General features: G+C 57.3%; 394 protein-coding genes, 4 tRNA genes, 2 pseudogenes and 1 CRISPR repeat array. Of the genes and pseudogenes, 197 read left to right on the top strand and 203 right to left on the bottom strand.

Annotation, left to right across the window (positions count from 1 at the left end):
• The 4 genes from JMF94_RS05670 to JMF94_RS05655 all read right to left on the bottom strand — a co-directional run.
• On the bottom strand, positions 1 to 508 hold a 508-nt coding region (locus JMF94_RS05670), incomplete at its 3' end, for an NADH-quinone oxidoreductase subunit B (protein ID WP_240824199.1).
• Complete coding sequence (locus JMF94_RS05665) at positions 496 to 870, bottom strand: NADH-quinone oxidoreductase subunit A (RefSeq protein WP_192111321.1); 375 nt, start codon at positions 868 to 870, stop codon at positions 496 to 498. The genes JMF94_RS05670 and JMF94_RS05665, both read right to left, overlap by 13 nt.
• A gap of 164 nt (positions 871 to 1,034) precedes the next feature.
• Complete coding sequence (locus tag JMF94_RS05660) at positions 1,035 to 1,541, bottom strand: 4Fe-4S dicluster domain-containing protein (RefSeq protein ID WP_192111320.1); 507 nt, start codon at positions 1,539 to 1,541, stop codon at positions 1,035 to 1,037.
• A 92-nt stretch (positions 1,542 to 1,633) separates the two neighbouring features.
• Positions 1,634 to 3,751 (bottom strand): molybdopterin-dependent oxidoreductase, encoded by a 2,118-nt coding sequence (locus JMF94_RS05655; RefSeq protein WP_240824209.1) that lies wholly within the window; start codon positions 3,749 to 3,751, stop codon positions 1,634 to 1,636.
• A 515-nt stretch (positions 3,752 to 4,266) separates the two neighbouring features.
• On the opposite strand from JMF94_RS05655, the gene JMF94_RS05650 reads away from it, so the two are divergent.
• Positions 4,267 to 5,418: an HD-GYP domain-containing protein gene (locus JMF94_RS05650; RefSeq protein WP_276612827.1), complete on the top strand. Its 1,152-nt coding sequence runs from the start codon at positions 4,267 to 4,269 to the stop codon at positions 5,416 to 5,418.
• Between the two features lie 98 nt (positions 5,419 to 5,516).
• Here the strand turns inward: JMF94_RS05650 and JMF94_RS05645 are convergent, their stop codons facing one another.
• The 4 genes from JMF94_RS05645 to JMF94_RS05630 all read right to left on the bottom strand — a co-directional run bounded on the left by JMF94_RS05645 (position 5,517) and on the right by JMF94_RS05630 (position 29,319).
• On the bottom strand, positions 5,517 to 7,175 hold the full coding sequence (locus JMF94_RS05645; RefSeq protein WP_240824197.1) for a GGDEF domain-containing protein: 1,659 nt from the start codon (positions 7,173 to 7,175) through the stop codon (positions 5,517 to 5,519).
• Between the two features lie 70 nt (positions 7,176 to 7,245).
• The gene (locus JMF94_RS05640) at positions 7,246 to 8,151 is read right to left on the bottom strand and encodes an HDOD domain-containing protein (RefSeq protein WP_240824196.1); all 906 of its coding nucleotides are present in this window, start codon (positions 8,149 to 8,151) and stop codon (positions 7,246 to 7,248) included.
• 856 nt (positions 8,152 to 9,007) lie between these two features.
• Positions 9,008 to 12,541: an alpha/beta fold hydrolase gene (locus JMF94_RS05635; protein ID WP_240824195.1), complete on the bottom strand. Its 3,534-nt coding sequence runs from the start codon at positions 12,539 to 12,541 to the stop codon at positions 9,008 to 9,010.
• On the bottom strand, positions 12,538 to 29,319 hold the full coding sequence (locus JMF94_RS05630; protein WP_240824194.1) for a non-ribosomal peptide synthetase: 16,782 nt from the start codon (positions 29,317 to 29,319) through the stop codon (positions 12,538 to 12,540). Before JMF94_RS05630 ends, JMF94_RS05635 begins: the two co-directional genes overlap by 4 nt.
• A 238-nt stretch (positions 29,320 to 29,557) precedes the next feature.
• Here JMF94_RS05630 and JMF94_RS05625 point away from each other — a divergent pair, with 238 nt between their 5' ends.
• The 11 genes from JMF94_RS05625 to JMF94_RS15130 all read left to right on the top strand — a co-directional run bounded on the left by JMF94_RS05625 (position 29,558) and on the right by JMF94_RS15130 (position 41,794).
• On the top strand, positions 29,558 to 30,694 hold the full coding sequence (locus JMF94_RS05625) for a KamA family radical SAM protein (protein WP_240824193.1): 1,137 nt from the start codon (positions 29,558 to 29,560) through the stop codon (positions 30,692 to 30,694).
• A gap of 9 nt (positions 30,695 to 30,703) precedes the next feature.
• Complete coding sequence (locus JMF94_RS05620; RefSeq protein WP_240824192.1) at positions 30,704 to 31,420, top strand: alpha/beta fold hydrolase; 717 nt, start codon at positions 30,704 to 30,706, stop codon at positions 31,418 to 31,420.
• Between the two features lie 3 nt (positions 31,421 to 31,423).
• Positions 31,424 to 32,167 carry a 4'-phosphopantetheinyl transferase superfamily protein gene (locus tag JMF94_RS05615; RefSeq protein ID WP_240824191.1) on the top strand — a complete coding sequence of 248 codons (744 nt, stop codon included), beginning with the start codon at positions 31,424 to 31,426 and terminating at the stop codon, positions 32,165 to 32,167.
• A gap of 279 nt (positions 32,168 to 32,446) precedes the next feature.
• Positions 32,447 to 33,580 (top strand): ABC transporter substrate binding protein, encoded by a 1,134-nt coding sequence (locus JMF94_RS05610; RefSeq protein WP_240824190.1) that lies wholly within the window; start codon positions 32,447 to 32,449, stop codon positions 33,578 to 33,580.
• 40 nt (positions 33,581 to 33,620) lie between these two features.
• A complete protein-coding gene (locus tag JMF94_RS05605) occupies positions 33,621 to 34,244 on the top strand; it encodes a DUF697 domain-containing protein (RefSeq protein WP_240824189.1) in 624 nt (207 codons plus the stop codon).
• A gap of 282 nt (positions 34,245 to 34,526) precedes the next feature.
• Positions 34,527 to 36,209, top strand: a complete 1,683-nt coding sequence (locus tag JMF94_RS05600; protein ID WP_240824188.1) for an ATP-binding cassette domain-containing protein — start codon at positions 34,527 to 34,529, stop codon at positions 36,207 to 36,209.
• Positions 36,206 to 36,697 (top strand): hypothetical protein, encoded by a 492-nt coding sequence (locus tag JMF94_RS05595; RefSeq protein ID WP_240824187.1) that lies wholly within the window; start codon positions 36,206 to 36,208, stop codon positions 36,695 to 36,697. The genes JMF94_RS05600 and JMF94_RS05595 overlap by 4 nt, the downstream gene beginning before the upstream one ends.
• Positions 36,694 to 38,004: a prohibitin family protein gene (locus JMF94_RS05590; protein ID WP_240824186.1), complete on the top strand. Its 1,311-nt coding sequence runs from the start codon at positions 36,694 to 36,696 to the stop codon at positions 38,002 to 38,004. Before JMF94_RS05595 ends, JMF94_RS05590 begins: the two co-directional genes overlap by 4 nt.
• An 11-nt stretch (positions 38,005 to 38,015) precedes the next feature.
• Positions 38,016 to 38,183, top strand: a complete 168-nt coding sequence (locus JMF94_RS05585) for a hypothetical protein (RefSeq protein WP_240824185.1) — start codon at positions 38,016 to 38,018, stop codon at positions 38,181 to 38,183.
• Between the two features lie 53 nt (positions 38,184 to 38,236).
• Complete coding sequence (locus JMF94_RS05580; RefSeq protein WP_240824184.1) at positions 38,237 to 39,382, top strand: ABC transporter substrate binding protein; 1,146 nt, start codon at positions 38,237 to 38,239, stop codon at positions 39,380 to 39,382.
• Between the two features lie 9 nt (positions 39,383 to 39,391).
• Complete coding sequence (locus JMF94_RS15130; RefSeq protein WP_240824183.1) at positions 39,392 to 41,794, top strand: MFS transporter; 2,403 nt, start codon at positions 39,392 to 39,394, stop codon at positions 41,792 to 41,794.
• Here JMF94_RS15130 and JMF94_RS05570 read toward each other — a convergent pair.
• Both JMF94_RS05570 and JMF94_RS05565 read right to left on the bottom strand, forming a co-directional pair.
• Positions 41,775 to 42,644 carry a formyltransferase family protein gene (locus JMF94_RS05570; protein WP_240824182.1) on the bottom strand — a complete coding sequence of 290 codons (870 nt, stop codon included), beginning with the start codon at positions 42,642 to 42,644 and terminating at the stop codon, positions 41,775 to 41,777. The two genes, JMF94_RS15130 and JMF94_RS05570, sit on opposite strands and share 20 nt — an antisense overlap.
• Before the next feature lie 95 nt (positions 42,645 to 42,739).
• Positions 42,740 to 43,441, bottom strand: coding sequence for a M15 family metallopeptidase (locus JMF94_RS05565; protein WP_240824181.1), 702 nt, complete (start codon positions 43,439 to 43,441; stop codon positions 42,740 to 42,742).
• Between the two features lie 168 nt (positions 43,442 to 43,609).
• Here JMF94_RS05565 and selD point away from each other — a divergent pair, with 168 nt between their 5' ends.
• From selD to lon, 6 genes are all read left to right on the top strand, one after another.
• Positions 43,610 to 44,668 (top strand): selenide, water dikinase SelD, encoded by a 1,059-nt coding sequence (selD, locus tag JMF94_RS05560; protein ID WP_240824180.1) that lies wholly within the window; start codon positions 43,610 to 43,612, stop codon positions 44,666 to 44,668.
• Positions 44,669 to 44,911: 243 nt separating this feature from the next.
• Positions 44,912 to 44,995: transfer RNA gene (locus tag JMF94_RS05555), tRNA-Leu, on the top strand.
• Between the two features lie 28 nt (positions 44,996 to 45,023).
• The gene (gene tig, locus JMF94_RS05550) at positions 45,024 to 46,367 is read left to right on the top strand and encodes a trigger factor (protein ID WP_240824179.1); all 1,344 of its coding nucleotides are present in this window, start codon (positions 45,024 to 45,026) and stop codon (positions 46,365 to 46,367) included.
• A gap of 97 nt (positions 46,368 to 46,464) precedes the next feature.
• Positions 46,465 to 47,073: an ATP-dependent Clp endopeptidase proteolytic subunit ClpP gene (clpP, locus tag JMF94_RS05545; protein WP_192111300.1), complete on the top strand. Its 609-nt coding sequence runs from the start codon at positions 46,465 to 46,467 to the stop codon at positions 47,071 to 47,073.
• Between the two features lies 1 nt (position 47,074).
• Positions 47,075 to 48,367 carry an ATP-dependent Clp protease ATP-binding subunit ClpX gene (gene clpX / locus JMF94_RS05540; RefSeq protein ID WP_240824178.1) on the top strand — a complete coding sequence of 431 codons (1,293 nt, stop codon included), beginning with the start codon at positions 47,075 to 47,077 and terminating at the stop codon, positions 48,365 to 48,367.
• A 301-nt stretch (positions 48,368 to 48,668) separates the two neighbouring features.
• On the top strand, positions 48,669 to 51,107 hold the full coding sequence (gene lon / locus JMF94_RS05535; protein ID WP_192111298.1) for an endopeptidase La: 2,439 nt from the start codon (positions 48,669 to 48,671) through the stop codon (positions 51,105 to 51,107).
• Between the two features lie 104 nt (positions 51,108 to 51,211).
• Here lon and JMF94_RS05530 read toward each other — a convergent pair whose 3' ends face one another.
• Genes JMF94_RS05530 through JMF94_RS05520 form a run of 3 tightly spaced genes read right to left on the bottom strand, consistent with a single transcriptional unit; the run spans position 51,212 to position 53,852 of the window.
• Positions 51,212 to 51,910, bottom strand: coding sequence for a hypothetical protein (locus JMF94_RS05530; protein ID WP_240824177.1), 699 nt, complete (start codon positions 51,908 to 51,910; stop codon positions 51,212 to 51,214).
• Positions 51,904 to 52,467 carry a bifunctional adenosylcobinamide kinase/adenosylcobinamide-phosphate guanylyltransferase gene (locus JMF94_RS05525; RefSeq protein ID WP_240824176.1) on the bottom strand — a complete coding sequence of 188 codons (564 nt, stop codon included), beginning with the start codon at positions 52,465 to 52,467 and terminating at the stop codon, positions 51,904 to 51,906. Before JMF94_RS05525 ends, JMF94_RS05530 begins: the two co-directional genes overlap by 7 nt.
• A complete protein-coding gene (locus JMF94_RS05520; RefSeq protein ID WP_240824175.1) occupies positions 52,467 to 53,852 on the bottom strand; it encodes a hypothetical protein in 1,386 nt (461 codons plus the stop codon). The genes JMF94_RS05525 and JMF94_RS05520 overlap by 1 nt, the downstream gene beginning before the upstream one ends.
• A 248-nt stretch (positions 53,853 to 54,100) precedes the next feature.
• Here JMF94_RS05520 and thiD point away from each other — a divergent pair, with 248 nt between their 5' ends.
• The 4 genes from thiD (at position 54,101) to truA (ending at position 57,501) form a co-directional block, all read left to right on the top strand.
• Positions 54,101 to 54,904: a bifunctional hydroxymethylpyrimidine kinase/phosphomethylpyrimidine kinase gene (gene thiD / locus JMF94_RS05515; RefSeq protein WP_240824174.1), complete on the top strand. Its 804-nt coding sequence runs from the start codon at positions 54,101 to 54,103 to the stop codon at positions 54,902 to 54,904.
• 119 nt (positions 54,905 to 55,023) lie between these two features.
• Entirely contained in the window at positions 55,024 to 55,461 is a 438-nt protein-coding gene (gene fliJ / locus JMF94_RS05510; protein WP_240824173.1) for a flagellar export protein FliJ, read from the top strand.
• A 31-nt stretch (positions 55,462 to 55,492) separates the two neighbouring features.
• Positions 55,493 to 56,722 (top strand): hypothetical protein, encoded by a 1,230-nt coding sequence (locus tag JMF94_RS05505; RefSeq protein ID WP_240824172.1) that lies wholly within the window; start codon positions 55,493 to 55,495, stop codon positions 56,720 to 56,722.
• Positions 56,722 to 57,501, top strand: coding sequence for a tRNA pseudouridine(38-40) synthase TruA (truA, locus tag JMF94_RS05500; protein ID WP_240824171.1), 780 nt, complete (start codon positions 56,722 to 56,724; stop codon positions 57,499 to 57,501). Before JMF94_RS05505 ends, truA begins: the two co-directional genes overlap by 1 nt.
• Positions 57,502 to 57,604: 103 nt before the next feature.
• Here truA and JMF94_RS05495 read toward each other — a convergent pair whose 3' ends face one another.
• The 8 genes from JMF94_RS05495 to JMF94_RS05460 all read right to left on the bottom strand — a co-directional run bounded on the left by JMF94_RS05495 (position 57,605) and on the right by JMF94_RS05460 (position 65,471).
• Complete coding sequence (locus JMF94_RS05495; protein WP_240824170.1) at positions 57,605 to 59,356, bottom strand: methyl-accepting chemotaxis protein; 1,752 nt, start codon at positions 59,354 to 59,356, stop codon at positions 57,605 to 57,607.
• 343 nt (positions 59,357 to 59,699) lie between these two features.
• Complete coding sequence (locus tag JMF94_RS05490; RefSeq protein WP_192111290.1) at positions 59,700 to 60,119, bottom strand: hypothetical protein; 420 nt, start codon at positions 60,117 to 60,119, stop codon at positions 59,700 to 59,702.
• A 142-nt stretch (positions 60,120 to 60,261) separates the two neighbouring features.
• A complete protein-coding gene (locus JMF94_RS05485) occupies positions 60,262 to 61,257 on the bottom strand; it encodes a hypothetical protein (RefSeq protein ID WP_240824169.1) in 996 nt (331 codons plus the stop codon).
• An 89-nt stretch (positions 61,258 to 61,346) separates the two neighbouring features.
• Positions 61,347 to 61,982 carry an HAD family hydrolase gene (locus tag JMF94_RS05480; RefSeq protein ID WP_240824168.1) on the bottom strand — a complete coding sequence of 212 codons (636 nt, stop codon included), beginning with the start codon at positions 61,980 to 61,982 and terminating at the stop codon, positions 61,347 to 61,349.
• A gap of 78 nt (positions 61,983 to 62,060) precedes the next feature.
• Positions 62,061 to 62,888: an acyltransferase gene (locus JMF94_RS05475; protein WP_240824167.1), complete on the bottom strand. Its 828-nt coding sequence runs from the start codon at positions 62,886 to 62,888 to the stop codon at positions 62,061 to 62,063.
• A complete protein-coding gene (locus tag JMF94_RS05470; protein WP_215647079.1) occupies positions 62,889 to 63,659 on the bottom strand; it encodes a 3-deoxy-manno-octulosonate cytidylyltransferase in 771 nt (256 codons plus the stop codon).
• Positions 63,660 to 63,762: 103 nt separating this feature from the next.
• Complete coding sequence (locus JMF94_RS05465) at positions 63,763 to 64,677, bottom strand: NAD(P)-dependent oxidoreductase (RefSeq protein WP_240824166.1); 915 nt, start codon at positions 64,675 to 64,677, stop codon at positions 63,763 to 63,765.
• 2 nt (positions 64,678 to 64,679) lie between these two features.
• Positions 64,680 to 65,471 (bottom strand): aldolase/citrate lyase family protein, encoded by a 792-nt coding sequence (locus JMF94_RS05460; protein WP_240824165.1) that lies wholly within the window; start codon positions 65,469 to 65,471, stop codon positions 64,680 to 64,682.
• On the opposite strand from JMF94_RS05460, the gene JMF94_RS05455 reads away from it, so the two are divergent.
• Complete coding sequence (locus JMF94_RS05455; RefSeq protein WP_240824164.1) at positions 65,460 to 65,783, top strand: hypothetical protein; 324 nt, start codon at positions 65,460 to 65,462, stop codon at positions 65,781 to 65,783. The genes JMF94_RS05460 and JMF94_RS05455 overlap by 12 nt on opposite strands.
• A 619-nt stretch (positions 65,784 to 66,402) precedes the next feature.
• Here JMF94_RS05455 and JMF94_RS05450 read toward each other — a convergent pair.
• From JMF94_RS05450 to flgF, 4 genes are all read right to left on the bottom strand, one after another.
• Positions 66,403 to 67,122 (bottom strand): flagellar basal body L-ring protein FlgH, encoded by a 720-nt coding sequence (locus JMF94_RS05450; protein WP_240824163.1) that lies wholly within the window; start codon positions 67,120 to 67,122, stop codon positions 66,403 to 66,405.
• Between the two features lie 27 nt (positions 67,123 to 67,149).
• Complete coding sequence (flgA, locus tag JMF94_RS05445) at positions 67,150 to 68,379, bottom strand: flagellar basal body P-ring formation chaperone FlgA (protein ID WP_240824162.1); 1,230 nt, start codon at positions 68,377 to 68,379, stop codon at positions 67,150 to 67,152.
• Positions 68,380 to 68,524: 145 nt separating this feature from the next.
• On the bottom strand, positions 68,525 to 69,310 hold the full coding sequence (gene flgG, locus JMF94_RS05440; RefSeq protein WP_240824161.1) for a flagellar basal-body rod protein FlgG: 786 nt from the start codon (positions 69,308 to 69,310) through the stop codon (positions 68,525 to 68,527).
• 58 nt (positions 69,311 to 69,368) lie between these two features.
• The gene (gene flgF / locus JMF94_RS05435) at positions 69,369 to 70,163 is read right to left on the bottom strand and encodes a flagellar basal-body rod protein FlgF (protein ID WP_240824160.1); all 795 of its coding nucleotides are present in this window, start codon (positions 70,161 to 70,163) and stop codon (positions 69,369 to 69,371) included.
• A 495-nt stretch (positions 70,164 to 70,658) separates the two neighbouring features.
• Between flgF and JMF94_RS05430 the strand changes: the two genes are divergently transcribed.
• The 3 genes from JMF94_RS05430 (at position 70,659) to JMF94_RS05420 (ending at position 74,531) form a co-directional block, all read left to right on the top strand.
• Positions 70,659 to 70,745 (top strand) — tRNA-Leu (locus JMF94_RS05430).
• Positions 70,746 to 70,919: 174 nt separating this feature from the next.
• Positions 70,920 to 72,704, top strand: a complete 1,785-nt coding sequence (locus JMF94_RS05425) for a DUF6538 domain-containing protein (RefSeq protein ID WP_240824159.1) — start codon at positions 70,920 to 70,922, stop codon at positions 72,702 to 72,704.
• A gap of 108 nt (positions 72,705 to 72,812) precedes the next feature.
• Positions 72,813 to 74,531 carry a DUF3987 domain-containing protein gene (locus JMF94_RS05420; RefSeq protein WP_240824158.1) on the top strand — a complete coding sequence of 573 codons (1,719 nt, stop codon included), beginning with the start codon at positions 72,813 to 72,815 and terminating at the stop codon, positions 74,529 to 74,531.
• Between the two features lie 1,021 nt (positions 74,532 to 75,552).
• On the opposite strand, the gene JMF94_RS05415 is transcribed toward JMF94_RS05420, so the two are convergent.
• From JMF94_RS05415 to JMF94_RS05405, 3 genes are all read right to left on the bottom strand, one after another.
• The gene (locus tag JMF94_RS05415) at positions 75,553 to 78,531 is read right to left on the bottom strand and encodes a DUF927 domain-containing protein (protein WP_240824157.1); all 2,979 of its coding nucleotides are present in this window, start codon (positions 78,529 to 78,531) and stop codon (positions 75,553 to 75,555) included.
• A complete protein-coding gene (locus tag JMF94_RS05410; RefSeq protein WP_240824156.1) occupies positions 78,504 to 78,737 on the bottom strand; it encodes a hypothetical protein in 234 nt (77 codons plus the stop codon). The genes JMF94_RS05415 and JMF94_RS05410 overlap by 28 nt, the downstream gene beginning before the upstream one ends.
• Positions 78,738 to 78,966: 229 nt before the next feature.
• Positions 78,967 to 79,605: a hypothetical protein gene (locus tag JMF94_RS05405; protein WP_240824155.1), complete on the bottom strand. Its 639-nt coding sequence runs from the start codon at positions 79,603 to 79,605 to the stop codon at positions 78,967 to 78,969.
• A gap of 405 nt (positions 79,606 to 80,010) precedes the next feature.
• Here JMF94_RS05405 and JMF94_RS05400 point away from each other — a divergent pair, with 405 nt between their 5' ends.
• The 6 genes from JMF94_RS05400 (at position 80,011) to JMF94_RS05375 (ending at position 87,569) form a co-directional block, all read left to right on the top strand.
• Positions 80,011 to 80,226: a hypothetical protein gene (locus JMF94_RS05400; RefSeq protein WP_240824154.1), complete on the top strand. Its 216-nt coding sequence runs from the start codon at positions 80,011 to 80,013 to the stop codon at positions 80,224 to 80,226.
• 118 nt (positions 80,227 to 80,344) lie between these two features.
• Positions 80,345 to 81,265, top strand: coding sequence for a WYL domain-containing protein (locus tag JMF94_RS05395; RefSeq protein WP_240824153.1), 921 nt, complete (start codon positions 80,345 to 80,347; stop codon positions 81,263 to 81,265).
• Between the two features lie 182 nt (positions 81,266 to 81,447).
• Positions 81,448 to 83,220 carry an NERD domain-containing protein/DEAD/DEAH box helicase gene (locus JMF94_RS05390; protein WP_240824152.1) on the top strand — a complete coding sequence of 591 codons (1,773 nt, stop codon included), beginning with the start codon at positions 81,448 to 81,450 and terminating at the stop codon, positions 83,218 to 83,220.
• Between the two features lie 56 nt (positions 83,221 to 83,276).
• Entirely contained in the window at positions 83,277 to 84,884 is a 1,608-nt protein-coding gene (locus JMF94_RS05385; RefSeq protein WP_240824151.1) for a hypothetical protein, read from the top strand.
• A 31-nt stretch (positions 84,885 to 84,915) separates the two neighbouring features.
• Entirely contained in the window at positions 84,916 to 86,037 is a 1,122-nt protein-coding gene (locus tag JMF94_RS05380) for a hypothetical protein (RefSeq protein WP_240824150.1), read from the top strand.
• Positions 86,038 to 86,132: 95 nt separating this feature from the next.
• Positions 86,133 to 87,569 carry an AAA family ATPase gene (locus tag JMF94_RS05375; RefSeq protein WP_240824149.1) on the top strand — a complete coding sequence of 479 codons (1,437 nt, stop codon included), beginning with the start codon at positions 86,133 to 86,135 and terminating at the stop codon, positions 87,567 to 87,569.
• Between the two features lie 60 nt (positions 87,570 to 87,629).
• Here JMF94_RS05375 and JMF94_RS05370 read toward each other — a convergent pair whose 3' ends face one another.
• Positions 87,630 to 87,986, bottom strand: coding sequence for a helix-turn-helix transcriptional regulator (locus JMF94_RS05370; RefSeq protein ID WP_240824148.1), 357 nt, complete (start codon positions 87,984 to 87,986; stop codon positions 87,630 to 87,632).
• 271 nt (positions 87,987 to 88,257) lie between these two features.
• On the opposite strand from JMF94_RS05370, the gene JMF94_RS05365 reads away from it, so the two are divergent.
• The 8 genes from JMF94_RS05365 to cas6f all read left to right on the top strand — a co-directional run bounded on the left by JMF94_RS05365 (position 88,258) and on the right by cas6f (position 99,236).
• A complete protein-coding gene (locus JMF94_RS05365; RefSeq protein WP_240824147.1) occupies positions 88,258 to 91,602 on the top strand; it encodes an autotransporter outer membrane beta-barrel domain-containing protein in 3,345 nt (1,114 codons plus the stop codon).
• Positions 91,603 to 91,801: 199 nt separating this feature from the next.
• Complete coding sequence (locus tag JMF94_RS05360) at positions 91,802 to 92,077, top strand: type II toxin-antitoxin system Phd/YefM family antitoxin (RefSeq protein ID WP_240824146.1); 276 nt, start codon at positions 91,802 to 91,804, stop codon at positions 92,075 to 92,077.
• Positions 92,074 to 92,418, top strand: a complete 345-nt coding sequence (locus tag JMF94_RS05355) for a type II toxin-antitoxin system RelE/ParE family toxin (RefSeq protein WP_240824145.1) — start codon at positions 92,074 to 92,076, stop codon at positions 92,416 to 92,418. Before JMF94_RS05360 ends, JMF94_RS05355 begins: the two co-directional genes overlap by 4 nt.
• Before the next feature lie 113 nt (positions 92,419 to 92,531).
• Positions 92,532 to 95,570: a type I-F CRISPR-associated helicase Cas3f gene (gene cas3f, locus JMF94_RS05350; protein ID WP_240824144.1), complete on the top strand. Its 3,039-nt coding sequence runs from the start codon at positions 92,532 to 92,534 to the stop codon at positions 95,568 to 95,570.
• A gap of 33 nt (positions 95,571 to 95,603) precedes the next feature.
• Positions 95,604 to 96,752 carry a hypothetical protein gene (locus tag JMF94_RS05345; protein ID WP_240824143.1) on the top strand — a complete coding sequence of 383 codons (1,149 nt, stop codon included), beginning with the start codon at positions 95,604 to 95,606 and terminating at the stop codon, positions 96,750 to 96,752.
• Positions 96,749 to 97,561: a type I-F CRISPR-associated protein Csy2 gene (locus JMF94_RS05340; RefSeq protein WP_240824142.1), complete on the top strand. Its 813-nt coding sequence runs from the start codon at positions 96,749 to 96,751 to the stop codon at positions 97,559 to 97,561. The genes JMF94_RS05345 and JMF94_RS05340 overlap by 4 nt, the downstream gene beginning before the upstream one ends.
• A 29-nt stretch (positions 97,562 to 97,590) precedes the next feature.
• The gene (csy3, locus tag JMF94_RS05335; protein ID WP_240824141.1) at positions 97,591 to 98,652 is read left to right on the top strand and encodes a type I-F CRISPR-associated protein Csy3; all 1,062 of its coding nucleotides are present in this window, start codon (positions 97,591 to 97,593) and stop codon (positions 98,650 to 98,652) included.
• A 14-nt stretch (positions 98,653 to 98,666) separates the two neighbouring features.
• A complete protein-coding gene (cas6f, locus tag JMF94_RS05330; protein WP_240824140.1) occupies positions 98,667 to 99,236 on the top strand; it encodes a type I-F CRISPR-associated endoribonuclease Cas6/Csy4 in 570 nt (189 codons plus the stop codon).
• A 134-nt stretch (positions 99,237 to 99,370) separates the two neighbouring features.
• A CRISPR array of direct repeats spans positions 99,371 to 100,717; the repeat unit is 28 nt; unit sequence GTTAACCGCCGTGTAGGCGGCTTAGAAG.
• A gap of 600 nt (positions 100,718 to 101,317) precedes the next feature.
• Here the strand turns inward: cas6f and JMF94_RS05325 are convergent.
• From JMF94_RS05325 to JMF94_RS05295, 7 genes are all read right to left on the bottom strand, one after another.
• The gene (locus JMF94_RS05325; RefSeq protein WP_240824139.1) at positions 101,318 to 101,797 is read right to left on the bottom strand and encodes a diheme cytochrome c; all 480 of its coding nucleotides are present in this window, start codon (positions 101,795 to 101,797) and stop codon (positions 101,318 to 101,320) included.
• Between the two features lie 30 nt (positions 101,798 to 101,827).
• Positions 101,828 to 102,556: a class I SAM-dependent methyltransferase gene (locus tag JMF94_RS05320; RefSeq protein WP_240824138.1), complete on the bottom strand. Its 729-nt coding sequence runs from the start codon at positions 102,554 to 102,556 to the stop codon at positions 101,828 to 101,830.
• A gap of 85 nt (positions 102,557 to 102,641) precedes the next feature.
• Positions 102,642 to 102,908 (bottom strand): hypothetical protein, encoded by a 267-nt coding sequence (locus tag JMF94_RS05315; protein ID WP_240824137.1) that lies wholly within the window; start codon positions 102,906 to 102,908, stop codon positions 102,642 to 102,644.
• A gap of 597 nt (positions 102,909 to 103,505) precedes the next feature.
• Positions 103,506 to 106,061 carry a cation-translocating P-type ATPase gene (locus JMF94_RS05310; protein WP_240824136.1) on the bottom strand — a complete coding sequence of 852 codons (2,556 nt, stop codon included), beginning with the start codon at positions 106,059 to 106,061 and terminating at the stop codon, positions 103,506 to 103,508.
• A gap of 84 nt (positions 106,062 to 106,145) precedes the next feature.
• Positions 106,146 to 106,478: a zf-TFIIB domain-containing protein gene (locus JMF94_RS05305; protein ID WP_240824135.1), complete on the bottom strand. Its 333-nt coding sequence runs from the start codon at positions 106,476 to 106,478 to the stop codon at positions 106,146 to 106,148.
• Complete coding sequence (locus JMF94_RS05300; protein WP_240824134.1) at positions 106,475 to 106,708, bottom strand: hypothetical protein; 234 nt, start codon at positions 106,706 to 106,708, stop codon at positions 106,475 to 106,477. Before JMF94_RS05300 ends, JMF94_RS05305 begins: the two co-directional genes overlap by 4 nt.
• Positions 106,708 to 106,890: a hypothetical protein gene (locus JMF94_RS05295; RefSeq protein ID WP_240824133.1), complete on the bottom strand. Its 183-nt coding sequence runs from the start codon at positions 106,888 to 106,890 to the stop codon at positions 106,708 to 106,710. The genes JMF94_RS05300 and JMF94_RS05295 overlap by 1 nt, the downstream gene beginning before the upstream one ends.
• A gap of 1,008 nt (positions 106,891 to 107,898) precedes the next feature.
• On the opposite strand from JMF94_RS05295, the gene JMF94_RS05290 reads away from it, so the two are divergent.
• From JMF94_RS05290 to JMF94_RS05255, 8 genes are all read left to right on the top strand, one after another.
• Positions 107,899 to 108,600: an ERF family protein gene (locus tag JMF94_RS05290; protein ID WP_240824132.1), complete on the top strand. Its 702-nt coding sequence runs from the start codon at positions 107,899 to 107,901 to the stop codon at positions 108,598 to 108,600.
• Between the two features lie 67 nt (positions 108,601 to 108,667).
• A complete protein-coding gene (locus JMF94_RS05285) occupies positions 108,668 to 109,831 on the top strand; it encodes a hypothetical protein (RefSeq protein ID WP_240824131.1) in 1,164 nt (387 codons plus the stop codon).
• Positions 109,832 to 109,923: 92 nt separating this feature from the next.
• A complete protein-coding gene (locus tag JMF94_RS05280; RefSeq protein WP_240824130.1) occupies positions 109,924 to 111,252 on the top strand; it encodes an AAA family ATPase in 1,329 nt (442 codons plus the stop codon).
• Between the two features lie 9 nt (positions 111,253 to 111,261).
• The gene (locus JMF94_RS05275; RefSeq protein ID WP_240824129.1) at positions 111,262 to 112,299 is read left to right on the top strand and encodes a DUF3150 domain-containing protein; all 1,038 of its coding nucleotides are present in this window, start codon (positions 111,262 to 111,264) and stop codon (positions 112,297 to 112,299) included.
• Between the two features lie 101 nt (positions 112,300 to 112,400).
• Entirely contained in the window at positions 112,401 to 112,595 is a 195-nt protein-coding gene (locus JMF94_RS05270) for a hypothetical protein (protein ID WP_240824128.1), read from the top strand.
• Between the two features lie 130 nt (positions 112,596 to 112,725).
• Positions 112,726 to 114,375: a VWA domain-containing protein gene (locus tag JMF94_RS05265; protein ID WP_240824126.1), complete on the top strand. Its 1,650-nt coding sequence runs from the start codon at positions 112,726 to 112,728 to the stop codon at positions 114,373 to 114,375.
• A 252-nt stretch (positions 114,376 to 114,627) separates the two neighbouring features.
• Entirely contained in the window at positions 114,628 to 114,780 is a 153-nt protein-coding gene (locus tag JMF94_RS05260; protein WP_240824125.1) for a hypothetical protein, read from the top strand.
• A gap of 232 nt (positions 114,781 to 115,012) precedes the next feature.
• Positions 115,013 to 116,023, top strand: a complete 1,011-nt coding sequence (locus JMF94_RS05255) for a WYL domain-containing transcriptional regulator (RefSeq protein ID WP_240824123.1) — start codon at positions 115,013 to 115,015, stop codon at positions 116,021 to 116,023.
• Here the strand turns inward: JMF94_RS05255 and JMF94_RS05250 are convergent.
• The 35 genes from JMF94_RS05250 to rpsJ form a co-directional block, all read right to left on the bottom strand.
• On the bottom strand, positions 116,020 to 116,682 hold the full coding sequence (locus JMF94_RS05250) for a hypothetical protein (protein WP_240824122.1): 663 nt from the start codon (positions 116,680 to 116,682) through the stop codon (positions 116,020 to 116,022). The two genes, JMF94_RS05255 and JMF94_RS05250, sit on opposite strands and share 4 nt — an antisense overlap.
• Complete coding sequence (locus JMF94_RS05245) at positions 116,682 to 117,578, bottom strand: PD-(D/E)XK nuclease family protein (RefSeq protein WP_240824121.1); 897 nt, start codon at positions 117,576 to 117,578, stop codon at positions 116,682 to 116,684. The genes JMF94_RS05250 and JMF94_RS05245 overlap by 1 nt, the downstream gene beginning before the upstream one ends.
• A 124-nt stretch (positions 117,579 to 117,702) precedes the next feature.
• Positions 117,703 to 118,227, bottom strand: coding sequence for a zinc ribbon domain-containing protein (locus JMF94_RS05240; protein WP_227117828.1), 525 nt, complete (start codon positions 118,225 to 118,227; stop codon positions 117,703 to 117,705).
• Positions 118,228 to 118,862: 635 nt separating this feature from the next.
• Positions 118,863 to 120,740: a TIGR03768 family metallophosphoesterase gene (locus JMF94_RS05235; RefSeq protein ID WP_240824119.1), complete on the bottom strand. Its 1,878-nt coding sequence runs from the start codon at positions 120,738 to 120,740 to the stop codon at positions 118,863 to 118,865.
• A gap of 683 nt (positions 120,741 to 121,423) precedes the next feature.
• Positions 121,424 to 122,848 (bottom strand): sodium:solute symporter family protein, encoded by a 1,425-nt coding sequence (locus tag JMF94_RS05230; protein ID WP_240824117.1) that lies wholly within the window; start codon positions 122,846 to 122,848, stop codon positions 121,424 to 121,426.
• Between the two features lie 233 nt (positions 122,849 to 123,081).
• Positions 123,082 to 124,329, bottom strand: a complete 1,248-nt coding sequence (locus JMF94_RS05225; protein ID WP_240824115.1) for a Glu/Leu/Phe/Val dehydrogenase — start codon at positions 124,327 to 124,329, stop codon at positions 123,082 to 123,084.
• Positions 124,330 to 126,044: 1,715 nt separating this feature from the next.
• Complete coding sequence (rplQ, locus tag JMF94_RS05220; protein ID WP_240824114.1) at positions 126,045 to 126,500, bottom strand: 50S ribosomal protein L17; 456 nt, start codon at positions 126,498 to 126,500, stop codon at positions 126,045 to 126,047.
• A complete protein-coding gene (locus JMF94_RS05215) occupies positions 126,490 to 127,533 on the bottom strand; it encodes a DNA-directed RNA polymerase subunit alpha (protein ID WP_240824113.1) in 1,044 nt (347 codons plus the stop codon). Before JMF94_RS05215 ends, rplQ begins: the two co-directional genes overlap by 11 nt.
• Before the next feature lie 12 nt (positions 127,534 to 127,545).
• Entirely contained in the window at positions 127,546 to 128,172 is a 627-nt protein-coding gene (rpsD, locus tag JMF94_RS05210; RefSeq protein WP_022658171.1) for a 30S ribosomal protein S4, read from the bottom strand.
• Between the two features lie 47 nt (positions 128,173 to 128,219).
• Entirely contained in the window at positions 128,220 to 128,609 is a 390-nt protein-coding gene (rpsK, locus tag JMF94_RS05205) for a 30S ribosomal protein S11 (protein ID WP_136399285.1), read from the bottom strand.
• Positions 128,610 to 128,732: 123 nt separating this feature from the next.
• Positions 128,733 to 129,101 (bottom strand): 30S ribosomal protein S13, encoded by a 369-nt coding sequence (gene rpsM / locus JMF94_RS05200; protein WP_022658169.1) that lies wholly within the window; start codon positions 129,099 to 129,101, stop codon positions 128,733 to 128,735.
• A gap of 15 nt (positions 129,102 to 129,116) precedes the next feature.
• Positions 129,117 to 129,230, bottom strand: coding sequence for a 50S ribosomal protein L36 (rpmJ, locus tag JMF94_RS05195; protein WP_005027799.1), 114 nt, complete (start codon positions 129,228 to 129,230; stop codon positions 129,117 to 129,119).
• Between the two features lie 137 nt (positions 129,231 to 129,367).
• Positions 129,368 to 130,162 carry a type I methionyl aminopeptidase gene (map, locus tag JMF94_RS05190; protein WP_240824111.1) on the bottom strand — a complete coding sequence of 265 codons (795 nt, stop codon included), beginning with the start codon at positions 130,160 to 130,162 and terminating at the stop codon, positions 129,368 to 129,370.
• Between the two features lie 61 nt (positions 130,163 to 130,223).
• Positions 130,224 to 131,537, bottom strand: a complete 1,314-nt coding sequence (gene secY / locus JMF94_RS05185; RefSeq protein WP_192113619.1) for a preprotein translocase subunit SecY — start codon at positions 131,535 to 131,537, stop codon at positions 130,224 to 130,226.
• A gap of 121 nt (positions 131,538 to 131,658) precedes the next feature.
• Positions 131,659 to 132,123 carry a 50S ribosomal protein L15 gene (rplO, locus tag JMF94_RS05180; RefSeq protein WP_240824110.1) on the bottom strand — a complete coding sequence of 155 codons (465 nt, stop codon included), beginning with the start codon at positions 132,121 to 132,123 and terminating at the stop codon, positions 131,659 to 131,661.
• A gap of 17 nt (positions 132,124 to 132,140) precedes the next feature.
• Entirely contained in the window at positions 132,141 to 132,317 is a 177-nt protein-coding gene (rpmD, locus tag JMF94_RS05175; protein WP_022658164.1) for a 50S ribosomal protein L30, read from the bottom strand.
• A gap of 2 nt (positions 132,318 to 132,319) precedes the next feature.
• Positions 132,320 to 132,832: a 30S ribosomal protein S5 gene (gene rpsE, locus JMF94_RS05170; RefSeq protein ID WP_022658163.1), complete on the bottom strand. Its 513-nt coding sequence runs from the start codon at positions 132,830 to 132,832 to the stop codon at positions 132,320 to 132,322.
• Between the two features lies 1 nt (position 132,833).
• The gene (gene rplR / locus JMF94_RS05165) at positions 132,834 to 133,193 is read right to left on the bottom strand and encodes a 50S ribosomal protein L18 (protein ID WP_192113620.1); all 360 of its coding nucleotides are present in this window, start codon (positions 133,191 to 133,193) and stop codon (positions 132,834 to 132,836) included.
• Positions 133,194 to 133,204: 11 nt separating this feature from the next.
• Positions 133,205 to 133,744 carry a 50S ribosomal protein L6 gene (gene rplF / locus JMF94_RS05160; RefSeq protein WP_022658161.1) on the bottom strand — a complete coding sequence of 180 codons (540 nt, stop codon included), beginning with the start codon at positions 133,742 to 133,744 and terminating at the stop codon, positions 133,205 to 133,207.
• A 10-nt stretch (positions 133,745 to 133,754) separates the two neighbouring features.
• Positions 133,755 to 134,135, bottom strand: a complete 381-nt coding sequence (gene rpsH, locus JMF94_RS05155; RefSeq protein ID WP_022658160.1) for a 30S ribosomal protein S8 — start codon at positions 134,133 to 134,135, stop codon at positions 133,755 to 133,757.
• Between the two features lie 102 nt (positions 134,136 to 134,237).
• Positions 134,238 to 134,423, bottom strand: a complete 186-nt coding sequence (locus tag JMF94_RS05150) for a type Z 30S ribosomal protein S14 (RefSeq protein WP_012624307.1) — start codon at positions 134,421 to 134,423, stop codon at positions 134,238 to 134,240.
• A 10-nt stretch (positions 134,424 to 134,433) separates the two neighbouring features.
• On the bottom strand, positions 134,434 to 134,973 hold the full coding sequence (gene rplE / locus JMF94_RS05145; RefSeq protein ID WP_240824108.1) for a 50S ribosomal protein L5: 540 nt from the start codon (positions 134,971 to 134,973) through the stop codon (positions 134,434 to 134,436).
• 9 nt (positions 134,974 to 134,982) lie between these two features.
• A complete protein-coding gene (gene rplX, locus JMF94_RS05140) occupies positions 134,983 to 135,315 on the bottom strand; it encodes a 50S ribosomal protein L24 (RefSeq protein ID WP_022658158.1) in 333 nt (110 codons plus the stop codon).
• Between the two features lie 9 nt (positions 135,316 to 135,324).
• On the bottom strand, positions 135,325 to 135,693 hold the full coding sequence (gene rplN / locus JMF94_RS05135; RefSeq protein ID WP_022658157.1) for a 50S ribosomal protein L14: 369 nt from the start codon (positions 135,691 to 135,693) through the stop codon (positions 135,325 to 135,327).
• 9 nt (positions 135,694 to 135,702) lie between these two features.
• On the bottom strand, positions 135,703 to 135,966 hold the full coding sequence (rpsQ, locus tag JMF94_RS05130) for a 30S ribosomal protein S17 (RefSeq protein ID WP_022658156.1): 264 nt from the start codon (positions 135,964 to 135,966) through the stop codon (positions 135,703 to 135,705).
• Between the two features lie 2 nt (positions 135,967 to 135,968).
• Positions 135,969 to 136,199 (bottom strand): 50S ribosomal protein L29, encoded by a 231-nt coding sequence (gene rpmC / locus JMF94_RS05125; RefSeq protein WP_240824106.1) that lies wholly within the window; start codon positions 136,197 to 136,199, stop codon positions 135,969 to 135,971.
• Complete coding sequence (rplP, locus tag JMF94_RS05120; protein WP_022658154.1) at positions 136,200 to 136,613, bottom strand: 50S ribosomal protein L16; 414 nt, start codon at positions 136,611 to 136,613, stop codon at positions 136,200 to 136,202.
• Positions 136,613 to 137,254 (bottom strand): 30S ribosomal protein S3, encoded by a 642-nt coding sequence (gene rpsC, locus JMF94_RS05115; RefSeq protein ID WP_192113622.1) that lies wholly within the window; start codon positions 137,252 to 137,254, stop codon positions 136,613 to 136,615. The genes rplP and rpsC overlap by 1 nt, the downstream gene beginning before the upstream one ends.
• Before the next feature lie 3 nt (positions 137,255 to 137,257).
• Positions 137,258 to 137,596: a 50S ribosomal protein L22 gene (gene rplV / locus JMF94_RS05110; protein ID WP_022658152.1), complete on the bottom strand. Its 339-nt coding sequence runs from the start codon at positions 137,594 to 137,596 to the stop codon at positions 137,258 to 137,260.
• A gap of 9 nt (positions 137,597 to 137,605) precedes the next feature.
• Positions 137,606 to 137,890, bottom strand: coding sequence for a 30S ribosomal protein S19 (rpsS, locus tag JMF94_RS05105; protein WP_022658151.1), 285 nt, complete (start codon positions 137,888 to 137,890; stop codon positions 137,606 to 137,608).
• A gap of 9 nt (positions 137,891 to 137,899) precedes the next feature.
• Positions 137,900 to 138,748 carry a 50S ribosomal protein L2 gene (gene rplB / locus JMF94_RS05100; protein WP_240824104.1) on the bottom strand — a complete coding sequence of 283 codons (849 nt, stop codon included), beginning with the start codon at positions 138,746 to 138,748 and terminating at the stop codon, positions 137,900 to 137,902.
• 2 nt (positions 138,749 to 138,750) lie between these two features.
• Complete coding sequence (gene rplW, locus JMF94_RS05095; RefSeq protein ID WP_192113624.1) at positions 138,751 to 139,041, bottom strand: 50S ribosomal protein L23; 291 nt, start codon at positions 139,039 to 139,041, stop codon at positions 138,751 to 138,753.
• 1 nt (position 139,042) lies between these two features.
• Positions 139,043 to 139,675 carry a 50S ribosomal protein L4 gene (gene rplD / locus JMF94_RS05090; protein WP_240824102.1) on the bottom strand — a complete coding sequence of 211 codons (633 nt, stop codon included), beginning with the start codon at positions 139,673 to 139,675 and terminating at the stop codon, positions 139,043 to 139,045.
• 11 nt (positions 139,676 to 139,686) lie between these two features.
• Positions 139,687 to 140,316, bottom strand: a complete 630-nt coding sequence (gene rplC / locus JMF94_RS05085; RefSeq protein WP_240824100.1) for a 50S ribosomal protein L3 — start codon at positions 140,314 to 140,316, stop codon at positions 139,687 to 139,689.
• A 12-nt stretch (positions 140,317 to 140,328) separates the two neighbouring features.
• A complete protein-coding gene (gene rpsJ / locus JMF94_RS05080; RefSeq protein ID WP_022658146.1) occupies positions 140,329 to 140,646 on the bottom strand; it encodes a 30S ribosomal protein S10 in 318 nt (105 codons plus the stop codon).
• 766 nt (positions 140,647 to 141,412) lie between these two features.
• On the opposite strand from rpsJ, the gene JMF94_RS05075 reads away from it, so the two are divergent.
• The gene (locus JMF94_RS05075) at positions 141,413 to 142,777 is read left to right on the top strand and encodes a response regulator (protein ID WP_240824098.1); all 1,365 of its coding nucleotides are present in this window, start codon (positions 141,413 to 141,415) and stop codon (positions 142,775 to 142,777) included.
• Positions 142,778 to 143,152: 375 nt separating this feature from the next.
• Positions 143,153 to 145,732 carry a preprotein translocase subunit SecA gene (gene secA / locus JMF94_RS05070; RefSeq protein WP_240824096.1) on the top strand — a complete coding sequence of 860 codons (2,580 nt, stop codon included), beginning with the start codon at positions 143,153 to 143,155 and terminating at the stop codon, positions 145,730 to 145,732.
• A 139-nt stretch (positions 145,733 to 145,871) separates the two neighbouring features.
• On the opposite strand, the gene JMF94_RS05065 is transcribed toward secA, so the two are convergent.
• From JMF94_RS05065 to JMF94_RS05055, 3 genes are all read right to left on the bottom strand, one after another.
• Positions 145,872 to 146,195: a multidrug efflux SMR transporter gene (locus JMF94_RS05065; RefSeq protein ID WP_240824095.1), complete on the bottom strand. Its 324-nt coding sequence runs from the start codon at positions 146,193 to 146,195 to the stop codon at positions 145,872 to 145,874.
• 141 nt (positions 146,196 to 146,336) lie between these two features.
• Positions 146,337 to 147,746, bottom strand: coding sequence for a GNAT family N-acetyltransferase (locus JMF94_RS05060; protein ID WP_240824093.1), 1,410 nt, complete (start codon positions 147,744 to 147,746; stop codon positions 146,337 to 146,339).
• A 100-nt stretch (positions 147,747 to 147,846) separates the two neighbouring features.
• A complete protein-coding gene (locus JMF94_RS05055) occupies positions 147,847 to 148,707 on the bottom strand; it encodes a PHP domain-containing protein (protein WP_240824091.1) in 861 nt (286 codons plus the stop codon).
• Between the two features lie 113 nt (positions 148,708 to 148,820).
• Between JMF94_RS05055 and JMF94_RS05050 the strand changes: the two genes are divergently transcribed.
• The 4 genes from JMF94_RS05050 to acs all read left to right on the top strand — a co-directional run bounded on the left by JMF94_RS05050 (position 148,821) and on the right by acs (position 152,975).
• Positions 148,821 to 149,042, top strand: a complete 222-nt coding sequence (locus tag JMF94_RS05050) for a Trm112 family protein (protein ID WP_022658140.1) — start codon at positions 148,821 to 148,823, stop codon at positions 149,040 to 149,042.
• Positions 149,042 to 149,602 (top strand): phosphodiesterase, encoded by a 561-nt coding sequence (gene yfcE / locus JMF94_RS05045; protein ID WP_240824090.1) that lies wholly within the window; start codon positions 149,042 to 149,044, stop codon positions 149,600 to 149,602. The genes JMF94_RS05050 and yfcE overlap by 1 nt, the downstream gene beginning before the upstream one ends.
• Before the next feature lie 80 nt (positions 149,603 to 149,682).
• Positions 149,683 to 150,381: a Maf family protein gene (locus tag JMF94_RS05040; protein WP_346770008.1), complete on the top strand. Its 699-nt coding sequence runs from the start codon at positions 149,683 to 149,685 to the stop codon at positions 150,379 to 150,381.
• A 548-nt stretch (positions 150,382 to 150,929) separates the two neighbouring features.
• On the top strand, positions 150,930 to 152,975 hold the full coding sequence (gene acs / locus JMF94_RS05035; protein ID WP_240824087.1) for an acetate--CoA ligase: 2,046 nt from the start codon (positions 150,930 to 150,932) through the stop codon (positions 152,973 to 152,975).
• 318 nt (positions 152,976 to 153,293) lie between these two features.
• Here acs and JMF94_RS05030 read toward each other — a convergent pair whose 3' ends face one another.
• Both JMF94_RS05030 and JMF94_RS05025 read right to left on the bottom strand, forming a co-directional pair.
• The gene (locus JMF94_RS05030; protein ID WP_240824086.1) at positions 153,294 to 153,701 is read right to left on the bottom strand and encodes a hypothetical protein; all 408 of its coding nucleotides are present in this window, start codon (positions 153,699 to 153,701) and stop codon (positions 153,294 to 153,296) included.
• Positions 153,701 to 154,234: a hypothetical protein gene (locus tag JMF94_RS05025; RefSeq protein WP_240824085.1), complete on the bottom strand. Its 534-nt coding sequence runs from the start codon at positions 154,232 to 154,234 to the stop codon at positions 153,701 to 153,703. The genes JMF94_RS05030 and JMF94_RS05025 overlap by 1 nt, the downstream gene beginning before the upstream one ends.
• Positions 154,235 to 154,435: 201 nt before the next feature.
• Here JMF94_RS05025 and JMF94_RS05020 point away from each other — a divergent pair, with 201 nt between their 5' ends.
• From JMF94_RS05020 to JMF94_RS05005, 4 genes are all read left to right on the top strand, one after another.
• Entirely contained in the window at positions 154,436 to 154,684 is a 249-nt protein-coding gene (locus JMF94_RS05020) for a FeoA family protein (RefSeq protein WP_240824083.1), read from the top strand.
• A 158-nt stretch (positions 154,685 to 154,842) separates the two neighbouring features.
• Positions 154,843 to 155,097, top strand: coding sequence for a hypothetical protein (locus JMF94_RS05015; RefSeq protein ID WP_240824082.1), 255 nt, complete (start codon positions 154,843 to 154,845; stop codon positions 155,095 to 155,097).
• A gap of 151 nt (positions 155,098 to 155,248) precedes the next feature.
• Positions 155,249 to 157,384, top strand: a complete 2,136-nt coding sequence (locus tag JMF94_RS05010; RefSeq protein ID WP_240824080.1) for a heavy metal translocating P-type ATPase — start codon at positions 155,249 to 155,251, stop codon at positions 157,382 to 157,384.
• Positions 157,362 to 157,649 (top strand): HMA2 domain-containing protein, encoded by a 288-nt coding sequence (locus tag JMF94_RS05005; protein ID WP_240824078.1) that lies wholly within the window; start codon positions 157,362 to 157,364, stop codon positions 157,647 to 157,649. The genes JMF94_RS05010 and JMF94_RS05005 overlap by 23 nt, the downstream gene beginning before the upstream one ends.
• A 75-nt stretch (positions 157,650 to 157,724) precedes the next feature.
• On the opposite strand, the gene JMF94_RS05000 is transcribed toward JMF94_RS05005, so the two are convergent.
• The 9 genes from JMF94_RS05000 to JMF94_RS04960 all read right to left on the bottom strand — a co-directional run bounded on the left by JMF94_RS05000 (position 157,725) and on the right by JMF94_RS04960 (position 171,730).
• Positions 157,725 to 158,900 carry an aminotransferase class I/II-fold pyridoxal phosphate-dependent enzyme gene (locus JMF94_RS05000; RefSeq protein WP_240824077.1) on the bottom strand — a complete coding sequence of 392 codons (1,176 nt, stop codon included), beginning with the start codon at positions 158,898 to 158,900 and terminating at the stop codon, positions 157,725 to 157,727.
• 80 nt (positions 158,901 to 158,980) lie between these two features.
• Entirely contained in the window at positions 158,981 to 160,567 is a 1,587-nt protein-coding gene (locus tag JMF94_RS04995; RefSeq protein WP_240824076.1) for a diguanylate cyclase, read from the bottom strand.
• A gap of 85 nt (positions 160,568 to 160,652) precedes the next feature.
• Entirely contained in the window at positions 160,653 to 164,006 is a 3,354-nt protein-coding gene (locus tag JMF94_RS04990) for an efflux RND transporter permease subunit (protein WP_240824074.1), read from the bottom strand.
• Positions 164,003 to 167,155 carry an MdtB/MuxB family multidrug efflux RND transporter permease subunit gene (locus tag JMF94_RS04985; protein WP_240824072.1) on the bottom strand — a complete coding sequence of 1,051 codons (3,153 nt, stop codon included), beginning with the start codon at positions 167,153 to 167,155 and terminating at the stop codon, positions 164,003 to 164,005. Before JMF94_RS04985 ends, JMF94_RS04990 begins: the two co-directional genes overlap by 4 nt.
• A gap of 67 nt (positions 167,156 to 167,222) precedes the next feature.
• Entirely contained in the window at positions 167,223 to 168,449 is a 1,227-nt protein-coding gene (locus JMF94_RS04980; RefSeq protein WP_240824070.1) for an MdtA/MuxA family multidrug efflux RND transporter periplasmic adaptor subunit, read from the bottom strand.
• Positions 168,449 to 170,020: a HAMP domain-containing histidine kinase gene (locus JMF94_RS04975; protein WP_240824068.1), complete on the bottom strand. Its 1,572-nt coding sequence runs from the start codon at positions 170,018 to 170,020 to the stop codon at positions 168,449 to 168,451. The genes JMF94_RS04980 and JMF94_RS04975 overlap by 1 nt, the downstream gene beginning before the upstream one ends.
• Positions 170,020 to 170,730: a response regulator transcription factor gene (locus JMF94_RS04970; RefSeq protein ID WP_240824066.1), complete on the bottom strand. Its 711-nt coding sequence runs from the start codon at positions 170,728 to 170,730 to the stop codon at positions 170,020 to 170,022. The genes JMF94_RS04975 and JMF94_RS04970 overlap by 1 nt, the downstream gene beginning before the upstream one ends.
• 2 nt (positions 170,731 to 170,732) lie before the next feature.
• Positions 170,733 to 171,182, bottom strand: a complete 450-nt coding sequence (locus JMF94_RS04965; RefSeq protein ID WP_240824064.1) for a NirD/YgiW/YdeI family stress tolerance protein — start codon at positions 171,180 to 171,182, stop codon at positions 170,733 to 170,735.
• A gap of 155 nt (positions 171,183 to 171,337) precedes the next feature.
• Positions 171,338 to 171,730, bottom strand: coding sequence for a NirD/YgiW/YdeI family stress tolerance protein (locus tag JMF94_RS04960; protein ID WP_240824062.1), 393 nt, complete (start codon positions 171,728 to 171,730; stop codon positions 171,338 to 171,340).
• 208 nt (positions 171,731 to 171,938) lie between these two features.
• Between JMF94_RS04960 and JMF94_RS04955 the strand changes: the two genes are divergently transcribed.
• Complete coding sequence (locus JMF94_RS04955; RefSeq protein ID WP_240824060.1) at positions 171,939 to 172,184, top strand: hypothetical protein; 246 nt, start codon at positions 171,939 to 171,941, stop codon at positions 172,182 to 172,184.
• Between the two features lie 169 nt (positions 172,185 to 172,353).
• Here JMF94_RS04955 and JMF94_RS04950 read toward each other — a convergent pair whose 3' ends face one another.
• On the bottom strand, positions 172,354 to 173,028 hold the full coding sequence (locus JMF94_RS04950) for a S24 family peptidase (protein ID WP_022658120.1): 675 nt from the start codon (positions 173,026 to 173,028) through the stop codon (positions 172,354 to 172,356).
• 328 nt (positions 173,029 to 173,356) lie between these two features.
• Between JMF94_RS04950 and JMF94_RS04945 the strand changes: the two genes are divergently transcribed.
• The 22 genes from JMF94_RS04945 (at position 173,357) to clpB (ending at position 193,098) form a co-directional block, all read left to right on the top strand.
• Positions 173,357 to 173,611 (top strand): hypothetical protein, encoded by a 255-nt coding sequence (locus JMF94_RS04945; RefSeq protein ID WP_240824058.1) that lies wholly within the window; start codon positions 173,357 to 173,359, stop codon positions 173,609 to 173,611.
• Complete coding sequence (locus JMF94_RS04940) at positions 173,601 to 174,233, top strand: Mor transcription activator family protein (protein WP_240824057.1); 633 nt, start codon at positions 173,601 to 173,603, stop codon at positions 174,231 to 174,233. Before JMF94_RS04945 ends, JMF94_RS04940 begins: the two co-directional genes overlap by 11 nt.
• A 224-nt stretch (positions 174,234 to 174,457) precedes the next feature.
• Positions 174,458 to 175,141 carry a glycosyl hydrolase 108 family protein gene (locus tag JMF94_RS04935; RefSeq protein ID WP_240824055.1) on the top strand — a complete coding sequence of 228 codons (684 nt, stop codon included), beginning with the start codon at positions 174,458 to 174,460 and terminating at the stop codon, positions 175,139 to 175,141.
• 1 nt (position 175,142) lies between these two features.
• Positions 175,143 to 175,454: a hypothetical protein gene (locus JMF94_RS04930; protein ID WP_240824054.1), complete on the top strand. Its 312-nt coding sequence runs from the start codon at positions 175,143 to 175,145 to the stop codon at positions 175,452 to 175,454.
• An 80-nt stretch (positions 175,455 to 175,534) separates the two neighbouring features.
• Entirely contained in the window at positions 175,535 to 175,948 is a 414-nt protein-coding gene (locus JMF94_RS04925) for a hypothetical protein (protein ID WP_240824052.1), read from the top strand.
• Complete coding sequence (locus JMF94_RS04920; RefSeq protein ID WP_240824051.1) at positions 175,948 to 176,304, top strand: hypothetical protein; 357 nt, start codon at positions 175,948 to 175,950, stop codon at positions 176,302 to 176,304. Before JMF94_RS04925 ends, JMF94_RS04920 begins: the two co-directional genes overlap by 1 nt.
• A gap of 31 nt (positions 176,305 to 176,335) precedes the next feature.
• Positions 176,336 to 177,712 carry a terminase family protein gene (locus tag JMF94_RS04915; RefSeq protein WP_240824050.1) on the top strand — a complete coding sequence of 459 codons (1,377 nt, stop codon included), beginning with the start codon at positions 176,336 to 176,338 and terminating at the stop codon, positions 177,710 to 177,712.
• Positions 177,712 to 178,470, top strand: coding sequence for a GNAT family N-acetyltransferase (locus JMF94_RS04910; RefSeq protein ID WP_240824049.1), 759 nt, complete (start codon positions 177,712 to 177,714; stop codon positions 178,468 to 178,470). The genes JMF94_RS04915 and JMF94_RS04910 overlap by 1 nt, the downstream gene beginning before the upstream one ends.
• 1 nt (position 178,471) lies before the next feature.
• The gene (locus JMF94_RS04905; protein WP_240824047.1) at positions 178,472 to 180,337 is read left to right on the top strand and encodes a portal protein; all 1,866 of its coding nucleotides are present in this window, start codon (positions 178,472 to 178,474) and stop codon (positions 180,335 to 180,337) included.
• A complete protein-coding gene (locus JMF94_RS04900; protein ID WP_240824045.1) occupies positions 180,337 to 180,684 on the top strand; it encodes a hypothetical protein in 348 nt (115 codons plus the stop codon). Before JMF94_RS04905 ends, JMF94_RS04900 begins: the two co-directional genes overlap by 1 nt.
• Positions 180,665 to 181,219 carry a hypothetical protein gene (locus tag JMF94_RS04895; RefSeq protein WP_240824044.1) on the top strand — a complete coding sequence of 185 codons (555 nt, stop codon included), beginning with the start codon at positions 180,665 to 180,667 and terminating at the stop codon, positions 181,217 to 181,219. The genes JMF94_RS04900 and JMF94_RS04895 overlap by 20 nt, the downstream gene beginning before the upstream one ends.
• A 71-nt stretch (positions 181,220 to 181,290) precedes the next feature.
• Positions 181,291 to 182,283, top strand: a complete 993-nt coding sequence (locus JMF94_RS04890; protein WP_215647161.1) for a major capsid protein — start codon at positions 181,291 to 181,293, stop codon at positions 182,281 to 182,283.
• 101 nt (positions 182,284 to 182,384) lie between these two features.
• Complete coding sequence (locus JMF94_RS04885; protein WP_240824042.1) at positions 182,385 to 182,828, top strand: hypothetical protein; 444 nt, start codon at positions 182,385 to 182,387, stop codon at positions 182,826 to 182,828.
• A gap of 82 nt (positions 182,829 to 182,910) precedes the next feature.
• Entirely contained in the window at positions 182,911 to 183,501 is a 591-nt protein-coding gene (locus JMF94_RS04880) for a hypothetical protein (RefSeq protein ID WP_240824040.1), read from the top strand.
• A gap of 41 nt (positions 183,502 to 183,542) precedes the next feature.
• Complete coding sequence (locus JMF94_RS04875; RefSeq protein ID WP_240824038.1) at positions 183,543 to 185,219, top strand: hypothetical protein; 1,677 nt, start codon at positions 183,543 to 183,545, stop codon at positions 185,217 to 185,219.
• Positions 185,219 to 185,602 (top strand): phage tail assembly chaperone, encoded by a 384-nt coding sequence (locus tag JMF94_RS04870; protein ID WP_240824036.1) that lies wholly within the window; start codon positions 185,219 to 185,221, stop codon positions 185,600 to 185,602. Before JMF94_RS04875 ends, JMF94_RS04870 begins: the two co-directional genes overlap by 1 nt.
• A complete protein-coding gene (locus JMF94_RS04865) occupies positions 185,593 to 187,635 on the top strand; it encodes a hypothetical protein (protein ID WP_240824035.1) in 2,043 nt (680 codons plus the stop codon). Before JMF94_RS04870 ends, JMF94_RS04865 begins: the two co-directional genes overlap by 10 nt.
• Before the next feature lie 17 nt (positions 187,636 to 187,652).
• A complete protein-coding gene (locus tag JMF94_RS04860; RefSeq protein WP_240824033.1) occupies positions 187,653 to 188,204 on the top strand; it encodes a GNAT family N-acetyltransferase in 552 nt (183 codons plus the stop codon).
• The gene (locus JMF94_RS04855) at positions 188,204 to 188,779 is read left to right on the top strand and encodes a hypothetical protein (protein ID WP_240824031.1); all 576 of its coding nucleotides are present in this window, start codon (positions 188,204 to 188,206) and stop codon (positions 188,777 to 188,779) included. Before JMF94_RS04860 ends, JMF94_RS04855 begins: the two co-directional genes overlap by 1 nt.
• A gap of 220 nt (positions 188,780 to 188,999) precedes the next feature.
• Entirely contained in the window at positions 189,000 to 189,980 is a 981-nt protein-coding gene (locus tag JMF94_RS04850) for a DnaJ C-terminal domain-containing protein (RefSeq protein WP_240824030.1), read from the top strand.
• Between the two features lie 115 nt (positions 189,981 to 190,095).
• Positions 190,096 to 190,413 (top strand): chaperone modulator CbpM, encoded by a 318-nt coding sequence (locus JMF94_RS04845; RefSeq protein WP_192113666.1) that lies wholly within the window; start codon positions 190,096 to 190,098, stop codon positions 190,411 to 190,413.
• Between the two features lie 81 nt (positions 190,414 to 190,494).
• Complete coding sequence (gene clpB / locus JMF94_RS04840) at positions 190,495 to 193,098, top strand: ATP-dependent chaperone ClpB (RefSeq protein ID WP_240824029.1); 2,604 nt, start codon at positions 190,495 to 190,497, stop codon at positions 193,096 to 193,098.
• Between the two features lie 176 nt (positions 193,099 to 193,274).
• Here clpB and JMF94_RS04835 read toward each other — a convergent pair whose 3' ends face one another.
• The 6 genes from JMF94_RS04835 to queF all read right to left on the bottom strand — a co-directional run bounded on the left by JMF94_RS04835 (position 193,275) and on the right by queF (position 200,858).
• Positions 193,275 to 194,342: a hypothetical protein gene (locus JMF94_RS04835; RefSeq protein ID WP_240824028.1), complete on the bottom strand. Its 1,068-nt coding sequence runs from the start codon at positions 194,340 to 194,342 to the stop codon at positions 193,275 to 193,277.
• A 348-nt stretch (positions 194,343 to 194,690) separates the two neighbouring features.
• Positions 194,691 to 195,815, bottom strand: a complete 1,125-nt coding sequence (locus JMF94_RS04830; protein ID WP_215647171.1) for a glycerol dehydrogenase — start codon at positions 195,813 to 195,815, stop codon at positions 194,691 to 194,693.
• A 57-nt stretch (positions 195,816 to 195,872) separates the two neighbouring features.
• Complete coding sequence (ftsY, locus tag JMF94_RS04825; protein WP_240824027.1) at positions 195,873 to 197,258, bottom strand: signal recognition particle-docking protein FtsY; 1,386 nt, start codon at positions 197,256 to 197,258, stop codon at positions 195,873 to 195,875.
• A 9-nt stretch (positions 197,259 to 197,267) separates the two neighbouring features.
• Positions 197,268 to 198,407 carry a hypothetical protein gene (locus JMF94_RS04820; protein WP_240824025.1) on the bottom strand — a complete coding sequence of 380 codons (1,140 nt, stop codon included), beginning with the start codon at positions 198,405 to 198,407 and terminating at the stop codon, positions 197,268 to 197,270.
• Between the two features lie 12 nt (positions 198,408 to 198,419).
• Positions 198,420 to 200,183: a murein biosynthesis integral membrane protein MurJ gene (gene murJ, locus JMF94_RS04815; RefSeq protein WP_240824024.1), complete on the bottom strand. Its 1,764-nt coding sequence runs from the start codon at positions 200,181 to 200,183 to the stop codon at positions 198,420 to 198,422.
• A gap of 171 nt (positions 200,184 to 200,354) precedes the next feature.
• Positions 200,355 to 200,858, bottom strand: coding sequence for a preQ(1) synthase (gene queF / locus JMF94_RS04810; RefSeq protein ID WP_192113672.1), 504 nt, complete (start codon positions 200,856 to 200,858; stop codon positions 200,355 to 200,357).
• 213 nt (positions 200,859 to 201,071) lie between these two features.
• On the opposite strand from queF, the gene JMF94_RS04805 reads away from it, so the two are divergent.
• From JMF94_RS04805 to JMF94_RS04790, 4 genes are all read left to right on the top strand, one after another.
• The gene (locus tag JMF94_RS04805; protein WP_240824022.1) at positions 201,072 to 201,905 is read left to right on the top strand and encodes a MogA/MoaB family molybdenum cofactor biosynthesis protein; all 834 of its coding nucleotides are present in this window, start codon (positions 201,072 to 201,074) and stop codon (positions 201,903 to 201,905) included.
• Between the two features lie 9 nt (positions 201,906 to 201,914).
• Entirely contained in the window at positions 201,915 to 202,808 is an 894-nt protein-coding gene (locus JMF94_RS04800) for a UbiA-like polyprenyltransferase (RefSeq protein ID WP_240824020.1), read from the top strand.
• Between the two features lie 10 nt (positions 202,809 to 202,818).
• On the top strand, positions 202,819 to 203,412 hold the full coding sequence (gene yjgA, locus JMF94_RS04795; RefSeq protein WP_240824018.1) for a ribosome biogenesis factor YjgA: 594 nt from the start codon (positions 202,819 to 202,821) through the stop codon (positions 203,410 to 203,412).
• A gap of 111 nt (positions 203,413 to 203,523) precedes the next feature.
• Positions 203,524 to 203,599: transfer RNA gene (locus JMF94_RS04790), tRNA-Thr, on the top strand.
• Positions 203,600 to 203,717: 118 nt separating this feature from the next.
• On the opposite strand, the gene JMF94_RS04785 is transcribed toward JMF94_RS04790, so the two are convergent.
• Complete coding sequence (locus JMF94_RS04785; RefSeq protein ID WP_240824016.1) at positions 203,718 to 204,209, bottom strand: hypothetical protein; 492 nt, start codon at positions 204,207 to 204,209, stop codon at positions 203,718 to 203,720.
• 167 nt (positions 204,210 to 204,376) lie between these two features.
• Here JMF94_RS04785 and JMF94_RS04780 point away from each other — a divergent pair, with 167 nt between their 5' ends.
• A complete protein-coding gene (locus JMF94_RS04780) occupies positions 204,377 to 205,120 on the top strand; it encodes a potassium channel family protein (protein WP_240824015.1) in 744 nt (247 codons plus the stop codon).
• 97 nt (positions 205,121 to 205,217) lie between these two features.
• On the opposite strand, the gene JMF94_RS04775 is transcribed toward JMF94_RS04780, so the two are convergent.
• From JMF94_RS04775 to JMF94_RS04760, 4 genes are all read right to left on the bottom strand, one after another.
• Entirely contained in the window at positions 205,218 to 206,378 is a 1,161-nt protein-coding gene (locus tag JMF94_RS04775) for an ABC transporter permease (protein WP_240824014.1), read from the bottom strand.
• On the bottom strand, positions 206,378 to 207,505 hold the full coding sequence (locus JMF94_RS04770; protein WP_240824013.1) for an ABC transporter permease: 1,128 nt from the start codon (positions 207,503 to 207,505) through the stop codon (positions 206,378 to 206,380). The genes JMF94_RS04775 and JMF94_RS04770 overlap by 1 nt, the downstream gene beginning before the upstream one ends.
• 63 nt (positions 207,506 to 207,568) lie before the next feature.
• Positions 207,569 to 209,431, bottom strand: coding sequence for an ATP-binding cassette domain-containing protein (locus JMF94_RS04765; protein WP_240824011.1), 1,863 nt, complete (start codon positions 209,429 to 209,431; stop codon positions 207,569 to 207,571).
• On the bottom strand, positions 209,428 to 210,423 hold the full coding sequence (locus JMF94_RS04760; RefSeq protein WP_240824009.1) for an efflux RND transporter periplasmic adaptor subunit: 996 nt from the start codon (positions 210,421 to 210,423) through the stop codon (positions 209,428 to 209,430). The genes JMF94_RS04765 and JMF94_RS04760 overlap by 4 nt, the downstream gene beginning before the upstream one ends.
• 109 nt (positions 210,424 to 210,532) lie before the next feature.
• Here JMF94_RS04760 and JMF94_RS04755 point away from each other — a divergent pair, with 109 nt between their 5' ends.
• Both JMF94_RS04755 and JMF94_RS04750 read left to right on the top strand, forming a co-directional pair.
• Positions 210,533 to 212,101 (top strand): DUF1254 domain-containing protein, encoded by a 1,569-nt coding sequence (locus tag JMF94_RS04755; protein WP_240824007.1) that lies wholly within the window; start codon positions 210,533 to 210,535, stop codon positions 212,099 to 212,101.
• A gap of 21 nt (positions 212,102 to 212,122) precedes the next feature.
• Positions 212,123 to 212,665, top strand: coding sequence for a hypothetical protein (locus tag JMF94_RS04750; protein ID WP_240824005.1), 543 nt, complete (start codon positions 212,123 to 212,125; stop codon positions 212,663 to 212,665).
• A 35-nt stretch (positions 212,666 to 212,700) separates the two neighbouring features.
• Here JMF94_RS04750 and JMF94_RS04745 read toward each other — a convergent pair whose 3' ends face one another.
• On the bottom strand, positions 212,701 to 213,468 hold the full coding sequence (locus JMF94_RS04745; protein ID WP_240824004.1) for an SPOR domain-containing protein: 768 nt from the start codon (positions 213,466 to 213,468) through the stop codon (positions 212,701 to 212,703).
• Positions 213,469 to 213,677: 209 nt separating this feature from the next.
• Here JMF94_RS04745 and JMF94_RS04740 point away from each other — a divergent pair, with 209 nt between their 5' ends.
• Positions 213,678 to 214,706: a peptidoglycan glycosyltransferase gene (locus JMF94_RS04740; RefSeq protein WP_240824002.1), complete on the top strand. Its 1,029-nt coding sequence runs from the start codon at positions 213,678 to 213,680 to the stop codon at positions 214,704 to 214,706.
• A 112-nt stretch (positions 214,707 to 214,818) separates the two neighbouring features.
• On the opposite strand, the gene hypB is transcribed toward JMF94_RS04740, so the two are convergent.
• Complete coding sequence (gene hypB, locus JMF94_RS04735) at positions 214,819 to 215,484, bottom strand: hydrogenase nickel incorporation protein HypB (protein ID WP_192113905.1); 666 nt, start codon at positions 215,482 to 215,484, stop codon at positions 214,819 to 214,821.
• Positions 215,485 to 215,602: 118 nt separating this feature from the next.
• A complete protein-coding gene (locus JMF94_RS04730) occupies positions 215,603 to 215,947 on the bottom strand; it encodes a hydrogenase maturation nickel metallochaperone HypA (RefSeq protein ID WP_240824000.1) in 345 nt (114 codons plus the stop codon).
• A 93-nt stretch (positions 215,948 to 216,040) separates the two neighbouring features.
• On the opposite strand from JMF94_RS04730, the gene JMF94_RS04725 reads away from it, so the two are divergent.
• Positions 216,041 to 217,030, top strand: a complete 990-nt coding sequence (locus JMF94_RS04725) for a tetratricopeptide repeat protein (protein ID WP_240823999.1) — start codon at positions 216,041 to 216,043, stop codon at positions 217,028 to 217,030.
• 41 nt (positions 217,031 to 217,071) lie between these two features.
• Positions 217,072 to 217,812: an AMIN domain-containing protein gene (locus JMF94_RS04720; RefSeq protein ID WP_240823998.1), complete on the top strand. Its 741-nt coding sequence runs from the start codon at positions 217,072 to 217,074 to the stop codon at positions 217,810 to 217,812.
• 150 nt (positions 217,813 to 217,962) lie between these two features.
• Here the strand turns inward: JMF94_RS04720 and proC are convergent, their stop codons facing one another.
• The 5 genes from proC to JMF94_RS04695 form a co-directional block, all read right to left on the bottom strand.
• Positions 217,963 to 218,760, bottom strand: coding sequence for a pyrroline-5-carboxylate reductase (gene proC / locus JMF94_RS04715; RefSeq protein ID WP_240823997.1), 798 nt, complete (start codon positions 218,758 to 218,760; stop codon positions 217,963 to 217,965).
• Positions 218,761 to 218,764: 4 nt separating this feature from the next.
• Positions 218,765 to 219,181, bottom strand: coding sequence for a nucleoside-diphosphate kinase (gene ndk, locus JMF94_RS04710; protein ID WP_192112524.1), 417 nt, complete (start codon positions 219,179 to 219,181; stop codon positions 218,765 to 218,767).
• Positions 219,182 to 219,183: 2 nt separating this feature from the next.
• On the bottom strand, positions 219,184 to 220,503 hold the full coding sequence (locus tag JMF94_RS04705; RefSeq protein ID WP_240823996.1) for a divergent polysaccharide deacetylase family protein: 1,320 nt from the start codon (positions 220,501 to 220,503) through the stop codon (positions 219,184 to 219,186).
• A gap of 133 nt (positions 220,504 to 220,636) precedes the next feature.
• Positions 220,637 to 221,965 carry a S41 family peptidase gene (locus JMF94_RS04700; protein WP_240823995.1) on the bottom strand — a complete coding sequence of 443 codons (1,329 nt, stop codon included), beginning with the start codon at positions 221,963 to 221,965 and terminating at the stop codon, positions 220,637 to 220,639.
• A gap of 404 nt (positions 221,966 to 222,369) precedes the next feature.
• Entirely contained in the window at positions 222,370 to 222,864 is a 495-nt protein-coding gene (locus JMF94_RS04695) for a rubrerythrin family protein (RefSeq protein WP_240823994.1), read from the bottom strand.
• A gap of 165 nt (positions 222,865 to 223,029) precedes the next feature.
• Here JMF94_RS04695 and JMF94_RS04690 point away from each other — a divergent pair, with 165 nt between their 5' ends.
• Together JMF94_RS04690 and JMF94_RS04685 are read left to right on the top strand one after the other, a co-directional pair.
• Entirely contained in the window at positions 223,030 to 223,578 is a 549-nt protein-coding gene (locus tag JMF94_RS04690; protein ID WP_227118648.1) for a cupin domain-containing protein, read from the top strand.
• Positions 223,575 to 224,213, top strand: a complete 639-nt coding sequence (locus JMF94_RS04685) for a YigZ family protein (protein WP_240823993.1) — start codon at positions 223,575 to 223,577, stop codon at positions 224,211 to 224,213. Before JMF94_RS04690 ends, JMF94_RS04685 begins: the two co-directional genes overlap by 4 nt.
• Positions 224,214 to 224,371: 158 nt before the next feature.
• Here the strand turns inward: JMF94_RS04685 and JMF94_RS04680 are convergent, their stop codons facing one another.
• From JMF94_RS04680 to JMF94_RS04660, 5 genes are all read right to left on the bottom strand, one after another.
• Positions 224,372 to 224,998 (bottom strand): tetratricopeptide repeat protein, encoded by a 627-nt coding sequence (locus tag JMF94_RS04680; RefSeq protein ID WP_192112518.1) that lies wholly within the window; start codon positions 224,996 to 224,998, stop codon positions 224,372 to 224,374.
• Entirely contained in the window at positions 224,995 to 225,387 is a 393-nt protein-coding gene (locus JMF94_RS04675) for a hypothetical protein (RefSeq protein WP_192112517.1), read from the bottom strand. Before JMF94_RS04675 ends, JMF94_RS04680 begins: the two co-directional genes overlap by 4 nt.
• A 22-nt stretch (positions 225,388 to 225,409) precedes the next feature.
• Positions 225,410 to 226,081: a YkgJ family cysteine cluster protein gene (locus JMF94_RS04670; protein WP_240823992.1), complete on the bottom strand. Its 672-nt coding sequence runs from the start codon at positions 226,079 to 226,081 to the stop codon at positions 225,410 to 225,412.
• A gap of 300 nt (positions 226,082 to 226,381) precedes the next feature.
• Positions 226,382 to 226,570 carry a ferredoxin gene (locus JMF94_RS04665; RefSeq protein ID WP_022658065.1) on the bottom strand — a complete coding sequence of 63 codons (189 nt, stop codon included), beginning with the start codon at positions 226,568 to 226,570 and terminating at the stop codon, positions 226,382 to 226,384.
• A 218-nt stretch (positions 226,571 to 226,788) separates the two neighbouring features.
• Complete coding sequence (locus tag JMF94_RS04660) at positions 226,789 to 228,228, bottom strand: trypsin-like peptidase domain-containing protein (RefSeq protein WP_240823991.1); 1,440 nt, start codon at positions 228,226 to 228,228, stop codon at positions 226,789 to 226,791.
• 130 nt (positions 228,229 to 228,358) lie between these two features.
• On the opposite strand from JMF94_RS04660, the gene cobT reads away from it, so the two are divergent.
• Both cobT and JMF94_RS04650 read left to right on the top strand, forming a co-directional pair.
• The gene (cobT, locus tag JMF94_RS04655) at positions 228,359 to 229,465 is read left to right on the top strand and encodes a nicotinate-nucleotide--dimethylbenzimidazole phosphoribosyltransferase (RefSeq protein WP_240823990.1); all 1,107 of its coding nucleotides are present in this window, start codon (positions 228,359 to 228,361) and stop codon (positions 229,463 to 229,465) included.
• The gene (locus JMF94_RS04650; protein ID WP_240823989.1) at positions 229,459 to 230,436 is read left to right on the top strand and encodes an oligopeptide/dipeptide ABC transporter ATP-binding protein; all 978 of its coding nucleotides are present in this window, start codon (positions 229,459 to 229,461) and stop codon (positions 230,434 to 230,436) included. Before cobT ends, JMF94_RS04650 begins: the two co-directional genes overlap by 7 nt.
• Positions 230,437 to 231,902: 1,466 nt before the next feature.
• Here the strand turns inward: JMF94_RS04650 and speA are convergent.
• Positions 231,903 to 233,819: a biosynthetic arginine decarboxylase gene (gene speA / locus JMF94_RS04645; RefSeq protein WP_215647192.1), complete on the bottom strand. Its 1,917-nt coding sequence runs from the start codon at positions 233,817 to 233,819 to the stop codon at positions 231,903 to 231,905.
• Positions 233,820 to 233,914: 95 nt separating this feature from the next.
• Here speA and JMF94_RS04640 point away from each other — a divergent pair, with 95 nt between their 5' ends.
• The 3 genes from JMF94_RS04640 (at position 233,915) to JMF94_RS04630 (ending at position 235,686) form a co-directional block, all read left to right on the top strand.
• Positions 233,915 to 234,109 (top strand): hypothetical protein, encoded by a 195-nt coding sequence (locus tag JMF94_RS04640; RefSeq protein WP_240823988.1) that lies wholly within the window; start codon positions 233,915 to 233,917, stop codon positions 234,107 to 234,109.
• The gene (locus JMF94_RS04635) at positions 234,106 to 235,200 is read left to right on the top strand and encodes an efflux RND transporter periplasmic adaptor subunit (RefSeq protein ID WP_240823987.1); all 1,095 of its coding nucleotides are present in this window, start codon (positions 234,106 to 234,108) and stop codon (positions 235,198 to 235,200) included. The genes JMF94_RS04640 and JMF94_RS04635 overlap by 4 nt, the downstream gene beginning before the upstream one ends.
• A 156-nt stretch (positions 235,201 to 235,356) precedes the next feature.
• Complete coding sequence (locus JMF94_RS04630) at positions 235,357 to 235,686, top strand: hypothetical protein (protein ID WP_022658059.1); 330 nt, start codon at positions 235,357 to 235,359, stop codon at positions 235,684 to 235,686.
• Between the two features lie 164 nt (positions 235,687 to 235,850).
• Here the strand turns inward: JMF94_RS04630 and JMF94_RS04625 are convergent, their stop codons facing one another.
• Genes JMF94_RS04625 through JMF94_RS04610 form a run of 4 tightly spaced genes read right to left on the bottom strand, consistent with a single transcriptional unit; the run spans position 235,851 to position 240,546 of the window.
• A complete protein-coding gene (locus tag JMF94_RS04625; protein ID WP_240823986.1) occupies positions 235,851 to 236,534 on the bottom strand; it encodes a molecular chaperone TorD family protein in 684 nt (227 codons plus the stop codon).
• A 46-nt stretch (positions 236,535 to 236,580) separates the two neighbouring features.
• On the bottom strand, positions 236,581 to 237,432 hold the full coding sequence (locus tag JMF94_RS04620) for a DmsC/YnfH family molybdoenzyme membrane anchor subunit (RefSeq protein WP_240823985.1): 852 nt from the start codon (positions 237,430 to 237,432) through the stop codon (positions 236,581 to 236,583).
• Position 237,433: 1 nt separating this feature from the next.
• Positions 237,434 to 238,051, bottom strand: a complete 618-nt coding sequence (locus tag JMF94_RS04615; protein WP_227118638.1) for a DMSO/selenate family reductase complex B subunit — start codon at positions 238,049 to 238,051, stop codon at positions 237,434 to 237,436.
• A gap of 38 nt (positions 238,052 to 238,089) precedes the next feature.
• Positions 238,090 to 240,546, bottom strand: coding sequence for a DMSO/selenate family reductase complex A subunit (locus tag JMF94_RS04610; protein WP_240823984.1), 2,457 nt, complete (start codon positions 240,544 to 240,546; stop codon positions 238,090 to 238,092).
• A gap of 928 nt (positions 240,547 to 241,474) precedes the next feature.
• On the opposite strand from JMF94_RS04610, the gene JMF94_RS04605 reads away from it, so the two are divergent.
• From JMF94_RS04605 to JMF94_RS04580, 6 genes are all read left to right on the top strand, one after another.
• Positions 241,475 to 241,735 (top strand): BrnT family toxin, encoded by a 261-nt coding sequence (locus JMF94_RS04605; protein WP_240823983.1) that lies wholly within the window; start codon positions 241,475 to 241,477, stop codon positions 241,733 to 241,735.
• Complete coding sequence (locus tag JMF94_RS04600; RefSeq protein WP_240823982.1) at positions 241,725 to 241,979, top strand: BrnA antitoxin family protein; 255 nt, start codon at positions 241,725 to 241,727, stop codon at positions 241,977 to 241,979. Before JMF94_RS04605 ends, JMF94_RS04600 begins: the two co-directional genes overlap by 11 nt.
• Before the next feature lie 248 nt (positions 241,980 to 242,227).
• On the top strand, positions 242,228 to 242,563 hold the full coding sequence (locus JMF94_RS04595) for a BrnT family toxin (RefSeq protein WP_240823981.1): 336 nt from the start codon (positions 242,228 to 242,230) through the stop codon (positions 242,561 to 242,563).
• A 52-nt stretch (positions 242,564 to 242,615) separates the two neighbouring features.
• Positions 242,616 to 243,176, top strand: coding sequence for a WYL domain-containing protein (locus tag JMF94_RS04590; RefSeq protein ID WP_240823980.1), 561 nt, complete (start codon positions 242,616 to 242,618; stop codon positions 243,174 to 243,176).
• Between the two features lie 60 nt (positions 243,177 to 243,236).
• Positions 243,237 to 244,184 (top strand): DUF2971 domain-containing protein, encoded by a 948-nt coding sequence (locus JMF94_RS04585; protein WP_240823979.1) that lies wholly within the window; start codon positions 243,237 to 243,239, stop codon positions 244,182 to 244,184.
• Between the two features lie 38 nt (positions 244,185 to 244,222).
• Positions 244,223 to 244,981 carry a hypothetical protein gene (locus tag JMF94_RS04580; RefSeq protein WP_240823978.1) on the top strand — a complete coding sequence of 253 codons (759 nt, stop codon included), beginning with the start codon at positions 244,223 to 244,225 and terminating at the stop codon, positions 244,979 to 244,981.
• A gap of 204 nt (positions 244,982 to 245,185) precedes the next feature.
• Here the strand turns inward: JMF94_RS04580 and tnpA are convergent.
• A pseudogene (gene tnpA / locus JMF94_RS04575) lies at positions 245,186 to 245,637 on the bottom strand (IS200/IS605 family transposase).
• 183 nt (positions 245,638 to 245,820) lie between these two features.
• Positions 245,821 to 246,627, bottom strand: coding sequence for an exodeoxyribonuclease III (locus JMF94_RS04570; protein ID WP_240823977.1), 807 nt, complete (start codon positions 246,625 to 246,627; stop codon positions 245,821 to 245,823).
• A 164-nt stretch (positions 246,628 to 246,791) separates the two neighbouring features.
• Between JMF94_RS04570 and JMF94_RS04565 the strand changes: the two genes are divergently transcribed.
• Complete coding sequence (locus JMF94_RS04565; RefSeq protein WP_192112508.1) at positions 246,792 to 247,379, top strand: IMP cyclohydrolase; 588 nt, start codon at positions 246,792 to 246,794, stop codon at positions 247,377 to 247,379.
• Positions 247,380 to 247,630: 251 nt separating this feature from the next.
• On the top strand, positions 247,631 to 249,160 hold the full coding sequence (gene hflX / locus JMF94_RS04560) for a GTPase HflX (protein ID WP_240824208.1): 1,530 nt from the start codon (positions 247,631 to 247,633) through the stop codon (positions 249,158 to 249,160).
• A gap of 786 nt (positions 249,161 to 249,946) precedes the next feature.
• On the opposite strand, the gene JMF94_RS04555 is transcribed toward hflX, so the two are convergent.
• Complete coding sequence (locus JMF94_RS04555) at positions 249,947 to 250,621, bottom strand: hypothetical protein (protein ID WP_240823976.1); 675 nt, start codon at positions 250,619 to 250,621, stop codon at positions 249,947 to 249,949.
• 198 nt (positions 250,622 to 250,819) lie between these two features.
• On the opposite strand from JMF94_RS04555, the gene rfbF reads away from it, so the two are divergent.
• The 4 genes from rfbF (at position 250,820) to JMF94_RS04535 (ending at position 254,300) form a co-directional block, all read left to right on the top strand.
• Positions 250,820 to 251,584, top strand: coding sequence for a glucose-1-phosphate cytidylyltransferase (gene rfbF, locus JMF94_RS04550; RefSeq protein WP_240823975.1), 765 nt, complete (start codon positions 250,820 to 250,822; stop codon positions 251,582 to 251,584).
• Between the two features lie 124 nt (positions 251,585 to 251,708).
• Positions 251,709 to 252,824 (top strand): CDP-glucose 4,6-dehydratase, encoded by a 1,116-nt coding sequence (gene rfbG, locus JMF94_RS04545; RefSeq protein ID WP_022658048.1) that lies wholly within the window; start codon positions 251,709 to 251,711, stop codon positions 252,822 to 252,824.
• On the top strand, positions 252,824 to 253,321 hold the full coding sequence (locus JMF94_RS04540) for a dTDP-4-dehydrorhamnose 3,5-epimerase family protein (protein WP_240823974.1): 498 nt from the start codon (positions 252,824 to 252,826) through the stop codon (positions 253,319 to 253,321). Before rfbG ends, JMF94_RS04540 begins: the two co-directional genes overlap by 1 nt.
• A 1-nt stretch (position 253,322) precedes the next feature.
• The gene (locus JMF94_RS04535; protein ID WP_240823973.1) at positions 253,323 to 254,300 is read left to right on the top strand and encodes a prenyltransferase; all 978 of its coding nucleotides are present in this window, start codon (positions 253,323 to 253,325) and stop codon (positions 254,298 to 254,300) included.
• Positions 254,301 to 254,455: 155 nt separating this feature from the next.
• Here JMF94_RS04535 and JMF94_RS04530 read toward each other — a convergent pair whose 3' ends face one another.
• From JMF94_RS04530 to JMF94_RS04480, 11 genes are all read right to left on the bottom strand, one after another.
• Positions 254,456 to 255,805: a sodium:alanine symporter family protein gene (locus JMF94_RS04530; protein ID WP_276612825.1), complete on the bottom strand. Its 1,350-nt coding sequence runs from the start codon at positions 255,803 to 255,805 to the stop codon at positions 254,456 to 254,458.
• A 439-nt stretch (positions 255,806 to 256,244) separates the two neighbouring features.
• Positions 256,245 to 257,159, bottom strand: a complete 915-nt coding sequence (locus JMF94_RS04525; protein ID WP_240823972.1) for a DMT family transporter — start codon at positions 257,157 to 257,159, stop codon at positions 256,245 to 256,247.
• 149 nt (positions 257,160 to 257,308) lie between these two features.
• Positions 257,309 to 258,223 carry a D-alanine--D-alanine ligase gene (locus JMF94_RS04520; RefSeq protein WP_240823971.1) on the bottom strand — a complete coding sequence of 305 codons (915 nt, stop codon included), beginning with the start codon at positions 258,221 to 258,223 and terminating at the stop codon, positions 257,309 to 257,311.
• The gene (locus tag JMF94_RS04515) at positions 258,186 to 258,848 is read right to left on the bottom strand and encodes an HDIG domain-containing metalloprotein (RefSeq protein WP_240823970.1); all 663 of its coding nucleotides are present in this window, start codon (positions 258,846 to 258,848) and stop codon (positions 258,186 to 258,188) included. Before JMF94_RS04515 ends, JMF94_RS04520 begins: the two co-directional genes overlap by 38 nt.
• Positions 258,849 to 259,057: 209 nt before the next feature.
• Positions 259,058 to 260,464, bottom strand: a complete 1,407-nt coding sequence (locus JMF94_RS04510; protein WP_240823969.1) for a lytic murein transglycosylase — start codon at positions 260,462 to 260,464, stop codon at positions 259,058 to 259,060.
• Between the two features lie 4 nt (positions 260,465 to 260,468).
• Positions 260,469 to 261,161 (bottom strand): helix-turn-helix domain-containing protein, encoded by a 693-nt coding sequence (locus tag JMF94_RS04505; protein ID WP_192112498.1) that lies wholly within the window; start codon positions 261,159 to 261,161, stop codon positions 260,469 to 260,471.
• A 33-nt stretch (positions 261,162 to 261,194) separates the two neighbouring features.
• Entirely contained in the window at positions 261,195 to 262,043 is an 849-nt protein-coding gene (locus JMF94_RS04500) for a protease modulator HflC (protein WP_240823968.1), read from the bottom strand.
• Positions 262,043 to 263,203, bottom strand: coding sequence for an FtsH protease activity modulator HflK (gene hflK / locus JMF94_RS04495; protein ID WP_240823967.1), 1,161 nt, complete (start codon positions 263,201 to 263,203; stop codon positions 262,043 to 262,045). The genes JMF94_RS04500 and hflK overlap by 1 nt, the downstream gene beginning before the upstream one ends.
• Before the next feature lie 480 nt (positions 263,204 to 263,683).
• Positions 263,684 to 263,941, bottom strand: coding sequence for a hypothetical protein (locus JMF94_RS04490; protein ID WP_240823966.1), 258 nt, complete (start codon positions 263,939 to 263,941; stop codon positions 263,684 to 263,686).
• Between the two features lie 72 nt (positions 263,942 to 264,013).
• Positions 264,014 to 264,592, bottom strand: a complete 579-nt coding sequence (locus JMF94_RS04485; RefSeq protein WP_240823965.1) for a tetratricopeptide repeat protein — start codon at positions 264,590 to 264,592, stop codon at positions 264,014 to 264,016.
• Positions 264,592 to 265,614, bottom strand: a complete 1,023-nt coding sequence (locus JMF94_RS04480) for a glycosyltransferase (protein WP_240823964.1) — start codon at positions 265,612 to 265,614, stop codon at positions 264,592 to 264,594. The genes JMF94_RS04485 and JMF94_RS04480 overlap by 1 nt, the downstream gene beginning before the upstream one ends.
• 178 nt (positions 265,615 to 265,792) lie before the next feature.
• Here JMF94_RS04480 and JMF94_RS04475 point away from each other — a divergent pair, with 178 nt between their 5' ends.
• The 3 genes from JMF94_RS04475 (at position 265,793) to JMF94_RS04465 (ending at position 272,398) form a co-directional block, all read left to right on the top strand.
• A complete protein-coding gene (locus tag JMF94_RS04475; protein WP_240823963.1) occupies positions 265,793 to 266,875 on the top strand; it encodes a glycosyltransferase family protein in 1,083 nt (360 codons plus the stop codon).
• Positions 266,876 to 267,137: 262 nt separating this feature from the next.
• Positions 267,138 to 268,421: a DNA repair exonuclease gene (locus JMF94_RS04470; protein ID WP_240823962.1), complete on the top strand. Its 1,284-nt coding sequence runs from the start codon at positions 267,138 to 267,140 to the stop codon at positions 268,419 to 268,421.
• Positions 268,421 to 272,398: an AAA family ATPase gene (locus JMF94_RS04465; RefSeq protein ID WP_240823961.1), complete on the top strand. Its 3,978-nt coding sequence runs from the start codon at positions 268,421 to 268,423 to the stop codon at positions 272,396 to 272,398. The genes JMF94_RS04470 and JMF94_RS04465 overlap by 1 nt, the downstream gene beginning before the upstream one ends.
• A 334-nt stretch (positions 272,399 to 272,732) precedes the next feature.
• Here the strand turns inward: JMF94_RS04465 and JMF94_RS04460 are convergent, their stop codons facing one another.
• On the bottom strand, positions 272,733 to 273,077 hold the full coding sequence (locus JMF94_RS04460; protein ID WP_240823960.1) for a hypothetical protein: 345 nt from the start codon (positions 273,075 to 273,077) through the stop codon (positions 272,733 to 272,735).
• Between the two features lie 181 nt (positions 273,078 to 273,258).
• Here JMF94_RS04460 and JMF94_RS04455 point away from each other — a divergent pair, with 181 nt between their 5' ends.
• Positions 273,259 to 274,887 (top strand): outer membrane homotrimeric porin, encoded by a 1,629-nt coding sequence (locus JMF94_RS04455; RefSeq protein WP_240823959.1) that lies wholly within the window; start codon positions 273,259 to 273,261, stop codon positions 274,885 to 274,887.
• Between the two features lie 145 nt (positions 274,888 to 275,032).
• On the opposite strand, the gene JMF94_RS04450 is transcribed toward JMF94_RS04455, so the two are convergent.
• The 8 genes from JMF94_RS04450 to JMF94_RS04415 form a co-directional block, all read right to left on the bottom strand.
• Complete coding sequence (locus tag JMF94_RS04450) at positions 275,033 to 275,338, bottom strand: thiosulfate sulfurtransferase GlpE (protein ID WP_240823958.1); 306 nt, start codon at positions 275,336 to 275,338, stop codon at positions 275,033 to 275,035.
• Between the two features lie 108 nt (positions 275,339 to 275,446).
• On the bottom strand, positions 275,447 to 276,736 hold the full coding sequence (gene chrA, locus JMF94_RS04445; protein WP_240823957.1) for a chromate efflux transporter: 1,290 nt from the start codon (positions 276,734 to 276,736) through the stop codon (positions 275,447 to 275,449).
• 108 nt (positions 276,737 to 276,844) lie between these two features.
• Complete coding sequence (locus tag JMF94_RS04440; protein WP_240823956.1) at positions 276,845 to 278,032, bottom strand: MFS transporter; 1,188 nt, start codon at positions 278,030 to 278,032, stop codon at positions 276,845 to 276,847.
• A gap of 46 nt (positions 278,033 to 278,078) precedes the next feature.
• Positions 278,079 to 278,630, bottom strand: coding sequence for a DUF2148 domain-containing protein (locus JMF94_RS04435; RefSeq protein WP_240823955.1), 552 nt, complete (start codon positions 278,628 to 278,630; stop codon positions 278,079 to 278,081).
• Position 278,631: 1 nt separating this feature from the next.
• The gene (locus tag JMF94_RS04430; RefSeq protein WP_346770007.1) at positions 278,632 to 279,573 is read right to left on the bottom strand and encodes a chromate resistance protein ChrB domain-containing protein; all 942 of its coding nucleotides are present in this window, start codon (positions 279,571 to 279,573) and stop codon (positions 278,632 to 278,634) included.
• A 161-nt stretch (positions 279,574 to 279,734) separates the two neighbouring features.
• Positions 279,735 to 281,504 (bottom strand): methyl-accepting chemotaxis protein, encoded by a 1,770-nt coding sequence (locus tag JMF94_RS04425; protein WP_240823953.1) that lies wholly within the window; start codon positions 281,502 to 281,504, stop codon positions 279,735 to 279,737.
• Positions 281,505 to 282,027: 523 nt separating this feature from the next.
• A complete protein-coding gene (locus tag JMF94_RS04420; protein ID WP_240823952.1) occupies positions 282,028 to 284,193 on the bottom strand; it encodes a bifunctional (p)ppGpp synthetase/guanosine-3',5'-bis(diphosphate) 3'-pyrophosphohydrolase in 2,166 nt (721 codons plus the stop codon).
• 234 nt (positions 284,194 to 284,427) lie between these two features.
• Entirely contained in the window at positions 284,428 to 286,062 is a 1,635-nt protein-coding gene (locus tag JMF94_RS04415; RefSeq protein WP_240823951.1) for a peptide-binding protein, read from the bottom strand.
• Positions 286,063 to 286,295: 233 nt separating this feature from the next.
• On the opposite strand from JMF94_RS04415, the gene JMF94_RS04410 reads away from it, so the two are divergent.
• Positions 286,296 to 289,559 carry a DEAD/DEAH box helicase gene (locus JMF94_RS04410; RefSeq protein WP_192112483.1) on the top strand — a complete coding sequence of 1,088 codons (3,264 nt, stop codon included), beginning with the start codon at positions 286,296 to 286,298 and terminating at the stop codon, positions 289,557 to 289,559.
• 242 nt (positions 289,560 to 289,801) lie between these two features.
• Here JMF94_RS04410 and JMF94_RS04405 read toward each other — a convergent pair whose 3' ends face one another.
• Positions 289,802 to 292,351: a tetratricopeptide repeat protein gene (locus JMF94_RS04405; protein ID WP_240823950.1), complete on the bottom strand. Its 2,550-nt coding sequence runs from the start codon at positions 292,349 to 292,351 to the stop codon at positions 289,802 to 289,804.
• Positions 292,352 to 292,686: 335 nt separating this feature from the next.
• Here JMF94_RS04405 and JMF94_RS04400 point away from each other — a divergent pair, with 335 nt between their 5' ends.
• The 4 genes from JMF94_RS04400 to JMF94_RS04385 all read left to right on the top strand — a co-directional run bounded on the left by JMF94_RS04400 (position 292,687) and on the right by JMF94_RS04385 (position 296,131).
• Entirely contained in the window at positions 292,687 to 293,313 is a 627-nt protein-coding gene (locus tag JMF94_RS04400; RefSeq protein WP_240823949.1) for an MBL fold metallo-hydrolase, read from the top strand.
• Entirely contained in the window at positions 293,310 to 293,996 is a 687-nt protein-coding gene (locus tag JMF94_RS04395) for a flavodoxin family protein (protein WP_240823948.1), read from the top strand. Before JMF94_RS04400 ends, JMF94_RS04395 begins: the two co-directional genes overlap by 4 nt.
• Before the next feature lie 31 nt (positions 293,997 to 294,027).
• Complete coding sequence (locus JMF94_RS04390; protein WP_240823947.1) at positions 294,028 to 294,861, top strand: ComF family protein; 834 nt, start codon at positions 294,028 to 294,030, stop codon at positions 294,859 to 294,861.
• 250 nt (positions 294,862 to 295,111) lie between these two features.
• Positions 295,112 to 296,131, top strand: coding sequence for a DUF4198 domain-containing protein (locus tag JMF94_RS04385; RefSeq protein WP_240823946.1), 1,020 nt, complete (start codon positions 295,112 to 295,114; stop codon positions 296,129 to 296,131).
• Between the two features lie 862 nt (positions 296,132 to 296,993).
• Here JMF94_RS04385 and JMF94_RS04380 read toward each other — a convergent pair.
• Both JMF94_RS04380 and JMF94_RS04375 read right to left on the bottom strand, forming a co-directional pair.
• Complete coding sequence (locus JMF94_RS04380) at positions 296,994 to 298,355, bottom strand: sigma-54 dependent transcriptional regulator (protein WP_240823945.1); 1,362 nt, start codon at positions 298,353 to 298,355, stop codon at positions 296,994 to 296,996.
• A 72-nt stretch (positions 298,356 to 298,427) separates the two neighbouring features.
• Entirely contained in the window at positions 298,428 to 300,419 is a 1,992-nt protein-coding gene (locus JMF94_RS04375) for an ATP-binding protein (RefSeq protein WP_240823944.1), read from the bottom strand.
• 234 nt (positions 300,420 to 300,653) lie between these two features.
• On the opposite strand from JMF94_RS04375, the gene JMF94_RS04370 reads away from it, so the two are divergent.
• The 3 genes from JMF94_RS04370 to JMF94_RS04360 all read left to right on the top strand — a co-directional run bounded on the left by JMF94_RS04370 (position 300,654) and on the right by JMF94_RS04360 (position 301,835).
• On the top strand, positions 300,654 to 300,944 hold the full coding sequence (locus JMF94_RS04370) for an SHOCT domain-containing protein (protein ID WP_240823943.1): 291 nt from the start codon (positions 300,654 to 300,656) through the stop codon (positions 300,942 to 300,944).
• Between the two features lie 41 nt (positions 300,945 to 300,985).
• On the top strand, positions 300,986 to 301,159 hold the full coding sequence (locus JMF94_RS04365; RefSeq protein ID WP_240823942.1) for a hypothetical protein: 174 nt from the start codon (positions 300,986 to 300,988) through the stop codon (positions 301,157 to 301,159).
• A gap of 73 nt (positions 301,160 to 301,232) precedes the next feature.
• On the top strand, positions 301,233 to 301,835 hold the full coding sequence (locus JMF94_RS04360) for a periplasmic heavy metal sensor (protein ID WP_240823941.1): 603 nt from the start codon (positions 301,233 to 301,235) through the stop codon (positions 301,833 to 301,835).
• Between the two features lie 222 nt (positions 301,836 to 302,057).
• Here JMF94_RS04360 and JMF94_RS04355 read toward each other — a convergent pair whose 3' ends face one another.
• Entirely contained in the window at positions 302,058 to 302,570 is a 513-nt protein-coding gene (locus JMF94_RS04355) for a hypothetical protein (protein WP_240823940.1), read from the bottom strand.
• Positions 302,571 to 302,868: 298 nt separating this feature from the next.
• On the opposite strand from JMF94_RS04355, the gene JMF94_RS04350 reads away from it, so the two are divergent.
• The 4 genes from JMF94_RS04350 to JMF94_RS04335 all read left to right on the top strand — a co-directional run bounded on the left by JMF94_RS04350 (position 302,869) and on the right by JMF94_RS04335 (position 306,254).
• Positions 302,869 to 303,321, top strand: coding sequence for a universal stress protein (locus JMF94_RS04350; RefSeq protein ID WP_240823939.1), 453 nt, complete (start codon positions 302,869 to 302,871; stop codon positions 303,319 to 303,321).
• A gap of 208 nt (positions 303,322 to 303,529) precedes the next feature.
• A complete protein-coding gene (gene hisC / locus JMF94_RS04345) occupies positions 303,530 to 304,663 on the top strand; it encodes a histidinol-phosphate transaminase (RefSeq protein WP_240823938.1) in 1,134 nt (377 codons plus the stop codon).
• A complete protein-coding gene (gene cmk, locus JMF94_RS04340) occupies positions 304,660 to 305,355 on the top strand; it encodes a (d)CMP kinase (protein WP_240823937.1) in 696 nt (231 codons plus the stop codon). The genes hisC and cmk overlap by 4 nt, the downstream gene beginning before the upstream one ends.
• A gap of 335 nt (positions 305,356 to 305,690) precedes the next feature.
• Entirely contained in the window at positions 305,691 to 306,254 is a 564-nt protein-coding gene (locus tag JMF94_RS04335; RefSeq protein WP_240823936.1) for a tetratricopeptide repeat protein, read from the top strand.
• Positions 306,255 to 306,490: 236 nt separating this feature from the next.
• Here the strand turns inward: JMF94_RS04335 and JMF94_RS04330 are convergent, their stop codons facing one another.
• Positions 306,491 to 307,330, bottom strand: a complete 840-nt coding sequence (locus tag JMF94_RS04330; protein ID WP_240823935.1) for a hypothetical protein — start codon at positions 307,328 to 307,330, stop codon at positions 306,491 to 306,493.
• 216 nt (positions 307,331 to 307,546) lie between these two features.
• Between JMF94_RS04330 and JMF94_RS04325 the strand changes: the two genes are divergently transcribed.
• Both JMF94_RS04325 and JMF94_RS04320 read left to right on the top strand, forming a co-directional pair.
• Positions 307,547 to 307,894, top strand: a complete 348-nt coding sequence (locus JMF94_RS04325; RefSeq protein ID WP_022658003.1) for a DMT family protein — start codon at positions 307,547 to 307,549, stop codon at positions 307,892 to 307,894.
• Positions 307,895 to 307,899: 5 nt separating this feature from the next.
• Complete coding sequence (locus JMF94_RS04320; RefSeq protein WP_240823934.1) at positions 307,900 to 308,682, top strand: TSUP family transporter; 783 nt, start codon at positions 307,900 to 307,902, stop codon at positions 308,680 to 308,682.
• 83 nt (positions 308,683 to 308,765) lie between these two features.
• On the opposite strand, the gene JMF94_RS04315 is transcribed toward JMF94_RS04320, so the two are convergent.
• The 4 genes from JMF94_RS04315 to JMF94_RS04300 all read right to left on the bottom strand — a co-directional run bounded on the left by JMF94_RS04315 (position 308,766) and on the right by JMF94_RS04300 (position 314,164).
• Positions 308,766 to 310,859 (bottom strand): methyl-accepting chemotaxis protein, encoded by a 2,094-nt coding sequence (locus tag JMF94_RS04315; protein ID WP_240823933.1) that lies wholly within the window; start codon positions 310,857 to 310,859, stop codon positions 308,766 to 308,768.
• A 351-nt stretch (positions 310,860 to 311,210) separates the two neighbouring features.
• Entirely contained in the window at positions 311,211 to 311,855 is a 645-nt protein-coding gene (locus tag JMF94_RS04310; RefSeq protein ID WP_240823932.1) for a DNA-3-methyladenine glycosylase 2 family protein, read from the bottom strand.
• A gap of 184 nt (positions 311,856 to 312,039) precedes the next feature.
• A complete protein-coding gene (locus tag JMF94_RS04305; RefSeq protein WP_192112466.1) occupies positions 312,040 to 313,425 on the bottom strand; it encodes a PFL family protein in 1,386 nt (461 codons plus the stop codon).
• Positions 313,426 to 313,603: 178 nt separating this feature from the next.
• Complete coding sequence (locus JMF94_RS04300; RefSeq protein ID WP_240823931.1) at positions 313,604 to 314,164, bottom strand: ACT domain-containing protein; 561 nt, start codon at positions 314,162 to 314,164, stop codon at positions 313,604 to 313,606.
• A gap of 381 nt (positions 314,165 to 314,545) precedes the next feature.
• On the opposite strand from JMF94_RS04300, the gene lysS reads away from it, so the two are divergent.
• The 8 genes from lysS (at position 314,546) to fabZ (ending at position 327,535) form a co-directional block, all read left to right on the top strand.
• The gene (gene lysS, locus JMF94_RS04295; RefSeq protein WP_240824206.1) at positions 314,546 to 316,051 is read left to right on the top strand and encodes a lysine--tRNA ligase; all 1,506 of its coding nucleotides are present in this window, start codon (positions 314,546 to 314,548) and stop codon (positions 316,049 to 316,051) included.
• A gap of 288 nt (positions 316,052 to 316,339) precedes the next feature.
• Entirely contained in the window at positions 316,340 to 318,433 is a 2,094-nt protein-coding gene (locus JMF94_RS04290) for a methyl-accepting chemotaxis protein (RefSeq protein ID WP_240823930.1), read from the top strand.
• Between the two features lie 426 nt (positions 318,434 to 318,859).
• Positions 318,860 to 320,086, top strand: coding sequence for a lipoprotein-releasing ABC transporter permease subunit (locus tag JMF94_RS04285; protein ID WP_240823929.1), 1,227 nt, complete (start codon positions 318,860 to 318,862; stop codon positions 320,084 to 320,086).
• Between the two features lie 2 nt (positions 320,087 to 320,088).
• Positions 320,089 to 320,775 (top strand): ABC transporter ATP-binding protein, encoded by a 687-nt coding sequence (locus JMF94_RS04280; RefSeq protein WP_022657995.1) that lies wholly within the window; start codon positions 320,089 to 320,091, stop codon positions 320,773 to 320,775.
• Positions 320,756 to 323,527, top strand: coding sequence for an outer membrane protein assembly factor BamA (gene bamA / locus JMF94_RS04275; RefSeq protein WP_240823928.1), 2,772 nt, complete (start codon positions 320,756 to 320,758; stop codon positions 323,525 to 323,527). The genes JMF94_RS04280 and bamA overlap by 20 nt, the downstream gene beginning before the upstream one ends.
• 201 nt (positions 323,528 to 323,728) lie before the next feature.
• Complete coding sequence (locus JMF94_RS04270) at positions 323,729 to 326,218, top strand: N-acetylmuramoyl-L-alanine amidase (RefSeq protein ID WP_240823927.1); 2,490 nt, start codon at positions 323,729 to 323,731, stop codon at positions 326,216 to 326,218.
• Positions 326,219 to 326,418: 200 nt separating this feature from the next.
• The gene (locus tag JMF94_RS04265) at positions 326,419 to 326,964 is read left to right on the top strand and encodes an OmpH family outer membrane protein (RefSeq protein ID WP_192112461.1); all 546 of its coding nucleotides are present in this window, start codon (positions 326,419 to 326,421) and stop codon (positions 326,962 to 326,964) included.
• Positions 326,965 to 327,067: 103 nt separating this feature from the next.
• A complete protein-coding gene (fabZ, locus tag JMF94_RS04260) occupies positions 327,068 to 327,535 on the top strand; it encodes a 3-hydroxyacyl-ACP dehydratase FabZ (protein ID WP_240823926.1) in 468 nt (155 codons plus the stop codon).
• Positions 327,536 to 327,669: 134 nt separating this feature from the next.
• On the opposite strand, the gene JMF94_RS04255 is transcribed toward fabZ, so the two are convergent.
• Positions 327,670 to 328,812: a glycosyltransferase family 9 protein gene (locus tag JMF94_RS04255; RefSeq protein ID WP_240823925.1), complete on the bottom strand. Its 1,143-nt coding sequence runs from the start codon at positions 328,810 to 328,812 to the stop codon at positions 327,670 to 327,672.
• A complete protein-coding gene (gene wbaP / locus JMF94_RS04250) occupies positions 328,812 to 330,212 on the bottom strand; it encodes an undecaprenyl-phosphate galactose phosphotransferase WbaP (protein WP_240823924.1) in 1,401 nt (466 codons plus the stop codon). Before wbaP ends, JMF94_RS04255 begins: the two co-directional genes overlap by 1 nt.
• Positions 330,213 to 330,776: 564 nt before the next feature.
• Here wbaP and JMF94_RS04245 point away from each other — a divergent pair.
• The 4 genes from JMF94_RS04245 to JMF94_RS04230 all read left to right on the top strand — a co-directional run bounded on the left by JMF94_RS04245 (position 330,777) and on the right by JMF94_RS04230 (position 333,727).
• Complete coding sequence (locus JMF94_RS04245; RefSeq protein ID WP_240823923.1) at positions 330,777 to 331,520, top strand: ABC transporter substrate-binding protein; 744 nt, start codon at positions 330,777 to 330,779, stop codon at positions 331,518 to 331,520.
• A gap of 84 nt (positions 331,521 to 331,604) precedes the next feature.
• Positions 331,605 to 332,297: an amino acid ABC transporter permease gene (locus tag JMF94_RS04240; protein WP_192112457.1), complete on the top strand. Its 693-nt coding sequence runs from the start codon at positions 331,605 to 331,607 to the stop codon at positions 332,295 to 332,297.
• Positions 332,298 to 332,299: 2 nt separating this feature from the next.
• Complete coding sequence (locus JMF94_RS04235) at positions 332,300 to 333,058, top strand: amino acid ABC transporter ATP-binding protein (protein WP_022657985.1); 759 nt, start codon at positions 332,300 to 332,302, stop codon at positions 333,056 to 333,058.
• Positions 333,059 to 333,727, top strand: a complete 669-nt coding sequence (locus tag JMF94_RS04230) for an amino acid ABC transporter permease (RefSeq protein WP_240823922.1) — start codon at positions 333,059 to 333,061, stop codon at positions 333,725 to 333,727.
• A 108-nt stretch (positions 333,728 to 333,835) separates the two neighbouring features.
• Here JMF94_RS04230 and JMF94_RS04225 read toward each other — a convergent pair whose 3' ends face one another.
• A complete protein-coding gene (locus tag JMF94_RS04225) occupies positions 333,836 to 334,183 on the bottom strand; it encodes a DVU0772 family protein (RefSeq protein ID WP_240823921.1) in 348 nt (115 codons plus the stop codon).
• 74 nt (positions 334,184 to 334,257) lie between these two features.
• Positions 334,258 to 336,981, bottom strand: a complete 2,724-nt coding sequence (locus JMF94_RS04220; protein ID WP_240823920.1) for a hypothetical protein — start codon at positions 336,979 to 336,981, stop codon at positions 334,258 to 334,260.
• A gap of 85 nt (positions 336,982 to 337,066) precedes the next feature.
• On the opposite strand from JMF94_RS04220, the gene JMF94_RS04215 reads away from it, so the two are divergent.
• The gene (locus JMF94_RS04215; protein ID WP_227118567.1) at positions 337,067 to 337,432 is read left to right on the top strand and encodes a molybdenum cofactor biosynthesis protein MoaE; all 366 of its coding nucleotides are present in this window, start codon (positions 337,067 to 337,069) and stop codon (positions 337,430 to 337,432) included.
• Positions 337,433 to 337,620: 188 nt separating this feature from the next.
• Here the strand turns inward: JMF94_RS04215 and secF are convergent, their stop codons facing one another.
• From secF to JMF94_RS04195, 4 genes are all read right to left on the bottom strand, one after another.
• Positions 337,621 to 338,724 carry a protein translocase subunit SecF gene (gene secF / locus JMF94_RS04210; RefSeq protein ID WP_240823919.1) on the bottom strand — a complete coding sequence of 368 codons (1,104 nt, stop codon included), beginning with the start codon at positions 338,722 to 338,724 and terminating at the stop codon, positions 337,621 to 337,623.
• A gap of 17 nt (positions 338,725 to 338,741) precedes the next feature.
• Positions 338,742 to 340,322: a protein translocase subunit SecD gene (gene secD / locus JMF94_RS04205; RefSeq protein WP_240823918.1), complete on the bottom strand. Its 1,581-nt coding sequence runs from the start codon at positions 340,320 to 340,322 to the stop codon at positions 338,742 to 338,744.
• A 225-nt stretch (positions 340,323 to 340,547) separates the two neighbouring features.
• Positions 340,548 to 340,874: a preprotein translocase subunit YajC gene (gene yajC, locus JMF94_RS04200; protein ID WP_240823917.1), complete on the bottom strand. Its 327-nt coding sequence runs from the start codon at positions 340,872 to 340,874 to the stop codon at positions 340,548 to 340,550.
• Between the two features lie 130 nt (positions 340,875 to 341,004).
• Positions 341,005 to 341,790, bottom strand: a complete 786-nt coding sequence (locus JMF94_RS04195) for an alpha/beta fold hydrolase (RefSeq protein WP_240823916.1) — start codon at positions 341,788 to 341,790, stop codon at positions 341,005 to 341,007.
• A 121-nt stretch (positions 341,791 to 341,911) separates the two neighbouring features.
• Between JMF94_RS04195 and JMF94_RS04190 the strand changes: the two genes are divergently transcribed.
• Positions 341,912 to 343,231, top strand: coding sequence for an amidohydrolase (locus JMF94_RS04190; RefSeq protein ID WP_240823915.1), 1,320 nt, complete (start codon positions 341,912 to 341,914; stop codon positions 343,229 to 343,231).
• 84 nt (positions 343,232 to 343,315) lie between these two features.
• Here the strand turns inward: JMF94_RS04190 and JMF94_RS04185 are convergent, their stop codons facing one another.
• The 3 genes from JMF94_RS04185 to JMF94_RS04175 form a co-directional block, all read right to left on the bottom strand.
• Positions 343,316 to 345,286: a YjhG/YagF family D-xylonate dehydratase gene (locus JMF94_RS04185; protein ID WP_240823914.1), complete on the bottom strand. Its 1,971-nt coding sequence runs from the start codon at positions 345,284 to 345,286 to the stop codon at positions 343,316 to 343,318.
• A gap of 149 nt (positions 345,287 to 345,435) precedes the next feature.
• Positions 345,436 to 346,314 (bottom strand): dihydrodipicolinate synthase family protein, encoded by an 879-nt coding sequence (locus JMF94_RS04180; protein WP_240823913.1) that lies wholly within the window; start codon positions 346,312 to 346,314, stop codon positions 345,436 to 345,438.
• A gap of 21 nt (positions 346,315 to 346,335) precedes the next feature.
• The gene (locus JMF94_RS04175) at positions 346,336 to 347,670 is read right to left on the bottom strand and encodes a gluconate:H+ symporter (RefSeq protein WP_240823912.1); all 1,335 of its coding nucleotides are present in this window, start codon (positions 347,668 to 347,670) and stop codon (positions 346,336 to 346,338) included.
• A 148-nt stretch (positions 347,671 to 347,818) separates the two neighbouring features.
• Here JMF94_RS04175 and JMF94_RS04170 point away from each other — a divergent pair, with 148 nt between their 5' ends.
• On the top strand, positions 347,819 to 348,613 hold the full coding sequence (locus JMF94_RS04170) for an IclR family transcriptional regulator (protein WP_240823911.1): 795 nt from the start codon (positions 347,819 to 347,821) through the stop codon (positions 348,611 to 348,613).
• Positions 348,614 to 348,791: 178 nt separating this feature from the next.
• On the opposite strand, the gene JMF94_RS04165 is transcribed toward JMF94_RS04170, so the two are convergent.
• The 4 genes from JMF94_RS04165 to JMF94_RS04150 form a co-directional block, all read right to left on the bottom strand.
• On the bottom strand, positions 348,792 to 349,130 hold the full coding sequence (locus JMF94_RS04165; protein WP_240823910.1) for an Hpt domain-containing protein: 339 nt from the start codon (positions 349,128 to 349,130) through the stop codon (positions 348,792 to 348,794).
• Positions 349,131 to 349,436: 306 nt separating this feature from the next.
• Entirely contained in the window at positions 349,437 to 350,681 is a 1,245-nt protein-coding gene (locus tag JMF94_RS04160) for an amidohydrolase family protein (protein WP_240823909.1), read from the bottom strand.
• A gap of 13 nt (positions 350,682 to 350,694) precedes the next feature.
• Positions 350,695 to 351,561 (bottom strand): YitT family protein, encoded by an 867-nt coding sequence (locus JMF94_RS04155; RefSeq protein WP_240823908.1) that lies wholly within the window; start codon positions 351,559 to 351,561, stop codon positions 350,695 to 350,697.
• A gap of 9 nt (positions 351,562 to 351,570) precedes the next feature.
• Positions 351,571 to 352,368, bottom strand: coding sequence for a sulfite exporter TauE/SafE family protein (locus tag JMF94_RS04150; RefSeq protein WP_240823907.1), 798 nt, complete (start codon positions 352,366 to 352,368; stop codon positions 351,571 to 351,573).
• A gap of 300 nt (positions 352,369 to 352,668) precedes the next feature.
• On the opposite strand from JMF94_RS04150, the gene JMF94_RS04145 reads away from it, so the two are divergent.
• The 8 genes from JMF94_RS04145 to JMF94_RS04110 all read left to right on the top strand — a co-directional run bounded on the left by JMF94_RS04145 (position 352,669) and on the right by JMF94_RS04110 (position 360,018).
• Complete coding sequence (locus JMF94_RS04145) at positions 352,669 to 353,625, top strand: aspartate carbamoyltransferase catalytic subunit (RefSeq protein WP_240823906.1); 957 nt, start codon at positions 352,669 to 352,671, stop codon at positions 353,623 to 353,625.
• Entirely contained in the window at positions 353,622 to 354,881 is a 1,260-nt protein-coding gene (locus JMF94_RS04140) for a dihydroorotase (RefSeq protein ID WP_240823905.1), read from the top strand. Before JMF94_RS04145 ends, JMF94_RS04140 begins: the two co-directional genes overlap by 4 nt.
• 30 nt (positions 354,882 to 354,911) lie before the next feature.
• Positions 354,912 to 356,372, top strand: a complete 1,461-nt coding sequence (locus JMF94_RS04135) for an NAD-dependent succinate-semialdehyde dehydrogenase (RefSeq protein ID WP_240823904.1) — start codon at positions 354,912 to 354,914, stop codon at positions 356,370 to 356,372.
• Positions 356,373 to 356,392: 20 nt separating this feature from the next.
• Positions 356,393 to 357,292, top strand: coding sequence for an AmmeMemoRadiSam system protein B (amrB, locus tag JMF94_RS04130; protein WP_240823903.1), 900 nt, complete (start codon positions 356,393 to 356,395; stop codon positions 357,290 to 357,292).
• A 289-nt stretch (positions 357,293 to 357,581) separates the two neighbouring features.
• Complete coding sequence (locus tag JMF94_RS04125; protein WP_240823902.1) at positions 357,582 to 357,908, top strand: hypothetical protein; 327 nt, start codon at positions 357,582 to 357,584, stop codon at positions 357,906 to 357,908.
• On the top strand, positions 357,901 to 358,695 hold the full coding sequence (locus tag JMF94_RS04120; RefSeq protein WP_192112438.1) for an ABC transporter ATP-binding protein: 795 nt from the start codon (positions 357,901 to 357,903) through the stop codon (positions 358,693 to 358,695). Before JMF94_RS04125 ends, JMF94_RS04120 begins: the two co-directional genes overlap by 8 nt.
• Positions 358,692 to 359,855 (top strand): SufD family Fe-S cluster assembly protein, encoded by a 1,164-nt coding sequence (locus tag JMF94_RS04115; RefSeq protein WP_022657960.1) that lies wholly within the window; start codon positions 358,692 to 358,694, stop codon positions 359,853 to 359,855. Before JMF94_RS04120 ends, JMF94_RS04115 begins: the two co-directional genes overlap by 4 nt.
• Before the next feature lie 87 nt (positions 359,856 to 359,942).
• Positions 359,943 to 360,018, top strand: a tRNA-Ile gene (locus JMF94_RS04110).
• Positions 360,019 to 360,073: 55 nt separating this feature from the next.
• On the opposite strand, the gene JMF94_RS04105 is transcribed toward JMF94_RS04110, so the two are convergent.
• The 3 genes from JMF94_RS04105 to JMF94_RS04095 form a co-directional block, all read right to left on the bottom strand.
• Complete coding sequence (locus JMF94_RS04105) at positions 360,074 to 361,417, bottom strand: hypothetical protein (RefSeq protein WP_240823901.1); 1,344 nt, start codon at positions 361,415 to 361,417, stop codon at positions 360,074 to 360,076.
• A 244-nt stretch (positions 361,418 to 361,661) separates the two neighbouring features.
• Positions 361,662 to 362,327, bottom strand: coding sequence for a DUF1641 domain-containing protein (locus tag JMF94_RS04100; protein ID WP_240823900.1), 666 nt, complete (start codon positions 362,325 to 362,327; stop codon positions 361,662 to 361,664).
• A 14-nt stretch (positions 362,328 to 362,341) separates the two neighbouring features.
• A complete protein-coding gene (locus tag JMF94_RS04095; protein ID WP_240823899.1) occupies positions 362,342 to 363,583 on the bottom strand; it encodes an FAD-dependent oxidoreductase in 1,242 nt (413 codons plus the stop codon).
• A gap of 400 nt (positions 363,584 to 363,983) precedes the next feature.
• On the opposite strand from JMF94_RS04095, the gene JMF94_RS15125 reads away from it, so the two are divergent.
• Positions 363,984 to 364,415, top strand: a complete 432-nt coding sequence (locus tag JMF94_RS15125) for an energy transducer TonB (protein WP_346770006.1) — start codon at positions 363,984 to 363,986, stop codon at positions 364,413 to 364,415.
• Between the two features lie 104 nt (positions 364,416 to 364,519).
• Here the strand turns inward: JMF94_RS15125 and arsB are convergent, their stop codons facing one another.
• From arsB to JMF94_RS04075, 3 genes are all read right to left on the bottom strand, one after another.
• Complete coding sequence (gene arsB, locus JMF94_RS04085; protein ID WP_240823898.1) at positions 364,520 to 365,578, bottom strand: ACR3 family arsenite efflux transporter; 1,059 nt, start codon at positions 365,576 to 365,578, stop codon at positions 364,520 to 364,522.
• Positions 365,579 to 365,590: 12 nt separating this feature from the next.
• Entirely contained in the window at positions 365,591 to 366,064 is a 474-nt protein-coding gene (locus tag JMF94_RS04080; RefSeq protein ID WP_240823897.1) for an arsenate reductase ArsC, read from the bottom strand.
• A gap of 103 nt (positions 366,065 to 366,167) precedes the next feature.
• Positions 366,168 to 366,557, bottom strand: coding sequence for a metalloregulator ArsR/SmtB family transcription factor (locus tag JMF94_RS04075; RefSeq protein ID WP_240823896.1), 390 nt, complete (start codon positions 366,555 to 366,557; stop codon positions 366,168 to 366,170).
• Positions 366,558 to 366,725: 168 nt separating this feature from the next.
• Between JMF94_RS04075 and kdpA the strand changes: the two genes are divergently transcribed.
• Genes kdpA through JMF94_RS04050 form a run of 5 tightly spaced genes read left to right on the top strand, consistent with a single transcriptional unit; the run spans position 366,726 to position 374,897 of the window.
• Positions 366,726 to 368,519 (top strand): potassium-transporting ATPase subunit KdpA, encoded by a 1,794-nt coding sequence (gene kdpA / locus JMF94_RS04070; protein WP_240823895.1) that lies wholly within the window; start codon positions 366,726 to 366,728, stop codon positions 368,517 to 368,519.
• Between the two features lie 30 nt (positions 368,520 to 368,549).
• The gene (kdpB, locus tag JMF94_RS04065; protein WP_240823894.1) at positions 368,550 to 370,628 is read left to right on the top strand and encodes a potassium-transporting ATPase subunit KdpB; all 2,079 of its coding nucleotides are present in this window, start codon (positions 368,550 to 368,552) and stop codon (positions 370,626 to 370,628) included.
• 11 nt (positions 370,629 to 370,639) lie between these two features.
• Positions 370,640 to 371,275 (top strand): potassium-transporting ATPase subunit C, encoded by a 636-nt coding sequence (locus JMF94_RS04060; RefSeq protein WP_240823893.1) that lies wholly within the window; start codon positions 370,640 to 370,642, stop codon positions 371,273 to 371,275.
• Positions 371,276 to 371,307: 32 nt separating this feature from the next.
• Entirely contained in the window at positions 371,308 to 374,127 is a 2,820-nt protein-coding gene (locus JMF94_RS04055; protein WP_240823892.1) for a sensor histidine kinase KdpD, read from the top strand.
• Positions 374,128 to 374,141: 14 nt separating this feature from the next.
• Complete coding sequence (locus JMF94_RS04050) at positions 374,142 to 374,897, top strand: response regulator transcription factor (protein WP_240823891.1); 756 nt, start codon at positions 374,142 to 374,144, stop codon at positions 374,895 to 374,897.
• Between the two features lie 155 nt (positions 374,898 to 375,052).
• On the opposite strand, the gene JMF94_RS04045 is transcribed toward JMF94_RS04050, so the two are convergent.
• The gene (locus tag JMF94_RS04045; protein ID WP_192112410.1) at positions 375,053 to 375,319 is read right to left on the bottom strand and encodes an RNA-binding protein; all 267 of its coding nucleotides are present in this window, start codon (positions 375,317 to 375,319) and stop codon (positions 375,053 to 375,055) included.
• A 94-nt stretch (positions 375,320 to 375,413) separates the two neighbouring features.
• Between JMF94_RS04045 and JMF94_RS04040 the strand changes: the two genes are divergently transcribed.
• Complete coding sequence (locus JMF94_RS04040) at positions 375,414 to 375,731, top strand: hypothetical protein (RefSeq protein WP_240823890.1); 318 nt, start codon at positions 375,414 to 375,416, stop codon at positions 375,729 to 375,731.
• 415 nt (positions 375,732 to 376,146) lie between these two features.
• On the opposite strand, the gene JMF94_RS04035 is transcribed toward JMF94_RS04040, so the two are convergent.
• The 5 genes from JMF94_RS04035 to JMF94_RS04015 form a co-directional block, all read right to left on the bottom strand.
• On the bottom strand, positions 376,147 to 376,428 hold the full coding sequence (locus JMF94_RS04035; RefSeq protein WP_027180673.1) for a hypothetical protein: 282 nt from the start codon (positions 376,426 to 376,428) through the stop codon (positions 376,147 to 376,149).
• A gap of 117 nt (positions 376,429 to 376,545) precedes the next feature.
• Positions 376,546 to 376,776: a hypothetical protein gene (locus JMF94_RS04030; RefSeq protein WP_240823889.1), complete on the bottom strand. Its 231-nt coding sequence runs from the start codon at positions 376,774 to 376,776 to the stop codon at positions 376,546 to 376,548.
• 73 nt (positions 376,777 to 376,849) lie between these two features.
• Positions 376,850 to 378,394, bottom strand: coding sequence for a fused MFS/spermidine synthase (locus JMF94_RS04025; protein ID WP_240823888.1), 1,545 nt, complete (start codon positions 378,392 to 378,394; stop codon positions 376,850 to 376,852).
• Between the two features lie 72 nt (positions 378,395 to 378,466).
• On the bottom strand, positions 378,467 to 378,988 hold the full coding sequence (tadA, locus tag JMF94_RS04020) for a tRNA adenosine(34) deaminase TadA (protein ID WP_240823887.1): 522 nt from the start codon (positions 378,986 to 378,988) through the stop codon (positions 378,467 to 378,469).
• A 7-nt stretch (positions 378,989 to 378,995) separates the two neighbouring features.
• Entirely contained in the window at positions 378,996 to 379,661 is a 666-nt protein-coding gene (locus JMF94_RS04015) for a TIGR00730 family Rossman fold protein (protein ID WP_240823886.1), read from the bottom strand.
• A 252-nt stretch (positions 379,662 to 379,913) separates the two neighbouring features.
• On the opposite strand from JMF94_RS04015, the gene JMF94_RS04010 reads away from it, so the two are divergent.
• The 17 genes from JMF94_RS04010 to JMF94_RS03930 all read left to right on the top strand — a co-directional run bounded on the left by JMF94_RS04010 (position 379,914) and on the right by JMF94_RS03930 (position 396,301).
• The gene (locus JMF94_RS04010; protein ID WP_240823885.1) at positions 379,914 to 381,524 is read left to right on the top strand and encodes an MBL fold metallo-hydrolase; all 1,611 of its coding nucleotides are present in this window, start codon (positions 379,914 to 379,916) and stop codon (positions 381,522 to 381,524) included.
• A 6-nt stretch (positions 381,525 to 381,530) separates the two neighbouring features.
• Positions 381,531 to 382,082, top strand: a complete 552-nt coding sequence (gene rsmD, locus JMF94_RS04005) for a 16S rRNA (guanine(966)-N(2))-methyltransferase RsmD (RefSeq protein ID WP_240823884.1) — start codon at positions 381,531 to 381,533, stop codon at positions 382,080 to 382,082.
• On the top strand, positions 382,079 to 382,618 hold the full coding sequence (gene coaD, locus JMF94_RS04000) for a pantetheine-phosphate adenylyltransferase (RefSeq protein ID WP_022657927.1): 540 nt from the start codon (positions 382,079 to 382,081) through the stop codon (positions 382,616 to 382,618). Before rsmD ends, coaD begins: the two co-directional genes overlap by 4 nt.
• Before the next feature lie 2 nt (positions 382,619 to 382,620).
• Positions 382,621 to 383,565, top strand: coding sequence for a tRNA (adenosine(37)-N6)-dimethylallyltransferase MiaA (gene miaA / locus JMF94_RS03995; protein WP_240823883.1), 945 nt, complete (start codon positions 382,621 to 382,623; stop codon positions 383,563 to 383,565).
• 61 nt (positions 383,566 to 383,626) lie between these two features.
• Positions 383,627 to 384,316, top strand: a complete 690-nt coding sequence (locus JMF94_RS03990; protein ID WP_240823882.1) for a phenylalanine--tRNA ligase beta subunit-related protein — start codon at positions 383,627 to 383,629, stop codon at positions 384,314 to 384,316.
• Positions 384,317 to 384,616: 300 nt separating this feature from the next.
• The gene (locus tag JMF94_RS03985; protein ID WP_240823881.1) at positions 384,617 to 385,588 is read left to right on the top strand and encodes a nine-heme cytochrome c; all 972 of its coding nucleotides are present in this window, start codon (positions 384,617 to 384,619) and stop codon (positions 385,586 to 385,588) included.
• A 27-nt stretch (positions 385,589 to 385,615) separates the two neighbouring features.
• Entirely contained in the window at positions 385,616 to 386,728 is a 1,113-nt protein-coding gene (hmcB, locus tag JMF94_RS03980) for a sulfate respiration complex iron-sulfur protein HmcB (protein ID WP_240823880.1), read from the top strand.
• Positions 386,729 to 387,943: a sulfate respiration complex protein HmcC gene (hmcC, locus tag JMF94_RS03975; RefSeq protein ID WP_240823879.1), complete on the top strand. Its 1,215-nt coding sequence runs from the start codon at positions 386,729 to 386,731 to the stop codon at positions 387,941 to 387,943.
• A 23-nt stretch (positions 387,944 to 387,966) separates the two neighbouring features.
• On the top strand, positions 387,967 to 388,116 hold the full coding sequence (locus JMF94_RS03970; protein ID WP_022657922.1) for a hypothetical protein: 150 nt from the start codon (positions 387,967 to 387,969) through the stop codon (positions 388,114 to 388,116).
• Between the two features lie 456 nt (positions 388,117 to 388,572).
• Positions 388,573 to 388,986, top strand: coding sequence for a nucleoside diphosphate kinase regulator (gene rnk / locus JMF94_RS03965; protein WP_240823878.1), 414 nt, complete (start codon positions 388,573 to 388,575; stop codon positions 388,984 to 388,986).
• Positions 388,987 to 389,060: 74 nt separating this feature from the next.
• Positions 389,061 to 390,125, top strand: a complete 1,065-nt coding sequence (locus JMF94_RS03960) for a peptidoglycan bridge formation glycyltransferase FemA/FemB family protein (RefSeq protein WP_240823877.1) — start codon at positions 389,061 to 389,063, stop codon at positions 390,123 to 390,125.
• A 248-nt stretch (positions 390,126 to 390,373) separates the two neighbouring features.
• On the top strand, positions 390,374 to 390,625 hold the full coding sequence (locus JMF94_RS03955; protein ID WP_022657919.1) for a HypC/HybG/HupF family hydrogenase formation chaperone: 252 nt from the start codon (positions 390,374 to 390,376) through the stop codon (positions 390,623 to 390,625).
• 353 nt (positions 390,626 to 390,978) lie between these two features.
• Complete coding sequence (ileS, locus tag JMF94_RS03950; protein WP_240823876.1) at positions 390,979 to 393,795, top strand: isoleucine--tRNA ligase; 2,817 nt, start codon at positions 390,979 to 390,981, stop codon at positions 393,793 to 393,795.
• Positions 393,796 to 393,800: 5 nt separating this feature from the next.
• A complete protein-coding gene (gene lspA / locus JMF94_RS03945) occupies positions 393,801 to 394,328 on the top strand; it encodes a signal peptidase II (RefSeq protein WP_240823875.1) in 528 nt (175 codons plus the stop codon).
• A complete protein-coding gene (locus tag JMF94_RS03940; RefSeq protein ID WP_022657916.1) occupies positions 394,325 to 394,531 on the top strand; it encodes a PLDc N-terminal domain-containing protein in 207 nt (68 codons plus the stop codon). The genes lspA and JMF94_RS03940 overlap by 4 nt, the downstream gene beginning before the upstream one ends.
• A gap of 11 nt (positions 394,532 to 394,542) precedes the next feature.
• The gene (gene ybgF, locus JMF94_RS03935) at positions 394,543 to 395,550 is read left to right on the top strand and encodes a tol-pal system protein YbgF (protein ID WP_240823874.1); all 1,008 of its coding nucleotides are present in this window, start codon (positions 394,543 to 394,545) and stop codon (positions 395,548 to 395,550) included.
• Positions 395,551 to 395,671: 121 nt separating this feature from the next.
• The gene (locus JMF94_RS03930) at positions 395,672 to 396,301 is read left to right on the top strand and encodes a protein phosphatase CheZ (RefSeq protein ID WP_240823873.1); all 630 of its coding nucleotides are present in this window, start codon (positions 395,672 to 395,674) and stop codon (positions 396,299 to 396,301) included.
• Between the two features lie 308 nt (positions 396,302 to 396,609).
• Here the strand turns inward: JMF94_RS03930 and JMF94_RS03925 are convergent, their stop codons facing one another.
• The 6 genes from JMF94_RS03925 to JMF94_RS03900 all read right to left on the bottom strand — a co-directional run bounded on the left by JMF94_RS03925 (position 396,610) and on the right by JMF94_RS03900 (position 405,351).
• Complete coding sequence (locus JMF94_RS03925; RefSeq protein ID WP_240823872.1) at positions 396,610 to 397,041, bottom strand: cytochrome c3 family protein; 432 nt, start codon at positions 397,039 to 397,041, stop codon at positions 396,610 to 396,612.
• 270 nt (positions 397,042 to 397,311) lie between these two features.
• Positions 397,312 to 398,262, bottom strand: a complete 951-nt coding sequence (locus tag JMF94_RS03920; protein WP_240823871.1) for a formate dehydrogenase accessory protein FdhE — start codon at positions 398,260 to 398,262, stop codon at positions 397,312 to 397,314.
• A gap of 406 nt (positions 398,263 to 398,668) precedes the next feature.
• On the bottom strand, positions 398,669 to 399,328 hold the full coding sequence (locus JMF94_RS03915) for a 4Fe-4S dicluster domain-containing protein (RefSeq protein ID WP_240823870.1): 660 nt from the start codon (positions 399,326 to 399,328) through the stop codon (positions 398,669 to 398,671).
• 49 nt (positions 399,329 to 399,377) lie between these two features.
• On the bottom strand, positions 399,378 to 402,416 hold the full coding sequence (gene fdnG / locus JMF94_RS03910; protein WP_240823869.1) for a formate dehydrogenase-N subunit alpha: 3,039 nt from the start codon (positions 402,414 to 402,416) through the stop codon (positions 399,378 to 399,380).
• Positions 402,417 to 402,846: 430 nt separating this feature from the next.
• Positions 402,847 to 404,541 carry an FmdE family protein gene (locus JMF94_RS03905; RefSeq protein ID WP_240823868.1) on the bottom strand — a complete coding sequence of 565 codons (1,695 nt, stop codon included), beginning with the start codon at positions 404,539 to 404,541 and terminating at the stop codon, positions 402,847 to 402,849.
• A 186-nt stretch (positions 404,542 to 404,727) separates the two neighbouring features.
• Positions 404,728 to 405,351 (bottom strand): molybdenum cofactor guanylyltransferase, encoded by a 624-nt coding sequence (locus JMF94_RS03900; RefSeq protein WP_240823867.1) that lies wholly within the window; start codon positions 405,349 to 405,351, stop codon positions 404,728 to 404,730.
• A 134-nt stretch (positions 405,352 to 405,485) separates the two neighbouring features.
• Between JMF94_RS03900 and JMF94_RS03895 the strand changes: the two genes are divergently transcribed.
• The 5 genes from JMF94_RS03895 to JMF94_RS03875 all read left to right on the top strand — a co-directional run bounded on the left by JMF94_RS03895 (position 405,486) and on the right by JMF94_RS03875 (position 411,983).
• Positions 405,486 to 406,103 (top strand): transglutaminase domain-containing protein, encoded by a 618-nt coding sequence (locus tag JMF94_RS03895; RefSeq protein ID WP_240823866.1) that lies wholly within the window; start codon positions 405,486 to 405,488, stop codon positions 406,101 to 406,103.
• Positions 406,104 to 406,324: 221 nt separating this feature from the next.
• Positions 406,325 to 406,813, top strand: coding sequence for a CvpA family protein (locus tag JMF94_RS03890; protein ID WP_240823865.1), 489 nt, complete (start codon positions 406,325 to 406,327; stop codon positions 406,811 to 406,813).
• 30 nt (positions 406,814 to 406,843) lie between these two features.
• Complete coding sequence (mazG, locus tag JMF94_RS03885) at positions 406,844 to 407,644, top strand: nucleoside triphosphate pyrophosphohydrolase (protein ID WP_192112382.1); 801 nt, start codon at positions 406,844 to 406,846, stop codon at positions 407,642 to 407,644.
• Positions 407,602 to 409,815 carry a hypothetical protein gene (locus JMF94_RS03880; RefSeq protein WP_240823864.1) on the top strand — a complete coding sequence of 738 codons (2,214 nt, stop codon included), beginning with the start codon at positions 407,602 to 407,604 and terminating at the stop codon, positions 409,813 to 409,815. Before mazG ends, JMF94_RS03880 begins: the two co-directional genes overlap by 43 nt.
• Positions 409,812 to 411,983: a hypothetical protein gene (locus tag JMF94_RS03875; RefSeq protein WP_240823863.1), complete on the top strand. Its 2,172-nt coding sequence runs from the start codon at positions 409,812 to 409,814 to the stop codon at positions 411,981 to 411,983. The genes JMF94_RS03880 and JMF94_RS03875 overlap by 4 nt, the downstream gene beginning before the upstream one ends.
• A 280-nt stretch (positions 411,984 to 412,263) precedes the next feature.
• On the opposite strand, the gene JMF94_RS03870 is transcribed toward JMF94_RS03875, so the two are convergent.
• The 5 genes from JMF94_RS03870 to JMF94_RS03850 all read right to left on the bottom strand — a co-directional run bounded on the left by JMF94_RS03870 (position 412,264) and on the right by JMF94_RS03850 (position 418,025).
• A complete protein-coding gene (locus JMF94_RS03870; protein ID WP_240823862.1) occupies positions 412,264 to 412,791 on the bottom strand; it encodes a serine/threonine protein phosphatase in 528 nt (175 codons plus the stop codon).
• The gene (glpX, locus tag JMF94_RS03865; protein ID WP_240823861.1) at positions 412,792 to 413,775 is read right to left on the bottom strand and encodes a class II fructose-bisphosphatase; all 984 of its coding nucleotides are present in this window, start codon (positions 413,773 to 413,775) and stop codon (positions 412,792 to 412,794) included. It lies immediately after the preceding gene.
• 150 nt (positions 413,776 to 413,925) lie between these two features.
• Entirely contained in the window at positions 413,926 to 415,605 is a 1,680-nt protein-coding gene (locus JMF94_RS03860; protein ID WP_240823860.1) for an NAD+ synthase, read from the bottom strand.
• Between the two features lie 18 nt (positions 415,606 to 415,623).
• Positions 415,624 to 417,498 (bottom strand): UbiD family decarboxylase, encoded by a 1,875-nt coding sequence (locus JMF94_RS03855; RefSeq protein ID WP_240823859.1) that lies wholly within the window; start codon positions 417,496 to 417,498, stop codon positions 415,624 to 415,626.
• A complete protein-coding gene (locus tag JMF94_RS03850) occupies positions 417,495 to 418,025 on the bottom strand; it encodes an NUDIX hydrolase (RefSeq protein WP_240823858.1) in 531 nt (176 codons plus the stop codon). The genes JMF94_RS03855 and JMF94_RS03850 overlap by 4 nt, the downstream gene beginning before the upstream one ends.
• A 156-nt stretch (positions 418,026 to 418,181) precedes the next feature.
• Between JMF94_RS03850 and JMF94_RS03845 the strand changes: the two genes are divergently transcribed.
• Positions 418,182 to 418,721 carry a MarR family winged helix-turn-helix transcriptional regulator gene (locus tag JMF94_RS03845; RefSeq protein ID WP_240823857.1) on the top strand — a complete coding sequence of 180 codons (540 nt, stop codon included), beginning with the start codon at positions 418,182 to 418,184 and terminating at the stop codon, positions 418,719 to 418,721.
• A 75-nt stretch (positions 418,722 to 418,796) separates the two neighbouring features.
• Positions 418,797 to 419,444 (top strand): class I SAM-dependent methyltransferase, encoded by a 648-nt coding sequence (locus JMF94_RS03840; protein WP_240823856.1) that lies wholly within the window; start codon positions 418,797 to 418,799, stop codon positions 419,442 to 419,444.
• A gap of 12 nt (positions 419,445 to 419,456) precedes the next feature.
• Here the strand turns inward: JMF94_RS03840 and JMF94_RS03835 are convergent, their stop codons facing one another.
• A complete protein-coding gene (locus JMF94_RS03835) occupies positions 419,457 to 420,209 on the bottom strand; it encodes an L-threonylcarbamoyladenylate synthase (RefSeq protein ID WP_240823855.1) in 753 nt (250 codons plus the stop codon).
• On the opposite strand from JMF94_RS03835, the gene JMF94_RS03830 reads away from it, so the two are divergent.
• The gene (locus tag JMF94_RS03830; protein ID WP_240823854.1) at positions 420,208 to 420,681 is read left to right on the top strand and encodes a 23S rRNA (pseudouridine(1915)-N(3))-methyltransferase RlmH; all 474 of its coding nucleotides are present in this window, start codon (positions 420,208 to 420,210) and stop codon (positions 420,679 to 420,681) included. The genes JMF94_RS03835 and JMF94_RS03830 overlap by 2 nt on opposite strands.
• A gap of 182 nt (positions 420,682 to 420,863) precedes the next feature.
• Here the strand turns inward: JMF94_RS03830 and JMF94_RS03825 are convergent, their stop codons facing one another.
• On the bottom strand, positions 420,864 to 423,353 hold the full coding sequence (locus JMF94_RS03825; protein WP_240823853.1) for an STT3 domain-containing protein: 2,490 nt from the start codon (positions 423,351 to 423,353) through the stop codon (positions 420,864 to 420,866).
• A 143-nt stretch (positions 423,354 to 423,496) separates the two neighbouring features.
• Positions 423,497 to 424,189: an RsmG family class I SAM-dependent methyltransferase gene (locus JMF94_RS03820; protein ID WP_240823852.1), complete on the bottom strand. Its 693-nt coding sequence runs from the start codon at positions 424,187 to 424,189 to the stop codon at positions 423,497 to 423,499.
• Positions 424,190 to 424,397: 208 nt separating this feature from the next.
• On the opposite strand from JMF94_RS03820, the gene JMF94_RS03815 reads away from it, so the two are divergent.
• The 5 genes from JMF94_RS03815 (at position 424,398) to ruvC (ending at position 429,607) form a co-directional block, all read left to right on the top strand.
• The gene (locus tag JMF94_RS03815) at positions 424,398 to 425,339 is read left to right on the top strand and encodes an ACP S-malonyltransferase (RefSeq protein WP_240823851.1); all 942 of its coding nucleotides are present in this window, start codon (positions 424,398 to 424,400) and stop codon (positions 425,337 to 425,339) included.
• A gap of 192 nt (positions 425,340 to 425,531) precedes the next feature.
• The gene (gene argS / locus JMF94_RS03810; RefSeq protein ID WP_240823850.1) at positions 425,532 to 427,187 is read left to right on the top strand and encodes an arginine--tRNA ligase; all 1,656 of its coding nucleotides are present in this window, start codon (positions 425,532 to 425,534) and stop codon (positions 427,185 to 427,187) included.
• A gap of 234 nt (positions 427,188 to 427,421) precedes the next feature.
• Entirely contained in the window at positions 427,422 to 428,285 is an 864-nt protein-coding gene (locus JMF94_RS03805) for an SPOR domain-containing protein (protein ID WP_240823849.1), read from the top strand.
• Between the two features lie 8 nt (positions 428,286 to 428,293).
• Complete coding sequence (locus JMF94_RS03800) at positions 428,294 to 429,097, top strand: ABC transporter permease (protein ID WP_276612824.1); 804 nt, start codon at positions 428,294 to 428,296, stop codon at positions 429,095 to 429,097.
• Between the two features lie 6 nt (positions 429,098 to 429,103).
• Positions 429,104 to 429,607 (top strand): crossover junction endodeoxyribonuclease RuvC, encoded by a 504-nt coding sequence (gene ruvC, locus JMF94_RS03795; protein WP_240823848.1) that lies wholly within the window; start codon positions 429,104 to 429,106, stop codon positions 429,605 to 429,607.
• Between the two features lie 75 nt (positions 429,608 to 429,682).
• Here the strand turns inward: ruvC and JMF94_RS03790 are convergent, their stop codons facing one another.
• Entirely contained in the window at positions 429,683 to 430,282 is a 600-nt protein-coding gene (locus JMF94_RS03790; protein ID WP_240823847.1) for a flavodoxin family protein, read from the bottom strand.
• A 134-nt stretch (positions 430,283 to 430,416) separates the two neighbouring features.
• On the opposite strand from JMF94_RS03790, the gene JMF94_RS03785 reads away from it, so the two are divergent.
• The gene (locus tag JMF94_RS03785; protein ID WP_240823846.1) at positions 430,417 to 430,812 is read left to right on the top strand and encodes a helix-turn-helix domain-containing protein; all 396 of its coding nucleotides are present in this window, start codon (positions 430,417 to 430,419) and stop codon (positions 430,810 to 430,812) included.
• Positions 430,813 to 430,885: 73 nt separating this feature from the next.
• Here JMF94_RS03785 and JMF94_RS03780 read toward each other — a convergent pair whose 3' ends face one another.
• Positions 430,886 to 431,425: a peptidyl-prolyl cis-trans isomerase gene (locus JMF94_RS03780; RefSeq protein ID WP_233483886.1), complete on the bottom strand. Its 540-nt coding sequence runs from the start codon at positions 431,423 to 431,425 to the stop codon at positions 430,886 to 430,888.
• A 405-nt stretch (positions 431,426 to 431,830) separates the two neighbouring features.
• On the opposite strand from JMF94_RS03780, the gene JMF94_RS03775 reads away from it, so the two are divergent.
• The 3 genes from JMF94_RS03775 to JMF94_RS03765 all read left to right on the top strand — a co-directional run bounded on the left by JMF94_RS03775 (position 431,831) and on the right by JMF94_RS03765 (position 436,767).
• Positions 431,831 to 432,535, top strand: a complete 705-nt coding sequence (locus JMF94_RS03775) for a Bax inhibitor-1/YccA family protein (RefSeq protein ID WP_240823845.1) — start codon at positions 431,831 to 431,833, stop codon at positions 432,533 to 432,535.
• A gap of 90 nt (positions 432,536 to 432,625) precedes the next feature.
• Positions 432,626 to 435,151: a VacB/RNase II family 3'-5' exoribonuclease gene (locus JMF94_RS03770; protein WP_240823844.1), complete on the top strand. Its 2,526-nt coding sequence runs from the start codon at positions 432,626 to 432,628 to the stop codon at positions 435,149 to 435,151.
• Positions 435,152 to 435,177: 26 nt separating this feature from the next.
• The gene (locus JMF94_RS03765; protein ID WP_240823843.1) at positions 435,178 to 436,767 is read left to right on the top strand and encodes a murein biosynthesis integral membrane protein MurJ; all 1,590 of its coding nucleotides are present in this window, start codon (positions 435,178 to 435,180) and stop codon (positions 436,765 to 436,767) included.
• Between the two features lie 158 nt (positions 436,768 to 436,925).
• On the opposite strand, the gene JMF94_RS03760 is transcribed toward JMF94_RS03765, so the two are convergent.
• The 5 genes from JMF94_RS03760 to JMF94_RS03740 form a co-directional block, all read right to left on the bottom strand.
• Positions 436,926 to 437,723 (bottom strand): hypothetical protein, encoded by a 798-nt coding sequence (locus JMF94_RS03760; RefSeq protein ID WP_240823842.1) that lies wholly within the window; start codon positions 437,721 to 437,723, stop codon positions 436,926 to 436,928.
• Positions 437,724 to 437,772: 49 nt separating this feature from the next.
• Positions 437,773 to 438,279 (bottom strand): metal-dependent hydrolase, encoded by a 507-nt coding sequence (locus tag JMF94_RS03755; RefSeq protein WP_240823841.1) that lies wholly within the window; start codon positions 438,277 to 438,279, stop codon positions 437,773 to 437,775.
• A gap of 202 nt (positions 438,280 to 438,481) precedes the next feature.
• Positions 438,482 to 440,767, bottom strand: coding sequence for a vitamin B12-dependent ribonucleotide reductase (locus JMF94_RS03750; RefSeq protein ID WP_240823840.1), 2,286 nt, complete (start codon positions 440,765 to 440,767; stop codon positions 438,482 to 438,484).
• Positions 440,768 to 441,283: 516 nt separating this feature from the next.
• Positions 441,284 to 443,737 (bottom strand): small ribosomal subunit Rsm22 family protein, encoded by a 2,454-nt coding sequence (locus JMF94_RS03745; RefSeq protein WP_240823839.1) that lies wholly within the window; start codon positions 443,735 to 443,737, stop codon positions 441,284 to 441,286.
• Positions 443,738 to 445,561 (bottom strand): ASKHA domain-containing protein, encoded by a 1,824-nt coding sequence (locus tag JMF94_RS03740; protein WP_240823838.1) that lies wholly within the window; start codon positions 445,559 to 445,561, stop codon positions 443,738 to 443,740. It lies immediately after the preceding gene.
• Positions 445,562 to 445,748: 187 nt separating this feature from the next.
• On the opposite strand from JMF94_RS03740, the gene fliM reads away from it, so the two are divergent.
• Positions 445,749 to 446,729 (top strand): flagellar motor switch protein FliM, encoded by a 981-nt coding sequence (gene fliM / locus JMF94_RS03735; protein ID WP_022657872.1) that lies wholly within the window; start codon positions 445,749 to 445,751, stop codon positions 446,727 to 446,729.
• Positions 446,730 to 446,920: 191 nt separating this feature from the next.
• Here the strand turns inward: fliM and gmhB are convergent, their stop codons facing one another.
• Positions 446,921 to 447,613 carry a D-glycero-beta-D-manno-heptose 1,7-bisphosphate 7-phosphatase gene (gene gmhB / locus JMF94_RS03730; RefSeq protein WP_240823837.1) on the bottom strand — a complete coding sequence of 231 codons (693 nt, stop codon included), beginning with the start codon at positions 447,611 to 447,613 and terminating at the stop codon, positions 446,921 to 446,923.
• Positions 447,614 to 447,822: 209 nt separating this feature from the next.
• On the bottom strand, positions 447,823 to 448,224 hold the full coding sequence (locus JMF94_RS03725; RefSeq protein ID WP_240823836.1) for a MucR family transcriptional regulator: 402 nt from the start codon (positions 448,222 to 448,224) through the stop codon (positions 447,823 to 447,825).
• Between the two features lie 1,333 nt (positions 448,225 to 449,557).
• On the opposite strand from JMF94_RS03725, the gene JMF94_RS03720 reads away from it, so the two are divergent.
• On the top strand, positions 449,558 to 450,250 hold the full coding sequence (locus JMF94_RS03720) for a TrkA family potassium uptake protein (RefSeq protein ID WP_240823835.1): 693 nt from the start codon (positions 449,558 to 449,560) through the stop codon (positions 450,248 to 450,250).
• Positions 450,251 to 450,316: 66 nt separating this feature from the next.
• Here the strand turns inward: JMF94_RS03720 and JMF94_RS03715 are convergent, their stop codons facing one another.
• On the bottom strand, positions 450,317 to 452,068 hold the full coding sequence (locus JMF94_RS03715) for a methyl-accepting chemotaxis protein (protein ID WP_240824203.1): 1,752 nt from the start codon (positions 452,066 to 452,068) through the stop codon (positions 450,317 to 450,319).
• A gap of 726 nt (positions 452,069 to 452,794) precedes the next feature.
• On the opposite strand from JMF94_RS03715, the gene JMF94_RS03710 reads away from it, so the two are divergent.
• Both JMF94_RS03710 and JMF94_RS03705 read left to right on the top strand, forming a co-directional pair.
• Positions 452,795 to 453,406, top strand: a complete 612-nt coding sequence (locus JMF94_RS03710; protein WP_240823834.1) for an RICIN domain-containing protein — start codon at positions 452,795 to 452,797, stop codon at positions 453,404 to 453,406.
• A gap of 152 nt (positions 453,407 to 453,558) precedes the next feature.
• Positions 453,559 to 454,431 carry a radical SAM protein gene (locus tag JMF94_RS03705; RefSeq protein WP_240823833.1) on the top strand — a complete coding sequence of 291 codons (873 nt, stop codon included), beginning with the start codon at positions 453,559 to 453,561 and terminating at the stop codon, positions 454,429 to 454,431.
• Positions 454,432 to 454,517: 86 nt separating this feature from the next.
• Here JMF94_RS03705 and JMF94_RS03700 read toward each other — a convergent pair whose 3' ends face one another.
• The 5 genes and pseudogenes from JMF94_RS03700 to JMF94_RS03680 all read right to left on the bottom strand — a co-directional run bounded on the left by JMF94_RS03700 (position 454,518) and on the right by JMF94_RS03680 (position 459,129).
• Positions 454,518 to 456,284: a methyl-accepting chemotaxis protein gene (locus tag JMF94_RS03700; protein ID WP_240823832.1), complete on the bottom strand. Its 1,767-nt coding sequence runs from the start codon at positions 456,282 to 456,284 to the stop codon at positions 454,518 to 454,520.
• A 442-nt stretch (positions 456,285 to 456,726) separates the two neighbouring features.
• Positions 456,727 to 456,905, bottom strand: a pseudogene (locus tag JMF94_RS03695) (transposase); the annotation flags it as partial.
• A 290-nt stretch (positions 456,906 to 457,195) separates the two neighbouring features.
• On the bottom strand, positions 457,196 to 457,996 hold the full coding sequence (locus JMF94_RS03690; protein ID WP_240823831.1) for a lecithin retinol acyltransferase family protein: 801 nt from the start codon (positions 457,994 to 457,996) through the stop codon (positions 457,196 to 457,198).
• A gap of 558 nt (positions 457,997 to 458,554) precedes the next feature.
• A complete protein-coding gene (locus JMF94_RS03685) occupies positions 458,555 to 458,710 on the bottom strand; it encodes a hypothetical protein (protein WP_240823830.1) in 156 nt (51 codons plus the stop codon).
• Positions 458,711 to 458,775: 65 nt separating this feature from the next.
• Positions 458,776 to 459,129, bottom strand: coding sequence for a DsrE family protein (locus JMF94_RS03680; RefSeq protein ID WP_240823829.1), 354 nt, complete (start codon positions 459,127 to 459,129; stop codon positions 458,776 to 458,778).
• Between the two features lie 161 nt (positions 459,130 to 459,290).
• Between JMF94_RS03680 and JMF94_RS03675 the strand changes: the two genes are divergently transcribed.
• Entirely contained in the window at positions 459,291 to 459,650 is a 360-nt protein-coding gene (locus tag JMF94_RS03675) for a hypothetical protein (RefSeq protein ID WP_240823828.1), read from the top strand.
• Positions 459,651 to 459,700: the final 50 nt, after the last annotated feature.

Raw genomic sequence — 459,700 nt, 5'->3', positions numbered from 1 at the left:
TTATTTTCTCCTGCAACTTGATAAAGCCGTCAAAAAGCGCTTCCGGACGCGGAGGGCAGCCCGGCACATAGACATCTACCGGAATAATCTGATCCACGCCCTGCGTTACGGCATACGACTGGAAAAGCCCGCCGCTGCAAGCGCAACTGCCCATGGCGAGCACGTAGCGCGGCTCGGGCATCTGGTCATAAACCCTGCGCAGCACCGGGGCCATTTTTTTGCTCAGGGTTCCGGCCACCACCATGCAGTCTGCCTGCCGGGGGCTGGCGCGAAAGATGATGCCAAAGCGGTCAAGGTCGTGCGTTGACGCGCCTGTGGCCATCATTTCGATGGCGCAGCAGGCAAGGCCAAAGGTCACTGGCCAGATGGAGCCGCAACGGCCCCAGTTGACCAGAGCGTTGAGCGGCCCGAGCACGGCGTTGGCGCCGGGGAAAAACCGCAGGCCGTCCTTGTGCACCGCAAGGGGCTGGTCGTCGTGCGCGGCGGTGCGAGTTTCTACTTCACCCATTCGAAGGCCCCCTTTTTCCAGGCATAGGCGTAGGCCAGCACCAGCAGGGTCATGAAGGTCAGCATTTCCGCCAGCCCAAGGCTGCCCAGACGCACAAACTCCACTGCCCAGGTGTAGAGGAAGATGGCTTCCACATCGATGATGACAAAAAGAATGGCAACGTAATAAAATTTGATGGAAAAACGCGTGCGCGGCTCGGCGGTTGGCTCGTTGCCGGATTCATAGGGCATGAGCTTTTCGCGGTAGGGCCGACGCATGCGGAAAAACCGCCCGAAAAACAACGTAAGAACGCCAAAAAGCAGCGCAATAATGAGCAGCAGCAGAATGGCAAGATACTCTTCTCCGGCAACCGTAGGCACCATAAAAAGCCACCTTGTTGAATGTCTTCGTCATATTCCGGGCAAGCAGGGCCGAACGATTGCACGGCCCTGCTCCGCCGTCGGCGCGCTCTTGCAGAGCCGCCGCAAACAAATCTGAACATTCTGCCGCAAGCCTTGCATGGCCCCGGCAGAAAACAAAACACTTTCTAACGGACTACAGGCCTGTTGCGCTGCATCTGCTCGGCAAATTCCTGCCGCTTCTCCTGACTGGCCGCATCCGGCGTGGAGAATTGCAGGCAGCTCATGGCGCAGGTGGTCACACAGGCAGGCTTGAGGCCCTGATCAATGCGGTCGCGGCACAGATCGCACTTATCCACCTTGCCGGTCTGGGCGTTCCACTGGGGCGCAGCCCAGGGGCAGGCGGTGATGCAGGCCTTGCAGCCCACGCAGGCCGAGGTTTCCACATAGACAATGCCATCGTCCCTGCGGCGCATGGCCCCTGTGGGGCAGGCCTTGACGCACCAGGGATTTTCACAGTGAAAGCACGAGGTATACACAAAGCCCAGCGCGGGCTTGGGTTCGGTCTGCTCCACGGAAAGAACGCGGCAGAAAAAAGCCCCCGGCCCGCCGTTGTGCAGGCTGCGGCACTGAACCTCGCAGGCCTTGCAGCCTATGCAATCCGCCGAATTGTGCATGACAATATATTTGCTCATAACCATCCTCCCACGCGGCTCGGTGGGTTGTTCCCGTAAATTTCCTTGCAGTATCAGGCCATGCCTTTGACAATATCCGAGGCAGAGTCCGCCTAGGCAGCGCCGGAACCGGCCACCTTCTCCAGCGTGACAAAATGCTCCTGCATGGACAGGCCGCCGCCGCCCGTATCCTGCAAATCCAGACCGCCGCGCAGGCACTTGCTGTCAGAAATGCCCTTGTGGAAGGCCCGGCTTTCGCAAGGCAGGTCGTGGCCAAAGCCATGTACCACAAAGATGGCCTCAGGATGGATGGCAGAGGTGATCTTGACCCCGGCCTCGCCCATGGATTTGCCTGCGGCATCCCGCACGCGCACCCTGTCGCCGGGGTTGATGCCGGCGGCCTTGGCCTTCTTGCTGTTGATCCACACGGTATTTTCAGGAACCTGCTCAAGCAGCAGCGGATTATTGACGGTATGGCCCTGGGTATGCACGGCCACCCGTCCAAAGGTAATGCGGTAGGCCCCTTCGGGCGGCGCAACGGGCGGCGTGTAGGGGGGCAACATGTTTTGGCCGCAGCCCTTGCCGTAACCCTCGCTGGTCAGTTCCACCTTGCCCGAGGCAGTGGGGAAGGAATAATCTGCCAGATCCACGTACAGGGGATCGCTGGTGAGCGAAACAAAACCCTTTTCGGTAAAGTCCGCGCTGGTGAGGCCTGTTCCTTCCAGCTGAAAACGCCACATATCTTCAGCGCTTTCAAAAACCAGAGGATCAAGCCCGAGACGCTTTGCCAGGCCGCCGATGATTTCCCAGTCGGCCTTGGTGTCGTAGCGCGGCGGGATGACGCGGTTGCGCACAAAGAACTGCGGTTTGAGGCCGTTCTTGGTGGCAATGATACTCTCGCGCGAAAGGTAGGTGGAAAGCGGCAGCACCACATCTGAATACCATGCGGTGTCTGACCAGGAGAACGTGACGCTCACAAGCAGGTCAAGGCCGTCAAAACGTTTGCGCAGCGCATCGGGGTCAGGGTAACCCTGCAAGGGGTCGTGCCGCCAGCACATGTAGGCCTTGACCGGAGCGGCCCCCTCCGGAGGATTGCTGATGGCTTCAAAAGCCCTGTGCAGCAGGCCCTTGCCGGGATCGAAAGCGTTGTTATCCGTACCAAGGCCATCAGCGCGCAAGCCCTTGGGTGCGGGGAAGAGATCCGTAAACTTTTTGAGCCCGGCCTTGCCGCATTCCTTGGGTGTACGGCCCGGCACTATGCCGCCCTTGACACCCACGCCGCCCAGCAGGGCCGTAATGACCAGAGCCGTGCGCGCCACCTGAAAGGAATCTCCATACCGCGAGGTCATCCAGCCGGGATGCCAGATCACATGCGGGGCCGCAGCGGCAAGCGATTGTGCAAGGCGCACAATGGACTGCGCATCGACCTGACACTGCTCTGCCGCCCATTCCGCCGTATAAGGAGCCACAAATTCGGCCAGCTCGGCAAAACCCGTGGTGTGGGCGTCCACGTAATCCTTGTTGTACAGCTTGTGGGCAATAAGCGTGTTGATGATGCCCAGGTTGAAGGCATAGTCCGTACCGGGGCGGACAAGCAGAAAATCATTGGCCTTGGAGGCCGAAACATTGTGGCGGATATCAATGACCGTGAGCTTGCAGCCTTTGCGCAGGGCCTGCATGACGGTTCTGGCCTCGCCAAGGTTGATAGCTTCAAAAATGTTGCGCGTTTGCAGTACAATGTGCTTGCAGTTGGCAAAGTCGTTGACGGCCATGCCGCGCCCGAGGCCCATGACGGCCTTGCAGGCGTGGTGGGTATTGAGGTCGCACGAGGTGCTGTGCGTACAGACGTTGGGCGAACCGATGCCGCGCATAAAGGCGCGGTACAGGTCGGTAAAGGGGCCGTCGCGGTCAGACCACAGCACGGATTCCCTGCCGTGTTGCTGCTGCACTGAGGCAATTTTTTGCGCAACATAGTCAAAGGCTTCTTCCCACGAAACCTTTTTCCACTTGCCCTCGCCCCGCTCGCCCACACGAATAAGCGGACTCTGCGGACACTCCGACTCGCGCTCAAGGGCTTTGCCGGCCACGCCGCGCGCGCACAAGGCCCCCTTGAGGGGACTGTGCGGGTTGCCGTAAATCATACCCACTGAACCATCTTTTACTTCTACAGAAATTGGACACCTTGCGGTGCACATTCCGCATACACTCTGAACCAACTGCATACTGCCCATAGTGCTTCTCTCGTGCGAGTAAGGGATATTGTCATCTGTCTGAGGCACATCTCGCCAATCCTAAAATCAGCCTGAAGTGAAAACCACTTCAGATGTGCCGTTGCAAACATTTCCAAGCCACAGCAACTGTACTAATCTTGTCTGGTAATTTAATTAGGAAGCATTGTCGCTAGCACAGTTTTTTTTTAATTTCCAGCCAGGTTCCTGTTTTCACACACTTTCTTTAAACCCTAATTTAATTGTAGTTTTTATAACTTGAGTGCACACTCAATTTTTTTTATTTATAATTTCAGCATATTGGAAATCACATTTTTTATACAAGAGTGATAAAATATTAATTTCACATTGGTACGGTACTACCAATCAAATCGAGAATTGGCGCGAAAAGAAATTTTGAACAATCCAATCAGTCAGTTGCAAAAACGGCGCGTTTTATCCCTTTACTCCTAAAATTTTGCAGTGTTATATTATTGTAGTGAAAATCAACGCAAATACCTGCCAAAGGATCCACCTACATGCCTGTGGAACGGATACCTATAGCACACCTGAAGCCGGGAATGTACGTACTCAATCCGGGCATCTCCTGGATCAATGCCCCGCTGCTCTACATGAGCGAGGGTCTTGTGGCCGATCAGGCAGAGATTGACGGGATCATCCAGCAGGGCTTTACCGAAGTAATTCACGATCCGGAGCGCGCCGTTCCTGCGTATGAACCGGGCTGTGCGCTGCCGCGTTTGTTCTCACGCAACCTTGCACAGGCACAAAGAGCGCACGCTGCCGCCTACGCTCATGTAAAAGCCGCCATGTCTTCCGGTGAGTGCGGCAGTGCAGAGATTGCAGGGGCCGAACCCTGCATTAAGTCCATCATTCTTGCTCTCAAGTGTAATGCCAACGCCATGCTGACCCTTGCCAACCTGAAAGGGCGTGACGAATACACATACAGGCACAGCGTCAACGTGGCCATTTTTGCCGTAGCCTTTGCCCGGCATCTGGGCCTTACAGATCATCAGCAGCAACTAGCCGGTATGGCCGGGCTGTTTCATGATTACGGCAAGGCGCTCGTACCAAGAGAGATTCTTAACGCGCCGCGCGCGCTTTCCCCGTCCGAATTTGCCGTCATGCGGTCGCACGTGCTGCTCGGCTATGACGCCTTGCGCAAGATACCCAATATCGCACCAGAAATTCTGGAGGGCACAGGCCAGCACCACGAGATGCACGATGGCCTGGGGTATCCCCACGGGCTCAAAGGCTCAGCCATCGGTCTTTTTGGGCGTATCATCTCTATTTGCGATGTATATGACGCGCTTTCATCCAGGCGCGTATATAAAGAGGCGCTTTGCCCCAGTCATGCGCTGGCAATCATGTACAAAATGAACGGAACGGCATGGCCGCGCGGCTTTGCGGATTCTTTCATAAAAATGATGGGGGTCTTCCCGCTAGGAACGGCGGTCAAACTTTCAGACGGGCGCATGGGCCTCATAAGCAGCAGCAACCCCGATTTTCCAACCCGGCCAACAGTGATCATTGTCAGAAAATTCAGAGGCGTAGCCTACATGGAAGACAGAGTTGACCTGTTGGCGGCAAGCAAGATTTGCGTGAGCCGCGCGCTTTCATTCAAAGAGACGGAAGACTGGGATATCCCACGCCTTTTGGGCATAACGGAATGAAAGGAATGAGAATGGACGGGGGGTAGTCAGTTTGCAGGCTGCACAGGCAGGAAACGGGAAAATGGAGAAGAGAAAAGGAAGGGGAAGAAAAAACTGAGTCAGACTGCGCACTTGAGCGCGGTGATCTCTTCAATCTGGCTTGGTGCAAGCTCTTGCAGGACGAATTCCGGCCTTGCCAGATAAAAGCCCTGCGCCAGATCAAAACCCAGGGCAACAACGCTGGCAAGTTCCTCGTGGGTTTCCACACCCTCCGCCACGGTGAGAATGCCCTTTGAGCGGCAATATACAAGAATATTTGAAAGAAATTCCCTCTTGGATGCGGGCGCCTTGTGGATGGCGCGGATAAAAAAGCTGTCGATCTTGAGAATCTCGGGCGAAATATTCAAAAGCCGCAGCGCATTTGAGTGGGCGCAGCCAAAATCGTCAATGGCGATAAAGGCCGCCAGCTCCGCGCGCAGTTCGCGCACCTTTTGGGCAAGGCCTTCCTCGCTGCTGGCGGTTTCTATGATTTCAAACACCATGTTGCGGCTTATGTCTTCATAGCGCGGGTGCAGATTGCGCAGCTCCCGAGCATCCAGATACTGCGCGGAAATGGCGTTGAAAAATATCTTTCTGGCACCGAGCGAAGGGAGGTTCTTGCCCATCCAGTCAAAAATCATCCTGAAGGTCATATGCTCCAGCTGAGGCAGTTTTGACTGCGCCTCTGCCAGCTGCAGCACATCAAGAGGCGAGGCAAAATGCGGGGTTGTGGAGCGCATGAGCGCCTCATAGCCGTAGATGGAGCCATCTTTCAGGCTCACAATGGGCTGAAAGGCAAAGCGGATCAACTGGCCTTCAAGCAATTCGTCCAGACGTTCCTGACGGCTCAAGATATTGGCCTTGGCCCGGTAAACTTCAGGATTGAACCGCATGAGCGTACCGCGATTGAAGTTCTGCACTTCAAACATGGCGTGGCTGGCATAATTCATGAGCACATCGCCGGTCATGGCGTCGCTGGGATACACGGCCACCCCGAGCGAAGCGCGTATGCGCACAACCTCATTGGGCAGTTCAATGGTGGTGTTCAGCAGGGTTTTGCGGTTATCCTGCGCAAAGCGCAAGGCGCTTTCTTCATTATCAAAACCGTGGGCAAACACTGCAAATTCGCTGCCTGCCGTGCGGGCCAGAAGCACTGCGTCATTTTCGCACATCTGCAAGGCTTCAACCACCTTGCTTATGTACAGATCGCCCCCATCGTACCCATGCGACTCATTTACGTACTTGAGATTATCCAGACCGCACGAAAGCAGTACGCCAAATTTGCCGGGCTGCATCTGCAAGGCTTCGCGCACGCCGCGCACAAAGGCCCGGCGGTTCATGAGGCCGGTTTCAACATCGTGATTCTGGTCGTGCTCGACCTGCTTTTTGCAGGTCTGCGCCTGATTGATAAGAAAGGTCAGCCCGTCAGAGAGGTCGCCCATATCGTCAACCGCAGGCATGGGGTAGCCTGCGCTGAATATGAGCAGTTGCCGGGCCAGACGTTTGAGCTTGGCGTGCAGGCTTTCAAGGTGCGTGGAAAAGTGACGGCAGGATTTGGGCGGGCGCACAGACAGATCCCCCTCTGCCAGTGCCGCCGCATAGGCAGAAAGATCAGCGCAGGCCCGCGTGAGCTCGCACAGTTTCTCTGCTGTGGGCTGCTGCCCGCAGCCTTCAAATTCGGCCAACGCAGCGTCAAATTGCCCGCGCAGCAGATTATCAAGGCCGGTTTCAATATCCATGTGCGCGCCTCAAGTGTGAGCCTCAAGAAAAGTTGAAAAAAGCAAATGCGGCATCAGGCCCACGCACGGGCTATGCATCAAGCTCAGCAAAACCGGCTTCCTGTATTCTGACCATACTTTCAAGCACCGCAGCGCTCACGGCATCAAGATCACACCCATCGGGCAGGTGTTCGCCTGCCTTGCTCCTCAGCATGGGCGCATCATGGCTGCAATGGGCCAGGGCGTTGGCCGCAGCAAGCAGGCGCGCCTCCATTTTATAGGTTGTGGCAAGTTCGGGTGAATGGTGCAGGTTTATGGGTTCGGTAAGCACCAGAGGCAGCTTCCACTGGTGCATCACTGCCGCACCAATGAGTCCGTGGTCCATGCCAAGCTGCGCGGTTTCAGCCTCGGAACTGCCGCAATTTTCGGTCTGTTCCATTTCTGCCGTCCTTTCCCAGAGGTCTGGCCGAGCGGCAGCAAAAAAAATCTTGCCCACATCATGGAGCAATCCAGCTATGTATGCCTCGTCCGGCACCATGACCAGGCGCTCGCCAGCGCAGGCAGAGGTTCCGCATACGCCGGTATCTCCACCAAGAACATCCGCCAGAGTTCTGGCAATGGTTGCCACAGAAAGCAGGTGGCTCCAGAATGCGCCCGTATCAAACGCCTTGGGGAGCTGGGCCTCCCGTATAAACGACGACATGCCGACCATAAGCACAAGCAGACGCACTTCGCGCAGGCCCATGATGCTGATGGCTCTTTGCAGGGTAGAAACCTTGAATTCAAGCCCATATGCAGCCGAATTGGCCACTGTGAGCACACGTGTTGCGAGCCGTGGGCTTTTTTCAATCAGTGCAACGACCGATCGCACCGAGGCATTGGAGCCTTCCTGGGTAACCGCAAACAGCAGGGGAAGCAGTTTGGGTTCAAACGGCAGCGCGGGCGGATTTTGCAAAAGCTTTTGCAAAAACAGCCTGGACTCTTTTTGAGATTGCATGGCAAAATCCTGAGCTAGGGTTTGCACTGCCCCTGCACACGGTAACACAACTTGCCCAGGCAGATGCCTGAACCCAAAGCCTGTCTTATACGAAAACCCAGATCAAAGACAATAGTGCGTAATTCTTGATAACTAATACCAAATGAACCTTAAATTCGACGCAGTCTGATATAAAAGTAGATATTAATTTATTGGCAACAAGAAGGTATCAACACGAGGTCACCCCCCTCAATGCACTGTTCCGCAACGCCTGGACAAAAGAACTGAACAAAAATAGGAGCCTCGATGTAAAATAAAATACAAGCCCCACAACGTATATAAAACGATTACATGAATACTGCCGCGCGAGAATAAACAATTACAATTACGCATCACCACATACAAGCGTCACTTCAACACCGCACGTGTACCAGCAAGGCAAGCCCCCAATATGCACTTACAAAAACAGATGCGCGCAAAATGCATCGGTATATTTCTGCTGGCCTGACAGGCGGTTGCCTCAACAGGCATTTGGTGCTCAAGGGGCAACGTTGGCGGTCTGCCACACACCATCCACACCTGTGGGTGGCAAAACAAAAAAAATACCGGAAAAAAACAGCCTTGCGAGCGTAAGGACGACTGTTTCATTCCGGAACATAAAATTCAAGCAAAAACTTTAGGGGAAAATGAAAAAAAATTTCACCGAACCTGAAAAGATAATTCTGAGGGCAAATTCCGTGCAAAAGTAGTTTGTAAGACAGGCATCACACCCTCTCTAAATAGAAATAGCTCTCACTTTTTACCGACAATAGTTTTACAACATTGTTAAGAAATACTCCAAGAGCATATCTAGACTTTTTATAGGCAATATTTTCGACTACCCTTCGCCTTCAAGATACTCCAGAATGAGCTGTGCCACGTTTGCGGCGAGGCCAGCAGAAAGCATGGATTCGTGGGTGCCTTGCGTCCAGCGCAACGTGATGTTTTCCTTTTTCAAAAAGCGGCCCCAGCCCTGGTAGTCATCATTCATTATTATCTGCGGGTTGCTTGCAAAATCCAGCGCGCGCACCAGCAGCAGCTTGCAGTCGGAGGGGCTTGGCCGCTCATAACGCGCAGCGGCCAGGGTGTTGCCGCGATAGGTCAGCAGCAGGTTGTCCATCTGCACGGCGCTGAACCCGGCAGGCAGCAATCCGCTTTTCTCCCCGCATTCCACAAGGTAGCCCAGTTGCTGCTCGCGCGGCATGGCGCGCAGCTTTACGGGGTCAAAGGCCATGCCGTCCTGCAAAATAAGCTGCAGCAGTTCAATATCATCCTTGGCCGCCATCTGTTTTGCGCGGGTATTATCGGCCACGGTATCAAGAATAATGACAGGCTCGCTGCGGTTGCCCAGCGCCGCATACCGCCGGGAGCATTCATAGGCCAGCAGACCGCCAAAACTCCAGCCGCCCCAGATGATATCGCGGCTCTCGACCTTGAGTATTTCGTCCAGATAATACTCCGCCAGACTTTCAACCGTATGCAGCTCTGTGGTAAGCGACGTGCGCCTCTGGCTGAAGCCAGCCGCCTCAACAGCGTAGACCGAATATTTGCCGCCAAGCAGGCGCGCAAGGTCGCTGTAGCAGAACACACTGCCTCCAACAGGATGAAACAGCACAAGATTCTTGCCGCCCTCGCAGTGTTGCAACTGGATAACAGGGCTTTCACGCTTTTCGGTCTTTCCGGCCAGCAGGGCCGCTAACTGCGCAATAGTTGAATGCGTGACCAGCTCATTCACAGCCACATGCACGCCCATTTCCTTTTCAATCATGGCAATAAGCCTGATGGAAAGAATGCTGTGACCGCCCAAATTGAAAAATCCAGCATCGGCATCGGTGATTTCAAATCCCAGCAGGCGCTTCCATATCCCGGCCAGTTTTTCTTCTAACGGCCCGGTAGGCATGCGCCCGCGCTGAATTTCCACTCCTCCCAGGGGTGACGGCAAAGCCTTTTTGTCTATCTTGCGATTGAGCGAAAGCGGCAGTTCCATCATGGGGACAAAATAGGCGGGCACGCAGTACGGCGGCAAATGTTGTTCAAGATACCCCCGCAGCACGCCCATATCCACATGGCCCACCACGTAGACGGCGAGGTTTTTTTCCTCCCCGGCGCGGAAGGTATCCGCCACCACCGCCACCTGCCGCACGCCCGGAAAGCCCGCCACGGCTTTTTCCACCTCGCCAAGCTCCACCCGGTTGCCACGTATCTTCACCTGCTGGTCTTCACGCCCACGGTAAAAAACAAGGCCGTTCTGCACATAGCCGTTGTCCCCCGTGCGGTAGCAGGGCTGGCCGTCTTTTTCCACAAACGCACCGGGGCTGGCGTTATTCAGGTAGCCGCGCGACACGCCATCGCCAAAAATCCACAGTTCGCCAGTAACGGAATCAGGCAACTCCTGACAATTTTTGTCCATCGCGCAGATGCGCACGCCTTCAAGCGGTTTGCCTATGGGATAGGCGGTAAAATCCTGATGGTTGCCCATATCTATGCGAAAGGCGCTGCTGTCCACCGTGCATTCCGTGGGGCCGTACACATTGAACAGCACCACGCCCTCGTTGCCGGGGATGGCGTAAAATTTGCGGATCACATCAGGCCGCAGCACCTCGCCCGCCAGCAGCAGGGCCTTGAGCGGCAAAGGCTGGCGTTGCTCGGCAAGCCAGTCTGTAAGCACGTTGAAAAACGCGGGTGTCATGTCGCACAGGTCAAGCCCGCGCTCACGCGCGCAGGCGCAAAAAAGCGAGGGGTTCTTGCGTTCTTCGTCTGACAGCACGTGCAGGCTTTTGCCGCTGAAGACAGACACAGCCAACTGCTGCACCGAGGCGTCAAACGACAGGGGCGCAACCAGCCCCACCCTTTCGCAGCCCGCCGCATAGGGCCGCAAGGCGCGCAAAATGTGCATGAGGTTGCAGTGCTCAACCACCACCCCCTTGGGAGTGCCTGTTGAACCGCTGGTATACACGATGTAGGCCGCCTGAGATGGCTCGCATGGGGGCAGGGCTTGCCCGCCCGCAGGCGGCAGATACTGCGCGCCAAAACGCGAAAGCGTAACCTGGGGGCGGCTACCGCCTGGACGGATGACCACATCATAGCGGAAGGCCTGCGCCCCGTGCTGCTCGCCGCCATCTGCACGGCTTTGCTCACGGTCTTTCCCCAGCACACAAGGCGAGAACGTCACTTGCACCGGCACAGGGCAGCGCGCCGCCCACTCCGTAAAAAACTGGCGGGGAACAAACAGCTCGGCAGAGGCATCAAGCCGCAGCAAGCCGGATTGATCGCCAGTGGCAAGGGCATGGGCCTGCAAGGCAGCCCGCAGGTCGTCCCGGCAATCCAGATCGCGCACCGCCCCCACAAAAACGAGGCCGTCAGGCGTGAGCATCTCCACGGCGTGATGCAGCACCCTGCGCAGATAGTTGTAGCCGGGGAAATTTTCCACCACGCCGTTCATGACCACCACGTCAAAGGCCTGACCTTCAAGAAAATGAATGTCCGCCGCTTCCATACGATACGGCGTCACCCTGGCGGCAGCGTCAAAACTGGCAAGGCGGCTGAGTTCATTGCGGGCCAGATCCACAGCCGCATATTCCTGCACGGCCTTGGCAAGCGCTTGCGCCACGCAACCAGACCCGCTGCCCACATCCAGCACTTTGCAGCCTGCGCGGGAATCTTCCGCGCTGGGAGCCTCTGCTTTGTGAGCCAGCCCGCATTTTTCAAGTACGGCAGCGGCCATGGCCGCGAGTTCGCTTTGCGGGCAGGGGGCGGAGTCAAAGTCACTCTTCCAGCCCATGTCGCTGCCAGCCTGAGCCACCTGCTCCCAGTATTCCGTGCTCACAAGGCCTGTGCCTTTTTCGGCGGCATCGTCATACTCCTGCGCATCAAGGCAGAGTACGTGCCGGATGCCGGGATTTCTGTAGTGAAAATACTCGGCCTCGCGCAGGCAGGCGCTGTCGGCAATAATCAGGCTTGCAGGCCGCAGCATGGCCTCTTTGCGGCCTTGCGGCTGCTCGCGCTCCACGGGCAGGTACACCGCGCCGGCCCGCATGACGCCCAGAGCCGCAGCCAGATACACCGCGCCGCGCGCGCACAGTACGCCCACCACAGCCTCGTGCCCATAACCCTGCGCAAGGATGAAACGGGCAATGCGCTCCGAAAGAACGTCCAGCTCCCTGAAGGTCAGCCCAGGGCCGCCCCCGGTCAGAGCTTCGGCTTCTGGCCTTGCGTCAGCAATGCTGCGGAACAGATGCTCAAGGCTGGCAAACTCCCCCCCTGCCTGCGTGGCGCTCGCAGTATGCGGGCCAGAGCAGGAAATACTGGCAGACTCTGGCCTTGCAGATTTTTTTTCTGGAGTGGCAAAGGAAAAATCCGATAACTTCATCATGCCGCCCCTTCAATTATGCCTTCAAGAAAATTCCCGTAATAAGTCAGCCAGTCCTGAGCGGTTTCCGCGCCAAGCTGCTGCGGATCATACGCAAAATGCAGGGCCAGACCTTCCTTCTGTTCTTGGACCGAGCAGAAAAGACCATACCCCCTCCCTTGCGCATCAGGGATAGAGACGCCCCCCCGCGCAAATGCAAAACCCAGACGCAGGGCACTTTGCATGAGGGGCATGTCATCATCAGCAAGGCCAGAGACCCCGTGGTCAACATCACCCATACCGACCTTATCCGTCAGCCCCTTTTGCGTGAAGGCCAGCAATTCTTCAAACTCCATATTGTCGTCAATGCGGAACCTGATGGCGCGCTCTGGCGGCACTTCCACCACTAATTGCTCCTGCTGGGTCACCTTGCCCAGCAGCACGGCAAACACCGCCAGCAACACAGCCTCGGCAGATGCGCCCTTGCCAGCCGCCACGGCCTCAATGCCCTGCCGCACGGCTGCCGGGGCCAAGGCCTCGCACGTTTCAAGGCTGACCGCACCGCCAGCGGCGCACGGCAGGTCAGTAGGTGTAAAGTGCAGCGGCGCACCCGCAGGCGCGGAGGTCATAAGCTCAAGCATATGCACATAATCGCGGGCCATGCGCAGCACATCGGCCTCGCTGAACAGGTCTGCGTAGTATTCAAGGGCAATGCTTATGCTCTCACCAATATCGCTCACAAAGATGGAAAGATCCGTCTTGCTGGAGAATTTGCTGAACCGCAGGGATTCAAACAGGCCCTGCCCTTCGGCGGCAAATTCAAAGTTCATGTACGAGAGGATGATCTCCGACAGGGGCGATCTGTCCGGCCATGCAGTCTGCCTGAGGTCGGCCAGCAGATTGTTAAGGATGTAGGCGCGGTGGCGCATGCCCTCGTTGCTGACCTGCCGCGTGGCGCGCAGCAGGGCGGAAAGAGGCTGGTCGGGGTCCACGCTGAAACGCAACGGCAGCACTGATGCCAGCATGCCCGCAGTGTTGAGATGTTCGCCCCGCGCGTCCATTGAAACAGCGACCACAATATCCTGCGAGCCGGTGTAGGCCTGCGCCAGCAGGCTCCAGGCGCAGAGCGAAACCTGATAGTTGGTCAATCCTTCCCTGCGGGCCAACCCCTTGATGGCCTGCACAAGTTCCGGCGCGAGGTCGAATTCATACGTGCCGCCTCTGCCCGTGTGCACCCGGGGCCGGGGAAGCGATGCGGGCAGGTCCAGCCGAGGCAATTCACCCTTGTAAATATTCTGCCAGTAGGCTGCCGCTTCGGGATCGGGATGCATGACCTGCCGCCAGGCGATATCCTTCATCTGCGCGGTCACAGGCGCAAGCTCCAGCCCGTGATACAGGCGGTACAGCTCCACATTGAGCAGCGACATGGTTCTGCCGTCCCCAAGGGCGTGGTGCAGGTCAATGAACAAGATCTTTTCACCCGCATCGGTCACAAGCAGGCAGGCGCGAAAGCCTGTTTCGTTGCGCAGGTTAAAGGGCCGGATAATGTCATCCTTGTGCGCAAGATCGGGGATGCGCCTTTCTTCAAGGGTAAATCCCGTAAACGGATGAATAATCATGGCCGGACGCTCGGCCTCAAAGTCGCAGAAGCTGGTGCGCAGCGCCTCATGCCGCGCCACAATCTGGGCAAGGGCCTTTTCAAGTCGCGCCGCATCTGCATCTGGCGGCATCACAAGGAATGCTGGCAGGTTGAAACCCAGATCGCCCTCGCTGACCATGTCGGCATACAGGATGGCAAGCTGCTCGTTGCCCACGGGGTACTTATCCAGAACTGGTGTTGTTTCCTCGTTCTTTTGCAGCGGCTGCGCTGGCTTGCGCGAGGCAAGGGCGCAGTCGACAATATCACCGAGGGTGTCGCTTTCCAGCAGATCCGCCACAGCGAGGGCAAGCCCCGCCTCCTTGTCCAGCCGGTTCACAATACGCGTTGCGGCAATGGAATCGCCACCCAGATCAAAAAAGTCGTCCTCTCTGGTCAGCGGTCTGTCATATCCAAGGCAATCGCGGATAATCTCAAGCAGAGCTGCCCCATCAAGACTGTCGGCATTAACGCCGGGTTGCGCCTGCGTGGCATTGCCCTTCGCCGCACTGCTGCTGATTGACGCGCTGCCGGGCAGGCCGTTAAGGGCGAAATCCTCTGCGTTTTCGCCCGTCATGCCCACAGCCACAAGCTCCTCGCCGCTGGCGAGCGCAGCCTCAAGCACGGCAAGGGCCTGCTGAGGCGCAAGCATGGTCGCGGCCTCCGGCCCGTTGCCAAGTCCCTCGCGAACAGCCATGCCCACACCCGACCATGTGTTCCAGTTGATGGAAAGCGCGGGCAGCCCAAGGCGGCGGCGATACCCGGCAAAGGCGTTCAAAAAGGCATTGGCGGCTGTGTAGTCGCTCTGCCCCGGCGCGCCCACAAGGGCCGTGCGCGATGAAGCCAGCACAAAAAAGGCCAGATCATCACCAAGGGTTGCCTTGTGCAGGTTCCAGGTTCCAGCCACCTTGGGGGCCAGCACGGATTCGTATCCCTGCCTCTCACTGGTCAGCAGGTAGCCCCTGCCAGCCACGCCAGCCGTATGAATGACACCCTGCACCGGGCCGACCTCGCTCCGGATTTTTGCAAAAACCTCTTCAACCTGCGCGGCATCCGTGACATCGCAGCGGAAGGCGGCAAAGGGCACGCCCTCCAGCGCATGGGGCGGCAACTGGCTGCTTCTGTGCAGCAAAACCACGTGCGCGCCATAACGCTCATAAATCTGACGCGCCAGCGTCTGGCCCATGCCCCCGAGGCCGCCGGTAATCACCACGCAACCGTCCTTTGTGATGGCAGGCATGGCAGCAGAGGCAGGCGCAGGCGGCAGCTTGACCAGCTTACGCACACGCACAGTGCCGTTGCAAGCCGCCACATACGGCCCGTCAACCAGCCCGAGGCTGGCCGCAAGGGCCGCTACGGAAGCTGCGTTCTGCTCCTCAAGCTCCACATAGGCGCAGGAAATCCTGGGTTCTTCCCACGGCAGACAGAGCAGCGGCCCCATATACAATGCGCCCTGCGGCAAACATTCCTGATGCGGTTCATGGGCGGGGGTATCCGGCACAAAGGCCCCGCTGCCCACAACGGTGACGCGCAAGGGTCGGCGCAGACCACCACTGCAAACCTCTTGCAACAGGGCGCAGAGCGGCCACGTGTCGTTTTGCGCGCCAGACTTCAAGCTGGGCAGCCAGAGCAGATGGTCTGTGGGGCCAGCAAGGATTTCACGCGCCAGAGCGCGGGCTTCATCCGCCTGCAAGGGCAAGGGACGGTGCGCGTGCGCAAGCGGCGCCAAGGCTTCACCCAAAAGGCTCCCCTGACCGCCAAGCAAGATCATGTTTTGCGGCCCGGCAACAGAGCCTTCCAGATCGGCCTGGTTCCAGCCAATGGCGTACAGTTCCGGCTGCGGCAGATCACCATGCAAAGGATGCATCTGCGGCGTATCCGGGCCGGATATGCCAGCGGTTTGGCCCTTGCGCAGGGCCATAAAGGTCATTCCTTCAAGCTCCGCAACAATCTGCCCCATGGCGTCCGTCACCGTGCAGTCGGCCACGATCATGCCCTGCTGACGGTCGGTGACACGCACCAGCGCAAAGGCCTGCGCGGTCAGGGGGCTGTGGAGCCGCACCATGCGGCAACCAGCGGGCACAAAGCCGTAAGCGCCGCGCAGGGCAAGGCTTGCGGCAATGTCCATCATGGCCGGATGCCAGCGGAAGGTATTGAAATCCGCCCGATAGGCCTCGGGCAGGCTCAACTCTGCCAGCAGGGTATTGCCGTCCTCCGCCGCCCAGAGCGCCTTGCGGCACTGCCACCGCCCGCTGACCATGAGCGGCGAATCTTCCGGCGTATCTTGCTGCGCTATTTCGTGCAGGCTTTCGCGCAATGTTGACAGGTTCAATGCTGCAGGGCGGGCAATTCCGCCGCGCACCAGACCGCTGGCGGCCACGCTCCATGTGCCGGTGGTCTGTCCTTTCGTGGAAGCCTCACCAGAATTGCGGGTGGCAGGTTCAAAGTGGTGCAATTCCACGGCAAGGGCATTGCCCTGCTCCTGCGCCAGCAGCACCGCACGGCATCCAGGGCCGCAGGTTAGGGGCTTGCGCCAGCGCAGGCCGTGCAGGCTCAGGGGAGCGGCTCCGCCAATCCATCCCAGACAATCCAGCAGGCTCATGCCCACCAGCAAGGGGGCGCCTTCAAGCCTGTGCTCCGCCGCAGGCCAGAAATCCGGCCTGTCCACGGCAAGGGCAAAGGCCTTTCCGGCAGGCGTCATAACAGGCTCGGAAAGAAAATGCGCTGCAAAACGCGGCCACGATGTAGCGGCGACGAGAGGAGCTGCGGGCAGATGCACCCTGTAGACGGGCCTTTCTGCGGGCCACGCGAGGCTTGCCCCGGCAAGAAAAGCGCTGGCGGCTGCCTGCGCCGCTTCCAGCGAGGTTAAGAATGCGCCGGGAAGGGCGTCTTCCATGCCGCTCCGGCTATCCTGGCGGCCCGCGCTGGGTACGGCAACACCCGAGACCCCTGCGTCCAGCTGTTCAAGCAGTTCCTGCCGGGAACGCGCCACAAGGGCCGCGCGCACAGGCAGGGCATCCCGCCCTGCCATGAGGGTGGCGGCAATGGCATGCAGGGGCCAGCCCTCGTTGCGCGCCACAGCCGCCGCGACCGCCCTGGCATAGTCCTGCAACGAGGTTTCGTCCGGGGCGGAAAACACAACGCACTGCCAGTGCCCGTCGTCCTGCGGCAAAGGCTGCGCCTGATGCTCCGCCACAATCACATGGGTATTTACGCCGCTGAGGCCGAAGGAACTGACGCCGCAACGCCAGGGCCGTTCCTGCGGGGGCAGCGGCTCAAGCATCTGCGCCACGCGCACGGGCGCGGCCTCAAAATCAATATGGGGATTGGGCCGCTCAAAATGCGGCTGCGGCGGCACAAGGCCGTTTTCAAGGCAGAGCACGGCCTTGGCAAGGCCAGCAGCACCAGCGGCGGCATCCAGATGCCCCAGATTACCCTTGACCGAACCGATAAGCGCCTTGTGCTCCCGCCGCGCGCCCTGCCGGGCAAAGGCCCTGCGCAGGCCCTCAATTTCCACCGGGTCGCCCAGAACAGTAGCCGTGCCGTGGGCCTCAAAAAACTGGATGTCCGCCAGTGAGACGCCCGCGTTCCGTGCAGCTCGGTCAATGACCTCGGCCTGCGCCTCAGGATTGGGCGCGGCCATGCTGGAGGACTTGCCGTCCTGATTGACGGCGCTGCCGGGGATCACCGCATGTATGGCATCGTGATCGCGCAGTGCGGCGTCCAGCGGCTTGAGCAGAAATACCGCCGCCCCTTCGCCCGCACCAACGCCTTCGGCCCCGGCGTCAAAGGTTCTGGTGCGCCCAGAGGCAGACTCGATGGCAAAGGGCGCATCGGCCTTTACAGGCAGATCAATAACATGCGCGCCGCCCACAAGGGCCACGGCGCACTCGCCCTCGTGCAGGCTGCGGCAGGCCTGATGCAGGGCCGCCAGCACAGACGAACAGGCCGTATCAATGCTGGCCGCAGGGCCGTGCCAGTTTTTCATGTAGCTCAGACGGGCCAGCACGTTGGAAGGCACATTGAGCAGGTAGGTCTGCTCCGCCAGATCGGGAAAGGCCCGCGTCACGGCAGTCTGGAACAGGCGCACCGGGCTTGCGCCCACAAAAACGCCCACATCGGCGTTTTCCAGGGCGTTGCCGCCGTAGCCCGCATCGTCCAGGGCACGCAGGGCTGTTTCAAGAAAAACGCGCTGGGCCGGGTCAAGCAGGCTGGCATCGTTGGGCGAAAGCCCGAACCGCCGGTAATCAAAGGAGGAAATGTCCGAAAGATAGGCCGCCTCACGCAGGCGGGCATCGTCAAAGGCAAGGCCCACGGCATCAAAAATCTGCCGCGTTTCGCCGCGCCTTTTTTCGGGCATGGGAATATTCTTGTCCGCGCCTCTGGCAAGATCGCGCCAGAAGCTCTGCACATCGGCATAATCGCCAAGGCGCACGGCCATACCGATAATGGCTATGGGCGCTGTGGTTGCATGGCGGGTTGCAACCGTACTGCCACCCTGATGCACACGCGCAATAAAGGCGGCCTGGGCGCGGATGGTGCTTTCTGAAAAAAGCCCCGCCAGCGTGAATATTCCCGGCCACTGCTTGTCCAGCAGGGTGTGCAGCCGCACCAGCAGGAGCGAATTGCCCCCCGCGTCAAAAAATCCCAGATCAGGCTCGGCCTGCACCTCTGGCATGACCTGCCGCCACACTTCGCGCACGGCTTCAATCAGTGCGGGAGAGATGCCGGATTCCAGACCAGACTGAAGGCCAGACTGCAATGCATCCGGGGCATGCTCAGGGACGGCGCTCCTTTCTCCACCCGCCAGCAAGGGCTGACCCTGCAAGCGCTTGCGGTCGGCCTTGCCCGAGGGACTCAGCGGGATGTCTTGCACCACAAAAAAACGGGACGGGCACATGTAGTTGGGCAGCAGGGCCGCAAGCTCCGCGCGGATGCCCGCCAGATCAAGCCGCGCGCCGCCCTGCGGCAGCAAAAAGGCCTCAAGCGCCGCGTATTCGCCAATGCGGCCCATCCGCACTACTGCCTGCGACACGCCCCGGCAACGCCCAAGCGCCGCCTCGACCTCGCCAAGCTCAATGCGGAAGCCGCGAATTTTCACCTGATCATCGTTGCGCCCGAGGTATTCAATGCCGCCATCAGCCAGCCAGCGCCCCAGATCGCCCGTGCGGTACATCCGGCTGCCGGGAGCAAAAGGATCATCCATAAACCGCTGGGCCGTGAGGTCGGGCCTGTTCAGATAACCTCTGGCAACCTGTATGCCCGAGATATAAATCTCGCCCGTTACGCCCAGCGGCACAGGGTTCTTGCAGGCATCCAGCACGTACAGCCGGGTATTGCTGACCGGACGGCCAATGGGTACCGCATGGGGCGGCGTGTTCAGGCAGGGCTGCCACGACACGTCCACGGTCGCCTCGGTGGGGCCGTAGAGATTGTGCAGTTCCACCTGCAACTGATCCGCATGCGTCAGGGCGTTCCACCGCGCCACAAGCTCGCGGGGCAAGGCCTCGCCGCTGGTAAACACGTAGCGTAATGACCGCAGCCTGCGCACATCGCCGGGGTGCCCCTCCAGATGATCCAGAAAGGCCCGCAGCATGGACGGCACAAAATGCAGCACCGTGACCCGGCGGGCCTCTATGGCCTGCACGATGAGGGCGGGATTTTTCTCCGCATTCGGTTCCAGCAGGGCAATGCCCGCGCCCTGCCACGACCACCAGAACAACTCCCACACCGACACGTCAAAGGTGATGGTGGTTTTTTGCAGCACCACGTCGCCCTGCCCGATGGGAAAGCGCGACTGCATCCACAACAGACGGTTGGCAACGCTGGCGTGTTCGATAGGCACGCCCTTGGGCCGCCCGGTGGAACCGGAAGTAAAGATCACGTAGGCCGGGGAATCCGGCGGCAAGGGTTCCGCTTCATAATGAGGAACAGCGCCCGGCACCTGCGCCCCAGCGACCAGCGCCTCAAAATCAGGGGAGAGCACGCGCTGGCCGCACTGCCCATTCTGCCCGTCCTGCCCGTCCTGCAAATTTTTGCGGAAGGCCTCCGCAAAGCGCGCTTCGCACAGCACTACGCACTGTCCGAGGTCTTCAAACACGGACCGCATGCGTTCATCAGGCAATGTGGCGGCAAGCGGCACATAGACTGCCCCAAGCCGCAAAACGGCAAAAATGCAGGCCAGCATTGCGGGCGAGCGCTCAAAGCACACGCACACATACTGACCGCGCGCCACGCCCTGCCCTTGCAGCCATGCGCACACGGCATCCACCTGTACGTTGAACTGCCGATAGGAAACAGCCGTGCCTGCGGCGTCCATCACTGCCATGGCATGGGGAGTGCGGGCAGCCTGAGCGCGAAAACGGCTGTCCATGTCGGCGGCAACATCCAGCGGTTCCGCCGTATCATTAAAGCTGGCAAGTTCTGCGCGCTCCCGCGCTGGCAGAATATCCAGTTCGGCCAAGGGTTTTGCATCATCAGCCAGCACGGCGTCCGCAAGGGTCAGCAGGCGCTCGGTCATGCGGCGGACTGTCTGCGGGCTGAAAAGCTCGGTGCAGTATTCCACATCCACCGTATAGCCGCCGTCCGACCGCTCCTTGAAGTAAAAACTCAGGTCAAACTTGCTGCACAGGTGCGGCAGAGGCAGAGGCTCCATGCACAGGGGGGGGCGGCCAAAATTGTTCCAGCTTGCGTCTTCCAGCGCGGCAAATACGTCAAACACGGGATTGCGCGCGGCATTTCTCTCCACCCCCACGGCTTCGATAACTTTTTCAAAGGGGCAGTTTTGCGCGGACAATGATTTTCTGAACGCGGCATCCACCGTGCCTGCCAGTTCGGCAAAGCCGCCCTGCGCGTTCATGCGCGCCCGCACCGCCAGCGTGTTGACAAACAGGCCCACAAGTCCCTGAACCTGCTCATGCTCCCTGTTTGCCGCAGGGCAGCCTACAATAATGTCGTCCTGCCCGGTATGGCGGAGCAAAAAGGCATCCACCAGCGCAAGCAGCACGGGAAATACCGTTACCCCGGCCCGCAGGGCCCAGTCCTTGAGGGCATGGCTGCGCTCAAGCCCCAGATCAAAGCTTTGCACGGCTCCTTCAAAACGCTGCACTGCCGGGCGGGGGTAATCCAGCGGCAGGCGCAGACGCTCCGGCAGGGGCGAGAGGTCACTGCATATCTGCTCAAGACCTTCCGCCTCCCGCTGCGATTCCCACAGGGCGTAGCTTGCGAAATCCAGATCCAGAGGCCGCCACTGCGGCACACTGCCTTGCAACACCGCGCCGTAGGCTTCGTTGAGTTCGCGGGTGATAACTTCCGCCGACCAGCCGTCAAATATGATGTGGTGGAAGCAGAACAGCAGCGCGTGGCTGCCATCCTCCTGCCGGAACAGGGCCACGCGCACCAAGGGCCTTTCCGGCCCCAGAGGCAGGCTCATGCCCAGATATGTTGCATCGGTCAGGGGCGTATCATAGCACTCAAGCCGCAGACCGCCAGCAGGGGCAAGGCTTTGCTCCGGCGTATCCAGCGCCACGCGCAGGCGCAGGGCATCGTGCCTTTCTTCAAGCAGGGTCAGCGCCTTTTGCAGGGCCACGGCATCAACGGGGCCGCGCAGCAGCGCAGCAAAAGGAATCACATAAACCTGACCGCCCTCATGCAGCTTTTGCAGAAACCAGATACGCTGCTGGGCTGGCGACAGGGGGTAGGCTGCAAGTCCTTCCACTCGCGGAATAACAGCATCCGGTTTTGCCAGACTGCCTATGCGGGAGGCCAAGGCACGCGGGCTGGGATAACCCATCACGTCCTCTATGCCCACTGCCACGGAGAGGCTTTTGCTCAACTGCGAGAGCAGACTCATGGCTATGAGGCTGTGACCGCCAAGCTGGAAAAAATCCGCATCCACAGAATCCACAGGGCAACCGAGCACAGCGACATAGGCCGCGCGCACGGTTTCCGCCAGATCCGCCACATCCAGCGCCTGCGGGGCCAGGGCTTGCACGGCTGTGACGGCAGCGTTATCGGGCGCATTTTCTGCAACGCACGGCTCTGCTCCGTCCTGCTCTCCGACGGGCCTTTCTGCGTCCGCCAACGCGTTGTTCGCCGCGTCTTCCAGCGCAAGGCAGGTACGCGCGGCCCCTGAAGCCGTTGCCGCAAGCACGGCATGCAGCGCGTTGCGCAGGGCAAGCGCCCTCTCCTCTGGCAACCGATCGGGATCATACAAAAAGCGGAAACGCAGATTCACGCCGGGAATAACCGAAATGCCAAGGGCGTAAGGCAGCTTTTCAAAACCGCGCATGTCGCGCAGTTCAACACGATTGTGATCAAAACTCGTATCCACAGGATAATTTTCAAAGACCATCAGGTGGTCGAGCAGATTTCTGCCCAGTGCCGCCAGGGGCACATAGCCATAGCGCATCTGTTGCAGACTCTGCTCTTTCACCTGGGCCAACAGCGCGCCGAGGGAGTCGCTGGCTGTCCAGCGCGCACGCAGCGGCGAGGTCTGGATGAACAGCCCCACGGCGGACTCAATGCCCGCCAGCTCTGCCGGGCGGCCGGAAGTGACCACGCCAAAGACCACATCGCGGCAGCCATTGTTGGCATTGCCGAGCACAATGGCCCACAGAACCTGAACAAGGGCGGAGAGCGTCACCGCCTCCGTTTTTGCCAGTTCTTGCAGGCTGGCGCTCAGGGCGGCGTCCAGCTCCAGTTCCACTGTCTGCGGCTCGTCAAATTCCCCGGAAGCGCCAGCATGGGGAACTGGTTGGGCCAGCTCAACCCCGGTCGGTCCGTTGAAATCCTGCAACAATCCGGCCCAGTAGGCCCGCGCCGCACGTTCATCAAACTGCGCGCGCCAGCGGGAATAGATTTCCAGCGGGAAAGGCTCCGGCAAACGGCTGTTCTCCGGCCCGCCCTTGGCCCCGGCCAGGGCAAAAAGCTCCCGTAGCAGTACGCCCATGCACCAGCCGTCCATAAGCAGATGGTGGAAGCACCAGCTCATGACCACGCGGTCGCCACCCCGGCGGAAAAACCGCGCCCGCAGCAGAGGGCCGCGCTGTACGTCAAAGCCGCGCTGCCGTTCCGCACGCAGCAGGGCCTGCGCTTCCGCTTCGGCCTCGGCCTCCGGCAAATGGGAGAAGTCGTGGAACTCAAGGCTGGTGCGGCCCTTGAGCAACACCACGCGGTAAAATTCGCCCTCCACGGGCATGGGGAAGAGGGAACGCAGGCTTTCGTGCCGCGCGGTGAGCGCTTCCCACGCGCGCATGAGCGCAAAAATATCCACCGGGCCGCGAAAATGAAATTCCACCTGCTGGGTATAAACCCCTGGTTGCGCAAGCAGGGACTGATACAGCAAGGGGGCATGTCCGGCATCCGGCTGCGCGATGCGCTCCACTTCGTCCGCATGGCAGCCGCAGGCGGCAAAAATGGCGTCCAGGGTCTGCTGCGGCAGATAGGCGGGCAGGGTCTTCAGGGCGGCAAGCCAACTCTGGAGCAAGCCGAAAACCCAATCATACGGGAGACAGTGAGGGCTGAACCATGCCCCGAGGTGCAGGACGCCCTGCTGATCAAAGAAGACCGAAAGCTCCAGCGGGGCATCCGCCTCCATATCGGCGTGGACAAGTTCGGGGATAAGCCCCGGAGCCAGAGCCGAGAGCATCAGAGAGGCCTCTTCGTCAGGCTGGCCCGTCACACGCCCCAGATAGTTAAAGGCAATCTGGGCCGTATATCCAAATTCAGCCGGGTTTTCCTGCCGCAAGTATCCATAGGCATTGCAATTTTCCGGGCTGAAATGCTGTGCCAGCCAGGGGCCGAGGACTTCGCGGGCCTGCGGGCAGTTCAGGGCAGGCTCAAGCGGCATGGGGCAGACTGCCGTAAACCAGCCAAGGCTGCGACTGGCGTCAAAGCCCGGCAAAAGCTCATCGCGCCCGTGGCTCTCAAGCGTTACGCGCACCGCCCCCTTTTGCCCCTGAGCATGCAGGGCGCAGGCAAGAGCGGACAGCAGATCGGCCTTGGCATCGGTGCAGTATTCCAGCCGGAAGCCCTCAAGCTGCGCAGCCAGACGGGCACGGCTGGCTGCCCTGTCCCGGCTCTGGGACAAAAGAGCGCGCAAGGGTACGCATGGTTCTACGCAGGCAGCCTGCCACAAGGCGCGCTGCGCCGCAGAAGGGAATACCCCGCCAGCGCGCAAGCGCTCAACCTCGCGAGCGCGCAGACCAAGACCGTGCGTTTCTCGCTGGGCTTTGCCTGTCCGGCAGTAATGGAGCAAGCCCTGCCGCAGGGTTTCAAGCGAAAGCGCATCCAGTGCAAGATGATGCCCCACCAGCAGCAAGAAGCGCCTCTCGCCGTGCCGGACCAGCATGGCCCCCAGAGTTTTGCCGCATGATGCATCAAGGCCCGCCGTGATCTCCCCCACCGCCTCGCGCAGCAGGCTTGTCTGCTCCACAGTGTCGGCAACATCTCGGCAGTGCAGGATTATTTTTTGCGGCTCAGCCAGCAGCACGGCATGATCCGGCGCAAAGGCCATGCGCAGGGATTCATGATTTTCCGGCAGGGTTTGCAGCCATGCTTCAATGGTCGCCGTTGGCACATCCGCGCGGATTTCCAGCGGCAGCATCATGAAGAACTGCTGCCAGTGAAGGGGATGCGCACCCAGGAAATAGCGGGCAAAAGGCAGCAGGGGAACCTGCTCGCCAGGGGCAACAGGCGTGTAGTCCATCGCCTGCGCGGCAGAAAGCTCGCTGTCGGCGCTTTCCAGCAGAATGCAGAGATCGCCAAAGTGGGGCTTGCGCAAAAAATCCGGCGCACTCAGGGCAGTTATGCCGCTGCGGCGCAGAATGCCCGTTATCTGGATAGCCTTGATGGAATCACCGCCATCGCGGAAAAAGTCGCTTTCTTCCTGCACTGCGCTGGAACTGCCGGGGTGCAGTATCTCGCGCCAGGCATCGGCCAATACCTGCCGGGGATTGCGGCGGGCAAGGCCTTCGCAGGCGCGGCGCATGCTCTGCGCCAGATCATCCAGCAGGGCCGGGGCATCGGCTATGCAACCCGCGTCGTACTCCAGCACAATGCGCGAAGCCGTGCCCGTTACGAGGGTAAAGCTGGCTGTGAGCTTGCTGGCCCGCAATTCCAGCTCCAACCGGTTCAGTTCAAGCCCCGGAACACCCACAGGTTCAAAATGCGCATGTGTTGCCAAAAATTCGGGTACGATATCCGCAGCGCAATAACGGCTGTGTTCAATGGCCTGGCGCATCTGCCGGGCGGCATCGGCCACGGCGGCGCTGTCTTCAAGGCCGTCAAGGCGCACACGCAGGGGGACGGTGTTGACGTAGAACCCGGCAGCGCAGAATTCGTCCTGCGTTTCGCGCAGCCCCATGGGCACACCCAGCAGCAGTTCTTTTCTTTCAAAACGGCGGCAGAGCGCGCGCCCCGCCAAGGCCACAAAGCAGGCCAGTACGCTCGCGCCAGAATTTTTTGCCAGGATTTCAAATCCCTGCGCGGTTTCCGCATCAAGATCAACGCCGATCATGGCGCCTTTGCGGCTGGCGGCTCCTGCCGCCTGATTCACCGTGGGCACTGGCGGCGTAAGCACCTCCTGCCAGTAGGCCGCATCATCTGCGCAGGCTGGCGATGCTGCATAGGCAGCCTGCCTGCGGCAAAAAGTCTCCTGCACAGCCAGCAGACCGCGCACGGGCGGTTCGCCCCTCAAGTAACGCAAGGCATTTTGCAGCAGAATTTCAAGGGTTTCGCCATCGCCCGCCACATGGTGCACCAGCACCAGCACCTGAACGCACTGCGGCAAAACAGCGGCCACAAGGCGCACGGGCGGCTCCACACGCAGGTCAAAAGGCGTGTGTATCTGCTGGTCAAAAAACACCGCCGCTTCGCGCGCATCGGCAATGGTCACGCTGCACAGATAGACCTCGCCCTTGCCCCGCGCAAAATGGGGATTGTCTATATCGCCCGCCACTGTGCAGTGAAAAAGCTCCTGCGCGTTGGCGGCCCTGCGCAGGCCTTCCAGAAAATCCGCTGTTCTGTCGCCGTGCAGTTCAAGCAGCAGGGGCATGTTGTAGTCGATGGAGCCTTCGTTCACCTGCTGGTAGGCCCAGATGCGGAACTGCCCGGTGCTGAGCGGCGCGCTTTCAATATCCGCAAGGGCCGACTCCGCACGAACGCCGCCAAGCAGGGCTTCCACATCAAACAGCGTCTCGCAGCTGACAAAACTGCGGAAGGAGATATCAACGTTAAAAGTTTTGCGGATGGCATGCAGCAACGACATGGCGTTAAGGCTGTTGCCGCCCTGGGCAAAAAAGCTTTTTTCGGGATCATAGGCCCGGCCAAGGACGCGCTCAAAAATCTCCAGAAGCCCAGCATGGGGCTTACGGTCACTGCCGCCCTGCGCTTCACCGCGCCGTGCAATATTTTGCAGAGCCTTGCGGTCTATCTTGCCTGTGGGGGCAAGGGGCATGGCTTCAAGCACGTGCCAGGCCGAGGGCACCATGTAGGGCGGCAGACTTGTTCTGCTCCACGAAACCACCGTTTCTATGGATGCGCCGGGCCGCAGCACAAAAAAAGCCGCAAGGCTGGCCTGACCGCCCGCATCCTTGACGGCCAGCACCGCCGCCTGACTGACGCTTTCACAGCTTTCAAGCAGGCAGGCCACCTCGGCCAGCTCCACCCGGTTGCCGCGAATCTTCACCTGATCGTCAGCGCGGCCCAGCAGCAGGATTTCGCCCCTGTCCGACCATAAGGCCAGATCACCAGACGCGTAAAAGCGGGTGTTTTTTTCCTGCGGCAGGTGGATAAAACGCTGCTCCGTCATTTCAGGCTTGTTGTGGTAGCCGATGGCAAGGCTTGCCCCGCCTATCCACAGTTCGCCCGCCATGCCTGCGGGCATCTCGCGCCCCTCGCCATTGCGGATGGAAAGCGTCACGTTGGGGATGGGGTTGCCCACGCTGATGGGTTGCGGCTCAAAGGGCAAAACTTCCTTCATGGCCGCGCAGACGCACGTTTCCGTGGGCCCGTAGGCGTTGAAATAACGCAGGCCCTTGGCATAGTGCAGGGCATCGCCCACCACCGGCGGCTCGCCCGCCGTTATGAGCACTCGCAAGCCGGGGAAGGGCTCTCCCTCAAAAAGATTGAGGTACGAGGGCGGCAGGGTGACAACGGTTATGTCGTTATCAATCATGTACTGTCGCAGCGTCCAGGGCGCGTTGCGGCACTGGTCGCTCACCGGGTACAGGGCGGCCCCTGCCAGCAGAGCCATGAACATTTCCGACAACGAGGCGTCAAAAATGGGCGGCGCAAACTGCAAGACATGGTCATCTGCCTGTACGCCAAAAAGCTCGATCTGCCCCTGAATCATATTGGCAAAGCCGCCGTGCGGAGCCAGCACCCCCTTGGGCTTGCCCGTGGAGCCGGAGGTGTAGATCAGGTAGGCTCCATCCTCTACCCGGGGCGCTTGCGGCAGGGGCGTTATTGGGGATTGGCGGTAGGCAAGGTCGGCCAGATCAAGCGTGATGTCTGCTCCGGCGTCTTCCACAATATAGGCCATGCGCTCGGGTGAGGCCTTGGGGTCGATGGGTAGATAGCTTGCGCCAAGCCGCTGGATGCCAAGCACAACTTCGGGCAGATTGGCCGTGCGCTGCGCCGACACAGCCACAATGCCGCCCCGGGTAACGCCCTGCCCAGCCAGCCACGAGGCGCAACGCAGGGAATTTTCCCGCACCTGCGCGTACGAAAGGGCATTGCCCCATTCGTCCTTGACGGCAACGCGCTCGGCAAAGGCATCCGCAGCAGTGTCAAAAAGTTCGGGCAAGGAACGGATATCATACGTCCTGGCAGGGCCGCTGCGCCATTGCGCGAGTTCCCGCTTTTCTTCATCCAGCAGATAATCAAGCTGCGGCGGCTCAATGCCAGCGGCAAGCTGGGCCACTACACTCTCAACGCGGGCGACAAAACGCTCCACATCCCTATTGCTCAGGTGGTTGCGACTGTTGCGCACCGTGAGCGAAAAGCAGCCCGAGCGCAGTTCCTGCATAACCAGAGTGCCGAAAAGGATCGGCTCCTTGGCGCTATGCCTCTGCTCCGCCTCGACAATGGGGAATTCCGGCGTGCCGGGAGGCGTATGGGGCAGAAAATTGACAAAGGTATCTGCCAGAAAGGCAAAGTTTTTGCCTTCAAGCTGGCGGGCAGCCAGTTGATAAGGCGTGCGCACATGGCGGTAAAACGAGCCATTCTGCGCGCTGATGGCCTCCAGAAGCCCGGCAAGGGTATCGTGCGCGGGCACGTTCACCAGCAGGGGCGGCAGCGACATCATGGCCCCCTGCCGCCGGTACAACACCTTCCGCTCCCCGTAGGCCACGGGGGCAAGAGCCACAATGTCTTTTTCTCCAGTCATGAACGACACTATGAGTGCGTAGACGCCCGTAAAAAACACCGCAGGGCTGACCTTGTGGGCGGCAATGAGCGCAGAAGTTTCGCGCGAGGCTTTTTCTGACAGCACAAACTTCTGGTGACGGCTCTCGCCAAGCACATCGGGCCGCCCCGGCAGGGCGCGCAGCAGGCGTTTTTCTGGCAGGCGGGAGAGGTGTTCCTGCCAAAAGGCCATGTCTTTCTGAAAACGCGGCGAGGCGCAGTGCGCCTGATCTTCAAGGTAGGCTTCTTCGCAGGAGCACGGCTCGCCAAGGTCTGGCGTTTCTCCGCGTGCGAGTGCTGTGTAAACGTCCGCAATGACAGCTATGTGAAAAAAGAATGCCAGCCCGTCCAACACCACGTGCGAGCACTTCATGGCAACGATGCAGCTTGCCTCGCCAGTGATGACAAGGGCGTAGCGCATAAGGGGGTTTTCGACCGGTTCTTCAAAAAACTCGTCGATCATGCGGTCGGCAGCGGCGACGGGATCCGGTTGCGCTGCGGCGTCCAGAACCCTGAAATCAGGCTCCTGCGGTTCACCCACAAGAAAGTACGGCTCAGCTTCATCCTGGCACAGGGAGGCGGCGGGCAGAGGCGTGAAATGCAGCGTACGCTTGATGGCCTGGCGCAACAGATCGGGATCGAGCCGGGCGTCAACGTGATAACAACCCCGAATGGAGGTTTCAGCATAGTCGGACAGCGCCGCTTTTGCAGAGAGCCACAGTTCTTTTTGACACCCGGTTAGAGGCACAATCTTTGCCATTCCGTCCCCCGCTGCGGCTTTAATACGCTTAGTGCAACATGGTGGGCAAAATAGCTCACAGCCTGCATATTAGCAAGTTTTACATATACTTTGGACAGTTTTTGTCATAAATTATTGAGCAGGGCGAAACCCCGATATTGAATGCACTTCTTCAACAACAACACAATATCCGGGGTGTTCAGGCACGCCAAAAACATCTGAACAACAGAAAATCCATCCGCAAACAGAGGCCGGGATAATGGAAGCTGAACCTTGCTGGAAATGCCTAGACTGGAAAAAGGAACTTGCCAACAATGTCGTCACCATCGACCAGTTGAAGCAATACGCCACCTTCAGTCCACAGGAGGAAGCGACGCTTCGTGAAGTCGCCAAGGTGCACCCGGTCAACATTCCCCGCTATTATCTGAGCCTTATAGATAAAAACGATCCCAGCGATCCCATCCGCCGTATGTGCTTCCCTGATGCGGAAGAACTGGTGGTTGCCGGATCCATGGGCGCGACAACTGCCGACCCCTACGGCGACGACAAGCATGACAAGGGCAATGGCGTACTGCATAAATACGACTGCACTGCACTGCTGGTCACGACAGAATGCTGCGCCATGCACTGCCGCCACTGCTTTCGCCGCCGCATTGTAGGACACTCCAGCCAGCAGACCCTGCGCAACTTTGCCGGGGCGCTGCAATACATTGCCGACCATCCCAAGATCAACAACGTCATTCTTTCCGGCGGCGACCCCCTGACGCTGGCAACCCCGGTGCTGCAAAAAATGCTGGAGGGGCTGGCCGGGATCGACCATGTGGATTTTGTACGCATCGGTACGCGCATTCCGGTCACATATCCGCTACGCATCTTTGACGACACCCTCATGGACGCCCTGCGCACCTTTGCTGAGCGCAAGGCTCTGTACATTGCCACGCACTACAATCATGCGCGCGAGATCACGCTCACCTCGGCCGAGGCCATCAAGAGGCTGCGCCTGTGCGGGGCCACCATCAACAATCAGGCGGTGCTGCTGCGCGGCGTCAACGACAGTACGGAAGACATTGTCAAACTGATGAACCGTCTGCTTTCCATTGGTGTGAACCCGTATTATCTGTACCAGTGCATGCCGGTCTCACGAGTGCGGCACCATTTTCAACTGCCGCTCAAGCAGGGCATCGCCATTGTGGACAAGGCAAAGGCGCAACTCAGCGGCTATGGCAAGCGCTTCAAGTACATAATCGGCCACGACATCGGCAAGCTGGAAATCTGCGGCATGAGCGAGGGCAATATTGTTCTCAAGCAGATGCATGCCCGCATCGGGCACGAAGAACAGGCCTCGCGCATCATCATCCAAAAGCTTGATGACGATGCCGGATGGGTTGAACTGTAGGCGCAACACATGCAACACACGGCTACAACACTTTTCTGTATTCCCCACGCCGGAGGCAATACCGCCTTTTATGCGAGGTTCAACGAATTTTTTCCGGCATGGATCACCGTAAGACCTCTGGAACTGCCAGGCAAAGGCCGCCGCTGCCGGGAACGGCTGCTTACCAGCATGGAAAGCATGGGGCGCGACCTGCTGGAACAGATACGCTCTGCCGCCCACACTGGCCCCTATGCCCTGTTCGGTCACAGCATGGGCGGGATGCTGGCCTTTCTTTGCGCGCATTTTGCCTGCGATGCGGCGCTGCCCTTGCCTACGGCCCTGTTCATTTCGTCCGCCACCACGCCAGGCCGGATGCGCACCGGGATTTCATCCCCTGTTGATCAGCTCCCCAAAGGCGCGCTGTGGGACTACGTGGCCCGCATGGGCGGCATTCCGCCCGAGATTGCGCAGTCGCAGGATTTCAGAAACTACCTTGAACCTGTGCTCCGCGCTGACTTTATGGCCATAGAAGGATGGCAGCCCGCCCCCTACAGCCCGTTACCCTTGCCCATCCACACCACCATTGGCAGCCATGATCTCGTTACCGAGGCTGACGCCCTGCACTGGCAAACCCTGACAGATGCGCAATGCACGGTGCGCACCTTCAGCGGCGGCCATTTTTACGTTCAGGATCACTGGCAGGAATTGGCAGACCACATGGCGCGCGCCCTTCATACGGCGGGTTAGGCGGTGCTGGCGCAACATTTTTGCAACTGGCGCGCACCGTCCGCCCCGGAAAAGTCCATCCTGTGTGTTGGCCTGGAGCTTGAAAACATCGCTGAATGGCCCAGCCAGTGCGCGCTACACACCTCCCCACAGGAGCAACAAGAGGCCGGACGCTATCTGCATATAGAAGATGCGGCGCGGCATCTGGCAGGCAGGGCGCTGGCGCGGCGTCTGCTGCGCGCCGCCTTTGGGCAGGATTGCGTCGCAGAGTTTGCCCGCTCCCCTTATGGCAAGCCCTTTTGCCCCGGAGTATCCGCTGATTTTTCCATCAGCCATTCGGGCAGCATGGTATGGGTGGCCCTTTGCCGATGCGCGAGCGTGGGCATTGATGTGGAAAGCATGCGCCCCCTGCCCGATGCGGCGGAGCTGACCAGCCAGCTGCACCCGCAGGAGCAAAAAGACCTGCTGTCCCTGCCCCAGGCGGAGCTGCAAACGGCCTTTTACCGCTGCTGGACGCGCAAGGAGGCCATAATCAAGGCTGTGGGCATGGGCCTGAGCATTCCCCTGCAAAGCTTTAGCGTAAACACCGGGCCGCAAGACAGCGGCTGGATAGCATCCTTCACTGCAAACGCCGCCCAAGGCACAGCTACAATGCTTGAGGATGGCGGGCAATGGACAAGCCTCGACATCAGAACAACAGAGGATTACCAGTGCAGCGTGGCGGCTCATAGCTCCTGCCTTGACGTTGTGGTCTGCCTTGCCCGTTGATCCCTGCAACCCGCCAAAAAACATGCAGAAATGCCGATGCACGCCCCAAATTCATGTGGACGATACCGCTTTTCCTCTGATATGTTGAAACCTGCGCGTATGGCGTTGCGCCCGGATGAAAATCCGTGTGGCCCAACACCGCCAATAGCGCAGATTGCCATAACAAAGTTTGTCTGCTCCACACGGATTTTGGAAAAAATCCACTCCAGTTTTTGGGCAGGACCGCCGAGCGGCGGATCCACTGTGTCACCAAGAACGCATCATAGGGTATTTTGTTCCATGAGCAGCCGCCTCGGATCGTTCTTCGCCACACTTGCCGCAGCGTTTTGCTGCGCAATATTCCTGTGCGCAAACGTGCAGGCGGCCCCCCAGCGCGAGCCTGTGGAACAGATGACAGCGTCAGCCCCGGCGCCCTCCCAGCCCAAAGCCTCGCGCCTCAAGGTTGCGGCCTATTTTGAAGCCGGACCGTACTGGGAGTTTACCCTGCTGCAAAAAGAAATCATCAAAGCGCTGCGGCAACGCGGGGTTGCCGACCGCATTACCCTGCCGGACGAGCTGTACATCAGCCCCGGCTGGGATGCCTCTGAGAGCGTTTACCGCGCAGAGGCCCGCAAACTGATGCAAAATCCGAATATCGATGTCATCATCAGTATGGGAACAGAGGCCACCAAGGCCCTGCTTGCCGAAAACAACGGCAAAACGCCCATCATGAGCGTTGACGTGGCAGACCCGGCAGGCGCTGGCATTGTGGATCGCGCCACCGGCAAGGGCGCCGCCAACCTGACCATCCGCTACACCAAGGACAAATGGTTCAAGGTCTTTGCCCTGTTTCATGAGGCGCTGCCCTTTCTTCGCCTTGGCATCATGTATCACGACAGCCCCGAGGGACTTTCATACTCCAACGTGCGGGAAGCGCGCGAGGTTGCGCGCGAGCGCGGCTTTACTCTTGTGGAGTACCCCTTTCTGGACAAGGCGGAGAGCATGGAATCGTGCACCAAAGGCGTGGACAGGCTGTTGGCAGCTGGCGTGGATGCCTTTTACATTTCGGCCCTCAACTGCTTTGACTGGACGCAGGCCAACCCGCAGGCCATCTTTGACACGCTCAACGCCCACCACATCAAGACCTTTGCGCGCGACGGCAGCGTACACGTGCGCAGGGGCGCGCTGATGGGGCTTTCGACCCTTGACTATGTTCCCCTTGGCAAATTTTATGCTGACCATATTGCCGCCCAGCTTGGCCTGCTGCCGCCTAATGCCCAGCTTGAGACTGCGGCCTACACGCCCAAGATTGCGCTGAATCTGGTGACGGCCCAGAAGATGGGCATGGATCTACCGCTGATTCTGCTCATTTCGGCAGACGAACTCTTTGACGTCACACTGGCGGGCGTTGATAAAACGGCCGTTGCTCAATAAAATTCCCGTAACCCTGAAACCGGTCACAACGAGGTTGCACATGACAAAAGATACGTTGGAAAACAAGGTCGACGGCGTTGAAGATCAGATGGCCTGCCAGGCCGAAACCGCTGCTGAAACGGAAACGTGCGAACGCGCCTGCCCTTCGGAAGAAGTGGTGGACGCCATCATCCGCAAGCGCGTGTACGGCGCTATCGGCATTGGTTTTGTGCCGGTCCCCCTTGTAGATTTTCTGGGCCTTTCCGCCCTCCAGATTGAGCTTATTCACGCGCTGGCCCAGGCCCACGGCGTTGAATTCAAAAAGGAACGCGTCAAATCCATCATTTCTTCGCTGTGCGGCGGCCTGCTGACCACGGCAAGCGTGCCCTTGGCCGCCTCGCTGCTGAAAAGCATTCCGGTCATTGGCTTCACCGCTGGCGCGGCCACCATCAGCATCATGGGCGGCGCCAGCACCTATGCCCTTGGCTGGGTTTTTGACCGCCACTTCAGAAAGGGCGGCAACCTGATTGATTTCAATACCGAAGAAGCCAAGACCTACTTCAAGGAAAAGGTTGAAGAAGGCAAAACCTTTGTCGGCAAGATCAAGAACAAGATGAAAAAGGAAGCCAAGAACGAAACCGCCGCTGAAGCCCCTGCCAAAGAAGCGGACACCAACGCGGCCTAGTTTCGGCGATCTCTGACGGTTTCGGGAATCGGAACCTTCCGTATGGGCCGGGCAACTGGCCCTTACGGAAGTGTTGGCTGTTACGCCTGCCGTACCCAGCCGTGCGCATGCCGAAGCGGGCTGACAGAGCGTACGCTCCTGGCCTTGGCAAAGGCGTGGCTGCCGTTGCGGCAGCGTTACCTATTGATTTGTCAGAGTCCCTGCACTGCAAAGGGGCGCATACAAGACCGCCGGACATGCTGTAATGCGCGGCGCACCTGAACACCGGGGCCACAGAACCACATGCTGCAACTGAAAGAATCGCTTTTTCTGAAACTTCTGTGGGAACAGGCCGGCGAGGAAGGCAAAAAAATTGCCGCCGCCTGCCTCGGCTCAGGCATCATGCAGGGGCTTGCCGTTTTTTCTGTGCTTCAGGGCTTGCAGCAGCTTTCTGAAGACGGGCTGGAATTCAGCACCTTTCTTGCTTTTCTGGTGAGTCTCGCCTCCTTTTATTTTCTCTTCCGCTACATCACAGGGCGCTCGGCACAGATTGCCCTGCGCGGCATCATGGAATGGCGCATGCGCATTGCCGCCAAGCTGCGCGGCGTTTCCCTACTGGAATATGAAAAACTGGACAAAAACCGTATCCAGTCCGCCCTGCTTGACGGACGCGAAATGGTGGTTGAAGCGGCCCGTATGCTGGTGGCTGCCTCGGCCAATACGGTGATGGTCGTGCTCTCTTTTGCCAAAATGGCAACTGTCTCCATACCCGGTACGCTGGGTGTTTTTCTTTTTCTTGCCATGGGGTTCTGGATTTTTCTGCACCTTATCAACAAGGTGCATGCGCACATGGGGCCAGCCATGCAAGCCGACCAGCGCTTCTGCGCGGGCCTGCGCGACCTTTACGCCGGGCTGCTGCAACTCAAGATGCACAAGCCAAGGACCACAGCACTGTTTGGCGAGCAGATCATCCCCGACCTTTCTGTGGCATCAGAAGCCCGGGACGCGACCGAACACAGGCACGCCCTTGGCATATCATTTTTCGCCATGTTCAATCTGCTGATTTTGGGGCTGATACTTTTTATCATGCCCAAGATTTTGAGCCTCGAAACGTCGGAAACTTCCTCCTTGCTCGTATTGTGCATGTTCAGCCTGAGCCCGCTCATCAGCCTGATTACCTCGGTGCCCATGATGGCAAAGGTAGAAATGAGCCTGCAGGAACTTGCAGCGGTGGAATCGCAGATAGACGCCGTGACGGAACCATTTGAAAACGCGGGAGTCAAGGCGCGCTGGCAGCAGGCCGACCCCACGGTGCCGTCTTTTGACTCCATCGCCCTGCGCGATGTGCGTTTTGACTACCATGACCGCAACGGCATACGGCTTTTCGGCATTGCGGTGGACAGCTTTGAACTGCGCAAGGGCGAACTGGTGTTTATTCGCGGCGGCAACGGGTCGGGCAAGTCCACCTTCATGAAGGTGCTGGCCGGGCTGTACGCGCCCGAGAGCGGAGAAATGCTCCTGAACAACGTCATGCTTTCCGACGTTGACATGGAATCCTACCGTAACCTCTTCACCATTGTGCCTACAGACTATCACCTTTTTTCCCGGCCCCTCGGCCTGAACATCACCCCGACCCAGCTCACGGATGTGCTGCGCACCCTGCACATGGAAACCAAGGTGAGCCTGCTCGAAGACGGCACGTTCTCCACGCTTGATCTTTCTGCCGGGCAGCGCAAACGTCTTGCCCTGGCCTGCGCGCTGCTTGAAAAGCGCCATATCTACCTGTTTGACGAAGTGGCCGCAGATTTCGACCCTGTTTTCCGCCGCTACTTTTATGAAGAACTGCTGCCCGATATCATCCGCCAGGGCGGTACAATTCTGGCCATCTCGCATGATGACCGCTACTTCCATGTGGCCGACAGAGTGCTGACCATGCGCGAAGGCGGCTTTGTGGAAGAGCCCTTTGGCGAAGGGACGCAGGCATGACCAGCCATTTTCTGCGGCTTGCCCTCACCCTGACGGCTCTGCTGTGCCTGTATACAGAGCACGTGACCGAGGCCAAAGACCTTACGGGCAATTCCAACATCCAATTTGTGCGGGAACTGTACAACAATGTGCGCGACACCATGCCCTCTGAAGTGAATGCGGTGGAAAACACGCAAGCCATTCAGAACAGACTGAAATGTTACGAAGAAAACCACGATTACGGGCAGCGCATTCAGATTTGCAATAACAAATATGTCAAGAGCCTCGTGCGCCTCGCCCGCAAGGGAATCCATTCGCGTCCGAACCTTGGCGAATTTGTGCTCAATGTTGATATGTGTCCCATTCTTTACAATATCTGTATGGGTCAGACGGAAGACGACAAAGAACGCTGCATTCTGTTTGAAAGGCAGTGCATAGACTATACGCTTGATATGTTCTGGCGCGGCTCCGCGCAATATACACAGCAAACCTACCGGTTGGACCAATGAAAAGCGTCTGTGCAAATATACGGGAAGTGTTGCGCCGCAATCGCCTGCGGATCATAGTCGCGGGCGTTATCGCAACGCTGCTGCTCCTGTTTCTCTGGCCGAGCATCGTCATTTCCATCAAGCCCGGCGAGCTGGGCGTTCTGTACGCGCGCTTTCGCGGCGGCACACAGTTGCAGCACACCTACGAGGAAGGCATACATTTTATTCAGCCGTGGAACATCATGTATATCTATGATGTGCGCGTACAGGAAGAAACCCAGAACATCGACGTGCTGACCGTAGACGGCCTGACCATCAACGTGCAGATTTCGCTGCGTTTTCAGATCATCCGCGACCGTCTGCCCAACCTGCATCAGGAGATCGGGCCGCTCTACCGCGACAAGGTCGTCATCCCCATCATGAATTCCGCTGTGCGGCAAACCATCGGCAGCTACCGCCCAGACGACCTCTACTCCACAGCGCGGCAGGAACTGCAAGACCAGATGCTTGTGGACGCAGTGGAAGAAATGGGGCGCATCCCCATTCTTATTCAGGGCTTTGTGGTCAAAAGTATCACCCTGCCCGAAGTGCTGCGCGAGGCCATTGAACGCAAGCTCATAGCGGAGCAGGATTACCTGCGCTACAAGTACATTCTGCTTGAGGCACAGCAGGAAGCCCGCCGCAAAACCATTGAAGGCGAAGGCATCAAGGCCTACCAGACGCTTGTCAATGAGAACATGACGCAGAACTTCTTGCGCTACGAAGGCATTCAGGCCACCAAGGAGCTTGCCACATCGTCCAACGCCAAGGTGGTTGTGATCGGCGGCAAGGATGGCCTGCCTGTTATTCTCAATGCCGATTCGCCCACTGGCGCAGGCGCACCCGATGCGCCAAACTCTGGCAAAGCGGCCAATCAGGGGGCGGCCCCCAAGGCTTCCGTGCAGGGCGCTCAGCAGACGCCTGCCAAGCCGGATATGCCCGGAACAGATGCGGAAAGCCCAGACCAGAAGCGGCCCGATGCCCTGCGGCCGGGTCAGGTTCAGCCAGGGCAGATGCGGCCCGAACCCGGCAAAACGCCCCCGTTCCGGCCCAATTCGCACTCTGGCCTGCGCCCTCAAATCCAGAACGAGTCCCAATCCGGGGCGCAGTATGCGCCGAAGTACGGGCCGCGTAACGACTCCGCAAGGCAGGATTCTGCCGCGTCTGCCGAAGCCCAGGCGCCCGCCGGGGTAGGCTGGATCGCCCCCGGCGAAAGCGTATCGGATTATATTCAGAGGTTGAATAAAACACTGCTGCAACCGCACCGTGGCGGCGCTGTCAGACAATAAGGGAGGCCGCTGTGCTACTGTTAGCTCTCATACTGGGCATGAGCCTGCTGGTCGGGCTTTTGGGCATCAATTCCCGGCTTGGATTCTGGGGCAACTTTTTTGCCAGTGTTCTGCTGACCCCCTTGGTGGGGCTGCTGCTTGTCATTGCCTCAAGCCCCAAAAAGCCCAATGACTGCTAGGCTGCAACGGATACGGTTCTGATGAACACACTCTTTCACGCGGCGCAGTAGGCATGCTCTTTCCAATTACAGCCAATGCCCCATGCCTTGTGCTGCGCCCGCAGCACAAGCAGGGGCACAGCCCTTGTGCAGCTGCACTTTGGCAGCACCTGACCAAGCTGATTATTGCCATGTTCATTCTGGGCGGCCTGTTTTTCGTCTTCTGCCAGCCCGCCTGCGCCAATCCGGCTGTAAAACGCATCGGCTATCTCGAGGCCGGGCAGTTCTGGTTGTTCGACAACACCTGGAGCGCCTTTCGCGAAGGTATGGGCAAGTATGACGACATACGATGCGAATATCCTGCCGATGCGCACTTTAGCCCCGGCTGGGAACCAGCGCAGATGCGCCGCCTGCCTGAAATGGCAAAACAGCTTCTGCAGCGCAAGGATCTTGACCTTGTGGTGGGCATGGGCACGGCGGCGGTCAAGGCCTTACTGGCGGTAAACGATGGCCGTTTGCCCATCCTGGGCATGGGCATGGCTGACCCTGTGGCTGCCGGAGTTGTCAAAAGCGCGCAGGATTCCGGCGTGGACAACTTTACCTGCCGGGTGGAAGTTGACCGCTGGTCCTCCATGTACCGCGTTTTTTACGATGTGGTGCGCTTTCACAAAATGGGCATCATGTTCCAGAACAGTCAGGAAGGCCGCGTCTATGCGGCACTTGGCGATGCCCAAGCCATTGCCTCGGAGCTGGGATTTTCCCTTGTACTCTACGATGGCCTCTCCTCTGCCGAAAGTACGGAGGAATGCCGCAAGGGGCTGGACGAACTGCGCAAACAGGGCATGGACGCCTTTTTTATCGGCCCGCTGAACTGCTTTGATATCGGCGGCGAAGGCATGGCCCCGCTGCTGCAAAAACTGAATCAGTGGAAGATTCCCACCTTTGCGCGTGATGGTTCGGAATATGTCAAAGCCGGAGCGCTCATGGGCTTTTCCACATGGAATTTCGGCCCCAGCGGCATTGCGCTGGCCGGGCAGGCCCACGCCATACTGGGCGGCACGCAGCCGCGCACATTGCCCATGCTTGACCAGTCCGAACCTTCCATTGCCCTGAACCTTGCCACCGCCAAGGCCATCGGCTTTGATTTTCCCTTTGACGTGCTGGTAACGGCGGACGAACTGCACGAAACCATCAGCCAGCCGCACTCCGGTACACCCTAAGGATTTTCTGTGCTTATCCGCGCCACGCGCAAACTGCGCATCAATGCCCTGCTGCTTGGGCTTGGAGTTCTGCTGGTTACTCTGGGCTTCAACGTGCTGCTCTCGGTTTCCACGCTGAATACGCTGGCAACCGACATGGTGCTTTCCGGCTATCGCAGCGGTGCTGAACGTCTGGCCCGCGATATTGAACGCGGCATGCGCTTTGGCAAGCCGCTGCCTTCGTTCGCCGGAATGGACGAAATGCTGGCGGAACTGGGTCAGAGCGCGGCGGGCATCAAACGTGTGGCCATTATTGATGCGGGGGGGGCCACACTCTATGCCCAGCCAGCTCAGGGCTCAGCAGCGGAAGGCATATTGCCATCCGGTACGACCTCACAGACCAGCGAGGGCAAAGACGGCCCGCAAGGCGCAATCAAAACCGCTGATGGCTACCGACTGCGCATACCCCTGAGCAACAAAACGCCCGTGGGACACCTGCTGGTGGACATTGACGGCAAGCCCATCAATGCAGCTACGGAAGATTTTCTGCGCCTGTCATCCCTTCTGCTTGCAGCGGCCTGCCTTGTGGCGGGGCTGATTCTGGCCGGGCGTCTTGGCCTCTTGACCGGGCAACGCGCGGTGGGCACAAGCCTTTCGGGCATGACCAGAATGCTGCTCATCATCATCGGCACATCGCAATTGCTCTACGCCTGCGGTACGCTGGTGCTGTTCGATACCTTCGTCAAACAGGCCGTGCGCACCAAGGCCGACATCCTCGCCGAAGGCACAGGGCGCGATTTTGAATACCTCATCCACAAAGGCGTGGATATCGCCAGCCTGCGCGGCAAAGATCAGGCCCTTGAACAGTTGCTGGCAGCCAACAGCGAACTTGCGGGCGCGCAATTGCTAACGCCTGAAGGCACGGCTGTGGCCTCTGCCGGGAACGTGCCCGACCCGACGCTCACGGTTGAAAAATCACTGAGCACCTACTGGCCCAGCCGCTTCCGCCAAAAGCAGGAAGTGCTGCGTCTGCAACTGGCCGTGCAGCCCCAGGCCATCACAGCCCGCATATCGGCGTTGGCCCTTGACCTTGGAGCCTCGCTACTCATCAGCTTTTTGCTGCTGCTGGAGCTTTCAAAGCTGCTGGGCCTAATCGCGCAACGCAACCTCCCGCCGGATGCTGCGGCGAACGCCCTTATGGGCAGCCATCATTCCCTCGCCGTGCAGGCTTTGCGGGCAGCGGGCTTTGTGTTCTTTTTGGGCTACGACATGGGCATATCGTTCATTCCCCTGCTGGCCCGCCAGTTGTACGAGCCGTTCATGGGCCTGAGCCGCGATGTGGCCATTGGCCTGCCCATCTCGGCAGAAATGGTCAGCGCGGGCTTTGCCCTGCTGTTTTCCGGCGGTTTTTCGTTGCGCTACGGCTGGCGAAAGGTCTTTGCCGCCGGCACTCTGGCTGCGGCTGTGGGCCTGATGATGGGCGGCATGGCCAACAGCCTGCACCTGCTTATTATGGGGCGCGTTGCCACAGGCTTCGGCTTTGGCCTTGTGCTCATGGCCGGGCAGATCGGCACACTGGGCAAGGCCAATGCCGGGGCGGGGCTCACAAGTGTGTTTGCTGGCATTTTTTCCGGCAGCATCTGCGGCTCTGCAGCGGGGGCCATGCTGGCGGATCATGTTTCGTTTCAGGCCGTTCTGGCGACCGGCTCCTGCACCATATTGCTGGCGCTGTTCACCGTGATGCTTGGCAAAGACCCCGCAGAGGCCGCAGCAAACAGTTCCGGCAACGCGGCCTGTCAGGGCTCTGGTGCGCAGACCGCTGCCCAGGGGCATATGTTTTCAGGCTGCATGCAATTGCTGCAAGACCCGCGCATGCACATGATACTCTGGCTGGTGGGCATACCCGCCGCCATGTGCCTGACCGGATTTTTGCACTATCTGCTGCCGTTGCGGCTTGCAAACGCCCATGTGGATCAATCGGATATCGGCCGTATATTCATGCTGTACGGCCTGTGTTTTATTACGGCGGGGCCATTGCTTGGCAAATGGATAGATCACAGAAAAGACAAATCCCTGTTTCTGACGCTCACAGGTCTGCTCTCCGGCATTACGCTGCTCATTGCGGCAACGGCTACTACTATGGCTGGAGCCGCCGCTGCGGTCATCTCCCTTGGGCTGGCCCAGTGTCTGGCTGCCCCGGCATCAATGATCTGTATTCTCACTCTTGCCTCGGCGCAAACTCTGGGCCGCGAAAAGACAGCCTCGATTTACCGTGGCCTGGAGCGCATGGGGCAGGTGGCGGGGCCAGTGGTATTTGGCATTGCCGTAACCGTCATGGCACCTGCCAGCGCGCTGTTGCTCATGGGCGGCATCGTCTGCGCGCTTTCCTTGCTGTTCCACCTGATGTGGCGGCTCAGGACTCCAGCGAGCTGACCAGCGCCCGCAGTTCGGGCATGGCGGGATCACCCAGGCCGCCGGGCAGAAACCACGACAGGACTTCGTAATAATCTTCGGGCAGAACTATATGCCCGCCCTTCTGGATAAACCTGCGGAATTCGTCTTCGGTGGGATAGCTGAAGTATTTTCGGCCTTCGCTGCTCTGCACATGGGTTGTCAGCTCGCGCCCTGCCTCCAGTTCCGGCAGGTGCCGCAACAGGGCATCTATACCCGCAAAATAGGTATGCACAAAGTTCCACAGCAGGGAGCGGTCATAGTTGATGGGCCACCAGCCGATCTCCACTATGGGGCCGGTATCCAGACCTGCGTCAAGGTGGAAAAGCGTACAGCCAGAGCGCTCATTGCCATGTTCCATAGCCCGAAAAGGGCTGCACAGGCCTTGCAGATCAGGCAGCGCGCCGGGATGCATGCCATAGGTGCCAAGCCGGGGCATATCTATGACTTCCGGGGGAATAACGTAGTCGTACCGGCAAGAGATAACGACATCTGGCGCAAGGTCGCGCATGGCTTGCCGGGAGGCTGGCGACCGCATGGGTCCCCACATCTCCATATCAATGCCGTAACGTTTTTGCAGGCCCGCATAGGTCTGGCACAGCGCCGCATTGCCCTCAGGAAAGCGGGCTTCCAGCCAGGGCAGAATATGCTCAAGCACCATGTTCCGCTCGTGGGCCACAAGGCTTGCCGCGTAGGCATTGCTGCACTCCGCGTCCAGCACGTAATCTGAAAGAACCACAAAAACATCGTGCTTGGGGGCAATGGCTGCCAGCAGTCTGTTAAGGGCGACACATCCTGCAAGATCCTTCTTGGCGCAAACGACAACTTTCACGGCATATCCTTTCGTGGAACATTGCCCAGCATGCTACGCCGCAAGATTCTGCATGAAAAGAAGAAATATGCCGTGGTTATGCGCTGAAGCTCATTTTATTCCACCGCAAAATTGAAATAGGTATCCGTGTAAGGCTCGTTTTTAAGCGTGTAGTGCCACCACTCTTCTTCATAGCGCTTGAACCCGGCATTCTCCATAAGGCCCAGGAGCACAGCCCGATTGGCCTCCTGCTGCGGGCTCAGGCCCTTGGCCCCATGGTGCGAGGCCGCGCCAAAAAAATCAAAGGGGGTGCCCATGTCCACCTCTTTGCCGCTCATCCTGTCAACGAGGGTGAGGTCTACCGTGCTGCCGCGCGAATGCCCGGAGCGCGTGGCAACATAGCCCAGATCAAACACCCGCGCCTTGTCCACCTGCGGGTAAAAAATCGCCTTCATGCGCGTGTCGGCGGCGTTCATGCCCCAGCGTACAAAATGATCCACTGCTGATTGCGGGCGGTAGGCGTCATAAATTTTCAGGGTATAGCCCTTCTCTTCCGCCGCCGCTGCGGCCTTGCACAGTGCATTCGCCGCTGGTTCGGTCAAGATTGCCTGTGGTGCAAGATATCCATTAATGCGCTCTCCCACAAAGTTGTAGGAGGAAAAATAGCGTATTTCCTGAATAATATTCTGGCATCGGTCGCTTACATGCACAAAACCATCGTGCATGGCCGCCTGCGCGTGCCAAGGAAGCAGCATCCCCAAGGCCAGCACCAACATCTGCAAAAAAAGAAGCGGATCGCATTTACGGCACGCAATCATGGTCGTCTCCTCAATTTTTTTCAGCACCCTGCGCTGACGGCAAAACCCAGTACACCAGTTCGGTATTGCACATTATAATGGTTCGATCGTCAATATGTCATATTTTGACCTTTTACCTTTAAGAAGGCATACTTGGCTGATGAACACAAAAATACCAGGGAGCGCAGCATGAAACTGCTGGAAAAAGCCCGCGCGGCCGGTTGAGCCGCCAAGCTGGCTCCAGGGGCCCTGGAGCGACTTTTACGCGGCCTGCCGTCTGATACGCGCCCTGACCTTGAGGCCAGGGTTCTGGCTGGTCGCGCCCGGAACGAAGACGCCGTTGTGCTGACCGTTCCCCCCGGCTGCGCCCTGGTGCAGACCGTGGATATACTTGCGCCCATTGTCAACGATGCCTTTGCCTTTGGACGCATTGCCGCCGCCAACGCGCTTTCGGATGTCTACGCCATGGGCGGCCAGCCGTGGAGCGCCATGAATGTGGCCTTTTTTCCGCAGGCCCTGGCAGAGGACGACCCGCTGCATATACTGGAAAACATCCTGCGCGGCGGCCTTGACGCCATGAACGAAGCAGGGGCTGTGCTGGCTGGCGGTCACACGGTGCAGGACGAGGAACTCAAATACGGCCTGGCGGTTACGGGCATCATTGATCCCAGCCACATGGCCCGCAACGATGGCCTGAAACCGGGCCAGACCCTGCTGCTGACCAAACCGCTGGGCACTGGGGTACTGGCCACTGCGGTCAAGGCCCGATGGGATGGAGCCGAAGAAAGCGAGGCCGAGGTCACGCGCTGGTGCTCCCGCCTCAACAGCGTTGCCGGGGGCGTTGTGCGCGACCTCAAAATCGCCGCCGCCACAGACATAACAGGCTTTGGCCTTGGCGGGCACGCGCTTGAAATGGCACTGGCCTCGGGCGTTACCGTGATACTGAATGCCGAGGCACTGCCCCTCATGCCGCGCGCCCTTGAATATGCGCGCGATGGGCTTATACCCGCAGGCAGCCACCTGAACAGAAAATACTGGGCCTGTTCCTCGCTTGTGGAAGACGGCGTGGACGAAGCGCTCACAAGCCTTGCCTTTGACGCGCAGACCTCCGGCGGGCTGTTGCTCGCCGTGCCGCCAGAGCTGGTGCTGCAGGCGCGCGAAATGCTGCTGGCTGGCGGCGATCTGGCCTGCGTGGTGGGCGAGGTTGTTACGCCAAGGCCTGATGGCATAGCCCTGGTGCTGCGCTAACCCAGCGCGCAGCCCGGAGGCAGGGCTGAGCATACAACGCATGCAGCCCCCACGCCGCGCGCTCCGCATCGTGATGGTGATTTCGGTCTTTTTTTTAAAAAAATTGCTTGCCGTACCGCCATTGCGACTTATTTATGACGGAGATTTTCGGTTAACGCCCTCCCGCCCGGCACAGCCCACGGCAACAGGCGCGCCGCTCATGGCTTGCAGCCCACCGGCAAGTGTGCTATGGAAACACGCTTTGCGAGAGTGGCGGAATTGGTAGACGCACTGGACTTAGAATCCAGCACCTTTGGTATGGGGGTTCAAGTCCCCCCTCTCGCACCATCTACCTCACCAAGAAAAGGAGTCCCTCGTGGAATATAGCGCAGAAGACATTTCGCCGGTCAGAAAAAAGGTCGTCATCACCACCGAAGCCCAGGAAGTGGAAGCAGCCATCATGGGCGCCGTGGCGCTGTACAAAACATCGGTGCAGCTGGACGGTTTCCGCAAGGGCAAGGTTCCGGCGTCGGTCATCGAACAGCGCTTCCGCGACAAGATTTATGAAGAAGCCCGCCAGGATCTGATCAACGTCCACATCAACGACGTGATGCAGAAGCTCGACGTTTCGCCCCTTGCCGGCGTTGACGTGGACGCCAAGGGCACCTTTGAACGCGGTCAGGGCTACGAATACAGCGTCGAATTTGAAATACTGCCCTCCTTCACCCTTCCTCCTTATGAAGGTATGGAAGTGGAACAGGAAAAAGTGGTCGTGGACGAAAAGGAAGTGCAGGAAGTTATCGACCGCATCCGCCGCGACCGTGGCGAGCTTGTGCCCATTGAAGGCGCTGGCCCCGCTGTGGACGGTCAGGTTGCCACCATTGACTTTGCCGCTTTTGAAAACGGCGAACCCCTGGAAGGCGTGAAGGCCGAAAGCTTTGACCTCGCCCTTGGCGAACGTCAGGCCCTTGAAGATTTTGAAGCTCTGGTGAAGACCGTCCACTACGGCGAAGAAGGCGAAGGCCAGATCACCTTCCCCGAAGATTTTCTTGCCAAGGATCTGGCAGGCAAAACCGTCACCATGAAGGTGCGCGTGCACGCCATCAAGGAGCGCAAGCTTCCTGAACTGAACGACGACCTCGCCAAGACCGTTGGCCTTGAAAGCGTGGAAAAGCTGCGCGAAGCCATCACCGGCAGCTACACCCAGAGCCGCGCCAACCTCAACAAGAGCGCCGCGCAGAAGACCCTGCTTGACCGTCTGCTGAAGATGGTTGAGTTTGAACTGCCGCCCAGCCTTGTTGACACCCAGGTGCGCACCCTGCTTGGCGACATGGCCTCCCGCCTTGAACGTCAGGGCCGCAGCCTTGATTCGCTTGGCAAGAGCATGGACGAACTGCGCGCCGAAGTGCAGCCCCAGGCTGACGAACTGGCCCGCTCGCAGGTTTTGCTGCTTTCCATCGCCAAGAAAGAAGCACTTGACGTTACCGACAATGAGGTCAACACTCAGATCTACCAGATGAGCATGCGCACTGGCGAAGATTTCAAAACCCTGCGTGAAAGCTATGAACGCTCGGGCATGATCTTTGTGCTGCGTGACCGCATGCTGGCCGACAAGGCCATGGATCTGATCTACGCCAAGTCCAAGGTGACCGAAGTGGAGCCCAAGGCGCCAGCCGAGGGCGACGCCGCGCCGGGCGCACCCGCCAGCGCTCAGGACTAACTGAAGTATAAGGGAGGCGGCCTTAAGGCCGCCTTTTGGTTTTATTTTGCGGCAACACCGCACCCAACCGGCCCACACGCCGTGCCAAGAGGCTCATATGTCGCTTGTCCCCATGGTTATTGAAACCACAGGCCGCTCTGAACGGGCCTATGACATCTATTCGCGTCTGCTCAAGGATCGTATCGTTTTGCTTGGCTCCGAGGTCAACGATACCGTTGCTTCCCTCATCTGCGCCCAGCTGCTGTTCCTTGAATCGCAAGACCCCGAAAAAGAAATCTATCTCTACATAAATTCCCCCGGCGGCTCTGTTACCGCCGGGCTTGCCATTTATGACACCATGCGCTTTATCTCTTCGCCCGTGGCGACGGTGTGCATGGGCCGCGCCGCCAGCATGGGCGCTTTTTTGCTGGCCGCTGGCAAGCCTGGCATGCGTTTTGCTTTGCCCAACAGTCAGATCATGATTCACCAGCCTTCGGGCGGTTTTCAGGGTCAGGCCACGGATATTGAAATCCACGCGCGCGAGGTGCTGCGCCTCAAGGAACGCCTCAACCGCATGCTGGCCGACAACACGGGCCGTCCCTACAAGGACATTGTCAAAGCTACCGAACGCGATAACTTTTTGACTCCTGAGGAAGCCAAGGAACTCGGCATCATTGACCGCGTGCTTGTATCGCGCAATGAAATGGCTCAGGAAAAGAGCGAGTAATATGGCCAAGAACGATAAACCTACGGTGAGCGAACCCCTGCGCTGCTCCTTTTGCGGGCGCACTGAGCTTGAGGTTCGCAATCTCATCGTGCAGGACGGCGCGAGCATTTGCGACAAATGCATCAAGGCCTGCAACGAAATTATCGCCCGCGACCAGATGGAAAGCCCCCAGAGCGAAGAACGCCTTCTTTCGCCTCAGGAAATCAAGGATCGCCTTGACCAGTATGTCATCGGACAGAACGAGGCCAAGAAAATCCTTTCTGTAGCGGTGCACAACCACTACAAGCGTGTGTTTTACGCCAGCGCCCTTGGTGACGAGGTTGAGCTTGAAAAAAGCAATATCCTCCTTGTCGGCCCCTCGGGCAGCGGTAAAACCCTGCTTGCCAAAACTTTGGCTCGCGTGCTGCGCGTGCCCTTTGCCATTGCTGATGCCACCACCCTCACGGAAGCTGGCTATGTGGGCGAAGACGTGGAAAACATCCTGGTGCAGTTGCTTCAGAATGCGGACTATGATCTGGAAGCCGCCAGCAAGGGCATCATCTATATTGATGAAATCGACAAGATTTCCCGCAAGGGCGACGGTCCGTCCATCACGCGCGACGTCTCCGGCGAAGGCGTGCAGCAGGCCCTGCTCAAGATCATCGAAGGCACCGAGGCCAATATTCCTCCCAAGGGCGGGCGCAAGCACCCCCAGCAGGAATTTATCCGCATGAACACGAGCAACATCCTGTTCATCGTAGGCGGCGCTTTTGTGGGCCTGGACAAGATCGTGGGCGGCCGCATGAGCGGCGGCGCCATGGGTTTTGGCGCCAAGATGCGTGCCAGCAAGGAGATGCCCCTTGGCGAACTGCTCGACAAGGTGCATCCGCAGGATCTGGTGAAGTTCGGCCTTATCCCCGAATTTGTGGGCCGTATCCCCATCATCACCCATGTGGACGAACTGGACGAACCCGATCTGGTGCGTATTCTCACTGAACCCAAGAACGCTCTGGTGCGCCAGTACCAGAAGCTTTTTGAACTTGAGAATGTTGACCTGCGCTTTACGCCCAATGCCCTCAAGGCCATTGCCGCCAAGGCCATAGAGCGAAAAACCGGCGCGCGCGGCCTGCGCAACGTGATGGAACGCACCATGCTCGACATCATGTTCAAGCTGCCCTCCCTGCCCAATGTGCGCGAATGCCTGATCAATCAGGCTGTCATCGACAAGGGCAAGGAACCGGTGCTGCTGTTTGGCGACAAGGCTGAAAACGCCGATACGCCCAAGGCCCAGGCCGGAGGCGACAAGGCCTCTTAGCCAACCGCCTGGATTGCGTGCGGTCTGCCATTGCAGCAGGGCGCACAGGGGCCGCCGAGCGGTTGGCCCCGCAGGCAAACATGGCGCGCCCGGCAGTACGACTGTTGCGGTGCGCCGTGCGGGTTTCCTGAAATCCGCGCTGCGAAATGATTGCACGGCGAACCCTGAGCCATGTTGCGGCCAGCCATGCCGCAGGGCAACAGCTAACACCCCGCCTGACGCAAGGCATTTCACGGCAAAAAAGCTCTAAGTTCCGCCGGGCGGCGCAAGCCGCCGTCCGGCTTTTTTTCAGGGGAGAATTATGACAGACGAAATGCGCGGCTCTGACGCTTATATTGAACTGCCCATCATGCCTTTGCGCGAGGTGGTCATGTTCCCCCGCTCCATCATGCCGCTCTTTGTGGGGCGCGAGGCCTCCATCAAGGCCATCGAAGCCGCACAGGCCACCTATAGCAAGCAGATATTTCTTGTGGCCCAGCGCGAGCCGGAGCTGGAAAAGCCCGATGCTCAGGATCTTTCGCCTGTGGGCGTGGTCAGCAAGGTGCTTCAGATGCTGCGCCTGCCCGACGGCACCATCAAGGTGCTGTTTGAGGGCGTGTACCGCGCTACGTGGGAAAACCTGCACGAAGACGAGCAGTGCGCCATGGTGGGTGTGCGCCGCCGCGCTGAAAAGCAGAGCCGCCCTGAAGAACGCGAAGCTCTTGTGCGCGCCGTGCACGAGGCGCTTGAAGAATACGGCAAGAACAACAAAAAGATTTCGCAGGAGGCTGTGCTCTCCATTCTTGCCTTACAGGAAATCGGCCCTCTGGCCGATGCCATCATCCCGCACCTCAAGGTTGATTACCGCAAAAAGCAGGAAGCCCTTGAGATCGACGACGCCACCCAGCGCCTGGAGCTTGCCTATGAGCTTTTGCAGGGCGAGGTGGCCCTTGCCACGGTTGAAAAGCGCATCAAGAACCGCGTCAAGGTGCAGATGGAGCGCAATCAGCGCGAGTATTACCTCAATGAGCAGATCAAGGCCATCAACAAGGAAATGGGGCGCGATGACGACCCCCAGGCCGAAGTTGACGAAATAGAGCAAAAGCTCAAGGCCCGCGACATGCCGGAAGAAGCGCGCGAAAAGGCGCTCTCCGAAGCCAGAAAGCTGCGCAGCATGCCGCCCTCTGCGGCGGAATACACGGTTGTGCGCAACTATGTGGACTGGATTCTGGATCTGCCCTGGAACGACCTCAAGCAGATAGACATCAACCTTGAAAAGGCGCGCGCAATTCTGGACGGCGACCACTTTGGCCTTGAAAAACCCAAGGAACGCATTCTGGAATACCTCGCCGTGCAGAAACTGTCTCAGGGGCTCAAAGGCCCCATCCTCTGCTTTGTCGGCCCTCCCGGCGTGGGTAAAACCTCGCTTGCCAAGTCCGTGGCCCGCGCCACAGGGCGCGATTTTGTGCGTCTCTCCCTTGGCGGCGTACGCGATGAAGCTGAAATCCGGGGCCACCGCCGCACCTATGTGGGCGCGCTGCCGGGCAAGATCATCCAGTCTCTCAAGCGGGTGAAGTTCAACAATCCCCTTTTCTGCCTGGACGAAGTGGACAAGATGACCTCCGACTACCGTGGCGACCCGGCCTCGGCCCTGCTGGAAGTGCTCGACCCGGAACAGAACAATACCTTCATGGATCACTACCTTGATCTGGAGTATGATCTTTCCAAGGTCTTCTTTATCACCACGGCCAACTCGCTGCACTCCATCCCTGTGCCGCTGCTTGACCGTATGGAGATCATCGAGCTCAACAGCTACCTTGAAACGGAAAAACGCCACATCGCCCGCCGCTTCCTGCTGCCCCGCCAGCTGGAGGAGCACGGCCTCAAGGAAGGCAACATCCGCGTGTCGGACAACGCCATTCTTGAGATCATCCGCTCCTACACGCGCGAGGCCGGGGTGCGCAACCTTGAGCGCGAAATTGCCGCCCTGTGCCGCAAGACCGCCATCAAGCTTGTGGAAGACGACGACACCGAAAAGTGCGTCAACATCTCGCGCCAGAGCCTGCCCTCCATGCTGGGCGTAAAAAAATATCGCCATGACGAACGCGAAAGCGAACCTCAGGTGGGTGTGTGCGCTGGCCTTGCCTACAATCAGCGCGGCGGCGAAATTCTGCTGGTGGAAACCAGCCTCATGGCTGGCTCCGGTCATGTGGTGACCACGGGTCAGTTGGGCGAGGTCATGACGGAATCGGCCAAGGCGGCCCTTTCGTATGTGCGTTCACGGGCCGAAGTGCTGGGCCTTGATCCCCGCTTCCACCGCAAGATAGACATCCACGTGCACGTGCCTGCTGGCGCGACGCCCAAGGACGGCCCTTCGGCGGGTATCACCCTGGCAACGTCCATCACCTCCGCCCTGCTGGGTATTCCTGTGCGCAACGACGTAGCCATGACCGGTGAAATCTCTTTGCGCGGCAGGGTGCTGCCCATTGGCGGGCTGCGAGAAAAACTGCTGGCAGCGCGACGCAGCGGTATCAAAAAAGTGATCATGCCCCGTGATAATGAAAAAGACCTCAAGGAAGTGCCGGACGAAGTACTGCGCGACCTGGAGATCGTTTTTGTTGACCATGTGGATGAGGTTCTGCCTCAGGCCCTTGCCGCCACGGCGGAAGAAATCTTCTCCGGCCGGGCCACGGCGCTGCCCATCAGCCGCATTCTGCGGCCTGAAAAGCACGATGACGACAAGAACCAGCCGGCGCAGTAGCCGCACGGCGTCAGTGATAAAAAATCAGCGATAAAAAAGGGAGCCAGATGGCTCCCTTTTTTATTTCTTGCTGGTGCTTGGTCGCGCTAAGTCAACAGATTCTGCTACGGCTCCACTGCGCGGCTTTCTGCAGCCACCTTGCGCAACAGGGATTCCATATTGGCTACGGAGGTCAGACGCATCTCGCCGTTAGCGGATGTCACCCTGCCCGTCACGTCATAGGATTCGCCGTTGCCGCCGTCATGCACCACAAAGGGCACAAGCCAGCCATCGCCATCGCGCCGGGCCTGCCCCACGTTCTTGATTTCCTTGCGCCCGGTGGAGGCATCGGCAAACAGTGGGGCAAGCAGCCCCTGTGCGTTATTGCCCGAGGGCTTGCGGCCTGCAAATGCGCCGGAAGAAATGCCGTTGAGCACAAAGGCCCGGGTTTCGTTCAGCAGCAGTGAGCGCACGTTGCCCTCCTTGGACGCTGCCTGGGTAAAGAGCAGCGCAACCATGGGCGGCAGGTCCTTTGCCGCCTCCGGATCCTGCGCACGGCGCACAAAAAGATTCAGGGCCTGCTCAAGAATGGCGTCCACATCCACCTGCCGCTCAAAAGCGGCCACGTCAGATTTGTCCACAGCACCGCCAGCTTCCAGAATGCACTGGCGCGGATCATTTGCCGCAACGGCAAAGCTGGGCTGCACCACAACCGCCGCCCACAGCAGGGCCGCTACGAAGTAATAAGGCACACGGCACAAGACCTTGCCGCCCGATTTTGCGCCCGCCTCCACACTGGCAGTCCGCCCAACAAAATTCAGCATATTCCCTCCGGCAACTGGCCCTTGAGCACAAGGGGCAGACCGCAGCTTACAAAAACTACCGTGCCGCACACGCGGGCCAGCGCCTGATTGGCAAGGCCCAGCGTATCCTGAAAACGACGTCCGAGGCTCGACATGGCGACCATGCCCAGGCCCGCCTCCACACTCACCAGCGCCAGCGGCAGTGGATAGGCCGCAATGCTGGCGGCCAGCGCCTCCACGCGGTCAAGAATGTCCTTTTCCGTCATGTCCGCAGCCATAAGATTGGCTACCCACAGGCTCACGCAGTCAAACAGCACAACCCCCGGCCCATTGCTGTCGGGTTGGACCGCAGACATAAGTGATGCCAGAGCGCCAGCCGGGTCAAGCGGCTCTTCAAGACAATGCCAGCCCAGACCACGCTCCTGCTTGTGCCGGGCAATGCGCGCCGCCATTTCTTCATCGTCCGCACGGCCCGTGGCCAGATACAGCCGCTGTGGGGCTTGCGCCTCGGCCCAGCGCTGGGCCAGACCGCTCTTGCCGCTGCGAGTGCCGCCAACAAAAAGAACTGCTGCGCCCATTACTGCTGACCGCCCACACGGGGGGCAGGCGCATGTTCTGCAGCGCCACGCGCGTTTTCCGCAGGCAACGCGGGGGCCGCATGCCCCATCGGCGGGGTCAGCTGCGGGGAGGTCTGTATATGCCCGGCGTTTTGTGCGCCATTGGGAGCCGCATTTGGAACGGCATTGCCTGCGCCATTAGGGACCGCCCCCAGTGCGGGGCTTTGCGGCAGGAACGGCGTACCAGTTCCTGCCTGCGCGCTTCGCCGCGCCAGATCGCGCAACACGCCAGCCGAGGCCTGTACCGAGGCAAGAGCCTGAGCGTCCGCGCGCAGGCGGCGATCAACCCATTGGGCCACAAACAGCAGGGAATCATCGTCCAGCGTCTGCCCGCCGTTCTGGCGTATGGCCGCAACCAAGGTGCGCTGCAAGGCGGCGCGTTCCTCAAGCGCACGGCGGTACCGGGCGCTCAGGCCGTCCACCCGCAGTTGCGCCGTGGATATCTGCGCTTCGGAAGCATTGTTCTCCCGCAGCTGGTCTACCGCGAACACGGCTTCGGCCATCTGGGCGTTAATTTCCACTACTCCTTGCGCGGATTTGTCCTGCTCGCGCAGGCGGGCGTCAAGATTGGGAACAGAGGCCACGCCCTCAAGCGCGCCAGCCAGAATGACAAGACGCCCGGCCAGCGCCATGTGCAACTGGCGGATATGCTCTGGCGTAAAGCCCTTGGAAGCAGCATCGCGATTGACGGCATCCAGAAAGCGGTCCGCATACAGAGTGTACAGCCCGCGCAGCATGGTAGGATGAAAGGCGTAACGCAGCAGGGCTTCGCGACCGCCCTTGCCGTCAGTGACATTGGCAAACTTTGCGCCGTAGCGCTGGTTGAGCGCCTGCACGCTGACGTTCAGCGTGCCGCTCTGCGGGCCGGGCTTGAAACGGGCCACAACAAAGGCCGCCAGATCTTCCACAAATTCCATGCGGATATGGCTGTCTTCCGTCACCTTCTGGGGCATCTGCGCCCCGTTCTGTTGCGGATACAACCCGGCGGGCGTTGAGCCGTCCACAGGCGCTCCCACGCTGCCCTGCACTGTTTGCCCGGCCAGCGTGCCGGGGGAGGTGGGCGGGCTGACAACAGAAATGGGCGGGGGCGGGGGCGCATCGCGCAGCACATCACCCACCCCGGCCAGCGGGGTGCCGCTGGTGGCGTTGTTTATGATGTCGGCGGCTTTGTCCTTCCACTGGTCGCGGGTCGATTTATCGCGTGTAAGCCAGTAGGTCGCGCCGCCCAGGGCCAGAACCGCCAGCAGCGCCAGCACCACGGCCTTGCGCGCGCCAGCGCGGGCGGGACGGGGCTTGGGCATATTCACTATGTCCGGCACGTCCAGAGGCTTTTTTTCCAATTTCATAAAATTCTCCTACTGCGGCAGGCATGGGGCTGTGGCACAAGGCGCACTGCATTGGCCGCTGCAAAAAACGGCACAGCAAGCCATTATTTCCGTTTATTGCGCGTAAATGCTAGCATTGCTTCCCTGCGCTGTGAAGACATTTTCCAGAGAGTTTCTGGATACGGGGCGGGGAGTGCCCGCATTGCACCCCGGCGGGCGGCGGGGTATAGTAACAAAATTCGTACGCAGTATTTACCGAGAGGCTTTTTATGCATACCCCAGCCAACATCCTCACCATTGCCGGTTCTGATTCCGGCGGCGGCGCGGGCATTCAGGCCGACCTGAAAACAATCATGGCGCTCGGCGGTTACGGCATGAGCGTTATCACCGCCCTGACCGCGCAGAACGGATTGGGCGTTACGGGCATTCATGCGCCGGATGCCGATTTTGTGCGTTTGCAACTGCGCACGGTGCTTGAGGGCTTTTCCGTCAAGGCCGCCAAAACGGGCATGCTCTTTTCCGCGCCTATCATCCGCGCGGTTGCGGACGAATTGCGCAACCGCGACTTTCCCCTCGTTGTTGACCCTGTTTCCGTGAGCCAGAGCGGCAGCCGCCTGTTGCAGGAAGACGCCGTGACTGCCCTTGTGGAAGAAATGCTGCCCGGCTGCGACCTGCTGACCCCCAATCGCCCCGAGGCGGAAATGCTCACCGGCATGAGCATCAGCAGCCTTGAAGACGCGGAGACCGCAGGCCAGAAGCTGCTTGCCATGGGTGCGCGCGCAGTGCTCATCAAGGGCGGGCACATGGAAAGCTCCATCGTTGTTACAGACTGCCTGTGCGTGCCCGGCGAACAGCCCAAGCACCTTCCGCAGGCCAAGGTGGAGACGGAAAACAACCATGGGACGGGCTGCACGCTTTCTGCCGCCATCGCCACAGGGCTTGGGCGCGGTTTGCCCCTGCAGGTTGCTGTAACCCGGGCGCAGGAATTTCTGAACCTCGCCCTGCGCAAAAGCTACGCCCCCGGCAAGGGCTGCGGCCCTGTAAACCACGCCGCAGATTTAAACGTCAAATAGGCATTTGCCCGCCTGCCAGCCGCACGGCCCTTTTCCGCCGCCGCATGGCGGCGGATTGGCCCGCTGTTTGCAGTTTCCCCCTGTGGATATTCAGGGTGTCAAAATCAAGGCGGTGCGGCGTGCCTTTTCGTTTCAAATTACAGAAAATACTCGACTACCGGGAACAGCTTGAAGAAGAAGCCAAGGTTGATCTGGCCAACAAGCAAAGACTTCTGGAAGAAGCGCGCGCCCTTTTTGAACGCCTGAAGGCTGAACTGCGCCAGACCGAAGACCGCTTGTTTGAATCAGCCCTTGTGCCGCAGGCGGAACGCTGGCTGCTGGAACAGTATGTAAAAGGATTGCGCGGCGATGTTGCCAATGCGGCCTTGCAGGCCCGCATGCACGAGCAACTTGTTGACGAAGCCCGCAAACTGCTGGCCGCGCGCGCCATTGAAAGAAAACTGCTGGAAAAGCTCAAGGAGCGCCAAAACCAGCAGTATCTTCGTGAGGAACAACTGAAGGAGCAACGCGTCAATGACGAAACAGCCACACTCCGCTACAAAGCTCCGGCTCTCTAAGCTTTTCCGCTGGCTGGCGGTGCTCTGCTTTATGAAGCTTACCATCCTCGGCCTTTTGCTGCTGGATGTGCCCGTGCCCTCCTGGCTTGGCGGATCGCCCAAGGATGCCACGGTAGCCGTAAACGAGCCGCGCACTGGGCAGGAGCGAGCTGAAACCGTAGCCCCCGTTGCTGATGCGGCCCCCTCTGGGCTGGCGCAAAGCGTCAGTTCTACACTTTCGTCCATGGGTTCGGCCCTTGATTCTGTTGTAGACAACATCAAGGACAAAACCGAAAAAAGCCAGAACGACCCGCAAGGTTCTGCCGCCGCCCGCATGGCCGCAGCGGTCAAACCCCACGCAGATCAAACCACCAGCGTGACCGATGCCGCCCTGCCCGCCCCGCTTATCCGTGCAACGGCCTCAGGCGGCGCACCTGAAACTGCTGCGGCTTCAAAGGCCCTAGGCCAGACATTCTCTCCCAATTTTCCCGAACCGCAGGCCCTGCCTGCCCCACAGGCGGAACCGGGCACTTCCGCCCCCTCCGGCAGCTTGATTGTTTCTGCCAGACCCAACCGCGCCAGCGAATCCGAATGGCTGGACGCCCTGGGCCTGAGCAATCTACCCATCCCCGGCCTTGGCAGCGTGCAGGCCGCGCACGCGGCAGCGCTGGATATGCCTGTTCCCCAGACGCCCACTGGCGGGCAATCGCCCTTTGCTCCCGCAGAGCAGACGGCTCCGCTGACCATACCCGGCGCTCCGCCCATCCCGGCAAACATTCCACGCGGTCAGGGCACGGACGGCGCACCTTTGCCGCCGCGCGGCGCGGCAGGCAACAACGACGGCTTTTTGCCCCCCTTGCCGCAGGGGCAAAGCTCGGGCACGCTGCCCGTTCCCACGGTGCAGCAGCCTCAGGGCGCGTATTCCAACGACCCCAATACCAAGGCTCAGGAACTGGCGCGCCAGCAGCAGGATATTCTTGTGCTGCGCCAGCAGATGGATCAGCGCCTCAAGGACATTCAGGAAACTGAAAAGAAAATGCAGGACATGATCCGCGAGGCCAAGGGCATTGAAAACGAAAAAGTTCACCGACTGGTGCTCACCTATTCCATGATGAAACCCAAGGCTGCGGCCAAGGCTCTGGAAAGCATGGACGAACGTGTGGCCATCCGCATTCTTTCCGGCATGTCGCCCAAGCAGTCAGGCGAAATCCTCACCTACGTTTCCCCGGCCAAGACAGCCAAGCTTACGGAGCTTATCACCCGCATGAGGATACCTGATTAATGCGCCTCAAGCTTTTGATCGCCTATGTGGGCACCTGCTACAGCGGCTGGCAGATACAGGAAAAACCGAGCCCGCCACCCACAGTTCAGGGCGAAATGGAAAAGGCCCTGCGCACCATCACAGGGCAGAACATACGCGCCCACGGCTCGGGCCGCACAGATTCCGGCGTACATGCCCACGGGCAGGTTGTGCACTGCGATGTGCCCGACGCACGCGCCAACATGGACTGGCGGCGTAGCCTCAATGCGGTATTGCCCCGCGATATTCGAGTACTGGAGGCCATGCAGGCCGAGCCGGACTTTCACGCCCGCAAGGATGCCCTGCGCAAAACCTACGCCTATCAGTTCTGGCTGGAACAGACCTTTATGCCGCCACAGCTGACGCCCTTTGTGTGGAAATGCGGCCCACTGAACATGGAAGCCATGCGCGCCGCCCTGCCTCACCTGACGGGCCTGCACGACTTTGCTGCGCTGCGCAATGTGGGCACGGATGTGGAAAGCACAGAGCGCACGGTGCTGCAAGCCGAGCTGCACACCATGCCCCTCTGTGAATTCTATCCGCCGCACGCTCCCATGCTGCGCTTTATTGTGACTGCCGATGGCTTTCTCAAGCAGATGGTGCGCAATATGGCAGGCCTGCTGGCTGCCTGCGGCCAAGGCAAGGTGCAGCCAAAGGATATCCCCGCCCTGCTTGCCACACGCGACCGCAGGGATGTGCCCTCCGTGACTGCGCCACCGCAAGGTCTGGCTCTGGTGAACGTGGTATATCCCGAGGCCTGACAGCCTTACATCGGCTGTGCCGCCTCTGCGGCAAGTGTAAAGCCATAATTGCAAAAGGCCGTCCATCCCTGAACGGCCTTTTCCTTTTATCAATCTGCGATGGCTAAGACTGATTCTTCATTTTTTCTATGACCTGCTGGAGTGACTGAGCCTGTTGCGTCAGGTCCGCAACCGCACCGGAAGCCTGTTCCATGGCTTGAGCGGTTTGCGCGGAAATGGTCGCCACCTGCTCAACAGACTGATTGATCTCCTCGCTGGCGGCGGATTGCTGCTCGCTGGCAGTCGCAATGGACTGAACCTGATCATTGACCAGATGGACGAGCTCAAGAATTTTCTTGAGCGATTCACCGGAGCGTACAGACATGTTGGTTGCACCTTCAATAGTATCGGCAACCTGCTCGACATTCTGGATATTCTTGCGGGTGCCAGTCTGAATGCCCGTAATGGCCTGACCCACTTCCTGCGTGGCAGACATTGTTTTTTCCGCCAGTTTGCGCACTTCGTCCGCAACCACGGCAAAGCCCCGGCCCGCATCACCAGCGCGAGCGGCCTCAATGGCGGCGTTCAGGGCCAGCAGGTTGGTCTGGTCGGCAATGTCGGCAATGACCCCCATGATCTGGCCGATGCTCTCTGCCTGCTTGCCCAGAGCATCCATATCTTCCTTGATGGCAATGGACTGCGTGTGGACGGATTCGATGCCCTTTACGGCTTCATTGAGTATCTGCGAGCCTTCCTCTGCCTGCTCCCTGGTCTGATGCGAAACATCAGCAGCCTGCTGGGCGTTTTTGGCTACTTCCAGCACGGTGGCGTTCATTTCTTCCATGGCTGTGGCGGTTTCACGCACCCGGCCCGACTGCTCGTCTGCCCCACGGCTGGACTGGGCAATCTGGTCAGAAAGCGCTTCTGACGCAGACGACACGATCTGCACGATCCCTTCCAGCTGCTGGGCAGCCTGGAGCATGCCTTCCGCCTTGGCCCGCTCTGCCCGGCGGGTTGCCTCCTCGGCAAGTGCGGTTGCTTCCTGCGCGGCTTTTGCCTGCTGCTCGGCCTGCTGCGATTTGCTGTCTGCTTCCGCGATCTTGGCTTTGAGATTGCCCACCATTTTTATGAGCACACCGTAAACACCGCCATCGCCGGAATACGGCTTGAATGCGAGATCAAGCTGACCACCGGCTATTTCCGATGCCACATAATGCAAATATCCGGGATCTTCGCCGAGCTGCTTTGTTACACCCCTGATAATCAAAATGGAAATGGCTGTAGCAGCAAGCATGACCGCGATTATCAACGAGATCGTAATCAACTTCCCTTGTTCATATGAAGCTTCCGCGTCCACAGCTGAAGCCTTGCTTCCCTTGTCATTGACATCAATAATAATCTTTAGTTGATCAAGGGCTTCACCGTACTGCGCTCTGGCCGGGCCAAGCACCAGCTTGACAGCTTCTTCGGTTTTATTGCTTTTGGACAGAACCTCAACCTTCGCGTGATTTTCCGTATAAGCCTTCCATGCCGCAAGAAACTTGGGATATGCGACCTTTTCCTCTGGTTCAGAGATTAATTTTTCATATTCTTTAACTTTTTCATTAATACTGCCGGTCAAACTCTGTATCTTGTTTTCATACTGCCGCATTGTTGATTCGTCTGTTGCGAGAATGTGAACCAACTCATTGCGCCTGTACTCATTAACCATACTATTGAGTTCACCAACAACCTTTATTGTTGGAAGCCAATTCTCGGAAATATCCTTGACGTCTTTATTTATAGAAGACATTCCAATAACAGAAATAAATCCAATAATTATTGAAAATGCCGTTAACAATGCTGTAAGAAACACAAGTTTTATCGAAAGCTTCATAATAACCCCCTAAAAACTGTTTCAAATTTCCGGTGCTTATCCATTCAAAGTATACGGATATACTCTTTATAGACGGCTCCAACCTTCAAAGTAATTATCGTCTATCATTAACAATACTTTATACAATTTCAAACTAAAATTTTTACCTAGTCTCAAAAGTACGATACAAACCATACTATTATGATATGGCTAAAAAAATCTCAAATTTTGCAGTGCAAGACTCTCGTCTGCTATAAAAAAATTGAATGGACACTCATAACTAGCATTCAACGTAGCATCTGTTACAAATGCAAAGCCCCCGCTCATAATGAACGGGGGCTTTGCATATATAAAACCAGCCTGATCAGATGATTTCGCTGAGGCCGGATTGTTCCTGCGCCTTGAATTTCTGTTGCAGCATGAGCGGCAATGATTCCGGGTCGGCAGGGTCATACTCAAACATCACGGCAGTTCCGAAGCAGGAAAAATACTTGCTGCCATCGGGATGAAAGGCCACGTTTTCATTATAGCCCACAATAGCCTGTGCGCCCTTGTTCATGGCCCTTGCCGCCATGCCAAAAAAGGCTTCTTCCGAGTCAAAACCCCGGCAACACACAAGGCCAAGCACCTTGGCAATACGCCTCCCCTCCACCTGATGTGTTGTCACCACAGGAAAACGCCCGGCCAGAAAAACCTCACGCACTCTGGCGCTTGCGTCAGAAATGCCCACAGTTCTCTCGGCCTTGCGGCTTTTTTTATCGTGGCCTCCCAGCAAAAAAAACATGCTGAACCTCCAGATCAGATGGATGTTCGGGTAATTGACACCCGTTTGCATTCAATCTGCAAAGGCCTTGCCAAACAAACTTAACCATTAAACTACAGCATGTTACAAAACACTCAACGTAGACAGTCAGAACATTGACTCGTCAGCGCATCTGGTTGGCAACCTTGACAAAATCATTGTAGGCAGCCCGGGTTGCCAGAGCGGCCTTGTTCATTTCAAACCGCACAGGAACGTAAAACTCTTCTTCAAGACCCTGGTCAAAAAGCTGCGCATAGCTGCCCGCCTGCTTGAGAAAAGCACGGTACTGACGCTCCAGTTCCGGTGCTGCCATAAAGGGAGGCCGTCCGCCGTCCGCAATGGCTGCTGCAAGCTCGTCACGCTGGGCCTTCAGCGCATCTCTGTCGGGCTTGCTGGGAGTAAGCAGTGTTGCTGTTTTGCCAAACACGGCGAAAATGCGTTCCGCAGCCTGAATTTGCCGTTTGAGCGGATGGTTGCGCAGCAAGATATCTTCTGCAGGGGCGGCTTCGCCCTCCACAATCGCCATATAGGCATCGCGCGCAACGATAAAGGCGGCGTGTTCCTTGAGTATTTCCGCAGCAAGGGCTTTGCCTTTGACGCCGTTATCCTGAATGCTCTCGTCGGCCACGTACTTTTCGAGCAGGCGATAATCAGCCCGCATGTCTACGATGGCCTTATTCATGTCCTGCACGCAGGCGGCCATTTTTTTGGTCTGCTCAGGGGTAAAAAGGCTGACCGGGGGAGTCAGGCGGCGGGCAAGGGCGGCATCCTGATCCGCATTCAGTTCCGGCCGTTTGGCCAGTTGCCACTCTGCCAGATAATACTTGGTGTAGGCCGCCAGCACGTCGGCCTGGGCATAGCGTCCTGTTGCCAGCGCCATGGAGGCTGTGTTGGAAAAAGCCACCAGCCGGTCTGCCCTGTCCAGTTCTTCCGGGCTGGGAGGCGGGGTTGCTTCTTCCACGGATTGTACCTGAACCGCAGTTTCCGCCTTGGGCGCGCTGGAGGAAGATTCGGCAACGGGCTTGCCGTTTGCACCTTCTTCCTTTTTGCCGGAATCGCAGGCGGTCACAAGCAGGGCCACACTCAGGGTCAGCAGCAGAGCAAGAACGAATTTTTTCATTGGCGTATATGAGCGAACGTCCCGCGTTGCAAGGCAGGACGTTCAGTAGTGGTTACAAGTAGTTGCAAATTTGCCCGCAGGCTGGCTACCTAGGCGCGGGCAGCTATCCAGGCGTTCAGGCCCGTGAGGTCTTCGCCCCAGGGGAACGAGCCGCCCTTGAGCTCCGGCCCCACGCCGTAAAATAGCGTACCCACGGTTTCGGCTGCGTCCCTGTCTGTGGGGGCGTCACCCACCATGAGCACATCGGCGGGGTCAAGCTTCTGCCTGTTCACAATTTGCGCCAGCAGCACGGCCTTGGCTGGCGGGGAGCCATGGATGGCGTCAAAATAGCCATCCAGTTTACGCTCGTGCAGCACGGCCAGCACTTCTTCGTGCGGCGCGCCGGAGCAGACAAACATGGGCAGCTTGCCGCGCCAGGAATCAAGTGTTTCCTGAATGCCGGGTATCAGCTCGCAGCGGCGCAACTCATCCAGCACATATTCGGCAAAGCGGTTGCCAAGCGCCTCTGATTCCTCAGTGGTGATGGCCTTGCCCAGCACATCTGCATAAAACCACTCAAACTTTTTGTAACGGCTCACGCCGCCGTGCACCTTGTGGTACATCAAAAAGCGGTCGCGCGCCTCGGGGCCAAACGGCTCCATAAGGCGGCCAAAGGCCCGTGTCTTCACGGGTACGCTGTCAAGAATGACGCCATCGCAGTCAAAAACAAGGCATTGCAGTGACATAATATTCCTTGAAAAGCTGTTCGAGTCCGGGGCCGCATGGCCCGTCTTGCCAGAGTATTCCAGCATGAAAGGCTCGCATTAATCCCAGTGCTTCTGACCGCCCTGTCCGCGCATGCCGATAAGTTTGGCCGGAACGCCACCCACAATGCTGAAGGGGGCCACATTGCGCGTAACCACGGCGCCAGCGCCCACCACGGCCCCACGGCCAATGCGCACATCTGGCGTAATGACGCAGTTGGCGCCAATCCACACGTCTTCTTCAATAATAATCTGACCGGGAACATGCCCCTGATGCATGATCGGCACATCCTGCCGCGCAATGCAGTGGTTGGCCGCGCGGATAACCGTGCCTGGCCCCACGGCGGTATGCGCGCCGATTTCTATACGGCCCGCATCTGCCCCCACATGCACATTGGGCGAGAGGGCCACGCAGTCATGCAGCACCAGTTCGCCGTCAGAGGCGGTAACAAAGCAGCCGCGTCCCATGCGTACGCCGTTGCCAATGCGCATGTTGCGGCAGCCCGCCAGGCTCAGGCCCGTGCCAAAACGAGCCGAGCCGCAGCCTTTGAAAAGCCAGCGCCAGGCAAACAGACGCAATGCAAGGCCCACCGGCGTGGGGATCCAGGCAAAGGCGGCCAGCCACAATTCTTCAAGCGCCGCCGACACCCTGCTGAACAGCCCGGGCCCTGCATGCGGCTTTGGCTGTACGACCTTATGTTCGGCCTTATGTTCGGCCTTGGCTGCTGACTGCGCTTCGGGCTGAGCTTCGGACTGGTCCACCTGCTCTGACGATACCGTGGTTTCGGCGGCAGCGCCGTGGGTTTGTGCTCCCACGGCGCATGCTCTTTTTGAACCGTCAGCGGCCTTGTCCCCTTGCGCAGAGGCGGAATTAAGCTCGCCCGCCATTTACTTGCGGTATTCCTTCATAAGATCATCGCCTTCCATAAGGCGGGCCACGCGGGCCAGATCTTCAGGTGTGTCCACACTCCACGAACGGCAGTCTGTGGGCACCATGTGCACCTTTTCGCCGTGTTCGAGAATGCGCATCATGTCCACGGATTCGTAAATTTCCAGTGGGCTTTCAGGCATTTCGTTGAAGTGCAGCAGATAGTCGCGGCGGAAGGGAATGATGCAGACCTGCTTGCGCATGGGCACCTTGTCCGACCCCTTTTTGCGCGAAGGAATGGGCTCGCGCGAAAAATAGAGCGCATTGTTGCAATGATCCACAACGACCTTGACTTCGTTGGGGTCTTCAAATTCCTCAAGAGTATCCATATCGGCCATGAGGTTGACCACGTTGATGGAAGGATCTGCCAGCATGGGGGCCACGGCGGCATCGATCATTTCGGGGCGCACCATTGGTTCATCGCCCTGCACCATGACCACGATATCGGCCTTCTGGCCGGTGGCGGCTTCGATCTTCAGCAGGGCTTCAGCGGTACGCGTGGAGCAGCGCACGTGATGGTCGCCCGTCATGACGCTCTTGAGCCCGGCATCCTTGCAGTAATTTTCAATGATCTCGTCGCAGGTGGCCACATAGGTGGCGGAAAGGCACTTGCTCATGGCCGTACGAAAGGCCACATGCCCCACCATGGGAACGTTGTGGATAAGGGCAAGCGGTTTGCCGGGGTAACGGCTGGAACCCATACGCGCGGGAATGATGGCAATGATGTTCATCTGACGGCTCCTTGTGGCCTCAATAATTTGTGTGCGTAAAAAAACTGCATCCAATCATGCCGCAAACGGACGTATGCCCTTGCGGCAACTGCCGTTCCCATGTCTAGTCGTCAGTGGATACGAGGTACCCGCCCTCAGACGCCAGATCGGGGTGCAGCTCCTTGTGTTCCTCTTCCATCACGCGCAGGATGCCCTGCCCCAGATCAACAGTCAGCGGCGGCACCAGCTTACGGCCCACCTTGGGCATGAAGGCATAGGGTGTGACCTGATAGTGCCCGCTGTTGGGATCATTCAGATAATTGATGGTCAGGTCCTTGCCGAGCATTTCACCGATCATCTTGAACAGATCGCCCACGCGCATGGGCTGATTGCCAGAGATGATGATGTTCTGGTTTTCAAACTCGGGATCAAGCACGGCCAGGGTGGCTGCCGATGCATCGTCCACATGCACGTATTCGCGCAGGGCCGTAGGCGCGCCGTAGTAGGTGATGGCGCCGTTGGCCAAAGCCTCGTAAACAAACCTGTTGATGGCGTTGCGACGGTCGGAACGCGGGCCGTACAGCGAGCCGTAGCGCAGGATGGTGTACGGCAGGTTGTGCATGGCCTGATAGTTTTCGATATACAGTTCGCAGGCCTGCTTGCTGCAACGGTAAAAGCCGCCGGACTTGCCGTACACGTACAGGGAACTGGCAAATACATAGCGCTTTACGCCAGCCTTGCGGCAGGCCTCAAGCACCATGACATTGCCCAGAACGTTGATGCGCGCCGTGTCCACCGGGCGGTTGTTGGCCTCGCCGATGTCGGCAATGCCAGCGTAGTTGAAGACCATATCCGCACCGGCTACGGCGCGGTTGACGGTTTCTTCATCCAGAATATTGCCTGCAAGCATGGTCTGATCGGGCCGCAAAAAAGGCGAGGGATGCAGGTCAACAATGGTGACCGCATGCCCGGCTTCAGAAAGCTTGTCGCAGATATGCGAGCCCAGAAAGCCGGACCCGCCAAAGACGGTAATATTCACAGTTATTCTCCCGAATTGGGGCGTTCAGCCGCCCGCCACAAAAAGACCGAATCAATGCCATAAGCGATAAAACGGCTGCCTGCGGCAATCTGCCGCGCAAGCTCCGCAGGGTCAGGCTGCACAATGTGCAGGCCCATGCGGGCGCCCGCCTTGGCGCAACCTTGGGCAATTCGCGCCATGGCAGCTTTGAAGTCAGGGTGGTCAAACTGGCCAGTAAGCCCCATGGAACCCGAAAGGTCGTAAGGGCCGACCATAATGGCGTCCAGACGGGGATGCGCCAGAATGGCCTCCAGATTTTCCACCGCGCGGATGTGCTCGATCTGAGCCACCAAAAATATCTCGGGCGCACGATTTGCGCGATAGTCGTCAAACGTTTTGCCAAACACATTGGCGCGGCAATAGCCAACGCCACGGTATTCGGGCGCGGTTTCACCCGCAGCGCGCCAGGTGTCCTGCCCCGGGTACACAGAAAGATCAATGGCCCGGTCAAGCTGTGCGCGGCTTTCAATCATGGGGAAGATAAGCCCCTGAGCACCGGCTTCCAGCGCGGCCTTGATCTGGGTTTTGCTGGCTTCACCAAGACGCGCAAAAGGAGCCGCACCGCCGCATTCAATGGCGCGGAAAACATCCGGAAGCCCGGTGCGGCCAAAAGAGCCGTGTTCCATATCAACAGCAACCCAGTCATAACCGGCGCGGGCCATAAGCTCGGCCACGTCAGGCGAGGGCAATTGCAGCCATGTGCCAACTGTGGCCTTGTCTACCGCCAGCCGAGCGCGAATTTCATGTACAGTCATATCAAGCGGCATGCCGCCGCAGGGTTGAAGGTTACGACAAACGTTCGCTACTATACGCCCAGCGTCCACCGTGCGCAATACGGCCAGAGGGCCTGCCGCCTGTGGAAATACAAACCCGGCATGCGCAAACTCAATGTACGGCAAATCCAATGCAACAGTATCTGTCGCTTGCTGCCCGGCCAAAGCCAGTTTGCGCCAAGCAAACGACAGCAATGCGGCGCTTTTGGTGATCTGGCAGTTATGAGAATGAAATTGTTACTTTTTTATCAAAGAAGAAATAGAGAAAAGACAGGGCTTGGCGTTTTACCGTGAGCATGCTAATAAAAAAGCCCCCCGTGGGTAACGGAGGGGCTTGGATAGGAACCAGACTGCGGCAGAACAGTCTGGTTCGCAGGAGGAGGCTGGAAAAACCAACAAGAACGTCAACGTCTTATGACGCTGGCACTTGTATATGGACACTCCGAAACTGGCATTGCCAGACGGGTGTTTGAATCCACTCTCCGCCGGGGCTCCTGGATCGCAAGATTCAGGAGCTTTTTTATTTTGTCCACAAATCCCTCGCGGGACACAGACAAAACAAACAAACAAAGGGTTTCGGCGCAGAGCCCCTGCTCTTCAGCCTACGGGCTCAATGAACTGCGATCAACATAGAATGGAAGAATCCTTAGGTCAAGGAGCTGCGCAATTTTTCACATATTTTTTGCGCATTTCTTTTTAGCCGCTCAGATAACTATCTAAAATATAATAGTAAAAAATAACGACTATTTTTCTATAATTTTTCAGCCCCTTGTAATCAGAAACTAAAAGCATTGCCCCTTGGAAGACATCCGGCTGATTTGCCGTTTTTCTGGCGACTTCACGCAAACACCCCGCCAACGCATGCAGCGCTGACGGGGTGTGCAGATACCATCCTATATTGTGGGCAAAGCGCCTAGAAGGGCCAGACGTTATCCATAAGCCGAGTGAACCAGCCGGGCTTCTGCTTGTCGGCCAGAACGCCCTTGCCGTAATATTCAATGCTTGCGTCCGCTATCTGTGTTGAAAGAACGCTGTTGTCTGCGCTGACGTCCTTGGAGCGGATCATGCCGCGCACAACCATATACTCTGTTTCTTCGTTAACGCGGATTTCGCGAGCGCCCTCAATTTCCATCAGGCCGCCCGGCAACACCCGGAGTACGCGCGTGGCCAGCGAGGTGGTCACATAGTTTTCACGCTTGGTCTTGCCAGTGGAATTAATCCCACTGGCAGAGTCTGTATCAAGTATTGGCAGACCTACAGACGGCTGCGGCCCGATGGGCATAAAGGGAATAAAGCCCGCGTGCCCCCTGTTGAACATGTCTGCGACCTGATAATTGTTGGAACTTTTTTTATTGGATGAGGTTTCAGCCTTGTTCTGGGCCTTGGTGTTTTCTACCAGTTTGACCACAACAATATCGCCTACGCGGCGGGCGCGGCTGTCTTCAAAGAGGGTATCTGTTTCACTGGCGGCAAAAAGCGACCCCGGATTGTTGGCCGAATTGGCCTCCTGCCGATATTCCTGTGGCGGTGTTACCGGCGGATGCAGTGCAGGTCGCCGGGTTGGGCTGCCACCGCAGGCGACGCAGAACAGATAGCTCAGCGCCAGAACGGGTATTATGTATCGTGCCTGCATATGCTCCTCTCCTTCCACCTTTAAATGCTAGTGGATTTCCACGGTGCTGCCATCTTTGACAATGGCGTATACCTGTTTCTTGGTTTGCAGATTCCGTACCGCAATGGTGGCCCCCGGCTCGCCGTCGGCCAGGGCCTGGGCCTGCGTGGCTATGCGCAGGTTGCCTTTTATATAGATGAGGTTGACCACATCGCCACGCCGTACCATCAACTGGCTCACAAGGTCGCTTTGCAAAATTGGCTCGCCGGTGTTCAGCGCGCGGTTCACCTGCCAGGGACCGCCGCGCCCATCCCACGGCAGATCACGCAACTGGCTGGCGTTGACCTTCATAAAGGTGACTGACTCTGCCGCCAGTGCTTCCCCTTTGTTCATGGGGCGCGATGCCGCAGGAGCCGTTATCCAGAGCGTGAGGTTGACCGTGCCGGAAATACGCCGAAGCACGTTGCCGTCCACTTCCTGCACAGCAAAGCGCAAGGGCACGCGGCCGGGCGACAGTTTGCCCGGTTCAAGTTGCACCCGCTGCTGCGCATGAGCCAAAAAAATGTAATCCGGCAGCCGAAAATCGCTCAGCTCCACCTGCCCCGGCATGGCGGACAGTTGTGGTGTCAGACTTTTGACCACATAGGAACGCAGGTCTTCCTCATGAAACACCAGCCCCCCGCGCTGAATCACCAGCGAAGACGGCAAAATGCAACGCCCGGCAACATCCTTGCCCAAGGCCTGCCGTAAAGCCTGAGAAAGGCGAGAATGACTGATCTGCAAGGGTTTGCCTTCTTCCGGGGGGGCAGGCCAAAGTTGCTGCACGCGCAGTTGCGCCCAGGTATCCTGCCCCATCTGCCCCAGCGGGACAGCAATATCACCCAGCAAAACCATATCTGAATTGGTGACCGCCGCTGAAAGGATTTTAAGCCGCCAATCGTCGGGTCCGAGCATGTTCAGCTGTCCATCCTGCGCCACGGGGGCTTCGCCTGCGGCAAGCTGGTTGCGCGCCTTGGCGGCCCGCTGATCCTGCGCATCATCCGCAAGGGGCATTTGCCCTGCCTGAGCCTGGGGAGTGCGCAATTGCGTGACTATCTGATTGGGTGAGCGGCGATGGTTGCGGTCATTATCCTGCCATGTGGCGCTGGGAACGCCGCCCTGCGGAGCCGCCACGGAGGCCGTGGCCCACAGGCAGCAAACTAGAGTCGCAGCCAGAAGCGCGCGCAAAGGCAGCACCTGACCATTACGCATTGCCCATATGACCTGCAAAAACCGCATGACGCATACCCCTAATGTCTTTTCACGCTCAGATACCTGCATGACGGCGACGCATCATTGCTGCCAGCCACCAGCAAGTCTTTCGTGGCGCGGATTTTTTCAAAATCAGCGCAAAACAGACAAACAATTTCAACAATAATCAGCCCTAGCTGCGCTTGAGCTGTACAGCGATGCCCAGCATGGAGTCTGATGTCTGGATGGACTTTGAGTTCACTTCATAGGCGCGCTGGCCCACAATCATATTCACCATTTCGTCCACAACTTCCACGTTGGACATTTCCAGGAACCCCTGAGCCAGGGTACCCACATTGTCTGTGCCGGGCACGCCTTCTGTGGCATCACCCGAAGCCTGGGTGGGCGTGTAGAGGTTGCGCCCACGGGCATCAAGGCCCGCAGGATTGATAAAGGTGTAGAGCGGCAATTCGGCTCCAGCCAGTTCCTGCCCCTGTGCATCCAGAGCCGCCATGTGGCCGGAGGATGAAATGGAAATGGTCTTGGTTTGCGCGGGCACGGCAAACTGCGGTTGCAGAATATAGCCGTTGGCGGTGACCACCGTGCCGTCCTGATTGAGCTTGAAGGAACCAGCGCGCGTGTACATGAGTTCGCCGTTCACATCCACCTGGAAAAAGCCGTCGCCTTCAATGGCTACGTCCAGAGTGTTGCCGGTATTCTGAAAATCGCCCTGCGTAAAAAACTTGTGCACAGCTGTGGGACGAGCGCCCATACCGACCTGAATACCCACTGGCAGGCGGTTGTCACCCTCGGTGGTGGCGCCGGCCATGCGCATGGTCTGGTACATGAGATCTTCAAACTCGGCCCTGCTCTTTTTAAAGCCCGTGGTGTTGACGTTGGCCAGGTTGTTGGAAATCACGTCGATATTGAGCTGTTGAGCCACCATGCCGGTGGCGCCTGTCCAAAGCGATCGCATCATGGGAATTTCTCCTTATACATAACCAGCGAGGCCGCCGGTTGCTGCTAAACATCACCGGTTAACCCTGGCGGCGGCCCACTTTTTCGTTGGCAGCTCGATCCAGCGTGTCTGAGGTCTGCATGACCTTTTGATACGCTTCAAACTGGCGCTGCACTTCGATCATGTTGACCATTTCGGACACGACTTCCACATTGGCGGCTTCCGTAAAGCCCTGCTCGACCCGCGCGCCATTGTCGTAGGCATTGCCTTCAACAATCTGAACACCATCGCGCGGGCGAAAGAGGTTGCCGCCCATTTTTTCAAGATTCTGCGGGTTATTCACGCTGACCAGAGCTAACTGATCAATAACGTTGCCATCGGCAAGTACCTGACCATCGCCGCTGATCTGCAAATGGCGCGTACCTGCGGGAACGTTGATAACGCCGCCCGCGCCTTGCACGGTGTACCCCTGAGGCGTCATGAGGATGCCATCGCCGTTGAGCACAAAGGCCCCATTGCGCGTGAGGTACTGACCCGTAGGCGTATTGACCCGGAAAAAGGCGTTGTCGCCGTTAATGGCAACATCAAGATCATTGCCGGTATATTGCATGGATCCTTGTGAAAAATCTGTATGCGAAACGGCCACGCGAACCCTTGCGGCATTCATCGGTTCGGGAAACAGGGGCGTAGACTTGAGGTTCAAAATCGGCTCCCGGATCTCGTCAAAGGCAAAGGTGGGCATGGTGTCCTTGAACGCCAGCGTTTCCCGCTTGTAGCCGCGCGTGTTCACGTTCGCCAAATTATTGGCGATGAAATTCATGCGGTGTTCTGTGGTCAGCGCGGCAAAAAGTCCGCTAAACATGCCTGCTTGCATAAGCAGCTCCTTGTGTTGGCAGCAGCGCTAAAGGTGAAGCGCCACCGTCTACCTCGGGCCTGATGGCCCTTGCCAGAGCTTTTGCAATATGCGGGCCAATTTCCGTACAGTTGAAAATATCCCCTGCGTGCTCGCGCAGCCCCGAAAAGGCGCAGAAGGCACAGGCTGCTGCAAGCACAGCTCACAGCCCGTGGATGCAAGCATGGTGCCCAAGCGCTAACCAGACGATTCTGAGGTTGCCCCACATATTATTGATAAAAGAGTCTACCCGAAACGCCCCCGCCACGGCGGCTGAATTGCTGCGACCACAGGCAGCCCCTGACGGGGATAAAAACGGCATTTGCTCGCGCCATCACTGACAAGCCCAAAATTCGGCCCCAGGAGCCAACTTTGGAAGAAAATTGAGTCTATCGTACTTGCCGCAATAAACTTTTTTTGCCGAAATCAAAAAAAATACTTGCCAGCCACCCCCTGTTGGCGTAAACACATCTTCGCGCCGAAGTGGTGGAATTGGTAGACACGCTAGGTTCAGGGTCTAGTTCTCGCAAGGGAGTGGGAGTTCGAGTCTCCCCTTCGGCACCATCTTTTAAGAGTCGTTACAAGCAACAGCCTGTAACGACTCTTTTTTTTGGCTTGTGCCCAGCATAGGCACCAGACCAAAACCCGCCCTTGGGAGCTTATGGGGTCAAAGCGCGGGGTCAAAGGCACGACAAAATTAGGCGCAAGCCCGTTTTGCCGTTGCCAGGAGAAAACCCCATGCCCCATCTTCTTCCCGCCATTTCCAACCTTGTGCCTGCCGTCGCCAGCAATCAGGATGATGACAAAAAGTCAGCCCCTGCGTATCTTTATTGCAAAAGAAAAATCTACTATTTTCGATATGCCTTCCCCGCCAACCTGCGAAAATCACTTGGGCGGGCCGAGCTGCGCGTTAGCCTGCAAACATCCTACCTGAGGATTGCGCGATTTCGCGTCCGCATGCTGTCCGCAGAAATTGGCAATATGATTCTTGAGGGGTTTATGCTGGACTACAAGGAAATACGCCGTCGCATGAATATCCTGCTCCAGCGCTTGCTGGAACAGGATCACGCAGATCTTTCAGAGCGTAAAAACATCTCTGTGGGAAAGCTCAACATCACATACGACCAGCTCAGAACGTCTCAAATCGAACTACTCCTGCACTGTAATTCACCACAACTGCTTGAACAGATTGCACCAGAATGCATTGTTGACTTGCTTCGTTCCGGTGCTTTCACACGAAGTGAGCTTGCTGGGGAAAACTATCTGCAAATAGTGAAAGCATATAAAGAGATGCAGATCACCAGGCATCGCATCGACATTGCCCGCACCAAAGGCGATTTCTTGATGGAAGAAGAAGTTATGGGGCGCGATTTTGGCAAGTTGCCTTGTGATATCTCATGCACAGCACAGGAGCCACCTGCTTTGCTGGAGGTGCCTACGCACGTTCACCAGCAGCAGACGGGAGGAATCCTTTATTCTGAAGCCATGGAACGGTACATCGGCCAGAAACTTCAGGACGGTGAATGGCGTGAGCACAGCGTGAGGGACCACCGGGGACGCCTGGAAGAATTTCTGACCATTATTGGCGACAAGCCCATCAAAGAAATTACCCGCTTGGATATGCGGCATTTTCGCGAAACGTTGAGAAAGCTCCCACCTAACCGCTCACGAATTAAGGCATTCAGAGATAAAAGCATACAGGAACTGCTCGACCTGAAGGTCCAAGACACCTTGAGTGTCACAACAGTCAACATTCTTGTAGAAGCCGTTGGAAGCATGCTTGCGTGGTATGTGCGCGAGGGGCTATTGGACGCTAACCCGGCAACCCATCTTCAGATCAAGGACAGCCGCCAAGCGATTGAACTGCGTCAGGCGTTCTCCGCCGACGAGCTCACAAAAATCTTTGCGCATCCCAAGTTCGCGAGAAAGGAATTCAAATCCCCCTCTTATTACTGGATCCCTCTGATTGCCCTTTTCACTGGCATGCGCCTCGAGGAGATTGCACAGCTTCACTGTGCCGACATCTATGAAAGCCAGACAAAGGGAATCTGGGTCATTGATATCAACATCAACGGGCTTGATGAACTTGGCAGGCCCAAGCTGCTGAAGAACAAAAATGCACGCAGAATTGTCCCCATTCATTCAGACCTTATACAGATGGGCCTGTTAGACTATCATACTGAAATTGCCAAGAATAAGCATATTAGGCTATTCCCGGAACTGAAGAAATCGGAAGGTGCGGTCAAATTTGGCAAACAGCCTGGCAAGCAGTTCAAGGCCGTTGTGACTGCAACGCTTGGCGAAGCTTCGGGTAAAACCTTCCATTCACTCCGGCATACCTTTGCTGACTTTTTCAAGCAACGTGGCTTGCAAAACGACTATTTTCGGCAGGTCTTCGGGCATGAATTGCCCATGCTTGCCGCAAAGCAGTATGGGGAAAAGTTCTCTCCAGCGACTCTTTACTCTGAAGTTATTGAACAATTCACACTGCGGATTAACACACTGCAACAGCTGGAAGAATAACTCGAAAACTGGACCACACTGAAACCACCCACAGTGTCGATAAAATATCATTTACGTAGCAGCGCTACTGAAAACCTGAACAATATATACCATAATGAGTGACTTGCCGTGGAAGAAAAAACAAATAAGTACATAGAGAGTATCAGGCAACCTAAAAAAATAGAAAAAACCTATGCCAGTAATGACAAAAGTAGCCTCCTGGACGATCCTAACCTTGCGAAACTGCTGCATGAAACTGATTATCTGCAAGCATATATCAAATATGAATCTGCGAGGAGGGAAGCAAACCGTATTAATTCCGAAAAGTATTTAAGGGATGAGCTACAAACACTTAAAGACAATCTTGATTCACGTTTTATTTCAGAGCATGAAATGTTTCCCACGAAAAGCGACATTTCCTCTGATGATATTCCTGAAGAATTGAAGGACATTGTAATATACATAGCAGGACGCACAGGATGGAACTATCTTCCTGTCTTACTTCTTATTCTGTTTTCAATTTCATCTGCAACTCGTGGGAAGTATGTCGGTAAAATTAACGATGCATGGTCAGAAGCGATTGTTATATATGGGTTGATTTGTGCAGAATCTGGAAACATGAAGAGCAACGTATTAAAGATGGTTATGCAACCACACTACCTATTTGAAGATAAAAAACAAAATGAACATGCAGACCATTTATCAAACCCAGCTAACAAAGCTAGCCGTCAGCTGGCAAGAAATATTGCGCGGAAGCAATCCCAAAAAAAGCATTGCGAGAATCTAAAAATCAACAAGGAATCACTTCAAGAATTTGCCGAAAGAATTCAACATGACTATGAAACAATAGATGCATATTACAACATTGACGAAATAAGCGCACTTCCAGTACTTTTTACAGAAAATAGTTCTTTCCCCAAACTCTATGAAACAATGCAAAATAATGGAGGCGGTACTACTTTTGCGAGCGCAGAAGGCAACACATTCTTGCACCTCGTATTTGCGTCTAGATCGCCGTTGGATATTTTTACAAAAGCGTATAACTATGAAAAGTTTATAACGGAAACCAAGCGCGATGGAACAAAGTCGTTTAAAAACCCATTCTTCAATATCGGACTTGTGATAAACCCTGATATAGCGCGACAACTATATTCAAACAAGCGACTTGGATTACATGGCCTAACTCCAAGATTTGCAGTTTGCTTTGGTGGAAAATATCATAAAATAGTTGAAGATGCGCCAGGAAAAACTGACTATAATAAATATATTGAACATATAAAAGATTTGCTCCAAAGCAGTTATACGCAGGAAGCGAGACGGGAACTCGTAGAAATAGATTTTTCGCAAGAAGCAATTCTTGAACTCAATGACATTCAAGAACATTTTGAAATAAGACAAAAAGAAGTTTCAAAAAATCAAGAACATTATCATGCTTACATCCGAAAACTGCATGGGTTAGTTGCAAGAATTGCTACGATTTTACATATCTGGCGTCATCAACAACCAGAAAAAGAATCGGTATCTAGGAAAGATGTAATAGTGGCAGATAAAATAGTCCGACAACTCAACACGCATGCTGAATACGCATTCTCTCCCAGTGGGTTGAGTGCATACTACGATGCGCAAAAAATAATTGACTGGATCACTCGTCATAGACATTCTTTCTTTACCTCCACCGATGTAGCGAAAGGCATTGAAAACATGAAAAATGAAAACATTTTTCCTGCGCTTGATGCGCTTGAAAAGCTCAACATTATCCGTCAACACATTGAACCCCAAAAAGCTCGCCTGTGTGTAGTTCACAAGGATTTTTTAATGAAATCACTTATATCCTCTTTATTACCATAATTATTACACCCCCATCTATCAGCAGTGAATAGATAGGGGTATCACCGAGTGCTAAGGAATTTTCATCACCCCCCTTTCATGTTCGCATCGAGGCCTTGGCTTCGTAGTCACCGGCATTCAAAATCACAGCGAAACCGAGGTGATCCTCTGACAAAATAGTAACATATCGATTTGCCTTTCCCCTTTAAGGCAGCCTTTTGCACAGCAGGCCAGAGGCCAGAGAATCATCTGCTGCGAATCCCCCAGCATGAATACAAAGGGCAGCAACAAAGGGCATGGCTCCGTTCATGGCCATACAGACCGCTCACTCCGATGATTGCCAAAGATGCCTGCTCAATGCGCCAAGAAAAGCCCCGTGCCCTTCCGGCTGCGAATTTGTGGCTGGGCACAAAACCTGCTCGAATTTAGACCCCTGAAAGCCTTAAGACCTCGATACTCAGTTCTCACCGCACAGGATGACACTGCGCCGCACAAATGCCCTTGTGCGGAATTTTTACAAAACCCCCTGTGTTCTTCAGGTGTTTTGAGCTTCCGCACAACCGCACAACCGCACAAACCCAAAATGCGCTTTTTAGTTTGTACATACTGGAGAAATCGAAAGCAGATGTTCAAGATCCTCTACGCCTGTAACAACAACCACAGCGGTGAAGCGTCATCTCCCTCCATCCAACTGCACCGGCTAGCAGCTTCAGAGCTGAAGAATTGGCAAGACTTGAACAGCTTTATGCATAAAGTTGGCTATGGTTCCCTATTGCATTCTGATCTGAAGATTACCGCACGCAAGTGACCTTAGAGAGGCCCGGCATAAACTCTACCATGCCGGGCCTTTTCGTTGTCCATATTAGCTGCAACCTTTTTCGCAGCATAGATGAATCCTGCTCTTGGCTAACCCATATTACCATTTTTGCAACATGGTAAAAATCGCTGTGCGGTCTGTGCGTTTGTGCGGAGCCTGAAACCCCAGCAATATACAGTTATTTCAGGCTAGAAACCGCACAAACCCTTCTGTGCGCCGCACAGGTTAAAAATCGTCACCAAAACTCATGTTCACATTTGCTTCAGGGGACAGCGACTTACCCCGCCCGGCTTCACCGTCCCAGGCGGACAGAATAAAGCCATAACCGCGAACGTTATGCCCCTTGATCCACTTTGTGGTCACAAGATTACCTTTGTCATTCATCAGGAGCCAGCCCTGCTGCTTCATGTGGTCTAGCAATTCGTGCTTATTAACGCCCTTGGCGAGGTCGTTAAACGTAGGGATGTTCATGAAAAACATCTGCTCCCCCTTGTCCTCCCACCTGTAGCCCGCAAGATCGCGCATACTCTCTCCCAGACTGTCCACCTCAACAAAGCGGCTCCTGCCGTGACGCGCAATGAAATCCTTAAACCGCTCAAGCGCCTTCATGATTTCCAGATTGCCGATGCCACCACGTTCATCAAGCCAGACTTTAAACCATTCTGCCACAGCATCACTTGATTCTTCAGGCGTCCAGGGCAGAATGTCATGCTTGGAGGCAAATATGCCTGCAGCGGCTATCAGGCCAAACTTAACTGCCACACGACGGACCTGGCCGCATGAAACGTCAGGGCAGCATCCCTTGGCAAATTTTTCAATTCCCTCTTTGATTTCAGCCAGATTCGCATCCAGTTCATTACTGTTGGCACCGCACAAGGCCGTGAGGAAGGCTCTCAAAGGTGTTCCATAGTAACGTTTGGCTGCTTTTTTAAGGTGTTCGCTCAACGCCGCCTCATTCGCAAACCCATTCAAGCTGGAATAGGCGTTTTTGCCCTTTCCACCGTCGATGGGAAGATTGACAACGCGGACGCTCTGCCCAGCCATGGCCCGGAGTTTTCCAGTTTCTTCAATCTTTTCATCAATCGTCTGTTCACCCGTAGATAAAAGCTGAATCAGCCAATGATAAGCTTTGCGCTGGGTAGAGTCCGGCCGCATGCGTTGCTTGCCTTGACCGTTGAACAGCATGTACATCAACTTGTACAGAGCCTCGGCGGTGGCCTCGCCAGATTCGTCCATCACCAGCAGACCATCATTATGCTGTACAGCCGTATATTCTCCGGCATTCGCCGTAGTGTTCCACTGGCGAATATACCCCTTGTCAGCGTTGCCACCGCAAAGGCTACCAGCCAAAAGCGCCAAAGTGGTTTTGCCTGTCGACGAGGGCCCGAAGAGGTGCAGCCCGCCCCCTTCCACCTCGCAGGGACGCAGAAGCGGACCTGTTAAGGCAAATGCCGTAACCAGCATCAACAGAGTATTACCTAAACAACAGCGGCCAACGTGTTCCTGCCACTCTGCAAGATCACCAGCGCAATTGAACAGCCCGTTTTCCTGCGTATAGTTGATCTCTTCGTTACCGCCCTCGCCAAAAATTTCATCTGGAAGAACATACCGGTTGCCATGCCAACCCAGCCGCTCCACGTTGATGAAGACCTTGTCCGTAGCAGCAAGGCGTAGATAATCCATGACAAACTTCCCCATCTTTCCGCCGGTCAGCTCAAGGCCATTATCGCAAAGCAAAGCTAATACATTATCGCACCTTCCAACACAGTCCCTCATGGGAATATTCAGTTTGTTGGCCTTGCCATCAGGTGTTACCAATTCCACCAATCTTGCCCAGCCAGTTCCGTCCGTATTGCGCATCCTGCCGAGAATTTTCAGAGGGCTGCACACTTTGAAACCATCGTCTTCCAGCATGCCACGGGAAGAGGAATAGTACAGACCATCTGTTTTCAGGCTAAACGATTCAGCCACAACTACCGCATCGCTCTGACGCTTGCGCTCCAGCTCAAGTGGACTGCGAACCTTGCAGCGAGGATTGCACTGGAAGATTTTCTGAATTTCCTCGCAGTTGGCTGGATAGCCTTTATACAGGGCATGTAGAAACTTGCTGCGAGTATTCTGCTCCGAGTATCCTGGGTAAGGGCGGCTGTATTCCTGCGCCAGTTCAAGGCCTTTTTCACCCAGAGGAGCCAACACACGCAGCATCATAAACCATTCAGGCTCGCTGAGTTTTGCAGCATTTTCGTGACAGTGATGCATAAACTGGCACGCTGAAAGAGACTGGAGGTTGTATGGACGGGGTTCCAGCGATTGCCAGTTCATCAGGGCGTAATCAAAAAGAGCTGTCATTCCAGTTGTAGTGGGGGGTACCAACGGTATTGAAGTTGCCCTTGGTTCCCGCGTTAGATCAAGCAGGTAGTCAACATCCCGCTCAAGAAACTCTTCTACGCTGACCTGCACCTTGTAACGCCCGTCTGGCCGTTTGATATTGGGAGCACGAAGCAGATGTCCCTTGCCGTTAGAATACAGGTTATAGTCAACAATTTCGTCGATAGTTTTTTCGTTGACTTCATCGGGTATAGATACCCCCAGGGCCAGCATTGCGAGCCTCTGGTTGTGCGAAGCTTGGGAAAAATGCCGCTTAAGCATCTTGTAATGTATCCTTGGCAAGAAGGGATGGCCATTTTCACCGCCAAACATTTCAGCTGGAATGCGAATATGGACTCCTTTGCTACCGCTCATGAAGTAATCAAGCATGGCGGGGTCAAAGCCATCATAAGCAAAGACTAAGTCCCTGACGAAGCTCCGCGCGGCGATCACTGCGAGGAAAGGAGCTTCTTTACAGTCGATGTCCAGCCACAGGTCACCGAAGCGTAAAGGCTCAGCCTTGCCCTTCTCTGGTTCAAAGTTGAAGCTTGTGGTCGTGAACGCCTTGCAGCCTTCATCAAGTGCCTGTGAACGCGACTCCCGAGTATCCTCGATAAACTGCCAGGGGCCACTACCGGGCCCGGGGATACCAGCGTATACAAATCTGCTCTTGTCCATAGAAAACTTTCCTTTCGGGGTGATACGTGTTGAATAAATCCCAAACGGGAAAACAACTGCCGCATATAATAGAAAAGGGGCATGAATTTCTTCATGCCCCGATTGCTGAATTGCCTCAGGTGCTATGCTGTTTATTGCTGGACGTACTGCCGAAGCCATTGCAGGAAACTTCGACGCTCATAGCATACTTTCTTTCTGATGCGTATTTTGACCCACGGCCCGTTGCCTGCCGCATCAAGATTTGAAAGAGTTTTGGCCCTCATCAGTCCTCCCATCTGCCGGGCCGCTTCTTCACGGGAAAACACCGGTGGGAGATTCTTCTCTAATTGCTCAAAGATTGCAGTTTCAGATGCATGTGTGTCCATGACTTAATATCCTCCAGTAATTTTGCATACTATATCGGCATGGAATAGCCTGATCTGGTAATTAATTACGGAGTCAGAACCACGATGCGGCGAAGCAAGTAAAGGGTATCCGCACGGGATAAAATCCTTGCGGAATTGATAGGCGCTGGTTCGCAGTAAGGATGGATGTTTGACTTTGACAGGGGGAATTATGGCAGAATGACTACCATGAATGTGCTTTAAATTGGCGTCAGGGCTTACCAGAAGAATAATCATAACCCCAGTAACGTTGCCACGGCCCGCCATGCGGCACGCCTGAAATGACAACGCAACTTTCTGGCTGGTTCACTGCTCGGCAAAACTTTGCGCTAATTTCCGGCGGCATGGTCGCATCCGTGCGGCTGCTTAAATGCCGCTGGGGCAAGTGCTGCAGTGATGGAGCCACCGCCATAGGGTTCAAGGATTCTGTAAGCGGACTCACGCCCTGCAGGTCTGCCCAAGCTTCAGTATCAAGATTGCCCGCAACCGTGCCCAGAAAGGCCACATCCTGCCGTCTGGCAGCCAGAAGCGCTGCAGCCCCGCCACCGCCAGAGAATCCGACTAGGACGACCTGCTCCGCCACGCATGCAGCCTTGGCCTGGGTAATGGCTTCATCAAGGCTGTTAATCACCTCCAGCCCAAGCCGCGCTGACGTCCAGTAGCGCTTTGAACACTGCCATCGATCCTCGCCCTGAACATATTGGCATGGTCGCGCCAGATAAAGCACGATGTCCGACCCCGGATCAGCCATAGCCAGGCGCAGGGCCACAGGATTGCGTGGCGTGGGGTCTGTAGATGGCCGGGTGCGAGACTCCCAAGCGTGTCCGTCGCCTTCAATATACACGCGCAAAATTTTTGAGTGAGGCGATAAGCCGGGGCGAAGCAAGCTGTACAAAGTAAACGATTGCGTTGGTAGGCGCATTTCATGAAATCTACCTCTCAATGCTTCCCGGTGGGCATCGATGGCTGAGGGAGTGGTGCACCCCATGAAAAAGCTCATGCATATGAGCAAGATGATACAACGCATGAGCATATCGTGGTTGGCGTGTCATATTTAGTCAAGTGTGGGTGGATCTTCCGATTCGTACAAAAAAGGCGATACCCACTGTTTTTAAACAGTTGTGGGGGCACTGTCTGGGGTTTTGGGAAAGGAAAATTTTTTCTCCCAAGGAATCAAACTTTCCATATTCTGGATTTAGGTGAAGCCATTATTCCCTCGCAGGCAAATGCCCGCGCAAAATTATTGGAGGTAGCCATGTTAGGGAAAATACTGTGCGTTCTTGGGGGCGTAGTTTTGGGATATGTGGCCCGTGAAGAAATTAATGAAGCTGTTGAAAATGTTATGGAAACATTTAGCGGGCAGAGTTCGTCTGGTTGCGTCAATGATTGTTCTGCTGAAAGCGAGGAAAGGCATTCTGACGAATCCGGCGAAGAAAGAAACAGGGGAGAAAACAGTCCTTCTATTGCCTAATCGCTAAACCTACAGTTCTAGTGGGCAGGTTACCTGCCCACTAGAATGCCAAGCATATTAACCTATAGCTTGAAATCGTTATCATATCTGGTTATTGATTGAAAAAAAGGTAAATTCCATGCCCCCGAAGTTGGATCCAGATACTACTCCTGGTGTAAAAACATTGAGGCTGTTCCGAAAGCTTCTCTTAGACCGCCGCCGACACTACCAAAGCGATTTGGCAGTTGAACTACAGTGCTCCCCCCAAACTGTGGGACGCCTGGCCAGCGAAATCGAAACAGTGATTGGTACTGCATTGCATTCAGGATTAGATAATCGTAAACGCTGGTACCAATACATCGTTAATGACGGGCATTCTTTGGGGCTGGATTTTGAAGAACTTCGCTTCCTTTCCATATGCCGTGAGATGGCTTCGGGCATTCTCCCTGACCCAGTTTTGAAGCGTGTGGATGCGTCTCTTCGCCATCTTGCCCTGCATATGGCTGATCCCAACAACATTTCCCCTAAGAAACATTTTTCGTTCAATGCCAAAGGGCGCATAGACTACACGCCTCATGCAGGACATATTGAAAAGTTGGTAACTGCAGCAGACCAGGGTCTGTGTTGTGAAGTAACATACCGAGCTCCTGGTCGTGAAACACCAAAAGAGCATTTGTTTGTACCGGTCCGCATGGTTGCAATGAATAATGCCCTGTATGCGGTTGGATTTTTTGTAGACGCTGACACCTGCACACCAGAACGGCCATGTAACATGGCCATACACCGAGTGCAGCGCCTTGTCACAACTGACATGCGCGTTCGTCATCCACTGCCGCAAATCGATGAGGCTGGTTTTGGATTACCTTGGCATGAACCTCGTGCGTTTTGCATACGCTTCAGCCCAAAGGTTGCAGACTATGTACAAGAAAGGGAATGGGCAGCAGACCAGCGAGTTGAGAGCATGGCTGACGGCAGCATTAAGCTCACCCTTACTACTTGCGCAGAGCCAGAACTAAAAGCTTGGGTGCGAAGTTTTGGTGAAGATGCGGAATTTATATAAGGAGAGGTACTACAAAGCGATAACTTTTCACATGTAACCAGCAACGAGGACTAACTACTTTTTTTGCTAAATATTCTACCTTGTACCGAACGCTATTTTTTAATGTCTGGCGAGGGTGTTTCACATTGATTATTTCGAACTGGTAAATTTCAATCAGGCAAGGCAACCAGACTATGGCAACAATGTTTCCCAGTGATGTTGATGCATTTACTACGGTTGGAGAAGGAAAAACCTACCAGTTCTTTCAAAAAGTCGCCCGGCCAGACAGCGCTTTTTTGGCATGGTATTCCCCCGATGTAGAAGATAAAGAGCCAGATTTTATTCTGTTTTCTCCAGAATGCGGATTAATTGTTTTTGAAGTTAAAGATTGGGCTCTGGACCAGATTATCAAGGCTGACCCCAAGGCCGTAACCCTTCAGCTTGGGGCGACTCAAGAAAGACGAAAAAATCCATTTGCGCAGGCCAAAGAGTATGTAAACAGCCTGTTGAACCTGTTGGATCGAGGAGAATCGCATTCCTCAAACGGCAAGCTCAACTTGCCTTGCCCTGTTAACTCCGGTGCTGTTTTACCCCATATTTGCCGCAAAGATTTCTTGAATGCGGGTTTGGGCGAAGTCATGGATGCATCCCGTATCCTTTTCTGGGATGATATGCAGCTAGATTCCCCCTTTGTGCGGGATGCCGCAGGGCAAATATTTCGCCAGTGGCTGATGGAGCATTTCCCCCCACGTTTTATATTTGCGCTCTCTCCCGCAGAGCTGGACAAGCTACGAGCGGCAATTTTCCCTGTAGTTCGAATCCAGCTGCCACAGCGTTGTGGAACTGCATCCGAATTGCAGCAGCAGAATATCATCCGCGTGCTTAATGCCGAGCAGGACAACCTGGCCAGATCTTTCAATGCCGATAAACAGCTTGTTACAGGGCCTCCCGGCAGCGGAAAAACCCTTATCCTCGCCCACAGGGCCGGTTTTTTGCCTCGGGTAAACAAGCATGTGCGACGTATTCTGATTGTTTGCTTCAATCTGTCGCTGGTCGGGTATATCCGTCGTTTACTTTCCGTCCGTGGGGTTGGACTGGGTTCGGAAGGAGTGGAGGTTTTGCCTTTTTACTCCCTGTGTGAAAAAATTTTGGGTGAACGGCTGGCGCATTCTCAAGAGCAAGGCGACTATTATGAACTTGTGGTTCGTGAAACCCTAGAGCGACTTAATGGCTCACATCCATTGCAGGGGCACTGGGACGCCATAATGGTGGATGAAGGGCAGGATTTTTCTTCAGACATGGCTCAGGTTGTTCTGCGGCTTTTGCCAAAGTGGGGCAGTTTGCTGGTGACGCAGGATGACAACCAGTGCTTGTACCCACAGGGTAAGCAAGGATGGGACTCTCTGGAAATTCCCGGCTTGCGAATTCACAGGCTGACGCAGCAATATCGCAATACCAAGGCCATAGCGCGGATCGCGGCACGTATGCTGGAGAGCACGCTGTCGCCGGAGTCATTGGTGGGGGCAGAAGGAACCCGGCCAGAACTTTTGGAGTGCCCAGATGCTGCATCGTTGCCAGCAACTGTTGCCTCGGCGGTTGCGCAGCTAATACGCAGTGGCGTGCCAATGAACGAAATTGCTGTCCTTTATGCTCAGTCAAAAATCAGTGGCGTGGAAAACCTGCCGGAAGCACTGGTGCAGGCCATTGAAGCGCAGGGTGTGCTTGCGCAGTGGGCAGCGCGCGATTACTCAAGCAAAAAGAATTTTGACATAACCACTGAAAGCGTCACAATTTCAACTATTTATAGTGCAAAGGGCCTGGATTTTGCTCATGTTTTTCTGCTCGGCCTAGGAGGGCTCAATCCCGCCTCTGTTCACCACCGCCGTCTTGCCTATGTGGGTATGACACGTGCGAGGGAAAGGCTGACCATATGCCAATGTGGAAAGTGTGCCATGACTGACAGACTATTTGACTGAATTTTATCTGAATATTCCACTCTGCCAAGAGCCGAAAAGCAATAAAGGATTCAAAGATGGCTGACAGCATCCCAATGCCAACAAATCACACCCTCAAGCAAGAAACAGGCGAAAATCGCACGCAAGACACCGTCGCCCTCTTTCGGCAAGAGTTGCTCTTGAGCGTGCGTGATTATTCTGTCAAGGCAAGCAGTGTTTCAGACCGGGAATGGCTGGCGGCCTACTTTGCCAAAAGGCTTCCGCAATGGTCACCCGAAACATGCGCCGATGTCGCCGCAGAGATCTCGGTTGGCATGGCCGTGCATGAGGAAAAAAAGCAAAGTCTGCGCGCTGCCAATGCCGAAGGCATGGGCGTGGATAGCTGGCTTGCACGGGAGGTCAGGCAAGGGGCACGCGCTGCAAGCGTCAATGAGTTTGGCACGTATCTTACGCAAGTGGATGTGGCCATACGTGAAGCAAATATTGACCTCGCTGCAACTATTACCACAGCAGAAGGCCGTGTAAGTCAAAATCCCAATCTTGATGGTTTTATCTTTGAAAGTGATCATGCCGCCTCGTTTAACATGGATGCTGCCCTTAAGGGAGAATCTGTGCGAGCAAAGGTGCTGCGCCCAGAGCCAGGGCAAACCTACGCCAAAAATTCTGCGGATATTGCCGTTGTGGATGCCGAAGGCAATGTGCTGCAAGAAGTTCAGGCAAAATGCTACAGAGATGCCGAGCATTCCAACATGGCCTTTGAAGAAGGCGATTATGGAAACCAAGGCAAGCTGGTGCCCAAGGGGCATGAGCACGGGGAAAGCACCTCACAAATCCAACAGGGCAACGTTAAAAGCAAGCAGGTAAGCAAGGAAGAAGCCAAAACAGCACAGGCGAAAGCGCAGCGGGAAGGGGATGTTCCGCAAAAAAGCTGGGACGACTTCACATGGCGTGAACTGAGTGTGAATATTGGCAAACAGACATTGTTGGCTTCCGCCCAAGGCGCGATTATCAGCACCTCGATAAGTTTGGCGGTATCACTGGCGCAGCAAGAAGAGGTTGATGGCGAAGAACTGGTGGAAATAGCTATCACGTCTGGCAGCAAAAGTGGAGCCACCTGTGCGACTGCCGGGGCGCTTAAAGTCGCAGCGGAATTGGATATGTTGCCGCGTATTTCACTGCCGATTCCAGAAAGCGATATTCTTCTGGGTGCAACTATCAATGAAACTTCAACCGCATCAGTTACTGCGGCATGTTGCAGCCGAGGTAGAGATTTAACTTCTGTTCTTAAGTCATCCTCTGTCGCCGTTGGCATTTTGGCTAGCGTGGTTGTAGACGGCGCTCAGACAGCTTACAAAGTTGCCACAGGCGAAATGACAGCCTCTGAGGGATATATGGAAACGGAACGGAGTATTGGGGCCGCAGCGGGCGGAGTTTATGCGGCAATACCTGCGGCTGCATGGGGCGCGTCAATCGGAGCCCTGCTTGGGCCTGTCGGAGCCGCAGTTGGTGGTTTTGTGGGAGGGGTGATTGGCGGCATAGCCGGTTCGACTATTGGTCGTAAGCTCGTTGAAGGTCTGCAGAAAGTCAGGAGTACAGCTGTAGCTGCATTAAAGCATGCTGGAAATTCCATTGTCTCTGGAGTCAAAAAAGTAGTTGGATTTGTTAGTGATTTCTTTGGATTCTAATATTTGCAACAAGGCTGCATAAGGAGAAAGTATGCTTGATGACATCAAGGTTATAAAGTTTTTTATTCGAATTAATAATGTTCCGTGTCACTCATTTGATGATTTGCAGAAGAATTTTTATGTTCAGGATGTCATCAGCTTGCATCGTCAGGGCGTGCTCGCCCGCTGGTTGAGAGTTGTTGGGCACAAAGACAAAGCCGATGCCCTGCCCGCTGCAACCGAGATGGGTGACGACATTGCATTGGGGCAAAAACTGGTGGAAGTACTTTGCCCTGGTTTTGACAAAAACAATCTGCGTGCTGCGCTTGATGCCCTGGGTTTTGAAACTCTTGCTGCAGAACGGGCCGCTCTTGCGGCTCAGGGCCAAAAGAATTGGTCCGCGTTTGCTACTGCATATCACGGCAAATTTGAAGACCTACTGCGACAGGCAGCCCAACGGCGGTCTGATTTTGAATTTCTTTGCCAAGTAGCTATTTGTTTGGTGGATAATTACTGGAATTTAGTTGAAGAAAATGTTGAAAAATTCATTCAGCGTTTGTTTGTTGAAGTTCCTTGCCTTTTCTTCCCACTTATTGCCATGGGGAAATTTAGAAAACAAGAATATGAAAATTCCGTTCGAGCCATTTTAGCTGAGCATATCAAAAAAGTTTTTTACATAAAAACTGACTCGAATGAATCATGGTACGAACATATTTGTACAAAAGTAGATTATGATATTATATATTCAATTGATGTTACAGAATCAAGCGATCCATTTCTGCATCATTGGAAAAGGACAGGTGCACCAATGCAATATATAAGTAAGCAAATACCATCAACTATAGAAGGTGAAGGGGAAAAAATTATTGGTGAAATGACGACAAATATATATTTCCACCAAATAAAAAAACAAATTGATTCTTGGGATGATGTCGTGCAGGACAAATCAAAGAAAATCATGCTGATCTACGCAGATTCTCTTGCCCACATGCGGCCAGTACGTTCTAGGGATGACTATACAGATAATGACATTAACTCGCAATTCCCAGTATTTTGCGGTCTTGATTATAAATCGACAAATAATAATCCCCTTGTTGTATATATTGATCTACCGAAATGTGTTTCAGAACGTGCTAGTGAGAGTCACATGGATGAAACTGAATGCAATAATTAAACATACTTATTACCATTATTAGTGCATGACAACAGTGAAGGTGAATTGTGAATTGTTGCGATATAAAAGCTTACATTGATGCGCTAAGGCCTATCTTGCATATTCAAAGCAAGGAATACGCTGAAATTTGCAAAAAAATCCTCCGTGAAACGGACGGAATGACCTGCCGCGCTTTCATGCATGGGTTAGGTGTCGTTGATGCCGTATCCCAGCGAGTCGAAACAGAATGCGACCTCTTAGATTTTTTGAATACGGTTCGCGATGAGGGATACGAATACTCAACGGCTATAATTCTTATGGGCGTATCTGATGAGGATCTCGCCAGCCCGGCCGTCACCGCGCGTTTGTTGTACATTGCGGAACGCACGATGCACAACGCAGGCTATCATGCAACGGTATTTTGGGTGTCTGATACTGGTATAGCTCCAAGCCAACTCGAGCATCTCATAACGATGCTTCCTTATGATCGCCCCCTGCAGAGTGACATTGAGTATTTTTTACGTCGCTACGCGCAAAAACTCGAATTTCAAATTGCCGAAGAAGACGTAGGTCGACTGGCTCTGGAACTCAAGGGACTGTCTTTTTTTCAGATCAAGCGCATCCTTGATCTTGCGTATGTGGATGGGGGCATTGTTACCTGGGAAGATCGCCGACTGATTATCCAGGAAAAAAAGCAAATTATCCAAAAATCTGGGCTTCTTGAATACATTGATTGGGATCGCGACCTCAATGGAGTTGGTGGACTTGAGCACCTTAAATCTTGGCTTGAAAAAAAAGCCAAAGTCATGCAACGGCTTGATGCTGCGCTTAAGGCCGGAGTGAGTATTCCTAAGGGGATCTTGATTGTCGGTTTCCCCGGTTGTGGAAAATCGCTTGTGGCAAAGACCACGGCAACGCAATTTGGTTTGCCGCTTTTGCGCCTGGATGTCGGAAAAATTCTTGGCAAATACGTAGGGCAATCAGAGAGGAACATGAGGTTTGCCCTAGCTCAGGCCGAGGCTGTTAGCCCTTGCGTTCTTTGGGTTGACGAGGTTGAAAAAGCCTTTGCCGGGGGTGATGGTTCTGGCCACGAAGTTACGTCTCGCCTTATCGGTCAGTTTTTGACCTGGATGCAGGAAAAAAGCACCACTGTTTTTGTTGTAGCCACGGCAAATGATCTTGAACGTTTGCCCACCGAGTTTTTGCGCAAAGGGCGTTTTGATGAGGTCTTTTCAGTTGGGCTCCCCAACAAACAGGAACGATATCAAATTCTCAAAATTCATCTGCGTAGGCGAAACCAGTATGATGCCACGATGAATATGTCGGACTTGGTAAAGATAACAGAAGATTTTTCTGGTGCGGATATCGAAGCAGGGGTGGGACAAGCTGTGGAAACTTGTTTTTTGGCTAACGACAGAAAAAAAGTTTCAGAAGGTGATTTAATTACTGCTATGAAGAGCATCACCCCCCTGTCAAAGGCTCTGCAAAACAAATTCACCAAGATGAAAGAAAAACTTGGCGAATACAGTGTAAGGCCCGCCAGCGAAGTCTAAGCATAGTTTACAGTCTAAAAAAGCTCTCATGCCAAATGGTATGAGAGCTTTTTTTATTGCTTATTTTTCTGATATTTTTTTCAGAGTATTCACAGTCGATTCCACCTGCTCAATAACAAGACTCTGTAACTCTAGGGGCAAGCAGCTAATTTTTTCTGCAATACTTTTTGCAAGCTGCTCGCTCGGCTCATCTTGTTGTCTAAATAAATCAGCTACTGAGCAGCCTAACGTATCTGCAATAAGCTGTAACCTTGAAAATTTCGGAGCAATTATTCCCTTTTCCATTCTCGACAAAGAATCTTGCGTGATATCGAGATGTTCTGCCAATTGAGCTTGGGTTAATCCCAGCCGCTTTCTTCGTTCCGAAATAATTGCCCCAACAGCTGCCGACAGAGGCGGATCTTTTTCAATCGTCACTATGGCACCCTCCTAGTTTTAGAGTACAGGCGCAAAACGTGGCGAGAACAGCGTTAAACACATATTTATTGACGCAATAAGCATACACAACTAGCATGCAGTGACATCCGCTTAAGCTTCCAGACCGTCACAAAAAATGAGCAAGTTTCCAGCTTCTGGAATGCAAAGGGGGGATGCCTAAGAAACGCATTTCGATGCCTTCAAAGCAGAGACTTCTTTGGCAGAAGACGGGCGTTCGTAATGTGCAAATTTTTTTTTAAGGAAGGCATTGATGACAAGGAACAAGAAAAAGCTCAGACGGCAGGAGAGAATAGGGACAATCCCAAAAGCAACCCAGATTGTGCTGCTGGCAGGCTTGCTGCTGGTTGGCGGCATTGAGGCAGCCTGGGGAGCCAGCCCCATCGCCATCAGCGACACGCACCAGGTAGCGGACGGTGCGGCAGAAACCTACACCACAATTGATGTGAACAATGGCGGCACGCTGACCATTGCGCGCAACGCCAAGGTGAGCGGTTCAGACGTAACCGTTAACACCGGCGGCACGCTGACTTCTGCGAAGAATCTGCACTTCGGCTCTTTCAGCCCAGAGCCGGGCACGGATCTGCTTGGTAGCAGCCTCACCCTGGACGGTGGCACTGTTAGCGCCCAACACATGGGGCTGGCCCCCAGCGGAACGGCAACACTGAAAAAAGGTATGCTCACGCTGAACTCGCTGGACATACGCAACGGCACATTTGCCTTTAATGTTGCAGGCGGCGACAGCGCCACTCTCACACTGCTTGGCACCACCGATGGTACGGCGTTCCTTCAGGGAACAAGTCTCAGCGTTGGTGCGGGCAACAACGTTTTTCTGGGGGCGGATTCCGGCCCCGGCGGCAACCAGAATTCCACCACATCTCTGGCTGTAAGCGGCGGTTCGCTTCAGGTTGGGCATGGCAACTGGCAGACTGGCGATCTGACCCAGACCGGCGGGCAGGCCAAGATCAGCGGCAACGCGGTGCTGACCGTGAACAACCTTGATCAGACCGGCGGCCTGCTGACTGTGGGCGGCACCACCAATTCCGGCAAACTTGTGGTCAATGGCAGTGTGGCCAATGCCGCCTACGCTGCCGGTTCCACGGGCGTGGCAGTAACGGGTACGGGCTCCTTGCAGGTAAAGTATGATGAACTGGTCAACGCCACTGGCGATGACTTCAAAGACTCTGCCACCCAGCACGCCATCAATGTTGCCAATGGCGGAACCCTGCTGCTGAATGGCTATGCCGGTTCAAGCATGACGCTGGCTGAATTCAAAACCCTGTCAGACAAGCTCTTGGCGGCTGGCAGCACGGGCACAATCCAAGGCATCACGGTGGACACTTCCGGTGCTTCACTGCAGGACGTGGGCGACGCCCGTCTTGCCACGCCCACTGCGGTCATAAGTGGCAGCGGGGGCCTTTCTACCGGTGCCGCAACAGTTGGCGGCATCACTGGCGCAACCACTGTCAGCGGCAACGCAGCTTTGACCCTTACGGGACAGGCTTCCGGCAATGTTCTGGCAGACAGCGGCGTCACGCTCAACGGCGGTATACTGACGTTGGGCAATCCTGCGGGCGGCTCAACCGGCGGCACACTACAGGGCGGTATTGATGCCTCCACAGGCACCAATACTATCAATGTGATCAACGGGGCACACACCGTTGCCGGGGGCCTCACTGGCAACGCAACCACTACGGTTGCCGTGGGCAGCAGCTCCGGCAGCGGCACCCTTGTTGCCACTGGCGTCAGCATGAACGGTGGTCAGCTCAACTTTGACCCGCCTTTCGCTGCCGCTGGTGACACTTCAAACGCTTCCATGGGTGGTTTGACCTTCACCGCCAATACCGTGGATGCCCTCATGACTGTGGGCCAGAACAGCATGGTTTCGCTGGGCAGCACTGATGCTGAATGGCTGCGCACAGAAGTGCTGCGTTACCAGAGCGATGGAAAGGGCCTGTGGGGGCAGGACATAACGGCGGCGCTCGCCCTTCGCACTCCGCAGACGCTGAGCGCCACTGGCGGCATCAATGTGGATGGAACATGGGTCACGGGCGGCGCGGCCGCCACGGCCAACACCGCACATTTTGCCAATAAATCTTTGCTTGTGGTGGACGCTACGGACATTGGCAGCGGCGTGGCCCTTTCAGGTGAAGCCGGGGGCACCAGTACCCTAACTGTGGATTCCGGAGCAAAACTGCACATCGTGGGTGGTCAGGACGGAGAAACGCTGAACGTCACCGGCGGCTTTGGCGCTTCCACAAAGGATGCTGCCAGCTGGACAGGCAGCAACCTGACCACAAGCACCGCTCTGCTTTCCGCCACGGGCGGCACGTTTGATACAGCCAATGGCGCATACAGCGTGAGCCTTAAGGCCAATGCGGCGTCTTCGTCCTTCCCCATGTTGTCGAATAGCATGGGGGCACTGGTAGATCGCATGGTGGTTCAGACCGGAGTAAACCCGAATTCGCCCAACGCGGGCGTGCGCTTCGTATCCCGTGCCATGAGCGACAATTACATCGGCACGACAGACCGCAACAAAGCCGCCGCAACTGTTGAAGGTGCGGCCCAGATGGCTGCCGTAGGTGCCGTGCAGGGCAGCACCCTGAGCGCTGCGACGGCTGCATCCGGTGCGGTGCTCAACCGCACATCTATGGCGTTGCCGCGTACGGACATGAGCCAGGCCGTGGCTGTGCGCCAAGATACGGACGGCAGCCTTAGCCTCGATTCCGGCCTCAGTGCCGGGGACGGCCTTAAAAACGGTCTTGGGGTATGGATTATGCCGCTCTACCAGTCCAACAACGTCTGGGGCATGAAAGCGGAGAACTTCAAAACCGGCTACAACAGCAACCTAGGCGGCATTGCCTTGGGCGCGGATTACACCATCAACGACATGTTCCGCTTTGGTGCGGCGTTCAACGTTGGTGCCGGGTACGCCAAATCCAACGGCGATTTCAACAGCACGGACAACCGCTTCAACTTCTGGGGCGTGAGCCTTTATGGCGGCTGGGTGTATAACAACTTCGGTCTCTCTGCCGATGTGGGCTATACCGGCAACTACAGCAAGGTGGAGCAGGATATGCCCGCCTCCATGCAAATGGGCGACCTCAAGGCCGACGTCACCAGCCATGCCTGGAATACGGGCCTCAAGGCGGAATACAAGTTCAACGCCGGTGCGCTGGATATTATTCCGCATGTGGGGGTGCGCTACCTCGGGCTTGTGACCGATGGCTATGACGTGAAAAGCGGCGGCACCGTCTTTGAGGTGGACGAAAGCACGCAGTCCATTTGGACATTCCCCGTGGGCGTGAGCTTTGCCAAAGCCTTTGAAACCGAGAGCGGTTGGCAGATCAAGCCGCAGCTTGATCTGGGAGTTATTCCGGCGGCGGGAGACGTAAAGGCCAAGAGCAAGGCACGCATTCCCGGTGTGGACAGCCAGGCCGAAATGAAAATGCAGGTGGTGGACTACGCCACCTTTGACGGCGGCTTGGGCTTTGAGCTTGGCAAGGGCGACTTTACCCTTGGGCTGAGCTATAATCTGCAGGCCTCGGAACACCACACAGGGCATGGCGTGTTTGGCTCGCTGCGGTATGAGTTTTAGGTATGGCTTAGTTGGATAATTGAGGGACTGAGGAGAGGGCCGGGGATTTCCCCGGCCCTCTTCATTATGGCAGGCTATTTTCTGATGAATAAGGACAAGTCTTCACCGATTGGCAAGCACAATCCAGGGCACGATGGCGCAAAGCCAGCTTGACCGATAGAACCAAATTCAGTATTTATTTAGTCAAAGGAGCATAAATATGCAACTCAGCACCGCAGTACGACCAATTAGCGAGGTCAAGGCGCAGGCAGCAGAAATCATTCGCACTTTCAGTGAAGAAGCTGCGCCGCCCGTTGTGATCACCCAGAATGGCGAGGCCAAGGCCGTGCTCATGGGCATCCATGAATATGAGCGCATGCAGGAAACGCTTGCCATGCTCAAGGCTCTCAGCCTTTCCGGCAAGAGCTTTGAGGCGGGCAAGGGACGCCCCGCTCGGGAAGTTTTCGCAGGCCTGCGCGCAAAGGATAAACGATGACCCTTCCCACTGGGACGCCACTTCTGGAGGTCTTGCTCTCTCCAGAAGCCGAACAAGACTTGCTGGAGATATACACCTATACAGCAGCCAATGTGGGGCAGGAGCAAGCTGATACAATTCTGGGCAAGCTTGAGCAGGGCATCCTCTCTCTGGAAAGCCTACCTCTGCGTGGCAACGTTCCGCCTGAGCTAGAAATAGTGGGCATCACCCGCTACCGTGAAATACATGTCCATCCATGGCGCATAATCTACGAGGCGCTTGATACCATGGTGCATGTCCATTGGGTCTTCGATTCTCGACGCGATGTGGCGGGACAGTTTGCGCAAAAGATGTTGCGGTGACAGCTGTTAATTAATGTGCAGCACAAAGCAACACCGTACTGACTGACCCCGTTTTACTGAAAATCCTCCGCGCCGGACAGGGGCCGCCGCGAAATGAGAACTTTTAGTGACCAATGCGAACGGCTTCATTTGAAGGTCTGGCAGAGTTGCAGGCAGCTCTGCGCAAAACAGCTACCCGCAATACGGCTGTGGCTTGTTACCATAATGACGGTCGCCGCCGCATGCCTTTGTTGTCGGTGGCGGGCGCACGCGGAAAATTTTCTGACAACGGAGATGTCCCTGTGTGCAAATCGCGGTCCGGTCCGCAAAATACGGTAACCCCTGTCTGGCTTCGCTGTGTTTGCCTGTTGGCGCAAGCTGCTGCCCAAGTTCATGATCTGGGTAAGTATTCAAAATATTTCCAGCAAAAGCTGCGCACGCCACAAACCTTGCGCGATGAGGTACGCCATGAGTGGGTATCCGTCTGCTTGCTGCGGGAGCTGCGTCAGGGCAAAAGTTGGCATGAGGCATGGCAAGTCTTGCAAAATCCCGAGGCGCTTAAGCGGGTCATAGACCGCCCGCCCAGCTACAAACGCTGCTTTGCTCCGGCCACAGCTTTAGAGGCCATTGAATTTCTTGTCGCCAGCCACCATCGGCTATTTGCTGGTGACAAAGGCGGTGGGGGCGTGCCGTCAGTTCGCGATTCCCATGTTCGGTCAGACGCTATCGCGCAAGAATACTGCCAGCCCTACGAAACTTTGCCCGAAGACGTTTGGAAAAATTATCAGAGGCTTGAATCTAAGCTGGAAAAACTTGCTGGCGCATATCAGGGTGAGCAATACTCATCGTTTTGGTGGGCATGCCTCACCCTGGCCCGCGCCTCACTGATTTTTGCCGATCATACCGTTTCCGCAGTAGAATACCCTGCATGCCTCAATGAGGGGGCAAGCGCAGCCAATACCCGCGTTATCGGGGATACGCGCCAACTCAATCAGCCTTTGCCCTGGCATCTGCATACAGTCGCCCATGTGGCGGCCAGTGCCGCATGGCGCATGGGGCAACTTGCACAGGGCAAGGGCAGTCTTCTTGAGGGGTTACAAGAATCGTCTGTGGCGTCAATTCTTGATCCTGCGGACGAAACTTCACGTTTCCACTGGCAAAATTGCGCTGCCGATGCCTTGAACCGCTGGCGACAAGAAAACCCAGAGACCCCGTGCCTTGTGTTCAACATGGCGGGAACAGGCAGCGGCAAAACGCGGATGAATCTGCGCGCGGCCTGCATTCTGTCGCGGCAAGATGCACCGCGCTGTTCCATCGCGCTCAACCTGCGCAGCCTAACCTTGCAGACTGGGCGTTCCCTGCAAGATGATCTCGGCATTTTGCCTGCTGATATGGCGACGGTTATCGGCGATGGCGTCACGCAAAGGCTTTTTGACTGGCATCGTCAGGCCACATCAGCGGATGACTTGGATGCCGACGAGCCGGAAATCATCTGCAGCGGGGATTCCGGCCCCTTGCCCGTTTGGATGGAACCTTTCTGGCGCACAGACCGGGAAAAAACCGTTGTTGGCGCACCATTGCTGGTATCGACCATTGATTTTCTGGATGCTGCGGGCTGCCCACAGCGTCAGGGCCACCACGTCAAGGCGCTGTTGCGGCTCATGACGGCAGATCTGGTGCTGGACGAAATCGACAGCTACGACCCCGAAGCTCTTGTGGCGGTCTTGCGGCTGGTGCAGCTTGGTGCGTTTTTTGGGCGCAACATTGTTTGTTCTTCGGCCACGCTGTCCCAATCTACGGCAGAGGCCGTTCACGCGGCTTGGGTCTCGGGCCAACAGCTTCGGCAGCATCTGACGCAACAATCAGGCGGTGCTCCCCAGTTCGGCATTGCCTTTATTGATGACAGTCTGCCCCCCAAGGTGCTTGCTTCTGCCCCTGGCAGTACAGCCTTTGCCCGGGAGTACGCCTGCCGGATGCAGGACATGATGGCCCGCTTGCAGCAATCCCCCTGTCTGCGGCGGGCTTTTTTGCAACCTGTAGAACCCACCATTCAGGGCTTTCAAAATGGTGTGCTCAAAGCGGCCCTGCGCCTGCATCACGAAAACGCTTGGGGGTTCTCGCCGGGCAAGAAAATTTCCTTCGGCCTTGTGCGCATGGCGCATATCAATGGCGCTATCACCACCGCGCGTAGTCTGGCCGACAGCCTGCCCTACGCCTATGTGGCCTGCTATCATGCTGGTGATTGGCGCATCAGCCGGTTCCACAAAGAACGTCGGCTTGATTATTTGCTGACTCGCAAACAGGGTAATTCCCATATTCTTTCAGATAAAGAAATCCTCACTCTTGTGGCTCGTGTTACCGATTCGCAGGATGTGCTCTTCATTGTTGTGGCCACGCCAGTGGAAGAAGTTGGCCGGGATCATGATTTTGATTGGGCCGTCATTGAGCCTTCCAGTGCGCAATCCATTGTTCAGGTTGCAGGGCGCGTTAACAGGCACCGCATCGTTCCCTATGGCAGCAGCATTGCGCATAATGTCGCCATACTCCAGTATAACTTGAAGCATTGCAAAAACTGCGAGAAAGGCAAGCCAGATCTTCAGGCCTTTGTGAACCCCGGCTACGAAAAAAAGGGGGCCGCCGCTGCGTATGCAAAGCATGATCTTGCCCGACTTCTGCCCTGGCAAGGGGAAGAACTCGGCATTGATGCCCGGCTGCGGCTTGGCGGCGGGAGCCATTTTTCCAGCGCCGATGACAAGGCCATAGCCGAGAGAGTGACGCCGTACTTTGGCGTGGACAGAGACGGCAACGAGGGGCTGTTTAACCAGACGCCTGTTGATGCATTCCGCATGGCGTCCACGCCTTACGAGCAAACGCCCCTGCGTGACAGGAACGGCCATAAACAGCTTTGGCGGATGCAGTTGGAGGACGACAACTGGACCTATCTTGAATGGAAAATGGATGCCCACAGTGCAAGCTGGGTGCGCAACGAGCATGAAATGAGCACAGAAAAAGCCCCTCCCAATGCATGGCTGGCTCTCGATCCGCCAGCAATGGAAAGCCTCTGCCATGAGGCGGGGATATCACCAGCGGAAGGCCTGCAAGCAGAGCTGACCGCTTACGAAAACACAGCGTTCATATACAATCTTGGCTTTGGCATACGGAGAGAGAATTGAAACCAACCGCAAACGCGGGTGAAAAGGAGCGTCATGGACGATAAATGGAAGTCATACCCTCCCAAAACATACCAGGACGAAACAGAGTGCCTTGTCCATTTTAACTCTAAAACCGTCAACTCCAACGCAAGTCTTGTGGGAATCAGGCTTGGGGCGGATGCCGCCGTGGATCTGCCCTATATTTCGCTGCGGACGCTCTTGGGGAGCGGCCTTTCCTTTCCGCTGGATTATGCGGAAGGCGGCGCGAGCAAAGCCGGAATCGTCAAACAGATCAATCTGGTTCTTGCAGACTCGCCAGATGCCTCGGAAGCGACCGTAGAGGAAAGAAAGGCCATTGTTGCTGGCGTTAACGCTGCAAATGCTTCCGGCTACAGTACCGGCACGGAGTATGTGGATCACCGCCTGCGGCAGGTGCTTGTTCCCAAAAAAGATGCGCCGGGCGGCTATGTGAGCATGACCCCCATAACGGCAAGCAGCGTTTGCCCGCTGTTTTTTAGCAAAGAACACGGCCTTGTGCCGCAGCATAACGAAGCCGCAAAGGCTGAACCGGAAGGCCCACGGCGCAAGTTGCGTCAGGCCCGTTTCGGCATCGGCGGCTCCAATCCCCAAAACATTGGCAGTCTCGTGCGTTCCATGCAGCGGCCCCTCATGGTGGCTGCGCCAGGGGCTTCTACCTCTACGCGTGATGCCTTTTCCTTGTATCATAGAGGCTTGCCGCTCAACGTGCATACGCCGGAACCTTTCAGGCAGGCTGTGCAACAGTATGCGCAGTTTCGTGAGGCGGTGCTGAATCCGCATATTGATGGCGCCACAATCACGCTCAAGGAAAGGGAGCAGGAAGAAGCGCTCATCACCGCCATTGCCCAAGCCGTGCTGGATATGTCGGCTGAAGCCCGCGATCTGCTAACCCGGCACGCCCATATGTTGCCAGAGGAAGATCTGCTGCATGAGCTTGATCCCCCCCGGCATGCTCTGGTCTCGCCGCTGGTGCGGCCAGCAGAAATACGGGGGCTGCTTGATCCCCCATTGCGCGAGCGTTGCGATAACTGGCCCCGCAGCATGGCCCGGCTGGTGGTTACCAGAATGCTCGCGCCGCACAAAAGCAGCGGGCGCAGCTTGCTAAAACTGGATTCGTCCGCTCGCGCCAGCCTTGAGGCCATGATGGAGGAGGCATTCCGATGACATCCTATCTTGTTCTGCCCCATATGCGCGTTCAGGGGGCCAACATGTATAATGCCGCCTTTCTCATGGGCGGCCCGCCCGTGCTGGCGGCATGGTTTATGGCGCACGCTCTTGGACGCAAAATGGACATGGCGGACGATGTGCTTTCAATGGCCTTTGTGCTCCACAGCCATACGCCATTGGGAGATTCATTTTACGGCGTGTTCAATCCGCAACTGCGCCGTGGAGCTGCCTATACTTTTGGTTCATCCAGAAACGGCACGGATTATTCCTCCAAAAACAAGCAGGCTCTGTCGCTCCAGCCCGTGGCCCGTGCGCATATGGAAGTATCCCTGGTTGTCGGCATTCGTGACCTTGGCGCCACAGAAGGCATTAATTCCCTGGTTGTTGGGGGTCGCCTTGCTGGCGGCACTATCACCAGCATGGCAAAGCCCTGCCTGTACCGCACTGTCCACGAAGCCCTGGAATACATTCGTACCGGCTACGTGGTGAAAGACCGCCGTGATTTGCTTGAAAGAGATGGGGCAGGCAACCGTGCGGAACAGTTTGTGGCCGCGCTGGGGCACAAGCCTGCCGAGAATGACGGCCTTGGCTGGCTTTCCGCCACATGCCTTGGCTACGCCGCCACCACGCCTTTTGAAAAGCGGTCTGGCGTGCGCGAAGGTTATGACCATGCCTTTGCAGAGCCGCTTGTAGGCCTTGTGCAATATGTGCCCATACGCCGCAGTCTTGATGAAGACGCAACGGCTCAAAGCCTGTGGCGTTCAGAGTGGACAACGCCAGATGTGTTCAGAATTTATCAGGATTAACGCCAACTAACAGCAAAAAGGGAAATATCATGGCAAAGACGCTTAAAAAATTGCCCGGTGTTCTTTCGTTTCAGCGTTGCCTCATGGTTACTGACGCTCTTTTTTTCAATGTATTTGCTGACGGCAGCACGTCGCCCCTTGCTGTGGTGCGTCATGGTATCCGTGGAACGCAAAACATCAATAAGTCTGGAAAAAAAGAGGATTCCAGCGCCAAAAGCGCCACTCGGGAAGAAGTTTCAAACATCCAGACTACGGATACCGCCAAGCTTGACCCCAAGGCTGAAAAGTTGCGCGTGCGTTTTGAAGTGCGCTTTCTTGATCTTTCTGCCGCGCTCTTTGCCTGCGCGCCGGGCAAAACAGACGATATGGAAGACCTGCTTGCCTTCAGAACGGGGCTGACCGACTTTATTGATAAGGGCAAGGCCAGCGCTGGTCTTACAGAACTCGCCTGCCGCTATGCGCGCAATCTGGCCAATGGCCGTTTTTTGTGGCGTAACCGGGCCATTGCGGAATCTGTGAGCGTGCGTGTGCGCAACAGGGCAGATCTGGATGTTTGCTTTGATGCCCTGCAAGTGCCCCTGAATACCTTTGATTCTTATTCTGATGCAGAAAAAGCCGTTGCAGGTCACATTGCCGCCGGGTTGCGCGGGCAGCGCGATGTCTCCCTGCTGGTGGAGGCGGATGTGGATTTTGGCGTGCGCGGCGCACTGGAAGTGTTTCCTTCGCAAAACTATTTGGAAGACAAGGCGCGGGGTTTTGCCCGCCCTCTGTATTGCGTGGGCGAAGCACCCAAAAATCAGGACAAGCACAGTGTTCAGGAACGCGGTCAGGCTGCCCTGCGCGACCAAAAAGTGGGCAATGCCCTGCGCACCATTGATACATGGTACCCCGCCTACGCGGAGCGCGGTCTTGCCATTCCTGTAGAACCCAACGGCGCAAGCCTTGATGCGCAGCTCTTTTTCCGCAACGCCAAAAATTCCTCCGGCTTCGGCTATATGCTGCGGGTGGGTGATATGGACCCCGACACTGCCGAAGGCATGTTCTTAACGGCCTGCATCATTCGTGGCGGCGTCTTTTCAGAGAGTGCATAGCTATGATGCCCCGCGTGTACTTTGACATTGAGGCGGTCGCCGCTGCTGAAGACACGGGTATGAGCGCCCCTGCGCTGCGGGGGCGTATGCTGGCCTTGCTGCACCCACTGTTTGCAGCAAAACCGCATACCTATGCCCTGGCAATACCCGCAGGACGGCAGGCCGTTTGTGACAAGGGCGGCGGCGTGGTGCGAATATTCGCCTCCAGCCGGGATGATCTGGACGCCTTGGTAGCCTCGCTCTCACAACTACCCTGGATGCGTGACTATGCAAGGCTGCATTATCCCGCAGCAGTTCCGGAAAATTATAAGGGCGCATGGGTGGCCTTTCGGCGATATCGTGTGCCGACACTGAAAAGCGATCGCAAAACGGGTGCGGAAGCCGGGCAACTGCGCCAGCGGCGTATGTTGGGCATGCAAAAAGAAAAAATGGATTACTTTGTGGTGAGCAGCAAAAGCACGGAGCAGCGCTTTACGCTGGCGGTGCGCCGTGAACCGGGTACGCCGCCTCAAGCAGAGTGCCTGCCGAACAGCTATGGGTTGTGCAGCGCCCATAACCTCTTTTGCGTGCCGGATTTGCCATAATTTGCCATGAAGGGAAAAAAGCAAGTCAACCCAAGGCCCGTAATGCTCTCCAAGCGCGCCAACGTGTTTTCTCTGGAACATGTGCGCGTAATGCAGATGGACAATCGCATTGTTTACGCAACGCAAGACAAGTAGTTAACCGGCGCGTAGGCGGCTTAGAAGTGCTTGTCACCGTGCCGTGGCATGCGTGATCTGTTAACTGCCGTGTAGGCGGCTTAGAAGATCCAACAATTCTCTCTGTCTTTCCGCAGAGTGTTAACCGCCGTGTAGGCGGCTTAGAAGATGGTGACGCTGTCTTCGGCTTTAACCACATAGTTAACCGCCGTGTAGGCGGCTTAGAAGCACTCGTAGCCGTGCAGGGCCATATAGATGGCGTTAACCGCCGTGTAGGCGGCTTAGAAGTTGACGAAACGGAACTAGCGCGGCTGGAATCCGTTAACCGCCGTGAAGGCGGCTTAGAAGTCAAAAGCATGGGGCATATTTGCCTCAAATGTGTTAATCGCCGTGTAGGCGGCTTAGAAGGTCCTTTCCACCCTGTTGCCTCGACCTGTGTTGTTAACCGCCGTGCTGGCGGCTTAGAAGACAAGGCGCTTGCGCTAGCCCTGGGTATCACTGTTAACCGCCGTGTAGGCGGCTTAGAAGCACACGGCTATGACAGACGCAACATTCTGCCCGTTAACCGCCGTGTAGGCGGCTTAGAAGGATCTGCGCGGGCTTTTTTTGCGTGGCTATGGGTTAACCGCCGTGTAGGCGGCTTAGAAGAGCACAATATGTGCTGGCTGTAGGCGAGTCTTGTTAACCGCCGTGAAGGCGGCTTAGAAGTCACTCGGAAACATGGCGTCACCAACGGGATTGTTAACCGCCGTGTAGGCGGCTTAGAAGTCCTTGATGTGGTTAATAAACTCGGCACGGAAGTTAACCGCCGTGTAGGCGGCTTAGAAGGGCAGATGGTCATAGTCGGACATAAGCTGGAAGTTAACCGCCGTGTAGGCGGCTTAGAAGAACGGCTGGCACTGCCGTTGCCGGGTGGACACGTTAACCGCCGTGTAGGCGGCTTAGAAGACCGTGGGGGGGGATCCACTCGCATTCGCTTGTTAACCGCCGTGTAGGCGGCTTAGAAGATTAGGAAAAATGCCAGTTCCGAGGTCACAACGTTAACCGCCGTGTAGGCGGCTTAGAAGTCAATATGAGGGCGTACATAGGCGTAACTATCGTTAACCGCCGTGTAGGCGGCTTAGAAGGGGCCGACTGGCTGACCAACGCCGCAGGTCCGGTTAACCGCCGTGTAGGCGGCTTAGAAGATGGTCGTTGGCTGTGGCCAATGGCGTCATTGGTTAACCGCCGTGTAGGCGGCTTAGAAGATCATCCCGTCTTGGACCGTGGATTGGCTGCAGTTAACCGCCGTGTAGGCGGCTTAGAAGCTCTCCGCGAGTTGCGCAAAGAGCTTGTTGCCGTTAACCGTTGTGTAGGTGGCGTAGAAGTGCAGCGTTGTGCCTGTGACCTGCCCCCAAAAAACTGGTCCGCCTATAAAGTTAGTATAAGGCGGAGCCATGGAGGGCATCAGATGGGTCGCAAAGCATTTACTCCAGAGCAAATCATTTTCAAGCTTCACGATGTTGAAGTTCTTGTGGGAAAAGGCAAAAGCATTGCCTTAGATTGCCGCAAAATTCCAATAATCTGCTCTTCGGTGAGTCTGCTATGCTCCATTCTTGCGCTTCTATTTCAGGAACACTAACTTTTAAATGCCATACTCTTCTGGGGGAGGGTCAACGGTAACAATCCTTATGTATATTGTGCTGGCAATAATCGCCAAAAAGGCATTTGTCTGGAAGTATGGATAACTCTTGTAAAGGTTATTAGTTAACAGCCTTGGTATACACCACAAAAACAAGTCTATCCGTCAATTGATATCAAAGAAGGCCACTCACTGCTGTGAGTGGCCTTCTTTGATATCAATACATTTGTGATGAATGGGTTTGTCCTTCATTCATTGCAGCGAATGAAACACAATGCATTAACTCCCTCAACTGAAAAAAATTGCAAACAAAATAATCATCATCTTCAACTGAAGCGGCACAGTGCTAATCGTCATAGATGCCTTGAGCAGCTTCCTTGTGGCAAGAGCCACAGTCCGCAAAACTCTTTGAATCAGGTATTTTGCGGTGTTTGTGCACAAACCATGGGGTTTCTGTCACACGCAAAGGGGATTGCCCCGAAAGGCGACGTGCAACTTTATCTCCACGGCGGCTAGCGCCAGAGCCAGCCGCCTGCTCTTTCAGCCAGCTTTCAACAATAGCTGCGTCTTCTGGCGACACTGTCACTTCCGCGCCGAAATGGTCACCAAGGTTGCTCATGATTTTGCTCCATGAGGTTGCTGGCAACAACCATGCAGGGTATGCGATATGACAGCCTCCACATGTGTTTACATATGCGGCGGGCGGAATAGAGTTACCATTCCCAGACCTGCACGAATGTTTATCGTTCGCCGCTGAAAAAGTTGCAAAGAGCAGCACAACGCATAACGCCACCCCAACACATAAACTTTTTTGATAGATGAACATAGAACACTCCTGCTTATCTTTACACAACTATCAGAAACATCGTTTCGCAATATACACATCGCGTGGCGGAAAGGTGCGTAACTCTCTTTTTTTCTGCACCATATAACCATACTTGGAAGCGCAGGTTTCAACCTCACGGCCAGTCATGCGGAATGTATACTCTGACGGTCGCCTTTTTGCTGGGGGCAAGCGCACATCTGCTGTATGGTAGTTATTGTTGGGCTTCGAGTTGTATCTTGCGCTGATACAGTCAAAGGCCATATACCCGCCTAGGTTAACGCATTCTCCATAAACATCGAACATATCATCCAATGAGGCCCCTGGAATATGATATAACCAGTTTACGGAAAGCAGCACGTCCACATTCTTGGGCATGAATTGGGGATGCAAAGCATCGTCAACAACTGTGTTTATGCTTGCTTTATAGTAGATTGCCAGCAAATTACACATTTCAATTGCAGAAACGGCAATATCACTCCCCCCCAAATTCTGAAACCCCTTTTGCTGTAGCCAGATTAAATTCGCGCCGCTGCCGCACCCCGCTTCAAAAACATGCGCAGAGCTCGGCACTAATTGCGTAATCCATTCGCAAGGAACACAAACATGAGGCCGCCAGGGACGATGTTTTATTGCGTAAGCATGCCACCAACTTGCATTTGTTTTTTTGGAACACCACGCCAAATACGTTTGAGAAATATACAGCTTGTGGCGAAAGCTCTGTAGCCAGCCATTTACATAGCACACGGCCTTATCAAGCATAGAACAGTCTCCCATGCCTATAGAGGCTATGGACGCGATAAAGCGCCCACAACCAGATAGGAAAAGTTGCGGAAAAGAATCTGCTTTAGGAAAAAAGCAGGTCTTCAGGCGGGTGTTCTATGGAGAGTGCTATGCAGTAGATGTGCTGCAATAAAGAAAAACACGGCGCAAAAAAATGCGTAGGAGCAGCGCTTAAAATGCCGGACGTGGAATAAAGAAAGTGGGTTATTGGTTCATGATGGTCATGATGTTCATTTGCTTCGTGCTGCGGCTGGAGTGTAGAAACTTGGCTGTTTCCCACATAATCATTGGCCATATCAATAATGGGCGAAAACAATACTAAAAGCATCATGAAAGCACATAACGACCTGAAAAATGTTGCGGCAGAAAAACCGAACATTTTTACTGGCGGTTCTGATTTGATCGTATGTTTAGTGCTTTGCATGACGTTCTGCGCTCATTATTTCTTCAGCGAAAAAAAATTTTAGTACAACAGTAAAACACATGCAACTCCGAGGGTGAACCGTCTCCAAGCGCTGCCCAAATCCAAAACGACAAAGCCGAAGTACACGGCGGGGTATGCCCCAGCCTGTGATGAGCATACGTTAGCGCCCTACACTGTTGCTCAATCTGCCAGCAAACAGAAGGACAAGGCGAGAATGGTGTTGGAGAGAAGGCAGTCCAGAACGAATTTGGGGTTGCCCAGTCCAGGCCACTGGCAACAGCTACTGGCCGCTGCTGCTCGGGCTGGGCCGTCTGCTACACGACCCAGCCCCAGAGCGTGGATATCTGGCTGCTGAAGCGATTTGGAATTGCACCTTAAAGTCCCCTGCCGAGGAGACCGTGTAATCACCTCTTCAGGGTCCAGGATTGGAAGGGCCGTCTTCGCGAGCGGGCAGCGATTGATAGCGGTCAATGATGAATTCTCACCTGCTCGTCAATGTCCCGATCACCTTCTTCGCAATTGTTTCCATACCTCGAACCAACCAACGCTCAAGAATCCTGCCAGCACGCACAGTCCGACATCCTGGGGCTGCAACGCCCCCATATGGAAGACGTCTCGCAGTGCCTGAACGCTCAGCACAAGCCCAAGCATTACTCCCGCACCGCAAACGACCCACCACAGCGCGGCATTTGGTTCACGGAACATGGCGGCAAAGTTGCGCACCCAGGACCGGTTGGTCAGGATAAGCGCCAAATTTCCCGCCACAAGCGTGGTGAACACGAAGGCTCGTCGACTGTCCTCCCCACCATACCCAAACACACCGGAAAACCAGTACATTATGAGGAGAGCTGCCAAGACTCCTCCACCTTGAAGCACACTGACCATTACCACTTGGAAGTTGAAAAGCCGCTCGTCCGGTCTGCGCGGCACCCGGAGCATGATGTCCTTTTCCGCGTTTTCGGCCTCAAAGATAAGCGAACAGGCCGGATCGATGATGAGCTCCAAGAAAACGATGTGGACGGGAAGAAGGAGCAATGGCCAGTCAGCAAAAAACACCGGCAGGATGGACAGCCCCGCGATGGGAACATGAATGGCCAAGGTGTATCCAACGGCCTTTTTGATGTTGTCGTAGATGCGCCTTCCAAGGCGGACGGCCCGCACTATGGAGCCGAAATCATCATCAAGCAGAATCAGGTCCGAGGCCTCACGCGCCACATCCGTGCCACGCCCGCCCATGGCGATACCAATATGCGCGGCCTTGAGGGCTGGGGCGTCATTCACCCCGTCACCGGTCATGGCCACGACCTCGCCGTTGGCCTTGAGGGCGTTCACAAGGCGGAGCTTCTGCTCCGGCACTACACGGGCGAACACGTCAACATTCGGAATGCGGCTGGCCAACTCCTCATCACTCATCACGTCCAACTCCGGCCCTGTGACGACCTGTTCCTGGGAACGCAGGCCGATCTGTCTGGCGATGCTTCGGGCCGTGTCGGGGTGGTCACCGGTGATCATGATCACCCGGATACCCGCTGTGTAGCATTCCTGAACCGTTGCTGGAACGGTGGACCGGATCGGGTCTTCAAGCCCGACAAGACCGAGGAACTCGAAATGGAAGTCGTGCTGCTCTTGGGGCAGTTGATCCTGTGACCAACGCGCATGCGCCACACCAAGGACGCGCAACCCCTCCTTGGCCATGCGAGAAACCTGTTCTACCAAGGCCTCGACCTGTTTCGGCTCCATGTGGCAAAGATCGGCGATGGCCTCCGGTGCGCCCTTGGCGGCCACAATGAATGTATCGCCGCTCGTTGCATGCCAGACGTGTGACAAGGCCAGCAGATCCGGGGAAAGCGGGTAGTCGCGCACCATTTCCCACTGGTCGTGCCAGTGCTCCGTGTCACCCAGGAGGTCGTCGCCCATATCGCGCAAAGCGCGCTCCATGGGATCGAAGACCTCCTTCTTGCTTGCCAGCACTCCATACTCAAGCAGTGCGTGAAAGCACTCCGGCAAGGTTGCGTCTGGGCTGGCGACGAATATCTGGCCGTCGGTGTACAACTGGCGCACGGTCATCTGGTTGTGGGTGAGGGTGCCGGTCTTGTCCGTACAGAGCACTGTGGCAGCGCCAAGAGTTTCAATGGCGGGCATCCGCCGAGTGAGGACACGACTGCGGGAAATGCGCCAAGCGCCCAAGGCAAGGAAGATGGTCAGGATGACAGGGAACTCCTCCGGCAGCACGGCCATGGCCATTGCGATGCCAGCCAGCACCCCCTGGCCCCAACTCTGTGGTGTGTTACCCCGAGTCAAGGCGTAGGCCACTATGACCACGACGCACAGCCCCAGACCTACAACGGCAAGTTGCCTGACCATGCGGCCCGTCTCGCCCTGAAGCGGAGTCTTCTCCTGTTCGATGGTCTGGAGCGCCTTGCCGATCTTTCCAAGTTCCGTGCGTGGGCCTGTGGCCACCACCTCGGCCAGACCCTGCCCCCTGGTGATGAGCGAGCCTGAGAACACATGGGGGAGGTCGTCTCCGCCGGGCTTGCCTGTTTGAGTGGACGCCTCGGAGCTGGCCTTGCGCACCGGAACAGACTCCCCCGTGAGCAGGGATTCGTCGGCGTACAGGTTGAGGGCCTGGCGAAGGACCGCATCAGCCGGGACGCGGTCGCCTTCCGAAAGCAGCAACAAATCGCCCCGGACTACCTCACGCCCGGCGATACGCCGCTGCTGCCCGTCTCGCAGTACCAGAGCGCGTGGACTGGAAAGGTCGCGCAGGGCGTCCAGCGCCCGTTCGGTGCGCCGTTCCTGCACGATGGTGATGCCCATGACCACGAAAACGAAGCCCAAGAGCATGAGCGCGTCCGAAAGCTCGCCCATGAGCAGGTACAGGCTGCCGCATGCCACTAGCAGCAGGAACATTGGCTCGCGCATGACCTCCAGGGCGATGGTGAACACGCCGCGTCTGGTCCCTTGAGGCAGCTCGTTGTAGCCCTCGACCTGCTGCCGTCGGGCGGCCTCGGGTTCACTCAGGCCGGTGGTGCGTGTGGAGTCAAAGAATTCAGGGGTCATGATCATCCTGTCGCCGGAGGCGTTGTGTGGTTAATGCGCCGGATGGCCCAGAACGTGGTCTCGGCCATCCGGCTGGTCTTTGGCCTAGAAGTCAAACAGCTCGGAAAGCATGGATTTCTTCTTGTTGTGGCCGTATCCATGATTGTCCTTGTGGTGGCTATCATGGTGGCTGCCATGTCCCCCGAACTGCGAGTGGACGGCGGACTGTGTATATGCAGGCTGCTGGGGCTGTGACGCATAGCCCTGCTGGGTAACGGGTTGCGGAACAGCTACGGGGGACAATGCGCCCGCCCTCTCGATGATCTTATCCAGTTCCCCACGATCAAGCCACACGCCTCGGCACTGTGGACAGTAGTCTATCTCGACGCCGTTACGCTCGGCCATCATCAAGGTTACATTGCAATGTGGACAATTCATAAGCTATCTCCAAATGTATCAGGTTGTTTACAAAAAGCCTGTTTGGCTGGAATCTGTACGCTGTCACCCTCGAAATCCAGGTTCGCCGCGCCTGGGTGGCAGCCAATGACATTGGCTAACCCGCCCATACTTTTTCTGGTCAATGTCTCCGACGAAAGACTGCGGTATTTCCACTGGATATAAAAAACCTTCAACAACTTGGTGGGTGAGGCCCCATCAAGTTTGTGCATTATTTTTTGACGCATTTCACTGGCGGAAACATCCGCCGCGTTACTTTATAGAGGTTTCCCACGGTCGCCTTCTCCTGCACGGAGAGTGCAACCTCGCTTCCATGGAAGTTGCCAAGTCTGGCGACCACGAATATGGGCGTCACCATAAGAAGCCGGACAAGAAGTCGATGTTTCTGTTTCATGAATCCTCCAACAGCCCCCTCGCGGGGGCACGGCGTGATTCTCCAGTCATCATCGACACATGTGTGTGGGCGAGCTAGGGAGGGGCAAGCTAGCAGATCTTTCCCTCTAACCGCCCAAATGCACCATAGAGTCCACTGCAAAGGCGTCTGGATAGTGCTAGAAGGCAGAACATCAGCAGTGCCGAAACACCAGATGCGTGCCAGCCAACACCCCTGATCCTACTGGAGGCAAAGGGGAGGAAGACGAACGTAACGTTTTGCGCTAAGCGCGTGGTGAAGAGAGTTCTGGTGGGCGTTCAAGGGGTAGCCCGTGGCGGGAGCGGACGCAGGATATGTACCCATCCACAAGGGCTTGGAAACCGCTATTCCCGATGCCAACAACGGTTTGAGGAAACTCGATGACACCGTCTGGATGTTCCGAGTGGCTATGTACCACGTCAGCCGAGTGGCTATATCCTGCGCCAAGTTGGACGGCGTTATCATCAGGGTGAGGGAACACCCAAAAGACGGATGAAAAAAAGAGCACAGCAACAAGAATTATACACGGGAAGTTGGGTGGTTTGCTGGTTTGCTGCTCCATGTCCCAAATCTACGTTGCATCAATGCTCTCGTCAATGAGGCTGCCCCCCCCGCCTTAAGGCGACAAGATGGTTGTCTATGCCAAACAGCCACAGGGGCTCCGTGGTTGTTACATCCCGGTGCCCATAGGTACATATTCCTTGGACTAGGCAATTTCATTTAAGGTGATAGCGGATGAACAAAGTTTCGATTCAACTTTTTGGCATTCGTGAAATCGCACCGTTAGGGCTGAGGAAGACTTCAAAGCGTCATGGAGCCAGCAGTTGATTAATATATTTGACCTTATTTAAAGCCATCAATCATCCAATTTTAAAAATATATTATGGTGTTAAGAACAGAGAAACTATGTTTCAAATCTTCCCCAAAAGCCGTGTCCAGCACTAAGCTGGGCAGGGCTTTGCCGTTCTGTTATCTCAGGAGAATTTTCAGATGAACCGTTACCAGTCAGAAAACATTACCGATTTAGCTAAGGCCCTGCTCAACGTGCAGCGAACCGTGCAACCGGTTACAAAAGACGCTGAAAATCCATTCACCAAAAGTTGGTACGCCAGTCTCAACAGCGTCATGGACGCCTGCCGCGATGCGCTCATCGAAAACGGTATCTGGCTGTGCCAGTACCCTGTGCCTGTGGAGCAACCTAACTCCTTAGGGCTGGTTACCAAGCTGACACATGTAGAGTCGGGGCAATGGCAAAGTTCCCTTGCTGTTGTTCCTTTACCAAAGGCCGACCCTCAGGGCATCGGATCGGCAATGACCTATGCCCGCCGCTACGCTCTAACCGCCATGTTGGGCATGGTCACTGAAGATGACGATGGCGAAGGGGCTAAAAGTGGCAAAAAATCGCCTACACGGCCTAAATTGCCAGTAATTGCCCCTGAATCGCAAAAAGGGCAACAACGCAACCCATCAACCACAAACAATATTTCAGCCCCCTCAAATCCCCCGCCAGCAAGCCTTGAAAATCTCCCACCACTAGAAGGCGTCACCTACCAGCAAGTTACAGCTCAAGACGGACGTCCTTGCATCATTGCCACTGGCAACACGCAAGCAAAAAAAGAATTACTGACAGGCTCGGGATTCCGCTGGAACCCACAGAGAAAATTGTGGTGGAAGTATGTCGATGCCGCATAGCAAAAATCAAAATACCGAGTGAAAGGGCTGCCTGATGGCGGCCCTTTCGCTTTTATGGAGATAACTCATGGAACAGAAAGACCGCACAGAAGGATTACGGGCGTTGATCAGACAGGGTCTGCAAGCCGTTGCCCACAAAGACACACTTGCCCATCTGGGCGACCGCTCCGGCTACATTGGTATGAGCGACATCGGCCAGCACTGGGAATGTCCACGGGCTGCACTGGCCAAAAAGGTGCTGTCCACCACAAACAGCTTGGAGCGTCTGCTTACGCTGCAGCGCGGGCACTGGTTCGAATCTGGGGTTGGGCAAGCTCTGGTATCACTTGGCCTCCATGTACTGCCCCAGCTTGAGATCAACTGGCAGCATCAGGGCGTACCAATCAAAGCCCATCTTGATTTTGTGCTGGTCTGGGGTGCGCCCGTTAATGCCATACGGATTCTGGAAGTTAAAAGCACCGACAAGCTGCCCGACATACCGCACGATTCCCATCTGCTGCAACTGCACGGGCAAATCGGCCTTTTGGTAAAAGCATGGAACAAGCCCGTCTTCAGCCTCCGTGCTGAGGACGGTACGCTTCTGCATGAGAAGATGACTTTCCCTCAACTTTGCCGTGCCCAGCTTGGTCTTGAGATGCCTTCAACTGCTGCCAAGACAAGCATAGAAGCATGGTTGCTGTGCCTTTCCATGAAAGAGGTTAAAGCGTTCGGCCCCTATGGCTTCAATCAGGCCATGCTCGATACGGCCCTTGACCATGCGGCACAACTTTGGGGAGAACTTGCAGATTTCCGCGCCGGACACATAACCCTGGCACAGGTGGATTGTGCTCAGGGCTTTTACCCGTTGTGCTCGTACTGCGAACACAACGGTGACTGCCCCAAATTCCCGCAAGGCGTGGATATGCCGCAATGGGAACCAGCTCTGGAAAAGCTGGCTGCCCTCAAGGAGCAGCGCACTACCTTAGAAAAGGAAATCAAAGAAATGGAGACGGTGCTCAAGCTGGTTCACCGCCAGGCTGGCACACGGGATTGGGTAGACACAGGGAACTATCGCTTCCGCATGTCAGTGGCAGCTGGCCGCACCACATTGGACAAGGATGCTCTGCGGGAGGAGTTGACCGAGATTTTTCATGCGGAGCACCTGGGCGACATTGACGTGGATACATTGCTAACCCGTTGCGAGCGCACAGGCTCACCTTTCGAAAAATTGAGTATCTCGCCCATAAACTAAAAAAATGGGGAACTCATGACCATCCCCTCACTTTTATGACGTTCGCCAAAACCGCCCCACCCTGGGGCAGTTTTCGTTTTAAGGAGCCAGGCATGAATAATATCAACGACCTTTGTAAGCTGCAGCCCACGGATCTTGATGCCGGTCAGGTATTCAGCGGCAAACCATCCGGCACCACTGTCAGAGGCTACGCCGTCCCTTCGGCCTACACCCCGGCCATTGACCACGAATATATCTTCCATGAGTCCAGTCGCGATGTTGTGGTCTGGTTTCTCAACCCCCAGGAACCACTGTACGTCTTCGGCCCCACAGGCTGTGGTAAAACGACTTGCATCAAGCAGCTGGCAGCCAGGCTTAACTACCCGGTATTTGAGGTCACCGGACATGGGCGGCTGGAGTTTGCCGACCTGGTTGGTCATCTGACAGTAAAAAATGGCAGCATGACCTTTGAATACGGCCCACTTGCGCTTGCCATACGCTACGGGGCGATAATTTTGTTGAACGAAATCGACCTGACCTCGCCAGAAATTGCAGCAGGCCTGAACAGCGTGCTGGACGGGGCACCCCTGTGCATTGCAGAAAACGGCGGCGAACTGATTGTGCCGCATCCCATGTTCCGTCTGGTTGCCACGGCCAATACCAATGGAGGTGGCGATGACACCGGCCTCTACCAGGGCACCCAGCGGCAGAACCTTGCATGGCTGGACCGCTTCACAATTTGTGAAGTTGGCTACCCACCTGCCGAGGTGGAAAAGCGCCTGCTCGCACGGCGCTTCCCTTCGCTACCCGAATCGTTGTGCGCAACCATGGTGGACTACGCCAATGAGGTTCGCAAACTGTTCATGGGCGAGGCTTCCACCAGTAATCTGACCAACGCCATTGAAGTTACATTCTCCACTCGCAGTTTGCTGCGATGGGGTGATCTGACCGTTCGCTTTCAGCCGCTGGCTCATCAGGGCGTACAGCCTGTCACCTACGCCCTCGACCGGGCGCTGGCCTACCGTGCAAGCCGTGAAACCCGCGCAATGTTGCACGAGCTGGCCCAGCGCATGTTCCCTCAGCAGGTGGAAGTTGAGTCCCCCCAAACCGTAACGGCAAAAATTGAAATCCTGCAAGGCGAGCAAGCCCTACGCTTCATGCGCGGCCATCTGCACCACACACCCACGGTAGCCAAGCCCCTCGTTCATCTTCAGGTAATTCACAACCTTTCCGGCAAAAAACAGGACGGCAAGTTCTGGATCGGCGAGGCTAGCCCTGTGGGCCTCACGCTAAAGTGGGGCAAGCCGGACACCGTTGGCCAGCAGCATTTTATTCCCGCCGAAAACTGTGAGGGCAACAATTCTGTGATGGAGCTTGAAGCACGCGCAGAAAAGAAAATCAAAGAAGGCTACTCCCTAAATACAACAAAAAGCTCGTTCTAGGAGGCTACTATGACTCAACTTATTTCTGACATCCGCATTTTGGACAATTTGTTAGCCCTCAACCTCAACGTCAGCTTGTGGTCTGCCCGTCGCAAAATGAGCCAAGAGGACTTGGGCGGCGCAGAGCTACCGCCTGAGGATCTGGCCTCGCTGGGCTCAAAGCGCATTGCCGACCCGGAAAACCTCAAGGTGTTTGGCACGCTCAAGGCCCGCGCCTTCAACTACCTTGACCGGCACGGTGTACGGTTTATGTCCGGCTGGGCCATCCCCGAAGAAAAGGCAGGCGAGATCGTGCAAGAGCTTCTCAACATCCGCACCGAGTTCCAGAAAGAAAAGGATGCGTTTCTGGCTTGTTACGACAAAAATGTGCAGGCATGGCTTGAGAAGCACCATCAGTGGGGCGAAATTATTCGCAACTCCCTTGTGGGGCCTGACTATGTACGCGCCCGCATGGATTTTCGCTGGCAGTTGTATAAGGTGGCCCCGCTTGAACAGCACACAGACAACACCGCTGTGCTGGAAGCCGGTCTGGCGGAAGAGGTGCAGGGGCTCGGCGGCACCCTGTTTGATGAGGTGGCCAAGTCAGCTGACGATATATGGCGCAGGGTTTATCATGGCAAGACGGAGGTAACTCACAAGGCACTTTCGCCGCTGCGTACCCTGCATGCCAAGCTCACTGGCTTGTCTTTCGTAGAGCCGCATGTGGCCCCGGTGGCAGACATCGTGCAGGCGGCACTGCTGCGCATGCCCAAGAAGGGCAACATCACCGGCACAGACCTGCTGCTGTTGCAGGGGCTGGTCTGCCTGCTCAAGGACAGCGTGGCTCTTGTGGGGCACGCTCAGAAAGTTATTGAGGGGTACGGCCCGGCCTTTGTGCTGGATGCCCTTTTGGCTGGTCCGGGCGTTACCCACGAGTCGGATCACCCCGATGGGCAGATGGATGGCACCGTGGATGGGGGTATGGATGATGAGCCTATTCTGCCTGATATCTCCGTGGTTGACAGCGCGCTGCCGCATCCTGCCATACCCAGTCTGGGCCTGTGGTAATATCAAAAATTCATTGAATAAGGCTAACGCTATGGCTAGCCCCAAGGAAAGGGATCCCCATGCCACAAGTATCAACCAGACGGACAAGGTTTGCCAGCCAAATGAATACGGACCTCTATGAATGCCTCAAAACAATTGCTCGACAGGAAGGCCGTCCAATTGGGGCAGTCCTAGAAGATGCTGCACGTGCATTCATTGAAAATCGCAAGGAAATAGTTGCACAGAGGAATGTACTTGAAGCCCTTGATAACAGCATGCTTGAACACGATACGCTATATAAAAAGTTGGCAAAATGAAGCCAGCTAACCTCGATCACGCAGAGCGGTTTACAATGATGGCAAACGATTTGCGAAATCTTGTAGAAATACAAAACAAACCCAAACAGTAGCCCGGCAAAAATGTCGGGCTTTCTTATTGTGGGGTACCATGATTAGAACAAAAGATGTTCTCAACTGCCTGCCCCTTTTGGCATCCATTCTGGGTGACCGCTATGACGTGCAGGTGCGTATTGGCGGCAAGGAAGCCTGTACCAACGGTAAGGTTATCCACTTGCCATCATTGCCCATTGATTGTGAGCCGGAATTATTGGCGCTGGCCAAAGGGTTCACAGACCATGAGGCTGCCCATATACGACACACTGATTTTAGCGTGCTGAAAGCTGCAAACCTTAATCCTGTGACCTTCAATCTGTTCAACTGCCTTGAGGACTGGCGTGTTGAAAAGAAGCTGTCGGGCATTTTCCCCGGCTGCCGGAGGAACCTGAACTGGCTGATACTACGATTCTTTGTAGAACAAGCACAGCCAAGGGCCGGGGACGATTCCCCGGCCCTTGCTGTTTTGGACTATGTGCTGTTGACGGTGCGAGCCTGGGATGTGGATGAGGTGACCCCGGCACGCCAATACGCGGCAAGCATCATGGAGCATCACTTCCCCGGATTGAAAGAGGCCCTGGATGCCATCATGGTCAAGGCCTACATCCATTGCCCTGATACAAAGGCAGCGATTGAATACGCGAAACAGATCGCCCTGTGCATCCGGCAGTGGGAACCGCCTCAACCAATTGAAACCAACAAATGCACGAGCGCAAACAATAAAAAAGCCGTGCGTCAAACTACAAGGGAGACCAACGATTCTACCTCACAAATCGACCAACAACCTGAATCGGCTTGCACCTCTGCGCCGGTTCAACAGTCGAGGGCTTTAAACGCGTTACCGCTCAAAGCTCTTTTTCATGCGGAGGCACAAGACTTACCCCAGAACATCGGCGAAATCATGTCGATTGAGCTTGCCAATAGCAGCGCAGAATCCTCTGGTGACGCGCTGACCGTGGCGGTAGAAGGCACCCGGCATGCAGCCGCCTTGCCAGCAGAGCAGAAGCTGCAAGCCCTTCAGGCCAGCATTGCCCTGCGTACTCGCCTTCAGGGCTTTCTGCAGGCGCAAACGCAAAGACGTTGCAGCATCGGGCGCAGAGGGACTCTGCACGCCAATTCGCTTTATCGTCTGCAGGTTGGCAATGCTCGTGTTTTCCAAAAAGAGTCCGTGCAACTGGGTCTCAATACGGCTGTCCATATTCTACTGGACGTAAGCGGCAGCATGGCTGGCGCACCAATTAACCTTGCCAAACGAGCCTGCTTTGCCGTGACAACGGCACTGAGCCGTATCCGTGGCGTGAACCCGGCGGTTACGGCCTTCCCTGCTGCCACGGCGACCAATTCCGTATTCCCCATCATGCGACATGGGCAGGCGGTGCCAGACCAGTTTGATATTCTAGCTTCTGGCGGGACACCCTTGCCTGGGGCTTTGTGGTGGGTGCTGCAAACCATGCTGCCTCTCAAAGAACAACGCAAGATGATCTTGGTTATCACTGACGGCATGCCGGACAACCCGCTGGCCGCAAACAATGCCATAGGGGTGGCCCAAAAGCTCGGCTTTGAAGTTTATGGCCTTGGCATTCGGGATGAACACATCACGCATCTGCTGCCACACACAAGCCGGGTGGCCAACGACTTGCCGGATCTGGTGCCTGCCATGTTTGCCCTGCTGCAGGTTGCCTTGCTCAAAGGTGGTGCAGCATGATGGTGCCCCTAGATTTTAGACCTTGGTACCGAACGGGGTTATTCCGTTTCTTTACGCCTAACAAAAAGCGGCGCATCCCGCGCTGCTAAAAACAATGGAGGTCATATGAATCCACTGGCTTGGATACCAGTAGCCATCGCCGTATTGCAGGTTATCAAGGACAACTGGGACGACTAGCCCTATAAGGCTGGCATGCAGAAGGCGGGTAATTCCCGCCTTCCGCAATTTTATAAGAATAGAAGGAGCAAGAACATGAGCAAAACGTGGATATTTATCGGCGGTATGGTGGCGGGAATTGCAGGGGTATTTGCTGCGGTTTTTGCGGCCACAGAGCTAGAGGCCAAAGGCAAAACTACATTTGTGAGCAACGACAAGTTGGCTTTGCCGGAAGGGAACAAAACTTAATTCACCTACCATATTGATGGGGCAGGCAGGTATTCCAAAATCGCCTGCTCCATCTAGGTGTAAATCAAGACCATGGCTTTGCCCACCCAGCGCAACGGAGAAAGAGTACTACCAATCACCTTGATTCCTCCCTGGTTGATCATGGGTGCACCATAGATTAACTTTATTGCATAATTTGCAATAAATCGGCTGCAAAGTTTATTCTGAACACCGTAAGCAGCAAGGGAAAGCCATGCCCTCTAAGACAAATGACCGAACATCTGCGGAAAAAATGCTTGATTTGTATTCATTGCTTGCACTTTCTTCGCGAGAATGGTCATTGACGGAACTTGCTAATCACTTGCGGTGCTCCAAGTCGACCACCCTTCGACTTCTGACTAAGATTGAGCGTTTTGAAGGGATCCGTCTTATAAGCCGCTCCCGCAGCACTGCTGGCAGGCCAGAAAGATGCTACATATTTGAAAGAATACTGCGCGATGGAGAAAAATCCCAGTACAATGTAAGTGCAGAAGAAATGCGACTCCTACACCTGTGCCGCGATATTGCACTGCCCTTGCTACCTGAGAATGTACAGAAAACGATGGATGCGACCCTACGACGCACTTCTGTGCTCGTGCCATCTGAGGATACCTGGCAGGAGCCGCAATATCCGCAACTGCGTATGGCCATGCTGGGTACTATTGATTACGACCCATTCCAGATTATTTTGCAAACACTGCTAAAGGCAATAAGCAAAAAACAAATTTGCCAAATAGCCTATAAGGCACAAGACAAGCCTTCACGTATTCATGAAATGGCAATTGTGGGTCTTTATGGCAGTCGACAGGCTTTGTATGCAAAAGGATGGAGCGTACAGGACAAAGGCAAGGCAGAGCCATTGCATCCACTTTTTTTGGCTGTGCATCGGATGGAAGAAATCCTCCTAACACGTCGGACGCACCAAATACCGTTAACCCACGATGATACGCAGCACTTTGGGCTTATCGAAGACACCCCTTTTACTGTAAAGGTATTCTTTGCCCGTGAACTGGAAACATATATTCGTGAGCGCCGCTTCAGCACAGAGCAGCTGATTGAGAAGGTAGAAGACGGCATCGAGCTTACCTTCACGGCGCGCAGCGACATGGAGGTGATGGCCTGGATATTGGGCTTCGGGAGCAAGGCCAGAACAATAGAGCCCGCATGGCTGGTGCAGCGCATGCGGGCGGAACTGGCTATGATGGCTGGTCATTATAACGATTAAGATTTGTCTCTATGGCTTTCAAGATACTCTCTGATAGCCTGCACAGCCTGACCAGCCTTTTCTACAAGCACGGAAATATCTAGGGGGTCTTTCCCTCCCAAGGAGGGGCATAATGTTTTGTCCAGAGAATACTCAGTCTTGTCTGCGTCGTTTTGAACCCAGAATTCATCCAATTTTAAATCCTCGACCCCTTCTAGCCCACCCCCTTCGACAACGTTGTATAAGTAAACACAAATGCAAATTTTGAAAACACCATCAATATTAGCAAGATAGCAGCCTACACATAATTGCACATTTCCAAAGGTAGTTGAAGTAAAGTACCAATACAAAGCGTGATATTTGCTACCCCAAACGGAATCAGGATTGAAGAGTTCTCCCACTCCTTCAAGGCCTAAATCTTTAACTTTTTGTGGGGAAAAGGCCCCTTCCAATGCTGGCAACCATACCTTCTGAAAAACATCGCCCATGAATTGGAACAAATCCATTTTACAAAATGTAACATTCCGTTTTGCCTGATAGAATTGTAACACTTCAGCAAATTCAAACGGTGGAGGAGGAACACTGCTTTTGTCAAACTCCAGAAGCCTGGTTCGATTGTTGTCAGAAAAAAAGAATCGCACGCTCCCAGGAATTTCAATTATTTTCTCGACGGCACACATTAGACGCCTCCATACACTTTATTAAATATACTGCACCGTACTGATGCGCCCGCGCTATCAGGAATATTTGTGACATACTCTTTTTGCAAATGCTCTTCCCACCGTCGCAGCAAATCTTGCCAATACACGACACGCCAAGCGTTGCAGTCCCGTGTAAAACAACTTTTTTTTCTGACCTCACGTTCACTAGATGCGTGCTGTATGACAAAAAAGTAGCCAATGGCACTAGAGAAATCGTCACCGTTTCTCTTGTCGGGATGAATTCTTTTTCTTAGGCGAATTTTGGCTTGCTCCTCATACACATCAAATGGGTTCTCGGCGCTAGCTCCAAATTTTACTTCTAACACTACTACTCTTGCAGCGCCGCCCTTTCCCCATTCAAAAAGAATATCAATTCTTTTTTTGCCCTTCGCCAAATCTTCTGCCCTTACTGCAACATCATCATGTTTGGGCAAAAATCTTTCCACGTTCTCTACGTCGTTCAAAGAGCCGCTTGACTCACAGAGTGCACGCAAAAATGCACGAATGCTCAATCTGTCATCTTGCAATGTCGCTACAATCAACTTTGTAATATCAGCTTCTCGCAACGGCCTATGCCAAAAAATTGGTGGATTGCGCAGGGCATGTCCGGGCCAATCTTGTCCCCAGATAAAATTTAGATCACTGCTGTTCAAGCTTGCACCATGGCCATACGAATCAAAACAGCTTTCTTTGCATATAAGGCTCGTAATATTACGAGTTTCTTCTACAAAAGCTGCAGCAAATGGCCCATCAATGAAACTCAGAAGAGATTTATCATAGAAAAAATTCCTGGGTTCTGGCTGCAAACCACCTATAACATGCTGTATTTGATCTTTTAGTGCATTACAATAAGATTGCTCAGTATAATTTCGCATTACATACTCCAGCACAACTCGACCCTATAAAAGTCAGGTATTAACTAGCTGAAACTATCACGCTATTAGCCTCAATAGGCTTTCTTGACTAGACCCTATCTTGCTATTGAAATCAGCTCTGAATTCATCTGGGGATTACATGAACCTGCACCACTGTGCGTGATTTTGTGTCGTAGAGGCAGGAATATTCCATGGGAACCATAACGCCAAAAGCATTTTTGAACAATAAGGCCTTTATATTCGTGCTGCCTTTCAGCAACACGGTGTTTTCATCATTCGCCATGTGTTCGGCGTATGGGAAACGAGGGATAAATTCCAACGCTAGGGTCTCCCATTCAAAGCCATAGATAGCTTGACCTTCAATTGCGCTCGAACATTTTGGCACGGCATCCCGTCGCAAAGAAATTGCCTGATCCTGAGCGGTCGGCTCCTGAAAATAGCTCCAACCCATCCCCAGAATAAATATGGCCAACAGAGCCCAGCGATTTCTCTTTGCTTCATGCCGTGCTTTTTCGGCTTCGACACGCTGGCTTTCCCGAACCTGTGTGCGGAGTGCATCATCAATGGGCAGCCCGCAATGTGGGCAATTATAAGCTTCAATTGCTATTTTTTTATGGCACGCCGGACATGCCATGAGATTCTGTTGCATTTTTTGCTTCCAACGTAAAAGTAAAGTTTTCTCCTGTCGTTGGGATTAATGTAGCGGTAGTTTGTTGCAAAAGATGAAATTAATAATCAACTTTTGATCTCGCCGTGCCACACGGCTTGCCTACGCGAATCTCACCTAAGTGGGGTCAAACCATGGGGTCAAAGTGCGGGGGCATAGACAAAATATCTGAAAAATTTTATCAACTATATCAGGTTGTTTTGGACTCGATGGTGTCGTGGTGCCTATTCTCCCCTTCGGCACCATCTTGAACTCCAAGAGAGTTCAAAGAAGCCCGCTAAGCTAACAGCTTGGCGGGTTTTCTGCTTAGGGGCAAGCCCTCTCGACGGGCAGTTTTTCCGACAGGTTTCAGATCAATTCCCCAGCCATTTCAGCAGCACAAAACGCGCGCACGCAAGCGGAACTTTTCAAAGTTACGGAAGCTAATCATTGCCACTGGGGCATTATTAAATGTCTACTTGACGGGGTGCAGACCATAGCGGGGGGACTCCATACAAAAAGAGGCGGAATATTTCCCGCCCCTTAATGCACAATAAAAATGTCTACGGTGTACCAGCAGTTCGGCCAGCCATTCCGCTGCATCCCGAAGGGAAACTCACACGAGTCTTATCTTTTTTTTAACGACAAAATCTGTCTCTGAGGGCTTTCACCATTTTCGGGCTTAGCTGCTTGAGCAATTCAGCATTGTACGATGGATATGCGTTCGAGAGATATGCAGGCGAACCGTACTGCCCATCTTGCAACGAAGGAAAAGGCCCGTAACCGGCCACATCCTGCCACTGGATGGTGGGATCAGCCTCGCTATTCTGGGCGCGGCTGGGATCCATGGAACTGATCTCCCTGCGGGCGTAGTTTGCGGCATTGGGAGCGTTAACCGTGAGGTTTGTTTGCAGAACCTGCTGTGCAGCTATGGAATAATAGCGAGACTTCGCCGCCGGGGTTCCTTCCGCGACCGCCGGGTCTACGTTGGTTGTGACAATGGATACGGTGTAGTCGCTGTTAAGGTGTATCTGAAACGTTCTGAACTGCTGCGGAAAATCCCTGAGTGACGCCGTTTCCACCTGCCAGAAACCCTTTTCCGGGCGGCTTGCATCCGGCGAGGGGAAGGCCTTTACCGTGTTGAAATGGCGATGCCCCGACATCCACATGAGCAGGTTTGGCGTATCCCACAGTATGCTGACCAGATCCTTCAACGATGCGGCGTTCTGCTCAACCGCATTGGGGTCTTTGTCGCTTTCCCACCATTCCATCTCTGTGCCAATGGCAGAAACACCAAGGGGAATGTGGGCAGCGATTATCATCAAAAGATCAGCGGCCTGCCCGGCGGCAAGCTCCTCTTTAAGCCATTTGAGCCGCGCGGCATCCAGAAATCCGTGGCCGTGGATATCGTGGGAACCGTCTGTTTCAGATTGTGTATTGTCCAGCACAATGACTTTGAGCGGGATTTGGGCCTTCGGCTCAAAGCTGTAGCAGGCAAATCCGTTTCCATGCGCAGGATCCACCAAATTGAACCCATGCCCTGCCGGCTCTGTAGTTGTGTCAAAAAACTCCTGTTTCCACTGGGCAATGCTTACAGGGTGGCGACTTTGGTCTGCCACCGTTTTTGGGGGTGTCGCATAGGCATCTCTGGGGCCTGCGCCAATAATCGCGCCGTCAGCGGTAGCGCCATCAAGCAGGCCCATATAAAATGTTTTCGTCCTCAGGCTGCCTGGCACATCGTACAGGCAGGGGAAATGCGCACCGCCGCTATCAAGAGACATGAGGCCAGCCGCCATGACTTCGCCCGAGGTGTAGGCCTCAGCAAGCCCCAAAGATTTGTCGGCATGCACGGGGAAGCTGCCCATCCAGAAATGGTCATGGTTCCCAAGTGCTTGGTACCAGGGTATGGACTTATCCAGCCCAACGGCCTTAAAGGGCCTCTGATAGTCAATGCTGTCCATACCAAGGCGTTCACCAGAGCACGGTGTAATAACCTTGCCGTCAAACACATCAATATACCAGCGCAACTCATTATATTGGGCGGTATTGCACACATCGCCCAGCGATATGCCAAAATCAAAGGGCGTTTTTTTATGCAAGGCGTTTACTGTTTGAATGGCCGCATCCAGCACCTGCGTAGAGTACAGCATAACCGGCGAATATATGGACGAAGAAAAATAGAATAAGGGGTTTAACTGCTGATTGAGAATCAACTGGTTGGGTGATTCCTTGTCTGTGATGTGCACATCCGTAAAGGAAAAAAAGCTTGCCAACTGCACAAGACGTTGCGCCTCGGGGGTGCTACTACCCTGCGCTATCAGATCTGTACGCCGAACAACAGAAAGCCCTGGGCCAAAAGTATGGTTGCCATAGCCATACACGCTGTACTGGGATATCTTTGGCAGATCCGGCTCCTTGAGGCCTGGCTCAATGGCAGCAAAAAGAAGCGTTCGCTCAACTGTTGTCGCCACGGTGGAATCAATAGGATAATCAACAGGGACTGCTGTTTTTTTCATCCCGCTGTCTGCGACACCTTCGCAGGGGGAAAAGGCACCCAAGCAAAGAGTAGCCGCCAGCGCGCCAGAGTACATCAAAAAATTTCGGCGACCGAGCGTCTGGAGCGAAACAAGGTCGATGTCTGATAATACGTGGTCTGCTTTTTTTGAATCATAATCCTGCATGGTATTCCCTGGCCCGGCATCGGACACATCAGTAAACAGACAAAAGAATCTATCTTTCCGGTATAATTTGATAACAGGATAAAATCATACCCGTCAATGCGATCGCCTAGGCGAAGCTCTATTCCTCCCTGAAACTGAATACTAAGATTAATACTTTCCGATCGAACAGTTTAGACACCACTTATGGCATTTTGAGGCGGAGGTGATGCTAAGCCCCTCTAGCCGGGCATTGGCAGCATATATTGCCAGTACGCGGGCAACACAGACTCATTGCCGGATTGCCCAAAAGAGGTTGATAAAGACAAAAAAGCGGCCTGCATGCTCGGGCATAACGCGCCTTTGAATGCAAGCCGCCTCGTGAGGGCAGATCTGTTTAAAAACACAACAGGTTGTTTACGCGGTCCTTGGCATTCCAAAGCCGCACGTTGGACTCCCCGCAGTGTTGTCGGCACTAGTCACAGCGGTATGACGCATCCAGACTACAAATTCTGCCTCAGCAACTTTTCGCCGCTGCCCTGTTACACAGGGTCGGTCTGCTTTTCGGCCTGCGCGTTAATGTAGACAGCCCGGTAGCTCCTGCCAGAGACCACAACCCCCAAGGCCACAATGGCAAGGCTGATGCCCAGGGCGAGGAACAGCGGCTGGCTCACGTTGAAAGCCAGCTTGGCAACAATGGCTGCCGTGGTGCTGCAAATGATGGAGGTCAGAGCCCAGAAAGGCGAGAGCCAGCCGGGCTTGAAAATCGCCAGTGTCAGCGGCACAAAAACACCGCCGCCGCGCAGCAGGAAGGAGAAGAAATTCCAGTACAGCACGGTGGAATGAAGATACGTATAGGCCAGAGTCGAAAAAATCGTGGTCACTATGACAAGGGTAATCCGGTTGGCCTTCAGAATCCCCTCGCTCGATGTAACCTTGAACACGTTGCCCACAAAATCCCGCGAAATCATGGTCCCAATGCCCAAAGCCTGCCCTGCGGTAGAACCGATGATGGCCAGCAGCACCCCCGAGATGGCTATGCCGCCAAACCAGTCGGGCAAATAGGTGAAGAAAAACGTAGGCAATGCCAAAATGGGGGGCAATGCCGGATTTTGCGCATGCATGAACATGCCAATGGCCACAATGGGCAAACCAACGGGTATGACCACCAGGCCAGCCATGATGGCGCCGCGAGAAGCCGTGCGGGCGTCACTGGCCGAGTACAGGGCCTGAATGTAGTTCTGCGAGCAGCAGATGCCCACCACCGTAGAGAATATGTTGCCGAGCACCTGCCCGGTACCGGTGCTGAAAAGATTCAGCCAAGGCTCTTGCGGAAATACCGTGGAAAAATCAGGAAGTTCGTACAGCGATACCACAGCCACCGCGCTGCCTACCAGCAGGCCCACCCACAGTACGCTCATTTTTATAATGCCAGTAACGCTGCTGCCTTTCTGGCCGCTGAAAAACACTGTCATGAGCACAAGCGCCGCAAGTAGAATGGTTGCCGCAAGCGGGCTGATTTTAAGGATTGCAGACAGAATGTTTATACCCGCAATAACGCCGGCCACGCAGCCGCACAGCATGCTCAAGGTGCCGCATATGCTGATAACCGGGCCAGCGTATTTGCCATAATGCAGACCAAAAAATTCGGGAACGGTTTCAAGATTGGTGCGCCGCAGGGCGCGGGCGTAAAAAATGCCCTGCACCAAAAACCCCAAACCCGCACCAAGAGAATACGACCAGGCGCAAAGACCAGCCTGATACGCCAACTGCGCTGTACCCACCGTAGCGCCGCCGCCGATGATAACGCCCACGATACCGCCTGCCACCAGAGGAGAAGAAGCGGCGCGGCCCACAAGGCTGAATCCGTCCGCAGATTTTACGCTGCGCGCGGAATAAATTGAGTATCCAAGGGTAATGCCAACCACCAGAAACATGCCCAGATAATGAACAAAACTGACTTCCATATGACCTCGCCCGATGATTGTAATGCCAGCATAAAGGCCCCAGCAATGACTGCCGCCCGCCTGTTGGTGTTCAGGCGGGCGGCCTGCATTGCGCACCCCGTTGGGCGCACTTTGGGTAACCTGCATACGTGCAGTTGCTTGAGGTAAAACAGGGAGGTCGCCATTTCTGGTTCAGAGGCACAAATTTCGGCTGCCCCCCTTGATGCGGCGTTAAGCTTATGCTTCTAAAACGCCTATACCCAGCTACGCCACTTCATGGAAGCCACTGTGTGGTTCAACGCCTTGACCCAGCAGGCCATGCGCATGGTGATGTTTTTCTCGTTGGAGACAGCGTATATTTCGTTGAATACGTCAAGAAACACGCCTTCAAGCTTCTTGTTGACGAATTCTTCAGTCCAGCAGTCGTTATTGAGATTCTGAATGCGCTCAAAATGCGCCACCTGGGTGCCGCCAGAGTTTGCGTACACATCGGGGCAGTCAATAACCTTGCGGTCGCGCAGGATCTTTTCGGCTTCAACAGTCACAGGGCCGTTGGCGCCTTCCATAATGGCCCACGCCTTAACGTCAGCCGCATTTTCAGGGGTGATAACGCTCTGCACGGCGCAGGGGGCCAGCACGTCACAATCCTGCACCAACAGTTCCGCGTTGGTCACGGCCTTGGCCTTAGGGTAACCGGTGAGGGTGCCTTTTTCTTCAAACCAGGCGAACACGTCCTTCACATCCAAACCATCAGCATTGTAGATGCCGCCGTTCACGTCGCTTACACCGCAAATGGTCACGTTGTCTTCATTGTACAGCGACACAAGGTTTCCGCCCACTTTGCCAAAACCCTGCACAACTGCGCGCAGGCTCGACATGGACTTGCCCACTGAGGCCGCAACGGCACGGGTGGCGTACTGCACGCCACGGCTGGTGGCCAGTGCGCGCCCAGCAGAACCGCCAAGGGGCATGGCCTTGCCGCTCACGGCAGCTGGTTCAAGGCGCTGGTGCATGGCTTCCCATTCGTCCAGCATCCAGCTTTGAGTGCGGGCATCGGTGCCAATATCGGCGCCGGGAAAGTCCATCCAAGGTCCGGTGATGGATGAGATGGCGCGGATATAGCTACGACACAACCTTTCCAGTTCGTTGAGAGACAAGGTGGTTGGGTCAACGGCAATACCGCCCTTGCCGCCGCCGTTGGGAATGTTGTTGCAGGCGTTTTTGATGGTCATCCACATGCTCAGCGCGCGCACATCATCGGGCGTTTCATCCTTATGAAAACGCGTACCACCACGGATGGGACCGTTGGCCCAGTTGTGGTGAAAACGATAGGCTTCAATAATTTTTACAGTACCATTATCCATTTTAAGGGGGATACGCACTGTAAGTTCACGCATGGGACGCTTGAGAAATTCATGAACATGAGGTTCGAGTCCGGCGAGGGCTGCCGCTTGTTCCAGTTGTGCGAGTGCATTTTCAAGAGCTGTAGTTGCTGTAGCCATGTCATCCTCCATTTAGTCTGTTATTTTTATCAAATCCGCATGCATTTTATGTTATTTTTCGAGCATATGGATTTAATAGTAAAAACAATAATCAGAAAAACAGTGATCATTCATCAAGCAAACAGTTTCTGCAACAGTCCAAATATGTACCGATTCAAGCAAAAGACATGCCATATAGCAAATTCAGTTAAAAAATTTTGTAGACTGCACTTAATCTATTGCAAAAACGATCATTTTTTACGTTATATAAATCACAATCATCGGTGATAGCCTCGTTGCAGTTTCGGAAAAGTGATTAAATAGTTAACGAACGTTAACAAATGAACATCAGAACGCCCCCTCTTCCACAAAAGTGTGCTGAAACATTTAAGCCAAGTGAAGGAGCGCAACAAAAAAGGAGCAGGTTCACCACAGAAAGAATTGTTTCTTGAGGGGAAATGGAGGGACAAGGCAGGCCCGCAACATGCGGTTGATGGGCTAGTGGAGTAGATCTGTGCTGTCAAAAGGGCTTTCAGATGCGACCAGAAAAAATCGCCTGATGCATTCAGTATAAGGAAAATCTGCTTTACCACGCACTCAATCATCAAAATTCCATAAAATGCGTTTCCCCATGCCACAGATGGCTGTTTTGAGGTCGAGTGCGTACTAATCTCTGCAGCAAAAGATGCATAGATTGACTATTTTGGTGGGACCAACGACACCCAATTGGCCTCATTCATTACAGGACGCCAGACTGCGGACATTTCGGGGGGTGCCGTTTACCGCAATATGACGGACTTTAACGCCCGCTGGCACGTACATCACCACAAACGACACCGCTCTTGAGCTGATCCGGATAGTACCTACGAGGCCGCTGAAAACCTGAATTTTGCTTGAGCTTGGCTACATCCACTTGTGGCTGTACAAAGGCGTCTGGGGCGGCTACCAAAAAATATCGGGGGACAGCCTTAACTACAAAGACGCCTGGAAAGCGACTCTGAACATTTTCTATTCCTCCTAATTCCGCAGGCATCCTGCCCAAGAACGGGCGGGTTGCCTGTACGCCCCTTTCCTGTATCCATCTACGCGACGTGTTCCGTTCCAAACAGAATCCACTTCAGCTTCCAGCGGCTGCCTGTAAATGGCGCGCCTGAGCAAGAAAGTACCGGCCCTTAAAAGACTTTTCAGAACACTCACAAATTTCCTGAGCGCAGTCCCGGAAGGTCTTGCGCGTAAGACTCCTGCCAAGAGAGTTAGTACGAGCGAGGGCGCGTGTAGAGAGACTCTATCAAGCTTTATCTCTTGCCAAATTTGCTGTGTGCAAAGACATGAATTTTTGTCTGGCTTCTTCGAGCTAAAATTCTCGAGTCGGATCTGTCTTTAATCACGCTTCCTACTGATGATGACAATTGTCACCCCAATTAGCGGCTGAGACAAATTGAAAGCTCTTGAGGGCTATGAAGTAGATTCCTCAGAATACTACGGCGTATCAAGTGGGGAACAGAATATGGCGTGCCATGAGGGCGGTAATGGGGAATGGGCTAGTGGCGGACGGATCGAAGGGTCAGCTTTGTAAACGTAGTTACAAGACAGCGCCAACCCAATATGAAACGTATTGGGAGGATGCACAAAGGGGCCACAACGAACCGCTGCATTGATTTTTGATATGAAAGGGGCAAAACGACAAAGGGGCGCAGAGCGCCCCTTTGTCAGTATTTGTCAAACCAGCAAAGCGGTTACGCTTCGGCGGTTTCTTCAACCTTGGGCTTGCGGGTACGCTTGGGCTTGGCAGGCGCTTCTTCAGTGGCTGCTTCCGCAGCGGGAGCAGCTTCAAGAGCGCGAGAAAGCTCAATAATGGCCATGGGGGCGTTGTCGCCCTTACGGGGCATGGCCAGCTTAAGGATACGGGTGTAACCGCCGGGAACGCCGGCGAAAACAGGACCGATCTCGTCAAAAAGGCGCTTAACCAAAGCGTGATCGTTCAACACACGGTAAGCCTGACGGCGGGCGTGCAGGTCGTTGCGCTTGGCAAGGGTGATCAGGGGTTCCACCACCCGGCGCAGCTCCTTGGCCTTAATTTCCGTGGTGCGGATTTTGCCGTGGATCAGCAGGGCCTTAGCGAGATTTTGCAACAGGGCCTTACGGTGCGCAGGCGTACGCGAGAGTTTCCTGCCGGAATTGCTATGCCTCATTTTGCTGCTTCCTTTTCCATTCCTGATATTTCTTGTCGAAGGAATCGACCTTCATGCCGAAGTCAAGGCCCATGTCCAAAAGAACACCCTTGATTTCATCCAACGACTTGCGACCAAAATTCTTGGTCTTGAGCATCTCGCCTTCAGAACGCTGCACCAGCTCACCCACAAGGGCAATGTTGGCGCCGCGCAGGCAGTTGGTGGCGCGCACCGACAATTCAAGATCGTCAATGCTCTTGTACAGGTGCTCATTAATTTCGCCGCTCTCGCCGCTGCCGTGCCGCATGTCGCCAGACACGCGTTCATCAAAGTTGATGAACACAGAAATCTGGTCCTTGATGATCTTGGCACTGTAGGCAATGGCATCCTCGGGTGTGAGGGAGCCGTCGGTCCATACTTCCAGCAACAGGCGGTCATAGTTGGTCATCTGACCAACGCGTGCCTGTTCCACGGTGTAGGCCACCTTACGCACAGGGGAGAAACTGGAATCCAGCTTGATAACGCCGATTTCCTCGTTCAGTCCCTCGTGCATGTCCGCAGGCACATAGCCCTTGCCCATGCGAGCCTCAAATTCCATCTCAAGCACGACATCCTCGGTGAGGGTGGCAATGTGCTGATCAGGGTTGAGCACTTCAACATGCTGGTTGCCCATAATGTTTCCGGCAGTCACCGGACCCTTCTGGTCAACGCGCAAGGTAATGCGTTGCGGTTCATCGGTGTCCATGCGCAGGCGAACCTGCTTGATGTTCAGAATGACATCAGTGATGTCTTCAAGAACACCGTGCACCGTGGTGAATTCATGCTGCACACCGATGATTTTCACCGACACGAAGGCCGCCCCCTGAAGGGACGACAAAAGAACCCGGCGCATTGCATTGCCGATGGTGGTGCCGTAGCCCCGTTCCAGCGGTTCGCAAATGAATTTGCCATGCGTGATGCTGGCGGTTTCTTCTTCGCGCATGATCTGATCGGGCTTTACAAGCTCTGACCAGTTGCGTGCATTTATAAGGCGTTCGCCCTGTTTTATAAGCATGCGAACCCCCGCTTATTTCGAGTAAAGTTCGACAATCAGCTGCTCGTTGACGGGGAACTGGATATCGTCACGCTGCGGCAGCGCCTTGACAGAGCCTTTGAAAGCTGCGCCGTCGGCTTCAAGCCAGGCGGGGCAACCACGACGTGCAATGACTTCCTGAGCTTCTGCAAGCACGGGAATCTTGCGGTTCTTTTCGGGCACTTCAATGCTGTCACCCACGCGAACCTGCAAGGAAGGAATGTTCACCTTGCGGCCGTTGAGGGTGAAAATGCCGTGCCGCACGAGCTGACGAGCCTGGTTGCGCGAGTTGGCAAAACCAAGACGGTACACCACGTTGTCGAGGCGGCGTTCAAGAATAACGAGCAGGTTGGTACCAGTAACGCCCTTCTGCATTTCGGCCTTCTCGAAGTAGCCATGGAACTGGCGTTCGAGAATGCCGTAAGCGCGGCGGGTCTTCTGCTTCTCACGCAGCTGCACTGCGTATTCGCTGACCTTCTTGCGCGCGCGGCCATGCTGGCCGGGGGCATAAGGACGACGGTCGTATGCACACTTGTCAGTGAAGCAACGGTCGCCCTTCAGAAAAAGCTTGCAGCCTTCGCGACGGCACATGCGGCACTTGGCTTCAGTATATTTAGCCATCTATCTTTACCTCTTACGGTTTTGGCGCGGTTTACGCTAGGCGCAAACTAGACGCGGCGGCGCTTGGGCGGCCGGCAGCCATTGTGCGGAATGGGCGTAACGTCGCGGATGAACGCCACCTTGAAGCCGATAGCCGAAATAGCGCGCATGGCGGCTTCACGACCGGAACCGGGGCCTTTCACATAGATGCCCACAGTACGCATGCCGTTGTCCTGTGCCTTGCGGGCAGCCGTTTCAGCGGCAACCTGCGCAGCAAAGGGGGTGGACTTACGCGAACCCTTAAAGCCGCTCTGGCCCGAGGAGGCCCAGGAAACAGCATTGCCGCGCGTATCCGTAAAAGTAATGATGGTGTTGTTGAACGAAGCCTGGATGTGGGCAATGCCCACCGGCACGTTCTTCTTTTCCTTTTTCTTGACCACTTTCTTGGGTCTGGCCATAACTAACCTCAAATTGGAAGCTTGTCAGATTCTTTTCCGTCAATGGCGGAAAAATCCGTTCGTCCTCACGGCAGCACTATTGCTGCATCCGCTTTACAAACTGCGACAAGCGCAGCCGCACCGCTACTTCTTCTTGCCTACGGCGCCGCGGCGGGGTCCCTTACGGGTGCGGGCATTGGTATGGGTACGCTGACCATGCACGGGCAAACCGCGACGGTGACGCAGGCCACGGAAACAACCAATGTCCATAAGGCGCTTAATGTTGCTGGAGATTTCGCGACGCAGGTCGCCTTCCACCTTGTAGTTCTGTTCGAGTTCCTTACGGATCTCGTTAACTTCGTCAGCGGAGAGGTCGTCGATGCTACGCTCCCAGTTAACGCCGGTGGTATCCAGAATTTTCATGGCCGTGGTACGGCCAATGCCATAAATGTAGGTGAGCGCAATGTCCACCCGTTTGCCGCGAGGCAAATCAACACCTGCTATTCTCGCCACAATTAGTCTCCTGCCCTAGCCCTGGCGCTGCTTGTGCCGGGGGTTTTCGCAGATAACTCGAAGCACTCCCTTGCGCCGGATAACCTTACACTTGGGGCATATTTTCTTGACGGAAGGTCTTACTTTCATACCTCATCTCCAATAAGAAACCATTGCATTGACCAAATAAAGATCCGGCTTGCGGCTTCGCCACGATAGAACAACAGGCCGCAGTCCTCAAAATTAAGGACGGGAACGGAAATCTTTATCCAGCTTTAACGCTGATGTCAACCTTCAATTGTGTGCCGGTTCAAACCACGGTCCGAAATGCTGAGAATCTGGGGGCCATTTGGGGTTATGGCAACACTGTGTTCAAAGTGGGCGGCCCACAAACCATCGCGTGTCACGGCGGTCCACTGATCGTCCAGAATGTCCACTTCGTAGGTGCCAACAGTTACCATGGGTTCGATGGCAATGACCATGCCGTTTTGCAAGGTCAACCCACGCATGCCCGGCCTGAAGTTCGGAACTTCGGGCTTTTCATGCATTTTCGCCCCCACGCCATGCCCAACAAAACGTCGCACAACGTTGAAACCGGCGGCCTCAACATAATCCTGAACAGCTGCGCCGATGTCGTACACATCATTGCCAGCCCGGGCCTGTTCAATGCCAACGTACAGGCTTTCTTCAGTTATCCGCATGAGCTTGCGGGCTTCGTCGCTGACCTTGCCAACCGGAAAGGTACGAGCGGCATCGCCCACAAAACCTTCATACACAACGCCCATGTCGATGCTCACGATATCGCCTTCCTTAAGCAGCCGCGCAGAAGGAAAACCATGCACCACCTGCTCGTTGACCGAGCAGCACAGAGCGAAAGGATAACCGCAGTAGCCCAGAAACGCTGGCTTTACCTTGTAGTCGGCGCACATGTCGCGCGCCAACTCTTCAAGACGCATGGTAGGCAGGCCCGGCTCCACCATATCGCCCACGGCATCCAGTATGTTGGCCACCATGCGGTTTGCTTCCCGCAGGCAGGCCACTTCCCTTTCATTCTTGATGAATGCGCCGTGATATTTTTTCATTATACAATCACCATCCGCGCTTGCGAAAGCAGAGAGCAAGCCCGAGGCCTGCCCCAACTTTCTAGAGCCTGCCGCTCTTCCGCGCCTTGGCCATGAGGCCCTGATACTGGCTGGAGATCATGTGTGATTCCACCTGATTCATGAAGTCCATGGCCACGCCCACAAGGATCAGCAAGCTCGTGCCGCCAAAATAGAAAGGCACGTTAAAGTTGCTGATGAGCAGCATGGGCAGCAGGCAGACTATTGAAATATAGGTGGCCCCCGAAAGGGTCAGCCGTGAAAGCACCGTGTCCACGTATTCCTGGGTTTTTTCACCAGGACGAATCCCGGGGATGAAACCGCCGTTCTTCTTCAGATTTTCAGCCATATCCTTGGGATCAAAAATGATGGCCGTGTAAAAATAGCAGAAGAAGAACATCAAGGCCACATACAGGACGTTGTAAGCAACGCCGTGCGGCGAGAAGAAATCGGCTGCCTGCTTCACATAATGGTTGGTCGAAAACTGACCAATGGTCGCAGGGAACAGCAGGAGCGAAGATGCGAAAATAGGCGGAATAACGCCCGCCGTGTTCAGACGCAAAGGCAGATGCGAGTTCTGACCACCGTACATTTTACGTCCGACCTGACGCTTGGCGTAACTGATGGGGATTCTTCTCTGCGAGCGTTCAACGAACACGATGGCTACTGTAACCGCAGCCATCAGGACCACAATAACAATTGCCATGAAAATGCTCATGTCACCAGCCTGTATAAGAGCAACAGACTGGATGATGCCGCGGGGAATGCCCACCACGATACCGCAGAAAATAATCAGCGAGATACCGTTGCCGATACCACGCTCCGTGATTTGCTCGCCAAGCCACATGACCAGCACGGAACCAGCCGTAAAGGTAGCCATGGTCACAAGACGGAAATGCCAGCCGGGTGCCAGAACCACAGGCGCGCCAGCAGGACTGGTCATATTTTCCAGACCAACGGCAATGCCAAGGCCTTGCACCAGGGTGATAAGCACTGTGAGATAACGGGTGTACTGCGTGATTTTACGCCGTCCCGCCTGCCCTTCTTCCTTGGCCATGCGCTTGATGTCGGGGCTGACCACCTGCAAAAGCTGGATGATAATGCTTGCCGAAATGTAAGGCATGACGCCCAGAGCGAACACCGAGACGTTGGACAGGCCGCCGCCGGAAAACATGTCGAACAGGCTGAAAAGCGTGCCGGACATGCTTTGAAAAAACGACGCCAGCGCAGAAGCGTCAACGCCCGGAATGGGTACGTGAACGCCGATGCGGTAGCAGCACAAAATCAGGAAGGTCCAGCCGATGCGTTTGGTCAGCGAAGCCTGGCCTGCCATATTGTTTGCCGATCCTACTGCCATGAAACACTCGTTGCGTTTGTGCGCCTGTGGCGCAGTATGTGCGCAACGTCATTGCCCGCCAAAAGGCGGGCAATGACGCCAGTGAAAAGCCGTGAGGCCGCGCTTGCGCGCGGCCACCTAATTATTCAGCGGCAGAAACCGCTTCCAGCTCAGTGACGTTGCCGCCGGCCTGGCGGATCTTATCCGCAGCAGCCTGGCTGAACTTGTGAGCCTCCACCGACAGAGCGCCTGAGACTTCGCCGCGCGAAAGAACTTTCACGGGCGCGCCCATGCGGACAATACCGCGAGCGTACATGTCGTCAAGGGTGATGGTGGTTTTGCCCGGGAAGGCCGACACGAGAGCGTCAAGATTGACGATGTCGTAGGTGACCTTGAAGGGGGCGTTTTTAAAGCCGTGCTTGGGCAAACGGCGTTGCAGGGGCATCTGGCCGCCTTCAAAACCAGGGCGGACACCGCCACCGGCGCGAGCGTTCTGCCCTTTGTGGCCCTTGCCCGCAGTGCAGCCCAGACCGGAACCAGAGCCACGGCCCACGCGACGGCGGGTCTTACGCTCTTCCGGAAAAGGAAACAGATTGTGCAGTTGCATGGTATATCCTTTGGCCGTTACTCAACAACGGCAACCATATGCGGAACTTTGGCGATAATGCCCCGGATAGCCGGGGTATCCTTGAACGTCTTGACCATCTCGCGGCGCTTGAGGCCAAGGGAGTCCAGCAGCTTGCGCTGCGCAGGCGTGGAGCCGATGCGCGAACGCACGAGTTTTACCTTGATTTCTGCCATGGTTACTTCCTCGGGGCTTCCAGCTTCTTGCCGCGCAGGGCCGAAACATCTTCGGCGCTGCGCAGGGAAACGAGGCCCTGCATGGTGGCACGAAGCACGTTGTGCGGATTGTTGGTACCAATGGCCTTAGCGAGGACGTCGCGGATGCCTACGGCTTCCATGACGGCGCGCACGGCACCGCCGGCAATGATGCCGGTACCTTCAGAGGCGGGCTTCAGCATGACGCGACCGGCGCCGAAACGGCCGAGCACTTCATAAGGAAGGGTGCCTTCAACAAGGGCAACCTGAACGCGGTTCTTGCGAGCGCGTTCGGTGGCTTTGCGCAGTGCTTCAGGCACTTCCTGGGCCTTGCCCAGACCGAAGCCCACGCCGCCCTTGCCATCGCCCACGACAACGAGGGCGCTGAAGCTGAAACGGCGACCGCCCTTGACGACCTTGGCCACGCGGTTGAGGGAAACGATCTTTTCGATTTCGCCCAACTCGTTCTGCTGAGTTTCAGTATTTTCCTGACGCATATTAGAACTCCAAGCCGCCTTCGCGGGCGCCGTCGGCTACGGCCTTGACGCGACCGTGATAAATGTACCCGTTGCGATCGAATACCACCTGATTGATATTCTTCTCCTTGGCCATCCGGGCAATTTCCTTGCCCACCATCTCGGCGCCGCTCTTATTGCAGTGCATGCCGGCTTCGGTCTTGGAAAGCGTAAGGGTAGAGGCAGCAGCCAGGGTCACGCCGTCCAGATCGTTGATGATCTGGGCGTAGATGTGCAGGTTGGACCTGAACACAACCAGACGCGGGCGCTCGAAGGTGCCGTTGACTTTCTTGCGGATACGGATCTTGCGGCGCTGCCGGGATTCGTTCTTGCTGTATTTCATGACGCGCCCCCCTACTTCTTGCCGCCGGACTTACCAACCTTGCGGCGGATAGTCTCGGTAACGTACTTGATGCCCTTGCCCTTGTAGGGTTCAGGCTTACGAATGCGGCGAATCTTGGCGGCCATTTCGCCCACAAGTTCCTTGTCGATGCCGGAGAGGGTCAGAACCTGACCTTCAACCACGGCCTTGATGCCGTCGGGCAGTTCAACGAGCACAGGGTGGGAATAGCCCACAGAAAGCTCGATAATGTTGCCCTTGACCGCCACGCGGTAACCGACGCCGATAACTTCCAGGCCCTTGGAGAAGCCCTTGGTAACGCCTTCAATGCAGTTGGCAAGAAGGGTGCGGCGCAGGCCGTGCTGCGAACGGCTCTGGCGGGTATCTTCTATACGGCCAAGGGTCACGTGACCATCGGCCTGCTCGTAAGTGAGCAGAGAGCAGACAGGGGTGCTCAGCGAGCCCTTGGGCCCTTTAACTTCCACAACATCCGTTCCGATCTTGACTTCAACGCCATTGGGAACGGCAACGGGCAGTCTACCTATTCTCGACATGGTGCACCGCCTACCAGATTTCGCACAGAAGTTCGCCGCCCACCTTCTTCTCATGGGCGGTCATGCCGTCCAGCACGCCGCTGGACGTGGACAAAATGCAGATGCCGAGGCCGTTCTGCACCCTGGGGATGTTATGCGCGCCAACATAAACCCGGCGACCGGGCGTGCTCACACGCTTCAGCCCGCTGATGACGGGCTTTCCCTTCTGGTACTTAAGGGTAATAACAATGTTTTTTTCGGCCACGGCCACGTCTTCGACGTAACCTTCCTGCTTGAGGATGGCGGCTAAAGATTCCTTCATCTTCGAGCTCGGCACATTTACTTCCTTGTGCAGGGCCAAATGCGCGTTGCGGATGCGGGTGAGCATATCCGCAATGGGATCTGTCAACATCGAATGCTCCTGAGAGTTTGGGGGCGGGGTTGACGGCACGATGCCGCCACTTCCCGCTGGCGCGCAGGGCGCGCCTCCCGGGCGTTTGCACGCCCGGAAATTTTACCAGCTCGACTTGCGCACGCCGGGCAGTTCACCACGAAGGGCCATGTTGCGGAAGCAGATACGGCAGATGCCGAACTGGCGCAGGAAAGCCCTGGGGCGACCGCAAAGCGGGCAGCGATTGTAGGCGCGGGCGCTGAACTTAGGCTTGCGCTTGGCCTTTACTTCCAGAGAAGTACGGGACATGGCTTAACTCCTACTTGCGGAACGGCATGCCAAGCTGGTCGAGAAGGAACTTGCCTTCTTTGTCCGTGGCCGCCGTGGTGACGATGGTGATGTTCATGCCCTTGGGGTTTTCAACACGGTCAGCTTCCATTTCAGGGAAGATGGTGTGTTCTTTAATGCCCAGGGTGAAATTGCCGCGCCCATCGAAACCGCGGTCAGGGATACCACGGAAGTCACGCACTCGGGGCAAGGCAAAGTTCATGAGCTTGTCCAGGAAGTCCCACATGCGTTCCTTGCGCAGGGTGACGCGCACACCGATAGGCATGCCTTCGCGCAGCTTAAATGCGGCGATGGACTTTTTAGCCCGGGTAACCACAGCTTTCTGGCCAGCAATCGCGGTAAGTTCCGCCATGGCTTCTTCCATCAGCTTGTTGTTCGAGCTAGCGGCGCCAAGGCCGATGTTCAGAGAGATCTTTTCGATACCGGGCAGTTGCATCGAAGAGGAGTAACTGAACTCCTTCTGCAGTACCGGAACCACCTTCTCTCTATATATCTTTTCAAGGCGTGTCATCGTATCACCTTATTCCATTACTTCGTTGCACTTTTTGCAGAAGCGCACTTTCTTTTCCTTGCCCTCGGACTCGATGGTCTTGTAACCCACTCGAGTGGCCTTGCCGCAGGCAGAGCAGACAACCATAAGGTTGGACACGTGGATAGGCATTTCCTTTTCCACGATACCGCCAGGCTGCTGGGCATAGGGGTTGGGGCGCATGTGGCGCTTGACCATGTTGGTCTTTTCCACAAGCACGCGATCCTTCTTGCGCAGGATCTTCAGCACCTTGCCGATTTTGCCCGCGTCCTTGCCGGCGATTACCATCACCTTGTCGTCCTTGCGGATGCGATACATTTTCATGACGGTCTCCTACAGCACTTCCGGGGCCAGCGAAATAATTTTCATAAAGTTCTGGGCGCGCAGCTCACGGGCCACGGGGCCAAAGATACGCGTACCCACCGGCTCACCCTGGTTGGAGAGCAGCACAGCGGCGTTGCCGTCGAACTTGATGTAGCTGCCGTCCATGCGACGCACTTCTTTAGCGGTACGCACGATAACAGCCTTCATAACATCGCCCTTCTTAACCTTGCTGTGGGGCATTGCTTCCTTAACGGAAACCACGATAATGTCGCCCACCGAGGCGTAGCGGCGGTGTGAACCGCCCAGCACCTTGATGCAGGCAACCTTTTTGGCGCCGGAATTATCGGCCACCTGAAGCGTCGATTCTACCTGGATCATGGCACTACCCTACACGGCTTTTTCAATGATGGAGACCAGATGCCAGCGCTTGTTGCGCGAAAGCGGACGGAACTCCACAATTTTAACCTTGTCGCCCATACCGCATTCGTTCATGGGATCATGAGCCGTGAACTTCTTGCGGCGCCTCACATACTTCTTAAGCAGAGGATGCTTGACCAGGGTCTCGACGCGCACGACAATGGTCTTGTCGTTCTTGTCGCTTACCACAATGCCGGTCAGCATTCTGCCCTTGCGATCTTCCAGAGCTTGCATGTTCAGGCCCTCTGTTCCTTTTCGTTCAATACGGTCTCGATGCGCGCCACCTGCTTACGCATGACTTTCAGTTCGGAAGTCTTTTCAAGCTGCGCAGCGGCATGCTTGAAGCGGGCGCTCATCAGTTCCTGGCGCTGCTCGGTAAGAGCCGTGCGCAGTTCTTCCACGCTCATGGAGCGCAGATCCTGTGCGGCGGGCCGGGCGGCGGTTTCGGTCTTTTTCTTGGCAGCCATTTAGATGCCCTCCCTCACCACAATGATGGTCTTAACGGGCAGCTTGTGAGCGGCGCGGGTCAGCGCCTCACGCGCGAGGTCAAGGCTCACGCCCTTGATTTCATACAGCACGCGACCGGGCTTGACCGGAGCGCACCAACCCACGGGCGCGCCCTTACCGGAACCCTGACGGGTTTCCAGAGGCTTGGCCGTGACGGGGCGGTCGGGGAACACACGGATCCACACTTTGCCGCCACGCTTGATGTGACGCATCATGGCGATACGAGCAGCTTCAATCTGCTGGCTGGAAAGCTGGCCATGCTGCACGGTTTTAAGGCCGATATCACCAAACGCAATGGTGGCGCCGCGGGTGGCCAGGCCACGCAGGCGGCCTTTCTGCCACTTGCGGAATTTAACTCTTTTGGGCGCAAGCATTACTGATCAACCTCTTTGTCAAGGATTTCACCCTTATAGATCCACACCTTGACACCGATGATGCCGTAGGTGGTGTGCGCTTCGGCAAAACCGTAGTCAATGTCGGCACGCAGAGTCTGCAAGGGCACTCGGCCATCGCGGTACCATTCGGTACGTGCGATTTCTGCACCAGCCAGACGTCCGGCGCAGGTTACCTTGATGCCTTCGCCGCCAAACTTGCGGGCCATGGACACGGTACGCTTCATGGCGCGCCGGAAGGCCACGCGGCGCTCAAGCTGCTGGGCGATGTTCTCGGCCACCAGCTGGGCGTCCACTTCGGGGCGACGGATTTCGTTCACTTCAAGAGAGAACTCGCGGCCGAACTTCTGACGAAGATCGTTGCGAAGCTTTTCGATTTCCACACCCTTGCGGCCGATAACAATACCGGGGCGAGCGGTGGAAAGGATAAGCCGTACCTTGCCGCCGGCACGTTCGATCTCGATCTTGGAAACCCCGGCATGAAACAGGAGCTTCTTCACGAACGCGCGGATTTTGCTGTCTTCATAGACAAAGGCAGGGTATTCCTTCTTGCTGAACCAGCGGGACTGCCAATTCTTGTTGTACCCAAGCCGGAACCCGAACGGATGTACTTTCTGACCCATAGCCTATTCCTGCCCTTCTGCGAGTATAACGGTGATGTGGCTGGTGCGCTTGTGAATCTTGGTCGCCCGGCCTTGGGCCCGGGGCATAAAGCGCTTCCAGGTGGGGCCTTCGTTCACCACGATTTCCTTCACCACCATGGCATCCACATCAACGCCGCCCAGCTGCGAGGCATTGGCCAACGCGCTCTTGAGCACGCCGAAAAGCACGCCAGCGGGCTTGTTGGGCGTGAAGCGCAGAAGGTTCATAGCCTCCTCCACTCCAAGACCCTGCACGTTCTTGGCCACAAGACGGGTCTTGCGCGGCGAAACGCGCTGGAATTTTGCAATAGCTTTAGATTCCATATGCCTACCCTACTTCTTGCCGGCCTTGGCCTTTTTGTCGGCGGCATGCCCATGGAAGGTACGAGTGGGCGAGAATTCACCCAGCTTGTGGCCAACCATGTTTTCGGTAACGAACACCGGCACGAACTTCTTGCCATTGTGCACCGCAAAGGTCAGTCCCACCATTTCGGGCAGGATGGTCGAGCGGCGCGACCAGGTCTTGACTACACGGCGGTCGCTGTTGGCCACGGTGCTGTCGACCTTTTTCATCAGATGGCCGTCAACAAACGGCCCTTTTTTCAACGATCTCGGCATGAGCTACTCCTACTTCTGGCCGCGGCGTTTGATGATCAGCCGGGAAGAGGCCTTCTTCTTGTCGCGGGTCTTGTAACCCTTGGCAGGCATACCCCAAGGCGACACAGGATGACGGCCACCAGAGCTTCTGCCTTCGCCACCGCCCAGGGGGTGGTCGATGGGGTTCATGGCAACGCCGCGAACCTTGGGACGACGACCCAGCCAGCGGTTGCGGCCAGCTTTGCCCAGAGAGATGGTTTCGTGATGCACGTTGCCCACCTGACCCACGGTAGCCACGCAGGTAGCAAGCACCTTGCGCACTTCGCCCGAAGGCAGACGCAGCAGGGCGTAGTTGCCTTCTTTGGCGACCAGCTGGGCGTAGGTACCGGCGGCGCGGCACATCTGGCCGCCCTTGCCGGGGTAAAGCTCAATGTTGTGCACAACGGTACCCACAGGAATGCGGGCCATCTGCAAAGCATTGCCGGGTTTGATGTCGGCCACAACGCCATTGCGCTCGTTGATGCCGGACATGATCTTGTCACCCTGCTTCAAGCCAACCGGAGCGAGGATGTAGCGCTTTTCGCCGTCCGAATAGTGCAGCAGCGCGATACGGGCGGTACGGTTGGGATCGTATTCAATGTGCGCAACAGTGGCTTCAATGCCGGTCTTGTCGCGCTTGAAATCGATGATGCGGTACAGACGCTTAACACCACCACCGCGACGGCGGCTGGTGACTCGACCCAGATTGTTGCGACCGGCCTTTTTGGTGAGGCCTTCAGTGAGCGACTTCTCAGGGCGCGTCCGGGTGATTTCCTCAAAGTCGGAAACCGTCTGGAAGCGACGCCCCGCGGAGGTCGGTTTCAGCTTGCGGACAGCCATGATTACACTCCCTCGAAGAACTCAATTTTATCGCCCTGGCGCAGCGTAACATACGCTTTCTTCCAGCCGGGCTTACGGCCAACAACGCGACCCTGACGCTCCCTGTTCATGGGGGCGCGGCGCACTACGTTGACGGCTTCCACTTTAACATCAAAAGCCTTTTCCACGGCCTGCTTGATTTCAAGCTTGTTGGCCAGGGTGTGGACCATAAAGGCCACCTGCTGGGCTTCGTCCTTGATCAAGGTCGTCTTTTCGGTCAGCAGGGGCTTGAGCAGAACAGAAGTGGTTTCCATCTTACGCCCCCTTCTTTGCGAAACGAGCCTGAACAGGTTCGATAGCGCCTTCAAGCAGAACAAGCTGCTTGTGCTTGAGGATTTCAAGCACGCTCAGGCGATCGACAGTGGTCATGGTGAGGCCCGGAATGTTGCGAGCGGAACGAACCAGCGCGCTGTCTTCGGCGGGAGCCACGATGAGAGCCTTGGAAAGGCCCAGCGTGTCGGCAACCTTGGCGAAATGCTTGGTCTTGGCTTCGGGCAGTTCAATACCCTTGACCACCATCAGGGTTGCGGCAGCCAAGCGGCTCGACAGGGCCATCTTCATGGCCAGGGCGCGCACCTTGCTGTTAACCTTGAAGCTGTAATCGCGGGGGCTGGGTCCGAAGATGATGGCACCACCGCGCCAAATGGGCGAACGGTTGGAGCCGGAACGGGCGCGGCCCGTACCCTTCTGCTTCCAGGGCTTAACGCCGCCGCCGGAAACCAGCGCACGGGTCTTTGCCATATGCGTGCCGGCGCGTTTGGCCGCCATCTGGGCGCGCGCCACGAGATTGAGGATTTCAGGCCTCACCTCGATTTCGAACACGTCGGAAGCCAGCGTGATTTCGCCGCTTTCCTGCTTGTTCTGGTCATATACTTTCACGGTAGCCATTGCTGCTTCCTCTACTGCTTGCGGATCAGCACCAGCCCGTTCTTGGGGCCGGGCACGGAACCTTTGACCAGAATGACGTTGTCCTCAGGACGCACATCAACGATGGTCAGGCCCATTTCCGTAACGGTTTCATTGCCCCAATGGCCCGCCATTTTCCGACCCTTAAAAACGTGGCCAGGAAAGGTGTTGTTACCAATGGAACCATTGTTGCGGTGCACCTTTTCGCAGCCGTGGGTATCTTTGGAACCGGCGAAATTCCAGCGGCGCATACGCCCCTGGTAGCCTTTACCCATGCTTGTGCCGGTCACCTTGACCGTATCGCCTGCGGCGAAAATTTCAACGGTCAGTTCCTGACCCAGCTCCTGTTCCGGCGCACCCGCAAGGCGGATTTCGCGCAGATGGCGGAAAAGACCCTTGCCAGCCTTGGCGAAGTGTCCCTGCATAGCCTTGGTGCTGTGCTTTTCCTTAGCGGGGGTCAGCGCGATCTGAACGGCGTTGTAGCCGTCAGTGTCCGCAGTTTTGACCTGGGTGACGGGGCACGGACCGGCCTCAATCACCGTGACGGGCACGGCAGCGCCAGCGCCGTCAAATATGCGGGTCATACCAAGTTTGCGACCCAAAATTCCCATTTTCTCAGCCATGACTGCCTCTCGCTAGAGCTTGATTTCCACGTCCACACCGGCGGGCAACGAAAGCTTGCCCAGCGCGTCGACGGTCTGCTGCGTGGGTTCCAGGATATCCATGAGCCGCTTGTGAATGCGCATTTCAAACTGCTCACGGGACTTTTTGTCCACATGCACGGAACGCTGCACGGTGTACTTGTGAATGTTGGTGGGCAGGGGAATTGGTCCCGCCACACCGGCACCGGTATTGCGCGCCGTATCCACGATTTCCGCAACGGCTTTATCCAGAATGCGGTAATCGTAGGCTTTGAGCTTGATCCGAATGCGATCGCTGCTAACTGTCGTCATTGTGCCTACTCCGTTTGCAAAAACATCCCGCGCGGCCCTTTGGGCTACGAGCGCGGGCTCCTTCACAGCATACGCGGGCCATGAAGCATGGCCCGAAGGGCCGACCTCACCCTGGCAAGGAACGGAAAAACGGAGCAACGTAAGGGGTTGCGCTAATGCGCGCATCACGCCTGAAATTTCAGGAAGAATTCGGAAGATTGGACGCCTGAACGCGCCTGCATCATCCGCGTGATGCTCCCCAGCGTCGCCCAGGCTAAGCCACTCCATAGAAAGAGCGGCTAAGCGGTCCCGCAGGGTCACCAAATGGGGGCTATCCCCCTACCTTACAGCCCCGGGTCACGCGCGGCCTGGGGGCAGCGGTGGGATCCGTCTTTGGGCTGGAACGGCTCGACATTGTCCGGCATTCGGTAACGCCTGCACATGTCAAAACCCTCTGCGACCTTACTATGATCGCTTTGGGTGCATCAGGATGGGCTCAACCCACCCTTCCCTGCCGTCCAGGGAACGCCGATAAAAATTGCTTCTTATCGCGCGGAGATTTTTTCTATCCAAGTTCCCCTTGAACGTCAAGCCATTTTTGCATTATTTTTATCACGTCATCCAGGTTTTCTCCGCCCCAATCTTACTCCTTGACGCTTGCCCCTGCAAAAAACTAAAAGAGCCGCACCCCTCCGGCAATTTGCCAAGATGACGCACGTTCGTTGCACGACCTTCACCATTTTGCGCTAACTTGTCATCTTAGCTGTCGATATTTTCAGGAGACGCCATGTCCATGATTGATGCCGCTAACAGGGCAAAACTAAATTCATACCAAGACACTGTCATTAATTACATTACGAAAGAGAATGGACATATTCTGGCAGTGAGCGATGACCAGGCTTTCTGCACGCAGTTACGCCTTACCCTTGCCAAAGAGATGGGCCTTACGGCGCAAAGTATATTCACCGCTGTTGCCGACCCCCGCATGATGCTGCGTGAGCTGCGCGACATTCTGGCCCGGCACCCTGCCCCTCTTATCTTTATGGAACGCAGTATCGGCGGCCAGGATCTGAGCTTTCTCGTGGGCCAGATCAAGCAGGCCTTCACCGCTCTCAAGATTATTGTGCTCACAAGCGATGTGCAGCGCGACCGTCTCATGCTTCTTCACGAAGTTGGGGCAGACAATTTTATTGCCAAGCCCGTTTCTGCCAATACACTCATTGAAAAAATGGCTTTTACCCTCAAACCGCAAAGCAAGCTTGGGCAGGTCATTGACGTTGCCAAGAGGTTGCTGGCGCAGAAAAAATACGACATGGCTTTGACAGCCTGTCAAAAAGTTCTGCAGCTCAAGCCTGGCAGCGCTGCGGCGTTTCTGCTTATGGGCGATATCTTCCGCGCCACCCAGCAATACGACAAAGCCCGAATTGCCTATGAGTCTGCCGCTAAATCCGCCGATCTTTACCTTGCCCCGCTTCAGCGCCTTGCTGAAATGTACGCGGAAATTGGCGATGTGCCCCAGCAGGTGCGCTATCTCGAAAAGCTGGATTCCATCTCGCCCCTCAACGTGAACCGAAAAGTCAGCCTCGGCGAGGCCCATCTGGCCAACGGCGATGTGGAAAAGGCCGAGGCCTTTTTTGAAAAGGCTGTGGTACAGATGAACCGGGAAGCTGCCGATGGCCTCAGCGCGCTTTCAAGCCGCATTGCCGGCATTTATGGCGAGCGTGACCCGGAAAAGGCAGAAAAATTTCTGCGCAACAGTCTTGAGGCCAAGGGCAAACGACTGGGACGGGAAGACCTGGCCCTGTTCAACCAGCTGGGCATCAGCCTGCGCAGGCAGGGCCGCTGGCAGGACGCCATTACGGAGTACAAGCGCGCCATCAAAATCGCCCCCGACGATCCAACGCTCTATTATAATGTAGGCATGGCCTTTGCTGAAGGCGCGGATTTTATCCAAGCCAAGGCAAATCTGGTAAAGGCTCTGGATCTGGAACCGGAAATGGTCAAGAGCAGCGCTTCCATCGCCTGCAACTTTGGAGCGGTCTTTCTTCAGTCGGGCGACCGAGATAGGTCGGTGCAGTTTTTTCAGTTGGCCCTTGCCCTCAAGCCCGGCATGAAACTTGCCCTTCAAGGATTGGAGCGCGCAAAAAAATGATTTTGTGAGGCTGCCTTCTGGCACGGGCATTGGCGCACCTGCACCTTCCACCTGTTCGCTGACCAATAATATTTTTGCCGCGTCACATTGCCAACCTCAATATTATGACTTATTTTTAAGAGATGCCGTATATTGTCCCCTTGGGATAACACACGGCGCATGCAGCACATTCCGCAGCGCACCCAATATTGGTGTTTGCGCAGCGTAAGCGACCGACCATTGTGCTAGACAGATCACATCTAAAATGTTTGTCTGCACAGCGCGGACACTGAAAATTCCGCACCACGGCTGCTTTTCCGTTACGGACGCGACAGTAGAGATACTTAGGCGGCAAGCGAGCATTTCAAAGTGAAAATGCTCTAGTAAGGAGACTTCATGTTTGGTTTTCTTTTTAAAAAAATCTTCGGCAGCACCAATGACCGCTACTTGCGCAAGCTCCACCCCATGGTGCAGCGCATCAATGCGTTCGAGCCTGAAATGCAGCAACTGGCCGATGCAGATTTTCCTGTACGCATAGCGCAATACCGGCAGGAAGTGCAGGATGGCACCAGGACTCTGGACGCTCTGCTGCCCGAAGTTTTTGCTCTGGTGCGCGAGGCCTCAAGCCGCAGACTGGGCATGCGCCACTATGACGTGCAGCTCATCGGCGGCATGGTGCTGCACAAGGGCAAGATTGCTGAAATGAAGACCGGTGAAGGCAAAACCCTTGTGGCCACCCTGCCTGTTGTGCTCAATGCCCTGTCTGGCAAGGGCGTACATGTGGTTACGGTCAACGACTACCTCGCCAAACGCGACTCGGCCTGGATGGGCCAGCTGTATGAATTCCTCGGCCTGAGTACAGGCGTTATCGTGCATGGCCTTGATGACGAAGAGCGCAAGGCCGAGTACGCCAAGGACATCACCTACGGCACCAACAATGAATTCGGCTTTGACTACCTGCGCGACAACATGAAGTTCTACGCCAACCAGCTGGTGCAACGCGGGCACAATTTTGCCATTGTGGACGAAGTGGACTCCATCCTCATTGACGAAGCCAGAACGCCGCTCATCATTTCCGGCGCTTCTGATGAATCGGTGGGCATGTACCGCACGGTGGACGACATTGTCCGCCAGCTTACCGCCGAACACTACACCGTGGACGAAAAAGCCCGTACCGCCATGCTCACCGATGAAGGCGTAGCCCGGTGCGAAGAACTGCTCAAGCTGGACAACCTTTTTGACCCCGCCAACATCACGGCCCAGCACCACGTGATGCAGTCGCTCAAGGCACATCAGATTTTCAAACGCGATGTGGATTATATTGTTCAGGAAGATCAGGTAATTATTGTTGACGAATTTACAGGCCGCCTTATGGCTGGCCGCCGCTATTCAGATGGCCTGCATCAGGCGCTGGAAGCCAAGGAACACGTCACCATCGCAGCTGAAAACCAGACGCTTGCCTCCATCACCTTCCAGAACTACTTCCGCCTGTACGACAAACTTTCGGGCATGACGGGTACTGCGGATACAGAAGCTGTGGAATTCCATCAGATATACAGCCTCGAAGTTATCTCCATCCCGCCCAACAGGCCCATGGTTCGCAAGGATTATCCTGACCTTATCTACCGTTCGCGGCAGGAAAAGTTTGACGCCATCGTTGAAGCCATTGCCGAACTGCACAAAAAAGAGCAGCCCGTGCTTGTGGGCACAATTTCCATTGAAACGTCCGAAATGCTTTCCCAGAGGCTGAGCAAGCTCGGCATTCCGCACAGCGTGCTCAATGCCAAGCAGCATGAAAAAGAAGCCGAAATCGTGGCGCTGGCAGGCCAGAAAGGCCGCGTCACCATTGCCACCAACATGGCAGGCCGTGGCACGGACATCATGCTGGGCGAGGGTGTTGTGGATCTGGGCGGTCTGCACATTCTCGGCACCGAACGGCACGAAAGCCGCCGCATCGACAACCAGTTGCGTGGCCGCTCGGGCCGTCAGGGCGACCCCGGCTCTTCGCGCTTCTACCTCTCGCTGGAAGACGACCTCATGCGCCTCTTTGGCTCTGACCGCATCAAGGGCCTCATGGAAAAGCTGGGCCTGCGCGATGGCGAAGCCATTGAAAACGCCATGGTTACCCGCGCGGTGGAAGGCGCTCAAAAGCGTGTGGAAGCCCACCACTTTGAAATACGCAAAACACTGCTCGATTATGACAACGTCATGAACCAGCAACGAGAAGTTATCTACACCCTGCGCCGCGAACTCATGGTTGAAGGAGACCTTGAGCCTGTTTTGCAGGAATTCATGAGCGATGTGCTGGATGATGTGTACAGCCCGCTGGCATCCCTGCCTGTGGACGGGCAGGACGAAGCCCGCGCCGCAGCTCTGGCGCGTCTGCGCGATGTCTTCAACCTCGACAGGGTGCTTGAAGAAGGCGCGCGCCTTCCCGAGCGTGAAGAAACCGAAGTGATGGCACAGGGCATTCTTGACAAGCTCAAGGCGGAAACCGGCCCCACTTATGCCGACATTCTTCGTTACTTCCTGCTGGAAGAGCTTGACCGCTGCTGGAAAGAACATTTGCGCAACATGGACGCCCTGCGCGATGGCATAGGCCTACGCGGCTACGGTCAGCGCGATCCCAAGCTTGAATACAAGCGCGAAGGCTTTGAAATGTTCCAGGCCATGCTGTTCCAGATTCGTGAGAGCGTGTTCCGCGCCCTTACGCGCATCCGTGTACAGATTGAGCCTATCCCCGCCGAGCCGGAACAGCAGGAAGTGGAAACACCGGTTGATGAACCCCAGCATTCCCCTGTTTCGCGGGAATACCGCCATAAGGAAAGCAACTCACAGCTTTCCTACTCCAGCGGCGGCAGTATTTCGGAAGACCCCAAAAAGCCCGCCAAGGCCGCGCCGCGTATTGGGCGCAATGACCTTTGCCCCTGCGGCAGCGGCAAAAAGTACAAAAAGTGCTGCGGGCAGGATAAGTAACTGCTTATATTGCACCACCAAGCGATACTGAGAAACACAAAAGGCGGGGGACAACCCCGCCTTTTTCATGTTCCATGCTCTGTGCGTACGCAGCAATTATGTTCGCGCGCCCATCAAGCGGCGCGGCAGGCAAAATGTCCTATGCCTGGGGTGAAAAAAACTTCGTCCCTACGCTGCCAATGATAATAAGGGCGATGAAAAACAGCTGGGGCAGCGAAATCTTGTCGCCGAAAAAAAGCGCTCCGCCCAAGACAACGCCCACAGTGCCGGCACCTGTCCAGAGGGCATAGGTCATGCCAGCCGGGAGCCCGCGCATGGCCAGTGCCAGCAGGCCCATATTCACAAAGCTCAGCACAATGGGCACTGCTGCAGCCTGCCAGTTACCCAGCGAAGAAGCCCACTTGAGGCTGAGCGCCCACAAAATCTCTGTCACTACAGCCAAACTCAATGCAAACCATGCCATATCCAATACTCCTTTGCGTGGGCTCGGATAAAAAGGCATGACCTGCGGAAACCCAAAAGAACAGAACAATGCATCCACGGAACGGCGTACAACTGCCATCTGCCCACAGATGTGTCAACCAGAAAACCCTGCTCCCGAAAATCAAAAATAATCCGAAAAATACGGCTTGTCCGGCGGGATCAGCGTCTCCAGCGTTTTCAGCAGATGATAGTCCATGTCGATGCGGTCATTATTGTACAGATAGGTGGGGCGCTTGTAGCCCATCAGCATCGTTGTGAGCGTTTTGATATCCAGCGAAAGGCGATGGCCCGTGCTCCAGGTATTTACCTTTTCGCAAAAAGTGCGGCCGTCACGCCAACTTACATGGAAGATGCCGTTGTTCCACGGGGCCATGACATCACTCACTTCCAGTTCAAGGGTCAGCTTGGGGTCTTCAAACTGGAAGGAGTACAGCTCAATAAAGCGCTGCACATCCACAATGCGGGCCATGGCGTAAGGCTGAATGCTCTCGTCAATTTCACTGTCTTCAAACTGGAAGGCAATGGGCTCGCCTGTGTAATTGGCTCCTTCCACCTTGGTAATCATGGAAAAATGGGCGCTGATGTAGTTCCAGATGCCGTACTTGGCCTCCTGGTTCAGGTAGACCATTTCCTTGATGCTAAAAACTTCATTTTCAATGTAGTAGATAACATAGCCCAGAGGCTTGCCGTCGGCGCTGTAGTACACCGCCGCCATGACGTCGTCCGAATCCCAGCGCCAGTATTCCTCCCACTCCAGCTTGCCGCGAATGAGCGCGCCGTGTTCCTGAAGCGCAAAATACTTGTAAACGCGGTGCAGGTCTTCGCACTCGATGTCCACGCGCTCGATCTGCCCGTCCACGGGGTGGCGCTTGGGTAACTGGGTGTCCTTGATGGCAAAGGTCATCTTGTCCGAAACAATTTCCCAGCCGTGCTTGCGGTACAGGGGGATGGAATAGGGGCAGAGGTAGGAAACGATCTGCTGCTGCGAGCGCATGTATTCTAGGCTTTTGCCGATGAGCGAATGGATCAGCCCCCGCCCCGTGTATTCGGGATACGTTGCCACCCCGGTGATGCCGCCCATTTTGCAGATTTCGCCCTGGATGTTCACTTCCATCGGGTAGATGACGATCTGCGAGGCAAGGTGCCCCTTGTAGAACCAGCCCATGACGTGCGAGGCCTCAAATATGGGCATCTTGGACTGCTTCATCTCCATGTCAGACCAGCCGATGCGGGCCATCTCAGATGTGCTGACCTGAAAGGCGTAGCGCAGCAGGGCCTCAAACTCCTCAAAATCCTCTTCGCCAAGCTGGCGCAGTTCAAAGGCTTCTGTACCTACGTCCTTGCCCGAAGGGGCTTCTCTGTGGGGGGCGGCGGTGCCCTGCGCGGCTGACCCGCGCTCGGGTCGGGCAACAGGAACAAGTGGCGCGCCATCGTGTTCGTCAGGGGGCACCCCTGCGCCACGAAAAGGATGCGGCTCAAGCCTTGGCCCCTCAAGAGGGGGAAGATGTTGCTGTTTATGAAGAATACGCATGCAATGCCTTCCAGATAAGTGTGGAAAACCGCTGTACATCGGGTGACCCGATTGCGCAAGCGGTTTGACTTGGCCGCCGCAAGCGGGCGATGGGGGGCGGTCAGATATGGAGGCCGGCAGCGTCCCGGCGTTCTTTCAAACTTTCAAGCACAGCCGCGCTGACGCGCAAGCCCCCGTAGCCCTGACCCAGCCGGATCGTGGGCTTGTTTGATCCGTGATAGTCCGATCCGCCGGAAACGCCAAGATCAAAACGCTTGGCCAGGGCCAGGCAGGTGCGTACATCGGCATCGGAGTGTTCGCTGTGATAGGCCTCGATGGCGCTGAGTCCGTATTCCTTGAGGCGGGCCACCATAGCGTCCAGCCACCCTGCGGGGGCCTTCCAGAGCAGCGGATGCGCCAGGCATACCGTCGCCCCCATGGAGGCCAGCAACCGGACGCTTTCATCAGGTTCCAGCACGGTTTTGGGCAGATACGCCTTGCCCCGGCTGCCCAGAAATTCTTTAAAAACCTGCCGGGGATCCTTGGCAAAGCCCTTGCGCAGCATCACCGCCGCGATATGCGGTCGCCCCACGCTCTCTCCCTTGGCCGCCGCCAGCACTTCTTCCATGCTGATGTCGTAGCCGAGATCCTGCAACTTTTTTACTATGCCCACATTGCGCTCTGCCCGCATTTCGCGCAGCCAGCGCAGTTTTTCCAGCAAAGGCTGGGGATTTTCCGGTAGCCACAGGCCAAGAATGTGCAGTTCACCCAGTTCCGTGCCTGTCGAAATTTCGCAGCCGCGCACAACCTCAATACCAAGCTCGCGCCCGGTCTGCTGCCCCTCGTCAAGGCCAGACAGGGTATCGTGGTCAGTAATTGCCACTGCTGCAAGGCCTGCGGCATGGGCATTGCCCACAAGCTGGGCCGGAGTATCAGTACCGTCAGAAGCGGTGGTATGCGTGTGCAGATCAATAAATTTCATACTATCTTTCATGGGATAATTATTATACCGCAAAATGACAATATGGGGCAAGCCTTGAACTGGAAGACGCTTGGAGATAGAATACCCCCTCACGATTAACAGAAGGATTCTTTATGCCTATGGAAACCCGCGAGTTACTGCAAATTCTGGCTTGCCCCAAATGCCTGGGCAACCTTGTGGCGCTGGAAGACAACGGTTCAGTCGCCGCCTTTGCCTGCAAGGCCTGCGGCGTGGTTTATCCTGTGCGCGACAATATTCCCATCATGCTTGTGGAAGAAGCTATTCCTCTTGAAGACTGGAACAGGGAACACCCTGCTGCCAAGGAATGCGCCTGATGCGTCTGCTTGTTGCCTCCGACCTGCACGGGTCTGTTGAAAGTCTGCTTTTTTTGCTGGAAAAAGCGCGAGAACTTACCCCTGACGCACTGGTGCTGCTGGGCGATCTGGTTTACCACGGCCCGCGCAACCCTTTGCCGCAGGGCTATGACACCCGCTCGGTGCTGCAAACCATGCCGGATCTTTCGGCCCTGCCCTGCCCGGTGGTGGCAGTGCGCGGCAACTGCGATGCCGAGGTTGATCTGTGCCTTTTGCCCTTTGCAGTCACAGAGTCCTCCTGGATTGAAGCAGACGGCCTGAGCATTTTTGCCAGCCACGGGCACCACCTGCCCGAACGCCCGCCCTGCCCCGGCATCAAGCCCGGAACGGTTCTCTTGCGGGGGCATACCCATGTGCCGCGCGGCGAAACCATTGACGGCCTGCACTTCTGGAACCCCGGCTCACTTTCCCTGCCCAAGAGCGGCTCGCCCCGCACCTACGGCCTTATAGAAAACGGCGTCTTTTGCGTGCTGGACATGCAGGGCGGCGAAATATTGCGCCACGCCCCCGCACCGCGCTAATCAGGCTTACCATGTCTTACAATATTGCCCCGTGCCCGGCTGCCGCCGATTCGTCCTCATTTTTGCGCCCGCTGTTCCGCATGGCCTCAGGCCTTGAACTGCTCCTGGCCTCTGCCTCGCCACGCAGGCGGCAGTTTTTAACCGAATGGGGAATCCCCTTCCGTCTGGCCCTCACCAGTGCTGACGAACCGCGCCCGGAACAAGGCGAATCCCCGGAGACGTATACTCGGCGCGCTGCTACTGCCAAAGCTTTGGCATCAGGCCATGCCCTCCGCCAGCAAGGCGCTGCCAGCGGATTGCAACCCGTGATTCTGGCCGCAGATACCGTCGTGGCTGTGGATGGCGATATTCTTGGCAAGCCGGAAAATCCGGCCCATGCCATGCGCATGCTGGAGCGACTCAATGGTCGCGGGCATGAAGTTATCAGCGCTGTGTGCCTGCTGCTGCCTGCCGATGCAGCCTTTAGCCCTGCACAAGCCGCAGGGTCTGCCAGCACCAATACTGGCCCCACTGTGGACGAATGCGGTGTTGATTCGTTTCTCATGCTGTCATTCAGCGACACCAGCCGTGTTTTCCTCCACCACTGGCCTCAGCCTGTACTGCAAGCCTACCTGGACACCGGAGAGCCGCACGACAAAGCGGGCGCATATGCCATTCAGGGGCAAGGAGCCGTGCTGGTTGAGCGCGTTGACGGCTCCTGGAGCACGGTAGTGGGCCTGCCCGTCACCCAGCTTGCCCAGGTCATGCTGGACAGGGGCCTCATGCTGCCCTGCGCCTGACAGATAATCCCTTTCACCATGACACAGCGCCCATGGGCTGTGTCATGGCTGTCTTCTCTACCAGAGCTGCCCCACAACGAGTTCCTTTATCCCAAACAAGTTCAGGGAAACATGCGCCCATGTTGTCGCTGAATCCGCCCCGCGCTGCCGAAAGGTTTTCTGCGGTGCCTCTGCCCTTGTTCATATCCCTCTTTTCCACTGCCTAGCGGATTACGGCAAAAGTCTGGTGATGTTTTCTGTTTGCGCCAGCCTGGCTGTTTAGAATGACGGAGCGCTTTTTTACCCTTTCTGAAATTACGCTGAAAAAAATAAAAAAAAGTTTGCCATCAATTGTGAATTATTTCTTCAATTGGTATGACGTTCCAATCCGCATAGATTGGTATCCTAGGTTGCCATTTATGCCATTTTGTGAAATTATGCACAGGCATGACTGAAAGATCAATCAATTCCGGGCTCTTGACGCCTCTCTAAAATATTTTTAGTGCTGTACCATGGAATTATTTCACCTCTAGAAATTCTATGCAACACACAGGAGGGAGGATTTAATCATGTCCCAGGAAAGGATCACAACGCTGTTAAATGAGAACCGCAGCTATCTTCCACCTGAGCACGGCAAAACTTCTGCATGGGTATGTGGGCCAGAAGAATATGACGCTCTCTGCAGCCGCGCACTGGAAGACCCCAACGACTTTTGGGGTGCGCGAGCATCGCAGTTGATCCATTGGTTCAAACGCTGGGACAAAGTGCTGGAAGCAGATGAGGTAAACCATAAATACAAGTGGTTTACAGGCGGCAAACTTAATGCCTCCTTTAACTGTATCGACAGGCACCTCATCTCTGGGCGGCGCAACAAGGCCGCGCTTATCTGGCAGGGCGAAAAAGAAACCGACGTTCGCTGCTACACCTATCAGATGCTTTATACTGAAGTGTGCCGCGTTGCGCATGCATTGAGTTCGCTGCGCATCCGCAAGGGCGATCATGTGGCCTTGTACATGCCCATGATTCCGGAACTTTTTATCGCCATGCTCGCCTGCGCCCGCATTGGCGCCATCCACACGGCCATCTTTTCCGGCTATGCGGAGGGCGGCGTTCGCAGCCGCATTCAGGGTTGCAAAGCCCGCGTTGTCATCACGGCGGACGCGGCGGTGCGCGGCGGCAAGTTCAAGCCTCTCAAGGCCAATCTTGACCCCATCCTTGAAAAGTGCCCGTCGGTGGCGCACGTGGTTGTGGTCAAGCATGCCGGCATTGACGGCGTGAACATGCAGCGCAACCGCGATGTGTGGTGGCATGACCTGATCGATGACTTTACCCTTAACCCGGACTTTCCCTGCGAACCCATGGACGCCAACGACACGCTCTTTCTGCTGCACACAAGCGGCAGCACGGGCAAGCCCACGGGCGTCATGCATTCCACGGGCGGCTACCTCACATACGCGGCGCACTCCACGCAGTGGTGCTTCGACATGCGCGACGACGATGTGTACTGGTGCACGGCGGATGCAGGCTGGATCACAGGCCACACCTATGGCGTGTACGGGCCGCTTTCGCTTGGGGCCACAACGCTCATGTTTGAAGGGGTGCCCACATGGCCCTACCCTGACCGCTACTGGCGCATTGTAGAGAACTTCCGGGTCAACATCTTCTATACCGCGCCCACGGTCATCCGCTCGCTCATGCGCATGAACGAGGCATGGACAGAGCGCTACGACCTGCGCAGCCTGCGGATTCTCGGCAGCGTGGGCGAGCCCATCAACCCCGAGGCATGGCAGTGGTACCACAAGAACATCGGCGGCGGCGAGCTGCCCATCGTGGACACATGGTGGCAGACCGAAACCGGCGGCGCCATGATCGCTCCCATGCCCTATGCCACCAAGCTCAAGCCTGGTTCGGCCTCCAAGCCCCTGCCCGGTATTGACGCTGCGGTTATCGGCACGGCCTCGCGTGACGGGGACGAAGCCGAAGCGGGCAGCAAGGCTGGCCATCTGGTCATCCGCCGCCCCTGGCCCGGCATGATGCAGGGCGTGTACAATGATGAGGAAAAGTACCAGTCCTACTTCTCACGCTTCGGCTGCTATTCGTCAGGTGATGCGGCAGAAGTTGATCAGGACGGCTACTTCTGGATTCTGGGTCGCGTGGACGACTCCATCAACGTGTCGGGCCACCGGCTTTCCACGGCGGAAATCGAAGCCGTGCTGGCTGCCTGCCCGGAAGTGGGCGAAGCCGCAGTGGTGCCCATGCCCCACGCCCTCAAGGGCGAAGGCATCTACGCCTATGTGGTCACGCGGGATGAAGTGCCGTGGAGCGCGCAACTGCGCGTAAAACTGCGCGATGCCGTACGCCGCGACATCGGCGCGCTTGCCAGCCCGGAATTCATCCAGTTTGTGGACGCCATGCCCAAAACCACCTCGGGCAAGATCATCCGCCGCATGCTGCGCAAGATTGCTGGCGACAGCTATGAAGACATCGGCGACACCACTTCGCTGGCAGAACCGGAAGTCATCAACAAAATAATTGAAGGACACCGCAACCTCGTTGCAGGCAGGCACGAAACGGAAAGCGCCCCCGAGGGCGCCGCCGAAACCGCGCAGGTCTGATACTTCAGGTGCAGGGCTGCCCGGAGCGGCTTTGCACTCTAACCGGGGCGCACCCTCAACGTCCCGGCAAAACAGCACACCCCCGCAGATTGTGCCATCGCGGGGGTGTGCTGCTGTCTGGGATACAGTAAAGCCAGATTGGTAAAATGAGCCTGACCGCAGGATCACACTGATTATTGTGGCGTGCTCTGAACGCGGGGCAGCAAAAAGAGGGCGTTCTGCGTCAGGCTGGCTGGCACCAATCGCCGACCAGTCCAGACCATTGCCCCATGGCCCGAGGTTGACTGCGAATTTACAGATTCCCCTGAGAGGTTCTGGTTACTTTGCAGGTTGTTCCCGCCGGGAGTCGCCTTTCTGCAGGTCATGCGGGGCAGTATCTGCCGCCTGCGCCGATTCACTCTGCAACGGTTCACCCTGCATTGGTTCAGCGGGCACAGGTTCAGCGGGCGATTGCGCCCCATCCGTCTTATCCGTTCCAGCCACAGCGCTCCAGCGCCCCAGCGTATCACGCATCCATACCCACACAGCCCGGCTTTCCTCTGGCATACACATGGAGGCAAGGCACAAGGCAATCACCAAAAAGGCAAGAGCCGCCAGCACCAGAGCCAGGGCCTGTGCCGCAAGGGCAAAGGCTGCAACAGCCACAAATATCGTCAGCAGCCACTTGCCTGCAAATGCTGCGCAACGCGCGCAGGCGGCGCGCATACTGTCAACGGATACTTTCATTAAACAGCCTTGCGCCGAACCCACACATGGCGGCTGGCCATCAAGGCCCAGGCAAGGCCCGCCAGCAGATGCAGCGGCTTGGGTCCGGACAGGCCGGAAGCAAGACACACCCCTGCCACGCCCAGCATGGCCCGAACCTCCAGCTTGCGCTGCGAAATGCCCAGAATATTTCTCTTGTCGCCCCTGTTGCCCAAAGAAAACCCCATGGCTGCAGAAGCACTTTTGTCGCTGCCCTTACTGCGCCACCGCTCGCACCGCTGGGCACGTGCCGTGGCGCGCAGCTCTGCTGCGACCTCAGCCAGAGGGCGGGCCAAAACCGGAACGCTCTGTTCTAGTCGCTGGCACAGGCTGGCAAGGTCCACGCCGGGCTTCAGAAGCAGAAGCATGGAGGCAGCACCGGGCCGGACTTCAAGCACATCCTGCTCTTTACCAAGCACGGCCTGCACGGCACTCCGCACGGCAATTTCGCCCAGAGCCGGGTGGCGCAGACGCGCCCGCCCTTCCATACTATGCGCTACATATTGAGGAAACATGGCCTCTCCTTGTTGCAGGACTAAAACCCTGATCTGTCATCAAATTTGAAAACGACTTTCTTTTCTCTTGACACAGAACCGTAATGAAGGCAAGGTTGTTTTGCGGATTACAGCAGGGGTCACCCCCGCCCTGTTTATCCAAAATGGTCAAAAAACCATTGAACAAATTTGCCACCAGCATCAAACATAGAGAGTGCACGCATGAGCCAGATTGTCAATCTGCGTCAGATGCAAGTAGGACAGCAGGGAAAGATTGCAGCCGTTGAAGCCCTTGGCGAAATGAACCGACGCATCCGCGACATGGGTCTTATCCCCGGCACCACGGTATCCATTGTAGGCCGCGCGCCTCTCAAGGATCCTGTTGCCTTGCGCCTTTCAGGCGTAACCATCTCCTTGCGCAACAGCGAGGCTGACTTTATCAAAGTTGACCTTTCCGGCGTGTCCAGCTAGCTTTTATCTAAGTATCCTACCCTGAAAATTTGCCAGCTTTACCGTCCGGCCGCAATAGAGCGACCGGACGGAGGCTGAGCTATTATCTTGATTCGGCCATCTGCCGCATGCTGGAATCGCTGACCGAATCTGGACACACACGAGCAAGGAGAAGGAAAATGAACGAAGGCATGAAGTGCGGATTGTGGTTTTTGGGCGGCGTTGCCCTGGGCGTGCTCGGCGCGGTGGCCGTGAGCAAGGGCAAGCTGGATTTCAAGCCCCTGGCCACTGACCTTTTGAGCCGTGGCATGGACGTGAAAGACGCCCTGCTGAGCAAGGTTGAAGCCATCAAGGAAGATGTGGAAGACCTCACCGCCGAGGCCCGCCTTGCCGCTGAAAAGCGCAAGACGTCCAAGGACGCTTCCGAGGCCTAATCCCGCAGTTGTTTGCAGCGCCTTTTTTCGGCGCTGAAGCTGCCAGTGCCGCCCGAACATTCGGGCGGCACACAAAACCTCCATCCTCCCGTATATGCAGAGGATCGTTCAGGACAGTGCGGCCCAGGCCGCCTCGCTTCAAGGAGCGCGCATGCGTTTTTTTATTGTTCATGAATTGCGTGGCATCACAACGCCTGAATCCGGCAGAATGCGCGTGCGCGCATCGAGCAGCCTCGGAGAAGGCCGTATCGAGGCGCTGGCTGGCGCGCTGGGCTCGCTGGAGGGCATCACCGATGTGCGCGCCAATGCCCTGATTGGCAGCCTGCTGATTTTTTATGACAACGAAGAAACGCGCGTCACGGCTCTCACCCTGCTGGTGGGCGCGGCTGATGCAGGCGCTCAGTTTGATATTCAGGGGCAGCACTACGAAAACGCGCTTTCGCCCGGTCAGGGGCTAATGCCCCTGATTCGCTATGTTTTTGTGCGCCCCTTTTTGCCGCTGGCCCTGCGCGTTTTCAACAGCGTCATCGGCGCGTTGCCCTTTTTGTTCAAAGGTCTGGGAGCGCTTTTGCGCGGCACCCTGAGCGTTGACGTTCTGGACGCTGCCGCCATTGGCGCATCGCTCATCATGGGCGACTTCCGCACTGTCAGCATGCTTACCCTGCTGCTGGGACTGGGCGAGACCCTTGAAGACTGGACAAGACGCCGCTCCATGGCTTCGCTGACAGAAAGCCTCGCCCTGAATGTGGAAAACGTCTGGCTGCTGGTGGACGGCACAGAAGTTTCCGTCCCCTTGGCGCAGGTGCGAGAAGGGGATCTGGTTGTTGTGCATGCGGGCGGCTCCATCCCTGTTGACGGCGAGGTAGCCGAAGGCTGCGGCCTTGTGAATCAGTCGTCCATGACCGGCGAACCCCTTGGCGTGCGCCGCACTGAGGGTGCTTCTGTTTACGCTGGCACTGCCCTTGAAGAAGGACGGCTTGTGATCCGCGCCCGCCATGTGGGCGATGGAACACGCCTACGTCAGGTCGTAAAATTTATTGAAGAGTCAGAATCACTCAAGGCGGGTGTGCAGGGCAAGTTTGAACGTCTGGCTGATCTGGCCGTACCATTCACCTTTGGCCTTGCCGGGCTTGTGTGGCTGATCACCCGCGATTTTCGCCGGGCTTCTTCCGTACTGCTGGTGGACTACTCGTGCGCCCTCAAGCTTGCCACGCCGCTGGCGGTGCTGGCCTCCATGCGCGAAGGCGCGCGCCACGGCATTGCCATCAAGGGCGGTCGCTATCTTGAGGCCCTGAGCGAAGCTGATACGCTGGTCTTTGACAAAACTGGCACCCTCACCCAGGCCAGCCCCAAGGTTGTGGAAGTTATCCCCGCCCCAGGCTTTGAGCGGGATGAAGTGCTGCGCATCATGGCCTGCCTTGAAGAACATTTTCCCCACCCTGTGGCCCGCGCCGTTGTGCGCAAGGCTGAGGAAGAAGGCCTGCAACACGCAGAGGAACACGCCCACGTGGAATATGTGGTGGCGCACGGCGTTGCCTCCACCTTGCACGGTAAAAAAATGCGGGTGGGCAGCCGCCACTACATTGAGCACGATGAAGGCGTTGACCTTTCGCCCCTTGCGGAAGCCATCGGCCAGCAGACCGAGCTTGGCCGTTCCCTGCTTTTCATGAGCGAGGACGGACAGGCAGCCGGGCTGGTGTCCATTGAAGACCCCCTGCGGCCCGAGGCGGCACAAGTGGTTGAAGCCATGCGCGGCCTTGGCATGCGCCGGGTGCTCATGCTGACCGGCGACGACGAGCGCACGGCAAGAGCCGTGGCTGCACAGGTGGGCATTACGGAATTTCGCGCTCAGGTGCTGCCCACGGACAAAGCCCGCATTGTGCAGGAACTGGCGGCAGAAGGCTGCAAGGTGCTCATGGTGGGCGATGGCATCAACGATGCCCCTGCCCTGTCAGCGGCGCATGTGGGTGTTGCCATGAGCGACGGCACGGATCTGGCCCGCGAAGTCGCCAACGTGCTGCTGACCCATCCCAGCCTTGAGGGGCTGGTCAGCGCCCGCCTGTTGGGTAATCATACCCTGCGCCGCATCCACGGAAATTTTGTGGCCACGATGACCCTCAACAGCCTGTTCCTGATGGGAGGCCTGTTCATGGTGCTGGGGCCGGGCATTTCCGCCCTGCTGCATAACCTGACCACACTGGGCGTTGCCCTTAACGCCATGCGCCCCCACCTGCCGAAAAGTCTGCCCGGCGAGGAGTTCCATTATGAACGCCATCCATCTGCTTAGGTATGTGCGCAGTTTTGTAGACGGCAGGGTGCGCATACGCCATCCCGCCCTGCGGCATGAAAGCGTACTGCGGCTGGCCCGCGAGAAAATGGAGGCCATCAACGGTGTACATGCTGTGGAGGGCAACAGCGTCAGCGGCTCCATACTGATTACGTATGACAGCGCGGCAATCCCCCGCGAAAAACTTTTTGCCATTGGCGAAGCCTGGGCTAGGTATCTTGACGCCGTCAACGCAGGCAAAGACAGCGCTTTTCCGCAATTCTGAAAACAGACCCCGCAAGGCTTAGCCAGGCGGGGTCTGTTGCACATGGTGGGCAAGCCCAAACACTTTAAGCCATTTTTACGCAAGTCCCTTTTTCACCAGCCATTCCTCAAACCGGGCAAGGTGAGCCGCAAAACTTTTGCGGCCATAGCCTATGCGGAAATACGGTTCCTTGATGCCGTATACTGAACCCGGCAGCAGCAAAACCCCGGCTTCCTGGGCCAGCCTTTCGCAAAAACCCGCCACAGGCTCGCTGAGCCGTATGCGAGGAAAGCCAATGGGGCCAGCCTCAGGACGGTTGTAGGTAAACATGTGGGCATGGCGGGCAAAAAAAGCGTCTGCCGTCTTAAGGTTTTCGCTGATAATAGCCCGATTTTTTGCCAGCAGATGTTCCCCGTGCCGCAGAGCCACAAGGGCCAGCGCTTCCGAGGGGGTTGCCCCGCAAATGCTCAGATAGTTTTTGTAGCGCGCTACGCCTTCCATCAGTGCGGTGTCCCGGCAGGCCAGCCAGCCCACGCGCAAGCCCGGCAAGCCGTAGGCCTTGCTGAGCACGCCGAGCGAGATACCCTTTTCGTACGCGTCTGCAATCCAGGGTGCGTTGTCGGCTGCCTGCTGCGACCCGGGAGCGCCCTCTGCACCTACGCTTGGCGCGTTCCAGCCCAATCCCCGATAGACTTCATCGCAGAAAATCCAGGCACCACGCTGACGAGCCAGCGCGCACAACCTATCGGTCTGTTCCCGATTAAGGGTAAAGCCCGTGGGATTGTTCGGCGTATTGAGCACAATGGCCTTGGTGTCGGGCCGCAACAGAGCGGCCAGTTCGTCCATATCTCCCTGCCAGCCCTGCTCCGTCTGCCGCAGATGCCAGAAGTCCACATGGCAGCCCATGCTTCGGGCCACCTCATACAAGGACTGATAGGCGGGGAACATGCACACCACATGGTCGCCTGGCTCAAGCAGGGTGTTCATGCAGGCAAAAATGCCTTCCTGCGCGCCCGTAAACAGCACCACATTTTCTTCGGCCATACTTGCGTACAGCTCTGCCACCGCGCGGCGAAGATCGGGCCTGCCGTTGTTTTCGCCATAGCCAAGGCTGGTGTTCAAAAAATCCTGCCGGGCTGAGGCCGCATCCGGCTCCAACCCCAGCAGGGCGTCAATACTCATGGATTCGCAGTCTGACTGCGCCAGAAGATACGGCGTGGAAAATTCGTATTTGCCAAAAAACACTTCAAGCTCAAATGCTGGAATACGCATGGTCTGCACCCGAATCCGGCCCGTACCCGGCCCGTGTCTGCCCTGTGTCGGCGGTGCTTCCTCAGGGAAAGCCCCGCCCGCTACTCAAGGCTGGTTGTGTAAAAACAGTAACGTCTTTTGCCAAGGCGCTTTGCCGTATACATGGCCAGATCACCCCGCCGCACCAGATCTTCGCGCGAAAGCCCCTGATCCTCGACCAGCGCAACGCCAATGCTGGCCGAAAGCCCCTGATACGCCTTGTGCGCGTCATACGCTTCAATCATGGCGGCCAGCAGATCGCTGGCACAGGTGCACAAATCTTCTTCCGTACACCCTTCGGGGAAGTAGGCGGCAAACTCATCCCCGCCCAGGCGGGCGATCACCGCGCCCCGCAAGTGCTTGCGCAACAACTGGGCTGTCAGCACCAGGGCTTTGTCGCCCGTGTCGTGGCCATATCTGTCGTTGACATACTTGAAGTTGTCCAGATCCACATAGGCAAGCCCCGCGCCAAGAGGCAAGCTTACAGGTATTTGCCTGAAAAAATAATGACGGTTGAAAAGACCCGTCAGTTCATCCGTATTGGCCCGCTCTTTCAGCCGCTTTTCAACCTGCCGCTGCCGGGTGACATCCCGGTAGATACAGATCATACCGATCACATTATTGAAGATGTCGAGGATATCCTCTTCGTACATGTCAATAATGCGCTCATGTCCATCCACGGCTGACCGCATTTTGACGTGCTTTCCCTTTCGGGCAAAGCCCAGACGCTCAATGGCCCGTTTGCGAAAAACTTCGCGTTTCTCACCGATGATGTAATCCGTATCCGTAATGCCAAAGAGCTTTCTGAACCGTTCGTTAAAATTGACAATTCGCCTGTCCGCATCCAGAAGCATGACAGCATATGGGATGCTTTGCAAAACAAGATCAAGCTCCGCAGTCATGTTGGCAATGTCGGTCACATCGCGGGCAATGCCCACAGTTCCCATAACACTCCCATCGGCATTGAACAGGGGAGCCTTGCGCGTTTTGAACTGACGCATGCCCTGCGGTGCCTTGACCACCTCGTCAAAAATCCCCACCTCGCGCGAGTTCATGACGATCTGATCCGTCTCAAGACAGACAAATTCACCCTGCGCGTATTCCTCCGGCTCAAGATCCCATATGAAGTAATGCCCGCGCCCTTCAACAACCTCGCGGCTTTTGCCCACAAGACGGCAAAAGGATTCGTTCACCTTTACATGTGTGCCCTTGGCATCCTTGAACCACACAAGGTCTGTGGTCAGGTCGATGACGGTGTTCAGGTACAGAGTTGCGAGGTCTTTATCCCGGTGCTGTCGCACGGCATCCAGCAGGCGCGCCACGCGAAAGTCCCACAAAGTGCTGTTTGCAGGGCCAAGCCATACATCATCAAGCAGCGGCAGATATTCTGCCCCAGGCTGGGCCTCGCCCGCAAAGATGAAAAGGGCGTCCGACTTGGCAGCGCGGCGCATGGCGGGCAGATGCTCAAGCCGGGGAGCGTCCAGCAACACAATATAGGCCCCGGGGCATTGGGCCTGAGCGTCAGACTCCGGATCATGGTTGGCAGTAATTATATGGACAAAACCGGGGCGCGGCGCGGCAGCGCGCAACGAAGCCTCCAGCAAAGGATCCGAAATGAGCAGCAGGATGTGCAGCGTGTAGTGGTACATGACATTCCTCGCTGGATCACAGGTGGGGGAATGACCATATCCTTTCTCAAATGCAGGCAAAGGGCAATGGGGCTGCTCAAAAAACTTAGGATTTGACTATGAGTTGTTTATTTTGCCGTGCAACTGAGCGACGCCGTGTTTTGCGCCAAAGGTTGAAGCGACGGCTCAGGCGGTCAAGGCACAGATAGACCACCGGGGTCGTGTAGAGCGTCAGCAACTGGCTGACCAGCAGGCCGCCCACGATGGTGACGCCCAGGGGTTGGCGGATTTCCGCCCCATCGCCGTGTCCCAGCGCCAGAGGCACAGCGCCAAGAATAGCCGCAGCCGTGGTCATCATGATAGGCCGAAAGCGCAGCATGCAGGCCTCAAAAATCGCTTTATCCGGCGGCAGATTGCGCGTGCGTGAAGCCTCCAGGGCGAAGTCGATCATCATGATGGCGTTCTTTTTGACAATGCCGCAGAGCAGCAACACGCCGATAAGCGCAATGACGCTGAACTCCATGCCGCAGGCCATCAAGGCCAACAAGGCCCCGCCGCCCGCCGAAGGCAAAGTTGAAAGAATGGTCAGCGGATGAATGAGACTTTCATAAAGCATACCCAGCACAATATACAGCGCGGCGAGTGCCGCCAGCACCAGCACAACCTGATTGCCAGCGGTATCGCTGAACATTTTTGCCGTACCCTGAAATCCGCTCACCATAGAGGACGGCATGGCAAGTTCCGCCTTGATGGCAGCCAGGGCCTCCTGCGCCTGCGAAAGCGACACGCCGGACGCAAGGTTGAAAGAGATGGTCACTGCGGCAAACTGCCCCTGATGCGCCACAGAAAGGGGCGCAAAAGCGGGAACCACCGTGGCGACGCTGAGCAACGGCACAAGGCCGTTGGCGCCCGGCAGGCGCACCTTGCCAAGAGCATCCGCCCCGGTCAGCCAGTCCGGCCCGTATTCCAGCACTACATGATACTGGTTTTTATCCTGATAGATGGTCGATGCCTGACTTTGCCCAAAGGCATTGCCAAGGGCGGCGTCCACATCCTTCATGCTCAGGCCGTAACGGGCCAGGGCATCGCGATCCACCTTGACCAGAGTTTCAAGCCCGCGTTCTTCGATATCGCTGTCCACATCCTTGAACAGGGGGTTGGCGGCCACAGCCCTTTGCAGCTTGCGGCCCCACGTGCGCAGGTCCTCCAGGTTGTCTGCCTGCAAGGTGTACTGATACTGCGAGCGCGCACCACGCCCGCCCATCATGATGTCCTGCGCGGGTTGCAAAAAAATCTGCATGCCCGGCTCGGCAACAAGCTTGCCGCGCAGTCGCCCGATTACAGCCATGGCGTCGAGCTTGCGTTCCGAAAGAGGTTTCAGGGCGATAAATACCCCGCCGCCGCCCCCGCGTCCGCTGTTGATGTTGCCCGATACATGCTGCACCGCCGGGTCTGCCTTGATGACATCTACAAGCTTGCGCAGCTTTGCCTGCGAAGCCTGAAACGAAGAACTCTGGTCTGTACGTATGCCGCCCATGATGACGCCCGTATCTTGCTGCGGGAAAAAGCCTTTTGGCACAACAACATACATCCACACGTTGGCGGCGATCACCACCAGCAAAGAGCAGATGGTCAGGCGCGGGTGCCGCAGCACCACGGGCAGGGTGTTGGCATAACCGCGCTGCATGCCGGAAAGCAGCCGCCCCCAGAAATCGCCCACACGGGCCAGCAGACGCCACCACAGGCCCGCAAGCCCACCAGCGCCCAGGCGGGCGGCCTGCGCTGCGGCGGCATCCTCATGTGCCATGGGTCGCAAGAGCATGGCGCTCATCATGGGAGTGGTGGTCAGCGAAACCACCATGGAAACCAGCACGGCAGTGGTGAGCACCACAGAAAATTCGCGGAACAGACGCCCCACAAGCCCGCCCATGAACAGGATGGGCGTAAATACCGCCACCAGAGAAATGGAAATGGACACAACGGTAAAGCCCACCTCGCGCGCACCGCGCAGGGCGGCACGCATGGGTGTTTCACCCATTTCCAGCCGTCGCACGATATTTTCGAGCACAACAATGGCGTCGTCCACCACAAAACCGGTAGAAACAGTCAGGGCCATGAGCGAAAGATTATCCAGACTATACCCGCACAAGTACATGACGCCAAAAGTCGCCAGCAAAGATACGGGAGCCGCCACCGCAGGAATGGCCGTGGCTCTGCCGTTGCGCAAAAACAAAAAGGTTACCAGCACCACCAGTGCCATAGAAAGCGCCAGACTTTTTTCCACCTCGCGCAGCGAGGCACGGATGGTCAGCGAGCGGTCGAGCCTCTGACCAAGGTCGGCGCTTTCGGGCAGCCACGAACGCAACTGCGGCAGCATTTCCTTTACCTGATCTACGGTCTCAATAATGTTTGCCCCCGGCGCACGAAACACAATAAGCAGCACCGCCGGTTTGCCGTCGGAAACAGCCATGGCGCGCACGTCTTCCGGGCCGTCCTTGATCTCTGCCACATCCGAGAGGCGTATGATTTTGTCTGCCTTGCGGGCAACAATAAGCGGTTTGTAGTCCTCCGCCTTGCGCAGCTGGTCGCTTGCGCCAATCAGCCAGTACTGTCCGCCATTGTCCACCTGCCCCTTGGGCATAAAGGCATTGGCCGCCGCAAGAGCCGTGCGCACGTCGCTCATGGTCAGGCCTGCCCTGTTGAGGGCATCGGGGATAACGTCCACGCGCACTGCGGGCAGCGCGCCGCCGCCCACAATAACTTCGCCCACGCCCGGCAGTTGCGAAATCTTTTGAGCAAGCACAGTTGAGGCCGCATCGTACAACTGGGTACGGGTCAGCACATCAGAGGTAATGGCCAGAATCATGATGGGCGCGCCCGCCGGGTTCACCTTGCGATAGGTGGGGTTGGAGGGCATGGTGGGAAGATTTGAACGGGCGGCGTTGATGGACGACTGCACGTCTCTGGCCGCGCCGTCAATATTGCGGTCAAGATCGAATTGCAGCACCACCTCGGTACTGGAGAGCGAGCTGGTGGATGTCATTTCCGACACGCCAGCAATACGGCCAAGTGAACGTTCCAACGGTGTGGCAACGGTGGCGGCCATGGTTTCCGGCCCTGCGCCGGGCAGCTTTGCACGCACCACAACAACAGGAAAATCCACCTGCGGCAGGGGAGCCACAGGCAACAGACCAAAAGCCACTATGCCCGCAAGGGCAATGGCAAAGGTCAATAAGGCCGTAGCTACAGGACGCCGGATGAAGGGCGCGGAAAGGTTGGCTGGCAGAGCCTCCGGGCCAAAACGGTGCCTGCGGCCCTGCTCCAGCAGGGCTTTGAGCCTGCTCGCACGGCTAGGGCGGACAGATGCCTCCGACCCAGGCGGAGTGACGGCATTGTCGGCCTGTTCAGCAGAACGGCCTTGCAGATGCGGATTTTCCGCGTCTTGCCGCTCTGTACTCATGGCCGTGCCTCTTGCGGGGGATCGCTCCGGGCTGCGGCTCCGTCCTGTCCGGCTCCGCTGTCTGCCACATGGCCCTTGAAGCGACGGCTCACGCGGTCAAACCACAGATAGATGACAGGCGTTGTGAACAGGGTGAGCGCCTGGCTGAAAATAAGCCCGCCCACCATGGTCACGCCCAGAGGACGCCGCAGTTCCGCGCCCATGCCCCAGCCGACCATAAGGGGCAATGCGCCCAGCAGGGCCGCCATTGTGGTCATGAGGATGGGCCGCAGACGCAGCAGGCAGGCTTGCCGAATGGCGGCCAGCGGCTCCTTGCCTTCGTTGCGTTCCGCATCCAGGGCAAAGTCGATCATCATGATGGCGTTTTTCTTGACAATGCCGATAAGCAGAATGATGCCGATAATGCCCACCACGCCAAGATCCATATCTGCCAGTATCAGGGCCAGCAAAGCCCCCACGCCAGCAGACGGCAGGGTGGAAAGAATGGTGACGGGGTGGACGTAACTTTCGTACAGCACGCCCAGCACAATATACATGGTGATGATGGCTGCCAGAATAAGCCAGACCTGATTGTTTGTAGACGTGGTGAAGGCCTTGGCCGCGCCCTGCAACTGGGTGCGCAGGGCCGTGGGCAGTTTCAATTCTTTTTCGGTTTCTTCCACGGCCTTGACCGCCGCACCCAGCGAAGAGCCACGCGCCACGTTGAAAGAAATGGTCGCCACCGGGAACTGCCCCTGACGCGCAATGGAAAGCCGCACGGGGCGTTCCTCAAGCGTTGCCAGGCTTGTGAGCGGTACGGGTTTGCCATCGCCGCCCGAAACATAGATGTTTTCAATGGACTGCGGCCCCATACGGAAACGGGGGGCAGTTTCAAGCACCACCTTGTACTGGTTGGTTTGCGTAAAAATGGTTGAAATAAGCCGCTGCCCAAGGGCATCGTACAGGGCGTTGTCAATGGTCGACATGCTTATACCAAGGCGGCCGGCGGCGTCCCGGTTAATGTTCAGCCATGCCATGCGGCCCGGATTCTGATAGTCGCTGGTGACCATTTCTAGCTCTGGACGCTGGGAAAGGGCGTTCACAATACGCGGCAGCCACTGATCCAGCTGATCCCTGTCCAGCGCTTCTATCGAAAACTGGTACTGGGTGCGCGAAATGCGGTCTTCTATGGTCAGGTCCTGCACGGGCTGCAAATACAGGGTCATGCCCGGCAGAGCGGTGGATTTTTCCATAATGCGGCGCGCAATGGCAGGCGCGCGGGCATCGCGGTCTTCCAGGGGCTTAAGTTCCACCGAAAGACGCGAAGTCCCCATGCTCTGGTTGACGCCGTCCACGCCCACAAAAAACACCACGCTCTCAACCGCAGGATCTTGCAGTATGAGGTCGGCCAGCTGGCGTTGCCGCCCGGCCATGGCCTCAAAGGACGTATCCTGCGGCGCTTCGGCCATCCCCTGGATGACGCCCGTATCCTGTACGGGGAAAAAACCCTTGGGTACGCCAATGTACAGCAGAACCGTGAGCACCAGGGTTCCCACCGCCACCGCCAGAGTCAGGCTCTGGTGTTGCAGTACCCAGTCGAGTTTTTCTTCATACCAGGCCAGCAGACGAGTAAAAAAACTGCCGTCTCCCTGCTGTGCATGGGCTCCATCATGCTGCTCGGGCCGCAGCATGATGGCGCAGAGCATGGGCGTGAGCGTGAGCGAAATAACCGCAGAAATAAGAATGGTCACGGCCAGCGTTACCGCAAATTCGCGGAACAGCCGCCCCACCACATCCCCCATGAACAGCAGGGGAATAAGCACCGCCACCAAGGAAATGGTCAGCGAAATAATGGTAAAGCCTATCTGCCCTGCCCCGGTCAGGGCGGCTTGCACGGGTTTTTGCCCCTGCTCCAGATAGCGCGAGATATTTTCGATCACCACAATGGCATCGTCTACCACAAAGCCGGTGGCGATAACCAGAGCCATGAGCGTGAGATTGTTCAGCGAGTACCCGGCAAGATGCATGACGCCAAGGGTGCCCACCAGAGAAAGCGGCACGGCCAGAGCGGGAATAATGGTGGCTCTGGCATTGCGCAAAAACAGCCAGATGACCCAGATCACCAGCGCCACAGCCAGCAGCAGCTCAAGCTGCACATCGTGCACCGTGGCGCGGATGGTGGTTGTGCGGTCTGTAACCACCCGCACGTCCACATTGCCGGGCAAGGTCTGTTTGAGCACGGGCAGAAGCCGCAAAACCCTGTCCGCAACGTCTATGACGTTGGCTCCTGGCTGGCGCTGCACCGAGAGCACGATGGCAGGCCGAAAGCTCATGCCCTCCCCTGCCACATAGGCCGCGAGGCGGGCGTTCTCGGCACCCTCCACCACTTCTGCCACATCGCGCAGGCGCAAAGGGCCGCCGTCCTTGTAGCCGATTATGGCTTCGGCATAGGCATCGGCAGAAGCGAGCTGATCGTTGGCGTCAATGGTGCTGGCCCGTTCTGGGCCGTCAAAGCTGCCCTTGGCGTTGTTGACATTGGCCTTGGAAATGGCCGTGCGCACATCCGCCAGGGTAAGGCCCGCATTGGCCAGCGCCTTGGGGTTCACCTGCACCCGCACTGCGGGGCGCTGCCCGCCCGAAAGCGTCACAAGGCCCACGCCGGGCAACTGGGAAATTTTCTGGGCCATGCGTGTGTCGACCAGGTCTTCCAACCGGGTAAGAGGCATGGCGTCGCTGGTGACGGCAAGGGTGATAACCGGGGGGTCTGCCGGGTTGACCTTGTTGTAAATGGGCGGCGAAGGCAGGTCGCTGGGCAGCAAATTGTTTGCAGCGTTGATGGCCGCCTGCACTTCCTGCTCGGCCACATCCAGGGCCAGCGTGAGGTCGAATTGCAGAGTCACCACCGAGGCCCCGGCGGAGGAAAGGGAACTCATCTGCACAAGGCCGGGCATGAGGCCAAACTGGCGCTCAAGGGGAGCCGTTATGACAGAGGCCATAACATCGGGGGACGCGCCGGGATAGAGCGTCTGCACCTGAATGGTCGGGTAGTCTATCTGCGGCAGGGCCGCCACGGGCAAATAGCGGTAACCCAGCAGCCCTGAAAGAAACAGGGCCACCATGAGCAGCGAGGTGGCGATGGGCCGTAAAATAAATATGCGCGATAGGTTCATATGGAGGATACTCCCCCTTGCGGGAAGGGGTGGAAGACTCGGTGGGCAATCCCGGCAAGGCCGGGCGCTATTCCGCAGGCTGTGCCTTGGGTGTTTCTGCGGAGGCCGTAATTTTCACTTCAATGCCGTCCCGCAGACGGTCAAGACCGTCCACCACCACCTGTTCGCCCGGTTCAAGGCCCTTATCGATAACTGTCAGGGCGTCTGTGGCAATGCCGGGGGTTACGGTCCGCACCGTTACGGCATCCTGCCCCTTGCCGTTCTTGGCCGCCACATAGACGTAAGCCCCGCGCGACCCCAGCTGCACCGCTGAAGTGGGGACTGTGACGGCATTTTTAAGAACGCGCACCTGCAAACGGGCGTTGACGAACTGGTTGGGGTACAAGGCCCCTTCAGTATTGGGAAAACGCGCCTTGAGCTTTACCGTGCCGGTGGAAAGATCAATCTGGTTGTCCAGAGAAAGCAACCCGCCCACGTCAAGCAGGCGTTTCTGCTCCCTGTCCCAGGCCTGTACTGGCAAGGGACGGCGGTCAACATCATCTTCGTGGGCGCGCAGGGCCTGCACGACCAAGGGCACCTGACTTTCCGGCAGGGTGAACACAACATCACAGGGGCTGACCTCGGTGATGCGTACAATGCCGGAGGTGTCAGAGGCTTTTATCATGTTGCCTTCGTCTACATTGCGCAGGCCCAGACGGCCCGACGTGGGGGCCGTGATGCGACTGTAGCTCAGCTGGAGCGCTGCGGAATCCACGGCGGCCTTGTCGGCCTCCACCGTGCCCTCATACTGGCGCACAAGGGCGCGCTGGGTTTCAAACTGCTGTGTCGCAATAAAGTTGCCCTGCGCAAGCTTGGCATAGCGCGCCAGATCCTTGCGGGCATTGTCCAGCTGGGCCTGATCCTTGGCAAGAGTCCCGCGCGCCTGATCCAGCGAGGCCTGAAAAGGTCTGGGGTCTATCTCCGCCAGCAAGTCGCCAGCCTTGACCCGCTGCCCTTCCTTGAAATGCAGGCGCTGCAACTGGCCGTCCACACGGCTGGTCACGAGCACGTCGCTTGAGGGCAGCACCGTACCCAGGCCATTGAGGAAATGGGGAACATCCTGAGCCAGGGCGGCGGCAACGCGCACGGGCGGCGTATCCATGCCCATGCCACGGCGCGCCTGATTGCCGCTGAAAAATAAACGCCAGCACAGCAGCGCCACCACTGCCAGCAGCAAAAGCAGCACCCACCGGCGCTTGCCAGAAAACAAGCCAAAAGCAGAGGCCATGCTCTGCCGAGATTGGAGACCGGGCATTATATGTCAACTCCCTGAGATATCTGCGGAAAGATCACGCGAAAGACAGCTTCGCTGTCTGCCGGATCTGAAACCATATCAAGCCGCCAGCCAAGCCTTTCGCAGGCTCTGAGCGCCAGAGAAAGGCCAAGTCCACTGCCGCTGACTGCTTTTTGGGTACAACGCACACCCCTGGCAAAAATATCAACGCCGGGGGGGATATACCCGCGATTGCGAACAAGCAGTTCTCCCTGACACAGGGAAACACTGGCGCGCCCATTTTCAGTATACTGGCAGGCATTGTCCAGCAGATTGTTGAACACGATCGCCGCCAGTTCTTTTTGCCCACGAGCCTGCACAGTGGGGACGATATCAGTCTGCAAGGCCACAGGCGGGCGCTGTTCCGGGCCATGCCCATGCGCTTTTTTGCCAACGATGTGTGGCGCGGCTCTCACGCCAGTTTCAAGAGAATTTGCATGAATAACTGAAGCAGGCGGTTGAAAAGGCACTTCAGCATGCGCTGAGGTCAAGTCAGAAATACTATCAGGAGCTGTATTGCGTATGCAGGCAAAAGCAGAAGAGCAATGCAACAGGCCGTCCCCTTCCATTTCCCGCACAATCCCCCACAGCAAAGCGCTGCAATCAAGCGTTTGAAATTCTATTTCTTCTGGGCTGCGGGCCAGCATCAGCAAGGTACGCACTGTATTGGACATACGAGCCGTGGTGCGCAATAGCCGCTGCACCACCGGAGCGAGACTTCCAGCCTGCGGCAGCCTTTGCAGTTGCAGTTCAAGAATTTCAAGGCCGCCCTGCATAACGGTTAACGGAGTGCGCAGCTCGTGGCTCACATCACCCGTGAAGTTGCTTTCGCGCAAAACAAACCGTTGCAAGGCTTCTTCGCGCGCAGCAATGGCCCGCGCCAATACGCCCACCTCGTCATCAAGCCCGGTCAGCGGGATGGGGGGCATGCCGTCCGGCGTTTCCTGCGCGTGAGCATACATACGTTCCGGGGGGCGGCTTTCCACCGCAGTGGTGAGCCTGCTGAGCGGCCCGGTGAGACGGCGGCTCAGCACGACAGCCAGCACAACCGCCAGCGCAAGACCGCTGACGGCGCAGAGCAACAAAATACGGTTCAGGCGCTGTTTCAGGGCCAAAAAGGCACCCGTGCCGCCAGTGAGCACATAGATGACGTCATCCCTGCGCTCAATGAGAATAAATTCTTCCATGTGGCTGATGAAGTGCAGGCCGTCCGGCATCTCCTGCCACTGCTGCGGCACCTGCTTGCCCACAAGAAAGCGCCAGTGCATGACAACGGCAAGGTCTTCGCCGTAATACAAATTGCCGCCGCCGTTGTCTTCGGCTTCCCAGGCGCGCTTTTCAGCCTCAATAAAGGCTTCCATCACGGGCCTTGCGTGCCAGCCCACAAGGTAGGTTGCCAGCGAATCAAAGGAGAGCCGCCCCACGATGCCCAAGGCCGCGCTCATGATCAGGGCCAGAAACACAAAAGCCGCCAGCAGACGACGGCGGATGCTGGTTCTGCGGCGGGGTACAGCTGCATAGCTGCCTGCGAGCGGTGGTTCTGGCCGGGGCATCAGTCATTGTCTCCGGGGTCGGTGCTCAGACGGTAGCCCACATGCGGCACGGTGTGCAACAAAGGTTCGGCAAAGGGTTTGTCCAGTTCGCGCCGCAACTCATGAATATGAGTGCGCAGGGCACTACCTTCCGGCGGGTCGTCCCCCCAGAGGGCATGCTCCAGGTCTTCACGCCGCACAAGGCCGGGCGCAACGCGCATCAGTTCATCAAGGATACGAAAACCCGTGGGGCTCAGCCGCAGGCGGCGGCCCTGCCGCTCGGCCCAGTGCTCACCAGAATTGAACGTCAGATCCGCATATGTCCACACTGCCCCACCATCGGCGGTATTGCCGGAAGACATGCGCCCACGCCGCAGCAGGGCACGTATGCGGGCCTCAAGCTCCTTGAGGGCAAAGGGTTTGACGAGGTAATCGTCAGCCCCGGCTTCAAGCCCCTGTACCCGGTCAGCCACGGTATCCCTGGCTGTGAGCATAATAATAGGGGTGTGTTTGTGGTGCTTGTCGCGCAGTTCGCGGCACAGGCTTATGCCGTCAATGCCGGGCAGCATTATGTCCAGCACAATACAGTCAAAGTGCTGTTCAAGCGCCATGGCAAGGCCCGTCCTGCCGTTGCGCGCGCAGTCAAGCTCATAGCCCTGCGGCTCCAGAAAGGCATAGAGGTTGGCGAGAATATCCTCGTTGTCCTCCACAAGCAAAAGGGCAACGGCCATTATCAGCGCCTTGCGGGGCCAATTTTTTGCGCCGGAGCCGCTGATTCAGGCAGGTCCTTTGGCGTTATGGGACCCATGACGGATATGGAATCCACTTCCACCTCATTGGGCCGCTTGCGGTTCCAGTCCACATGGCCTTGCAGGCGCACCTTGTCCTTGGGCGTGATCGTCAGTTGCTCAAAAATCTTGTTGTCGATTTCCACAACGACCTGTCCACTGTGATCCTCAAACAGATAACGGTGCTTGCGGCGGGGCAGCTTTTCCACCAGATGCCCTTCAAGAACGCACGGTGCGTCATCCTGCGCGCCCAGCACGTCAACGGCCCGCGTTACCGTGGCGGCAACGCCTGGCCCTTCAAAACCCGCCGCGACCGGGGCTGATTCCATAGAGATCACAAGGCTGAACGCAAGGAGCAGAAAAAAAAGATACGGGGCGGGGCGCACTGTTTGCATGCTGTTCTCCAGAAAGGCCGGGCTGCGCCGCCGGATGGATTAATGTACTGCGGGGAGTAAAAACAAGAGACAGAAGGTATTTTAAAAGCAGTTCCCGATGCCCGCGCACTGTGGCGCAGCCTGCGGACATCGGGAAATTTCCGCAATTTCGCGGTCTACTGCTGCATTTCAGCCTTACGCACAGCCATCACGCCTTCTTTGCCAGCCTTGACCACCATGACACCGGTCAGGTGAACCTTGCTCTGCGCTTCAATGTGCGCGGCAGCGGCGGCCTTTTTGCCAAGAGCTACGGTCATGCGGCCAGTGCCGTCTTCAAAGACGTAGCGGTTTTTCTTGCCCTGCACTGGTTCCACGATGGTGCCGGTAACGGACACAGGGGTTTTGTTGGCAGCGGCCAATGCCTTGGCTACCGTATCGACCGGAGCGACTTTTGTCACGCCCTTGGCCTTGCGGGCAGCGTGAGGAGCAGCAGGAGCATCGGTGGTGGTTGCGGCAAAGGCCGGAGCGGCGAGCATGAGGGACATGATCATAACGAGCAGATAACGCATATTTCCTCCAGAAAGGTGCTTAAAAAAAATGCAACGCGCCACATGTCGCGTGCGGACTTACATTGCAAATGTGCACGTCAGTAAAACGTTAAGAATGCCCCTCCCTGCCTGTAAAAAAAATATTTCTCTGCTGCGTCTTTCACACGGGTGCCTCTATTAACAGACGCAGTCCTTGTGATGCCGCTTCAAAACTGGTATGGTGGCTTATATGAAAGAGCTTGATCCACACACTATCCGCCCTTGCCTTGTATGCGGCGGCACCAATGTCCATCTGGAATCCATGCTTCCCCCTGGGCGCAGGCAAGAGGTATGGCGCGTTGTCTGTTCTTGCGGGCAAACCTCGCAGCAATGGTCAGTGTCGCAGGGAGCAGCTATCCGCGCATGGAACCGCAACCTTGCCAGCGAACACGACATGGATAAAATCGCCGCCCCCAGCGTTGCCCTCAAGAACTGACAGCAGGCTATCCCACCGCAACCCCGTAGTTGCCCCGGCCATAAGACTCAGGCTTTGTTTTGCCAGTCTCTGTTGGTAAGGCAGATATCTGCCGCGCATCGCTTATGCTGCACGCCAACCACGAGCAAAGCCTGCGTGCGTCAGCCGTGGCCGTTGCGCGCTGATTGGCTCAGTCCAGCTCTCGCCCTACCCATACGGCCCTGCCGATGATACGCACCAGGCCGCCCAGTTGCTCACTTGTATCGGCTTCAATAGGGGCGAAATCCGGGTTGATGCTGGTAAGTATGAGCTTGCCCGGCATGGCATCCAGCACCTTAAGATAAACCATATCCTCCACGCCCACAGCGTATATGCGCCCCGGCACTGGCTCACGCTGGCTCTGGTCTATCAGCACCACGTCATTGTTCACAATCCGGGGCTGCATGCTGTCGCCAGAGACGCGCAACAGCACCATTTGCGCAGGATTGCCCTTACGCCGTAAAAAATCCCACCTGAAGGCATAGTGGCGCAACACCTCGCCGCCAGTTTCAAAACTTCCTGTCCCGGCAGAAAGCCGGGCCTCGGCCATAGGAACCATCATAAGCCGCGCTTCGGGCGTGTGCACCATTCCGTTGCCGCAATCACCACGCCCGGCCAGCAGCCAGTCCAGCGAGCACTCAAGGGCATCGGCAAGCCGCACGGCATGGCTGCCCTTGGGCATCTGCCCGTTCTCATACTGCTGAATAGTCGTCAGGCTCAGACCCACCGTGTCTGCCAGTACCTGCTTGTGCAACCCCAAGTTTTCCCTGCGCTGACGCATACGCGCGCCAAAAGCTGATACCAGGGGCGCTTGTGCTTTCTTCATGTTTTTCCCTTGTTGTTTGCTGCCCTGAAGTGCCGAGGCCGTAGATGGCCGACCAGCACGGACCATATTTTCATAAAAAAAACGAGCTGTTTGTACACATCTATATTTGTTTTTAGGTAATTTCAAGTTTTCCTTGAAGTTCAAAGAAAACTTTTAAATCTATGCTGATGAAAGTCATTATTCTTGGCATATTTCAAAATTTATGTAAACAAATTCACATTGTTAAAACTTTTCTTATAAATAAAACTTTTCCTTGACTATCCCCACGAATAGTGATTTTTCTATTTTACGGCCCATTAAATTTAATTTTCTATTTTTGGAGCATAGCATGTCCGCATTTCCTAACGACATCACTAACCTGAGCGCTGTGCTGGATTCCTTACACTCTGGCGAGTGCGCCATCCAGCAGCCTATTCTGCGCTTTGTCATCGAACACATCCGCCTTCTGTCCTGCCAGATGGATAAGGAAATTTCCACGCAGTTCAGTATCTGCCCGCAAACACCGTCCTCAACGCCAGAATCGCCCGCCATCGGCATATCCGCGCGCGTCTGCCAAACTGTGGAGACGCGCCATGACCAATAGGCCCATTGACCCGGCAAAGCCCGATAACAGTCAGCCAGAACTTGTTAAATCTTCAGCAGAAACTTCTGCTCCGGAGGGCGATTCGCGTGTGCGCCGCAAAAATAATCCCGCATGGGGCCATGCCCTGCGCATGGCTGAAACAGAGGAACAGTGGCGCGAGCTTATCAACCATTTGCCCGACAATGCGCGCCAAATATGGAGAGCCCTCAACGACATGAAGCAGTTCTGGGGGGTACTGCGCGCCTTTGGCGGGCAATGCATACGCGTACCGCGCAATGTGCCCAAGGACAGAACGCATCCGCTGCGCAAAACGCTTGGCCTTAAATGCCTGCGCAAGCTCATGGCGACTTTTGGCGGCACAAGCCTGTATGTACCCCGCTGCACAGCTCTTGTGACCCGCCTTCGGCAACATGAGATCGTCAAAGGTTTTTCACGCAGCACTGGGGGTGGTTCAAGCAGTACGGCTGCGGTGTCCAGCCTGGCGCGCCGTCACGGCGTGTCTGACCGCCGCGTATGGCAGATTCTGAAAAAAGAAAGCTCCGTTCCCCCGCAGGCTAAACTTCTGCTGATGCTTGGCGATTCCGCGCAAATTTCTGCCCAGAAGCACGATAATGCGCTGTAAATTAAGCCAAAAGCGACAGACTGCCTGCCCTTAAAAAATTTAAGCCAGCGTTTATGCTGGCTTTTTTTGCCACAAACTCCTCATTTTCCGCAAAAAATCTGCAAAAATAACGCATCCTGCGCCTTTGACACTACTGAATCCTTTCAGTCTTACGTGCGCCCGACTTTTTGGCATGTTCTCCTCACGCCGCTGATTGCGGCGACACCATGCCAAGGAGCCTCATCATGCCCAATCTGTTTGATACCGCCCACGCCTTCACCGCCAGATGGGAAGGCGGCCTCACAGACCACCCCGCTGATCCGGGCGGTCTGACCAAGTACGGGGTTTCCCTGCGCTGGGTGCAGGATCTTGCCCAGCAGGCCCGGCAGGAATGTTTGCACCAGCACAGAAGCTGCGATGGCTGCTCTGCTGCACGCACCCCCAATTGTACGTACAACGGCATTGATCTGGATATGGACGGCGATGTGGACGCTGACGACATCCGCGCCTGCACCAGGCAGCAGGCCGCCGCGCTGTTCAAAAAGCACTTCTGGGATGCCCTTGGTTGCGCCGCCCTGCCACTACCTCTGGCCGTGGCCTTGTACGACGGAGCGGTCAACATGGGGCCAGCCAGAGCAGTGCGCCAGTTGCAGCAGGGCATGAACTCTGTTGGTGAAGCCCAGCTCGACCACTATCGGTCCATTGCCGAGGACGGCATCCCCGGCCCGCGCACAGCAGAACTGGCTGAAGCCCTGGAATCGGCCAACCTCCAGTGGTTTGCCGCCCGGCAGATACTGCGCCTGCGCGATGCCTTTTACCGTGATCTGGCTGCCCGTCGCCCGTCCCTCAAGGTGTTTCTTGAAGGCTGGCGCAACAGGGTTAAGGCACTGGCCCAGTATCTTGCAGAACTTGAACGGGAGGCAAACTGACATGTGGGCACTGCTTGGGAACCTGCTGGGCGGCATCACTGGTGCTGTGGGCAAGATACTGCCCGACCGCAACCGGCAGAACGATGCGCAAAGCCGCATCAACGAGGCAGAGGTGGGCGGCGCGCCCGCAAGCACTTTGCGGCTGTGGCGCTCCTTCCTCGGCTGGATGCTCTCCCTGCTGTTCTGCTGGGAGGTTGCGGGGAGACTTATCATTATTCCCCTGTTTTTTCCTGGCTGGAGCGACCACCTGCCGCCCTCGGCCCTGAACCAGATCATGACCCTGCTGCTGGGCATGCTGGGGCTGGGATTTTAGGCAGGTCTATACGCGCAGCTATCTGACAACCACTGAGAAAATTTATTTTTGAGCAGGTCAACAGGCCTGGAGGATACGTAATGATGGACATTTTTTCTTCCACAGGGGCAAGCCTGCTTGTTTTGCTTGTGCAGGGGCTGTTTGCCTGGGCCTTGTGGAGCCTGCGCCGGGCCTTTGTACGGCAGGAGGACTACCTACTGCACGTACAGCGCGATACCCGGCGTGAGGCCGCAACCACCCGCAGGCTTAGCGCCATAGAAGAAAACCTGCGGCTCGCCCCCGATACCGCAGACTTAGCAGGCCTGCACAACGAGCTGGCGGCCCTGCGCGGTGAAATTCAGGCGCTCAATGTGCGAATATCTGGTTTGGACAGGCTGCTTGAGCGGCTTGAGCACAGCTTTGAGCGGCAGGAAGACCGTCTGCGCCTCGTGCCTCAGAGTGGTGCGGCTTTCGCCTGCCGCGCAGGGGCCGATGCTGCGGGAGGTTGCAACTGATGCCCCCTGCAAAACGTAAAGGCTCTTGCCGCAACTCCACCTTGCTCGACAGCCTTGGGCAGCGTCTTGACCTGCTCACCAGCACCCTTAGCGCTGCTGATATTGCGGAAAAAAGTATAGATATTGTCAAAGAAATAAAGGAACTGCATGCAATTCTGCGCTCCCTGCGCGATGAAGCCTCGCCCGATGCCCCGCCCAGGATGGTGGTTGTGTGGGGCGCCCCCCCAAGTGCTGCATCCGGGAGGCTGCCCACAGATTTATCTGGAGCATCGCCCCGGACATCATCCAAGCCGTCAGGAGCATCCGGCAAACCGCCCGTGCAAAAAACTTTGCCGCAATACAGCTCAAGCAACTAACAGTTTCTCTTGAAAAACAAGGATATTTTCCATGTCCCAGCCTGAGCCGCACATTATCCCCTACTGCCCCCGCCCTTTGCAGTGGCGCTTTCATGAGGAGCGCACCCGCTTCTGCGTGCTGCTCTGCCACAGGCGCTTTGGCAAAACGGTAGCGGCGGTCAATGATCTGGTGCGCCAGGCATTGCGCGTGGGCAAACACGACTGGCGGGCAGCCTATGCCGCGCCCTTTCTTGGGCAGGCCAAGGCGGTCGCATGGGACTACTGCAAGCAGTTTGCCGGGGCCGTGCCCGGCACGCGATTTCTGGAAAGCGAGCTTGTCTGCGTGCTGCCCACCGGGGGCCGCATACGCCTGCTGGGAACGGAAAACGCGCAAGCCCTGCGCGGCCTGTATCTGGATGATCTGGTACTGGACGAGCCGGCAGACATGCCCCGCGAAGTATGGACGCAGGTGCTGCGCCCCATGCTGGCCGACCGTCAGGGCCGCGCGCTTTTCTGCGGCACGCCTCAAGGCACGGACAACCTGCTCTATGACGTGTGGCAGCAGGCAGGCGCGGACGAAGAAGGCATCTGGTCGCGCTTCCGTTTTCCTGCTTCTGAAACCGGCTACCTGCCGCAGCAGGAGCTGGCAGCGGCGCGCCGGGGCATGGACGAGGCCGAGTATCTTCAGGAATTCGAGTGCTCGTTTGCAGCGGCCGTGCGCGGCGCTTACTACGCGCCCCTGCTGGATACAGCGGAACGCGAGGGGCGTATCCGCCCCCTGCCCCACGCGCCTGAGCTTCCCGTGCATACAGCCTGGGATCTGGGCATGGATGACGCCACGGCCATCTGGTTTTTTCAGGTGGAGCCATCGGGCTGCTGGCGCATCCTCGACTACTACGAAGCTTCCGGCGAGGGGCTGGCACACTATGCGCAGGTTCTGGCCGCCAAGGCCCGCCCTGCTGAAACTGCGGAAGCCACCGCCCATGCTGTCCATGATGGGGTCATTGCCGGACGCGGATTTGTTTACGGCACCCACATTGCTCCGCACGACATCCGCGTGCGCGAACTTGGCACCGGGCTGAGCCGCTGGGAAAGCGCCGCCCAACTGGGCATACGCTTTACCCTGGCTCCGGCTCTGTCGCTGGCTGACGGCATAGATGCCCTGCGCCGCCAGTTGCCGCGCTTCTGGTTTGATGCGGCAGCCTGCGCCCAAGGCGTAAAGGCCCTGCGGGCATACAGGCGGCGCTGGAAGGCTGGCGCCGGGCAAGGCTCGCAGGCCGCGCAGGCTGGCTCCGGCCCCTTGCACGACTGGGCAAGCCACGCGGCAGACGCCCTGCGCTACGCCGTCACGGGCTATCGCCCGCAGCAGGAAACAGCCTCTGGCGCGCGCCGCGCCCGCACTGACTACGACTTTTTTGGAGGACGCTGATGCGCTTTACCTACACCCCCATTGTGGATCAACACGCCCGCGATGACGTTTTTGAACACATGGAAGCCGAAGGCCTCACAGCCAGCGCCATGAGTTCCCTGCTCAAGCCCACGCTGGCCCAGTGGCAGACAATCACCGCGCCGGAAAGAGGCGTTTTGCTGGGCTGTTATGGCCCGCCGCCGGAAGCCGCCTCTGCTTACGCTTCCACCCCGGCCCCATTGCTGGCCTGCGCCATGTTCAGTCCCCGCAGGGGGCGGGTGTGGGAGTTTGATTTCACCACCTTTCGTCAATGGGCGCGGCTGGCAGTGCCCATGGCGCACGGGGGCTTGAGCTGGGCTTTTGCAAACCTCGACTGCTCCGCAGTTATGGGGCTTTGCCCGGCCCCCAACCGCCATGCCTGGAGGCTGGCCGAAGCCTGCGGATTTCGCGTGCTCGGGCGCTTGCCCGGCGCATGTCTGCATACCCGCAAAAAAACATGGGTGGACGGCGTACTGGTGCTCTGCACACCGCAGGACTTGTCTGCAATCATTCAACATAAGGAGAACGTCATGGGATTTGGAGGAGGCGGCACGCCCGATGTGCCCGCAGTTGCGCCCGTTCCCAAGCAGGAAGTGGAAAAACCCGTAACCGAGGCCGCCACGGCGGCGCGCCAGAACCAGAAAGACAAAGCCGCCAAGGCGGCTGGCATCAACGGTTCTGTGTACACCAGCCCGCTCAACCGCGCTGATGCAACGCGCAAAACCCTGCTGGGGCAGTAGCGTGGCCGCACACACTCAGAACAGCATCGCGCCTGAGGGGCAGCCCGCCCCTCAGAGTTCCGAACAGAACGCCGCGCAATATGCTGTGGACGTACAGGCCCTTTCCCGGCGGCACGATGCCCTGTTGCGGCGTCGTGCCCCCTGGGACGCGGCATGGCAAAGCCTGGCGGATCATTTTTTGCCCACGCGCTGCCGTCTGAATCCGCAGGTGGACGCGGCGGAAGAAGGCCCCATGCTCAACCGGGGGCTTGTGGACGCCACTGGCATTCTGGCCATGCGTACGCTGGCGGCGGGCCTTCAGGGCGGCCTCACCAGCCCGGCAAGGCCGTGGTTCCGGCTGAGCCTTGATGATGCCGATCTGGCCCGCAGCCGCCCCGGTCAAGCTTGGCTGGACGAAGTCGCCAACCGGATGCGCACCGTGTTTCAGCGGTCAAACTTCTACAATGCCATGCACACCATATATGGCGAACTTGGCACCTTTGGCACGGCCTTTGTTTTTGAGCTGGCCGACCCACAGCACGGCTTCCGCTTTATCCCCTTGTGCGCGGGAGAGTACGCGCTGGACTGCGATGCAACGCGGCGGGTGGACACGGTGTTCCGCCGCAGCGCCATGACCCTGCGCCAGATCGTTCAGGCATTCGGCCCCTCGGCCTTGCCCGAAACCCTGCGCGAGGCGGCCCGTCGCAATCCCGAGGAGCGGCGCAACGTCATTCAGGCAGTCTATCCGCGCGAAAACACGCAGCACGGGCTGGCTGACGCAAGCCGCATGCCCGTTGCTTCCGTCTACTGGCTGGAAGGACGCGACGGCAACCGCCATGCCCTTAAGGTTTCAGGCTTTCGCTCCTTTCCGGGCTTTGGCCCGCGCTGGGATGTGGCGGGCAACGATGTGTACGGGCGTTCGCCCGCCATGGACGCCCTGCCCGACTGCCGCATGCTGCAACAGATGGGCGTCACTACGCTCAAGGCCATCCACAAGGCGGTTGACCCGCCCATGAGCGTAGCTGCGGGCCTGCGCTCCGTAGGGCTTGATCTCACCCCCGGCGGCGTCAACTACGTGGACAGCGCGCCGGGTCAAAGCCCTCAGGCGGCAACGCCCCTGTTGCAGATAAACCCCGACCTCGCCACCGCACGGAAGGCCATGGAGTCGGTTCAGGATCAGATACGCAAGGGGCTGTACAACGACCTCTTCAAGCTCATCCTTGACGGACGCAGCGGTGTAACAGCCAGCGAAATCGCAGCGCGGGAGGAGGAAAAGCTGGTGCTCGTTGGCCCTGTGCTGGAGCGCCTGCACGATGAGCTGTTCATTCCGCTCATGGACCGCACCTTTGAATGCATGCGCGATCTGGACATGCTGCCGCCGTGCCCGCCAGAGCTGGCGGGCCGCCGCCTGCGCGTGGAGTTTGTATCCCTGCTGGCGCAGGCCCAGAAGCTGGTGGGCATCAATGCGGCAGACCAGTACATGGCCCTGACCCTCAAGGCGTCCAGCGCTTGGCCCGAAGCCCTGGACACCCTCAATGTGGATCATCTGCTGGATAGTTATGCGGAAAGTCTGGGCCTGCCCGTGAGCCTCACGCGCTCGCCGGAGGAACGCCAGCAGTTGCGCGCCGCCAGGGCTGATGACGCCCAGACGCAGGCCATCACAGAAGCCCTTGGCAAGGGGGTGGATATGGTGCGCCAGCTCTCGCAAAGCCCGCTTTCCGGCCCGGACGGCAAACAGGGCAGCGTGCTGGACGGCATCACGCGGCTGCTGCGCAATGCCCTGCCGGGAGGACTTGCCCGCGCTGAACATACGAAAAAGGCACAGGCAACAGGACAGGCGGCGCAGCGGGACGAGCCTCAGGGCGCAAAACCGGAGGAACATCGTTGATGGATGTTTTTGCCCCATATGAACAGGTCAAACAACAAGCGCATCAGCATACCGCCAACCGCGCCCAGACGTTCGATGCGGCCATGCGGGCCGCAGTGGATGCGCTAATGGCCCAGCCTCAGGGCCGCGTACTGCTGCGCTGGCTGCTGCATCTGTGCCGCAACTTCAGTGCCGAGGATGTGGGCAATGCACCCGAATCCTGCCAAAGCGCACGCCTTTTTTACGCAGAGGGCCAACGCATGATCGGCATGCGCCTTATGCGCCTCATGCAACAGGCAAACCCCGGGCATTTGCCCAAGCTGCTGCAAACCAAGGAGAACGATGCTCATGATCTCGACACCTTCTGAGGCTTCCTCCACTGCCGAAAACGCCTTTTCCTCTGCGAACGGTTTGTCCGGCGCAGACCAGAGCAATGGAGGAACAGGCGGCACCGCCCCTGCCGCCGCAACGCCACCGACTGCCGCTGGCGCAGAAAATCCCGCCCAGGCGAATGAACAGGCCAAGTCACAGACCCATCCACAGGCTGACCCCTTCGCCCAGCGCCTGCGCGAGCATGAGGCAGGCCAGCGCCACCAGTGGCAGGAGCAGGTCAACAAATGGCGCAAGGAGGCCACGGAAGACCCGCAGATCGGCGGCGCAAACCTGCCCGCCACTGTTGCCCGCGCCCAGCTTGCTCTTGACCGGTTTGATGAAAGCAAGCGCATCGGCCAACTGCTGGAACAGACCGGCTACGGCAACAACCCTGACGTGCTGCGCTTTTTCAACCGACTTGCCGATGCCCTCATGGAGGACGGGCTGGTGCAGGGACAGGCGGGCGGCTCCATGCCGCCGCTTGAAGAGCGCATGTACGCGGGCTGGAGTTCGCGTAGTGGAAGCATCTGATATACGCCCCTGCAAGTAGCATGGCCCAGCAACAAAATTTCTTGAGCAACCTGCAAACAGACGAGGGTATTATGGCTAATTCCATGGGTTTGGTGGTGTCCCTGGCCGAGATGGAGCAGTTCTACCGTGGCGACAAGGCCGGGCAGATCATCGAACTGATGAACAAAACCAACGACATCATGGACGATGTGCTCTGGATGGAATCCAACCAGAGCGATGGCCACCTCACCCGCATCCGCACCGGGCTGCCCGAAGTTTACTGGCGCAGGCTGTATCAGGGCACGCCGCCCTCCAAGTCGCAGTGGAGCCAGGTCAAGGAAGGTTGCGGTATCCTTGAAGCCATCATGGAACTGGACGTGGAAGAACTGCGCCTCTACGGCAGCCGCGACAAAGCCTTTCGCATGAGCGAAGGCGTGGCCTTTGCCGAAGCCATGCGCCAGAAAGTGGCCACCACCCTCTTTTACGGCAACAGCAATCTGAATCCTGATGAATTCAACGGCCTTGCCATGCGTTATCCCGCCCTGGACGCCAAAAACGTGCTCGACGCGGGCGGGCGCGACGAGGGCGGCTGCACCTCCCTGTGGCTTGTCTCTTGGGGCGCGCAGTCGGTGCATGGCGTCTACCCCAAGGAGAGCAACGGCGGCCTCTCGCACGAAGACCTCAAAACCTACATGGCTCAGGACCCGGACGGCCGCAAATATCAGGTGGTGGGCGACAAATACAACTGGCGTTGCGGCCTTGCCGTGCGCGACTGGCGCGGCATCGTGCGCATCGCCAACCTGCCCGTGGCCTCTCTCGGCAAGCGCAAGGGGCAGAGCGGCTTTGTGGATATGCAAAAGCTGACCATCGAGGCCAAGAACCTCATGCCCCAACACTTGCGCCAAAAGGCCGTATGGTATGCCAATGCCGACGTGCTCACCGCCCTTGAGTTGCAGAATTCCGATGCGGGAAACGTGCAGTTGCAGTACGGCGAATTTTTTGACTCCAAGGCCGTGCCTGTGCTGCATGGTCGCCCCGTGCGCCAGTGCGACGCCGTGCTCTCCAGCGAAGGCGTGGTGGCCTAGCCACAATCTTTTGTAACGCGCGGAAGCCCTTGCCGGAGCTTCCGCGCAGTACCCAGCCTTTTCTTTCGCTGCTCTTCACCTATTCCGCCAAAGGAGTTTTCATGGCTATTATCGACCGCAACTCCGTGTTTTTTGAAGGCCCCCTTACCGCCAACGCCACGGGGCAGCCTGTGGCCCTTACCGGCCTGAAGCTTCCCGGACGCATGGAGCCCATGCCCCTGCGGCTTTCTGTTACCGAAGCTTTTGCCCCGGCTGAAACGCAAAGCCTCACCATCTGCATGGAGGAGGCGGATCACGCCGACGGCCCCTGGGCTGCCGTTCCCGGCGCTTCGGTGACGGTGCACAACCCGACGGAAGCTCCCGGCCTCGGCCTTGGCGCGCGCCCTTACCTGCGATTTTTGCCCCAGGGCGTGCGCAAGAGCTGGCTGCGTCTGACCTTCGCCGTCACGCCCGTTGACGGTAAAACAGTAAGCAAGGGACGCATCTTTGCTGCCCTCACGCGGGAGGAAGACCTGCCCTACGAATCTGCCATCATGGCTGGCTAAAACACAGCCCGTCAGTCTACAGCCTCCGGCCCCCTGCGGGGCAGGCCGGAGGCTTTTTCTCCACTTCATCACAGGAACTGCCATGACCATCAGCCAGATAAGCGTGTGGAACCGCGCGTTGGGCTTCCTGGGGACGCGCAGTGTTGCCTCGGAGCAGGAAAATACGCCAGAGGCCCTGCAATGCCGCCTGTATTGGGATTCCGCCCGGCGACAGGTGCTGCGCGATTTTCCCTGGAGTTTTGCCCAGCGCAGAACATGGATGGCCCTTGTGCCGCTGCCCGAAGGCTATGCGCCGGAATTCCGTTTTGCCTACGCCCTGCCCGATGACTGCCTCAAGGTGCACGAGGTGCGCCACGAGGGCATTACGGCCCGCCCCTTCTGCCTTGCGCAGAATGCTGCGGGCGATGGCTCGCTGCTGCTCACCGATGCAGCGCGCGCCCTTGCCCTGTACACGGAAGATGTGCGCAACAGTCGCCTTTTTGATGACCTCTTCGCGCACATGCTGGCCCGCAAGCTGGCAGCTCTCATAGCAGCCCCATTGCTTAAAGGCAGCAGCCAGAAGGCAGCCGAGCTGGAGCAGCTCTACGCCGCAAGCTTGCCCCCGGCCCGCAGCGCCGCCGCGTCTGAACGCAGTGACCGCCCTGTGGAAGACCCCTGGCTTGCCGTGCGCTGAACGCGCCCAGCAATCACAGCAAAACCCGCAAGGAGCGAGGTATGACCCTGCCATACAGCCCCAGCCGCGCCGTGTATGAAGGCAATGGCGCAGCAACATCCTTTCCCTTTGCCTTCAAGGTCTGGAGCACAGACCAGCTTAACATCAGCATCACATCGCCCAAAGCGGAAACCTCCCCTGCCCAGGGCTGGACAGCCAGCATCGGCGAGAGCGGCGGCACCGTGACCTATCTGCACAATGGAGCGCCCCTGCCCGCAGGCTGGCGGCTTGCCATAGTACGCAACATGCCCTTTGCGCAGGGCATAGACCTCATATCTGCCTCACGCTTTGATCCGCAAGTCATAGAAGACGGGCTGGATCAGGCCACAGCGGAACTTCAACAACTGAACGAAAAACTCGCGCGCGCCGTCATTATGCCTGCCACCAGCGGCAAATCGCCGGAAGAAGTGGTTGCATCCATCTATGCCAGCCGTGACGCAGCAGCCCAAAATGCCACCACCGCCGAGCACTTTGCCGCTGCCGCAGCGGCGAGCGCAGCCACAGCCGCTCAAACGGTTGCCAAAGCGGCAGAAGCAAGCGTGAGCGCCGCCACTGCACAGGCTGATATTGCAGCGGCAAGCGCCCAGACTGCCCAAACTGCCGCATATGCGGCGCAACAGGCCGTGCCGGACAACTTGCTCAGCCGCATGGCAGGCGCGGAATCAAAAAACACCCGGCAGGATGCGCGGCTGGATGCTGCGGAGCAAGGTATCACCGCCATCAGCACAACCCTGATCGGTAGCGTTATGAGCGTGATGGCGGCAGAGGGCTACGTGCCCAACGGCACTGTTCCGGCCGATGGCTGCGAGTACACGCGTGAGCAGTTCAGGGAGTTTTACGACACGTATCTTGCTGGCGGCAAACTACTCACCTGCACATATGCCGCCTTCGCCGCCCAGGTGGCATTGACGGGCAACTGCGCCAAATTCGCATTGGACACCACAGCCCAAAAGTTCAAGGTGCCGCTGCTGAAAAACGGCGATTCCATCACGCATGCCGCCAGTGCCGCAGAGCTGGGTAAGAGCGTCAAGGCCGGGTTGCCTAACGCAACGGGTACCTTGGGTTATATCTTTGGGCGTGATTCCGGCACAACCTATAGTGTTCATTCTGGAATTTTTGCGCAGGCAAGCGAAACTACCAGATTTGCAGGTGGGGGTGGGGAGGCCTCTGTAGTGTCCGTGGACTTGTCACGAAGTAGTGCTATCTACGGCAACTCCACCACAGTCACCGATGAACAGGTACGCCTGCGGCATTTTGTCGTTCTGGCATCCGCGCAGAACAGCGCCAGCGTGTTCGACTGGTCGAATTACATGGCAGGCCTGGCGGGCAAGGCCAACCTGGATATGGATAACCTTACGGCAGCAGGTTCCGGCAAAGTGGCGAACTACGCTAAGCTTAGCCAGCGTGCAATTTCAATTGTATTTCCCGGTTATGGTCAGTGGACAGCAGCAGCACCTGCTAGTGGTTGTATAAAGCTTGTGGGAATATCCACTGCAGCTGGACAATATTTACGCGGGTCACGAGCCTCATATACGTTTGACCATATAGTGTGGGCATCTGGCGCGTCGCAGACTTGCATTATTGAGGTTCCGGTTCGTAAAAATGATCCAGTCTTTGTTGAAGGGAATATGCCAAACGGTCTGGCGGCACAGTTCACTTACGATGAGGGGGCATTTTGATGTCTACATACGTAATTAAAAATGCCGCTGGTGATATTGAGATGTGGGACGCGCAGCCATTCCCCGGCAGTGTCAAGATGGATTATGAGGTGGTGCGTGGATGGGATGGCAAGCCGTATAAGGCCGGGGAAGAACCGCCACGGCCTGCGGAAGCTATCTTTGAATCCCTGCGCGCCGCTCGTGATGTGCGGCTTGCAGCTACGGACAAGTATCTGCTGGCCGACTACCCTATCCGCGCGGACAATCTGGCGCTTGTCAAGACATACCGGGCCGCCCTGCGCGCCCTGCCCGAACAGTCCGGCGCGCCGTGGGACGGCGGCGGCGAGGCTACGCCGTGGCCCGATGCTCCTTGTACTTTGCAGACGGAACAGCCATGCGCATAGCCCTGCAAAACTTTACTGGCGGTGAAATATCGCCCACGCTCTCGGCCCGGTACGATCTTTCCCGTTACCGCAACTGCGTTGCCTGCATGGAAAACATGCTCCCCGGCCTGCATGGCGATGTGGCCCGGCGGCCCGGCACCCGCTTTCTGGCTGAGCTTGGGGCGTATTCCGTGTTGCTCCCCTTCACCTTCAGCGCGCATCCAAGTCAGAATTTTCTTCTTGTTTTTGGCGAAAAAACCCTGCGCGTTGCAACAGTTTCCGGATTCTCCACGGCACCTGTCATGGCGACCCCCTATGCGGCGGAAGATCTGCTTTCGCTCTGCCACGCGCAGGTGGGTGATGTGGTCTATCTGGCCCACCAGAAATATCCGCTGCACAAAATAGTACGGCGCGACGCACCGGGTGGAAACTATACCTGGAGCCTGGAACAGGTAAAACTGAACACATCCCTGCCCGTCCCCGCCGCACCCACGCTGGCCTTTACTGGCAGCGGCGGTTCATACACCCTGCGGTACAAGGTGGCGGCGGTGGATGGCAACGGCAGGCAGTCCCTCGCCTCGCCAGCAGGTGAATGCAAAGGCGCGCGGCACCCCTCCGACTGGGTGGTGGGCAACAGCACAACCATAAGCTGGCCTGCCGTTCAAGGCGCTGCGGAATATAACGTTTACCGCGAGGAAGCGGGCTACTTCGGATTTATCGGCGTTGCCTCCGGCACCAGTTTCAGCGACCAGAACTACAAGGCCGACACCACAGACACGCCTCGCGAAGACTGGAATCCTTTTGCCGACAACAATAATCCCGGCGTGGTGGCCTTTCACCAGCAGCGCATGGTGCTTGCCGCCACCCCCGGCACGCCGCAGGCATTTTACATGTCTCGCACTGGAGATTTTGAATCCTTCCGCAAGTCGCGCCCCTTGCAGGATGATGATCCGGTGGAATACCTCATCGCCTCCGGCTCCATAGACTCTGTAACCTGGGTTGCCAGCTTCGGCGATCTTCTGGTGGGCACCTCCGGTAGCGAATACAAGGCCAGCGGCGGCGATGGATCGGCCATCACGCCCCAGAAGGTCAGCATCACCGCCCAGTCGTACTGGGGCAGCGCGGGGCTTGCACCCATCATCATCGGCAACTCGGTGCTGCATGTGCAGCGCCACGGCTCGCGAGTGCGCGATCTTTTCTATTCGCTGGAAAAAGACGGCTATTCTGGCAACGATCTTTCCATTCTTGCCCCTCACCTGTTTGAGGGGCACACCATCAAACAGTGGGCCTATCAGCAAACTCCCGGCTCAACTATCTGGTGCGTGCGCGATGACGGCCTGCTGCTGGGTTTTACCTACATGAAGGAGCACGACATCTGGGGATGGTCGCGCCATGTGACAGACGGCGAGGTTATTTCTGCCGCAACAGTGGCGGATCAGGACGGCGACGCGCTGGCCCTTGTGGTGCGCCGCACCATTGCAGGCCGGACGCGCTATTTTCTGGAGCGGCTGGCCCCGGTCTGGGCCGACAGCCAGCCCATTGCCGAAGCCTATTTTGTGGATTGCGGCCTTGGCATCCGCACAGATACGCCAGCTTCAACCGTGGAAGGCCTGGATCATCTGGAAGGCTGCGCGCTTTCCGTACTGGCGGACGGCAGCCCTGTGGAGGGCTGCGTGGTGCGTAATGGCCGCATAGAGCTGCCCTACGCGGCCTCCGTGGTGCAGGCAGGCCTGCCGTATGTATCAGTGCTCTCCCCTCTGCCTGTTGAGGGTGACTTCAATTCCGGCACGACACTGGCGCAAGGGCGGGCCTACGGTTCCTGCTCGCTGCGCCTGTATCGTAGCGTAGGCGGGCAATACGGCCCAAGCCGCAACGAACTGTACGACCTGCCCTTCATGCCGGAGCACTGGGGCGAAGCCGTGCAGCCATTCTCCGGCGACATCACCTGCGCTCCCAGCGGCGGTTGGGACAACCAAACGAGCATCTGGCTGGTGCAGCGGCGTCCCCTGCCCTTTCGCCTTCTTGCGCTCACGCTGGACATAACCTTTGCCTGACACGGCAGGAGCAATCCATGCTGACCATAGCAACAGAAACATTTTCGCAGGTAGCCGCAGAAGCGGAACAACTCGCCGCCGCCCACTGGGATGAGGTGGAAGCCGCCCTGCATGACGCACAGCGTTACCGACTTGATCATGAACGCTATGCCAGCCTTGAACGGCTGGGCATGCTGCACATCAGCGCCGCACGGGGGCTTGCCGAGGACGACCACGGCGCAACCTCCAATACTTCCGGCGCTCCACTGGCAGGCTATGCCGTCTTTACCCTGGTGTCTTGCCCGCACTGCCCGCAAACTCTGCTGGCGGCTCTGGACGGGCTGTATCTTGCCCCTGGCGCACGCGGCGGCCTGTTTGCCCTGCGGCTGCTGCGCCACGCGGAGTCGGCCCTTGCCGCGCGCGGCGTGAACCTTGTGCAGTACAGTTCGCCAGCGTCCCGCCCCTGCCATGCGCTCTACCGCCGCCTTGGAGCGCAGCCCACGGAGACCATCTGGCACAAAACCCTGCCGCCAGCGCCAGCCAAGGCCGCAGGAACAAAGGCCGCAGGAACAATTGAGGAGGACAGCTAATGGCCATTGCAACCAGCACCGCCGCCATGATCAGCGCAGCCGTGGCCCTCGCCGGGGCAGCAGCCGGAACCGTGAGCGCCGTGCAGCAGGCAGAAAACCGCCGCCAGCAGACGGAATACCAGTCCGACCTTGCGGCCCGCAACGCCCAGCAAGCGGAACTGAGCGCACAGGCGGCAGACGAGGCCGCCCGGCAGGAACGCCGCGCAGGATACGAAGCCGCGCAGGCCAAGCGGCAGGAGGCGGCTCGCATCATCGGCGCGCAACGCGCTCAGGCCGGGGCATCAGGAGCGCAAACCGATGCAGGCTCCACACTGGATAAAGCCCTGGACACCGCCGAAAAAGGCGAACTGGACGCTCTCTCCGCCGAGCAGCAGGGGCAAAGCAGGGCTCATTCGCAAGACATGCAGGCCTGGAGCCTGCGCAACCAGTCGGCTGTGTCGGCATCCAACGCCGACTTTGCCGGCTCGCGCGCCGAAACGGATTACCTTGGCCTGAGCAGCACCCTGCTCAACGGAGCCTCCCGCGTGGGCCGCAACTTTTACACCATCGGTTCACGCGGCCCGCTGCTGCCGTAGGCCACCTGTCACTGCCATGCCTATAAGCCCCTGCCGTTCCCTTTCGGGCGGCAGGGGCCTTTTGTTGCTGTTTATGGAAAGCCCCGCGTAATGCCAGACAAAAACACGGCATTTGCCTATTGACGATGCGCGGCCCGATATTACTTTTTATGGGCAGGCGTTGTGAACAGGTGTATTCTGGACGCACGTCAAGGAAACGACCCGACGGGGAGCACGCATCATGGCAGTATCGTACAAGGATTATTACAAACTTCTGGGAGTAGAGCGCGCAGCGAAAGCCGAGGAGGTCTCCAAGGCTTACAAAAAGCTGGCCCGCAAATACCACCCCGACCTCAATCCCGGCGACAAGCAGGCAGAGGAGAAGTTTAAGGAAATCAACGAAGCCTATGAAGTGCTCAAAGACCCGGAAAAGCGCAAACTGTACGACCAGCTTGGCCCCAACTGGCAACACGGCCAGCAGTTTCAGGGCGAACCGGGCTTTGAGAATGTGCATTTCACGTTCAACGGCAAAAATTTTGACGGTTCGGGCTTTTCAGACTTTTTTGAAACCCTGTTTGGCGGCGGTGGCCAGTATGGCGGCGGCGCTCAGTTCGGCGGCCCCTTCGGCGGGCAAGCTGGCGGGCGCGGGGCCAATTTTGGCCCTGATCCCTTTGGCGGATTTTCGTCCCGTCAGCGGCGTGGCCGCGATGTGGAGGCGGAGCTGGCCCTGAGCCTTGAAGAAGTGATGCGCGGCGGCCCGCGCTCCGTGTCCATCAACATGCCCGCAGGTTCAAAGACCCTTGAGGTCAATGTGCCCGCCGGCATCCGCGAGGGGGCAAAACTGCGCCTCGCCGGGCAGGGCGACCCTGCGCCGGGCGGCACGCCGGGCGACCTCTTTTTGCGGGTGCGCTATCTGCCCCACCATGTTTTCAAGGTGGACGGAGACAACCTGCAATGCGATCTGACCCTGGCCCCGTGGGAAGCAGCTCTGGGCGCGCGGGTTGAAGTGCCTACCCTTGAAGGCAGCGTAGAAATGCAGATTCCCGCAGGCTCCAGCTCCGGGCGCAAGTTCCGCCTGCGCGGCAAGGGCCTGGGCGCTGGCGACAAGCGGGGCGACCTGCTGGCAAAGATCATGATTCGGGTTCCCGCCCAGATCACGGACGAAGAACGCGATCTGTGGAACAAGCTGGCCGAGATATCAACATTCAAGGCCCGCGCGTAGGGAACAATCAGGCAGCCGCCAGCGGACACCCCCGGCGGCTGCGCAGGGTTTGCATGCATATTCCAGCGGCGCCGCCGCAGGCGGCAACCGATACGGTTACTGGTGGAGGACACAAATGAGCATGACCCCGAAAAAACCTTCACTGCCCGTGCCTTCAACGGTCATGGTCTGGCAGGAATTCATTGAAGCCACAGGCATAGCGCCGGAGCGGCTTCAGGAACTGATGGGCCTTGGCTGGATTGAAGCCCGCACCAGCGCGGCGCAGGATTTCCTTTTTCGCGATGTAGACATCTACCGTGTACGCAAGCTTGAGCGCATCTGTTGCGACTTTGAGCTGCCCGTGCTCGGCGGCACTATTATTGTGGATCTTCTGGAGCGCATAGATTCTCTGGAACGCAGGGTGCAACGCCTGCAGCATTTTGAAGACGAATAGCCGGTTTGAGAGCATGCAGCCTCCCGGCCAGAAATAACAAAATTTTGCCCGCCGCAGCGCGGGCGCGTGTGGAGGAAGCTTATGGACATCAACAAATTTACGGATAAAGCCCGCGAGGCTGTGGGTCAGGCCCAGAGCATTGCCGCAGGTATGGGCCATCAGGAGACGGATGCCGAGCATCTGGCCCTGGCCCTCGTGCAGCAGGAAAACGGCATCGTGCCGCGCATTCTGGAACAGATGGGCGTGCAGCCCAAGGCCCTCAGCGTTGCCATCGAGGGCGCGCTGCGCAAGCGGCCTTCTGTTTCCGGCGGCGGCATGGACCCCAACAAGATCATGATTACCCAACGGCTGGCAAAAATTCTGGGCGATGCGCAGAACGAAGCCAACCGCATGAAGGACGAATACGTAAGCGTTGACCATCTGTTTGCCGCGCTTACCGATGTTGCGCCCTCCTCGCCCCTTGGCGAAGTTTTCAAGGAATACAAGATCGCCCGCGCCCGTTTTGTGGCAGCCATGGAAGAGCTGCGCGGCGGCGCGCGCGTGACCAGCGCCACCCCCGAAGACACATTTGAAGCGCTGACCAAGTACGCCCGCGATCTCGTGGAGGCAGCCCGGCAGGGCAAGATGGACCCGGTCATTGGCCGCGATTCCGAAATCCGCCGCGTTATCCGCATTCTCTCGCGCCGCACCAAGAACAACCCGGTGCTCATTGGCGAGGCGGGCGTGGGCAAAACCGCCATCGTGGAAGGTCTGGCCTTCCGCATCGTCAAGGGAGACGTGCCTGAGGGCCTCAAGGGCCGCAAGCTCTTTGCTCTTGATATGGGCGCACTCATTGCCGGCGCAAAATACCGTGGCGAGTTCGAGGAACGCCTCAAGGCCGTGCTCAACGAGGTGGAAAAGAGCGAGGGGCAGATCATTCTGTTCATCGACGAACTGCACACCATCGTGGGCGCGGGCAAGACAGAAGGCGCAATGGATGCGGGCAATCTGCTCAAGCCCATGCTGGCGCGCGGCGAGCTGCACTGCATCGGCGCGACCACGGTGGACGAGTACCGCAAATATATTGAAAAAGACCCGGCTCTGGAACGCCGCTTCCAGCCAGTCATGGTTGAAGAACCCACGGTGGAAGACGCCATCTCCATCCTGCGCGGGTTGAAGGAACGCTTCGAGGTGCACCACGGCGTGCGCATCAGCGACTCGGCAATTGTTGAAGCGGTGGTGCTTTCGCACCGCTATATCACCGACCGCCAGTTGCCGGACAAGGCCATTGACCTCATTGACGAGGCCGCAGCCATGATCCGCACAGAGATCGACTCGTTGCCCGCTGATCTGGACGAAGTGAACCGTAAGGTCATGCAGCTCGAAATCGAGCGCGAAGCCCTGCGCCGCGAAACAGACGCCGCCTCGCGCGAGCGCCTTGAAAAGCTTGAGAACGAACTGGCTGACCTGCGCGCCCAGCAGGCCAACATGCGCAAACAGTGGGAGAGCGAAAAAGGCTCCATCGATCATGTACGCGAAATCAAGGAGCAGATCGAGCAGACCAAACTTGCCATTGAGCAGGCCGAGCGCGCCTACGACCTCAACAAGGCCGCAGAACTCAAGTACTCCAAACTGCTTGAACTGGAAAAGAAGCTGGCCTCCGCTTCCGGCGCTGGTTCTGAACACGAAGGCCCGCGTCTGCTTAAGGAAGAAGTGCGCCCCGACGATGTGGCCGAAATTGTGGGCAAGTGGACGGGCATTCCGGTAACGCGCCTGCTTGAATCCGAACGCGAAAAACTTCTGCGCCTGGGCGACCAGCTGCACGAGCGAGTGGTGGGTCAGGACGAAGCCGTTACAGCAGTGGCCGATGCCGTGCTGCGCGCCCGCGCGGGGCTTTCCGATCCGGCGCGGCCCACAGGCTCGTTCATCTTCCTTGGCCCCACGGGCGTTGGCAAGACCGAGCTTTCCAAGGCTTTGGCCGAGGCGCTCTTTGATACGGAAGACAACATGGTGCGGCTCGACATGAGCGAATACATGGAGAAGCACTCCGTGTCGCGGCTCATCGGCGCGCCTCCAGGATACGTGGGCTATGACGAAGGCGGTCAGCTTACCGAAGCCGTGCGCCGCAAGCCCTACTCCGTCATCCTGTTTGACGAGATTGAAAAGGCGCACCCCGATGTGTTCAACACCCTGCTGCAACTGCTGGACGATGGACGCCTTACGGACAGCCAGGGACGCACGGTGGACTTTCGCAACTGCATAGTCATCATGACCTCCAACATCGGCTCCATGCACCTGCTGGACGGCATCTCCGCCGACGGCTCGCTGAAGGAAGGCGCGAGGGAAAGGGTCATGGAGGATCTGCGGGCGCACTTTCGCCCCGAGTTCCTCAACCGTGTGGACGAAACCGTGGTCTTTCTGCCCCTGCGGCGCGACCAGATCGCCCGCATTGTGGATCTTCAGGTCAACCGGCTGCGCAAGCGGCTTGAAGACCGCAAGATCAGGCTTGAGCTTACTGATGCGGCCCGCAAGTTTATTGGCGATGCAGGGTATGACCCTGTGTACGGCGCGCGTCCACTCAAACGCTACGTGCAGCAGGCTGTGGAAACCCCGCTCGCCAAGGAACTGGTGGGCGGCAAAATCCGCGATGGCCAGTGCGTCACGGTGGACGCCACGGACGACAAACTCACCTTCAAGGCCGAGTAAGCGCCCACTGGTCGCAGTATAGAGGCTAAAATCATGAGGCCCACACGAACCATTTCGTGTGGGCCTCACTTATTGGGGGGTAGGGATGTGGGACAGGTTGCGCGGGATATCTGGCGGAATATCCTGCTGAATGTCAGATCACGGCGTCAGAAGGCGGAACCGAGGGTGCACACCGGCTACTGAATTTCTTCGGGCTTGACCACAAGCCAGTTCTTGTCGGCGGTGACGGGCTGGCCCAGTTCCTTCTGGCGGGCAGCGGCCTTGGTCCACATGCCTTCCATCTTCTTCATGGCGCTGTCTTTGCGGTTGATCCACACGCGCGCGCCGCCTTTTTCCACGTCCACACCGTTCAGCAGCATGTAACCGTCAGAAATGGGCGTGTCGCCGCCCACGATGATGGGCTTTTTCCACTGGTCGATGTAGCCAAGGATGGTGCCCATCTTGCCTTCGTACCAGGTCATGGGATTCATGAGGTAGGTGGTGAGCAGCATGTCTAGGTTCTTTTTCTGGTCGTACTGGCCCTTTTCGATCTGGAGGCGCGAGGTGGTCAGGGCGCCGCTGGCGGGATCCTTGAGCAGCATGGTGACGCCAATGACGTTTTCAGGCTTGACGTTGTAGCCGTACTTGGGGTCGCTGGCCACCATGCGCACCAGTTCTTCACTGGCGGCAGTCATAACGTACACGTTGATGCCGTTTTCCATCAGCTTGGCGTACAGTTCCTGCATGCCGGTGAAAGGCTTGGGCGGATTGATGCTGGCTTCTTTCACGGTATCGCCGCTGTAATACTTGGCCTTGAGGGGCTTTTTGTACTCCATCAGGCCGTCCACATGGCCCTTGAGTTCCTTAAGCGTAAAACCAGCAAAAACCTGCGCAACCCAGGGATAGCAGATGAGGTCTTCGGTCTCGCACAGGCGGTAGTAGTAGCTGACCAGACCTTCCTTGAAGTCCTTGGTATCCTTGAAGGGAATGAGGCGCAGTTCCTGGGGCAGCTTTTCGCGTGAGAGCGCGCCCTTCATTTCCATGTAGGCCAGCAGGGATTCTTCCAGATCATAGCGGTAGCTCGTGTTGTCCATGTCAAAAACGGCAAAGTTGCCCTGATTGGCATTTTTTTCAATCACCTTGTCGAGCTGTTCTTTCACAGGAGCAGGCCAGTGCTTCAGCTCTGTAGCGGCGTTGGCCGACTGGCTGAGCGTAAATGCAAAGACAAAGCAACTGACAAACAATGCAAGGCAAATTTTTTTCATCACACGACTCCAGGCGTTAAACGTAAACAATCCCCACAAAATACATATCGGCCCACAAACCCTTTCAGATGTATTCTCAGCACCAGATAGGTGCTCAAATGATTATTTCAGACCAGCGTAACCTTCCAGTGCAGGGGAAAGTCAATGGGGGTTTTCATATCTTGTTAAGCAGTGAAGGAACCCCCACTCGCAAACCGCAAAACGACAAAATGCGCCCCAACCGGGAATAACTGGAGATCAGACTTCTCAGCGTTGCCCTGCAAATACGCAGAAAGGGGATTCCCGTGCAGGAATCCCCTTTCTATTGCTGACAATTTCAGCCCTGACGGCTTGCGCCGCAGGATAGTTTTAGCTTCTGAATGCGTTGCCCAGAGCGTCCGCCGCCATAATGGCCGCAGCTACGCTCTCTTCCGTGATGGGAAAGGGCATGGCGTGGATGGATTCTTCGGGCAGGCAGGCCTTACGGGCCACCTTGCGCAGGGCTTCCGGGCTGATATCCGTAATGCCTATGTCGCTCAGGCACACGGGCAGACCCACCGAGGTGCAAAAGCCCAGCACTTCGTCCAGTTCTTCCGTGGGAGCGTTTTCCAGCACCAGTTGCACCAGCGTACCAAAGGCAACCTTTTCGCCGTGCAGGTAGGTGTGGGTTTCTTCCAGCGCGGTCAGGCCATCGTGAACGGCATGGGCTGCCGCCAGACCGCCGCTCTCAAAGCCCAGACCAGAAAGCAGTGAGTTGGCTTCAATGATGTTTTCCAGCGCAGGCGTCGCCATCTTGGCCTGACAGGCAAGCACAGCCTTGTAGCCGTCATCCAGCAGGGTGCGGTAGCAGGTGGCGGCAAGGGCTTGCGCTGCAAGGGTGCCTCTGGCCGGGGGGCAGTCGCCCGTACGCGCGCCGCAGGGCAGGCCCGCGTTGACGGGAGCGCACGAACGCACGTTGGCCCGCGCCTCAAAATAGGTGGAAAGGGCATCGCCCATGCCCGACACCAGATAGCGCACCGGCGAGGCGGCAATGATGGAAACGTCCATCAGCACCACATCGGGATTGCGGGGAAAATAGGCGTAGTCTTCCATTTCGCCGTCTGGCGTGTAGATCACCGCAGAATGGCTTGTGGGCGCGTCCGTAGCCGCTGTGGTGGGCACCACAATGACCCCCTGCCCCGCCGCCACGCAGCGCGCCGTGTCCAACGCTTTGCCTCCGCCAAGCCCCACGGTGCAGTGGCAGGAGTGCTGACGCGCCAGCTCGCCAAGGCGGGCGATTTCAACGCGTGAGCATTCGCCCTGAAATTCCGTTTCCACAAAGGTCACGCCAAATTTGGCCGCTGTGGCTTCCAGCGTCTGGCGCACCCTGTTCACGCTGCTTTCCGTGGCTACAAGCAAGGCCTTTGTGCCGTATTGCCGCACAAAATACCCAAGGTTGAGCAGTTCGTTCTCGCCCTGCACATACTTGGACGGACAGATAAACGCTCTTCTCATGGCATGCTCCGCTTCCGGCAATCACGCCGGCATTGCAGGTTTGAATCCTGACCGGGCCTACGCGTCTTCCTTCACGCCCAGCAGGGCGCGGGCATAATCCTCGCCGCTGAAGGGGCGCAGGTCTTCCATTTTTTCGCCAAGGCCCACATAGGTGATGGGCAGGTGGTGCTGCATGGCAACGGCTATGGCTACGCCGCCCTTGGCCGTGCCGTCGAGCTTGGTGATGATGAGTTCATCAATGCCCGCAGCTTCCTTGAACAGTTTGGTTTGCGAAAGGGCGTTCTGCCCGGTGGTGGCGTCAATCACCAGAATGGTACGGTGCGGCGCGCCCGCATGCTTTTTGCCCAGCACCTGACGGATCTTGCTCAGCTCTTCCATCAGGTTGACCTTTGTCTGCAAGCGACCTGCCGTATCCACATAGAGCACGTCCACGCCTTCCTGAAGCGCGCGGTCCATGGCCTCGTAAGCCACGGCGGCAGGGTCGGAACCAGCGGTGCGCGCATGGAACAGCGCGCCCACGCGCCCGGCCCAAACCTGCAACTGCTCGATGGCGGCAGCGCGGAAGGTATCTGCGGCGGCAATCATGACCTTTTTGCCCTGCATGCGGTCGCGGTGGGCCAGCTTGGCAATGGTGGTGGTCTTGCCCACGCCGTTGACGCCGATCATCAGCACAACTTCGGGCTGGTTAACGGCTGCAATGCGGCGCGGCGCGCGAAAGATTTCTTCCACTTCAGCCATGAGCAACTGACGCACCATGGCGGATTCCGTCACCTTTTCCTTGCGGGCGCGCTCTTTCAGGCGTTCCACCAGTTCAATGGAGGGTTCGTAGCCAAGATCGGCCATGATAAACAGTTCTTCCAGTTCTTCCCAGAAGGCGTCGTCCAGTTCGCCATGCCCGGCAAAGAGAGCGTCCAGCCCCTTGGAAAACTGCTCGCGGGTACGCGAAAGGCCCTGACTGATTTTGAGAAACAGGCGATTGCGCTCGTCCTCTTCGTCTTCCATATCAAGGGCAAGAGCCAGACGGTACTGCAATTCAGATCGGAATTCCTCCACCTGCCGATAATCCATGCGGGCGAGCCATTCCTGAAAATCGCGCACAAAGTTCTGCGCTTCGGCCTCCGGGGCATCAAGGGCGCGCAGCAAGAAGAACAGACGCTGCCACAGCAGGTCGCCCGCTTCATCCACGCCCTCAAGCACAATGCCAAGCCATACGGAAAGCCGTGGCTCGGCCTCGCGCAGACGCAGGGTAAGAGCCTCATCAGCGGCAGATGCCGCAAAGGGCTGGGCAGCGGATTCTGCCGCTGGTTTCGCAGCAGGCTCTGCAAGGGATTCAGATGCGGCTGCGCCAGCTTCTGCGTCAATTTCTGCGGGCACTTCCTGCGCCGCATTGGCCGCATCTTCCGCGCCGCCGAACATCTTTTTTATGGCAGAGAAAAAACCCATATGATCTCCTTATCTTCCGCCCTCTTGCACCGAGGGCTTGCTTTCCTTGCGGGCCGTTTGCCCTTCCAGCGCACCCAGCACTTCGCGCAGCGCCAGCACGCATTCTTCCACGGCCTGAGCCGCAGAAGCGGCGTTCGAATCAGTCACGGCCCACTGCATTGCATGCGCGGCATAGGCCAGCCGCTCCGCGCCCACGCAGGGCGCTGCTTTTTCAAGAATCCGCCCCAGGCGGCACAGGTTGTCCGCGTCTTCCAACGAGTAGAGGCGCAGCAGCAGATCAGGGGCAGGGGCAAACGTTCTGCCGAACATGCCAGCCGTAACGCGCCATGCTTCCGGACGGCGCAGCAAAAAGGCCCGCCCAAGCTCGGCGCTCACGACAGCCCCGGCTGCGATATCTTCGCTCAGGGGCGCGCCGCTCCCGCCCTGCGCCTCATGACTGCGGGCGGCGCTGTCGCAAGAGGAGTCAGATTCAAAAATACCTGCAGGGCCGGGTTCCGGCGATGGCGCAGGGACCGAATCAGCAGCAGGATCGCCAGACGCCGCAGCGCCGCGCGACGTGGTACGCTCCAGCAGCAAGGCTCTCAGCCGGGCCAGATCGCCCCAGTGCCAGAGCAGTGCCAGCAAGACCAGGGTTGCAAACAGGGCGGAAAGGCAAAAACGCGCCACTTCCCGGCGGGCCTTCTGGGCCAGATCTTCATCAGTAATGCGGGGCGAAAGGTACACTTCCACCGACCCCACGGGGCGGCCTTCCATCTTGAGCGGATTCATGCCCTGCACGCTGTTTTCCGCAATTTCATCGTCCCAGGGGATGGGTTCCCACTGGTAGTTGCGCCGCTGCCCTTCCAGCATGCCACGCGGCGTCTGCACCTTGATGGCGTAAATGGATTCATCGGTCATGGCAGCCATGACAATGGTGCGCGCGGTCAGTTCGTCGAGCTCCCAGGCGGGCAGGGAAAGCAGGGCCGCCAGTTGCGCTGCGGTACGTCCGGCCTCGCTGCCAAGACGGTTTTCCGCCTCCTGCCTGTCCTCATTGACGTTCCAGACGCCAAGCAGCAGGAACAGCAGCAAGGCCGCCCCCCATACAGCCAGGGCAAGCCTGCGGCGCAGAACGTGAGAGATGTTGGGCATATGCTTTGCCGCGAGAGCCACGCTCCGCGCTCCTTACTGTTGGTGTGGTCTGCCATGCAGACGGTGCGCCAGTGCGCGGGCAGCCGCAAGGGCATCAGCATCGCGCAAAACAAACAGACAAACAGCCCAGGCTGTTGCGCCGCCAGTAATGGCAAGGGCAAGCCCCAGCCAGATGCCGCGCCCGTGCAACAGCTCCAGCATTTGCCACGCGGCAAGGGCCGTGGCCGCAGCAGCGGCACATTGACGCAGTACAGCACCCGCCGAAGGCAGACATGCGCTGGCGGATGCCGCGCCAGCGGAACTTCTTTTCAGCGCCCTGCCCAGAATACACAACAAAAAGCCGCACTGCAGCCACAAGCCAAGGCTTACGGCCAGTGCTGGAGCCATGACGCCAAGGCTGACCGAAAGACTATGGACCAGTGCGGCCCCGACCGCAAGCGTAGCAACCACGGCCCATACAGCGCTGACCGCCGTGCGCCGCACCTCGCCCAGCGCGTTGCAGGCCGCCAGCAGGGAGCGGTTGACGGCAAAGGCGGGCAGGCCCGGCAAATAGGCCCACAGGGCAAGGCCTGTTTCGTATGCCGCATTGTCGCCAAAGGCGCCGTGCCGCAGCAGACCTTCCACCAGACGCGGCCCCACGGCCCACAATCCTGTGGCGGCTGGCAGGCTCAGCAGTAGCGTCAAACGCAGGGCCGTACGTAGCTGATCCGAAAAAAGCGAAAATTCTCTGGCAGCGGCAAGGCGGCTCAACGTGGGCAGACTTGCCATGCCCAGGCACACGCCCACCAGTCCAAGGGGCAGTTCAAGCAGCCGTTCGGCATAGTAGAGAGCAGCCACCTGCCCCCGGCCAAGGCTGGATGCCAGAGACATGGCGGCCAGCATGGCAAGCTGCGGTGCGGAGGCCCCAAGCAGGCCCGCAGGCAGACGGCCAATGCAGTTCCAGGCGAGAGATGCCGCACGCCTGCGCAGCGTGAATGCATCCCTGCTCTCGCTACCCTGCGCGGTATCCGGCCCTTGGGCAGGCCCGGCATTATGCAGCGGCAACAAACGCCGCACGGCCAGCCACTGCGCCAGCCACTGTGCGACACCGCCGCAAAGCATGCCTACGGCCAGAGCCGGGGCCGCAGGCAACAGGCCCAGAGCAGCCGCCCCTGCAAAACACAGAATAACAATATTGAACAGGGCAGGAGAAACAGCGGGCAACCAGAACACGCCAAGGCTGTGCAAAAGGGCCATGCCCAGAGCCGCCATGCCCGCTGCCAGCGCATAGGGCAGGCAGATACGCAGCAGGTATATGGCCTCCTGCCGTTCCGGCCCATAAAAACCGGGAGCCAGAATATCAGTAAGCCATGGGGTGGCCACCAGCCCAAACACTGTGAGCAGGGTCAGCACAAGGCCAAGCCTCACGGCCAGAGCGCGGGCCAGCAGGCGCATGCTGCGGCTGCGCTCCCCCTCCAATGCATTGTCGAGCGATGCGCCCCTGCGCTCCAGATGCACAAGGCTTGCCGTCAGGGTCATGGAAAGCGAGCCTTCGCCCAGCATGCGGCGCAGCACATGGGGCAGCCGCATGGCAGCCACCAGCGCATCAGCGGCAGCGCCGCCGCCCACAAGCCAGGCCATGCTCATATCGCGCAAAAGGCCAAGCACTCGTGAAACAAGGGCAAAGCCGCCCAAAAGGGCCGCCGTGCGTGCAATGCCGCCAGAATGCCCGGGGCCGTGCTCGGCAGGGCCGGAAGCGCAAGATGAGGAGGATTTACCACCGTTGCTATGTGCGCAGCCGCTTTCAGAAGCGATCATTATTCCTCGTTTCAGCCATGCAAAAAAAATCAGGGCAGCGCGCCGCTGGGCAGTTCTGGGGCGCGCCGGTCAAAACACGTGAACAGCAAACTGCCTGCACCAAAAATTTTCCACTCCCGGCGACTTTGCCTTGCTAACAAAACAAAGCCGCCGGGAGCAAACAAGCCGCAACTACGGGCGGTGCGGATCGGGTTCAGACTTCCACGCAGCCACAGCTTCGCGCACAAGGCGGTTCTGCTCTTCGGGCATGGTGTCCTTGAAAGTTTCGGCAAACACGTGGATGCGCGTGCCGCCGCGCGGCGCAAACAGGCCCTTGACCCGGCACCAGCAGGGATTGAGCAGAGTGCGCAGGTCTTCCAGCACATTGTTGGTGATGGTTTCCATAAACGACTGGTGATTGCGGAAGGCGAACATATAGAGCTTGAAGCTCTTGGATTCCACGCACAGCTCATCGGGAATGTACTCCACCGTGATGGTGCCGCAGTCGGGCTGGCCGGTCACGGGGCAGAGCGAGGTAAATTCGGGAAAGCTGATGCTGATCACATACGGGCGCTGGGGAAAGCAGTTGGGAAAGGCCTCCAGCAGGGCTACGCTGGGGCCGCCCTCCGGGGACTGAAGGCGGCCTGTGCCTAGAACCTTCAGGTCCTGGGTCTGATCCTGGCTGCGGGTACTCATGGGGATACTCCTTAAAATACACGGAAATGACGCTGCCGTGCAGCGTTGGGGGGCCGCCTGAGCGGCGGACGCGGCATGCGCAGACGAAAGGCCTCACTGGCTGCGCAAGCGCAGGCGCGTATCGGACTTGTAACCCATTGCGCTTGCGGCTACAATAATCTATTGCCCACTCCAATCCGATACCATCCATCGGCCAGTTCCCCGGAGCAACGTATGAACATCCTGCTGCACGTACACGCCTGCAAGCGGGGCCAATGTCTGCCCCTGCTGCCTGTTGCCGCCACGGATACCGATTTTTGCCGCAGTCACGGCCTCATGACGCCCGAGCCGTGGGCAATGCCCCACCTCCGGGTGGGCACATGCTTTTGCGGGGCCTGCGGCACAGCCCTGCTCAAGGTTACGGGGCGCGCCTGGATGCCCCTGCCGCCAAACGTGGCAAACCCGGGCGGCAACGGAGAAGAGCCGTGGCAGGCAAGCCACGCGGTGCAATGCCTGCTGTTGACTGCCCTGACGGATCTGCCCGAAGGCCCGCTGGAAGTAACCGCCAGAAAAACCGGCTACAGCCTTGCCTGGATAACCCTGTCGGACAAAGGCGCGCGGGGCCAGCGGCTGGATTTGAGCGGCCCCGCCATTGCCGAAATGGTCGGCTCCGCCATGCCGCTGAGTCACAGCCAGGGATTTTTGCTGCCGGATGAAGCCGCGCAACTGCGCGCCCTGCTGACGGAGCTTGCCCTGAGCCAGGGTTTTGACCTTATATGCACCACCGGCGGCACCGGGCTTTCGGCGCGTGATATTACGCCGCAAACCACTGCCGCCCTGCTCGATACGCCCTTGCCGGGCTTTACTCAGGCCATGCTGGCCGCCAGCCTTGCCAAAACGCCCCACGCGGTTATTTCGCGCGCGGCTGCGGGCGCGCTGGGGCAAAGCATCATCATCAACCTGCCGGGCAGCCGCAAGGCCGTTGTGGAAAACCTTGCCGCCGTACTGCCCGCCCTGCCCCACGCCCTTGCCAAATTGCAGGGCGACCCCGCCGATTGCGGCGGTTAAGGAGAACACATGGGCTTTTTTCCGCATTCCGGCATGAGGCTTTCCACGCCTTTTGGCCAGTTTGGCGACATTTGCCGGATGATCAAGATTGAGCATTCCATTTTTGCGCTGCCCTACGCCTGGGCAGGAGCGGTATTGGCAGCACGCGGCTTGCCCTCTGCGCGCAGCCTGATTTTTCTGACCATCGGCATGATCGCGGCGCGCTCATTCGCCATGGCCTTCAACCGGCTGGCCGATCTGCCCTTTGACCGCGACAACCCGCGCACACAGGGCCGCCCCCTGGTCACGGGCGTTATCAGCAAGGGGCAGACATGGGCCTTCTGCGCGCTCATGGCAGTTATCTTTATTGCCTCCTGCGCGGCGCTGAACACTGTCTGCCTGTGGCTTTCCGTGCCTGCGTTGCTGTTTGCGGCCATCTACAGCATGCTCAAGCGCTTTACGGCCCTGTGCCACTTCTGGCTGGGCGCGACCCTGGGTCTTGCCCCGCTTGCTGGCTGGCTCTCGGTCAATCCCGCGAGCCTTGGCCTTGCGCCTGTGCTGCTGTTCTGGGCTGTCACATTCTGGGTAGCTGCGTTTGACATCTATTATGCGTTTCAGGACATGGATTTTGACGTGGCCTTTGAGCTGCATTCCGTGCCTGCTTCTTTTGGGCCGGACACTGCCCTGACGCTGGCCGCGTTCTCGCATGCCATGACGTCCATCTTTCTGTTGCTGGCGGGTTTTGCCGCCGGGCTTTCCTGGCCATGGTACGTGGTGTGGTTCGGCATCAGCGTTATGCTGCTTGTGGAGCACAGACTCATGAAGCCGCAGGATCTGCGCCATGTGAACACAGCCTTTTTTACCATCAATGGCATCATTTCGCCGGTCGTGCTGGCTGGCGTGTTGCTGGGCATCTATATCTGACGGAGAGGCAATGCCGCGCAAAAAACAGTACCAATGGAAATCCAGCGATGAGTCGGAAGGCTTTGACTTGCCGCCCAGCCGCTCTGAAAAAAAACGCCAGAGCCTTGCCCTGCAAAACATGGGCGAAGAACTGACGCGCCTTGGCCCGCAGGAAGTCAAAAACCTTGACCTGCCCGCAGACCTCAGGGAAGCGCTGCAACTATACGCCCGCATAGGCGACCACGAAGGCCGCCGCCGCCAGATGCAGTTTATTGGCCGCGTCATGCGCGAGATCGACCCCGCGCCCATCCGCGCCATGCTGGATGCCCGACGCGAGGTTTCAGCGGCAGCCACCGCAGCCCTTCATCAGGCAGAGCAGTGGCGCGACCGCCTGCTGAGCGCTGACCAGGGCGAACTTGCGGGCCTGGTGGAAACCCTGCTGACCGCAAGGGCACTGCCGGAGCAGGACACAGAAGTGCCGGAGGGCGCAGGCAAGGCCGCTCTGCCAAGTCAGGAGGACCTCATGACCATGACCCTTGCCGCTCGCAAGGAAGCTGCGGAGAACACCTCCCCGCAGGCCCGGCGCGCGCTTTTTCGCGCCATCCACGGCATGCTGAAAGCGTAATCCCGGGGGTTTTGGCCTCCTAACATTGTGCTTTTTCATAAAAATAAAAAAATTGCGCAAGAATGCTTGACGATCACCTACGGTTAGGATAGAAGCTTTCTTCGTTGCTACGCCCTTGTAGCTCAGTCGGTAGAGTGCATCCTTGGTAAGGATGAGGTCAGCAGTTCAATCCTGCTCAAGGGCTCCACAAAAAATCAAAGGACTTACGGAGAAATCCGCAAGTCCTTTTTTATATCTTCATCTGCCTGGGATTTCAGACAAAAAAAGCCGCCCATACGGACGGCCCAAACTCGCAAAATCGCGCATCAGGGAAGTTGCGGCGGTTGCGGCATCAAGGCCCGATACGGGCCGCGCATGCTGTACACAAAATTTGCCATGCGCGCATCGCCGCTGACCACAAGCATGAGCAATAGTTTGGACTGCGCATCCTCGCGCACAACGCCGTAGCCCTTCACCCCCTTTTGCTCAAAGGTAAATTCCCACTGACCATTGCTGCGAAGAACAGGCGTTGAGCCCTGCAAGCGTTTGGCATTGCCCGTGGCGGCTTGCTCGGCCTCGCCAGCGTTGGCAGGCCCCACAATAATGAGCGCAGAACTTTTGTGATCCTTCTGCCCCATCACCACCTGCACGGCTTCCTGCACCTTGGTAGGGCCGTTCACCACCACCCAGTCCGCAGGCAGATCAAGGCTGTAATATTTTGTTGTCAGGGGTGCGGCCTGCGCCTGCGCTGCAAGCAGAACCGTCAGCACAAGCAGAGGCAAGACCCGCATAACAAGCCGGATAAATTTCTGGGGCATGGCAATCTCCATTACATTCCAAGAATGCCGGAGTGTACGGCTCTCCTTCCCGGCTGTCCACACGCCATGCTGCGGATGTCTGGGCGGCGGATATCTGCGCGATAGGGGCGCACGCCCCTCTTGCCGGGGAAGATTCATACCTGTAGTATGCGTGAGATGAGGATAGTATGCTGAAACTACGAGCCATGCGCGCCCGACTTTATGGAATCCGCTTTGAGTTGCTCATGCTCTCGCTGTGGTGCGTGTTTATCCTGAACATCCTGTTTCCGGACAACATCTATCGTGGCATTGCGCAGGCAATCTATCTGCCCATCCAGTTGCTTGCGGCCCTTGTGCTTTTTGAATTCAGGCCGCGCATTATGCGCCTTGCTCTGTTTTTCGGCGCGCTGCTCATTGTGGGCCGCGCCCTGGATCTGTTCTTTATCGATAGCCTGAAAGAAGAAACCCTGATGCTCTATCTGTGTTTTTTCGGCAGCATCATGTTTGAAGTCTTCCGGCAAATATCCCACGCGCAAATGGTGACAACCAAGATTGTTTACGCTGCGGTGTGCGGTTTGCTGCTCATTGGCTATTGCGGCTATTTTGTGTTTCTGACCATTGAATTCCACCAGCCGGGTTCGTTCTCCGGGCTGGGGCCGGGCGATCAGGCCATTAACGATCTGTTTTATTTCAGCTACGTGACAATCCTCACCATCGGCTATGGCGACATCACGCCAAAAACCTGGATTGCCAAAAACGCCACTGTACTTGTGGGTTTTACCGGCTACCTCTATTCCATTGTTGTTATTGCCCTTATCGTGGGCAGGGCTCACCGCACGCCGCGCACCACCGCTGCTCCCACAAAAAAGCCTGCCCCGCTGCCTGCGCGTTCTCCGCAATCATCTTCCGCCAAGAAACCGCCGGAAGCCTGACCCAATCCTGATTCTGCACCAGCTTCACGCCAGAGGTTAGCAGCACACGGCCAGCCTGATTTATGCACGCCTTATGAGGGGCACTTAGACCACCCGCTCAAGCCTTGCGCTTGAACATCCACACGGCAACGCTCACAGCCACCGCGCTGATGCAGGCAATCTTGCCAAGGCTCACCGCTGCCGCCGCCACAGTGATATCTTTCAGAAACACTCCCTGAACAATGGTGGTAAAATGCCGCATGGGGTTCAGCTGGCTGGCGTATTGCAAAAATGGCGGCATGTTGATGACGGGCGTGACTGCGCCGGAAATAAGAATGCACGGCACCCCTACGGTAAAGGCCCCCAGAAAGGCCTGCTGCTGCGTTGCCGAAAGCGACGACACCATCAGCCCCACCCCGCCCGAAGCCATGGCAAAAACCAGCATGGCTACGTAGAGCAACACCAGCGAACCGCTAAACGGCACCCCGAAACCGAATACGGAGATGAGCAGAAAAATGGTGCCGTGCACCAGCCCCACCACACAACCCGGCACCAGCTTGGCAAGGGCGATCTCCGTAGGCGTGGCCGGGGAAACCAGCAACTGGTCAAAGGTGCCCACCTCGCGCTCCCGCGCTACGGAAAGGCCCGTCACCACCAGCCCCAGCATAAAGCCCAGCATGCCTATAAGGTTGGGTAAAAAGAACCACTGAAATTCCAGATTGGGGTTGAACCAGCAGCGAACGCGCACATCCAGCTTGGGCGCGCCGCCTGCCGCGCCAGTTGCAGCGCCGAGCGCCATTTGCCCCCGTGGCGTGGATTCCCCTATACCGCGCACAATGGTTTCAAGATAGTAGGAGGCAATCTGCGCCGCGTTGGAGCGCCTGCCATCGAGTATCACCTGCATCTGCGCTGGCGTACCCGCATCGACCCTGCGGGAAAATTCATCATCAAACACCATGACAAACAGGGCCTTTTGCCGCTCGATGGTCGGGCGAACATCCGCCTCGCCATCCAGAAATGTCACGCTGCGGAAGGTGTGCGACCCCTGTAGCCTGCGCACGATCTCGCGGCTCCAGTTGCCGCTGTCCTGGTTGAGCACGGCCACGTCCACATTGCGCACTTCCATGGTGGCCGCCCAGCCAAACACCACAATCTGCATGAGCGGCGGCACGATAATAAGCATGCGCGAAACCTTGTTGCACAGCAGCACCAGCAGTTCCTTGCGCACAATGGTCGCCATGCGCCGCAGGTTCAGACGGGGCAGCGTTATTCTTGCCATCACGCGTCCAGCCTTTTGACAAGGTTGCGGTACACCAGCCCCAGCAAGACCGAGGCCAGCAGCCCCATGAACAGAAGGCTGGGGCCAAACACGCCCCACACGTCCCCGGTCAGAAAGATGGTACGCAAACAGGTATTGAAGTAGCTGGCGGGCAAAAGCCGCGTCAGGGCCTGAAGCACGGGCGGCATGCTGTTGATGTCAAACACAAAACCAGAGAGCAGCAGTGCGGGCAAAAAGCCGGAGAAAAGCCCCGCCTCAGCCGCCACCAGTTGCCCGCGCAGGGTTACGGAAATCAGCAGCCCCTGACCCAGCGCGCTCAGCATGAATACGGACGACAATAACACAAGCACCCACAGGGAACCGCGAAAGGGCACGGCAAAGAGCGTCACCGCCGCCACCGCGCACAGGGCCATGCTGAACATGCCCATGCAGAAATATGGAATCAGCTTGCCCAGCAGCAGTTGCATGCGGCTCACAGGCGTGGCGAACATGGCCTCCATGGTGCCGCGCTCCCACTCGCGCGCAAATACCAGCGAGGTCAGCAGTGTGCCGATCAGGGTCATAATTACAGTGATGGCCCCAGGCACAAGAAACTGCACGCTCTTGGCCGCAGGGTTGTACCAGAAGCGCGGCTGAATATTGATGGGCAGCGCTGCTGCAACGCCATCCGGTAAGGCGGTGCGCTGCCAGGACATAATCAGCCCCTGGCTGTAATTCTGGATATACTGGGCGGTATTGGGTTCTGACCCGTCCACAAGCACCTGTACGGCCCCGGCGCTGCCCCGCTCAAGCTGTTCGTCAAAATCCTGCTGGATCACCAGAATGCCCTGCACCACAGAATCGCGCATCATGCGCCCTGCATCGGCCATGGTGCCCACTGGCCGCGTGGCAAACCACGGGGAATGGGCAAAATCCGCCGCCAGGCTCAGCGAATGCCGCCCGCCGCTCTGATTCAGCACGCCCAGCCGCAGCACGCCCGCATCCAGCGTGATGCCGTAGCCAAAGAGCAGCAGAAAAATGAACGGCAAAACCCCGGCCACCAGATAGGACGAGGGATCGCGCACGATCTGCTGAAATTCCTTGCCCACAAGGGCAAATAACTGTCGTAACCAGATGTTGCGTAGCATAGGGCCTGATTCTTGGTTGTATCTCCCGGCAGCAGCGGTTTGCAAAAAAATCGCGCAAGGCGGCTACTGCGGATGCTCCCTGTCGTATTTTTCAATGCTGGCGATAAAGGCTTCTTCCAGCGTGGGGTCTTCCACCTCGGTGCAGGATGCCTTGAGTTCGTCCGGCGTTCCCATGCTGATCATGGCTCCGCGATAGATCAGCGCGATGCGGTCGCAGTACTCGGCTTCTTCCATGAAGTGGGTCGTCACAAGCACGGCGGCCCCGGCTGTGGTCATGGCGGAAATGTGCTTCCAGAAATCCCTACGGGTGCGCGCGTCCACGCCCGAGGTCGGCTCGTCAAGAAACAGCACGGGCGGTTCGTGCAGGGTGGCGCACAGCAGGGCCAGCCGCTGCTTTTGCCCCAGCGGCAATGAGCCTGTACGGCTGCGCAGATAGGGCTGCAATTCCAGTGCCTCGGCCAGTTCGGGCAAAAGGGCGTTGCGCCGCTCCCTGGAAAGACCGTACAGCTCGGCAAAAATGGTGATGTTTTCGCGCACGGGAATATCCGGGTACAGCGAAAACTTCTGCGCCATGTAGCCCAGACGCGAGCGGGCCTCGCTGCCCGCGCTCAGCAGGTCTACCCCGTCTACGGCGCAACTGCCGGATGTGGGACGCGAAAGCCCGCAGAGCATGCGGAAGGTGGTGGACTTGCCCGCCCCATTGGGCCCGAGCAGGCCAAAAATCTCGCCGGGCCGCACATCAAAAGAAATATCGCGCGCCGCCACAAATGCGCCAAACCGTTTGGTAAGGTTGCGGGCCGAGATGGAAAAGGTCGGGCCGGAATCAGCGGGAGCAGCGGACAAAACTACGTCTGGCGAAGTGGCAGCCGCAGGAGGCGATCCTGCCGCGCCCTCATGCGCCAGAACACTGCTGCCACCGTTGCTGCCCTGAGGGCCAGAGTGACCGCCTCCGTTGTGGGCCACGTGCAGCTTGCCGTAGGGCGAAGGACTCTGGTTGATGCCGCCCACGGCGCTCATGTAGGCGTCTTCCAGCCGTGGGGAAACGGCCTCGCCGCCACGGGCCAGCACCTCGCGCCGCAGATCGTCAGGGGCATTTGCCGCCAGTACAAGCCGGATGCGGCTGCCCTGGATGAGGGCGTCCTCAATGCCGGGTCGCATGGTCCAGAGGGCCAGTTCCTTTTTATGCGTCCCTGCATCGGCCCGCAGCAGAAAAACCCGCCCTTCGGCCCGCGCGGTGAGTTCCTCCGGCGGCCCGGCAAACAGCACACGGCCACTGTCCAGCATGATCACGCCGGGGCAGCGCTCGGCTTCATCCAGATATGCGGTGGACCACACGACGGTCATACCGTCCTGACTCAAATCCTGCACCATACGCCAGAGTTCGCGGCGCGACTGCGGGTCAACGCCCACGCCGGGTTCGTCAAGCAGCAGCAGACGCGGCGAGCCGAGCAGCGCGCAGGCAATGCCCAGCTTCTGCTTCATGCCGCCAGACAGTCTGCCTGCAAGACGCTCGGTAAAAGGGGCAAGACTGGTGAACCCCAGCAGCTTTTCAAACACGCGGTCGCGTTCCGTCCCTTCAAGCCCGCGCAGGCTGGCATGCAGGCGCATGTTGGCCATGACGGAAATATCCTCGTACAGGCCAAAGCGTTGCGGCATGTAGCCTATGCTGTTGGGCTGGCTGCGCATGAGCTCTGCCGGGCTTTGCCCAAAGAGGTTTGCGCGCCCCTCGCTTGGCGGCATAAGACCCGCCATGATGCGCATGAGCGTGGTTTTGCCCGCCGCGTCAGGCCCCACCAGCCCGGTGATGCGCCCGGCGGGGATGATCGCGTTCACGCCGTCCAGAGCGGTGACGGCCTCGCGCCCCTTGCCGAAGCGCATGACCAGCCCTTCCAGACAGACGGCCTGATCGGCGGCGCTGTCGCTCATGGCGCGGGTGTATCCTGCAAAATTATGGTCACGGGCATGCCCTGCCGCATGACGTTTTCCGGATCCTGCGCCTGCACGCGCAATCGGTAGACCAGTGCAGTGCGCACTTCGCGCGTTTCAACGGTCTTGGGGGTAAATTCCGCCGTGGGCGAAATAAAGCCCACCGTGCCGGAAAAGCTCTTGCCCGGCGCGGCGTCCACCAGAATCTTCACAGGCATGCCGGGCTTGACGCGCCCCAGATTGGGTTCGTCCACATAAGCCCGCAGCCACAGGGGGTCGGTAAGGGTGAGGGTATACACGGTCTGCCCGGCCTGCACTATGGCCCCTGCCTCGCGGGCGCGGGTGAGCACAATGCCTTTTTGCGGCGCGGCAAGCACGGCATCGCGCAGCTGGATTTCCGCATGATTGAGGGCTGCGGCGGCAGCGGCCACTGCCGCTTTTTGCGCCAGCACTTCCTCTTCCCGGTAGCCGGAGAGCAGCATGTCGAGCTGATCCTGATTGGAACGCAGCTTGGCGCTGGCCTCGCTGTACTGAGCGCGGGCGTTGTCCAGATCTTTTTGCGAAATAGCGTTGGAAACGCGCATGGCCGCAACGCGGTTCAGGTTGATCTGCGCGTTTTCCGCCAGAGCGGCAGAGCCGCTCACCGCCGCGCGGGCCTGAGCGATTTCTTCCACTCGGTAACCGCGCTCAAGTCGCAACAGGGAGGCCTGCTGCCGTTCAAGTTCTGCGGCTGCCTGATCGCGCTGCTGGGTCAGCAGATCATCGTCAATGCGGGCCAGCGTCTGGCCTGGGGCAACTGCATCGCCCTCGTCAACAAGCACACTTGCAATGCGCCCGTTAACGCGAAAGCTCAGGTCAACCTGCCGTATGTCCACATTGCCGTACAGCACAAGCTGGTCACCATCGTGCCGCAGCCACTGCCACAACAAAAAAACAGCCAGCAGCACAGCCAAAGCCGCGCCAAGGCCAAAAACCTTACGGGGGACAGCCATATTCCTCCCTACGCGCAATCGCCGCAAGCGTTTGCCGCGCCAGACAGTTTTATGCCGGGGCCGTGCGCCCCGCTGTCTGCCAGAATAGCCAGTGGAGCGGGCCTTGTCCATGCTGCGCAGCACATATAATAGAACAGTTGATTTCGGCGGGTTTGTGGTGCAAGCAAAAAGAACGGAACTGCAATACAGCGCTCAGGCCTTTAACTATACCGAGGGCATCATGACAATCTTTTCGCCTGTTTTCGGCATCGCCAAAGTTACGAGGGTGACGGCGGCGCTTATACTCACCTCGATCCTTTGCGCCCCCGTCATCCACGCCGCGCAACAGCCGAAGGAATTTCCCGATCCCGCTACGGTAGAAAACATTGCCGCGCAAGGTTTTGTTTATGGCCTGCCCATAGTGATGCACTACGCCGTTACCTATGAATACTCCGTTGACACAAAGTCCCCGCAGTACAAAGCGCCCTTCAACGCCCTGCGCAACGGGGCGCGGGTGTTCACCTACAAGGACACCGTGGTCATCACGCCCAACAGCGACACGCCCTACTCCTTTGCCTGCCTTGACCTCAGGGCCGAACCGGTGGTCATTACCGTGCCGAAGGATACGGACGGGCGGTATTTCAGCGTGCAGCTTGTGGACGCCAATACTTTCAACTTTGGCTACATCGGCAGCAGGACAACGGGCAACGACGGAGGCAGCTATCTTGTGGTGGGGCCGGAATGGAAAGGCACAGCGCCTGCGGGCATGCGCGTGTTCCGCTCCAATGCGCAGTTTGCCATGGCCCTGTTCCGCACCCAGCTGTTCAACCCCGCAGATATTGAAAACGTGCTGAAATTCCAGACAGGTTACGCCGTAAAACCCCTCTCAGCCTTTTTGGGGCAGACGCCGCCTCCGGCGCTTCCCATGCCGCCCTTCCCCAACATCGGGCAGGATTTTGTAAAGCCGGAATTTTTTGATTATCTGGCCTTTGCACTGCAATTTGCGCCAGCGGGGCCGGAAGAAGTCTCCATCCGCGCCCAGCTTGCCAGTATTGGCGTGGTCGCAGGCAAACCCTTTGTATTTGATGCCCTCCCCAAGGATACGCAGGCAGCCGTGCTGCGCGGTCTGCAAAAAGGCGCTGGCATGGTCGATGCCTCCGTCACAAGGCCTGGGCTTCGCGTGAACGGCTGGAAGATGAGTTCTCCCTTTGGCAACAGGGAGTTCTTTAACGGGGATTGGCTGATGCGGGCAGCCGGGGCCAAGGCGGGCATTTACGGCAATGATGCCGAAGAAGCCGTGTACCCCATGACCAAAACTCTGGCAGACGGCAGCCCGCTGGATGGCAGCAAGCACAAGTACCGCATGACCATTCCCGCAGGGCAATACCCTCCGGCCAAGGCTTTCTGGTCTGTGACCATGTACGACGGCAATACCCAGCTGCTCATAAAAAATCCCATTGGCCGCTACCTGATCAATTCGCCCATGCTGCCGGACATGAAAAAAAATCCCGATGGCTCGCTTACCATCCTGATCCAGCGCGACTCCCCCGGCAAATCGCACGAAAGCAACTGGCTGCCCGCGCCGGACGGCCCGATCTTTCTTGTGATGCGCCTGTACTGGCCTGAAACCGAAGGGCTCTCCGTGCTGCCGCTGGGCAAGGGAACCTGGCAGCCCCCCAAGGTGGAATTGAACGACTAAACGCCCACGTAAAAGGATCATATGACCTTTCATTTCACAGTGCGCCCCGCAATCTGGGCGGTCTGCACTGTTGCCATCTGGCTGGCCCTGATGGCAGCAGCGCAGACCGCAAGGGCCGAAAACTACGGCTGGTTTTCACTGGAAGCGCCCCAAGGCTGGCAGGCCGAGGCTCCGTCAACCATGGCGGGAGCATGGGTGCTTGCGCTCACCGGGCCGGAAGAGGCTGTCCATGTGCGCATCATGGTGGGCAAAACCGCAGGGCCGCCGGATGCGGCTGACGTGGCTGGATTGCTGCGCGCCGCCGCCGGGGTGCGGGAGCCTCTGCGCAGGGCTGATGCCCAGTATGTTTTCAGAGGAAAAGACGCGGTGGGAGTGGACACGGCCTGTATCGTGGGAGCGGATCAGCAGGCGGGCGTCTACATGGCCGTGTTGTGCAGTGGTGACGTTGACCGGGCAGAAGATCTGCTGGCCGCGCTGCGCGGGGGATCAAACCCCGCAATGCTGCCCCTGCGGCATGCCGCGCGCGGGAGCATTGAACCCCGGTTTTTGCCCGCTGCCCAATAAATGGCAAGGGGCAGGCCGGAGGAAAAGACAAGAAATTACTGTTGCAGCACTGGCTTGCGGCTGCGCTGTATGGGCTTGCCCAGCCCCATGCCTTCTGTGGAGCGCAGCACCTCTGCGGCCCTGGCCTCATCGCCGCGCAGCAGCACCAGCACCACATAGAGCTTGCCAGAGCGCTCCATCTTGGTACGCATTCCCCGGCCCTCCAGACGCTGACGCAAAGAGTCCACAGCGTCCGCATCCTTGAATGCTCCCACCTGAAATACATAATCATATATTCCAGAGGACTGCGGCCTTGCAATGCCGCCCTGAGCCGCCTGCTGCCCAGCCGCGCCACCTTGCGCACCACCTTGCTGTGCTGGCGCAACCCCGGCCTGAGCCACGCCGGCAGGTTTGGGCTGCACTGGCGTCATGGGCGGCAAGGGTTTAAGCGGGGCATCGCCCGTGGCGGCATCGTTGCGCAGTACTCTGGCAAAACGCAGTTCCTCGGCGGTCAGCACTTTTTGCTTGGGCTCGCTTGCTCCCTCATCTGCGCTGGAGGCTTGGTCGCCGCCCACGGCATGCGGGTCATCATCCGGCGTGGTTGCGAATGAAGGGGCGCTTGCCGCAGACGTGCCCGACCTGACCGCAATGGGTTGCGGATGCGCCTTCCAGTAGGCCCTGCCGCTCATAACCCCGCCAAGGTATGCCAGCACCACTGCCGCCACCACCAGAAAGCCCGCCGCCAGCAAGGATGAAGGGCGCAGGCACAGGCATTTTTTATCATTTGCCTGATCGGATGAAGGCTGACGGGTTGCAGGAGGCATGGAATCTCCGGATGTTGGGGTTTGCTGCGGTAATCGTGCGCAGGGAGGGACAGAAAGAACGTCGGCGCGGGCAACCATATCAATGCATGGCGCTGGCGTAAAGTACGCCAGTAATCTGCACGACAGATCACTGCAAACACTGTCCTATATAGTCTTTTGCAACCAGAGCTTCCGTAGCCGCTTGCGGGCCTGCCCTGCGCTCTGCTATCATGTCGACACAAGTTGCAAACATGGAGTACGCCATGACCAAGGATGTATGGTTTCTTCGCATATACGCGGCCATCTGTCTTGTGCTGGCCGGAGCGATCATTGCTGGCGCGGCCTCTGCCGCCCATATAGCAAAACCCGGCCCTGAACCGCAAATCCTCACCATTATCAACGCCACAGGCGAAGATATTCTGAGCATGGGCTTTCAGACTGGCCGCAGTATGCATTTTGTGCGGTTCGACATGCCCCCCGCCGGGCGGGACGACATTGAAAACCCCGGCGCGGTCGCCAACCTGCGCGTGGACACGGGCCTTGCCCTGTGGATTTTCAAGGATGTGCCGCTGGGCAAGGCGCAAAGCGTGACCCTGCGCATGGACGAAAAACCCGTGCTGGAATTCGCTATTTCCAAGGGCGAACAGCAACGCCTGACCGGCGAAGCGCAAAGCCTGCTGCCGGGGCCGGATGCTGGCCCGGTATGCGCGCTTGACCGTTTTCGACCCGGCATGCCCATGAAGGACGTTTGCACTCTGCTGAGCGCCACGCCGCAACGTGACGACAACGATGCAGTGCTTGCCAGCCTTGGCTTTGCGGGTATGGTCTGGGCCGCGCGGCTTGAGCCCGCCCAGCGCGGGGAAAAGCCTTCAAGCAAGACTCCCCTTGTGCTTGACCACATGGAACTGCGCCGCAAGCTGGACCAGGAAACCCTGGACAAACTGCTGAACGCCCTTTACGAGCAAAAATACAGCCCGTGGCAGGCCGAATTGCCGGGGCTGGATATCAACTTTACCCAAATGCCGTCCATGGATCTGAACAAACAGAAGGACATGCTGCGGCAGGTGCTTGAGTATTTCATGTCTGCCAGCAAGGGCGAAGCCACCATCATGCTCGCCCCCACAGAAATGCTGCCCAAACTTGCGGATGCCGATGCCCCGAGCAGCGACGTGCAGCTGTTCACCATCACCCTGCGTCCGGCTTCAAAAAATCTTGTGGTGGATGTTGCCGCCTATCAGGAAAGCGAAGAATCAAGATAAATTGTCGTTAGAATATTCCAGAGCCTGTCAACCAGACGGTCTGAAAACAAAAAAGGCATCCTCAGCCAAAAGCCGGGGATGCCTTTTTGAATTTTCAATCAGGCGGGGCTGTTTAAAGCCTGCCTTCCTTCTTGGCGGCGCGCATGCTCCGCAGCCAATTGTACCAGCCTTCAAGGCCATCGCCTTTTCTGCAGGAAACTTCAAAGATATCCAGATCCTTATTGAGCTTCGTGGCAAAATTGCGGGCGCGCGCAAGGTCAAAATCCACGTAGGGCAGCAGATCAACCTTGTTGAGCACCATGGCCTTGGCAAGGTTGAACAGCAGGGGGTACTTTTCCGGCTTGTCGTCACCTTCGGCAACGCTCAGCAGGGCGACCTTGGCGTCTTCGCCGCAGTCAAATTCCACAGGGCACACCAGGTTGCCCACATTTTCGATAAAAAGGATGTCCACGCCGGTGAGGTCAAGGCTTTCCAGCGAGGTCAGGATCATGTTGCTGTCGAGGTGGCAGCCGCCGTCTGTATTGATCTGCACGGCCTGCGCGCCAGTGGCGGCAACGCGGCGGGCATCGTTATCTGTCTGTAGGTCGCCTTCCACCACCGCCATGCGGAATTCTCCGGCCAGATCGCTCAGGGTGCGTTCCAGAAGGGTGGTTTTGCCCGCGCCCGGCGAGCTGATGAGATTCAGCGACAATATTCCCTTTTCGGTAAGCAGCCGACGCACGTTATCGGCCATTTTTTCGTTGGCTTCCAATACATTGCGAACCACAGGAATTTGCATTCAATTCTCCTTGCTTGCCGTCGGTACGGCGTGGTCATGAGCCAGAAAGATATGACAAAGGCAAAGACGGCAGTGAAAGGAGCAAACCAGCCCCCTGGAAAGTCAGAGGGCAAAGGGGTTAGCTGGCTTCCAGACGGTTAAGATAGAGTTCTCTGCCCTGCTCAACCACATGCCCGAACTGCTCGCCGCAATCGGGACACGGCAGCCAGAGAGCATCCTGCCCCTCCCCGCCAAAAACTTTACCGCAGGCGGAGCAGCGCAGCCTTAGCGGAAGCTCTGTAAGCTCCAGGCGCGCGCCTTCGTGCGGGGTACCCTGCACCATGACCTCAAAACAGAATTGCAGCGACTCGGGCACAACACCAGAGAGTGAACCGTACGTGACGTTCACAACTTCCAGACGAGTGCAGCCCTGACGGGCTATTTCATCCTCAGCCATCTGCAACAGGCTTTGTGCTATGGACATTTCGTGCATGGGGTCATGCTAGCCCAAAGACCCGGCCCCGTAAAGGCCAGAAGCGAATCTTGCTATTCGACGCAAATAATGTACATTTTGCACATGCGTCGCTCAAAATTTTCTGGCGTCTTCTCATTCTCTGCCGACTGGACAGAGAGCCGCAGCAAAACGCACTACTTCGTCTGGGAGCTTCCAGACGGAGCCTTTGCGGTGCAGGAACTCAACGCCGCGTTCCAGCCTGTGGCAGAAGTGGAACGCATAAACGCAAAAACCTTTTCCCAGTCATTCAAGGCAGAGCACAATATTTTGGCAATGCCGGTGATCACGCCGGACCTCAGCCATTTTGAATCCGCCCCGCCCGCGCCAGCCCCCCTACAACCGGATGCTGCGGCAGCACAACCTGCCCGCAAGGCTGGCGCACCCAAGGCCAAAGCAGGAAGCACGCCGCTCCAGACGCTTTCAAAGGCCAAACTGCCCGAATCTGTGGAAGTGGCCCCCGAGCAGCCCGACATGGGGCTTATTCCCTTTCCTTCCCGCACCGCCACCGGCGTTACAGCTGTTCACTATGACGAAGGCCCAGCGCCTGCCGCTGACGCTACAGCTGCCCCTGCTACTGGCGCTGCCGCTGCCGCGCCCAAGAGGGCCTACGACCTTGAAGCCGCCCGTAAGGCCAAGGTCGTGGAGTCAAAGCTGCGGGAGACTTTTCGCCAGACATTGCTGCGCCTCAAGCGCCCGCGCGAGCGCAAGGCAGCACTGCTTGCCCTTGAGCAACTGGCGCAGACCAAGGACGGCATCATACCCGCCCACAAGCATATGTTCCGTGATTTTGGCGTACGTCTGCGCCAGAATTCCCAGCCCGACCTCGCCCTGCTTTTTTCACGCAAGGCAGTGGAACTGGCCCCCGAGGACGATCACGCCCACTTCAACCTGGCGCGCATTCTCTGTTCGCTTGGCCTGTATGACGAAGCCGCCACCCACATCGGCACGGCTTTGAGCATGTCCAGCGGAGAGCCTCTCTACTTCAAGTTGTTGGAACACATCCGCGAACTCAAACGCACGCGCAGTGCTGGCAAGCCCACGCCCCAGCGCTGAGCCGCTGTTCCAACCCAAGTCATTGGCAGGAGCCTTTTGGCATGAACAAAGTAATTCTCGGTCTTCTTGTAGCAGTGTGCGTTCTGGGCATGGCGCTTATCATGCTCAATGAACGCATGCGCAAGCCTGAACCAGCAAATCCTGCAGGCATTATCGCGCCTGTCACTTCCCCGGATGCGGCTCCGCCCGCTGATGCTGGCAACCAGTCCGCCACGTCTCCTTCCCTGCATCTGCCCCCGCAGACGCAGAGCGGCATTCCTGATCTCAACGCCAGCGGCGAAGCCCCGGCCCGTGCGCCCATCCCCAGTCTGAAACCGGAGGAAAAAAGCGCCCCGGCAAGCAATATAGCCGCTGCCGAACCCCAGCCAGCCGTTGCCAAGCCCGTGGTGCAGCCCAAGCCTGCGACCCCTGTTACAGAAAAGACAGCGCCAGCCGCAGAACCCGCCAAGGAAAAAGCCGCCAAGGCCGCGCCGCAGCACAAAAACATCACCAAGTTTGTGGTTCTTGCGCGTGATAAGGGTGCAACAGTGCGCCTCGTGGGTGCTGCGCCCATTGCCTACAAAAACATGCAGCTCAGCGGCCCTGAGCGTCTGGTTATTGATCTGGACGGCAAGTGGCAAGTTAAAGCGCCCGGCGTACCCAAGAACCCTGCGGTGACCAATGTGCGCATTGGCAAGGGCGATGACAAAACGCGCATTGTCATTGACCTGACGGGCAAAATTCAGCCCAAGTTCACGCTTTCAAAAGATGGCCACACTCTGGACATCCGCCTGGATCATTAGGGCATGACCGGGCGGCCTACGCCGCCCAGCTTCATCAAACATCTCCGCAGACAGAAAAACCGGCTGTTGTTGTGCAACAGCCGGTTTTTATTTTCATTCCCTACAAGGCGGAACAGTTCGTATCGGGCCAACAGCAGCTGGCGGCTGGCCTCAGTTTTCCATTTCCTTGCCGCGCGCGTTGGCGGCCAGCACAGATTCCACCAGCAGGCCTGCAAGGCCTGCGCGGTCAAGCACGTTCACGCCCGCTATAGTCACCCCGCCGGGGGAGCAGACCTCGTCACGCAACTGCATGATGGGCGAGGAGCTCTGCTCGACCATTTTGGCGCATCCGCCAAAAAGGGCCGTGAGCATCTCGCGCGATTCCTTGTGCTGAAAACCAAGGGTAACACCGGCCTGCACCAGCCCCTGCATCATGGCAAACACATAGGCAGGCCCGGCCCCGATAAGGGCTGTGAACGCCGTGAACTTGCTTTCCGGCAGTTCCACGCACACGCCCAACGCGCTGAACAAAGCCTGAATGTCGGCCTTGCTGGTTTCGGGCAGGTCAGGATCGTCAAAGCAGAGGGCGAACACGCCCATACCCACAAGGGCCGGGGTATTGGGCATGCAGCGCACCACTGGGCAACGCCCTTCAACTGCCTCGGCGAGGCGCTGGAGGCTCACGCCAGCTGCTACGGAAACCAGGGTTTTCCCGGCTGTCAGCTCTGGGCGCATCTGTGCAAGCACCTCTGCCGCCTGATAGGGTTTAACGCCCAGTACCAGCACATCGGCGGCCTGCGCCACGGCCTGGGGGCTTTCCATCACACGCACGCCAAGCTCTTCAAGCGGGCGCATGCGTGAAGCGGTTCTGTTGAAACCGCACAGTTCGTAGCCGCCCTTGCGGGCAAGCCCGGCCATGATGGCCCCGCCCATGTTGCCGCATCCGACACAGCCGATTTTGAGCGCCATGATATTACTCCGTGATTTCCAGGCCGCTGAAGAAGTAGCCTATTTCAAAAGCCGCAGTTTCAGCGGCGTCCGAGCCGTGAACAGCATTGGCTTCCAGGCTTTGGCCATACTTGTGACGCAGGGTGCCGGGCTCTGCCTGAGCCGGATTGGTGGCCCCCATGAGGGCGCGCCAGCGGGGCACCGCGTCTTCGCCGCGCAAAACAACGCAAACCACCGGACCGGAAGACATGTAGTCCGTCAGGCTATCAAAAAAAGGGCGCTCGCTGTGGACGGCATAAAAGCCCGCAGCCTGGGCCTTGGAAAGGCGCAAGCGCTTGAGAGCCACAATTTTGAGGCCGGAAGCTTCCATGGCAGCCAGAATTTCCCCGGTCAGATTGCGCGAAACTGCGTCAGGCTTGATAATGGCGAAAGTGGATTGCATGCTTACTCCTTTTCCATGTTGTTGTTAGCAGAATAAGAACGCGCCGCAACGGCGGCTCCGTCCTGGGCCAGTTTCCAGAGTATGCGCCGCAAGGGCACCACCGCCACGCCATCCTTGTCCTGCCAGTCGCGCAAGGCGCGCAGGGTTTCAGGATAAGGATGACCAATGGCCACAGCCATGCCTTGAGCGCGGGCGCGGGCTGCCGCCGCGTCAAGCGCAGACAGAATGGCCGCAGTGTCGCGGCGCGTATCCAGAAAAACATCACGTGCAAGGCCGACCAGCCCCGCCTCTCTGGCTGCAAGTGCCAGCTGGGGGTCTGGGCGCGTCACACTGTCGAGCACGGCGAGCCCTCGCCCGCCAAGCATGCCGCACAGCGTTCTGCACAGCGAAATATCACCAGTAAATGCCGAGCCCATATGGTTGTTGAGGCCAATGACCGAGGGTAAAATCCGCAGATTTTCCTCAAGCACCGTCTGCACCTCCTGCGCGCTCATACTGGTGAGCAGCGCTCCGGGGCCAGGATCCGGCCTGCCATGCAGGGCCCGTGGCAGGGCCTCCATGGGCTGGTGCAACAGGCAATCAAGCCGCCGGGATGCCGCAAGCACGGCGGTTTCCTGCGCATGAGGCGATCTGGGCCAGATGGCCAGAGTCACCGGAAATAACAGCGAGGAAAGAGCTTCTGCGGATTCAAGCTTCTGGCCCATGTCATCAATGACAACAGCCAGGGCCTCCGGCGGCAGAGGTTGTGCCAAATCTGAAAGCTGCCCCTCCCGACCAGGGAAGCTAACAACATAGTATACCAGATGATTGAGTAGGACTTCAAGCGTTCCTTGCGATGTCCAGCGCACCTCGGCGCGCACTCCTGCCCTTTCCAGAACGGGGTTTTGACCGCGCAGCCCCTGAAGCAGAGCCAGCCCTAGGCGCAGTGGCGCGCACGGGCCGCTGACGGTGAACTGCCGCAGATCCGCCGCGCTGGCATATGCCGCCTGCTCTGCGGAAGCGGTGAAATTGGGAGGAATGTTTTCCCCGGCGGGAAATTGCGATGTTTCGGCAGGCAAATTTTCTTGCAAAGCGAGCTGTTGCCACTGCGCCTGAGGCAAGGCCAGCGGGAGCGCACGAGCAAACAGCGCATCTACGCTTTCCAGAGCCAGCGCCCTGTCAAAACCCTGCCAACTGGCTCGTGCGCCTGCGGATTTGTGGGCAACAGCAAAGGGTAAAACCCCGCCCGACGCAGCCTCCTGCTCCTTGGACGGAGCTTCCAGTTGCCAATATACCCAGCAGGATACAGCCAGACTGCATAAAAGCCACAACAAACCGCCCATGGCAAGCTGTGCAGATGCAGACAGCCCTCCGGCGAACCGCAGGGGCCCGACCAGAAGGCTGTCTGATAACTTTGTGTCGCGCAAAGGCAACACCCTGTTTATTCCTGCCCGCCCGCCTTACGCGGTTACGGGGTTAATTCCTGATTTCCCGCATTTTGGGGAGGCTCTTGACCATTTGCAGGGCCATGCGCAACTGGTTGTCGCGCGCGAGCTGCTCGGCGGCATCTTCCTTGCCGTTCTTGGCCTTGGAAGATTTTTTGTCCTTGCCGTTTTCAATGTGACGGTTCAGATCCTGCTCGCGCACCATAAGGCGGGAGTTATCCTTGTCGTCCGTGCGGGGGGCTTCAAACGGCACTTCCACATCAGGCACAACGCCTTCGGCCTGAATGGAGCTGCCGTTGGGCGTGTAGTACAGGGCAACCGTAAGCTTGAGGCCGGAGCCGTCTGAAAGCGGGATGATGTTCTGCACGGATCCTTTGCCGAATGAACGCTCACCCACTGTGAGGGCGCGCTTCTGGTCGCGCAGGGCGCCAGCCACAATTTCAGAAGCGGAGGCGGAACCAGCGTTGATCAGCACCACCATAGGCGCATGAATGTCATCGCCCTGCTTTTTGGCTTCGTACACACGGTCAGTATTGTCACGCCGTCCCTTGATGGAAACGATGACGCCCTTGTCGAGGAACGTGTCAGAAACACTCACAGCCTGATCAAGCAGCCCGCCGGGGTTATTGCGCAGGTCAAGCACAATGCCCTTGATGCCGCCGGAATTCTTGGTTTCCTTTTCTGCCGCCTTAAGAGCATCGCGCAGTTCTTCGGTGGTGCGCTCAGAAAAACGCGTGAGGCGAATCCAGTAATATCCGTCCTCGAGCTTCTTGGACTTCACGCTGATTAGCGGAATGGCATCGCGCACAAGGCGGACAGTCTGCGGGGCCTTGGCGTCGCTGTGCAGGATGGCAAGCTCCACCTCCGAACCCTTGGGGCCACGGATGCGGGAAACAACTTCCTGCAACGAGAGTTCCTGCGCGGGCTGCCCGTTGATGGACAGTATAATATCGCCAGACTTGAGCCCGGCCCGGTAGGCGGGGGTGTCCTCAATGGGGGTCACCACCGTAACCTGGCCGTTTTCCATAGAAATTTCTATACCAATACCAAAGAATTCGCCGGAGGTGGTCTCCTGCATTTCTTTGTATTCTTCGGCGTTCATAAAGGTGGAATGCGGGTCAAGGCCCTGAAGCATGCCTTTGACCGCGCCATTGATAAGGTCGCCCTGCGTCACATCACGCACGTAATAACGCTCCACCAGATCAAGAACCTGGCTGAAGCGCTTGAGCGCATCAAACTTACTGGGGGCTTCCTTGGACGTTTCCTTTTTTTCGGCGCACTGGGGAGCGCCCGGCAGGGCGACCATGCCGCCCACGGCAAGCAGAAGCACAAGAAGGCTAAGACGGACAAGAAGACGCATAACAACGATCTCCACGCGGACGTAATGAACGAACACAGCGCCACAAGCCCAAAAAGCCGCAACGCAGGGGGTGCTGCAACGCCAGCCAATGGAGGGGCCGCGCACCAGCCGGATAGTGCCCCTTTTCAAGCTAAATTGCAAATCAAAAAGGCGCGTTTTGCGCCTTGCAGGCCACCCTCAAAGGTACTGGCGCTTACAGTTCCACAAGCGCCGAAACACTGCCCCTCTCTTCATGCAATATGCGCCGGGGAAACTGCTGCCTAAACAAATCAGTTTCCTCCGGCGCATATCGAGCGCATCAAGGCATGCCAGACCTCCGGGCAGGGAGGCTATTGCCAGCCTGTTTCAAGCCCGTTCATGCGGATTTTATCCGCAATGTGCCCCCATGCGCCGCACATATAGAGCTAGTCTTCGACCTTGAAGAAAGCAGCCGCACCGCCGCCGCACACAGGACACGCGTCGCAGGGGCCTTCGTGGGTATAGCCGCAAACCTTGCACACATAGTAATCAGTGGCGGGCAGGGCGGCGGGATTTTCCAGAGCTTTTTTGTAAAGCTTGGCGTGGATTTCTTCCACCTGGTTGGCAAAGTCAAAATACTTGGCAACTGCGCTCTGGCCTTCGGCCTGAGCCTGCTTGATCATGTCGGGGTACATGGTGGTGAATTCGTAGGTTTCACCTTCAATGGCCGACTTGAGGTTGGCCATGGTGTCGCCGATCTTGCCAGCATTCTTGAGGTGGGCATGAGCGTGAACTGTTTCAGCAGCCGCAGCAGCGCGGAACAGCTTTGCAACCTGATGCATGCCTTCCTTGTCGGCAGCGGCAGCAAAGGCAAGGTACTTGCGGTTAGCCTGGGATTCTCCGGCAAAGGCCGCCATCAAATTTTCTTGTGTGGTGCTCATGGGTATTCTCCTCGATGAAGTTGTTGTTTTTATCAGGAACAATTCCTGATTAAAGAATTCTCACAGCCTTGTAAAGCATTTTTTTACAAAAAATTATTTTTGCAGGCCCGGCCTTTAGCCCTTGATACCGTTGCGCAGAACGCTGTGACAAGCTAAAAGGAACCTATGAACGCCCAAGAAATCATATCCCATTTCGGCATGCGGCCCCACCCCGAAGGGGGGTTCTATCACCGCACATACGAAGCTCCGCAAATTCTTACGGCGGACGAAATGCCCTGTGGTTTTATAGGGCCAAGACCCGTATCTACAGCTATTCTTTTTCTGCTTGAGCAGGGGCAATATTCGCGTCTGCACCGCATCAGGCAGGATGAACTGTGGCATTTCCACCTTGGCGGCCCCTTGCGCCTTGCCTGCATTGATACCCACGGCCAACCGCGCGAAGTGATCCTTGGCCCGAATATTATGGCGGGGCAACACGTGCAGTTTACCATTCCCGGCGGCTGCTGGTTTGGCGCAACGCCTGCGCCAGGCAGCGAGTTTGCGCTTGTGGGCTGCACAGTTTCACCGGGCTTTGACATGGAAGACCTGCGCCTGGGCCAGCCGGAAGAGCTGACCCTGCGCTACCCCAATGCAAAAGACTGCATCCGCGAATTCTGTCCACCTCTGAACGATGCTCAGCGCGCCGCCTGTAGAAGATGCGGTGACGACGAATGACGCGCTATGCCGTGCCTGATGTTGCCCCGCAACACCCGCACTGCACAGAAATCGTTATCCGCCGCAGTCGCTTTCTTGCCCAGTGCGCTCATACGCCGGATGCGGCAACAGCGCGGGCCTTTGTGGAACAGGTACGACGCCAGTACGCCGATGCAACGCACAACTGCTGGGCATATGCCGCTGGCGCGCCGGGAAACACGGCGCAGATCGGCTCGTCTGACGATGGAGAACCCCACGGCACGGCTGGCAGGCCCATGCTGCAAATTGTGCTGCACAGCGGCATTGGCGAATTGTGCGTGGTGGTGAGCCGCTGGTTTGGCGGCGTCAAGCTTGGCACAGGCGGCCTTGTGCGGGCCTATCAGGACAGTGTGCGCGAAAATCTGGCCGACCTGCCCGTGAGGCAGCGTGTGCCGGAAACCAGTTTGCAGCTTACCGTTGCCTACGCACACCTTGATGCCCTGCGCCGCATGCTGCCAACCTACGAAGCCCGCCTTGAAAGTGAAGACTATCAGGCTGAGGCCAGATTGCAACTGCGATTGCCCGCCGAACACGTGGAGGCCTTTCAGATCGCGCTTGCTGGCGTGAGCAATGGCGCGGCCCTGTGCAGCGAGCTTACGGACGGCGACACTGCCTGATACTTATTTTTTTGTGCGTTCAAAGGCCCGCTGGCATATGCCGGTGGGCTTTTTTGTTTTGCCGTGCTGACTTTGAACCATACGCGCCCCCCAAAAACAGTCAGGACCGCCAGATTTCTCCAGCGGCCCTGACGGACATTCATTATACGGGGTGCGGGTTAGACGCCCTTGGCCTTAAGCTCTTCAAGAAAGCCTTCCGGCACTTCAAAGCCCAGAGCCTGCGCCTTTTTGGCGGATTCTGCGGCATCGGCGTACTGTTCCATTTCAAACTGCGCCAGCGCCAGATTGTTCCAGGCCGGGGCAAAACCGGGCTGCTGCTTGATCACTTCCTTGCAGGCTGTTTCGCAAGCCGCAAAGTCGCCCTTCATATAATAGGCGGTGGAAAGCGCATTCCGGGCCTGCACAAAATTGGGATCCCACTTGAGGGCTTTGTTCAGGGCCGTGATGGCCTTGTCGGGCTCGCCGCGCTGCAGGTGCACAAAGGCAATGTTGCCCCACGGCACAGGGAATTTGGCGCGGCAGTTGGCGGCTTCTTCGTTGTAGCGCAGGCAGCCGTCAAGGTCGCCGCGTTCAAGACAGATGCCGCCAAGCTGCACGTAGGCCTCCGCCAGATGCGGCGAATTGCGCACCGCGTTCAGCAGGGCTTCTTCAGCAGCCACAAAGTCGCGCTTGGTCAGCAGGGCCAGACCAAGATTGTAGTAATGGGTAGCGCACTGCTCGTTCTGGGCGATTTCCGCCTTCAGATCGGCAATGTATTCATCCAGGTCATCGTAGCGAGCTTTCATGCTATGTGCCCCTCTTTTTTCAAAAGATCATAGTACCATCGGCAAAAGTCAAAAATGCCCATGTACTTTTCGTCCTTATTGACCACGCCAAGGGCGCATTCGGTAGCGCCCTTGCTGTAGGCCTTGCCATACGGCCCTTTTTTGGCCGCGTCTTTCAGAAATTCGTTGACCAGCTGCTGCGTGGTGCGCTTGGACACATCTGTCCGCATATCAAGCGGTTCGTTGGGCTTCTGGAAAGGATCCCAGTTTTCATAGCCGATGCGGTCCACAAATTTGCGGCGGCGCGGATTCATGCGTTCATAAATTTCGCGCTTGAGACCTTCCTGCTCATCCGAAAGCTGCTGCGGCGTTCCATCGCGAAAGACGGTGGCGGGAATGCTGCCGTACATCTCAAACTCCTTTCACGCCCGATCAGGCCTCTTCTTTCTTGGCCGGGCCAATACCCAGATAGGCCTCATCGTAGCGGGTTAGCAGAGCCATGGACAAAGGCACATACACATCATGCAGTTCTTTAAAGCGGCTCTGCACGGTTGTGGCCACATCCCTGCTCAGGTCTTCAAGCCTGTTCTGGATCTTGTCCATATGGATGGTGGGGTATGGCTTGCCCTTTTCAAAGGCGGAAAAACCGCACACATGCCCCTGCCCGGCAATGGCCGTGGGCACGCCGTACACGCGGCAGGTAATGGGCCGGGCGTGGTACAGCAGGCATTCGTTATTATCGTCCAGCAGGGGGCAGCGCAGCTTGATCTGGGCCGCGCGCTCCATGATGGCCTCGGGGCTTTCGCCGTCTTTTTCCGCCCGGTACAGCTCGCGCTTGATGCGCGTGGCCTGGCGGTCCAGATCAGAAGCGCGCTCAATAATGGCGGAGCGCTGCGGCCCGTAACCAAAGGCGGCCTCAAATGCCTTGTTGATGTACATGGCTTCAACAAGGGAAAGATCAAAAAGCGCGTGACAACAATCGCTACAGCCTTCCTTGCAGACTACGCACTGGGGAAAGGCCCCGCGCACCCTGCCGAAAAGGTCGTCAACTTCGGCCCGCAATGTTTCATAGCGGGTAAAAATAGAGCTCAGATCAGGGATCATGGTTATCCTGCGGTAGTGCGGAAGACATGAGGGAGAACGGGCGATTTCATACAGAAATAGCCCTGGCGGCTGCGTGAGCAGACGTCCGCCACAGAGGCGTGAGCGCGGTTTGTATGCGCTGATAAGCGCCTTCGCGGGCGTCTTGAAACTTTAAGAATGCACATTCTCAAAGTCAGGATGCTCTGGCGGCAAAGCGGCCTGTACCTTATGAAAATGCCGCCTGGCGCGTGCGCGCCGGGCGGCACAATGAAAACTCGGCAGAATCAGCAAGGGAATGCCACTTGGGCACCCCTGCAATTCCTAGTTTTCTTCAACGGTGATAGCGCTGACTTCGCAAACTTCCACACAGGATTCGCAGCCAAGGCATTCTTCGGCGTTCACGGCTTCGGACTTGCCGTCCTTGATTTCGTAAACTTCAACGGGGCACACGTCCACGCATTCGCCACAGCCCACGCACTTGTCAACGTCAACATTAACATTATAACCCATGGTGTCCTCCAAATTTGCATTGACTTGCTTGATTTTTCAAGCGGCTAAATTCCGCTTGTGCAATGGATAGCTTTAGGCACCCACCCTGTCAAGTGTCGGCTGGAAAATAGCCAACCGTGCAACAACTACAGGAATATCAAGCCCCGCCCCAGCACAGGCGGAAAAGTTTTTAAAAAAATATTTTGCCTCAACAACTGGTTACAAAACGTCTATGGGCCTTATGGCACAAGACGCGCGTAATAGCCCTTGCCGTTGCGCACAACCTGCAACAAAATCTGCCCGGACATGCGCTCTCTTCTGAAAGCCTGTAAAAAATCTTCCATGGTTCTGGTCTCGGCAGCGCCCACCGCTGTTATGTGGTCGCCCTGGCGCAAAAAAGATGCCGGGCCGTCTGCCCTGGCCTGACGCACCACCACGCCCTGCGCAGTTTGCGCTACGCTGAATCCCCATCGGCGCTCCAGCAGGGCGCGAGCCTCCGCATCGCCAAAAGCTTCGGGGGTAGCCTCGAGCTTCAATGCCCCGCCCTCCCGCAGCAAGTGCAGCCGCAAGGGGGTTCCGGCTGTCTGGTTGCGCAGAATATCCAGATAATCGCGCCTGTCGCGAACAGGTGAAGAATTTATGGTTTCAAGTATGTCTCCCGGCGCTATGCCCACCTTGGCAGCGGGAGAACCGGGAAACACCGCCGTTACCAGCACGCCGCCAGCATCCTTGAGGCCCAGCGCCATGGCAGTGCGCCCGTCCACATCCTGCAAATCAAGGCCGAGCCAGAGCGGGGCCACGCGGCCTGCACTCATGAGGTCGTGCATGACGCGGCGAGCCTTGTTGATGGGGATGGCAAAGCCAATGCCCTCGGCGCGCGCGTCCACAGCAGTATTGATGCCTATGAGCACACCCTCGATATTCAGCAGCGGGCCGCCGCTGTTGCCGGGGTTAATGGCTGCGTCAGTCTGCACAAGGTCGGTAAACGCGCCGTCCTTGTTGCGGATAGTGCGCCCAAGCGCAGAAACCACGCCCGTGGTGACGGTGTGGTTGAACCCAAAGGGATTGCCGATGGCGATAACGGTTTCGCCGGGCATGATGTCGCTCGAATCGCCAAGCTTTGCGGCAGGCAGCTTTGACGCGCCCTTGATCTGGAGCACGGCAATGTCAAAATCCGGGTCGGCACCTTTGACGGCGGCTGGGAATTCCCTGCCGTCCAGCAGGTGCACCATGACTTCGTCCCCACCCGCGATAACATGCGCGTTGGTGAGCACAAGGCCCTTTTCTCCGTCAACAATGACACCAGATCCAAGACTGACGCGCTTTTGCCGAACCTTGCGCCCGCCCGGCATGTCAAAACCCGGCAAGCCGGGAAAGCCCGGGCCGAAAAATTGCTCAAGTGGCGAAAGCCGCTGTCCCTCAACAATATGTGTGCTCGTTATGTTCACAACCGCCGGGGCAACAGCCTGCACGGCGCGCACCACAGGCGTCATGCGGGGGCTGTCCGCCGCTACTGCTCCAGCCCGCGAAGGCGTGCACAACAGCAGCGCCGCCGCCAGCATCAAAAAAAACAGACGCAGGGCAAAACTTCCCTCAACTGCCGCCGCTTCTACCTGTTCGGAGCGGGAACGCCCTCGGCAATGCAGATTTTTTTGTATATAGATGGGTCTGGTTTTCATATAAATTCCTTACCTCGACGCTAACATAAGCACGTTGACGTGATCGTAAAGTCCCCAATATGGATTTACCCCGCTCGGCGGCGAGGCGTCCCGTCTTGCGCACGCCCCTTGTTAAGGATAAACAAACGGTATGAAAACCACTCAATCCGACCTGTTGGAACTGATTTTGCCCGGCCTGCGCATTGCGCCCCTGCTTCAGAAAGACCTGGACGATGCCCAGGCACATCTGGACGACCTGACCAAACCGCAAGGCAGCCTTGGCCGCCTTGAAGACCTCGCCCAAAGGCTCTATGCCATGAGTGGCGGGCAAGCGCCCATCAGCGTCAGCCCTGCCATCATGCTCACGGTTGCTGGCGACCACGGCGTTGCCGATCAGGGCGTTTCGCCTTTTCCCAAGGCCGTGACGCGCCAGATGGTGCAAAACTTTTTCAACAACGGCGCGGCGGTCAATGTTCTGTGCAAGACCTCGGGCATGGATCTACGCGTGGTGGACGCAGGCTGCGACGGCGGCCCCTATGAACCGCACTCCATCCTCATTGAGCGCCGTCTGGGCGATGGCACCGCAGACATGAGCCAGGGCCCGGCCATGTGCCGCGAAACCTGCCTCAAAGGGCTGCGCATGGGCGTGGAGCTGGCGCACCAGCTTGCGGATAACGGCTATCGCTGCCTCGGCGTGGGTGAAATGGGCATTGCCAACAGCACGGCAGGCACTGCCCTGTACTGCGCCCTGCTGCACTTTGACCCCGAGCAGATGACCGGCCCCGGCGCTGGCGCGGACCCCGACATGGTGCGCCACAAGACCGAAATCGTGCGCCGCGCGCTGGCAGTCAATGCCTCCATGCTGGAAGGTGACGATCCCATCAATATTCTGGCCGCCTTGGGCGGATTTGAAATTGTTCTCATGGCCGGGCTGATGCTTGGCGCAGCCTCGCGCCGCCTGCCCGTGCTGGTTGACGGCTTTATATGCAGCGCGGCCTATGTGGCGGCCCTGCACATCTGCCCACTGCTTGCCGACTACGCCGTGCTTTCCCACGCCTCGGCAGAGCCGGGCCACGTACGTGCGCTCTCCAAGCTGACTGGCGGCGAAACCCGCAACAATCCCCTGCTGCACCTGAGCATGCGCCTTGGCGAAGGCACCGGCGGCGCTGTGGCCTATCACCTGCTGCGTTGCGCTGCCTCCGTGTACAACGACATGGCGACCTTCAGTTCCGCAGGCGTGGCGGGCAAAACATGCTGAACCCGCTTGCGCCGGAACAGTCTTCCGCATCCGCTTTACTGCGGTTGGAGGATGTCTCACGGGTGTTTGACATCCGGCGGGGGCTGTTCGGCGAAAAGCGCTCCTTGGTTGCCGTAGACGACGTGAGCCTGAGCCTCGCCAAGGGCGCGAGCCTTGGTCTGGTGGGCGAATCCGGCTGCGGCAAATCCACCCTCGGGCGTCTGGCCTGCGGGTTGCTGGCCCCTTCTCAGGGGCAGGTGCTGCTTGATGGTCGCCCCCTGCCCCCAGCCGGAGCGGACAGTTGGGCCGCCGGGCGCATTCAGATGATCTTTCAGGATCCTTTTTCTTCCCTCAATCCCCGGCTCACGGTGGGCAGTTCGGTGGCGGAGCCGCTGGCGGCGCGCGGCGTCTCCCGCGAGGAACGCCATGCCCAGGCAGAGGCCATGCTGGCTACCGTGGGGATTGAAGGCATGGGCCGCCGCTATCCGCACGAGTTTTCCGGCGGGCAGCGACAGCGCATTGCCGTGGCGCGGGCGCTCATCACCCGGCCAGACGTGGTTGTGTGCGACGAGCCGGTTTCCGCGCTTGACGCCTCGGTGCAGGCGCAGGCGCTCAACCTCCTGCGCGAGGTGCAGGAGCAGTTTGGGCCAGCCTATCTTTTCATTTCGCACGATCTGGCGGTGGTGGGCTTTTTGTGCCGCCGCATATTGGTCATGTATCTGGGCCAGATTGTGGAAGAAGGCCCCACCGATGCCATTTTTGACGGCGCGGCGCACCCCTATACCCAGGCGCTTATGGCGGCCATGCCAACCGGCAGCCGCCGGGGCGAACCCATTGCCGCACTGGAAGGCGAACTGCCAAGCCCTCTCTCTCCACCCGCCGGATGCCGCTTTCACCCGCGCTGCCCCAAGGCAAAGGACATTTGCCGTCAGGAAGCACCACAATGGAAAGATATGGGCAGTGGGTGGCGTGTGCGGTGTTGGGAGGCGTAGGTTTGGATTTGTGCGCCTGACTGGCGCGGGTTGATTAGCCTTGCTGCCCTGCGGCACGGCTTTTTCGCCATCCGGCGAAGTTTGGGACGCCTGTGCGGCGCGCGATTTCGCCTCCCCGGCGAGAGATACTCCGTTGATTCTTGCTGCCCTGTGGGCACTGGCTTCCGCCCTCCGGCGGAATTTGGGACGCCTGTGCGGCGCGCAGCAAGGCGGGGCCGGTTATGGGGCTTCGCCCGCCAATCCAATGCCAAACACCGCTTTGCGGGTTTGGGCCGCCATCGGCGGTATAACCGCCGGGCGGAAAGGCACGGATATCAGTCGCTGACGGCGCGGCAAAGCCGCAACCTGCTCCTGATTTCCGGTCGTGTTGACTGCGTCAACCCTCCGGCCCCCCTTGCATCCCCCCGAAGCACCCCCTAAGAAAGGTTTTCAACTTCCATAAAATGGCGAGGGCAACGCGTCTTATGCTGCGGGAGCTTCCCTCACTCGCTACGCTCGTTCAGGTGATCTCCCTCCGCGCCGCGTAAATGCCAACGTCCGTTTTCGCTTCGATCAAACTCCGTTTCAGCCAATAGCCACCGTCAGAATTGGTCATTGAAAAACTACCCGTAACTGGAACCTAGCTACGATCCTCACCACGCTCCCGCTCGCCCTGTTGTCAACCACACTTCTTCCCTACCCAGCCGAAATCGCTATTACCTCACACTTGTGGCAGGAAACTAGTTCTATGTCGAACCACAAGACAACTCATTAGCACCAGAAGCAATATTTTCCTATCCCTGACTCTCGCTGACCCTCTGAACAACAAAAATCTAACCCGATCCACGGGCTTTTGCCTTCTCCCTAGCTGCCTTTATGCTTTTCCTCCAGCCTTTCATCAGAAGCAGGTCGTTGAGTCGCCTTCCTTAAACTCGCCGGAGCGGATGCGGAGGCGATGGCTGGTGTTGAGTGAATTTGCAAAATACGGTTTTTGCGGTCTGAAAAGGAAGCGCCGGGGTTTTGAGCGCAGCGTACTCAAGTACGTGAGCATCAAAATCCCGGCGCTGACGCATTCAGGCCGTAAAAGTCGGGTTTGCGTAAATCAGCCTGACAGGCTCACCCACCCCATCAAACGCTCCCTACTCTTTTGCCTTTTCTCTTCCTGTCATTCTGCCTTTTTGCCTTTACCCGTCCCGCCATCAGAAGCTGGTCGTTGAGTCGCCTTCCTTAAACTCGCCGGAGCGAATGCGGAGGCGATGGCTGGTGTTGAGTGAATTTGCAAAATACGCATTTTTCTGGCCTGACAAGGAAAAATCCTGTTTTTGAGCGCAGCGTACTCATGTACGTGAGCATCAAAAACAGGATTTTAACGCTGTCAGGTCAAAAAAGTCGGGTTTGCGTAAATGCGCTCGACAGGCTCACCCCGCCGCCAAACTCTCCCTGCCTTACTGGCTTATTTCTACCGCACAGACTACCCTGCGCAGCCTCTACCGTTCAAAATAGGTGTACCCGCGCAAGCCGTCTTCAAATACCTGCATAATGGCAAACCGGTCGCTGGGCGAAATCCGCCCTTGCCGCACAGCCTGCTCCGCCGTGCTGCGCAGATCTTCCAGAATACGGCGCGGCTCATATTCCACATAGCTCAGAATATCCGCCACAGAGTCGCCCCTGATTTCGCGCACATACTCATAATTGCCGTCATCCCGCACCCTGATGGAAACCACGTTGGTGTCGCCCATGAGGTTGTGCAGATCGCCCAGGGTTTCCTGATACGCGCCCACCAGAAACACGCCAAGGTAATATTCCTCGCCGTCCCGCAGGGGGTGCAGATCAAGGGTGGGCTTCATGCCCTGCGGGTCAATGAAATGGTCAATCCGGCCATCAGAATCGCAGGTAATATCAGAAATAATGCCTTGCCGTGCGGGAAATTCCTTGAGCCGATGCACGGGCATAACCGGGAACAGCTGGTCAATGGCCCAAGAGTCAGGCAAGGACTGGAACACGCTGAAGTTGCCGTAATAGATATCGGCAAGGCTCACGTCGATGTCGGCCAAATCGCGGGGTATCGTCTTGAGCCGGGTTTTTTCCTGAGCAATGCGCATGATGATGGCCCAGAAAAACCGCTCGGCCAATGTGCGCTGACGCAGGTTCACCCGCCCGGTCGAGAACAGCTGACGCATCTCGTCCCGGTAGTAAATGGCGTCGTTATAGCACTCCTGCAAATTGCGCAGGGTGATGTTGGCAAGAGTTTCGCGCAGGTTCAACACAGGCTCCGGCGTGCCTTCGGGCAGGGTGTCGGGCAGCTGCACTTCTTCCACCATGCTCACATCAAGCACGTTAAAGAGCAACACGGAATAGTAGGCCACCGTTGCGCGGCCAGATTCCGTAATGATGTGCGGATGCGGAATCTTCTGCTCATCAAGAATGCTCATGATGGCTTCAACGATGTCGGCGCTGTATTCATCGAGCGTATAGTTGCGCGACGAAACATAGTTGGTATGCGAACCGTCATAGTCCACGGCCAGACCGCCGCCAAGGTCAAGGTAGCCCATGGGGGCGCCTTCCTGCACCAGGCCCACGTAAAGACGCGCGCCTTCCATGACTCCGGTACGGATGTCGCGAATATTGGAAACCTGCGAGCCGAGGTGGTAGTGCAGCAGCTTGAAGCAATCAAGCATGTCGTTGGCTTTGAGTGTATCCACCACGTCCACGATCTGCGCGGGCGAAAGGCCAAAGGTGGAGCGTTCGCCGCCGGAATCAGTCCAGTGACCGCTGGCCTTTACGGCCAGCTTGGCGCGTACGCCGATGTTGGGCCGCACGCCGAGAGCCTTGCTGCGCTCAAGCACAACTTCCAGCTCGCTTGGCATTTCGAGAACAAAGAGCACATTAAAGCCAAGGCGCAGGGCCTGAAGGCCAAGGTCTATAAATTCTTCGTCCTTGTAGCCGTTGCAAACAATGCAGGCCTCACGGTCGCGCATGAGCGACACGGCGGCAATGAGTTCCGCCTTGGAGCCGACCTCCAGGCCGTGATGGTAGGTGGAGCCGAACTGGGCTATTTTTTCCACAACCTGCTGCTGCTGGTTGACTTTGATGGGAAAAACGCCGCGATACGAACCCGTGTAATTCAGACTTTTGATAGCCTTGCGGAATGATTCGTGGATATTGGCAATGCGCGAATCCAGAATATTCTCCACGCGCAACAGCACGGGCATATCATACCCGCGCTCTTTCAGCCCGGCGATAACTTCCGGTATCGAAACCTGCGGCCCCTTGGGCCCCTGCGGACAAATCACAACTTCGCCCGCATCCGACACGTCAAAATACCCGGCACCCCAATTACGGATGCCGTACAGTTCGATGGAATCCTCCACCCGCCACTGCTGCAATGCGCGGTTTTTTGCCAATTCCTGCTCCTGGAGCGCCGCAAGGCGCATATATAATGTTGATTCAGCTCCGAAAATGGGACTGTAGGTTGCCGCCGTTCAAAAAACGACCGCATATGGTTGCACGAAAAATGCGGCGTAATTATGCCGTGACCGTGCCGAATGTCAATCATCGCCAAAAGGGCGGCAAGCGCAGATTGTTAGGTGCGTGGCTAACTATCTTCTTGACGGCGGGTACTCCTTGCTTCATTTTTTCTGTTGCGCCCAACGGCCTGATGTCGGCTATTTCATACTTATGGGGAACACCATGAAACCAGTCCTGAATCCCCGTCCTCTCCTCCTGCTTTTTCTTCTGCTCGCCCTTGGGGCATGCTCGCAAGACGACAGCAAAAAAAATGCTGTACCGTCTGCCCCTGTGCGGGTTGAAGCCGTTGCACGGGCCGATGTGCCGCGCCTGCTGCATGCTGTGGGCAACGTGCGGGCATCTGCCTCTGTGGGTGTGAAACCCCGCGTAACGGGCGAGATTCAGCAGGTTCATTTTACCGAAGGTCAGGATGTGCGCGAGGGCGACCCGCTTATCACCATTGACCCCCGCCCCTTTGAGGCTGCGCTGCGCGAAAAGAAAGGGCAACTTGCCAAATCGCAGGCGCAGCTTGCCAAAGCCCAGGACGACATGAACCGTTATGGCAAACTTGTGGGCGGCGGCTACGTAAGCCGCGATGCATATGAGAAGACCGCGACCGATGCGGCGGCCCTGCGCGCCACTGTGCAGTCTGACAAGGCAGCCGTGGAAAGTGCCGCCCTTGACCTCAGCTACTGCACGGTGGTGGCTCCCATCAGCGGGCGAGTGGGCGCACTCAATGTGGACAAGGGCAACATGGTCAAATCGGCTGACGCCACGGTTATTGTCAGCATAGACACGCTTTCGCCAATTTATGTGGGCTTTTCTGTGCCAGAGGCGCATCTGCCTGTCATCATAGAACAGATGGCGCAAACGACGGTGCCGGTTTCCGCAACGCCTGCCGGGAGCGCGTCGGAAAAGGGACTTCTCACCCTTGTGGACAATACGGTAGACACGCGCACCGGCACCATCCGGCTGCGCGCCACCTTTGAAAACAGCCAGCGCCGTCTGTGGCCGGGGCAGTTTGTGCAGGTGGAGCTGCCGCTGGGCATGGCCGCCGGGGCGCTGACCGTGCCCACACGTGCCGTGCAGTCTGGCCGGGAAGAATCCTACGTGTACGTGGTGGATAAGGACAGCCGGGCCAGCTATCGCAAGGTGAGGCCGCTGTTTGAATACGCTGACCGCACGGTTGTGGACGGCGCGGTGGCCGAGGGCGACAAAATTGTGGTGGATGGTCAGGTACGGCTGGCTCCGGGCCTGATGGTCAAGATCATGGACTAAAAAGTTTGCAGATGCAAACCAGCGCCGCACACAACGGCCTGATATTTGCATATTTTCGGGCAATACCAACAGGCGGTCAATTTTTCCACATGGCCGCCGCGCGCTCAAGCGCGAGTGCAATGACGCAGTACTGCGTCAAGCCTGAGGAGAAGCCCGATGGAACTGGAATTCCGTTTTCGCAATAATGATCTGGGGCCTGTTTTTCCTACCTTTCAGGAAAGGGTCAACTCCATGCTGCCCGTGAACAGGGCAGAAAGTACCCCAGCGGCCCCGGCAGCGCCCGCTGACGATGACGTCAGCACCTCCGCCGCGCCGGTTCTGGAACAAACTGTTCCCGGCACCCCGCACATGCTCAATTCTGATGAAATGCGTCAGGCGCTTGCCCAGGTGGAGCAGGAAGCCATGCAGCACAGTCAGGATCTTGTACAGGTGCATAGCGGCCTGAACGAACAGCGCGTTGCGCGTTTGCTGGGCCTGCTCGACTAGACCGGAGCTGCCCTCGCCCTCGGCGGAGCAATTTCTAACGAGAATTGCTCAACCCTGTATTTCGCCTGATGGCAGATTGCTCAAACAAAAGCCGTTCCAGCCTTTTTCGGCAAGGAACGGCTTTTGCTGTTGGTCAAAAACCTTTTGGCGTGCGCTGTACAGCGCTATTCCTGAATGAACGCCCGCACATTTCCGAGCAGCAGGCAACAAAGAGCAGACATCTCGCGGTAAAACACCGTATTGGCGCATTCCGAAGCCTTTTTCAGGCAGTCTCCGGCCCAGGCCAGAATGTGCCCGTCCATAAAAGCCGCCAGCGCCGCCTCCGGGGATTGCCCCTGGCTTGAGGCAATGGCCCCGCCCATGTTCTGCACAAGAAAAAGAATGAAGGCGAGTTCCAGCCCCAGATGGTCCTCGGGCTCGTGCCCGTCCCGTTCTGCGGCTATGCCCCACTCCCTGTAGCAGTCGCGCACTTCCTGCGTTTTGCGGCCAAAAAGCAGGCGGTCCTTCTCCCGCCACACGGATTCCCACGGCGCGGCTGCAGGCTGCGGCCCGGAAAACAGGGCCAGATGATCCATGTGCAGATCCAGATACAGCGCGCGGCAGGAATCCTGCGCCGCCTCTGCCGGATAGGCTGTCGCAAGGGCGGCAGCGCGGCTCTCAGGATCAAGAGCCTCGCCCCACAGCTTTTCAGCCAGTTCCGAAGTCCTGAAACAGGCCCAAGCGCCAAAGCCTTGCAAAAGCCCGCCGCCAATGACGCCGCGCAGCAGGTCTTCATCCGGCGAATTCTGGAAAATACGGCTGCAAAACTGCAAGGCCACAACGTATTGCGTCAACTGTTCCTGTTCCATATGTAATGATGCGGGGGCCAGACGGCCCCCGTAGAGTTTGCCGTGCCTACATGCCCAGGCGTGAATAGGAAAGATAAAAAACAAGCCGCCCGAACACTTCGCCCAGAACAATCAGGAGAAATGCGGGAACCGCCAGCGCCGGGCGAAATCCTTTGCCCTGCATGCCACGGGCCGCAGCCAGTGCCAGCAGCACAACGCCCAGACCAGATGCCAGGGCGTGCAAGCCGTGCGACCATGCAATGCACGCCGGAGGCAGCAGACGGGAAACCGGATTGACGAAGGCAGATTGCTCGGGCATGGCCAGCGGCAGGCTCACGGCCATAAGCACAAGGCCCAGCACCGCCCACACAAGGCAGGGGCCCAGTGCGCGCACGGGCGCGCCTTCCTTGCGCAGGCTCAGCGCCACACCATGCCAGGATCCACCAAGCAGGCACATGGAAGCCAGAAAGGCCGTAAAAACGCCCCAGTTGCGCCAGCCGGGCATTGTGGACTGATTGTAAACGCAGCTCATGACGAACAGCAGCGCAATACCGCACAGGCCCGCCACGATCATGGCTTTTTTCTCGCCATCCACCGCATGCTTTTTGCGCCCGACAAGCACCAGCCACAACAGGGCAAGACCCATAAGGCCGATCATGAGGATTTCGCGGCTGAGCCACGACTGCGTCACGTGCAGCAGGGTAAAGGGCGCATGCAGGGGCGTGCCCAGATGCACAAAACTGATGATCACGGCCACGGCAAACAGAAGCAGTGCCGCCACATTCTGCCGCCGCACGCCTTCGCGCAGTGCGCGGTCGGCTTCGTTGCCAAGTACGCACTTGCCCACCAGCACCATGCCTACGGCCATCTGCACCAGCAAGGTAAAGAATACCAGCGGAAATTCCTGAAGATACTCCATGCTACATCTCCTCCGGATTACGGATGCTGCCCATGTTGCTGCCCACTGGCTGCGCGTTGTGGGGCGGCGTAATCACAAGACAGGGGGAGGTCACGCTCTGCTCCGGCAGCGGAGCCACGTGCACGGCATCGCCGAACTGTTTTTTCAGGTCTTCATATTCGCCAAAGTGGATGGCCCGCATGGGGCAGGCTTCCACGCACAGGGGTTTGAGCCCGGCTGCCAGCCTGTCCTTGCAGAAATCGCACTTGGTCATTCTGCCCGACTGTTTGTTGTACTGGGGGGCGGAATAAGGGCAGTTCCACTCGCAATAGCGGCAGCCCACGCACTTGTCGGGGTCCACGCTCACAATGCCCTGCTCGTCCTTGTGCATGGCCGTGGTGGGGCAAACCTTCACGCACACGGGGTTCTGGCAGTGGTTGCAACTGACGGACGTGTAGTAGGAAAACACATTCTGGTCATACGTGCCGTTGGCACGGCGCACCCACTTTCCGCCCGTGTACTCCGCCACGCGCCGCCACATGACGCCCTGGGGCAGGTCATGACCGTCTATGCAGGCCACCATGCATGTTTTGCAGCCCGTACAGGCAGTCATATCTATATAAAAAGCCGGCTGTTTCACAATAAATCTCCTCAATGCAGACAGTTCCGCGCAACAGGCTAGATTTTAACCACATCCACAAGATTGGTGTGCTGCGGATTGCCCTTGGCCAAGGGGGTCATGTGCGTTTTTGTGAGGGTATTGATGCACCCGCCCTGATCCACACCGTTTTTGTCCGGGGTGTACCATGCGCCCTGCGGCAGGCTGAGCACACCGGGCATGATGCGCGGCGTCACCTTGACCCGCACGACCACTGCTCCGCGATCGTTGAACACCTTGACCATGTCGTCGTGCCTGATGCCGCGCTGCGCCGCATCGGCCTCGTTCATCCAGAGCTGCTGCGGGGCAACCTGCTCTAGCCATGGGATGTTGGCATAGCTTGAATGCGCGCGCCCCTTGTAGTGATGGCCGATAAGCTGGAAGGGATGTTTTTTCATTCCCTCGTAATCGCACGGGCCTTCCCATGTTTTTTCATGCACGGGTATGGCGTAAATAGCATCGCCCTCGGGCAGTTCCCAAGTCTGGTTCAAATCCCACAGACGCTTGGAAAATATTTCTATCTTGCCCGAAGGCGTCTTGAGCGGATTTGCCGCCGGATCGTCGCGAAAAGCCTTGAAGGCAACCTTTTGCGGCATGGGGAACCACTTGAACAGGCCTATCTTTGAAGCTTCGTCAAAGGATTCAGGCAGTTCCGGCTTTTTGGCGCGTGCCTGGGCGTACAGGTGCTTCACCCAGTCAAGCTGGCTGCGGCCCTCGGTATATTTTGCCGCCAGATCGGGCTGGCCCAGAAGCTTGCCGATTTTTTCGCTCAGGGCCGCGCAGATATCATACTGCGAGCGGGTCTCGAACAGGGGTTCAATGGCCTTGCGGGCAATGAGCAGGGAGCTCTGATCCACCTGATAGCCCTGCTGGATGATGTCGTCCTGTTCCAGCGGCGTCACGGAAGGCAGGAGGATATCCGCAAATTTCGCTGAAGCCGTCATGCGGTTTTCCACCACCACAATGCACTCGCACTTGCTTTCATCTTCAAGAATCTTGCGGGTGCCGTTGATGTCCGAATGCTGGTTGATGAGGGCATTGCCAGAGCTGTTCCACAAAAACTTGATGCCGTGATCCAGCTTTTCCTTGTTGCGCAGGCCCATCTTTTTGGCCGTCACCTGGGTGTAGTCGTCAATGGCGTTGATCCAGGTGTAGAAAGAAATGCGCGTCTTGACCGGATTGGTGCCTTCGGGCATGCGCGGAAAACCAATCTGGCTCACGCTTTCCGCACTGCCGGAACCGCCCCCGGCAATGCCCACGTTGCCGGTAAGGATGGCAAGCATGGCAATGGAACGGGACATAGTGTCGCCGTTGGCGTGGCGCTGCGGCCCCCACCCCTGAATGACGCAGCAGGGTTTGGTGGAGCCGATCTCGCGGGCAAGGCGGATGATCTTTTCCGCCGGATACCCGGTGATGGTTTCCGCCCATTGCGGCGTTTTCGCCGTTTTGTCCGGGCCTTCGCCCATGATATACGCGCGGTAGCTGTTGCCTGCGGGCACGCCCTCGGGCATGTGCTCCTCGTCAAAACCAAGGCAGTGCGTGTCCACAAACTGCTGGTCAACCAGCCCTTCGTTCATGAGCACATAGGCAATGGCCGCGATAAGCGCACCGTCAGAACCGGGGCGGATGGGCACCCATTCGTCCCCCAGCTTGGCCATGGAATCCGAATACCGGGGATCAACCATGATGATGCGGGCATTGCCTTTTTTTCTGGCTTCAAACAGCTCATAAGAAAGGCCGCCGCCGCTCTGGCGGGTTTCAAGAATGTTGCAGCCAAACATGACAATGAGCTTTGAGTTAGCCATGTCATTGATGGTATTGCCCGCATTGATTCCGTAGAGATATGGAATGGCAGCTGAGATCTGGGCCGTGCTGTAGGTGCCGTATTCGTCCAGATGCCCGCCCAGCATATTGGCAAGCCTGAAAAATTCGTTGCGGCGCGTCATGCCGCTGGACGTTGTGCCCGAGCCATACATGCGGTGGATGGACTCCGGCCCGTAGGTGTTCAGCACGCGCACCCATTCCTTGGCGACGGTGTCCAGGGCTTCGTCCCATGAAATGCGCTCGAACTTTCCCTCGCCGCGCTTGGCGCCGGGTACGCGCCGCATGGGGTACTTAATGCGGTCCGGTGAATAGGTGTATTTGCGCATGGAGCGCCCGCGCAGGCAGGCACGGATGGCTCTGTTGTTGGGGCCGTCATCGGAATTATCGGTTTCAACGCGCGTGACGCGGCCATCTTTGACAAAGGCGCGCAGCGTACACTGCGAACCGCAGTTCACCACGCAGCCGGAGTAAAAGCACTGCTCGCCCGCGCCATACGGCGGCTGGGTGGCTGCACGGGCCAGGCCAAGGGGCAAACCACCGCCCAATGGCAAAAGGGATGCGCCGCCAAGGGCGGTACACCACTTGAGGACCTCGCGCCGGGTCACTTCCCTGTGCGCGAGCAAAGGCGGGGTGGAGTCGGAATATTTTTTCATCACAATCCTCATTCTGCGCCGCAGACGCGGCAAGGTAACCTTTCCCCTCCGGGACAGGAGGGGGAAATCAGAGTAGGGGCAAACCCAAGAGCAGGTGAAGGCAGGGCTGAATCAAAAGGACATAGGCCACGTATTGGCACTCAGGAGTATCGGACAAAATCCACGAGGTGGACGATGGTTCCTGGCGGGCGCGCTCCGGCTGACGGAGCGCCTCAAAAGTGGGGATCTGCTGTTCTTTGAACGTTATTCAGGCTATTGCGCGGTTTAAAACCGCAATATTCACGCTCATTGCCACAAACGATACTGTTACACCCCATTTTTCAGGAAGGCAATACCGCAAGAATCAGCTTCAACTTCGGCGTGTTGGATGACTTTGCGTATCACGGAAAGCTGCTGGCGTAGCGTCTTCAGTAGTATCTGAAGCACGCATGATCGTTATTTGGGGGGCTGCGCAAGTATTGGATCAACACCGGATTGCCCCGCAATAATGAGCAGGCATCAGGCAAATAAAAATCCCTAGGCCGACATAACATCAAAACAACACAACATGCTGAAAAATTAGCTTAATCCCTCTAAATTAGCCCCTCTTGGAAAAATAGACTCGAAACATTTCGGGGCACCGGAAAGGCGTAACAAGTGTAATCTCATTATATTTCAGCATATTAAAGTGTAATATTTTTGTAATATGGTTACACTTTTCCATATAATAAAACTACTCTTTGCTGTAATTTCTTCGATTAGCTAACTAGCTGAATTTATAAACATATTACAAATAGCCCTAAAAAATATTACACCATATCACACCTAAATTACAGACGATTACACTTATTACGCTGTTGCGAACCCCTGTCCCGCTTTATATACAAGCGCCCCCAGGCAGCCCCTCGCCATCCATTGACAAATGGTATATTTTTTATACCTTATAAGCATGAAGTTTGAATACGACCCCGCCAAGAGTGCGATCAACAAAATGAAGCACGGCCTCGACTTTGAGCAGGCCAAGGCCCTGTGGAAAGACGAAAACCTGCTGGAAGTACCCGTGCTGCGCACAGGTGAACCGCGCTTTCTGGTTATCGGCATGATCGAGGGCAAAGTGTGGACAGGGGTCATCACGTACAGGGGCGAGGCCGTGCGCATAATTTCCGTGCGCCGCTCCCGCAAAGAAGAGGTGGAACACTATGAATCATGAACAGCAGCTTTCTGCCGAGGAATTTGACCGCCGCTTTGAAGCGGGCGAGGACATTTCCGCGCATGTGGACTGGGCAGCGGCCCGCAGGCCCAACAAACAGACGCAGCGGGTAAATGTGGACTTTCCCACCTGGATGGTGGAAGCGCTGGACACGGAGGCCCGCCACCTGGGCGTGAGCCGCCAGGCGCTTGTTAAGGTGTGGATAGCCAACTGCCTCGCGCGCGATGCGCACAGTGCAAAATAAAATTTCAGCCACGCGGAGAAGATGGAAAAAGCCGGAGTACTCCGGCTTTTTTTGTACCCATGCGCGCAGTAGCAACTTTCGACGTTCGTCTGGTGTTAGCGCGGTGCCACACTCTGAGCTTCAAAAGTAAGAATTTCTGTTAGTATGTTTTTAATATTTTGATTTTCTTGACAAAACCAGAGAAGTATGCCTTAGTGTTTTGTAAAAAGATTCCATCCTCCGGCAAAATCAAAAGGCAGGCATTAACTATGGATAATTCCAATTTTTGCACACATACTTTTGAATATGACCCTAACAAAAGTTCCAAAAACATAGCGGCACATGGCATTGATTTCGAAGAAGCAAAAGTGCTCTGGAAGGACACTAACATGATAGAAGCACCTGCGATTACACACGCAGGTGAAAAACGCTTCATGGTTATCGGCAATCTCAGGGGAAAAATGTGGACAGGTATCATCACATATAGAGGCGAATCAATTCGAATAATTTCTGTTCGCCGCTCACGCATAGAAGAAGCCGCACAGTATGATGCGATTAACCAGAAAATGAATGAACGCGACTGCCCAAGCCCCCTCTGGTGTTAAGGCACAAACAGGTATAGCATAGGACGTGAAATCCTAAGTTTAGGTGGTGAATATGCCAAAAGAACTCACACCCAAAGAAGAATTGCAGGCCCTGTTCGGCTGCCTCGGCGTTTCACTCCTCTGCCTGTGGCTATCGGGTAAAACCGAAGGCACATGGCACACCGTGCTGTACTGGGGCGCTGTCCTCTTTGCGCTGGTGGCAGTTTCAGCACTGTTCGGCTATGTCAAAAGCTGCTTCCGGCGCGGGAAAGAATACGACAACCGCACCAAAACGCGTGAGGACGGCACACGTTTCAACCCGGAAACCGGGGAAGTTCTCAACGATGGGCGGGCGGCCTACTTCGGCGCGTGGGAAGACACGCTCACCCCGCTGTGGAAAGGCCAGTTTGAAGCCACCTTCAGCTATGTGAGCAGCAAGCAGGAGCGCACGCGCCGCACCGTCAAGGTCACGTCCATAGAAAAGGACTACAAGGATGCCCTGTACTTTCGGGGCTTCTGCCAGTTGCGCAACGAGGTGCGCACCTTCGCCCTCGACCGCATCAAGACCAAGCTGACCATTGACGGCAAGAAATATGATTTGTGGGAATATGTGAACGAGAAGATCCGGGGCTGACGACTCACGCAGCAACAAGAAATCTACACTACGACTCATTATGACAATTTAGAGGCCAATATGCCTGCACCACAGAGACTATACAAATTCTTTTCTGATGCTCGCACCTCTTTTTTTGATTCACCCCAATTTTTATTTCGCCATCCAGAACAATTTAATGATTTTTTTGATTGTGCCCCTCAAATCCAAGGTGTTTATCGCCCTGATTACATAAAAAGTTTTCTTATGGGGTCAATAATATTAAGAGCAAAAATCCCCCCCCTTTCCCCCATGCACAATGACTCTAACGAATTTTACAACACTTTTGATGCAGAACTTGAATCAAAATGTATTGATCTTTTTAAAAACTCCCAAGACCTTGCGCCACAAATCATAACTTTTATAGACACACCTAAAGGCCAAAAAGAATTCTTTGAAATTGATAAATACAAGCACCTTCCTCGAATTATTAACAAGATAAATTCTCAACTAAAAAATCAGTTCCTTGCAATTTTCTGCTTAACAGAAAATGCAACCAATAAAGTCATGTGGGCACAATACGCAAATGATAACAAGGGATTCGTGCTTGAAATCAACACAGAAAACAACCTTTTCCATGAGATAAAAGATAAAAAAAATTCACTAGGATGCCTAAAAAAAGTAGCCTATAAACCCATCAGTAAAGCACGTTTTGTTACAGACTATATCACACCTAATGGTGATTTTCGATACAATGCACTGCTACGAGACGCTATTTTTACAAAGCAAACAATTTGGTCTTTTGAAAAAGAATGGAGAATTGCATTTATCACGGAGGGATTACTTCCATCAAACAACGTAACTCGTTGTGATGCTGGCCTCCTAATTTCTGTTCCGTCTTCTATAATTAAGGGGGTCTATCTGGGGACAAGGGCGTCTGACGAGATGCGTGATTCTGCGATAAAATTTTGCACGAAACATGACACCCCGCTGTTTCAAATGGTTCCAACCCCTGATCAAGAGTTTACGGCAGAGCCAGTTATACTTTAGGCAGAACAGCAACATTAGCTCCACCCCCAACATAACCTATGAAAAATAATCTCCTTGCAGCATTGACCATTCTAGTTCTGCTGGCTGTTGCCGCGCCGAGCTGTCTTGCCGCCGAGAATAGCACGAGTGACCAGCAGCCCGCGCCCCAGTACAGCAAGCTTCCGCCCTTGCACTTTTCTGGCAGCACTCTGGCGCAAAAAGAATATCCTCAGGCATTCCTCTGGATGGCGCAAAGTTCCGGGCAAGCCAGCACGCCAAAAAATGAGGATGAGTGGCTGGGCATAAGCACGACTAAAGCGACGGTGCTTTCTTCAATCGCGGCGCTGATTGCAGCAATCATGGCCCCTGTCATATCAATTTTCGTCGCGCGCAAAACAATGACACAGACAAGAGAATCACTTGAAGACGATTTCACGCAAAGAAAACGTGAGCAGAAAAATAATTTCAAGTTTCAACTGTACCAGCTTGCTCTGGAAGAAAAGAAAAAATTAATGATCAATTTTTTTGAATTAACCAGCATACCTGCACTTTGCGGAGAAAATTATAGCCCCCTCGAATTGCAAACACAGCTTACTATGATTGAAATGCTCATGAATAAAAAATTTTATGATATTTCTAACAAGGTGTTCTCATATGCTGTAAAAGCACATGGCACAATAGTATATGGTGGCAGCAAAGACCCAATTAGACAGCATGCGGTTACAGAATACAAATCTCTTCATGCCGACCTTGCCAATGAAATAAGAAGGGTTTTGAGCGGCGCTGAATTTGACCCCACGTTGACACCCAACAGATGATCCCCTCATCTCTCCACATGGTGCTTCAAAACACCTCTGCGAGCGGATACCTGACCCCGATAGAAAGGCTTTTTTTGCGCCCTTTTGGTGGCGCTTCTTCGGCTATTTATGGTCGGGAGTAGGCTAATACAATACCCACCGGGGGAATGAAGGTCTGTTACTCGATTGTTCCTAAGGAGGATTGCCTGACTTTCGCCGTTTTTCCTAGCGACCCATAAATCGGGCTTTGTGCTCAAAAAGGCTATATTGATCGGCTATCTTGTCTCGCGTTTCTTGCTCCAAATGTATTTCACTATGGTTGCCTTGTTTACTCCCACAATGCTGACAAAATAGCCTTTGCACCAGAAATGACGGTTTCCGAACTTGTACTTCAAGTTTGAAAACTGCTCGAATATCATTAACGCGCTCTTCCCTTTTAAATACCCCATTATTTGTGCCACACTATACTTCGGCGAAATCTTGATACACATCTGCATACGATCTATGCAGGCATATACTTATAATATCTTAAAGATAATTATATTCACACAACATCGCAAAACCACTCCAATCTCTTTCTTGTACTTCCCGTATATAATTTTACGACGAAGCTTTGGCGCGAATACAATGCGATATTTGCAATTCCACCGCGTGCGCTCTAGACTTTGATCATACATTGTTGCTCTCCTTTGCTACACTGAAAGTCAGGACATCTTTCTTGTAGCAAAGGAGAGCTGCTTTTTGATGGGGATAGACTTCGCCTTTTTGGAACTCCCCGCTTAGCGGGGAGTTTTCGACCATAAAAATGCCGGGCTGGAACCGCTTGATTCCAGCCCGGCTGCATAGACATGACTGTGGCGTTAAAATTCCAGGCACAACCCCACAGGGCAGTGGTCTGAGCCAAAGACATCCGTTTCAATCCAGGCGTCGCGCACAGCAGGCACAAGCTCCTGCGATACAAAGAAGTAGTCGATACGCCAGCCCACGTTCTTTTCCCGCGCGCGGCTCTTGTACGACCACCAGGAATAGCTGTCTGCCTTGTCGCCATGCACATGGCGGAAGGTGTCCACATAGCCCATAGCCGTAAAGCGATCCAGAAAGGCGCGCTCTTCGGGCAAAAAGCCCGTATACTTTTCGTTCTGCTTGGGGCGCGCGAGGTCAATGGGCCTGTGCGCTATATTAAAATCCCCGCAAACCACAATGGGCTTGCTTTTGCGGCACTCTTCCGCATAGGCGAGAAAGGCGTCGAAAAAGCCCATCTTGTACGGCACACGCTTGAAGCGCCCCGTGGGCTTGCCGTTGTCGTCCAGTTCTTCCGCGCCGCCATTGGGGAAATAGCCATTGAAAAAATGGAACTGCGGATACTCCAGATGCAGCAGGCGTCCCTCGCCCTGAAACTCCGGCTGGGGCAGCTCCACGCTCACATTCAGCGAAGGCACCTTGCTGAACACCGCCACGCCCGAGTAGCCTTTTTTTACCGTGCTCCACGACCAGTGGGATTCCCATCCGTCAGGGTCGCGCACGTCTTCGCTCAACTGGTCAGGGTGGGCCTTGGTTTCCTGCAAGGCCACAACCTGCGCTTCGGTGCGCGAAAACCATTCCCATTCGGGCTTGCCCGCCACGGCGCGCAGACCATTGACATTCCATGAAACAAGCTTGAGCTGCATACGTCCTCCTGCCGCAGCATAGCCTTGGCTTGTTTTGCGGGCAAGGGGCCACTGGGCGGGATTTGTCTGCAACGCATTGCCAGAACGGGCTTTTTGCGGTATCAAGAATGTGGGCGTACATACGCCGCCAAACCCTTTTCGGGACATTTTTCAAGGAGTCGCTTATGGATATTTTGCCAATTCGTCGCGCTATTCTGAGCGTTACGGACAAAAGCGGCCTTGTGGAGTTTGCCACGTTTCTTACATCGCGGGGGGTGGAGCTTATCTCCACCGGCGGCACCCAGAAGGCCCTTGAGGCAGCCGGGCTGTCCGTTACCGCAGTAAGCACCGTCACAGGATTCCCCGAGATTCTGGGTGGCCGGGTCAAAACCCTGCACCCCAAGATTCATGCGGGCATTCTGGCCAACAAGGACGAGCCGCAGCACATGCAGACCCTGTCAGAAAAGGGCATCCGCCCCTTTGACCTTGTCTGCGTCAACCTTTACGACTTTGCGGGCGCGGTGGAACGCCACCTCTCCCTTGAGCAGGCCGTGGAGGAAATTGACATCGGCGGCCCCTGCATGCTGCGCGCTGCGGCCAAGAACTTCCACAGTATCCTGGTGCTGCCCTCGCCGCAGTGGTACACCGCCGCCATGGAAGAAATGGAAAAAGATACCACAGTGGGCCTTGAGTTCCGGCAGGTCATGGCCTCGCGCGCTTTTGAGGCCACCTCGCGCTATGATGCCCTGATCACCTCGTATCTGCGTCCCTAGGCTTCATACAAGCCCACGCACCGCACTTGCTCACGCACCCGCAGCCCTGCCCCTTTTGAGGTACAGTGGTTGCGGGTGCGGTTTAACATTATTTCGCTCAGGAGCTTCCTATCCCAAAGCCAGAAGGTAACGTGCAAGGGCTCAAGCCGAGCCAGCTTGCAGCACTCACCCGCCTGTTCAACCGCCGTTTCCCGGCGGAAGAGGTCTACACCGTTGACCAGGCCCGGGAACTCTCCCTGCTTTCACGCGCCGTGGGCCGGCAACTGGGCCTGCTCATTGACCGCAAGGGCCGGGTGCAGATGGTTATTGTGGGCGAGGCTGGCAGCATCATGATTCCCGAACTGCCGCGCGGACGCAGCGGGCAGGAACGCCTGCGCGGTCTGCGCCTGCTGCACACCCACCTTTCCCCCGGCGGCATCAGTCAGGAAGACCTGATGGACATGCTCTTTCTGCGGCTGGATGCCGTGGTGGCGCTCACCGTGAACCCGGTTGGCGACCCCGTGCAATGGCAGGCAGCCCATCTTTTGCCCAATCCTTCAGGCAGCCAGCCCTACCATCTTGATGCCCCGCAGCCGTGGGATCGCACGGAATCGCAGTTTGTCGCCACCGCCGAAGCGCTGGAAGAAGAACTTGCCCGCAAGGCAGAGGACGCCCGCGAAGCCGACGACACCCCCCGCGCCATGCTGGTTTCTGTAGGCACGCAGCCGCGCATCATTCAGGAACGCAATCTGGACGAACTGGCGGAACTGGCCCGCACCGCAGGCCTGACTGTAGCCGGGCGCATGGTGCAGCGCGTGGCGCAGATCAACCCCCGCCTCATCATGGGCAAGGGCAAGGTGGCAGAGCTTGAAGTGCTGGCCCTGCAAGGCCGCGCGGGCATGATGGTTTTTGACGGCGAGCTTTCGCCCGCTCAGTTGCACAATCTGGCAGACATCACCGAGCGCAAGGTCATTGACCGTACCCAGCTTATTCTGGATATTTTTGCCCAGCATGCGGTAAGCCGCGCAGGCAAGCTCCAGGTGGAACTGGCCCAGCTGCGCTATACCCAGCCGCGCCTTGTGGGTAAGAACCGCGCCATGGACCGCCTCATGGGCGGCATTGGCGGGCGCGGCCCCGGCGAAACCAAGCTGGAGACCGACCGCCGCAAAATCCGTGAGCGCATGGCCCGCATCCGCAAAGAGCTTGACCAGTTGCGGCGGCAGCGCTCGTTCACACGCGCCCGGCGTTCGCGGCAGGGCATCCCGCTGGCGGCGCTTGTGGGCTACACCAACGCGGGCAAGTCCACCCTGCTCAACACGCTTACCCGCTCGGAAGTGCTGGCCGAGAACAAACTTTTCGCCACGCTTGACCCCACAACCCGGCGGCTGCGCTTTCCTGCGGAAAAAGAAATCATCATGGCCGACACTGTGGGCTTTATCCGCAATCTGCCAAAGGAGCTGATGGACGCCTTTCGTGCCACCCTTGAGGAGCTGGAAGCTGCCGATCTTTTGCTGCACGTTGCCGATGCCTCGCATCCTGACCTTTTGCAGCAGATAAGCGCTGTGGAAACCATCCTTGCCGAAATGGAACTGGACCGCATGCCGAGGCTGATGATTCTGAACAAGTGGGATCAGCTGGAAGCCCCGGCCCGCGCTGAGCTGGCGGATGCCTTTCCCCATGCGTTGACGATTTCCGCCAAGAACGGCGAGGGCTGCAAGGCCTTGCTGGAAGAGCTGGAGCTTTTATTGCTGCGGCATCCTGCGAGCATGGTCGCGACTGATGCGCCGACGGTATTAAATTAGGGGGAGATGCCTGCGAGGCGGCGATTGATTATTTTTGCTGCCCTGCGGGCACTAAATTCCGCCCTCCGGCGGAGTTTGGGACGCCTGTGCGGCGCGCAGCAAGGCGGGGCCGGTTATGGGGCTACGCCCCCTTCTCGGCCCCCCTTGCATCCCCCCCGAAGCACCCCCTAAGAGGGCTTTCAACTTCCTTAGCGTGACGAGGGCAACGCGGCCATAGCTGCGGGAGCTTCCCTCGCTCGCTAAGCTCGCTCAGGTGATCTCCCTCCGCGCCGCGTTAATGCCAGCGCCCACTTTCGCTTTGAATGGTATTCCGCTTCAGCCAACATCCCTCAGTTCTTGGACTAACTGCAAAATACTTCGATCTTTGCCCCGTGGTACTCTGCCTGCATAAAGCTTCGACAAATCCAAATAGCAAACAAAGAGACCTGCAAAATCTTCGCGTTACTTGCGGTGATGCCCGTTACCATCCAACCATGGTCAGACGGAAAATTTACTAGTCAGAAAAAAAGCCCGCCATCAAAAGCTAGCCGTGGAGTCGCCTTCCTTAAACTCGCCGGAGCAACGCGAAGGCGATGGCTGGTGTTGGGCGAATTTGCAAAATACGCGTTTTGCGGTCTGAAAAGGAAGCGCCGGAATTTTGAGCGCAGCGTACTCAAGTACGTGAGCATCAAAATCCCGGCGCTGACGCATTCAGGGTGCAAAAGTCGGGTTTGCGTAAATCAGCCCGACAGGCTCACCCCGCCGCCAAAACCCTCTTGTTTCACCCAATGCGCTCGCAAAATCACCCTAAATCTTCGTTACGCCATCCTTGTCAGCGCGATTTCCCGGCACAGGGGCCTTCTCCGGTGCTTCCTTGGGCGTGGGTGCAATCGGCGCAGGCTTTTCCGGTGCCGCCGGGGCCTTCTGCAAAGCATACTCTCTGGCAGTGCTTTCCATCACGGCCTGCCCAACCACCAGCCACTTCTCGCCCACCTTGCGCAAAGCAAGCCAACTGGTCATGCGGGCGGGCGTAGTCACCTGCGCCACCGCCGCATCGGCCCCAAGCTCGGTAACCTTGGCGGCCTTCAGGCTCTCAGGCACCCACGGGCAATCAGGGGTGTCAGCCTTGCCGCACTGGGCCACCAGTTCACCCGTGCTCACGCCGCGCATATACTGCTTTTGCAGGCGCGCCTGCATGTCCACCACGCTGCCCAAAAGGTCTTCCATACCGCCTAGCCCGAGCAAACGCCCCATGGAATCCAGAGCGTTGAGCGCCTGATCTTCACGAGTCATATTTTTAATCTGGTTGGTTGCAAAAGGCTTCATGTCAATTTGCGCCAGAAAGGCCGCGCCGTCATTTTTGTTCAGGGCATCGGCCACGTCGTTCAGCGCCTTCTGAGGGCCGGAAGTAACGCAGGCCGCAACCAGCGCGCCCAATAGCAATACCAGCGGCAACAGCAAACCACGGCGAAACAACTTCATAACTACCTCTCTTGCGCACAAAAAAGTTTGGGTTTGAATGCGCTTTGCTTATTCTACGCCGTGCAGGCGCAAATGCAAAGTGCATCCCGGCCGCCCAGGCCCGCTTGCGGGGCTTTTTTTCCTTGCGCCCTTCTGCTACACATGGGCCACACGCCGCGAACGGAACAAGCCATGAAACGCGGCGGCAGGAGGCTTAGAATGAAAGTCATCATCATGTGCGGCGGCAAGGGTACGCGTCTGCGCGAAGAAACCTCGGTCAAACCCAAGCCCATGGTCGAGATCGGCGGACGGCCCGTGCTCTGGCACATCATGTCCATCTATGCGCGCTTTGGCTTCAAGGATTTTATCCTGCCCCTTGGTTACAAGGGCGAGGTCATCAAGCAGTATTTCCACGACTACAACATCCGCAATACGGATTTTACGGTTGACCTCAAGAGCGGCAACATCACCACCTATCCCAATCCCATTGAGGACTGGCGCGTGACCCTGTGCGACACCGGGCAGGAAACGCAAAAGGGTGGCCGCCTCAAGCGCGTTGCCAAGCACATTGACACCGACCGCTTTATGGTTACTTACGGCGACGGCGTTGCTGATATCGACCTGAACAAGCTCATCGAATTCCACAAGCAGTCGGGCAGCATCGGCACCTTTACGGGTGTGCGCATGCCCTCGCGCTTTGGCACGGTGCGCACCGATGCCAACGGCAAGATCCTTTCGTGGGAAGAAAAGCCCGTTCTGGACGAATTCATCAACTGCGGATTTTTCGTCTTCAAGCGCGAATTTCTTGACTACCTCACCGAGGACGAAGCCTGCGATCTGGAAAAAGAACCCTTGCAGCGGCTGGCGGCGGAGGGGCAGCTTTCCATGTATCCGCACCCCGGTCAGTGGCAGTGCATGGACACGCTGCGCGACTCCATCAAGCTCAACGAGATGTGGGACGCGGGCAAGGCCTTCTGGGTCTAAACGGCGCTTCGCAACACATACTTACAGCTTCGGCTGCGGCCTGCCCGTAGCCGAAGCCTGCTTCACAGGCTGCACATCTCCTTTCCGCGTCAGCCAACGCGCGAAAACTCAACGAGGAACCAACATGTTTGCCAACGCATATAAAGGACGCCGGGTCTTTGTAACCGGACACACGGGATTCAAAGGTTCATGGCTTGCGGCATGGCTGACCCAGATGGGCGCAGTGGTCGGCGGTTTTTCCGACTGCGTGCCCACCACCCCCTCGCACTACGCCGCCATGGATCTTTGCGCGCACCTCGAGGCTGACGTGCGTGGCGACATCCGCGACCGCGAAAGCATGATCAAGGCCATGCGCCAGTTCCGCCCCGATGTGGTCTTCCACCTTGCGGCGCAGGCGCTGGTGCGCAAGTCGTACGACGACCCGGCCCTGACCTTTGAAGCCAACATGATGGGCACCCTCAACGTGCTTGAGGCTGTGCGCGCCTGCCCCGATGTGCAGGCCGTCATCATGATCACTTCCGATAAATGCTACCGCAATGATGAATGGGTCTGGGGTTATCGCGAAACCGACCACCTCGGTGGGCACGATCCCTACTCCGCCTCCAAGGGCTGCGCGGAGATCATCGCCCATTCCTATTTTGAAAGCTTTTTCAAGGATGGCCCCGCCTGCGCCACCGTGCGCGCCGGCAATGTGATCGGCGGCGGCGACTGGGCACAGGATCGTATTGTTCCCGACTGCGCCCGCGCATGGGCCGCCGGGCAGCCTGTGCAGATCCGCAGCCCGTGGGCCACGCGCCCCTGGCAGCTCGTGCTGGAGCCTCTTTCCGGTTACCTGTGGCTTGGCGCGCGCCTGCTGCTGGGCCTCAACGAGCCTTTCAACCTGCGCGGGCAGGCCTACAACTTTGGCCCTGCGGCAGACGTCAACAATACCGTGGCCGAAGTGGTGGATGCCCTTGCCCTGCACTGGCCCGGCTTTGCCAGCGAGATGGACAAGAACGGTCAGGCGGGCATGAAGGAATGCACCCTGCTCAAGCTCTGCTGCGACAAAGCACTGGCGCATCTGGGCTGGAAGGCTACCCTCACCTTTGAGGAAACCATCCGCTACACCGCCGAATGGTACCACTGCTTCTATCAGGGCCAGAACGGCAAGCAGCCCCAGAACATGCTCGACTTCACCCTTGGGCAGATCGCGGCCTACGTCAACGCCGCCGAACAACGCAATCAGGTGTGGGTAAAGTAATGAATACAGAGGAAATGACTGCGCAAGATGTTGGCATTGCAGGCGCACTGCTGCACCCCCTGAAGGTCATTCCGACAGAAGGCGGGCCGGTGCTGCACATGCTGCGCCCCGGTTCGCCCCTGTTGCCAGACTTCAGCAAGGGCTTTGGGGAGATCTATTTTTCAGAGGTGCTGCCCTGCCACGTCAAGGCCTGGAAGCGCCACACCCGCCAGACCCAACACTTTGCCGTGCCTTCCGGCCTGCTGAAAATCGTGATGTATGACGACAGGCCAGACTCCGAAACGCGCGGCGTTTTGTGCGAACTGGCCCTTGGCAGACCGGAACACTACGGCCTGCTGCGCATCCCCGTGAACGTGTGGTACGGCTTTACAGCTATGGGTGATGCCCCGGCGCTCATCTGCAACTGTGCTGACATCCCCCACGATCCCACCGAGGGGCAGCGACTGCCCGCCGATGACCCTTCCATCCCCTACACGTGGAGTGAAGGAGGCGTATAACATGCGCTGCGGCGATCTTTTGCGCGAGGCATGGGTTCCCCGCCCTGCCCTCGCGCCAAAGCTTACTTTCCGCCAACAGGCAAGGGCGTGGTGGCAGGCCTGCCGCCCGCCTTTTTTCATTACGGCGGCCATTCCGGTTACGCTGGCTCTGGCACTGGCCTTTCGCCTGCAAGGTGACATCCGGCCTGGGCAGTGGGCAACCTACGCCCTGCTGCTGGCTGGCTGCTTTATGGGCCTGACCATTGCCAATCTGGCCAACGACCTCTTTGACCATATTCTCGGCGTGGACGGCGGCGACAACATCGGCGGCTCACGCGTCATCCAGTCCGGCCTTATCAGCCCGCGCCAACTGTCCATTGTTCTGCTCCTGCTTACCCCGGCAACGCTTGCCGTGGGCGGCCTGCTGATTCTGGGGCTGGACCCGGCCCTACGGCCCGCACTCTGGGCATTGAGCGTGTTCGCGGTGGGTTCCGCTGTTTTTTACGTGGCGCCGCCCATCCGCTACGGACACCGCGCCCTTGGCGAAGTGTTTGTGTGCCTGAACATGGGCTTTATCATGGTGAGCGCCAGCGCCACCTTGCTGCTGGGCCGTTTTGAGCCGTGCAGCCTCGCGCTGGCACTGCCCGTGGGCCTGATGGTGGCTGGGGTGCTGTACTACCAGAGCCTGCCGGAAATCGAAACCGATCTTGCGGCGGGCAAGCATACTCTTGCCAATACTCTGGGCAAGGCCGGATCGTTTTTGCTGTTCCGCCTGTGGTGGCCGCTGGTATGGGTTCTGCTGTGCAACCTGTGGGCAGCGGGGCTTGCAGGCTGGCCGGTTGTGCTGTGCCTGACGGGCCTGCCCTTTTATCTTGCCGCCTGCCGCCGCATCCGCCTTGCCGGGGATGGCGACTGGCTGCCGCTGGACGCTCACGGGCATCTGGTTCGCAAATGCTACCTCATCAGCGGTGCGGCACTCATACTGGGTGTGCTGCTGTAAAACGCTCACTGCTGCAATCAACTGAAAAAGGGCATTCCTGGTTGCCGGTTTATACCAGCAATCGGGAATGCCCTCAAAAATGCATACAGACCTGTTCAAGCCGGAGATTTTCCGGCTTTTTTTACGCCTTCAGATCCTCTGCGAACAGCCTTGGCTCATTGAAAATACTTTTTTGTTTCCGCTATGACTATGGGGCTCAGCACCAACAGTGCAATAAGATTGGGAAAGGCCATACAGGCATTGGTGATATCGGCCATATACCAGATAGGCCTGATGGACAGATACGGGGCAACAGCTACGCACAAAATATACAGTATTTTGTAGCTCATTACGTATTTTACCCCGTCCGTCAGATACACAACGCACCGTTCGCCGTAGTAGTTCCAGCCAATGATTGTCGTAAACGAAAAGAATACAAGCCCGATGGAGACTACATACATTCCCATGTCGCCAGACATGCCAGCATTGAATGCGGCGTTGGAAAGGATACCGCCGTCAAACGTTGAGCTTTCCAGCAAACCAGAGGTGATAATAACCAGCCCCGTCATGGTACAGATGACAATAGTCGTGAAGAAAACGCCAGTCATGGCAATCAGGCCTTGCCGCACGCCGGAATCAGACTTGGCTGCGGCCACCACAATGGGGGCGCTGCCAAGCCCTGCTTCGTTTGTGTACACACCTCGGGCAATGCCGGTACGCATGGCTGTCATTACAGAAACGATGACAGCGCCGGTAGCGCCGCCAGCCACGGCAGAAGGCTCAAAAGCAGACTTCACGACCAGGGCGAAAGCACCGGGAAGCGCCGCCGACTGGTTGAACAGCACATAGGCCGAAGCAGCAACATAAAAGGCCGCCATCAGCGGCACAATAAATTCAGCCACGCTGGAAATGGACTTGATGCCGCCAATGACAACAGCGGCCGTGGCAACGGTCACAACTGCGCCCACCAGCGGGATCGGCACATTAAAGGCATTACTGACGGATTCTGTAATTGCATTGACCTGCGGGAAGGTGCCACAGCCCATCAGGGCTGTGACCGCGCCAAAAAACGCAAACAGCTTGGCAAGCCATTTCCACTTAATGCCCATGCCCTGCTCAATATAGTACATGGGGCCGCCAGCCACTTCGCCCTTCTCATCTATGGAACGGTATTTGATGGCCAGCACGCCTTCAGCGTACTTTGTGGCCATGCCAAGAACAGCCGAAACCCACATCCAGAAGAGCGCGCCCGGCCCGCCCACACGCAGGGCGGTTGCCACGCCAACAATACTGCCTGTCCCAATCGTTGCGGCCAATGCCGTGCAGAGGGAAGCAAATGCGGAAACATCGCCCACACTGCCTTCCTCTTTTTCAAAAATATAACGAATAGCTTTGGGGAGATGAATAAACTGAAGAAATCCCAACCGGAGAGTATAATAAAGCCCGGTGATCAGGAGAAGGATCATGGTTGGGGGACCCCAGACAATTTCCTGAATTTGTTGCAGCACGCCAATAAGACTTTCCATATGCACTCTAGTTTTCTTAAAATATTTAGTGAGTTGAAGAAAATTTGCTATATGACGCAACATTCCGCGCACATGCCACCGCAAGACATGCCCCAGCTATTATGAGCAGCATCTCACCACCATAGCAATGCATATCGCTGCTAGGAGAATAGGCCGGGCTGTTGTGATATGCGACTTTTTGTCATTCCGCAACTCCCGTTTTAATCTACTGCGATATCGGCACTCTAACGGTCTGGCTTTACCCAGGCCAGATATTTACGTTTGACCAGCTTTAATTCCGCAACTTTTGGGTAAAATACATATAGCGTCTACAATTCTCCAGCAAGTTGCATGCGTCATCTGGCGCATGTTGCAACAAAAAATGGGAATACGGCTACCGTATCCCCACGCATAAATGTTACCAAGCCTGCACGTCAAAAGGCGGCCCAACGCGCTCCTTTCACTTGCTCAGACGTTCCGCCTTTTTCATCAGGCTGAAATTGCGCATTTCAGAAATGCCCAATCCAAGCAGCGTCAGGGCTGTTCCAAGCGCTGCCATCCAGGTAATCTGCTCATGCAGTACCAGCACAGCAGTAATTACCGTGACAACAGGAACAAGATAGATATAGACGCAGCTTTTGACTGCCCCAAGCCGCTGTATGGCAAACGTCCAGGCCACAAAGCACAGGGCGGAGGCCCCCAGCCCCAGGAACAGCAGATTTATGCTGTTGACCGGGTTTTCCAGTCGCTCCATCCCCAGATGGAATTCCATGAACGGCAGACAAGGCAGCATAAACAGCAGTCCGTAAAAAAAACAGCGCCTTGTGACCATCAGACTGTTATAGCCAAAGGCCATAAGCTTGCGCGTCAGAATGGAATACCCGGCCCATGAAAGTCCGGCCAGCACGGCAAGCACATCCCCAAGAGGATTGAGGCGTAGTTGCGTGCTGCCGCTAAAGCTGATGAGGCCAATGCCCAGCATGGCGGCCACAAAGCCCAAAAAGAAGTTCAGCCCGGGACGCTCGGCCCGCAGCAGCCAGAAGGCCAGCAAACCCGCAAAAAAAGGCGATATGGCAACAATCACGCCCACATTTGAGGCAAATGTGTATGTTAGAGCGATATTTTCAAGCAGAAAATACAGTGTCACGCCGCACAGCCCAGCAAGGGCGAACAGCACTTCCTGCCGCTTGTCCGTCATGCGCAGCATGCGCGGGCAGGCAAGCCACAAGGCCGCATAGCCCAACAAAAAACGGAAAAAAAGAATCTCCACCGGCGTAAACGCCCGCAGTAGAACCTTTGTGGAAATAAATGTAGTGCCCCACACGATAATGCAGAACAGTGCCGCCATGTGACCTGCGGCTGATTTACTGAGCATTGGGATCACCAGTTCAGAGCTTGTCCCGAAACAGGCAGGCAGCGCGAAACGGGGGGGAGAATAAACCGAAAGGATACCGCGCCGCAGCTAAAGGCCGCTACGCGGAGCAAGGACGGGGCCGCCCGACAGTCAGACGGCCCCGGTAAAAATCAGTTGTGACGCTGGTCGGCCATGCCCAGCTCAATGAGTTTTTCAAGCAACTGCCCAAAGTCCAGCCCAACCGTGCGTGCCTCGCGCGGCACAAGGCTGGTGGCCGTCATGCCCGGCAGGGTGTTTACCTCAAGAATGGTCAGGCTGTCGTCCGGGCCAAGAATAAAATCAGCCCGGCTGTAGCCGCTCAGGCCAAGGGCCTTGTGCGCCGCAAGGGCAAGCTCCTGCACGCGGGAGGTCAGCGCTTCGCTGATGGGCGCGGGGCATATCTCGCGCGCTCCGTCCTTGGCGTACTTGCTTTCATAGTCAAAAAAGTCGCCAGCCACAGGCTCAATAAGAATGGGCGGCAGGGCATCCTCGCCCAGAATGCCGCAGGTTACTTCGCGCCCTGCGAGCACTGGTTCCATGATGACCTCGTCGCCAGCGGCAAAAATGGATGCCAGCACGGCGTCAAGCTCGGCCCGGTTGCTGGCGCGCCCCATGCGCAACGATGACCCGCCCGTATTGCTTTTAACAAAGAGCGGATAGGGCAAGCGTGGCTGCCAGCCAGCCTCGGGGGCGCAAGGCAAAAATTCCCACTCTGCCGTGGGCAGGCCCGCCTGCCGAAATATCTGCTTGGCGGCGCTTTTGTTAAGCGCCAGGAAAGACCCCGCAGGGCCGGAACCCTGGTATGGACAGCCCACCCGCTCAAGCATGGCCTGCACAAGGCCGTCTTCGCCGGGTGCGCCGTGCAGGTTGATGAGGGCAAAATCGTGTGCGGCTGCTGTCTCAAGCAGGCAGTCGAAGCCCGAAAGCAGATCAAAAAACGTTACCGAATGGCCGCGTTGCGCAAGCGCCTCCTGCATGGCGCGCGCCCCGTTGAGCGAAACTTCACGCTCAGTGGACCACCCGCCCGCAATCAAAAGAATTTTCATGTAAGGCCCATCCCAACTGCGCCTCAAGGGCGCTTTCAATATTTTTTCCCTGTCTGTAGGCAACGCCAATGCCTTCGCGCGCAGCCTCGGTACGGCCATAGCGCTCAAGCAGGTCTTCGTAGCGTTCTTCAAGCGTAACGCAGGCATCGTGCCTGATGCGCTTGTCGGCATAGATCACAAAAAAAGGCAGTGAACAGATTCCCGGCCCCTGCGGCAAGGCCCACGGCCACCACACATGCATCATCACGCCCTGTGCAATGGCATAATTGCCCGTTTCAGCCACAGTCCAGGCCGCGCCTACCTGCGCATGGCTGCCGCCGTGTTTGACGCAGTAGGTCTTGGCTATGTCGTGCAAAAGGCCACCAGCGCGAACCTCTGGAACGTGCACGGCAAAGCCCCTGTCTGCCGCCCGCTGGGCCAGCGCGGCTGCCACGTGCGCCACAAGCAAGGAATGCCGCCGAATGTTCGGCAGCATGCCGTATTTGTCCCATAGGGCCAGACATGCTGCTTCACTGGGTACGGGCCGCTGAGCGCCCGCGCTGCAAAGCGATGGCAAGGGAGGCAGGTCGGCCAGAGGCCGGTTGCTTTCTTTCAGAGAAGACTGCGCGCCGGAATTGGTGTTCATCCTCAAAGTATGCCACCGCAATAAAGGGATGGCAAGATTCCCCTGCTTGGCATTCAGTCAGCGGCAGATGCAGCCCGGATTCCGCCATGACTTTCCCGAACAGAGCGACTGCCGATCATTAATGCCTGTGTGGGCAGACTTTGCTCGCAAAAAATCCCACTGCCCAAAGGGCAGCGGGATGGTGGTGGTACATGGATAAGTTAAAACCGTCAGTTTGCGGGCTTAACCGGTTTTGGAGCCTTGCTCACAGGTTTGGCAGCCTTGGCCGGAGCGGCCTTGCCAGCTTTTGCCGATGCAGGCTTGCCCGCAGTGGCCGGGGCTGCCTTGGCCGAGGCCTCGGGCGAAGGCGCGCCGTTGATCATGTCTGACAAGGCCATGATGGTGTTGGCGTAGATGGCGGCATGGTTGTAGGCCATGAGCAGCTGATGCTGCCGAGTGCGTGGCAGGCCGGGCTTCCAGCCATGTTTGGCGAGATAATTGGAAAGACTTGCCACAGCATCGGGGATGGTGAACAGGTCAACCTTGCCATCGCCGTCGCCGTCCGCGCCATACGTGGCAATATTGGAAGGCATGAACTGGCAAAGGCCCACAGCCCCGTAAATGGAGCTTGGCAGGTGGTGCGGATCAATATTGTCGCGCAACATGTGCTCCACCAGGGCCTTTACTTCCTTGTAGGCCCAATCTGCCCGTTTGGGCATGATTTCAGCAAACCAGTCGAGATGCTCCTGATAGCCGGGCATGCGCGGCAGCCAGTCAGGAATATCAGAGGGCTGACGCGTTACCGACATGCTTGCAAGCGTGTAAAAGGCATTTTCCGGCACGTCAGCCAGCACCTTGCCAAGGCGGGTTTCCACAAACAGCAGGGATACCGCTATGGATGAAGGTACGCCAAAACGGGCCTCGGCCTGATCAAACGCCCGCTTGTTCTGCGCCACAAACTGGCGGCACAACTGCACGTTGGCATCGGTCAGCACGCCCTTGTAATACGGGGCCACAGGCGCGGTGGAAGGCGGCTTGGGGAAAAATTTACGGTTATACAGCTCGCGCATTTTCCTGCCCATGGGCGACTGCGTGGGCGTGGCGCTGAGCGTAGCCAGCAGGGCGTTCACCCGTGGACCAGAAAGCCCGTCAGCCGCAAGCCGATCAGCCAAGGGCCGCCATGCCGGAGCAATGGCAGCGGAGCCTGCCGCTGGTTGCGGCTGGCTTTGCTGGTATGACGGGGTATATGTTGGCGCAGGCGTGGGCGCATATGTTGGAGATGGCGCGGCATAGCCAGGAGCCTGACTTTGCGGCTCGCCATAGCTTGGAGCCGCCGTAGTGCCCGCACCGCTGCTCCCCCCCGCATACCCGCCGGAATAACCGCCGGAATAATTGGGGGTCGCATAGCCCTGCCCCGTGTTTGGCGAAGCGGCAGGAGGTGCCCCAGCCGTGCTGTAGGAAGGCTGGCTTGCAGCAGGAGAGGACGGCAAATCATACGATGTAATACCGTCCCCACCGCGTGAGGCCGCTGTCTGTGCGCCGCTACAGGCGCACAGCAGCAGACAGCCCGCAAGACCACATACCGACCAGGCTCTTCGGCAAAACGAATGAACGGCAAAAGCCGGTTGCAGCATCATTTTTCTACACTTCCTGCAACACCCACGCCACGCGGCCAAGCATGCGCTTGGCAAGCAGGCCCGCAGCCAACTGGGTTTCGGGGAAGCTTGCAGCCTCGGAGCGCAGCACGTAGCCATCCTGGGTGCTGTTCAAAAACACCCTGCGCAGCACTACGCCCTCATTGGGAGCAAAAATGGCATAGATGCGGCCAGACACCACATCCGTATCCATTGTATCCACACCCACATGCGCCCCTTCCGAGATAAGGGGGGCCATGTTGGCGCCGCGCACCCGCAGCACCTGAAGGCCGTCACGTGTGAGTGAAAGCGGCAGCGATATCTTGCCCGCCAGAGCCAGGGCAGGACGGGGGGCATCATCATTGTAGACGCACTTGGCGTCGTACACGGAATGGATGCCACCACGGGCCATGGCATCGCCATAGTGGGCAGCTGTTTCGGCAAGTGAGGCCGGTGCGTCTTCAGGCACGTAGCCCTGCTCGGTGCGCAAGTACATGGGGCCTACACCCTGCTTGAGCCAGTCAGGGTTCAGCCCAAACTTCTCGAAAAGCTTCATGAACCAGTCACCAGGCACGGAATTGCGCCGTTTCGCATCGGAAATACTGGACTGACGGATGTCCAGAACCTCGGCCAGCTCAACCTGTGTACGGCTGTTGGTGGCCAACTTGATGCGTTCATATATCTCTGCAAAACCGGGCATAACTCTTTGACTCCTGGCGTGGAAAACCACGCATCAATGTTGCTGATTGAGCAGTGGCGTTTCGTTGGAAAGCACCAGCTTGCTGTTCTCTTTTAGTGATTTACGCATGGCGTCAAGCCAGCGTTGGTACGCATAGAACTGAGGGGCCTTGTTATAGGCCTGGGCGTAAACTGCCGCAGCCTTGGCATCGCCCATTCCTCGTTCAACCTGCGCGGCGCGCGCCGCCTCTGCCAGAATAACCGCGCGCTGGCGGTCGGCATCGGAACGAATACGCGTCGACTCCTCTTCACCTTCCGAACGGTACTGCTTTGCCTGCCGTTCACGTTCGGCCCGCATGCGCCCAAAAATCGCACGCTGGTTTTCAGGTGGCAGGTCTGTACGCTTGATGCGTACATCCAGCACCTCGACTCCGTAGCCATGCATGAGGTCGGAAACCTTGTTGGTCACTTCCTTCATGATGGCCGCCCTGTGGGAGGACACGACCTCTGTAAGGGTATACGCACCCACGAGTGCCCGCAGTTGTGAATAGACAACGTCGTCCAGCCGCGCCTGCGCTCCGGGAATGGAACGCATTGTGCGATAAAACTGCAGGGGATCAATAATCTTCCAGCGCGCATAGTTATCAAGAACAATGGCCTTTTTATCTACGGTAAAGGCCTCTCGGGAGCGCGCTTCATAGTCCAGAACACGGGCATCGAAATAGACCACGTTCTGGATGAAAGGAATTTTAAAATGCAGACCAGGCCCGTACACGCGCGAAAGCGGTTCGCCCAGCTGCAAAACCAGAGCCTTCTGGGTCTGGTGAACAGTAAAGAATCCCTGGGTAACAACGATAAGCAGTACCAGAGCAACAAGAATCAGCACCAGAGGATTTTTACTCATTATTTCTTCTCCAGCGTCTTGGGCGAAGCAGGAGCGCCGAGACCAGGCAAGGTGAGATAGGGCAGCGCGCGGCCAGCAGCCGGATTGTCCATAAGCACCTTTTCGTTCGCGTTGGAAAGGATGTCTTCTACAGCTTCATAATAAAGGCGCTGTTCCGTGACCTTGGGGGCCTTGTCGTGCTCGATGCGCAGGGCGTCAAAACGGGAGGCGTCGCCCTCGGCGTTGCGCATGCGCGTTGCACTGTAGGCAGCGGCCTCGTTGCCCATGGCGGCAGCCTGACCCCGGGCCTTGGGCAGCAGTTCGTTGCGGTAGGCCTCGGCCTCGTTGATAATGCGGCTCTTGTCTTCACGGGCGCTTGCCACATCCTTGAAGGCATCAATGACCTCGTGCGGGGGATGCACATCCTGCAACTGCACGGCCAGCACCTGTATACCCGCGCCGTAGCGGTCAAGCACGGTTTGCAGCAGCTGGGTGGCTTCGCTCTGAATTTTCAGCTTGCCATCTGTAATGGCAGAGTCGATCTGGCTGTTGCCGATGACCTCGCGCATGGCCGCCTCTGCGGCATTGCGCACCAGCGCTGCGGGCGCTGTTACGTTAAAAAGGTAGTCCACGGGGTCGCTGATCTTGTACTGCACGCTGAACTGCACGTTGACGATGTTTTCATCGCCCGTGAGCATGGAGGCTTCCTCCGGAATAGTGCGCAACTGCCCCTGCTGGAACGTGGCCGCCTGCCCAACGGAGCGGAAGCCCACCTCGCTGCGCAAAACCTGCGTTACCTGCGGTTTGTATACGGATTCAATAGGAACAGGCCACGCGTAGTGCGGGCCGGGTCCTTCGGTACGGTCATACTTGCCAAAACGCAGAACAACGCCCTGTTCATCGGGATTAACAATATAAATACCCGAAAGAAGCCACAGAACCACAATGGCAAAACCCACAAGGCCAGCCGCCCTTCCGTTGGGAAAGCGCATGCGGGCTATTTTGGAAAAAGGATTTTCGCCACCGGGGCCACGGCCGTTATTAAAAGGAGTGCGCCTGGCACGAGGGGTTTCTTCTTCCTGCCCCATATCGTCAGAATCCATATCCTGAGGAGGTCGGGGCGGAGGGTTAGAACCCTGCTTCTGTCTTTTTTCCTGAAGTTTGTCCCAGTCCCAATTCATAACGCAAACATGTCCTTTAAAGAATGCGTGATGTTATTGCCGAACAAAAAGTATCGGTCAGTAACTCACTAATATTATGGAGAAATAAGGAAGTTAAACATGTCACTACAGTGATGAGAACAATAAGGCTTTCCATCCATTCTAATCGGGCAGCTTGTACAATGTAGGCACATTCTGAAACAAAGTCAATATAACATGGCAAACTACTATGTTTTACAAGCAATATTGTAAAAATTACAGCTAATTGTAATTTAAAACAAAGGGAAGAACCGTTCCCGATTAGCGATCTTCAGATACGGCGGGGTGCAACAAGCAAGAAACACACTTCTGCATCTCCTTTTTAGACTACGCGCGATACGTCAGCCCTTCAGCAGAAATACTGCTGAAAGGACAAGATCAAAAAAGGCGATTAACTATACACAAAAAATGGGCCGCCCGCTACTGGTGCGAGGCAATCCAACTTTTCAAAATAAAAACAGCCTAATAGGCCAGGGAAACAGCCGCAGATTTATCCGCGCTCACGCTGGGACTACGCAGGGCGGCTCCCGCCAGCGGCACAACCCGCACAGAATTGACCACATCCGCCCGCACATCAAAGCCTGGAGTATAGGCAAACTGGCCGCTTTCTCCCATGCTTTCGCCGCGCCAAAGGGTAACGGCAAAGAACAGTGCGCAACCAAAGAGCGCCGCGCTCAATGCCATATAGGGAAATGACCTTACACGATTGTGACCGTTCATGACGACTCCCTGCGGCAGCTTTTGCCGCCGCCAAGTTTTCGTCAGAACGATGCAAAAAATACGCCGAAAGCCTTACTGACGCAGGCGGGTACACTCCTCCACAATGCGCGTCAGTTCCGCATCGTCCGGCAGTTCCTTGAGGCCAGCCCGCGCATGCCCGATGGCGCGTACATATTCGCCCGCATCCATCATGGCCCGGGCCATCATGCCAAAGATGGCCTTTTCGTCCTTGTAGTGTTTGAGGGCCTCGGCAAAACATGCATCAGCCTCTGACGGCTTACCCTCTGCCAGAAACTTTTTGCCGTCGCTGAAGCCGTGGTCAAGATTCAGCTTGCGCTGCAAGGCAGCCTGATATTCCTCTTCCTTTTCCTGCCCCTTCAGGGAGCGGTAAAGCTGCGAAAGAAGCTGGAGCAGATCTCTTTCCCCTCCAGGAGTATAGGCAAAGGCTGGCGCGCCAGCGGCTTTCAGCTCCGGATCAACAGCCAGATCCGCTACTGCGGCCCGAAAATCGCCCCGCAGATCAAGCGGGGCGCTCTGGCCCCCCAGTTCCTTGAGGGCCGAAATGGTTAGAAAGAGCGCCCGTTCCGTATCGCGGCGCGCGCAACAGGCCTTGGCGCGGCCCAGGTCTTCTCTGACTTTACGTGCGTTCATCACAGCCCCTTATCAATTTTTGTTGCCTGCGCGTGTTTTTCAAGCACCTGCCGCATGGCGTCCGCCGTAGGCGCATCCAGCTTGTAAGACATGACATAATCCCGAAAACGGGCGTTCAGCCCTGCGGCTACCTGCGCAAGATCGCGCTGAAAATCCTTGTATTCCTTACGCTCTGTCAGCCGCACCCGGCCCTGCCCGTCCACATCGTCTACAGCATAGCGTTGTAGTGGCGCAAGAGAACGCAGGCCGGAAAGGTAGAGAATTTTATTCATGAACAGCTTGCCCATGCACAGGTTATCCCTGACGACCAGCTCGCGGTGCAGTCTGCGTTTGTCTATGCCGCGCGCGGCATAGGTTTCGCGCGCGTCATCATCTTCCCTGATATTTTCAAAATACTCGGGGCCGAGGTAGTAGTACTGCGGCAGACCCGCCACCTGCATGCGCAGGCCGTAATCACCGTCTTCGCCGCCGTAGAGGCCATATTCCTCATTCCAGAAACCCAGCTTTTCAGAAACAGCCTGCGGCACAAGCACGGCCTGACCGGGCAGGTTGCCCACGCACAACCCAAGCTCGCCGTGCGGGGTTTGCACGCTGCCGAGAGTTTTTCGCAGCATTTCACGGTTGAACGCGCCGCCAAGATTGGAGAGCGGCTGTCCATGGCTCCACAGGGCCAGCAGATCGCGCAGCCAGTGCTTGCGAACAATGGCTGTGTCGTTATCCAGCTTCATGTACAGCGGCGCGGACACAAGCTGCCAGCCCACATTGGCTGCGCAGGCCACGCCCATATTGCGCGGCAACAAAAAAAGATGGTCGATCAGGCCCTCGGCCCGCAAGGCCAGCAGTTTTTTTACAAGCTCCGGCTCGCTGCCGTTGTCCACCACCGTTATATGAAACGGCACCTCGCGCGAGGTGGCTGCCAGGGCGCGGATGGCGCGTTCCGTGGCCGCAGGCCTGTTAAAAACCGGGATGGTCACGTTGCAGAGCGGCCCCTGCGGGCTCGCCCCTGTGCTGGGCTCGTGCATGTATGCTCCGCTGGCGCTGCTGCGCCCCGCAATCAGATGTGACAAACAGCAAGTACTGCGTGATGGTAGATAACAGGCCCCTGTGCGTCAAGACGAGCAATTGACGCTCCGGCCCTGCATTGGTAGGCTTGCCGCCGCAAACCCGCCGCCTATTCTGCGGCAGGCATAAAGGAGAACCATGGCGCGCGTACTTTACGGCATTCACGGCACAGGCCACGGGCACGCCATGCGCGGCCTGACCATAGCCCGCCGCCTTTCACGGCACGAATTTCTTTTTGTGGCGGAAGACGACGCCCCAAAAATTCTTGAGCCGGAATTTCCCGTGCGCCGACTGCCCAATCTGGGCACGGTGTTCAAGGACTACAAGGTGGACATGGCCGCCACCATCAGCCGGGCGCTGCCCCTCCTGTGGCACAGGCAGCGTTATATTGATCAGGTGTCGCGCCTCATTGATGAATTCCGGCCCGATGTCTGCATGACCGATCTGGAATACTTCGTGCCGCGCGCCGCCGAAAAGGCCGGGCTGCCATGTCTGACCCTCGACCATCAGCACATCATCACCTGCTGCCAGCACAACCTGCCGCCCAATATGTGGTGGGATACCTTTGTGCAGGGCCTCACCCCGCGCTATCTCTTCCGCCCCACGGCGGAAAACCTCATTATATCCTTCTACTCGCCGCCAGTGCTGCCGCAGTACAAGGCGCGTGTGGCCCCGCCCATCCTGCGCGACAGCGTGCTTGCGCTCAACCCGCGCGATGACGGCCATGTGCTCGTGTACCAGAGCAATTCCACCCACCGCAAACTGGTGGACTTTCTACGCGCCGCCACGCGCAAGACCTGCTATGTCTTCGGCTATGACCGCACCGAAGGGCAGGAGGACAACGTTATCTTCATGCGCAAGAGCGAAGAGGGCTTTCTGCGGCTGCTGGAAGGCTGCTCCTACGTTATCCAGGGCGGCGGGCATACCCTCATGGGCGAGGCCCTGCACCTGGGCAAGCCCATACTCACCCTGCCCCTCAAGGCCATGGTGGAACAACGCTTCAACGCGCTCTATATTGAACGCCTGAACTACGGCATGCAGGCCGACATGCACACGCTGGAACCGGAGCTGCTGCAACGCTTTGAAGCCAACCTGCCTGCCTACAAGGCGGCCATCGCCGCAGGAAACTTCTGCGGCAATGAAGCGGTTTTCGGCCTTGTGGACCACTTTATCCGCAACGGCTCCCTACCTGTGCACGGCAATCCCGCAGTGCAAGAATAAAAACGGCAAGCCGTTTTTTCAACGCAACTCCAGAGCCAGACCCCGGTATATCGGCGGTCTGGCTTTTTTCTGCCCTTCCGCCCCTGTTTCTCGCTGTTTTTCCATCCACCTGTACTTGCAGCATAATATTCCTGGCGCACTGTTGTAACTGCGCCGTCACACCTGAAGCAATGGCGTAATTGGCCGTTGCGCTTGTCATTTATTTTGAAAAAGTCTAGATTTCAGCAATATTTTCCTACAAATCCACAAACGAGGCTTTTACATGGACGGCATCCGCTATATTCACGCCGCCGATCTGCATCTGGACACGCCGTTTCAGGGGCTTTCCCGCACGGCGGCACAGGGTGGGCATCTGGCGCGTCTGCTGCAAGAGGCCACCTTCAAGGCCATGGACCGCCTCTTTCGGCTTTGCGAATCAGACAAGCCGGATTTTCTCATACTGGCTGGCGATGTGTATAATGAGGAAAACCACAGCGTTAAAGCCCAGCTCAAGCTGTGCGACGGCTGCCGCCGCCTGCGTGATGCCGGAGTGCGCGTTTTTCTGGCGCACGGCAACCACGATCCCCTTTCCTCAAGGCTGGCGGCTGTGCAGTGGCCTGACAACGTCACTGTTTTCGGGCCGGATGCCGAGAGCCACACGGTTGAAAAAGACGGCAAGGTCGTGGCCGTGGTGCACGGCATCAGCCACGCCAAGATCAAGGAAGGCCGCAACCTGGCCCGCCTGTTCCGGCGCGACCAGCACCATGACTGCTTTCAGCTTGGCGTTCTGCACTGCACGGTCGAAGGCCAAAGCAAGGCCGACCGCTACGCTCCCTGCTCGCTGGACGACCTCAAGAATACAGGGCTTGACGCATGGGCGCTGGGCCATGTGCACGAGCGGGCCACACTTTGCGCCACCCCTTTTATCGCATACAGCGGCAACGCTCAGGGCCTGCACGTCAATGAGCCGGGGCCGCGCGGCTGCCTGCGGGTGACGGCAAACCCTCAACCGGGCGGCGGCTACGCGTGCAAAGAAGATTTTGTGCGTCTGGGCCCCGTGCAGTGGGCCAGAGTACAGGTTGAACTTGACGATGTGGTCCACCTCAACGAGGTGGAAAACAGAATGACCCGGGCGCTGGAGCAGGCCGCCGAAGCCACAGACCCCGGCTGCGAAGCCCTGATGGCCCGTGTGGTTTTGCACGGGCGCACCCCGCTTGACGCCGCCCTGCGCGATGCTCCCAATCAGGAAGACCTTGCTGAACGGCTGGCGCACCTGCAAACAGGCACCCCCAGCGTGTGGATCAAGGACATGGTGGCCGAAACAAGCCCCGCCATTGACCGTGCCCAGTACCTGCAACGGGAAGACCTGCTTGGCGAAACCCTGCGGCTGGCCGAGCGCATGGCGCAAAGCAGCGATGCCCTGCACGATGTGGCAACCCCGGCGCTGAAACAGGTCTATGATCACGGGCAGCTCCGCCATATTCTCACCCAACCCGACGATGCGCGTATGCGAGCCCTTCTGGAAGAGGCCGAACGCCTGTGCACGGATCTTCTGGAGGCACGCTGATGTATATCCAGTCCTTCCACATGGACGGCTTCGGTATCTTTTCTGACGTGAGTGTTGAAAACCTTTCGCCGGGGCTTTCCATTTTTCTGGGTGAAAACGAAGCGGGCAAGTCCACCTGCCTGGAATTTCTGCGCACCATGCTCATCGGCTATCCCGACCCGCGCAACAAGGAATACAAGCGTATTCCCGGCCCCCTGCGCGGCGGGCAGCCCGGCGGCAGCATGGAACTGCGCTCGGACGAACGCGGCATTCTGCGCCTTACCCGGCGGCCCGGCAGCAACGGCGGAGTGCTTACCCTCACCGACCCTGAGGGCAAACCGCTGGAACCGGACATGCTGCGCCAGATGCTCTCCGGCGTGAGCCGCGATGTGTACCGCAACGTGTTCGGCTTCAGCCTCACAGAGCTTGAAGACCTCAACAGCCTCACTGACGAAGGCGTGCGTAACGCCCTGTACGGCGCAAGCTTCGGGCCGGGGCTGCGTTCGCCCGGCGAGGCCCTCAAACTGCTGGACAAACAGGCCGATGAAATTTTCAAGAGCGGCGGTAGCAAACCCGCCCTCAACGCTGCCCTGCGCCAGCTTGCCGAACTGCGGCAACGAAAGATTGAATTGGAGCAGGAATGCGCCGGGTACGACAGCATGGCAATGGACCTTGCCGCAAAACGCGATGATCTGGCAAACCTGCGCCACCGTAAACTCCAGCTCGAAGAAGAACGCCGCATCCTTGAACGCCGCCTTGGCGTGTGGTTGCAGTGGAACGAATGGCGCATGGCGGGCGCACGCCTTGAACGGCTTGACCCCATAAGCGCTACCTTTCCCGAAAACGGCAGGGAACGCCTTGCCCGCGCGCAGGAGGCCCGCGAGGGCTGCGAGCGGCAATGGGCCGCGCAGATGGAAAAGCTCACCCGGCTGCGCCAGCGGCGGGACGAACTTGAAATCAACTATCCCCTGCTGGAGGCCCTGCCCGCCCTGCGCCGCATGGCCGAGCGCAAAAGCGGCTTCCGGCAGGCCTTGAGCGCCCTGCCCGCGCAGGAGGAAGCCCTGCTGCGCGCGCAGGAAGACCTCAGCCGCGAACTCTCGCGCCTTGGGCCGGATTGGTCGTGCGACCGCATCCGGGCCACAGACCGTTCCCTCTTTGCCCGCGAGGACATTGAACGCCAAGGGCGGGAAATGCGCGCCGCAGCCTCGGCCCATCAGGCCGCCGTGGACAGCCTCACCCAGAGCAACCGCGAAGTGGAAAGCGCAGAACGCGAGGTGGCCTCCAACACTGCCGCCCTTGATCTGCTGCCCGCGCCGCCCGCAGCGCTGGATGACGATGCCCGCGACAATTTGCGTCAGGCCCTCGCCCGGCAGGAAGAAGCCCGCCGCCAGCGGCCTCTGCGCCAACGCGCGGTGAACGAGGCAAAAACAACATTTTCCAGAGCTTTCAACCCGCTGCGGCTGATGGTCAACGGCGCAAGTGACGGCGCACAGGCAGAAGCCCTGCTTGATTCGCTCCTTTCGCGACAGGAAGAAGCCCTCGCTCTGGCCGCTGACGTGCAGGACAAAATGCGTCAGGCGGACGATGCAGCGCAGGAAGTGCGCCAGGCGGAAGAGCAGGTTGCTGCCGTCAAGGGCCGCGTGGAAGCCCTGCGCGAAGAACAGCGCCACATAAACGGCCCCACCCGCGAGGATCTTGACGGGCAAACCCTGGCCCTGCGCAAGCTGCGCGCCCTTTCCGCCACCTTGGGCACGGAGCGTGAGCGGCTGGAAGAACTCAGCGCCCGCATCGGCAATGAACCGCCCGTCACACGAGTAAAAAACCTGCCCCTGCTGGTTCTGGGCCTTGCTTTCTTTCTTGGCGGCGCGGGCATGCTGCTGGCTTACTGGCGCATGGGCATTACAAGCGTTGCCCTCACGGCCGACATTGAGCTGCCGGTAAGCCTGTGGTCTGGCTATCTGCTGCTGCTCTGCGGCGTTGGCTTTATGGCTGGCGGCGTACCACACACTGGCGCAGAGGCAAAACGCCGCCAGATGGAGCATCTGCAACTTCAGGGCAGACGCGATTCGTGCGCGGCCCATGTAGCGGAGCTGGACGAGCAGGCCAGCCAGCTTTGCGCGGCGGCTGGCGTGCAAAGCATGGATCTGGTGACGCTTGAAGCAAGGGAGGTGCTGCTTGAGCACGAACGTGAGCAGTGCTTTGAAGAAGAGCGCGCCCGCAAGGACATGGACGAGCTGAAGCACGCCATGGACCTTGCCCGCACGGAAGTGAGCAAACGGCAGGCTGTGCGCTCCGAGGTAGAAGGCATTGTGCAGCAGACCCGCCGCCGCTGGCACGAATTCATGCTGGCCCTGCACGTGGCCAATGTGCCCTCGCCCGAGGGTGCGGCTGCTTTTTTTGCCAGGGCGGAATCAGCACGGCTCGCCTTTGGCGGCGTTGCTGCCGCCGATGCGGAGCTGCAAACCCTGGATGACGACCTGCGCCAGACAGAAGCCCGCATGCGCCTTGTGCCTGCTGTGGCTGAACGCCTGCCCGCCAATGCGGATTCAGATTCACTGGCGGAGGCTGTGCGGCAAGTGCTTGAATCCTGCCGCGAGGCCGACGCCGCCCGCGAACTGCGCATCAAGGCCGAGGCCGCGCTGCAAAATTCGCAGAGCGAACTCAACCGCGCCCGCACCCGTCAGGCGGAAGCCAGCGCGGAACAGCGTCAGGCGCAGGAGCGGCTCAACGAAGCGCGCTCGCAATGGACAGCCTGCCTGCATGATCTTGGCCTCGGCACCGACCTTGACCCGGAAACCGTGCGGGAAGCCCTGAAATACATGGAAAACTGCCTCGCTGCCGAGGCTTCGGTACAACGTGCCCAATCGCAGCTCAATCAGGGCCGCGCAGAACTGGCTGCGCTGCGTGACCCGCTGCAAGCCCTGCTCGCAGAGCTTGGCCTGCCACCGCAGCAGGATGCGGACAACCGCCCAGACTGGCTGCTCAGCCTTGATGCGGCGCTGGAGGCGGCGGAAGCCATGTCGCAGGCGCAGAGCCGCCGCCGCAACCTTGATAATGAAGTGACGGAAATGGAGGATGAGGCCCGCGCTGCGGAGGCCGCCCTCGAAAGCGCCCGGAGCGCGGAACGCTCCCTGCTTGCCATGGCGGGCGCGCATGATGCGGAAGAGTTTTTGCGTCAGGCCGCACTGCACGAAGAACTGCGCGCACTCACCCTGCGCCGTCAGGATCTGGAAGACGCCCTGCGGCTGGCTGCGGACAAAACACCCCTTAAGGACTTTCTCGATTCCTTCGAGCATGAGGATCAGGAAAGTCAGGAGCGCCGCAGCGCAACCATCAGCGAAGAACTGACAGGCATTCAGGAGCAGGAAGAAAATCTGGTCAAGCGCGTGGCGGAACTGCGCAGCAAGGTGGACGCACTTTCGCGCACTGATGAGCTTTCGCAGCTTTTGCAGCAGGAGGCGGCCCTTGTGGAAGACATGGAGCGCATGGCCTTTGCCTGGAGCCGCGTGGCCCTTGCCCGCAGCATACTTGAAACAGCCAAGCGCACCTTTGAGCTGGAGCGCCAGCCAGAGGTCATCCGCCTTGCTTCAAGCATCTTCACCCGCATCACTGGCCAGCGCTGGCGGGGCATCAACGCCTCGCTGGAAGACGCCAGCCTCGCCATCCTGCCCGCGCAGGGCGAACCCATAGCGCCGGAAAATCTGAGCCGTGGCGCGCGCGAGCAGGCCTATCTGGCCCTGCGGCTGGCCTACATCAAAAATCATGCCCTGCATGCGGCCCCCCTGCCTGTGATCATGGACGAAGTGCTGGTCAACTTTGACCCGCAAAGGGCCGAGCGCACCGCGCGCGCCTTTGTGGAGCTGACCGGCGGCAGCCAAGGCAAGGCCCATCAGTTGCTTTACTATACCTGCCAGCCGCACATGGCGGAACTGCTGCGCAAGGCAGAACCCCAGGCCGCGCTGTTCCATGTGCAAGACGGCAGCATCAAGGCCGCATAGCGCTAACAAATCCTCCTTCTGCACAGCGGGCGGGTGTTCCTTGTGAGCATCCGCCCCTCTTTATTGGCAAAACCATCTGTACTCTCCACACCGCCCTCATTTGCAACCCTGAAATCAATTAGCAATCTTTCTTTTGCAATCGGTATGTTAGCATAAAATACAATTTTTTGTACATTTTTTGATAATAAAATCAATATGATATATTTTGAATTTGAAAAGTAATTTCATTTTTATTGACACATTACCCTGCCTGTGACAGTGTACCGCCATGCACATTCAGCAAAGCGGAGATAAAAATATGGATCAGCAGCCGGTGTTTACCGATCATACGGGTTTAAGCCACCGTTTCAGCCACGACAACCTCCACATATCCGTTTCTTCCCGCTTCGATCCTCCTCAGGCCACTGCACTTATTGAGCTTCTTCAGTGCAATCAGGCAAACTGCAAACGCATTTTCATTGACGTACGGCACGTAGCCAACCCTCACCCTTCCGCTGTTGACGCCCTCAAGACCTCGCTTCTGCTGGGCGGCCTCAGCACAGAACGTATCGTATTCAAGGGAAAGAGCGGCTTTGACATGGCCGTTAGCGGCAATCGCGTTCTCATCGAGCAAAAGAAAAAGCACGTCTGCAAGGGCAACTGCGCCAACTGCAAGTGCGGCCACCACAAGAACCACCACGCGGAAAACTGATCGCCACCTCGCTTGCGGCAGATGGGGGCGTATTAGGCCAAGGAGATCACCCGGAGGCTTTACGCCAAGCGCCAGCCCGGCAGGGATGACTTCTGAAAAAATAACGCGCGCGTTGCAAGAGCCTGTGGCGTCTGCGGCCGTTGCGCAAACCCTTTACGAGGAGAAAGGAATGAGTTCACGAGAAAGGAATGGTCTGAACCGCTTTAAAAAGGTGTGCATGGTCACACTGCTTGCAGCAGGCATGCTGATGGGCGTGGCCGGGGGGGCCAAGGCCATTGACTTCAAGGCCAAGGGCGAATGGCTGGTTGGTTTTGGCGTGGGCGAAGGCGTTCTCACCAAGAACACCAGAGACAAAGACGGAGCCAAGTCCAAAACCAACACTGATGACCAGTTTGGCGCTTCCCAGCGTATCCGCCTCCAGTTGGACGCCGTGGCCTCCGAGGCTTTGTCCGGCACGGTGTACTTTGAAATCGGCGACCAGCAGTGGGGCAAATCGGACGATGGTGCAGCTCTTGGCGCTGACGGGAACAACCAGGTCAAGGTTAAAAACGCCTACATCGACTGGCTGATTCCGCAGACTGACGCCCGCGTGCGCATGGGCCTTCAGGCTGCCGCAATGCCCAACGTGGCTGGTGGTTCCGCCATTATGGACTGCGACGTTGCAGCCCTGACCGCCAATTACAAGTTCAACGAAAATGTGGGCCTCACCTTTATGTGGGCGCGCCCGGTCAACGACAACTTCAGCAACAGCTATATTGATGTGGACAACAACAAGTCCAGTACGGAAAAGACCAACTACCTCGACAACCTTGATCTGTTCATGCTCTCCATGCCCCTGAGCTTTGACGGTGTTGAAGTCACCCCTTGGGCCATGTACGGCATGCGCGGCAAAAACTCCCTGCGCGGCCTGGAAGATCCCAACAACGGGTCTCCGTGGGAAACCAGCGATGGCAAGTTGGGTCTCACCATTCCCGGCACCAACCCCGGCTTCAACTACGCCAACGACAACATAACGCCGCTCACCAACTCCTCCACCAGCAAGCAATACGGCTCTCTGTTCTGGGCGGGTCTGCCGGTGGCCATCACCATGTTCGATCCCCTGAACATCGAATTTGACATCAACTACGGCTACTCCGAAGCCATGGGCCGCTACGATGTGCTCAAGCGCGGCGTGGACAGCGTGCGTGCAAGCACCGAGCGTCAGGGCTGGCTGGCAAAAGCCCTTATTGAATACAAGCTGGACTGGGGCGTTCCCGGCATCTTTGGCTGGTACGCAAGCGGCGACGACGGCAACGTGAAAAACGGCTCCGAGCGCATGCCTTCCATTGCTGGCGCGGGCAACTTCACCTCCTTTGTCGGCGACGGCAACCTTTCGTGGAGCCCGGTTGCCAATGGTTGCGACTGGAGCATGAGCTATGCCGGCACCTGGGGCATCGGCGCGCAGCTGAAAGACATGAGCTTTATTGAAAACGTCTCCCACACCTTCCGTCTGGCCTACTGGGGCGGCACCAACGCCACCTCCATGGTCAAGTACATGAAGGATGCCTCCTCCTGGCAGGCTGGCTACGGCGGCGACGGCCCCTATCTGACCACCAATGACGGCCTGCTGGAATTCAACCTCGTCAACACGTGGCAGGCCTACGAAAACCTGAGTGTGAATCTGGAACTCGGCTACGTTGCCAACATGATCGACAAGGACACATGGAAAAAGGCCGGTTACAACAACGGCGCGGGCAACGGCAGCTTTGACAAACAGGACGCCTGGAAAGCCCAGGTTGTCTTCCAGTACAGCTTCTAAGCCTCTCTGCCTTTTGTAAGCGCCGTTCCCTTCCCGGCGCGCAGGCTTCGCCGCTTCCCTTCACCGGGAAGCGGCGTTTCCTTTGCAGCAGCACTATGCCGCGCAGGCCAAATTTGCCACGCGGGGACTCTTGCGCGGCGCTCAGCTACTTATGGGCTTCATCCCAGGCGGCCAGCCCGCCCTCCACATACTGCACGTCAAAACCTTTCTGCCCCAAAGCAGCCTGGACAGACTTGCTTACAGAGCCGCCCCGCACGCAATAGATGGCTACTGGCTTGTCCTTGGGCAACTGCGCCGCCCACAGGTCAACCTGCTCCGGGTCGTGCCATACGGCGCCTGGGACTGTGCGAGGGTCAGCCTCATAGTCAGCCCGCCTGCGCACATCGCAAACCGTTGCGGTATTGGCGGCCAGTATAGCCTGAAGTTCTTGCGGCGTGATGGTTGCGTTCATACCTTCCCCCAGACGTATTTGACGTTAAGGATAAAAATCCTGTGCGGGCAGGACGGCATCGCTTGACTGCACATCAGGCAATGAAGAACCGCCCCGCAGGCGAAGGTATCAGAGCATCTGCCAGACCAGCCCGGCAAGCCCGCTCAACCCCACCAGCGCGTGCATGGAGAGCTTAAAACGCACCAAGGCCACCAGCGACAACAGCGCAACGGTCACGGCAAACACATCAAATCCCGTAACCGGGAAAAATGTGTTCCAGGCAAAGAACACGCCGATCTTGAGCACCACGCCCACCACCGCGCCAGATATGCCCGTAAGCGCGGCATTGAGTTTTTTGTTGGCCGTAATTGCCTCAATGTAGGGCGCGCCAGCAAATATGAACATGAAGCTCGGCAAAAATGTGGTGAAGGTGGTGAGCAGGCCGCCCAGAATGGCCGCTGTCATGGGCGTCAGGCCGCCGGGCTGGTTCCAGGCGGTGATGAAGCCCACAAACTGCGTCACCATGATCAGCGGGCCGGGGGTCGTTTCCGCAAGGCCGAGGCCCAGCAGCATTTCCTTTTCCGTCAGCCAACCCAGATTGACCGCGTGCTCTACTATATAGGCAAGAACGGCATATGCGCCGCCAAAGGTCACAAAGGGGGCTTTGCTGAAAAAAATAGATATCTGGGAAAGTATGTCGTCCATGCCCCGCCATGCGAAAACGGGCAGAATCACAGCCATCCAGATAGCGGCGAATATCCCCACAACCTTGAAGAGATGGGACAAAGGCGGCAGATTGGTGAGAGATTCCGGCGCGTCAGTCAGGCATTCATTTGTTCCCGGCTTTTTCTGGCAAAAAATGTCTGGACGAAATTTGCCAAGAATGACACCCGCCACACCAGCCAACAAAACAATCGCAGGAAAGGACACGCCAAGGAACTGTCCCAGTACAAACGAGCCGCCAGCAAATGCATACAGTGCGGGGTGCTTAAGTGATTTTTTTGAAAGCCGGATAAGCGCTTCAATCACAATGGCCACAACGGCGGCGGCGATGCCGTGAAAAATCCCGGCCACAAGGGGAACCTGCCCCTTGGCGGCTGCCAGCCATGAAAGAAAGAGCATCAGAATAACCGAGGGGAACAAAAAGCACAGCCCGGCAATGGTTCCGCCCCAGTAGCCGTTGAGCCGCCAACCTATGTACACAGCCAGTTGATGCGCTTCCGGCCCCGGTAAGAGCATGCAGAAATTGAGCGCCCGCAGAAAAACCTTTTCGCTGATCCAGGCCCTGCCATCCACCAGATTTTTATGCATCATGGCGATCTGCCCGGCAGGCCCGCCAAAATTGATGAAGCCGAGCTTGAACCAGTAAAGGAATGCTTCCCGCAAAGTAACTTGAGGAGTTGCGTTGCTTTCATTCATGGAATTTTCCTTGCTCGCAAGATAGTTACATTTTTATAGGTCCTGCCAGTTCAGCATAAACGAACATATAAAGACTTCAAAATACCATACTATTTGCACTCTTGCAGATCAATCGTGCGATGGCACATTGTGTAAAAAGACAGGGATCGACAGAAAGATAAAAACCGCCAGCAGGGGAAAACTGACCTGATACCCTCCCCAGCCAATGAGCAGGCCTGCACAGATGGGGCCGGACGCGTGCCCGACATCAAAGATTGTTCCAAACGCTCCCATGGCCGAGCCAAAACGGCGGTCGCGGCACATGTCTGCCACCAGAGCTGCGGAAGAAGAAGTAACGAGCGCCTCGCCCATGCCAAATACAAGACAAGTCGCCAGCAAAGGCAAAAATGCATGCAAAAAGGGAATCGCGCCAAGCGCGCCGCCGCACAGAATCAAACCAGCCACTATCAAGCCGCGCCTGCCGCGCGAGTCTGACATTTTCCCCAGCAGGGGCTTGCTGAGCATGGTTACAATTATCTGCACTCCCCACAGCAGCCCGGCCTGAAATTCTGACAAGCCCACCACCGTTACCGCATATATGGGCAAAAAGGCCTCCAGCGCGCCCATGCCCATATTTTGCACGCCCTCTACGGCAGAGGCCGTAACCAGCCGTCTGTCAGAGAGCACCTCGGCAATCCCCTGACGAAAGCGCTGCAAGCCTGATCCTGATGCATGCTCCGTTTCAGGCGGCGCATCTCCCCCAAGAGTTTTAAGGCCCAGCAGCAAAGCCGCCATACCCGAAACAGCACTGAGGGCAAAAACCATGCGAAACTGCCACAACACCGGCCCGCCACTGGTGTTCACATCAAGCACTAACCCGCCAATGGGCGCGCCCAGCAAGGTGCCGATTATGCCCACTGATGAAAACCACGAGAGCAGCTCGCCCCGGCGTGGACCAGCAACCTCGGCCACCACGGCCATAGCCACAGGCCCATAAATTGCGGTTGCCAAGCCATGCAGAAAGCGAACAACAATCAGCGCCCGGTACGAATCGATAAAAAAATAGGCAAAGGGCATCAGGCCGAATACCACAAGCCCCGCCAGCATGGTGCGCCTTCTGCCCACCACGTCAGAAAGCGCGCCAGCGGGCAACTTGAACAGAATACCTGTAACTGTGGAAATGCCGACAGCCAGCCCCACAGCCTCCGGCCCTGCCCCCAAAAAGAGAGCGAAGAGCGGCAGCACCGGGTTTCTGGCCAGGGCATAAGAGAAGCGGGCAAGAAAACCTACAGTGCACAGGTTGCTGAAATCTCGCATACATGCCTCTATTGAGTGGCGTCATGAACACCACCCGAAATATCGCCTAGTGTTTTGGCGCAGAACGGTCGAAGAAAATGGATTTGCCGTAAAATCCCACGGGGATACCCATGACGACTTCGGCATCGATAAGCCCCAGATGCTTTGCCGCCGCGCCCACGCGCTGCTGGATGCGGTTGTCCAGATTAAGCAGGCTGGCAGTTTTGGCGGCAGCCACAAGGGCCGCGCCCACATCCATCATGCGCAGGGCACAGAAGGGGCCAGAGTAACCCATCTCCTTTTCGTCAAGCTGCCGTTTTTTCACAAAGTCCGCGCAGGTGGGGTAGCCGCAAGCACCGCAGTCATACCCACCGCACGCGCAACTTTTCAGACCCACCAGCATCAGGGCCTGACATTTTTCTATATTGGCGGCATCGCGCAGCCAAAAGGACTCGTTGGTGCTTTTGGGGGCGTAGGCCTTCATGGTCTGGGCGATTTTTTGCAGATCTTCGTCCATATGAATAACGCCAATTTCCAAAAAATCCTTGCCCCCAGCCTTGGGGGCAGTGCGGGCAGAGGCAGCCATAAGCTGAGCAACATGGATTGCTGTGTCTTTCATCTCACGCTCCTGTGGGTGCGGTTGAGGTGTATGAGGCAAGCAGGGTGTCAAAAAAAGCAAGAGCCTGCCCTGTGCGAACATGGTCATCATTATTGGCTGCAACCAGCCCGTCGAGCATCCGTTTGATGCCAGGGGTTTCAACCGGGGCAGCATCCAGTTCTTCAAGGTCAATTGCCTTTATGACCTCGCGCATCCTTTGTGGAACCTGTGCAGTCAAACCAAAGGCATCAACAAGCACCTCAAAGGTGATAAGCCCGCCCACGTGCGTAAAATCGGCATGGGCCATATCAAATGAAACAACGTCTGGCCCAGCGGGCACTGCCTCTGATTCTTGCAAAAACACAATGCGCGGGGTCGGATCAATAAATCGCTTTATCAGCCAGAATGACGCAAGGCGATCCACATAGGGATTGGCGCGTGTCACCCATGTTTTTTGCTGGTAGCGATGGGCATCAACGGCAGGAAGCACAAGCCGGGGGGCATCAAGGCTGCTGTGTGCTTCCTCCAGCATTTTTTGCAAACTCGCCCCTTTGCCACTGGGGAAAAAATCGATGGACTGTATGGCCTCAAGTCTTTTTTCAAGTTTTCGGAGCATGGCTGGCGCGTCAGGTGAACCCACAGCTGGGACAACGTTCCGGATTTCCTCACCTATCGCTAGATAATCGGCATCGCGCGCCTGAGTGAAGGCCGCTGCAATCTGTGCGTCTGAAAAATGCAGCAGTTTGCCGTGCACGATAACCAGAAACTCCCCTCCCTGCTCGTCAGTTTCTTTGCTCATCCATGTAAGCTGCTCCTGATGATGATCAGTTGCGGGAAGTACATAGATGGAGTTTTTTATCTGAACTGCGCCCAATAGGTTGATTTTTCGCCATATTTTTACACGAAAGCCTTGCAGCTTTGCCGGAACGGAAAATGAAAAGAAGAGCCATTTTTTGTTATTCATATAACTTTTTTAGTTATAATCATAACATTGTCAACTACAAACTTCACATGGCCTGCTGTGGCAGAGCAAACCAGCCATAACCAGCGGTGCTTAGAGCAAGGACGACAAAAAGGCCGCCCAAGTGGACGGCCTTTTACTGGTCTGGATTTATGGGGTTGCGCCTAGCCCTGACGTTTCATCTCGCCAATCAGATGCTGAAGCGTTTGCGACTGCTGCGCCAGATCGGCTACTGCACTGGAAGCCTGCTCCATGGCCTGAGCGGTTTCAGAAGAAATTGTAGCCACCTGTTCCACAGAGCGGTTGATTTCTTCGCTGGCGGCAGACTGCTGCTCGCTGGCGGTGGCAATGGATTGCACCTGATCGTTAACAAGCTGCACATACTCGAGGATATTTTTCAACGATTCGCCCGACTGCACGGAAAGTTTTGTGGCGGCTTCAATGGATTCGCCAGCGTGCTCAACATTCTGAATGTTTTTCTTTGTGCCTTCCTGAATTTCCTTGATGGCCCGGCCCACTTCCTGCGTCGCGGTCATGGTTTTTTCCGCCAGCTTGCGCACTTCGTCCGCGACCACGGCAAAACCACGGCCAGCATCGCCCGCGCGCGCAGCCTCAATGGCGGCGTTAAGCGCAAGCAGGTTGGTCTGGTCGGCAATGTCGGCAATAACGCCCATTACCTGCCCGATGCTCTCGGCCTGTTTACCAAGGGCATCCATATCCTGCTTGAGGGCCAGCGACTGCGTGTGCACGGTGTTTATGCCCTTTACTGCCTCATTGACTATCTGCGAGCCTTCAATGGCCTGTTTTCTGGCATTGTTGGAAACGTCCGCAGCCTGCTGCGCGTTTCTGGCAACTTCCAGCACAGTGGCGTTCATTTCTTCCATGGCAGTTGCGGTTTCGCGCACACGCGCAGACTGTTCATCCGCGCCACGGCTCGACTGCTCAACCTGGGCGGAAAGCTCCTCCGATGCGGAGGTTACAATTTCTACCACGCCTTCAAGCTGGTGGGCAGCCTGGAGCATGCCCTCGGCCTTGGCGCGCTCGGCCTGTCTGCGTGCCTCTTCCGCTTCAGCCGTGGCTTTTTGGGCGCGCTCGGATTCTTCCCTGGCCTGCTGGCTCTTTTGATCCGCCTCTGCAATTTTGCCTTTGAGGGTGGCCACCATCTGCTTCATGGCGCCAAAAACGCCAATCTCAGGCCGCGCAGGATTAAACTTCGCCTCCAGATCCCCGCCTGCAATCTTCAGGGCAAGTTCAGAAAGCGATGCAGGTTCGTCGCCAAGTTGGCGCAGCATGTTGCGCGAAAGCAAATACCCCACGCCAAGGCCAACCAGAACAGACAGCAGCACACCAATAATGGTTATCATCCGTGCGTGTTCGTAGTCCTGTTTGCTTTGGGCGCTCACTTCCTGTGCAAACTCTATCTTTTTTTCACCAATATCTTGCAAAAGATCAGCCAGCCTTCGCGCCAGCTCACGCCCGGTGGTGGACGAAAGTTCCTGCGCCTTTTCATTCATGGCCGGATCGGTAGTGCTGCCCAGTTCAATAACCTTTTTATGTACTGTAAGCCATTCACTGAGCAGACCATTCAGCTCGGCAAGCAACTTGCGCGCTGTTTCGGTCATAAAATAGCGCGGCAATTCATTGTGATATTTATCCAACACCGCATATTCTTTTTGCAGATTATTCAACGCTGTGCGGTTACCCTCTTCGGTAGTGCTGATAATAAGATTTTTCTCTTCCCGGATGATCCGCAAAACTTCAATGTTGGTCATTCTGAGCAGATTCAGCCCCTTCATGTGCATAGAACTCAATTCTTCAACGTCTGTGGCTAGACTGCTCAGGCGGCTGACGCCAAACATGCCAATAAGCACTGTAAACAGGCACAGGAGCAGGCTCAGGCCTGCCATTTTCTGCATTGTCGTAATTTTTTGCATAGTTGTATCCTACCCATGCTTATATGAAGAGGTTACATATTCTGGATGCGCATAGACTATATTTCATTAAACGTACAATATGCAAATTTATTTAGGGCATTTTTTGAAGCTCCGGAATTTATTTATTTTATAGCTGGCTAGTAATATATTTTTATTTAATTATAAAAACAATAATACAAACTATAATTAAACGTTGTCTTTCAAAAAAAGAAGATTCTTTATTTCCATATCTCCAGCAATAAATACAAAATGAACTAAATAAGACTCCACATACATAATATATAAACAATATTTTTTGCATGCTGCATGCATACTATGTACTAATTTCCTATTTGTACAAATTATCACAAATACCTTTACACATATCAAACATTTGCATCATAACTAGATAATTACGCATATTGACACTGTTCGTATATACAATCAATGTCCGCAAAATACCACCCCCTAACAACCAGCCGCAAACAAAAGCCGACTGCCTCGCGAGAAGCAGTCGGCTATTTACAGCGCGTTTACTTGCGGATTACGTGGCGTCAGCCTCAGTATCGCGCACCACTTCAAAAATAGGCGGCAATACGCGGATAGCCTCAATAAGCTGGTAGAGCTGTGTGGCGTCGCGCACCTCTACGGTAATACGCAGCTTGGCACGTCCATCCACCTGATTGTCCATGTTCAGTCCAATAATGTTGACGCCGTTGCGCGCCATGACCTCGGCAACCTTGGCCAGAACGCCCTGCTCGTTCTTGGCGATAATGAATATGCCTGCTGCGTAGGGCTTTTCTTCCATGCCGTCCCAATGCACGGAAATAAGACGCTCCGGCTCCATATTGGCAACGTTGGGGCAGTCGGCACGGTGAACGCTGATGCCAAGGCCACGGCTGATGTAGCCGATAATGGGATCGCCCGGCACAGGGTTGCAGCACTTGGCAAAGCGCATGAGCACGCCGTCCACGCCGGAAATGCCCACGCCCTCGCCCTTGCGGGAGGCGGCTTCCTTGCTTTCCTTTACGGTGGGAGTGGCGGGTTCCGCAGCAGTGGCGGCCTCGGGGTGCAGCACCGCATACAGTTTGTTGAGCACCTTGCGCGGCGTGGTGTGGGCATAGCCCACGGCGGCAACCAGATCATCCACGCTTTCAAAATTCATTTCCTGAGCCACAATGGCCAGGTGGCCGTCCTTGGTGGCCTTGCCCACGTTCAGGCTGACCTTGCGGCCTTCTTTTTCCAGCAGTTCGCGACCAAGGGTCACGGCGTGGGTGCGTTCTTCCGTGCGCAGATAGTGCTGAATACGGCTGCGCGCCTTGGCGGTTTTGACAATCTTGAGCCAGTCGCGGTTGGGATTGCGCGCCGGGTCGGTGAGGATTTCCACCACGTCGCCGTTTTTCAGCTCCGTGCCAAGGGGCATGAGGCGGCCATTGATTTTTGCGCCGCTGCAATGCTGCCCCACCTTGGTGTGGATCACAAAGGCAAAGTCCAGGGGCGTAGCGCCTTCGGGCAGTTCCTTGACATCGCCCGCCGGGGTGTAGATGTAGACCTCGTCCTTGAACAGATCCATTTTCAGCGAATGCATGAACTCGCGGGAATCTGTTTCTTCACTCTGGCGCTCAAAAATTTCGCGCAGCCAGGCGAACTGCTCAAGGTCTTTACTGTTGACGCGGCCTTTTTCCTTGTACAGCCAGTGGGCGGCAACGCCGTGTTCGGCCTGCCTGTGCATTTCCTCGGTGCGTATCTGGATTTCAATACGCTCGCCTTCCGGCCCGATGACCGTGGTGTGCAGGCTCTGGTAGCCGTTGGTCTTGGGCATGGAAATATAGTCTTTAAAGCGTCCGTGCACAGGCCGCCACTGGGAATGCACAAGCCCCAGCGTGGCGTAACAGTCCTTGATATCCTGCACCAGCACGCGAAAGGCCATGATGTCGTGCATTTCGTCCAGAGTCATGGACTGGGCCTGCATCTTTTTATAGATGCTGTGCTTGTGCTTGATGCGCCCGTAAACCTGCCCGCTGATGCCGTTTGACTCCAGCAGATCCTGAATCAGGCCCACAACCTTGCCGATGATCTGCTTTTCCACAACCTGATGGTTGTCCAGCCAGTGATCGATCTGATTGTAAATGTCTGGGCGCATGTATTTGAAGCTCAGGTCTTCCAGGTCGCGCTTCATCACGTACAAACCCAGGCGGTTGGCCAGGGGCGCGTAGATATCCATGGTTTCCTGGGCAATGCGCTTCTGTTTGTGACTTTTCTGAAAGTCCAACGTGCGCATATTGTGCAGGCGGTCGGCCAGCTTGACCATGAGAACCCGCATGTCGTGGCTCATGGCCAGGATCATCTTGCGGATATTCTCCGCCTGGGCTTCTTCCTTGTTCTCAAAGGTGATCTGGCTGATCTTGGTAACACCGTCGACGATATCGGCCACTTCTTCGCCAAAATTTTCGTCCAGCTCTTCGATGGTGGCCTTGGTGTCTTCAACAGTGTCGTGCAGCAGGCCGGCGGCAATGGTGGGTTCGTCAAAACCCATGCCCGCCAGAATGCTGGCAACCGCCAGAGGGTGGGAAAGGTACGGCTCGCCTGAAAGGCGGGTTTGCCCCGCATGAGCGGTGGCGGCAAACACATACGCCTTCTGGATCAGCTCCAGATCCGCGTTCGGGTTGCCAGCCGAAACCTTATCGAGAATTTCCTGAATACGAATCATGCGTAACGTCCACCCACAGCGTAAAAAAATATCTTCAACCAGTTCTGGAACTATGTTCCGACTAAAGCGGCCTTGTCAACGCCGAGGGCAGCCGAATTGCAGGCCAAAGCCCACAAACAGAGCGGCCCCGGCTGGACAACCAGCCAGGGCCTGTTCAAATCCGCGTGGTCTGAGTATGCGCCTGCAAGCCAGCAGGCAAGGGCAAAAAAGCTGCCCTGTGCCCGATGCGAGCGCTTAGGGCTGCATCTGTGTATGCTGCAAGGCTTTGGGAATCCACCATTTTTCAAAATTATACATTATGCCCGCCAGCGCGGGTTCTATGCCCTGAAACCGCCGCTGCACCACAGGCAGGGCATAGGGCACAAACAAAAAGCAGTAGGGCTGCTCCGCATCGAATATTTCCTGAATGCGATAATACAGTTCTGCGCGCTTTTTCTGATCGGGCGTGGATTGCGCATCTTCAAGCAGCTTGTCCACCTCGGGATTGCGGTAATGGGTAAAATTCAGCCCGCCCTCAAAGGTCTGGGATGAATGCCATACAGAAAACAGGTCAGGATCCTGAGGAATTGTCCAGCCCAGCAGCACGGCGTCAAACCGCCCCTTGTTGACAAATTCGCGGATAAAGGCCGCCCACTCCACGGTACGGATGTGCACGTCAATACCCACCTCGCGCAGTTGCGACTGCATGACGGTAGCCGCAAGAATGCGCTGCTCGTTGCCCTGATTGGTCAGGATGGTAAAGGCCAGCGGCTGGCCATCGCGGTCGAGCAGGCCATCGCCGTTATGGTCGGCAAAGCCCGCCTCGGCCAGCAGGGCGCGCGCTGCGGCAATGTTTCTGGGCATGGGCTTAAGGCCGGGATGATAGGGCCACGAGCCGGGTTTGAACGGCCCAAAAGCCGGAACCCCCTGCCCCAGCAAGACTCCCTTGATGATGCCCTCGCGGTCGATTGCCATGGAAATGGCTCGCCGCACCCGCACATCCTTGAAAAACGGATGCTCCAGATTAAAGCCGAGGAAAATATACACCGAGGCGATGTAGCGGAATTTATGGAATCTGCTCTGCCATTCCGGGCCGGAGGTCTGTCGCAGATATTGCAGGGGCGAAAGATCCATCACGTCCAGCCTGCCCGCCCGGGTTTCCATAAACATGGTGGCGTTGTCGGGAATGATCCTGTACACCACTTCGTCAATGCGCGGCTTGCCCGCAAAATAGGTGGGCGATGCCTCCAGCACAATGCGGCTTCCCGGCTCCCATGACTTGAGCCGATACGGCCCGGCCCCCATGGGCTTGCGCGCAAAAGGCGTGGAGCGGATGTTCTGCCCTTCCAGAATATGTTTGGGCAAAATGGGGTTCATCCAGGTGGATACCGCCCGCGCAAAAAACTGGTCATAGCGCACTTCAAACGTATAGCGGTCAATGACCCGCAGCTCCTTGATGCGCAAAAAATCCTCGGCATAAGGGCTGCCGGTGGCAGGGTCTGCCGCCAGCTTGCAGGTAAAGGCCACATCTTCGGCGGTCAGCTCCTGCCCGTCTTCCCACAATATGCCCTTGCGCAGGGTAAAACGCATGCGCTTGCCGCCATCTTCCATGCTCCAAGATTCCGCTGCCCATGGCTCGGGCTGCAAATCCTTGTTATAACGTAGCGGGGCCGTGTAGATGAGGTCTGCCACCTCATGCGAGGCGGAGTCTGATGTGAGGTAGGGAATAAGATTTGAAGCCTCGCCAATGGTGCCAAAAAATATGCTGCCGCCCGAAGCCGGGGGGCCAGCCGGGCTGCCTGCCGCACCCGAGGGGGCAAGGCCGGTTTCTTCCGGCAGATCACCCGCAGAATTGGCGCAAAAAGCCGATGATGCACAAATGCACAGCAAAGCACATGAAATTGTGACCCAACAGATCCACTTTTTCCCATAAAATCGGGTGGCCCGTTGGGCCATTATTGATTCCAACATATTGATTGCGCGCTCAAAATTTATTTTTTTCATAAAAGTCACACTTCATATTGCTTTCGCCCCCCAACCTGTGCTATTTATCGCAAACGTCATAACATCGCTCCGTTTCTGGAATTTTCCAGAAATTTCAACGGAGTATTTTTGGGGACCCCATGAGTCGATCTGAACAGAGCGTCGTTCGCGAAATGTGCCAGACTTTCCTGCACGATAGTGTGCCGGAATACATCCGCGACGCCGCCTACTATATCCTGTCCGAAGGTGAGGTGCAAAAAATAAATATCCAGGAGGGCGAGACCTGGGACGTCCAAGGCGTCATCCAGGGCGAAGACCTGCAGGTCTTCACGCCGAGCCTGAGCCTCACCATTACGGACCGCAGCACCCGCCACCAGTGCAACTGCTCTGATGCATTCTCAGGCATCTGCCGCCATGTGGCAGCACTTGCTTTGCGCCTTGTGGAAGAACTGCGCAAGGAACAGGGCGACCCGGAAGAAACCCCGCCTCCCAGCACCGACTGGAAGCAGAGCTTCCGCAACTTTTTTTCTACCGACATGGAGCCGGAACCAGGCCGCCACTATCTCATATTCCGCTTTGAACCGGAACAGGGACGTTTGCTGGTTTCCTTTTTCCGTGGGCGGCAGAACAAATCCGGTCTCTCCAGCGTGCACAACGAGGTAACTCTGGATCAAATCATCCAGAACCCCGACTGGTGCGAATTTTCGCCCCAGTTGCCGCATGTGGCCCGCCAGATCGGCCAGCACCTCGACTATTACGGGCACCGGGTTGAAATCCCGCAGGGGCTGACCTCGTGGTTTTTCTGGTCTGTACGCAAAGAATATTATCTGCTGTGGAAAGACACGGATAAACCCTGCCGCATCGAGAGCACGCCTTTTGCGCTCAAGCTCAAGCCCATTTTGGACGATTCGGGCTTTCGCTTTGAAGTGCTGCTCAAGCGCGAGGGCCGCCCCCCGCTGCCCATCCGCGCGGGGCGCAGCAATCCCAGCGACCGCAACCCGACCGAAAGCACCGCGCCGGAAGACGCGCCCATCACCTTTCACGGGCAAATGCCCCTGTGGGTCTGCTACCAGCACAATTTCTATCCGGTGCAGACGGGCCTCTATCCTTCGCTGGTGCGCAACCTTATTTACGAACGCCCGGTCGTGCCGCATGAAGAAATTTCCGAATTTCTTGACCGCGTGTGGACGCGCCTGCCAGCCTCGGAACTCTACGAACCGCAGCAGTTCCTCAAGCTCATGGAGCCGGTATTCCAGCCTGCCACCTATAATCCCAAGCTTTTCCTCGACGAAGAAGGCAGCCTGCTGACGCTGGAAATCGATAACGTCTATGAAACGCGCCACGGCGAATTTACGCTCAACGGGCCCAACCCCGACTTCCAGACCGGCAGCTACACCTATGAAGGGCAAACCTATCTGGTGCGCCGCCATCAGGACGAAGAAGCCCAGTTGATGAATGAACTGAGCGGTATGGACTTTCAGGCCCGCTCAAGCAAACTGTGGTTCCTTGAGCCGGAAGAAGCCATTGCCTTCCTGCTCGACTCGTACCCCAAGCTGATTGAAAACTACCGCGTCTACGGCGAAAAGGCCCTCTCGCGCTACAAGGTGCGCACGGCTTCTTCCAACATCACGGCGCAGGTGGTCAGCAACGAAAAGGAAAAATGGTTCTCGCTGGACATCAACGTGGAATACGAAGGCCAGAGCCTGCCCCTGGAAAAAATCTGGAAGGCCTGGACCCGAGGCAAGCGCTATGTGCAGTTGAAAGACGGCTCCTATACCAGCCTGCCCGAAGCGTGGCTTGAAAAGCTCTCCCACAAGCTCACGGCTCTGGGGCTCGACCCTTCAAAGCCCCCGCAGCAGAAATTCAAGCAGTTTGAAGCCCCTGTGCTCGACAGCCTGCTGGAAGACCTGCCCGGTGCAGCCACGGACTCCTTCTGGAACAACCTGCGCGAAAAAATCCGCTCGTTCCGCGAGGTGCGGCCCATCACGCCGCCCAAGGCGCTCAACGCCAACCTGCGCAGCTATCAGGTGCAGGGGCTTTCGTACCTCAACTTCCTTTCGGAATACGGGTTTGGCGGCATTCTTGCCGACGAAATGGGCCTTGGTAAAACCGTGCAGACCCTGGCCTTTATCCAGCACATGATTGACGTGCACCATGACGGGCCAAACCTTATTGTAGTGCCCACCTCGGTGCTGCCCAACTGGGAGCGCGAAGCGGAAAAATTCGTTCCCGGCCTCAAACGGCTGACCATCTATGGCACCCGTCGCGAGGGCATGTTCAAGCATATTTCCAGCTCGGATCTCATCATCACCACCTACGCGCTGCTCCGGCGCGATCTGGAGGAGATGGAAAAATACGAGTTCAACACCGTTATTCTTGACGAAGCCCAGAACATCAAGAACCCCAACACCATCACAGCCCGCGCCGTGCGCCGTATCAACGCCCGCATGCGCCTGTGCCTCTCGGGCACGCCCATCGAAAACAACCTTTTCGAGCTGTGGTCGCTGTTCGAGTTCCTCATGCCGGGCTTTCTGGGTTCGCAGCACGCCTTCCAGCGGGGCATCGTCAAGCCCATCAAGGACGGCGACGCTGAAACGCTGGACTATCTGCGCACCCGAGTACGCCCCTTCATTCTGCGCCGTACCAAGGCCGAAGTGGCCAAGGATCTGCCGCCCAAGGTGGAAAGCGTCACCTGTTGCGCGCTGGAAGAAGCGCAGGCCGAATTGTACGCAGCCTTGGCCCGCAAGCTGCGCGCCCAGGTGCTGGCCGACGTGGACCAAAAAGGCCTTGCAAAGAGCCAGATGTCCATTCTCGATGCATTGCTCAAGCTGCGCCAGATCTGCTGCCACCCGCGCCTGCTCAAGCTCGACATGCCCGGCTTCTCCAACAACCTGCCTTCGGGCAAGTTCGACGCCTTCAAGGACATGGTCATGGAAATTGTGGAAGGCGGCCACAAGGTGCTCGTCTTCTCGCAGTTTGTGCAGATGCTCCAGATCATCAAGCAGTGGCTGGAATTTTCGCAGATTCCCTTCTGCTACCTCGACGGCGCGAGCAAAGACCGTTTCGATCAGGTAGACAAGTTCAACAACACGCCTGAGATTCCGATCTTCCTGATCTCGCTCAAGGCTGGCGGCACGGGCCTCAACCTGACCTCCGCCGACTACGTTATCCACTACGACCCGTGGTGGAACCCCGCAGTGGAAAGTCAGGCCACAGACCGTACCCACCGTATCGGTCAGACCCGTCAGGTCTTCTCCTACAAGCTCATCTGCCAGAACACGGTGGAAGAGAAGATTCTCAAATTGCAGGAAGCCAAGCGCGGCGTGGCGGAAGCCATCATTCCCGGTCAGGACACCTGGAAGTCGCTCACGCGTGAAGATCTGGAAATGCTCTTTGACGTGTAGCTTCAAGCTTTGCCCAAATGACACAACAGCAAGGCCCTCTGGCGACAGGGGGCCTTGCTTGCGCTTGGGGCACTGGGCTTCGGGCATGAAAAAACCGCCCACGGGGGCGGTTCAATAATCTATGAAACAGGCTCTGGCGGACAGGCGCGACCCGCCAGAAGACTGCATGCAACTATCTGAAACAAAAAATATAGAGTGCTGGCTCCCCGCAGCACATCCCGCTGCAACCCGCCTCTGCAAAGCTAGGAAAGCACGGCCTTGGCTTCGGCCACGCGGGCTTCTTCTTCCCGCCCAAGTTTGCGCAGGGCTCGGGCAAGAGTTTCCCATGCTTCGGGCTTGTCGTGCAGGCCGGCGCTTTTGCGGGCCAGCAGTTCCGCCATGGCCGGGTCTTCATTGCTGTCCAGATAGATATTCGCCAGCAGCAGCATGGAGGCCGCATCCTGCGGATTGCGCACCAGCGCCTCGTGCAGCAGTTCGCGGGCCTCGCCGCCCTTGCGCTGGCGCACAGCCACACGCGCAAGGTGCCTGCGGGCAAGGCTGGGCGCGCCGGGGCGCGCATCCTCGAGGGCGGCGGCTATTTCGTAAAAACGCCGGGCCTCTGCCCTTCTGCCGCCCTGTTCGCACAGTTGCCCAAGACGGATGTGAGCAAACTGGTGCTCTGGCGAAACCTTGACGCACTGCCGATAATATCTGGCGGCGGCGCGCTTTTCTCCAAGCCCCTGGCAGACCGTGCCCAGATTGTAGTAAATCTGTTCGGCAAGGGCCTTATCCGGCCCGTGCCGCAGGGCTTCCATAAAATGCCGCAGAGCTTCATGCTGCCGCCCAAGGGCCGCCATGCACACGCCAAGGGAATTCCAGGCCATGGCATTGGCCTCGTCAGCCAGCAACGCAAGCTTGTATTCTTCCACTGCGCCAAAAACATCGCCGAGACTGTAACGCCTGTCTGCGCTGATATTGAGCGCAAGCGAATTGCACACCCCCACCTTGGGGTCTGGCAGCAGCAGGGCGTACTCCAGAGCTTTCAGGGCGCAGTCGGGCATTTCTCCTCTGCGGAACTGAAGGAAGGGATAGCCCGCAAGGCCCACAGAAGCCGAAATGTCACGGCTGTTCAGTTTGCCGCACACGCCCTCGTACAGTGGCACAAGGGCTTGTGCTTCCACATCCGGATGGAAAAATATCAGGCTGTTGCTGCCGTAGCGTCCAGCCATCGGCTGCGGCAGGGTCTGCGCTTTGCCAAGGGCATCGCGCCACAGGCTGAGGGAGGTTTCAATAATACCCTGCCGATTTGCAGCATCGTGCATGCCGTCCAGCGGAACGGCATCCGAGTGTGCGGCATCGCCCACATCAGAATTGCCCGGTTCCAGACGCAGCAGGCAAAGCGTAAAGCGGTTGCGCCGCTCCGCCTCCACGGCAAAACGGTTCAAAAAATCACCGTGACCGCACAAACCGCCAGAACATTCTGCTGGCGGCGGTACGGCAGACGCGGAAGCACCACATGCAGCAGCGGCATGTTTGCCATCTTCGGCGGATTCTGCCCTCTGGTTCAGCTCCTGTGCCGCCACCGCCGCATCCGGAATGGCAGGGCGCGCGCCGGAAAAGTCCTGTTCGTCCAGATCCGGGCTCAGAACGGGCGTTTCACCCAGCAAGGTGAGCCTGTCCCCCACCTCGGGGCGGCAGGTAACGTCAACCAGATGCAGGGCCTCGGCAACGGAATCCGTATCCCGAGTATGCAGCACCACCAGTTCGCCCTTGTAATGGGGCGAACCGCTTTCCGCCTGTCCCCACAGGGCAAAGCGCATGCCCTCGCGGGCCTTGGCCTGACGCCCAAGGCTCAGCCGCACACGGCCCAGCGGCAGTGATTCCAGCACCATACCGCCTTCTTGCAGTATGCGCGCAAAGGGCATGATGCGACTTTCCACAGCCTGCGCGCCGTCGGCCTCCTGCCCGGCCACATCAGCGGCAAGGCGGGCGCGGTCCATGCACAGGCGGGCCTGATCGTGCATTTCAAGGTGCATTTCTGTACCACGCATATCTTGCGGGTACAGAGCATGCCCGGCGCACAGACGCGGGCGCACGGGCTTTTTCAGCAGCGGATAGGGCATGCGTACCGCTTCCATGCGGGTCAGGGCTGCGCGGGCCAGCTTGTGACAGGCTCCTCTCCCGCTGGCGGGAAAGAGCAAGGCAATCTCCCAGCGGCCCACGCGCGCTGCCAGAACATCCGATGGCAGGGCCTCGCGGCAGGCGTCTGCCAGAGCCTTGAGATATTTTTCTGCAAAAGCATGCCCGCCGCGCCGCACTACAGAATCCCCGTTGGCAAGGCGCAGCAGCACAATCCCCATGCACAGCCAGTGCAGAGGTGCTGGGCCGCTTTCTTCCGCGCCCGGCTCTTCCAGGTAGGCCCGCAAACGCTCTGCGGCATTTTCCATATGCGCAAACAGGGCCTCTTCTGTGGCAAGCCCGGTAACGGAATCCGTGCGCATGGCCTTGGCTCTGGCAAGATTTTCCAGGCACAGGGCCGTTATGGCAGGCAGAAATGGCAAAAGTGGCCGGGCCTCGCGCGCCTTGACGCCGTGGAGCATGGCAACGCCAAGCAGATGGTCGTCGCGCCGCAAGGGCAACAACAACCTCCGCTCCCGCGACAGCAGCTGCGGATCTTCGGGCGCTCGGCTGGTGGGAAAATACAGGGCGTGCCCTGAAAAGGACAGGAATGAAGACAATTGTTCACACAACAGGCCTTCCATTTCCATGAGGTCTTCACGCGCGAGTTCGAGCTGCGGGCAGTTTTTTTGCATCTTTAAATTGTAGTGTGGCAAAGGCCGCTTGTCTAGAAAATTTCAAGACTGGGGGTCCCGTCTGCCTGCGCAGCAACGAAAGCCCTTGCCATTCCGGTTCCATATCCGAAGCTGCCCACCGAACCCAAGCCATGCCTGCAACTTGATTTTGCCCCATTGTGCGGCTAATTTTAAAGGAATTGAAAGACGTAGCGGGCAAAATTTTTCCGCTACCGCCTTGTTATCGTGCCAGGCGCTTGCCTGCGAACACCATCCAAGATAGTGTATCCAAAGTCGGTAATTTAGCGCGCAGCAAAACATTGCGCGCCTGATATCGACAAGCCAAAGGAACTTTTATGCCAGTTGCCACGTTTCCCCTCGGCCCTTTGCAGACCAACAGCTACCTTATCCACAGCGGCACTCAGGCAGTTGCGGTGGACGTGGGCGGCGATCCGGAACCCATGCTGGAGTATCTTGCTACGCACGGTCTGAAACTGGCTGCCATCTGCATCACCCATCGGCACTTTGACCACGTTTACGGAGTGGCGGATTTGCAGAAGGCCACAGGAGCACCTGTTTACATCAGCGCCGATGATGACTGTCTGGAGGGGACGGAATCGGCGCAGGGCGGTCTGTGGGGCTTTCCCACTGTGACGCCGTATCAGTCTCAGCCCATAGCTCTAGGCAAGACCTCATTCGGCAGTATGGAATGCGAAGTGTTTGCCACCCCTGGGCACACCCCGGGCGGCGTTTCGCTGTTTTTCCCTACTGAACAGCTTGTTTTTACGGGCGACGCGCTCTTTTACCGCTCCATTGGCCGCACGGACTTTCCAGGCGGCGACCACAACGGCCTGCTCCGCTCGGTGACGGAAGTGCTTTTTAAACTGCCGGAAGACACCGTTGTGTACCCTGGGCACGGGCCCTCCACCACCATTGGCGATGAAAAAAAGAGCAACCCTTTTTGCGGTGAATTTCAGCTATGAACAACGTGCTTGTGCTCCAGTGCAGTCCTCATGTGGGAGGCGTTTCTGATTCGGTGGCGACCCTTTTTACAAAGGGTATGGCCGAAGCCGGAATTGAAACGCGCACTGTAGCCTTGCGCGATTACTCATTTTCGCCCTGTACAGGCTGCGGCGGCTGCTCCAGGCCGCCGCACAAATGCGTACTGGCCAACCGCCCCCTGCCCGGCCAGAATGATGCCTGCGCCCAGATGGATCAGGCTGAGGAAGTTTTCCAGATGATCAACGAAGCACATCTGGTCATGATTTCTTCTCCCATTTACTTCTATTTTCTTCCCGCGCACTTCAAGGCGCTTATCGACAGAACCCAGCGGTTCTGGATGCTGCAGGGCGGCGAAGACCGCGTTCCCCTGCCGCTTTCCCGCGCAAAGCCCGTGCTTGTAGCCATGACCGCAGGGCGGCGGCGCGGCAATCTGCTGTTTTCAGGTTCTCTGCTTTCCCTCAAATACTTTCTGTCCCCCCTTGGGGCCGCCGTTCGGGAAACCCGACTGCTTCGCGGACTTGAATCAATCAAGGATCTGCACGAACGCCCCGCAGTAATGGCCGCCCTGCATGCCTGGGGGCACGACTGGGGCCACAGGCTCGCCACAGAAAATGCCAGCTACGAGCTGACCCCGCCCCTGCCCGATGCTGCGGACAAACCATAGACCGCGCCTTTTGTACCCCGTTCCTCACCCCATGACGCATAACCATCAGCCGCACGCACCTGCACGTCGCGGCTGGCTGGGTTCTGTCCTGGACCGCATGCAAAACGCACTGGGGCTGAACCAAGACCGCTGTTTGCACTGTCTGCGTCCCTTTTCCCCTGCGTTTGCGGCCCATCCCAGTGCCGCGCCAGCGCCGGAATCCCTCCTTTGCCCTCAATGCAGCGACCTGCTCGCCCCTTACGCCGGGCCCAGATGCCCGCGTTGCGGAATTCCTCCTTCTGATCCGCAGGCTGGCAACAGCATCTGCGGCGCATGCCTTCAAAATCCTCCGCCGTGGAGCGGCGCGGCTTTCTACGGCATCTATCAGGGGGCCCTGCGGCACACCCTGCTGCGACTCAAATTTGACGGGCATCTGTACCTTGCCCCCCTGCTGGGAAATTTTCTGCTTGAATCCGTGAACTGCCTGCCCCGGCCGGATGTCATTGTGGCAGTACCACAACATCCCGCCCATCTGCGCCGCCGGGGGTACAATCAGGCCCACGAACTGGCGCGGGCACTCCAGGGCCTGTCAGGCCTGCCTGTGTCGTCAAGGCTGCTTTCCCGCCCTGTGCCCGGTCAGGAGCAGGCGCACCTGGGGGCAAAAGACCGGCGCAGCAATGTGTGCCACAGCTTTGCCGCCTCCTCCGAAGTCAAGGGGCTGCATGTGTGGATTGTGGATGACGTTATGACCACTGGCAGCACCATGAACGCAGCGGCCAGCGCCCTGCTCGCAGGTGGAGCTGCGCGGGTGGATGCAGTCTTTGCGGCCAGAACGCCGCTCAACACTGCCTCCGAAATTTCGGAGATGCCAAGCTATTCGGGATAAGTGTGTACACAGCACATGACAAGCCCATGCTCTTGGGCTATACACAGGTCACATACACTAGCGCCCGCCCTCTACGTGCGGAAACAGAGCCGATCCCTCTGCATTTCGCAGGCTTGGGCGCACAGGAGATTTCATGCCCAGCGCACACCGTTCCTGTCATCTGGGGTTATTTGAATATAAAAGTGCAGTTGTCGCCGCGTGTTGGGCTGTTTTGTCCTTCCTTTTTTTTGCGCCATCCGCGCAGGCCCAGGTGACGCTGCTGGTGCCCAGCCAGCCCAGTATTGAAGCACCTGCCCCCCGACCAAAGCAGGACGCCCCCGCCAAGCGCGAGGATAAAAAAGACGAAAAACGCCAGCAGGACGCCAAAACGGCATCCGGCAAGGCAGAACAACCCGCTGATGCCGCCGGCAAGCAGCCGGAACAGGCCCCCGCTACGCCCACTGCCGAAGGCAAGTCGGCTTCCGAAGCCAAACCAGCGCCCAATGGCGAGGCCGCCCCGGCAGACTCCCCGGCCAAGCAGGAGCAGGCCGCTGCCCCTGCACAAGCGCCCGCTGAGCCGCAGATAGATGAAGAAGTAGACGTGCTTATCACCATGATGCGCCCCTTCCAGTACGAAGGGTTGGTCATGGACATGCCGCAAATGTTTGCGGTGCTGCGCTACGACAGCACCACACCGATAAAAGACGGCGTGGCGCAGCCCGAACGGCGCGATCTGCTGGGCGACATGGAAGAAATCCGCTACCTGAACCAGAAAGCATGGGGGGCCAACGTCGCCCTGGCCAAACCAGGACTCTACCAGTTCATCATTGAGGGTCGTCCCTGGTGGGATGCTGCGCACGGACGCTTCTTACAGCATTACGTCAAAACAACACTGCCTGTGTATGGCGTTGAGCGCGGCTGGAACCTGCCCGTGGGCCAGCGTTTTGAAATCGTACCGCTTTCCCGGCCTTTTGGCCTTACTGCGCCTGCCATGTTTTCCGGCGTGGTGCTCATGGACGGCAAACCCCTTGCCGCCGCTTCTGTACGCATGGCGCGCATAAATACCGAAAAACGCCCCGTGCCGACTTCATGGCATGAGGATATCGCTGCCCGCACCAACAACAAGGGGGAATTCTCCTTTGTATTAAACCAGCCCGGTTGGTGGTGCTGTATGGCAAGCATTCCCGGCGATCCCCTCAAGGGGCCTGACGGACAGCCCAAGCCTCTGCAACTGGGGACGCTGTTCTGGTTGTATGTGGACAGTCTTTCCAGCGAGACGCGGAAGCGTTAGCTTGCTGAAAATTGAGAGTCCCCGGTTACGGTGAAGCGTGACCGGGGACTTTTGCGTTTATGCCTGTGCGGCGCGCGGCAAGGCGGGACTGTACGGAGATAATTCTTTTTACTGCCCTTCGGGCACAGGATTCCGCCCTCCGGCTGAGTTTGGGACGCCTGCGCGGCGTGCGATTTCGCCTCCCCGGCGTGGGGCAAAGGGGGCCTGTTAGGGGCTGCGCCCCTCCTTGGCCCCCTCTGCACTCCCCCCGGAACACCCCCTAAAGTTTTCAAATACCTTTGCGTGGCGAGGGCGACGCGTCTTTGCTGCGGGAGCTTCCCTCACTCGCTTCGCTCGCTCAGGTGATCTCCCTCCGCGCCGCGTAAATGCCAGAGTACGCTTCCGCTTCGATCAATAATATGTTTCAGTTAACTACCATTGATATTATTGCTGGCTCAGGGGATGCCTTTATACCCTTTCAGCTTCTTCGAAACATTTGACATCACGGACTTGAAGAAAACCAAATCGCAACACCAATATGGCCAACAGGTTCACTTCACAAACGGCGTTGCCAATTACCATTCAGCCATGACCAGACGGATAAATTACGAGTCAAAAAAATCTGCTCACCATCAAAAGCTGGTCGTGAAGTCGCCTTCCTTATACTCGCCGGAGCAAAGCGCAGGCGATGGCTGGTGTTGAGTGAATTTGCAAAATACGCTTTTTGCGGACTGAAAAGGAAGCGCCGGGATTTTGAGCGCAGCGTACTCAAGTACGTGAGCATCAAAATCCCGGCGCTGACGCATTCAGGGTGCAAAAGTCGGGTTTGCGTAAATGCGCTCGACAGGCTCACCCCGCCGCCCAACTCGTCACCGTTGCGGCGCTACTTTCCGTCCCCAAGCTTTGACAGCAACGTCTTGCGATTAATCCCCAAACGCCGCGCAGCCTCGCTCTTGTTGCCGCCAACCTGCGCCAAGGTATCCATAACCGCCATGCGCTCAATCTCCTCAAGCGTCATATTGGCAAAATCCAGCCGCGACGCCGCCGAAACCTCCGCCTCCTGCCCGCCAATGGTGGGCGGCAGCTCGCGCTCACTGATATACTCGCCCACCAGCAGCACCACAGCCCGCTCCACGGCATTTTCCAGCTCGCGCACATTGCCGGGCCAGTTGTGCTTCAGCAGGCGATCCATGGCCCCAGGCGTAAATCCCTTGACGGTCTTGCCATTGCGCTCGGCAAAAAGTTTCATAAAATGCATGGCAAGCAGAGGAATATCCTCACCGCGCTCGCGCAAAGGCGGCAACTGCAAGGCCACCACGTTAAGCCGGTAATACAGATCCTGACGAAAGCGCCCTTCTTCCACCTCGCGCGCCAGGTCCTTGTTGGTGGCCGCCAGAATGCGCACATCCACCCGCACGGTCTGATCGCCGCCCACGCGCTGCAACTCGCGTTCCTGAATGACGCGCAACAGCTTTACCTGCATGGAAAGCGGAATTTCGCCAATCTCGTCCAGAAAGATCGTGCCTTTGTCCGCTGCCTGAAACCGCCCCTCGCGGCGTTTTTCCGCCCCGGTGAACGCGCCTTTTTCGTGGCCGAAAAGCTCTGATTCAAGCAAGGTTTCCGTCAGGGCCGCGCAGTTCACGGCCACATAAGGGCCAGAGCGGCGATTGCTGTTGGCGTGGATAAGCTTGGCCACAACTTCCTTGCCGGTGCCGGATTCGCCAGTCACAAGCACTGTAGCCTCCGAGGGCGCAATGGCCGAAACAAGGTCCAGCACCTGCCGCATGGCCTGGCTTTGCCCTATGACGTTGCGGGCGTCCAGACCTGCTGCCAGTTCGTGGCGCAGAGTCCGCACCTCATGCCGGAGGCTGGCATGATCCAGCGCACGCTCAAGGGCAAGCTTGAGAGCGTCAAAGGCCAGGGGTTTGGTGAGATAGTCGTAAGCCCCGGCCTTAAGCGCTTCCACGGCGCTGGAGACGTCCGAGTAGGCCGTCATGATCAAAATGGGAATGGCGGGATTGTATGCCTTGACGGCTCGAGTGGCTTCTATGCCGCTCATGCCCCCCATGCGCACGTCCATGAGAATGAGGTCAAAAGGGCGCTCACGGCACAATTCCAGGGCTTCCTCGCCGCTGGAGGCCCCGGTGGGCGCGTAGCCCCACTCTTCAAGCAGGGCGCGCAGCATTTCGCGGTGATTGAGGTCGTCATCCACCACCAGCAGCTGTATGGCGGGATTTGCAGTCATAAAACTATCCTTGAACTGGTCAGTATACGGTTTCGTCTGTACCACGGGCAGAACGCAACGGTGTGGAACGGCCTAACCCTTGCCGTTTACAGGCAGTGTGAGCGTAAATTCCGCCCCATGCCCCGGCGCGTTGCCAACGCTGACGCGCCCGCCGTGCCCCTCGGCAATCTGATAGACAATGGCAAGCCCAAGGCCGGTTCCCGACGATTTTGTGGTAAAATAGGGCGTAAAAATGGAAGCCTGAATCTCTGCCGGAATGCCCGGCCCCGTGTCGGCCACGGTGATGCTGAACATGCCATCGGGCAGCGCGCGCGTACTCACGCGCAGGGTGCCGCCGTGATCCATGGCCTGAACCGCGTTGAGAAAAAGATTCAGCAGAGCCTGAGTGAGCCGCTCCGTGCTGATGCGCACCAGCGGGAAGCCCGGTTCCATTTCAAAAACCACGGTAATGTTCTTGGCCTTGAGGTCTGCCTCGGCAAGCCGCAGCGCCCGCCCGATGACCTCGCCAAGATCAGCCTGCACGGTTTCAAACGAACCGGGACGCGCAAACTCCAGCAACTCGGAAACCACGCGGTCCAGCCGTTCCACTTCGTCAATCATGCGTTGGGCGGCTTCTTCCTCGCGTCCACCCATGGGCATACGCTTGGCGATATACAGGGCCACGCCCTTGATGGTGCTCAGGGGATTGCGGATTTCGTGGGCCACACCCGCCGCCAGATGCCCAAGGGCCGCCAGCCGGTCATTGCGCTGGGCGTCAGCCTGAAGGCGCTTCATTTCCGTAATGTCGCGCAACACAAACACGTTGCCCAAAAAAGCGCCGTCCTCGTTGCGCATGGCCGCGCCGCCAAGGCTGATGGTCAACGGCTTGATTCCCGGCACGGCGAGCGTTGTTTCCTGCTCCAAAATGCGCGATCCCTTAACCAGTTTACCCACCAGGGCTTCCCACTCCAGACCGGGCAGACTGCGCAGCCGCCGTGCCCGCGCAGCCCTGCCGGGCTTGTCTGCACCACCCTGAGAATCCTCCGTGCCAGAAGGAAATATTTCTGCGCGCTGCTTGCCGAACATGGACAGAGCCGTGTCGTTGATCATGGCAATACGCCCGTTGGGATCACTGATCACAAGGCCAAGGGGGAGGTTTGCCACAACTTCTGCGGCCATGACTTGCTGATCGCGCACAATACGCCGCCAGCGACGGTTGTTATGCATCCAGAACAGGGACACAAAACCAGCCAACCCCAATGCGGCCGCAAGCGCGGCAGAGAGCAGGTTGTTGCGCGCGTCCTGCGCCAGAGCATCCTCAAAGGGGCGCGCGTCAAAGCCCACCAGAGCCACGCCCACCACCTGCCGGGGGGCCTCAGGACCGGGACGGCCACCAAACCCTCCTCGTGCGGGAGGGGGTGGCGGCGGATTGTCAAACACATCATTGGGGTCAGGCCCGTCAATATCAGGGGAACGCCCCAGCATGCGGCCCATCATGCCCATGCCGTGGGAGCCGTGCCCGCCGCCCATATGCTGTTGCCCACCCATGTGCTGTTGCCCATGTGAACGACTCAGGGGCGCAAATACCCGAAAAACCTCAAAAACTTCTTTTCCATCCACATTGCGCACCCGCCACATGGGCCGGTCTGAAACATCTGCAAGGGGGGGGATATCCTGAGGCTGCACCATCATGGGAGTGGGAGAAAATTCCGGAGCGGCGTCATCCGGCACGCCGGGAATCGGCGAGCTGTCGCCGCTCTGGGCAAGTATGGCCCCGCTCACATCGGTAACAGCCATATAGAGAATGCCGGGTTGGCGGGCCGTTTCGCTGAGCAGCGGGCGCAGGCCAAGCACTGTGCCGGGGCTGAGGCGCAGGCCCGTACGGGTTCCGGCTTCAAGCGCCCAGATGAGCGCCTCGGCCCTGTCCGTAAGGTTGTGCACCATAAAGGCCCGCTCGCGCTGGTTGCTGCGCACGGAAAGCCCCACCAGTGTCAGGCCGAGAATAAGGGCTGCCCCAAGCAGCATCCAGGGTGAAAGGCCCATGCGCGACAAGCGCTGGGAGAGAGATGGGCGAAAACGGATCATGAGTGTTTCCTCAACGGCGCAGCATCATTAGTATGTATTTTTTACTCACCCCGCAAGCCCCCCGGTAAAAATTGGATAGCTGACCAGAAAACTGAGTAAAAAATGGGCAACATCAATCCAGACAGAGAACGCTGGGGATTTATCAATTCAAGTTAATACAATAAATTTATATAGTTACAGTGCTTTACTCATCTTGGCACGGCCTTTGCCTATACAGCATCAAACGGCGCAGAAATGCGCAGCACCAATCAGAAGACAAATAACAAACTGACGGCGCAACGTCACATTGAGGATACGGATATGTATGGCTGCGATATAGGAAGCGTAATGGGATGGGGAAATGGCATGACGCACCTCATATTCATGATACTGATTATTTCCCTTGCGGTCGCTTTTATCAGCAGAATATTCCCGTCGCAGAGAAGAAACATGGATTATACAGATTCCATGGCGATTCTTAAAAGGCGGTTGGCCTCTGGAGAAATCACTCTTGAGGAATACGAAAAACTGAAAAAATCCATCTAAACGGCTCTGCATTCAGCAGGCCGATATAAAGGAGAATATTCATGAAATCTCTCAAGCTTACCCTGATTTTCGCCTCCCTGGCCCTGGTGCTGGCCTTTGCCGTAAACGCCTCTGCCGCCAATACGGCGGATACCCAGATCAGCTCCCCCTGGTGCGGCAACGGTCAATCCGGCTCGCACGGCCCCCACGGCCACGGGCATGGCTACGGGCGATAAGCTTTCCGTCAGCCTGCGCAAATAACCTCCCAACCAACGCGCAAATACCATCAAACCAAAAGGAAATATTACAATGAAGACCTCCAAGATCGTTACCAGCGGCGCGGCCCTTACCCTTGCCATCTTCCTCGGCCTTTCGGGCATTGCCTCCGCCCGGAACGGCGACGGACACGGCCCCGCAGGCATGGGCCCCGGTACAGGCATGGGCATGGGTATGGGCCCCGGCATGGGTTACGGCATGGGCCCTGGCATGGGATTGTCCAGCGAGCAGATGGAAACCATGCAGCAGATTCACCAGAGCTTTGTTGAAAAAACACAGCCCACCATGCAACAGCATTTTTCCAAGATGGCTGAACTGAACAACCTTGCCGCCGCTGGCGCCAAGCCCGACGACGCCCGCGTCAAGGCCGCCCAGAAGGATCTGCGCGAAATCGACGCTAAGCTTTACAGCGCCAAGGCCGAAATGCTCAAGCAGATGTCTGACAAGGGCATTCCCTTCATGGCTGGCCACGGCATGGGCCGGGGCATGGGACACCGCATGGGCGGGCACGGCATGGGGCATGGCATGATGGGTAACGGCATGATGAACCCCGGCAACTGCCCCGGCATGGCTGGCATGGGCGCGACTGGCGCCACAGACAACGCCGTGCAGTCCGGCGCTACCGGCAACAAGTAACCTCGCAGCAGCACAACGCGCAGCCCGTTTAAGGGCAACGCGCCTCCATAAAGCAAGCCTCCGGAACCGCATGATTCCGGAGGCTTGAGCATTTACACAGCAGCATATGCCACACTGACCGCCATGCGCAAAAAAACCGCCCGCTCCTGGGAGCAGACGGCTGATCACAAGCAAAAACCGCCGTGAAACCCTGATTTCACGGCGGTTTTTCTGTCCGGACAACTATGCGGTATAGTCGCCCCTGTTGAACTTGATTTTTTCTGTCGTTGTCATCACGTCAAGCTCGTTAACCAGAGAATCAAGCCCAGCATTTTGGCCGCGTACAGAGGCCGTGCTGTTCTTGAGGGCGGAAACCTGCCCGTCTATCCCCTGCAACAGGGAATAGGCTTCGCGCAAGGAACCATTCTGGCCCGAAGAGCCCAGGGCGTTAACGTACGAATCCCACATGTCCAGCGTGCCGGAAGCCTGCGAAAAGGCGCTCTGGATAACGTCTTCGTCCACATCTACCGATTCTGACTGGGTGGAGCCAAGCAGCATCTGACTGATCATGGATGCCTGCGAAGCCTGCCCCGCAGCCGCTGTGGGAAACGCAGAAGATGCAACGGCATTTTCAAGGCCCATCTGTTCGCTCAATGCCGCCTCAAAGCCACCCTGCGTTGTCTGCGCTCGGGTTGTGCCCGGGGTCTGGCTCTGCTGGCGTAACAGCGCCTCAAGTTGATCGTTGGTAACTTTCATGTCGCCTCCAGGGTTGGCGTACTGCCGTTGCAGAAAAAATGCAAAAATCCTGCCACAAAGGTTCACTTCCATAACAGGCTGATTTTTCACAGGCTGACAGAAGCTACGGGGAAAAAATTTCCCTGCCCCTTGGCGGCGTTAGGCGAAATGTCTTGTCTATTGTGCCGAAAAAAACTACCATTTATTACAGATGAAGGCAAAGGATAAAGGCTGCGATCCCAAACCAACCCCCTCTTGGTCGGCCATATTCAGCCAGCCCGTTAATCAATCTGCCTACCTGGGGGAACAGGAGTTTGCCATGAAGAATATCAAGAAGATTCTTTGCGCGGTAGACCTTTCCGAACACAGCAAGGAAGTTGCCGAATACGCGGTGCTTCTTGCCAAGGGGCTCAATGCGAGCGTGCTCGTTGTATACACCGCCCCCTCGCTGAGCCAGTATGTGGGCTTTCATGTACCGCCCAACACCATTGAAAATTTTGTCGGCGAAATCGTGACCGGCGCTGAAAAGTCCATGGAATCGTTTGTGGCCGAAAATTTCGTGGGTGTTGAAGCCAAGGGGCAGGTGCTCATCGGCTATGCCGCCGAAGAAATCCTCAACCGCGCCCGTGAAGAAAAGGCCGACCTTATCGTTATGGGCACCCATGGCCGCAAGGGCATTGACCGCATTCTTTTCGGCTCTGTGGCGGAAAAGGTAGTCAAGAACGCCGACATGCCCGTGCTGACCGTGCGCCCCACGGAAGCAGGCGAATAACAGGCATATCTGGCCCTTCCTGCATGCACGCAGTAGCGCCAGCACGAGAGCCATAAAGAAAGACACGCTTTCCATTTTTTTCAGCCAGCAAGCTGTCGCATTGCGATGGTTTGCTGGCTGAAACATACTGACAAACGCCGCAAAACGCCTTGCGCCCCATGCGCAGCCATGAATCTTCGCCCCTGCGGGCGATACCGGTGGAGTAACCATGTCCGAGATCAGTGTGCGCCAGGAAATTATGGCCCTCAAGGCCTATGTTCCCGGCCTTTCCATTGCCGAAATCCAGGATAAGTACAACCTGCCCCAGGTTATCAAGATGGCCAGCAACGAAAACCCGCTGGGCATGCCCCCTCTGGCCCGAGAGGCTGTGGAACGCCACGCGGCCGGGGCCTTTCGGTATCCGCAGGGCGGCAATCCGCGACTGGCAAAGGCGCTGGGCCAGCGCCACGGCGTTGACGAACACCGCGTGGTTGTTGGCAACGGTTCGGACGAAATCATTGACCTGCTTATCCGCATTCTGGCGATCCCCGGCGCACACAACATTGTGTGTTTCAACCCCTGTTTCAGCATTTACCCCATTCAGGGGCGTATTTGCGGCGTAGAGATCCGACGGCAACCCCTTGAGGAAGATTTTTCCTTCAACTTTGCCGCCCTGCTTGAACTGGTGGACGCCAACACGCGCATTGTTTTTGTGACCACGCCCGACAATCCCTCGGGCTTTTGCCCCCCGCGCGCTGCCGTGGAGGCCCTTGCGCGCGATCTGGCGCAGAAGGCCCCCGACTGTCTGCTGGTGGTGGACGAAGCCTACGTGGACTTTGCCGAAGATGAAAAAGCCGCATCCATGCTGGCGAGCGGCATCATGCCAAGCAACACGGCCTTTATGCGCACGTTTTCCAAAAGCTTCGGGCTTGCGGGTATGCGCGTGGGCTACGGCATTTTGCCTGACCATCTGGCGGACTTTGTCTGGCGCGCGCGCCTGCCCTTCTCTGTCAACATTCTGGCAGAAGAAGCGGCTCTGGCGGCTCTGGCTGATGACACCTTTTACAACGCCACCCAGGATGCCGTGCGCAGAGGCCGCAAGGAGCTGTTTACGGGCCTGACCGCTCTGGGTTGCAAGGTGTGGCCGAGCGAAGCGAACTTTTTGATGTTCGGCATGCCCGAGGGCGCGCCCAATGCTGCCGAATGCTTTGAGACCCTGCTCGCGCGCGGCATCATCATCCGCCCGCTCAAGAGCTACGGTTTGCCGGATCTGTTGCGTGTCAGCATTGGCAACCAGCAGGAAAACCTCGCCTTCCTTTCCGCCATGGCAGATATTATTGCCCATAAAGGGGAAAAGGCATGAGTGCGCGGCTTCCTGTGGTGACGCTTGACGGCCCGGCAGGCGTGGGCAAAACCACGCTGGCCCGGCGTGTGGCCGAAGGGCTTGGCCTTTCCTACCTTGATACCGGGGCCATGTTCCGCTGCATGGCGCTCAAGCTGGGTGCCGGGGCGGAAACATTGCCGGAAGAAGAACTGCGCACCCGCTGCGCGGAGTGGACGTTCACCCTTTCGGGTCTTGGGCAGCAGTCCACCCTGTTTTGCAACGGCGTTGCCGTTCGGGGCGAGGTACGCACCGAGGCCGTGGGCATGCTGGCGGCCCGCATAGCAACCGTGCCCGTGGTGCGCGAAATTCTGCGCGCCACCCAGCGCGCCATTGGCGAGCAGTACCCGCTGGTGGCCGAAGGGCGCGACATGGGAACAGTGGTTTTTCCCGATGCGCGCTTCAAGTTCTTTCTGGATGCAGCGCCCGAGGTACGCGCCATGCGCCGTCTGCACGACCTTGAATCCAGCGGGCAAAAGGCGGATCTCGCCACCCTGACCGAACAGATCCGCCAGCGTGACGCCCTAGACCGCAACCGCACCGTGGCACCTCTGCGCCCCGCCCAGGATTCGCTGATTGTGGACACGTCCCATCTTGACATTGAGGGGGTGCTTGGCGTCATCCTGCACCACATCAACGTACATGGCGGTACTCAGAGCCTTCGCTCCGCCTGACGCCCACAGTAATCCGCACACCAATTCGCACCCTTAAAGGCCGAACCGTTTATGGTTCGGCCTTCTTTTGTTTCCCCTTGGCTGCCCGCAAGACACAGCGGCAAGAATTGCCCAACCAGGAAAATCCTGCCTGCGCAGCGCCCCCGAGCGCCAAGGCTTTGGCGCTTTAAGGGCTGCAAAGCCGCCACCCTGGCGCATATTTTGCTCAAAAGGCAAATCACCACACTGTATTTATTGCACTCTTTTACCATTGGCACGTTCAGTGCATATAAAAAAGCAAGTCAGTGGCGCATAAAGCGCCCGACCACAAACCAGCCTCAGTTGGGGAGGATACCATGAGCAATCAACTGGATTACGAAATCAATAAGGAATTGGGCGAGTGCTACCTTTTCATGGGTGACTTTGACAAGGCCGAGGAATACTACCGCAAGGCCGCAGGCAGCAACTCCCAGAGCGCGGCCCCCTTCCTGGGACTGGCCACCGTGGCCGTGCAGCGCTCTGACCTGGACAAGGCTCTGGTTCTGTACCAGAAGGCCGCTTCTGTGGAAGAAACCGACAAGGCCCTGTGCGGCATTGGCCTTGTGTACATGGAAAAGGGCGACCACCAGCAGGCCTTTGACTACTTTGCAGCAGCCCTGAAGAAATCCAGGGAAAACATTGTGGCCCTCAACTGCCTGGTGCGCGAATCTTATCAGCTTGGCTGCGTTGAAAACGCGCTGCCCTACCTGGAAGACACCTTGCGCTCCGGCGTGGAAGCCGAGGCCGTTCGCGTCACTCTGGCTGGCTGCATGATCTACCTTGGCCGCGCCGAAGAAGCCCGGCAACACCTTGAAGCGGTGTTGGGCGCCAACCCCACCAACATCAATGCCAAGGAACTTTTCGACACCATGGCTGCCTAGCCAGCCTGTACATACTCCCCTCCCCACATGATTTTCCGGCCCCTGGCGGGTGTCGGGGGCCGGAAAATCATTCCCTGAGGGAAGCCACGCGCCGCTGCCGCTATTGATCCGTTCTCCGGATCGGGCACGGCGGCACGGAGCGCCGGAAAAACCCCTGATGTACGTCAGGGGTTTTTGTGTTTGGGCGGCTCATTCCGCCCGCGAGTGGCTATATGTGCAGCGGGCGTTGCCGCTGTTCAGAGCTTGGCCCGTATTTCGTCGTAGCTTTCCCGCAGCTTCATAACCTGCGGATCACCGAGAACCTGTGCCCCGTCCCGCGCCACAGCGCACATGAACAGCAGGGCCTCCTCCGCATCAGACATGCTGTTGCAAACAATATCGTAGTATTCCGTCTTGTTGGCGGGATCGATCTTTCTGGCGCTCTCAGCCGCCTGTCGAAAAGTCTTGATGAACACCTCGCAGCGTTCATGCCGAAACACTCTGCGGCCAAAAACCTGCAACAGGGGCGTTTCCGCATGCACGCCCGCAAGCACGCCTTCCACCTCACGCACAAGAGCAGCCCCGGCATCGGCGCTACGGGCGTTTAAGGCGGTTACATCGTTCAAACATTCACGCACCACCATCCGCACGTCCGCTATGCTGAAACGGTGCTCGCGCGATTTTTTAAATTCGTCCATAAGCAGCAGAAACATGCGCTCCCGGTGATAGAGCTGTGCAGCCTTTTTCTGCTTTTGCAGCTCCTTGCGCTGCTCGCGCATTTCATCGTTCTGCATTTTTATGGAAACAATGATGCCCGCAAACGCAAGCCCTGAAAACAGTGTGTTAAGCACCCCAAAGGAATCACCAAAGGTGCCGGACTTACTGAAATCTTCCACTGACAAGTATAGACACAGGGCTGATGCGGCCCAGATAACTATCACAAGCAAGGCCGCTTTCCAGAACAGTGCCCACGTCACCCTGTCGGGAGAAGCCTCCACTGTTGCGTGGGTGTGCGGCCCACCAGAAGCGGATGACATACCCGTATTCAAGAAGCTTGCGTTTTCGACATCCTTAGCGCGCGGAGAGCGTGCCGTCATACAGTGTTCCTCCATTACTTGCGCGGCGCAAAATCTGCCGCTCAAGCACCATAGCCTTTCAGCGTTGCCCCGGCAAACAAGGCGCGCGGCAATGCCCCGGAGGCCCTTTGCAGGCTGTTGACGCGCCATGTTGCAGCAGATATGAGATTTGACGCCCTGTTCAACTTCTTCCGGCCTGCCAGGCTTTTGTTCTTGCGACCGTCCAATGGATTTCCCATGCAGATACCAATTCCCGTCAGCACCGTGGGCCTGCTGTTTTGTTCCAATCTGTTCATGACGTTTGCCTGGTATGGGCACCTGCGCTACAGAAGCACCGCCCTGCCGCTGGTTATCATTACAAGCTGGGCCATCGCCTTTTTTGAATATGTTTTGCAAGTGCCCGCCAACAGGATAGGCTACGGCTATTTTTCGGCGGCTGAACTGAAAACCATTCAGGAAGTCATCTCCCTGACTGTTTTCATGGGCTTTTCCGCTTTCTGGCTGCACGAGCCCTTGCGCTGGAACCACCTTGTGGGTTTTGCGCTCATTGTACTGGCAGCGTGGATTATCTTTAAGGAGTGGTAGGCAACGTGTTGGATTTCAGTCTGGTTACATACGCCGTTGGCATAGCCGCAGCATTCGGCGGTGGATTTATTGACTCCATCGCTGGCGGCGGCGGGCTTATCACCATGCCCGCCTTGCTGCTTTCCGGCGTACCGCCGCATCAGTCCCTGGGCGTCAACAAGGTCAGCGCCTGTCTTGGCACCACGGTTGCGCTTGGCAACTTTGCCCGCAGCAACTTGGTATTGTGGCGTGTAGCCCTGGCGGGCATTATTTTCTCACTGGTTGGTTCGTGGGCCGGGTCACGACTTGCCCTGCTGCTGGACGCCGCAGTTCTTGGCAAGGTGCTGGTGGCCTTGTTGCCCATAGGCATGTGCGCAACCCTGCTGCCCAAGAAAGAACACAAACAGAAGCCCCTGCCGCACTCCGGCCCCCGCTTCTGGATTCCCGTAGCCTTTGTATGCCTTCTTATTGGCGGCTATGACGGATTTTTCGGCCCCGGCACCGGGAGCTTTCTTATCCTCGCTTTTCACTGGATTCTGCGCATGGGTCTGATGGAAGCCTCCGCCACCTCCAAGGTGCTCAACCTTGCCTCAAACTTTGCCGGAGCCGTTGTTTTCATCGTCAACGGCGTGGTGGTGTGGAGCCTGGCCCTGCCAATGGCCGCAGCCTGCTGCCTCGGCAACTGGATGGGAAGCCGCTTGGCCATTCGCGTGGGGCCTGCGGCTGTACGCCGCTTTTTGACCATTTCGCTCAGCCTCCTGCTGCTGACCCTCGTGTGGCAGTATTTTCTGGCTCCGAGCATGCACTGATAAACCAACGACCCTGCAGTTCAACGTAAACAGCCCCGGAATGCGATATTCCGGGGCTGTTTGCCATTGAGAGAAGTGCAGAACTAGCCGCGCTTCATCTCGCTGATAAGTTCACTCATGCGCTCGGCCTGCCGGGCAAGCTCGCTCACGGCCCGGGAAGCTTCGCCCATGGCCTGCGCCGTCTGGCTGGACATTTCGTTGACGCTGACAATGGACTGGTTGATCTCGTCGCTGGTGGCGGACTGCTGCTCGCTGGCCGTGGCAATGGCGCTCACCTGATCTGCCGATTCCTCGACCTTGGTTACAATTCCCTGCAAGGCTTCGCCGGACTGCTTTGCAAGCTCGGCGGCCTTTTCCACCTCTGCCAGAGCCTTGTCCATGGCGGCAACGCTCTGCCCTGCGCTGCCCTGAATGGCAGAAATGGCATTGCCCACGTCATTGGTGGAGGCCATGGTTTTTTCTGCCAGCTTGCGCACTTCATCAGCCACCACGGCAAAACCGCGCCCGGCTTCGCCCGCGCGTGCGGCTTCAATGGCGGCATTGAGCGCCAGCAGGTTGGTCTGGTCGGCGATGTCCGAAATCACGTTCATGATCTGGGTAATTGCCTGGGCATGCTGGTTCAGCGTGGTCATGTCGCCCTTGAGCGCCAGCGAAACCTTGTGCACCTGACCGATGCTCTGCAAGGCGTTTTCCACAATATTCGCCCCGCTTTCAGCATTGGCACGCGTTTCCGCAGACACAGCCGAGGCTGCGGACGCATTGCGAGCCACTTCCTGCACGGTGGCGTTCATTTCATTCATGGCAGTGGCTGCCTCGGCCAGACGCTGGGCAGATTCCACGGCGCTCCTGTCCGACTGCTCGATCTGTGCAGAAAGCTCTGTGGAAGCGGCAGAAATAACGCTCACCACTTCTTCCAGTTGCCCTGCTGCCGTCAGCATGCCCTCGCGCTTGGCGCTCTCGGCCTGACGTGCAGCTTCTTCGGCTCTGGCTGTGGCTTTTTCCGCCTCTTCCGTAGCGTGCTGCGCAGCCTTGGTTTTGTGTTCACTTTCGCCCAAAAGGTGTCTGATACTTTGCACCATGCGCCGCATGCCCGCCGCAAGTGTGCTGAATTCGTCTCCACGCTTTTCAGCGGCATCAAAAAGGGCGCGTTCCTTGTCGTTGGTTTCAAGGCGACCACCGGCAACGGCTTCGGCCACGCCTGAAATACCGCCCACCATACGCACAATGCCCCGGGCCGAGAAAAAGATCATGGTTCCGACTATCAGCGCGCAGGCCAGAGTCAGCAGGCTTGCGTTGGTCAGCAGGTCGCTGATGGGCTTGAAGATTTCTCCACGGTCAAATTCCACGCACAAAATCCAGCCTTCGTGCGGCAGAGTTTTGTAGTACAGCCCCTTGTCTTCACCCTTGTCGTTCACAAAATGGGTGCGGCCATTTTTTTGCTCCAGCAGTTGGACCACATGGGGCAGTTTGCTGTCGTTGCGACCAAGCACAGCCTTATCCGGGTGCAGAACGACATTCCCTTTCATATCATACACATACACTAGCCCCTTTTGCCCCACCTTTATTTTATTGGTGGTGTTCTGGGCCAGAATCTTATTATCAATACCAGCGGCCAACACGGCAATGGTATGGCTGTTCAGCTTCAACGGCATTGCAATGACCGTGGCAAACTCGCCTGTGCTTGCGCTTTTGATACCTACAACGCTGGGCTGACCATTTTTGCTTTTCTGAAAGTATTCGCGGTCGGAAAAATCACCGCCAACAAACTTGCTGGGGCCTTGCTGCTTGTCTATACGGTGGCCCAGAACCGTGCCGTCTACGGCAATTATTCCCGCGTAATACACGATGTCATTGCTGGTCACGAAGGACTCAAGGGCTCGATCTGCCCTGGTAAACAGCGAACCATCAAAAATTCCCGGCCTGCCTTCTGTATAAGCCATCACTTGATCTTGTATGCGCTGGTTCTCGGTCATGGTTTTCAGGCTCTGTTCTATCCCCGTGAACACAGCGTCAAGCCCGATGCTCTGGCACTCAAGTAATGCGCTCATATCTGTGGCAATCTGCTCTCGCAGGATTTCTTCTGACATCTTGTAGCAAACCCCTGCCACAAGCATCAGCCCCACTATTGCCGGAGTGAGGATGGAAATTCCCATTTTCGCAAGTAACCCGAGTTTCATCACTACCCCTTTTGCGTTGCGTCTACGCACTGAATGACCGAAAGGCTAATTACCATGTGAAAAATCAAACTACCCCTGAAATCCCGTATGACAGGTCTACTCTTGTGTGCTTATCGGACAAAACGCGACTTCCAATATATCAATTATACTTATTTTCACAAGAAATTACTACGAACGTAATAGGAATTTTTACGGTGTCGTTTCGCGCTGATAGCTACCAATCTCATTATGAGGAAGAAGTCATAAATATCTGACTTAAGATATTCACAACTATTTGTGATAAGCTCAATATGACGGAGCAACACCAGGCTGCGGTGAGTTCCTACTGCGTGAAAAAAGGGATCGGCGTTCTCAGCGCGTTGAAGCCGCCGGATCAGAGAGATCAGGCAAAGCCCCGCCCGCTATGGCCCACAGATACAGGCTTGCCGCCGAACCAAAAGGGCTGTAGCGGCGACGATATATTTCAAAGCGGTCGCGGCGGACTTCCCGGTGTCGGTGCAGCATGCGCAGGCCCCGCAGGATGGCAAGGTCGCCAAAACTGAGCACATCAGGCCGCTGGAGTGAAAACAGCATAAGCATTTCGGCTGTCCACACGCCAACCCCGTCCAGCGCGCACAGGGTGGCGCAGAGGCTGGCATCGTCCATGAGCCTCAGGGCCTCCACATCCAGTTCTCCCAGCAGCACCTTGCGCGCGGCTGCCTTCATATAGCCAACCTTGCGGAAGGATAGCCCCACTCCCTGCAACGTGGCCGTCTCTGCGCCGTCAATGGTTTCAGGCGTCACCTCGCCAAGGGCAAGCACAAGCCGCGCCCACACGGTCTGCTGCGCCTTGGTGGCAATCTGCTGCCCGACTATGGAATGCATGAGCGCGTCAAACAGGTCGGGCCGCACCTCCCGCTGTATGGGGCCGATGCGTTCCATGGCAGCGGCCAGACGTTTGTCTTTGCGCGAAAGGAAGTCGATTTCTTTTTGGCCGTAGATAAAATATTGAGGCATTATTACGTCCTGGACAAGGTTTCTGCATCTGAACATACAGCAAGTCATCGTATTGGCGCAAATAAAAAAGTTCACTGGATGATTTTATTGCGCCGATCGACCATAAAAAACGGCGCGGAATCTCAAAGATTCCACGCCGTAAAGGAACTATGCCCGCTTTTAAAACAGCTAAAGCTTAACCAGCCTAGTTTTTGAGGCTGTGAATCGGCGCAGGAATTCGACCACCAAGGCCGATAAAGTCTGTGGCGTCACCCTTGGGCACGGGTATAATGGCAGCCTTGCCGAGCAGACCGCCAAAAGACACTTCTTCGCCAACTCCCTTGCCGGGCACGGGAATAAGGCGCACTGCCGTGGTCTTGGTGTTGATAACGCCAATGGCCATTTCATCGGCAATGATGCCGGAAATGGTCGAAGCGGCCGTATCACCGGGGATGGCGATCATGTCCAGCCCCACAGAGCACACGCTGGTCATGGCTTCCAGCTTTTCAAGGCTGAGCAGACCGGAGGTGGCCGCAGCCTCGATGCTGGAATCTTCAGACACAGGGATAAACGCGCCGGACAGACCGCCCACGGACGAAGAAGCGAACGCGCCGCCCTTTTTCACCGCATCATTGAGCATGGCCAGCACGGCAGTGGTGCCGGGCGCGCCGATGCTCGAAAGGCCCATGCTCTGAAAAATTTCGCCTACAGAGTCGCCCACCGCAGGCGTAGGAGCCAAGGAAAGGTCGGCCACGCCAAAGGGCAGGCCCAGACGGGTGGCAACTTCGGTACCGATCATTTCGCCCACGCGTGTCACCTTGTAGGCCGTGCGCTTGATGACTTCGGCCATATCCAGCAGGGTAAGGCGGCCGCCCTTGCCGTTGTGTCCGGCTTCGCGGGCGCGATCCAGGGCTTTTTTGACCACGCCGGGGCCGGAAACGCCCACGTTGATGACTACGTCAGGCTCGCCCACGCCAAGGTAAGCGCCAGCCATGAAAGGAACATCCTGCGGAATATTGGCAAAAACCACCAGCTTGGCGCAGCCGATGCCGCCGCGCTCGGCGGTGGCTTCGGCCACCTTGAGGATCTGCTGACCCATAAGGGCCACAGCATCCATATTAATGCCGCTGCGCGACGAAGCCACGTTGATGGATGAGCAGATGCGGTCGGTTTCGGCCAGGGCCTGGGGCAGCGCTTCAATCAGGGCGCGGTCGCCCTTGGCAAAGCCCTTTTCCACCAGAGCAGAGAAACCGCCCAGAAAATCAACGCCGGCTTCCTTGGCGGCCTCGTCAAGGGCCTTGCACACGCGCACCATGCCATCCGGGCCAAAGGGCGCGCCCACCACAGCAATGGGGCTCACGCTGATGCGTTTGTTCACCACGGGGATGCCGTATTTGTCGCCCACTTCGTTGCACACGCTCACGAGCTGGGAGGCGTAGCGGCGCAACTTGGCCTTAACGTTGGCGGTAAAAAGATCAAGGTCATGGCTGACGCAGTCAAACAGGCTCACGCCAAGGGTGACTGTGCGCACGTCAAGATGCTCGTTGCGGAGCATGTTCAGGGTGCTTATAACTTCGCGTTCTGAAAGCATGGAGGTCTTCCTGTATGTTCGGGCTGTCGGCCTGCCCTATGGCGGCCCCGCCCGGAAGGCGGTTTTGCCCTGACGCGCAAAACCGGGCGTTCAGGGGAATGTGCATCGTCTCTGAAACCGGATCACGCCATGTTTCAGACGCAGACCGGAGGGCGCATGCGCCTCGGCGATGTGAGGTCTAAAAAGAATTTACCCGATGCACAGCCTCAAAAATATCCCTGTGCTGGGCGCTGACGCGCAGATCTCGCTTCTGCCCTTCGCAGTCAAGCTCACGGCGCAGGCGGCCCATGTCAACACTGTCAGGCACCATGACTTCAAAAACAAAAAGCGCATGGTTGTTGCCGCCCTCGCCCAGAATGGCCTTGAGACTTTCAATGTTCACACCATGTTGGGCAAACACGCGGCTCATGGCGGCGATAAGACCGGGCTTGTCCGGCCCGTCGGCAGTGACCACAAAGGGTTCGCAGTGCAGGTCTGTGCCCCACTGCCCCTTGATTGCGGGCCGCACGAGGACGGAGAGATCAACCTTGGCGGATTCCAGCCCGGCGCTCAGCTTGGAGCGCAGGGTTTCCGCGTTTTTTTCCGGCGCAGCAACAACAAAGATAGCCGCAAATTCGCCGGAGAGGATGGTCTGGGTCACTTCTTCGATGTTGCAGCCGCTGTCTTCGAGAATGCGGCTGACAGAGGCCACCACACCGGGGCAGTCGCGCCCCAGAAAGGAGGCTGTAAATTTTTGCATGACGCTTTCCTTGAAAAAGCCGCCAGCTTGATCCTGACGGCGGTTGTATCGTGTAAAAGGTCTTTATATACGTAAACAGGTCAAAACTTCAAGGGGGCGCAAAGCCCCGACTGGCGCGGATATAAGCCGCCGCTTGCATTGATGTTTCCTGTTGCGCCAGAGTAGCATCAACACCAGGAGCATTCAACAAACCATGATTTTACAGCAAGTTGTAGACACATTCCTCACAATCTTGACGCCCAAGCGTGAATGGCATACCGTAACGCTCCTTTCAGGTATGGGCCATTCAGGAGTCGTTACGTGGATACTCGGGAAAAGAAAAACAGCAAGCCGGCTATCAAGCTGGGTACCAAGTCGCAGCATGCGGGCTATTTTATGCCCATGCTGGAAAGTTTCGCCGCGCGCGAAGGCCTCAACGAAGTTGTCAAAAACAGAGTTGTCAAATCGTGCGACCTTTTGGATGCGGGCGTACCGCTTTTCCCCAACGACTTCCGCAAGGAACACGACGTTGCCTGGGTGCTGGACAAATTCGGCGCTCTTGAAGGCGACTCCCTGGACAGCCAGGAAGACGTGTTTGCCATTGCGGGCCGCATAGTTTCCCTGCGCTCGTTCGGCAAGGTGGCCTTCTTTCATATTATGGATCAGAGTGGCCGCATCCAGTGTTACGCCTCGCGCGAACACATGGATGAAGCAAACTACACTGTGGTCAAAAAGCTCGACGTGGGCGACATCGTGGGCGTTTCCGGCCACCTGTTCCGCACCAAGACGGGCGAACTCACCATTGCCTGCCGCAAGATCAAGCTCATCACGCGCTCCATGCGCCCCCTGCCGGAAAAATATCACGGCCTCACAGACATGGAAACGCGCTACCGCCAGCGCTACGTTGACCTTATCGTCACGCCGCGCGCGCGAGAAATTTTCTTCAAACGCAGCCTGATTGTGCGCGAATTCCGCCGCTTTATGGAAGACCACGGCTTTATGGAAGTGGAAACTCCCATGATGCAGCCGCTGGCTGGCGGCGCTGCGGCCAAGCCTTTCAAAACACACCACAATGCCCTTGATCTGCCCCTGTTTTTGCGCATTGCGCCCGAACTCTATCTCAAGCGGCTGCTGGTGGGCGGATTTGAAAAAGTCTTTGAACTGAACCGCAACTTCCGCAACGAAGGCATCGACACACGCCATAATCCGGAATTCACCATGTGCGAATTCTACTGGGCCTATGCCACGTTTGAAGACCTCATGGACTTTACGGAACAGCTTTTTGCCCATCTTGCCATGACTGCCTGCGGCACCACCGTGGTGCCCTATCAGGGCGAAATGATCGACCTCACGCCCGGCAAGTGGACGCGCCTCAGCTTCTACGATTCGCTCACTCAGGTGGGCGGCCATTCGCCGGAATTCTACAATGATTACGGCAAGGTCAAGGCCTACATCCGTTCGCGCGGCGAAAAGGCCGCCGACAGTGAAAGCCTGCAAAAGCTGCATGCCAAACTTTTTGATCTTGATGTGGAAGGCAAGCTTATTCAGCCCCACTTCATCTATCATTACCCCACGGAAATTTCGCCGCTTTCGCGCCGCAATGACGAGCATCCGGAACTGACGGACCGCTTCGAGCTGTTCATCACCGGACGCGAGCTTTCCAACGCCTTTTCGGAACTCAATGACCCTGTGGATCAACGCCTGCGCTTTGAAGATCAAGTGCGCGAACGCGAAGCAGGCGATGACGAAGCCCACAGCATGGATCAGGACTACCTGCGCGCCCTTGAATACGGCATGCCTCCGGCTGCGGGCCAGGGCGTGGGCATTGACCGCCTCGTGATGCTGCTCACCGACTGTGCCTCAATCCGCGAAGTTATTCTCTTCCCCTTGCTGCGCCCGGAAGTATAGAACGATAGGGCACTACCTTGTTTGACTGTCTGTAAAGAGTATTGACGCTCGCTTCACGAAGCGCCGCCTTATTGGCGGCGCTTTTTTGTTGTTCAGCAGTTTTAACAAGATGCAAACTCAGTCCGTTATAAAAAATTACCTGTCAAAAAACATTTTTGAATCAAAGGTATATACTATTGTCGCCACTGGTCGATAGTTATACTCATAAAAGTGTAAACCAAGTCCATTGGGCATGTGTTCGCGCATGGCGCATACATTTATCGCATTGGTTTGGGCGAGGAGGTTCTTATGAAAATGGGGCTGCTGAGCAAGATGCTCCTGTCCATTCTTACTCCGGCAATTGCAGGGCTGTTGCTGGTCGCAGGCGTGAGCTATAAAATTTCTGAAAGCAACTTGCGCGACCAGATTATCAACGATGCCAGATCGCTGCTGCGCTGCCAAAGCATCGGCCTGCACGCCATGTTGAAGGTGATGGAAGAGTCGCTCGCCATGGTTGCCGCCGACAATCGGGTTATTTTATATCTTGACGCCGTCAACGATAAAATGCCTGAGGTCATGACGCGCACACTGTTCAACGATGCGGATGCCGCACTCAATACCTTTGTGACGCTCAATTCCAACTTTGAATTTTGCGGTGTTGCCGGAGGGGACGGCATAGCCATTGCCCATCATCTGGCAGGCGAAAAACATCCCAGCAAATCCGTCGGGGTGAGTTTTACTGACCGCTCATACTACCAGCGCGCCATGCAAGGCAAAAAAACCATTACCGGCGTGATCAGCAAAACCACGGGTAAGGTTGCAACAATCATTGGCCTGCCCATCATGCGCGATGGCAAGCCCGAAGGCCTCGTGTGGGCAGGCGTTGACAACGAAAATCTCGCCCGTACCACCACAAGCCAGATCGATTTCGGCACCAAGGGCGGCATCTATGCCTATGACACCAAGGGCATGATGATGCTGAACCGCGACCTCAAGGCCTTTGGGCGGGATGACAGCAAAAAACCTTATGTTGCGGAGATATTGAAAAACCCTGAGGGGCTGGTGAGATTTACGGGTGAAGACGGCAGCAACAAGTCTGTCTTTTATCGGGCCATGCCGGAAGTCGGCTGGGTTCTTTGCCTGGAAGTGGACAGAGACGAAATCTACACACCCACGCGGATAATGCTGGGCAACTCCATGATGTTGACTTTTGCAAGCGCTCTTGTGGTCGGGCTGATCATCTTCTTTGCGGCGCGCGCCATCGCGCGACTGCTCAGGGGCATTTCCGGCATTGCGGAATCCGTTGCGGAAGGCCGCCTTGAAACAACCCCCGCAGAAAAAGCCATGCTCTTTGCCGCAGAAAAACGCCGTGATGAATTCAGCACGCTGGCATCGGGTATGGAACACATGGTCGGCAACATCAAAAATTTGCTGCAAGAAAGCGAGCAAAAAGCCAGAGACGCCCAACAGGCAACGGAAGAAGCCAGGCTTGCTACCGCACGTGCTGAAGAAGCGGCCCAAAGGGCAGAGAATGCCAAACGCGAAGGCATGCTCACCGCAGCGGGTCAACTGGAAGAAGTGGTCGCCATCATCTCCACGGCCTCAAGCCAGCTTTCCGGGCAGATTGAGCAGTCGGACCAGATAGCCGCGCAGTCGGCCCAGCGCCTCAGCGAGGCCGCAACGGCCATGAACCAGATGAACGTGACCGTGCAGGAAGTGGCCCGCAACGCCTCCTCGGCCTCGGCAGTTTCTGCCGAAACGCGCACCAATGCGGAAAGCGGCGCACATATTGTGGAAAGCGCCTTGCAGAGCATCGGTCAGGTGCAAAAAGTTTCGCTGGCGCTCAAGGACGACATGACCAAGCTGAACCAGCATGCCCAGGCCATTACCCAGATCATGAACGTGATCTCGGATATTGCCGACCAGACCAACCTGTTGGCGCTCAATGCCGCCATTGAGGCCGCACGCGCTGGCGACGCCGGGCGAGGGTTTGCGGTGGTGGCCGATGAAGTGCGCAAACTGGCGGAAAAAACCATGTCCTCCACCAACGACGTGGGCAATGCTATATCTGCCATCCAGCAGAGCGCTTCACAGAGTGTGGCCGCAATGGACAAGGCCCTGGCGGAAGTAAATACGGCCACCGAATTTGCCAACCAGTCGGGCGCCGCCCTGCGGGATATCGTGAGCAATGTGGAAGCCACTGCCGATCAGGTAAGCGCAATTGCCACCGCAAGCGAGGAGCAATCCGCTGCCAGCGAAGAAATCAACCAGTCCATCGTGCAGGTCAACGCCATGTCCGGCCAGACTTCGCAGGCAATGGGCCAGGCCACAAAGGCCGTGGCCGACCTTGCCCAGCAGGCACGCAGACTGAGCGAACTTATTGAGGCTATGAAACGGGGCTAAAAACCGGAACAATAAAACTTGTGGATGATTAGTCTTGCCCTTGAGGACAAGATAAAAAGAGGCCCCCGGTCTGGTTTGCCAGCCGGGGGCTTTTGCCTGGTAGTTGCTCTGCGAATGGGGATATTTTCAAAAACAACACCAGACTGAAAAAAACTGGCAACAGGCAGAATGGTACAACGGGACCGTCTGTGTTCCAGCTGCAACGCCGCATATGCGCCAGTCTGGCACCTTCTCCCCACCGGGGGCTGCACCGGGTACCTGCCCTTGACAAGTGCCCTGCTGCGGGACGTTTGTCCAGGTACAGACAGTTGCGCGCTGCCTGCCAGCGGCAATCCCTGACACTATTGACTTGCCTTGCGGCAACGCAATGTCCCAGGTCTAAAATAACTCTTGAATATCCGGGCAAGGTGGGACAATATGCCGCAAATGTCATTTGAACTATTCGTTGCCCTGCGCTACCTCTTTTCGAGGCGAAAGCAGACATTCATCTACATCATATCGATCATGTCCATTCTGGGCGTGGCTATCGGCGTTGGTGCGCTGGTGGTGGTGCTTGGCGTGTACAACGGCCTCACCACCGACATGCGCGACAAAATCCTCGGGGCCAATGCCCACGCCATTGTCATGTCCTACATCCCCTCGGCCTTTGAGAACCGCACCGACCTTCTGGATCGGGTGCGCTCCGTCAAGGGTGTGACCGGGGCAACCCCCTTTATTTACACGGAAGTCATGCTTTCCGCTGGCGGCGGCGTCAAGGGCGTGGTCTTGCGGGGCATTGATCCGAAGTCGGCCCCTGCGGTGCTTTCCATGCTGCGCCAGATGCGCGTGGGTTCTGCTGCCGATCTTGAACGCGAAGGCGCACCAGGGCTTATTATCGGCGAGGAGCTGGCCAAGCGCCTTGGGCTTGGCATGGGCAGCCGCGTGAATCTGCTTTCGCCCTCCGGGCAAAAAACCACCTCGGGCTACGCGCCGCGTGTGCGCCCCTTTGAAGTGGTGGGCATTTTCAAGACAGGCATGTTTGAATACGATTCCTCGCTGGGTTTTGTTACACTCAACGCCGCTCGCGATGTGCTGGGCCTGCCGGAAAATTATCTTTCGGGCGTGGAACTGACCGTGGCCGATGTTTACAAGGCGGACAAAACAGCCGCCGAAGTTTCAACCGAGCTTGGCTCGCCCTTCTACGTGCGCTCGTGGATGGAAATGAACGCCAACCTTTTTGCAGCGCTCAAGCTGGAAAAAATCGGCATGTTCATTTTGCTGGCCATGGTGGTGCTCATCGGTTCTTTCTCTATTGTAACAACACTGGTCATGCTGGTTATGGAAAAAACGCGGGACATCGCCATCATGATGTCCATGGGCGCCACAAGCAGCATGATACGGCGTATTTTCATGTTTCAGGGCACAATTATCGGGGTTATCGGCACATTGCTTGGCTATGCGTTTGGCCTTTCACTCGGCTGGCTGCTCAAGCGCTACCAGTTCATCAAACTGCCTGAAAACGTCTATACCCTCGATCATCTGCCCATTATCATAACCCTCTCCGATGTGCTCATCATTGGCGCAAGCGCCATGCTGCTGTGTTTTCTGGCCACCCTTTACCCGGCACGGCAGGCATCGCGCCTGCAACCGGCAGAAGCCCTGCGCTACGAATAGCCATGTCAGCACTCTATACTTTTTCAAATGTGGGCAAAAAATTTGCCACACCCGGTGAAGAGACCGAGATTATCAAGGATATTAACCTGGTTGTGGAAGAAGGCGAGATGCTCGCCATCGTTGGACAGTCCGGTTCCGGGAAGAGTACCCTCTTGCATCTTATGGGTGCACTTGATACTCCAAGTACGGGCGAGATATGTTTTGAAGGGCGCAACATGGCGCTCATGAGCGCTGACCAGAAAGCTGCCTTTCGCAACAAGACTCTGGGCTTCGTTTTTCAATTTCATCATCTGCTGCCGGAATTTTCAGCCCTCGAAAATGTGGCAATGCCGGCAATTATTGGCGGTGCTAAACAAAGCGCCGTAATGAGCCGTGCGCGTGAAATGCTTGACCGCGTGGGGCTATCGGCGCGTATGGAAAGCAAGATCGCCACTCTCTCGGGCGGCGAACGCCAGCGGGTGGCCATTGCGCGCGCGGTTTTTATGCGACCGCGCGTTCTGTTGGCTGACGAGCCCACCGGCAATCTGGATGAAGTTACGGGAGCGCAGGTGGGCGCTCTCATGAACGAACTCAACCGTGAATTGGGCATGACCCTCGTTGTTGTAACGCACAACCGAGAGCTGGCCGCAGGCATGGGCAGAACCCTGGAACTGAAAGCGGGGACATTGTATGAAAAGATTTTTGAATAACGTACTGTGCAAAGCCCTGTGCCTTGCCGTGCTGGCCTGCGCCACCCTGGCGCTTCCAGGTGGAGCCGTAGCGGCAGAAGGGGCACTTGTGCTTGTTCTGCCCTTTCAGGTGAACGCAGGGCCGGAAATGCCCAACGCCTCGCAGGATGTGCCTCAGGCGATTGCCGATCAGCTCAAGCAGAACGGCATGCGCACTGTTCCCATGGAAACCGCCCGCGTTTTGCAGCGCAACAGCGGTGAATCCATTGACCTTGCCACCGCGCGCGAACTTGGCCGCAAGGCCGGAGCACGCATGGTTATTTACGGCAAGTTTAACCAGCTTGGTCAGGGTTTTTCCATGGACACGCGCATTGTGCCTGTCTATGAGGGCGAAGCCGTCCCCGCCGGTTTTGAGCGCAATTCGCTAACCTCGCTGAACGAATGCGCCGCTGTGCTGGCCAAACGTGCGGCAGAAATTGCCAATCCCGCCACCACCACCGCCGCCGAGGCCGCGCCCAAAAAGAGCGATGCCCCGGCGACCCTTGTTCCCATGAACGCCCCCACCTCTGCCCACGGCGGTCTTGCCGATGTGCAGGTACGCGGTATGAAGGTGCTTGACCCCGATACCGTGCTCATGCGCCTCACCATCCGCAAGGGCGACAATCCCGATGCCACGGCCATCAACGAAGAAGTGAAGCGCATATGGGATATGGGCTACTTCAGCGATGTGCAGGCCACACTTGAAGGCAACGTGCTTGTGTTCACCGTGGTTGAAAAGCCCCGCATCGACAACATCGTTGTTGACGGTTCGGACAAGGTCAGCAAGGACGACGTGCTGGCAGCCATGGGCACCAAGAGCGGCAGTGTTCTGAACGAACAGGTGCTTTCGGACGACCTCCAGAAAATCAGCGAACTGTACCACAAGGAAGGTTTTTACCTTGCCAAGGTCACCTACCGTCTTGAAGACCGTCAGGGTGGCCGAGGCGCAGTGCTGGTAATCAGCGTTACCGAAGGCAACAAGCTTTATATCAGGGACGTCAAGATTGAAGGCCTTAACAAGCTCAATCGCGGCGATCTTGACAAATACATGGCCCTCAAGACGCGCGGCATGTTCTCGTGGCTGACGGGTACCGGCGTGCTCAAGGACGAATACCTGGAGCGCGACACCAACGCCATCGCCGCCTTTGGCCTTAACGAAGGCTACGTGGACATTCAGGTGGCTGCGCCCACCGTTGAATACCGCGATGACGGCATCTACATCACATTCAACGTGCACGAAGGTCCTCGCTATACCGTGCGCGACGTGGTCTTTGCGGGCGATGTTATCGACAGCGAAGACAAGATGCTTGAAGTCGTGCAGATGGACGACTGGAAAAAGTCCGACAAGTACTTCTCCCTCACGGTCATGCAGGAAGACTCCAAACGCCTGACCGACTACTATTCCGATTACGGCTATGCTTTCGCAGAAGTGGACACCAAGGTCGTCAAGGCCGATGACGGCAGCGACCAGGTGGACGTGGGCTATGTGATCAACAAAAAACAGAAGGTCTTCATCCGCCGTCTGTCTGTTGAGGGCAACACCAAAACCCGCGACAACGTCATTCTGCGCGAAATGCGCCTGGGTGACGGCGACATGTACGAAGGCGCCAAGCTGCGTCGCTCCAACGAGCGCCTGAACCGTCTGCACTTCTTCTCTGCCGTGGATATGGAACTGATCCCCACGGAAAACGAAGACGAAGTTGACCTCAAGGTCAAAGTCAAGGAAAGCAATACCGGCGCCATCATGGGCGGCGTGGGCTACTCCAGTTACTACAGCGTGGGCTTTACCGCCTCCGTCATGGAACGCAACCTCTTTGGTCGCGGTTACTGGTTGCAGTTGCAGGGCTTCTTCTCCTGGCGCCGTACGTCGGGCGTGCTGTCCTTCACCAACCCGCGCCTGTATGATACCGATCTCTCCGTCGGCAACGACCTGTACTATACGCACGATTACTGGGATAACTTTACCAAGGACACCATCGGCGACACGATTCGCCTGTCGTACCCCATTGGTGAATATACCAGCGTAGGCGGCGGTTATCGTCTGGAACGCTATGTTCTTTACGATGTGGACGACAATGCTTCTCCGTACATTCGCGACTACAAGGGCACCAACTGGACAAGCGCCATTTCTGGCCGCATCCTGCGCGACACTACGGACTCCAAGGAACGTCCCACCAAGGGTACCATTGCGCGCCTGTGGGCTGAATACGGCGGCGGCGGCCTCGGCGGCACAGACAACTTTATCAAGACTGTGGCCGACTGGCAGGGCTTCTGGTCCTTCAACCCGCAGAACACCATCCACGTCCGTGGCCGGTTGGGCGGCGTGTACCAGAACACCAATTCCAACGTCCCGGTGTTTGAACGCTTCTGGGTTGGCGGCATGGATACCATTCGCGGTTACTCCTTCTCCGACCTCTCGCCCCGCGACTACAAATACAACGGCGACCAGATCGGCGGCGACCGCATGGGTGTTGCCAACTTTGAATACATCTGGACTTTCCAGAAGGAGCTTGGCCTTGCTCTGGTTCCCTTCTTTGATACTGGTTACAACATCGACAGCAAGACCATGGGCAACGACCTCAACAAATACATCGTCTGCTCCACGGGCCTTGAACTGCGCTGGCGTTCGCCCATGGGCGACCTTCGTATCGCCTACGGTATCCCGCTGGTTCAGGACTACGACAAGGAACGCGAATCCGGTCGCATAGAATTCAGCATGGGCCAGTTCTTCTAGCCCTCACTTCTGCCGCTTGCGGCAAAGATTCGGCGCGCCGGAGGCACAGTTTTCTGTGTATCCGGCGCGCTGCTTTTTTCATGCACATACCAAGGCTTATCAGCCAGCAAAGAGGGAGTTTTGCCATCTTTGCGCCGCTGGCATACAATATGCTAATAATAACGCAGGCAAAACTTTAAGAGTCAAATTACCGACACCATCATGGCAAAAGGAAAAACCGTGGCCGGAAAAAAAGCCCAGCCCAAGGCTTCCGAACCAACTGGCAACAACCAGATGCGCAGACTTGTTCCGCCTCTGGCCTTTCTGGTTGCTTTGTGCCTGATGGTCGTCTGCTTTTACGACTCCGGCTATACTTCCTTGCCGCCAACGGGCAAGCGCTACGATCTTGCCAAGGCTAATATTGAAACCCTGCGGCAGGATGAAAAACGTTCGGGCCAGCGTGAACCGTGGGAAAATCTGGCTGCGGAGTTTCGCGCCATCTATGATGCCGACCCGGGCTGGCCCAACCGCCCTGCGGCTCTGTTTCGCGCTGCGGAAAGCCTGGAAGAGCTGGCACGCCGCTCGTTTGCCAAGGCTGATGCCCGCAAGGCCATTGAGTGTTATGAAGCTGTCGCCCAGCGCCATGCTGACAGTCGGCTTGCCGATGACGCCCTGTTTCGCGCGGCCAAGCTGCGCGCCGCATGGCTTAAGGACGACAAGGGCGCACTGGCCCTGCTTGAGCGCATCAAAGCCCAGTACCCCAAGGGCGATATGATTCAGGAGGCTCAGGCCCTGGAAAAAACGCTTCAGGCTGCTGCCAATGGGCGCACCGCTCCTGAGGCGCGTCGGGTTTCCAGCACCGATGGCAAGGAACCCAAGGACGAGGCATCTCCCGCAAAGGGGTCTTCTGCCCCCACCCCCAGTACAGCCGCATCTTCCACATCTGGCACCACCGATACGACGGCAGGTCAGCTTGCCAAGGCTTCGGCTTTGCTACCCCTGCCGCAAGCGGAACTTTTGCCCCGTTACCGGGAAGCCAAAGCGAAAATGGATGCCCTGCGCGCCGACAAAGTCCGATCATGCTGGCGTCAGCCCTGGGAAGAACTGACCGCCGAATTTTTGCGCATCTATACCAGCCGTAAAGACTGGGCCATTTCTCCCGGTGCGCTGTTCCGCGCTGCTGCAAGTCAGGAAGCCCTTTCCGACTGTTCACACATTGCAGATGAATACCGTCAGGCGCGGGACCTCTACCTCAAGCTTGCCCAGGAATTTCCCAAGAGCGCCCTGGCTGACGACTCGCTGCTCCGCGCCGCGTCCATTGAGGCAGACCGCCTGAACCAGACCTCAGAAGCTCTGGAACTGCTCGACGCTATTATGGCCCTCTATTCCGGCGGTGATATGGTGGCAGAAGCGCAAACCCTGCGCAACCGCCTCACAGGTGCGCCTGGCGCCACAGCCAGCAAGGCTGGCAATGCGCCGCAGGTTGCCCGCCCGGTGGTTCAGTCCCTTTCCTGGAATTCGCTGAGCAAAAACAGCGTGGAGATTGTTCTTGAGCTGAGCGCCCCGGCCCGCTACACGGCAAAGCTGAACACTGGCAGCGCCAAAGGCAAGAACAAGGCTGAGCAGGCATCTTTACATGTCGCTCTGGAAAATGCCTCTGTGGAAAAGGATATTCGCAAGGGCGTGAATATCAGGGGCAGCCTCTTCAAGGGCATGAGCGTGAGCGACAGCAAGGGTGGCGAAACCGTGCTGCAATTCAATTTTCAGGATGCGCGCCGCTTTGATGCCCGTACAGAAACCAATCCTTGCCGCATTATCCTGCGGGTGGCTGGCGGCAGTACGCAGTTACCCCCTGTCAGCAACGCAAAAGCCGGATTTGCCGATGCGCAACCCGCAGCGGAAAATCCGGCAACGCTGGCTGAAGCCAGCGGCACCCCGCCCGCAACACCACCTTCGCCGCGTCTGGTGCGCGATATGGCCCGCCAGCTCGGCCTGACGGTGCGCACGGTATTCATTGATGCCGGACACGGCGGGCGCGACCCAGGCACCAATCACAACGGAGTGCTGGAGCGCATCGTATCCCTTGACGTGGCCCTGACCCTGGGACGGTTGCTAGAGGCCAATGGCCTGGAGGTTGTCTACAGCCGCACTGCCGACAAGCATATCTCGCTGCGAGAACGCACCACCATGGCCAACGCCGCCGGGGCTGATCTCTTTGTTTCCATCCACGTTAATGCCAATGATGATCCTTCCGTGCAGGGCTTTGAAACGTATTACCTCGATATTGCCAGTAATCCTGAGGCAGCGCGCCTTGCCACCCTTGAAAATGCTGACGGCGACCACCGACTCGGAGATATGCAGAAAATGCTCGCCGATGTCATGCTCAATGCAAGGGTGGACGAATCACGCCATCTGGCGCAAGATATTCAGCGGCTTTCACAGTTCCGTTTGAAGCGCCGCCAGTATGATACAAAGGATAATGGCATCAAATCTGCGCCATTTATTGTTCTGCTTGGCGCACAAATGCCCGCAGTACTTGTGGAAATTGGTTACTGCACCAACAGGGAAGAAGCGGCACGGCTTCTTACGCCCAAATACCGCATGACCCTGGCCGAGGGGCTTGCCGAGGGCATTCTTGCGTACAAGGACAAGCTTCTTAAGCGCAGGACTGTCCAGAATTCCTTGACGCAAGAAGGCGCTGGTGCTATGTGAGGCAAGTAATTTCAACTACGTGTCCCCGGCCTGCATCATAGCAAATGACTGTTCCTTTGGGCGCGTCTGATAATTATAGCTGTTTTTCCAAGTGTATTGAACAGTTGCAAACAGCAGTGGCATCTTCTCTTACGGCGCGCGGGTCATCCCAGTTCCGCAAGGACGACATAACAAATCAGCATTGGGGAAGGAGAACTTTCATGCGCAAGGTTTTGATGACGGCTGTTGCGGTTGGCTTGTTGCTTGCCGGGCAAGTCTATGCTGCAGACGGCGGCGCCGTACCCGCAGCCAAGATCGGTGTTGTTGACATGCAGACCGTGGCGACGCAGAGCGTCCCTGCCCAGGCCGCCAAAACAACAATGGAAAGCAAGTTCGGCACTGAACGTAACGAACTTGAAAAACAGGGCGAAGCGCTGAAGAAAAAGGCCGATGCTCTGAAAAACCCCAAGGCCAGCGAAGAAAAGAAGCTGGACTTCATCCGCTCCAAGCAGGATCTGGATCAGAAGACCCGCAACTTCCTGCGCAAGGTTGAACAGGAAGAAGTGAAGCTTCGCCAGGATATGGTTACCCTGGTTTTCAGCGCCACCTATGAAGTAGCCCGCGCCAAGGGCTTTAACTTTGTGGTGGACGTCACCGCCGGTGGCGTGCTGTACGCCGACCAGTCCATGGATTTGACCCAGGACGTGCTGGCCGAAGTGAACAAGATCTACAAAGAAAAAGCCAACGACAAGAGCGGCAAAAAATAAAGCCCTCAGTCGTTAATTCTCAGGCCTCTCAACCCGGATGGGGCGAGAGGCCTTTTTTCATGCCGCCAACAGGCGGGGAAGAACAACTCATCAGGAGGCCCCCATGCAGGAAACCGCCCCCCAGAATACGGGCATGGACATACAGCGCATTTTGCGCCTGCTGCCGCACCGCTACCCCTTTTTGCTGGTGGACAGGGTTGTGGAATGCGTAGCAGGCTCACACATCCGGGCCTATAAAAATGTTACGTTCAACGAGCCTTTCTTTCAGGGACATTTTCCCGGTGCCCCCATCATGCCCGGCGTGCTCATTCTGGAAGCTCTGGCCCAGACTGGCGGCCTGCTGGCCGTTTCCGGCATGGACAGCCTTGACGACAAGCTCTTTCTCTTCACCGGCCTTGACGGCGTGAAGTTCCGTCGGCAGGTGGTTCCCGGCGACAGGCTTGATCTTGAATGCAGCAACCTGCGCATGAAGCTCAAGCTCTGCAAGATGGAAGCCCGCGCCTTTGTGGACGGCAAACTTGCGGCAGAAGCGCAGATTACCGCCGCCATCGGCGACAGGCCCAAGAGCTAGTTCCACAAAAGTTGACCGCAATATTTAAGGGGAAGGGATTATTAATCCCTTCCCCTTAAATATTTCTGCCCTCCGGCGCAAGGCATCTGCCTACAAGCAGACACGCAACGGAGATTTTTTTACTGCTAGTTGCCCTAAAAGAGCGAAAGACTGTGCAAGGCATCCACCACATCTTCCACTGGCAGCGAATCAAGACAGGTGGTGTGGGGCAGTGGATATTCAAAACCCAGATTGAGATAGGCGTATGGCCCCTTGTGCGGCAAAAGTGCGCGCACATGACGCCCCACCGGCCCCCAGCGCAAGGGATTGGTCGGCCCGTGCAGCCCCACTGTGGGCGCGCCTGCAAGTGCTGCCAGATGCATGGTGCCCGTGTTTACGGAGACTACAGCCGTAGCTCGGCTGAACAGCCAGGCTAGGCCTGCGAGTGATGTTCTGCCCGCAATCGAAATAGCAGGGCACTGAGGATGCGCCCGCAAAAAAGCGTCATTACGCGGGGCATCGGCTGGCGCACCGGTCAGGTAGACCTCAAACCCCTTGCTGCTCAGCAGTCTGGCCAGAGCATCCCAACTGTCGGCGGGCCACTCCTTGAGCCATGCATTGGAGCCTGAGGGCCACATGTGCAGATAAACCCTCTGCGGCAAGGCATCGCCAACTTCACCTGTGGGTTCCAGCCTGCCGCAAAGTTCCTCAGGCAGATCATCCGGAGGCGACTGCGGCAAAAGCAGGCGCGGCGCACCTTGAAGATCCGGGTACAGAGCGCGTCCCAGCTCCATAAAATTTTCCACCTCATGCCTGTCATTGCTGTGGGGCACCTTGGCGTCATAGCCAAAGGCGCGGTGCTGCCCTTCCGTATCAAAGCCCACTGTGGTTCGAGCGTTGGAAAGATTGCTCAATATCGCCCCAAGCCGCGCCCACTGGGTGCTGTCAATGAGCACATCCAGGCGCTGCGCTCTCAGCCATGCAGCCATTGCGGAAACATCTGCCACCGCAAAAGACGCGTACTGGTCAATACCAGGGATCAGGCTGACGGTGGCGGCATTGGCGCGGGACACAAGCAGGGCGACATGCACGTTGGGCAATCTCTCGCGCAAAGCTGTGATCAGCGCTGAAAGCAGCAACAGATCGCCAATGGCCCCCAGACAGATAAAACCCACCCGCTGCGGCGCGGCATCGGGCACAAATTTTTTGCCCAGGCGCGCAACGGCGCTGCATGCCGCCAGGGGTATGCCCGCATAACGATCAAGCAAACGGTTAAGCCTGTTGCCGCGTTCTCCCATCAGTATGCTCCGTACCCGGTTATGACCACAGGAAGCGTTTTGGCCAGTATCCACAAATCCATCCAGACAGACCAGTTGTTGATATAGTAGTGGTCAAAGGCCACGCGCTCGGCATAGGTGGTATTATTACGGCCAGATATCTGCCACAGCCCGGTAATACCAGGGCGCACCATGCAGTATTCTTCATACACCGGGCCGTACTTCTGAATTTCGTTCTGCACAATGGGGCGCGGCCCCACAAGGCTCATATCGCCAATGACCACGTTGAGCAGCTGCGGCAGTTCATCCAGGCTGACCTTGCGCAAAATGCGGCCCACGCGGGTTATGCGCGGATCATGCTTGAGCTTGTGGTCTTTCTCCCACTCCGCTCGCAATTCAGGATCGTGCTCAAGCACTTCTCTGAGCACCATATCGGCCTTGTCCACCATGGTGCGAAACTTGAAAATCCTGATCTCGCGCCCCCCGTTGCCAATACGCCGCTGGCGATAAAACACGGGGCCCTTGCTGTCTATGCGGATAGCTAATGCCAACAGCAAGCCAAAGGGCAGCAACACCACGCCGCCAAGGGCGCAGAGCAGCACATCCATAAACCTTTTGACCCGCAGGCGGCGCTTGTCGCGCAGGTTTTGCCGTACCTGCAAGCCCACGGCAGTGCCAAGGTCGCGCGGCGTCAGCCAGTGCGCGCGGAAGCCATCGTTGAACGAAGGCACAACAAGAATGCGCTCAAAATAACGGCTGGCTTCGGTAATATAGTCAAGGCTCTGCCCCTGATCCGCCTTTTGCAGAATCATGGCCATCGCCTTTGGCTTTGCCTGCGCCGTTTCCGCAAAGAGTTTGCGCACGGCGTCCTCGTTAGTGGGCAAAGAATATATGGCTACCGGGCGCAGCCCGCGCTCGGGGCGGCGCTTGAGGTACCGCCAGAAGTCACGCCCGGCGTTGCCGCTGTCAAAAATTATCAACGGTCTGCCCCACCAGGGGCGGCGCATAAACAGGCGGCGGCAATAGCTGCGCATGAGCGGCAGGGTAAAGACAGTAGCCAGCCAACTGCCCGTAATGACAATCCGGGAATAGGTATCGCCTGCTTTTGAAAGAAAAAGCACGGCCAGAATGATGCCGTACATGAGGCTTGTGAGCTGAAACAAGGCCTTAAGCTCGCGGTGCGGAGGGAGGCTTATGCTTTGATAAAGGCCAAGCCCGGCGGCCATCACTGGCCCCATGAGCAACAAGGGCAATGCCCCGCGATACTGTGAAAAATCCACGTCGCCAAAAGCGGCACGCACAAGAAAAACCACCAGGGCCGTGCCCAGGATGGTGAAAAGATCAGCAAGACAAAGCAGGGTTTTTTGCGGGGAAAGCCCGCAAGCCAGAAGCGCCCTGACCCAGAGGGGATATTGTTTCATGAGGAGCAGCGCTGTGCCAATGGACCGGCACCACGTTTACGCGCGGCAAGCCGCGCTGTTGCTGAGAACACAGATACTCAAACAATGTAATGTTATTCTCTTTCTTCACAAAGCACAATAATCCCCCATGCGATACTGGCAGACCCCGGCGGCCCTGTGACGCGGGCTATCGCCCTTGCGCCTTACACATATTCACGAAATGCTCTCGCTTTCGGGTCGGCAAAGCCGACACCGGCTCGTACATTTCGGGCTGCCCCTGCCCCGGCGGCCCTGTGACGCGGGCTATCGCCCTTGCGTCTTACACATATTCACGAAATGCTCTCGCTTTCGGGTCGGCAAAGCCGACACCGGCTCGTACATTTCGGGCCGCCCTGCCCCGGCGGCCCTGTGACGCGGGCTATCGCCCTTGCGTCACAGTCCTCCTTCTGTTACAGAAAGACCTTGTTTTGCAGTGGCCGCGCGGCGTTGGTAATAAATTCCAACCGCGCAGGTATGCGCGCCAGCCGCCCCGGGCGGCAGTGTCGGCGCATGTCCGTTCTGTCCTTTCCGAGGGGGAAATTGAACATGAAGAAGCTTCTCGTCTGCGCCCTGCTGGCCGCCATACTGGCCGCCGTGCCCGCATTTGCCAAAAAGGCCTATGTGAACGGCATCGACCCCGACTATCCGCCCTTTGCCTACATGGATGAAAAAACTGGCAAGCCCGCTGGTTTTGACGTGGATTCCATGAACTGGATAGCCAAAACCATGGGATTTGAAGTTGTTCACAAGCCCATGGCATGGGACGGCATCATCCCCGCCCTGCTCGCCAAGCAGATCGACATGGTTGACTCCGGCATGAGCATCACCGCAGAGCGCGCCAAGGTTGTGCAGTTCTCCAACCCCTACTGGACGGTTTCGCGCGTGTTTGTTGTGCCCGCCGATTCCAAGCTGACCCCTGCCGATATTCTGAGCAAAAAAATCCAGCTCGGCGTGCAGCGCGGCACCTCTGAAGCCAACGACATCAAAAAAGAGCAGGAAGAAAAGAAATATCCTTTTGAACTGCGCTTTTACGAGTCTTCACCCCTTGCGGTTGAAGACCTCCTCAATGGTCGCATCCAGGCTGCCCTGATGGACGAACTCCCCGCCAACAACGCCATTGAAAATGGCCGCGCCGTCAAAAAGGCCGGCACCCACGGCGAACCCGACAATTTCGGCGTTGCCATGCGCAAAGACGACAAGGAACTGCAGAAGCTGGTGAACGAAGGCTATAAAAAGCTTATGGCCGACCCCTACTGGAAAGAACTGCAGCAGAAATACCTGAGCAAATAACGGACGCGCAAGCGCCCACACGTCAAGCGCGAACCGCCTGCAACCAGACGGTTCGCGCTTGTGCGGAAAAGGCACCCTCCATACATGAATTCATTGCTTGTGGTATACAACGCCCTGCCCTCCATTCTGTCCGGCAGTCTGGTTACGGTGGGCAACGTCACCCTGTCGCTGACAATGGGTCTGCTGCTTGGCGTGCCCATGGCCGTGGCCCAGGTTTATGGCGGCCCATGGCTGCGACGGCTGGTGGCGTTGTATGTTTGGTTTTTCAGAGGTGTGCCCATCTTGGTGCTGCTGTTCCTCTGCTACGGCCTGTTCATCAGCATCGGTATTTCCATTGATCCATTTTTCATCTGCTGCATCGTTCTTGGCAGCACCAGCACGGCCTACCAGTCGCAGATTTTCAGGGGCGCTATCGAAAGCCTGCCCCACGGGCAGCTCAATGCCGCGCGCGCCCTTGGCATGCGCGAAAGCACGGGCATCTGCTCCATTATTTTACCTCAGGCCATGCGGCTCTCCATCCCTGGCTGGGCCAACGAATTTTCTATTCTCCTCAAGGATTCGGCCATCTGCTTTGTGCTCGGTACGCAAGACATCATGGCCCGCACCTCGTTTGTGGCGGCCAGAACGCACGAGCATCTGGCCCTCTACGCCACAGCGGGCGTGCTGTATTTTGTGCTGACGCTGGTGGTGCTGAAACTGTTGCGTCTTCTGGAACAAAAAATCCATGTGCCCGGCTATTCCTCAGGAATCGGCATGGAAGGCATGGGTATGGGATAAGCATGAGCGTGGATCAACAAGCGGTATTGCAGGTCAAAGGCATTTCCAAGATGTTGGGCGGCAAGCCCATTCTGGATAATTGCAGTCTTACGGTTAACCGGGGCGAACTCAAGGTGCTCATCGGGCCTTCCGGCGCGGGCAAGAGCACATTTCTTCAAAGCATCAACTGCCTTATTCCCCCGGATTCCGGCGAGATTTATCTTGAAGGCCAGTTGCTCAACCGCACGGACAAGGCAGCACTCTGCGCCTTTCGCGCCCAGGTTGGCATGATCTTTCAGGATTTCAACCTGTTTGATCACCTCACCGCCGAAGAAAACGTAGCCATAGCCCTCCGCAAGGTGCGCGGCATGTCTGCTGCCGATGCGCGCGCCCGCGCTCAGGAAGAACTTGCCCGTGTGGGCCTTGCCCGCCGCGCAAGCCTGTACCCGGCGCAGCTCTCTGGCGGCCAGAAGCAGCGCGTGGCCATGGCCCGCGCCCTCGCCATGGATCCCAAGGTTATTCTGCTTGATGAGCCGACCTCGGCCCTTGACCCCGAACTTGTGGGCGAAGTGCTTGCCGTTATTCGCGACCTTGCCAGCGGCGGCATGACCATGGTCATGGCAACACATCAGATGGATTTTGCCCGTGCCCTTGCCACCGAGATTATTTTCATGGAACACGGCAAACTCATTGAACAGGGATCGCCCGCAGTGCTGCTGGCCGAAGGGTCAAACACGCGTACCCGCGATTTTTGCCAGCGCCTGCTGGAGATGGGGGCCTAAGTGCTGGACACGGCCTTTTTCAGCAACGAACTGCTGCCAGCCCTGAACCGAGGGCTGCTGGTTTCGATTGCGCTCATTATTCCAGCCGGGAGCCTTGGCTTTGTGGGCGGCGTGCTCCTGGGCTGCGCCCGCGCTTTTGGGCCGCGCTGGCTGCGCCGCCTCGGCAATGGCTACACCTCGCTGATACGCGGTGTGCCACTGGCCGTGCAGCTGATGATGATTTATTACGCTCTGCCCAAGCTTGGCATTTTCTTTTCACCCTTTGGCGCTGCCCTGACCAGTTTCACACTCTGCACAGCCGCCTATCAGTCGGAATACGTGCGGGGAGCGCTGCTTTCCATCAGGCAGGGGCAGGTGCGCGCCGCGCAAGCGCTTGGTTTCAGCCAGTGGCAGACAGTCTCGTGGATCATCATTCCTCAGGCAGCCAGACGCGCTCTGCCCGGCTGCGGCAATGAGATCATCTATCTTATCAAGTACAGTTCGCTGGCCTATCTGGTTACGTGCCTTGAGCTCATGGGCGAAGGCAAGGTTGTTGCCTCTGACACGTTTCGCTTCACTGAGGTCTTTATCGCTGTGGGCGCTTACTATCTGGCAATGGTCACGCTGGCAACGTTTCTGCTGCGCTGGCTTGAAGACAGATACCGTATCCCCGGCTTTGGCGCGCGCTAACGCCGCCGCTTTGACTTTTTTCCATGTCACGAGAAAGGCCCGCTTTACGCGGGCCTTTTAACATTTTCTTGTATCTTTGGGCACATCAGGTGCACCCTGCGCTGGGCATCAATCCTGCCCAAGCTCCTTTTTGAGCCAGGACTTCACTTCGGGCGTGGGTTCGCTTATGCCGCGCCATGAGCCGTGAACCTTGCGATAATCTTCCATCAGCACCTCTGGCAGAGGAACGGTAATCAAATCGTCCGCTCTTTCAGAATTGCGCTTCACAAGCCGGATAACAGGCGGCTCCTGCCAGCTGTCCACCACAAAGTAATGGGATACGTCTTCCTTGGAGCGAACCGGGGGATATTCTGAATGCCAATCGTTATTGCCCCATTCCAGATACATGGTGACGGCGTGTTCAGGGCTGAGGTTCCAGTCTATATTGTAAAGAGAAAAATCCTTCAGGGATGTCATGGCTTCCTCCTTGTGTGCTTGATTTATTAATAACAATTATCGATAAATTACGCAAGAGGCTGGGCCAAGTTTAGCTACTTCTTCCCCGATTGCTCCGCGTCCTTCTTTTTTTGGGCGCGGTCCGCCTCAAGCCTGCGCTGCTGACGAATACGCTCAAGCCGGGTTTGCTGCGCCTGTTCACGCTGCTGGCGCGCCTCTTCAAGCAGACGTTCACGCTTGCGGTCAAATACAATTGTCGTACGCAGGGCCGCAGTTCCCAGAGAAACCATAGTCACAATGAGAATCAGAATTTTCTGGATCGACCACGGCTCGGAGCCGAGAATATCCCGCAGCCAGCCCAAGTGCAGCGTTTCGCCCCAAAAATAGACCACCGGCACCGCAACAAAACAGAGCAGCAATCCCAAGGCCTCCAGCCACATGAACGTTTTGAGCAGGGTAAGCCCAAAAAGAGTACCATCGCGCACCATTCGTAAAAATTGCAGGCGCTTACGCAGACTACGCAGTAGTTCTGCCAGATGGGGCGTTTCGCCCTGAGCGCGCTTGAAGGCCTCGGCCTCCTTGAAGTTGCACGAAAATGCCCGGTTGATGATGCCCGCGCTCTCGTTAAATTCCTGACTGAACTCCCGCAACGCCGCAGGAAAGGGGAACCAGGAGGCTTCATCCCGAATTTCCTGCAAGATATCAAGATAGTACTTGTATCGATTGCGGAGATCTTCAACTTCGCGGGCTATGCAGTCTTCCATTTCCCTTTCGAGGTTGGGCCGCTCAGCCACGACCTTGAGGTAGGCAAGATAGTTGTTGATATTGGCGAGGGTTTCCAGTTCACGCACCTTTTCGCCAAGTTGCAACTGTACAGGATGTTCCGGCGCAAACCAGGCATTGATGCGGGCGCTGATCTCATTGACACGAACCCGGTCTGCATCTGCGCATTTTTTGGCATCTGTCCACAGGTCATACAGGGCGGAGAGGATCAGCAGGCGGCCACGCTCAAGTGCCGGATCGATGAGAACCCTGTTGAAGTACGAGGGTTCCTCACGGATGAGCGTTATAAGCTGATCCAGAATAGGCTCGCAAAAACCCATTTTTACCTGACAGACAATTTCGCGGTACTTGACCTCGCGCCACTGGGGCATGACGCGCCAAATTTGTGAATACTGTTCTATGGCCTGAGAAAACTGCCCTTGTTCTTCTGCCAGACGTGCAAGAAAAAATTCTGTCCAGGCCTGCAAGGCGGGCGACGGCGTTAGCACCGCCGCATTGCGGAACGCCGTTTCCGCCCGGGGGTAGTCGTTACGCTCAATATGCGCAAAAGCCTGCACCATGTGCAGACGCGGATCGCGCTGATGCCGCGAGATTGCCTGGCTTATCTTCTTTTCCATCTCCGACATTTCAGACGGAGTCGTGGTTATGAGCTTGTCCAACAGGTCCCATGCGGGGCTGTCATCCTTGGTGGGGACGGCCTCGTTGGGCTCTGGCTCACGCATGCGGTAAAGCCAGTGCCTCGGCACGTTGCGCAACTGACAGGCAGAATTGATCTCAAGCACGGCGCGCAGCACCACAGCGGCATCGTCTTCGCCGCCAAGCACTGCCCCGTAGCCGCCTGCTCCTTTTTCCGTCAGCGTCATTTCTATGCTGCGGAACCCTTCATTGATGGCTTCAAGATCCAGTTGCCCGATTTTTTCCCACACTTCCTGACTGTTGGAAGCTGGCCCAAAACGCGTGGGACATTCTGACGAATCGTGGCTGTGAATACCACAATAAACGCAGCCCGTTCCAGAAGGGCTGGGCGACGTGAGGCGGCTTGGCATCAGCAGCGCAATAGACCTGCCGCTGAGGCTGTTTTCGTCCAGCATCACGTTGCACCAGCTGTCCATAGCCATCTGCTCGCCGGTAAAGCGCAGATCGCGAACAGTGAAACCCTCGCCCAGCAGATAGGCATTGCGATAGCTCAGGTAGGGGAAATCCGGCATGAGATTATCCCACTGCAAGCCTATTTTTTTGGGCAGATCAGCATTGAAATTCAGATTGTTGCGGTCGGCAACCACGCTTACACAAGGCCAATAGCCCGCTGCTTCGTTTTTTTCCTTGTCAAAGCTGTGCAGATAGTCGCGCATGAAGGTACGCAACATTTGCAGGTTGTCTATGGCAATCATCATGAACGTATTGTCCACGATGGATTTGATCTTGTGCTTTTGCAGCAGGGCTTCTAGCCGCTTGAACATGGACGTCCAGCCGACCTGATAGGCCTTGTCCAGCGGGCTGCCCAAGGGGTGCAGCACGGCAAACCAAGACTGAGTGGAGGCGTATGGCATACGCACGTCAACCGTCATGGAAGCCCAGTCAACACCAGCCATGCCCTGCCGCCCGGAACGGCGCTCAAACGTTATGCCGGGCAGGCCTTTTTTACCCTCGCGGCTCTTGGGATGGATCCAGATTTCAAGGGCATCGGTCACAACGATCTGCTGGGCCTGCAAGGCGCCGTCCAGCAGCAGATTGACCTCGCGCTTGCGCCCGAACTGCAACCGCCCTGGGAACAGTTCAATGGCAACAGGCAATTCATTAAAATTGCCCCACACCATCAGTCGGGCCAAAGCCAGAAAAACGTCGTCAGTAAAGAAGAACCAGATTGACTGCTCTGCTTCTTCACCTACCAGCATGCCGCCATAATTCAGCAGCGTCTGGCCTACGGCGGGGGCGAGTCTGTCGTGCCAGCTCACCCACACCACATGGCCCATGGTGCTCATGCGCACATCAATATTGCCCGGCAGGCGTGAGAGTAACTGCGATAAATGCGCCATGAATAAAATCCTTTATACAAAGGCTGCCATGTTGTAGCCTGAAATGAACGGCGTTGATCTAGCCAATAAAACCAAGGCGGTTTTTATGGACATTAACAAAACTCTTCAGGAACTCAAAGCCCGCCCCGGCTTCGCCGACCACGTGGGTATGATGCTGGTGCACAACGGCGTTGTGCGCGCATGGTCGCGCGGGGATCATGCCCCGGTTACCGCAGTACGCGTTTCACACGACACTGCTAAAATGGACGCCATCTGCCGCGAGATGGAAAAACAGCCGGGAATTTTTGCCATCGTTGCCCAAGCCGAGGAAGGCCTCCTCAAACCGGGCGATGATCTGCTCTTTCTTGTGGTGGCGGGCGACATACGCGAGCACGTTAAAGCCACCTTTGCAGAACTGCTTGACCGTATCAAGGCCGAGGCCGTCATCAAGCAGGAAATTCATGATGCCTGACGCTTTTGCTTCTGTTTGCCTTATCGGCTGACTTGTAAAAAAGGCATGCCCACGGCATGCCTTTTTTCATTGCTGATTCACAGCGTGCACAATCCGTATGACTGACAAACAAAAACCCCGGTTGCCTTGGCAACCGGGGTTTTTCACTAATCTCTCAGGCAAAGCAACAGAGCGCTTTGCAACAAAGGCTACACAACGCCGTGCTCGCCGGGGCGCTCGTACTTTCCTTTTTGCTGCACAAGGGCAACATAAAAATCCGTATCACCGAGTGCCAGCAGCACAGCAGAAGACACGTAGATGGAAGAAAGCGTACCCACAACCACACCAATAAGAACGGTCAACGCGAAATCATGGATAACGCCACCGCCCACAAGGAACAGGGAAAGCGTCGCCAAAAAGGTCGTGCCGCTGGTGAGGATGGTGCGCGAAAGCGTCTGGTTGACGCTGCGGTTAATCAGCTCGGCCATGCTCAACTCGGGCGTAGCGCGCAGGTTTTCACGCAGGCGGTCATAAACAATGATAGTATCGTTGAGCGAGTAACCCACGAGTGTCAGCAGAGCCGCCATAACGTTGAGGTCAACCTCAACCTTCATGAGCGAGAGCAGGCCCAGAGTGATGCCCACGTCATGCAGCAGGCCCACAACTGCGCCGAGCGCGAAGTTGAGCCGCAGCACAAAGCACACCACAAGAGTGATGGCAAGCGAGATGAGCACAAGCCAGCCCATACCAAGCCCGGTGAGGCCCACAAGGTAGGTGCCGCCCCACAATGCCGCAGCCATGGCTGCGCCAGCCATCCAGCGTTGCTCGAACCGGCCAGAGATATACACGGCAATGAGCAAAACTGCGTAAAAAAGCGCGCTCAGCGCCTTGTTGGTCAAGTCCGCGCCAACCTTGGGGCCGACCACTTCCAGACGCTGAATTTCAGCCTTATTGTCCGGAAAGGCGGCGGCCAGAGAATCCACAACAGCGGTACGAACCTGTGTTGCATCGCTGTTTTCCGAATTGGAAAAACGCAGCAGATAGTCCCTGTCGCCATCGCCGAACTTCTGGGTGGTAATGCCCGGCAGTGCTGGAACTTCAAGACTTTTCTTTAATGCTTCGTCTTTCACGGGCTGCTGAAACTGGATCTGAACAATGACGCCGCCCGCAAAGTCGATGCCCATTTTGAGGCCGTTGCCCCACATGGTGGAGATAATGCCCACCAGAATCAGCAATGCCGAGATACCGTATGCCCAATGGCGCAGACCAATGAAATCAAACTTGGTGTCATGTCTGATAAAAGCGAAACCCATAATTGCCTCCCGGCGCGCTAGATGCTGATGCCCTTGGGGCCGCAATGCCGCGCCCACTCCTCAAAGATGGCCCGCGATACAAAGATGGCCGTAAACATGGAGGCCACGATGCCCAGTCCCAGCGTTACGGCAAAGCCACGAATGGGGCCGGTGCCGAACTGGTACAGGATGACGGTCACAATGATGGACGTGAGGTTGGAGTCTGTAATGGAAATGGCCGCGCGGTCAAAGCCTGCGCGCACTGCGGCAAGCGGCGTGAGGCCCAGCCGTATTTCCTCTCGTATGCGTTCATAGATCAGCACGTTGGCGTCAACCGCCATACCGATGGTCAAAACGATACCAGCTATGCCCGGCAGCGTCAGGGTTGCGCCAAAAGCGCCCATGCCCGCCATGACAATAAGCATGGTAAAGCAGAGCATGACGTCGGCAATGAGGCCGCTCAAACCGTAGTAGACGCCGATGAACAGCACCACGCCCACAGCGCCAACCATGGCAGCGCGGATGCCGCTGTCGATGGCTTCCTGACCCAGAGAGGGGCCCACCGTGCGCTCTTCAAGTACAGAAACAGGCGCGGGCAGGGAACCTGCGCGCAGCACAATGGCAAGATCCTGAGATTCGGCAGTGGTGAAGCTGCCAGAAATACTGGCTCTGCCCCCACCGATGCGCTCGCGGATGGAAGGGGCGGAATACACCTTGCCATCAAGCACAATGGCCATGCGACGGCCCACATTTTCACCGGTGACGCGTTCAAAAATACGCGCACCGCGAGCATTAAAATTCAGGGTAACGTAGGACTGGTTCATGTTGTCAAAGGCGGGCCGGGCGTCCGACACGTCTTCGCCCGTGAGCATGGCGTCCTTTTCAACAGCGATGAGGGTTTCTTTCTGCTGCTGGCCGGGGTTTTTCTCCAGCATGGGCAGCGCGATCACGCCGGGGGGCAGCACGGCCTTGCCGGGGTCAACGTCCTCGCGCACCAGATGGAACTCGAGGTGCGCGGTCTGGCCGATAACCTGCACGGCGCGGCGCGGGTCAGAAATACCCGGCAACTGCACCTGAATACGGTTGCCAGCCTGTTTGCGGATATCGGGCTCGGCCACGCCGAACTGGTCAATACGGTTGCGGATGGTGCGCAGGGCCTGATCAAGCGAAAGGTCTTCAATGCGCTTGACTTCCGCTGCGGTGAAGTGGGCCACATAGCGCAACTGCCCGGCTTCGCCCGCCTGCGGTTCGCCTACGTTCAACTGCGGGAACTGTCGGGCCAGCAGCTCGCGAAACTTCGGTTCGTTTTCCGCGCGCGGCAGCACGAATTCAAGAGCGGTGCCGCCCACCACGCGGGGGCGCAACACAACAATCTTTTCATCTTCGGCCACGCGGCGCAAATCCTGCCCGGTCAGGGCCAGCGAATTGCTCACGGCCTTGGCAACGTCAACGCCAAGCGTCAGATGGATGCCGCCCTTGAGGTCAAGGCCGAGATTGATTTTGCTCGACGGCAGAACGCGCTCAAGAGCTGTTCCCAGATAGGGAACGCTGGGGAGCGCGTAAACAAGGGACAACACAAAAACCATGATGGCTATGGACAAGCGCCAGAGCAGACCCATCGTTCACCTTCCACACAACAGATTAAGCTTTGCCGCAACCGCGCGGCTATCCCTTGAGGGACAGCCGCAGGGCTACCGACAAAGCCGGAAACTCCGAAGACCCGAAAATCCGGGCACGTCAAGAGGCAAAAGCCCTTGAGCCGATCCGGCAACCGCCAGTCCAGCTCATGGGCCATGCACTTTGCCCGCCTGGCAGAGGCAGACACAAGCCGCCAAAGCGACCTGCTACTTTTCTTCCTTGGTGTCCTTGCCGCCCTTGACAGGCACAACGCCGCCGATGGCGCCGCGAGAAACGCGCACCTTGGCTTCGCCGCTTTCAAGAAGCACCTGTTCATCGTCGATCTCAAGAATACGACCAAGCAGGCCGCTGGAGGTCATAACGTGGTCGCCGCGCTTCAGTTCGGACAGCATCTGCTTGTGGGCCTTGGCCCGCTTCTGCTGGGGACGGATAAGCAGGAACCAGAAAATGACAAACATGACGATGAGGGGCAGAAACTGCATCAGCATTTCCTGTCCGCTGGCGGGAGCGGCCCCGGCCTGAGGCGTGCCCATGGCATAAGCTAAGGATTCAAACAAAACGCACCTCCATAGGGTGTGGGTATAGCATTAAAAAAGTACCGCCCGGCATCGGCAAGGGCAAAAGGTTGCCCGCGCCCGATTTTCGCGCAATGCCAGCCAATTTCTATATACGCTGCGGCGCAATCTTGCAAGCCTTTCCCGCCGCCACTTCGCTGGCAAAGGCAGCGACAATGGCGGCCACGCGGCCACGGCTTTCCACGTGCGTTGTTGGCAAATGCCCGCCGTGAGGGCTTGTTACCCGCAAAAGATGCAGCCTCGCATCAGTCGCGCCGCACTGCTCAACCAGAAAACTGGAATTGAAGGGCGGGCATACTCCATCACTATATAGCTGCACGGCGCACAACGGCACAGATATCCCGCCAAGAGCCGCCCTCGCCTTTTTTTGCGCCAGCGCCAATTGCTGCAAGTGGCGGTACGAGCACAGGGTTTCGTGTCCCTGCCAGGGGGCAACGGCCCGGCTCGCCGCAGACCGTGGCGGCAACTGCCGCACTGGCTGCAAACGGCACCACAGGGGCAGCAGCGGCATGCGCCAGTCAGCAAGGAAAAAGGGATGCATACGCCACAAGAAAAGCGGCGTTGCCAGCAGGGCCAGGCCCGCCAGGGCCGGAAGTCGCCCCTCGGCGGCCTCTGCGGCAATGTTCAGCGCCAGCAGCCCGCCCAGCGAGTAGCCAGCCAGCAGCACGGGCCCGCCCGCGCACTGCTCAAGGTAGGCTGCGCGGGCGCAGTCAAGCCACTGCGAGTATGAACTTGCCAGATATTCTTCTTCCGAGGCGGCATGTCCCGGCAGCACGGGGCACAGGGCAACATGGCCCGCAGCTTCAAGGGCATCGGCCACAGGCCGTACCTCAAAAGGGCTCCCCGCCAGACCGTGCAAGACCAGACAACGCATGCTGTTCACGCCATTTCACCCGGTACGGCAAGAACTCTTGCCAAGCGCGAGCCAGGGCGCTACACCTGAAATCTCGCGTCGTTAATAGAAATATCACGCCAACCTGTCTGCGGAGAAACGCATGCGCCACTGCGACACATTGCTCCATGCCGCCTGCATCGTCACTCAGGACGAGCAGCGCCGCGTTATAGAAAAGGCCTCTCTGGCCATCGACAAGGGTCTGGTTGCCGCAGTCGGCCCCACCGCCGAAATTATCCAGAACTGGCAGTCCGGCAACACCCTGCACCTCGAAAACATGCTCGTTCTGCCGGGCCTCGTCAACGCCCACACCCATGCAGCCATGACCTTCCTGCGCGGCCTTGCCGACGACATGCCGCTCATGGACTGGCTGAACCAGCGAATTTTCCCAGTTGAGCAAAAGCTGACGCCGGAAATGGTGCGCCTCGGCAGCCTGCTTGGCTATGCGGAAATGCTGCGCACGGGCACCACCGCCTGCGTGGACATGTATCTTTTTGAAGAATCGGTCTTTGAAGCCGCCGACACGGCAGGTCTGCGCTGCCTGGGCGGCGAAGCGGTTTTTGCCTTTCCCTCTGCGGCTTTTCCAGGGCCGGAGGCAGCGCTGCACGCCACCCGCGCCCTGGCGGAAAAATATCGCAATCACGAGCGCCTGCGTGTGGCCGTGAACCCGCACAGCGTCTACACCACCACACCGGAGATTCTGACAGCCTGCCGCGACCTCGCGCAGGAGCTGGCCCTGCCCCTGCACATTCATCTGGCGGAAACCCCGTCAGAAACGCAGATATGTCTGTCTGCCCAGGGCAAAAGGCCTATGGAATACTGCCGTGGTCTCGGCCTGCTCGACGTGCCCTGCACCCTTGCCCATGTGGTGGATGTGACCTCGGCGGAGCTTGACCTGCTGGCCCGGCAAAAGGCCGTGGTGGCCCACAATCCATCGTCCAACATGAAGCTGGCCTCGGGCGCTGCTCCGGTGGCGGCCATGCTGGCGCGCGGCATGCATGTGGGCCTTGGCACGGATGGCGCTGCCAGCAACAACAGGCTGAACATGTTTTCAGAAATGGGCCGCGCCGCCCTGCTGCACAAGCTCACAGGGCTTGATCCCACACTGCTGCCTGCGGCGCAGGTGCTGGATATGGCGACCCTCGGCGGCGCAGCCGCCATGCACGATGAACGCCTTGGCTCGCTGGCCCCCGGCAAGGCAGCCGACTGCGTGGCCCTTGATCTCAACGAACCGAACCTGCAACCCATGTATAATGAAGTGTCGCACCTTGTGTATGCGGCCACGGGCATGGAAACCCGCATGACCATGGTGGGCGGCGAGGTTCTGTATCAGGACGGGCGCTTTACCCGCTTCGACTACCCTGCCCTGTGCGAAGAAATGCGCAACGTGCGCCGCTTTGTGCTTGAGGCGTCTGGCGCGTAACAGTTTTTCATTTGTCTATGTCAAAGGGCCGCCCCGAATCACGGGACGGCCCTTTTTTATTGCACTATCAGTCTAAGGGGTCTGCTACATGCCCAGGGCTTTTTTGCCAGCCTCGAGCACTGTGACAATCTTGTCCACATCATACACGCTGCCGCCCCAGGTGCCGCCGCTCACGGCCTGCAAAGCCGCCCACAGGCGGGTGTCGTCAGGCAGGGCGGGCGCGGGCTTGAGGCCGGGGTGGGTTTCACGCCCGGCAAGTACCTTGGCGCCTTCCTCAGGCGTGAGGGGATGCTGCGGGTCAGTGCCGATAAAGTTGACGCGGCCTTCCAGCTTGTTGCAGTCCACGACCATTTCCACAATATCGCCGTCGCGCAGCTTGGAAACAGGGCCGCCCACCAGTGCTTCCGGCCCGATATGGCCCACGCACGCACCGGTGGAAACGCCGGAGAAGCGCGCGTCCGTCAGCAGGCACACATATTTGCCATACGACAGATGCTTGAGCGCCGAGGTGAGCTGATAGGTTTCTTCCATACCGGTGCCGCAGGGGCCGCCGCCGATAACCACCAGCATATCGCCCTTTTCGATCTTTCCGGCCTTGATGGCCTTGATGGCGTCAGGCTCGGCGGTGAAAACCTTGATGGCCGCCGTGTGGCGGTAAACGCCGTCAGCATCGATGACCGTGGGGTCAATGGCCGTGGACTTGATGACCGAACCCTCGGGCGCAATGTTGCCCACAGGGAAGGTAATGGTGGAGGTCAGGCCGCGTTCTTTGGCGCGGGCGGGCGACATGATCACATCGTCCGGCTCCACGTTGTCCAGCTCCTTGAGCATGCGGCGGAAGTGGGCGCGGCGTTCGCTCTTTTCCCACCATTCAAGGTTTTCGCCCACGGTATGGCCGGTAACGGTGAGTGCGTCCAGATGCAGCAGGCCAAGGTCGCGCAGGTGCAGCATGACTTCCGGCACGCCGCCAGCCATAAAGGCGCGGACAGTGGGATGATACACGGGGCCGTTGGGCAGCACGCTGACCAGACGGGGGGCCATGCTGTTCACACGAGCCCAGTCTTCCACCGTGGGGCGATGGCAACCGCCCGCATGGGCAATGGCGGGCAGATGCAGCAGCAGGTTGGTGGAACCGCCAAAGGCCGCATGCACCATCATGGCGTTTTCAATGGCCTTGTCGGTGATGATATCCTTGATGGTGATGCCTTTTTTCAGCAGGCCCATCACGGCCTTGGCCGACTGACGGCCCACTTCCACCCACACGGGTTCGCCAGAGGGGGCAAGGGCCGTGTGCGGCAGGGCCAGACCAAGACCTTCGGCCACAACCTGCGAAGTGCCGGCAGTGCCGAGGAACTGGCAGCCGCCGCCAGCGGAACCGCAGGCGCGGCAGCCAAGGCGGGCTGCGTCCTCAAGGCTCAGTTCATTGTTGGAGTAACGCGCGCCGATGGTCTGCACCTTGCCGAGGTCTTCGCCGTCGGTGGGGGGCAGGGTCGAACCGCCGGGCACGAGCACGCAGGGCAGGTCGTGCATGGAGGCCAGAGCCATCATGGTTGCGGGCAGACCCTTGTCGCAGCTGGCAACGCCGATAACAGCGCCAACGGTGGGCAGGGAGCGGATCTGCCTGCGGAAGACCATGGCAGCATCGTTACGGAAGGGCAGGGAGTCATACATGCCAGTGGTGCCCTGGGTGCGACCGTCGCAGGGGTCGGTCACGTATGAGGCAAAAGGCACGCCCTTCTGCTGTTTGATCTCCTTGCTGGCGGCGGAAATCTGCAATCCCAGCTCCCAGTGGCCCACGTGCAGGCCCAGGGCATCGGGGGTGCCGTCGTCGTTGCGCTTGCCGCCAAGGGTGCTGATGATCAGCACGTTGGGGCCAAGAATATCTTCGGGCTTCCAGCCCATGCCCGCATCCAGGGTCATGCCGAAAATATCACCGCAGGGCAGTTCGCGCAGCATGTCGCCAGTGAGCGGCAGCGAACCCTTGGGGCCGGAAGCATGGGTCTTTACATCATATACATCGTTCTGCGGATTGGCGTAAATATCTGCAATGGACATAGCATACTCTCTTTGTTGAGAAGTTGCCGGTTTCAGCGGGCGGCCTGGGGGAGGCCGCCCTTTGCATCATTACAAGGCCCTGAAACCGTGACGGCGTCTGCGTAACCAACGCCGATTGCTCCATCTGGGCATTTCACGCTTGAAATGCCTTAAAAACCGCGCATGAATTCCCGCACGGCAAACATCTGGGCAGAAGTTGCCTCCTGATAGGGGGACGCAACCGTGGCAGAGGCAAAAATGCCCGCATCCACAAGCAGGCCCTTCATGGCCGCCATAAAGGGTGAGGAGAATCCGTACACACCCACAATGCGGTTGAACAACTGCTGATACTTCATGGTGCCGTCAAAATCGCGGGCCTTCATGGCATCGCGCCATGCCACGCACAGGTCGGGGCGCACGTTGGAAACAGCCGCAATGCAGCCGTCGCCGCCAGCCAGAACGTTTGACGCAAAGTTATGATCAAAGCCGCTCAATACTTCAAAGGATGGGATGTTGCCCTTGACGGTCTGGATAAGCTCCACCGTGTGGGCCATGTCAGGAATGGTGTCCTTGATGCCCACAATGTTGGGATATCGGCGGGCGAGTTCAAGCACCACGCTGGGCGAAATGCTGTACCCGGTGCGGTCAGGGTAGTTGTAGATGTACACCTTGCCGCGCACCTGCTCCGCCACCGCGCCGAAGTAGCTCATCACATCCGCATCGGTGAGGGCAAAGTACCACGGCCCCACCACCATCACGCCGTCCGCGCCCTGCTCAAAGGCAAAGTTGGACATGGCGACGCATTCTTCAACCCGCATGTCGCCAGTGCCGATCAGCACCTGCATACGGCGGTCGATATGCTTGATGGCCGCAGAAATCAGGCTCTTGCGTTCTTCAACAGAAAGATGCGGAAACTCACCGGAACTGCCAAATATGGCCGCACCGTCAATACCGGCATTAATAAGAAAGTCGTAATGTTTGAGGCACGACTGCACGTCGATTTCTGTTTTGCTTTTCAGCGCGGTAAGTGTGGGCGTTATATATTTCATCATACTCTCCATATAGCTCTGTTAGATAACAAACGATGCCAGGTAGCAGAATATCGCCGTGATGATCGACACGATGCAGCCAGACAGCGTGAAGGACAGGTACATGTCTTTGACCGACATGTTCAGGAATTCGCGGAAAAACCAGAAGCCGGAGTCCGTAACATGCGACCAGCCAATGGCGCCCGCGCCAATGGAAATGCACATGAGCGCAGGGTCAACAGGATGCACGGCCAGCACAGGGCTGATAAAACCCGCAGCCGTCATCATGGCGACGGTGGCGCTGCCAAGGGCAAAGCGCATGATGGAAGCAATCAGCCAGGCCATGATGACCGGGTGCATGTTGAGCGTGACCAGTACGTCCTTAAGAACGTTGCCCATGCCGGAATCCATGATGACCTTGTTAAAGCTGCCCGCAGCGCCAATGACCAGCAGAATGGAAACCATGGGCAGGAGGGATTTGTCGCAAAAGCCGCTCAGCTCAACGGAGCTGAAGCCCCGCTTCACGCCAAGGAAGATCAGGGAAGCCACGGCGGAAATGAACAGGGCGATCACAGGGTGGCCCAAAAATTCCACCAGGGGCATGTAGGGCGCATCCTTGCTGGAGGAAAATTCCACCACGGTCTTGCCGATCATGAGGATCAGCGGCAGCAGTGTCAGCAGCAGGGTTCCGCCAAAGTTGGGCAGGTCGCGGCCATCCTTGCTGATAACCGTGGTAACGGCCCCTTCAGGCAGCGGCACAATGATGTTTTTGCTGATGTACTTGGCAAAGATGGGGCCGCCGATGATGGCGCCGGGCACCACCAGAACGAGGCCGTAAAGGATCACCTTGCCCACATCGGCGTTCAGTTCCTTGGCAATGGCCATGGCTGCGGGATGCGGCGGCACAACGCAGTGCACAACCAGCAGGCCAGTGTAGAGCGAAAGCGCCACCAGCAGGATGGAAAGCTTGGATTCCTTGGAAATGGAGAAGGCCAGAGGCATCAACAGCACCATGCCCACCTGGGCAAACACCGGGATACCGCAAATATAGCCGATAATGAGCATGGCCCAGTAGGCCTTGGTCTGACCAAAAACGCCAATAAGCGATTTGGCGAGCCGCTGCGCGCCGCCCGAGACTTCGAGCATCTTGCCCATGAACGCGCCCAGCGCCAGGATGGGAGCCAGAAAGCCCAAGGTATTGCCCATACCCTTTTCAATGGACGAGCCAATGGCCCCCAGGGGCATGCCGCTGGCAATCCCCAAAAAGGCGCAGGCAGCCATCAACGCCAAAAATGCATGAACCCTGTAACGCACGCACAGCAACACGATGCCGACGATCGTCACACCAAGAATAATCAGAGCACCCGTTGTTCCCATTTGGTCACCCTCTTTTCAGGATTGCAGCCTCATTGTTTGTATATACGAACTTAATACGTAAATACAAACTATACGGACAGGCAATCTGCGTCAAGCATCCCCTTGACCCTTTCTTGAAAAAATTATTTTTCCGTGCAAAACAATGGGCATGCAAGACCAACAAAAAACGACTGTCCACATGCCGACCCAGCGGGTCATTTCACTTCTTGAAGCCCTGGCTGATACAGAACACGGCCTCACGCTTACCCAGCTTGCCCAGTGCATCGGCAGCAGCAAGGGCACGATCTCGCCTATCCTTGAAACCCTGCAACAGCATGATTTTGTTCGCAGAGATAAGCTTTCTGGTAGGTATGAACTAGGACGGGGCCTGTACCTGTTTTCAGAGGGTTTTCGCACGCAAGACCCACTCATGGCACAGGCGCAGTCCTGCATGCGGCAGGTGGTGGACGCCTGCGCCGAAATCTGCCAGCTGGGCATTCTCTCCCATACCGAGGTGCTCTACATAGCCAAGGTGGATTCGCGCGAGCCTATCCAGATCATATCGCGCGTGGGGTCGCGCATGCCAGCCCGAAAAACGGCTCTGGGCAAGGCGCTGCTCAGCCAGTGCAAAAGGGAGGAAGTGGTCGCCCTTTTTGCCGGGGAGCTCTGCACCGAGCCTTTTGACATGGACGCCTTTCTGGAAGAGCTGCAAAGGGTACGTCAGGGGGCCATCGCAAGAGATATTGGCGAAATCAACCCGCAGCTGCATTGCTACGCTGTGCCTGTTACTTTTGCCGGACGCGTGGACTGCGCCATGAGCGTCTCCCTGCCAGCCTTTCGCGACACGCCGGAGAAACACCAGAGGTTGAGAACGAACTGCGCAAGGCGGTGGCAAAGCTTGAGCAGTTCATGGACGAAACGCACGAATGCTTCTGCCCCTAGGGTTGTGACAGACTGGCATTAAAATATTTTGCGGGGGTGAGGGCTTTTTGCATAAGCGCATCCAACCTGCCCCTCTCGTAGTACTTCAAAATTGCAGGGATCACCGGCCAGAAACAGGCCCGCGCACACCTGCTGCCATAAAAAAAGCCCCTCTGCCGGACATTCCAGCGGAGGGGCTCAACTTTTTCAGCAAAGTCAGCCTACTGCGTCATAAAGGCGTGCATGGTCACAAGCGTGTCCATGTGCGCGGCAGAAAAATGGCTCATGGCGCGGTCGGTATCCGCCCCGGCCTTGACGGCCATTTCAAGCTCAAGCGCAGCGGCGGCCAGCGCCTTGGCCCCCAGGTTGGCGGCTGCTCCCTTGGTGCTGTGCACAAGGTTACGGGCTTCTTCCTTGTTGCCGCTCTTCAGGGCCTGAGCCACCTTTGACGGGGTGTCGCGCTCTGTCTCGATAAACTTGGCAAGCAGCTTGACATACATGTCACGCTTGTTGAGCACCCTGGCAATGGCTTCCTTCCAATCCAAAACTTCCTCGGTCATGTTGTCCTTCTTGGCGCAGGTTAAGAAAAAGCGGCAAGCCGCTTGCAGTAATAACGCGGTCGGCATCCCCAAACCCGGATAAGCCGCAAATACCCCCTGGCGGCGCACCCGGCAGGCTGGCGATACATGCCGTAACGGCGTCAGTCTGCTGGGCGAATACTGCCAGCAACAAATTACCCTGACAAGGACTTTATGCGCCAAACACAAACACAGGTAATCGAGAATAATTTCAAGGCATTTGCAGCTGCCTTCAGAGGCATGAAAGCTGTTCGCGACCCTTGCCGGGCGCTGCTGGCTCGTGGATGGCTAGTAGGTCAGGTTTTCTGGCAGTACACAAAAATCTGCAGGCCCGCCCTTTTCCAGCCGCCCTGCCCCACAGCCCAGAAGATTCAGGGCGGCAGCGCCGTTAACCGTCAGCATGCGCACCAGAGCTTCCGGCGGCACGTCCATTGTTTCGCGCAGCCACACCGCCTCTTTGCGCACATCCAGATCGCGGTTGGAGGTCAGCCCGTCCGTGCCAAGGCACAACAGCGCGCCGCTTTCCATAAGTTCGCGCACAGGCGGCACCCCTACGCCAAGATTGCGGTTCGAGCGCGGGCACAGGCACAGGGCCGCGCCGCTGGCTGCCAGCACTTCCACTTCCTGCGCATCAAGCTGTACGCCGTGCACGGCCAGAGTACCGGGGCCGAGCAGACCCAGCTTCACCGCATAGGCCAGCGGGCGCAAACCCGGCGCAGACCAGTCTGGCGGCAGCACTCCCCCGGCGTACAGATCGCGCAAAGGCCCGCTGCCCGATGTGAGCAACTGGGTTTCTTCGGGCGATTCCGCAAGGTGGAAGGAAAACACGCGCCCCATGCGGGAGCAGTCCTGCCGCGCGGCGCTGAGGATTTCCGGCCCGGTGGAATACAGGGCATGCCCGCCGGGAGCGCAACGGGCCATGAGAAATGGATCATCAGCCAGAGCCTGACGGCAACGCGGCGGCCAGGGGCGTTCACCATCGGCAAAGGGCGCGCCAAAGCCAAACCATTCGCAAAAATGGCTTGCGGTCAGCCCCGCCTCATTGCAGGCCGCATCGGCCAGAACCGTGCCGCCGGGCAGGGATCCAGTGATGTTGCCCACATACAGCGTGCCGTACAGGGCCAGCGCGGCGCAGGCGCTTTCCACGGCATCCGCCTGCGGGGCAGCGCCCAGCAGGGGAATAAGGCTTTGCAGCCAGGCGGTGAAGCCACGCCCCCAGCGGGTTTTCTCCGCCAGATGCGAAAGTTCCAGATGCGTGTGCGCGTTGACGCAGGCAGGCGCAAGACAAACAGCGCCCACGTCGCGCACCAGCGTACCTGCGGGCAGTTTTGCCTGCGACCACGGCAAAACATCCTCCACCAGCCCGCTACGCACCAGCAGCACGCCGTTATCGATCTTTTTCAGCGGGGCAAAAAGGCGGGCGGCCCGTGCCGGGCCTTCGCCGCCAAGGGTCAGAATGCTCTTGGCCCTGATGGCCAGCAAGGCCCCCGACGGCTCGTCAGATTCAGGAAATTCCGTGGCTTCAGGGTTCATGGGGCCTCCGCCGTCAACGGCTTCTGCGGGCAAACTGCCCGCCCGACACATAGAACGTGTTTTCCACAATGAACAGAGCGCGCGGATCAATGCTGAACACCAGATTCTCCAGCCGCTTGAGCGCCACATTGTTGGTGACGGTGAGCAGAATTTCGCGGTCGGAGCCGGAATAGGCCCCCTTGCCGCGTACAAGCGTAGCGCCAAAGCGCTCTGTCACCAAAATGGCCTCGCTGATTTCTTCACCGTGGTCAGAAATGATCATCACAAGCTTGCGCCGGTTGAACAGGCCCAGCACATATTCCAGCGTACTGGCCGAAATGAACATCATCAGCATGGAAGCAACAATGAGGTCCAGCGCCATGTGCGAGGCCGCCGTAAGAAACAGCAGGGAATTGAACAGAAAATTGAATTGCCCGATGGGTACGCTCCAACGTTCCTTGAGCAGCACGGCAACCACATCCGTACCGCCGCTGCTGCCAAGCGTGCGCAGCATGATGCCGCAAGCTGCGCCGTGCAGCACCCCGCCCACCACGGTGGCGTACACTTCGTTGGTAATGGGAATTTCAAAGGTGATGAAAAAACTGAACAACGTGGTGCAAAGGGTTCCGTAGGCCGTGTAGAGCAAAAAACGTTTGCCCACGCCAAACCAGCCCAATGCGTACACAGGAACGCACAGCAGGGCATACCAGACCAACGGCGTGAGCGTGCCTGTCCAGTAATTGACCAGCAGGCCCACGCCCATGACTCCCCCGGAAAGGAAGCCATGGGGCGCGGCCACGCTCTGAATGCATATGGCCATAAGAACCGACCCCAGCGTAAGCCAGAGCAGGTTCCAGATCACCGATTCGGCCAGAGCCTTGTTGTACGACTGAAGCTTCATGGGTCTACGTTACACCAGGCCCCAGATCATCTTCAAGGCCACCAGGATCAAAAAACAGGCAAAACCTTTCTTAAGCTTGTCGGCAGGCAAGGCATGCGAAAGCTTTGCTCCAAGCGGAGCGGTCATAAAGCTGGCTGTGGCAATGCCCAGCAGTGCCCACAGGTTCACAAAGCCAAGCGACATGGCGGGCAGATCAGGCCTGCCCCAGCCGCCCACAATAAAGCCCAGCGTACCCGCCACGGCAATGGGAAAGCCAATGGCGGCAGAGGTGCCCACGGCATGGTGCAGCGGCACGTTGCAAAAGGTCATGAACGGCACGGAAAGCGTACCGCCGCCGATACCCACAAAGCTCGACACAAGGCCGATGACTCCGCCCACGCCGGCGGTTCCCATCTTGCCGGGCAGATCGCGACTGGCCGGGGGCCGGTAGTTGGAGAGCATCTGCGCCGACACAAAGAGGATAAAGCAGATAAAAAATATCTTCAGGAACATGGTGGGCATATGGGTGGCAACAAGACCACCGAAGAACGTACCCACAAGAATGCCGGGGGTAATGGCCTTGAAGATATCCCAGTGTACGGCGCCACGGGCATTATGCGCCCGCGCGCTGGAGATGGAGGTGATCATGATGCTGGCAAGCGATGTGCCGAGCGCCATCTGCTGCACATACTGGGCGGGAACACCCACTGTGGGGAAAATGGCAACCATCAGGGGCACCAGAACAATGCCGCCGCCAACACCCAGAAGCCCGGCCAGAACACCGGCCACAGCCCCGCACAAGACGTAGGCCACAAGAGACACAAGCATGTGGTTCTCCTCGCTGAAGATACTTACAGCCGCGCCGCAAAACGTCTGCATCAGTGCGCGGTACGCTTACAACTAGACAATGCCCCTGCAAGCGTCAACCGACTTTTTGCTTTACAAAGCGCCCAAGCGCGCCTACATTTGCTACTTATGAAGACCAACGCCCGTTTGCGCAATTTCCTATGGCAGGGCAAGCACAGCGCCCCCGGCCTCCCTGATTTTTTTCGCATTTGCAGGCGTTTTTCGTATTCCCCCGTTGTATAGCAACGGGGATTTTTTTTGACCTTTTTACAACGCAACGTCATGAATACCGACAATCGCTACCACTGGCCCCACAAAGACCTGCTGGACGTCACCCAACTGAGCGCGGAAGACACCATGCACCTGCTGGACCTGGCCGCCAGCTTTCAGGAAATCAACAGCCGTCCGGTCAAAAAGGTGCCTACCCTCAAGGGCAAGACCGTTGTGCTGTTTTTCGTGGAAAACAGCACCCGCACCAAAACGTCCTTTGATGTTGCGGGCAAACGCCTTTCCGCCGACACCTATTCCCTGGCAAAATCAGGCTCAAGCCTGAACAAGGGCGAAAGCCTCAAGGATACGGGCCTCACCCTTCAGGCCATGGGGCCGGATGTCATTGTCATCCGCCACCCCAGCAGCGGCGCGGCGCGCTTTCTTGCGGAGCTGCTGCCCTGCGGCATCGTCAACGGCGGCGATGGCTGGCATGCCCACCCCACCCAAGCCCTGCTCGACTGCTACAGCCTGCGGCAGGCGTGGCAAAACCGCTTTGCCGGTCGCACCCTGCTGATTCTGGGCGATATCGCCCACAGCCGCGTGGCCCGTTCAAACATGCACCTGCTCACCATGCTGGGCGTCAAGGTACGCCTGTGCGCCCCGCGCACCCTGCTGCCCGCAGGGGTGGAGCACTGGCCCGTGGAAATCTATACGGAGCTGGACAAAGCCGTGCGCGATGTGGACGCCGTCATGTGTCTGCGCCTGCAACTTGAACGCCAGCAGGCGGGCCTGTTGCCCGACCTTGCGGAATATTCCCGCCGTTTCTGCCTTGGCTCCAGCCAGCTGGCCCTTGCCGCGCCCGAGGCCAAGGTTTTGCATCCCGGCCCCATGAACCGTGGGCTTGAAATTTCCAATGACATAGCAGACGCCCCCGCGAGCCTGGTGCTGAATCAGGTGGCCGCAGGCGTCGCCACGCGTATGGCCGTGCTCTATCTGCTGGCCACGCGCAACGATGGAGTACGCGCATGAGCCTCTTGATAAAGAACGCACGCCACCTTGAAGCCCCGGTAGACCTGCTGGTGCGGCACGGCAAGATTGTCACCATGACCCCGGCAGGCCACCACGCCTACGACAGCCGTGAAGTTTTTGACGCCAGGGGCCTTGTGCTCATGCCCAGTTGCATCGATGCCCACGTGCATCTGCGTGAACCGGGCTTTGAATACAAGGAAGACATCGCCTCCGGCCTCGAGGCCGCCGCGCGGGGCGGCTTTGGCGCGGTGATGTGCATGGCCAACACCAAGCCCGTCAACGACACAGCCAGCATTACGCGCGCCATGCTCGACAGCGCCCGCAAAAGCCACCCCAACGGCCCGCGCCTCCACCCCATTGCCGCCGCCACCGTGGGCCTCAAGGGCGAGGAAATGGCCCCCCTCGCGGAACTCAAGGAAGCGGGCTGCGTGGCTGTTTCCAACGATGGCCGCCCGCTGGAAAACGCGGAGCTTGTGCGGCGCATCATGGAATACGGCGCAGACCTTGATCTGGTGCTCATAGACCACTGCGAAGACCCGCATCTGGCTAAGGGCTGGCGCATGCACGAAGGCGTGACCAGCGGCCTGCTGGGCGTCAAGGGGCAGCCCGCCGCTGGCGAGGCCAATCAGGCCATGCGCGACATTATGCTGGCCGAATACCTTGGCGTGCCCGTGCATATCGCCCATGTTTCCGCAGCGCTGACCGTTGACTGCATCGCCTGGGGCAAGGCGCGCGGCGTCAAGGTGACTGCCGAAACCTGCCCCCACTATCTGCTGCTGGATGAAACCGCCCTTGAGGGCTACAATACCCAGGCCAAGGTCAGCCCGCCACTGCGCACCGCCGCAGACCGCGAGGCCTTGCGCCGCGCCGTGAAAAACGGCACCATCGACATACTCGCCACAGACCACGCCCCCCACGCCGCCCACGAAAAAGAAGGCACCCTGGACGATGCCATGTGCGGCTTTACCGGGCTTGATCTGGCTGTCAGCCTCACCTGGGGGCTGGTGGCCGAAGGCGTGCTGACAGAGGCCGATGTGCACCGGCTGTGGAGCCGCCGCCCGGCAGAAATTTTCAACCTGCCCTGCAACGGCTTTACCCCCGGCGATCCAGCAGATTTCTTCCTGCTTGACCCGGACGAAACATGGGTTCCCGGGCCGGAAAACCTCTATTCCAAGAGCTGCAACACGCCATTTCTGGGGCAGACCCTGCGCGGCAGGGTCAAGCACCACTGGTTGGACGGCATGCAGCTGTTCTGATGCCCTGCGGGGATCATTACAGGGGGTTTTATGTACCGTATTCTGCACGATCAGGAGCTGTTCCGCAGCCAGTGCCTCATCAATGGGCACTGGCGCGATGCGGCCGAAAAAAGCGTTATTGAAGTCGTTAATCCCGCCAATGGCAAGCAGTTGGGCACCGTGCCAAACTGCGGCGAGGCCGAAACCCGCGAGGCCATTGAAGCCGCGCAGGCGGCCTTTGCTGTCTGGAGCGCACGGACGCCTCTGGAACGCGGCGCCCTGCTCCACGCCTGGGAACGCGCCATTGCCGAGAACATTGAAGATCTGGCCCGCCTGCTTACCCTTGAAGAAGGCAAGCCCCTGGCCGAGGCCAGAGCAGAGATCCTTCAGGGCGCGTCATACTTTCCATGGTTCGCGGAAGAAGCCCGCCGCTTCAGCGGCGAGGTCACGCCCGTATACCGCCACGGGGTGCAGGCCCTCACTCGTCATGCCCCTGTAGGCGTGGCTGCGGCCATCACGCCGTGGAACTTCCCCATGTCCATGATCCCGCGCAAGGTGGCCCCTGCGCTGGCGGCGGGCTGCACCATGGTGGTCAAACCCGCCAGCGCCACGCCGTATAGCGCGCTGGCAATGGCGGAACTGGCCGTGCGGGTGGGCATCCCCGCCGGGGTTTTCAACGTTGTTACGGGCAGTGCGCGGCGCATCGGCAACGAGATTACCTCCAACCCGCTGGTGCGCAAGCTCAGCTTTACCGGCTCAACTACAGTGGGGCTGCAACTGGCAACCCAGTGCGGGCCTACGCTCAAACGCATTTCCATGGAGCTTGGCGGCAACGCTCCCTTTATTGTGTTTGACGATGCGGACATGGACAAGGCCGTGACCATGGCCATGGCCTGCAAATTCCGCAATGCCGGGCAAACCTGCATATGCGCCAACCGCTTTCTGGTGCAGAGCGGCGTGGTGGAAACCTTCGCCACCAATCTGCTCGATCACATCAGCGACATGCGCGTGGGCGACGGACTCAAACCGGAAACCGACATGGGCCCGCTCATCAATGCCGATGCCGTGGCCCACACTGATGCTCTGGTCAAGGACGCTGTGGAAAAAGGCGCGCAAGTGCTGTTCGGCGGCAAGCCCCACAGCCTTGGCGGCAATTTTTACGAGCCAACCCTGCTGGTGGGTCTGACCTCGGAGATGCGTATTTTCCGCGAAGAGATATTCGGCCCGGTGGCTGCCGTCATGACTTTTGACGATGAGGAAGAAGCCATTTCCCTTGCCAACGATACGGAATTCGGCCTGGCCTCATATGTCTGCACGCGCGACATGCCGCGCATCTGGCGGCTGTTCAACAAATTGCAGTACGGCATGGCTGGCTTCAACGATGCGGGCCTTGCCGCCGCCGAAACGCCCTTTGGCGGCGTGAAATTCAGCGGCATTGGCCGGGAAGGCAGCCGCGAGGGCCTTCAGGAATACATGGAAACCCACTATGCCCTGCTGGGCGGGCTGAACTGACGCGCCAGCGAGGAGTACTCATGCCCGAACGTGAACCTGTCGCAGCCGGGCGTTTCTATCCCGCTTCGCCCGGTGAGCTGCAAAAGGAAATCAAGTCATACCTCACGGCTGGAAAAGCCTTGTCTGCAAATGCGCCCATTGACGCCAAGCGCAAGGCCTCTGCAAGCCTGCGCGGCCTTATGCTTCCCCATGCTGGCTACGTTTACTGCGGCAAGGTGGTTGGGGCCGCGCTCATGAGCCCCTGGAACAAAACCACAGCCGGAGCCAGCCTGCCGGAGCGGCTTGTGATGCTCTGCCCCAACCACACGGGCAGGGGCGCGGCCCTTGGCGTGTGGCCGGATGGCGCGTGGCGTACCCCGCTGGGCAATGTTGACGTGGATGCGGAGCTGGCCGCCAGCCTGTGCGCCAAGGGCGGTTTTGCGCCCGACCTGCACTCGCACCTTGACGAGCATTCCATAGAAGTCCTGCTGCCTTTTCTGCAATGCATGCCGCCGCAGGGTACGCCCGGCGCGACCCGCCGCATCACCCCTGTGTGCGTGGGCACCATGCAACACAAAATCTTGCAGGAAGCGGGGCTGGCGCTGGCGGAGGTCATCCGCCAGTACGAAAGCAAGGCCGAGCGGATCGGCGTCATCGTCAGCTCCGACATGAACCATTACGAAGATCAGGAAACCACCATGCGCAAGGATGCTTTCGCCCTTTCGCAGGCGCTGGCCTGCGACCCGGAAGGCCTGCTCACCATGGTGCAGCGTGAAAAAATCACCATGTGCGGGGCGGCCCCCATGGCCCTTGCCCTGTTTGCCGCCCGCGCCCTGGGCGAACCATGGGCGGAACTGTGCCTGTACGACACTTCAGCCACGGCATCGGGCGATACGCGCAAGGTGGTGGGCTACGCCGCCCTACGCTTTGGCCTTGCATGAGGCCTCAACATGACGCCCCGGCACAAATAATTCCTGCCCACCGGGCTGTCTGCTGCGCGGCAGCGGGGAACAAAACCCTGCGGCCGCGCAGAGTTGCGTGATCTGGCTTGCGCATTTTTTTACCATATCCGACATATGCCGCATATCCGCCAAAGGCGCGCCAGCGCTTAAACAGCGCCGTTGCACCTCGCCACGCTCCAATAAAGACAGGCATCTGAATACGCCGCATCTCTGGACAGGGGGTGGCAAGTTTGCCACTATGCGGCATCACAAAACCAAGGGGATTACCATGGAAGTGTGCATCGCGTATCTGCGTGGCAAACCGATCATGCTGGAGCTGCGGGACGGCATCGCCTATCTCGACAACGAGCCCCAGCCCATCAAATATCTCGATGAAGCAAAACTTCAGGAATTCAGCGATTCCATCCGGGCCATTCCGTATTCCGCTGATCCTGGCTATGAAGCGCTGGTCAATTCCAAGCGCGCGGCCTTTATTGTCACCCTAATTGGCAGCGCCGTGGGCGAGGAATGCGTTTCCAGGCTGACCCATATTCTGGATCACGTGCATTACGATGTGCTGGAGTATCTGGGCGAAACCGGAGAAGAAGATGCTTGAAATCCGTGACCTGCATGTTTCGGTCAAGGGTACGCCCGTGCTCAAGGGCATTGATCTGCACATCCGCCCTGGCGAAACATTCATTCTTTTTGGCCCCAACGGCTCCGGCAAAACCACCCTGCTCATGACTCTCATGGGCTTTGCGGGGTATGAGGTCACGCAGGGGCAAATCATCTACAAAGGCACAGACATCACCCACGCGCCCATGTACGAGCGTGCGCGCCTCGGCATCGGCATGTCGTTTCAGCGGCCCCCCACCATTCATGGCCTGCCCACGGGCAAGCTGGTGGAACTGTGCGGGCGCGGGCGCAAGATGGATATAGAAGACATGGCCCGCAAGGTGCATTTTGACCATTTTCTCAAGCGCGATGTGAACGCGGGCTTTTCCGGCGGCGAAATCAAGCGCTCCGAACTGCTGCAACTCATGGCCCAGAAGCCAGACCTGCTGCTCTTTGACGAGCCGGAATCCGGCGTTGACCTTGAGAATATGGCGCTTGTGGGTAAAACAGTTCGCTACCTGCTTGACGGCACGCCCGACCGATGTTGCGCCACGCTGCGGCAGCGAGAGAAGGTGCGCTCCACCAGCGGTCTTATCATCACCCACACCGGTCATATCCTTGAATACGTCAATGCCCACCGGGGGCAGGTCATGTATCAGGGCAAGCTGTGCTGCGAAGCGCGGCCCCGCGAAATTCTGGATCACATCGCTACCCACGGCTATCAGGAATGTCTGCGCTGCCTCACCGGCGACATGCTTGGCAAAATTGCGGAGGCGCCCCTTAAATGAGTTCTGTCAATCTTTCCCGCTTTCAGTTCAGCGGCGGCGAAAACGCCGCGCCCATTGAAAACCTCGCAGCCCTGCCCCGCGAGGATCAGGAACGTCTGGTGCTGGCTGGCATCGATGTGAACGACAGCACCGCAAGCGGTGCGTTCATGCAGCTCAACCACGCTGGCGTGCACTGCGAAACGCGCCATGAAGGCCTCGACCTCATGGACATCCGCACGGCGCTGAAAAAGTTCGACGGCCTGCCCCAGTATTTCTGGAAGCTGCTGAATCCTGAAAAGGACGAATTCACGCGCATGGCGCAGGAGCACTGCAACGGCGGCTACTTTGTGCGGGCGCGCAAGGGCGTCAAAATCGCCCAGCCCGTGCAGTCCTGCATGTTCATCAAGGGGCACGGCGCGGGCCAGAGCATCCACAACATTGTGATTGTTGAAGAAGGCGCGGAGCTGCACATTCTTGGCGGCTGCGCCACTGCGCACGATGCCAACGATGCCGCCCATCTGGGCGTGACCGAATATTATGTGGAAAAAGGCGGCAAGCTGACCTTTACCATGATTCACAACTGGGGCAGCAGCACGACTGTACGCCCCCGTTCCGCCGGGATTGTGGAAGCCGGGGGCGAGTTTCAGAACAACTACATTCTGCTCAAGCCCGTGGGCGACCTGCAAATGTACCCCACCATGACCCTGGCTGGAGCCGGAGCCGTGGCCCGCTTCAACTCCGTTGTAGTGGCCCCCACCGGCTCCCATGTGGACTGCGGCAACCGCATTGACCTTGCGGCCCCCGATACGCGCGGCGAAATCATCTCGCGCGTTGTCACCACGGGCGGCACGGTCATCAACCGGGGCTTTATCGGCGCTTCCGCCGCACCCGCCAAGGGGCACCTCGAATGCAAGGGGCTGATTCTTGGCGGTGGGCGCATGCACGCCATCCCCGAGCTGGACAGCAACCAGGACGGCGTGGAACTTTCGCACGAGGCAGCGGTGGGCAAGATCGCGCAGGAGGAAATTGAATACCTCATGGCGCGCGGTCTGGACGAAGACGAAGCCGCCGCCACCATTGTGCGGGGCTTTTTGAACGTGGACATCATGGGACTGCCCGCCCCGCTGAAAAAGGCCATGGACGAGCAGATTTCCTTGCTGGAAGCGGGCAACGCCATGTAGCAAGGGGCAGCTTTTGCGGCCCGCCCAACGCTGCCCGATACGCGCACTTGACCGAAGCCAGCCTTGCAGCTATATTTCCCCTCCTTGGGGCCTATAGCTCAGTTGGTAGAGCCTCCGGCTCATAACCGGCCCGTCCCAGGTTCAAGTCCTGGTGGGCCCACCAAGAACTGTTCAGACAAAGACCGCCGAAGTTGCACAACTTCGGCGGTCTTTGCGTTTTACGGGCAAGCCTCATCATTGTTAATCATTGCAACAGTAAATTTCATATCATGCCCCCCAGACTTGTGTCGGGGCCATAAATTTACAACAACGGATACCGCCTTGTTCTCATAGAATTCGCAATGAGATTCTCCACAAAGTAGGGCATGTTTTGTGGCATCGGTAATGCTCATATTCAAGCTTTTTTGAATCAGTACTCCGGCGGTTTCCATAAATTTTTTTCTTGAAAGGATAGCCCTGCTCGAGTCGTTAATATTGAGGCTAAGCTTCAATTTTTTTGCAATACCTTCTACGCCTTCTACATAATAGCCAATATTATCAGGAAGAATCTCATTTCCTAATTTCATCATTGGAGATGATGCTGACCACTCATTCCCGTATGATTTACTATAATATCCCGTAACAAAACCCTCATCTATCAAAAAATCTTTTGCAATATACGGAGACCAACCTTCGCTAATTGGGACTTCGCAAACACTATTCTCAAGTCTATTCATCTTGCTTATATGTTTAAACGATTTTACTAACTCCCGATGTGAATTAACTTTATCTATAGAAAGGCATTTTATCCAACGATCAAATTGAGCAGTCCGAAAATTAAAAAAAAATACTGAATATATTTTTGCAAGTAACCTGACTCTTTTATTTTTTATTAAAAATTTTATCTTTATAAAAGCCGATTCGTATACTATATATATTTTCAATACAAATAAAAAAGGGATGTAAAATATTGTTAGCAGAGCAGGCACAATAAAATCATATACAGTACTTTCATTTGCAAACTCATCCCAATTAAATACAATCATATAAAATGCATTTATAATAACAGCCAAGCTAAATATTATTAACATAGAATTAAAAATATTCTTTACTTGACTATATCTTCCCACCTTGTCTGCAATGACAGACATTCCTCCAATGAGCACAAAAACTGGGACTATTAACAATTCTACCCACAGTGGGAAGGTATAGATGCCAACAATAAACTGAATGATTGCAAATATCTTTAGGCTACCGAAGGCTAATTGACTAAAATAGTTATTATCTTTTTTAATTGTTTCCAGTTTAAATAGTGACATTAAGCCAACGGAACCAGCCCAGTATAATGTATTCTTTATCTGACCAACATTCCATAACCCAGCGGCATACATTACATATATAACAAGCGTCATATAAGCAGACATCAATATCAAGATTGAGATTATCTGCCTTACGAAAAATACAGATACTAAATCTTTAAAAGATTTCCTCGCACCCTTAAACTTACTCGCGAAAAAAACATAACAAGCGAAAACTATGATCCATAGCGCGCTTGCCACTTCTCTATTATTAAAAACATCCACTTAATTTCCTTTATAAATTTAACACCATAACACTCAAACAACCTTCTTCTCCCTACTTTTTTTCGCATATCATGCCTGAAAGCGACGGTCTACATCCAAACCATAAGAAGTATAACGCACCTTATTTTTAAATATCGTGACTAATTCCCCAGTTCACGCAAAAGCCCGCCGAAGTTCTGCAACTTCGGCGGGCTTTTGCTTTATAAACGGGCAGTTTCGGGGAACCCGTCAGATAACCTCTCGGTTATTTGGACGCGCTCTGGCCCGTGTACTTTCCTGCTACTTTTATCAGTTCGGCAAGCAGGCCAAGGGTCTGTTTGCCTTCCGCGCTGCCAAGCGCCCCAATAAGGCCAAAAACGCCCGTGGGCTTCACATTGGCCGTGTCTATCTCGCCCAGCATGCCGATCAGGTTCGTGATCTTGGCTTGCAGGTCGGGGTCGGCAAGGCGCTGCAACTGGCTGATCAAAAAGGCCAGGCCTTCGCCAGTTTTGGCAATGTCTTCCGGGCTCATGGAGCCAAGCAGGCTGCCGCCGGCGTTTTTAAACGCAGACATCTTTTCAAACACGCCATCCTTTTCCCACTCGCCCATCTTTTCGATGATATGCGGAAAGGTCGGCGCAAACGCAGGGTGCATAATCTTCCACAGGTCGGTGGCGTTCTCGAGCTGGTCGAGCAGCCACGTAAGCCGGGGAACAGTCAGCAGGCCCTTGCGGCCCAGATCCAGAATATCGTCAAGCGTAACCCTGCCGTTGAGGGTTTCCATCTCTTCAACAATAAGGCGGAAGGCATGGTTCCCAATGGGCGTCAGCTCGCTCAGCAGCATGTTGCTGCTTTCCTTGCTTGCTTGAAGGTCGCTGAGCCTGCCTTCGATGGCTTCCAGCCGCTCAAGAATTTTATCTTCAGGTGTCATATGATCCCTCCGGTCTACTTGCTTCTCAGCAAGGAGGTATCTTTCCCTGCAAGATACATATTGGGTTCAAACGGGAGTTCATGGCCTTTCAGCATGAGGTTGTAATACACCCACTTGAACATGAGCTTACCCCAATAGTTGATGTGGCTTTCGCCCAGCAGCTCAAAGGGGCCAACACCAGGCAGCGGGAACATGCCCGGCAGGGGTTCCACAGCGTAGCTGAAGTCGATGAGCGAGGCCTTTTCAAAACCAGTGACGATAAAGCAGTTGGTGTGGCCGTCAAACCTGTAATAATTGTCGGTTCCTTCAATGTCGGCCATCAGGTTCTGGGCGATCACGTCCGCTTCAAAGTGGGCCACAGAGCCGGCTTTGGACGCGGGGACGTTTGTTGCGTCGCCGATGATATACATGTTCTCGAACTTCTTGGACTTCAGCAGCTCCTTATCCGTATCGATGAAGCCGGTCACGTCGGAGACTTCAGATTCGATGAGGAATTCCTGCCCAAGGTTCGGGGGAATGCTCACCAGCAGGTCGTAGGGGATTTCATCGCCCGTGACGGAAGCGATCACGGCGCGGTCGGCTTCCACGCTGTCCACAGTCCAGTTGGTGGTAACCTTGATGCCCTTCTGCTCGCACAGCGCACCAAGAATGTTGTTGGCAACCGGCTTGGTAAAAGCCCCCGTAAGCGGCGTGACAAGCTCAATTTCCACATCTTTGCGCACGCCCATCTTTTGCAGGTACCAGTCGGCCATGTACACAAATTCCAGAGGCGCAACAGGGCACTTGATGGGGGTTTCGCAAATGTGGAGAACAAGACGCCCCTTCTTGAAGTGCTTCAGCTTGTCGCCAAGTGCCGCAGCGCCGTCATGGGTGTAGAAGTTGTGGATCTTGCCGCCCCAGTCGTCCAGAAGGCCGGGCACCTCATCGGGAGCGATTCTCGCGCCAGAGGCAACAACAATCCAGTCATAGGTGTGGGTGCTGTTTTTGCATTCGACCTTGCGCTGGATAGGATCCACAGCGGTGATCGTATCAATCACGAAATTAACTCCGCGAGCGATAAAATCCTTTTTGGGACGAACGCAACCCTGCGGCGTATCAACCCCGAACGGAATAAGAAGCCAGCCTGGCTGGTAGTGATGGACGGGATCCCGGTCAATCAGCGTTATTTCCCATTCTCTTTCACTCAAGAGCTTTCTCATTTTCGTGGCTATCATGGTTCCGCCAGCGCCAGCACCAAGAATAAGCAATTTTTTCATGCAATTAACCCCAAATTTAAGTATATAGCAGTGTGCCATAAAAAGGTTTCCCTACTACGTGCAGCCACTGCCATCGCGGGCTGATATCATAGTAAGATGGTATTATTTGCTTAGTACCACAGCTAATTTTTAACTGCACTAATTATGTCAATAAAAATGGACATATATCATTTAATACCTACTAACTAAGTATTTTATTGCGCGCATGTGCGTACTTGCCTACGACCTGTGGCAGTGACTATTTTTCTGGAAAACTAGGAGGATGTATAAAACTCCCAACATGCGTGGGCGCCGTTGAGGGCTATTAAAAAAGAAGAGTAAGGCGTAGGCTGATAAAGAACGATGTGTGTGTTTTATTGTAAATAATATCTTCGTAACCCTGGTTTATGGAAAAATCTCAATGCGTACACACAATGACAACAGACTATTATTCATTACTGCGTTAACTCTACTGCTCATATTGTCCTGTGCAAGGAATTCAACTCCACCCTCATCACAGACGCAAAAAGATATAACTTCTATTATAGCTACCAGAAAGATGTCACCAATGGAAAATTACATGCACAGTTTTATGGAGACTGTGCGTCAGTATTGGGCATTTTCATCACCAAAGGATGAACACATGTCTTGCACAATAGATGTGAATGTCTCGCCAGACGGAGAAATTGTAGCATACAAGCTCATAAAAAGCTCTGGAAACAAGTATTTTGACAACTCCGCCCAGAACGCCATCGTGCGAACCCAGAGAAGCGGCGTGCGGCTCCCGCCCCCTGAACCTCTCCCCAAGGGGCTGACCATTATTTTCAATCTGCCTGAACGCATCATGCGATGACTAGCAATACTTACTGAACACGAAGAAGGCCGCCTTTTGGGCGGCCTTCTTCAATTACGGGCATGTTTACAGCCAGATCAGCAAAAATTCCCGGGCAAGGCAGATCAGGCCGTTTCTCGCCCGACAAAATACTTGCGGCGAATATACAGAGCCACATTCACAAGGGCGATGAGCACCGGAACTTCCACCAAGGGTCCAATAACCGCCACAAAGGCCTCGCCGGAATTGAGGCCGAAAACGGCGATGGCCACGGCAATGGCAAGCTCAAAGTTGTTGGATGCGGCGGTAAACGACAACGTAGCCGACTGCTCGTAGTTGGCCCCTGCCCTCCATGAAAGATAGAATGAAAGCAGGAACATAATGAGAAAGTAAATCAGCAGGGGGACGGCAACCTTCACCACATCCATGGGCAGCTGCACAATGTACTCGCCCTTGAGAGAGAACATCACAACAATGGTGAACATCAGCGCCCGCAACGTCCAGGGGCTGATGCGGGGAATAAAAACATTCTCGTACCAGTCCAGCCCCTTGACCTTGAGTCCGTAGAAGCGGGAAACAACGCCCCCGATAAAGGGGATGCCGAGGTAAATAAACACGCTTTCGGCAATCTGCCCCATGCTCACGTCTACCACCGCGCCCGAAAGACCAAGCCAGCCGGGCAGCACGGTGATGAACACATAGGCGTAGACGGAAAAAAACAGCACCTGAAATATGGCGTTAAAGGCCACAAGCCCCGCGCAATATTCCCTGTCGCCCCCGGCAAGGTCATTCCACACGATGACCATGGCAATGCACCGGGCCAGGCCGATCAGTATGAGTCCCACCATGTAGCTGTTGTTGCCGGAAAGAAAGGCTATCGCCAGCAAGAACATAAGAATCGGGCCGATCACCCAGTTTTGCACCAGCGAAAGCAGCAAAACCTTTTTATCGCGAAACACCCGGCCAAGCTGCTCGTATTTCACTTTCGCCAGCGGCGGATACATCATCAGGATAAGACCGATGGCAATGGGAATGTTGGTGGTGCCTACCTGAAAAAAGTTGATGACGTTCTTTACACCCGGCGCAGCCCAACCAAGCCCCACGCCAGCAAACATGGCGAGAAAAATCCACAGTGTCAGGAACCTGTCGAGAAATGAAAGTCGCTGCAAAGTTGACTGACTCATAATTTCTGTCCCTTAGTGCGCGGCTATGCCGTCAAGAGTGCTCTGCAAGGTGTCTGCATCCATTGCTGGGTTGGCCTCCATCTTCTGCGCCAGGGCTGTTACGCGCCTGCGCAGAACCTCCAGCGTTTCGGCAAAGGCGGCCTTGATTGTGGCTTCATCGCCCTGCACCTTGGCTGGATCGGGCATGCCCCAGTGGCTGCGCACTACAAATCCAAAATACACCGGGCAGGCTTCACCCGCCGCATCGGCGCACAGGGTTATGACCACCGAGGGCTTTTCCGGCAAATCATCCCATGACTTGCTTGCAAGGCCTTGGGCAGAAATTCCGGCCTCGGTCAAAGCCTCAAGAGCGCGGCGGTGCACATAGCCCGCAGGCTTGCTGCCCGCGCTCTGCGCTGTAACCCCAACCGGAGCCATAGACCGGAAAAGAGCCTCGGCAATAATCGAACGGCAGGAATTGCCCGTGCATAAAAAGAGGATGTTCATGGCTACCTCGGGGATGGGATTCAAAGAAGAGGTTCAAAACGTCGCCCGCAGCATTGGGGTTGTATTCATCCCGCCCCCTCATTTAGGGGCACATTTTCCAGGGTCACTCAAAGCTGCCCTCTGGATCAGAGGCATTGTCCCCGCAACAGTCGGGCAGAAACACCGCATCCACACAACTCTCGCGGCGATACGTCCTGCACTGCTCGGGATGACCAGAGCAGCACTCGGCGGTCAGATAGGATATTGTTTCAAGCATCAAGGGGATGTTTGCCCGGTAGCGCGTGTTGCGCCCCTCGCGCTCCACGCTGGCAAGCCCGCAGTGAACAAGGGTTTTCAGATGAAAAGAAAGGTTGGTCTTGGGGATATCCGCCAGGCGGGAAAGCTCCCCCGCCACCAGACCGTCAGGGGCATACTTGACCAGCAGACGAAAAATGCAGAGGCGCGCCTCGGACGTAAGGGCTTCAAACACCTGGGTAGCTTTTTTTGTTTCCATTGGACAACCATTCAACACCAATTGAACAATGTCAAGCATGCTGACAACGAAAACAACCATCGGCCTTAATACAAATTTTATACTCCCGCCCCAAGTTTAACACCCATTTTATGCGCTTTTTCATACCGTGTTCCCGTGGGCAAGGTTCAATCCCCACAGGAGGACGTTATGGAAAACATGGTTGGGCAATGCCTGCTGTACATCATATTGCTCGCATTGCTGGCGTGGCCGCTGGGCATTTACATGGGCAAGGTCATGGACGGCGAACCGTTCTGGCTGCAAAAAGTTCTGGCCCCTTGCGAGCGCGGCCTGTACCGCGTCATGGGCATCAACCCGGCGGAGCAGATGGGCTGGAAGCGCTACCTTGGCTGCGTGCTGGCTTTCAGCAGTGTAAGTATTGCGGTTCTTATGCTGCTGCTCATGGCGCAGGGCAACCTGCCCCTGAATCCGCAGGGCATATCTGATACAAGTTGGGATCTGGCCCTGAACACAGCGGTGAGTTTTGTCACCAATACCAACTGGCAGGCATACTCGGGCGAAAACGCCATGAGCTATCTGGCCCAGATGGCAGGCCTTACAGTGCAGAACTTTGTTTCCGCCGCCGTGGGCTTTGCGGTTTTGTTCGCCTTGATTCGGGGGCTGCGCGCACAAAAAGCAGAAGCATCCGGCGGGCCTGATACTTCCGCCACGCCAGCCGTTTCAGGTCTCGGCAACTTCTGGGCAGACGCCACCCGCGCCACCCTGTATATCCTTGTGCCGCTCTCGCTGGCGCTTTCGCTGCTGCTCATCTGGCAAGGCGTGCCGCAGAATTTTTCACCCTACAAAACCGTGGCACTGCTTGAGCCGCTTACAACCGAAGATGGGGCGACCGTTACGGAACAAATGGTTCCCATGGGGCCGCAGGCCTCGCAGGTTGCGCCCAAGCAGCTTGGCACCAATGGCGGCGGCTACAACGGCGTCAATTCCGCCCACCCGCACGAAAACCCCACACCCCTTGCAAATATGCTGGAAATGCTGGCCCTGCTGCTCATTCCCGCCGGGCTGTGCTTCACCTTTGGCAGACAGATCAGGGACATGCGCCAGGGCGTAGTCATATTTATCGCCATGACCCTGCTGCTGACCGCCGCCATTGGCTTCACCGTCTGGGCCGAGCAGAGCGCCACCCCGCAACTGGCCCAGACCGGGCAGACAGACCTTGCGGCCCGCAGCGGCCTGCTGGCTCAGGCCGGAGGCAACATGGAAGGCAAGGAGGCGCGCTTTGGCATAACAGGCAGCGCCATCTGGGCCGCCGCCACAACTGCCGCTTCCAACGGCTCGGTCAATGCCATGCACGACAGCTTCTCGCCGTTGGGCGGGCTGGTTCCCATGGTGCTCATGCAGTTGGGCGAGGTGGTCTTTGGCGGTGTGGGCAGCGGTCTCTACGGCATGCTGGCCTTTGTGCTGCTGACCGTTTTCATGGCCGGCCTGATGGTGGGCCGCACCCCAGAATATCTGGGCAAAAAGGTGGAACCTTTTGAAATGAAAATGGCCGTTGTGGTCTGCCTGACCACGCCGGTCGTCATCCTGATCGGAGATGGTCTGATGAGCATTGTTCCTCAGGTTGTGGACAGCCTGAACAACGCCCTGCCCCACGGCTTCAGCGAACTGCTCTATGCCGCCACCTCCGCCGGGGCCAACAACGGCTCGGCCTTTGCCGGGCTGAACGCCAACACGCCTTTTCTGAACGTGCTGCTGAGCGCACTTATGCTTGCCGGGCGCTTTGTGCCCGTGGCCGCCATCCTTGCCGCCGCATCCAGCATGGCTGGCAAAAAGACTGTGGCCGCAAGCTCCGGCACGCTCTCGACCAGCAACGGCATGTTTGTTTTTCTGCTCATATTTGTGGTGCTGCTGGTGGGCGCGCTGAGCTTCTTCCCAGCTCTGGCTCTTGGCCCCGTTGCCGAACATTTGCAAATGGCGCGTTAATCAGCGCGCTCAACAATAAAGGATACAGCCATGTCAGCCAAAACTGCACATGCCCCGCGCAACAGCCGGATGCTCCAGCGGGCCCTTGGCGATTCGTTCATCAAGCTGGCTCCGCACATTCAGGCGCGCAATTTTGTCATGTTCACCGTATATCTTTCCGCCATCATGACCACGGCCCTTGCGCTGGCAGGGACGTGGGGATTCATTCCCGCCGCCGCAGGCCAGAGCGCCTTTGCCTGCGCAATCGCCGCCATACTCTGGTTTACGGTGCTCTTTGCCAACTTTGCGGAAGCCCTCGCCGAAGGCCGGGGCAAGGCCCAGGCCGACAGCCTGCGCAAATCGCGCAAGAGTGTTGACGCCCGCAAGCTGCCGGACCCCGCGCAGCACGAAGCCTTTGTGATGACTTCGTCCACCGAGCTGAAACCCGGCGACTACGTGCTTGTGCTGGCAGGTGAGATGATCCCCGCTGACGGCGATGTGACCGAAGGGGCAGCCTCTGTGGACGAAAGCGCCATCACGGGCGAATCCGCCCCGGTCATACGGGAGAGCGGCGGCGACCGTAGCGCCGTTACCGGCGGCACAACCGTACTTTCCGACTGGCTGGTGCTGCGCGTTACCAGCGAGGTTGGCCGCAGCTTTCTGGACAAAATGATCGCCATGGTCGAAGGCGCAGCCCGCCAGAAAACACCCAACGAGATCGCCCTGAACATCCTGCTGGTGGCGCTTACGGTCATCTTTCTGCTGGTCACGGGTACGTTGTGGTGTTTTGCCCGATTTGCGGCAGATCAGAATCATGCGGCAAACCCGGCAGATGTCACCTCGCTGGTGGCGCTCTTTGTCTGTCTGGCCCCCACCACCATTGGCGCGCTGCTTTCATCCATAGGTATTGCGGGCATGAGCCGCCTCAATCAGGCCAACGTGCTTGCCATGAGTGGGCGCGCCATTGAGGCGGCTGGCGATGTGGACGTGCTTCTGCTCGACAAGACAGGCACCATAACTCTTGGCAATCGGCTGGCCGTCAGTTTTATACCTGTGGACGGGCGCACCGAGCTGGAGCTGGCGGAAGCCGCCTGCCTTGCCTCGCTTGCGGACGAAACTCCCGAGGGCCGCAGCATCGTACAACTGGCAAACAGCCTGTTTCCGCAGGAGGGCGCAACGCATCCTGAGGCAGACACAACGTTTGTTCCATTTTCCGCCCACACCCGCATGAGCGGCGTTGATGCGCGGGGTTCCTCCATACGTAAAGGCGCGGCGGATGCCGTGCGCGCTTTTGCGGAGCAGCTTGGCGGGCGTTTGAGCACCCAGTGCGATGAAGCGGTGCAAAGCATTGCCCGTCAGGGCGGCACGCCTCTTGTTGTTGCCCGCGATGCCGCAGTGCTTGGCGTGATCCACCTCAAGGATGTCATCAAGGACGGCGTGCGCGAAAAATTCGGAGAGCTGCGGCGCATGGGCATCAAGACCGTCATGATCACGGGCGACAATCCGCTCACTGCCGCCGCCATTGCCGCCGAGGCCGGGGTGGATGACTTTCTGGCCGAGGCCACGCCGGAGACCAAGCTGAACCTGATCAGGGACTATCAGGCCAAGGGACATCTGGTCGCCATGACGGGCGACGGCACCAACGACGCCCCGGCTCTGGCGCAGGCGGATGTGGCGGTTGCCATGAATACGGGCACGCAGGCCGCCAAGGAAGCGGGCAACATGGTTGATCTGGATTCCTCGCCTACCAAGTTGCTGGATATCGTGCGCATCGGCAAGCAGCTGCTCATGACGCGCGGCAGCCTCACCACCTTTTCCCTTGCCAACGACGCGGCAAAATACTTTGCCATCATTCCGGCCCTGTTCATGGGCCTGTACCCCGGCCTTGCCGCTCTCAACATCATGGGCCTGCACAGCCCGCAAAGCGCCATACTGGCGGCCACCATATACAATGCCCTCATCATTGTGGCCCTCATTCCGCTGGCCCTGCGCGGCGTGCCCTACAGGGAGGAAAGTTCGGAGCTGCTGTTGCGCCGCAACCTCTTTATTTACGGCCTCGGCGGCCTTGCGGCCCCCTTTGCCGCCATCAAACTTATTGACCTCTGCCTGGTCGGCCTTGGGCTGGCCTGAGGAGAAGCATCATGTCCATCACAGCATTGCTGCGCCGCTCTCTGATTTTTCTGTGCATCATGACGGCCCTCACCTGCGCCTATACAGGCGCGCTCACCCTTGCGGGCAAGGCGCTGTTTCCCTTTCAGGCCGAAGGCAGTATCATTACCGTCAAGGGCAGGCAGTACAGCACATTGATGGGGCAGCCATTCACAGCCGCCAACCATTTGTGGGGCCGCCCCGTGAGTGCAGACACCGCCACTTATACCGACAACGGCAAGCCCCTGCTCTACGCCGGTCCAAGCAACAAAAGCCCTGCCACTGCGGCATACGCTACAACGTTGCAGGAGCGCGCGGCACGCATCCGGCTGGCGCATCCGGAAAAATCCGGCCAGCCCATTCCTGTGGATATGCTTACGGAATCAGGCAGCGGGCTTGATCCGCATATTTCGCCAGCCGCCGCAGAATTTCAGGTGGAGCGGCTGGCCCGCGCCACAGGTTTTACGGCTGCGGAAGTGCGCCGCACCATCGCCATGTATACGCAAGGCCGCACTTTAGGTCTGCTGGGCGAGGCGCGGGTCAACGTGCTTGAAGTCAATCTGGCGCTGGAAGGCCTGCTGCCCAACGGGCGCGGTGTTTCAGGGACATCAACCGCCGCTCCCCGCTGAATGCCGCACGGCATACGAACCTGAGAACAACCATGACAGACAGCTATAAACGTCCATCCCCCGATGCCCTGCTTGCCCAGTTGCAACAGACAGCTCCGGGCGGCAAACCCCTCGCTGGCGAGGCGGGCGCGCCGTCACGCCCATCGCCCATAGGCTTGCTCAAGATATTTTTCGGCTATGCGGCGGGCGTGGGCAAAACATATTCCATGCTGCGGGCGGCCCACGCCGCTCAGGAGCAGGGGCACAGCATTGTTGTGGGCTATGTGGAACCGCACCCAAGGCCGGAAACAGCGGCCCTGCTGCCGGGTCTGGAGGCCTTGCCGCCCCTGCGGATAGAACACAGGGGCATCACGCTCAACGAACTGGATGTGGATGCCGTGCTGGCCCGCAAGCCGGAAATCGCCCTTGTGGACGAGCTGGCCCACTCCAATGCGCAGGGCTGCCGTAACCGCAAGCGCTTTCAGGATGTGGAGGAGCTGCTCCAGGCGGGCATATCCGTATGGACCACGGTTAACGTGCAACATCTGGAAAGCCTCAACGATGTGGTAGCCGCCATGACCGGAGTTGTGGTACGCGAACGCATACCCGACAGCGTTTTTGACGGTGCAGATCAGGTGGAACTGGTCGATCTGGAGCCAGACGAACTTGTATCCCGCCTTCACGAAGGCAAAATATACGCCGAGGCGCAGGCGCAACGGGCGCTGGGACACTTTTTTCTGCCCGCCAATCTCATCGCCCTGCGGGAAATTGCCCTGCGCCGCATGGCCGACCGCGTCAACCGGCGGGCATCCTCCGCTGGCGGAGGGCAGGAAACAGGGCGTCAGATCAAGGAGCACATTCTCATCTGCCTTTCAGGCGCGCCAAGCAATGCGCGGGTTATCCGCACCGCCGCCCGTATGGTGGAGGCCTTTCGCGCTGATTTCACCGCCCTTTTTGTGCAAAACACTGTGCCGCGCCGCAGTGACGCCAAAAGCCGCGATACCCTGCACGACAACCTGAAACTGGCGGAAGACCTGGGCGCGGTTATCGTGACCCTGCACGGCGAGGACGTTCCCGCCCAGATAGCGGAATACGCGCGCGTGAGCGGGGTAAGCAAGATTGTGGTGGGGCGCTCCCCGGCGGGCGGATGGCTGTTCCGCAAAAGCAAAACGCTGGTGGAGCGCCTTGCCGAACTTGCGCCGGAGATGGAAACCTACATCATCCCCGATGCCGTGCCCGTGGGCAGAGCACCCGAACATGCCGGGCCTTTGTTTACGGCGCTCAAGGCCTTGCGGGGCACAGCACCCCGCTCGTGGCGGCAGTGGTGCGCCACTGCTGCGATCATGGCCGTGTGCAGCGTCGCAGGCCTGCTCACGTTCTCGCTGGGCATGCCCAATGGCGGGATTGCGGGCTTGTATATGATGGGTGTGCTGGGCGTTTCCATCCTCAGCACCGGGCCGTGGTACGGTGTGGCGGCCTCCGTGGCCGGGGTGGCCCTTTTCGATTTTCTATTTGTTGAGCCGCGTTTCAGCTTTACGGTTTATGATACCGACTATGTGGGCCTTTTTTGCGCAATGCTCCTGGTTTCCGCCGCCACCAGCGCCATCACAGGCCGCGCACGCATGCAGGCGAGGCAAAGCGCGGTGCGAGCGCTGCATACGGAGCTGCTGCTTGGCAACAGCCGCCGCCTGCAAAAGGCCAAGGACGAACCTGCCATCCTGCTGGAAACTGCCCGCCAGCTTGGCACCCTGCTGGACTGCGAAACAACGCTCTATTCAGTGCGGCAAGGGCTGCTTGAAGCCCGGCCCGTTTTTCCATACCGGGCTGACAAAATGCAGGGTTATGGCAGCCCACGCGCTGCATCAGGACACAGCAAGGACACGCCAAAGGACGAACTGGGCGTTGCCCAGTGGGTTGCCAAAAATAACCGCCCTGCCGGCGCGGGAACAGATTCCCTGCCTGGATCACGGCACAGCTTTATTCCCATCAGCAGCCAATCTGCCGTTCTGGCCGTGGCCGAGCTGCATGTTCTGCCGGGCCGCACGACTCCGCTTGCCGATGCCAACAGCAAAAACCTTGTTCTGGCGCTGGCTGGGGAATGCGCGCTGGCGTTGGAAAAGGAACGACTCACGAAGGCCAACGCCAGTATTGCCGTGCTCGCGCAGCAGGAAAAACTGCGCGCCGATGTGCTGCGCTCCATATCGCACGATCTGCGCACGCCGCTCACAGGCATCTGCGGCAATGCCGCCATCCTCGCCGGGCAGGGCGGATCCGGCTCGCCAGAGCGCAATGCGGCGATTGCCTCTTCCATTGAAGAGGAAGCCCGCTACCTTGTGGGCATGGTGGAAAACCTGCTGGCCCTCACCCGGCTTGAGCAACAGGATTTTACCCTTCGCCTTGAGCCGGAGCTGCTTGAAGATGTCATTGCCGAGGCTGTGCAGATCACCAGCCGCCGTGCAGCGCACCACGATCTGCGCGCGGAAATGCCTGAAGGCATGCTCATGGCCCGCATTGACGCCCGGCTCATGGTGCAGGTACTGGTCAATCTGCTGGACAATGCCGTCAAACACACGCCAGAGGGAACAGCCATCCGCATACGGGCAAGGGCTGACGGGCCGTGGGTCAGGCTGGAAGTTGCCGACAATGGCCCGGGAATTTCAGAAGCGGAACAGAACCGCATTTTTGACATGTTCCACTCCGCAGCCATAAAAAATGGTGATGGCCGCCGAGGCATGGGGCTTGGGCTGGCCCTCTGCCGCAGTATTGTTCAGGCCCACGGCGGGAGCATTGAGGTATTTTCCAACACCCCGCATGGCGCGGTTTTTTCCATGGCCTTGCCGCGCGAGATGGAATATTTCACCCTACCGGCCTGACAGAAGGAATATCCATGCCGCAAAATCCGCCCTTAGCGACCACTCCGGCAGACCAGAACGCCAACGGAATTCCCGAGCGTATTCTTGTGGTGGAAGATGACAAGGTCATCCGCGCGCTTGTGACAACCACGCTTGAGAGCCACGGCATATCCTTTTTGACCGCCGCCACCGGGCGCGAGGCCCTTGCAGAGGCCTCGCGGGCCAATCCCGATGTCATACTGCTTGATCTGGGCCTGCCGGACATGGACGGCGTGGATATCATCCGGGCGGTGCGCCAATGGTCCATGCTGCCCATTATTGTGCTGAGCGCCCGCAGCGAAGATGACGACAAGGTAGCCGCGCTGGACGCAGGCGCGGATGACTACCTTACCAAACCTTTCAGCGTTGATGAATTGCTGGCCCGGCTGCGTGCCGCCCTGCGGCGCGTTCGGTATGAACGCGGGCACATGGGCCGCAGCGAAAGCAGCTTTGAGAATGGCGATCTGCGTATTGATTTTGCCGCAGGGTGCGTCAGCGTTGCCGGGCAACAGGTGCATCTTGCGCCCATGGAATACAAACTGCTGTGCCTGCTCGCAAACAATGTGGGCAAGGTGCTTACGCACAAAACAATCTTGCAGGCCGTGTGGGGCAGTGCCCTGCCGCAGTCGCTTCCTTCATTGCGCGTGTTTATGGCAACCTTGCGCAAAAAACTGGAGGCCGCCTCGCCACAATGTGATTGCATCCGCACCCACGTGGGCATCGGCTACCGCATGAGCCGTTCTGATGGCTGACTCAGGCAGGCCGTTGTTCCTTAACCATTGACTCCAAGCCGCCCTTTTGCTGCGCGCACCAGCCCGGCAAACAAACCATCATCCTTCGGCTGCTTTTAAGACAAAAAGAAGGCCGCGATTTCTCGCGGCCTTCCATATCAAACGAATTTGGTCGACTACCAGCGACGGGGGGCGGGCTTTTTGGGCTCAGCCTTGTTGATGCGAAGGGCGCGGCCGTCAAATTCCTTGCCGTCAAGAGCGGCAATGGCGTTGATGGCGTCGGCGTCTTCCATTTCCACAAAGCCAAAGCCACGGGCGCGGCCGGTTTCGCGGTCGGAAACGAGCTTCACGGAAAGAACTTCGCCGTAGGGGCTGAACAGGGATTCAACGCCTTCCTGAGTGGCGGACCAGGGCAGATTGCCGACGTAGATAGAAGTAGCCATTAAGGACTCCAGAGATTACGGGAGGTAGACTTTCCGCTTGGAGCCTTACCCATGTAAAGCCTCTGCAAAAAAATTTACTATACCCAATCAGTGATTGCCCGAACATAGTTTGGGGCATTTTCAATGTCAACAGATATTATTTTTTTCAAGCAAAAAACTGGGCCTGCCCGCTGGCGACACCGCATTTCCCTACCTGTTCGCAGTGTTTTTTGCCAAACTTCAGCTTTCTCAATTTTGTTTGGCACGAAATGCGGGTATACTGTATTTTTTGGATAAGGAATACCCGCTAAAATTCGGTACCGCTATACCCATACAGCAATCCGATTTTTTCAGCGGAGCTTGGCAGGGAGTTTTTGCAGTGCATTGCCTGCCCGTCAGCCGATATGCGTCTGCAACAGCAGGCTGCCGATAATCCTTAACGCAAAGCTAACGCCCCCTCCGATATGTTTCAACATACATAATGGTAGCGGACAGGCCGCAACTACGCCGCAACCATTGCCTCCGCAGCCACAGCTGCGTATACGCCGATGCTGCCACATGGGCGTATACCCTTCCCTCCTCCTGCGCGAAGCGCCCTGATAAACCGGGGCGCTTCCTGCGCATGGCAGTACAAAAGCTTTTTTATGAGCTTTTGTACTGCCAACCTCAGCCCTGCTCCACAAAAAAAGCCGACGCTCCAAAGAGAGTCGGCTTTTGCCATATGTACAATGGTTAAATACACTGCAAGCTGCAAGTGAACGGTTCACGCGCAGGAGGTATGCATTTTTCAGGTCAAACGCGGAGCGTATTGGCAAAAGCTGTAGCTGCCCGCTCCGCCGAGGCTTTGTCTAATTGATCCAGGAGCTCAGGGCGTCAACGATCTTGCGGGCCTGATCCGCGCTGGAAATATTGAATTTGGACTGCTGGCGGTATTCGCCCCCCGCCTTTTTGTAGCGACGGATAACATACATGTCCGGGCCAAAACAGTCTTTTTCCGGCTGCCACTGCTGATAGCGAAAAAGGATGGTGGTCCATGCGCCCTTGCTCAGCACAACTTTGTCCAGTTCGTTAACGATAACCTGACCGTTTTCCTCAAACTGCACTGTGAGATCATCAATTGTTTCGTTCAAAAAAAGCCCCCCAAGTAGGCATTAGTAACGTAGTAACAGCAAGCAAGGGCCAAGCCTTACCTTCCGGGCCTTGCGGCCATCCAGCATCGGCGGGCAGTAGCGCTTTTGGCAAAAAACTTACCCTGCGTGTTCGACCAGAATCCCCTTGACGCTTTCCGGCAGTTCCGGCTTCTTCAACACCATTTCAGCGGGGCCTGGGCCATAATTTTTGGCCATCTCGCCAGCAGAGGCAGAAAGAGCCATCAGTTCTTCCGCCGTGGTCAGAGAACTGCCGCTCACATATTTTCTTCCAACGATATCCAGCACAAGGTCATTGGGATTGACGGGTTTGACAACACTATTGTCCATATGCGCCTCCCTCACGTTAGAGCTTCAGCTTAGCTTTTTCCTCTGCCATCTGCAAGCACTGTCGCCTGTGCGCCTACTGACGCAACAAAACCAGCGTGTAACGTTCCACCGGGGCAAAATCATCCGTAAGCGCGGGGGTGGCAAAGAGGGCTGCACCCGTGTACCTGCTTGCCAGCATGTCGGCAAGGCGCAAGCCCCCTGAATGGGCATTTTCTGTGTCTGCTGCCGCCAGGGATGGCAGCGCGCCCGTCGGGGTGCCTGGCCGCTGCTCGGGAAAAGCGGCAACCATAAGGTTTTGCAGCTTGTCGGGTGCTTCGCCGCCAGCGCAGTACACCTGCACCTCGGCAAAAGACTGGCGCAATGCGTTGAAAATCCCCTGAAACAGGCGGGCATCCGGCCCTTCCACAGCGGAAATCACGTTCATGAGCACAACTCCGCCAGGAGCCACAGCTCGCCGCAAGCCAGCGGCTGCCTCGCGTGTTCCCATCTGGAAAGGCACGGCATAGTGCGAGTTGAAAACATCCACAAACACCAAGTCGTACTGATCACGCTGACGGTTCAGAAAAGCCCTGGCGTCCTCGTGCCGCACACTCAGACGGGGATCATCACGCAGAGAAAACCAGCGCCGGGCTGTTTCCGTCATGGCCGGATCAAGTTCCACCACGGTCACGCGCGCGGCCTCGGGCTTTGCCAGAGGGGAATTATCTGCAAGCAGCCATTTGGGAACAGAATACCCGCCGCCGCCCAGCATGAGCACCCGGTTCGCATGGGGCGTAAAATGCGGCCCCAACGCGTAAAACTGGGTGTACCGAAAATACAGTTCATTAGGGGCGTCCAGATACATGCCCGACTGGCTGTAACCGGGATCAGTAGCCATAAGGCGTACGGGCCTGCCGTTCTGCGCCCAGTCTACCCCTTCAAAAATGCGAATGCTGTTATAGGGGCTTTCCACAAGATGGCTCATGGCCCTGCCATCCTGCCAGCGGCCATAACTTGCCGCCACCACAGCCATAAGCCCGCAAACAGCCAGCAGCACAAGGCGCAAACGCATGTGCCCCCCGCCGTTGCACAGCGAAAGGCCCAGCATGGCCGCAGCCACACCCCATAAAATACTTGTGCTGCCCAAAAAGGAGATGAGGATAAAGCCGCCCAGAAAGGTTCCCACAATACTGCCCGCAGTGGAAAGGGCGTACAGCCTGCCCACGGTGGCCCCTGAGGAATCCACACTCTCGATGCGCAGGCGTATGGCATAGGGCGTCACCATGCCGAAAAAAAATGCGGGCAGAGCAAAAATGCACACCGCAGCCAGAACCGCCGCCGCATACAGGTTGCCCACGGCTGCCGTTACCCATTGGCCTATGACCTCATGGCACAAGGCCGTCAGACCGCTCCCAATGCCAGCCCCTGCCAGGGCCAGGCCCAACCCTCGCCGGGAAAGGGTTTTGTCGGCCAGCCGCCCCCCCGCCCATGCGCCCAGGGCAAGGCAGGCCAGTACCACGCCAATAAGGCTTGTCCACACAACGGCGGAGGTTCCCACATGCGGGGCCAACACCCGCGCGCCGACCATTTCAAGCACCATTACCAGCGCGCCGCTCATAAATACTGTCAGTTCGAGCATACTGCTCCTGTGGCAGGTTGTGCGGCGGATCAAAATTCAGAACCCGCCGCTGCTTTATTTCGACATGCCAGCCTAGTCCCGCCGCTGGTCAAAAAAATCATGCAGCAATACGGCGCATTCCTCAGAAAGCACGCCGCCCATGTGCCATACCCGGTGATTGGCGCATTGGGCGTCAAAATATTCGGCGCGGGAAACAACGGCTCCGGCCAGAGGGTCGGCTGCGCCGTACACAAGCCCTGCAATGCGCGCATGGATTATGGCTGCTGCGCACATGGCGCAGGGTTCAAGCGTCACCACCAGCACGCACTGGTTGAGCCTGTAGTTGCCAAGCGCAGCCCCGGCGGCACGCAGCGCCAGCACCTCGGCATGGGCGGTGGGATCATTGCCGCTGATGGGCGCATTGCCGCAACAGGCAAGGATGCGCCCATCCGGAGCCACCACCAGCGCCCCCACGGGCACCTCGCCTGCAGCGCCGCTGGCGCGGGCCTTTTCCAGAGCCAGCCGCATCAGCCCCTGCCAGGTATGACCCGGCGGGGGCGGCGTTAACGGCCCGGCAGGAGAAAAGGCCCGCACGTCAGAGCTATTCGTATTCATGCGGCGGCTAAATAATTACCCTGCATAGCTGGGCAACCACATCTTCGGGCGTGTCGCAAACCGTAATGAGCTTGTCGATTTCGCCTTCCTTGATGAAACCGCGCGCAGCCATGGTCTTGCGCATCCATTCCAGCAGGCCGCTCCAGTAGCTTGAATCATACAAGATGATGGGGAAAGGCCGCGTGCGCCCGGTCTGGGCCAGCACAAAAGCCTCTGAGAGTTCATCGATGGTGCCCATGCCGCCGGGCATGACCACGTAGGCCATGGCATATTTGACAAACATGAACTTGCGGATGAAAAAGTAACGGAAATTGCAGCGTGTTTTTACATACTGGTTGCAACCCTGTTCGTGCGGCAACTGGATGTGCAGGCCAACAGACACGCCGTTGGCTTTAAAGGCTCCTTTGTTGGCGGCTTCCATAATGCCGGGGCCGCCGCCGCTGATGATGCCAAATCCCGCTTCCACCAGAAGGCGCGAAATTTTTTCAGCATCTTTATATTCCTGCGAATCCGGTTTGCACCGGGCAGTACCAAAAAGGGATATGCATTTGACCTTGAGCGCGTTGAGCGTATCAAGCGCCTCCACCATTTCCGCCATGATGCGGAAGGTGCGCCAGGATTCTGTGGTGACGGAAGAGAGATCATCAATCATGTTCTGTTGCAGTTCAGGCATGAATGCTCCTTGTTCCTCTTGAAGTATGGGGGGAGGCCTGCGTGTAAAAGACGCCGCATGGGCCGACAACTTTCAGTATATGTGGGCCTTCGGCCAAAGGCAATGCGGGAACATTACCGACTGGCCCCTTGCTTGACGCTGGGCCGCGCTTGCGGCTATGGAAAAAAGTCTCCTTGCGTCTTTTCCGCCTTGTATCGCGGTCAGCAAAGAGCTTGCGGCCTCTCAAGCCGCCAACCCTCAGTGGAGGAACAAATGAAAGTACAATTTCTGGGTGCGGCGCAAACCGTGACCGGTTCATGTTATATGGTTGAGGCGGCTGGCAAGCGCTTTTGCATTGATTGCGGCATGCACCAGGGCAACAAGGCCATTGAAGCCCGCAACCGCGAAACTGAACTTTATCAGCCTACCGCCATTGACTTTATTCTTGTCACCCATGCTCACATCGACCACTCCGGCCTGCTGCCCAAGATGGTCAAGGAGGGCTTTGCCGGTCCCATTTTCTGCACCAAGGCCACCAGCGAACTGCTGGACCTCATGTTGCAGGACAGCGCCCACATCCAGGAAATGGAAGCCCTGTGGGAAGCGCGCAAATACCAGCGGCGCGGGCTTAAAAATCCCCCAACGGCCCTGTACAATGTTGAGGATGCCCAAAAAACGGTCACCCTTTTTCAGACTGTTGATTACCACAAGGTGTTTGAGCCTGCACCGGGCATCCGCGTAATCTACTATGACGCTGGTCATATTCTTGGTTCCGGCTCCTTGCGCCTTGAGGCTGATGAAGACGGCAAAACCACCAGCCTCATCTTTTCGGGCGACATTGGCCGCCCGCAGTCGCTCATTGTGCGCAGCCCTGAGACCCCGCCCAAGGCCGACTACGTGTTCATGGAATCCACTTACGGCGACCGTGACCACAAGGACGAAAACCTCAGCGTTGACGAACTGGGCGAAGCCATTGCCTACAGCTACGGCAAGAGCGAAAAGGTAATCATTCCGGCATTTGCCGTGGAGCGTACCCAGGAAGTGCTCTACTGCCTGCACATGCTCGCCAAGCAGAACAAACTGCCGGCGGATATGCCCGTATTTGTGGACAGCCCCCTGGCCATCCGCGCTACAGAAGTTTTTGAACGCAACCGCGAGCTTTTTGACGATGAAGCGCTCAAAATGCTCAACGGCGGGGATGATCCATTCTCGCTGCCCAACCTGCGCTACACGCTTTCCGCTGCGGAATCACAGGCCATCAATGACTACAAGGGCCCTGCCATTGTCATTTCGGCCAGCGGCATGTGCAACGCGGGCCGCGTCCGCCATCACCTGCGCCACAATATCTGGAAGCCCGGTGCAAGCATTGTTTTTGTGGGCTATCAGGGCGTGGGCACACCGGGCCGAAAGCTGGTGGAAAAGGCCAAAAAGATCACGCTCTTTGGCGAAGATATTGATGTTGCCGCCCGCATTTTCACCATCAACGGATTTTCCGGCCACGCCGGGCAAAGCCAGCTGCTTGAATGGCTCAAGCCGCTGACCGGCAACGGCGCGCAGGTGGTGCTGACCCATGGTGAAACAAAGGCCCAGAACGTATTTGCCGGGCTTATTGAACAAAAATTCGCCAAGCGCCCCCTTATTGCCACCTACCTTGAAGAAATGGTGCTTGAAGGGCCGCAGCTCACCGAAACCGTGCAGCACGAAACCCAGGCCCATCCCCGCGTCAACTGGACATTCCTCACGGACGAAGTGGAACGCAAGTGGGGTATGTTCAAAGGCAAGATGGCCGATGTTGAAAACCGCCCATGGGTGGAACAAACCGAGCTGCAGGAGGCCATGGAAAAGATGGATTACGCCCTCACCCGCCTGCTCTCGCGCATGTAGGCCGTCATGCGGATTATTTCGGGGCGTCTTGGCGGACGCAATCTTAAGACTGTTGAAGGCGAGGGCTACCGCCCCGCCATGGGCAAAACACGCGAGGCGCTTTTTTCCATGCTCGCCGCGCGCGGCATGGACTGGTACAGCGCGCGGGTGCTAGACCTCTTTGCGGGCAGCGGCAGCCTGACCTTTGAAGCCATCAGCCGGGGCGCAGAACACGCCCTGATGGTGGAAATGGCCCCCCAGGCCGTGCGCTGCCTCAAGGACAACATCGCCGCCCTGGGGGTGGAAAATGAGGCCCGCATTGTGAGCGATGATGTGCTACGTGTGCTCAAAACTCCCCCTGCGGAACCGTATTCGCTTATTTTTATGGATCCGCCCTACCGCAAAAATCTTGCCAACCCGGCCCTCAAGCTGCTGGCTACTCGCCGCTGGCTTGCACCGGGGGCTTTTGTAACGGCTGAAATTGAAAAAGACGCACGGGTAAACCTGCCCGCAGAATGGACTCTTGAGGCCGAACGCCTCTTCGGTCAGACACGCATATGCATCTGGACACTGCCATGAGAATAGCACTCTACCCCGGCACTTTCGATCCGCTGACCAACGGGCACCTGAGCCTTATCCGGCGCGGCTGCGAAGTCTTTGACCAAATTGTTGTGGCCGTGGCGGACAATACGCCCAAATTCCCCCTGTTCAGCCATGAAGAGCGGGTGGAAATGGCCCGGGAGGCGCTCAAGGATGAACCGCGCGCCGTGGTGGAGCCTTTCTCCGGCCTCACTGTGGAATACGCGGCCCAACGCGGGGCCTGCGCCCTGCTGCGTGGGCTGCGCGCGGCCTCGGACTTTGAGTACGAATTCCAGTTGGCGCTCATGAACCGCCGCCTGCAACGCCACATCCAGACGGTCTTTTTGATGACCGACTACCAGTGGCTGTTCATCAGCTCAACCATAGTCAAGGCTGCGGCCAGCCATGGCGCGGACATCAAGGGCCTCGTGCCTGAAAACGTGCGCACGGCCCTGATGGATAAGTACCACAAGGGTGAAGTGCGTCAGGGTACGCCCTGCCTTGCACCGCCTTTTGGCGGCTTCCGCGTCAAGTGATCATGCCTGAAACGACTTCTGCGCCGCTGCCGGTTATCTGCCTGGCCGGGCCTACCGGCTCGGGCAAAACGGCAGCGGCGCTTGCCCTGGCTGCTGCCCTTGACGGCGAGGTAGTCAACGCTGATTCGCGTCAGGTCTATGCCGATTTTCCCTTGATTACGGCCCAACCCTCGCCAGAAGAACGCGCCTCGTGCCCGCACCACCTGTATGGTTTCTTGCCCACTGAGAACAAGATCAGCGCTGGCCGATGGGCAGAAGCCGCCGTGGACAAGGTGCGCGACATCCTTGCACGTGGCAAAACGCCTCTGCTGGTGGGCGGCACGGGCTTATACTTTCAGGCTTTGCTGCGGGGCATGGCGGAAATTCCGCCCGTTGACCCGCAACTCACCGCTGCGATCACCGCCCGCGTGGACGCCCAGGGCGCGCCCGCCCTGCATGCCGAACTGGCGCAAGCCGACCCCGCCTATGCCGCCAAAATCCACCCCAACGACCGGCAGCGCATCGTCCGCGCGCTGGAGGTCTGCCAAAGCACGGGGCGTCCCTTTACGTGGTGGCACAGTAATTCCATGAGTACGCCGCTCTGCGTCGGCCCCCTGCTGACGCTGGACGCGTCCCTGGTATGGCTTGAGCCACGACTGGCCCGCCGCCTTGACCTCATGCTCGCGGGCGGCGCGCTGGACGAGGCCCGCGCGGCCATGAGCCATTGCGCCGACCCTGCCGCGCCGGGCTGGTCGGGCATTGGCTGCGCCGAAGCGCTGGCGCACTTGCAGGGCCGCCTTTCTCTTGAGGACTGCCGCTCCCTCTGGCTGCGCAACACGAGGGCCTACGCCAAGCGCCAGCTTACGTGGTTTCGCGCACGGCCCGAGGCCCAATGGCTGCCCCCGGACGATCCCGCCGCAGTCGTGGAGGCCGCCTGCCGCTTCTGGCAGAAGGCGCGCAGCAGCTAAGAATTGTAGCTGCTGGAATGTATCGCGGTTTCAGACCATTACAAAGGGAGTACCCGCCGCCATGCTCATGCCCGAAATTTCCATTGCCCCGGAATTACGTTCGATCTGGCCGGATACCGCCCTCGGCTGTGTTTTCTGGTCTGCTCCTGTTCGAACCGAGGAACCGCAGTTGTGGCAATTCTTCAACCGGAATATTTTGCCCGGTTTGCGCCAACGTCTTGAAAACACGGAACTTGCCGACATGCCGCAGATAGGCCCCTCGCGTCAGGCCTTCAAGGCTTTTGGGCGCGATCCGGGCCGGGTACGTATTTCTTCCGAGGCCCTCTACCGCCGCGTGCGGCAGGGCAAGGATCTGTACCGCATAAACTCCGCAGTGGATGCCAACAATCTGGTTTCGCTTGAAACGGGCTTTTCGCTTGGCACCTACGATCTTGCCCGCCTGAGCGGCAATATTGTGTTGCGCGCGGGGCGAGAAGGCGAAGCCTATGCGGGCATTGGCAAGGACGAGCTCGACCTCTACCGCATGCCTCTTCTGGCAGATGATCAGGGCGCGTTCGGCTGCCCTTGCAGCGATTCCCGCCGGGCCATGATTGCCGAGGACGGGCCGGACACATCTTCGCCCCGGCGTCTGCTCACAGTTATTTATGGCTTTTCCGGGGCCGGACACGTCTCTGATGCGCTGAACATCGCGCAGAAACATCTTGAAGTATTCGCGGGCGCACAGATGTTCGCCTCTTCCGTGCTCTGCTGAACGCCCTTGCTCGACCCACATCACACGATACGAATGTTTTTTCGCAAAGAATCTGTGTTTCCCGTAGGTTGCGTGAACAATCAGTAAAGCGCTCTTTTTAGCGAAAAATATCCCAAGCTCCCTGTTCCCAAGGCATAAGAAGCAATTACAACAACGGCCCCTCCTTGACGTGTCTTGCAGGCTGGGATACCGTTGCAATATCTGCGTGTTCACCCCCGTAGGGATCGGGGGTACGGAGGAACCCGCTGCAATGTATGCGGCGGGCGTTGGGGTAATGTCTGATTGCAAAAGGACAAGCACATGAGGAACGGCACATCACTGCTTTTGCTGGCGGCTCTGGCCCTGGCGGGCGCGGCGTGTCTGACGGCGCTCGGAGCTGGATCGGCCACGGCCGCAGCTTTGGAGCCGACAGACAGCGGCGCGCCGTCGGCCATTGTCATGTTTCCGGTAAGCGCCAAGCCCAATCCCAAGGGCGCGGCCATGAAACCTGCGGTTTTCAATCACCTCGCTCACGAGAAAAAGATTGCCAACTGCGAAACATGCCACCACACCGGCGATCCTGTGGCCTGTAGCACCTGCCACACTACGGAAGGCAAGGCGGAAGGCAATTTCGTGACGCTTGACCGCGCCATGCATGCCACCAATATCGCCAAACGCGCCAAGGGCAACACCCCTGTGAGCTGCGTGAGCTGTCATGAACAGCAAACCAAAGAACGGCGCGAATGCGCGGGCTGCCACGCCATCGTGACGCCCAAGCGCGACCAGGCATGGTGCGCCACCTGCCACAATGTTACGTCTTCCATGACGCCGGAGCAGATGCAGCAGGGCATCAAGGGCAAGCTGCCCCCGGACCAGAACGAAGCCCTGGCCGCTGAAACAGTGCTGAATCACAAGACCGTGCAGCCCCTTACCGCCATGCAGGGCCCCTACAAGGTGAGCATTGATGCGCTGGCCGACAAGTACGAGCCCAGCAACTTCACGCACCGCCGCCATGTGGCCTCCCTTATGGAACGCATCAAGGGCGACAAGCTGGCCGAAGCTTTCCACAACAAGCCCGAGACTCTGTGCGCCACGTGCCACCACAGAAGCCCGCTTTCGGCTACGCCTCCCAAGTGCGGCAGTTGTCACACCAAGGAAATCGACCCCGCCAATCCCAACCGTCCCAGCCTCAAGGCTGCCTATCACCTCCAGTGCATGGGTTGCCACCAGGGTATGAACGTGGGTCGTCCTAAGAACACCGACTGCACCACTTGTCATAAGGCCCGCCCGTAGGGCGCCTAACTGCACGGAGAAACGCATATGAATCGCAGAAAATTCCTGGCCATCATGGGAAGCGCGGGCGTGATTTCGGCATTGGGCACTGCCAAGGTGGCCAATGCCGGGGTACACACCTTCCCCTACTATGCAGACAGCTACGGCGTGCTGCATGACACCACGCGCTGCATCGGCTGCCGCCGTTGCGAAGAAGCCTGCAACGCGGTGAACCACCTGCCCAAGCCCAAAAAACCCTTCACCGACCTTTCGGTGACTGCCACCAAGCGCCGCACTTCGGCCTATGAGTGGACAGTGGTTAACAAGTACAACGTCAACGGCAAGGACGTGTTCCGCAAGTTGCAGTGCTTCCACTGCAACGACCCGGCCTGCGCCTCTGCCTGTTTTGCCAAATGCTTCCAGAAGCAGCCCGACGGCAGCGTGACCTACGAAGGTTCGCAGTGCGTGGGCTGCCGGTACTGCATGGTTGCCTGTCCTTTCTATGTGCCGGGCTTCCAGTATGATGAGGCGTTCGATCCCCTGGTGCAGAAGTGCACCTTCTGCGAACCCCGCCTCAAGGAAGGCAAGCTGCCCGGTTGCGTGGAAGCCTGCCCCATGGACGCCCTGACCTTTGGCCGCCGCAGCGACCTGATCAGGATTGCCCGCTCGCGCATCACTGAAAATCCCGGCAAGTACGTGAACTACGTTTACGGCGAACACGATGCCGGCGGTACCGCGTGGATGGTGCTTTCTCCTGCCGTGGCTGCTCCTGCCGCCGCCAAGGACGCCAAGGCCCATGATGCCCACGCCGACACCAGCGAACTCAAGCAACTTGGGCTCGACAAGCACCTGGGCACGCAGCCCATGGGCGAGTTGACCTACGGCGCTCTGGGTACCGTGCCCATGATCGTGGCCTTCTGGCCTGTGCTGTTTGGCGGTGCGTACGCCATGACCAAACGCCGCGAAGCCATCTTCAAGGCGGAGAAGGACGCACACGTCAAGGAGACCAAGGACGATCTGGCCGCAGCCGTTGACGCAGCAGTGCGCAAGATTGAGGAAACCCAGGGTCCGGGCGCTGCCGACACAGCCCGCCGCGCAATGACCGACGCCTTGAAGGCTCGGGAAGCGGAGTGCTGCAAGGAGCACGGGGAGGATAAGTAAATGGCACACCACAGCATAGTTATTCCCACCAGGGACAAGCTGTTCAATATCAGCGAATTCCTGACGCCCACCCCCGGCAACATCATTTCTGCCATCATTCTGGCCGTGGGCTTTGTTATCACCGTTATCCGCTTTACCGTGGGTATCGGCTCCGTCACCAACCTCAGCGATGTGCAGCCATGGGGCATGTGGATCGGCTTTGACCTTCTGTGCGGCGTGTGTCTTGCAGCGGGCGGCTATTTTACCACTGTCGCCTGCTACATCATGGGCATGAAGCACTTCCACTCGGCGGTGCGTCCGGCCATCACCACAGCCTTTTTGGGCTACGCCTTCGTGGTTATCGCCCTGCTGTACGATCTGGGCCATCCGCTGCGTCTGCCCTTCATGTTCTTCTTCCCCGGCACCACGTCCGTTCTGTTTGAAGTGGGCCTGTGCGTGGCGACCTACGTTTCCGTGCTGCTCATCGAATTCTCGGTGGCCCCGCTGGAATGGATGTCCTGCCGCTACCCCTGGCTCATCAAGGTTCGCAAAATCGTGGTCAAGTGCACCATTCCGTTGACCATCTTCGGTGTGACCCTGTCCACCCTGCACCAGTCCTCGCTGGGTTCGCTCTACCTGATCTCCCCCGGCAAGGTCTTCCCCCTGTGGTACTCGCCCTTCATGCCCATGTTCTTCTTTGTGAGCTCCATGGCCGCTGGCGCGTCCATGGTTATCTTTGAAGGCATGCTGGCCCACCGCGGCGTGCACCACTACATGGACAAAACCCACCTGCGTGAAGCTGACGACGTGACCTTCAGCTTTGCCCGCGCGGCTTCGTTCATTCTCTTCGCCTACTTCATGCTCAAGCTTATCGACATGCTTGTGCAGGCCAACTTCCCCTACCTCTTCACGGGTTACGGGGCCTGGTGGCTGGTGGAAATGCTGGGCTTTGTGCTGATGCCCGCCCTGATCTACGCCAAGGGCGCGCGTGACCGCAATCTGACCCTGTGCCGCATTGGCGCGACCAACACGGTGCTGGGCATCGTGCTGAACCGCTTCAACGTTTCCATGATCGCCTTCAACTACAACTTGCCGTCGGCGGAACGCTACTTCCCCAGCATCTGGGAAATCTGCATCTCCATGTTTGTGGTGACCATGATCGTCACGGTCTACCGCTTCATCGTTTACAACATGCCGGTGCTGTACGAACACCCAGACTTCAAGGGCGAGCACTAAGCCGCGCGTAGGAGGAGAATCCCATGGAATTCAATACTTTCTATCAGTATTTTCTCTTCACGAAGAGCTGGGCTTATGTGATGATGTTCGTGGTACTGCCCCTTTACGTGCTGTACTGGAACTTCGTCCTGTTCCCCGAAAAGAAAGAACGTAACAACAACTCCAAGCACTAGCCTGCTCGGGGCACGGAATCACAAGGGCGGAACCGCAAGGCTCCGCCCTTGTTTTTTGCTCTGCTGGTTGCGGCAATTTCTGCCTGAAAAATCCATACACTCTCTATTAATTGATATTTTCACACCTGAAACGAAGTTTTGCTTTTGTGCTTGCGCATACGTAAACCAACTGCTAGACTAAGCTGATACAAATTTGGATATCTTGGCGGTAAGCTTTCCGTATAAAGGAAAACCACCCTTTTTTCTGCATCCATACGTTTTTTAGAACAGGACAATACAATGCGTTTCTGCGTTTTTTTTGCAAAAAATATTTCTAGCGAAGTGGCAAAGCTTCGCGGCTTTTTTGCAACCTGATAACGCCCGCATAACTACAATTCACGAAAAAGAGGGCGTACCGGTTACGCCCTCTTTTTTTATGCAACGTGCGCTGCCTTGCGCAACACACTGGAGGAAAACATGAAAGAATATCCTAATATTACCGTTACGAGCAAGGATGCAGCGAGGCTGGAAACCCTGTTGGAGACCTTGCCCGCTGATGGCTTCCCCGGCCGCAAGGATCTGGAAGAAGAGCTCTACCGCGCAAACGTTGTGGCCCCCGAAGAAGTGCCGCCCTCAGTGGTGACCATGAACTCCACCGTGCGTTTTGCCATGCTGCCTTCCGGTACCGAGCGCCGCCTGAAGCTGGTATACCCCGGCAAATCAGACGCCAGCGAAGACTCCATTTCCATTCTGGCCCCTGTGGGCAGTGCGCTGCTGGGGCTTTCCGAAGGCGATGACATCCGCTGGCCCAACCCCAACGGCGGGACCCTGCACCTTGTGGTACAGGAAGTGGAAGACCAGCCGGAACGCGCCGGGCACTATGACCTGTAAGCTCCTTCCAACAGCCGTTGCCGATTCCAGCGGGAACGGAACAACCTTATTCCCCACCTATGCGAGGAGGTATCATGGTGGATGTGATCGCCAAGGCGACTAACGAACTGAATCCGACAGACATACTGTTTCAGACTCCCTACTGGGCACAGGTCAAATCGCATATGGGCATGGCCCCCCTGGCTTTTGACATTCATTCAACAAAAACCTGGGGCGATGTGCTAGTGCTCATAAAAGACCATTGCGGCCACAAGATGGCTCTTGTGCCACAGGGGCCGGAGTATGCGCCTTCTGAGGATTCATACGGGCAATATCTGGAAGACCTCTCCGTTGCCCTGGCAGACCGGCTTGAACCGGATGTGGCCTTTATCCGCTACGACCTGCCGTGGAAATCCCTGTATGCGGACGAAATGCAGGAGCGGGGATGGTGCGCCTTTCCTGAAGCGCGCATACGCGAAATGCGTATGAACATGGGCACCAGATTCTGGAACTTCAAAAAGGCTTCCGCAGACATGACTGTGGCCAGTTCGCTGGTAGTGGATCTTGACGGCAGCGAAGACGACATCCTTGGCAGAATGAAGCCCAAAACCCGCTACAACATCGGTCTGGCCCGGCGCAAGGGCGTGACTGTTGAGAAAGCAGATAGCAGCAACCTTGCTGATTTTTATGGCCTGTACGAACAGACCGCCAGAAGAAACGGCTTTGCCCCATGCAGCAGCAAACAGTTCTCGGCCATGTTCCGATGCAATTTCGGCGCAAAGGATGAAGCAGATATTGTATTTTTGCTGGCCCGGCATGGGGGTGATATCCTTTCCGGCGCTATCATCGGCATTTCAGGGCAACACGCCAACTTTCTGTACGGGGCCTCGGGCAATATCAAGCGCAACTATATGGCGTCCAGCCTCATGCACTGGGCAGGCATGCGCATTGCGCGGCAGCTTGGCTGCCGCAGTTACGAAATGGGCGCGGTCTCGCCCACGCCTGACGCCACCCACCCTTTCAACGGACTGCACCAGTTCAAGGTCGGCTTTGGCGGCCATATCGAGCTACGGAGCGGCTCGTGGGACTACCCCCTGAATCAGGGGGCATACCGCGCCATACAGAATGCCGAGGCCATGTACAGAGAACTTGGTGCATGAAGGGAACAGTTGCGTGCATCACGGGCATAAGGGCACGCAATACCTACGGCAGAGGCAGGGGCTGCGCAACGGGCAGGCAGCCATAGATGCTGCACTGTGAACAACACTTTCCGTTGCGTACCCTGCCGCCACTTCGCCCAGGCACCTTGCGTGAAGCTTGCCGCGCTGATAAGCTGAAAATCTGCGGAACAGTCGCGGCCTTGCAGCCGGGCATTCAGTGATTATCTGCCTTTCGAGAGGTACCCAATATGTGTCTTGCCATACCAGCCAGAATTGAAGAACTCCAGGGAGAGGGCATGGCCCGCGTGCGCGTGGGCGAAAGCTCCACCTTTCTCACCGCCTCTATCATGCTGCTGCCCGAAGAACCCAAGGTCGGCGATTATGTGATCGTACACGCCGGTTTTGCCCTGCACACCATGACGCCGCAAGAAGCTGAAGACAGCCTGTCGGCCCTTCGCGAACTGGCCCAGGCCATGGATGGCGCTCCGGCAAACTTCTGACGGCCTAGCCCGCGTAACTGTGCGGTCATTGCTGAGGAACAGGAAATCCCGGGCGTTTCACTATTGCGCGCAACGCGTCTGAAACGCCCTTTTTGTTGGTGCTCCACGAGTATGAGCCAGCTTTTTCGCTCATGAAGAGGCGCATTTTGCAAGGCGGGTTGCCATGCAGCTACACAGCATCAGTGCGATCTGCCAAACATTTTCATGCTCAGCCTGCGCACATACAGGCCACGCCAGCAGGCACGCAGTGCCCTGCTCTTCTTGACTTTGCCCCGCTCTTTGCCCACAGTAGAGCGATTTTTTCACCGTACTACATTGCCAAGTCCTTGAGTTGAACTGTGCCGGGAGCCAGCATGAGCGATTATAAGAAAACATTGAACTTGCCTCAGACCGCCTTTCCCATGAAAGCCAACCTGGCCCAGCGTGAGCCGGAAACCCTGAAGAAATGGGATGCCATTAACAGCTACGAAGCAATGGTTGAAGCTTCCGGCAGCAAGGGAACCTACATGCTGCACGATGGCCCTCCCTATGCCAACGGCCACATCCACATGGGCACGGCCCTGAACAAGATTCTCAAGGACATTATTGTTAAATCGCGCAACATGGCGGGTTTTGCCTCGCGTTATGTGCCGGGCTGGGACTGTCACGGCCTACCCATTGAGCACAAGGTTGAGCAGGAACTGAAAGAAAAGAAAAAGACCCTGCCCGCCCATGTGGTGCGCAAGCTCTGCCGCGACTACGCCTCCAAGTGGATTGACGTGCAGCGCAAGGAATTTCGCCGGCTCGGCGTGCTTGGCAACTGGGAAGATCCCTACATGAGCATGCGCCCCGCCTATGAGGCCGCTACCGCTCGCGAGCTTGCCAACTTTGTGGAAACGGGCGGCGTCATGCGCTCCAAAAAGCCCATCTACTGGTGCTGCTCGTGCCATACGGCCCTCGCAGAGGCAGAGGTGGAGTACTACGACCACACGTCCCCTTCCATCTTTGTGCGCTTCCCCTTGCAGGACGATGGCCTGAAAAAGGTTTTCTCCGCTGCGGATCCCGCCCATGCTTATGTGGTCATCTGGACCACCACCCCCTGGACTCTGCCGGACAACATGGCCGTGTGCCTGCACCCCGAGTTCACCTATGTTCTGGTGGAAGTGGACGGCGCGCAATACGTGCTGGCCGAAGAGCTGCTCGCCTCCTGCGCGGAGCAGTTCGGCTGGAGCGAACCCAAAATCCTTGGCCGCGCCAGCGGCGAACAGCTTGAAGGCCTCAAGGCCCGCCACCCCTTCTATGACCGCGTGTCGCCCATCATCCTGGGCCAGCACGTCACCCTTGAAGCTGGCACGGGCTGCGTTCACACCGCCCCCGGCCATGGCCGCGAAGACTACGAAGTGGGTCTCAAATACGGCCTCGAAATCTATTCGCCCATGGACGACGCCGGGCGCTTTTTGCCCACGGTGCAGTTTTTTGCCGGGTTGAATGTTTTTGAAGCCAACCCCAAGGTCATTGAAAAGCTTGAAGAAGTCGGCGCATTGCTGCGTCAGGCCAAGATCAAGCACTCCTATCCGCACTGCTGGCGCTGCAAGCAGCCGGTTATTTTCCGCGCTACCACCCAGTGGTTCATCAGCATGGAAAAGAACGACCTTCGCGGCCGCGCGCTCAAGGCCATTGACGAGCAGGTGCGCTGGATCCCCGCCTGGGGCCGCGAACGCATCCACAACATGATCGAATTCCGGCCTGACTGGTGCATCTCGCGCCAGCGCCAGTGGGGCGTGCCCATCATGGCTCTGCTCTGCGAAGACTGCGGCGAAGCCTGGAACGACCCCAACTGGATGCGCGACATCTGCGACCGCTTTGCCAAGCACCCCACCGGTTGCGACTACTGGTACGAAGCAGAGCTTTCGGAAATCGTGCCGGAAGGCCTTGCCTGCCCGCACTGCGGCGGCAACCACTGGAAGCGCGAAACAGACATCCTTGATGTGTGGTTTGACTCCGGCACCAGCTTTGCCGCTGTGCTGGAACAGCGGCCCGAGCTTGCCTACCCCGCCGACCTGTATCTGGAAGGTTCGGATCAGCACCGGGGCTGGTTCCACAGCTCCCTGCTGGTAAGCGAAGGCACGCGCCAGCGCGCGCCCTACAAGGCTGTGCTCACACATGGCTATGTGGTGGACGGCGAAGGACGCAAGATGTCCAAGTCCATCGGCAACGTCATTGCACCGCAAGAACTCATTGAAAAGTTCGGTGCAGAAATCGTGCGCCTGTGGGTTTCTTCAGTGGAATACCGTGAGGACATCCGCATTTCCGACGAAATTCTTGGCCGCCTTGTGGATGCCTACCGCCGCATCCGCAACACCTGCCGCTTCATCCTTGGCAACCTTGAAGGCCTCGGCAAGGATGACCTGCTGCCGCTGAACGAGTTGATGCCTCTTGACCGCTTTGCCATTGACGCTGCGGCCCGGGTTCACGACCGTGTGCAGCAGGCCTATATGGATTTTGACTTCCACAAGGTCTACCACACCCTTCACAACTACTGCGTGACCGACCTTTCGTCCATGTATCTGGACGTGCTGAAAGACCGCCTCTACGCTTCCGGCCCCGCCAGCGCGGAACGACGCTCGGCCCAGACCGCCCTGTGGCACATTCTTGGTCTGTTGCTGCGCGACATGGCCCCGGTGCTTTCCTTCACTGCGGAAGAAATCTTTGCGCATCTGCCCGAAGGCCTGCGCGGTGCGGAACCCACGGTATTTGCCCTGCAGCCCATTGATTCTGCCCCCCTTCTGCTTGACGAAGGCACGCGCGACGACTGGAACGTGCTCACCGCCGTGCGCGGGGCCGTGACAAAGGCCATTGAACCCATGCGGCGCGACGGTGTTATCGGCCACTCGCTCGACACCCGCGTGACTCTCTTTGTGGCAGACGAACTGCGTCAGCGCCTTGAAGGCCTGAACACAGACCTGCGCGCCTTCTGCATTGTTTCGCAAATCGCCCTGCAACCCCTTGAAAGCGCACCGCAAGGCGCGTACTGCGATGAAGAAATCGCCGGGCTTGCCATTGGCGTGGAAAAGGCTCACGGCGAAAAGTGCGAACGTTGCTGGATTTACAGCACGGAACTTGGCACCGATGCGGAGCATCCCACGCTCTGCCCCCGCTGCACCGCCGTTATCAAGGCCATGGAAGCGTAACAGGAATGCCAAGGCGTTATCGCATACTCGGCATTGCGGCCATTGTCGCCCTTGTTCTCGATCAGGCGAGCAAGTGGGCTGTCATGCAGTTCATACCCGAGCACAGACCCATCACGGTCATTGCCGGGCTGTTTGATCTGGTCAACATCCGCAATCGCGGCGCGGCCTTTGGTTTTTTGAACCGGTCCGACATTGAGTGGCAGTTCTGGCTTTTTCTCGCTGCCACGGTTGTGGCCGTTTGGGCCATTGTCATGCTGGTGCGCAGCTCGGATGAAGATCCCTGGCTGTTCGCGGCCCTTGGGCTTGTGATGGGGGGCGCGCTTGGCAATCTGGTTGACCGTGTGCGCTTTCGCGCCGTGGTGGACTTTCTGGATGTCTATTGGGGCGACTGGCACTGGCCAGCCTTCAATATAGCCGACTCGGCCATATTTGTGGGCGCGGTGCTGGCCTGCCTGATTCTCTGGCGCAAGCCCCAGGCTGTCGCCAGCGACAAAGGCGGCAAACCAACCCCCGGCAAGGGAGGAACCGCATGATTTTTCATTGGTGGCATGTGCTTGTGGTAATGTTCCCCATGATCCCGACATTGTGGAGCATTCTGCACATATGGGGACATGAGTTTGAAACCCCGCAACAGCGCGCCCTGTGGCTTGTGCTGGTAGTTTTTCTGCCATGTGTGGGGGGAATCATCTATATTTTCACCGGACGAAAAAAAGTTCTGGGAAAAGTGCAAAATTGAAAGAGGGTACTATGCGCACACTCCGTACTATGTACATCCTGACTCTGGCTTGCGCGGCGCTGCCTTTGAGCGGCTGCATGGGCGGCAGCACCAGCAGCGGCAATGGCAGCATCTCACTGGAACAGCAGGTGCAGCAGCAAGACGTTCAGTTGCGTCAGTTGCAGCCTGCTCAGGCTGATGCCTGGAGCCAGATTCAAACGCTGCGGCAGGAAGTCAACACACTCAAGGGCCAGCTTGATGATCTGCAGAACGCAGGCGGCGCCAAAGCCCTGGTGGGCCGTGTGAGAGCGCACGATGAAGCTCTGCGTCAGGTGGAGCGCAGCATGGCGCTGAACCTGAACCTCGGTGACCCCATGACCAGCGGCGGTAGTTCTGCCCCCTCTGTGCAGGCGGCTCCTCAGGCAGCTCCTCAGGTTGCCCCCCAGGCGGCGCCTGCTTTCAGCCAGCCTGGCTATGGCCAGCCTTCCTACGGGCAGGCAGCGGCAGGCGGCATGGCTGCTGGTTCCGTAGGCTACGCAGCGGCCTCCGCCGCTGGCGATCAGGGCGCGGCAGCAGCCCAGCCTCAGACCGTCATCAATCCCAGTTCCAGCACTTGGGGCCAGCCCAGCCCCCAGCCCGAGCCGCAGGTTCAGGCTCCCAAAAAGGACATTTCGCTTGCGCTGTTTGATGCTGGCGTTAACGCCTACCAATCCCGCAAGTACGATGAAGCGCAGCGTTCTTTCAATGACTTTTTGAAAAACTACAAAGACCACAGCCAGGCTCCCGAGGCCCAGTATTATCTGGCCGAGTGCTACTTCCAGCGCAACCAGTTTGCCGATGCGGCCCTGGCGTATGATGCTGTTATCAAAAAGTATCCTTCTTCTTCCAGCGCGCCCGGCGCGTACCTCAAGCAGGGTATCAGCTTCAGCAAGCTCAATCAGTCTGCTGCTGCCAAAGCCCGTCTGGAAGAGCTGATCAAGAAATATCCCAACTCGCCAGAAGCTGCGCGGGCCAAGACGTTTCTGAAGACCAACAAGTAAGTATCCCGGCTCCGCCGCGCCCTCGCGCGGCGGAGTTTTTACTGCATTTGACCTTTGACCATTCACCTGCAAAGGTTCTAAACGCATAAATTAAACCGCGCCGCGCGCAAAGGGGACGGGCATGAGCAACGAAAAGCCCGAAGCCGCAGTTTACAAGCAGATCAGTACGGAAATGCGCCAGGGTCTGAGAGAGATTTTTGAGCGCATCTCCACTGCCTCCAAAGGCCAGCCCCTGCCCCCCCCAAATCCAGATGCGCTATTTCTGGAAGCATCAAGCCAGCTTGATGAAGTGCTGAAAGACACAGAAAGCGCCACCATGACCATCATGGAAATCGTGGAGCGGCATCTGGATCTTCAGGAACAGAATGCGGCGCATCTGGCAGGATTGCTTAGCGGCGGTGCGGATGCGGCCCCCATTACCGAGCTGGAAGCAAACAACAAGCTTCTTGGGGATGACCTCACTTCAGTGCTGACCGCCCTGAGCTTTCAGGACATTACAGGTCAGCGCATCAAAAAGGTCGTGTCTGCCCTGAACCAGATTGAGGCAATGGTGGTGGAACTCTATGTTTCCACGGGCCTTATTCTGGACGCGGCGGAAAAAGACCCCAGCAAGAACGTTCAGGAATTGCAGAATGAAGCACGTCAGGCGGTCAAGGAATTCAATCAGGGGCGTAGTGAACTTAAAGGGCCTGACAAGGCTGGCGCTTCACAGGGCGCTATTGACGACATGCTTTCCCAATTGGGCCTCTAGACGGATATCTTGCTAAACACTTTCGGCTATTGAATGAGGGCGTCGCAAAACGCCCTTTTTTTGTGTCCAGCGCCGCGTTGCAGCCTTTTGCAGTTTCTGCAGGCGCATAGGGTTCAGCCGTAAGTGAACATACTTAACGCACATAGGCACATAGCATCGCTGACGAAGATTCATCTGGGAGAGGAGCCTTACTTGGCGGAGCTGCCACTGCACCCAGGCTAACTACCTGGGTTGGTTTGTTTTGCAACGCATAAAGGCCCCTTGCGGGGCCTTTATGCGGTACAGATAAACCTGTGGCGGGAGTGAGCTTACTTCTGCTTGGCGGCTTCGCGGGCGCTGGCAGCCATGTGGCAGGGACGGCAGCCCTTGAACTTGGCACCGTACTTGGCGGGATTTTCCTGAGCCTTCTGCGAGTGGCAGCCGTAGCAGGAACGGTCGCCATTCTTGGAGTGGAAGGCCATGAACATGCTCATGGGGTCACGTTCGCGCGCACCAGGGGTGGCGTGGCATTCGGTACAGGCTACGTAGCGGCTGTCGCTGCCCACTTCGTGGTGGCAGTGCATGCAGTTGATGCCTTTGTGCGCCGTGTGGGGGAACATGACGCTCATACGCGGAGATGTTCCACCAGGAATTTCAATAGGCTTTTTAATGGCCTGCGACATTTCCTTGATATCACGCGCCTGCGCTTCGCCAACCCACGCGAGGCTCAACGCAAGCAGCAACAAGGTCACATATTTCATCAGCTATTCCTCCTACTGGGTTCGTAAAGCGCAGGAGCAAGCCCCGGCGCACCACAGGCGGCTGAAAAACCGCCGTCAACACCACTCTCCGCAGCGGTTGTTCTACCCTAATAATGCCTGCATGTGCAATAATTAAACACTGCTACATCAGGTGCATTTAAACGGTTCAACAAACCGACTCAGCAATCCCTGACAGTCAGACTGCCAGCAATAAATTTTGTGGCAAAGGCAGCTTCAAAAAACGGCTTTTGTACGTGCCGCAAGCTGCCGCTAAAACATGTTCCAGAATGAGGGTCTGACTGGTTTCAGCTTTTTACGTGCCGCCACCATATCCAGATGCATCATGCCAAGCGCCAGCGCATCCAGATTGGGAACAAACTCGCGCTCGCGCAGATCCACTGCCGGGCAGTACGACTTGCACTTGGTGCACCAATCCAGCCGCTCACCGTGAGCAGTGCCGCTTTCTCGCAGCAATTCCATCACCCCGCTGCCTTCCTCGCCGCATGCAGGGCATGCGCCACGGCGGAATTTCCAGTCCGCGCCGCACACGCCGCAGTGCAGGTGTTTTTTACCGCCGCCGCCCGCGAGAAAAGCATTTTTTTCATCAATGCTGGGTTTATCCATCCATCCAATGGTGGGCAGTGCGCCGCACACAGGGCAATAGCCCTGCCGCCACACATCGCCGGCTTCCCAAGGGGTGTCGCCCTCTGCGGCCACGGCCTGGGCGGTCATGCCTCGCAAAATCGGCGCAACGATGAACCCGGTCACAAAGTCCAGCACCAAGGGGTCAAGGCCCATTTTTTCAGCCAAAGCCGCCAGGGCATCCCTGTCGCCCGAGGCAGCTGCGCAAACCAGCTCTTCTGCTCGCTGGGCTTCTGCTCCATCAGATTTCAGAAAAAAATCCGTGAGCTTGGCCTTGTGGGGAACGACGGCGTCCATGCGGCACAGCATGGGCAGCAGCTTTTCTGCGCAAATACGCACCGCTGGGGCCACGCCCGCAAAGGGAGCTCCGGCAAGCATTGAAACACCCTGTTCCATCCGCTGCGGCTCAGCCTGCGGCAGTGACAAGCCCTCTTTTTTAAGGCATTCGGCCACAGCATCACCAAGCGCTTCCTGGGCGGTGAGCAGCGGTTCAAACGACCGCAGCACAGGGGCCAATACCGGACGCCACGAGATAACTTCTTCAAGGGTTTGGGCAACGGTTTGCCTTTTAACAGCCATTGATACTCCGTATGCCGAGGGGTACTCCCGGCTGATTTCCCAAACGATGCAACACTGAGAATGTTTGCTCCCAATGTTTTCAAAAATGCTCATTCCGGCATTTCGCAGTGCAGGTGCAAGCGGTGCTGTCATTTCCGAGTACCGATCTGGTACCGGGCTGACAGACCTTTACCTTGCCTTGGCAAACACGAGTTCAAGGAGCCCCCGCGCAATTCAAGGAGAGCCTGCTCCAACCGGTTGAGGCAAAAACCAGGGGCCGCTCCAGCAACATTCACGCCGCAACAAGGCAAACGTGCTTACTGGTATTGTACCCTGATGGTGAACCAAAGCGAAGGATTTGCCAAGCCCCCGCAGTGCTTTTCTACCCCCGCAGCCATACGACTGCGGGGGTAGAGGGGATAAGGCCTTACATGAAGGCCGCGTGTTCGTAGTAGTGTTCTTTTTCTTCGGCCAGCAGGTAGATGACGCTCACATCTTCTACATCAGCCAGAAAAGCCTTGGGGAAGGTCTTTTTGACTGTTTCAAGCCGCTTTTTGGCCATGGGCAGGATTTCCTCCCTTTCGCCAAAAGCCATTGTGCCCGTGGGGCACGTCTTGACGCAAATGGGCAGCATGCCCGCAGTGACGCGGTCAATGCACATGTCACACTTGGTCAGGCACTTGGTCTTGGGATCCAGCCGGGGGATGTTGTAGGGGCAGGCGTCAATAACGGCCTGCGCATCCTCGGGGCTCAGCTTGGCGCTTTTGTCCGTGGCTATCACCATACCCGTTTTGGGATCCTTGATGATGGCGCCGGGCACGGCCATGTCGGCCACTTCCTTGCAAATGGGCGTAAGGCAGTGGCGGCACTGGTCGGGAAAGAAGTTCCACACAACGGTACCGTCAGGCTTCATACGCTCGCGAAAACGAACAATCTTGAGGTTGTTGGGGTTCAGATCCGGCGGATTCTGATGAGTGCCGCGCTGCTTGGTCTCATTGGCAGGCAGGTCATGCCATTCCTTACAGGCCAACTGGCAGCCCCGGCATGCCGTGCACCGAGTGGTGTCGATCAAAAAAGTCTTCGGCATAGCAATGCTCCTTGGCGGGCGCACTCCACTAAGGAGCGCGCCCGGCTCGTTAGCCTATTTCGGTCAGCTTGTCGGCCTTACGCAGATTGACGCAGCAGGCCTTGGATTCAGGAATGGTGGTGTTGGGGTCAAACGCACCAACGGTCAGCCGGTTGGTGGAGTCGCCGCACTTGGGCGTTGTCCAGCCAAAGGCAAAGGGCATACCCACAAGGTGGATCGTTCTGCCCATAACCGTAAAGGGACGAATGCGCACCGTCACCATGGCGATGGCCTCGCAGGTACCGCGAATGCTTTCAAGAAGGACGCCATCGCCGTTCTTGATGCCCTTTTCCTTGGCCAGCTCTGGGCTCATTTCCACATAGAGCTGAGGCTCGGTTTCAAGCAGGTTGGGCACATTGCGCGTTTCGCCGCCGCCGCACCAGTGTTCGGTGAGGCTGTAGGTGGTCAGCACATAGGGGTAGTTGGGGTCAGCGGGCGCGGCGATCTTGTCCATATCGGAGGTATGGAACTTGTACACCGGGCTGCTCAACTGCCTTGAGAACGGATGGCTGGCCAGAGGCGTTTCCGCAGGTTCGTAGTGTTCGGGGAAGGGGCCGTCAGCTGGGCCAGCGGCGAAGAACTGGGAGTGACCGTCCTTCACCATGATGAAGGGCAGCTTGCCGCCCTCATTGGCCATGGGCGGCCAGGGGCCGTCGGGGACGTCGCCCACCCACTTGGTGCCGTCCCATTCAATAACCGCACGCTTGGGATTGAACGGCTTGCCGTTCACATCCACAGAAGCGCGGTTATACAGAATGCGGCGGTTCACCGGCCAGCACCACGACCAGTTGGGGAACAGGCCGATATTGGCCTGCATGGGCGTCTGACTGGTATTACGGCGTTTGGACTTGTTGCCATCTTCTTCTGTCCAGCTGCCTGTGTAAATCCAGTTGAGCGACGAGGTCGTACCGTCGTCCTTCAGCGCCGCGAAGGCAGGCACAAGCTGACCGCGCTTGTACTGCTTGTCGCCCACCTTGGTATCGGCCCAGAAGAAACCGTTGATGCGGCGCGCCCAGTCAGAAGCGTCGTACTTGTCCGGCCAATTCATCTTGAGGATGGGCTCGGGCAAGACGCCGCCTTCGGCCTTGTAGAGATCGCGTATCTGGTTGAACAGGGGCACAACAATGTCTGCAAAGTTGCGTGCTTCGCCGCCGGGCTTAACGCCCTGATCGAACCACTGCAACCAGCGGCCGCTGTTGCTGATAGTGCCTTCCTTTTCAATGCGGTGAGCCGAGGGCAAAAGGAACACTTCGGTCTTGCAGGCCTTGGGGTCCACACCGGGACGCTTCCAGTTGTCCGTGGTTTCCGAATTGTGCAGCTCAGAACACACGAGCCAGTCCAGCTTGTCCAGAGCGGCCCGCATCTTGTTGGTGTTGGGGAAGCTGTTCATGGGGTTCACGCCAAAGATGAAACCGCCGCGCATTTTGCCCTGATAGACTTTATCCATGGCAAACATGTATGAGCAGTCTTCGTTCGGCTCCAGCTTGGCCAGCAGGTCATAGCAGAAGTCGTTTTCAGGCGTGGCTTCATCACCAAACCAGCCCTTGAGCAGGCTGGCGATATACTTGGGCCTGTTGCTCCACCAGTTGGCGCTGTTGGGCAGCTTGGTGACAGGGGTGTTGGCCTTGTTGTAGTCGGTCAGGGTCTGCCACGGGGCGCGAGGGGTGCCGTGGTAGCCGGGCAGGTTGTTGTACAGCAGGGCATGGTCGGTGGAACCCTGCACATTGGGCTCGCCGCGCAGGGCGTTGATGCCGCCGCCAGCCACGCCGATATTGCCCAGCAGGAGCTGGATCAGCGAGGAAAGACGAATGTTCTGCACGCCCACGGTGTGCTGTGTCCAGCCCAGAGCGTACATGATGGTGCCAGCCTTGTCGGGGCCGCCAGTGGCGCAGAAGGCCTTGTAGACCTTGAGCAGATTTTCCTGCGAAACGCCCGTAACGTCAGAAACGTTTTTAAGCGTGTAGCGGGAATAGTGCTGGCGCATCATGTTGATGACGCAGCGCTCGTTCTGGAAGGTGGGATCGACAACAGGCTTGCCGTCGGGACCCATTTCCAGCGCCCATGTCTTTTTGTCGTATGTGCGCGTGACCGGATCATAGCCGCTGAAAAGGCCGTCGTTGAAAGCATAATCCTTGCCCACCACAAAGGCGGCATGGGTGTACTTTTCAACATATTCCTTGAAGTACAGCTTGTTTTCCAGAATGTAGTTGACCATGCCGCCCAGGAAGGGAATATCCGTTCCCGAGCGCAGAGGCACGTGGAAGTCGCAACGGGCGGACGTGCGCGAGAACTTGGGGTCAACGTGCATAAGCACGGCCCCGTTGTCCTTGGCCCGCATGACCCACTTAAAGGCGACAGGATGATGTTCAGCGGCATTGCTGCCGATAATAAGCACTGCATCGCTATTCTTGATATCGATCCAGTGGTTCGTCATAGCACCGCGTCCGAACGACTCTGCCAGAGCCGCAACAGTGGGGCTGTGTCAGACCCGTGCCTGGTGGTCCATATGGACAACACCCAGGCCGCGTATTGCTTGGTGAATGACTGCGCATTCTTCGTTGGAGGCGTGCGAGGTACCCATCCAGAAGATGGAATCAAGACGGTTGACCGTCTGCCCCTTGGCATTCTTGAGAATAAAATCTTTGTCGCGGGTGTCTTTAACCCGGCGGGCGATCTGGGCCAAAGTCCAGTCCCAGTCTTTTTCCACCCAGTGATCACTGTTGGGCGCGCGGTAAAGCGGCTTCTTCAGGCGGTGGTCATTGGTGTACATGCTGAAGAGCGCCGCGCCCTTGGCGCAGAGCGCACCTTCGTTAACGGGAAAGTCCGGGTCGCCCTCTGTGGAAACGAGCTTGCCGTCACGCACATAGGCTATGACCTGACAGCAGACCGAACAGAAGGGGCAGACGCTGATGACTTCCTTGGCGCCTTCTATCTTGAGTTTTACGGCGTAAGCCTGGGCCTCGCCCAGGTCGAAGCCCAGCTGCCCCAATGTGAGGCAGAGAACTCCTGCACCGACGCCCTTGAGGAAGCTCCTCCGGGTGCTTTTCATGATGACACTCCTTTTTTAGGCCAATCACGCAACGCAAGGTCAGAACTCCTGCGTTGAACAAGACGCCTCTGAACTGCGTCAATTAACAAGATGGAGATTTGTTTTCACCATAGTTGAAAAAACGTGATATCGCAAGATACTTACATTTTTTTAAAGAGAACCGACCCTATTTGTGACCATTTTCCCAATGATATAATTTTGCATGCCATTTCATGGAGATGGAACACTATAATTGATAGAATTGCACACACAAACAGCATAAACTGGGCGATATTTTTTCTCTTGCTACCCCTGAAATAATTATACTTTTTTCTTAAAAAATTACGTCCACTCCTCGCTTATTGGTGATTCTATCGCACTAAAAAAGGCCCCGAAAAAAATTTCGGAGCCTCCGCAAAAAGGCGTGTCCGCCTTTGCACAAGATTCAGAATTATTTACCGAACCAGCACTTGGGATAGGTGCAGGTGTGGCATGCCAGGCAGTAACCGCCCTCACCCATACGGGCAGCCTCGGCGCGGGTCAGGCCACGGCCTGCCAGCATGCGCGGCAACACCAGATCAAGGAAGGTTGTTTTAAAATACAGAGCGCAGGCGGGCACGCCCAGCACCTGCATATCTCCCTGCGGGCCAGGGATGCGGCCCATGAGGCTCATGGTGCCGGGCAGGATGGGCACGCCGTGCAGCACGTCTGTCAGGCCTGCTTCCACAAGGGCCTGACGGGTCACATCGTCCGGGTCAACGGAAAGCCCGCCCGTGGTGATCAGCAGATCGGCCCCGGCCTCGCGCATGGCAGCCACGGAGGCCTGCATCATGGCTTTGTCGTCCGGTACGATGTCGGTGCGCACCACGGTGCAGTCCAGCATGCTGACCTTGGCGGTGATGACGGGGATGAACTTGTCTTCAATAATCCCCTGAAAAACTTCGGTTCCGGTCACAAGGATGCCCACGCGGGCCTTGCGCAGAGGCAACACGCGGAACAAAGGCCCGCCTTCCAGCGCTTCCAGCGCCTGACCAAGCCGCTCGCGCGTAATGTGGAGCGGGATGGCGCGGGTGCCGCAAAGCGGGCCGCCCTGCTTGACCAGGGTTCCATCCTGACGTGATGCCACCATGACCTCAGGTACCAGATTGAACCGCGTCATGCGCTCCACATCCACGCAGAAAAGTCCGTTACAGGCAGCCTTGAAGTCAATTTTGCCTTCATGGGGCGGCAGTTCGTAGGTAACGCCTTCGCCAGCCATGCGGCGCGCAAAAATTTCCGCCACTTCATTTTCATGCACCAAGGCACGAGGATCATCAGGGGATACCTGCGCGCTGGCTGGGGCATCATCTGTAATGGCCACATGGAAGCGGCCCATCTGCTGCAAGCGGCAGATATCGCCCACAGAAATGCGCTGCCCGGCCTTGAATTCCGGCCCTTTGAACTGGCCGGGATCAATACGGGTCATGTCGTGGGCCACGGTTTTGCCCACGGCTTCTTCCACAGGCACAACACGAACGCCCGTTGCGGCATTGTGGCGCTCTGCGGCAAGGGCCTGACAGTCTTCCTTAAGCTCGCGCCGCGCCAGCACATAAGGGGCCTCGCCCTGACAGCCACGACACACGGGACCGTCTTCCACCGGGTAGGCCTCGCCGCACACGGGGCAGCACAAAATGCGCGTCATGTGCTTGTGGCCCATAAACCGCCGCTTGACGGTGATGGGCTCCACCTTGCAGATGCTGTCGCCCGCAGCTTCAATTTCTGATTCCAGCAGGGCGATATCCTGATCTTTTTTGGCCTTTTCCTTAAAGAACCAGGCCTTGAGTTCGGGATAGGCAGCCATCTTCACCGGATCCAGGCTCACGCGCACGCCCTCGCCAGTATGCTTGTCAAACAGCGATACAGCGTAGCGGCCCAGATTGTGAATCTTCATCCAGTTGTTGCCTATGCTGCACAGGGTGAGCAACTGAACCGCGTCAGGCAGGCACTTGCCCGATTCCACCACGGCCTCAAACAGCGTGCCCTCGGGCAGATGACGCTTGGCAAGCTCCACCATATAGCCGCCCACAAGCAGACCCGGTGCGGCATAGCCGTGAAAATTCTCTGCAAGGCGATGAAATTCCTTAAACGTATAAGCCCCAATATCCATGTTTGCTCCAAATCACCGCAGCGGGCTGACCAAAGCCATATGCTGCGGCAGTGTTTTCACGCGCGTTTTCTCCGCTCGCCCGGGCAGACGCGCAGCCGCGCCGGGTAGCAAATATTGGTTGGCGGCAGATCAGCTTCCGCCGGATAATCACGATTACTTAGATGACCGTGAACTGGTAGAGAGAGACTAATGGGAAGCGCTCAGAATATCCAGCGCCCTTTGCAGGTCATCGGGGCGGTTCAGATTGAAAAACGGACGGGCTTCTTCCGGGCCATAGGGCAAACGGCACTGCCGCTCAAGTGGCACGACCCTGTTGAGCCTGCCGCCGTGAAAGGCCAGCGAATCTTCAAACCAGGGCAGCGCCGCTGTTTCGTATACCGCAGAAAGAGCCTCGGGTCTGCCGCTGACCGCATCCATATAGAGCGTGGCAAGGGTATCTGCCGGGGCAGCGTTGCGGGCGGCAAGCAAGTTGCGCAAGGTGGGCGCATCCATAAAGGGCATGTCGCAAGAAAGCACCAGCACGGCAGAAAATCCCTGCGCCTGCGCCGTGCGCAGGGCCGCGACCACCCCCGCTACGGGGCCGCAGTCATTTTTTTCATCAAAAATACACTGATACCCGGCTCGGGGAAGCCCCGGCCTGCACGACACCCAGCACTGCGGCAGCAAGGCGGTCAGCAGCGTGTGCGTACGGGCCAGCAGATCGGGATTGTCCGAACCGTAGACCCGCAGCAGCGCCTTGTCGCGGCCCATACGAAAGGAAAGCCCCCCCGCCAGCACCACGCCCGCCACGCGCCCCCGCAATGTATCCATCATGCCTCCTGCCCGACCTGTTGTTCCGCCCTATGATGCTGCGTGGTTGTGTTCTGCGCACAAAGGGCAATTCTTTGGGGGGCTGAAACCTTGGCCTTTTTGCACCCCGCGCTCCCCTATGATAGGGTTTGGCGATGATGCACCAACAGCCCCCTGTACCGCAAGCCTGCATGAGCGAGTCGGAAATCGTTGATTTCCGCTCTGCACCAGTGCAGCGCAGGGCCGCCAGCCTTGCCGCGCACTGTGCATCTGAAATGGAACTCATTGAAAAAACTTTTATCTTTGTACGCGACAGCATTGCTCACTCGGTGGACTGCGGCGGCACTGCCGTTACGTGCAGCGCATCGGAAGTACTGCAAGTGGGCCAGGGCCTGTGTTATGCCAAGGCGCATCTTCTGGCGGCATTGCTGCGCGCCAACGGCATCGCCGCAGGATTTTGCTACCAATTGCTGGGCTTTGAAGATGAGCACGATCCCCACCGGGTACTGCACGGCCTCAACGCCGTATGGATCAGCGAGCGGCATATCTGGCGGCGGTTGGACGCGCGGGGCAACAAGCCCGGCGTTGACGCGCAGTTCTTGCCAAACGGCCCGGAGCAACTGGCTTTTACCGTGCATCCGCAGTGCGGCGAGGAGGACTATCCCCATATTTTTGCAGAGCCGGACCCCGGCGTGATTCTGGCCCTGCGCGGTTACAGCACTATGGCCCAACTGCTGGCCCGCCTGCCGCAGCAGCTTGCCCGCCCTGTTTGATCCCGCCCCAGTGCATGCTGCCTCCCTGTGTGCAGCGTCCCGGCATCCCTGTTCCATACTGCAACTACGTCAGCGGCTTGCGGCCAATCAGCCCCCGAGGCACGTTGTGCCGCAGGCCAGCATCTGCTATGCTCTGCCCCGCCGCAGGTCAAAGGCCTCGGCGCGAAAGCCTTCCCGGCAACGGCCCGCCACGCGGGCAACACAGCCGCAACGGAGAACGCATGGGTCAGGACATTTTCGACCTTATTATAGTGCTTATACTGGTATTTTTTGGCACACGGGGCTTTATCCACGGTTTTGTGGGCGAAGTAGCCGGGCTTATTTCGCTGCTGGGCGGCTTCTGGGCTGCGCACCATTACCACCCGCTGCTTGCGCCGCGCCTCACGCTTATCACCGATCCCTCATGGCGCATCATTGCGGCATACGTGCTCATTTTTCTGGGTGTCATCATTTCAGTGGCCATCCTTGCGCGCATCCTGCAAAAAATACTTTCTTTCTCTTTTGTTTCGTGGGCAGACAAACTGGCTGGCGGCATGCTTGGTCTTGCCAAGGGCGTCCTGCTCTGCTCTCTGGCCCTGCTGTTTCTGCAAAAATTTTTCGCGGGCGCGCCCTTTATGCAGCATTCGCGCGCACTGCCCTACTTCAACGCGCTCATGACCCAGGTACACGGCTGGCTGCCGCCTGACCTCACCGCCCGCCTGGGCATTTAACTGCCAGAATTACCAAGGAAACACGCCATCATGGAAAAGACCGCCCTCGAAGAATTGCAGCTCATCATCGACAAGCTCACCGCTCCCGACGGCTGCCCCTGGGACAAGGAGCAGACCCCTGAAAGCCTTGCCGAATACGTCATTGAAGAAAGCCATGAGCTTGTGAGCGCCATCCGCTCCGGCAATGTGGCCGACATCCGCGAAGAACTGGGCGATGTGGCCTTTTTGCTGCTTTTTGTGGCGCGCCTGTATGAAAAACAGGGGCAGTTCAACCTTGATGATGCCCTCAACAACAACAGGGCCAAGATGATCCGCCGCCACCCCCACGTGTTCAGCAACACGGTTTTTGACAGCCTTGAAGAACAGCTCAAAGCCTGGGAAAAAATCAAGCGCGCCGAGCATACCGATGACGAAGGCAAGCCCAAAGGCCTGTTTGACAGCCTGCCCGAGAGCCTGCCCCCGCTTGCCAAGGCCTACCGCATCAATTCCAAGGCGGCCCGCGTGGGCTTTACCTGGCAGGAAGATGAAGAGGTGGAACAGCAGGTGGAAGCCGAATGGCTGGAATGGCTGGACGCCTCCGCTGGCGGCGATCAGGATGCCCAGAAGCACGAACTGGGCGATTTGCTGTTCAGCATTGCAGAGCTTGGCCGCCGCAAGGGCATCAAGGCCAGCGAAGCTCTGGACTACGCCAACCGACGCTTCCTCAAACGCTTTGCCCGCATGGAAGAAATCGCCCGCGAGAAGAATCTTGATTTTTCGGCCCTGACCCTTGATGAAAAGGACGAGCTGTGGAACACAGCCAAGGCCGAGGAAACTGCGGCAAAGGCCTGACGGTCGCAACCATGCGTGCCCAGCCATTGCGAAAAACCCTGAGGCGGCCTGCTCCGCTGACCGCCGGAATTGCGGCCCGATTGCCCCTGCTGGCCCTGCTTGTGGCGGCTCTGGTGGTCGGCCTATGCCTCGCGGCCTGCACAAAGCACAGCGGCACGGCAACCTCCCTGCGCCGCGAGCAACCAACTGGGAACACATCCCTGCTGCCACGCGCCGATCCGGGGTATCTGCAATGGCTTGAGCGCCAGTCCATGCTCGGCTCCACCCAGGAACTGACAGGGCAGGTTTCCGGCACGGATCTTATCTGGCGCAACAGCGCCTCGGCACGGCGTGTGCCCCTGCTGCTCACCGCTGCGCCCAACTGGTTTGACGTGAACCCGCACAGCCTTGGCGCGGGGCAGCCAGCCCTACGGGCGCTGGCCCAACCCGGCGTGGACGCCTTTTGGGCGCAAGCGGGCTTTGGCGGACTTTTCCTGGCTCCTTTGGGCGAAAAAGGCGACATCTGGAGCGCCCATGCTGCTTCCGCGCTGCCTGACGCCGCATCTGAGGCGGGCGACAACGTCACCGCCCTGCGGCCAGACCCATCACTGGGCACCGGCGAGGATTTTTCGAGGCTGACTACAAAGCTTGATCAGGCGCAGATGCAGATGGGCGGAGAACTCCCCCCAGCCGCTACGGGGCTGGGGCCGGATTTTATCCTTCAGGCACGCCGGGCCTCGCGCTTTGACGGCCTGTATGCCATGATGTCTGTGCCGCAGAAAGACTGGGATATTTTGCCCGCCACCGCTGGCGAATGGGACTGCCTGCCCCTGCGCCAGACCGCTGTGGCGGAATTGCGCAAACGTGGAGTCGTTCCTGATCAGTTGCGGCGCGACACCCTTGACTGGGCAACCCATGGAGGGTGGGCCGTCACCGGCGAAGTGCGTGGCGCGGATGGCCAGGTGCGGCGCTGGGTTTACCGCTACAGCGGCAACGCCCTGCGCCCCGTACTGCTGTGGCAGGATCCTTCCGGTCAAGCTCGGCGGGTATTTTCCGCAGCGGTTATCCAGCACACGGGCTTGCAGCAGCAAACGCTTGCGGGCATCAGGCTGGAGGCCCTCATGGGGCTGGACGCGCAAGTTGAAGGCCAGAGCGGGGGCAGAACAGACCCTTCGACGCTGGTTCCGGGCCTTGAAGCTTTGGAATCCCTGGCGGGCGAGGTGCACCGCTATGGCGGATGGGCCGTGCAGGATGATGTGCTGCCCCCATCACTGACCAAAGCGGTGCTTGCCACAGCCGTGGATTTCAGCCGCGACAGCATCACCCCGGCTGCCGCCGCATATGCCCTGCTGAGCGGCGATGCCGCGCCCCTGAGCGCATTGCTCAAGGCATCGCTTACGGTAGGCGTTGACCACAGCCGCCTTGCTCGTGGACTGCGGGACAGGCAATATGTTGACTGGCGTCCCCTGCTGGATCTGCCGGACGGTCAGGCCTTTGTGCGCCGCGCGCAGTCCCTTGCCAAGGGCGCACCAGAAGCCTCGGGCTTGCCCGTCACCCAGGCGGAACTGGCCGCTCGCGCCCTTGGGCTTGACGCTGCCAGCGCAGTGCGCCCTGAGCATGCGCAAACCATGGAATCCGCCTGCCTGCTCCTGCTGGGCTGGCGCATTGGCTTACCGGGCCTGACATTTTTAAACCCGCAGGATCTTACGGGCGCGATGGGATTGCCGCAGGGTTCTGGCAAGGGTGCGTCCAGCGCGGGCAGCGTGCCCCTGTGGGGAGCCACAAACCTGCCCGGCGGGCAAAGCCCCGCCACATTGGCCTTTGGCCCGCTGGACATGCAGTGGAGCCGGGAAACAAGTTTTGCCAGACAGATTGCCCGCCTGTTGCAAGCCAGACGCGCCACGGGACTTGCCTCTGGCCGCCTTGTGCAGGTGGTGAACGGCCCTACAGGCTGCGTTGCGACCCTGAGCGCCCTGCCGGGCGGCGGCTACTGGCTGCTGGCTGCCAATTTTTCAGACCGAAAACAACACCTTGCCTGCCCTCTGCCCGCTGGCGCGCAAGGCCCCGCGCGTGATGTGCTGAGCGGCCAGAGCCTGCCCACGGGGCGCGCCGTAGAAATTGACCTCGAAGCCCGTCAGGCGCGACATATCCTGCTTGGCGAGCCGAAAACGCATGAAGGAGCGATGCCATGACCCAGACCAGCGCCCAGAATCCCGAAGACCAGGCTGTCTGTCAGTCCGGGGGCCAGCAGACAAATGCGGAAGGGGCACACGCCCAATCCGAAGCGCAAGCTGCCAAGGCAGTTTCCCAGCCAGCTGCACCGGCTCCCGAACCTGCTGGCGCGGCGCAGGCCGCTGCGAGCGCAGCAGCAACAGCGCCTCAGTCCGAGGGCGCAGCCCCCAGGGCTTCCCGCCCAGTGACGATCTCGGCCAAGGGATTCAGGGGAATGTTCGGCAACTCCGGCAAGGAAGGCAAACCAGCTGCCTCCGCAAAACCGACAGAACCCGCTCCTCAGTCAGCCGCTCCCGGTTTTGCCGACAATATTTTTGACGCAGCCAGCGTTGTTGGGCCGCTTGCCCTCTTGCTCATCATGCTGGCCCAGGCCTGGCCCGCCCTTATGGGGCACAGCCTGTACTGTCCGCGCGAGGCCGCAGGCATTCTGGCCTTTACCCAAACCGCACAGAGCGGCATGTGGCTTGCCCCGGCGGGCGATGGTCTTTCGCAATGGCCCGTGTTTTTCTGGTTTTTGCGGGGCATTGAAGCTCTGCTCACCAAGACCGCGCCGCAGTTTGCCCATCTGCTCTTTCCTCTGGCCGCGATGACCGGAACCCTGATCTGCCTTGTGGCTGTATGGGTTCTTGGCCGCGTTGCAGGGCTGGATCGCCGGGCCGCTCTGGCTGGCGGCATGCTGCTGCTCTGCGCGCCCATCTTTGCGCCGCTCTCCACCTTTACCGGGCCGGAAGCTTTGGCCGCAGCTGTGACCTTGCTTTCCCTTGCCTGCCTTTGCCACGGCTGGCAGCAGCCGGGCACGACTATCACCCTGCCTCTGGGCTTTACATTGGCCGCATTGGCTGGCCTGACGGGCGGCCTTTTCTATCTGTTGCTGCCAGTGCTTGCCAGCCTGGCCTTTCTGCTCTGGCGTTGCGGATTCCGCCGCGCGCAAAAGGCGGACGGCCTCGTGGGTTTTGTGCTCATGCTGGGCATGGTCGGTTGCTGGCTCGCTGTTGTCATGCTCTGGCATCAGCCGGAGGGATACCTCAAGAACCTTGGCACCCAGCTTGTGACCTGGCCCATCACCAAGGCCACATGGTGGAAGCCTCTGGCCTTTGCGGCTCTGGGCCTGCTGCCATGGCTGGCTGTTATCTGCGGCGTTTCCTGGGCGCGCGTGCTGCGCACCGCCCCTGCTGATCTGGCAGCCTCCCGCAAGGAAAAAGCCGGGATGGCCTTTTTGTGGATAGCCCTTGTGTTCGCCTGCCTGCTGAGTATTTTTGCTGCCGACATGGTGGGCGCTGCCGTGTGCACAGCCTGCCTTGCGGCCCTCCTGCTGGGCAAGGCCCTGCTGCGCCTGCCTGTCGCCGGGGCCAAGCTGTTCTACATCATCGCGGCCCTGTGCCTGCTGCACGCCAGCATGGCCCTGGTAGCCGCAGGTTTTGGCTACACGCTTGACTGGCTTGGCAAGTTTTTCCACTTTACGCTTACAGAAAGCCAGCGTTCCGCCGTGCTGGGCCTCAAGGCCCTGCCCGTGCTGGGCGGCATCGGCATTGTGGCGGCAATACTGCTTGCCCGTCTGGTGCGCCGTGGCGCACACGGCGGCACCAGTGGTTCGCTCGTGATGTGCGCGGTCATAGCGGTTATTCTGGCCCAGCCCGCATCCCTCATGCTCATGCCGCAACTGGAAAAAACGCCTGAAGCGCAGATAAAGAGCCTGAGCGCCATCCTGACGCCCGCTCCTGCTGCCCCGGCGGTTCTGGCTCCTGCGGCGACTCCGGCCCCCGCGCCTGAAGCTCCCGTAGCAGCGCCGGCCGAGACCCCCAAACTTGAACCAGCCGCCCCGGCGACCGCGCCTGAATCCGTGCCCGCTGTTCCCGCTGAAAAGCCCGCCCCTGTGCAGGAACCTGCGGCTGCCCCTGCCGCCGCTCAGCCTGCGGGAGCGCCAGCTCCCCAAACAACGGCACCTGCGGCCCCGGCAGCTCCGGCTGAAGTTCCCGCAGCAGCGCCTGCGACCACTCCTGCCGATGCAGCCAAGGAACTTGCCAAGGAAGTGGTCAAGGAAGCCGCCCCCGCTGCACCTGCGGAACCGACCCCTGCGGCGCAACCAGAACAGCCCAAGGGCGCAGCAACTCAGACTCCTGCAAACTAGCTCAACTGCATCAGGTCGGCGCAGATCGCGCTCACAATACCAAGGCCCCTCCCACGAGGGGCCTTTTTTTTTGCATGATGGTTCAAACGCTCCCAATACGGGGGCATACACCAGCGAATGTCCCATCGTGCGGAACGTTTCAGCTTCGCCGCTTTGCCTTCGGTTACAGACAGTGAGGCTGCTGATCTCAGCCGCAAATAAAAAAGGCCCCGGAATCAACCGGAGCCTTTCATCTATCATTTGTTTGCGCCCGCACAGCGGGCATGGCGCGGAACGCGCCCTATTTGTTTATGGGCGGCACATCGCCACCAGCTTTGAGCATGGTGCCAAGGTGACGCCGGGCAAGGGCAAGCTCGCCTTCTGAAACTTCGGGCATATCCTTGGAACGCGCACCGCTCATGTCGTTGCCTTCTTCCACGATGGAAAGAGCGGCTGCCATGCGGCCCATGACGCAGAAAAAGCGCACCGGGTTCCAGTTATGCGCCTGCACCCAGGCAGCGGCATTGGGCGAATAGAGAAAATCCGCCTTGTTGTTGCGCATGATGGGGTGGGCCTCTTCATTGTTGCCCTTGGCCCAGGCCCGGAACTGCGGCAGAAGTTCAAGAAAGTCCAGCAGTTCCTTGTCCGTTACCGGAGGCTGTTTTTCATACACATTAACGCTTGCGCTGGAACTTGGGGCAGGCTGCTCCGCCTTTTTCTTGGCAGCAGGAGCCTGTGCGGCCTCGGCCATGCCGGGGGCAACAACCGTCAGCGGCAGGGCCAGCACCAGTGCCGCAAAAACACCGCAAAGAGATGAAATTTTATTCATTCAATACCGAACCGCGCTAAATTTCGAGAGTCTGTCCATATTATGGTAAGACTCCACATATCGCAGGGTGCCGGTTTTGCCGCGCAAAACCAGCGAATGGGTAACAGCGTACTTGGCACTGTAACGCACGCCTCTCAAAAAATCACCGCCGGAGATACCCGTGGCAGCAAAGAAGCAATCATCGCTGCGCACCAGGTCATGCACCGTGAGCACCTCGCGCGCGTCAATGCCCGCTTCGGTGATGGCTTCTTTTTCCACATACGACTGGGGATCCAGACGGGCCAGAATCTGCCCGCCCATGCCCTTGATGGCGCAGGCAGACAACACGCCCTCGGGGGTGCCGCCCGTACCCATCATGATATCAACCTCGGAACGAGGATCAACAGCCATAAGCGCGCCTGCCACGTCGCCGTCGGTTTGCAGCTGAATGCGCGCGCCTGCCTGGCGGATTTCCGTAATAAGCTTTTCGTGCCGGGGCTTGTCGAGCACAAAGACCACAAGATCCTGAACGCTCTTGCCCATGGCCTTGGCCACGTTGGCCAGATTGACCTTTACCGGCGCATCAAGGTCAACCACATCGCGAGCCTCGCGGGGCACCACCAGCTTCTGCATGTAGTAGCTGGGGCCGGGGTTGAACATGCTGCCTTTCTGCGCAACACCCACCACCGAAATGGCGTTGGGGCGGCCATAGGCCAGCAGATTGGTGCCTTCCACAGGATCAACGGCCACGTCAAGGCTGGGGCCGCAGCCCTTGCCGACTTTTTCGCCGTTAAAGAGCATGGGGGCATTGTCTTTTTCGCCCTCGCCGATAATGACCTTGCCATCAATACTGAGGGTGGCGAAGCTGACGCGCATGGCGTCAACGGCGGCGCCGTCACCGGCTTCCTTGTCTCCCCGACCGAGCCAGCGGGCCGATGCAAGGGCCGCAGCCTCGGTAATGCGAACAATATCCAGAGCCAGATTTTTCTCCGGTGCTTCCGCCATGATATCCTCCACTCAGATCAGCGTTGTGCAACACACTGCTCTTACCCCAGTGCGTTGCGGGCTTCAAGAAAAAACCCCCGCCCTTCGGGGCGGGCCATACGGCAACTCTTTTGCCGCACAGCCCTTTCCCATACATTTTTTTTATACAGCCTATTTATTGGGCAGGCTGAAACGCCCGGCAACGGGCGTCTGCCAGCCGCCGCCAAAGGGCATGCGGCTCATGTAGAGCGACAAAGGCTCCTGACGGCGCTTGAATTCAGCCCTGAACAGCTTGTCGCGCACTTCCATACGCGCAGCCGAAAGCGGGCCGGATTCCGCCTCCGCAGGCTGCAACAGATCTTCAAGAATCGGATCCAGATCCTCATAGGGCAACAGGCTGTCCGAATCTTTCTGACCGGGACGCAGCTCCGCAGAAGGAGCCTTGGTGAAAATTTCATCGGGGATGATCTCTGCCCCGCGATGGGCGTTGTACCAGCGACCAACAGCGTACACCTGGGTCTTGGTTAGATCGCCGATCACGGCCAGCGCGCCCACGGAATCGCCGTACAGAGTGCAGTAGCCCATTGCCCCCTCGCTCTTGTTACCCGTATTGAGCACAAGGGCGTTGGCCCTGTTGGCCAGCGAGGTAATGAGCGTGCCGCGTATGCGGGCCTGCACGTTTTCAAAGGTCACGTCGCCGGGCTTTTCTTCAAAAAGGTCAAGGCCGGGCTTGAGCGCGGTGGCAAAAGCATCCATGAGCGGGCCGATGGGCAGGGTCACGGTGGTGATGCCCAGATTTTCCGCCAGCTTTGCGGCGTCCGTCAACGAACCCTCGCTGCTGTGGGGCGAGGGCAGGAGCACGCCGGTGACGTTTTGCGCGCCAAGGGCCTCCACCGCCACGCTGCACACCAGGGCGGAATCCATACCGCCGGAAATGGCTACGATGCCCTTCTCCACCCCGCACTTGCGCACAAAATCCCGTGTGCCGAGCACAAGGGCGCGCCAGTAATCTTGTTCAACGCAGGCGGCCAGCGGTTCCGGGGCTTTAACAGCACCCTGCCCGCGCGCGGTATCCACCACAAGCACGTCTTCCTCAAAGGCCTTGCCCCGGGCAAGCAGCTGCCCGGTGGGATCAAAAACAAGACTCTGCCCGTTGTACACGCGGCTGTCGTTGCCGCCCACCATGTTCACCGAAAACATATGCACATGATGCCGCGCCGCCACGTGCGAAAGCAGGTGTTCGTCCGTTTCCTGCGCGCCCACGCTGAAGGGCGCCGCCGCCATGTGCACAAGCGCGTCCACGCCGCGCTGCACCAGTTCCATCAGCGGATTATGACCGCTGGCGTAACGGGTTTTCCAGAACGAAGCGTCTTCGCTCTGGGCATCTTCGCACAAAACAACGCCGATGCGCCAGCCGCCCATGGTGACAATGCCGCACGAAATGCCACGGTCAAAATAGCGGGCGTCCTCATCTGTGGATTCGGCCACGCTGTTCTGCCCCTGATTCTGATACACCTTGCGCGAAACAACCTGCCAGCCGCCTTTTTCAACCAACACTGCCGCGTTGGAAAGCAGGCCCGAGGCATACACGCTGGGCACAGGCGCACCCACCAGCACGGCAGGGCCATCCTTGAGTTCAGCGGCCATGATATCCAGAGCCTTGAGGCAACCCGCCGCAAAACCCTGAGCGCAGAGGTAGTGGCCGGGGGCCACGCCGCAAAGCGCCAGCTCCGGCGTAACGCACAGGTTCGCCCCTGCTGCGCCTGCCTGACGGGCGGTGCTGATGATACGTTCCAGATTTCCGGCCACGTCGCCGGTAACGGTATTGCACTGCAATAGGGCGATTTTCATGCCGATGCCTCCCCCAGGTTACAAGTAGTTATGTAAGGGGCCGCCCGGCGCTGCCAGGGCTTCCACCTTGCGTATGACCGCCGGTTCCTCTTCCAGTGGGGGGGCATGGAAGGGCTTTAGGCGTGCGTCGATGACCAGCGGCGCTCCGCACGACCAGTGCCTGGCCCGTGTGGCGGCTTGAGCGCCATACACGTCTGTGGCCGGGTCTGACCGGGTGAAGGCCACCCACAAAAAATTATCCAGATTCACTGCGCAAAAGTCCGCATCATCCACCACTATCACAAGCGGGAATGCCTCGCGCCCCGGCCACTGGGCCAGAGCCTGCGCAAGCGCTTCCATCTGCGGGTCGGGCTGACTGCGGTCAAGGGCATGCCTCAGCCCGCCAATGGCAACAAGGCCGGGGCCGCACACGCGCACCGGGCCAAACCCATCCGGCAGGGTCGGCAGGTCTGCGGCGGGGCCGGAAAGTTCGCTGCCAAGCTCGCGCCTCTTTTTACCGGCAGAGGCCCACACAAGTTTGGAGCCTTCGTTAAGCGCGCTTCCCGTGTAGTCCAGTGTATCATTGGTGCTGCGAGTGATGAAGTGCAGATCGCGTGAAAAATCAGCCCGCTCCAGCAAATGCCGCAAAAATGCGGGCACATCGCGGGCGGTGAGGCCCGGCGCGTCTTCATGCGCCACAAGAAAAACATACTTTGCCAGAGCCGTCTGGGTGGTTCCAAGCAGGTGCAGGCCCGCAGTGATCAGCTCGCGCGGGCGACGCTCGTCCTCATAGGGCGTATAGCGTTCGCTGCCCACGGCCAGCAGCAGCGGATGCACCCCGGCTGCGTCCACGGCATGCACATCGCACACTCCCTGAAAAACCTGCGGCACCAGCGGCCCGGTGAGTTCGTGGATAAAGTCGCCAAAGACCGTATCTTCCTGCGGAGGGCGGCCCACGGCGGTAAAGGGCCAGATGGCCCCTTTGCGGTGGTGGACGGCATCGACCTTGAGCACCGGGAAATCATGCGCAAGGCTATAGTAACCCACATGATCGCCAAAGGGGCCTTCGGGCTTGCACTGGGGCATCACGTGCCCGCTGATGCAAAAATCCGCCTGCGCGAGCACTGGCAGGGGCAGACCGGGCACTGCGGCCATCTCTGTGCTCCTGCCGCCGAGCAATCCGGCAAAGCGCAGTTCAGAAAGCCCTTCGGGCAAGGGCATGACCGCAGCCACGGTGAGGCTGGGCGGCCCGCCCACATAAATATGCACAGGCAGAGGTTTGCCCATTTCCAGCGCACGGGCGTGGTGCGCCCCTATGCCCCGATGTATCTGGTAGTGCAGGCCTACTTCATCCGCCGCGTACTCGTTGCCGCCAAGCTGCACCCGGTACATGCCGAGGTTGGAGGCGTCCGCGCCGGGCTTGGCGGGGTCTTCGCTGTACACCAGAGGCAGGGTAATGAAGGGGCCGCCGTCCATGGGCCAGCAGACAAGCTGGGGCAGGTCGGCCAGCTTGCACTGGCATTCCAGCACCGGGGCCGCTGCCGCCGCCTGTTCCGCGCGCACCCGGCTCACGCTCGGCAGCATGTTCAGCAGGCCGGGCACAGCCTTGAGCGACTGCAAGGGGTGCTTCATGGCTGCTGCGGGGTCGGCCTTGGCGGTCAGCACAGCCTCCACCGCAGGCAGGCTGCGACGAAAAATAAAATGCAGGCGCTCACGCGTGCCAAAAAGATTGGAGAGCATGGGAAAGGGCGTGCCCTTGACCCGCGTAAACAGCAGGGCCGGAGCCTTGGCACGAAAGGCGCGCCGCTGGATGGCGGCCAGTTCCAGATGCGGATCTACCTCGGCCTCAATGCGCACCAGATGCCCATTGGCCTCAAGGTCGGCCACGCATTCCTGAAGATTGCGATAACTCATGAATGCGTCCCTTCCCCGCAGGTTCCGGCGGCTCCGTCAGCCGCGTCAAATGATGGTTGTATGCCGGCAAGCGAACGCTTGCCAGCCAGCATGGCCTTGAAATCTGCCAGAATCTGCGCATGGTCAAAGACCAGCGGCTGCGGCAGGGCATCCAGAGGATAATACGCCGCATGGGCCGCATCGTCCCCGGCGCACAAGGCTTCGGGATTGCGCGGCCTGCCTGTGAAAGCCACGGTCAGCGTGTGCTGGCGGGGGTCGCGGTCAGGCCTGGAATACACGCCCAAAAGCCCGGTCAGCTCCACATCCAGCCCGGTTTCTTCACGCATTTCGCGCACTGCGGCGGTTTCCGCGCATTCGCCCTCTTCAATAAAACCGCCCGGCAGGGCAAAGCCCACGGGTTCATTGGCGCGTCTGATGATGACCACCCCGCGATCTGGCGAATGGATAACCACATCCGCCGTGGGCGTGGGGTTTTTATAGCTGGAATACGACTTGCCGCAATGCGGGCAGACAACCTGGCGTTTCATGCGTTCTCCGTATGGTTCGCGCCATTGCGCGCAACTGCCGCATACTAAGCCAGCATGCCCCGCGCCGCAAGCGCGGGAAACAAATGCCGCTGTGCAGCGATTTGCCGCCTTCGAACGGCGATTGACAAAAAAGTATGGATGCCATACTAAAACCCCATGAAAAATGACTGCCATAAAAAAACCGCCGTTGAACTGCGTATCCAGAAATCCATGCTCAAAACACTGGGGCATGCTGCCGCCCATTCTACGCGCAGCGCATCAGTCAGCATCTCGCTGCTGGGCATAGTGACCAGGTTTTATGAGCTTGAGAGGCAGTGCAGCAAATTCGGCACCGATGTGGATATCCACCTGGCGGAAATCCACACGATCATGGCCATCCATAACAATGAAGGCATCCATGTGGGTGGATTGGCCGAGCAGCTGGGCGTCACCAAGGGCAGCGTTTCTGAGCTGTTGCGCAGGCTGGAGCGCAAGGGACTGGCCTACAAGGCCAAGGATCCGCTGAAACTGACCCGCCTCAATGTGTTTTTGACGGAAAAGGGCAAGGCAGCACATAAACAGCACATGGATTTTCATTCTCAGCTTGATTGCATGGTGGACGATGCCATGGGGACACGCAAACAGGATGAAGTCGCCGATATTGCTGATTTTCTCGAAAAACTCCTTGCGAAGCTGAACTCGGTGGAGGTCAAATAGGCTTTTTCAGGTCGCCAATGTTTGGCATCCATACATTATACAGGTCGACCTAATTGGGGTCACATGCGAGGTATTATGAACACTGACAAGGGTACTGCTTTTAACGGTCTTGTTTCTGGACAGAGCTACGATATTTTTGCCCGATTGTTCGGGCTGAATGCGTCTTTTTATGAGGCGGCGGTCAAGGGTTTGGCGCTTGGCCCGGGAATGTCGGCTCTGGATCTTGGCTGCGGCACAGGTTCCCTGACTTTTGCGCTTGCCGCGCAATCCTCGCCCCAATGCCGCATCCATGGCCTTGACCTTGCCGAAAACCAGATCGCCCGCGCACAATATCGCCAGAAAGATTATCCCAACAACATTCATTTCAGCGTAGCGTCCATGGACGAAGCGTGCTTTCCTGACGGCACGTTCAGCATCATCATGACCGCCATGGCGCTGCATGAGGCAAATCCCCAAGCGCGGCGCACTGCCATTGCCAATGCCGCGCGAATGCTTGCCCCTGATGGCATTTTTCTGCTGGTGGATATCGCCCGCCCACGGCTGCGGGGCCTGGGCCTCTTGCTCTATCCCTTTGTCATGACTTCGCCAAAACATAAGGACGCCCTGACTGAAGCTTATGCTGAAATCTGCGCCGCGCACGGCCTGTCCCGGCGTGAAGACGGGTATTTGAATTCTCTTGTGCGCAGACAGGTTTTTGTAAAAAACGCGGCCTCCGCCGCGTAGTCCGGCAGGAGGTCACTCCAGAGCAAAACCCGCAGCTTCAAGGGCTGCGGCGCTCACAGCACCGGCCCGCACTATCCGCAGCCGCCCTGCCCCTCCATCCCCGCCGCTCAGAGGCTCCACCACGGTGGACGGCAAGCCGCCAGCAGGCAGCGGCCCGCCAAGCGCCAAAGGCAGGGAAACGTCTGCTTTTATAGCCTGCGCCGCGCACCCCGCAGGGCAGGGCTTGCCATGCGCCATGCGGCGCAAGGCTTCCAGCAGGGCCGGATCAAGTTCGTCTGGGGAGCATACGGACGCACCGCCGCTGAGGTTGGCGCTGCTTGCCGTAAGCGCGCCGCCGGCCTGCTCCGCCAGTTGCGCAGCCAGTGGATGGGGTGTCACGCGCACCGCCGCAAGGCCTTGCCCGTTGACCAGCGCCGGGGGCAGACAGGAACGCGCGGGCAGCAAAACCGTGAGCGGGCCGGGCCAGAAGGCCAAAAGCCCCTTGGGCATGGCGGCAAGTTCCGCCACTGCGTCCACCTGCGCCGCATGCGCCGCCAGCAGGGGCAAGGGCTTGTGGACGGGCCGATGCTTCAACTGATACACCCTTGCCACGGCTTCCGCATTGGCGGCAAGGCAGCCCAGCCCGTAGAACGTCTCTGTTGGAAACACGAGCACGCCGCCGTTACGCAAAAAAAGCGCCGCAGCCGCAAGCTCCATTCCGGCATCCGGGCCGCTACCGCATTCAGACGCGCCATCCGCCATATTTAACGAAACATGAGAAGACATGACTGGCAAACCCTTGAAATACATAAGTGTGGGCAAACTGAAAACGCCGTTCTGGAAGGATGCCGCAGCCCACTACACCACGCGCATCACTCGCTGGCGCAAGCTGGACATAACCGAAGTGCGCGACGGCGATTCCGCCCTGCCGCAGGATCAGCGCAACGCCCTTGAAGGACGCCGCATCATTGAGGCCCTCGACCCGCAGGACATCGCGCTCGTTCTTGACGAACGCGGCCAGCACCTCACCTCGCCCCAACTGGCAGATATGCTGCGCCAGATGGATCACGAGGCACGAGGCAGAGCCTGCTTTATCGTGGGTGGCGCATGGGGGCTGGATGAAGCTGTGCGTCAGCGCGCCAGCCGCTGCATCAGCCTTTCGCACATGACCCTGCCGCACGAGCTGGCCCGCGTGGTGCTGCTTGAGCAGCTTTACCGGGCTGAATGCATATTGCGCAAGGTTCCGTACCACCACTAGAGGTCTGTCTCTAACTGCTTCTTTTGTCCAACTGGCTGCGTCAAAAGGTTATTTTTACTCCAGTCATGTACCGTAAGAGTACACTTCTTTCGCAAAAACAACCTTTTTCCTTGCCCTTGGCGCAAAATCATCCAGTTAGACTGCCCTTGATTGCACATGCGGCGGTCCGCAAGCGCAACCGCCTACAGAACTTCGTAAATCCTGGCAAACACGTTGTCGTACACCAGCTTGAAATAGGGCGAAACGCGCGGATCTTGCGGGTCGCCCACCAAAAGCTGCACCATTAGCGAATTGTACAAGCCCGCATCCATGGCAAGCTTTTCGTCCGTTACGCGGTTGAAAAGAAAGTTGATGTTGCGGCGCTTGGAAAGAAATTCGTGCTGCTCCTCGGGCGTTGCCGAGGGGTGCGCGTCAAACCAGTCCTGTATATAGTTGCGGCGCGTCACGCCGGTCTCTTCAAACACGCTGATGGACGAGGCATAAATGGCGCTGCTGTTGCCCTCAAGCCGCACCTCGCCCGAATCGAGCTTGTAGGCAAGGGCCTGCGGCACGATGGAAAGCGCCCCGCCTTCGCCAGTACGGGTAACAAAATTCCAGTTGCCGAAGTTGCTTATCCAGAAGCCAAGCCGCAGCATTTCAAAGCTCACCACCACATAGAGCCGCCCCTTGTTTTCAATGAGCGGGGTTTCGGGCGAGCGCAGCCTGTCCATGAGAGCCTGCGCGGCTTCACCATCCAGACCTTCAAACACGTTGCCCGGCTCGTTGCCGCACTGGGCCGTGTAGCGGATGATCTGGCGCGCAAAACGCGGATTGTCTGTGGCAAAAACAGCTGCGGGCAGATAGAGGGACGGCCCTGCATGCTGCGCGCCATCAGCGATGGTCTGCCGCTGGGCAAAGTGGTTGGCGGCATAGCCCCAATCCCACCACAGCCAGAGCATGGCGTCGGGCGGGGTCATGGCCTTGGCGCGAGAGAGGGCTTCTGCATGACGGCGGTTGATGATTGGCCCCTGCGACATGGCGGGGATCATATCTGCAAAGGGCGCTACCAGCAGAGCCAACAGCACGCCGCTGGTCAGGATGCCCGCCACAGCGCCGCGCAGATCCACGCGCAGCAGCCTTTGCAGCAGCCAGTACAAGGGCAAGGTCAGGCCAATGGCCATGATGGGCGCGCCAAACATGACCATGCGCCCCCCCATCTTGACGCTCAGGATGCCCAGCCCTGCCAGCGGCAGCAAAAAGAGCGCGCCCGGCCTGCGTATGACCACCAGGGCAAAACCCAGCAGGCCAAGCACCGCAGCTTCCATCCAGGGATGGAAGTAGGGAAAAATCTCGATGATGCCCAAATCCTGCACTTCAATAATGGACTGCGCCACCGAGGGATATTCCAGCGAAAGCCCGCCGCCGGTGCTTTTCACATCGCCCGTATGTTTCACATAGGCATTGATGTGGTTCACAATGGACGTAAGAATTTCGCCCTGAAGCATCAAAAAGCCCACGCCCGCCAGCAGAAGAGCCAGCAGCCAGGGGCGGCACAGCAGACGGCGCAGGCGGTAGCCTGTCCTTGTGCCCGCAGCCAGCAGCAATAAACTGAAACTGAGGCCCCACGGCCCCGCCAGCGTAGGCAGGGCGTAGGCCATGCTGCCCAGAAGCAGCAGGGCGCGCCGCCCGCGCGGGGCCATCACCATGCTCATAAAGGCCAACAAGGCCACATTGTAGCGGATCAGGTACGGAAAAACAGAATGCCATTCCTGCGTCCACCACGAAACGACGCCGGAACAGCCAAGCAGCACAACCCATTGCCAGCGCAGGGGATTGCCCATGTGCTCCGCCTGTTTGAGGCGCGGCGTCCAGTGGCCCTCGGGCTGATTGCGGGAAAAAAGGCGGCGCAGATTCATCACGCCGGAAGTCATGGAAAGGCGGCGCAGCACCATGCCCGGCAGCAGCATATAGCGCATGGCCCAACTGGCCGGGGCAAGGGTCATGAGCAGGGGGAAGAACAGGGTTACGAGGTCGGTATCGTAAAATCCCAGCAGGGTGCGGGCCAGAAAGCCCGGCGCAATGGACGTGAGTATGCCTGCGGCAACGCCAGCTTCAATGCTGCCCAGCGCCCACACCCAGGCAAAGGCGATAACAGCCACAAAGCTTGCCAGCAATGCAGGGAACCAGAAGGCCACGGCAGCGGGGGAAGTGCCTACGAGGTCGGACATGGCCTTGAGCATCACAGCCATGGGATGCCCTACGGCAAGGCCGAAATCTTCCGCCCCGGCCACCCATGTATAGGCATCGTGCGTGGCCAGAAGCCACTCGTTGCCAAGGCGGTATTCCGGATTTTGCCAGCAGGGCCATTCCAGCATGCGCAGGGCAAAGGCAAGGGCAAGCGTCACCAGCCCCCAGAACAGCCCCCGCGCCCAATAACGCGCAGAAGGCAGCGAACGTTTGCCGTTGTGCAGCCCTGCGCCGCCAGTGGGCAACAGGGCTCCCCCATGTGTAGGATGGGAGGGGGCGTGCTGCTCCGTACAAGCTGGTTCCGCAGCAGGCAGCGTTTCCGATTCGGGGTGCGGCTGCCCGGTGCGCCGGGTTTCGTCTGCATCGTTTCCGGCAGGCGCGGTGCTGGCAGAGGCATGTGCTGCGGGGTGCATGGCGTTCTCCGTAAGGATCATGGTCCTGTTCATACTGGCATGCAGATGGCGGCAAAAGTCCTGTACGGCGGCTCTTTGGGCCAGTCACGCGCATAACAAGGTCTGCGCGGTTCGCCACAGAGCTTTCGGCAAGATTGGCGGGCCAATCCTCGCCAGAACATTCAGGTAAAAGTGCTCTAGCCAGCCCGATGCGTTGCGGCATCATAGGTCAGCCGCTCAGCCTCTGCGCTGGGGGCAAGCGCCCAGAACCAGCGCCCGTGCCCGCCAACAACGTAGGAGAGCTGCTCCACCAGACGCCAGGGCGCTGGCAATTCGCTGGGGGCTGGCTCAAGCGCCAGCACGACCATAACTCCGTTATCGTGCAGCCTGGGGCTGGCGAGGTCAAGCAGTTGCCGCCAGGGCATGAAGGCGCGGCTCAGGATGCAGTCCGCCTTATAATACTGACCCTGAAAAAAATGTTCCACCGGCCCTCTGAAAATATGGGTGGAGGGCAACTGAAGGCGAGAAAGTACACTGGAGATGAACAGGGCGCGTTTTTCGCGCACTTCTATCATATAGTATGCGCCGCGCGTCCAGGCCATGCGTAAGGGAATGCCCGGCAGGCCAGCGCCCGCGCCAAGATCCCAGCACAGGGGAGCTTCGGGCAGATTGAGCTTGTCCAGAAAGCCGGCCAGATGAAAACTGTCCACCGCCAGCCGGGTAAGCATATCCTGCCATGTGTGCGGGCCGACCAGGTTCATGGCCTTGTTCCACTGGCAGAGCATTTCAAGATATTCCGCCAGCGGCTCCAGAGCCGATTGCGGCACTTCCGCGCCCGAGGCCGCAGCCAGACGCGCCAATTCTTTTCTGTCAACCGATTGTCGCTGCATGATCCTTTCCTGCGCTTGTTCGCCCGTTGCGGGCCTTTCCAGCGTTTCTGCCGGGTTCACTGTCATATCCCCGCAGACCGGGACTTGCAAGCCCTGCGCCGATAACGTAAAAAAGAGGGCTTGCGCGCAATGCGCACCCTAAACGAACCCAAGGCCGCAAGGCCACGCCAATGCGCGCACGTGCGCGCCACTGGAGGATAAACCCCGCATGACACAAGCCGTTTTGCTCTTTCCCGGCCAGGGCTCGCAAGAGTCGGGCATGGGCCGCGATCTGGCCGAGGCTTCTTCTGACGCCATGAACCTCTGGAAGCAGGCCGAGCGCATCAGTGGCCTGCCCCTGCGCGAAATTTACTGGGAAGGCGATGATGCCGCCATGAGCGACACCCGCGCCCTTCAGCCCGCCCTCACCGTGGTGAACCTGAACCTCTGGAGCGCGGTTGCCGCGCGCGCCAACGTGTGCGGCGCAGCCGGGCACAGTCTTGGCGAGTTCAGCGCCATGGCCGCCGCTGGCGTGCTTTCTGCCGAGAGCGCCCTTGAGCTTACAGCCCTGCGCGGTCGCCTCATGGCCGAGGCCGATCCCGATGGCAAGGGCGGCATGGCCGCTCTGCTCAAGCTGGATCAGCCCGCCATTGAAGAAATTGTGGCCGAAACCATTGCCCAGTGCGGCGAACTTTTACTGGTGGCCAACTACAATACGCCCGGCCAGCTTGTTATCAGCGGCACCAAGGCCGCCGTGGCTCTGGCTTGCCAGAAGGCCAAGGAGCGCAAGGGCCGTGGCCTCGAACTCAAGGTCAGCGGCGCGTTCCACAGCCCCATGATGGCTGAGGCCAACAAGGAACTCACCCCTCTGCTGCGCAAGGCCGTGTGGAGCAAACCCAAGTTCCCCGTATATTGCAATGCCCACGGCAAAGCCGTGACAGATGGCGAAAGCGCCCGTGAAAGCCTGCTTGTGCAGATGACGTCCTCCGTGCAGTGGATAGACACAGTGCGCAACCAGTATGCCGACGGCGCGCGCCGCTGGCTGGAGCTTGGCCCCAAGACCGTGCTCGGCAAGATGGTAGCCCCCTGCCTCGCAGGAACCGCCACAGCAGAAGATCTTGCCATTGAGCTCGTTAACAACGCCGAAACAGCGGCGGCCTTTGCAGGATAGTTTTTTGCGGAGGAAGGCCTTTCATGCGGAAGGCCTTCCCCGCCTTGCCTGAAACTTTTTCTTCATGCGCCCCCGTGCGGTATTGCCGCAACCGACCTGCGCATGAACCTGAAACGGGGTTCCCGGCGGCAGTGCCCCGGGCCGCCCGAGGCGTAAAGCCGCAACCGTTGCACAATAAAGGACACCAGCACTATGCGCGCCATTGACACCCTGCGCACGGCCCTCAAGGCCATTATTGAAGAAGAAGGCCTTGCCTGGCCCGTCAAAACCGTTATTGAACCGCCCCGCGACCCCAAGCACGGCGATCTTTCCGTCAACTCCGCCATGCTGCTCGCCAAGGAAGCCAAGGCCAATCCCCGCGAGCTGGCGCAGAAATTCGCCCAGAAGCTTGTGGAGCGTTGCCCCGAGGTGTCCCATGCCGAAGCCGCCGGCCCCGGATTCTGCAATGTGACCTTCACGCAGGATTTCTGGCGCGCCACCGTGGCCGACATTGAAGCTGCGGGCAAGGAATACGGCAAGAGCACGGGCGGCGCAGGTAAAAAGGTGCTGCTGGAATATGTTTCCGCCAACCCCACTGGTCCCCTGCATGTGGGGCATGGGCGCGGCGCTGCCGTGGGCGACAGCCTTGCCCGCCTGCTGCGCGTGGCTGGTTATGACGTTAACACCGAGTATTACATCAACGATGCCGGTCGCCAGATGCGCCTGCTGGGCCTTTCTGTGTGGCTGCGCGCCAAGGAACTGGCCGGAAAACCCGTCACCTGGCCCGAAGATTACTACAAGGGCGACTATATCATCGACATCGCCCGCGAAATGCTGGATGCCAACCCCGCCCTCGTGGAGCTGCCCGATGCCGAAGGCCAGGACGTGTGCTACGACAAGGCCATGAACGACATTCTGAACGGCATCAAGGACGACCTCAACGAATTCCGCGTGGAGCACCAGCGCTGGTTCTCTGAAAAAACCCTTGTGGAAGGCGGAGCCGTTGCTGCGGCTTTTGACGCGCTGGATTCCGCCGGGTATACATATGAGAAAGACAATGCCTACTGGTTCGCCACCGAGAATCTGGGCGACGACAAAAACCGCGTGCTGCGCAAGTCGGACGGCAGCCTGACCTACTTTGCCTCCGACATCGCCTACCATCACGACAAATTCCAGCGCGGCTACGACTGGCTCATTGATATCTGGGGTGCGGATCACCACGGCTACATCCCCCGCATGCGCGCGGCCATCACGGCCATGGGCAAAACGCAGGACAGCTTTGACGTGGTGCTTATCCAGCTGGTGAACCTGCTGCGCGAGGGCCAGCCCGTGAGCATGTCCACCCGCGCGGGCACCTTTGAAACCCTGGCTGATGTCATCAAGGAAGTGGGCGTTGACGCAGCGCGCTTCATGTTTCTTTCACGCAAGAGCGACAGCCCGCTGGACTTTGACCTTGAGCTTGCCAAGCAGCGCAGCCTCGACAACCCGGTGTACTATGTACAGTACGCCCACGCGCGCATCTGCGCCGTGCTGCGCCGGGCTGAGGAACGCGGCTTCGTGCTGCCCCCCAAGGCCACTGCAGAGCTGCTGCACGGGCTTGATACGCCCGAAGACATGGCCCTGCTGCGCAAGGCCGCCACGTTTGAAGACATGCTGGCCTCCGCCGCCAAATCGCTTGGCGTGCACCACGTGAGCACCTACCTCACGGAACTTGCCGGGCAGCTGCACAGCTACTATGCCAAGCATCAGGTGCTGCTGGCCGATGACGCGCCCCGCACCCTGGCCCGCCTTGCCCTGCTGCGTTCCATCGGTCAGGTGCTGCGCAATGGTCTGGACGTGCTTGGCGTGAGCGCCCCGGAAAGCATGTAACATTTGTATAAACTGGATTTTGAGTGGGATTACTCCTGCGGGGTCACTCCCACAGAAGCATCCCCGCTGCTCGCATAAACGTTGAATATTCGGCGTGCGACAAATCTGCTCTGTGCCTGTTACCGTTAAGGCGCGTTTTGGACGAGGCCTTGCGTGTGCTCTGCCTGCCCCGGACACGACGCGCCTTAACAGTTAAACCAGGCCCGCAGCTTTGCGCACGACGGAGGATACTGAATGGCCGCCCCCTTACGTAAACCCCGCAAATCCGTTGTTTCCCAGCCGTCGGGCGAGAAGCGCCGCTTTGTTATCCGCCTTTCGGGGCCAATGCTTACGCTGCTGGGCGTAATCCTCGCGGTTGCCGTGGGCTGGTCATTTTTTATGGGATTCATGGTCGGACGCGGGCAAAATCCTGAAACGCGCGTGGAACAGATGACCAGCATGATCTCCAAGGACGCGCCCAAGGCCAAGCCCGCCCCGGAGGCTCCCGCGCCTGACGCGGCAGCTCCGGCGGCACAGGCCGAAACCGCTGATGCCCAGAATCCGGCCACCGGCGCTGAGGTAAATCAGGCTACGCCCGCAGGCGCGCCCCAGCCCGGCAAACCGGGGCAGGATCAAAAGGGGCAGAAAGCAGCCGCTCAGGCCCCGCAGGGCAAACAGGGCCAGCAATCCCCGCAGGGAGCCTATCCCTTTGCGCAACCTTCAGGCAACAGTCTGGCGGCCTGGGGCATCAAGCCCGGCGCCAACCAGAATGCACAGGGCCAGAGCGCTCAAGCCAACGGACAGGCCAGCGCACAAACCGGCGCGCAGGCAGCAAAGCCCGCCCCAGCCAAGACAGGCCCGCAGTTTGATTATGTATATCAGGTAGCTGCATTCAAATCTGACGAAGATGCAGACAAGCTGCGCACACGTCTGGAAGGCAAGGGCCTGCGCACTCGCACCCAGAAAAACGGCAAGCTCGTGCTGGTTATGGTCAGCATTCGCGGCACGGAAGACGATGCCTTCAACCTGCGTGAAGACCTGCGCCACATGAGGCTGGGCGTCCCCATTCAGGTTTCGCAAAAACCTGTTTCAAGCAAGCCGCAAAAATCAGGGCGGTGAGGCAAAACATGACCGCAACCGAAACTTTCGGCGATTTTCTGCGCAAGATAGGCCGCCCCTGCCTGAACGGCATAGACGCTCTTGGCAACACGGCCCTGTTTATGCTTGAAGGGCTGGCCCAGATATTTACCAGCGCCAAGATTTTTCCGCGCACCATGCAGCAGCTCTTTGTCATCGGCTCCAAGTCGCTCTTTCTTATCATGCTGATCGGCGTGTTCTGCGGCATGGTGCTGGGGCTTCAGGGCTACTATACCCTGGTGAAATTCGGCTCGGTGGGCATGCTTGGCTCTGCCGTGTCGCTGACGCTCATTCGCGAGCTTGGGCCGGTGCTCACGGCCATCATGCTCACAGGCCGCGCAGGGTCTTCCATGACGGCGGAAATCGGCGTCATGCGCATTACCGACCAGATCGACGCTCTGGACGTCATGGATATCAATTCCATGGGCTATCTGGTCAGCCCGCGCCTGCTGGCATCGCTCATCGCCTTTCCGCTGCTGACGGCGGTATTTGACGTTATCGGCATCATCGGCGGCTATCTTACGGGCGTGCTCATGCTGGGCATCAACGAGGGCGCGTATTTTTACCGCATCACAAGCTCAGTAACGGCAACGGATGTGAACGGCGGCTTTATCAAGGCCGTGCTCTTTGGCCTGCTTGTGACCACCATCTGCTGCCGCCAGGGCTATTACACCAACAAGAGGCGCGACAGCGTTGGCCCGGAGGCCGTGGGCAACGCCACCACCTCCGCCGTGGTTATTTCCTGCGTGCTGATTCTTGCGGCTGACTACATTGTTACCTCATTCTTGCTTTAACGGGCCATGCAGTCTGTAACAGTCATCGGCATCGACCCCGGCTCCCAGCGCACGGGCTGGGGCGTAGTGCGCGAGGTTTCGGGCGTGCTGCAACTGGTGGACTGCGGCGTTGTTCGCACGGCCTCGGCAGGAAAGGAATTTTCTGACCGCCTCGCCCGCATCTACCATGAGCTTTCGGGAATTTTGGCCCGCCTCAAGCCGGAAGAAGCCGCCATCGAGCAGGTCTTTACCGCCAAGAACGCGGCTTCGGCCCTCAAGCTTGGGCAGGCGCGGGGCGTTGCCGTGGCCGCCTGCGCGGCGCACGGCCTCACCATCAGCGATTACGAACCGACCCTTGTCAAAAAATCCCTTGTGGGAACGGGCCGGGCAGAGAAGGAGCAGGTGGCCTTTATGGTGCAGCGCCTGCTCAACGTCAAAAACGCCAACTGGGCGCTGGATACCTCCGACGCGCTGGCTGTGGCCGTATGCCACCTCACCGTGCGCCGCTTTGCCGCCCTGGCGGGCAAATAGAGACTGCCAAAATCGTATTTCAACATTTTTCTCTGCCCGCCTGATTTCCTCTCGCCCATGCGCTGGGCCTGCCGTCTACGCAGCGGGGTATTCCGCCATATGCGGGATTACTGCCTTGCCCAGCCAGTCAATGGCCCGGCCCAGATGCCGCATATTTTCAATGGCAAAGGCATCCTTTGCCGCATCCCCCTCCGCATGGCCGAAGCCCATGTTCCAGTAGGTTGAACCGGGAACCAGCATCTTGGACATCAAAAACATATGGTTGATGCTGTCATAGGCGTGGGTTGCTCCGGCACGACCGGCAGCTACAACAGCCGCGCCAATCTTGCCCTGAAAGAGCCCGCCGTTCACATAGGCCACGTAGCCTGCCCGGTCTACCAGCGCTTTCAGCTCCGCCGACATGTCCGTGAAATAACAGGGCGTACCCAGGATCATGGCGTCCGCTGCCTGCATTTTTTGCAGCAGATCGTTGAGCATATCATTGTCAAAAACACAGCGTCCGTTTCTCAGCTCCGCGCATTTGCCGCAGCCACGACAGCCCTGAATCTTCTTGCCGCCCAACTGCACACTTTCCACGTCCCAGCCAGCCTCGCGCAGAGGCGCAAGCGCTTCATGCAGCAAAAGAGCCGTATTGCCGTTTTTTCTGGGGCTTCCGTTTATGGCCAGTACCTTCATGATGCTTCTCCTGAATGCCAGATTTTCACCTATACTATGCCTAATCTGCAAAAGTTGAAGTACTGACAAAAAATTCATATAATGACGTCAATAATAGGTACTGACAAATAGTATAGCTTTGAACAGGAAAGCGTATGGACACTCCCGACTCTTGCCCACCCGTACAGGGCAATTACCGTTGCCATTTTGAACTGACCTTGCAGCTCATTGGCGGCAAGTGGAAATTACTGGTTATTTATTTTCTTTCATTGCAGGAAGTTATCCGTTTCAGCCAGTTGCGGCGATCCCTGCCGGAAATCAGCGAGCGAATGCTGGTACGCCAGTTGCGCGAACTGGAAGAAGACGGCCTTGTGCACCGCAAGGTCTACGGCACGGTGCCGCCGCGTGTGGATTATTCGCTTACGCCGTTGGGCGTGTCGCTTGTGCCCATTATGGAATCGCTCAAGACCTGGGGCAACATGTATGAAAAAAGCCGCAGCCCGGCTGAACCAGACCACGGCGATGCCAAGAGTGCTGACGCTGATATATAAAAAACGGAGGGCTCACCGAACCCTCCGTCTGCACACGGGCAGCAGCGCCGCCGCATGATCATTCTTTCGTGCTTTATTCCACGATCACGGCCTTCTTGATAATCACGCTTTCCATGGGCACGTCGTCGTAGTAGCCCTTTTTGCCGGTCTGCACGGCGGCGATCTTGTCCACCACTTCCTGGCCCTTGATGACCTTGCCAAACACGGCATAGCCCCAGCCCTGCGGCGTCTGGCTCTTGAAGTCGAGGAAGTCGTTATCCTTGGTATTGATAAAGAATTGCGAAGACGCCGAATGCGGCTCGCTGGTGCGGGCCATGGCGATGGTGTACTTTTTGTTCTTGAGGCCGTTGTCCGCTTCATTGCGGATGGAGGCGCGGGCAGATTTCTGCTTCAGGTCGGGGGTAAAGCCGCCACCCTGGATCATGAAGTTTTTGATAACGCGATGAAACACCGTGCCGTCATAAAAACCGGATTTGACGTACTGCACAAAGTTGGCCGTGCTGATGGGCGCTTTGCGGGCATCAAGGCGTACAACAATGTCGCCGAGGCTGGTTTCAAGCTTCACAGCCGGATCAGGATCGGCAGCCTGGGCCTGCCCTGCCAAAGCGAGCATGCCACCGAGGCAAAGAGTCAGCATAACTACACGAAAAAAAACACGAATTGATTTCATGGATTACTCCTCGCAATATGATGTGCCGGGTCAGCCCCGGCAGGCCGCAAGGTAGCACGCTGCTGTACACGCAGCAAGGGCGACTGACCAGGCGACAGCAGACCGGACTACATCAGACCGGAATGCGCGGGGCCAGACTACACCGGGCGCACGGCAACCGCCCCCTTGTCAGCACCACATGGCACAGGCCCAACGCCGAACTTTCCCCTTCCGGCCCTTGCTAAATGCCGCTGGCGTTATTATACTTGTAGGCAGAAGACAAACTTCAAGCCCGCCCGACGGCACTGCGGCACGGAGCCGTAGCCGCCGAACGGACTGAGCGCCTTCAACTGCTTTTCGGAGGATATAATGTCATACAGCCGCAGTGTTGCTCAAAGCTCCGCTACCAGCGTTGCTTCCCTTTACATGCGTCAGGTTTATCAGTGGATGACAGCCGGTCTGGCTGTGACCACTGTCGTGGCCTACGCCGTTGCCAGTTCGCCTGCCGTGCAGGCGGCCATCTTTGGCAACACCATAGTGCTTATTCTCATGCTGGTGGCCCAGTTCGGTCTTGTCATCGCCCTTTCGGCGGCGGTTCACAAAATGTCCGGCGGCACGGCCACGGGTCTGTTTCTGCTGTATTCCGCCGTTACGGGCGCGACGCTTTCGTCCATCTTTGTGGTGTACCCCATTGCGTCCATCGCCAACGCGTTTCTGGTAACCACCGGCACCTTCCTTGCCATGTCGGTCTACGGCACTGTCACCAAGCGCGACCTTACGTCCATGGGCAGCTTTTTGTTCATGGGCCTCATAGGCATTATCATTGCCTCGCTGGTGAACATCTTCCTCAAGAGCAGCATGATGGACTTCATCATCAGCTGCGTTGGCGTACTTATCTTCACGGGCCTGACCGCCTATGACACGCAGAAGCTGCGCCAGTTCGGCGAAAACGCCCCCATGGAAGACGGTACCGCCGTGCGCCGTGGCGCCATCCTTGGCGCGCTGACGCTCTACCTCGACTTCATCAACCTTTTCCTCATGATGCTGCGCCTGTTCGGCGGCAACCGCGAGTGATGCGGCACTGCGCCAACGCAGCCTGAAATTTGAGCGATCGGGGGCGAAAGGCCAGGCCTTTTGCCCCCTTCTTTCGCACTACGGAACCCTATGAAAAAGAAAAAATCCCAACGCGGAGCGCCCGGCGCTTCCGCCCATACCCCCGGCTTTCCCTCCCGCGAGGAACTGCTGGAGGCCTTTTCCGCCCAGCCGCGCCCCCTGCGCGTGGACGGCCTTTTGCGTGTGCTGGGCCTCGCCCGCCGCGCCAAGGGCGACCTTGAAGCCGCACTGACAACGCTGGCCGAGCAGGGCCGCCTGTTGCGCTTGCGCGGCGGCCTGTGGGCGCGCCCCGAAGCCCTCAAGCATATTACAGGCCGTTTCAGTTCGCTGCGCGACGGTGGGGGCTTTGTTACGCCCATGCGTCCGGTTGCCGAGGGAGAAAACAACCGAGACAGCCATCTGGAATTTACCGGCGCGCGTGATGTATATATCCCCGCTGCCCTGACCGGCGAAGCCTGGCATCAGGATATCGTGCGCGTGGCGCTCTCCCCCGGTGCATCGCGCGGTCCATCCCCCGAAGGGCGCATCACTGAGGTTGTGGAACGCGGCCTCAAAGAAATCCCCGCCCATGCCGCCCACCGCACAGGGCATACACTTTTCTGCCGCCCGGCGGACGCGCGCCTCTCCGTCAATTTCAGCGTGGAGCTGGCTGCTGGCGAAACGCCTCCCGAGCCTGGCACGCTGGTATTGCTGGCCCCGGTGCAGCGCCTGGCCTCCGACCTGTGGACAGCCCGCATTGTGGGCGACTACGGACGCGAGGACGATGTGGCCGTACAGGAGGAACTGGTCAAGCTCAACCACGAAGTTCCACGCGACTTTCCTGCCGGGGTGCTGGCTGAAGTCCAGCACCTGCCCAGCGGCCCCACGCCTGAAGACATGCACGACCGCGAAGACCTGCGCGGCCTGCCGCTTGTGACAATTGACGGCGCGGATGCCCGCGATTTTGACGATGCCGTGGAGGTCGAAGACCGCCCCGGCGGCGGCTGGCTGCTGCGCGTGGCCATTGCCGATGTGAGCCACTATGTGCGTCCGCGCGGCAACGGCAGCACAGGGGCTCTGGATGCCGAGGCGCTCGCGCGCGGCAACTCCTGGTATTTCCCTAAATCCGTTGAGCCCATGCTGCCAGAGGCCCTTTCCAACGGCCTGTGCAGCCTGCGCCCGGACGAAGACCGCCTCGCCATGCTGGCGGAAATTCCCTTTTCTCCGCAGGGCAAACCTGGCAAGCCGCGCTTTGCGCAGGTTGTCATGCGCTCTGCGGCGCGGCTGACCTATGACCAGGTCAAGGCCTGCATGCTTGACAACGATGCTGCAGCCCTTGCCGCCCTGCGCGAAAACCCGCGCGGCGAAGAAGTCATCGGCATGCTGCAAAGGGCCTTTGCCCTGTATGCGGCCCTGCGTGATGCCCGCCGCCAACGCGGCAGCCTTGATTTTGATCTGCCCGAGGCAGACAGCCGCCTGGACGAAGCCGGGCGCGTGGTCTGGATGGGGCACCGCCAGCGGCACGATGCCCACCGCCTCATTGAGGAATTCATGATCGCTGCCAATGAGGCCGTAGCGCGCCACCTGCGCGATGTGGGCATGCCCTTTCTCTACCGCGTGCACCCCCTGCCCGACCCGGAACGGCTGGAAAGCCTTTTTGACACCCTCGCGGGCGTGGGCATGGAAGACCTGCCGCCCCGACCGGACGCAGCGGCAATGCAGGGCATCCTTGCCCGCGTGCAGGGTACGGATCAGGAATTTCTGGTCAACCGCCTCTGCCTGCGGGCCATGCCCCAGGCGCGCTATCAGCCTTTCAACGAGGGGCATTTTGGCCTTGCCTCTCAGGCATACTGCCACTTTACCTCGCCCATCCGCCGCTATGCGGATCTGCTGACCCACCGGGCGCTCAAAACTGCGCTGGGCATCGGCGTGGGCGCGCTGCCCGCTGGGCAGAAGCTGCTGCGCATCAGCGACCAGATCAACAGGCGTGAACGCGCGGCCATGGCTTGCGAACGTGAAATGGATCGCCGCCTGGGTTGCCTTGCCCTGCTGCCCCGCGTGGGCGAACACTTCAAGGGCATGGTGGCAGGGGTCACGGACTTTGGCATTTTTGTGGAACTGGCCGACATGCCTGTGGAAGGTATGATCCGCATTGATGACCTCGGCGATGACTGGTACGACTTTGATCCCCGCACCATGAGCCTTGTGGGCCAGCGCTCCGGCGTCATGTGGCGCATGGGCCAGAGCCTTGAGGTCGCGCTGGCGGAAGTGAATCTGGGACGGCTTGAAATCCGGCTCATGCCACTGGAACTGCCCAAGGCCGCTCAGGGCAACTGGCGCGGCAGAGGCAAAACATCCCGCAAGCCAGCTCACAAAGGCGGCGCAAAACCGGGACGCACAAGCCGCCCCGGAGGTTCGCGTTCTGGCTGGAAGATCACCTCGCCCGGTGACGAATCCAGCAAGGGCGGGGGCAAGGGACACCGCAACTCGGGCGGGCCAAAGCGTGGGCGCAAGGCTGGAGGCCAGGGCAAAGGCGGCAGCGGCACGAGCACGCGCGGGCGCACCACAGGCAACAACAGCAAAAAGCGGGGCCGCTGATGGCCTTGCTTTCCGCACAGCAGCGTATGGGCGCAGCCGCGCTCATACTGGCGGCCAGCACTGTTCTTTCGCGCCTTATGGGTCTTGCGCGCGACAAGATCATTTCGTGGCAGTTCGGCGCAGGCGGCGAATCCGATATGTATTTTGCCGCCTTTGTGGTGCCGGACATCATCAATTATCTGCTGGCTGGCGGCTTTATGTCCATCACAATCATCCCCCTGCTGACCCGCAGGTTTCAGGAGGATGAGGCGGATGCATGGCGCTTTTTTTCCTGCGTTTTCTGTTGGATGGCGACTGCCTCCACCCTTCTGACCCTTGGCGGCATGGCCCTTGCGCCCTGGCTGGCGCAGGCGGTGGCCCCCGGCTTTACGCCGGAGCAGTGGGCGCGGTTGGCCTTTTTTATGCGCATCATTCTGCCCGCCCAGATATTCTTTCTATGTGGGGCATGCGTCACGGCCCTGCTGTTCATGCGGCGTCAGTTCCGCGTGCCAGCGCTGGCCCCGCTGATCTATAACGGGGCCATCATTGCCGTGGGCCTGCTGTTGCCCTGGCTGGCAACCACGCAGACTGTGCAGGCCGCTCTGCCAGCAGGCCTGCTGACCCACATGGACGGCATGACCGGCTATTGCGTGGGCGTGACCCTTGGCGCGGCCCTTGGCACCTTTGTACTGCCTCTGCGGGTGGCGTCCCAGCAGGGCCTGCGCCTGCACATGGAATGGCGGCACCCACTCATGGGCAAATTTCTGCTCACGGCCCTGCCCCTCATGCTGGGGCAGACCATCATGATGCTGGACGAACAGTTTTTGCGGGTCTTTGGCAGTCTGGCGGGCGATGGCGCTGTGAGCCTGCTCAACTACGCACGGCGTATCACTCAGGTTCCTGTGGGGTTGGTAGGTCAGGCCGCAGCGGTGGCATCCTATCCCTTTTTGGTGGCGCTGCTGGCGCAGGGCGACACCGAGCGCTTCAACACCACCCTGCGCACGGCCCTTCGGGCCAGCGTTGCCCTTATCATTCCCTGCGCGTTCTGCATGGCGGCCACAAGCTGGCCAATCCTTGGCGTTATTTTTCAGGGCGGACGCTTCAGCCTCGCAGACACGCTGGCTACCCTGCCGCTCACGCGCATCATGCTGGCCGCCACGCCCTTCTGGATTATCTACATGGTGCTGGTGCGAGCCTACTACGCCCACGGCGACACCATCACCCCGGCTGTGACCGGCAGCATCATGACGGCGCTGTGCATACCCATGTATTACTGGTGGGCTGTTCCCAACGGGGCGTGGGCTATCGCGGCCCTTTCGGGCCTGAGCGTGAGCCTCTACGTGCTCTGGCTGGTAGGCATATGGATTCGCCGCCACGGCAGCGGGGCCTTTACTGGTCTGACAGGGCTGGCAGCGCGGGTAATTTTTTGCAGTCTGCCCGCCACGGCTGCGGGCTGGTGGGTCTCTGAGGTCTGCATGCGCTCGTTTACGCTGCCCCCCATACTCAAGGCCTGCGTGGTGCTGATGCTGGGCAGTTGCGCCTTTGCGGCCCTGTTTCTGCCCCTTGCATGGCAGACCGCGCCCGAAGCTCTGGAGCCAGTACTGCAAAGGCTGCGGCGCAGACGCGGCACAGCCTGATTCTGCGGGATAAACCAAGCTTGAAATGTTCGGGGGAGAGCCATCACCCCCTAAACGTTTACTGGCTGCGCAAGCATTCTCGCGCAACTGACCTAGGCCAGAGTACGGTATCCTCAGCCACAGTAAAAGTTTCTTCCATTATCAGACTGCCCTCAGGCCTATGACCCTGCCGCTGTACCAGCGGCATGCCTTTGCTGCAACCTTTGCTCCAGCAGGGAAACCGACGCGCTCGCCAGCAGTGCCGCAACGGGCGCAAGGACGTAGCACAGCCACAGGGGCAGATGCTCAACCCCTGTCATCACCACCACCGCAAAGGCAATACAGCCAAACCACCCAGCCATGATGCCACGAAAAATACTTACCACGGCCCCAACCCCCAGCATAGCATGGGCAAAGGGCACGATGGAACAGATCATGACGGGGAAAAACATAAGTACGCCGCTCCAGCCAGGGCCAAGCCAATAGGCGGCTTCCGTTACGGCAAAAACCAGCCCCGCCCCGCAGGCCATCTGCACGGGAATCCGCACATAGGCCGTCATGGCGTGGCCGGGCCTGCACGCCACCGCGACCTTCGGCAGACAGGCAAGTACCAGCAAGGGAGAGAGCAGAGAGAGCGCCACTGCCCAGAAATGCGTAAACGGCAGGTGCAGCACAACCCATCCCCCGCCGAAGAATCCGCACAGGGCTGCGGGCAGGCATACAAACCAGGGCATGCCCCAGACAGCCAGACGGGGATAGATGAGCGCGGTTGTCGTGCAGGCCAGCACTCCAAGCAGGGTATTGAATGATGCTGCTGCGGAAAAGGCCGCGCCCTGCTCCAGCGTGAGGAAAAAGGAAAGCGGGCCGGAGATGAGCGGCAAGCCAGCAATGACGCCGCCCACAAATGAACCCCAGCGGCGGGCCACCAGCAGGCACATGAGGATAAGCAGTGGCGTGAGAAAAATTTTGACCAGCATCTATGCCGCCCTGTGAGTGCAAAGAGTCAGCGCCGGGGGAAGCGCCGGATCAGAACCAGCTTCCGTGGCCCAGCTTGCGGGTCAGGCGCAGCAGATCTTCGTGAAAAAACAGCCACGTTGCCCCTGCCACGCAGGCCAGAAAACAGTATTCACCAAGGCTGCCTGTGGAGCACAGCTTGAGCGACAGCTTGTTCTGGCGCGAAAAGGGCGTCAGCGGCACCCCTGAGGGGGTCAGCATATCCAGCAGCACATGGCTCAGCCCGCCAAAACCAAGGCCGAGCAGGGCATCTCTGCCCAAAGAACCAAGGCTGGCAGGCGACAGGGCAAAAGCCGCCACGCAAACCGCCATCCACCAGCCGAACCAGTGCGTTGTGCCCCGGTGGATGGCGTTGAACACTTTTTGTCGGCCCCTGCGGGTGGGGGCGAGGCCAGCAATGCGCTGATCCAGCACATCGGGCAGCACCGCGCCCGCGCAAGCCGCCGCCACGCCCTCCCAGGGAAGATGCAGCGCCAGCGCCGCCGCCACAGCCGTGGCCTGATGCGTAATCCATTTCATGGTGTAAACCGCTTATGAAATAACAGTGCGGGGAAGCGCCTCTTGTACAAAAGAGCGCCCTCCCCCGCAAGGATATTACTGATCTGTTTGCTGACCGCCCCGAGCCGCCGGGCGCAGTGGACGCGGATTTTTATGAAACCGCTCCGCCCCGCCTTGACCAGGAGACCCTGCAAAACCTCTTGCCGTCAGTCAGTTCCAATCATTACCCGCAACGCGAAAAACCGCAGCCGGGGCAGATGAGGCAGCCTTCCTGAAATACCAGCGCTTCGCCGCATTCAGGGCAGTTCTGGGCTTGCAGGTCGTTGACGTCGCCGATGTGTTCGTCCTTGAGATAGCGCTTTTCCAGCACCCAGGCGATGGCATCGGGGATGGAAAGCAGCAGCCCCTTGCCCCGAAATACGGGGTGCTCGCCGCCGATACCCTTGATCTGGGCCACAACGTCGCGCACGTGCACTCCGGAGCGCAAGGCCAGCGACACAAGGCGACCAATGGCCTCGGCCTTGGCCGTGATGGAGCGGCCAGATTTGCCGATTGTGGCAAAAACCTCAAAGGGCTGGCCGTCAACCTCATTGACGGTGAGGTACATCACGCCAAGCCCGGTGGGCACCTTCTGCGTGAAGCCCCACACAATGTCGGGCCGCTTGCGCACGCCAGCCCCGACCTGAACAGCTGACGGGCCAGACTGGGCAGCCTCGGCACTGCTTTCGCCGTCCATTTTCTTTTGCCCTTCGCCCGTGGCCAGCACCTGAATACTTTTGCAGCCGTCACGGTAGACAGTCACGCCCTTGCAGCCTTCCTGATAGGCCAGCCAGTAAATATCAAAAATATCCTGTTCCGTTGCGCTGTTGGTCAGGTTCACGGTTTTGGACACGGCATTATCGGTATGGCGCTGAAAGGCCGCCTGCATGCGCAAATGCCACACAGGGGCTATATCCATAGCCGTAACAAAGACCTTGCGCAGCTTGGCGGGCAGGTAGTCCATTTCCTGAATGGAACCCTTGGCAACCACCGCATCCATAAGCTCGTGGCTGAACAGCCCGGCATCGGCAAGGGCCGCCTCAAAGTGAGGGTTCACTTCCACAAGGCGCTCGCCGTCAAGGATGTTGCGGGTAAAGCACAGGGCAAACAGAGGCTCCACGCCGGAGGAGCAGCCCGCGATGATGGAAAGCGTCCCCGTGGGCGCAATGGTGGTTACCGTGGCGTTGCGGTAGGGGCCAAGCTTCTTTTTTGCATACACGGACGTAGCGTAGGCAGGGAAGGCCCCGCGTTCCACAGCCAGCTGGGCCGAGGCCTTGTGCCCCTCCTCCTGAATAAAGGCCATGATGCGCTCGCCAAGTTCAAGGCCCTGCTGCGAATCATAGGCCATTTCAAGCTGATAGAGCAGGTCGGCAAAGCCCATGACGCCAAGGCCGATCTTGCGGTTCCTGCGCACGGTTTCGGTGATGCTGTCCAGCGGGAAGCGTGAGGCATCAATGACATTGTCGAGAAAGCGCACAGACAGATGCACCACGCGCTTAAGCTCGGCCCAGTCAATGCAATCGCGGGCAGGGTCAGCCGCATCGTTGTGACCGGGAATGTAAAAGCACGAAAGGTTGATGGAACCCAGATTGCAAGCTTCGTAGGGCAGCAGAGGCTGCTCGCCGCAGGGGTTGGTAGATTCTATCTCGCCCTGGTCGGGTGTGGGATTGTCCCGGTTGATGCGGTCAAGGAACACAATACCCGGATCGCCCGACTGCCAGGCCTTTTTGACCAGCAGCTCAAAAATCTCCCGCGCGCGCAGGCGGTTGATAACTTCGCCGGAATTGGGGGCCACAAGGTCGTAATGCTCGTCGTTTTCCACGGCGCGCATGAATACTTCTGTCAGGCCCACGGAAAGGTTGAAGTTATTGAATTCGCCCTCTTTTTCCTTGGCGCGGATAAATTCAAGAATGTCAGGGTGATCAACACGCAGAATGCCCATATTGGCCCCGCGCCGCGTGCCGCCCTGCTTCACCTGTTCTGTGGCGGTGTTGAAGATGCGCAGAAAGGACACCGGACCGGAGGCAACGCCCCCGGTGGAGCCTACGCGGCTATCCTTGGGGCGCAGGCGCGAAAAAGAAAATCCCGTGCCGCCGCCAGACTTGTGGATCATGGCCGCGTATTTGACCGCATCAAAAATTTCTTCAATGGAGTCGCCCACCGGCAGCACAAAACAGGCCGAAAGCTGCCCCAGGTCAGTACCCGCATTCATGAGCGTGGGAGAATTGGGCAAAAATTTCCAGCTGGTCATGAGGTCATAAAAATCGCGCGCCAGCACGTCGTCCTTGCAGGTGGACTGGCTGTACTTGGCTTCTTCGGCGGCAATGGAGGATGCCACACGCCAGAAAAGGTCACGCGGGGTTTCTACCTGCTTGCCAGTCAGATCCTTGCGCAGATAGCGCTTTTGCAGAACAACTTCCGTGTTGGGCTTCAACTGTGGCTGCGGCAAATTCTTGGGCATTGTGAGCATGAAAAAACAGCCTCTTCTTTAAGGTATGCAGCCGTCAGGGCGGCTCCGAAGTTTCCAGATAACTAACCGCAAAACAGAAGCCGCAGCATGGCGGCTCAGGTACGGCGTTTTTATGATTAAGAGTTGAGTATACACGGAACGGATGTAAATAAAAGCCCCCGGAAAGCCGCTTACCCCCATTAACACATTAAATTATTTGTATAAATTAATAATAAAAATAACCAATAGCAACAAAAAACTTTAGACGCATACCCCCCCCGCACCCGTTTTCTAGCCAGTGGCGCGGATATGCGGGGCAAGTTTTTTTGAGCAAAATATTGTGCGGGTAACCCAGCTGGAGGAGGTGAAAAAAGCCCAGAGCCTCAAGGGGAACCTACGAACAGTTCGGGCCAAAAATTTCGCGAAGGGTGCAGAGATAGTGGGTCATGCACAGGGGGGTAAAAGCCCCCCCTGAATTTTATAACTAAAAAAAGTGGTGCGGCACAGACAAAAACATCTGTGCCGAAGCCATATACCCTAGGGTTTGTTGCGACGCGGGCCTGAAGGCTTGCCTGCACGATTGTTGCCAGGTCGCTTGCCGCCCGAACGGTTGTCCGAAGAGCCTCCACGGTCCTTTCTGTTCTGCCCGCCCGGTCTTTCCTGACGGTTATTGCGATCTTGGCGCCCCTGCTGATTGGGCCGATCAGGCCTGTCCGAACGCTCAGAGCGATCTGAACGATTTGAACGGTCTGGCTGACCCTGCCGATCCTGACGGCCTTTCCAGTCCGGACGGTCGTCCCGACCACGGCGGTCATCCCTGCCCGAACGATCATCGCGGCGAGGCCTGTCGTCACGACCGGAACGATCGTCACGCTGAGGACGGTCATTGCCATGAGGCCGAGGCGGACGCCCGCCCTGTCCCCTGCGGTTATCCCCCTGACTGCGGTCTCCCTGCGGAGCACGGGACGGACGGTCTGGATACCCCTTTCCTGCGGGCCTGTTGCCCTCGCGGGTGCCATCATTGCCGTCTTCTCTAGTGTCCCTGCGGAATGGCGCGGGCCTGCGACCGTGTTCATCATCACCGGGGCGGCGCTCAGACCGGGGGGCTCCGCCCTGCTGCGCCGGGGGGCTCACCTGCAAGGCGCCACTTTTACGGTCGCGTGGTGCGCCAGCAGCAATGGAAACAGTCAGTTCATCACCAGAGGCCAGAGATTCGGCATTTTCCAGCAGCAGTATCCCCTTGCCAGAGCAGGCGTAGCGTGCCCTGCCCGCCAGACCCGGCACCATAAAGGGGGCAGAAAGCACCCTGGCGGCCAGAGAACCGGACATTTGCGCTTCTGCCTCGGGCATGGCGGCAAGCAACAGGGGGGAGAGACTCAGGCCGCTTTTGCCAAGGCCCGAAGCCTGCGACAGGTCTTCAAGCCACAGCGGCGCGCCTTCGCTGCCAAAGGTAAAGTGGCACCATGTGCGCCCGCCCTGACCGCGCAGCAGCGGGCAATCAGCCTGATGCGTACAGGGCGCAAGGGCAGTCAGCCCGCCGTCAACAGCAAGCTGGCGCAAGCGCATGATGGTGGAGCCGCCAAGGCGTGTGCCGGGTTCCACAAACAGCAGGGAAGGCCCAACAGGGGCAGGGCCGCGCGAATCCGCATGGTCAAAGAGCGGCGACAGGGATTCAAGGAAGCTGTCGAGCCTATCCTCGCGGCAGCCTTCGGGCTTTTCGCCATCGGCCTCGCCCGCAGCGGGATTGCCGTCAATATCCATGCCCTCGGCATCCAGCGAATCAAATTCGTCCTCGTCTTCTATGGCGCTTGCGCCGCGTGAACGCTTTTTGCCAAAACGCAGTTCGTTGAGCACGTTGGCGGCGCTGACCAGCCACGGGCGGGCGCGCCCGCCAGAAAGCAACGGGGCGGCCTGCCGCACAACCTGATCAAGAGGTGCGCGGGCCACGCGCACAGGCCATACGGGCTGGCCCGTCAGCTCGCCCAGAACTTCCATAAGGGTTTTGCCCAGTTCAAGCGGCTGCGACGAGGTATCCAGAGCCAGCACCCGCACAGGGGCGCTGCGCCATTCAGGCCTTGCCAGCCAGAGGGCCAGGGGCAGAGTCAGAGGGCCTGAGCCCACATCCACCAGCAGAGCCTCGCCACCCTCCGGAGCCACTGTGCGGGGGTCGGCCAGGGGCAGACTTGCCAGCAGACGCGTAAGGCGCACGAGATTCCAGGGCAGAAAATAATACAGATAGGCGCTGATGGAGGCCGGGGAACTCCAGTACGGACGCGCCAACCCGGCACGTTCTGTGGTTAGAAGGCGCGAGAGTTGGGCCACGTCGTCGGGCAACGAGCGCTTGTGCCCCGCATTGAGCGGCCACACCTTGGTCAGGGCTTCGGGCAGCATATCCAGAATACGCTGGGTTTCAGCCGAAAGCGGCGGAAACAGCGCCCTGGCGGCAGGCCAAGCCCCCAATTCAAAAGAACGCGCTACGGGGCGCTGATTCTGGCGCTCGAAGTTGCGCTGCCCGGAAGGAGCAACGTCCCTGTCGCCCTCGCGCTTTTCAGGCCGGAATGCAGGTCTGCCGTAGCGGTCCCTGGGTGCATTGGGCGAACGTCCGTCCTGACGGCGATCGTCACGGCGATCTGCGGGGCGGTCAGTTGGACGCCGGTCGTCACGGCGATTGTCGCGGGGGTCTTCTCTCCGCCCATCACGCCGTGCATCCTGCCCTCTGGAGGGGCGGCTGCCAGGCCGACCGTTGGGACGACTGCCCGGCCTGTCGTCACGGCGGTCAGAAGCACGCCCGTCCCGGCGGTTATCACGGCGGTCGTCCTGACGGCCAGAGTTACGGTCATCGCGTCCGGCAAATCTGCCGTCCGCGCCATCGCGCCGCACGGGCCTGTCGTCAGCTCTGCGCGGTGTCTGGCGGCGAGGCTGACTGTTGCCCTCGCCGGAACGGCGGCTACGCCGATCGGAATCGTTAAAAGAATCGTCTTTCGCGGACATTTATACTCCAAAGCGCATACGGCGCAGATAATCGGTGTGAAAATTCGGTTCGTCTACAAGGGGAAGCACCACGGCCTCGCTGCACAAGCGGGCCAAAGGCGGAATTTTATTGTTGTGCAGCGCAAGCAGCGCGGCTCCGTCCAGCGCAGTATTGCCCACAGCGCGGATGCGCGGGGCAAGAGCAGCGGGAACAAAGCCCAGTGTTTCAAGGTCGTCCGGCCTGACATATTCGCCCAGCGTACCAGCCAGACACAATGCCGCGACCTTGCCGGCAGGAATATCCGCCGCGCGCAGCAACGCATCCAGCGCCAGCGCAAAGGCGGCCTTGACCTGCAGCAGGGCCTCCACATCAGCGGCGGCAAGCCACAGGCCATGCGGCAGGCGCAGGCGCGCGCCTGACTTGGCTAGGCCGGATTCCGTAGGAACTTCTGCCGCATTGGGCTGCTCCAGCCCGGCAGACAGCTTGCGCGCCAGCGGCATGACCGGATTTACCACAAACTGTCCGTCATTGCGCAGGACACCCGCGCGCAGCAGCAAGGCCAGCAGGGACAAGTATCCAGTGGCGCTTATGCCGCACGCAACAGCTCCCGCAGAAGCAACTCCAGCGCCAGCCGCAGAACCTGCTGCAAGCCCCGCAGGGTTCTGCCCCGCGTTAACGCTCTGGCAGGCAGGGCACGGGCAAGCAGCGCCCGGAGCAACATGATGACGCGCCGCATCTGCGGTATCTTCTGCATCCGTGGACGCGCCTTCATAAAACTGCGCGGCAAGCCCCATGGGAATGAGCGTAAAGCCCGTTACCACACCGGGGCCAGCAAGTTGGCCGCATTCAGGCCCAATACCTTCCAGAGCCGGGCCAAGGGGTACGCTGGTCAGCCACAACTGTCCAGTCTCGGTTACCAGGGCAAGTTCGCCGTTGGTGCCAAGATCTGCCAGCACAAAGGGCCGGGGAACGTCCGCCTCCAGCAGGGCGGCCAGCCCCGCGCTCACGTCGCCGCCCACAAAGGGCGCGGGCAGGGGCGGGACATAGAGAGGTGGAAAATCCGGCAGCGCAAGTGTTTCATCGCCGCTGTGCGTCAGCCTGTACGGCGCTGCGCACAGGCCCTCCACATCGCGATCAAGAAAAATATCGGTCATGGCAGTGTTGGCAGCCAGACACAACCGCACTACCCGCCCCGCGCCCGACTGCGCCAGCGAATCCATGATGTCCAGCAGTTGCCGCCGGGCAAGCCCGGCCAGCACAGCGCGCCCTTCTGGCGCGCGCGCCACGGCAAGGCGCGACATGACATCCGCCCCGGCTCCAGCCTGAGGATTGAGCGCGCGGCCCTCAGCCACAGCCCGGCCCTTCATATCAAGCGCCCGCCAGCAGAGGGATGTGGTGCCAAGATCAACAGCCAGCGCCAAATCCGGCGGCGTTATGCCGTGGCCGGGCAAATGCCCTGTCGCTTGCGCTCCCTTAGGCAGAACAAGATTCTCCGGCGGCAACTCAAGATCAAGCGCGGCAGCGCCCCCCGCCGCAGCCATTTCTGGGTCGGGCACCTGACGGCGGCAGGCCAGACGCCAGCCAGCCTCCAGTTGCGGGGCGGAAAAAACGTCCTGCTCCGCAGGCAGGCATGGCGGCGCATGGCGCACAAAACGCACGCGGCAGCGCCCGCAACGCCCAAGCCCGCCGCACAGGGGCAAGGGGCGCACCTGCCCAGAAAGCCAGATGGCCTGCGAAAGGCTTTGCCCCGGCCTTGCGGCAATAGTTACAACTGGCGCGGCTGGAGCAACGCCGTCCCTGTCTGCAAAGGCATGGTCACTGGCCGAAAAAAGACGTACAAACATCCTTTGAGATTGCCTGACAGGCCCTGGAAAGGCAAGCATGGCGCACTCCCTGCCGTGCGCCGGCTGATATGGCAAAAGGTGCTGTACTGCTTGTCAAACTGGCCTTTATCTTGCATATTCCAACTGCGTGGTCGTGTGCGGAAAAACACGCCGCAACACACATTTTCACGACTGTTCCGAGGCTGGTATGAATAAAGTTCTGGCGCAAGACGAAGTTGATGCCCTGCTGCGCGGGCTTTCCGGCGGGGAAATCGAAAACGAAACGGAAACGCAGGAAGACGATTCCGGTATTGTGTCCTTTGACCTTGCCAATCAGGATCGTATCATCCGTGGGCGCATGCCCGTACTTGAAATCGTTAATGACCGCTTTTCACGGCTTTGCACCAACGCCCTTTCCAACTCTGTGCGCAAGCGCGTGGAGCTGAACCCCATATCCATTGATATGACCAAGTTCGGCGAGTTTATGCGCTCGCTGCCGGTACCCACCTCCATCAATATTTTCAAAATGGATCCCCTGCGCGGCAATGCCATCATGGTTGTTGATTCGCGTCTGGTATTTGCCCTGGTGGAAAACGTGTTTGGCGGCGCCGGCTCCCAGCCCAAGGTTGAGGGCCGCGAATTCACGCGCATTGAACAGGCCGTGGTGGACAAGATTGTCAAAATCGCGCTGGAAAACATGGAAGAATCCTGGCGGCCAGTGCATGACGTAAAGCTTGAGCTTGTGCGCAGCGAAATCAATCCGCAGTTCGCCGCCATTGTGCCCCCCAGCGATGTTGTGGTGGTCATCACCTTTGAAGTCGAGCTGGATACGGCGCTCGGCTCCATGATCATCTGCCTGCCCTACGCCACCATTGAACCCATTCGTTCCAAACTGCATGCAAGCTTTCAGACCGAACGACTCGAAGTTGACCACGCATGGGTGGCGCGCCTTAAAGAGCGCCTGCTGGAAACTCCGGTGGAGATGAAGGTGCATTTTGGCCGCACCACCATCACGGGCAACCAGTTGCTGCGCATGCAGGTGGGCGACATAATCGTGCTGGATACCGATCACGAAGACATGCTCAACTGCACGGTCGCCGGAGTGACCAAGTATCAGGGCCTGCCCGGCACCATCAAGGCCATGAAGGCCTTTCAGATTATCAAGGAAAACGAGCCGCAATACACCTGATGCGACCAGCCGCACGGCAAAGGCGGGCGCACGGCTGCCTGTCACACTGACGCCGCTCCCCCACGCATTAAAATTTCACGCAAAGCCCCCTGCCTGAAGGACCTGCACCTAACGCAGATTCTGTCAGACGGGGGGCTTGTGCATCTACAGGCACGGCAGGGCAAAATTTCAAACCTGCCTGCACATAAAAATTATCCTTTGCCAGACCCGCCCTCACAGCCAGAACCGCAACTGCTGCCGAGGAGACCTGAGCCATCGGAACCCAGATTTCCTCCACAATGCGCGCCACAGCCGCCAGGCAGACGGGAGAGCCTGTGCGCCCGCATTTCAGGTGCCAAAATATGCACCCCGGCGGCGGGCAGATGCGGCACAACCTTTACGCCTTCCGGCACGGGAACGTTATCTTCGTACGCGCCCACCGGGGGGCGCAATAGCACGCAACTGCACCCGGCGGCCAGCCCGGCCTGCATATCGCGCACACGGTCGCCAATCATCCAGGAGCGCGCAAGATCAATATTCAGATCGGCAGCGGCTTGCAGGATGAGGCCCGGCTCTGGCTTGCGGCAGTTGCAAGGGCCAGTAACCTCCGGCAGATGGGGGCAATAGTACCAAGCGTCGATAACGGCGTTGTGCGCCGCCAGATCTTCACTAACCCATGCTTCCAGAGCGTGCAGATCGTCCTCGCTGAACATGCCGCGCGCCAGCCCTGACTGGTTGCTCACTACCACAAGCAGATACCCTACGGCATGAAAGCGCCTGAGGGTTTCAACCACGCCCGGCAGCCACTGCCAGTCTTCTTTGCGGTGAATATAGCCAGTATCGTGGTTCAGGGTGCCGTCGCGATCCAGAAAAATGGCACGACTCGGCGCTTCTGCAGTGCTCATGAAAGCCCTTGTCCTTTCCGGGGTACCCGGCAGTTTGGTATGATGCAATCCTTCGTAGTTTTACGCCAAACCCAAAAAAATTGCAAAAAATGCCTGCAAAAACCAAGCGACGCCCCAAACAGAAGCGACCCACAAGTGGGCCGCTTCTTTCCCCTGCCCTGCAAGGCGGGGAATGCAAAAACAAGACTGCTGACAGACAGACCGCAGAATTACTTCTTGGCGGTCATCCTCCGTTCCCACAGCTTCATGTCGTTCATTTTCTTGCGGCGCTCGCGTTGCAAGGCCTTGCAGGCAAGAGGAGTACCCTTTTTAAAGCCCCACTTTTCAAGATATTCCTCTGTGGAGAGGCCGTGTGTAGCCAGGTGACGTTTAGTCAAAATCTTGAAGCTCTTACCACACTCAAGGCATGTGACGCTCTTTTCCTTGATCGACTTTCTGGCTTCAAGAACAGCCCCATCAAAGTCGGGCTCGCAAGTGGCTTCGCCCATGGCAACAGCCCTGATACTGCCAGCAACCTTTTGGACAAAGGCCGTAATTTCTTCCGCGCTCATAACCCTGACGCCAGCCTGAGCCTTGGAAATTTCCAAAGCACCCTTCAAAAAATCGTCCATCTTCACTCCGCGATATATTAAGTTAAAAAACTTTTGAACTATAAAGATTCAGCACCAACACTATTTCGATAAAGCAATTTGTGTCAACCCAATAAACGAAAAATGGCACCACAATCAAACCGGGGCGCTTGAAGCGTAAGGAGGGCAATATAAATAGCGTCTAGAGAATATGCCCATCCATATTTAGGGGTGCGCCCGAGCTTCAACCACCATTTATCGCACATTACTACTGTAAAAATAAAAAATAGCCTCAAATGGCTGCCATAACACAAATAAACTCCCATTTTTTTACAATCCATGACAAGCAAAGAAATGAATAAATTAAACAAAACTACATTAATGTACATAGATATAATATATAAACTAAAAATCACACCAAAAATCAGCCAGTTAAAAGCATGGTGCTCCCAACTGATATAATTCAATTTAATTTTTTTTAATAAAATAATTATCGTAAATAAATATAAAACAATTCAAAACAAAAATGTAACATGCAAAAATCGTATTTAATTATCCATTTTATTCACAAACTGGCAAACATCAAAGCCTTTAGATATTAAATCAAACTACTTCGCTATCTAATTCTACAGAGAACCGATTTGTCAAAAAAAATCACCCTCGAAAAAGTTTCAACATTTTTCTGGTTAACAGCCAAAAATATCAGCATATTAAATCTATTAGCGAAAAATCATCATTCTTTTTTTGCGTTATTAATCACAACAAAAGAGCTCACTATAAAAAAATTTCTATCCGCAGACCAAGCACTCCAAACAATTTTTCAGAAATACGCTATACTGGGCTTTTCCTGGACATTTCATGAAAGGATAAAAATATTTCAAATCTGCTCCATATTTTGTTGAATTCTGGAGGATTCGCTCGTAAATCACTTAGCACAACCAGCAAATCAAACATACTTGCCGCGATGGCGTGATTGCATTTGCGACAGCAAGCTGCTCAGCAAGATGCGCTTGGCTGCTCACCAATGGAGCAAGGATTGAAAAAGAAGCTCTACATAAGATTATTGCGCGTCAGGCAGCGCATGGGCATATTCTGGCCGTTAATGATTAACGGCACAGTACTCTTTATTATATTTATACTTGGCAGCCTTGGGTATAAATATGTTGAAGGTTGGTCGCTATTTGACGGTTTTTACATGGTGCTTATTACCCTTTCAACAATTGGATTCGGCGAAATACACCCCTTGAGCGAGCAGGGAAAACTGCTTACAAGTGCTGTCATTATTTCTGGCGTAGTCTATTTTGCGCTTCTCATTGGTTATTTTGTGCAATTGGCTTCAGAAGGGCGCGTTTTTCAAATGATGCGGAGGCGCAGAGTGGACAAGGCAATTGCGGCACTTTCGGGCCATTGCGTTTTGTGCGGTTTCGGTTTGGTGGGCCGGGTAGTGGCCGCTGAACTGGCAGCGGACGGCGTTGACGTGGTTGTGGTTGAAACCGATGACAAAAAGGCAGAAGAAATCGAGAGCGCGGGCTATTTTCTTGTGCTTGGCGATGCAACATCAGACAGCGTGATGATGCGTGTTGGGCTCGACAGGGCAAAGGCTCTTGTGGCTTCCATGTCCAACGACCCCGCCAACGTGTACGTGGTGCTCTCTGCCCGGGCCATGAACCCCGATCTCTACATTGTTTCACGCGCCAGCGACAACCGCCACATCAGCAAGCTCAAAACCGCAGGGGCCAACCGCGTCATACTGCCGCACATGATCGGCGGACAGTCCATCGCCCAGGCCATCCAGCGGCCCCTGGTGGAATCCTTCATGCACCGCAGCAACACCAACGATGAAGTGCTGCTCGATGAATTTCTGGTTTCGGACACATCGCCCCTTGTGGGCAAAAGCTTGGCGGAAGCCGCCCTGACCAGATCGCATGATGTTATCATCCTCGCCATAAAAGGCCAGGGCAGCCCCATTTTGCAAAAAACCAGGGCTGACACGGTAGTTCAGGCGGGCGATGTGCTGCTTGTGGCTGGATCAAAAATCCATCTGCAAGGCCTCAATGAAATGATGTAGCACCCCATATCCCGTGCCGGGGCAGAAGACCGCGCAAGCTGAGCGGCCTTCTGCCAGAATATCTCACTACCCCTGACTTTTCATGTCGCGGATAAGCCCCTGAAGTACCTGCGACTGCTCCGCCAAATCCGCCACGGCCTTTGCCGCCTGCTCCATGGCCTGCGCAGTTTCTGACGAGATTGTGGCAACCTGTTCTACCGAATGATTGATTTCCTCGCTGGCTGCCGACTGCTGTTCGCTGGCCGTGGCTATGGACTGCACCTGATCGTTGACCATATGCACGTGCTCCAGAATCTGCTTCAGCGAGTCACCGGAACGGATTGAAAGTTGTGTGGCTTCTTCGATGGATTCTGCAGACTTATCCACATTATCAATATTCTTTTTTGTGCCTTCCTGAATACCGCTGATGGCCTGCCCCACTTCCTGGGTCGCGGACATGGTTTTTTCTGCAAGCTTGCGCACTTCGTCGGCAACCACGGCAAATCCGCGCCCGGCATCACCGGCACGAGCCGCTTCAATGGCGGCGTTGAGCGCCAGAAGGTTTGTCTGGTCGGCAATATCGGCTATAACGCTCATGATCTGGCCGATACCTTCTGCCTGCTGGCCCAGAGCGTTCATATCGTCCATGATGGAAAGCGATTGGTTATGCACCGATTCAATGCTCTTGACGGCATCACTGACGATTTTTGCGCCTTCAAGAGCCTGCTTCTGTGCCTGACTGGAAACGTCCGCCGCCTGCTGCGCATTTTTTGCCACTTCAAGCACGGTGGCGTTCATTTCTTCCATAGCCGTAGCTGTTTCGCGAACACGGCTCGACTGTTCGTCCGCGCCACGGCTGGACTGTTCAATCTGGGCGGACAACTCCTCTGATGCGGAGGTAACTATTTCAACAACGCCCTCAAGCTGCCGGGCCGCCTGCAACATGCCCTCAGCCTTGGCTCGTTCCGCCTGCTTTCGCGCGGCTTCCGCTTCCAGGGTGGCCTGCTGGGCGCGTTCAGATTCTTCCCTGGCTTCCTGACTTTTTTGATCGGCCTCGGCTATTTTCCCCTTGAGGGTCGCAACCATTTGCTTCATAGCGCCAAAAACGCCTATTTCACCCCGGTGGGGATTAAACTGGGCGTTCAGGTCGCCGCCAGCAATGCGAAGGGCAAGATCGGCAAGTGATGCGGGCTCATCGCCCAGCTGGCGCAGCATATTGCGGGCAAGCATGTATCCCAGCCCAAGCCCCAACAGCAAGGACAGCACAACTCCCCCCACCGTAATATTTCTGGCGAGTATGTAATCCGCCTTGCTTTGCAGGCTGACCTTCTGGGCATAATCAATCTTTGTATCAACAACATCTTGAATTATTGCTGCAAGATTCTGCGTTTTTTCTCTGCCAGTGGTTGATGATATTTCTTGCGCCCTGGCCTTCATGGCCGGGTCTGTGGATTTTCCTAATTCAACTGTTTTATTGTGAATATTCTGCCACTCTTTTATCACGCCAGACATTTTTGAAAGGAGCTTTTGCCCCTCTGCTGAAATAAAATATTTTTGTATTTCTTTAAGGTAACTATCTAGAACTGCGTATTCATCTGCAAGGGATTTAATCTGTTTTTGGCTTTCCTCTGCAGTTTTGCTTATGATAAGATTTTTTTCATCACGGACAATGCGCAGCACGCTGATGTTTATTGATCGCGCGATATCAAGCCCTCGCATATGAACAGAATACAGCTCATCTACATCATCAGATATATTGCTTAACTCCATTACACCAAAGGCCCCTACGAGAACGGTAAATATTGAAAGCAACAAACTTAACCCAAACAATTTTTGCATAGTTGAAATTTTAGACATGTTCGTTCCTTCCTTGTTATGCGTGGATCATAAAAACTAAGCCATTCGCCTGCCTCCACAAAAATCGACATCACTATATATTCGGCAACCATTAATATACGTTTAGGGAGATTTTTTAAAAAATATATCTTATATAAAAATGCATTTTAAAATGATTATCTTTTTTAATAAAAAATGATAAATTAATAAAAAAGTTTTATTGATTATAAACCCAATTCTTTTTGCAATATAACTAATCTGAAAGTATCGGCTATCCAAAAAAAAATTTCCAAGCATTCACTGCAGCCATGTTTGCAAACACAACACTTGCACACCATCCTTATTCAATTACCCTGTATTATATGAACTCATACAATTCTCCCATAGTTACTATAAAAATTTTGCCTTGAATAAACTACCTCAAGAAAAAATTGACAAATATTTTTCAGCAACAACATGCAGTAAAGAATAAGTTATTTTTTCAATTAGAACAAAATTGTTACGATAGCTTACTTACGGCATCACCGAAAGCGTGCGTATAGCTATTTACAAAGCAGTAGAACGTGGTGGCATCTAAACAAACATCTAGACCCGCCAATTAAAACTGAGTTAAAAAACCAATAGATATTTACAGCATCCAATGCTGGTTATTATATGATCTGCCTATTTGCCCTCTTCCTTGTTAAAGGCAGCCACACACAACGGCACCTTGCCCAGTAATGAGACCCTATGAAGAACACGCAGAAAGCCATAAAAAAGGCTTCAGGCATGGCCGCATACTCCAGGCTGATTATTCTGCTGACCTTGTGCCTTATTTTTCCGCAAACCGCCCTTGCCGCTATAATTGCGGATGGCGACTACCTTGTTCAGATGGCAGACAGCAATCTGGCAGTAGTTTCCAGCGGTATGACAGTGAGGGAGCGGGTTACACTTGGACAGAACGAACAGGCGGGCATATGGCGCTTTGAGCACCTTGGCAACGACTTCTACAAAATTATTGCACCCAGGCTGGCAATGGTGTTGGATTCATCTGAAAGCAAAAAATACAATGGCGTTCCTATCATCATATTCCCTTGGCACGGCGGCAGAAATCAGCGTTGGAAGGTCATTGCAAAGGAAGAATTTTACACTCTCACCAATCAAGAAACCAGCCTCGCCCTTGACTTAAAAGGCAATGCGCAACGCGCGGGCACGGTTTTTCAGGGGTATGCCGAGACCACCTCGCGAGGACAACTTTTTCGTCTGACTCCAGTGGACAGACAGAACCCACCAGCAACGGTACGCGACAGCAATGAAAAACCGCTTGTCAAATCCTTCAGCAACGGGCCTGCGGGCCAGTAGATGAGCCCAAAAGACGAACTCTGCGGCACTCGCCCGCCACACCAGCGAAGAAAAAACCGACAGATGGGATAGCTGGCGCATATGGTAAGAACTGCGCGACGCGTCAAGACAATAACAGCTGCGTTGCACAGCAGTCAGACGGGAACAAACAGATGCATTTTGTGAAAGCAAAGGAAATTTTATCCGCTAAAAACGGCATGAATATCTATCGCGGATGTTCGCATGGATGTATTTACTGCGATTCGCGCAGCGCTTGCTATGGCATGGAGCATGAGTTTGAAGATATAGAAGTAAAGGAAAACGCCATAGAGCTGCTTGATAACGCACTTCAGCGCAAACGCAAAAAGTGCATGATTGGCACAGGCTCCATGACAGATCCATACATTCCGGCAGAAATGGAAATCGGAAATGTCAGAAAGGCCTTGTCGCTGATACATGAGCATGGCTTTGGCTTTACCGTGATCACAAAGTCAGATCGGATACTGCGCGATCTCGACCTGTTGCAAAAAATTCATGAAAAGACCAAATGCGTTGTTCAGATAACCCTGACCACACACAATGAAGATTTGTGCAAAAAGCTGGAACCGAACGTAAGCACCACAAAGGAGCGCTTTAACGTGCTGCTTCGCTTGCGCGATGCAGGGATACCGACTGTGGTATGGCTTTGCCCCATACTCCCCTTCATCAATGATACAAAAGAAAATATCGCGGGGATTCTGGAGTACTGCGCCGAGGCAAATGTGCGCGGCATCATTAATTTTGGCATGGGAATGACGCTTCGCCAGGGGAACCGGCAATACTTCTATAGCCAGCTTGATCGGCACTTTCCCGGAATGAAGGAAAAATACATCCGGGCCTATGGCACGCAATACATACTGAGCAGTCCAAACAACAAATACCTGATGGACTTTTCCCGCCATTACTGTTTGCAGCATGGCATCATGCATGAGCCTGAGCCGATTTTTCAATATATGAAAACTCTTGAAGAAAAGCAGGCCCACAGGCAACTGAGCCTCTTCGGGTGACGTAAAGTCCACATAGAGCCAGATCATCAAACAAAAAGACCGCCCATATTCCTGAGCGGCCTTTTGAATACACGGGCTGAGGGGGGTTATCCCTTCTTCATTTCAACTATGAGGCGCTGTAATGCTTGGGACTGCTGCGCAAGGTCAGCCACAGCCCTTGATGCCTGATCCATTGCCTGAGCAGTTTCAGACGAAATGGTTGCTACCTGTTCCACAGAATGATTGATCTCTTCGCTTGCTGCGGATTGCTGCTCACTAGCCGTTGCAATGGACTGAACCTGGTCGTTGACCATGTTGACAAATTTCAGAATCTGCTTGAGCGATTCACCAGACGTGACTGAAAGCCTTGCGGCTTCTTCAATGGACACACCAGTCACCTCCACGTTGTGGATATTCTTGCGCGTACCTTCCTGAATACCTGTGATGGCCTGCCCCACCTCTTGGGTAGCGGTCATGGTCTTTTCAGCAAGCTTGCGCACTTCATCGGCAACCACAGCAAATCCACGCCCGGCATCACCTGCACGAGCGGCTTCGATGGCGGCGTTCAGAGCCAGCAGGTTTGTTTGATCAGCAATATCGGCAATCACACCCATAATCTGCCCGATACCTTCGGCCTGCTTACCCAAAGCATCCATGTCTTCCTTAATGGCAATGGATTGGGAGTGAACAGATTCAATACTTTTAACGGCATCAGTGACAATTTTAGAGCCTTCCTGGGCCTGCTGCCGCGCCTGATGAGAAATGTCAGCAGCCTGTTGGGCATTGCGTGCAACTTCCAGAACTGTGGCGTTCATTTCTTCCATGGCGGTTGCGGTTTCGCGCACACGGCTAGACTGTTCATCTGCCCCACGACTGGATTGTTCAATTTGCGTGGAAAGTTCTTCTGAAGCAGAGGATACGACCTGGACAACCCCCTCAAGCTGCTGCGCAGCCTGAAGCATGCCCTCGGCCTTGGCGCGTTCAGCTTGCTTTCTGGCTTCTTCAGCTTCTACCGTCGCTTTTTGGGCTCGCTCTGACTCTTCCTTGGCCTCGAGGCTCTTTTGATCGGCTTCGGCAATCTTTGACTTCAGTGTGGCAACCATCTGCTTCATGGCCCCAAACACGCCAATCTCTGACCGGCGGGGATTAAACTCCGCGTTCAAGTTTCCACCGGCAATATCAAGTGCAAGATCAGAAAGGGAAGCAGGCTCGTCGCCAAGCTGACGCAGCATATTTCGTGCGAGAAAATACCCTGCGCACAGCCCTACAAGCACCGACATGGCAATGCCTGCCACTGTAATCCAAAACGCCTGCTGGTACATGGCCGCACTGGAATCATTAAGCCGTTTGGCAGTATTGATTTTGGAGTCAACAATTGTCTGGATTGTTTGGGCAAGAGCGCGTTGTTTGTCATTGCCGAGGGTAGACGAAAGCTTTTGCGCTTCTTTATTGGCGGCCGGGTCAACATTCCTTCCCAGCTCAACCACCCGATCATGGGCAGCGCGCCACTCTTTCGCAGCAGCATTAATGCTTGCAAGCAGTTCATAGCCACGTGTTGTAACGAAATAGTTTGGCAAATCCTGTAGAATACTGTTGTACTCTTTGTATTCGTTATTCAAAATTTGCAAATACTTTTCTATCTCTTGTTCATCGTCGCTTATGATTAGATTCTTCTCATCTCGCACAATACGCAAAACAGTTATATTTAACGCACGTGTTTGATCTAACCCTTTCATATGCACATTATATAGCGTGTTTAAATCAAACGTAAGTTTTTGCAAACTTCTTACCGCGTATCCACCTATTGCAACTGGGAATAGCGAGAGCAGCAAACACAAACCAAAAAGTTTCTGCATTGTAGAAATTTTTCCCATAACATTCCCTCCGTCATGCTCATTAAAACATATATTCAGAAGCTTTGAACCATGCATATTCCATCAATAATAGATCGGAGGATTTTAATAAATATTTATGCTGGTCATAAAAATTTTTCTCATAAAATATCATGATGAGATTCATATAAATAAACAGTTAAGCATTACGATTCGTGAACTTCATAGACACCTTTTATATAAAAAAGGCAATTTTACATTATTTATCACAAAAGCATCAGTTAACACACAAAAGGCTGTACAAATTATCGAATACTAGCACACCATTGAGTTACTGCATTTTTTTCGACCCTGGTGATAATTCGCGATAAATTTAAATTGATATCTAACAGTTTGGAATTTAAAAAATCTGCAAATCTCCACTTTGGGCAGCCCTACCTCAAAGATGGGGCATACACGTTCAGGCCGCCACCTTTGCCCGAGATGGCATTAAGCGACCTTCCAGAATATCTACTCCTTTGTACTTACAAAGACTCTGCAAAATTTTCTTTTATACTATCGCGCAACTGAACAAATATTATTTTCCGACGATACAGGCGTGAGCACGATATGATACGTGCACAGCCACTTTGTGTGAGCTAAGCTTTGGGCCTTGGTTCCCATAATAAAAACACCCTCCTTTAAATGTTACGATGGGCTTGAACAACTTCATCGTACAGGAAGGGTGTTTTTTTGTGTATAACACTTTATTTCCACCCACATAGCGGGCGATTCTCTGCTTCGCGCACAAGTGCGCTCAACTGGCTAAACCACAATAAAAAGACCGCCCATTTCTGCGCGGTCTTAGGTTACGAACACCAAAAGAAACCTTGTTTAGCTCAAAAGGGACCACAGCCCCTGCCCGCGCAGACCATAGCAATACACACCAGCAGAGCACACAAAAAATCACATAGTTAGTCTGTGAGCAAATCAAAAAGCTTTTTCGCACAGTAGCCAACTCCAGCGGCTACAGCAATTGGGGCCACAACGACACTTGCCACGCTTGCTGCACCTACTGCAGTAACGCCCGCTACGACGGATGTCCCCGCTACAACAGATGTTCCAACAGCAGCAGCACTTCCGACTGCAAGTCCTGCACTTAACCCCACAGCGGTGGATGTTGCCGATGATGTTGCGGCAACGCTTGCAGCTGTACCAATGGCGCCTCCAACCACTCCCGAGGTCAGCACTCCTCCGGTTGTAGCTTCAGCCGTAAACCCAAGAGAAGTGAGCGCCGACAACAGCGCCCCAGATACTGCGTTTGTCGTGCTGTTCAGCGTAATAAGCCGCTGTACCGCACCTGGATTTTGAACAAAAAACTTTAATACTGACTCTGGAATTTTCCCTGCCTGATACTCTCTCCAAGCAGCACTCATCGCATGAAAAGCCATTGCACTGGCCGCTCTAACCTGCTTGCTTTCTTCAACACCAAACTTGCACCACATTACAAAATGCTCACAATTATCAAAAAAAACATTATATGAATCTTCACCAATACGAGATTCAGCGCGACTAATAGCTTCTTCATTAGTAAAAACACTTTGTCTCATATGCTGGACAACGCTTATGCTTGCACCTTCAGAAAATTCTTCTTCCGTGGAAAATTCGACTCCGTTTCTATTTTTGTGAATTACCATTCCATTTCCAACATACAAGCCATGGTGAGTATATCCAACACATTGAATCCTGAGATGATCACCCGCAGAAAAGCTCATAGTGCCCCCCCTCAATAGAACTTGAAATGCGAAAGACAGCCTATACCTAACATATAGACTGCACGTATTAAATTCAACAATTAACGCTCAAAAATTTTCAACCAAGTCAGGCATCCTGGGGCTCCCCCAAAACACCTATAGTAACTCAACAAGCAATGATTACTACCGATATCCCTGCTATTAGGCCGCACTCACTGCTACAGCACCTGCCCCCGCACCAAATCACGCACCAATCGCCCCCATGTCCGCAAGCGTTTGTATCGTTGATGCAACTTTTTAAGTTATGGCCATGTGGCGCTATATTTTTAAATATATATCATATAGTTACATGAATTTTTCCAGAAATTCTACCACACGCCACTTTTGGCGATCCCATTCAACGCAAGAAAGGGATAGTCGGGTTTTCACCTAACTATCCCTTTTTCTTGGGTATATGGTCGGAGCGAAAGGATTCGAACCTTCGACTTCCTGCTCCCAAAAAATCAACCTTATTTATAATCATTACAAATACTTATACATTATTTATACGCTCATACAAGTTCATGTGGCTCGCACCAATCACGCCACATACACTTTGGCGTTTTTGGCGTATCTTTTGGTGTTTTTGGTGAATTGTTTGGCGTATTTGGTGTACACTTTGGCGTTTTTGGCGTTCTTTTCATGGAACATCAGCTGCATCATTTTTGGCGTTAAAAACTGCTCACCTGCGTTCATACAAAAAAAATGACCCTGAACTTAATCGCCCAAGGCCACCTTTCGATCTATGCCGATGGATCCGATTAGAATGAGAACACCTGAGCTTCTTCTGCAAGCTCTATCAACGTCACACCCGTGCTGATGAAGAACCCAGAGGGCAAATCATCTTCACCGATCATGCGAGTGGCTGCGCAAGGTTTACAGACGAGGATCTTCCCTTTTTCTTGGACGACCTTCATATACGGCAGCAATTCATCACCAGTGGGGCATTTGACTCGCTCAGACATGCCGAGATTAGCAAGGTAAACAGCATCGTCCACCAAGAAAACCGTTACATCATGACCCTTCTCTGCCGCAATTTTCGCAAATTGGAAACAACGCACTGCGCGTGTTGAATCTTCAGGGCCACGAGAAAGAACAAAAAGGAATTTCTTCATGCTAATCTCCTGTAGTAATTTTATGAATTTGAGATACCTCTGAGATTAGAACAATGCAATATAATATCATTTTACTATATTTTATTCATCTAATGTGCATCAAAAACTATTTGTAAAAAACTATATCAAGGCATATTTTACTGCAAATTTAAGGAGGTCATATGAATTTAACGTCCTTGGCATTGTTACTTCTGGCATTAATCTGTTGTCCTGCTGCTTCACATGCGGGGACTCAGTGCAGCCCAAGCGGCATGACTGAGTCGATGTGGAAGGAAGGCCCTGATCAATTTGAGGTTTATGTAAACAAAGGAAACGATTCTGAAGTCATAGCAAACTGGAGTCAGGCTCAAGCAAAAGACATTTCATGTACCTTCAAGCTCGGAAAAAATAATACGATAGTTGCTGTTCATGGAAAACACGACTCCAAGAATGACAAGCAACGCTGTGAACTGCTGGCAAAAAAAATAAGCTCTTCATCGCATCCCTGTGCTCAAGAGGCGATAAAAATTCTAGCTCGCTAATATGTTGAAATTATTTAATCCAGAAGATGGCCCTGAACTTAATCGTCCAG

The sequence above is a fragment of the Desulfovibrio sp. UIB00 genome (assembly GCF_022508225.1).
Taxonomy (GTDB): domain Bacteria; phylum Desulfobacterota; class Desulfovibrionia; order Desulfovibrionales; family Desulfovibrionaceae; genus Desulfovibrio.
Note: the sequence above shows the minus strand (reverse complement) of the source record. Positions and strands in the feature narration are given on the sequence as shown.

What these genes read in the sequence shown, in the direction of transcription:
- JMF94_RS05665 (WP_192111321.1), bottom strand. Translation starts at nt 870, where the DNA reads ATGGTGCCTACGGTTGCCGGAGAAGAGTATCTTGCCATTCTGCTGCTG.
- JMF94_RS05660 (WP_192111320.1), bottom strand. Translation starts at nt 1,541, where the DNA reads ATGAGCAAATATATTGTCATGCACAATTCGGCGGATTGCATAGGCTGC.
- JMF94_RS05655 (WP_240824209.1), bottom strand. Translation starts at nt 3,751, where the DNA reads ATGGGCAGTATGCAGTTGGTTCAGAGTGTATGCGGAATGTGCACCGCA.
- JMF94_RS05650 (WP_276612827.1), top strand. Translation starts at nt 4,267, where the DNA reads ATGCCTGTGGAACGGATACCTATAGCACACCTGAAGCCGGGAATGTAC.
- JMF94_RS05645 (WP_240824197.1), bottom strand. Translation starts at nt 7,175, where the DNA reads ATGGATATTGAAACCGGCCTTGATAATCTGCTGCGCGGGCAATTTGAC.
- JMF94_RS05640 (WP_240824196.1), bottom strand. Translation starts at nt 8,151, where the DNA reads ATGCAATCTCAAAAAGAGTCCAGGCTGTTTTTGCAAAAGCTTTTGCAA.
- JMF94_RS05635 (WP_240824195.1), bottom strand. Translation starts at nt 12,541, where the DNA reads ATGATGAAGTTATCGGATTTTTCCTTTGCCACTCCAGAAAAAAAATCT.
- JMF94_RS05630 (WP_240824194.1), bottom strand. Translation starts at nt 29,319, where the DNA reads ATGGCAAAGATTGTGCCTCTAACCGGGTGTCAAAAAGAACTGTGGCTC.
- JMF94_RS05625 (WP_240824193.1), top strand. Translation starts at nt 29,558, where the DNA reads ATGGAAGCTGAACCTTGCTGGAAATGCCTAGACTGGAAAAAGGAACTT.
- JMF94_RS05620 (WP_240824192.1), top strand. Translation starts at nt 30,704, where the DNA reads ATGCAACACACGGCTACAACACTTTTCTGTATTCCCCACGCCGGAGGC.
- JMF94_RS05610 (WP_240824190.1), top strand. Translation starts at nt 32,447, where the DNA reads ATGAGCAGCCGCCTCGGATCGTTCTTCGCCACACTTGCCGCAGCGTTT.
- JMF94_RS05605 (WP_240824189.1), top strand. Translation starts at nt 33,621, where the DNA reads ATGACAAAAGATACGTTGGAAAACAAGGTCGACGGCGTTGAAGATCAG.
- JMF94_RS05600 (WP_240824188.1), top strand. Translation starts at nt 34,527, where the DNA reads ATGCTGCAACTGAAAGAATCGCTTTTTCTGAAACTTCTGTGGGAACAG.
- JMF94_RS05595 (WP_240824187.1), top strand. Translation starts at nt 36,206, where the DNA reads ATGACCAGCCATTTTCTGCGGCTTGCCCTCACCCTGACGGCTCTGCTG.
- JMF94_RS05590 (WP_240824186.1), top strand. Translation starts at nt 36,694, where the DNA reads ATGAAAAGCGTCTGTGCAAATATACGGGAAGTGTTGCGCCGCAATCGC.
- JMF94_RS05580 (WP_240824184.1), top strand. Translation starts at nt 38,237, where the DNA reads ATGCTCTTTCCAATTACAGCCAATGCCCCATGCCTTGTGCTGCGCCCG.
- JMF94_RS05565 (WP_240824181.1), bottom strand. Translation starts at nt 43,441, where the DNA reads ATGATTGCGTGCCGTAAATGCGATCCGCTTCTTTTTTTGCAGATGTTG.
- clpP (WP_192111300.1), top strand. Translation starts at nt 46,465, where the DNA reads ATGTCGCTTGTCCCCATGGTTATTGAAACCACAGGCCGCTCTGAACGG.
- clpX (WP_240824178.1), top strand. Translation starts at nt 47,075, where the DNA reads ATGGCCAAGAACGATAAACCTACGGTGAGCGAACCCCTGCGCTGCTCC.
- lon (WP_192111298.1), top strand. Translation starts at nt 48,669, where the DNA reads ATGACAGACGAAATGCGCGGCTCTGACGCTTATATTGAACTGCCCATC.
- JMF94_RS05530 (WP_240824177.1), bottom strand. Translation starts at nt 51,910, where the DNA reads ATGCTGAATTTTGTTGGGCGGACTGCCAGTGTGGAGGCGGGCGCAAAA.
- JMF94_RS05525 (WP_240824176.1), bottom strand. Translation starts at nt 52,467, where the DNA reads ATGGGCGCAGCAGTTCTTTTTGTTGGCGGCACTCGCAGCGGCAAGAGC.
- JMF94_RS05520 (WP_240824175.1), bottom strand. Translation starts at nt 53,852, where the DNA reads ATGAAATTGGAAAAAAAGCCTCTGGACGTGCCGGACATAGTGAATATG.
- thiD (WP_240824174.1), top strand. Translation starts at nt 54,101, where the DNA reads ATGCATACCCCAGCCAACATCCTCACCATTGCCGGTTCTGATTCCGGC.
- JMF94_RS05505 (WP_240824172.1), top strand. Translation starts at nt 55,493, where the DNA reads ATGAAGCTTACCATCCTCGGCCTTTTGCTGCTGGATGTGCCCGTGCCC.
- truA (WP_240824171.1), top strand. Translation starts at nt 56,722, where the DNA reads ATGCGCCTCAAGCTTTTGATCGCCTATGTGGGCACCTGCTACAGCGGC.
- JMF94_RS05495 (WP_240824170.1), bottom strand. Translation starts at nt 59,356, where the DNA reads ATGAAGCTTTCGATAAAACTTGTGTTTCTTACAGCATTGTTAACGGCA.
- JMF94_RS05490 (WP_192111290.1), bottom strand. Translation starts at nt 60,119, where the DNA reads ATGTTTTTTTTGCTGGGAGGCCACGATAAAAAAAGCCGCAAGGCCGAG.
- JMF94_RS05485 (WP_240824169.1), bottom strand. Translation starts at nt 61,257, where the DNA reads ATGAAAAAATTCGTTCTTGCTCTGCTGCTGACCCTGAGTGTGGCCCTG.
- JMF94_RS05480 (WP_240824168.1), bottom strand. Translation starts at nt 61,982, where the DNA reads ATGTCACTGCAATGCCTTGTTTTTGACTGCGATGGCGTCATTCTTGAC.
- JMF94_RS05475 (WP_240824167.1), bottom strand. Translation starts at nt 62,888, where the DNA reads ATGGCGGGCGAGCTTAATTCCGCCTCTGCGCAAGGGGACAAGGCCGCT.
- JMF94_RS05470 (WP_215647079.1), bottom strand. Translation starts at nt 63,659, where the DNA reads ATGAACATCATTGCCATCATTCCCGCGCGTATGGGTTCCAGCCGTTAC.
- JMF94_RS05455 (WP_240824164.1), top strand. Translation starts at nt 65,460, where the DNA reads ATGTACAGTCATATCAAGCGGCATGCCGCCGCAGGGTTGAAGGTTACG.
- JMF94_RS05460 (WP_240824165.1), bottom strand. Translation starts at nt 65,471, where the DNA reads ATGACTGTACATGAAATTCGCGCTCGGCTGGCGGTAGACAAGGCCACA.
- JMF94_RS05450 (WP_240824163.1), bottom strand. Translation starts at nt 67,122, where the DNA reads ATGCAGGCACGATACATAATACCCGTTCTGGCGCTGAGCTATCTGTTC.
- flgA (WP_240824162.1), bottom strand. Translation starts at nt 68,379, where the DNA reads ATGCGGTTTTTGCAGGTCATATGGGCAATGCGTAATGGTCAGGTGCTG.
- flgG (WP_240824161.1), bottom strand. Translation starts at nt 69,310, where the DNA reads ATGATGCGATCGCTTTGGACAGGCGCCACCGGCATGGTGGCTCAACAG.
- flgF (WP_240824160.1), bottom strand. Translation starts at nt 70,163, where the DNA reads ATGCAAGCAGGCATGTTTAGCGGACTTTTTGCCGCGCTGACCACAGAA.
- JMF94_RS05425 (WP_240824159.1), top strand. Translation starts at nt 70,920, where the DNA reads ATGCCCCATCTTCTTCCCGCCATTTCCAACCTTGTGCCTGCCGTCGCC.
- JMF94_RS05415 (WP_240824157.1), bottom strand. Translation starts at nt 78,531, where the DNA reads ATGGCTTCGGCAGTACGTCCAGCAATAAACAGCATAGCACCTGAGGCA.
- JMF94_RS05410 (WP_240824156.1), bottom strand. Translation starts at nt 78,737, where the DNA reads ATGGACACACATGCATCTGAAACTGCAATCTTTGAGCAATTAGAGAAG.
- JMF94_RS05400 (WP_240824154.1), top strand. Translation starts at nt 80,011, where the DNA reads ATGTTAGGGAAAATACTGTGCGTTCTTGGGGGCGTAGTTTTGGGATAT.
- JMF94_RS05395 (WP_240824153.1), top strand. Translation starts at nt 80,345, where the DNA reads ATGCCCCCGAAGTTGGATCCAGATACTACTCCTGGTGTAAAAACATTG.
- JMF94_RS05390 (WP_240824152.1), top strand. Translation starts at nt 81,448, where the DNA reads ATGTTTCCCAGTGATGTTGATGCATTTACTACGGTTGGAGAAGGAAAA.
- JMF94_RS05385 (WP_240824151.1), top strand. Translation starts at nt 83,277, where the DNA reads ATGGCTGACAGCATCCCAATGCCAACAAATCACACCCTCAAGCAAGAA.
- JMF94_RS05380 (WP_240824150.1), top strand. Translation starts at nt 84,916, where the DNA reads ATGCTTGATGACATCAAGGTTATAAAGTTTTTTATTCGAATTAATAAT.
- JMF94_RS05365 (WP_240824147.1), top strand. Translation starts at nt 88,258, where the DNA reads ATGACAAGGAACAAGAAAAAGCTCAGACGGCAGGAGAGAATAGGGACA.
- JMF94_RS05360 (WP_240824146.1), top strand. Translation starts at nt 91,802, where the DNA reads ATGCAACTCAGCACCGCAGTACGACCAATTAGCGAGGTCAAGGCGCAG.
- JMF94_RS05355 (WP_240824145.1), top strand. Translation starts at nt 92,074, where the DNA reads ATGACCCTTCCCACTGGGACGCCACTTCTGGAGGTCTTGCTCTCTCCA.
- cas3f (WP_240824144.1), top strand. Translation starts at nt 92,532, where the DNA reads ATGCGAACGGCTTCATTTGAAGGTCTGGCAGAGTTGCAGGCAGCTCTG.
- JMF94_RS05345 (WP_240824143.1), top strand. Translation starts at nt 95,604, where the DNA reads ATGGACGATAAATGGAAGTCATACCCTCCCAAAACATACCAGGACGAA.
- JMF94_RS05340 (WP_240824142.1), top strand. Translation starts at nt 96,749, where the DNA reads ATGACATCCTATCTTGTTCTGCCCCATATGCGCGTTCAGGGGGCCAAC.
- csy3 (WP_240824141.1), top strand. Translation starts at nt 97,591, where the DNA reads ATGGCAAAGACGCTTAAAAAATTGCCCGGTGTTCTTTCGTTTCAGCGT.
- JMF94_RS05325 (WP_240824139.1), bottom strand. Translation starts at nt 101,797, where the DNA reads ATGTTCATCTATCAAAAAAGTTTATGTGTTGGGGTGGCGTTATGCGTT.
- JMF94_RS05320 (WP_240824138.1), bottom strand. Translation starts at nt 102,556, where the DNA reads ATGCTTGATAAGGCCGTGTGCTATGTAAATGGCTGGCTACAGAGCTTT.
- JMF94_RS05315 (WP_240824137.1), bottom strand. Translation starts at nt 102,908, where the DNA reads ATGATGCTTTTAGTATTGTTTTCGCCCATTATTGATATGGCCAATGAT.
- JMF94_RS05310 (WP_240824136.1), bottom strand. Translation starts at nt 106,061, where the DNA reads ATGACCCCTGAATTCTTTGACTCCACACGCACCACCGGCCTGAGTGAA.
- JMF94_RS05305 (WP_240824135.1), bottom strand. Translation starts at nt 106,478, where the DNA reads ATGAATTGTCCACATTGCAATGTAACCTTGATGATGGCCGAGCGTAAC.
- JMF94_RS05300 (WP_240824134.1), bottom strand. Translation starts at nt 106,708, where the DNA reads ATGCACAAACTTGATGGGGCCTCACCCACCAAGTTGTTGAAGGTTTTT.
- JMF94_RS05295 (WP_240824133.1), bottom strand. Translation starts at nt 106,890, where the DNA reads ATGAAACAGAAACATCGACTTCTTGTCCGGCTTCTTATGGTGACGCCC.
- JMF94_RS05290 (WP_240824132.1), top strand. Translation starts at nt 107,899, where the DNA reads ATGAACCGTTACCAGTCAGAAAACATTACCGATTTAGCTAAGGCCCTG.
- JMF94_RS05285 (WP_240824131.1), top strand. Translation starts at nt 108,668, where the DNA reads ATGGAACAGAAAGACCGCACAGAAGGATTACGGGCGTTGATCAGACAG.
- JMF94_RS05280 (WP_240824130.1), top strand. Translation starts at nt 109,924, where the DNA reads ATGAATAATATCAACGACCTTTGTAAGCTGCAGCCCACGGATCTTGAT.
- JMF94_RS05275 (WP_240824129.1), top strand. Translation starts at nt 111,262, where the DNA reads ATGACTCAACTTATTTCTGACATCCGCATTTTGGACAATTTGTTAGCC.
- JMF94_RS05270 (WP_240824128.1), top strand. Translation starts at nt 112,401, where the DNA reads ATGAATACGGACCTCTATGAATGCCTCAAAACAATTGCTCGACAGGAA.
- JMF94_RS05265 (WP_240824126.1), top strand. Translation starts at nt 112,726, where the DNA reads ATGATTAGAACAAAAGATGTTCTCAACTGCCTGCCCCTTTTGGCATCC.
- JMF94_RS05260 (WP_240824125.1), top strand. Translation starts at nt 114,628, where the DNA reads ATGAGCAAAACGTGGATATTTATCGGCGGTATGGTGGCGGGAATTGCA.
- JMF94_RS05255 (WP_240824123.1), top strand. Translation starts at nt 115,013, where the DNA reads ATGCCCTCTAAGACAAATGACCGAACATCTGCGGAAAAAATGCTTGAT.
- JMF94_RS05250 (WP_240824122.1), bottom strand. Translation starts at nt 116,682, where the DNA reads ATGTGTGCCGTCGAGAAAATAATTGAAATTCCTGGGAGCGTGCGATTC.
- JMF94_RS05245 (WP_240824121.1), bottom strand. Translation starts at nt 117,578, where the DNA reads ATGCGAAATTATACTGAGCAATCTTATTGTAATGCACTAAAAGATCAA.
- JMF94_RS05240 (WP_227117828.1), bottom strand. Translation starts at nt 118,227, where the DNA reads ATGCAACAGAATCTCATGGCATGTCCGGCGTGCCATAAAAAAATAGCA.
- JMF94_RS05235 (WP_240824119.1), bottom strand. Translation starts at nt 120,740, where the DNA reads ATGAAAAAAACAGCAGTCCCTGTTGATTATCCTATTGATTCCACCGTG.
- JMF94_RS05230 (WP_240824117.1), bottom strand. Translation starts at nt 122,848, where the DNA reads ATGGAAGTCAGTTTTGTTCATTATCTGGGCATGTTTCTGGTGGTTGGC.
- JMF94_RS05225 (WP_240824115.1), bottom strand. Translation starts at nt 124,329, where the DNA reads ATGGCTACAGCAACTACAGCTCTTGAAAATGCACTCGCACAACTGGAA.
- rplQ (WP_240824114.1), bottom strand. Translation starts at nt 126,500, where the DNA reads ATGAGGCATAGCAATTCCGGCAGGAAACTCTCGCGTACGCCTGCGCAC.
- JMF94_RS05215 (WP_240824113.1), bottom strand. Translation starts at nt 127,533, where the DNA reads ATGCTTATAAAACAGGGCGAACGCCTTATAAATGCACGCAACTGGTCA.
- rpsD (WP_022658171.1), bottom strand. Translation starts at nt 128,172, where the DNA reads ATGGCTAAATATACTGAAGCCAAGTGCCGCATGTGCCGTCGCGAAGGC.
- rpsK (WP_136399285.1), bottom strand. Translation starts at nt 128,609, where the DNA reads ATGGCCAGACCCAAGAAAGTGGTCAAGAAAAAGGAAAAGAAGAACGTG.
- rpmJ (WP_005027799.1), bottom strand. Translation starts at nt 129,230, where the DNA reads ATGAAAGTAAGACCTTCCGTCAAGAAAATATGCCCCAAGTGTAAGGTT.
- map (WP_240824111.1), bottom strand. Translation starts at nt 130,162, where the DNA reads ATGAAAAAATATCACGGCGCATTCATCAAGAATGAAAGGGAAGTGGCC.
- secY (WP_192113619.1), bottom strand. Translation starts at nt 131,537, where the DNA reads ATGGCAGTAGGATCGGCAAACAATATGGCAGGCCAGGCTTCGCTGACC.
- rplO (WP_240824110.1), bottom strand. Translation starts at nt 132,123, where the DNA reads ATGCAACTGCACAATCTGTTTCCTTTTCCGGAAGAGCGTAAGACCCGC.
- rpmD (WP_022658164.1), bottom strand. Translation starts at nt 132,317, where the DNA reads ATGGCAGAAATCAAGGTAAAACTCGTGCGTTCGCGCATCGGCTCCACG.
- rpsE (WP_022658163.1), bottom strand. Translation starts at nt 132,832, where the DNA reads ATGCGTCAGGAAAATACTGAAACTCAGCAGAACGAGTTGGGCGAAATC.
- rplR (WP_192113620.1), bottom strand. Translation starts at nt 133,193, where the DNA reads ATGAAATACAGCAAGAACGAATCCCGGCAGCGCCGCAAGATCCGTATC.
- rplF (WP_022658161.1), bottom strand. Translation starts at nt 133,744, where the DNA reads ATGTCGAGAATAGGTAGACTGCCCGTTGCCGTTCCCAATGGCGTTGAA.
- rpsH (WP_022658160.1), bottom strand. Translation starts at nt 134,135, where the DNA reads ATGTTGACAGATCCCATTGCGGATATGCTCACCCGCATCCGCAACGCG.
- JMF94_RS05150 (WP_012624307.1), bottom strand. Translation starts at nt 134,423, where the DNA reads ATGTCCCGTACTTCTCTGGAAGTAAAGGCCAAGCGCAAGCCTAAGTTC.
- rplE (WP_240824108.1), bottom strand. Translation starts at nt 134,973, where the DNA reads ATGACACGCCTTGAAAAGATATATAGAGAGAAGGTGGTTCCGGTACTG.
- rplX (WP_022658158.1), bottom strand. Translation starts at nt 135,315, where the DNA reads ATGAAAATGTATCGCATCCGCAAGGACGACAAGGTGATGGTAATCGCC.
- rplN (WP_022658157.1), bottom strand. Translation starts at nt 135,693, where the DNA reads ATGATCCAGGTAGAATCGACGCTTCAGGTGGCCGATAATTCCGGCGCC.
- rpsQ (WP_022658156.1), bottom strand. Translation starts at nt 135,966, where the DNA reads ATGCAAGCTCTGGAAGATCGCAAGGGCAGAATGCTGACCGGCATTGTG.
- rpmC (WP_240824106.1), bottom strand. Translation starts at nt 136,199, where the DNA reads ATGGCTGCCAAGAAAAAGACCGAAACCGCCGCCCGGCCCGCCGCACAG.
- rplP (WP_022658154.1), bottom strand. Translation starts at nt 136,613, where the DNA reads ATGCTTGCGCCCAAAAGAGTTAAATTCCGCAAGTGGCAGAAAGGCCGC.
- rpsC (WP_192113622.1), bottom strand. Translation starts at nt 137,254, where the DNA reads ATGGGTCAGAAAGTACATCCGTTCGGGTTCCGGCTTGGGTACAACAAG.
- rplV (WP_022658152.1), bottom strand. Translation starts at nt 137,596, where the DNA reads ATGGAATCTAAAGCTATTGCAAAATTCCAGCGCGTTTCGCCGCGCAAG.
- rpsS (WP_022658151.1), bottom strand. Translation starts at nt 137,890, where the DNA reads ATGCCGAGATCGTTGAAAAAAGGGCCGTTTGTTGACGGCCATCTGATG.
- rplB (WP_240824104.1), bottom strand. Translation starts at nt 138,748, where the DNA reads ATGGCTGTCCGCAAGCTGAAACCGACCTCCGCGGGGCGTCGCTTCCAG.
- rplW (WP_192113624.1), bottom strand. Translation starts at nt 139,041, where the DNA reads ATGGAAACCACTTCTGTTCTGCTCAAGCCCCTGCTGACCGAAAAGACG.
- rplD (WP_240824102.1), bottom strand. Translation starts at nt 139,675, where the DNA reads ATGGCTACCGTGAAAGTATATGACCAGAACAAGCAGGAAAGCGGCGAA.
- rplC (WP_240824100.1), bottom strand. Translation starts at nt 140,316, where the DNA reads ATGGCTGAGAAAATGGGAATTTTGGGTCGCAAACTTGGTATGACCCGC.
- rpsJ (WP_022658146.1), bottom strand. Translation starts at nt 140,646, where the DNA reads ATGACGACAGTTAGCAGCGATCGCATTCGGATCAAGCTCAAAGCCTAC.
- JMF94_RS05075 (WP_240824098.1), top strand. Translation starts at nt 141,413, where the DNA reads ATGTCCATGATTGATGCCGCTAACAGGGCAAAACTAAATTCATACCAA.
- secA (WP_240824096.1), top strand. Translation starts at nt 143,153, where the DNA reads ATGTTTGGTTTTCTTTTTAAAAAAATCTTCGGCAGCACCAATGACCGC.
- JMF94_RS05065 (WP_240824095.1), bottom strand. Translation starts at nt 146,195, where the DNA reads ATGGCATGGTTTGCATTGAGTTTGGCTGTAGTGACAGAGATTTTGTGG.
- JMF94_RS05060 (WP_240824093.1), bottom strand. Translation starts at nt 147,746, where the DNA reads ATGCGTATTCTTCATAAACAGCAACATCTTCCCCCTCTTGAGGGGCCA.
- JMF94_RS05055 (WP_240824091.1), bottom strand. Translation starts at nt 148,707, where the DNA reads ATGAAATTTATTGATCTGCACACGCATACCACCGCTTCTGACGGTACT.
- JMF94_RS05050 (WP_022658140.1), top strand. Translation starts at nt 148,821, where the DNA reads ATGCCTATGGAAACCCGCGAGTTACTGCAAATTCTGGCTTGCCCCAAA.
- yfcE (WP_240824090.1), top strand. Translation starts at nt 149,042, where the DNA reads ATGCGTCTGCTTGTTGCCTCCGACCTGCACGGGTCTGTTGAAAGTCTG.
- JMF94_RS05040 (WP_346770008.1), top strand. Translation starts at nt 149,683, where the DNA reads ATGGCCTCAGGCCTTGAACTGCTCCTGGCCTCTGCCTCGCCACGCAGG.
- acs (WP_240824087.1), top strand. Translation starts at nt 150,930, where the DNA reads ATGTCCCAGGAAAGGATCACAACGCTGTTAAATGAGAACCGCAGCTAT.
- JMF94_RS05030 (WP_240824086.1), bottom strand. Translation starts at nt 153,701, where the DNA reads ATGAAAGTATCCGTTGACAGTATGCGCGCCGCCTGCGCGCGTTGCGCA.
- JMF94_RS05025 (WP_240824085.1), bottom strand. Translation starts at nt 154,234, where the DNA reads ATGTTTCCTCAATATGTAGCGCATAGTATGGAAGGGCGGGCGCGTCTG.
- JMF94_RS05020 (WP_240824083.1), top strand. Translation starts at nt 154,436, where the DNA reads ATGAGCCAGATTGTCAATCTGCGTCAGATGCAAGTAGGACAGCAGGGA.
- JMF94_RS05015 (WP_240824082.1), top strand. Translation starts at nt 154,843, where the DNA reads ATGAACGAAGGCATGAAGTGCGGATTGTGGTTTTTGGGCGGCGTTGCC.
- JMF94_RS05010 (WP_240824080.1), top strand. Translation starts at nt 155,249, where the DNA reads ATGCGTTTTTTTATTGTTCATGAATTGCGTGGCATCACAACGCCTGAA.
- JMF94_RS05005 (WP_240824078.1), top strand. Translation starts at nt 157,362, where the DNA reads ATGAACGCCATCCATCTGCTTAGGTATGTGCGCAGTTTTGTAGACGGC.
- JMF94_RS05000 (WP_240824077.1), bottom strand. Translation starts at nt 158,900, where the DNA reads ATGCGTATTCCAGCATTTGAGCTTGAAGTGTTTTTTGGCAAATACGAA.
- JMF94_RS04995 (WP_240824076.1), bottom strand. Translation starts at nt 160,567, where the DNA reads ATGTACCACTACACGCTGCACATCCTGCTGCTCATTTCGGATCCTTTG.
- JMF94_RS04990 (WP_240824074.1), bottom strand. Translation starts at nt 164,006, where the DNA reads ATGAGTACAGAGCGGCAAGACGCGGAAAATCCGCATCTGCAAGGCCGT.
- JMF94_RS04985 (WP_240824072.1), bottom strand. Translation starts at nt 167,155, where the DNA reads ATGAACCTATCGCGCATATTTATTTTACGGCCCATCGCCACCTCGCTG.
- JMF94_RS04980 (WP_240824070.1), bottom strand. Translation starts at nt 168,449, where the DNA reads ATGCCCGGTCTCCAATCTCGGCAGAGCATGGCCTCTGCTTTTGGCTTG.
- JMF94_RS04975 (WP_240824068.1), bottom strand. Translation starts at nt 170,020, where the DNA reads ATGCCCCGGCCAGAACCACCGCTCGCAGGCAGCTATGCAGCTGTACCC.
- JMF94_RS04970 (WP_240824066.1), bottom strand. Translation starts at nt 170,730, where the DNA reads ATGGCCGTTGCCCTTTTGCTTGTGGAGGACAACGAGGATATTCTCGCC.
- JMF94_RS04965 (WP_240824064.1), bottom strand. Translation starts at nt 171,182, where the DNA reads ATGCAAACAGTGCGCCCCGCCCCGTATCTTTTTTTTCTGCTCCTTGCG.
- JMF94_RS04960 (WP_240824062.1), bottom strand. Translation starts at nt 171,730, where the DNA reads ATGCGTTATCTGCTCGTTATGATCATGTCCCTCATGCTCGCCGCTCCG.
- JMF94_RS04955 (WP_240824060.1), top strand. Translation starts at nt 171,939, where the DNA reads ATGAAAGAGCTTGATCCACACACTATCCGCCCTTGCCTTGTATGCGGC.
- JMF94_RS04950 (WP_022658120.1), bottom strand. Translation starts at nt 173,028, where the DNA reads ATGAAGAAAGCACAAGCGCCCCTGGTATCAGCTTTTGGCGCGCGTATG.
- JMF94_RS04945 (WP_240824058.1), top strand. Translation starts at nt 173,357, where the DNA reads ATGTCCGCATTTCCTAACGACATCACTAACCTGAGCGCTGTGCTGGAT.
- JMF94_RS04940 (WP_240824057.1), top strand. Translation starts at nt 173,601, where the DNA reads ATGACCAATAGGCCCATTGACCCGGCAAAGCCCGATAACAGTCAGCCA.
- JMF94_RS04935 (WP_240824055.1), top strand. Translation starts at nt 174,458, where the DNA reads ATGCCCAATCTGTTTGATACCGCCCACGCCTTCACCGCCAGATGGGAA.
- JMF94_RS04930 (WP_240824054.1), top strand. Translation starts at nt 175,143, where the DNA reads ATGTGGGCACTGCTTGGGAACCTGCTGGGCGGCATCACTGGTGCTGTG.
- JMF94_RS04925 (WP_240824052.1), top strand. Translation starts at nt 175,535, where the DNA reads ATGATGGACATTTTTTCTTCCACAGGGGCAAGCCTGCTTGTTTTGCTT.
- JMF94_RS04920 (WP_240824051.1), top strand. Translation starts at nt 175,948, where the DNA reads ATGCCCCCTGCAAAACGTAAAGGCTCTTGCCGCAACTCCACCTTGCTC.
- JMF94_RS04915 (WP_240824050.1), top strand. Translation starts at nt 176,336, where the DNA reads ATGTCCCAGCCTGAGCCGCACATTATCCCCTACTGCCCCCGCCCTTTG.
- JMF94_RS04910 (WP_240824049.1), top strand. Translation starts at nt 177,712, where the DNA reads ATGCGCTTTACCTACACCCCCATTGTGGATCAACACGCCCGCGATGAC.
- JMF94_RS04900 (WP_240824045.1), top strand. Translation starts at nt 180,337, where the DNA reads ATGGATGTTTTTGCCCCATATGAACAGGTCAAACAACAAGCGCATCAG.
- JMF94_RS04895 (WP_240824044.1), top strand. Translation starts at nt 180,665, where the DNA reads ATGATCTCGACACCTTCTGAGGCTTCCTCCACTGCCGAAAACGCCTTT.
- JMF94_RS04890 (WP_215647161.1), top strand. Translation starts at nt 181,291, where the DNA reads ATGGCTAATTCCATGGGTTTGGTGGTGTCCCTGGCCGAGATGGAGCAG.
- JMF94_RS04885 (WP_240824042.1), top strand. Translation starts at nt 182,385, where the DNA reads ATGGCTATTATCGACCGCAACTCCGTGTTTTTTGAAGGCCCCCTTACC.
- JMF94_RS04880 (WP_240824040.1), top strand. Translation starts at nt 182,911, where the DNA reads ATGACCATCAGCCAGATAAGCGTGTGGAACCGCGCGTTGGGCTTCCTG.
- JMF94_RS04875 (WP_240824038.1), top strand. Translation starts at nt 183,543, where the DNA reads ATGACCCTGCCATACAGCCCCAGCCGCGCCGTGTATGAAGGCAATGGC.
- JMF94_RS04870 (WP_240824036.1), top strand. Translation starts at nt 185,219, where the DNA reads ATGTCTACATACGTAATTAAAAATGCCGCTGGTGATATTGAGATGTGG.
- JMF94_RS04865 (WP_240824035.1), top strand. Translation starts at nt 185,593, where the DNA reads ATGCGCATAGCCCTGCAAAACTTTACTGGCGGTGAAATATCGCCCACG.
- JMF94_RS04860 (WP_240824033.1), top strand. Translation starts at nt 187,653, where the DNA reads ATGCTGACCATAGCAACAGAAACATTTTCGCAGGTAGCCGCAGAAGCG.
- JMF94_RS04855 (WP_240824031.1), top strand. Translation starts at nt 188,204, where the DNA reads ATGGCCATTGCAACCAGCACCGCCGCCATGATCAGCGCAGCCGTGGCC.
- JMF94_RS04850 (WP_240824030.1), top strand. Translation starts at nt 189,000, where the DNA reads ATGGCAGTATCGTACAAGGATTATTACAAACTTCTGGGAGTAGAGCGC.
- JMF94_RS04845 (WP_192113666.1), top strand. Translation starts at nt 190,096, where the DNA reads ATGAGCATGACCCCGAAAAAACCTTCACTGCCCGTGCCTTCAACGGTC.
- clpB (WP_240824029.1), top strand. Translation starts at nt 190,495, where the DNA reads ATGGACATCAACAAATTTACGGATAAAGCCCGCGAGGCTGTGGGTCAG.
- JMF94_RS04835 (WP_240824028.1), bottom strand. Translation starts at nt 194,342, where the DNA reads ATGAAAAAAATTTGCCTTGCATTGTTTGTCAGTTGCTTTGTCTTTGCA.
- JMF94_RS04830 (WP_215647171.1), bottom strand. Translation starts at nt 195,815, where the DNA reads ATGAGAAGAGCGTTTATCTGTCCGTCCAAGTATGTGCAGGGCGAGAAC.
- ftsY (WP_240824027.1), bottom strand. Translation starts at nt 197,258, where the DNA reads ATGGGTTTTTTCTCTGCCATAAAAAAGATGTTCGGCGGCGCGGAAGAT.
- murJ (WP_240824024.1), bottom strand. Translation starts at nt 200,183, where the DNA reads ATGATCGCTTCTGAAAGCGGCTGCGCACATAGCAACGGTGGTAAATCC.
- queF (WP_192113672.1), bottom strand. Translation starts at nt 200,858, where the DNA reads ATGAGTACCCGCAGCCAGGATCAGACCCAGGACCTGAAGGTTCTAGGC.
- JMF94_RS04805 (WP_240824022.1), top strand. Translation starts at nt 201,072, where the DNA reads ATGAACATCCTGCTGCACGTACACGCCTGCAAGCGGGGCCAATGTCTG.
- JMF94_RS04800 (WP_240824020.1), top strand. Translation starts at nt 201,915, where the DNA reads ATGGGCTTTTTTCCGCATTCCGGCATGAGGCTTTCCACGCCTTTTGGC.
- yjgA (WP_240824018.1), top strand. Translation starts at nt 202,819, where the DNA reads ATGCCGCGCAAAAAACAGTACCAATGGAAATCCAGCGATGAGTCGGAA.
- JMF94_RS04785 (WP_240824016.1), bottom strand. Translation starts at nt 204,209, where the DNA reads ATGCCCCAGAAATTTATCCGGCTTGTTATGCGGGTCTTGCCTCTGCTT.
- JMF94_RS04780 (WP_240824015.1), top strand. Translation starts at nt 204,377, where the DNA reads ATGCTGAAACTACGAGCCATGCGCGCCCGACTTTATGGAATCCGCTTT.
- JMF94_RS04775 (WP_240824014.1), bottom strand. Translation starts at nt 206,378, where the DNA reads ATGGCAAGAATAACGCTGCCCCGTCTGAACCTGCGGCGCATGGCGACC.
- JMF94_RS04770 (WP_240824013.1), bottom strand. Translation starts at nt 207,505, where the DNA reads ATGCTACGCAACATCTGGTTACGACAGTTATTTGCCCTTGTGGGCAAG.
- JMF94_RS04765 (WP_240824011.1), bottom strand. Translation starts at nt 209,431, where the DNA reads ATGAGCGACAGCGCCGCCGATCAGGCCGTCTGTCTGGAAGGGCTGGTC.
- JMF94_RS04760 (WP_240824009.1), bottom strand. Translation starts at nt 210,423, where the DNA reads ATGGCTGTCCCCCGTAAGGTTTTTGGCCTTGGCGCGGCTTTGGCTGTG.
- JMF94_RS04755 (WP_240824007.1), top strand. Translation starts at nt 210,533, where the DNA reads ATGCTGCGCAGCACATATAATAGAACAGTTGATTTCGGCGGGTTTGTG.
- JMF94_RS04750 (WP_240824005.1), top strand. Translation starts at nt 212,123, where the DNA reads ATGACCTTTCATTTCACAGTGCGCCCCGCAATCTGGGCGGTCTGCACT.
- JMF94_RS04745 (WP_240824004.1), bottom strand. Translation starts at nt 213,468, where the DNA reads ATGCCTCCTGCAACCCGTCAGCCTTCATCCGATCAGGCAAATGATAAA.
- JMF94_RS04740 (WP_240824002.1), top strand. Translation starts at nt 213,678, where the DNA reads ATGTCGACACAAGTTGCAAACATGGAGTACGCCATGACCAAGGATGTA.
- hypB (WP_192113905.1), bottom strand. Translation starts at nt 215,484, where the DNA reads ATGCAAATTCCTGTGGTTCGCAATGTATTGGAAGCCAACGAAAAAATG.
- JMF94_RS04730 (WP_240824000.1), bottom strand. Translation starts at nt 215,947, where the DNA reads ATGTCCATAGCACAAAGCCTGTTGCAGATGGCTGAGGATGAAATAGCC.
- JMF94_RS04725 (WP_240823999.1), top strand. Translation starts at nt 216,041, where the DNA reads ATGCGTCGCTCAAAATTTTCTGGCGTCTTCTCATTCTCTGCCGACTGG.
- JMF94_RS04720 (WP_240823998.1), top strand. Translation starts at nt 217,072, where the DNA reads ATGAACAAAGTAATTCTCGGTCTTCTTGTAGCAGTGTGCGTTCTGGGC.
- proC (WP_240823997.1), bottom strand. Translation starts at nt 218,760, where the DNA reads ATGGCGCTCAAAATCGGCTGTGTCGGATGCGGCAACATGGGCGGGGCC.
- ndk (WP_192112524.1), bottom strand. Translation starts at nt 219,181, where the DNA reads ATGCAATCCACTTTCGCCATTATCAAGCCTGACGCAGTTTCGCGCAAT.
- JMF94_RS04705 (WP_240823996.1), bottom strand. Translation starts at nt 220,503, where the DNA reads ATGGGCGGTTTGTTGTGGCTTTTATGCAGTCTGGCTGTATCCTGCTGG.
- JMF94_RS04700 (WP_240823995.1), bottom strand. Translation starts at nt 221,965, where the DNA reads ATGCGTCTTCTTGTCCGTCTTAGCCTTCTTGTGCTTCTGCTTGCCGTG.
- JMF94_RS04695 (WP_240823994.1), bottom strand. Translation starts at nt 222,864, where the DNA reads ATGAGCACCACACAAGAAAATTTGATGGCGGCCTTTGCCGGAGAATCC.
- JMF94_RS04690 (WP_227118648.1), top strand. Translation starts at nt 223,030, where the DNA reads ATGAACGCCCAAGAAATCATATCCCATTTCGGCATGCGGCCCCACCCC.
- JMF94_RS04685 (WP_240823993.1), top strand. Translation starts at nt 223,575, where the DNA reads ATGACGCGCTATGCCGTGCCTGATGTTGCCCCGCAACACCCGCACTGC.
- JMF94_RS04680 (WP_192112518.1), bottom strand. Translation starts at nt 224,998, where the DNA reads ATGAAAGCTCGCTACGATGACCTGGATGAATACATTGCCGATCTGAAG.
- JMF94_RS04675 (WP_192112517.1), bottom strand. Translation starts at nt 225,387, where the DNA reads ATGTACGGCAGCATTCCCGCCACCGTCTTTCGCGATGGAACGCCGCAG.
- JMF94_RS04670 (WP_240823992.1), bottom strand. Translation starts at nt 226,081, where the DNA reads ATGATCCCTGATCTGAGCTCTATTTTTACCCGCTATGAAACATTGCGG.
- JMF94_RS04665 (WP_022658065.1), bottom strand. Translation starts at nt 226,570, where the DNA reads ATGGGTTATAATGTTAATGTTGACGTTGACAAGTGCGTGGGCTGTGGC.
- JMF94_RS04660 (WP_240823991.1), bottom strand. Translation starts at nt 228,228, where the DNA reads ATGAAAACCAGACCCATCTATATACAAAAAAATCTGCATTGCCGAGGG.
- cobT (WP_240823990.1), top strand. Translation starts at nt 228,359, where the DNA reads ATGAAAACCACTCAATCCGACCTGTTGGAACTGATTTTGCCCGGCCTG.
- JMF94_RS04650 (WP_240823989.1), top strand. Translation starts at nt 229,459, where the DNA reads ATGCTGAACCCGCTTGCGCCGGAACAGTCTTCCGCATCCGCTTTACTG.
- JMF94_RS04640 (WP_240823988.1), top strand. Translation starts at nt 233,915, where the DNA reads ATGGTTGCACGAAAAATGCGGCGTAATTATGCCGTGACCGTGCCGAAT.
- JMF94_RS04635 (WP_240823987.1), top strand. Translation starts at nt 234,106, where the DNA reads ATGAAACCAGTCCTGAATCCCCGTCCTCTCCTCCTGCTTTTTCTTCTG.
- JMF94_RS04630 (WP_022658059.1), top strand. Translation starts at nt 235,357, where the DNA reads ATGGAACTGGAATTCCGTTTTCGCAATAATGATCTGGGGCCTGTTTTT.
- JMF94_RS04625 (WP_240823986.1), bottom strand. Translation starts at nt 236,534, where the DNA reads ATGGAACAGGAACAGTTGACGCAATACGTTGTGGCCTTGCAGTTTTGC.
- JMF94_RS04620 (WP_240823985.1), bottom strand. Translation starts at nt 237,432, where the DNA reads ATGGAGTATCTTCAGGAATTTCCGCTGGTATTCTTTACCTTGCTGGTG.
- JMF94_RS04610 (WP_240823984.1), bottom strand. Translation starts at nt 240,546, where the DNA reads ATGAAAAAATATTCCGACTCCACCCCGCCTTTGCTCGCGCACAGGGAA.
- JMF94_RS04605 (WP_240823983.1), top strand. Translation starts at nt 241,475, where the DNA reads ATGAAGTTTGAATACGACCCCGCCAAGAGTGCGATCAACAAAATGAAG.
- JMF94_RS04600 (WP_240823982.1), top strand. Translation starts at nt 241,725, where the DNA reads ATGAATCATGAACAGCAGCTTTCTGCCGAGGAATTTGACCGCCGCTTT.
- JMF94_RS04595 (WP_240823981.1), top strand. Translation starts at nt 242,228, where the DNA reads ATGGATAATTCCAATTTTTGCACACATACTTTTGAATATGACCCTAAC.
- JMF94_RS04590 (WP_240823980.1), top strand. Translation starts at nt 242,616, where the DNA reads ATGCCAAAAGAACTCACACCCAAAGAAGAATTGCAGGCCCTGTTCGGC.
- JMF94_RS04585 (WP_240823979.1), top strand. Translation starts at nt 243,237, where the DNA reads ATGCCTGCACCACAGAGACTATACAAATTCTTTTCTGATGCTCGCACC.
- JMF94_RS04580 (WP_240823978.1), top strand. Translation starts at nt 244,223, where the DNA reads ATGAAAAATAATCTCCTTGCAGCATTGACCATTCTAGTTCTGCTGGCT.
- JMF94_RS04570 (WP_240823977.1), bottom strand. Translation starts at nt 246,627, where the DNA reads ATGCAGCTCAAGCTTGTTTCATGGAATGTCAATGGTCTGCGCGCCGTG.
- JMF94_RS04565 (WP_192112508.1), top strand. Translation starts at nt 246,792, where the DNA reads ATGGATATTTTGCCAATTCGTCGCGCTATTCTGAGCGTTACGGACAAA.
- JMF94_RS04555 (WP_240823976.1), bottom strand. Translation starts at nt 250,621, where the DNA reads ATGAAGTTGTTTCGCCGTGGTTTGCTGTTGCCGCTGGTATTGCTATTG.
- rfbF (WP_240823975.1), top strand. Translation starts at nt 250,820, where the DNA reads ATGAAAGTCATCATCATGTGCGGCGGCAAGGGTACGCGTCTGCGCGAA.
- rfbG (WP_022658048.1), top strand. Translation starts at nt 251,709, where the DNA reads ATGTTTGCCAACGCATATAAAGGACGCCGGGTCTTTGTAACCGGACAC.
- JMF94_RS04540 (WP_240823974.1), top strand. Translation starts at nt 252,824, where the DNA reads ATGAATACAGAGGAAATGACTGCGCAAGATGTTGGCATTGCAGGCGCA.
- JMF94_RS04535 (WP_240823973.1), top strand. Translation starts at nt 253,323, where the DNA reads ATGCGCTGCGGCGATCTTTTGCGCGAGGCATGGGTTCCCCGCCCTGCC.
- JMF94_RS04530 (WP_276612825.1), bottom strand. Translation starts at nt 255,805, where the DNA reads ATGGAAAGTCTTATTGGCGTGCTGCAACAAATTCAGGAAATTGTCTGG.
- JMF94_RS04525 (WP_240823972.1), bottom strand. Translation starts at nt 257,159, where the DNA reads ATGCTCAGTAAATCAGCCGCAGGTCACATGGCGGCACTGTTCTGCATT.
- JMF94_RS04520 (WP_240823971.1), bottom strand. Translation starts at nt 258,223, where the DNA reads ATGAAAATTCTTTTGATTGCGGGCGGGTGGTCCACTGAGCGTGAAGTT.
- JMF94_RS04515 (WP_240823970.1), bottom strand. Translation starts at nt 258,848, where the DNA reads ATGAACACCAATTCCGGCGCGCAGTCTTCTCTGAAAGAAAGCAACCGG.
- JMF94_RS04510 (WP_240823969.1), bottom strand. Translation starts at nt 260,464, where the DNA reads ATGATGCTGCAACCGGCTTTTGCCGTTCATTCGTTTTGCCGAAGAGCC.
- JMF94_RS04505 (WP_192112498.1), bottom strand. Translation starts at nt 261,161, where the DNA reads ATGCCCGGTTTTGCAGAGATATATGAACGCATCAAGTTGGCCACCAAC.
- JMF94_RS04500 (WP_240823968.1), bottom strand. Translation starts at nt 262,043, where the DNA reads ATGAGTAAAAATCCTCTGGTGCTGATTCTTGTTGCTCTGGTACTGCTT.
- hflK (WP_240823967.1), bottom strand. Translation starts at nt 263,203, where the DNA reads ATGAATTGGGACTGGGACAAACTTCAGGAAAAAAGACAGAAGCAGGGT.
- JMF94_RS04490 (WP_240823966.1), bottom strand. Translation starts at nt 263,941, where the DNA reads ATGAACGGTCACAATCGTGTAAGGTCATTTCCCTATATGGCATTGAGC.
- JMF94_RS04485 (WP_240823965.1), bottom strand. Translation starts at nt 264,592, where the DNA reads ATGAACGCACGTAAAGTCAGAGAAGACCTGGGCCGCGCCAAGGCCTGT.
- JMF94_RS04480 (WP_240823964.1), bottom strand. Translation starts at nt 265,614, where the DNA reads ATGCACGAGCCCAGCACAGGGGCGAGCCCGCAGGGGCCGCTCTGCAAC.
- JMF94_RS04475 (WP_240823963.1), top strand. Translation starts at nt 265,793, where the DNA reads ATGGCGCGCGTACTTTACGGCATTCACGGCACAGGCCACGGGCACGCC.
- JMF94_RS04470 (WP_240823962.1), top strand. Translation starts at nt 267,138, where the DNA reads ATGGACGGCATCCGCTATATTCACGCCGCCGATCTGCATCTGGACACG.
- JMF94_RS04465 (WP_240823961.1), top strand. Translation starts at nt 268,421, where the DNA reads ATGTATATCCAGTCCTTCCACATGGACGGCTTCGGTATCTTTTCTGAC.
- JMF94_RS04455 (WP_240823959.1), top strand. Translation starts at nt 273,259, where the DNA reads ATGAGTTCACGAGAAAGGAATGGTCTGAACCGCTTTAAAAAGGTGTGC.
- JMF94_RS04450 (WP_240823958.1), bottom strand. Translation starts at nt 275,338, where the DNA reads ATGAACGCAACCATCACGCCGCAAGAACTTCAGGCTATACTGGCCGCC.
- chrA (WP_240823957.1), bottom strand. Translation starts at nt 276,736, where the DNA reads ATGAATGAAAGCAACGCAACTCCTCAAGTTACTTTGCGGGAAGCATTC.
- JMF94_RS04440 (WP_240823956.1), bottom strand. Translation starts at nt 278,032, where the DNA reads ATGCGAGATTTCAGCAACCTGTGCACTGTAGGTTTTCTTGCCCGCTTC.
- JMF94_RS04435 (WP_240823955.1), bottom strand. Translation starts at nt 278,630, where the DNA reads ATGAAAGACACAGCAATCCATGTTGCTCAGCTTATGGCTGCCTCTGCC.
- JMF94_RS04430 (WP_346770007.1), bottom strand. Translation starts at nt 279,573, where the DNA reads ATGAATAACAAAAAATGGCTCTTCTTTTCATTTTCCGTTCCGGCAAAG.
- JMF94_RS04425 (WP_240823953.1), bottom strand. Translation starts at nt 281,504, where the DNA reads ATGCAAAAAATTACGACAATGCAGAAAATGGCAGGCCTGAGCCTGCTC.
- JMF94_RS04420 (WP_240823952.1), bottom strand. Translation starts at nt 284,193, where the DNA reads ATGATTCGTATTCAGGAAATTCTCGATAAGGTTTCGGCTGGCAACCCG.
- JMF94_RS04410 (WP_192112483.1), top strand. Translation starts at nt 286,296, where the DNA reads ATGAGTCGATCTGAACAGAGCGTCGTTCGCGAAATGTGCCAGACTTTC.
- JMF94_RS04405 (WP_240823950.1), bottom strand. Translation starts at nt 292,351, where the DNA reads ATGCAAAAAAACTGCCCGCAGCTCGAACTCGCGCGTGAAGACCTCATG.
- JMF94_RS04400 (WP_240823949.1), top strand. Translation starts at nt 292,687, where the DNA reads ATGCCAGTTGCCACGTTTCCCCTCGGCCCTTTGCAGACCAACAGCTAC.
- JMF94_RS04395 (WP_240823948.1), top strand. Translation starts at nt 293,310, where the DNA reads ATGAACAACGTGCTTGTGCTCCAGTGCAGTCCTCATGTGGGAGGCGTT.
- JMF94_RS04390 (WP_240823947.1), top strand. Translation starts at nt 294,028, where the DNA reads ATGACGCATAACCATCAGCCGCACGCACCTGCACGTCGCGGCTGGCTG.
- JMF94_RS04380 (WP_240823945.1), bottom strand. Translation starts at nt 298,355, where the DNA reads ATGACTGCAAATCCCGCCATACAGCTGCTGGTGGTGGATGACGACCTC.
- JMF94_RS04375 (WP_240823944.1), bottom strand. Translation starts at nt 300,419, where the DNA reads ATGATCCGTTTTCGCCCATCTCTCTCCCAGCGCTTGTCGCGCATGGGC.
- JMF94_RS04370 (WP_240823943.1), top strand. Translation starts at nt 300,654, where the DNA reads ATGCGCAGCACCAATCAGAAGACAAATAACAAACTGACGGCGCAACGT.
- JMF94_RS04365 (WP_240823942.1), top strand. Translation starts at nt 300,986, where the DNA reads ATGAAATCTCTCAAGCTTACCCTGATTTTCGCCTCCCTGGCCCTGGTG.
- JMF94_RS04360 (WP_240823941.1), top strand. Translation starts at nt 301,233, where the DNA reads ATGAAGACCTCCAAGATCGTTACCAGCGGCGCGGCCCTTACCCTTGCC.
- JMF94_RS04355 (WP_240823940.1), bottom strand. Translation starts at nt 302,570, where the DNA reads ATGAAAGTTACCAACGATCAACTTGAGGCGCTGTTACGCCAGCAGAGC.
- JMF94_RS04350 (WP_240823939.1), top strand. Translation starts at nt 302,869, where the DNA reads ATGAAGAATATCAAGAAGATTCTTTGCGCGGTAGACCTTTCCGAACAC.
- hisC (WP_240823938.1), top strand. Translation starts at nt 303,530, where the DNA reads ATGTCCGAGATCAGTGTGCGCCAGGAAATTATGGCCCTCAAGGCCTAT.
- cmk (WP_240823937.1), top strand. Translation starts at nt 304,660, where the DNA reads ATGAGTGCGCGGCTTCCTGTGGTGACGCTTGACGGCCCGGCAGGCGTG.
- JMF94_RS04335 (WP_240823936.1), top strand. Translation starts at nt 305,691, where the DNA reads ATGAGCAATCAACTGGATTACGAAATCAATAAGGAATTGGGCGAGTGC.
- JMF94_RS04330 (WP_240823935.1), bottom strand. Translation starts at nt 307,330, where the DNA reads ATGACGGCACGCTCTCCGCGCGCTAAGGATGTCGAAAACGCAAGCTTC.
- JMF94_RS04325 (WP_022658003.1), top strand. Translation starts at nt 307,547, where the DNA reads ATGCAGATACCAATTCCCGTCAGCACCGTGGGCCTGCTGTTTTGTTCC.
- JMF94_RS04315 (WP_240823933.1), bottom strand. Translation starts at nt 310,859, where the DNA reads ATGAAACTCGGGTTACTTGCGAAAATGGGAATTTCCATCCTCACTCCG.
- JMF94_RS04310 (WP_240823932.1), bottom strand. Translation starts at nt 311,855, where the DNA reads ATGCCTCAATATTTTATCTACGGCCAAAAAGAAATCGACTTCCTTTCG.
- JMF94_RS04305 (WP_192112466.1), bottom strand. Translation starts at nt 313,425, where the DNA reads ATGCTTTCAGAACGCGAAGTTATAAGCACCCTGAACATGCTCCGCAAC.
- JMF94_RS04300 (WP_240823931.1), bottom strand. Translation starts at nt 314,164, where the DNA reads ATGCAAAAATTTACAGCCTCCTTTCTGGGGCGCGACTGCCCCGGTGTG.
- lysS (WP_240824206.1), top strand. Translation starts at nt 314,546, where the DNA reads ATGCTGGAAAGTTTCGCCGCGCGCGAAGGCCTCAACGAAGTTGTCAAA.
- JMF94_RS04290 (WP_240823930.1), top strand. Translation starts at nt 316,340, where the DNA reads ATGAAAATGGGGCTGCTGAGCAAGATGCTCCTGTCCATTCTTACTCCG.
- JMF94_RS04285 (WP_240823929.1), top strand. Translation starts at nt 318,860, where the DNA reads ATGTCATTTGAACTATTCGTTGCCCTGCGCTACCTCTTTTCGAGGCGA.
- JMF94_RS04280 (WP_022657995.1), top strand. Translation starts at nt 320,089, where the DNA reads ATGTCAGCACTCTATACTTTTTCAAATGTGGGCAAAAAATTTGCCACA.
- bamA (WP_240823928.1), top strand. Translation starts at nt 320,756, where the DNA reads ATGAAAAGATTTTTGAATAACGTACTGTGCAAAGCCCTGTGCCTTGCC.
- JMF94_RS04270 (WP_240823927.1), top strand. Translation starts at nt 323,729, where the DNA reads ATGGCAAAAGGAAAAACCGTGGCCGGAAAAAAAGCCCAGCCCAAGGCT.
- JMF94_RS04265 (WP_192112461.1), top strand. Translation starts at nt 326,419, where the DNA reads ATGCGCAAGGTTTTGATGACGGCTGTTGCGGTTGGCTTGTTGCTTGCC.
- fabZ (WP_240823926.1), top strand. Translation starts at nt 327,068, where the DNA reads ATGCAGGAAACCGCCCCCCAGAATACGGGCATGGACATACAGCGCATT.
- JMF94_RS04255 (WP_240823925.1), bottom strand. Translation starts at nt 328,812, where the DNA reads ATGGGAGAACGCGGCAACAGGCTTAACCGTTTGCTTGATCGTTATGCG.
- wbaP (WP_240823924.1), bottom strand. Translation starts at nt 330,212, where the DNA reads ATGAAACAATATCCCCTCTGGGTCAGGGCGCTTCTGGCTTGCGGGCTT.
- JMF94_RS04245 (WP_240823923.1), top strand. Translation starts at nt 330,777, where the DNA reads ATGAAGAAGCTTCTCGTCTGCGCCCTGCTGGCCGCCATACTGGCCGCC.
- JMF94_RS04240 (WP_192112457.1), top strand. Translation starts at nt 331,605, where the DNA reads ATGAATTCATTGCTTGTGGTATACAACGCCCTGCCCTCCATTCTGTCC.
- JMF94_RS04235 (WP_022657985.1), top strand. Translation starts at nt 332,300, where the DNA reads ATGAGCGTGGATCAACAAGCGGTATTGCAGGTCAAAGGCATTTCCAAG.
- JMF94_RS04225 (WP_240823921.1), bottom strand. Translation starts at nt 334,183, where the DNA reads ATGACATCCCTGAAGGATTTTTCTCTTTACAATATAGACTGGAACCTC.
- JMF94_RS04220 (WP_240823920.1), bottom strand. Translation starts at nt 336,981, where the DNA reads ATGGCGCATTTATCGCAGTTACTCTCACGCCTGCCGGGCAATATTGAT.
- JMF94_RS04215 (WP_227118567.1), top strand. Translation starts at nt 337,067, where the DNA reads ATGGACATTAACAAAACTCTTCAGGAACTCAAAGCCCGCCCCGGCTTC.
- secF (WP_240823919.1), bottom strand. Translation starts at nt 338,724, where the DNA reads ATGGGTTTCGCTTTTATCAGACATGACACCAAGTTTGATTTCATTGGT.
- secD (WP_240823918.1), bottom strand. Translation starts at nt 340,322, where the DNA reads ATGGGTCTGCTCTGGCGCTTGTCCATAGCCATCATGGTTTTTGTGTTG.
- yajC (WP_240823917.1), bottom strand. Translation starts at nt 340,874, where the DNA reads ATGGGCACGCCTCAGGCCGGGGCCGCTCCCGCCAGCGGACAGGAAATG.
- JMF94_RS04195 (WP_240823916.1), bottom strand. Translation starts at nt 341,790, where the DNA reads ATGCGTTGTCTGGTCTTGCACGGTCTGGCGGGGAGCCCTTTTGAGGTA.
- JMF94_RS04190 (WP_240823915.1), top strand. Translation starts at nt 341,912, where the DNA reads ATGCGCCACTGCGACACATTGCTCCATGCCGCCTGCATCGTCACTCAG.
- JMF94_RS04185 (WP_240823914.1), bottom strand. Translation starts at nt 345,286, where the DNA reads ATGTCCATTGCAGATATTTACGCCAATCCGCAGAACGATGTATATGAT.
- JMF94_RS04180 (WP_240823913.1), bottom strand. Translation starts at nt 346,314, where the DNA reads ATGAAATATATAACGCCCACACTTACCGCGCTGAAAAGCAAAACAGAA.
- JMF94_RS04175 (WP_240823912.1), bottom strand. Translation starts at nt 347,670, where the DNA reads ATGGGAACAACGGGTGCTCTGATTATTCTTGGTGTGACGATCGTCGGC.
- JMF94_RS04170 (WP_240823911.1), top strand. Translation starts at nt 347,819, where the DNA reads ATGCAAGACCAACAAAAAACGACTGTCCACATGCCGACCCAGCGGGTC.
- JMF94_RS04165 (WP_240823910.1), bottom strand. Translation starts at nt 349,130, where the DNA reads ATGACCGAGGAAGTTTTGGATTGGAAGGAAGCCATTGCCAGGGTGCTC.
- JMF94_RS04160 (WP_240823909.1), bottom strand. Translation starts at nt 350,681, where the DNA reads ATGAACCCTGAAGCCACGGAATTTCCTGAATCTGACGAGCCGTCGGGG.
- JMF94_RS04155 (WP_240823908.1), bottom strand. Translation starts at nt 351,561, where the DNA reads ATGAAGCTTCAGTCGTACAACAAGGCTCTGGCCGAATCGGTGATCTGG.
- JMF94_RS04150 (WP_240823907.1), bottom strand. Translation starts at nt 352,368, where the DNA reads ATGCTTGTGTCTCTTGTGGCCTACGTCTTGTGCGGGGCTGTGGCCGGT.
- JMF94_RS04145 (WP_240823906.1), top strand. Translation starts at nt 352,669, where the DNA reads ATGAATACCGACAATCGCTACCACTGGCCCCACAAAGACCTGCTGGAC.
- JMF94_RS04140 (WP_240823905.1), top strand. Translation starts at nt 353,622, where the DNA reads ATGAGCCTCTTGATAAAGAACGCACGCCACCTTGAAGCCCCGGTAGAC.
- JMF94_RS04135 (WP_240823904.1), top strand. Translation starts at nt 354,912, where the DNA reads ATGTACCGTATTCTGCACGATCAGGAGCTGTTCCGCAGCCAGTGCCTC.
- amrB (WP_240823903.1), top strand. Translation starts at nt 356,393, where the DNA reads ATGCCCGAACGTGAACCTGTCGCAGCCGGGCGTTTCTATCCCGCTTCG.
- JMF94_RS04125 (WP_240823902.1), top strand. Translation starts at nt 357,582, where the DNA reads ATGGAAGTGTGCATCGCGTATCTGCGTGGCAAACCGATCATGCTGGAG.
- JMF94_RS04120 (WP_192112438.1), top strand. Translation starts at nt 357,901, where the DNA reads ATGCTTGAAATCCGTGACCTGCATGTTTCGGTCAAGGGTACGCCCGTG.
- JMF94_RS04115 (WP_022657960.1), top strand. Translation starts at nt 358,692, where the DNA reads ATGAGTTCTGTCAATCTTTCCCGCTTTCAGTTCAGCGGCGGCGAAAAC.
- JMF94_RS04100 (WP_240823900.1), bottom strand. Translation starts at nt 362,327, where the DNA reads ATGACACCTGAAGATAAAATTCTTGAGCGGCTGGAAGCCATCGAAGGC.
- JMF94_RS04095 (WP_240823899.1), bottom strand. Translation starts at nt 363,583, where the DNA reads ATGAAAAAATTGCTTATTCTTGGTGCTGGCGCTGGCGGAACCATGATA.
- JMF94_RS15125 (WP_346770006.1), top strand. Translation starts at nt 363,984, where the DNA reads ATGCGTACACACAATGACAACAGACTATTATTCATTACTGCGTTAACT.
- arsB (WP_240823898.1), bottom strand. Translation starts at nt 365,578, where the DNA reads ATGAGTCAGTCAACTTTGCAGCGACTTTCATTTCTCGACAGGTTCCTG.
- JMF94_RS04080 (WP_240823897.1), bottom strand. Translation starts at nt 366,064, where the DNA reads ATGAACATCCTCTTTTTATGCACGGGCAATTCCTGCCGTTCGATTATT.
- JMF94_RS04075 (WP_240823896.1), bottom strand. Translation starts at nt 366,557, where the DNA reads ATGGAAACAAAAAAAGCTACCCAGGTGTTTGAAGCCCTTACGTCCGAG.
- kdpA (WP_240823895.1), top strand. Translation starts at nt 366,726, where the DNA reads ATGGAAAACATGGTTGGGCAATGCCTGCTGTACATCATATTGCTCGCA.
- kdpB (WP_240823894.1), top strand. Translation starts at nt 368,550, where the DNA reads ATGTCAGCCAAAACTGCACATGCCCCGCGCAACAGCCGGATGCTCCAG.
- JMF94_RS04060 (WP_240823893.1), top strand. Translation starts at nt 370,640, where the DNA reads ATGTCCATCACAGCATTGCTGCGCCGCTCTCTGATTTTTCTGTGCATC.
- JMF94_RS04055 (WP_240823892.1), top strand. Translation starts at nt 371,308, where the DNA reads ATGACAGACAGCTATAAACGTCCATCCCCCGATGCCCTGCTTGCCCAG.
- JMF94_RS04050 (WP_240823891.1), top strand. Translation starts at nt 374,142, where the DNA reads ATGCCGCAAAATCCGCCCTTAGCGACCACTCCGGCAGACCAGAACGCC.
- JMF94_RS04045 (WP_192112410.1), bottom strand. Translation starts at nt 375,319, where the DNA reads ATGGCTACTTCTATCTACGTCGGCAATCTGCCCTGGTCCGCCACTCAG.
- JMF94_RS04030 (WP_240823889.1), bottom strand. Translation starts at nt 376,776, where the DNA reads ATGGACAATAGTGTTGTCAAACCCGTCAATCCCAATGACCTTGTGCTG.
- JMF94_RS04025 (WP_240823888.1), bottom strand. Translation starts at nt 378,394, where the DNA reads ATGCTCGAACTGACAGTATTTATGAGCGGCGCGCTGGTAATGGTGCTT.
- tadA (WP_240823887.1), bottom strand. Translation starts at nt 378,988, where the DNA reads ATGAATACGAATAGCTCTGACGTGCGGGCCTTTTCTCCTGCCGGGCCG.
- JMF94_RS04015 (WP_240823886.1), bottom strand. Translation starts at nt 379,661, where the DNA reads ATGCCTGAACTGCAACAGAACATGATTGATGATCTCTCTTCCGTCACC.
- JMF94_RS04010 (WP_240823885.1), top strand. Translation starts at nt 379,914, where the DNA reads ATGAAAGTACAATTTCTGGGTGCGGCGCAAACCGTGACCGGTTCATGT.
- rsmD (WP_240823884.1), top strand. Translation starts at nt 381,531, where the DNA reads ATGCGGATTATTTCGGGGCGTCTTGGCGGACGCAATCTTAAGACTGTT.
- coaD (WP_022657927.1), top strand. Translation starts at nt 382,079, where the DNA reads ATGAGAATAGCACTCTACCCCGGCACTTTCGATCCGCTGACCAACGGG.
- miaA (WP_240823883.1), top strand. Translation starts at nt 382,621, where the DNA reads ATGCCTGAAACGACTTCTGCGCCGCTGCCGGTTATCTGCCTGGCCGGG.
- JMF94_RS03990 (WP_240823882.1), top strand. Translation starts at nt 383,627, where the DNA reads ATGCTCATGCCCGAAATTTCCATTGCCCCGGAATTACGTTCGATCTGG.
- JMF94_RS03985 (WP_240823881.1), top strand. Translation starts at nt 384,617, where the DNA reads ATGAGGAACGGCACATCACTGCTTTTGCTGGCGGCTCTGGCCCTGGCG.
- hmcB (WP_240823880.1), top strand. Translation starts at nt 385,616, where the DNA reads ATGAATCGCAGAAAATTCCTGGCCATCATGGGAAGCGCGGGCGTGATT.
- hmcC (WP_240823879.1), top strand. Translation starts at nt 386,729, where the DNA reads ATGGCACACCACAGCATAGTTATTCCCACCAGGGACAAGCTGTTCAAT.
- JMF94_RS03970 (WP_022657922.1), top strand. Translation starts at nt 387,967, where the DNA reads ATGGAATTCAATACTTTCTATCAGTATTTTCTCTTCACGAAGAGCTGG.
- rnk (WP_240823878.1), top strand. Translation starts at nt 388,573, where the DNA reads ATGAAAGAATATCCTAATATTACCGTTACGAGCAAGGATGCAGCGAGG.
- JMF94_RS03960 (WP_240823877.1), top strand. Translation starts at nt 389,061, where the DNA reads ATGGTGGATGTGATCGCCAAGGCGACTAACGAACTGAATCCGACAGAC.
- JMF94_RS03955 (WP_022657919.1), top strand. Translation starts at nt 390,374, where the DNA reads ATGTGTCTTGCCATACCAGCCAGAATTGAAGAACTCCAGGGAGAGGGC.
- ileS (WP_240823876.1), top strand. Translation starts at nt 390,979, where the DNA reads ATGAGCGATTATAAGAAAACATTGAACTTGCCTCAGACCGCCTTTCCC.
- lspA (WP_240823875.1), top strand. Translation starts at nt 393,801, where the DNA reads ATGCCAAGGCGTTATCGCATACTCGGCATTGCGGCCATTGTCGCCCTT.
- JMF94_RS03940 (WP_022657916.1), top strand. Translation starts at nt 394,325, where the DNA reads ATGATTTTTCATTGGTGGCATGTGCTTGTGGTAATGTTCCCCATGATC.
- ybgF (WP_240823874.1), top strand. Translation starts at nt 394,543, where the DNA reads ATGCGCACACTCCGTACTATGTACATCCTGACTCTGGCTTGCGCGGCG.
- JMF94_RS03930 (WP_240823873.1), top strand. Translation starts at nt 395,672, where the DNA reads ATGAGCAACGAAAAGCCCGAAGCCGCAGTTTACAAGCAGATCAGTACG.
- JMF94_RS03925 (WP_240823872.1), bottom strand. Translation starts at nt 397,041, where the DNA reads ATGAAATATGTGACCTTGTTGCTGCTTGCGTTGAGCCTCGCGTGGGTT.
- JMF94_RS03920 (WP_240823871.1), bottom strand. Translation starts at nt 398,262, where the DNA reads ATGGCTGTTAAAAGGCAAACCGTTGCCCAAACCCTTGAAGAAGTTATC.
- JMF94_RS03915 (WP_240823870.1), bottom strand. Translation starts at nt 399,328, where the DNA reads ATGCCGAAGACTTTTTTGATCGACACCACTCGGTGCACGGCATGCCGG.
- JMF94_RS03905 (WP_240823868.1), bottom strand. Translation starts at nt 404,541, where the DNA reads ATGGATATTGGGGCTTATACGTTTAAGGAATTTCATCGCCTTGCAGAG.
- JMF94_RS03900 (WP_240823867.1), bottom strand. Translation starts at nt 405,351, where the DNA reads ATGGATACATTGCGGGGGCGCGTGGCGGGCGTGGTGCTGGCGGGGGGG.
- JMF94_RS03895 (WP_240823866.1), top strand. Translation starts at nt 405,486, where the DNA reads ATGATGCACCAACAGCCCCCTGTACCGCAAGCCTGCATGAGCGAGTCG.
- JMF94_RS03890 (WP_240823865.1), top strand. Translation starts at nt 406,325, where the DNA reads ATGGGTCAGGACATTTTCGACCTTATTATAGTGCTTATACTGGTATTT.
- mazG (WP_192112382.1), top strand. Translation starts at nt 406,844, where the DNA reads ATGGAAAAGACCGCCCTCGAAGAATTGCAGCTCATCATCGACAAGCTC.
- JMF94_RS03875 (WP_240823863.1), top strand. Translation starts at nt 409,812, where the DNA reads ATGACCCAGACCAGCGCCCAGAATCCCGAAGACCAGGCTGTCTGTCAG.
- JMF94_RS03870 (WP_240823862.1), bottom strand. Translation starts at nt 412,791, where the DNA reads ATGAATAAAATTTCATCTCTTTGCGGTGTTTTTGCGGCACTGGTGCTG.
- glpX (WP_240823861.1), bottom strand. Translation starts at nt 413,775, where the DNA reads ATGGCGGAAGCACCGGAGAAAAATCTGGCTCTGGATATTGTTCGCATT.
- JMF94_RS03860 (WP_240823860.1), bottom strand. Translation starts at nt 415,605, where the DNA reads ATGAAAATCGCCCTATTGCAGTGCAATACCGTTACCGGCGACGTGGCC.
- JMF94_RS03855 (WP_240823859.1), bottom strand. Translation starts at nt 417,498, where the DNA reads ATGAGTTATCGCAATCTTCAGGAATGCGTGGCCGACCTTGAGGCCAAT.
- JMF94_RS03850 (WP_240823858.1), bottom strand. Translation starts at nt 418,025, where the DNA reads ATGAAACGCCAGGTTGTCTGCCCGCATTGCGGCAAGTCGTATTCCAGC.
- JMF94_RS03845 (WP_240823857.1), top strand. Translation starts at nt 418,182, where the DNA reads ATGAAAAATGACTGCCATAAAAAAACCGCCGTTGAACTGCGTATCCAG.
- JMF94_RS03840 (WP_240823856.1), top strand. Translation starts at nt 418,797, where the DNA reads ATGAACACTGACAAGGGTACTGCTTTTAACGGTCTTGTTTCTGGACAG.
- JMF94_RS03830 (WP_240823854.1), top strand. Translation starts at nt 420,208, where the DNA reads ATGACTGGCAAACCCTTGAAATACATAAGTGTGGGCAAACTGAAAACG.
- JMF94_RS03835 (WP_240823855.1), bottom strand. Translation starts at nt 420,209, where the DNA reads ATGTCTTCTCATGTTTCGTTAAATATGGCGGATGGCGCGTCTGAATGC.
- JMF94_RS03825 (WP_240823853.1), bottom strand. Translation starts at nt 423,353, where the DNA reads ATGAACAGGACCATGATCCTTACGGAGAACGCCATGCACCCCGCAGCA.
- JMF94_RS03820 (WP_240823852.1), bottom strand. Translation starts at nt 424,189, where the DNA reads ATGCAGCGACAATCGGTTGACAGAAAAGAATTGGCGCGTCTGGCTGCG.
- JMF94_RS03815 (WP_240823851.1), top strand. Translation starts at nt 424,398, where the DNA reads ATGACACAAGCCGTTTTGCTCTTTCCCGGCCAGGGCTCGCAAGAGTCG.
- argS (WP_240823850.1), top strand. Translation starts at nt 425,532, where the DNA reads ATGCGCGCCATTGACACCCTGCGCACGGCCCTCAAGGCCATTATTGAA.
- JMF94_RS03805 (WP_240823849.1), top strand. Translation starts at nt 427,422, where the DNA reads ATGGCCGCCCCCTTACGTAAACCCCGCAAATCCGTTGTTTCCCAGCCG.
- JMF94_RS03800 (WP_276612824.1), top strand. Translation starts at nt 428,294, where the DNA reads ATGACCGCAACCGAAACTTTCGGCGATTTTCTGCGCAAGATAGGCCGC.
- ruvC (WP_240823848.1), top strand. Translation starts at nt 429,104, where the DNA reads ATGCAGTCTGTAACAGTCATCGGCATCGACCCCGGCTCCCAGCGCACG.
- JMF94_RS03790 (WP_240823847.1), bottom strand. Translation starts at nt 430,282, where the DNA reads ATGAAGGTACTGGCCATAAACGGAAGCCCCAGAAAAAACGGCAATACG.
- JMF94_RS03785 (WP_240823846.1), top strand. Translation starts at nt 430,417, where the DNA reads ATGGACACTCCCGACTCTTGCCCACCCGTACAGGGCAATTACCGTTGC.
- JMF94_RS03780 (WP_233483886.1), bottom strand. Translation starts at nt 431,425, where the DNA reads ATGCTCGCTTTGGCAGGGCAGGCCCAGGCTGCCGATCCTGATCCGGCT.
- JMF94_RS03775 (WP_240823845.1), top strand. Translation starts at nt 431,831, where the DNA reads ATGTCATACAGCCGCAGTGTTGCTCAAAGCTCCGCTACCAGCGTTGCT.
- JMF94_RS03770 (WP_240823844.1), top strand. Translation starts at nt 432,626, where the DNA reads ATGAAAAAGAAAAAATCCCAACGCGGAGCGCCCGGCGCTTCCGCCCAT.
- JMF94_RS03765 (WP_240823843.1), top strand. Translation starts at nt 435,178, where the DNA reads ATGGGCGCAGCCGCGCTCATACTGGCGGCCAGCACTGTTCTTTCGCGC.
- JMF94_RS03760 (WP_240823842.1), bottom strand. Translation starts at nt 437,723, where the DNA reads ATGCTGGTCAAAATTTTTCTCACGCCACTGCTTATCCTCATGTGCCTG.
- JMF94_RS03755 (WP_240823841.1), bottom strand. Translation starts at nt 438,279, where the DNA reads ATGAAATGGATTACGCATCAGGCCACGGCTGTGGCGGCGGCGCTGGCG.
- JMF94_RS03750 (WP_240823840.1), bottom strand. Translation starts at nt 440,767, where the DNA reads ATGCTCACAATGCCCAAGAATTTGCCGCAGCCACAGTTGAAGCCCAAC.
- JMF94_RS03745 (WP_240823839.1), bottom strand. Translation starts at nt 443,737, where the DNA reads ATGTCCGCGAAAGACGATTCTTTTAACGATTCCGATCGGCGTAGCCGC.
- JMF94_RS03740 (WP_240823838.1), bottom strand. Translation starts at nt 445,561, where the DNA reads ATGTTTGTACGTCTTTTTTCGGCCAGTGACCATGCCTTTGCAGACAGG.
- fliM (WP_022657872.1), top strand. Translation starts at nt 445,749, where the DNA reads ATGAATAAAGTTCTGGCGCAAGACGAAGTTGATGCCCTGCTGCGCGGG.
- gmhB (WP_240823837.1), bottom strand. Translation starts at nt 447,613, where the DNA reads ATGAGCACTGCAGAAGCGCCGAGTCGTGCCATTTTTCTGGATCGCGAC.
- JMF94_RS03725 (WP_240823836.1), bottom strand. Translation starts at nt 448,224, where the DNA reads ATGGACGATTTTTTGAAGGGTGCTTTGGAAATTTCCAAGGCTCAGGCT.
- JMF94_RS03715 (WP_240824203.1), bottom strand. Translation starts at nt 452,068, where the DNA reads ATGCAAAAATTGTTTGGGTTAAGTTTGTTGCTTTCAATATTTACCGTT.
- JMF94_RS03710 (WP_240823834.1), top strand. Translation starts at nt 452,795, where the DNA reads ATGAAGAACACGCAGAAAGCCATAAAAAAGGCTTCAGGCATGGCCGCA.
- JMF94_RS03705 (WP_240823833.1), top strand. Translation starts at nt 453,559, where the DNA reads ATGCATTTTGTGAAAGCAAAGGAAATTTTATCCGCTAAAAACGGCATG.
- JMF94_RS03700 (WP_240823832.1), bottom strand. Translation starts at nt 456,284, where the DNA reads ATGGGAAAAATTTCTACAATGCAGAAACTTTTTGGTTTGTGTTTGCTG.
- JMF94_RS03690 (WP_240823831.1), bottom strand. Translation starts at nt 457,996, where the DNA reads ATGAGCTTTTCTGCGGGTGATCATCTCAGGATTCAATGTGTTGGATAT.
- JMF94_RS03685 (WP_240823830.1), bottom strand. Translation starts at nt 458,710, where the DNA reads ATGAACGCAGGTGAGCAGTTTTTAACGCCAAAAATGATGCAGCTGATG.
- JMF94_RS03680 (WP_240823829.1), bottom strand. Translation starts at nt 459,129, where the DNA reads ATGAAGAAATTCCTTTTTGTTCTTTCTCGTGGCCCTGAAGATTCAACA.
- JMF94_RS03675 (WP_240823828.1), top strand. Translation starts at nt 459,291, where the DNA reads ATGAATTTAACGTCCTTGGCATTGTTACTTCTGGCATTAATCTGTTGT.